This window comes from Metabacillus sp. KUDC1714, from assembly GCF_014217835.1.
GTDB lineage: Bacteria > Bacillota > Bacilli > Bacillales > Bacillaceae > Metabacillus > Metabacillus rhizosphaerae.
Genome location: NZ_CP055263.1, coordinates 4258330 through 4719702, shown reverse-complemented (window position 1 = coordinate 4719702; position 461373 = coordinate 4258330). Strand labels below are relative to the sequence as shown.

Annotated in this window: 414 protein-coding genes, 4 pseudogenes, 3 riboswitches and 2 other annotated features (1 of these 423 only partly in view); of the genes and pseudogenes, 122 read left to right on the top strand and 296 right to left on the bottom strand. The window is 34.7% G+C overall.

All coding sequences use genetic code 11. The features are described 5' to 3' along the window. Nucleotides 1–16: 16 nt before the first annotated feature. From HUW50_RS21640 to HUW50_RS21615, 6 genes are all read left to right on the top strand, one after another. The gene (locus HUW50_RS21640) at nucleotides 17–1051 is read left to right on the top strand and encodes an ROK family transcriptional regulator (protein ID WP_185654094.1); all 1035 of its coding nucleotides are present in this window, start codon (nucleotides 17–19) and stop codon (nucleotides 1049–1051) included. A gap of 52 nt (nucleotides 1052–1103) precedes the next feature. After that, nucleotides 1104–2336 carry an MFS transporter gene (locus tag HUW50_RS21635; RefSeq protein ID WP_185653237.1) on the top strand — a complete coding sequence of 411 codons (1233 nt, stop codon included), beginning with the start codon at nucleotides 1104–1106 and terminating at the stop codon, nucleotides 2334–2336. Between the two features lie 130 nt (nucleotides 2337–2466). Further along, nucleotides 2467–2640 (top strand): hypothetical protein, encoded by a 174-nt coding sequence (locus HUW50_RS21630; protein WP_157094546.1) that lies wholly within the window; start codon nucleotides 2467–2469, stop codon nucleotides 2638–2640. A 173-nt stretch (nucleotides 2641–2813) separates the two neighbouring features. Then, nucleotides 2814–4265 carry an argininosuccinate lyase gene (gene argH / locus HUW50_RS21625; RefSeq protein WP_066340986.1) on the top strand — a complete coding sequence of 484 codons (1452 nt, stop codon included), beginning with the start codon at nucleotides 2814–2816 and terminating at the stop codon, nucleotides 4263–4265. 262 nt (nucleotides 4266–4527) lie between these two features. Next, nucleotides 4528–5010, top strand: coding sequence for a DUF2975 domain-containing protein (locus tag HUW50_RS21620; protein ID WP_066340984.1), 483 nt, complete (start codon nucleotides 4528–4530; stop codon nucleotides 5008–5010). Nucleotides 5011–5020: 10 nt separating this feature from the next. Then, nucleotides 5021–5242 carry a helix-turn-helix domain-containing protein gene (locus HUW50_RS21615; RefSeq protein WP_066340982.1) on the top strand — a complete coding sequence of 74 codons (222 nt, stop codon included), beginning with the start codon at nucleotides 5021–5023 and terminating at the stop codon, nucleotides 5240–5242. Between the two features lie 183 nt (nucleotides 5243–5425). Here the strand turns inward: HUW50_RS21615 and HUW50_RS21610 are convergent, their stop codons facing one another. Further along, nucleotides 5426–7111 (bottom strand): pectate lyase family protein, encoded by a 1686-nt coding sequence (locus tag HUW50_RS21610; RefSeq protein ID WP_066340980.1) that lies wholly within the window; start codon nucleotides 7109–7111, stop codon nucleotides 5426–5428. A 748-nt stretch (nucleotides 7112–7859) separates the two neighbouring features. Between HUW50_RS21610 and HUW50_RS21605 the strand changes: the two genes are divergently transcribed. The 18 genes from HUW50_RS21605 (at nucleotide 7860) to HUW50_RS21520 (ending at nucleotide 31867) form a co-directional block, all read left to right on the top strand. Further along, the gene (locus HUW50_RS21605) at nucleotides 7860–8360 is read left to right on the top strand and encodes a DinB family protein (RefSeq protein WP_066340968.1); all 501 of its coding nucleotides are present in this window, start codon (nucleotides 7860–7862) and stop codon (nucleotides 8358–8360) included. A 237-nt stretch (nucleotides 8361–8597) separates the two neighbouring features. Next, nucleotides 8598–9185, top strand: a complete 588-nt coding sequence (locus tag HUW50_RS21600) for a CBO0543 family protein (RefSeq protein WP_066340965.1) — start codon at nucleotides 8598–8600, stop codon at nucleotides 9183–9185. Nucleotides 9186–9381: 196 nt separating this feature from the next. Continuing rightward, entirely contained in the window at nucleotides 9382–9813 is a 432-nt protein-coding gene (locus tag HUW50_RS21595; RefSeq protein WP_185653236.1) for a MarR family winged helix-turn-helix transcriptional regulator, read from the top strand. Nucleotides 9814–10107: 294 nt separating this feature from the next. Continuing rightward, the gene (locus tag HUW50_RS21590) at nucleotides 10108–11139 is read left to right on the top strand and encodes an NADH:flavin oxidoreductase/NADH oxidase (RefSeq protein WP_185653235.1); all 1032 of its coding nucleotides are present in this window, start codon (nucleotides 10108–10110) and stop codon (nucleotides 11137–11139) included. 196 nt (nucleotides 11140–11335) lie between these two features. Further along, the gene (locus HUW50_RS21585; RefSeq protein ID WP_185653234.1) at nucleotides 11336–12547 is read left to right on the top strand and encodes a multidrug effflux MFS transporter; all 1212 of its coding nucleotides are present in this window, start codon (nucleotides 11336–11338) and stop codon (nucleotides 12545–12547) included. A gap of 165 nt (nucleotides 12548–12712) precedes the next feature. Then, nucleotides 12713–13537, top strand: coding sequence for an aldo/keto reductase (locus HUW50_RS21580; protein ID WP_185653233.1), 825 nt, complete (start codon nucleotides 12713–12715; stop codon nucleotides 13535–13537). Nucleotides 13538–13837: 300 nt separating this feature from the next. Further along, on the top strand, nucleotides 13838–14758 hold the full coding sequence (locus HUW50_RS21575; RefSeq protein WP_066340934.1) for an ArsR/SmtB family transcription factor: 921 nt from the start codon (nucleotides 13838–13840) through the stop codon (nucleotides 14756–14758). A gap of 255 nt (nucleotides 14759–15013) precedes the next feature. Next, nucleotides 15014–16771, top strand: coding sequence for a glycoside hydrolase family 2 protein (locus HUW50_RS21570; protein WP_185653232.1), 1758 nt, complete (start codon nucleotides 15014–15016; stop codon nucleotides 16769–16771). Nucleotides 16772–16796: 25 nt separating this feature from the next. Further along, nucleotides 16797–18593 (top strand): glycoside hydrolase family 2 protein, encoded by a 1797-nt coding sequence (locus HUW50_RS21565; RefSeq protein WP_185653231.1) that lies wholly within the window; start codon nucleotides 16797–16799, stop codon nucleotides 18591–18593. A gap of 211 nt (nucleotides 18594–18804) precedes the next feature. Next, nucleotides 18805–20058 (top strand): extracellular solute-binding protein, encoded by a 1254-nt coding sequence (locus HUW50_RS21560; protein WP_066340923.1) that lies wholly within the window; start codon nucleotides 18805–18807, stop codon nucleotides 20056–20058. A 97-nt stretch (nucleotides 20059–20155) separates the two neighbouring features. Further along, nucleotides 20156–21088, top strand: a complete 933-nt coding sequence (locus tag HUW50_RS21555; protein ID WP_198165171.1) for a carbohydrate ABC transporter permease — start codon at nucleotides 20156–20158, stop codon at nucleotides 21086–21088. A gap of 12 nt (nucleotides 21089–21100) precedes the next feature. Next, complete coding sequence (locus HUW50_RS21550; protein WP_066340915.1) at nucleotides 21101–21937, top strand: carbohydrate ABC transporter permease; 837 nt, start codon at nucleotides 21101–21103, stop codon at nucleotides 21935–21937. Nucleotides 21938–21953: 16 nt separating this feature from the next. Beyond that, entirely contained in the window at nucleotides 21954–22373 is a 420-nt protein-coding gene (locus HUW50_RS21545) for a hypothetical protein (RefSeq protein WP_185653230.1), read from the top strand. 202 nt (nucleotides 22374–22575) lie between these two features. Beyond that, entirely contained in the window at nucleotides 22576–26721 is a 4146-nt protein-coding gene (locus HUW50_RS21540; RefSeq protein ID WP_311774056.1) for a carbohydrate-binding protein, read from the top strand. 108 nt (nucleotides 26722–26829) lie between these two features. Further along, nucleotides 26830–26973, top strand: a complete 144-nt coding sequence (gene sda / locus HUW50_RS27625) for a sporulation histidine kinase inhibitor Sda (RefSeq protein WP_185653229.1) — start codon at nucleotides 26830–26832, stop codon at nucleotides 26971–26973. A gap of 129 nt (nucleotides 26974–27102) precedes the next feature. Continuing rightward, nucleotides 27103–28986 carry a family 43 glycosylhydrolase gene (locus HUW50_RS21530; protein ID WP_185653228.1) on the top strand — a complete coding sequence of 628 codons (1884 nt, stop codon included), beginning with the start codon at nucleotides 27103–27105 and terminating at the stop codon, nucleotides 28984–28986. 95 nt (nucleotides 28987–29081) lie between these two features. Next, complete coding sequence (locus HUW50_RS21525) at nucleotides 29082–30641, top strand: arylsulfatase (protein ID WP_066340890.1); 1560 nt, start codon at nucleotides 29082–29084, stop codon at nucleotides 30639–30641. A gap of 263 nt (nucleotides 30642–30904) precedes the next feature. Further along, on the top strand, nucleotides 30905–31867 hold the full coding sequence (locus tag HUW50_RS21520) for an aldolase catalytic domain-containing protein (protein ID WP_066341197.1): 963 nt from the start codon (nucleotides 30905–30907) through the stop codon (nucleotides 31865–31867). Nucleotides 31868–32002: 135 nt separating this feature from the next. Here HUW50_RS21520 and HUW50_RS21515 read toward each other — a convergent pair whose 3' ends face one another. Together HUW50_RS21515 and HUW50_RS21510 are read right to left on the bottom strand one after the other, a co-directional pair. Next, nucleotides 32003–33193 (bottom strand): SLC45 family MFS transporter, encoded by a 1191-nt coding sequence (locus HUW50_RS21515; RefSeq protein WP_185653227.1) that lies wholly within the window; start codon nucleotides 33191–33193, stop codon nucleotides 32003–32005. 22 nt (nucleotides 33194–33215) lie between these two features. Further along, nucleotides 33216–34142, bottom strand: a complete 927-nt coding sequence (locus HUW50_RS21510; protein ID WP_066340887.1) for a S66 peptidase family protein — start codon at nucleotides 34140–34142, stop codon at nucleotides 33216–33218. A gap of 267 nt (nucleotides 34143–34409) precedes the next feature. On the opposite strand from HUW50_RS21510, the gene HUW50_RS21505 reads away from it, so the two are divergent. Both HUW50_RS21505 and abc-f read left to right on the top strand, forming a co-directional pair. Continuing rightward, nucleotides 34410–34802: a hypothetical protein gene (locus HUW50_RS21505; protein ID WP_311773997.1), complete on the top strand. Its 393-nt coding sequence runs from the start codon at nucleotides 34410–34412 to the stop codon at nucleotides 34800–34802. 386 nt (nucleotides 34803–35188) lie between these two features. Then, entirely contained in the window at nucleotides 35189–36907 is a 1719-nt protein-coding gene (gene abc-f / locus HUW50_RS21500) for a ribosomal protection-like ABC-F family protein (protein WP_185653226.1), read from the top strand. 102 nt (nucleotides 36908–37009) lie between these two features. Here the strand turns inward: abc-f and HUW50_RS21495 are convergent, their stop codons facing one another. Next, nucleotides 37010–37912, bottom strand: a complete 903-nt coding sequence (locus tag HUW50_RS21495) for a phosphotransferase family protein (RefSeq protein ID WP_185653225.1) — start codon at nucleotides 37910–37912, stop codon at nucleotides 37010–37012. Nucleotides 37913–38109: 197 nt separating this feature from the next. On the opposite strand from HUW50_RS21495, the gene HUW50_RS21490 reads away from it, so the two are divergent. Beyond that, the gene (locus tag HUW50_RS21490) at nucleotides 38110–38940 is read left to right on the top strand and encodes an aldo/keto reductase (RefSeq protein ID WP_066340859.1); all 831 of its coding nucleotides are present in this window, start codon (nucleotides 38110–38112) and stop codon (nucleotides 38938–38940) included. 132 nt (nucleotides 38941–39072) lie between these two features. Beyond that, the gene (locus tag HUW50_RS21485) at nucleotides 39073–39213 is read left to right on the top strand and encodes a hypothetical protein (RefSeq protein ID WP_157094545.1); all 141 of its coding nucleotides are present in this window, start codon (nucleotides 39073–39075) and stop codon (nucleotides 39211–39213) included. A gap of 134 nt (nucleotides 39214–39347) precedes the next feature. On the opposite strand, the gene HUW50_RS21480 is transcribed toward HUW50_RS21485, so the two are convergent. After that, on the bottom strand, nucleotides 39348–39638 hold the full coding sequence (locus tag HUW50_RS21480; RefSeq protein ID WP_185653224.1) for a hypothetical protein: 291 nt from the start codon (nucleotides 39636–39638) through the stop codon (nucleotides 39348–39350). Nucleotides 39639–39972: 334 nt separating this feature from the next. Here HUW50_RS21480 and HUW50_RS21475 point away from each other — a divergent pair, with 334 nt between their 5' ends. From HUW50_RS21475 to HUW50_RS21465, 3 genes are all read left to right on the top strand, one after another. Continuing rightward, entirely contained in the window at nucleotides 39973–40317 is a 345-nt protein-coding gene (locus tag HUW50_RS21475; RefSeq protein ID WP_066340850.1) for a MerR family transcriptional regulator, read from the top strand. After that, nucleotides 40314–40766 carry an SRPBCC family protein gene (locus HUW50_RS21470; RefSeq protein WP_185653223.1) on the top strand — a complete coding sequence of 151 codons (453 nt, stop codon included), beginning with the start codon at nucleotides 40314–40316 and terminating at the stop codon, nucleotides 40764–40766. Before HUW50_RS21475 ends, HUW50_RS21470 begins: the two co-directional genes overlap by 4 nt. Before the next feature lie 90 nt (nucleotides 40767–40856). Next, nucleotides 40857–41288 (top strand): SRPBCC family protein, encoded by a 432-nt coding sequence (locus tag HUW50_RS21465; protein WP_066340834.1) that lies wholly within the window; start codon nucleotides 40857–40859, stop codon nucleotides 41286–41288. A 42-nt stretch (nucleotides 41289–41330) separates the two neighbouring features. On the opposite strand, the gene HUW50_RS21460 is transcribed toward HUW50_RS21465, so the two are convergent. Further along, on the bottom strand, nucleotides 41331–41516 hold the full coding sequence (locus tag HUW50_RS21460) for a hypothetical protein (RefSeq protein WP_185653222.1): 186 nt from the start codon (nucleotides 41514–41516) through the stop codon (nucleotides 41331–41333). 446 nt (nucleotides 41517–41962) lie between these two features. After that, nucleotides 41963–42127 (bottom strand): hypothetical protein, encoded by a 165-nt coding sequence (locus HUW50_RS21455; RefSeq protein WP_185653221.1) that lies wholly within the window; start codon nucleotides 42125–42127, stop codon nucleotides 41963–41965. A 488-nt stretch (nucleotides 42128–42615) separates the two neighbouring features. Between HUW50_RS21455 and HUW50_RS21450 the strand changes: the two genes are divergently transcribed. Continuing rightward, on the top strand, nucleotides 42616–43365 hold the full coding sequence (locus HUW50_RS21450) for a TerC family protein (RefSeq protein WP_185653220.1): 750 nt from the start codon (nucleotides 42616–42618) through the stop codon (nucleotides 43363–43365). A 100-nt stretch (nucleotides 43366–43465) separates the two neighbouring features. On the opposite strand, the gene HUW50_RS21445 is transcribed toward HUW50_RS21450, so the two are convergent. Further along, entirely contained in the window at nucleotides 43466–44050 is a 585-nt protein-coding gene (locus HUW50_RS21445; RefSeq protein ID WP_185653219.1) for a TetR/AcrR family transcriptional regulator, read from the bottom strand. A gap of 188 nt (nucleotides 44051–44238) precedes the next feature. Here HUW50_RS21445 and HUW50_RS21440 point away from each other — a divergent pair, with 188 nt between their 5' ends. From HUW50_RS21440 to HUW50_RS21410, 7 genes are all read left to right on the top strand, one after another. After that, entirely contained in the window at nucleotides 44239–45153 is a 915-nt protein-coding gene (locus HUW50_RS21440; RefSeq protein ID WP_066340820.1) for an ABC transporter ATP-binding protein, read from the top strand. Further along, nucleotides 45153–46757, top strand: coding sequence for an ABC transporter permease (locus HUW50_RS21435; RefSeq protein WP_185653218.1), 1605 nt, complete (start codon nucleotides 45153–45155; stop codon nucleotides 46755–46757). Before HUW50_RS21440 ends, HUW50_RS21435 begins: the two co-directional genes overlap by 1 nt. Nucleotides 46758–47048: 291 nt before the next feature. Further along, nucleotides 47049–47780, top strand: coding sequence for a class I SAM-dependent methyltransferase (locus HUW50_RS21430; protein ID WP_185653217.1), 732 nt, complete (start codon nucleotides 47049–47051; stop codon nucleotides 47778–47780). A gap of 797 nt (nucleotides 47781–48577) precedes the next feature. Further along, complete coding sequence (locus HUW50_RS21425; protein WP_066340807.1) at nucleotides 48578–48787, top strand: IDEAL domain-containing protein; 210 nt, start codon at nucleotides 48578–48580, stop codon at nucleotides 48785–48787. A 135-nt stretch (nucleotides 48788–48922) separates the two neighbouring features. Then, a complete protein-coding gene (locus HUW50_RS21420; protein WP_185653216.1) occupies nucleotides 48923–49066 on the top strand; it encodes a hypothetical protein in 144 nt (47 codons plus the stop codon). A gap of 326 nt (nucleotides 49067–49392) precedes the next feature. Then, on the top strand, nucleotides 49393–50898 hold the full coding sequence (locus HUW50_RS21415) for a malate:quinone oxidoreductase (protein ID WP_066340804.1): 1506 nt from the start codon (nucleotides 49393–49395) through the stop codon (nucleotides 50896–50898). Nucleotides 50899–51136: 238 nt separating this feature from the next. Further along, nucleotides 51137–51676, top strand: a complete 540-nt coding sequence (locus HUW50_RS21410; RefSeq protein ID WP_185653215.1) for a GNAT family N-acetyltransferase — start codon at nucleotides 51137–51139, stop codon at nucleotides 51674–51676. A 138-nt stretch (nucleotides 51677–51814) separates the two neighbouring features. Here the strand turns inward: HUW50_RS21410 and HUW50_RS21405 are convergent, their stop codons facing one another. Continuing rightward, nucleotides 51815–52663: a helix-turn-helix domain-containing protein gene (locus tag HUW50_RS21405; RefSeq protein WP_066340797.1), complete on the bottom strand. Its 849-nt coding sequence runs from the start codon at nucleotides 52661–52663 to the stop codon at nucleotides 51815–51817. Nucleotides 52664–53137: 474 nt separating this feature from the next. On the opposite strand from HUW50_RS21405, the gene HUW50_RS21400 reads away from it, so the two are divergent. Next, entirely contained in the window at nucleotides 53138–55615 is a 2478-nt protein-coding gene (locus HUW50_RS21400; RefSeq protein WP_066340794.1) for a helicase-related protein, read from the top strand. 85 nt (nucleotides 55616–55700) lie between these two features. Here HUW50_RS21400 and ant(6) read toward each other — a convergent pair whose 3' ends face one another. Continuing rightward, entirely contained in the window at nucleotides 55701–56564 is an 864-nt protein-coding gene (ant(6), locus tag HUW50_RS21395) for an aminoglycoside 6-adenylyltransferase (RefSeq protein ID WP_066340791.1), read from the bottom strand. 304 nt (nucleotides 56565–56868) lie between these two features. Between ant(6) and HUW50_RS21390 the strand changes: the two genes are divergently transcribed. Both HUW50_RS21390 and HUW50_RS21385 read left to right on the top strand, forming a co-directional pair. Beyond that, on the top strand, nucleotides 56869–58659 hold the full coding sequence (locus HUW50_RS21390) for a C40 family peptidase (RefSeq protein WP_260445566.1): 1791 nt from the start codon (nucleotides 56869–56871) through the stop codon (nucleotides 58657–58659). 112 nt (nucleotides 58660–58771) lie between these two features. After that, nucleotides 58772–58850: riboswitch (ZMP/ZTP riboswitch) on the top strand. A gap of 140 nt (nucleotides 58851–58990) precedes the next feature. Continuing rightward, nucleotides 58991–60190, top strand: a complete 1200-nt coding sequence (locus tag HUW50_RS21385; RefSeq protein ID WP_185653214.1) for a phosphoglycerate dehydrogenase — start codon at nucleotides 58991–58993, stop codon at nucleotides 60188–60190. A 190-nt stretch (nucleotides 60191–60380) separates the two neighbouring features. Here HUW50_RS21385 and guaC read toward each other — a convergent pair whose 3' ends face one another. Beyond that, complete coding sequence (gene guaC / locus HUW50_RS21380) at nucleotides 60381–61364, bottom strand: GMP reductase (protein WP_066340786.1); 984 nt, start codon at nucleotides 61362–61364, stop codon at nucleotides 60381–60383. 411 nt (nucleotides 61365–61775) lie between these two features. Between guaC and HUW50_RS27415 the strand changes: the two genes are divergently transcribed. From HUW50_RS27415 to HUW50_RS21355, 5 genes are all read left to right on the top strand, one after another. Next, a complete protein-coding gene (locus tag HUW50_RS27415) occupies nucleotides 61776–62090 on the top strand; it encodes an HD-GYP domain-containing protein (protein ID WP_311773994.1) in 315 nt (104 codons plus the stop codon). A 414-nt stretch (nucleotides 62091–62504) separates the two neighbouring features. After that, nucleotides 62505–64193 carry a methyl-accepting chemotaxis protein gene (locus HUW50_RS21370; RefSeq protein ID WP_185653213.1) on the top strand — a complete coding sequence of 563 codons (1689 nt, stop codon included), beginning with the start codon at nucleotides 62505–62507 and terminating at the stop codon, nucleotides 64191–64193. 158 nt (nucleotides 64194–64351) lie between these two features. Next, a complete protein-coding gene (locus HUW50_RS21365) occupies nucleotides 64352–65284 on the top strand; it encodes a D-2-hydroxyacid dehydrogenase (RefSeq protein ID WP_185653212.1) in 933 nt (310 codons plus the stop codon). Between the two features lie 62 nt (nucleotides 65285–65346). Beyond that, on the top strand, nucleotides 65347–65595 hold the full coding sequence (locus tag HUW50_RS21360; protein ID WP_066340772.1) for a hypothetical protein: 249 nt from the start codon (nucleotides 65347–65349) through the stop codon (nucleotides 65593–65595). A 182-nt stretch (nucleotides 65596–65777) separates the two neighbouring features. Next, nucleotides 65778–66644, top strand: coding sequence for a pentapeptide repeat-containing protein (locus tag HUW50_RS21355; RefSeq protein ID WP_066340767.1), 867 nt, complete (start codon nucleotides 65778–65780; stop codon nucleotides 66642–66644). 97 nt (nucleotides 66645–66741) lie between these two features. On the opposite strand, the gene HUW50_RS21350 is transcribed toward HUW50_RS21355, so the two are convergent. The 3 genes from HUW50_RS21350 to HUW50_RS21340 form a co-directional block, all read right to left on the bottom strand. After that, nucleotides 66742–67497 carry a YqcI/YcgG family protein gene (locus HUW50_RS21350; protein WP_232329111.1) on the bottom strand — a complete coding sequence of 252 codons (756 nt, stop codon included), beginning with the start codon at nucleotides 67495–67497 and terminating at the stop codon, nucleotides 66742–66744. A gap of 278 nt (nucleotides 67498–67775) precedes the next feature. Next, nucleotides 67776–68078, bottom strand: a complete 303-nt coding sequence (locus HUW50_RS21345) for an MTH1187 family thiamine-binding protein (protein WP_185653211.1) — start codon at nucleotides 68076–68078, stop codon at nucleotides 67776–67778. A gap of 152 nt (nucleotides 68079–68230) precedes the next feature. Continuing rightward, nucleotides 68231–68662 carry a CBS domain-containing protein gene (locus HUW50_RS21340; RefSeq protein ID WP_066340750.1) on the bottom strand — a complete coding sequence of 144 codons (432 nt, stop codon included), beginning with the start codon at nucleotides 68660–68662 and terminating at the stop codon, nucleotides 68231–68233. Nucleotides 68663–68897: 235 nt separating this feature from the next. Between HUW50_RS21340 and HUW50_RS21335 the strand changes: the two genes are divergently transcribed. The 12 genes from HUW50_RS21335 (at nucleotide 68898) to HUW50_RS21280 (ending at nucleotide 90161) form a co-directional block, all read left to right on the top strand. After that, a complete protein-coding gene (locus HUW50_RS21335; protein WP_066340747.1) occupies nucleotides 68898–69842 on the top strand; it encodes an aldo/keto reductase family protein in 945 nt (314 codons plus the stop codon). Nucleotides 69843–69885: 43 nt separating this feature from the next. After that, entirely contained in the window at nucleotides 69886–70293 is a 408-nt protein-coding gene (locus HUW50_RS21330; protein WP_185653210.1) for a VOC family protein, read from the top strand. A gap of 462 nt (nucleotides 70294–70755) precedes the next feature. Further along, nucleotides 70756–71130, top strand: coding sequence for a nucleotide excision repair endonuclease (locus tag HUW50_RS21325; RefSeq protein WP_066340743.1), 375 nt, complete (start codon nucleotides 70756–70758; stop codon nucleotides 71128–71130). 125 nt (nucleotides 71131–71255) lie between these two features. Continuing rightward, nucleotides 71256–71484, top strand: a binding site (T-box leader). A gap of 41 nt (nucleotides 71485–71525) precedes the next feature. Continuing rightward, nucleotides 71526–71757 (top strand) — a binding site (T-box leader). Nucleotides 71758–71812: 55 nt separating this feature from the next. After that, entirely contained in the window at nucleotides 71813–73735 is a 1923-nt protein-coding gene (gene thrS, locus HUW50_RS21320) for a threonine--tRNA ligase (protein WP_185653209.1), read from the top strand. A 206-nt stretch (nucleotides 73736–73941) separates the two neighbouring features. Further along, nucleotides 73942–74142 (top strand): cold-shock protein, encoded by a 201-nt coding sequence (locus HUW50_RS21315; protein ID WP_064094055.1) that lies wholly within the window; start codon nucleotides 73942–73944, stop codon nucleotides 74140–74142. A 911-nt stretch (nucleotides 74143–75053) separates the two neighbouring features. Next, nucleotides 75054–76361: an ABC transporter substrate-binding protein gene (locus tag HUW50_RS21310; protein WP_066340732.1), complete on the top strand. Its 1308-nt coding sequence runs from the start codon at nucleotides 75054–75056 to the stop codon at nucleotides 76359–76361. A 147-nt stretch (nucleotides 76362–76508) separates the two neighbouring features. Further along, the gene (locus HUW50_RS21305; RefSeq protein ID WP_083964835.1) at nucleotides 76509–77456 is read left to right on the top strand and encodes a carbohydrate ABC transporter permease; all 948 of its coding nucleotides are present in this window, start codon (nucleotides 76509–76511) and stop codon (nucleotides 77454–77456) included. A gap of 1 nt (nucleotide 77457) precedes the next feature. Further along, nucleotides 77458–78294, top strand: coding sequence for a carbohydrate ABC transporter permease (locus HUW50_RS21300; RefSeq protein WP_066340731.1), 837 nt, complete (start codon nucleotides 77458–77460; stop codon nucleotides 78292–78294). Between the two features lie 106 nt (nucleotides 78295–78400). Next, a complete protein-coding gene (locus HUW50_RS21295) occupies nucleotides 78401–79336 on the top strand; it encodes an AraC family transcriptional regulator (protein ID WP_185653208.1) in 936 nt (311 codons plus the stop codon). An 878-nt stretch (nucleotides 79337–80214) separates the two neighbouring features. Further along, on the top strand, nucleotides 80215–81876 hold the full coding sequence (locus HUW50_RS21290; RefSeq protein WP_066340728.1) for a rhamnogalacturonan acetylesterase: 1662 nt from the start codon (nucleotides 80215–80217) through the stop codon (nucleotides 81874–81876). 633 nt (nucleotides 81877–82509) lie between these two features. Further along, nucleotides 82510–87759: a pectate lyase gene (gene pelA / locus HUW50_RS21285; protein WP_185653207.1), complete on the top strand. Its 5250-nt coding sequence runs from the start codon at nucleotides 82510–82512 to the stop codon at nucleotides 87757–87759. A 110-nt stretch (nucleotides 87760–87869) separates the two neighbouring features. Next, nucleotides 87870–90161: an Ig-like domain-containing protein gene (locus HUW50_RS21280; RefSeq protein WP_232329110.1), complete on the top strand. Its 2292-nt coding sequence runs from the start codon at nucleotides 87870–87872 to the stop codon at nucleotides 90159–90161. 118 nt (nucleotides 90162–90279) lie between these two features. On the opposite strand, the gene HUW50_RS21275 is transcribed toward HUW50_RS21280, so the two are convergent. Beyond that, a complete protein-coding gene (locus tag HUW50_RS21275) occupies nucleotides 90280–90426 on the bottom strand; it encodes a hypothetical protein (RefSeq protein ID WP_157094539.1) in 147 nt (48 codons plus the stop codon). A gap of 316 nt (nucleotides 90427–90742) precedes the next feature. Here HUW50_RS21275 and HUW50_RS21270 point away from each other — a divergent pair, with 316 nt between their 5' ends. From HUW50_RS21270 to HUW50_RS21255, 4 genes are all read left to right on the top strand, one after another. Continuing rightward, nucleotides 90743–91717, top strand: coding sequence for an AAA family ATPase (locus HUW50_RS21270; protein ID WP_066340711.1), 975 nt, complete (start codon nucleotides 90743–90745; stop codon nucleotides 91715–91717). Next, complete coding sequence (locus HUW50_RS21265; protein WP_066340695.1) at nucleotides 91714–92856, top strand: DUF58 domain-containing protein; 1143 nt, start codon at nucleotides 91714–91716, stop codon at nucleotides 92854–92856. Before HUW50_RS21270 ends, HUW50_RS21265 begins: the two co-directional genes overlap by 4 nt. Then, nucleotides 92849–94171, top strand: coding sequence for a hypothetical protein (locus HUW50_RS21260; RefSeq protein WP_066340687.1), 1323 nt, complete (start codon nucleotides 92849–92851; stop codon nucleotides 94169–94171). The genes HUW50_RS21265 and HUW50_RS21260 overlap by 8 nt, the downstream gene beginning before the upstream one ends. A gap of 450 nt (nucleotides 94172–94621) precedes the next feature. Further along, nucleotides 94622–95719 (top strand): alpha/beta hydrolase, encoded by a 1098-nt coding sequence (locus HUW50_RS21255; protein ID WP_232329109.1) that lies wholly within the window; start codon nucleotides 94622–94624, stop codon nucleotides 95717–95719. Nucleotides 95720–95935: 216 nt separating this feature from the next. Here the strand turns inward: HUW50_RS21255 and HUW50_RS21250 are convergent, their stop codons facing one another. After that, nucleotides 95936–96151: a hypothetical protein gene (locus tag HUW50_RS21250; RefSeq protein ID WP_066340681.1), complete on the bottom strand. Its 216-nt coding sequence runs from the start codon at nucleotides 96149–96151 to the stop codon at nucleotides 95936–95938. Nucleotides 96152–96453: 302 nt separating this feature from the next. Here HUW50_RS21250 and HUW50_RS21245 point away from each other — a divergent pair, with 302 nt between their 5' ends. The 7 genes from HUW50_RS21245 to xerS all read left to right on the top strand — a co-directional run bounded on the left by HUW50_RS21245 (nucleotide 96454) and on the right by xerS (nucleotide 103501). Beyond that, nucleotides 96454–97407 (top strand): ribose-phosphate diphosphokinase, encoded by a 954-nt coding sequence (locus HUW50_RS21245; protein WP_066340678.1) that lies wholly within the window; start codon nucleotides 96454–96456, stop codon nucleotides 97405–97407. A 297-nt stretch (nucleotides 97408–97704) separates the two neighbouring features. Further along, a complete protein-coding gene (locus HUW50_RS21240; RefSeq protein ID WP_185653206.1) occupies nucleotides 97705–97896 on the top strand; it encodes a hypothetical protein in 192 nt (63 codons plus the stop codon). Nucleotides 97897–98030: 134 nt separating this feature from the next. Then, nucleotides 98031–99473, top strand: coding sequence for a MocR-like pyridoxine biosynthesis transcription factor PdxR (gene pdxR, locus HUW50_RS21235; protein WP_066340674.1), 1443 nt, complete (start codon nucleotides 98031–98033; stop codon nucleotides 99471–99473). 145 nt (nucleotides 99474–99618) lie between these two features. Beyond that, nucleotides 99619–100041 (top strand): YfmQ family protein, encoded by a 423-nt coding sequence (locus HUW50_RS21230; RefSeq protein WP_066340672.1) that lies wholly within the window; start codon nucleotides 99619–99621, stop codon nucleotides 100039–100041. Nucleotides 100042–100476: 435 nt separating this feature from the next. Then, nucleotides 100477–100758 (top strand): DUF3219 family protein, encoded by a 282-nt coding sequence (locus HUW50_RS21225; RefSeq protein WP_066340670.1) that lies wholly within the window; start codon nucleotides 100477–100479, stop codon nucleotides 100756–100758. A 22-nt stretch (nucleotides 100759–100780) separates the two neighbouring features. Continuing rightward, complete coding sequence (locus tag HUW50_RS21220) at nucleotides 100781–101761, top strand: LLM class flavin-dependent oxidoreductase (RefSeq protein ID WP_066340668.1); 981 nt, start codon at nucleotides 100781–100783, stop codon at nucleotides 101759–101761. Nucleotides 101762–102412: 651 nt separating this feature from the next. Continuing rightward, the gene (gene xerS / locus HUW50_RS21215) at nucleotides 102413–103501 is read left to right on the top strand and encodes a tyrosine recombinase XerS (protein ID WP_066340665.1); all 1089 of its coding nucleotides are present in this window, start codon (nucleotides 102413–102415) and stop codon (nucleotides 103499–103501) included. A gap of 452 nt (nucleotides 103502–103953) precedes the next feature. Here the strand turns inward: xerS and kynA are convergent, their stop codons facing one another. The 5 genes and pseudogenes from kynA to HUW50_RS21185 form a co-directional block, all read right to left on the bottom strand. After that, a complete protein-coding gene (kynA, locus tag HUW50_RS21210) occupies nucleotides 103954–104787 on the bottom strand; it encodes a tryptophan 2,3-dioxygenase (protein ID WP_185653205.1) in 834 nt (277 codons plus the stop codon). Next, the gene (gene kynB, locus HUW50_RS21205) at nucleotides 104784–105437 is read right to left on the bottom strand and encodes an arylformamidase (protein WP_066340656.1); all 654 of its coding nucleotides are present in this window, start codon (nucleotides 105435–105437) and stop codon (nucleotides 104784–104786) included. Before kynB ends, kynA begins: the two co-directional genes overlap by 4 nt. Nucleotides 105438–105449: 12 nt before the next feature. Next, nucleotides 105450–106730 (bottom strand): kynureninase, encoded by a 1281-nt coding sequence (gene kynU / locus HUW50_RS21200; protein ID WP_066340654.1) that lies wholly within the window; start codon nucleotides 106728–106730, stop codon nucleotides 105450–105452. Nucleotides 106731–107625: 895 nt separating this feature from the next. Continuing rightward, nucleotides 107626–108757, bottom strand: a pseudogene (locus HUW50_RS21195) (NADH-dependent flavin oxidoreductase). 193 nt (nucleotides 108758–108950) lie between these two features. After that, the gene (locus HUW50_RS21185) at nucleotides 108951–109328 is read right to left on the bottom strand and encodes a MerR family transcriptional regulator (protein WP_066340653.1); all 378 of its coding nucleotides are present in this window, start codon (nucleotides 109326–109328) and stop codon (nucleotides 108951–108953) included. Nucleotides 109329–109861: 533 nt separating this feature from the next. On the opposite strand from HUW50_RS21185, the gene HUW50_RS21180 reads away from it, so the two are divergent. Continuing rightward, complete coding sequence (locus HUW50_RS21180) at nucleotides 109862–110338, top strand: hypothetical protein (RefSeq protein WP_066340652.1); 477 nt, start codon at nucleotides 109862–109864, stop codon at nucleotides 110336–110338. Nucleotides 110339–110432: 94 nt separating this feature from the next. Here HUW50_RS21180 and HUW50_RS21175 read toward each other — a convergent pair whose 3' ends face one another. Next, on the bottom strand, nucleotides 110433–110885 hold the full coding sequence (locus tag HUW50_RS21175; protein WP_066340651.1) for a GNAT family N-acetyltransferase: 453 nt from the start codon (nucleotides 110883–110885) through the stop codon (nucleotides 110433–110435). Between the two features lie 537 nt (nucleotides 110886–111422). Between HUW50_RS21175 and HUW50_RS21170 the strand changes: the two genes are divergently transcribed. Further along, nucleotides 111423–112037, top strand: coding sequence for a DUF2306 domain-containing protein (locus HUW50_RS21170; protein ID WP_066340650.1), 615 nt, complete (start codon nucleotides 111423–111425; stop codon nucleotides 112035–112037). Nucleotides 112038–112440: 403 nt separating this feature from the next. Here the strand turns inward: HUW50_RS21170 and HUW50_RS21165 are convergent, their stop codons facing one another. Both HUW50_RS21165 and HUW50_RS21160 read right to left on the bottom strand, forming a co-directional pair. Further along, entirely contained in the window at nucleotides 112441–112668 is a 228-nt protein-coding gene (locus HUW50_RS21165; RefSeq protein ID WP_083964832.1) for a hypothetical protein, read from the bottom strand. A gap of 765 nt (nucleotides 112669–113433) precedes the next feature. Continuing rightward, a complete protein-coding gene (locus HUW50_RS21160; protein ID WP_066340642.1) occupies nucleotides 113434–114297 on the bottom strand; it encodes an SDR family oxidoreductase in 864 nt (287 codons plus the stop codon). 166 nt (nucleotides 114298–114463) lie between these two features. Here HUW50_RS21160 and HUW50_RS21155 point away from each other — a divergent pair, with 166 nt between their 5' ends. Beyond that, complete coding sequence (locus HUW50_RS21155) at nucleotides 114464–114901, top strand: Rrf2 family transcriptional regulator (RefSeq protein ID WP_185653202.1); 438 nt, start codon at nucleotides 114464–114466, stop codon at nucleotides 114899–114901. A 788-nt stretch (nucleotides 114902–115689) separates the two neighbouring features. Here the strand turns inward: HUW50_RS21155 and HUW50_RS21150 are convergent. From HUW50_RS21150 to HUW50_RS21120, 7 genes are all read right to left on the bottom strand, one after another. Further along, entirely contained in the window at nucleotides 115690–115893 is a 204-nt protein-coding gene (locus tag HUW50_RS21150; RefSeq protein ID WP_066340628.1) for a cysteine-rich CWC family protein, read from the bottom strand. 178 nt (nucleotides 115894–116071) lie between these two features. Continuing rightward, entirely contained in the window at nucleotides 116072–116713 is a 642-nt protein-coding gene (locus tag HUW50_RS21145) for a histidine phosphatase family protein (protein WP_066340626.1), read from the bottom strand. Between the two features lie 184 nt (nucleotides 116714–116897). Beyond that, nucleotides 116898–117680, bottom strand: coding sequence for an ABC transporter permease (locus tag HUW50_RS21140; protein WP_066340623.1), 783 nt, complete (start codon nucleotides 117678–117680; stop codon nucleotides 116898–116900). Continuing rightward, the gene (locus tag HUW50_RS21135; RefSeq protein WP_066340620.1) at nucleotides 117677–118306 is read right to left on the bottom strand and encodes an ABC transporter ATP-binding protein; all 630 of its coding nucleotides are present in this window, start codon (nucleotides 118304–118306) and stop codon (nucleotides 117677–117679) included. Before HUW50_RS21135 ends, HUW50_RS21140 begins: the two co-directional genes overlap by 4 nt. 124 nt (nucleotides 118307–118430) lie before the next feature. Continuing rightward, a complete protein-coding gene (locus HUW50_RS21130) occupies nucleotides 118431–119336 on the bottom strand; it encodes a glycine betaine ABC transporter substrate-binding protein (RefSeq protein ID WP_066340617.1) in 906 nt (301 codons plus the stop codon). Further along, nucleotides 119336–120184: an ABC transporter permease gene (locus tag HUW50_RS21125; protein ID WP_066340614.1), complete on the bottom strand. Its 849-nt coding sequence runs from the start codon at nucleotides 120182–120184 to the stop codon at nucleotides 119336–119338. Before HUW50_RS21125 ends, HUW50_RS21130 begins: the two co-directional genes overlap by 1 nt. A gap of 1 nt (nucleotide 120185) precedes the next feature. Further along, the gene (locus tag HUW50_RS21120) at nucleotides 120186–121439 is read right to left on the bottom strand and encodes a quaternary amine ABC transporter ATP-binding protein (RefSeq protein WP_066340611.1); all 1254 of its coding nucleotides are present in this window, start codon (nucleotides 121437–121439) and stop codon (nucleotides 120186–120188) included. Nucleotides 121440–121743: 304 nt separating this feature from the next. Between HUW50_RS21120 and cudC the strand changes: the two genes are divergently transcribed. Then, nucleotides 121744–122292 carry a choline uptake/conversion transcriptional regulator CudC gene (gene cudC, locus HUW50_RS21115; RefSeq protein ID WP_066340608.1) on the top strand — a complete coding sequence of 183 codons (549 nt, stop codon included), beginning with the start codon at nucleotides 121744–121746 and terminating at the stop codon, nucleotides 122290–122292. Nucleotides 122293–122554: 262 nt separating this feature from the next. Then, nucleotides 122555–124297, top strand: coding sequence for an ABC transporter ATP-binding protein (locus HUW50_RS21110; protein ID WP_066340605.1), 1743 nt, complete (start codon nucleotides 122555–122557; stop codon nucleotides 124295–124297). Nucleotides 124298–124362: 65 nt separating this feature from the next. Here the strand turns inward: HUW50_RS21110 and HUW50_RS21105 are convergent, their stop codons facing one another. Further along, entirely contained in the window at nucleotides 124363–124887 is a 525-nt protein-coding gene (locus HUW50_RS21105; RefSeq protein ID WP_066340601.1) for a DinB family protein, read from the bottom strand. A 73-nt stretch (nucleotides 124888–124960) separates the two neighbouring features. Further along, nucleotides 124961–125524, bottom strand: coding sequence for an MEDS domain-containing protein (locus tag HUW50_RS21100; RefSeq protein WP_083964831.1), 564 nt, complete (start codon nucleotides 125522–125524; stop codon nucleotides 124961–124963). Between the two features lie 306 nt (nucleotides 125525–125830). Here HUW50_RS21100 and HUW50_RS21095 point away from each other — a divergent pair, with 306 nt between their 5' ends. After that, the gene (locus tag HUW50_RS21095; RefSeq protein WP_066340598.1) at nucleotides 125831–126175 is read left to right on the top strand and encodes a hypothetical protein; all 345 of its coding nucleotides are present in this window, start codon (nucleotides 125831–125833) and stop codon (nucleotides 126173–126175) included. A 226-nt stretch (nucleotides 126176–126401) separates the two neighbouring features. Here the strand turns inward: HUW50_RS21095 and parC are convergent, their stop codons facing one another. The 3 genes from parC to HUW50_RS21080 all read right to left on the bottom strand — a co-directional run bounded on the left by parC (nucleotide 126402) and on the right by HUW50_RS21080 (nucleotide 131567). Continuing rightward, the gene (gene parC / locus HUW50_RS21090) at nucleotides 126402–128849 is read right to left on the bottom strand and encodes a DNA topoisomerase IV subunit A (RefSeq protein ID WP_066340595.1); all 2448 of its coding nucleotides are present in this window, start codon (nucleotides 128847–128849) and stop codon (nucleotides 126402–126404) included. Between the two features lie 3 nt (nucleotides 128850–128852). Then, nucleotides 128853–130820: a DNA topoisomerase IV subunit B gene (parE, locus tag HUW50_RS21085; protein WP_066340592.1), complete on the bottom strand. Its 1968-nt coding sequence runs from the start codon at nucleotides 130818–130820 to the stop codon at nucleotides 128853–128855. Nucleotides 130821–131153: 333 nt separating this feature from the next. Continuing rightward, nucleotides 131154–131567, bottom strand: a complete 414-nt coding sequence (locus tag HUW50_RS21080; protein WP_066340585.1) for a CoA-binding protein — start codon at nucleotides 131565–131567, stop codon at nucleotides 131154–131156. A gap of 240 nt (nucleotides 131568–131807) precedes the next feature. Here HUW50_RS21080 and plsY point away from each other — a divergent pair, with 240 nt between their 5' ends. Further along, nucleotides 131808–132392, top strand: a complete 585-nt coding sequence (gene plsY / locus HUW50_RS21075; RefSeq protein ID WP_066340583.1) for a glycerol-3-phosphate 1-O-acyltransferase PlsY — start codon at nucleotides 131808–131810, stop codon at nucleotides 132390–132392. A gap of 446 nt (nucleotides 132393–132838) precedes the next feature. After that, nucleotides 132839–133132, top strand: a complete 294-nt coding sequence (locus tag HUW50_RS21070) for a HesB/YadR/YfhF family protein (RefSeq protein WP_066340573.1) — start codon at nucleotides 132839–132841, stop codon at nucleotides 133130–133132. A gap of 190 nt (nucleotides 133133–133322) precedes the next feature. On the opposite strand, the gene HUW50_RS21065 is transcribed toward HUW50_RS21070, so the two are convergent. From HUW50_RS21065 to acnA, 8 genes are all read right to left on the bottom strand, one after another. Then, entirely contained in the window at nucleotides 133323–133628 is a 306-nt protein-coding gene (locus HUW50_RS21065) for a hypothetical protein (RefSeq protein ID WP_066340571.1), read from the bottom strand. A 1-nt stretch (nucleotide 133629) separates the two neighbouring features. Then, nucleotides 133630–134046, bottom strand: a complete 417-nt coding sequence (locus tag HUW50_RS21060) for an acyl-CoA thioesterase (RefSeq protein ID WP_066340567.1) — start codon at nucleotides 134044–134046, stop codon at nucleotides 133630–133632. 165 nt (nucleotides 134047–134211) lie between these two features. Beyond that, nucleotides 134212–134457, bottom strand: a complete 246-nt coding sequence (gene tlp, locus HUW50_RS21055) for a small acid-soluble spore protein Tlp (RefSeq protein ID WP_066340564.1) — start codon at nucleotides 134455–134457, stop codon at nucleotides 134212–134214. Between the two features lie 104 nt (nucleotides 134458–134561). Then, nucleotides 134562–134705 (bottom strand): acid-soluble spore protein N, encoded by a 144-nt coding sequence (locus HUW50_RS21050; protein ID WP_066340559.1) that lies wholly within the window; start codon nucleotides 134703–134705, stop codon nucleotides 134562–134564. 64 nt (nucleotides 134706–134769) lie between these two features. After that, entirely contained in the window at nucleotides 134770–134901 is a 132-nt protein-coding gene (locus HUW50_RS21045; protein WP_066340554.1) for an FbpB family small basic protein, read from the bottom strand. Between the two features lie 148 nt (nucleotides 134902–135049). Next, nucleotides 135050–135559 (bottom strand): TlpA family protein disulfide reductase, encoded by a 510-nt coding sequence (locus HUW50_RS21040; protein WP_066340551.1) that lies wholly within the window; start codon nucleotides 135557–135559, stop codon nucleotides 135050–135052. Between the two features lie 17 nt (nucleotides 135560–135576). Continuing rightward, nucleotides 135577–135987 (bottom strand): hypothetical protein, encoded by a 411-nt coding sequence (locus HUW50_RS21035; RefSeq protein WP_066340548.1) that lies wholly within the window; start codon nucleotides 135985–135987, stop codon nucleotides 135577–135579. 134 nt (nucleotides 135988–136121) lie between these two features. Next, nucleotides 136122–138848, bottom strand: coding sequence for an aconitate hydratase AcnA (gene acnA, locus HUW50_RS21030; RefSeq protein ID WP_066340545.1), 2727 nt, complete (start codon nucleotides 138846–138848; stop codon nucleotides 136122–136124). A gap of 299 nt (nucleotides 138849–139147) precedes the next feature. Here acnA and sspO point away from each other — a divergent pair, with 299 nt between their 5' ends. Continuing rightward, complete coding sequence (gene sspO, locus HUW50_RS21025; RefSeq protein WP_066340543.1) at nucleotides 139148–139297, top strand: small acid-soluble spore protein SspO; 150 nt, start codon at nucleotides 139148–139150, stop codon at nucleotides 139295–139297. 68 nt (nucleotides 139298–139365) lie between these two features. Here the strand turns inward: sspO and HUW50_RS21020 are convergent, their stop codons facing one another. Then, nucleotides 139366–139629, bottom strand: coding sequence for a hypothetical protein (locus HUW50_RS21020; RefSeq protein WP_066340538.1), 264 nt, complete (start codon nucleotides 139627–139629; stop codon nucleotides 139366–139368). A 129-nt stretch (nucleotides 139630–139758) separates the two neighbouring features. Between HUW50_RS21020 and HUW50_RS21015 the strand changes: the two genes are divergently transcribed. Together HUW50_RS21015 and HUW50_RS21010 are read left to right on the top strand one after the other, a co-directional pair. Beyond that, nucleotides 139759–139905: a small acid-soluble spore protein P gene (locus HUW50_RS21015; RefSeq protein WP_066340536.1), complete on the top strand. Its 147-nt coding sequence runs from the start codon at nucleotides 139759–139761 to the stop codon at nucleotides 139903–139905. Between the two features lie 179 nt (nucleotides 139906–140084). Then, the gene (locus HUW50_RS21010) at nucleotides 140085–140498 is read left to right on the top strand and encodes an Hsp20/alpha crystallin family protein (protein ID WP_066340534.1); all 414 of its coding nucleotides are present in this window, start codon (nucleotides 140085–140087) and stop codon (nucleotides 140496–140498) included. 316 nt (nucleotides 140499–140814) lie between these two features. Here the strand turns inward: HUW50_RS21010 and HUW50_RS21005 are convergent, their stop codons facing one another. The 8 genes from HUW50_RS21005 to glnA (HUW50_RS20970) all read right to left on the bottom strand — a co-directional run bounded on the left by HUW50_RS21005 (nucleotide 140815) and on the right by glnA (HUW50_RS20970) (nucleotide 151487). After that, the gene (locus tag HUW50_RS21005; protein WP_066340532.1) at nucleotides 140815–141030 is read right to left on the bottom strand and encodes a DUF7336 domain-containing protein; all 216 of its coding nucleotides are present in this window, start codon (nucleotides 141028–141030) and stop codon (nucleotides 140815–140817) included. A gap of 73 nt (nucleotides 141031–141103) precedes the next feature. Then, nucleotides 141104–142522: a PAS domain S-box protein gene (locus tag HUW50_RS21000; RefSeq protein ID WP_066340530.1), complete on the bottom strand. Its 1419-nt coding sequence runs from the start codon at nucleotides 142520–142522 to the stop codon at nucleotides 141104–141106. 295 nt (nucleotides 142523–142817) lie between these two features. Next, on the bottom strand, nucleotides 142818–143513 hold the full coding sequence (locus HUW50_RS20995; protein WP_157094549.1) for a GntR family transcriptional regulator: 696 nt from the start codon (nucleotides 143511–143513) through the stop codon (nucleotides 142818–142820). 253 nt (nucleotides 143514–143766) lie between these two features. Continuing rightward, nucleotides 143767–144927: a Gfo/Idh/MocA family protein gene (locus HUW50_RS20990; protein ID WP_066340524.1), complete on the bottom strand. Its 1161-nt coding sequence runs from the start codon at nucleotides 144925–144927 to the stop codon at nucleotides 143767–143769. Between the two features lie 223 nt (nucleotides 144928–145150). Then, entirely contained in the window at nucleotides 145151–147247 is a 2097-nt protein-coding gene (locus HUW50_RS20985) for an alpha-glucuronidase family glycosyl hydrolase (protein ID WP_232329107.1), read from the bottom strand. Between the two features lie 104 nt (nucleotides 147248–147351). After that, nucleotides 147352–148683 (bottom strand): xylose isomerase, encoded by a 1332-nt coding sequence (gene xylA / locus HUW50_RS20980; protein WP_066340523.1) that lies wholly within the window; start codon nucleotides 148681–148683, stop codon nucleotides 147352–147354. Nucleotides 148684–148961: 278 nt separating this feature from the next. After that, nucleotides 148962–149807 (bottom strand): SDR family oxidoreductase, encoded by an 846-nt coding sequence (locus HUW50_RS20975; RefSeq protein WP_066340522.1) that lies wholly within the window; start codon nucleotides 149805–149807, stop codon nucleotides 148962–148964. Between the two features lie 315 nt (nucleotides 149808–150122). Beyond that, nucleotides 150123–151487, bottom strand: coding sequence for a type I glutamate--ammonia ligase (gene glnA / locus HUW50_RS20970; protein ID WP_185653201.1), 1365 nt, complete (start codon nucleotides 151485–151487; stop codon nucleotides 150123–150125). A 507-nt stretch (nucleotides 151488–151994) separates the two neighbouring features. Between glnA (HUW50_RS20970) and HUW50_RS20965 the strand changes: the two genes are divergently transcribed. Next, on the top strand, nucleotides 151995–153554 hold the full coding sequence (locus HUW50_RS20965) for an alkaline phosphatase family protein (protein WP_083964829.1): 1560 nt from the start codon (nucleotides 151995–151997) through the stop codon (nucleotides 153552–153554). A gap of 725 nt (nucleotides 153555–154279) precedes the next feature. Here the strand turns inward: HUW50_RS20965 and HUW50_RS20960 are convergent. After that, entirely contained in the window at nucleotides 154280–154573 is a 294-nt protein-coding gene (locus tag HUW50_RS20960) for a hypothetical protein (protein WP_066341156.1), read from the bottom strand. A 751-nt stretch (nucleotides 154574–155324) separates the two neighbouring features. Between HUW50_RS20960 and HUW50_RS20955 the strand changes: the two genes are divergently transcribed. From HUW50_RS20955 to nadE, 7 genes are all read left to right on the top strand, one after another. Next, nucleotides 155325–156173 carry a VOC family protein gene (locus HUW50_RS20955; protein WP_066340517.1) on the top strand — a complete coding sequence of 283 codons (849 nt, stop codon included), beginning with the start codon at nucleotides 155325–155327 and terminating at the stop codon, nucleotides 156171–156173. 114 nt (nucleotides 156174–156287) lie between these two features. Then, nucleotides 156288–157007, top strand: coding sequence for a 3-ketoacyl-ACP reductase (locus HUW50_RS20950; RefSeq protein WP_066340514.1), 720 nt, complete (start codon nucleotides 156288–156290; stop codon nucleotides 157005–157007). 275 nt (nucleotides 157008–157282) lie between these two features. Beyond that, on the top strand, nucleotides 157283–158062 hold the full coding sequence (locus HUW50_RS20945; RefSeq protein WP_066340511.1) for an NUDIX hydrolase: 780 nt from the start codon (nucleotides 157283–157285) through the stop codon (nucleotides 158060–158062). A 46-nt stretch (nucleotides 158063–158108) separates the two neighbouring features. Next, nucleotides 158109–158657 carry a cysteine hydrolase family protein gene (locus HUW50_RS20940; RefSeq protein ID WP_066340506.1) on the top strand — a complete coding sequence of 183 codons (549 nt, stop codon included), beginning with the start codon at nucleotides 158109–158111 and terminating at the stop codon, nucleotides 158655–158657. Nucleotides 158658–158709: 52 nt separating this feature from the next. Then, entirely contained in the window at nucleotides 158710–160191 is a 1482-nt protein-coding gene (locus HUW50_RS20935; RefSeq protein ID WP_066340502.1) for a nicotinate phosphoribosyltransferase, read from the top strand. 104 nt (nucleotides 160192–160295) lie between these two features. After that, nucleotides 160296–160910 (top strand): nicotinate (nicotinamide) nucleotide adenylyltransferase, encoded by a 615-nt coding sequence (gene nadD / locus HUW50_RS20930; protein ID WP_066340498.1) that lies wholly within the window; start codon nucleotides 160296–160298, stop codon nucleotides 160908–160910. A gap of 13 nt (nucleotides 160911–160923) precedes the next feature. Beyond that, nucleotides 160924–161742 carry an NAD(+) synthase gene (gene nadE, locus HUW50_RS20925; protein WP_066340496.1) on the top strand — a complete coding sequence of 273 codons (819 nt, stop codon included), beginning with the start codon at nucleotides 160924–160926 and terminating at the stop codon, nucleotides 161740–161742. Nucleotides 161743–161886: 144 nt separating this feature from the next. On the opposite strand, the gene HUW50_RS20920 is transcribed toward nadE, so the two are convergent. From HUW50_RS20920 to uxaC, 4 genes are all read right to left on the bottom strand, one after another. After that, nucleotides 161887–163377: a UxaA family hydrolase gene (locus HUW50_RS20920; protein ID WP_066340489.1), complete on the bottom strand. Its 1491-nt coding sequence runs from the start codon at nucleotides 163375–163377 to the stop codon at nucleotides 161887–161889. Next, nucleotides 163361–164845 (bottom strand): tagaturonate reductase, encoded by a 1485-nt coding sequence (locus tag HUW50_RS20915; protein WP_066340487.1) that lies wholly within the window; start codon nucleotides 164843–164845, stop codon nucleotides 163361–163363. Before HUW50_RS20915 ends, HUW50_RS20920 begins: the two co-directional genes overlap by 17 nt. Nucleotides 164846–164951: 106 nt before the next feature. After that, entirely contained in the window at nucleotides 164952–165962 is a 1011-nt protein-coding gene (locus HUW50_RS20910) for a LacI family DNA-binding transcriptional regulator (RefSeq protein ID WP_185653200.1), read from the bottom strand. Nucleotides 165963–165998: 36 nt separating this feature from the next. Then, a complete protein-coding gene (gene uxaC, locus HUW50_RS20905; RefSeq protein WP_066340478.1) occupies nucleotides 165999–167426 on the bottom strand; it encodes a glucuronate isomerase in 1428 nt (475 codons plus the stop codon). Between the two features lie 322 nt (nucleotides 167427–167748). Between uxaC and HUW50_RS20900 the strand changes: the two genes are divergently transcribed. Then, nucleotides 167749–168627, top strand: coding sequence for a hypothetical protein (locus tag HUW50_RS20900; protein WP_066340476.1), 879 nt, complete (start codon nucleotides 167749–167751; stop codon nucleotides 168625–168627). 144 nt (nucleotides 168628–168771) lie between these two features. Here HUW50_RS20900 and HUW50_RS20895 read toward each other — a convergent pair whose 3' ends face one another. The 11 genes from HUW50_RS20895 to HUW50_RS20845 all read right to left on the bottom strand — a co-directional run bounded on the left by HUW50_RS20895 (nucleotide 168772) and on the right by HUW50_RS20845 (nucleotide 182317). Then, on the bottom strand, nucleotides 168772–170763 hold the full coding sequence (locus HUW50_RS20895; protein WP_066340474.1) for a beta-galactosidase: 1992 nt from the start codon (nucleotides 170761–170763) through the stop codon (nucleotides 168772–168774). A gap of 46 nt (nucleotides 170764–170809) precedes the next feature. Continuing rightward, nucleotides 170810–171487: a rhamnogalacturonan acetylesterase gene (locus HUW50_RS20890; protein WP_066340471.1), complete on the bottom strand. Its 678-nt coding sequence runs from the start codon at nucleotides 171485–171487 to the stop codon at nucleotides 170810–170812. 43 nt (nucleotides 171488–171530) lie between these two features. Further along, nucleotides 171531–172565 (bottom strand): glycoside hydrolase family 88/105 protein, encoded by a 1035-nt coding sequence (locus HUW50_RS20885; protein ID WP_066340468.1) that lies wholly within the window; start codon nucleotides 172563–172565, stop codon nucleotides 171531–171533. A 41-nt stretch (nucleotides 172566–172606) separates the two neighbouring features. Beyond that, nucleotides 172607–173905, bottom strand: a complete 1299-nt coding sequence (locus tag HUW50_RS20880; RefSeq protein ID WP_396652551.1) for an ABC transporter substrate-binding protein — start codon at nucleotides 173903–173905, stop codon at nucleotides 172607–172609. Nucleotides 173906–174153: 248 nt separating this feature from the next. Beyond that, nucleotides 174154–174822, bottom strand: coding sequence for a YesL family protein (locus HUW50_RS20875; protein WP_185653199.1), 669 nt, complete (start codon nucleotides 174820–174822; stop codon nucleotides 174154–174156). Between the two features lie 119 nt (nucleotides 174823–174941). Continuing rightward, complete coding sequence (locus tag HUW50_RS20870; protein ID WP_083964827.1) at nucleotides 174942–175835, bottom strand: carbohydrate ABC transporter permease; 894 nt, start codon at nucleotides 175833–175835, stop codon at nucleotides 174942–174944. Between the two features lie 3 nt (nucleotides 175836–175838). After that, nucleotides 175839–176738, bottom strand: a complete 900-nt coding sequence (locus tag HUW50_RS20865) for a carbohydrate ABC transporter permease (protein WP_157094536.1) — start codon at nucleotides 176736–176738, stop codon at nucleotides 175839–175841. A gap of 88 nt (nucleotides 176739–176826) precedes the next feature. After that, on the bottom strand, nucleotides 176827–178137 hold the full coding sequence (locus HUW50_RS20860; RefSeq protein ID WP_066340461.1) for an ABC transporter substrate-binding protein: 1311 nt from the start codon (nucleotides 178135–178137) through the stop codon (nucleotides 176827–176829). A 259-nt stretch (nucleotides 178138–178396) separates the two neighbouring features. Then, on the bottom strand, nucleotides 178397–179941 hold the full coding sequence (locus HUW50_RS27410; RefSeq protein ID WP_066340457.1) for a response regulator transcription factor: 1545 nt from the start codon (nucleotides 179939–179941) through the stop codon (nucleotides 178397–178399). After that, a complete protein-coding gene (locus tag HUW50_RS20850) occupies nucleotides 179934–181700 on the bottom strand; it encodes a cache domain-containing sensor histidine kinase (protein ID WP_185653198.1) in 1767 nt (588 codons plus the stop codon). Before HUW50_RS20850 ends, HUW50_RS27410 begins: the two co-directional genes overlap by 8 nt. Before the next feature lie 245 nt (nucleotides 181701–181945). Further along, nucleotides 181946–182317 carry a sensory rhodopsin transducer gene (locus HUW50_RS20845; RefSeq protein ID WP_066340443.1) on the bottom strand — a complete coding sequence of 124 codons (372 nt, stop codon included), beginning with the start codon at nucleotides 182315–182317 and terminating at the stop codon, nucleotides 181946–181948. Nucleotides 182318–182626: 309 nt separating this feature from the next. Between HUW50_RS20845 and HUW50_RS20840 the strand changes: the two genes are divergently transcribed. Further along, nucleotides 182627–183133: an acyl-CoA thioesterase gene (locus HUW50_RS20840; RefSeq protein ID WP_066340440.1), complete on the top strand. Its 507-nt coding sequence runs from the start codon at nucleotides 182627–182629 to the stop codon at nucleotides 183131–183133. A gap of 43 nt (nucleotides 183134–183176) precedes the next feature. On the opposite strand, the gene HUW50_RS20835 is transcribed toward HUW50_RS20840, so the two are convergent. The 4 genes from HUW50_RS20835 to metE all read right to left on the bottom strand — a co-directional run bounded on the left by HUW50_RS20835 (nucleotide 183177) and on the right by metE (nucleotide 190198). After that, entirely contained in the window at nucleotides 183177–183647 is a 471-nt protein-coding gene (locus HUW50_RS20835) for an SRPBCC domain-containing protein (protein ID WP_185653197.1), read from the bottom strand. Between the two features lie 349 nt (nucleotides 183648–183996). Further along, on the bottom strand, nucleotides 183997–185451 hold the full coding sequence (gene katA / locus HUW50_RS20830) for a catalase KatA (RefSeq protein WP_066340434.1): 1455 nt from the start codon (nucleotides 185449–185451) through the stop codon (nucleotides 183997–183999). A 693-nt stretch (nucleotides 185452–186144) separates the two neighbouring features. Continuing rightward, complete coding sequence (locus HUW50_RS20825; protein WP_185653196.1) at nucleotides 186145–187563, bottom strand: NAD-dependent succinate-semialdehyde dehydrogenase; 1419 nt, start codon at nucleotides 187561–187563, stop codon at nucleotides 186145–186147. Between the two features lie 346 nt (nucleotides 187564–187909). Beyond that, nucleotides 187910–190198, bottom strand: coding sequence for a 5-methyltetrahydropteroyltriglutamate--homocysteine S-methyltransferase (gene metE / locus HUW50_RS20820; protein WP_185653195.1), 2289 nt, complete (start codon nucleotides 190196–190198; stop codon nucleotides 187910–187912). 152 nt (nucleotides 190199–190350) lie between these two features. Continuing rightward, nucleotides 190351–190546, bottom strand: a riboswitch (cobalamin riboswitch). A gap of 358 nt (nucleotides 190547–190904) precedes the next feature. Here metE and HUW50_RS20815 point away from each other — a divergent pair. Further along, nucleotides 190905–191312 (top strand): hypothetical protein, encoded by a 408-nt coding sequence (locus tag HUW50_RS20815; RefSeq protein ID WP_185653194.1) that lies wholly within the window; start codon nucleotides 190905–190907, stop codon nucleotides 191310–191312. 74 nt (nucleotides 191313–191386) lie between these two features. Here HUW50_RS20815 and HUW50_RS20810 read toward each other — a convergent pair whose 3' ends face one another. After that, nucleotides 191387–191887, bottom strand: coding sequence for a phosphatase PAP2 family protein (locus HUW50_RS20810; protein ID WP_185653193.1), 501 nt, complete (start codon nucleotides 191885–191887; stop codon nucleotides 191387–191389). 139 nt (nucleotides 191888–192026) lie between these two features. On the opposite strand from HUW50_RS20810, the gene HUW50_RS27185 reads away from it, so the two are divergent. Continuing rightward, nucleotides 192027–192152 carry a hypothetical protein gene (locus HUW50_RS27185; protein ID WP_260445562.1) on the top strand — a complete coding sequence of 42 codons (126 nt, stop codon included), beginning with the start codon at nucleotides 192027–192029 and terminating at the stop codon, nucleotides 192150–192152. Between the two features lie 62 nt (nucleotides 192153–192214). On the opposite strand, the gene HUW50_RS20805 is transcribed toward HUW50_RS27185, so the two are convergent. Then, nucleotides 192215–193510: a DEAD/DEAH box helicase gene (locus HUW50_RS20805; protein WP_185653192.1), complete on the bottom strand. Its 1296-nt coding sequence runs from the start codon at nucleotides 193508–193510 to the stop codon at nucleotides 192215–192217. 639 nt (nucleotides 193511–194149) lie between these two features. Between HUW50_RS20805 and HUW50_RS20800 the strand changes: the two genes are divergently transcribed. Continuing rightward, nucleotides 194150–194989: an STAS domain-containing protein gene (locus tag HUW50_RS20800; RefSeq protein WP_066337364.1), complete on the top strand. Its 840-nt coding sequence runs from the start codon at nucleotides 194150–194152 to the stop codon at nucleotides 194987–194989. A gap of 78 nt (nucleotides 194990–195067) precedes the next feature. Here the strand turns inward: HUW50_RS20800 and HUW50_RS20795 are convergent, their stop codons facing one another. From HUW50_RS20795 to HUW50_RS20745, 11 genes are all read right to left on the bottom strand, one after another. Continuing rightward, nucleotides 195068–196627 carry a fatty acid--CoA ligase gene (locus HUW50_RS20795; RefSeq protein ID WP_066337373.1) on the bottom strand — a complete coding sequence of 520 codons (1560 nt, stop codon included), beginning with the start codon at nucleotides 196625–196627 and terminating at the stop codon, nucleotides 195068–195070. Nucleotides 196628–196850: 223 nt separating this feature from the next. Beyond that, on the bottom strand, nucleotides 196851–197063 hold the full coding sequence (locus tag HUW50_RS20790) for a hypothetical protein (protein WP_066337375.1): 213 nt from the start codon (nucleotides 197061–197063) through the stop codon (nucleotides 196851–196853). Nucleotides 197064–197464: 401 nt separating this feature from the next. Then, nucleotides 197465–197998: a nitroreductase family protein gene (locus HUW50_RS20785; RefSeq protein WP_066337376.1), complete on the bottom strand. Its 534-nt coding sequence runs from the start codon at nucleotides 197996–197998 to the stop codon at nucleotides 197465–197467. A gap of 505 nt (nucleotides 197999–198503) precedes the next feature. Then, entirely contained in the window at nucleotides 198504–199499 is a 996-nt protein-coding gene (locus HUW50_RS20780) for an ABC transporter permease (protein ID WP_066337378.1), read from the bottom strand. Nucleotides 199500–199518: 19 nt separating this feature from the next. Beyond that, a complete protein-coding gene (locus HUW50_RS20775; RefSeq protein WP_269749010.1) occupies nucleotides 199519–201009 on the bottom strand; it encodes a sugar ABC transporter ATP-binding protein in 1491 nt (496 codons plus the stop codon). Nucleotides 201010–201166: 157 nt separating this feature from the next. After that, on the bottom strand, nucleotides 201167–202144 hold the full coding sequence (locus HUW50_RS20770; RefSeq protein WP_066337380.1) for a sugar ABC transporter substrate-binding protein: 978 nt from the start codon (nucleotides 202142–202144) through the stop codon (nucleotides 201167–201169). A gap of 602 nt (nucleotides 202145–202746) precedes the next feature. Continuing rightward, nucleotides 202747–203760, bottom strand: coding sequence for a LacI family DNA-binding transcriptional regulator (locus tag HUW50_RS20765; RefSeq protein ID WP_185653191.1), 1014 nt, complete (start codon nucleotides 203758–203760; stop codon nucleotides 202747–202749). Nucleotides 203761–203938: 178 nt separating this feature from the next. Next, nucleotides 203939–204937: a LacI family DNA-binding transcriptional regulator gene (locus HUW50_RS20760; RefSeq protein ID WP_185653190.1), complete on the bottom strand. Its 999-nt coding sequence runs from the start codon at nucleotides 204935–204937 to the stop codon at nucleotides 203939–203941. Nucleotides 204938–205298: 361 nt separating this feature from the next. Continuing rightward, nucleotides 205299–207125 (bottom strand): ATP-binding protein, encoded by a 1827-nt coding sequence (locus HUW50_RS20755; RefSeq protein WP_066337386.1) that lies wholly within the window; start codon nucleotides 207123–207125, stop codon nucleotides 205299–205301. Beyond that, nucleotides 207094–207945, bottom strand: coding sequence for a CheR family methyltransferase (locus HUW50_RS20750; protein ID WP_157094477.1), 852 nt, complete (start codon nucleotides 207943–207945; stop codon nucleotides 207094–207096). Before HUW50_RS20750 ends, HUW50_RS20755 begins: the two co-directional genes overlap by 32 nt. Before the next feature lie 11 nt (nucleotides 207946–207956). Then, nucleotides 207957–210629, bottom strand: coding sequence for an ATP-binding protein (locus HUW50_RS20745; RefSeq protein ID WP_185653189.1), 2673 nt, complete (start codon nucleotides 210627–210629; stop codon nucleotides 207957–207959). A 384-nt stretch (nucleotides 210630–211013) separates the two neighbouring features. Between HUW50_RS20745 and HUW50_RS20740 the strand changes: the two genes are divergently transcribed. From HUW50_RS20740 to HUW50_RS20730, 3 genes are read left to right on the top strand one after another with little or no spacing between them, the layout of a single operon-like run. Next, nucleotides 211014–212465, top strand: a complete 1452-nt coding sequence (locus HUW50_RS20740) for a circularly permuted type 2 ATP-grasp protein (protein WP_066337983.1) — start codon at nucleotides 211014–211016, stop codon at nucleotides 212463–212465. Nucleotides 212466–212508: 43 nt separating this feature from the next. Further along, nucleotides 212509–213471, top strand: a complete 963-nt coding sequence (locus HUW50_RS20735; RefSeq protein ID WP_185653188.1) for an alpha-E domain-containing protein — start codon at nucleotides 212509–212511, stop codon at nucleotides 213469–213471. Then, nucleotides 213468–214364 (top strand): transglutaminase family protein, encoded by an 897-nt coding sequence (locus HUW50_RS20730; protein WP_066337393.1) that lies wholly within the window; start codon nucleotides 213468–213470, stop codon nucleotides 214362–214364. Before HUW50_RS20735 ends, HUW50_RS20730 begins: the two co-directional genes overlap by 4 nt. Nucleotides 214365–214430: 66 nt before the next feature. Here HUW50_RS20730 and HUW50_RS20725 read toward each other — a convergent pair whose 3' ends face one another. Beyond that, entirely contained in the window at nucleotides 214431–215339 is a 909-nt protein-coding gene (locus HUW50_RS20725; protein ID WP_066337396.1) for an endonuclease/exonuclease/phosphatase family protein, read from the bottom strand. A gap of 337 nt (nucleotides 215340–215676) precedes the next feature. Between HUW50_RS20725 and HUW50_RS20720 the strand changes: the two genes are divergently transcribed. After that, the gene (locus HUW50_RS20720; protein WP_066337397.1) at nucleotides 215677–216072 is read left to right on the top strand and encodes a (deoxy)nucleoside triphosphate pyrophosphohydrolase; all 396 of its coding nucleotides are present in this window, start codon (nucleotides 215677–215679) and stop codon (nucleotides 216070–216072) included. A 61-nt stretch (nucleotides 216073–216133) separates the two neighbouring features. Here HUW50_RS20720 and HUW50_RS20715 read toward each other — a convergent pair whose 3' ends face one another. Beyond that, nucleotides 216134–216298 carry a hypothetical protein gene (locus tag HUW50_RS20715; RefSeq protein ID WP_157094478.1) on the bottom strand — a complete coding sequence of 55 codons (165 nt, stop codon included), beginning with the start codon at nucleotides 216296–216298 and terminating at the stop codon, nucleotides 216134–216136. A 177-nt stretch (nucleotides 216299–216475) separates the two neighbouring features. On the opposite strand from HUW50_RS20715, the gene HUW50_RS20710 reads away from it, so the two are divergent. Beyond that, nucleotides 216476–217189: a DUF3298 and DUF4163 domain-containing protein gene (locus HUW50_RS20710; RefSeq protein WP_260445560.1), complete on the top strand. Its 714-nt coding sequence runs from the start codon at nucleotides 216476–216478 to the stop codon at nucleotides 217187–217189. A 126-nt stretch (nucleotides 217190–217315) separates the two neighbouring features. On the opposite strand, the gene HUW50_RS20705 is transcribed toward HUW50_RS20710, so the two are convergent. Then, the gene (locus HUW50_RS20705; protein ID WP_185653187.1) at nucleotides 217316–219598 is read right to left on the bottom strand and encodes a beta-L-arabinofuranosidase domain-containing protein; all 2283 of its coding nucleotides are present in this window, start codon (nucleotides 219596–219598) and stop codon (nucleotides 217316–217318) included. Between the two features lie 147 nt (nucleotides 219599–219745). Here HUW50_RS20705 and HUW50_RS20700 point away from each other — a divergent pair, with 147 nt between their 5' ends. Then, nucleotides 219746–220618 (top strand): helix-turn-helix domain-containing protein, encoded by an 873-nt coding sequence (locus HUW50_RS20700; protein WP_066337401.1) that lies wholly within the window; start codon nucleotides 219746–219748, stop codon nucleotides 220616–220618. A gap of 106 nt (nucleotides 220619–220724) precedes the next feature. On the opposite strand, the gene HUW50_RS20695 is transcribed toward HUW50_RS20700, so the two are convergent. Together HUW50_RS20695 and HUW50_RS20690 are read right to left on the bottom strand one after the other, a co-directional pair. After that, the gene (locus HUW50_RS20695; RefSeq protein ID WP_066337402.1) at nucleotides 220725–221030 is read right to left on the bottom strand and encodes an MCP four helix bundle domain-containing protein; all 306 of its coding nucleotides are present in this window, start codon (nucleotides 221028–221030) and stop codon (nucleotides 220725–220727) included. 82 nt (nucleotides 221031–221112) lie between these two features. Further along, on the bottom strand, nucleotides 221113–221493 hold the full coding sequence (locus HUW50_RS20690) for a YbaN family protein (protein ID WP_157094479.1): 381 nt from the start codon (nucleotides 221491–221493) through the stop codon (nucleotides 221113–221115). Nucleotides 221494–221664: 171 nt separating this feature from the next. On the opposite strand from HUW50_RS20690, the gene HUW50_RS20685 reads away from it, so the two are divergent. The 3 genes from HUW50_RS20685 (at nucleotide 221665) to brnQ (ending at nucleotide 224108) form a co-directional block, all read left to right on the top strand. Further along, nucleotides 221665–222015 carry an ASCH domain-containing protein gene (locus HUW50_RS20685; RefSeq protein WP_066337409.1) on the top strand — a complete coding sequence of 117 codons (351 nt, stop codon included), beginning with the start codon at nucleotides 221665–221667 and terminating at the stop codon, nucleotides 222013–222015. 20 nt (nucleotides 222016–222035) lie between these two features. Further along, on the top strand, nucleotides 222036–222470 hold the full coding sequence (locus HUW50_RS20680) for a hypothetical protein (RefSeq protein WP_066337988.1): 435 nt from the start codon (nucleotides 222036–222038) through the stop codon (nucleotides 222468–222470). Nucleotides 222471–222788: 318 nt separating this feature from the next. Further along, nucleotides 222789–224108: a branched-chain amino acid transport system II carrier protein gene (gene brnQ / locus HUW50_RS20675; RefSeq protein ID WP_185653186.1), complete on the top strand. Its 1320-nt coding sequence runs from the start codon at nucleotides 222789–222791 to the stop codon at nucleotides 224106–224108. Nucleotides 224109–224278: 170 nt separating this feature from the next. Here brnQ and HUW50_RS20670 read toward each other — a convergent pair whose 3' ends face one another. From HUW50_RS20670 to HUW50_RS20635, 9 genes are all read right to left on the bottom strand, one after another. After that, nucleotides 224279–225070: an endonuclease/exonuclease/phosphatase family protein gene (locus HUW50_RS20670; protein WP_066337414.1), complete on the bottom strand. Its 792-nt coding sequence runs from the start codon at nucleotides 225068–225070 to the stop codon at nucleotides 224279–224281. A 3-nt stretch (nucleotides 225071–225073) separates the two neighbouring features. Further along, entirely contained in the window at nucleotides 225074–226726 is a 1653-nt protein-coding gene (locus tag HUW50_RS20665) for a PTS transporter subunit IIBC (RefSeq protein ID WP_185653185.1), read from the bottom strand. 166 nt (nucleotides 226727–226892) lie between these two features. After that, a complete protein-coding gene (locus HUW50_RS20660) occupies nucleotides 226893–227030 on the bottom strand; it encodes a hypothetical protein (RefSeq protein ID WP_185653184.1) in 138 nt (45 codons plus the stop codon). A gap of 121 nt (nucleotides 227031–227151) precedes the next feature. Then, nucleotides 227152–228450, bottom strand: a complete 1299-nt coding sequence (locus HUW50_RS20655; protein ID WP_185653183.1) for a TRAP transporter large permease — start codon at nucleotides 228448–228450, stop codon at nucleotides 227152–227154. 47 nt (nucleotides 228451–228497) lie between these two features. Further along, nucleotides 228498–229004 carry a TRAP transporter small permease gene (locus tag HUW50_RS20650; protein ID WP_066337990.1) on the bottom strand — a complete coding sequence of 169 codons (507 nt, stop codon included), beginning with the start codon at nucleotides 229002–229004 and terminating at the stop codon, nucleotides 228498–228500. Nucleotides 229005–229018: 14 nt separating this feature from the next. Continuing rightward, on the bottom strand, nucleotides 229019–230014 hold the full coding sequence (locus tag HUW50_RS20645; RefSeq protein ID WP_066337420.1) for a TRAP transporter substrate-binding protein: 996 nt from the start codon (nucleotides 230012–230014) through the stop codon (nucleotides 229019–229021). Between the two features lie 131 nt (nucleotides 230015–230145). After that, nucleotides 230146–231249 (bottom strand): beta-galactosidase BglB, encoded by a 1104-nt coding sequence (bglB, locus tag HUW50_RS20640; RefSeq protein ID WP_185653182.1) that lies wholly within the window; start codon nucleotides 231247–231249, stop codon nucleotides 230146–230148. A gap of 22 nt (nucleotides 231250–231271) precedes the next feature. Continuing rightward, nucleotides 231272–231397, bottom strand: coding sequence for a hypothetical protein (locus HUW50_RS27180; protein WP_260445559.1), 126 nt, complete (start codon nucleotides 231395–231397; stop codon nucleotides 231272–231274). A 248-nt stretch (nucleotides 231398–231645) separates the two neighbouring features. Continuing rightward, a complete protein-coding gene (locus HUW50_RS20635) occupies nucleotides 231646–232815 on the bottom strand; it encodes a serine hydrolase domain-containing protein (RefSeq protein WP_185654090.1) in 1170 nt (389 codons plus the stop codon). A gap of 242 nt (nucleotides 232816–233057) precedes the next feature. On the opposite strand from HUW50_RS20635, the gene HUW50_RS20630 reads away from it, so the two are divergent. Next, nucleotides 233058–233231 (top strand): hypothetical protein, encoded by a 174-nt coding sequence (locus HUW50_RS20630; protein ID WP_157094481.1) that lies wholly within the window; start codon nucleotides 233058–233060, stop codon nucleotides 233229–233231. Nucleotides 233232–233399: 168 nt separating this feature from the next. Further along, nucleotides 233400–233534 (top strand): hypothetical protein, encoded by a 135-nt coding sequence (locus HUW50_RS27175; RefSeq protein ID WP_260445558.1) that lies wholly within the window; start codon nucleotides 233400–233402, stop codon nucleotides 233532–233534. A 155-nt stretch (nucleotides 233535–233689) separates the two neighbouring features. Here the strand turns inward: HUW50_RS27175 and HUW50_RS20625 are convergent, their stop codons facing one another. The 14 genes from HUW50_RS20625 to HUW50_RS20560 all read right to left on the bottom strand — a co-directional run bounded on the left by HUW50_RS20625 (nucleotide 233690) and on the right by HUW50_RS20560 (nucleotide 248462). Beyond that, a complete protein-coding gene (locus HUW50_RS20625) occupies nucleotides 233690–234715 on the bottom strand; it encodes a phosphotransferase (RefSeq protein ID WP_066337424.1) in 1026 nt (341 codons plus the stop codon). Nucleotides 234716–234740: 25 nt separating this feature from the next. Next, on the bottom strand, nucleotides 234741–235718 hold the full coding sequence (locus tag HUW50_RS20620) for an aldo/keto reductase (RefSeq protein ID WP_066337994.1): 978 nt from the start codon (nucleotides 235716–235718) through the stop codon (nucleotides 234741–234743). Nucleotides 235719–235880: 162 nt separating this feature from the next. Then, nucleotides 235881–236051 (bottom strand): hypothetical protein, encoded by a 171-nt coding sequence (locus HUW50_RS20615; protein ID WP_157094482.1) that lies wholly within the window; start codon nucleotides 236049–236051, stop codon nucleotides 235881–235883. Between the two features lie 328 nt (nucleotides 236052–236379). Continuing rightward, nucleotides 236380–237555, bottom strand: coding sequence for a glycosyl hydrolase family 18 protein (locus tag HUW50_RS20610; protein ID WP_066337426.1), 1176 nt, complete (start codon nucleotides 237553–237555; stop codon nucleotides 236380–236382). 345 nt (nucleotides 237556–237900) lie between these two features. Beyond that, on the bottom strand, nucleotides 237901–239061 hold the full coding sequence (locus HUW50_RS20605; RefSeq protein WP_066337431.1) for a GGDEF domain-containing protein: 1161 nt from the start codon (nucleotides 239059–239061) through the stop codon (nucleotides 237901–237903). Nucleotides 239062–239250: 189 nt separating this feature from the next. Next, nucleotides 239251–240381: a hypothetical protein gene (locus HUW50_RS20600; RefSeq protein WP_066337433.1), complete on the bottom strand. Its 1131-nt coding sequence runs from the start codon at nucleotides 240379–240381 to the stop codon at nucleotides 239251–239253. Next, nucleotides 240365–241708: a F390 synthetase-related protein gene (locus HUW50_RS20595; protein WP_066337437.1), complete on the bottom strand. Its 1344-nt coding sequence runs from the start codon at nucleotides 241706–241708 to the stop codon at nucleotides 240365–240367. Before HUW50_RS20595 ends, HUW50_RS20600 begins: the two co-directional genes overlap by 17 nt. Further along, nucleotides 241701–242549, bottom strand: a complete 849-nt coding sequence (locus HUW50_RS20590; protein WP_066337438.1) for an MBL fold metallo-hydrolase — start codon at nucleotides 242547–242549, stop codon at nucleotides 241701–241703. Before HUW50_RS20590 ends, HUW50_RS20595 begins: the two co-directional genes overlap by 8 nt. Further along, nucleotides 242539–243531, bottom strand: coding sequence for an NAD-dependent epimerase/dehydratase family protein (locus tag HUW50_RS20585; RefSeq protein ID WP_066337439.1), 993 nt, complete (start codon nucleotides 243529–243531; stop codon nucleotides 242539–242541). Before HUW50_RS20585 ends, HUW50_RS20590 begins: the two co-directional genes overlap by 11 nt. Then, nucleotides 243528–244685 (bottom strand): ATP-grasp domain-containing protein, encoded by a 1158-nt coding sequence (locus HUW50_RS20580; RefSeq protein WP_066337440.1) that lies wholly within the window; start codon nucleotides 244683–244685, stop codon nucleotides 243528–243530. The genes HUW50_RS20585 and HUW50_RS20580 overlap by 4 nt, the downstream gene beginning before the upstream one ends. Continuing rightward, complete coding sequence (locus HUW50_RS20575; RefSeq protein WP_066337441.1) at nucleotides 244675–245664, bottom strand: beta-ketoacyl-ACP synthase III; 990 nt, start codon at nucleotides 245662–245664, stop codon at nucleotides 244675–244677. The genes HUW50_RS20580 and HUW50_RS20575 overlap by 11 nt, the downstream gene beginning before the upstream one ends. Nucleotides 245665–245940: 276 nt before the next feature. Then, a complete protein-coding gene (locus HUW50_RS20570; protein WP_066337443.1) occupies nucleotides 245941–247317 on the bottom strand; it encodes a Mur ligase family protein in 1377 nt (458 codons plus the stop codon). Nucleotides 247318–247400: 83 nt separating this feature from the next. Then, entirely contained in the window at nucleotides 247401–247859 is a 459-nt protein-coding gene (locus HUW50_RS20565; RefSeq protein WP_260445557.1) for a CotY/CotZ family spore coat protein, read from the bottom strand. Nucleotides 247860–247952: 93 nt separating this feature from the next. Then, nucleotides 247953–248462 (bottom strand): YheC/YheD family protein, encoded by a 510-nt coding sequence (locus tag HUW50_RS20560; protein WP_066337448.1) that lies wholly within the window; start codon nucleotides 248460–248462, stop codon nucleotides 247953–247955. A 110-nt stretch (nucleotides 248463–248572) separates the two neighbouring features. Here HUW50_RS20560 and HUW50_RS20555 point away from each other — a divergent pair, with 110 nt between their 5' ends. Continuing rightward, nucleotides 248573–248713, top strand: coding sequence for a hypothetical protein (locus HUW50_RS20555; RefSeq protein ID WP_185653181.1), 141 nt, complete (start codon nucleotides 248573–248575; stop codon nucleotides 248711–248713). Between the two features lie 77 nt (nucleotides 248714–248790). On the opposite strand, the gene HUW50_RS20550 is transcribed toward HUW50_RS20555, so the two are convergent. The 5 genes from HUW50_RS20550 to HUW50_RS20530 all read right to left on the bottom strand — a co-directional run bounded on the left by HUW50_RS20550 (nucleotide 248791) and on the right by HUW50_RS20530 (nucleotide 255354). Beyond that, nucleotides 248791–249696, bottom strand: a complete 906-nt coding sequence (locus HUW50_RS20550; RefSeq protein ID WP_066337450.1) for a fumarylacetoacetate hydrolase family protein — start codon at nucleotides 249694–249696, stop codon at nucleotides 248791–248793. A gap of 30 nt (nucleotides 249697–249726) precedes the next feature. After that, complete coding sequence (locus tag HUW50_RS20545) at nucleotides 249727–251361, bottom strand: glycoside hydrolase family 43 protein (protein ID WP_185653180.1); 1635 nt, start codon at nucleotides 251359–251361, stop codon at nucleotides 249727–249729. Between the two features lie 224 nt (nucleotides 251362–251585). Continuing rightward, entirely contained in the window at nucleotides 251586–253091 is a 1506-nt protein-coding gene (gene melA / locus HUW50_RS20540; RefSeq protein ID WP_066337455.1) for an alpha-glucosidase/alpha-galactosidase, read from the bottom strand. A gap of 214 nt (nucleotides 253092–253305) precedes the next feature. After that, on the bottom strand, nucleotides 253306–254199 hold the full coding sequence (locus HUW50_RS20535; protein ID WP_066337456.1) for an AraC family transcriptional regulator: 894 nt from the start codon (nucleotides 254197–254199) through the stop codon (nucleotides 253306–253308). A 51-nt stretch (nucleotides 254200–254250) separates the two neighbouring features. Then, nucleotides 254251–255354 carry an NAD(P)-dependent alcohol dehydrogenase gene (locus HUW50_RS20530; protein ID WP_260445556.1) on the bottom strand — a complete coding sequence of 368 codons (1104 nt, stop codon included), beginning with the start codon at nucleotides 255352–255354 and terminating at the stop codon, nucleotides 254251–254253. Between the two features lie 370 nt (nucleotides 255355–255724). Here HUW50_RS20530 and HUW50_RS27170 point away from each other — a divergent pair, with 370 nt between their 5' ends. Further along, complete coding sequence (locus tag HUW50_RS27170) at nucleotides 255725–260938, top strand: LysM peptidoglycan-binding domain-containing protein (RefSeq protein WP_185653179.1); 5214 nt, start codon at nucleotides 255725–255727, stop codon at nucleotides 260936–260938. 155 nt (nucleotides 260939–261093) lie between these two features. Continuing rightward, a complete protein-coding gene (locus tag HUW50_RS20520) occupies nucleotides 261094–261315 on the top strand; it encodes a DUF3231 family protein (protein ID WP_260445555.1) in 222 nt (73 codons plus the stop codon). Between the two features lie 129 nt (nucleotides 261316–261444). On the opposite strand, the gene HUW50_RS20515 is transcribed toward HUW50_RS20520, so the two are convergent. Both HUW50_RS20515 and HUW50_RS20510 read right to left on the bottom strand, forming a co-directional pair. Further along, nucleotides 261445–262275 (bottom strand): sugar phosphate isomerase/epimerase family protein, encoded by an 831-nt coding sequence (locus tag HUW50_RS20515; RefSeq protein ID WP_066337462.1) that lies wholly within the window; start codon nucleotides 262273–262275, stop codon nucleotides 261445–261447. A 100-nt stretch (nucleotides 262276–262375) separates the two neighbouring features. Next, nucleotides 262376–263449 (bottom strand): Gfo/Idh/MocA family protein, encoded by a 1074-nt coding sequence (locus HUW50_RS20510; protein WP_066337464.1) that lies wholly within the window; start codon nucleotides 263447–263449, stop codon nucleotides 262376–262378. A 237-nt stretch (nucleotides 263450–263686) separates the two neighbouring features. Between HUW50_RS20510 and HUW50_RS20505 the strand changes: the two genes are divergently transcribed. Further along, nucleotides 263687–264565 (top strand): AraC family transcriptional regulator, encoded by an 879-nt coding sequence (locus HUW50_RS20505; protein WP_066337467.1) that lies wholly within the window; start codon nucleotides 263687–263689, stop codon nucleotides 264563–264565. 262 nt (nucleotides 264566–264827) lie between these two features. Here HUW50_RS20505 and HUW50_RS20500 read toward each other — a convergent pair whose 3' ends face one another. Further along, nucleotides 264828–265580 (bottom strand): sugar phosphate isomerase/epimerase family protein, encoded by a 753-nt coding sequence (locus HUW50_RS20500; protein ID WP_066337469.1) that lies wholly within the window; start codon nucleotides 265578–265580, stop codon nucleotides 264828–264830. 107 nt (nucleotides 265581–265687) lie between these two features. Next, nucleotides 265688–266455, bottom strand: coding sequence for a DUF3891 family protein (locus HUW50_RS20495; protein ID WP_066337471.1), 768 nt, complete (start codon nucleotides 266453–266455; stop codon nucleotides 265688–265690). 606 nt (nucleotides 266456–267061) lie between these two features. Here HUW50_RS20495 and HUW50_RS20490 point away from each other — a divergent pair. Both HUW50_RS20490 and HUW50_RS20485 read left to right on the top strand, forming a co-directional pair. Further along, a complete protein-coding gene (locus HUW50_RS20490; protein WP_066337474.1) occupies nucleotides 267062–267268 on the top strand; it encodes a hypothetical protein in 207 nt (68 codons plus the stop codon). A 156-nt stretch (nucleotides 267269–267424) separates the two neighbouring features. Then, on the top strand, nucleotides 267425–267850 hold the full coding sequence (locus tag HUW50_RS20485; RefSeq protein WP_066337477.1) for a DUF2621 domain-containing protein: 426 nt from the start codon (nucleotides 267425–267427) through the stop codon (nucleotides 267848–267850). Nucleotides 267851–267968: 118 nt separating this feature from the next. Here the strand turns inward: HUW50_RS20485 and HUW50_RS20480 are convergent, their stop codons facing one another. The 3 genes from HUW50_RS20480 to HUW50_RS20470 all read right to left on the bottom strand — a co-directional run bounded on the left by HUW50_RS20480 (nucleotide 267969) and on the right by HUW50_RS20470 (nucleotide 269969). Next, nucleotides 267969–268454, bottom strand: coding sequence for a CcdC family protein (locus tag HUW50_RS20480; RefSeq protein ID WP_185653178.1), 486 nt, complete (start codon nucleotides 268452–268454; stop codon nucleotides 267969–267971). Nucleotides 268455–268689: 235 nt separating this feature from the next. Further along, nucleotides 268690–269049 carry a response regulator gene (locus tag HUW50_RS20475; RefSeq protein ID WP_066337485.1) on the bottom strand — a complete coding sequence of 120 codons (360 nt, stop codon included), beginning with the start codon at nucleotides 269047–269049 and terminating at the stop codon, nucleotides 268690–268692. A gap of 212 nt (nucleotides 269050–269261) precedes the next feature. Further along, nucleotides 269262–269969 (bottom strand): cytochrome c biogenesis protein CcdA, encoded by a 708-nt coding sequence (locus tag HUW50_RS20470; RefSeq protein WP_066337489.1) that lies wholly within the window; start codon nucleotides 269967–269969, stop codon nucleotides 269262–269264. A gap of 241 nt (nucleotides 269970–270210) precedes the next feature. On the opposite strand from HUW50_RS20470, the gene HUW50_RS20465 reads away from it, so the two are divergent. Further along, nucleotides 270211–270390 (top strand): aspartyl-phosphate phosphatase Spo0E family protein, encoded by a 180-nt coding sequence (locus HUW50_RS20465; protein ID WP_066337491.1) that lies wholly within the window; start codon nucleotides 270211–270213, stop codon nucleotides 270388–270390. 203 nt (nucleotides 270391–270593) lie between these two features. Here the strand turns inward: HUW50_RS20465 and HUW50_RS20460 are convergent. The 4 genes and pseudogenes from HUW50_RS20460 to HUW50_RS20445 form a co-directional block, all read right to left on the bottom strand. After that, nucleotides 270594–270731, bottom strand: a pseudogene (locus HUW50_RS20460) (YneF family protein); the annotation flags it as partial. A gap of 173 nt (nucleotides 270732–270904) precedes the next feature. Continuing rightward, entirely contained in the window at nucleotides 270905–271234 is a 330-nt protein-coding gene (locus tag HUW50_RS20455) for a helix-turn-helix domain-containing protein (RefSeq protein WP_185653177.1), read from the bottom strand. Nucleotides 271235–271374: 140 nt separating this feature from the next. Then, nucleotides 271375–272616, bottom strand: coding sequence for an HNH endonuclease (locus tag HUW50_RS20450; protein ID WP_260445554.1), 1242 nt, complete (start codon nucleotides 272614–272616; stop codon nucleotides 271375–271377). Nucleotides 272617–273100: 484 nt separating this feature from the next. After that, the gene (locus HUW50_RS20445) at nucleotides 273101–273913 is read right to left on the bottom strand and encodes a thermonuclease family protein (RefSeq protein WP_260445553.1); all 813 of its coding nucleotides are present in this window, start codon (nucleotides 273911–273913) and stop codon (nucleotides 273101–273103) included. Between the two features lie 203 nt (nucleotides 273914–274116). Continuing rightward, nucleotides 274117–274199: riboswitch (cyclic di-GMP riboswitch) on the top strand. Nucleotides 274200–274271: 72 nt separating this feature from the next. Here HUW50_RS20445 and HUW50_RS20440 point away from each other — a divergent pair. Beyond that, nucleotides 274272–275150 carry an HNH endonuclease gene (locus HUW50_RS20440; protein WP_185653176.1) on the top strand — a complete coding sequence of 293 codons (879 nt, stop codon included), beginning with the start codon at nucleotides 274272–274274 and terminating at the stop codon, nucleotides 275148–275150. 102 nt (nucleotides 275151–275252) lie between these two features. Here the strand turns inward: HUW50_RS20440 and HUW50_RS20435 are convergent, their stop codons facing one another. From HUW50_RS20435 to HUW50_RS20415, 5 genes are all read right to left on the bottom strand, one after another. Next, the gene (locus HUW50_RS20435; protein ID WP_185653175.1) at nucleotides 275253–276107 is read right to left on the bottom strand and encodes a nuclease-related domain-containing protein; all 855 of its coding nucleotides are present in this window, start codon (nucleotides 276105–276107) and stop codon (nucleotides 275253–275255) included. A 207-nt stretch (nucleotides 276108–276314) separates the two neighbouring features. Beyond that, the gene (locus HUW50_RS20430) at nucleotides 276315–277505 is read right to left on the bottom strand and encodes a hypothetical protein (RefSeq protein ID WP_185653174.1); all 1191 of its coding nucleotides are present in this window, start codon (nucleotides 277503–277505) and stop codon (nucleotides 276315–276317) included. A gap of 329 nt (nucleotides 277506–277834) precedes the next feature. Next, nucleotides 277835–279094 (bottom strand): excalibur calcium-binding domain-containing protein, encoded by a 1260-nt coding sequence (locus tag HUW50_RS27165; protein WP_260445552.1) that lies wholly within the window; start codon nucleotides 279092–279094, stop codon nucleotides 277835–277837. 107 nt (nucleotides 279095–279201) lie between these two features. Then, nucleotides 279202–279867, bottom strand: coding sequence for a PH domain-containing protein (locus HUW50_RS20420; protein WP_185653173.1), 666 nt, complete (start codon nucleotides 279865–279867; stop codon nucleotides 279202–279204). A 14-nt stretch (nucleotides 279868–279881) separates the two neighbouring features. After that, complete coding sequence (locus HUW50_RS20415) at nucleotides 279882–281108, bottom strand: YHYH domain-containing protein (protein ID WP_185653172.1); 1227 nt, start codon at nucleotides 281106–281108, stop codon at nucleotides 279882–279884. Between the two features lie 176 nt (nucleotides 281109–281284). Here HUW50_RS20415 and HUW50_RS20410 point away from each other — a divergent pair, with 176 nt between their 5' ends. Continuing rightward, a complete protein-coding gene (locus tag HUW50_RS20410) occupies nucleotides 281285–281641 on the top strand; it encodes a hypothetical protein (RefSeq protein ID WP_185653171.1) in 357 nt (118 codons plus the stop codon). A 133-nt stretch (nucleotides 281642–281774) separates the two neighbouring features. On the opposite strand, the gene HUW50_RS20405 is transcribed toward HUW50_RS20410, so the two are convergent. From HUW50_RS20405 to HUW50_RS20395, 3 genes are all read right to left on the bottom strand, one after another. After that, a complete protein-coding gene (locus tag HUW50_RS20405) occupies nucleotides 281775–282458 on the bottom strand; it encodes a hypothetical protein (RefSeq protein ID WP_185653170.1) in 684 nt (227 codons plus the stop codon). 186 nt (nucleotides 282459–282644) lie between these two features. Then, nucleotides 282645–283109: a DUF2691 family protein gene (locus tag HUW50_RS20400; protein ID WP_185653169.1), complete on the bottom strand. Its 465-nt coding sequence runs from the start codon at nucleotides 283107–283109 to the stop codon at nucleotides 282645–282647. 97 nt (nucleotides 283110–283206) lie between these two features. Then, nucleotides 283207–283566 carry an NIPSNAP family protein gene (locus tag HUW50_RS20395; RefSeq protein ID WP_185653168.1) on the bottom strand — a complete coding sequence of 120 codons (360 nt, stop codon included), beginning with the start codon at nucleotides 283564–283566 and terminating at the stop codon, nucleotides 283207–283209. A 499-nt stretch (nucleotides 283567–284065) separates the two neighbouring features. Here HUW50_RS20395 and HUW50_RS20390 point away from each other — a divergent pair, with 499 nt between their 5' ends. Then, on the top strand, nucleotides 284066–284953 hold the full coding sequence (locus HUW50_RS20390; protein ID WP_185653167.1) for a GIY-YIG nuclease family protein: 888 nt from the start codon (nucleotides 284066–284068) through the stop codon (nucleotides 284951–284953). Between the two features lie 153 nt (nucleotides 284954–285106). Here the strand turns inward: HUW50_RS20390 and HUW50_RS20385 are convergent, their stop codons facing one another. The 3 genes from HUW50_RS20385 to HUW50_RS20375 all read right to left on the bottom strand — a co-directional run bounded on the left by HUW50_RS20385 (nucleotide 285107) and on the right by HUW50_RS20375 (nucleotide 287793). Continuing rightward, complete coding sequence (locus HUW50_RS20385; RefSeq protein ID WP_185653166.1) at nucleotides 285107–285304, bottom strand: hypothetical protein; 198 nt, start codon at nucleotides 285302–285304, stop codon at nucleotides 285107–285109. 132 nt (nucleotides 285305–285436) lie between these two features. Continuing rightward, entirely contained in the window at nucleotides 285437–285706 is a 270-nt protein-coding gene (locus tag HUW50_RS20380) for a hypothetical protein (RefSeq protein ID WP_185653165.1), read from the bottom strand. Nucleotides 285707–285930: 224 nt separating this feature from the next. Further along, complete coding sequence (locus HUW50_RS20375; protein ID WP_185653164.1) at nucleotides 285931–287793, bottom strand: hypothetical protein; 1863 nt, start codon at nucleotides 287791–287793, stop codon at nucleotides 285931–285933. Between the two features lie 506 nt (nucleotides 287794–288299). Between HUW50_RS20375 and HUW50_RS20370 the strand changes: the two genes are divergently transcribed. Then, on the top strand, nucleotides 288300–290873 hold the full coding sequence (locus HUW50_RS20370) for a helicase C-terminal domain-containing protein (RefSeq protein WP_185653163.1): 2574 nt from the start codon (nucleotides 288300–288302) through the stop codon (nucleotides 290871–290873). Between the two features lie 480 nt (nucleotides 290874–291353). On the opposite strand, the gene HUW50_RS20365 is transcribed toward HUW50_RS20370, so the two are convergent. From HUW50_RS20365 to HUW50_RS20355, 3 genes are all read right to left on the bottom strand, one after another. Continuing rightward, the gene (locus tag HUW50_RS20365) at nucleotides 291354–291755 is read right to left on the bottom strand and encodes a hypothetical protein (RefSeq protein ID WP_185653162.1); all 402 of its coding nucleotides are present in this window, start codon (nucleotides 291753–291755) and stop codon (nucleotides 291354–291356) included. A gap of 794 nt (nucleotides 291756–292549) precedes the next feature. Then, nucleotides 292550–293350 (bottom strand): hypothetical protein, encoded by an 801-nt coding sequence (locus HUW50_RS20360; protein WP_185653161.1) that lies wholly within the window; start codon nucleotides 293348–293350, stop codon nucleotides 292550–292552. Nucleotides 293351–293447: 97 nt separating this feature from the next. Then, the gene (locus tag HUW50_RS20355; RefSeq protein WP_260445551.1) at nucleotides 293448–294272 is read right to left on the bottom strand and encodes an HNH endonuclease; all 825 of its coding nucleotides are present in this window, start codon (nucleotides 294270–294272) and stop codon (nucleotides 293448–293450) included. A 313-nt stretch (nucleotides 294273–294585) separates the two neighbouring features. Here HUW50_RS20355 and HUW50_RS20350 point away from each other — a divergent pair, with 313 nt between their 5' ends. Then, nucleotides 294586–295449: a hypothetical protein gene (locus HUW50_RS20350; RefSeq protein ID WP_185653160.1), complete on the top strand. Its 864-nt coding sequence runs from the start codon at nucleotides 294586–294588 to the stop codon at nucleotides 295447–295449. A gap of 378 nt (nucleotides 295450–295827) precedes the next feature. Here the strand turns inward: HUW50_RS20350 and HUW50_RS20345 are convergent, their stop codons facing one another. The 6 genes from HUW50_RS20345 to yneA all read right to left on the bottom strand — a co-directional run bounded on the left by HUW50_RS20345 (nucleotide 295828) and on the right by yneA (nucleotide 299372). Beyond that, nucleotides 295828–296745, bottom strand: a complete 918-nt coding sequence (locus HUW50_RS20345) for a tyrosine-type recombinase/integrase (protein WP_185653159.1) — start codon at nucleotides 296743–296745, stop codon at nucleotides 295828–295830. Nucleotides 296746–296929: 184 nt separating this feature from the next. Continuing rightward, on the bottom strand, nucleotides 296930–297151 hold the full coding sequence (locus HUW50_RS20340; protein WP_185653158.1) for a YneF family protein: 222 nt from the start codon (nucleotides 297149–297151) through the stop codon (nucleotides 296930–296932). Nucleotides 297152–297236: 85 nt separating this feature from the next. Continuing rightward, nucleotides 297237–297686, bottom strand: a complete 450-nt coding sequence (gene sirA / locus HUW50_RS20335) for a sporulation inhibitor of replication protein SirA (protein WP_066337493.1) — start codon at nucleotides 297684–297686, stop codon at nucleotides 297237–297239. A 184-nt stretch (nucleotides 297687–297870) separates the two neighbouring features. Beyond that, nucleotides 297871–298101 carry a DUF896 domain-containing protein gene (locus HUW50_RS20330; protein WP_066337495.1) on the bottom strand — a complete coding sequence of 77 codons (231 nt, stop codon included), beginning with the start codon at nucleotides 298099–298101 and terminating at the stop codon, nucleotides 297871–297873. 231 nt (nucleotides 298102–298332) lie between these two features. After that, nucleotides 298333–298989 (bottom strand): YneB family resolvase-like protein, encoded by a 657-nt coding sequence (locus HUW50_RS20325; protein ID WP_066337498.1) that lies wholly within the window; start codon nucleotides 298987–298989, stop codon nucleotides 298333–298335. 71 nt (nucleotides 298990–299060) lie between these two features. Further along, the gene (yneA, locus tag HUW50_RS20320; protein ID WP_066337500.1) at nucleotides 299061–299372 is read right to left on the bottom strand and encodes a cell division suppressor protein YneA; all 312 of its coding nucleotides are present in this window, start codon (nucleotides 299370–299372) and stop codon (nucleotides 299061–299063) included. Nucleotides 299373–299528: 156 nt separating this feature from the next. On the opposite strand from yneA, the gene lexA reads away from it, so the two are divergent. Continuing rightward, nucleotides 299529–300152 (top strand): transcriptional repressor LexA, encoded by a 624-nt coding sequence (gene lexA / locus HUW50_RS20315; RefSeq protein ID WP_066337505.1) that lies wholly within the window; start codon nucleotides 299529–299531, stop codon nucleotides 300150–300152. A 160-nt stretch (nucleotides 300153–300312) separates the two neighbouring features. Here the strand turns inward: lexA and glnA (HUW50_RS20310) are convergent, their stop codons facing one another. The 4 genes from glnA (HUW50_RS20310) to hflX form a co-directional block, all read right to left on the bottom strand. Continuing rightward, complete coding sequence (gene glnA, locus HUW50_RS20310) at nucleotides 300313–301647, bottom strand: type I glutamate--ammonia ligase (protein ID WP_066337508.1); 1335 nt, start codon at nucleotides 301645–301647, stop codon at nucleotides 300313–300315. 57 nt (nucleotides 301648–301704) lie between these two features. Then, the gene (locus tag HUW50_RS20305) at nucleotides 301705–302109 is read right to left on the bottom strand and encodes a MerR family transcriptional regulator (RefSeq protein ID WP_066337509.1); all 405 of its coding nucleotides are present in this window, start codon (nucleotides 302107–302109) and stop codon (nucleotides 301705–301707) included. A gap of 105 nt (nucleotides 302110–302214) precedes the next feature. Continuing rightward, nucleotides 302215–303489, bottom strand: coding sequence for a methionine gamma-lyase family protein (locus HUW50_RS20300; protein WP_066337510.1), 1275 nt, complete (start codon nucleotides 303487–303489; stop codon nucleotides 302215–302217). Then, nucleotides 303482–304702, bottom strand: coding sequence for a GTPase HflX (gene hflX / locus HUW50_RS20295; protein ID WP_066337995.1), 1221 nt, complete (start codon nucleotides 304700–304702; stop codon nucleotides 303482–303484). The genes HUW50_RS20300 and hflX overlap by 8 nt, the downstream gene beginning before the upstream one ends. 267 nt (nucleotides 304703–304969) lie before the next feature. On the opposite strand from hflX, the gene HUW50_RS20290 reads away from it, so the two are divergent. Continuing rightward, nucleotides 304970–305593, top strand: a complete 624-nt coding sequence (locus HUW50_RS20290) for a trimeric intracellular cation channel family protein (protein WP_066338000.1) — start codon at nucleotides 304970–304972, stop codon at nucleotides 305591–305593. A 215-nt stretch (nucleotides 305594–305808) separates the two neighbouring features. On the opposite strand, the gene HUW50_RS20285 is transcribed toward HUW50_RS20290, so the two are convergent. Next, on the bottom strand, nucleotides 305809–306147 hold the full coding sequence (locus tag HUW50_RS20285; protein ID WP_066337513.1) for a hypothetical protein: 339 nt from the start codon (nucleotides 306145–306147) through the stop codon (nucleotides 305809–305811). Between the two features lie 325 nt (nucleotides 306148–306472). Between HUW50_RS20285 and HUW50_RS20280 the strand changes: the two genes are divergently transcribed. Further along, entirely contained in the window at nucleotides 306473–306859 is a 387-nt protein-coding gene (locus HUW50_RS20280) for a hypothetical protein (RefSeq protein ID WP_066337516.1), read from the top strand. Between the two features lie 142 nt (nucleotides 306860–307001). Here HUW50_RS20280 and HUW50_RS20275 read toward each other — a convergent pair whose 3' ends face one another. The 4 genes from HUW50_RS20275 to miaA form a co-directional block, all read right to left on the bottom strand. Then, on the bottom strand, nucleotides 307002–307337 hold the full coding sequence (locus HUW50_RS20275) for a hypothetical protein (protein WP_066337519.1): 336 nt from the start codon (nucleotides 307335–307337) through the stop codon (nucleotides 307002–307004). Between the two features lie 166 nt (nucleotides 307338–307503). Then, a complete protein-coding gene (gene spoVK / locus HUW50_RS20270; protein WP_066337521.1) occupies nucleotides 307504–308472 on the bottom strand; it encodes a stage V sporulation protein K in 969 nt (322 codons plus the stop codon). Nucleotides 308473–308745: 273 nt separating this feature from the next. After that, nucleotides 308746–308970, bottom strand: a complete 225-nt coding sequence (gene hfq / locus HUW50_RS20265; RefSeq protein WP_066337522.1) for an RNA chaperone Hfq — start codon at nucleotides 308968–308970, stop codon at nucleotides 308746–308748. Between the two features lie 38 nt (nucleotides 308971–309008). Next, nucleotides 309009–309947, bottom strand: a complete 939-nt coding sequence (gene miaA / locus HUW50_RS20260) for a tRNA (adenosine(37)-N6)-dimethylallyltransferase MiaA (RefSeq protein WP_066337523.1) — start codon at nucleotides 309945–309947, stop codon at nucleotides 309009–309011. A 730-nt stretch (nucleotides 309948–310677) separates the two neighbouring features. Between miaA and HUW50_RS20255 the strand changes: the two genes are divergently transcribed. Then, the gene (locus tag HUW50_RS20255; RefSeq protein ID WP_066337525.1) at nucleotides 310678–311493 is read left to right on the top strand and encodes a class I SAM-dependent methyltransferase; all 816 of its coding nucleotides are present in this window, start codon (nucleotides 310678–310680) and stop codon (nucleotides 311491–311493) included. Nucleotides 311494–312024: 531 nt separating this feature from the next. Here the strand turns inward: HUW50_RS20255 and HUW50_RS20250 are convergent. The 132 genes and pseudogenes from HUW50_RS20250 to HUW50_RS19600 all read right to left on the bottom strand — a co-directional run bounded on the left by HUW50_RS20250 (nucleotide 312025) and on the right by HUW50_RS19600 (nucleotide 456472). Continuing rightward, complete coding sequence (locus HUW50_RS20250) at nucleotides 312025–313134, bottom strand: GerAB/ArcD/ProY family transporter (RefSeq protein ID WP_185653157.1); 1110 nt, start codon at nucleotides 313132–313134, stop codon at nucleotides 312025–312027. 135 nt (nucleotides 313135–313269) lie between these two features. Continuing rightward, a complete protein-coding gene (locus tag HUW50_RS20245) occupies nucleotides 313270–313653 on the bottom strand; it encodes a DUF1259 domain-containing protein (protein ID WP_066337528.1) in 384 nt (127 codons plus the stop codon). A gap of 325 nt (nucleotides 313654–313978) precedes the next feature. Continuing rightward, nucleotides 313979–315892 (bottom strand): DNA mismatch repair endonuclease MutL, encoded by a 1914-nt coding sequence (gene mutL / locus HUW50_RS20240; RefSeq protein ID WP_066337532.1) that lies wholly within the window; start codon nucleotides 315890–315892, stop codon nucleotides 313979–313981. Nucleotides 315893–315989: 97 nt separating this feature from the next. Then, nucleotides 315990–318581, bottom strand: coding sequence for a DNA mismatch repair protein MutS (mutS, locus tag HUW50_RS20235; RefSeq protein ID WP_185653156.1), 2592 nt, complete (start codon nucleotides 318579–318581; stop codon nucleotides 315990–315992). Between the two features lie 276 nt (nucleotides 318582–318857). After that, a complete protein-coding gene (cotE, locus tag HUW50_RS20230) occupies nucleotides 318858–319400 on the bottom strand; it encodes an outer spore coat protein CotE (RefSeq protein WP_066337541.1) in 543 nt (180 codons plus the stop codon). A gap of 357 nt (nucleotides 319401–319757) precedes the next feature. Further along, nucleotides 319758–320189, bottom strand: coding sequence for a regulatory iron-sulfur-containing complex subunit RicA (locus HUW50_RS20225; protein ID WP_066337542.1), 432 nt, complete (start codon nucleotides 320187–320189; stop codon nucleotides 319758–319760). Nucleotide 320190: 1 nt separating this feature from the next. Then, nucleotides 320191–321717, bottom strand: coding sequence for a tRNA (N6-isopentenyl adenosine(37)-C2)-methylthiotransferase MiaB (gene miaB, locus HUW50_RS20220; protein WP_066337548.1), 1527 nt, complete (start codon nucleotides 321715–321717; stop codon nucleotides 320191–320193). A 496-nt stretch (nucleotides 321718–322213) separates the two neighbouring features. Continuing rightward, on the bottom strand, nucleotides 322214–324373 hold the full coding sequence (locus tag HUW50_RS20215; protein WP_066337550.1) for a DNA topoisomerase III: 2160 nt from the start codon (nucleotides 324371–324373) through the stop codon (nucleotides 322214–322216). A 264-nt stretch (nucleotides 324374–324637) separates the two neighbouring features. Continuing rightward, nucleotides 324638–325069 carry a cell wall hydrolase gene (locus tag HUW50_RS20210; protein ID WP_066337552.1) on the bottom strand — a complete coding sequence of 144 codons (432 nt, stop codon included), beginning with the start codon at nucleotides 325067–325069 and terminating at the stop codon, nucleotides 324638–324640. A 66-nt stretch (nucleotides 325070–325135) separates the two neighbouring features. Further along, nucleotides 325136–326269 carry a zinc-dependent alcohol dehydrogenase gene (locus HUW50_RS20205; RefSeq protein WP_185653155.1) on the bottom strand — a complete coding sequence of 378 codons (1134 nt, stop codon included), beginning with the start codon at nucleotides 326267–326269 and terminating at the stop codon, nucleotides 325136–325138. Between the two features lie 177 nt (nucleotides 326270–326446). Beyond that, nucleotides 326447–327622 carry a glycine C-acetyltransferase gene (locus HUW50_RS20200; protein ID WP_066337561.1) on the bottom strand — a complete coding sequence of 392 codons (1176 nt, stop codon included), beginning with the start codon at nucleotides 327620–327622 and terminating at the stop codon, nucleotides 326447–326449. Nucleotides 327623–327672: 50 nt separating this feature from the next. Then, entirely contained in the window at nucleotides 327673–328713 is a 1041-nt protein-coding gene (gene tdh, locus HUW50_RS20195) for an L-threonine 3-dehydrogenase (protein ID WP_185653154.1), read from the bottom strand. 200 nt (nucleotides 328714–328913) lie between these two features. Next, on the bottom strand, nucleotides 328914–329783 hold the full coding sequence (locus HUW50_RS20190) for a 2-oxoacid:ferredoxin oxidoreductase subunit beta (RefSeq protein WP_066337563.1): 870 nt from the start codon (nucleotides 329781–329783) through the stop codon (nucleotides 328914–328916). Between the two features lie 2 nt (nucleotides 329784–329785). Then, nucleotides 329786–331522 (bottom strand): 2-oxoacid:acceptor oxidoreductase subunit alpha, encoded by a 1737-nt coding sequence (locus tag HUW50_RS20185; protein WP_066337565.1) that lies wholly within the window; start codon nucleotides 331520–331522, stop codon nucleotides 329786–329788. A gap of 270 nt (nucleotides 331523–331792) precedes the next feature. Continuing rightward, nucleotides 331793–332716: a dipeptidase gene (locus HUW50_RS20180; protein WP_066337567.1), complete on the bottom strand. Its 924-nt coding sequence runs from the start codon at nucleotides 332714–332716 to the stop codon at nucleotides 331793–331795. A 108-nt stretch (nucleotides 332717–332824) separates the two neighbouring features. Further along, nucleotides 332825–333085 carry a stage V sporulation protein SpoVS gene (gene spoVS / locus HUW50_RS20175; RefSeq protein WP_066231967.1) on the bottom strand — a complete coding sequence of 87 codons (261 nt, stop codon included), beginning with the start codon at nucleotides 333083–333085 and terminating at the stop codon, nucleotides 332825–332827. 372 nt (nucleotides 333086–333457) lie between these two features. Further along, complete coding sequence (locus HUW50_RS20170) at nucleotides 333458–334252, bottom strand: TIGR00282 family metallophosphoesterase (protein WP_066337572.1); 795 nt, start codon at nucleotides 334250–334252, stop codon at nucleotides 333458–333460. A gap of 121 nt (nucleotides 334253–334373) precedes the next feature. Beyond that, nucleotides 334374–335936 carry a ribonuclease Y gene (gene rny, locus HUW50_RS20165; protein WP_066337576.1) on the bottom strand — a complete coding sequence of 521 codons (1563 nt, stop codon included), beginning with the start codon at nucleotides 335934–335936 and terminating at the stop codon, nucleotides 334374–334376. A 613-nt stretch (nucleotides 335937–336549) separates the two neighbouring features. After that, nucleotides 336550–337590 (bottom strand): recombinase RecA, encoded by a 1041-nt coding sequence (gene recA, locus HUW50_RS20160; RefSeq protein WP_066337578.1) that lies wholly within the window; start codon nucleotides 337588–337590, stop codon nucleotides 336550–336552. Between the two features lie 287 nt (nucleotides 337591–337877). Further along, a complete protein-coding gene (locus HUW50_RS20155; protein WP_311773993.1) occupies nucleotides 337878–339128 on the bottom strand; it encodes a competence/damage-inducible protein A in 1251 nt (416 codons plus the stop codon). Between the two features lie 29 nt (nucleotides 339129–339157). Then, nucleotides 339158–339736 carry a CDP-diacylglycerol--glycerol-3-phosphate 3-phosphatidyltransferase gene (pgsA, locus tag HUW50_RS20150; RefSeq protein WP_066337582.1) on the bottom strand — a complete coding sequence of 193 codons (579 nt, stop codon included), beginning with the start codon at nucleotides 339734–339736 and terminating at the stop codon, nucleotides 339158–339160. A 288-nt stretch (nucleotides 339737–340024) separates the two neighbouring features. Further along, nucleotides 340025–340897, bottom strand: a complete 873-nt coding sequence (locus HUW50_RS20145; RefSeq protein ID WP_066337583.1) for a helix-turn-helix domain-containing protein — start codon at nucleotides 340895–340897, stop codon at nucleotides 340025–340027. A gap of 16 nt (nucleotides 340898–340913) precedes the next feature. Continuing rightward, nucleotides 340914–341705, bottom strand: a complete 792-nt coding sequence (locus HUW50_RS20140; protein WP_066337586.1) for a DUF3388 domain-containing protein — start codon at nucleotides 341703–341705, stop codon at nucleotides 340914–340916. Nucleotides 341706–341901: 196 nt separating this feature from the next. Further along, nucleotides 341902–342159, bottom strand: coding sequence for a DUF3243 domain-containing protein (locus HUW50_RS20135; protein WP_066337593.1), 258 nt, complete (start codon nucleotides 342157–342159; stop codon nucleotides 341902–341904). Between the two features lie 168 nt (nucleotides 342160–342327). Further along, complete coding sequence (gene ymfI, locus HUW50_RS20130) at nucleotides 342328–343050, bottom strand: elongation factor P 5-aminopentanone reductase (RefSeq protein ID WP_185653153.1); 723 nt, start codon at nucleotides 343048–343050, stop codon at nucleotides 342328–342330. A 129-nt stretch (nucleotides 343051–343179) separates the two neighbouring features. After that, nucleotides 343180–344466: an EF-P 5-aminopentanol modification-associated protein YfmH gene (gene yfmH / locus HUW50_RS20125; protein ID WP_066337598.1), complete on the bottom strand. Its 1287-nt coding sequence runs from the start codon at nucleotides 344464–344466 to the stop codon at nucleotides 343180–343182. After that, nucleotides 344463–345740 carry an EF-P 5-aminopentanol modification-associated protein YfmF gene (gene yfmF, locus HUW50_RS20120; RefSeq protein ID WP_066337603.1) on the bottom strand — a complete coding sequence of 426 codons (1278 nt, stop codon included), beginning with the start codon at nucleotides 345738–345740 and terminating at the stop codon, nucleotides 344463–344465. Before yfmF ends, yfmH begins: the two co-directional genes overlap by 4 nt. Nucleotides 345741–345919: 179 nt before the next feature. Next, nucleotides 345920–347158, bottom strand: a complete 1239-nt coding sequence (locus HUW50_RS20115; RefSeq protein ID WP_185653152.1) for a bacillibactin exporter BcbE — start codon at nucleotides 347156–347158, stop codon at nucleotides 345920–345922. Nucleotides 347159–347359: 201 nt separating this feature from the next. Then, on the bottom strand, nucleotides 347360–348313 hold the full coding sequence (locus HUW50_RS20110) for an ABC transporter permease (protein ID WP_396652650.1): 954 nt from the start codon (nucleotides 348311–348313) through the stop codon (nucleotides 347360–347362). A 6-nt stretch (nucleotides 348314–348319) separates the two neighbouring features. Then, nucleotides 348320–349366 (bottom strand): ABC transporter permease, encoded by a 1047-nt coding sequence (locus HUW50_RS20105; RefSeq protein WP_066337609.1) that lies wholly within the window; start codon nucleotides 349364–349366, stop codon nucleotides 348320–348322. Next, on the bottom strand, nucleotides 349363–350892 hold the full coding sequence (locus HUW50_RS20100; protein WP_066337610.1) for an ABC transporter ATP-binding protein: 1530 nt from the start codon (nucleotides 350890–350892) through the stop codon (nucleotides 349363–349365). Before HUW50_RS20100 ends, HUW50_RS20105 begins: the two co-directional genes overlap by 4 nt. A 276-nt stretch (nucleotides 350893–351168) precedes the next feature. Beyond that, the gene (locus tag HUW50_RS20095) at nucleotides 351169–352251 is read right to left on the bottom strand and encodes a BMP family lipoprotein (RefSeq protein WP_066337616.1); all 1083 of its coding nucleotides are present in this window, start codon (nucleotides 352249–352251) and stop codon (nucleotides 351169–351171) included. Nucleotides 352252–352444: 193 nt separating this feature from the next. Beyond that, entirely contained in the window at nucleotides 352445–353170 is a 726-nt protein-coding gene (locus HUW50_RS20090; RefSeq protein ID WP_066337620.1) for a GntR family transcriptional regulator, read from the bottom strand. 351 nt (nucleotides 353171–353521) lie between these two features. Beyond that, complete coding sequence (locus tag HUW50_RS20085; protein WP_185653151.1) at nucleotides 353522–355885, bottom strand: FtsK/SpoIIIE family DNA translocase; 2364 nt, start codon at nucleotides 355883–355885, stop codon at nucleotides 353522–353524. 240 nt (nucleotides 355886–356125) lie between these two features. Next, on the bottom strand, nucleotides 356126–356383 hold the full coding sequence (locus HUW50_RS20080; RefSeq protein ID WP_066337624.1) for a YlzJ-like family protein: 258 nt from the start codon (nucleotides 356381–356383) through the stop codon (nucleotides 356126–356128). Next, nucleotides 356380–357123 carry a ClpP family protease gene (locus HUW50_RS20075; protein WP_066337626.1) on the bottom strand — a complete coding sequence of 248 codons (744 nt, stop codon included), beginning with the start codon at nucleotides 357121–357123 and terminating at the stop codon, nucleotides 356380–356382. Before HUW50_RS20075 ends, HUW50_RS20080 begins: the two co-directional genes overlap by 4 nt. Nucleotides 357124–357395: 272 nt before the next feature. Beyond that, entirely contained in the window at nucleotides 357396–359057 is a 1662-nt protein-coding gene (locus HUW50_RS20070) for a ribonuclease J (protein ID WP_066337631.1), read from the bottom strand. 295 nt (nucleotides 359058–359352) lie between these two features. After that, nucleotides 359353–360234, bottom strand: coding sequence for a 4-hydroxy-tetrahydrodipicolinate synthase (dapA, locus tag HUW50_RS20065; protein WP_066337632.1), 882 nt, complete (start codon nucleotides 360232–360234; stop codon nucleotides 359353–359355). A gap of 100 nt (nucleotides 360235–360334) precedes the next feature. After that, complete coding sequence (dapG, locus tag HUW50_RS20060; protein ID WP_066337633.1) at nucleotides 360335–361552, bottom strand: aspartate kinase; 1218 nt, start codon at nucleotides 361550–361552, stop codon at nucleotides 360335–360337. 66 nt (nucleotides 361553–361618) lie between these two features. Then, the gene (asd, locus tag HUW50_RS20055) at nucleotides 361619–362662 is read right to left on the bottom strand and encodes an aspartate-semialdehyde dehydrogenase (protein ID WP_066337638.1); all 1044 of its coding nucleotides are present in this window, start codon (nucleotides 362660–362662) and stop codon (nucleotides 361619–361621) included. A 129-nt stretch (nucleotides 362663–362791) separates the two neighbouring features. Then, nucleotides 362792–363394: a dipicolinate synthase subunit B gene (locus HUW50_RS20050; protein WP_066337641.1), complete on the bottom strand. Its 603-nt coding sequence runs from the start codon at nucleotides 363392–363394 to the stop codon at nucleotides 362792–362794. Next, nucleotides 363394–364293, bottom strand: coding sequence for a dipicolinic acid synthetase subunit A (dpaA, locus tag HUW50_RS20045; RefSeq protein ID WP_066337646.1), 900 nt, complete (start codon nucleotides 364291–364293; stop codon nucleotides 363394–363396). The genes HUW50_RS20050 and dpaA overlap by 1 nt, the downstream gene beginning before the upstream one ends. A gap of 292 nt (nucleotides 364294–364585) precedes the next feature. Beyond that, nucleotides 364586–364846 carry a YlmC/YmxH family sporulation protein gene (locus HUW50_RS20040; RefSeq protein WP_066337647.1) on the bottom strand — a complete coding sequence of 87 codons (261 nt, stop codon included), beginning with the start codon at nucleotides 364844–364846 and terminating at the stop codon, nucleotides 364586–364588. 82 nt (nucleotides 364847–364928) lie between these two features. Next, complete coding sequence (locus HUW50_RS20035) at nucleotides 364929–366167, bottom strand: M16 family metallopeptidase (RefSeq protein ID WP_066337648.1); 1239 nt, start codon at nucleotides 366165–366167, stop codon at nucleotides 364929–364931. 28 nt (nucleotides 366168–366195) lie between these two features. Beyond that, nucleotides 366196–367185 (bottom strand): polysaccharide deacetylase family protein, encoded by a 990-nt coding sequence (locus HUW50_RS20030; RefSeq protein ID WP_066337650.1) that lies wholly within the window; start codon nucleotides 367183–367185, stop codon nucleotides 366196–366198. 275 nt (nucleotides 367186–367460) lie between these two features. Beyond that, nucleotides 367461–369578 carry a polyribonucleotide nucleotidyltransferase gene (gene pnp, locus HUW50_RS20025; RefSeq protein WP_066337652.1) on the bottom strand — a complete coding sequence of 706 codons (2118 nt, stop codon included), beginning with the start codon at nucleotides 369576–369578 and terminating at the stop codon, nucleotides 367461–367463. 216 nt (nucleotides 369579–369794) lie between these two features. Then, the gene (rpsO, locus tag HUW50_RS20020) at nucleotides 369795–370064 is read right to left on the bottom strand and encodes a 30S ribosomal protein S15 (RefSeq protein WP_066337658.1); all 270 of its coding nucleotides are present in this window, start codon (nucleotides 370062–370064) and stop codon (nucleotides 369795–369797) included. Between the two features lie 123 nt (nucleotides 370065–370187). Continuing rightward, nucleotides 370188–371135 carry a bifunctional riboflavin kinase/FAD synthetase gene (gene ribF, locus HUW50_RS20015; protein WP_185653150.1) on the bottom strand — a complete coding sequence of 316 codons (948 nt, stop codon included), beginning with the start codon at nucleotides 371133–371135 and terminating at the stop codon, nucleotides 370188–370190. A gap of 31 nt (nucleotides 371136–371166) precedes the next feature. Then, entirely contained in the window at nucleotides 371167–372087 is a 921-nt protein-coding gene (truB, locus tag HUW50_RS20010; protein ID WP_185653149.1) for a tRNA pseudouridine(55) synthase TruB, read from the bottom strand. A gap of 162 nt (nucleotides 372088–372249) precedes the next feature. Next, nucleotides 372250–372606 (bottom strand): 30S ribosome-binding factor RbfA, encoded by a 357-nt coding sequence (gene rbfA / locus HUW50_RS20005; protein WP_066337664.1) that lies wholly within the window; start codon nucleotides 372604–372606, stop codon nucleotides 372250–372252. A gap of 15 nt (nucleotides 372607–372621) precedes the next feature. Next, nucleotides 372622–372900 carry a DUF503 domain-containing protein gene (locus HUW50_RS20000; RefSeq protein ID WP_066337666.1) on the bottom strand — a complete coding sequence of 93 codons (279 nt, stop codon included), beginning with the start codon at nucleotides 372898–372900 and terminating at the stop codon, nucleotides 372622–372624. Next, a complete protein-coding gene (infB, locus tag HUW50_RS19995) occupies nucleotides 372897–375095 on the bottom strand; it encodes a translation initiation factor IF-2 (RefSeq protein WP_066337668.1) in 2199 nt (732 codons plus the stop codon). The genes HUW50_RS20000 and infB overlap by 4 nt, the downstream gene beginning before the upstream one ends. A gap of 19 nt (nucleotides 375096–375114) precedes the next feature. Continuing rightward, nucleotides 375115–375420: a YlxQ family RNA-binding protein gene (locus tag HUW50_RS19990; protein WP_066337670.1), complete on the bottom strand. Its 306-nt coding sequence runs from the start codon at nucleotides 375418–375420 to the stop codon at nucleotides 375115–375117. A 4-nt stretch (nucleotides 375421–375424) separates the two neighbouring features. After that, complete coding sequence (gene rnpM, locus HUW50_RS19985; RefSeq protein WP_066337673.1) at nucleotides 375425–375697, bottom strand: RNase P modulator RnpM; 273 nt, start codon at nucleotides 375695–375697, stop codon at nucleotides 375425–375427. A 13-nt stretch (nucleotides 375698–375710) separates the two neighbouring features. Next, nucleotides 375711–376841: a transcription termination factor NusA gene (nusA, locus tag HUW50_RS19980; protein WP_066337674.1), complete on the bottom strand. Its 1131-nt coding sequence runs from the start codon at nucleotides 376839–376841 to the stop codon at nucleotides 375711–375713. Nucleotides 376842–377012: 171 nt separating this feature from the next. Then, nucleotides 377013–377483 carry a ribosome maturation factor RimP gene (gene rimP / locus HUW50_RS19975; RefSeq protein ID WP_066337675.1) on the bottom strand — a complete coding sequence of 157 codons (471 nt, stop codon included), beginning with the start codon at nucleotides 377481–377483 and terminating at the stop codon, nucleotides 377013–377015. A 501-nt stretch (nucleotides 377484–377984) separates the two neighbouring features. Then, nucleotides 377985–382298, bottom strand: a complete 4314-nt coding sequence (locus tag HUW50_RS19970) for a PolC-type DNA polymerase III (RefSeq protein WP_066337676.1) — start codon at nucleotides 382296–382298, stop codon at nucleotides 377985–377987. 244 nt (nucleotides 382299–382542) lie between these two features. After that, nucleotides 382543–384246 carry a proline--tRNA ligase gene (locus tag HUW50_RS19965; protein ID WP_185653148.1) on the bottom strand — a complete coding sequence of 568 codons (1704 nt, stop codon included), beginning with the start codon at nucleotides 384244–384246 and terminating at the stop codon, nucleotides 382543–382545. A 139-nt stretch (nucleotides 384247–384385) separates the two neighbouring features. After that, nucleotides 384386–385645, bottom strand: coding sequence for an RIP metalloprotease RseP (gene rseP / locus HUW50_RS19960; protein WP_185653147.1), 1260 nt, complete (start codon nucleotides 385643–385645; stop codon nucleotides 384386–384388). Nucleotides 385646–385664: 19 nt separating this feature from the next. Continuing rightward, nucleotides 385665–386813, bottom strand: coding sequence for a 1-deoxy-D-xylulose-5-phosphate reductoisomerase (gene dxr, locus HUW50_RS19955; RefSeq protein WP_066337679.1), 1149 nt, complete (start codon nucleotides 386811–386813; stop codon nucleotides 385665–385667). A 167-nt stretch (nucleotides 386814–386980) separates the two neighbouring features. Then, a complete protein-coding gene (locus tag HUW50_RS19950; RefSeq protein WP_066337680.1) occupies nucleotides 386981–387775 on the bottom strand; it encodes a phosphatidate cytidylyltransferase in 795 nt (264 codons plus the stop codon). 16 nt (nucleotides 387776–387791) lie between these two features. After that, nucleotides 387792–388571, bottom strand: coding sequence for an undecaprenyl pyrophosphate synthase (locus HUW50_RS19945; RefSeq protein ID WP_066337682.1), 780 nt, complete (start codon nucleotides 388569–388571; stop codon nucleotides 387792–387794). Between the two features lie 125 nt (nucleotides 388572–388696). Next, nucleotides 388697–389254: a ribosome recycling factor gene (gene frr, locus HUW50_RS19940; RefSeq protein ID WP_066337683.1), complete on the bottom strand. Its 558-nt coding sequence runs from the start codon at nucleotides 389252–389254 to the stop codon at nucleotides 388697–388699. A gap of 2 nt (nucleotides 389255–389256) precedes the next feature. Next, a complete protein-coding gene (gene pyrH / locus HUW50_RS19935) occupies nucleotides 389257–389979 on the bottom strand; it encodes a UMP kinase (protein ID WP_066337684.1) in 723 nt (240 codons plus the stop codon). Nucleotides 389980–390300: 321 nt separating this feature from the next. Further along, nucleotides 390301–391182: a translation elongation factor Ts gene (tsf, locus tag HUW50_RS19930; RefSeq protein ID WP_185653146.1), complete on the bottom strand. Its 882-nt coding sequence runs from the start codon at nucleotides 391180–391182 to the stop codon at nucleotides 390301–390303. A 258-nt stretch (nucleotides 391183–391440) separates the two neighbouring features. Further along, nucleotides 391441–392142, bottom strand: coding sequence for a 30S ribosomal protein S2 (rpsB, locus tag HUW50_RS19925; RefSeq protein WP_066337690.1), 702 nt, complete (start codon nucleotides 392140–392142; stop codon nucleotides 391441–391443). A 155-nt stretch (nucleotides 392143–392297) separates the two neighbouring features. Continuing rightward, nucleotides 392298–392828 (bottom strand): hypothetical protein, encoded by a 531-nt coding sequence (locus HUW50_RS19920; RefSeq protein WP_185653145.1) that lies wholly within the window; start codon nucleotides 392826–392828, stop codon nucleotides 392298–392300. Between the two features lie 327 nt (nucleotides 392829–393155). Continuing rightward, entirely contained in the window at nucleotides 393156–393923 is a 768-nt protein-coding gene (locus tag HUW50_RS19915) for a FliA/WhiG family RNA polymerase sigma factor (protein ID WP_185653144.1), read from the bottom strand. Between the two features lie 43 nt (nucleotides 393924–393966). Then, nucleotides 393967–394464 (bottom strand): chemotaxis protein CheD, encoded by a 498-nt coding sequence (locus HUW50_RS19910; RefSeq protein ID WP_185654081.1) that lies wholly within the window; start codon nucleotides 394462–394464, stop codon nucleotides 393967–393969. Beyond that, on the bottom strand, nucleotides 394457–395098 hold the full coding sequence (locus tag HUW50_RS19905; RefSeq protein ID WP_185653143.1) for a chemotaxis protein CheC: 642 nt from the start codon (nucleotides 395096–395098) through the stop codon (nucleotides 394457–394459). The genes HUW50_RS19910 and HUW50_RS19905 overlap by 8 nt, the downstream gene beginning before the upstream one ends. Before the next feature lie 10 nt (nucleotides 395099–395108). After that, nucleotides 395109–395570 carry a chemotaxis protein CheW gene (locus HUW50_RS19900; RefSeq protein WP_185653142.1) on the bottom strand — a complete coding sequence of 154 codons (462 nt, stop codon included), beginning with the start codon at nucleotides 395568–395570 and terminating at the stop codon, nucleotides 395109–395111. Nucleotides 395571–395828: 258 nt separating this feature from the next. Next, nucleotides 395829–396977: pseudogene (locus tag HUW50_RS27620) on the bottom strand (chemotaxis protein CheA); the annotation flags it as partial. A gap of 161 nt (nucleotides 396978–397138) precedes the next feature. Continuing rightward, nucleotides 397139–397868: pseudogene (locus HUW50_RS27615) on the bottom strand (Hpt domain-containing protein); the annotation flags it as partial. Between the two features lie 13 nt (nucleotides 397869–397881). Then, the gene (locus tag HUW50_RS19890) at nucleotides 397882–398976 is read right to left on the bottom strand and encodes a protein-glutamate methylesterase/protein-glutamine glutaminase (RefSeq protein WP_185653140.1); all 1095 of its coding nucleotides are present in this window, start codon (nucleotides 398974–398976) and stop codon (nucleotides 397882–397884) included. Between the two features lie 6 nt (nucleotides 398977–398982). Beyond that, nucleotides 398983–399849, bottom strand: coding sequence for a MinD/ParA family protein (locus HUW50_RS19885; protein WP_185653139.1), 867 nt, complete (start codon nucleotides 399847–399849; stop codon nucleotides 398983–398985). A 6-nt stretch (nucleotides 399850–399855) separates the two neighbouring features. Continuing rightward, a complete protein-coding gene (gene flhF, locus HUW50_RS19880) occupies nucleotides 399856–401016 on the bottom strand; it encodes a flagellar biosynthesis GTPase FlhF (protein WP_185653138.1) in 1161 nt (386 codons plus the stop codon). After that, the gene (gene flhA / locus HUW50_RS19875; RefSeq protein ID WP_066337713.1) at nucleotides 401013–403049 is read right to left on the bottom strand and encodes a flagellar biosynthesis protein FlhA; all 2037 of its coding nucleotides are present in this window, start codon (nucleotides 403047–403049) and stop codon (nucleotides 401013–401015) included. The genes flhF and flhA overlap by 4 nt, the downstream gene beginning before the upstream one ends. A gap of 98 nt (nucleotides 403050–403147) precedes the next feature. Next, nucleotides 403148–404227: a flagellar biosynthesis protein FlhB gene (flhB, locus tag HUW50_RS19870; protein ID WP_066337715.1), complete on the bottom strand. Its 1080-nt coding sequence runs from the start codon at nucleotides 404225–404227 to the stop codon at nucleotides 403148–403150. Next, a complete protein-coding gene (gene fliR, locus HUW50_RS19865) occupies nucleotides 404214–405005 on the bottom strand; it encodes a flagellar biosynthetic protein FliR (protein ID WP_066337717.1) in 792 nt (263 codons plus the stop codon). The genes flhB and fliR overlap by 14 nt, the downstream gene beginning before the upstream one ends. Nucleotides 405006–405007: 2 nt before the next feature. Next, nucleotides 405008–405277, bottom strand: a complete 270-nt coding sequence (fliQ, locus tag HUW50_RS19860; protein WP_066337719.1) for a flagellar biosynthesis protein FliQ — start codon at nucleotides 405275–405277, stop codon at nucleotides 405008–405010. A 15-nt stretch (nucleotides 405278–405292) separates the two neighbouring features. Next, nucleotides 405293–405958, bottom strand: a complete 666-nt coding sequence (gene fliP, locus HUW50_RS19855; RefSeq protein WP_066337721.1) for a flagellar type III secretion system pore protein FliP — start codon at nucleotides 405956–405958, stop codon at nucleotides 405293–405295. Next, entirely contained in the window at nucleotides 405951–406631 is a 681-nt protein-coding gene (locus HUW50_RS19850; RefSeq protein WP_185653137.1) for a flagellar biosynthetic protein FliO, read from the bottom strand. The genes fliP and HUW50_RS19850 overlap by 8 nt, the downstream gene beginning before the upstream one ends. A 13-nt stretch (nucleotides 406632–406644) precedes the next feature. Next, on the bottom strand, nucleotides 406645–407007 hold the full coding sequence (locus tag HUW50_RS19845; RefSeq protein WP_066337729.1) for a chemotaxis protein CheY: 363 nt from the start codon (nucleotides 407005–407007) through the stop codon (nucleotides 406645–406647). Between the two features lie 27 nt (nucleotides 407008–407034). Next, nucleotides 407035–408270: a flagellar motor switch phosphatase FliY gene (fliY, locus tag HUW50_RS19840; RefSeq protein ID WP_185653136.1), complete on the bottom strand. Its 1236-nt coding sequence runs from the start codon at nucleotides 408268–408270 to the stop codon at nucleotides 407035–407037. Next, complete coding sequence (fliM, locus tag HUW50_RS19835) at nucleotides 408260–409258, bottom strand: flagellar motor switch protein FliM (RefSeq protein WP_066337735.1); 999 nt, start codon at nucleotides 409256–409258, stop codon at nucleotides 408260–408262. The genes fliY and fliM overlap by 11 nt, the downstream gene beginning before the upstream one ends. 32 nt (nucleotides 409259–409290) lie before the next feature. Continuing rightward, the gene (fliL, locus tag HUW50_RS19830; RefSeq protein WP_185653135.1) at nucleotides 409291–409716 is read right to left on the bottom strand and encodes a flagellar basal body-associated protein FliL; all 426 of its coding nucleotides are present in this window, start codon (nucleotides 409714–409716) and stop codon (nucleotides 409291–409293) included. Next, nucleotides 409709–409930 (bottom strand): flagellar FlbD family protein, encoded by a 222-nt coding sequence (locus HUW50_RS19825; protein ID WP_066337739.1) that lies wholly within the window; start codon nucleotides 409928–409930, stop codon nucleotides 409709–409711. Before HUW50_RS19825 ends, fliL begins: the two co-directional genes overlap by 8 nt. 55 nt (nucleotides 409931–409985) lie before the next feature. Continuing rightward, nucleotides 409986–411485, bottom strand: a complete 1500-nt coding sequence (locus tag HUW50_RS19820; RefSeq protein ID WP_066337743.1) for a flagellar hook-basal body complex protein — start codon at nucleotides 411483–411485, stop codon at nucleotides 409986–409988. Nucleotides 411486–411610: 125 nt separating this feature from the next. Beyond that, nucleotides 411611–412033, bottom strand: coding sequence for a flagellar hook assembly protein FlgD (flgD, locus tag HUW50_RS19815; RefSeq protein WP_396652649.1), 423 nt, complete (start codon nucleotides 412031–412033; stop codon nucleotides 411611–411613). Between the two features lie 12 nt (nucleotides 412034–412045). Beyond that, nucleotides 412046–414484, bottom strand: a complete 2439-nt coding sequence (locus tag HUW50_RS19810) for a flagellar hook-length control protein FliK (RefSeq protein ID WP_185653134.1) — start codon at nucleotides 414482–414484, stop codon at nucleotides 412046–412048. 15 nt (nucleotides 414485–414499) lie between these two features. Further along, nucleotides 414500–415099, bottom strand: coding sequence for a MotE family protein (locus HUW50_RS19805; RefSeq protein WP_066337751.1), 600 nt, complete (start codon nucleotides 415097–415099; stop codon nucleotides 414500–414502). An 11-nt stretch (nucleotides 415100–415110) separates the two neighbouring features. After that, complete coding sequence (gene fliJ / locus HUW50_RS19800) at nucleotides 415111–415554, bottom strand: flagellar export protein FliJ (RefSeq protein ID WP_066337755.1); 444 nt, start codon at nucleotides 415552–415554, stop codon at nucleotides 415111–415113. Continuing rightward, a complete protein-coding gene (gene fliI / locus HUW50_RS19795) occupies nucleotides 415554–416873 on the bottom strand; it encodes a flagellar protein export ATPase FliI (RefSeq protein WP_260445548.1) in 1320 nt (439 codons plus the stop codon). Before fliI ends, fliJ begins: the two co-directional genes overlap by 1 nt. 7 nt (nucleotides 416874–416880) lie before the next feature. Continuing rightward, nucleotides 416881–417642 carry a flagellar assembly protein FliH gene (gene fliH, locus HUW50_RS19790; protein WP_185653132.1) on the bottom strand — a complete coding sequence of 254 codons (762 nt, stop codon included), beginning with the start codon at nucleotides 417640–417642 and terminating at the stop codon, nucleotides 416881–416883. Continuing rightward, nucleotides 417635–418654 carry a flagellar motor switch protein FliG gene (fliG, locus tag HUW50_RS19785; protein WP_066337762.1) on the bottom strand — a complete coding sequence of 340 codons (1020 nt, stop codon included), beginning with the start codon at nucleotides 418652–418654 and terminating at the stop codon, nucleotides 417635–417637. The genes fliH and fliG overlap by 8 nt, the downstream gene beginning before the upstream one ends. 11 nt (nucleotides 418655–418665) lie before the next feature. Next, on the bottom strand, nucleotides 418666–420270 hold the full coding sequence (gene fliF / locus HUW50_RS19780; protein WP_185653131.1) for a flagellar basal-body MS-ring/collar protein FliF: 1605 nt from the start codon (nucleotides 420268–420270) through the stop codon (nucleotides 418666–418668). A 76-nt stretch (nucleotides 420271–420346) separates the two neighbouring features. Then, entirely contained in the window at nucleotides 420347–420661 is a 315-nt protein-coding gene (fliE, locus tag HUW50_RS19775; protein WP_066337766.1) for a flagellar hook-basal body complex protein FliE, read from the bottom strand. A 10-nt stretch (nucleotides 420662–420671) separates the two neighbouring features. Further along, nucleotides 420672–421121 carry a flagellar basal body rod protein FlgC gene (gene flgC, locus HUW50_RS19770; protein ID WP_066337772.1) on the bottom strand — a complete coding sequence of 150 codons (450 nt, stop codon included), beginning with the start codon at nucleotides 421119–421121 and terminating at the stop codon, nucleotides 420672–420674. A 3-nt stretch (nucleotides 421122–421124) separates the two neighbouring features. Further along, a complete protein-coding gene (flgB, locus tag HUW50_RS19765; RefSeq protein WP_066337776.1) occupies nucleotides 421125–421514 on the bottom strand; it encodes a flagellar basal body rod protein FlgB in 390 nt (129 codons plus the stop codon). 341 nt (nucleotides 421515–421855) lie between these two features. Continuing rightward, on the bottom strand, nucleotides 421856–422635 hold the full coding sequence (codY, locus tag HUW50_RS19760; RefSeq protein WP_066337778.1) for a GTP-sensing pleiotropic transcriptional regulator CodY: 780 nt from the start codon (nucleotides 422633–422635) through the stop codon (nucleotides 421856–421858). A 115-nt stretch (nucleotides 422636–422750) separates the two neighbouring features. Next, on the bottom strand, nucleotides 422751–424151 hold the full coding sequence (gene hslU, locus HUW50_RS19755) for an ATP-dependent protease ATPase subunit HslU (protein WP_066337779.1): 1401 nt from the start codon (nucleotides 424149–424151) through the stop codon (nucleotides 422751–422753). Between the two features lie 17 nt (nucleotides 424152–424168). Continuing rightward, complete coding sequence (gene hslV, locus HUW50_RS19750) at nucleotides 424169–424711, bottom strand: ATP-dependent protease subunit HslV (protein WP_066337780.1); 543 nt, start codon at nucleotides 424709–424711, stop codon at nucleotides 424169–424171. Between the two features lie 25 nt (nucleotides 424712–424736). Then, on the bottom strand, nucleotides 424737–425645 hold the full coding sequence (xerC, locus tag HUW50_RS19745; RefSeq protein WP_066337781.1) for a tyrosine recombinase XerC: 909 nt from the start codon (nucleotides 425643–425645) through the stop codon (nucleotides 424737–424739). 62 nt (nucleotides 425646–425707) lie between these two features. Next, nucleotides 425708–427018: an FADH(2)-oxidizing methylenetetrahydrofolate--tRNA-(uracil(54)-C(5))-methyltransferase TrmFO gene (trmFO, locus tag HUW50_RS19740; RefSeq protein ID WP_066337782.1), complete on the bottom strand. Its 1311-nt coding sequence runs from the start codon at nucleotides 427016–427018 to the stop codon at nucleotides 425708–425710. Nucleotides 427019–427118: 100 nt separating this feature from the next. After that, nucleotides 427119–429194, bottom strand: coding sequence for a type I DNA topoisomerase (gene topA, locus HUW50_RS19735; protein WP_066337786.1), 2076 nt, complete (start codon nucleotides 429192–429194; stop codon nucleotides 427119–427121). A 447-nt stretch (nucleotides 429195–429641) separates the two neighbouring features. Further along, a complete protein-coding gene (gene dprA, locus HUW50_RS19730) occupies nucleotides 429642–430523 on the bottom strand; it encodes a DNA-processing protein DprA (protein ID WP_066337788.1) in 882 nt (293 codons plus the stop codon). Nucleotides 430524–430622: 99 nt separating this feature from the next. After that, nucleotides 430623–431525, bottom strand: coding sequence for a succinate--CoA ligase subunit alpha (gene sucD, locus HUW50_RS19725; RefSeq protein ID WP_066337789.1), 903 nt, complete (start codon nucleotides 431523–431525; stop codon nucleotides 430623–430625). 18 nt (nucleotides 431526–431543) lie between these two features. Next, a complete protein-coding gene (gene sucC, locus HUW50_RS19720; RefSeq protein WP_066337792.1) occupies nucleotides 431544–432704 on the bottom strand; it encodes an ADP-forming succinate--CoA ligase subunit beta in 1161 nt (386 codons plus the stop codon). Nucleotides 432705–432960: 256 nt separating this feature from the next. Beyond that, complete coding sequence (locus HUW50_RS19715) at nucleotides 432961–433230, bottom strand: EscU/YscU/HrcU family type III secretion system export apparatus switch protein (RefSeq protein WP_066337795.1); 270 nt, start codon at nucleotides 433228–433230, stop codon at nucleotides 432961–432963. Further along, nucleotides 433227–434558, bottom strand: coding sequence for a hypothetical protein (locus HUW50_RS19710; protein ID WP_185653130.1), 1332 nt, complete (start codon nucleotides 434556–434558; stop codon nucleotides 433227–433229). The genes HUW50_RS19715 and HUW50_RS19710 overlap by 4 nt, the downstream gene beginning before the upstream one ends. Before the next feature lie 18 nt (nucleotides 434559–434576). Next, nucleotides 434577–435350 carry a ribonuclease HII gene (locus tag HUW50_RS19705; protein ID WP_066337801.1) on the bottom strand — a complete coding sequence of 258 codons (774 nt, stop codon included), beginning with the start codon at nucleotides 435348–435350 and terminating at the stop codon, nucleotides 434577–434579. A gap of 93 nt (nucleotides 435351–435443) precedes the next feature. Beyond that, the gene (gene ylqF / locus HUW50_RS19700) at nucleotides 435444–436304 is read right to left on the bottom strand and encodes a ribosome biogenesis GTPase YlqF (RefSeq protein ID WP_066337806.1); all 861 of its coding nucleotides are present in this window, start codon (nucleotides 436302–436304) and stop codon (nucleotides 435444–435446) included. A gap of 21 nt (nucleotides 436305–436325) precedes the next feature. Then, the gene (lepB, locus tag HUW50_RS19695) at nucleotides 436326–436877 is read right to left on the bottom strand and encodes a signal peptidase I (protein ID WP_066337808.1); all 552 of its coding nucleotides are present in this window, start codon (nucleotides 436875–436877) and stop codon (nucleotides 436326–436328) included. Between the two features lie 260 nt (nucleotides 436878–437137). After that, entirely contained in the window at nucleotides 437138–437482 is a 345-nt protein-coding gene (gene rplS / locus HUW50_RS19690) for a 50S ribosomal protein L19 (protein WP_066337810.1), read from the bottom strand. Between the two features lie 153 nt (nucleotides 437483–437635). Then, nucleotides 437636–438370: a tRNA (guanosine(37)-N1)-methyltransferase TrmD gene (gene trmD, locus HUW50_RS19685; protein WP_066337812.1), complete on the bottom strand. Its 735-nt coding sequence runs from the start codon at nucleotides 438368–438370 to the stop codon at nucleotides 437636–437638. Beyond that, nucleotides 438370–438891 (bottom strand): ribosome maturation factor RimM, encoded by a 522-nt coding sequence (rimM, locus tag HUW50_RS19680; protein ID WP_066337817.1) that lies wholly within the window; start codon nucleotides 438889–438891, stop codon nucleotides 438370–438372. The genes trmD and rimM overlap by 1 nt, the downstream gene beginning before the upstream one ends. 5 nt (nucleotides 438892–438896) lie before the next feature. Further along, a complete protein-coding gene (locus HUW50_RS19675) occupies nucleotides 438897–439277 on the bottom strand; it encodes a YlqD family protein (protein ID WP_066337820.1) in 381 nt (126 codons plus the stop codon). Nucleotides 439278–439422: 145 nt separating this feature from the next. Next, nucleotides 439423–439653 (bottom strand): KH domain-containing protein, encoded by a 231-nt coding sequence (locus tag HUW50_RS19670; RefSeq protein ID WP_185653129.1) that lies wholly within the window; start codon nucleotides 439651–439653, stop codon nucleotides 439423–439425. A 14-nt stretch (nucleotides 439654–439667) separates the two neighbouring features. After that, on the bottom strand, nucleotides 439668–439940 hold the full coding sequence (rpsP, locus tag HUW50_RS19665; protein ID WP_066337822.1) for a 30S ribosomal protein S16: 273 nt from the start codon (nucleotides 439938–439940) through the stop codon (nucleotides 439668–439670). A 253-nt stretch (nucleotides 439941–440193) separates the two neighbouring features. Then, nucleotides 440194–441534: a signal recognition particle protein gene (ffh, locus tag HUW50_RS19660; protein ID WP_066337823.1), complete on the bottom strand. Its 1341-nt coding sequence runs from the start codon at nucleotides 441532–441534 to the stop codon at nucleotides 440194–440196. Between the two features lie 11 nt (nucleotides 441535–441545). Next, nucleotides 441546–441878 carry a putative DNA-binding protein gene (locus HUW50_RS19655; protein WP_157094488.1) on the bottom strand — a complete coding sequence of 111 codons (333 nt, stop codon included), beginning with the start codon at nucleotides 441876–441878 and terminating at the stop codon, nucleotides 441546–441548. A 200-nt stretch (nucleotides 441879–442078) separates the two neighbouring features. Next, nucleotides 442079–443074, bottom strand: a complete 996-nt coding sequence (ftsY, locus tag HUW50_RS19650) for a signal recognition particle-docking protein FtsY (RefSeq protein WP_066337829.1) — start codon at nucleotides 443072–443074, stop codon at nucleotides 442079–442081. 14 nt (nucleotides 443075–443088) lie between these two features. Beyond that, nucleotides 443089–446655: a chromosome segregation protein SMC gene (gene smc, locus HUW50_RS19645; RefSeq protein ID WP_185653128.1), complete on the bottom strand. Its 3567-nt coding sequence runs from the start codon at nucleotides 446653–446655 to the stop codon at nucleotides 443089–443091. Between the two features lie 299 nt (nucleotides 446656–446954). Beyond that, nucleotides 446955–447698, bottom strand: coding sequence for a ribonuclease III (gene rnc, locus HUW50_RS19640; RefSeq protein ID WP_066337832.1), 744 nt, complete (start codon nucleotides 447696–447698; stop codon nucleotides 446955–446957). A gap of 294 nt (nucleotides 447699–447992) precedes the next feature. Then, nucleotides 447993–448226: an acyl carrier protein gene (acpP, locus tag HUW50_RS19635; RefSeq protein WP_066337843.1), complete on the bottom strand. Its 234-nt coding sequence runs from the start codon at nucleotides 448224–448226 to the stop codon at nucleotides 447993–447995. A 207-nt stretch (nucleotides 448227–448433) separates the two neighbouring features. After that, nucleotides 448434–449174: a 3-oxoacyl-[acyl-carrier-protein] reductase gene (gene fabG / locus HUW50_RS19630; RefSeq protein WP_066337845.1), complete on the bottom strand. Its 741-nt coding sequence runs from the start codon at nucleotides 449172–449174 to the stop codon at nucleotides 448434–448436. Beyond that, nucleotides 449174–450118 carry an ACP S-malonyltransferase gene (gene fabD / locus HUW50_RS19625; protein ID WP_066337847.1) on the bottom strand — a complete coding sequence of 315 codons (945 nt, stop codon included), beginning with the start codon at nucleotides 450116–450118 and terminating at the stop codon, nucleotides 449174–449176. Before fabD ends, fabG begins: the two co-directional genes overlap by 1 nt. Nucleotides 450119–450172: 54 nt before the next feature. Then, nucleotides 450173–451147 carry a phosphate acyltransferase PlsX gene (gene plsX, locus HUW50_RS19620; RefSeq protein WP_066337853.1) on the bottom strand — a complete coding sequence of 325 codons (975 nt, stop codon included), beginning with the start codon at nucleotides 451145–451147 and terminating at the stop codon, nucleotides 450173–450175. 11 nt (nucleotides 451148–451158) lie between these two features. Next, a complete protein-coding gene (fapR, locus tag HUW50_RS19615; RefSeq protein WP_066337854.1) occupies nucleotides 451159–451731 on the bottom strand; it encodes a transcription factor FapR in 573 nt (190 codons plus the stop codon). Nucleotides 451732–452076: 345 nt separating this feature from the next. Beyond that, nucleotides 452077–454125, bottom strand: coding sequence for an ATP-dependent DNA helicase RecG (recG, locus tag HUW50_RS19610; RefSeq protein ID WP_066337855.1), 2049 nt, complete (start codon nucleotides 454123–454125; stop codon nucleotides 452077–452079). Nucleotides 454126–454424: 299 nt separating this feature from the next. Further along, on the bottom strand, nucleotides 454425–456092 hold the full coding sequence (locus tag HUW50_RS19605; protein ID WP_066337856.1) for a DAK2 domain-containing protein: 1668 nt from the start codon (nucleotides 456090–456092) through the stop codon (nucleotides 454425–454427). Between the two features lie 17 nt (nucleotides 456093–456109). Then, a complete protein-coding gene (locus tag HUW50_RS19600; RefSeq protein WP_066337858.1) occupies nucleotides 456110–456472 on the bottom strand; it encodes an Asp23/Gls24 family envelope stress response protein in 363 nt (120 codons plus the stop codon). Nucleotides 456473–456763: 291 nt separating this feature from the next. On the opposite strand from HUW50_RS19600, the gene rpmB reads away from it, so the two are divergent. After that, a complete protein-coding gene (gene rpmB / locus HUW50_RS19595) occupies nucleotides 456764–456952 on the top strand; it encodes a 50S ribosomal protein L28 (protein WP_066337865.1) in 189 nt (62 codons plus the stop codon). Nucleotides 456953–457247: 295 nt separating this feature from the next. On the opposite strand, the gene spoVM is transcribed toward rpmB, so the two are convergent. The 5 genes from spoVM to pknB form a co-directional block, all read right to left on the bottom strand. Continuing rightward, entirely contained in the window at nucleotides 457248–457328 is an 81-nt protein-coding gene (gene spoVM, locus HUW50_RS19590; protein ID WP_066337870.1) for a stage V sporulation protein SpoVM, read from the bottom strand. 150 nt (nucleotides 457329–457478) lie between these two features. Continuing rightward, on the bottom strand, nucleotides 457479–458123 hold the full coding sequence (locus tag HUW50_RS19585) for a thiamine diphosphokinase (protein WP_066337873.1): 645 nt from the start codon (nucleotides 458121–458123) through the stop codon (nucleotides 457479–457481). A gap of 273 nt (nucleotides 458124–458396) precedes the next feature. Next, nucleotides 458397–459053 (bottom strand): ribulose-phosphate 3-epimerase, encoded by a 657-nt coding sequence (gene rpe, locus HUW50_RS19580; RefSeq protein ID WP_066337876.1) that lies wholly within the window; start codon nucleotides 459051–459053, stop codon nucleotides 458397–458399. A gap of 1 nt (nucleotide 459054) precedes the next feature. Continuing rightward, nucleotides 459055–459939 carry a ribosome small subunit-dependent GTPase A gene (gene rsgA, locus HUW50_RS19575; protein WP_066337878.1) on the bottom strand — a complete coding sequence of 295 codons (885 nt, stop codon included), beginning with the start codon at nucleotides 459937–459939 and terminating at the stop codon, nucleotides 459055–459057. Between the two features lie 136 nt (nucleotides 459940–460075). Continuing rightward, on the bottom strand, nucleotides 460076–461373 hold the 3' portion of the coding sequence (gene pknB, locus HUW50_RS19570; protein ID WP_185653127.1) for a Stk1 family PASTA domain-containing Ser/Thr kinase. 697 nt of this gene lie beyond the right edge of the window; only the last 1298 of its 1995 coding nucleotides appear in the window; its start codon lies off the right edge, out of view; it ends in the stop codon at nucleotides 460076–460078.

Below are 461373 nucleotides of genomic sequence, written 5' to 3'. Positions count from 1 at the left end.
TTCAATTAAATAGGTGGTGACACAAGTGAATGCAACCCCAAAATCAATGAGGAAGGTAATCCTTCGCGGTATTCGTAAATCTCTCTTAGAACTTGGTAGCGCAACGAAAGTTGAACTTAGCGAAAAATTAGGAATTAGTTTCCCTACAATAAGTAAATTCTTAGTACAGATGGAAAAGGACGGGGAACTTATTCTAGTCGGTCTTGATGATTCGAGTGGTGGAAGAAGGGCAAAAAGATATACATACAATCCAGAGTATATGTTAGGGTTGGCAATCTTTTTGGAGAGAACAGAAACAAATTATATTGTTTTTAACTGTCTAGGAGAAGTGAAGGATTCAGGAAAAACATCAAGTGTATTAGTAGATGTTGATTTAACATTTCTAACGGAGTGTATTGAGGAGATAATGAAGAAATATCCAAAAATTAGCTCTATAGCTATTGGTGTACCTGGTTCAGTTGATAATGGGCGTATCTTTTATATACCTGGTTATGAACATCTTCAAAATTTTGACTTGCAGGAATTCTTGGAGAATCAGTTCTCTATACCTGTTGTAATAGAGAACGATATGAATGCTGCAGTGCTTGGATATCACGATAATATGGGAATCAAGGACAATAAATCCCTTATATATTTGTATTCTGGTCAAAATGGTCCAGGCGCAGGAATCATGATAAATGGAGATGTGGTGAGAGGAAGTACTTTCTTCTCAGGAGAGGTTTCATTCGTCCCTCAGTACGATGATCGAAATTTTCGGGAAGCTTTGGAATACGGAAGTGGACCTATTAAAAGTACGATCAGTCACGATTATGAGATTGACGCAATTAGCAGATTAGTAGCCTCTTTTGTTGCTATCATTAACCCTCATGCCATCATTTTTTGTAATGATGAAGTTGAAAAAGAGATATTAAACAAAATTACTATAGGTAGCTCAAATTATATCCCGTCAGAACATATTCCAGAGCTTACTATGAGTGATTGGAAACAAGATTACTTATATGGATTACAAAGTCTCGGACTCGATCTCATGATGAACGAAACAAGTAAGTAAACAAAGAAGACAATACAATTTAATACTAATTAATTAAAGGTGAGGTTTAAAAATGACAACATTCCTTTTGGTCATCATTTATTTGGCTTTTATCAGCTTAGGTTTACCAGATTCATTATTGGGGGTAGCGTGGCCAGTGATGCAATCGGACTATGGGGCGCCACTTGAGACTGCTGGATTCCTTTTTATGACGATTGCAGGTGGTACCATTATCTCGAGTTTAGCCAGTGGAAAGATACTTAAAAGGTTCGGAACTGGCAAGGTCACATTTGTCAGCGTCTTAATGACTGCTGGTGCTTTGCTAGGATTTTATTTTGCTCCATCTGTTGTTTGGTTATTTGTATGTACCATACCACTTGGATTAGGTGCCGGGGCTGTTGATGCAGGGTTAAATGATTATGTTGCTACACATTATAAGGCACATCATATGAGTTGGTTACATTGTTTTTGGGGAGTCGGAGCCACTTTTGGGCCAATCATTATGGCTCAGTTTATTTCAGGGCAATCTTTTTGGAGAGATGGATATTTTGCTATATCTGGAATTCAGTTTGCGTTAGTTATCATCCTTTTCTTGACTTTGCCCTTATGGAACAGAGTGACAAAAAATAGCAATATTCCTTTTAATGATGACACCGAAGATTCAAAAGCTGTAATTAATGATGAAGATGCTATAGATGTAAAACCATTACAAATTAAAGGAGTTAAAATGGCTCTTGTCTCCTTCTTGTTTTATTGTGGGGTTGAATCAACAGTGGGTCTTTGGGGAAGTAGCTTTTTGGTAAATGTCAGGGAGCTACCCGCAGCAGTTGCTGCCGGGTGGGTTTCCTTTTATTACGCAGGAATAACAATTGGTAGATTTATTACAGGCTTTATTACCTTTAAAGTTAGTAATCTTATTCTCATTCGGACCGGACAAATAATTGCATTAGCTGGTGCCATACTTCTATTCCTACCATTGCCGACCACCTTCTCACTAGTAGGTTTTATTATGATTGGATTAGGATTAGCACCAATATTTCCATGTATGTTACATGAGACACCATCACGTTTTGGGAAGAAGCATTCCCAGACCATAATGGGTTATCAAATGGCTGTTGCCTATACAGGTAGTACATTTATACCGCCTCTTATTGGTTTCATTGCATCTCATTCAACAATAGGAATCTTCCCAGTTTGTATTGTTTTATTTGTTGCTGCAATGTTTCTAAGTTCAGAAAAATTAAATAGCTTTTTGAAAAAGAAAGTTTTACTAAAGAGGAATGATACAAGTTCGACAGCAATTTGATCCATAAGGATTAACGCTTTTTTCTTTGGAAGTTATTGTACCGACGGTGGAGTTTGTATTAGGAAATAATTGTAAAATGGTTAAATAATTGATATAATAATAAGTATCTTTTATTAATTGAGGTGGTATTATGATTTGGTTATATTTATTGATACCCGTCGTTATATTAGGTGGTATAGCTGTTTATTTTGAAAAGAAATCTGGTATGACCCCTCCTGATGAAAATAATCAAGCTGAAAAGTTAGGGGAAGTAATAACACAAAATGGCATTAATTCTTATGGAACAGGAATAGAAAGAGAGTAAAATTCAACTTACGAGTGCATTACTTCAATTAGGGGTAATGCACTTTCTTATTGAAGTTGCAGTTTTGTTTAAGAAGGAACGCCTTATTAGGAACATACGGTTTACAGGCTCAAGCCAAGAAGTAAAAGAATATAGATAGATAAGTACCATTGAGATTGGAGTGAACAAGAAGCATGTCATCAGATAGATCTCGTTTATATATTCAGCATATTCTTGAGCCTGGTTACAAGTTTACAAAAAAACATTTTCTAAGTTTTATGTTAGAAATTAATATTGCCCATGCCGATATGTTGGCCCATAAAAAAATTTTACAGAATCATGATGCAAAAAAAATAATTTTAGCCAATCAACAGCTATTAGCAAAAGGGTTCCAGGAGGAGTATAACCCAGCATATGAAGATTTATTTTTTATGATTGAAGCGGAATTGAAAAAGGAAATTGGTGATGAATTAGTCGGTAACATGCATATTGCATTAAGTAGGAACGATCTAGATGCAACGATGTACCGGATGTTTTGGCGAGAAAGGCTCGTCCATTGGATGAGTTTACTTATAGACATGAAAAAAGTACTGCTACAGCTTGCGAAGGAGCATGCATTAACAGTTATGCCAGCATATACACATAACCAGCAAGCCCAGCCGACGACATTTGCTCATTATATTCTTGCGACCTGCAACCATTTAGAAAGAGATCTCGATCGAGGATTTGGCTTACTTCAACGTATAAACCAATCTCCAATGGGAGCAGCAGCTTTAGGCACGACAGGCTTTCCAATTGATCGCCACTATATCTCCAAAAAACTAGCCTTTGATAAGCCTCTAGATAATTCCTATGATGCTATTAGTGCTGCAGATTACATGCTTGAGATCGTCAGCACATTATCAATTACCTTAACTACCTTGTCTCGTTTCGTCTTTGATTTAATGTTTTTGGCAACAAATGAGGTAGATGGTATAGAATTGGATGAAAGCTTGGTCCAAACCTCAAGTATTATGCCACAAAAACGAAACCCTTCATCCTTAGAACATACACGATCACTGATTAGTAGAACAATAGGGGAATTGCAATCTGCATTTATGATGACTCATAGTGTACCATTTGGTGATATTGTTGATATTGGTGATGATATTCAACCCATTATCGAACAGGGTTTTTCGCATTCTTTTCAAATTGTCGAGTTGTTAACAGAAATTATTAGTAAAATGACGATAAATAAAGATAAGTTATTAAAACGTTGTCAAGAGGGATTCTCAACTGTCACCGAACTAGCAGACGTTCTTGTAAGAGATTACAAGCTTTCGTTTCGTCAATCACATCAGATTATTCAAACATTTGTAAAAAGGGTAAATGATGCAGGGTTAAGTTTGAATGATGGAAATGTAGAGTTAATAAATGACATTGCGAAAGAAATGTGTGATATTGAACTAGCTCTAACAGAGGAACACTATAAAAAGGCGATTGATCCTTATCAATTTATTGTTGTTCGTTCGATCATGGGAGGACCAAATCCGAAAGAAACGGAAAGACAGATGCTTTTATCAGCCCAGCGATTAGGAGATATAATTAGTGAATTGAATGTGTGGAAGAATAAATTTAAAACATACAAAGCTGAATTTAGAAAATAGTAATGTATTGTATCGTAGTATTTACCATTTTCTCCTTAAAATGATCATCTATAAATTACGGAGTTAGAAGAACCAGTTAAAAATTGAATGTTTAAAGTTTTAAGGCATTTCTGTGTAATGAGGAATGCTTTTTTATTATTTTTAAAATGAAAAGTATATTCACATAACAATAACAACATAATAAAAATCAATAATATTTTATTTCAAAACGATAAAATATATGTTAAAGTCAAATTTACAATAAATAAGTGAGGTGCTTTATATGAAACGAGGTTCAACAATCTTTTTGAAAATAGCTGTATTTCTAATTGGAACTCCAGTTCTTGCTTTATGTATATTTGGTTTGCCCATATTAGCTAAGGAAGCAGCAGAAACTAATTCGGAGTTCGCTTATGTACTATATGGCATTTTAATAGTTATGTATGTTTCGGCGATTCCGTTTTTCGTTGCATTGTATCAGGCTTTTAAACTTTTAAGTTATATTGACAAGAACAAGGCGTTCTCGGAGATATCTGTAAAAGCTCTAAAAAATATAAAATTTTGTGCAATTACAATCAGTTGCTTATATGTGGTTGGTATGCCTTTCTTCTTTATCTTTGCAGAGTTAGACGATGCCCCAGGTGTCATTTTAATTGGCATGGTCTTTATTTTTGCTCCAATTGTTATCGCAGTCTTTGCTGCTGTTCTCCAAAGACTTTTGCAGGAAGCTATTAATATAAAATCTGAAAATGATTTAACGGTCTGAGGTGAAAACAATGGCGATTATAATCAATATTGATGTGATGTTGGCTAAAAGGAAAATGAGCGTAACAGAACTTTCGGAGAGGGTAGGAATAACGATGGCAAATCTTTCTATATTGAAAAATGGAAAAGCAAAGGCGATTCGATTATCAACTTTAGAGGCGATTTGTAAGGCTTTAGAATGTCAGCCTGGAGATATTTTAGAATACAAAAGTGACGAAGACACGCGAGAATAAGTGATTAGGGATTTTAGTTGAAAAAGACCATCCAAAATGATGGTCTATTTTTTATGTCTCAACTCGCAATATTATTGTTTAACAGAGCCTAAACTAACAGGATAGAGTTACACATGGAGAATACAGTAACTGAAGAATAAGTTTCCCATTAGGAGCACCCTTTACGATGCTCATTTTTTTGGTTTAGTGTTCATCATTATCTGTTATCACATTAGAACTATAATCTATTTTTAACCAATCTACTGGACTTATATTAACTTTGCCGGCCCCTGCATATTTTTTGAGCGTTGATACAACGCTGTTTAAAGGAAGTACATTATAAGTATAAGGTAGCTTCTCATTATAATTATATTCGAAGGAAAATGGATCAGTCGGTGGATTTGTTTTACTCATATTTTCACTTCCCACAATATGTGAAGACCATGCCCAATTTCCTATAGTTGATTTGTCATACCATGTAAATCCTTTTGTAAATAGATTTTCACCATTATTGTCCCAACTACTTCCTGTATAAGTTCCATATTTATTTGTTATTTGGGAGTTTACAATTAAATTATTGTTATAAGCGCTTTGAAATAGCTCATCCCAAGGTTCATCCATGTTGGCCGTATCCAGACCTTGAATCTCAGCACCTGTGATTGGCTCGTTAATATCATGGAATACACATGAATCTGCTGCAATAGAAGCCCCATTCCTTGCATTCAGTGCTCGTGATAGTTGATCGGTTCCGTATTCAGAAATAGCGCTTACATTTTCCAAAACATCATAATGAGTTGAATTGTCAACATAACAATTGTATAAATGACCACTACCTTGACGTATCATTGGAATTCTCTGCCCAACATTGGTATAACTGTTATAGGCAAGGGTTAACCGGATTCTTTGATTACCATCTTTTATCTCGCTTCCATTACTAGACACATAATTCACATAGTCTTTATCTCCGGAACCAGTTAAATGCACCTTGCTATGATATGCTGCATATGCCATTATCTGCTCTTTGGTCGCACCGCCATTGCGCATGTTATAGTACACACTATCGGAAGTTAGTTCATTTGAAGCATATTTTTCTTCCATATACTGAATCGATTGATAAATATCACTATCCTCTGTCGGATTCTCATTTGCAGGTAATCCGAATTCAGACCAGGAAATGGTAATATTGGAGCCACCATTCTCAGTATCAATTAATCCATCTGCTGCAATGGAAAATTTACTATGGTCTATCCATACATTATTTGCACCATTTACCTTAATAAAAGTCCAGCCTACTTCCTTATGTTTTCCAGTATCATCCCATTGCCACATTCCATCAAAATTCAGATTCCTAATGACAATATCATTACTTGTTCTTTGTAATTTTAATTCTGCATGCCTAATTGTCTTGCCTTTTTTTGAAAAAATAGTTAATCCATCGACGTCAGAAACACTTAATTGTGAAACACCAGAGGAAGCTAACGTTGGATTTGTAAATCCGTTCATAGGATCCCGATATTTTGTTATAAAATTATACTTTTTAGCTTCTTCTGAACTTAGATTTAATTCTGCCCACCCTAAGTTCATATCTCTCGCTACTTCTATTACTTTCACACTACCATTTTTAGCATCCAATATTGCCTGTAAAAACTCTCTTTCCGTTTTAACCTTACGATAAGAAGAGGTTCCTATATAATTGCTTCGATCATTAACTCCTAATGACGCAAAACCGGTTACTGACAGAAAATTATTGTCGTACTCCATAATGTTTCTTGTTGTGTTTGGTATAGAATCAATAACTTCCGCATTTGCTACATTATTTTCACCCAATAATATCGATGAAGTAAGAAATGATAGAACCAATAACCAGATTATTGCCTTGTTAAATTTCATAAAATTCCTCCTCTTGATTATTTAATTTTAAAAGAACTTTTGACACTCTAGCATGCTACCATTTGAAATGTGTTTTATTTCAGTTTACTGAAATAATCTGATAATTAGGTTTGGGCGTAATTTATACTGACTGGAGGAATGGCTGGTAATGTTACATGCCAGATTTGGTGAAATCGATTGGAATCAAAGCAAATTAAGACAGTGTATTACTAAAAAAATAAAAAAGGGTGTTTCGGCTGATAAAATGTTTCATTCAGCCTTATATCAAAATACAGGTGGTACATTAAGCAAATTTTTAACTGAATCATGTATCCCTCACACTAATCCCTCCTTCGAATTTTCTTACTGGGATGTTTTTTACATTTCAAAGATATGATATTTACACTCATTACGTCTACAATCATTCTGTCAGAAACTCGCGATTTACGAAGGGAGAAAACGCTCACTTTAACATATGTGATGTAATGATTACTTTTTTAGTGGATTGATTATTGAAATATCAAAAGCTCCTGTTTAGTTAATTAATCCTTATTCAACTTATGAATGGTCTCCTTCATCTAGGGTGCGTTAGCAATATGAATAGATGTTGCTAAGGCATCCTTTTTTCGTTGTTCATCTAACGCAGTTTAGTTTAAAAGGTTATATAGAAAAGGGATTTAACTATTATTAGAGAACTAATAGATTAGAAAGCAATGCTAACTAATCAAAGACACTTAATATGTATTAAAGTGATAAAGGAGTGATTAAATTGAGTAATTTGAAAGTGGTTGGAACATACAAAAGTGATCTGCAAAACTATTCATTGGAACAACTAAGATATAAATCGGCTGAAGGAGTTTGGTCTATCGGTCAAATGTACGATCATTTAATCCTCGTTGCACATGAGTACCTTGACAATGTGGAAACTTGTGCTGCAGAAGAAGAAGAGCAAAAGCTTGGGAAAACGGAGTTTGGTGAGCAATTATATAAAATTGGAGGATTTCCACCAATTAAAATCAAGTTACCAGACGAATTAAATACCCCACCAAGCAATTCAGATAGTAAGGAAAGCCTTATGGTGAGACTAGATCAGGTAATGCAGAGGTTGAGACTATGGGAACCGAAAGTAAATGCTATAAATTCTAATTACAAAGTCAAACATGACGGCTTTGGCTGGCTTAATGCGAGGGAGTGGTACGATCTGGTAAACATGCATTTCCATCATCACTTGCGTCAGAAGCGTGAATTAGAACAAATACTTGTATTTTAAGGACTTACTTGTTTTTGGGTTACTTCAATCCAGAGAAAATGGATGCAATTGACTTGGAGGAAGCAATTAGAGTGGCCTCCTTACATCCGATCACACAATTGGAAGAGGGTGAGCAGTGGAGGAGTAATTAAAAAAAAATTTAGATTTTATAATTAATTGTTAAAAATAATTGGATAGTAATTTTTAGATGGAGAAAAATAATGCTAAAAGTAGTATTTATTATTTTGAGGTGACTCCATGAAAATTAACTTTCCAACTGAGCAAAATAATCGACTTGAAGAACTGAAGTTAGACCAAGAAAAAGGAATAAACAAATGGGTTGATTATTGGTGGGAATATTCATCCTATGATACATGGCAATTTTGGGTTAATGTAGGGATAATTATTATTCCGTTAATTATCCTATATTTTAGAATCGATAGGAAACGGATATTTTTATTAGGTTTTTTGGGATTCAATATACATATATGGGTGGCTTATACTGATTTAATACTTACAAGGTATAACTTTATAGAATACCCTTATAAAGTTATACCTTTAATTCCAGTTCACTTTGGATTTGATACTTCGTTAGTTCCAGTAATGTTTATATTATTATATCAATGGACATTAAATAAAAATAAAAATTTCTACTTATATTCTTTATTATTGATTGCTTTTATATCTTTTGTATTGAAACCGTTATTAAGTACATATCATCTTATGCATCTAAAAAATGGTGCTAGTTATTTCTATATGTTTATTGGATATATCATAATTATACTAATTTCTATAGGTATAACTAATATATTTCAATACCTTCATAATAAAGCAGAAATTGATTGATCGTATAAAGAAAATGGGGTGTTCAACAAACGGATTTCTAAAGCGCACTAAAGGATTTTCAAAACAAAGAAGAAATGTTTATGTTTGACTAGTAAAATGAAGTCTTGATACTATAAAAAGATAAATATAAAAGTTCGTATCTCAAATGTGATACTAAAGTAAAAAAAGAAACCCTAGAATAGGTGGTACACATGGAATGGAATCAAATCAAAAAAATCAACTAATTTCTAGTTGGTTATCTTTTACACATGTACAAATGAAAGTTACGGATGAATTAGAAAGCATCCTGCAACAAAATCATCAACTTTCTTTAAAAGAATTTTACGTGCTTTTATTTTTATCAGAAACTCCTGAAAAAAAATTAAAGCTACAACAACTACAGAGTATGGTTGGTTTAAGTCAGAGCGCTATGTCAAGACTTGTTAGCAGATTTGAAGCAAAGGGCTGTGGAGCCTTAAAAAGACATATTTGTGTAGATGATCGCCGAGCCATTTATACATCTTTGACAAACGAAGGCGAAGAAAAACTAAAAAAAGCTCTAGGTACAATTAATGAAACTCTTGCAAATGCTTTTTCAAGAGAAGATATCCAAAAAGAGCTACAAGGCTTAATCAATCAAATAAAATGATAAAGTATTATATTTTCGAATTGATCATTTTATTCAATATATAATTGTCAGTAATGGATTCATTATTTTTAGTTGATGCTTTATATTTGACGGGAAGATTTGTCATATGCTAATTTGTATGCATGCACATACATTAAAAGGTAAACTTTTTGAATTAACCTGCAAAAAAAGGGACTCATTTGTGAATGATACTTAATAGAATTCATCATTATACTAAAATGTGATGTAAAAGCCGATTTATACTACTATCTACAATAATGTACACCCATGCTATTATAAAAAAGGAGTTTTTTTATGGAACATTTATTTAGCCCTTATAAGATTAAAGGACTTGAGTTAAAGAACCGCGTGGTGATGCCACCAATGTGTCAATACTCGGTAACAAATAAGGATGGAATCGCGACTGATTGGCACTACATTCATTATGTTAGCCGTGCCATTGGTGGTGCTAGTTTAATCATAATTGAAATGACGGATGTCGAGCCAGATGGCCGTATTTCAGATTATGATTTAGGTCTGTGGTCAGATGAGCAAATTCCTGCACTAGAAAGAATTGTAGAAGCTTGTCACAAGCATGGCGCAAAAGTTGGAATTCAAATTGCTCACGCAGGGCGCAAAGCTGAGGATGCGGATGAGCCAGTTGCACCGTCTGCGATTCCCTTTGATGAAAAGTCAAAAACACCAAGAGAGCTTTCCACAGAAGAAGTGAAAGAAATGGTAGAAAAATTCCGTTTAGCTGTTGGTCGAGCGGTTAAAGCAGGGGTTGATGTAATCGAACTACACGGTGCCCACGGCTACTTGATTCATCAATTCCATTCAGCTTATACGAATAAAAGAGCAGATGAATATGGAAAAGAATTAACAAAATTTGGAGTAGAAATCATTCAAGCTGCAAAAAACGAGATGCCTGCTGAGATGCCGTTAATCATGCGTATATCTGCAAGAGAATACGTAGAAGGAGGATACGGGATCAACGAAGCAATCGAATTTTCTAGAGTCTATCAAAAAGCTGGGGTCGATCTATTTCATGTAAGTGCAGGGGGCGAGGGGCCAATTGCTGCTGCCGGAAAGCCTGGGACACATGTCGCGTATCAAGTGCCTTTAGCAAGAGCAATAAAGCAAGAACTAAATATTCCAGTCATTGCGGTTGGTCGATTGGATGAACCTGTACTTGCAAATGCTGTCATCGGTAATGACGAGGCAGACCTTGTGGCTATTGGAAGAGGTATGTTAAGAAATCCTTATTGGGCATTGGAAGCGGCGGCTTTACTTCATAAAGAAATGGATCTGCCTAAACAGTATGTCCCTGGATTTCCAAGAAATTAGTGATGTAGCACGTAATCATAAATGACCTCCATACAAACCTGTTCAAGAACAAGTGTCATGTCGACACTTGTTCTCTGATTTGGTAAGAGGCACTATTCAATTTTATATGCGTCTTAAAATAATCTAAGTGAAAATTGTAGTTAAAGTGAAATAAAGTTTAATAGAAATGTCTGTTTTGACAGAGAGGCGAGAAAATTTGAATAATTTAACAGGAACGAAACGATTACAGCTGGCTTTGCTTTTAGGATCACTGGGACTTTTAGGTCCATTTACAATTGACACATATTTGCCATCATTTCCTACAATAGTAGAAGAGTATCATACAAGTGCATCACTCGTACAAATTAGTTTAACAACATGCCTTTTAGGACTCGGATTGGGGCAATTGATTATTGGCCCGATGAGTGATGTTCAAGGAAGACGTAAACCATTGCTTATTTTTCTAAGTTTGTATTTACTAGCTTCATTAACTTGTGCTTTTGCACCAAATATTTATGCGTTCATCGCATCTCGCTTTGTTCAAGGGTTTGCTGCAGCTGGAGGACTTGTGATTTCTCGAGCAATTGTTCGAGATGTCTATAGCGGAAGGGAACTTACTAAGTTTTTCGCATTACTGATGCTAGTAGGAAATCTTGGACCGATTGTTGCTCCGATTGCTGGTGCTGGAATCCTTGCTTTTGCCGATTGGAAATGGGTATTTATTGTTTTGACTGGTATTGGCATAGTGCTATTATTAACTGTTTCATTGAAATTAGAAGAATCCTTACCACAGGAAAAACGTATACCTAGTAATTTTTCACAGATCGTCAAGAATTTTGGAGTATTATTAAAAGATCGCCAGTTTGCAGGCTATGCTCTTACACAGGCTTTTATCATTGCAGGAATTTTCGCCTACGTATCTGGTATTTCTTTTGTCTATCAGAATATTTATGGTGTGTCACCTCAGGGGTTTAGTTTATTATTTGGTGTCAATGGGATTGCGTTAATCATTGGAACACAGTCGGTTGGTCGTTTTTCAGATATCATTCCAGAGAAAACCTTCTTGAAGTTTGGTTTAATTCTTGCTAACTCATCTGCTGCTTTACTACTTGTCGCTATTCTATTAAAAGCACCACTAATTATATTTGCTATTCCAGTCTTCTTTTTCGTATCATCTATTGCAATCATTTCTACTACATCTTTTTCATTAGCAATGGAGACACAAGGACATATTGCCGGGAGCGCATCAGCATTATTAGGAGTATTACCATTTATCCTTGGCTCATTAACGGCTCCACTTGTAGGGTTAGCAGGAGAATATTCTGCAGTACCAATGGGAATCATTATCTTTTTAGCAAGCTTTTTGGCTTTTCTATCCTATTATGGATTAGTTCGAAAGTCTCCTATGACTGTACACGCTACAAGATAGTTCACGTATTCTAAAAACATTTACCGAACAATTTAACCTTACTTGTATTAATCTCTGCTTGTTTTGCTTTAATAAACAATTGCTTCTTTTGAATGAAATCATGCAGTTATATAAATATTAGTATGGTTAGATTGCTTTTACTTTTAATAAAAGGAGAAATGTAAAATGAACTTGGTTACCTTAAATAATGGTTTAAAAATGCCTCAGCTTGGTTTTGGAGTATGGCAGGTTGGTGATGATGAAGCTACCTCTGCTGTTGCAAAAGCAATTGAGACTGGGTACACATCCATTGACACAGCGATGATCTATCAAAATGAAATAGGCGTAGGAAAGGCGATAAATGAAGCATCTGTCCCACGCGAAGAATTATTTATTACGACTAAGGTGTGGAATAGTGATCAAGGCTATGAAAACACATTACGTGCCTTTGATGAAAGCTTAGAGAGATTAGATCTTGATTATGTTGATCTTTATTTAATCCACTGGCCAACTCCTCAATTTGATGAGTATGTAGATACATATAAAGCGTTAGAAAAGCTTTATCATGATGGACGTGTAAAAGCGATCGGCGTGTGTAACTTTGAAATTGAACACCTAGAGCGTCTTTTAAAGGAATGTGAAGTCGTTCCGGTTTTAAATCAAATTGAGTGTCATCCATACCTTGCGCAAAATGAAATAAAGGAATTTTGTGCAAAACATAATATTTTTGTCGAAGCTTGGAGTCCTCTTGATCAAGGCGGAGAAGTATTACAAGACGAAGTCATTCAAAAGATTGCAAAAACACACAGCAAAACTCCAGCACAGATTGTCTTACGTTGGCATTTGCAAAATAACACAATTGTCATTCCAAAATCAGTCACACCATCACGAATCGAAGAGAATTTTCAAGTCTTTGATTTCGAACTAACTGAATCTGAAATAGAGGAAATCAATCAACTTAATCGCAATCGAAGAAAAGGTCCACATCCAAGTGACATGAATGTTCGTTAACTTATTGTGATGTCTCATCTTTGTTTCAAACCATCAAAGCCCATCCAAATGATCAGAACGGATGGGCTTTTGTTGGTCTTGCAATAAGGATTTTACTTAAAGAGAAAAGGCTGTCTTTTCGGTTGTGACTTTATGACGAAATGATTTTAACTCACCCATATTCTTGACGTAGTTTCAGTATTACAATAAAATTAGATTGATCCATTCTTTTTGGTTATAAAAAACAGATATATACGATTTTTTCGTTTGTATTAGACATTACAACAGATTATTGGGACAAATAGGAGTTGAGGAAGAACCTTGTTAGAATTATCGATTATAAATCCAGAGAAATTACGGATCGTAGCGCATGCTTTATCATCAGAGGTTCGATTGAAAATCGTTGAGCTTTTAAATAAAGGAAATGTGAACATAAACCAATTGGCAGAGAGGTTGGATATACCTGTTTCTACCGCAGCATCCCATATAAAGGTTCTTGAAGAGGCTGAGTTGATACAAACGGAGCTTCGCCCTGCGAGTAGAGGTGCTATGAAGGTTTGTACACGTAATTTTGACGACATCCATATAAAATTAAATGTTCCTTTAAGTAAGGACAAGTATGAACATTATGAACTTGAAATGCCGATAGGGCAATACACCGATTTCCTTGTTTCACCAACTTGTGGAATTGCAGACCGTGAGAGCGCAATCATACCTGAAGATGAACCGGTTCACTTTTATAATCCCGTTCGTTCAAAGGCACAGTTAATATGGACAAGGAAGGGATATTTTGACTATAAGTTTCCTCTAGTCATCCCACATGGCGCAAAAATTAAAGCTGTTGAGTTTTCTGCGGAAATTTGCTCAGAAGCCCCGAACTATGATCATAATTGGCCTTCAGATATAACAGTTTGGTTGAATGGAATTGATATAGGAACATGGACAAGTCCAGGGGACTACGGAGATCGACCAGGAAAACTTAACTCTAAAGCTTGGATTGAATCAACCTCAACACAATACGGGTCTTTAAAAACGTGGAAAGTTACTGAGGAAAAGGTGACAATAGATGACGTTTTCCTTTCAGATATAACAATCCAGGATTTAGGGATATTAGATCGTGAATATTTATCTTTTCGAATAGGAATTAAAGAAGATGCTGTTCACAAAGGTGGAATGAATTTATTTGGAAGCGAATTCGGTGACCACCCGCAAGATATAAAATTAAAAATATCATTCTATTAAAGAAAAGGGTCAGTCCCCCTAACGACATTTTATAACGCTTTTTCGCATGTAAAAAGCCTATAGAATGTGTCACAGTGGGGTTTGACCCTTTGTTTTTAGACAACCTTCTTAATTAGTACAATAAATATGTAATTAAACAAAAAACCTAATTATATTGTTGACAAAGTGAAAATGAAAGGGTATTCTTTTATTAAAGATACAGAAAAACAGTAATAATACAATTTTATTGTAATAATTAAAAAGGAGATAGATAGAATGGTAGATATAAATATTCCAAAAAAAGAATACCCTCGTCCTCAATTTGAAAGAGCAGAGTGGATGAATTTAAATGGTGAATGGAACTTTAAATTTGATAAAGAAAATAAAGGTGAAAAGGAAAAATGGTACGAAGAATCAACTTTTGATAAAAAAATTATTGTTCCTTTTACATATGAAACAAAAGCTAGTGGAATAGGGGAAGAAGTTTTTTGTCCTAATGTTTGGTATCAAAAAAGCGTAACGATCCCTAATGAATATAAACAAAAGGAAATTGTACTTCATTTCCAAGCTGCCGATTATATAACAAAACTATGGGTAAACGGAATATTTGTTGGTGAACGAAAGGGCGGTCAGATTGCTTTTTCTTTTAATATAACCGACTACCTAGAAGGAACAAATGTATTAAATATTGTCGTGAAAAACGAGGATAGTCAAAGCTGCTATCAGCCTCGAGGAAAACAAAGATGGTTAGATAATAATTATGGATGCTGGTATGTTCAAACAACTGGAATTTGGCAAACAGTATGGCTTGAGTTTTTAAATGATGCACATGTACAAGCGGTCAAAATCACTCCTAATATAGATACAGAATCAGTTGAGTTTTCTTATGGAATTTCAGGAGATATTGCTTCCTCCTTAAGCTTAAAAACATCAATTTCTTTTAAAGGTCAGCAAATCAAAACTTTTGAACAATCAATCGAACGTGCGAACCAGACAATTAGTACAAATATTGCAAGTGACTTCCACGAGTGGAGAGTTGTTCACTGGAGCCCGCAATCTCCTAATCTATATGATGTTGAATTTACTTTATATAGAAATGGTGAAGAAATAGATAATGTAAAGTCATATTTCGGGATGAGAAAGATTTCAATAGAAAATGGAAATATATTGCTTAATAATGTTCCAATCTATCAAAAGCTCCTTTTAGATCAAGGATATTGGAGTGAATCACATTTAACACCACCATCTGAGGAAGCAATTATAGAGGATATTGATAAAACATTAGAGATGGGCTTTAACGGAGTAAGAAAACATATGAAGGTGGAAGATCAACGATACCTCTATTGGGCAGATAAAAAAGGTCTTCTTGTTTGGTCTGAAATGGCGGCAACATATGAATTTTCAGATGAGGCTGTTCAAAACTTCACAGAAGAATGGATAGAGGTTGTCAAACAACAATATAACCACCCAAGCATTATTACATGGACACCGTTTAATGAGTCATGGGGCGTAAAAAATATTTATACTGACAGTAAGCAACAAAAATTTACTGAAGGGATCTATCATCTAACCAAAGCAATGGACAGCATGAGACCTGTTATTGTCAACGACGGTTGGGAACATACTGTTTCAGACATTATTACCCTACATGATTATGTCGAATATGGAGATGAATTCCTAAAGCGTTATGAAGATAAAGAAAAGGTCGTTAAAAATGAAATCGCATTCAATAAATCAAAGCACGCAATGGCACTTGGATATGAATATAAGGGCCAACCAATCATCATTAGTGAATATGGTGGAATTGCATTTAACTCTGAAGAGGGTTGGGGCTATGGTAATCAGGTAAAGAATGAAGAAGAGTTTCTAACTCGTTATGAATCTATTACTCAAGGAATTAAAGATACTCCATATATTAGTGGATTCTGTTATACACAAATTACTGATGTGCAGCAAGAGGTTAATGGACTTCTAAATGAAGATCGAACACCAAAAATAGATCTAACCAAAATTAGAGAAATAAATAATAAATAATTCCACTTAGCTAAAGGAGAAGTTTATGACATTTCGACAAGAATACCCTCGTCCACAATTAATTAGAAAAGACTGGCTTAATCTTAATGGAGAATGGGATTTTGATTTTGATGATCAAAATAGTGGATTAGAAGAAAAATGGTTTGAGAAAGAAAGAGAATATAAGCAAAAAATAAATGTTCCATTTGCTTACCAAACAGAGCTTAGTGGAATTAATGATCCTACATTTCATGATTGGGTATGGTATCGACGCGAATTCGACATTCCCGATTCGATGGTGGGTAAGCAAATTCTCTTACATTTTGGTGCTGTTGACTATCGTTCAATGGTTTTTATTAACGGGAATTTAGTCGGTTCTCATGAAGGGGGACACACATCTTTTTCTTTCGATATTACAAACTATTTAATAGAAGGAACACAATCAGTTGTCGTTAGAGTTGAAGACCCTTCTAAAGATGAAACGATTCCTCGTGGAAAACAGTATTGGATTGAAAAATCTGCTGCGATCTGGTATACACGAACAACTGGCATATGGCAAACAGTATGGTTAGAGGCAGTGAATAAAACACATATAAAAAAAGTGAGATTTACTCCTGATATTGACAATGGTGATATAACAATTGATTTTGAAATAGCAGGTGAATATGTAAATAAAAAGGTAGAAATTGATATTACCTATAAAGATGAACATGTAGCAAATGAAACGATAAAAATACATGAAAATTATCTGAAAAGATCGATCAATCTCTATAATCGAAAGATATTTAGAACCGGATTCCATCATGTTGGATGGAACTGGACACCTGAAAATCCTAATTTATTCGATGTGAAAATCTGCTTGTTAGAAGAAGATTCCGTACTTGATGAAATCAATTCATACTTCGGTATGAGAAAAATCCATACCGAAAATGGAATGGTTTATCTAAACAATAGACCTTATTATCAAAAGCTTGTGCTTGATCAGGGGTACTGGCCGGAAGGTTTATTGACTGCACCAACAGATCAAGCGTTAAAGCAGGATATTGAATTAGCAAAAGAAATGGGCTTTAACGGTTGTAGGAAGCACCAAAAGGTAGAAGATCCACGCTTTCTTTATTGGGCAGATAAGCTAGGGTTTCTAGTATGGGGAGAATGTGCTGCTTCACCTTCCTATAGTGAGGATGCAGTTGCACGACTAACAAAGGAATGGTTTGAAATCATAGAGCGTGATTACAATCATCCTTGCATTGTAACATGGGTTCCTATTAATGAGAGCTGGGGAGTTCCTGATATTTCCAACAACAGCCAGCAAAAGCACCATTCATTAGCGATGTATCATATAATCCATTCACTTGATAAAACGAGATTAGTAATTTCAAATGATGGGTGGGAGTTAACGAAAACAGATATTTGTGCGATCCATAACTATAATCATGGCCATAAGGATGAAGTGGATAAATACAATGAGTTTCGAAGCTCATTAGTAACAACTGAAAATTTACTTCACTCAAAACCAGCGGGAAGAAATATCTACACTCAAGGCTTCACTCACTCTGGTGAGCCAATTCTCTTAACTGAGTTTGGTGGTATAGGGTATAAAGTGGGAGATGAAAGTGGTTGGGGCTATACGTCAGTCAGCAATGCGGAGGATTATTTAGCAGATTATGAACGAGTGATGAAAGCAGTATACGCTTCAAGCTCATTGCATGGTTATTGTTATACACAATTAACAGATGTGGAACAAGAGATTAATGGCTTGTTAACATATGATCGAAAACCAAAATGTGATTTGCAAAAAATTCGAAAAATAAATGATATGTGGCATTTAAATATAGTAAAGTAATCCATTTAAAGTGAAATCTCTTTTGAGGTTATCTCAAATCATAGAATCATTCCTTTTGAGATAGCCTCAAGTGATTTACATAAAGAAAATAGCTTGCTGTAAGGTCGCCTGCAATCTAATGAAAACGCTTTAAAAGGAGGGAAATTATAGAAAATTCGACTTTGATGTATTGGTAGTATACAAGATTTTATTTTAAAGGGAGGTAACACAAATGAAGAAAAAAGTAGTATTCATGTTCTCAATCCTTATAGTGTTTGCAATTGTCTTATCAGGGTGCAGTAGTTCATCTAGCTCAGGTTCATCTAAAAATGAAATTCTTTATTGGAATCCTTTTACAGGTCCTGATGGCGAAAATATGAAGAAAATTGTTGATGAATATAATAAGACAAATCCAGAATTCAAGATTAAGAATGTATCAATCACTGCGGATGATATGTATACAAAAATTCCAACGGTCGTAAACTCAGGAAAAGGAATTCCCGATCTGACAATTGTTCATGCCGAAAGAATTAAGCAGTTTGTCGAAAATGATTTGCTAACTACATTTGATGAAAAATTAGCTGACTATCCTGAAATCAAAGCAGAAAACTATGTACCAGCAGGATGGAATATTGGAGATATTGATGGTAGTAGATACAGTGTTCCATTAGATGTTCACAGCTTTGTTATGTATTATAACAAAGATTTACTAGAAAAATATGCACCAAATGCACTTGATGATAACGTTATTACATTTGATGAAATAAGAGAAGCAGGAGAAATTTCTCGAAAAGACGGTATTACAGGTATTGGATTAACTTGGACACGACCAATCTTCTTATCAATTTACAATCAACTAGGTGGAGATATTACTAGTGATGGTGAAACACCAACTCTTGATACGCCAGAAGCGAAAGAAGCACTAGAATTATTAAAAGGATTAGTCGATGATAAAATTTCTAACAAAGATGGAGAAGACCCTGGCCAGTTATTCAAATCGAATAAAGCGATTTTTTATCCTGAAGGTATTTGGATGCAAAATAGTTTAAATGAAGCGGAAAAATTAAATTGGGGCATTACAAGCTTCGCACAAGTTTCTCCTGACAAAATTGTAAACTGGACTTCCTCCCACCAATTCGTCATGTTTAAAGACGAAAATAGATCTGAAGAGAAAACAAAAGGGATGATGGATTTCCTTGATTATATTAGAGAAAATTCTCTACCATGGGCTCAAGCAGGACAAAACCCTGCGGCATTAGCGACATTAGATAATCCAGAATTCAAAGAGCTCCCACAATCCTTCTTAGTGCAAGATCCTAAATTACAAGAATCACTCAAAATCTTTGATTATAAATACAATGGCTTCGTAGCTGAAGAGGTTGATAAATTAGTTGGAGATGCAATGTTTGGGAAATTAGAGATTGATAAAGGACTGGCAAATGCTCAAAAAGCAGTTGAAGATAAAATTGCAAACAATAAAAAATAATTCTAAACGCAGGTAGTAAAAGAAACTGCCAGAGGCTGACTCTAGATAGAGTCAGACCTCTCTCTATTCGATAACGAAAGAATAGGAGTTAAAAACGATGATAAATACTGGAGAGAATAAAGAACTAAGTATGTCTACTGCAATAATGAAAAATTCTCGAAAAAAACGGCTAAATCTATCTCCATATCTTTATATTGGACCACATCTCATTTTATTTGGTATCTTTTTTCTATTTCCAACTTTATATGGTATTTACATTTCCTTTACGAATTGGGATCTAATTGGGGAGCCTGAATTTGTTGGCCTGGCAAACTATGCAGAAATTTTGGTTAATAAAGATTCTACCTTTTACGATCAATTACGAATAGGTTTAGGAAATACATTTAAATTTGTCCTTTTTACAGTACCTGCTTGTATTATTGTTCCCTTGCTCTTAGCTGCAGGTCTAAATACGAAACCAAAAGGGCTGAAATTTTTCCAAGCATTGTTTTACATGCCAACATTGTTCTCGGTTTCTGCTGTCATGATCGTATTTGCTATGTTATTTAGTGTTTCATTTGGACCTATCAATCATTATTTAAATGTTGATACAAACTGGCTATCTACTCAGCCTTATGCCTGGTTTACATTAGTCATCGTAACAGTTTGGTGGACAATCGGTGGGAATATGATCATTTATCAAGCAGCACTGAACGGTATTTCAAAGGATTTATATGAGGCTGCGTCTATCGATGGAGCGAATAGTGTTCAAAAATTCTTTAAAATCACGCTTCCAAGTATAAGAGCGCAAATCTTATACACCGTTGTGATCACGACTATTGCACAATTCAATGTATATGGGCAACCTCTCATGTTAACAAAAGGTGGACCAACAAGCTCGACTACCGTACTGTTAATGTACATTCAAGAAAATGCATTTGGATCTGGTATTTCGATTGCAGGTATTGGGGCAGCAATGGCTGTTATTCTTGGGATTTGCATTATGATTGTTTCTGCCATTCAATTCTTCTTTTTAAGACAACGTGACTAGGAGGTGCTTACCTTGGAGAAAAAACGTATTACTAAAGGAATTTCATTAATCTTCTTGTTAATTATGGCTTTTATATGGATTGTACCATTACTGTATACAATCTTATCTTCATTCAAAAGTGAAGCTGATATTCAATCAAGTGCCTTTACAATTTTACCGATCAATTGGGTCATTGGTAACTACCAGGATGTTCTTTTTGCGAACACAAGTGCTCCAGTGGCGAAATGGTTTATGAACTCACTTATTATTTCAGTATCACAAACGGTTTTAGTCATCGTGCTTGTATCATTAGCTGGTTATGGATATTCAAGAATGAAATTCAAGGGAAGAGATGCCATTTTTATCTTTTTAATGGCAACCATGATGTTTCCAGCAGTTGTAAATCTTATTCCCCTATATAAAATTATCGATACACTTGGATGGGTAAATAATTATATGGCTGCGATTGTTCCAGGTGCAGCTGGTGTATTTAATATCTTTCTTGTAAGGCAATTCATGCAAGGGATTCCAATTGATTTTGATGAATCGGCACGAGTGGATGGTGCTTCTGATTTTCAAATTTTCACAAAGTTAATTTTGCCATTAATAAGACCTGTTTTAACGGTTGTTGCGTTGTTTACATTTACAGGTTCATGGAATGACTTCTTATGGCCATCAATTGTGTTTAATGAAGTTGAAAAAATGCCAATTACACCAGGATTACAATTACTTCAGGGGATGTATGCACTTGATGTTGCTCACGCCTTAACAGGGGCACTAATTGCTATTGTTCCAACATTTATCCTCTATTTGTTCACACAAAAATACTTTATGGAATCACTCTCCTTGTCATCAGGGGTTAAAGGTTAAGAGGATAGGAGGTTATATGATGAATAGAAAGCTAGAAAGAAGATTAATAATGATCGGTTCAATATGGCAAATCGTCTCAGGTCTGCTTACCATTTTTGTTTATGCTTCTTTTATTAAAAATGAAGGATTACATTCCACATATCCAACGATTGCCAAGCTTGAGGCAGCACAGTCTATTTTTGGAAGCTTATATATGTTTGCCGTTACTTTTGGAATGTTATTTGTTATTCTAGGAATCCTGAACTTCGTATTGGCGAAATCATTAAAGGATGATCAAGCTGAAGTAAAAAAACCTATTTGGTTTATCCTATTAGGATTAGCCTCCTATTTCGTTATGGATATATTAGGATCCTTAATGTTTCTATCAGCAGGTCTTCTAGCGTTAGCTAAAAATAAATCCATATCAAAGCTGGTAAACTATCATTTACAAAATTAATAAGATCATCAGTCGACCTACTATTTTTTTGTCACTATGGACCCATTAAAATCAATAGTATATAACCAAAGGAAAGTTAAGATTCCATCATTGCCTTTGGTTATAGCTTGATTTTTTTTTTCGAGTTTTTCAACGATTCAGTTACGAAAGAAATAAAATTGTAAAACTTTATAAGCTTAGTACTTAATAGAACGTCTAATTAATTGCTTTAAGAAAAGAGGCGATTTTTCTGAAAAAGATACTATCAATTGTCATTGTATTTAGCTTTGTTTTATCCCTCCCATTCTCAGCATTTGCTTACAGTAACCCCTTTAAATTAACAGATACTTGGAAGTGGGATACAGGAGTATTTTATGGAGAAGGAGATCCTTATATTTTAAAACACAATGGCACTTATTATCTGTATGTTAGTACAGTGGATGATAAGAGTGGAGTAAAAGCTTGGAAGTCAGAAGATTTGGTGAATTGGGAGTACGGTGGTTTAGTTACGAAGGAGCCTACAACAAAGGCAGCCTATGCTCCTGAGGTTGTGTATTGGAATGGTCATTTTTATATGTACACATCACCTGGTGGAAATGGGCATTATGTATACAAAAGCTCAAACCCACTAGGACCTTTTGTGAAGCAGACAAATAACCTTGGCATGGGAATCGATGGACATGTGTTTATTGATGATGACGGGAAATGGTATTTCTATAGTACTGGTAATCAAAGAATTGATGCACGTTTAATGTCAGATCCCTATACTTTTGGCCAAGCTTCAAACACTGGCGCAGAAATGGATGGCTGGACAGAAGGGCCAACAATTCTTAAAAGAAATGGTAAATATTATATGACATATACAGGAAACCACGTGTGGAATAAGGCATACCGTGTTGATTATGCAAGCAGTGATTCACCAATTGCTGATTTTTTACATGAATTCGAACAAAATCCAATCTTACTAAACACAGAGGGGGCAAATGTAGGAGTAGGTCATAATTCAGTCGTCCGCGGACCAGATCTTGATTCCGAATATATGGTTTATCATAGTCATGCAAATCCAGGCAGATATATGAATCTAGATCGAATAGCTTGGAATGGAGATAAAATGCTCGTTCTTGGCCCAACAACAACTGAACAGCCTAACCCGGACCTACCTGATTTCAGTGAGCGCTTTACCGATTCATCCTATGATGAGAATTGGGAAACGATCAACGGCGGAAACTGGAGTATTGCTTCAGATATGACTGGCTGGCTTAAACAAACGGCAATAAATGACGCGAAACAATTTAAGCAACTGACGAAGGAATCTACAGCTTCAGATTACACGGCAGAATTCAATATGAAAACAATTGAACAAGGCTCAAGTAGCAATCCATACTTTGGTGCTGTTTTCTCCTATAAAGATGAAAGTAACTACGGCCTAGCTGTATTAAGTCCTACAAAAAATCAATTAGAAACCGTCTTTATCGTAAACGGAATTGAACAAGAAAGGGAAGCTACAGCTTTACCTGAAGGCTATGACTATTCTAAGCTTCACCAAATACGAGTAGAAAAGTCTTCTTCAACCTTTAAGATCTTTGTAGATGGCATGCAAAAGCAAACACATGAAATTCCAGAGCTAGATGAAGGGAAAATCGGATATGCAACATCTGATATTCATGCTGCATTTGGCTATACGGCTTTCAGCAATAAAGTGAACGGAAGCAATGTATTTGATGCATACAAGCCATTACCAGGAACCATTGAAGCCGTGCATTATAATACGGGCGGTGAAGATGTAGCCTATCATGATACAACCAAAGAGAATACTAGTGGAAAATATAGAAGTGATGCTGTTGATTTTAAAGTGAATTCCGAAGGTGGTTATAACGTAAGCTTAGATGAAACCGGGGAATGGCTAAATTACAATGTCAATATTTCAGAAGCAGGTACTTACAATGTAGATCTAAGAGTATCAGCTTCAAGCGAGGATGCACAGGTGAAATTAGTGTTAGATGAAGCGACTGATCTGACAGGTGAAATAAACATTCCAAAGACAGATGAATGGAAAACACTCTCGATTGAGGGAGTAGAATTACCGAAGGGTCAGCATACGTTAAAAGTTGCTGTCGAAAATGGAACATTTGATTTATCCAATATGAATTTCCAAGAACATAAGCAAGTAAAAGAATTAGCTTCAAACTTTAATGATGGAACGAGTAATGGATGGGAAGAAATAGAGGGATTTTGGACGGTTAAAACAAATAAACCTAGCTCTTTTGATGCCTATAAACCAATTCCAGGTTCAATTGGAGCTGCCTATTATATCACCGGTGGTGAAGGGGTAGCTTACCATGAAACAACTGCGGAAAATATTGGTGGTGTATTAAGAGGAGATGCTGTTGATATCCGAAATAATCCAAAAGGGGGTACTGCAGTTGGCTGGAACCAAACAGGAGAATGGTTTAAATACAATGTATCCATTAAAGAAGCAGGCCTCTATAATGTTCAATTAAATACTGCAACAACCTTTAACAATGCAAAGGTTCGATTATGGCTAGATGATAAAACAGATTTAACTGATGTGTTAGAGGTTCCTAACACGGGTGATTGGAATAATTGGCAGCCTGTTATGAAAAAAGGGATCACATTGCCTGAGGGTGAGCACACGATTAAAGTGGAGATCGTCGAGGGAGAATTTGATTTTACTGGTCTTGAGTTTACATCGTTTGATATTCATAAACCAGTGCCTGGAATCATAGAAGCTGAGGAATACAATCTTGGTGGTGAAGGAGTAGGCTATCATGACAACACGATGGGAAACAGTGGGGATAAATACCGTGAAGATTCTGTTGATATTCGAGTGAATCCAGAAGGAGGGTACGCTGTTACGTCCAACCAAACAGGTGAATGGCTAGCATATGACGTAAACATTGAAGAAGCAGGCACATATGGTCTTGATCTCCTTACTTCTGCAATCGAAGATGGCGGAAAAGTAAAACTACTACTAAATGACGAAATTGATTTAACAGGAGAAATAAGCATTCCAAAAACAGGTGATTGGAATAGCTGGCAAACCATTTCTTTACAGAACATATCATTACCCGCTGGCAAACACACAATAAAGCTCGTCACCGTAGAGGGAGGATTTGATTTTTCTAGTCTAACACTTCATAGGTTTGATCATCATAAAAAGCTTCCAGGAAAAATACTGGCGGCCGATTATCTAACAGGTGGAGAAGGTATTGGATATCATGATCTTTCACCTGAAAATATTGGCGGAAAATACAGGAGAGATTCTGTTGATATCCGTGTTAATCCAGAGGGTGGATATAATGTTGGCTGGAATCAAGCGGGAGAATGGTTAAAATACAATGTCGATATTGAAAAGGAAGAGAATTATCAATTAGATATAAAAGTTGCTACCGAATTAGAAGGAAGTCAAATTAGACTTTGGCTTGATGATACCGTTGATTTAACAGGAATTATTGATGTCCCAAAAACAGGAGGCTGGGATAACTGGGAGAGTGTCATAAAGGAAAATGTTTCCTTACCAGCTGGACAGCATACAATTAAGGTCGAAATGGTTAAAGGTGAGTTTGATTTTAGAAGTATTGATTTTTCATTAAATAACGATGAAGAGCCACCTGCAGTTGAAGGGGAGTACAGTACATCTCCAGGTACGTTTGCGAAATCGGTCATCGGAGATAGTAAATGGAAGGATTATACAGTTGAAGCAGATATCAATATTGGAGCTGGAACAGGTGATGGTGGGTTAATTTTTAGAGTAAATAATCCAGCCAATGGGATTGAGCTAAGTCAAAACAATCCTGATTTTATGCAAGGTTATGTCGCGTATATCAATAAGGATGGCGTTCATTTAGGGAAATTTAATTATAACTGGACATACCTAAAAGGTGCTGACATCAGTGAGCCATTAAATACGTGGCAACATATTAAAGTTGTTGCAAAAGGGACGAATATAAAGGTATTTGTTGGCGATGATGATACCCCAAAAATAGATTATACAGACAACAGCAGCACAGCATTTACCCAAGGAAAAGTAGGCTTGAGATCAAACTATAATTACACGAAATTTGATAATTTTGTTCTAAAACCTATAGAGACATCTCATTCATCGATAAAAAATGATCTTGATTCGTTGACAGAAGCTGGTGATGTTGCTCATAGTGTAAATAAAAAATTAACAAACAAGTTAAATCAGTCAAAACATCATTTAGATAAAGGGAAATTCGATCAGTCTATGAAACATCTTAATGATTTTCGAAAAATAGTAGAAAAAGAAAATGGTTTATCTGAAAACATAAAGCAAGTATTTGAGTCAGATGCTTTAAGACTATTAAGAACAATAGAGAAAAAATAAAAAGCAACACAAAAAAACGAATAGGAAGGTAGGAACCACACATCTACCTTCCTATTAACTTGAACGGCAATAAAATGGAGAAACTTGTAATGAGGAGGGTGTATAAATTTGATTCAAAAGATAAGTAATGATTTCCTTATTACTATTTATAAGAAAGCAAAAGCATTAAATGTTAATTCATATTTTATTACTTTATTAGAAGTAGAAATGAAAAATAGAAATTTAGTGTCAAAATGTTTATATGTTAAATGAAATTTTATTCAAAACCTTCATTATTTAGAATTTTTTAAACACCGATAAAACGGTAAAAGTTGTTTCAATGATATGAAGGAAGCATATTTTTTTAATTAATTTGGATAAAAATAAGGGAGGAAAGAATTTATGAAAAAACAGAAATTTTATAAGCTGACTACTGCAGTATTCATTTTACCTCTCATTTTAGGGAATTCCCCTATTGAGTTATTTGCTATTGAAAATTCTAGCACAACAAAAAATATGAACTCCACATTTTATAAAAAACAATCATTTGAATTGTTTAAAAATCCAGTGGTTGGAGAAGGGGCTGACCCTTGGGTTGTCAAACACACGGATGGTTACTATTATTACACACAGACAACTGGTAGCAATATTACGATTTGGAAATCTAAAAATCTATCAGATTTAGGTAATGCCGAGAAGAAGGTTGTATGGACACCTAGTCCAGATGCTCCAAATGGACACCATATGTGGGCACCAGAGATGCATTTTATCAATGGAAAATGGTACATCTATTATGCTGGATCTGATGGGGATATGGGCAAACAAAGAATGTATGTCCTTGAATCAGAAGGCTCCGATCCATTTGGACCATATCACCATCCAGAGGGAACTAAATTTGGAAAAATAACCGACCCTTCAGATAAATGGGCAATCGATGGAACAATTCTGGAATATAAAAATAAATTATATTTTGTCTGGTCAGGCTGGGAGGGAGACGTAAATGTCAGCCAACAATTATATATCGCCCCTTTAGAAAATCCTTGGACAATTAGCGGGGATCGAGTAGAAATTTCAAGACCAGAGCTAAATTGGGAATTGAATGGAACCCCTTACATCAATGAAGGCCCTCAAATTTTAAAAAATAAACAAGGGAAAGTATTTATCGTATACTCAGCCAGTGGAAGTTGGACGGATGATTACTGCCTAGGGATGTTGACATTAACTGGATTGGATCCGATTAATCCTGATTCTTGGAAGAAGAACCCAACCCCAGTATTTGAAAAGAACCCAGCACTCGGTGTTTATGGACCTGGCCATAATAGCTTTGTCAAATCTCCTGATGGTAAAGAAGACTGGATTGTTTACCATGCAGCTAAGTTTAAAGGAGCAGGATGGAACCGGAATGTTCGTATGCAAAAATTCTCTTGGAATGAAGATGGAACACCTAACTTTAGAGTTCCAGTAGCTGCCGATACATTACAACGTGTACCTTCAGGAGAGTCAAAAGGAAGACTGATTCCTCAGCTACCAGGGGTTATTTATAAGTACGAGGCAGAACAAGCTACTATTAATAAAGCAAAGGTAGTACATAACCCAGCTGCCTCAGGTGGAGCAAAAGTAGGATACATTGATTATGAAGATAGTTTTATAGAGTTTCAAGTTCAAGTGACGGCAGGCGATTATACGATGAAGGTAAGATATTCGAATGGAATGGGAGAACAAACAAGTCATAATGTCTCGATTAACGGACAAGCCCAGGAAGAATTAATCTATGACAGCTTTGGTTGGGATTCTTGGAAAGAAACAGAAATGGATTTATCGTTAAATCAAGAAGAAAACACGATTCGAATTGCAAAAGGGAAACTTTATACAGAAATTGATTCGATTGAATTAATTCCGAAAGAACAAACTGTCTATAAGTATGAAGCAGAGCATGCCAGATTGGAACAAGCGGATATTGTTAATGATTCCATGTTATCCAACAATCAGAAAGTAAGTAAATTTGACGATAAAGATAGCCAAGTTACGTTTCCAATACAGGTACCTACATCAGGGGTATATGAATTACAGGTGAAATATGCAAATGGTACAAATTCAACGAGTACTCATGCAGTATCTGCGAATGACAAGCTGATCGGTTCAATTGCATATAAAAATAATGGTTGGGATTACTGGGAATTCACTTCTGTAAAAGTGAATTTAAAAGCAGGAATTAATCGAATCACCTTTTCAAAGGGTGAAGGAATGGCTGATTTAGATTTTATAAGCCTTAAAAAGCTGGATTAGAGTACATGGACTAGAGAATGCATAGGAAAGAGCACATTACTAGTTATTAAGATCATAAGAATGAGAGACACAATTGAAGGTATGGAGGGATAGAGATGACAAAAAAGCGGCCAAATATTTTATTAATATTAGCAGATGATTTAGGATTTTCAGATTTAGGAAGTTTTGGCGGAGAGATTCTGACACCAAATCTAGATCATCTTGCAATGGATGGACTGCGTTTTACTCAATTTTACAATTCTGCTCGTTGTTGCCCTAGCCGTGCTTCACTTTTAAGTGGATTATATCCACATCAAGCTGGCGTAGGAGAAATGACAGAAGATCGTGAAACCCCAGGTTATCGAGGGTTTTTGAAAGATCAGTGTGTTACTCTTGCTGAAGTCTTAAAAGAAGATGGTTACCATACGTATTTATCTGGTAAATGGCATGTTGGAAAACATGGACCAATTGAGCGAGGCTTTGATGATTTTTACGGTCTTTTAGGAGGCTTTACAAGCTTTTGGGATAAAAAAGAATATATACGTTTGCCTGAAGGTCGACCAGAACACAATTACGCAGAAGGAGAATTTTACGCAACAGATGCTATTACAGACCACGCATTGGATTTTATTGAAGATTCTCGTGAGGATGATCATCCATACTTTCTTTACCTTGCTTATAATGCTCCACATTTTCCGTTACAAGCACCAAAAGAGGAAATTGCTAAATATGAAAAGGTATATGAAAAAGGCTGGGATAAGATACGCGAAGAGCGTCTAGAGCGGATGAAGAACTTACAAATCATTGACGAAGATACACCATTAACACCAAGATCTGAATATTGGAATAGGGATAGAGATATTCATGGGCTTAATCCACCATGGGATTCCATTGATCCGGATCGTCAAAAGGATTTAGTGAAAAGAATGGCCATCTATGCTGCAATGGTCGATCGTATGGACCAAAACATTGGTCGAGTCCTTGATAATATTCGTGAAAATGGGGAACTTGATAATACATTGATTTTATTTTGCTCTGATAATGGTGCTTGTGCCGAATGGGATCCATGGGGATTTGATAACTGGATGACAACCTCTAATTTTTTACATCGAAAAGAGGATTTAGATAAAATGGGTGGCCCAGATACCTATCATAGTTACGGTTCAGGATGGGCGAATGCGTGTAGTACTCCACTTACGTTTTATAAACATTATGGTCATGAAGGAGGAATAAGTACGCCTTTAATTGCCCATTGGCCAGAGCAGGTGAAACGTAACGGAGAAATTGATCATCGACCAGGACACTTTATCGACTTTATGGCAACTATTGTTGATGTTACTGGTGCTATGTATCCTGAAAATTATAATGGCCATAACATTCTGCCGATGGAAGGTGAAAGCTTGAAACCCGCCTTTCTCGGGAAAAATACTCCACAAAGAACATTTTGCTTTGAACATGAACAGCATTGTGGAATTCGTCAAGGAAAATGGAAACTATCAAAAGTAAGAGAAAAAGATTGGGAACTTTACAATATTAATAATGATCGCACAGAAACGCATAACTTGAAAGATACATATCCAGTTCTTGTAGAAGAACTGAAGAGAACATGGGAAGAATGGGCAAAAAGAACCGGCGTTTACCCCCGAATCTTAACAAAAGTTGAAGTTAAAGATTGAATTGTATCATTTATTTAAGGGTGCATATAATAAAGCTGCACCCTTATATTTGGATGCGAGTATTTAATAGGGAGGTAATCAATATCAATATAAGTTTGATACCTCTTTTTGTCCTAATAATCACCTATTAACATTATAATCCTAATTTCAATAACCTCTATTTCACAACAATTCATAATAGTTTTACAAAATAGGTTGACACTCACCTTCCTTTGTGAGAAATTTAAATGAAATTTTACATAAATCGGGAGGAAATAATGACTATGGATAATCGCACAAATATTATAGACTGCACCATTCGTGATGGAGGATTAGTAAACAATTGGGATTTCAGTATTGAATTTGTTCAAGATTTATATAATGGCCTAAGTGAGGCTGGTGTTGAATATATGGAGATAGGCTACAAAAATTCGGCAAAGTTGCTTAACGCGAAAGAGCCTAATCACTGGAGATTTCTTGACGATCAGTTCCTTAAGGAAAAAGTAATCACTGAGAAAAAGTTTACAAAACTGTCCGCTCTAGTAGATATTGGGCGTGTAGACCCAAATGATATTTTACCTCGTGAGCAAAGTGTGCTAGATATGATTCGAATCGCTTGTTACATTCGTGAAGTAGACAAAGGCTTAGAGCTTGTCCAAATGTTCCATGATTTAGGGTATGAGACTTCACTTAACATTATGGCTTTATCAAGTGTACCTGAACAACAGCTTATTGAAGCGTTTGAAATGGTGAAAGAAAGCCCTGTAGATGTTGTCTATATCGTTGACTCATTTGGAAGCCTATCTCCAACGGATATTGAGCATCAAGTGAAAAAGTTTAAAACAATGCTACCTAATAAACAACTTGGTATTCATACGCATAACAACATGCAGCTGGCATTCGCAAATACTTTAACAGCGATGCGAAATGGAGTTACATTCCTTGATTCATCAGTTTATGGCATGGGTCGTGCGGCTGGAAACTGTCACACAGAGCTCCTCGTTACCTATATCCAAAAAGCAAGCTATGAAATGAAGCCAGTTCTTGGCGTTATTGAGAAGCATATGCTTGAGATGCGTCAAAAGTGGGAGTGGGGCTATATCATTCCATACATGATTTCTGGTGCATTAAATGAACACCCTCGTGTTGCGATGGCATACCGCGATAGTGAAGATCGTGACAAATATGTAGATTTCTACGACAAGGTTACATCACCAGAAGCTTCACTTGCTCCAGTAACAAAATAAGATATTTTTGAAAAGTACCTTCTTAATTGGGTACTTTTTATAATGTGTTAATTTTATGATTTATCAAACGATAAATATTTGAAGTGGAATGTAATTTAAACTCTAACCGTTCTATAATAAATAATTTTCATTTAATTATCCATTCAGTTTATAAACCGAAGGAGAATAAGACTCTGTTTTGTTAACCTTAAGCATACAGATTAATGCAAGGAGCATACTTCCTGCAGCAGCAAAAAATAATAGTCCAAAGCCAAAAAAATCAACTAAAAGCCCTAAAATTGGTGGTGAAATGATCGCTGCTATTGAAGAAACCAAATAATATAAACCAGTTCGAGTACCATAACTAAGCTCACTCCCAGTTGAAACAATAAAAGGGTACGCATTGATATTTATAAATGCCCAAAATATTCCCCCAACAAATAGAATTGATCGTAGGAAAAAAACTGATTCTACCCAATTTAATAGTAAAAAAATGAAAACCAGGCCTAAAATCCCGGTCACAATCATATTTTTTTTACCGTATTTTGCACCTAATAGTCCACTTGGGATTGCGAATACTACAAAGCTTAACGAAAAGAAGGCCAATGAAAATGCCGAAGAGCTTTTTGATAAGCCAAGCTCATTTACTCCATACAAAGTAAATAATGCCTCCATGCCTTGAATTGCAATAAACCAAAAAAAGATAGCAGCTAACAGGAAAACAGTCTGTGAAGTTAATTCATTTTTATAGCTTATTTTAGGTGCTGAAGTATTAGCATGAGGAATGGTGTCACGGTTTTCTTTAATGTTTATAAAAATAACCCATAAAGACACTAAAAAAAGAAATGAAACCGCCAAAAATGGTAAAAATTCTTCAATGCTAAATAAAACAGAACCGACACTTAAAGCTAATATCGCACCACAACCACCCATAAAATTAATAATTCCGTTCGCTTTTGTACGATTAGTTTCTGGGGTAATATCAGGCATTAGAGCAATTGTTGGAGATCGGAAAAGAGCCATAGATAAATTCATACATATCATAAACATGACTAATGTTATCAAGTTAAAGTGAAATGGAATAAGCGCAAAAAATAAAGCAGCAATTGGAATACCAAAAAGCAAATAAGGCATACGTCGACCAAAGCGGGTATTTGTTCGATCACTTCGATTTCCGATATATGGCTGCAAAAACAAGGCGAAATAATTATCAATCGTCATCAGGAATCCAATTAATGCCGTGCTTGTAAGATAATCGTTAAGAAAGAATGGAACAAATCCATTGTACAATGCCCATCCAAGACTAATGCTAAAAAACCCAAATCCTAATAGCCATGTTTTTTTCATCGCTGTTCTCCTTTAAATTCAATTACTTCCTTGAAACGGTTGGTTCAAGTACTGTTAATCTATTATCTGTCGTATTGAGATTAACAGTAGCACCTATAGGAATAGCAGCTTTATAAAAGCCATGCCCGGTAGCAAGGTTGATCATCAGTGGTTTTCCTAAGGGAACTAGCAAATCATTAATCAAATCGTTATATGTTTTACCATAAGATACAAGGCAATTTGTACATTCCCCCATAATAATTCCAAGACAATCTTTAAATTTACCTGACATCATTAATTGAGTAAGATACCTGAAAATCATATTACTAGGTGAATGGGTCTCCTCTAAAAAAAGGATTTTTCCTTGTGTATTCAGTTCATATGGTGTACCGAGAGTATTGACTAACGAAGTCAAATTCCCACCTACGATTGGACCAGTTACATTTCCTGGTACTAAACTCACTGGAGGCATATTCGGTGGATTTTGAATCGTTCTAGGTGATGTCAAAGTAGAAGTTGCTGCAAAGAATTGATTGAAATTATAAGCAGGTGTTTCTACTCTAAAATCAATTAGCATAAGGCTGTGGAAGGTAATGATATTACTAGATTGATACAAGCTATTTAACAGTACGGTTATATCACTATAACCAGATATTATTTTAGGGTTCGCTCTTATAACTTCAAAATCGAGGTAAGGAAGAATGGTCTGAACCCCCGTCCCTCCTCTTGTGGATAAAATCACTTTGACGCTCGGATTTCTGAACATATTCATGACATCTTCGGCTCTTTGTTGAGCTGGTGCAGCTGTGATGCCCTCATAAGAATAAACATGCCTGCCATAAACGATATTGAACCCTAAATCTCTCAAATATTGGACTCGGGCATTGATAATACTTGCATCAAGAGGACTACCGAGTGTTACCAATCCAATCGTATCTCCTCTTTGTAACATTGGGGGGCTTATAGCCATAATTTCCTCTCCCTATATTTGCAACAATTTATGTTTATGATAATTCAAGGTATTAAAAGGGAATCTGAAATATGTCATATTCAAAATAACTACTTGCGTTCGTTCATTCTATTTAAAACTGATTAATACTTTTTGACAATTCTATTGGTCTTTTTCATACTGCGCTTTTTTATGAATGAACGTAACGAGAACATTTGTTTTTTTTACGAATATCTCACTTCATCTAACAATATGATGAACTATCATCTGTGAAATGAGGGGATAAGGGTGACGAATGAAACTGTAATCACAAGAGAAATGCTTGCTCATTACCTTGAACTCAATCATAAGAAAAAAGAAGTGGAAACAGAACTTGAGGAATTGAAGAAAGTTTTTAATAATTATTTTGATATGTCGGTGGGCAAAAATGCTAAAGGTGAAATGGTCCTGAGGGATTACAAAATACAGAGACAAATAAGAGATACAGTAAAATTTAAACAAGAACAAACCGTACAAAGATTGGAAGAATTAAATCTGCTCGAACTTATTCAAAAAAAACCAGATGAGGGAAAAATAAAATCGGCCATCCAATTAGGATTACTACATGAAGAGGATCTTGAAGGTTGCAAGACAGTAAATTCTTCGAAAGCCATTTATGTAAAATACTTACCGACCAGGTAAACATTGAAGGAGTTAAAAACGATATATAATGAAAAACCTTTGACAATTCTACCCAGTAAAAATATACTGAAAATGTAAGTCAATACTAGGAAAGGAACGGTACTATAAACATGTGGCTTTAATCTTATTTAAAAGGGATAACACTCATATGAATCTAAAAATGAGAACCTGGAGAATAGGATTAGTCTGTCCATATAAGCTTTCATCAAGTGCCGTTTACGATATGAGCAAGCACAAATTCTGTTTTTGTGTCTGTTTGCATATAAGTGTTAAGCGTTTGCATTTTATTTGAAGCGGGATTTGAAGCTATCCTCTCCAGGATTTTTGGAGAGGTTTTTTTATTTTTAAACCTCTCTGTGAAAATACACAAAAAAGAGGTGCGCGACATGACCACAGTTATACAAGGTAAGGGACTACAAAAAAGTTTTGGTGAACGTGAAATACTAAAAGATGTAAGCTTTGACATACGAAAAGGGGAAAAAATCGGCCTCGTCGGCTGGAATGGCGCTGGAAAAACGACACTCGTTAAGATCCTTTTGAACAAGATTGAACCTGATAAAGGTTCTGTCACAATGTGGCCACCCGATCTAAGCCTTGGCTATTTGCCACAATCAACAGACTATTCGTTGTCGATTGATTTTGAACTGAGCGAATATGGAGAAAAACTGATGGAAACAAGCAAGTTGCTTGGTTTGCAAATAGAGAGATGGGACGAAGAAGACCTAGCCCATTTAAGTGGAGGAGAACGGCTTAAATTATATTTAGCGAAAATATGGGCAAATGCCCCTGAGTTCTTAATCTTAGATGAACCGACAAACCACCTGGATATGCAAGGGGTAAACTGGCTGATTGAAGAAGTAAATGACTATGCAGGTGCTTCGATCATCATTTCACATGACCGCTATTTTTTAGACGAAACGGTGACAAAGGTATTTGAAATTGAAGAAGGCAGGCTAAAGGTTTATGAGGGAAATTATACCGCCTACCGAGACGAAAAACATCGTCAGTATGAACAGGAAAAACGTGACTATGAAAAACAACAACGTAAAGTTGGAATGATCGAAAAGCAGATCAGCACCTTTAAAAACTGGTCTGAAAAAGCCCATCGTCAAGCAGGAAAGGGCGGTTCAAATGCTGAAAATCGTCAGATGGGATTACGAGAATTTGAACGAGCGAAGGCAAAGAAAAAGGATAATCAGATAAAATCCAAGCTTAAACGCTTAAATCTTGAATTATCAAAACATGAAGTGACAAAGCCAAAGAAAGAGAAATCTGTTTCCTTTCACTTTGAATCTATTCATAAACGGGGAAATAGAATTCTTGACGCAAAAGGAATCATGAAACAATTTGGTGATCGCGTGCTTTTTGAAAAAAGCCACTTTTATGTAAAGCATGGAGAAAGGATTGGATTGCTTGGATCAAATGGAGCAGGTAAAACGACGTTTATCAAAATGCTGCTTAATGAAGAAACACTTACGAAAGGTTCGCTTTGGATTAGTGAGTCAACAAAAATTGCCTATCTATCACAGGATGTAGGTGACCTTCCTGGAGAAAAAACACCATTAGAATACCTTGATCTAGAGGATCGTCAGCAAGAAACGAATGCTAGGACCATTTTTGCCAATATGGGTATTCAAAATGAAATCCTTCAAAAACCAATCTCTCAATTAAGTCTTGGTGAACGGACACGAATCAAGCTGATTCATATGATTCTTAAAGAATATGACGTGTTAATTTTAGATGAGCCTACTAACCATTTGGATTTGCCAAGTAGAGAAGAGCTAGAAAGAACACTCAGCAGCTATACTGGCACACTTATAATCGTCTCACATGACAGATACTTGATTGAAAAGCTGTGTACCAAATTACTCATAATTGAAAAAAGCAAAATTCAGCAGATTGAGATGGGCTTGAAGGAATACGAGGAAAGAAGAATGAATAAGGAAAAACAAGAGGATCAAAATGTACTGGAAGAAATCGCAATTATAGAAACGAAAATCACAGAGCTCCTAGGAAAAATCAGTTATTTGACCGCGGGAACAGTGGAATATGACCAAATTGACAAAGAACTGTTGATGTATATGGAGAAAAAGCGAAAGTTGTAAAGCTAAGGGACGTATTCGATGCTTACCATCAATTAGTAAAAGGGAATATGTTTCACTCACATACTATTCTAAACATATTCCCTTTTTACAATGATTGCTTCCTTAACTAAAATCCATTTTTCTTGTTCCTAAAATAACATCACCAATTTTAGCAATAGAATCCTTTAACTCAATATCATCTTTATGTTTGATCGCATATTCTAGTCCAGTCAGCTCCCGCAGACCCCGATGTCTTTTTACTCGATCATCGATTGTATGATCCTCAGGAAAGGCGCTCGAGTATTCACTTAAGACAAGAGAATAAAAATCCTCCCCTAAATAGTGGTGTGGAACTAAGTCAATTGCAGGATCACCAATTTTCATGTCGCTAAAGTCGATAATACCAGTAATCGACGTTTGCTTTTTATTCATAAGGATATTTTCATACCATAAATCTCCATGACAAAGCACTGGTTTATAGGAATAAAAAGCTTTGTCCTTCAATGTTTCCTCCCACCAAACATCCATTAATGACATTTCTTTTGTAGTTAAATGATTTTTTAGTGCTTCATTTGTGTATGAACGCAACTTAGCAATATGATTTCTATTGTTTATCTCTTGAGAACAAGACTCCTTAAAATGATTCACAGGAATCTGATGGATAAGTGCTATAAATGCGCCAAGTTGTTTGGCAATCGTTATTTTATTTTCGTCCAAAAGTAACTTTGGATTAAGTGTCAGTCCAGCCAACTTTTCATACATAATTATGCCAAATGGAACATTTTTTTGATCAAAATGACACCACGTAGGTTTAGGTATTTTTATAGGAGAAAGTGTTGCTTGGATTTGAGGGAGTATCTTGTATTCTTTTTTGTATTGTTTTGCAGTATCTAAATTCTTAGCGATTCTAATAATCATGCCATTCTGATCTTCTAAGACCAGGCTCCCAAATCCATCCCCAATGAATTGTACATCCTTTTTATTTAGCTTTAATAGCTGAAGTGATTTTTCTAATAAACTGTTCATGAGCTCCTCCAAAACGATTAGCTATAGTTACATATTTATTCGTCAATATCTTATTTTCTATTTAAAACAAGCTAAATCCTTTTTCTTTCTACTCAATTAACGATATTATACGTTTTTCAAACTAGTCTTAATTATTTGATTTTTACAAATAACATGAGAAAATGAATAAGTAAAAACCAAAGGAGGATTGAAGAAAAATGATCAAAAGCTTACAAGATAGTACGATCTTACATAATGGGGTAAAAATGCCTTGGTTCGGATTAGGTGTTTGGAAAGTAGAAGAAGGACATGAAGTGAAAGAGGCTGTTAAAGCAGCGATTAAAGCTGGTTATAGAAGTATTGATACTGCAGCTGGCTACGGGAATGAAGAAGGGGTAGGTAAAGCCATAAAGGAATCAGGTATTCCACGTGAAGAGCTTTTTATTACGACAAAAGTAAAGAATGGCGATCAAGGATATGAAACAACACTAGAAGCCTTTGAAACAAGTATGAAAAAACTAGATTTAGAGTATTTGGATTTATATTTGGTTCATTGGCCAGTAAAAGGGAAATATAAAGAAACGTGGAAAGCCATAGAAAAATTGTATCAGGATGGCCGTATTCGTGCGATTGGTGTCAGCAACTTTCAAATTCATCATTTAGAGGACCTTATGGTTGATGCAGAAATCAAGCCAATGGTCAATCAAGTTGAATACCATCCACGTTTATCACAGCTTGAGCTTCGTGAATTTTGTAGAAAAAATGATATCCAATTAGAAGCATGGTCACCTCTTATGCAGGGTGAACTATTACAACATCCAATTCTTGAAGAAATTGGTAATAAGTACAACAAAACTACTGCCCAAGTCATTTTACGGTGGGATTTACAAAATGAAGTTGTGACCATCCCGAAATCAGTGAAAGAACACCGGATAATTGAAAACGCAAACATATTTGATTTTGAATTATCTCAAGACGATTTAGAGAAAATCAAATCGCTAAATCAAGATCGACGCATTGGACCTGACCCTGATAACTTTAATTTTTAATGATTTACGCGACATGTAATTCTAATCAAGACAAGTAAACAACACACCAACCCTACTCCAATTTTATCTCAAATAATGTATGTATCATAAAAAGGACGAGGATAATAACTTGAGTAAGGGAGGGATTTATGAATGAAGAACCAAGGTATTCCAGATCATAAAATGAATTTTACTGGTAAAGTAAGTCAAGCTCTTGATGAAACATCTAAAACGAAACAGAATGCTTCAAATAAAGGAGCAGTTCAAAAGCAAAGCAACCAAAAAGATGTATAGTTAGGTAACCATAGGTGTCCGTGCAACAGTACTTTAAGAATTTATCCTCCTGAATCAAGGAGGAATTTTTTGTATACGATGGAGCCATTTTCCTTTAATGCAGACCTTAGTCAAGATATTAAATTTCAATTTTTTTAAATTCCTACAACAAAAGAAAGAAACATCATTATCATTAGTAGAATAAAAAGCACTAAGGGAAAACCATTCAAAATTAATCCCAACAGAGCAAAACCTTTCCGTTCCTTTTTAATCAGTGCTAGTATCCCTAATATAGTACCAAATAAGGCAGAAAACATTGAAATATCACCAAAGTAAGTATGAATATCCATTAAAGGCTCCCATGGAATAATTAATCCTAAAATCAACATAGAAAATGGTGATAAAACTATTGCGATGATTGACATCATTGGTTTTTTACTTATCATTTTTTTATCAATCCTTAAATAAAGACTATACTTTATTTTGAAATAGGGCTTACGTTATTATACATCTTATAATTAGCTCTAAACTAACCTTTTCAAAATACAAATAAAGTATAAACATAATAAATACTGCTATGAAGAGAATGTTAACTAAAAAAGCAGATTTCTTTTAAAGATTTGGATGTTATTGTTGGTGTCTTTTTAATCTATGTCCCCAATACATAAGACGAATGTAGATTGATATTCCTTATTAAAAGTGAGCTTTTAAATAGCCAAAAATAAAAAGGTTGACCCTGTAGTGCACCCCACAGTTTATCATATAGGTGGGAGGGAAAGGATGTACAAGATTAGTGAATTTGCTGAGATGACTGGATTAAGTAAAGAAACATTGCGTTATTATGCTGAGGTGAAATTGCTCGAACCTGCTTACATAGATCCAGATAATAACTATCGATATTACGATGATGGAAGCTATTTTTTGGCGATTCTTTTAGTAAAGCTGAGAAGGTTTGGCTTTACGATACAGGAAATGATTTCTGTCATGAATGATGAGTCATTTGCAAATTTAGAGGCTTTGTTGCTACAAAAGAGAGAGAAAATAAAAATGCAAATCGAAAACCTTACTCTTAAAGTTGAAGAGATTGATTGTTTTCTTGCATCTGGGATGGAGGAAGACGAGTGATTCATTGGAAGGAAGAAATCGTGATAGAAAAGAATATTGAAAAGGTATGGAGTTTATTTCTCGATAAAAACATCAAGAAAATCATGCCTAAAGTGGAGGAGCACATCTTAATTGATAAAAAGGAAAACGAAGTGGGGGCAAAGCATCAGCAGAAATACCGTGAAGGAAAAAGGGTAGAGACTTACATTGTGGATACCTTAGCGTACGAGGATCTTGAAGATAAAAAGCTGAAGAAAATTAGCTTTATTTTAGGAAAGGCCTTCGAGATTACATTTAGCTTTACACTACTTAAAATTGATGAGACTCACACAAAACTTATTTATGAGGGGCAAAACAAAGGGGTCAACTTTGTAGGAAGAGCTATGTTAAAGCTGGGCAGTGAGAAAAGCAATAATATTGTAGTGAAAGAGTTTTTGCAAAAGGTTGATCAGGAAGCACATCTGGTGTAAAGTCATGTGCGTCGCATAATTACTTATGACTAAACTAGTGAGGACAATCAATCATCTATTAACTACTAGAAAGAGAGTGGATCTAATGTTATGAACAACCTTACGAAATTTAATATCTTTAAGCCAGCTAATGAAGTATTTGAAGCCTTTGTAGACCCTACTAAAATCGGGAATTTTTGGTTCTCATCAAGTTCAGAAAGATGGGAATCAGGCAAGACGATTATATTGAAATATGATATTTATCAAGCAGTAGCGCAAATTAATGTGATGGAAGTTGAGCAAAATAAAAAAATCGTATTCAAGTGGGGCGAAGCAGAGGAAGAGCACGTTGTTACAATTTCGCTAAAAGAGACGAATTCAGGTACAATTATTGAAATTATCGAAGAAGGCTTTCAAGAAAATGACCCTGAATTAATCAATAAAATGATAGACAATAAAGAAGGTTGGGTGTTTATGCTGACTTGTTTAAAGGCATATCTAGAATTTGGTGTTAATAATTTGAGATCAGGATTAGCTAAATAACGATTATTTCTAGAAGAGTCCTATTCATCTTTATCTCGTATTTTAACCTTCGGGACACCTTATAAATTTAAATTGAATAATAGGATTCATTTTATCCTCATTAGCATTACTTTGGACCAGTCTCGGTAAATATAAAAGGATCGAGACTGGTATTTTATAGTCTTCACGGCGAATAAGTACATCAAACCCAACAACTCCAACGTATCCTTTTTTCGCAACTTTCTTCATTACCTCATTCAGTTTCCACAATCTCAGCGATCTTGTCATCTATATCAACGGTGATCCAGCTACCTCGGAAGCAGCAATCATTATAAACAATTTGTGCTGCTGATTTACCTAGAATATTGACTTCTCCCTGCTTGTTAACGACATAATGAACTGAAATATTTTCATCATACTGAAATGCTTCTTCAACGATAATTTCTTTTAAACTAGTAATATATTCATAGATTTGCTAAGTGATTGAGTTTTTTGTACAAATTTTTATAACTTATTATTTTATTTACTAGAGTTTAGGGTGAATATATCATTCGAAATCAAAAGAAACCGATTGTGCAAAAAGGATTTGAATACTTGAGGAATGTTATTAAAAATTCAAATTGGGGTAATAAGAAGGAAACCCCTTCTTCAATCAAACAGCAAGCTTGATAAGGAGGGGAAGGGTTATTTACTATTTATTGATCTTTTGTATCAGTCATATTATTTAAACTGTTAGCATCAGGATACGGTTCTCCATACCCCTCAACTTTACCAGCATGCTCTCTGTGATATTCAGACCCTTGATTATTACTTTGTGCCTTATTCTTACTCTGCTTATTATCATTGGTTTGATTTGACAATTATTTCACCTCCTAAACACATATTAGAATGCTTTGTTTTTGTAAAATTATTCAATTGATATAAAAAGATGGAAAATAATAATTGTGCAATTGGAAATCGTGTGAGATTCTTTAAATAGAGCATCGTAACCCTGATCGACAAAAGTAAGTAAATGGATAAAATCATTATTACATACTAAAGAAATTGGTTGTAATGTTGAGCTTTTCGTTTTATTACTAGTTAGAAAAGGAGGAGTATATAAAACTTACCAATTATAGCTCGCTGTTAAACTTATATAAAGTAGTATTTATCATTACTGTACATATTATTAAAGAATCAATTCGTAATAGACAACAATGCAAACTAACTAACCATACGGTGCTTGGATTGAATAATGAATTGACTATAATGGGACAATATCGGAGAAAGAAATTCCACTTAAAGTACAACAAATGATTTACTTTTATCTTTAAAGGTAAGTGTTTTTCAATATTTTTAGGAGGGTATCATGGAACTAACTTTATTATTAGAGTATGGCTGGGTTTTAATTATCCTGATTCTTTTAGAAGGCTTATTATCTGCTGATAATGCTTTAGTTTTAGCTATAATGGCAAAGCATTTACCTGAAGAACAGCAGAAAAAAGCAATTAATATAGGTTTGTTATTAGCCTTTATCTTTAGAATTGGTGCTATTTTTATCATTTCGTACCTTTTCCACGTTTGGCAAGTTCAAGCAATTGGGGCAGCTTATTTAATTTTCATCTCTTTAAAACATCTACTAAAGAAGCACAACGATGAAAAAGAGAAAAAAGTGAAAAGCTATGGTATGACTGTGGCGCAAATTGCATTAGCAGATATCGCATTTGCTGTTGATTCTATTTTAGCAGCAGTAGCTCTTGTGGTTGACTTACCTGATACACCTATGCGTGAAATTGGCGGTATGGATGGCGCTAAATTTATTGTTATTATAATCGGTGCAATCGCTGGATTAATTGTTATTCGCTTTGCAGCAGGAGTCTTTGTTAAGCTATTAACAAAACGCCCTAGTCTCGAGAAAGCAGCTATGTTATTAGTTGGTTGGGTTGGGGTTAAGTTATTAATGCATACTCTTGCACATCCATCAGTACACATTATTTCTCATGATTTTGTAGAAGGAGTCATTTGGAAGTCAATCTTTTGGTCAGTTATGCTTCTGATCGCTATAGGTGGTTGGTTTTTATCTAAGGAGAAAACAGAAGAAACGATGGAAGGAAAATAAATTTAAAAACCTTTTTTAAATTGGGCAGTATTCAAAGGATTGCTGAAAAGGTTTCCTCAACGAAAGCAAGCGTTGAGGAAATGTATTTTCGGCAATCTAATTAGTCCTTTTTACCAACAATCCCATAAAATAAAATATTCGTAATATCCTCCGTCATCGGTAATATGCTCTGATAGACCTCTTCTCTTTGGATATAATCACTCATCATCTTTACATAAAATAATATTGCTTCATTTGATAAATTTGGATCAACAAACCCCTGTTCCTTTCCTTCATTTAATAGGTGAGTAAAGAGAGGTATGACCTTTTGGGCATATAAACTTTCGATATAATTACCTTCCTGTGCATATTCCTTCATCAAATGCTGATAAAGCTCTTCATGAATTTGTTTGGCTGTTTCTTTTTTCGAAAAAATAAACTGTTTTATCTTTTCTGGAAAAGGTATGTCAGCAATAACAATTTTTTCAAAATGAGTGTATGATTTTTCAATATAATAAATGAACACATCATGAATTAACTGATGCTTACTTTCAAAATAATTATAGATTGTTACTTGCGAGACATTTGCTTTTTTCGCTATTTCTGAAATCGAAACCTTTTGAATTCCATACTCCATAAATAAAGTTAATGCCGCCTCTAGGATATTCCGTTTCTTTTGTTCTCTACGCCTTTGGAAGCCGTCCATTTCGTTCACCTCATTTTTAGTTTAATGAAATTTATGTAATAAAACAAATGAAATAGTTCATAAAATATTGTCAACAAGATATTTTTTATATATTATGAACTATATAAGTTTAAATATTTCATAACTTATTGAATTGTAAATGAAATGGTAACGGAATAGCAATGAGGATACTTTGGGGAGGATCTGACATGTCGATACTGAAAACAACGAATTTGACGAAGAAATTTGGAAAGTTCACTGCATTAAACGGAGTAAATATGGAAGTGAATCGTGGTGAAGTCTATGGTTTTATTGGTCCGAATGGGGCGGGAAAGTCAACAACGATTCGAATTTTATTAGGAATTTTGCAAGCATCAGAAGGAGAAGCAACGATTTTTGGCAAGGACGCTTGGAAGGATGCGGTTGACATTCATAAGCGGATTGCTTATGTACCTGGCGATGTGAATCTATGGCCGAACTTAACAGGCGGGGAAGTGATTGATCTTTTTATGACATTGCGTGGGACGACCAACAAAAGCCGCCGTGAGGAATTGATTGAAAAATTCAATCTAGATCCATCAAAAAAGTGTCGAAGCTATTCAAAGGGTAATCGCCAAAAGGTTGCCTTAATTGCTGCCTTTTCTTCTGATGCCGACCTGTATATTTTAGATGAGCCAACATCAGGTCTTGATCCCTTAATGGAAAAAGTATTTCAAGATTGTGTCATGGATGCAAAATCAGCAGGAAAAAGTGTACTGCTTTCCAGCCATATTTTATCAGAAGTTGAGAGATTATGTGATACGGTTGGAATCATTCGCCAGGGGAAAATCATTGAAACAGGTACCTTACATGAGCTTCGACACTTAACAAGAACAAATCTTCTTGTTGATACGAAGAGACCGATTACCTCTTTAGCTGATCTAAAAGGGGTTCACGATATTGAAAAGGTCGATCATGGACTTTCCTTTCAAGTAGATTCAAATGAGCTTGACGCGGTTATGCAGTATATTAGTCAGTTTGGCCTAGTGAAACTTGAGAGCTCACCACCTACTTTGGAAGATTTATTTATGCGCCATTACCAAGGTACAGATTCAATTTCCAATATAGGTGGAGGTGAATCTTAATGTGGAAACAACTATACAGTCAAACCGGAAGAATGGTCTGGTTCATTCTTCGACGCGATCGATTACGGATCCCGATTTGGTTGCTTGCTTTATCATTCCTTACGATCATTACTGCCTCAGCATTTACAGATTTATATAAATCTGCACAAGAAAGACAGGCGATTGCTGAGACGATGAGAAATCCTGCGATGACAGCAATGGTTGGGCCAGGTTATGGCCTTGATGACTATACGGCTGGACCAATGATGGCCCATCAAATGCTGCTTTTTACAGCAATAGTTGTAGCGATTATGAGCATTCTGCTTGTTGCTCGTCACACAAGGGCAGATGAAGAGGAGGGGAGAATTGAACTAATTCGATCACTTCCAGTAGGAAAACTATCTAATGCAAGTGCTACAGTACTTGTTTTGTTTTGCATAAATGTTCTTTTAGCGTTATTCATTGGTTTTGGCTTATATAGCCTGCAAATTGAAAGCATGGATTTAGAAGGCTCACTGCTTTATGGGTCCGCTTTAGGAGCAACAGGGATTTTCTTCACTGCCGTCACTCTTTTATTTGCCCAACTATCAGAAAATGCTCGTGGTACAATAGGCCTGTCATTTACTGTACTAATGGCAGCTTATCTCCTAAGAGCAATAGGGGATGTAAGTAACGAAATCCTGTCTTGGTTTTCGCCACTTGGGTGGATTTTAGGGACCGAAGTATATGTGAATAACCTGTGGTGGCCAATTATTTTAACAGTTGGAGCTTCGTTTGTTCTAGTATGTGTTGCCCTCTATTTAAATACGATCCGAGATTTAGATTCAGGCTTTTTGCCAGCAAAGCCAGGCCGAAAACATGCATCACGTTTTTTGCAAAGTCCGTTTGGTCTTGCTTTTAGACTTCAAAGAACTGGGATCATTTCTTGGGCCATCGGGATGTATGTATTAGGAGCATCCTATGGATCAGTTTTTGGTGATTTAGAATCATTTTTTTCTAATAATGAAATGCTGACGAATTTATTAACACCTGAAAATGGGTTAACTTTAACTGAACAATTTTTATCGATGCTAATGTCCGTCATTTCGATGATCTGTACGATACCTGCGTTAATGTTTATATTAAAGCTAAAAGCGGAGGAGAAAAAGAGCCGGATCGAACATTTACTTTCTCGTGCGGTATCACGTTCAAAAGTAATTGGGAGCTATCTTTTCCTTTCGATGGTCTTTGGGTTAGTCATGTTATTTCTTGCGTTAGTTGGCTTGTGGTCAGCTGCAGCCTCTGTGATGGAAGAACCTATTTCCTTTAATATCATGTTTGAAGCAGCCATGGTTTATTTACCAGCTATGTGGTTGATGATTGGTATGGCCGTACTGCTTATTGGATTATTCCCACAATTCACAGGATTTATCTGGCTGTATTTAGGATATTCATTCCTTGTGGTTTACTTAGGCAGATTGCTACAATTTCCTGACTGGATGGGAAATCTATCACCATTTGGCCAAATCCCTCAACTTCCAGTAGAAGAGATGAACGTATTAAAGGTGACCCTATTAACCTGTATTGCCATCGTCTTAATGATTATTGGGTTTATTGGATATAGAAAACGTGATATTACTGGGTAAATGCTTAATGGTAAAAGCCCCTCATTCAAATAATTTCTTTGAATGAGGGGCTATTTCTCTTTAATCGGAAAGAAGCAGGGTGGGAAATGAGTCGAAAAAAATCAAATTGGGTTCAGAAATTGATAATTTTTCAAGCAGGAAACGATTGTCTCTTGTTTGAATAGTAAAGAGATACATATTAAAGTGGTTAAGTTTATATGTAACAATTTAACTTCATAATGTCAAAAGCATACTCAATGAGGGTGTAAAGATTTTAGGAGGCTATCTTAATTTATAGGAGATGGATATATTATGAAACAAAATAAATATGATGATTTGAATTTCTTTTCAGAGTATGAAAAAATGCCACGTTCAGTTAACGGACTTGAAGGTGCAGGAGAATGGCACATATTAAAAGCACTTATTCCTGAACTGCGAAATAAAAGTGTACTTGATTTGGGATGTGGCTTCGGTTGGCACTGCCGATATGCACGTGAGCAACATGCAAGATCTGTAATCGGGATAGATATCTCTGAAAAAATGCTTCAAAAGGCACGCGAAAAAACTGATGACCCTTTAATTTCTTATATTAAAATGCCAATTGAGGATATTAATTTTTCTGATTCTCAATTTGATGTAGTTATCAGTTCATTGGCTTTTCACTATATTAAGTCTTTTAAAACAATCTCCCAAAAGGTATATGATTGTTTAATGCCTGGAGGTTCTTTTATTTTTTCAGTTGAACATCCAATTTTCACTTCACGAAATGAACAAGATTGGTATTATGATAACAAAGGGAACCGTCTGCACTGGGCTGTTGATAATTATCAATCAGAAGGAATTCGTGAAACAACATTCCTAACTGAGAACGTTATTAAATATCATCGAACGTTCTCAACTTATATAAATGACTTAATTGAAGCTGGTTTTAGCATCAGTGCAGTTAAGGAACCAATTCCTTCAGAAGAAATGGTAAACAGTGTTCCTGGAATGAAAGACGAACTCCGAAGACCTATGTTTTTAATTATCTCAGCAGTAAAGTAAACATTCATTATTATTTATACGTCCCTGCAAAAATGGTGAAGTTTTTTTGTTGTATAAAATTATGCAAGGAATTTAAAGAGAAAAAGAATCTAACAAACTACTGCATATATGTTGTTAGATTCTTTTGTATTTTTGTGATTATAAGAAATTCGATATTAATTTTAGAAGGCTTACTTTCTGTAGTCTCTAAAAATTTCGGTGTTTTTAAAATTAAGATATGACAAAGTCAGTTTTCAGAATTTTTCAAATTGGCAACAATGCAATATTCCGTTAAAGTGGCAGGTTTGTACATCGTCGAGAAACAGACAGCTTATAACAATCATCTTGCTAATCGTTGTGTCGTCATTTCGGTGCCTGGTTTGGTCTTAGAATTGGAACCAACTCAAACAAATGTCGAGATACTTTATTGCCACGTAATGAAACCGATTTGAAATTCAAAAAATGCTGTAATATTATCTCCTATAATTATTGAATCAAAATGAATGATATATTACACTTTATTTACTATCCACTAATGAAAGGAATTTGTTTTTTATTTGATTAAAATAAATCACAGTTATTCCTAACTCCTGTACAATTTTAAACTTAGTTTTTAATACCCTTTACTTGTGTAAGCGTTTTCAGTTATAATAAAAATAGGAAGGGTGGCACGAGTGGTCATCAATGTATATGGCGAAGGTGAGGCCGATATATATTGCTTTAATATGGGAGGGTTTTTGATTTCTAAGTTTTATTTTTTCTTAAAGCCTTGAGATCCAACATTAGTGAGATAGAAAATACCGAGGAGTTGATTTTTGATGAAAGAGTCTTCGATTGATACATCTCAACAACTTGTAAAAGATAATTCTGATTATGCTCAAATGGTGTTAGATAAAGCACTTCATGATTTTCAGATAGATCGAATTCTTAAGGGTATCGATCAGTCATTGGAGAATAGAAATAAAGATGAATTCCTTCGGTTAACTAATGAGTTAAAGATTATACGCAACCAAAGTTTTAGTAATTAAAAGTTAGTATGTATTACACAAGAAATCGATTAGGATTGTTTTCCGTAGAAAAAATTCACAAAAAATTTTTATTTGTATAAGAGTTTAATAGTTTGAAATCATGTAGATAAGAATACAGAAGGGAGATAAGTATTAATGGAGAAAAAACTTATTATATCCGATTTTGTTAATGGAGATCGATTTGAATTAAATTCTTACTTAACTTATTTATTTGATAAATGTAATGCTGATGTAAAGGATCATTCGGAAGATAAGCCAAGAAAACAATGTATGAACTGAACTGAAGGAGAAAAATTTAATGAGTAAAGAAATATTATAAGCGACCTTGTTATTCTAATTAGAATACTAAGGTCGCTTATTGTTGTTTTAGCTAGGTTATGCCTTAGGTTTTTGCGTGTTCCTAGGCCTGGTGGAAGGACGTCTCTCGTTTTACAAGCTTTTAAATAATTTAAAATTATCATATAATAGAAGTTATATAATCTATAAACAATTGTTATACACAAAATATGGTCTTAATTTGAGACAGAAAAGGTATGTGACTAGGTCGCGCCTTAGCTTGGTGTGGCGCTTTTTCTGTAAATTTCAGGGGAAAAGGTTGGTTAAAAATGAGCATCAGAGAAACTAAAACAGACGTCATTTTAATTGGCGCCGGAGTCATGAGTGCAACATTAGGGACACTCTTGAAAGAATTAGTACCGGAATGGAATATTACAATGTTTGAGAAACTTGCGAATGCAGGAGAGGAAAGCTCTAACGAGTGGAATAATGCAGGTACGGGGCATGCTGCATTGTGTGAGCTTAACTACACGGTTGAAAAACCAGATGGGACAGTAGATATTAGTAAAGCTATAAACATTAATGAACAGTTTCAGGTTTCAATGCAGTTTTGGTCTTATCTTGTAAAGAAAAAGCTGATACATAATCCACAGGACTTTATCATGCCATTGCCTCATATGAGTTTGGTACAAGGGGAACAAAATGTAACCTTTTTAAAGAAACGTTTTGAAGCGCTGTCAAATAATCCGCTATTCCAAGGGATGGAATTTTCCGATGATCCAAAAAAACTGATGGAATGGATTCCGCTTATTATGCAAGAACGCGCATCGAATGAACCGATAGCGGCAACAAAAATTGACTCTGGAACTGATGTGAATTTTGGCGCATTAACACGCATGTTGTTTGAACACTTAGAGAGTAAAAATGTCGAAATAAACTATAACCATAGTGTTAATGATATTAAACGTACTAGCGACGGCTTGTGGGAATTGAAAGTGCGGAATTCAGAAAGCGGTACTGTCGAACGCCATACTGCAAAATTCGTCTTTATCGGAGGCGGAGGTGGAAGCATTCATTTACTGCAAAAATCCGGTATTCCTGAAGGAAAACATATTGGCGGGTTCCCGGTAAGTGGAATATTTATGGTGTGTAATAATCCTGAAGTTGTAGCACAGCATCATGCAAAAGTGTACGGAAAAGCTAAGGTTGGTGCTCCACCAATGTCTGTTCCGCATCTGGATACACGATTTATTGACAATAAAAAATCGTTGTTATTTGGACCATTTGCAGGCTTCACACCTAAGTTTTTAAAATACGGTTCAATGTTTGATTTGATAACTTCCGTAAAACCGGATAATCTCTTAACAATGTTGTCGGCAGGTGCCAAAAACATGTCATTGACAAAATACCTGATCCAGCAGGTTATGTTATCAAAAGAACAACGCATGGAAGAGTTACGTGAGTTTATCCCGAACGCCAATATCGAAGATTGGGATTTAGTAGTAGCTGGACAACGTGTACAAGTTATTAAAGATACTGAAGCTGGCGGTAAAGGAACTCTTCAATTTGGTACGGAAGTAATTACTGCCGCTGATGGATCAATCGCAGCATTACTAGGTGCTTCTCCAGGTGCTTCGACTGCTGTTCACGTAATGCTTGAGGTAATCAATAAATGTTTCCCACAACATATGAAAGAGTGGGAACCTAAAATCAAAGAAATGATTCTTTCTTATGGGGAGACACTAATGGAAAACCCAGAGCTTCTACAGGAAATTCATACTTCAACAGCGCAGACGCTTGGTCTATCTAAAAAAAAAGAGCCTGTTTTTAGTTAATTCTTCTTTGGATGTGAAACCAGGTATTAAATAAAATGAGGTTTTACTACCCGTAAGAATGGGATAAAAAACTTCACTTAAGGAATTGAGTAAATAATCGAGTATCATAGAAAATAAAATTCAGAACCTTTGATCTACTTTGGATTGAGGGTTCTCTTTTTACAATTTTCAGTTAGTTTGACTACGGGGAACCATATCATATGTGATAGTAAACTAAGAGGTTAAAGAGGAGACTTGTATGGTTGAATTAAAGTTTTTTGAGAGTTCTGATTTCAAACTGCTTATTAATTGGATAGATTCACCTGAATTCCTGCTTCAATGGGGAGGTCCTAATTTTAGCTATCCCTTAGATGAGAAACAACTAGAGAATTACCTTAAAGATGCGAATAAGGATCACTCTACTGCTTTAGCTTATAGCGTTATAGATAAGGAAACTGGGAAGATAATAGGACATATATCTTTAGGAGATATTGACAGAAAAAATAAATCAGCAAGAGTAGGAAAAGTATTAGTCGGGGATAAAAAGGTAAGGGGAAAAGGAATAGGTCAACTAATGATGACAGAAATCCTTAAAGTGGGATTTAATGAACTTAAATTACATAGAGTTAGTCTCGGTGTATTTGATTTTAACTTTTCTGCAATAGCATGTTATGAAAAAGTAGGATTTATTAAAGAGGGGCTACTTAGAGACTCAAGGAAAATTGGTAACGAATACTGGAGCTTATGGGAAATGAGCATTTTAGAGAACGAATGGTCGGAAACAAATAGAGGCTACTAAATCGGTAATTCCTTTTGAAGAAGTTGATAAATAAAAATCGAATTAATAAAAACTTCTTGTACGGGTGCTTGAGATTAATTTGTAGTTACTACTGCCCCCTAGACACCTAAACATTATTTCTAATATCATACAATGTCATCAATCCCCAATAAAATCAAACAACAAATGCTTATTCTCCCGTCGTTTCTCCACTATCAACATACCGTACAGAACACTGTAGAAATACCCCTCAAATGTAGAACGGATACTATTCATCTTCTTCTTAAAAACAGTTTGTTTAAATGCCCCAATCACTGTGTCAATTACATCATCCAAATGTCGTTCGAGTTTGAGTTTTTTATAAACAATTAAAACACGGTTCCAAAGCTTGTAAATATCAACCGCACATAAAAAGGGCTTTGTAGCTTGAATAAATTCCTTGTGAATAGATTCAGGTAAAAAGCTTGTATCAATTTGTTGAGTTGGCATTGATTCTGAACTTTCTTGTAGAGCAACATTTTCATGATGTAAGTCACTTTTTTCCTGACCTCTTACGTTATTAGGTTTTTGTTTATTCTCACAGAGTGTGCTTTGCTTATTCTCTGTTTTATTAGGAGTGACAGTTGCAGTGACAGGTTGGGATGACATATTATTTTTTAAATTGTCAATCGTCTGAAAAGGTTGGATGACAAGTAGATTAACTCCTTGCTTGCCGTTCATTCTAGCAGTTGGGATTTTCATAATCATGCCAAGGCTTTCAAGCTTATTAACAGCGCGAATCACGGTTCTTCGGCTTAGCTCCACACCTTTTGCAATAGTATCGTACTTGGCAAAGGAGACACCAATCACCTTTACTGAATGTCTCCAGATAAAAGTTAATACTTTGATCATACCCTCTGATAAAGAAGCTTTATGTTTATATAAAAATCCGCGCACTGCTTGATCCATTTCTTCAATCGTCTTAAAAGATTGGTAGCTTTGAATAATTTCATAGTTTAGTTTTTCCATGAGTTTTCTCCTCCTAAATAATCAGTAAGTGAAATAAACATTCTTTCACTTTCTATATAGGGTTTTAGAGGAGCTAAAGTAGCGTTAAAAATAAATTTTTTTATTTTTTAGTATGAAAAAATTTCAGATCATATTGTCAATGGATAAATAAGCGTTTCAACTAGCTTAGTTAAGTTGGAAACTATTTAATGTAGTATGTACATACATTATTATTTTTTGCAGATGAATAGAAATTTTCATGCAATTTGTCTTGAAATAAAATATAGTTAAATTAATATATTCATATATATGTTTAGGTACAGCAAGTCCAATGCTGCACAAGCTATTTCTAAAGAGTATTGGCATGCATTAAAATTATAGGGATTGAGGCTTTTCCATGTTAATCTCACAAATAAAATAACAGAAATCGTAAAAACTAATACATACTAACTAATAAAGCAACGATAGAAATTAAGCTACTATGAGGAGTTTATTATGGACGAAATCTTATCAAATCACTACCAAAAGGCTGTCGAACGAACGAAAGAAATGGCCTTCAAAGATCTATATAAATACTTAGAAGAAAAAGAAAGCGCGCCTTCTTATGAACAATATATAAGGGAAAGAGGACAATACCTCGATCAACTTTGGTTAAATGCATGGCTAAATTCTACAACGAGTCATGCTTCTTATTCTGAAAAGAAACAGTTTCTCCTTGAAAAGGGTTATGTAGTAGAAGAGGTTAGTAAAAAGCTGATTAATCAAATGTTCCGCAACGAAATAAGAGATGTAGCAACATTCGATTTGATTGGCTGGCTGGATAGTCTGTATGCAAATCAATCAGCAGAATGGAATCAAAAATATGTCGAGGCACGAGAAGCATATACTAACCGATTGAACCTCCAGCAGGAGCGTGAAGAACGAAAAAAATTACTTCTTAAGCTTGAATATTATATCGACCAGTTATTAGGTGAGAATTACGAAGATCTATACCTCTATGTTCGCTATCTACTTGGTTGTCAGCTTGCGATTGAAATCGAACAAAAAGGGATTCTACTATCATCAAAGGAAATAATCTTTACAAACTATTTAAACAATGAGTTAGAGTTAGCTTACAACAGCAATCGATATGATGAAAATGTAATGGAGAAGTATGAACGACTCATTACGAATTATTTGTTTGATTTTGGGCCAAATTGGCTAAAGGAGCACCTTCCTCCAAATCTTTTTGATGAGTATTTAAAAACGTATCATGAAGCTTTACCTGACTCATTATTAAAAGAATCAGCGTACGAACCTTTCGTAGACCTCGGACAGGAATTCTTTGATGATTTGTTAGAGGAATATGTTACTGATCTTACTAAATTAATTGATATTCCTTTCGACCTAGTGACCCATCGCGAGATCTTTGATAAGGATCTTTCTGAAAGGGAACGCAAAATAGTGCAAGAGCTTGAGGACATCAAGCGTCGTAAAGAAGAAGAAGAACGAATGATTGAGGACATTTTTGGAAGAGAATATAATCCACCAGCGGGACGCAATATTCACTATGTCTTACATGTTGGTGAAACAAATACAGGTAAAACCTTTCAGGCCATCGAACGAATGAAGCAAGCAAGCAGTGGGATATATTTAGCGCCTCTTCGCTTATTGGCTCTCGAAATATATGAAAGATTAAATGAAGAAGGTGTTCCTTGTTCGTTAAAAACAGGTGAAGAGGAAAAATTAGTGAGCGGATCTGCCCACCAAGCTTGTACTGTCGAAATGTTTCATGAAAAAGAATTCTATGAAGTGGTTGTCATTGATGAGGCACAAATGATCGCAGATAAAGATCGGGGCTTCTCATGGTATAAAGCAATAACAAAGGCCAATGCAAAAGAGGTACACATTATCTGCAGTTTTAACGCAAAAGCAATGATTCTTCAGCTTCTCAGTTCTTCACATGTCGAGGTTCATGAATATGTAAGAGACATTCCACTAGAAGTAGAGTTTCAGTTATTTCGCTTAAACCACACTAGGAAAGGTGATGCCATCGTATGCTTTTCTAGAAAACGTGTCCTTGAAACAGCCTCAGAGCTGCAAAGAAGTGGTCGCCAAGTAAGTATGATTTACGGAAGTATGCCACCAGAAACAAGAAAAAAGCAAATGCAGCGTTTTATCAAAGGGGAAACAACGGTCATTGTTGCTACAGATGCGATTGGAATGGGATTAAATTTACCAATCAGGCGAATTGTTTTCTTGGAAAATGATAAATTCGATGGAACAAGAAGAAGATGGCTTACTTCTCAAGAGGTAAAGCAAATTGCGGGACGTGCCGGTCGTAAAGGAATTTATAATATCGGTAAAGTGGCGTTTACGAGCAACCCTAAAAGTATGGCTCGCCTCCTCGAACAAAAGGATGAACCGCTCCAAGGGTTTGCGATAGCCCCAACAACAGCTGTGTTTGAAAGATTCCAAAAATACTCACGGAAGCTTGGACTGTTTTTTTACTTGTGGGAACAATTTGAAAGTCCTGAGGGTACGAAAAAAGCTGCTTTATCAGAAGAAAAGCTATTGTACGAAATGATTGAGGATTCAATCATTGAAGCAAAACTGTCAATTGCTGACTTATATGGGTTTTTACATTTACCATTTTCTTCAAATGAACCTACTTTGCGAGCTCAGTGGAAGCAAAAGTTAGAAGCAATCATTGACGGTCATGAATTACCAGATCCCAAGATTTTGGAATCCGGGCTTGAAGAACTTGAATTGTCTTATAAATCAGTCGGACTTCATCTTTTATTTTTATATAAATTAGGGAAACGGACTGAAGCTCATTACTGGGAAAGAGTGCGCGAAGAAATCAGTGATAAAATTCATGAACAATTAAAAACTGGTGTGCAAATTGAGAAAAAACGATGTAAACGCTGTGGGAAAAGCCTTTCTCCTGGCTTTAAATTTCAAGTGTGTAATGAATGTCATTTTGAGCGATAAGATCGACTAAAGAAAGATCGTTCAATTAATTAACAATTTAAATAACAGGACATTTTGAGGATGAAATCATAACGGTTTCATCCTTTCAATTTTCAAAGGAGTACCTTTTTCGAATACCATCTATATAGATACTAACTTTTTCATCATAATTAGGATAATGATAATCAAGAGTTTCTGCGACAAAGTGAGACGTTTCTCTGAATAATTCAAAACTAGTATAAAGTGCTTCCCACATTTTTTGATAAGAACCCATAGTGTAAGTAGATAATAATGTATTCCATGTAACTTCAGAAACGTATTTTTTTAAGAACTTGTCAGATTTACCTGTACTTAAAGAAAAATTAGTTTCAATTCCAATTTTAAAGCGTAACATGGTGAGCAAATTGGGACGAAAAACAGTGTTCATTAGATCAATAGCAAATAAAATTTCTTTTCTTGCAAGACCTTTAGCTACATATGTAGAAGTCATCCAAAACTCATTACAACAATCATCAAAAGCTTGAAAGCTTGGCTTTTGAATATGATACATGCTATCTGTTGCCATAACAGATTCTTTAATTAGGTTATCTTTGTCCAACAACACTTCAACTAGACCGTCACTATTCTTAAAATAGTCTTCATATTCGTTAAGCGGTATTAGTGTTAAGTCAATTTTCGTACCATCTTCAAAGATCATTAAATAAGAGAACCAATTACCTATTTCAGGTGGGAACAATTCCATTGCTTCTGGTTTTTGCATGATTATCCTTTGACCAAAGTAGGTTAACCATTCGTCACTTTTTTTGAAATAATCCATGTCTGTTACAAAATAACTAAAATCGTAATCTTGAAATTCATCCTTCGGAATGTTTTCGTTTGTTAGCGAACCTTCAAGCGTAAAAATTCTAATTTTTTCGCAATTTAGAGCAAAATTCATCCCTAAGTCCATCATTTCATCGTAGCTTCTCAAAATAATCACCTCAAAGGAGTGGTATTAAAATCATAATAATCATTCACTTTGCCAGACTGTTTTATAAAAATCTACTTCTGGATTAATATTATTATAATGATGAACAAGTCACAACATATATGATAATTTCATTTTTTGTTGTGACTTTTTCCCTCTTTTAAATGACCTCTGTTCTACAATGTAAATAGATTAAATGAATGACAACTTCAAATGATTCCCTGTTACTTTACCAAGAATGTAATGATTTCCTATTCGTTAGGAATACTAAAGTTTACAACAAGGTAATATAAGGAGAATCACAAACATGGATATTGAACAAAAATTTGAACTTAGAAAACTTGATCCTCTAAAAGATGAATTTACCTTAGTCCTCTTCCTCGATGATCAATTAACTGAGTTTGCTGTAGAATTAGGAAGAGTGCCAAAGGAAACAAAAAGTATCACGTTAACAGCAAGACAAATTGTAAAAGAAAGGTATCCGAATTTAAAAGTAACCATGGTTAAAGTAGTCCTTGGTGGATTAGTTGTAGCATCTATCCCTCTTTCTTCAAAAACATCGTCCGTTCAGGCAGAGGAATTGGATGGGACTACTCAAATAGAACAAGGAAACACGATTTTTTACCAGGTTTCATCTGGAGATACGCTTTGGAATTTGTCTGTCAGATACGGAACTTCAGTCGATTATATTAGGCAAGCTAATCATCTTTCCTCTGATGTTTTGCAATTAAATCAACGGTTAATTATCCCAAAGACAATTCATACCGTTGCGACAGGTGATTATTTAACCGTGTTAGCTAAAAAATATGGTACAACCGTCGCGGCCATTAAAGAAGCTAATAATCTGGCAAATGATACAACACGTCTTGGTCAAAAGTTGATTATACCTATTTTAATTGGAGCAAACACGAACGAAACAAACCAACCCATAACTCAACAACCTACCCAATCACATGCAACAACATATTCTGTGGTATCTGGAGATAGTTTATCTGTTATCGCAAAACGTTTTGGGACAACTGTTGAAGCACTTCGAAGTGCCAATCATTTAACAACCGACCTTTTAAGAATCGGTCAAACAATAGTCATTCCCTCAAGCGGAAATAATGTGACAGACACAATCCCCAATCCTGCACCAACTCAAGACACAACTACTTCAGGCATCAAGTATACTGTAGTTGCCGGTGATAGTTTATGGGGAATTGCATCTAGATATCATATTAGCTTAGATGAAATTCGAAGCTCAAATAATCTGGAAACAGATCAGTTAAAAATTGGACAAACTCTTATCATTCCAAAGGATGGGGAAGGAGCTACAGCTCCATCTGTGTCACCAGCACCAACTACGAATCCGAAAAGTACTAGTTACACAATCGTGTCAGGAGATTCATTATCTGTAATTGCAAAGAGATTCGATACGACAGTTGAGCAAATAAAGCAAGTAAATCAATTAACAAGTGATACGATACGAGTAGGACAAGTATTATCCATTCCAAATGCACAAGGAGCTTCCAATGGTGAAACCGCACTACCACCAACCGCGGTAAATACTAGCTTACAGACCGTGCAAAAAAACCTACAAACCCTTGGCTATTATGCCGTACCAACAATGACCGGAAGCTACGACACTGCCACAACACAAGCAATAAAAACCTTTCAAGGTGATTATGGACTTTCTGTAACAGGCAAGGTCGATCAAGCAACAAATACAGCTATAGAACATGCAATTGTCAAAAAAACGTTGATCAAAGATACAAAGAATTATCTTGGTGTTCCTTATCAATGGGGAGGAACTTCTCCTTCTGGCTTTGATTGTTCAGGATTCGTTTACTACATGTTCAATCAACATGGAATAGACAGTTCCCGTAATACATCAGCAGGACTCTATAAAACAGGAACAGCAATCGCAAAAAATCAACTACAGCCTGGTGACTTGGTTTTCTTTGCAGTCAATACGACTGGCACGATTACTCACGTTGGATTTTACATGGAAGATAATCAGTTTATCTCCGCAACCAGTTCAAAAGGAATTGCTGCATATACGATGGATAATTCTTATTGGGGGAAATATTATGTGGGAGCTAAGAGGGTTTATTGATGGGAGACCTTTAGATTAAACTTATGGAGTTAGTTTGATTAGTAATATAAAAAAATAAAGATAAATTCTACTTGAACTTTGCAGAAGTTTTTGATAAAGTAAAGGAAATGAAAAGGCTATGTGTAACTGGCGAAACGCGGATAACCGTGAGGGAGCACATAGTGTCGTAGCCGTTCGCCTGGGCAGAGGTAAGGGAAGTATCCCTTACCTCTTTCTGCTTTCTAGGAGATAATATTTAAGCTTGAAACTTCGTTTGAATTCCATTATTCTAGTAAAATAAATATTCATAATATTTGAAAACTAACATAAATGAAAAGAGGAGAAATTAATTATGAGTACAACAACTTTAGAAAAAGTAAAAACAATTAAAACCTTAAATAATATCGCACAAGTCGGGCTAAATGTTTTCACTAAGGACAACTTTACAATCGACAATAATAGTGATAACCCTGATGCTATTGTTTTACGTAGCTATAACATGCATTCAATGGAATTTGCCAATAATTTAAAAGCAATTGCACGTGCTGGAGCTGGTGTCAATAATATCCCGGTAGAAAAATGCACAGAGCAAGGTATTGTTGTTTTTAATACTCCTGGAGCCAACGCTAACGCTGTAAAAGAAATGGTTCTTACTACATTAATGGCTTCTTCACGTAACCTTTTTGCCGGTGTTGCTTGGACAAAAACGTTGGAAGGGGAAGGCGATCAAATTCCTAAGCTTGTAGAAGCAGGTAAAAAACAATTTGTTGGAAAAGAAATTAAAGGTAAAACACTTGGAGTTATCGGCTTAGGCGCGATCGGTGCGCTTGTTGCAAATGATGCGCTTGATTTAGACATGGATGTCATTGGCTTTGACCCATTCATCTCTGTTGATACTGCATGGAATTTGTCTCGTAAAGTGCAACGCGCTATGACAATAGAACAATTGTTTGCAAACTCAGATTATATTACTGTACACGTTCCGTATATGGACAGCACAAAAGGTATGTTCAACAAAGAAATATTCAGCATCATGAAGCCTGGCGTTCATATTTTGAATTTCTCACGTGGAGAGCTTGTGAATGAGACAGATATGGAAGCAGCAATTGAAAGTGGAATAGTTGGAAAATATATTACAGACTTCCCGAATGAAAATGTGTTAAAAATGAAAAATGTTGTTTCAATCCCACATCTAGGTGCATCTACACAAGAATCAGAGGAAAACTGTGCAATTATGGCATCTCGTCAGGTGAAGGAGTTTTTAGAAACAGGTAATATTAAAAACTCAGTGAATTTCCCTAACGCTTCTCTTCCTTATACTGGCAAGCGCCGTGTAGCAGCTTTCCACAAAAATGTTCCAAATATGGTTGGGCAGCTTACACAGGCTTTATCAACTTATCAGTTAAACATCGCTGACATGGTAAACAGAAGTCGTGGAGATTATGCGTACACATTGATTGATATCGACAATAAAATAAACGAAGATATTATTCCTGAATTTGAGGAAAAAATCAAGCAAATCGAAGGAATCGTTACAACTCGTATTATTTAAGTAATCTATTAATTGAACAAGAAGACCTTCTTGTTCAATTAGTCTCAATTCCAATTTGGAGTTGAGGCTTTTTTAATTTTTTCAGGAATTAATTAGCCTAGTACTACTACAAATAAAAAAGGTGAGCAAGTACAAAAGAATCTCGCTCACCTAGCTGTAAAAAATAAAATTATTGAATAGCTCAATACCTTTAATATACCTTATCACCATTAAAGATAGAATTCTTTACAACAACATAATCTACATTTCGAATTGCTTCTAGCTTTGTTCCTCCAGCATAAGAAATAGAGGATTGAAGATCTTGCTCCATTTCTATCAATGTATCTTTTAAAGAACCTTTATGCTCGACAAACATTTTTTTACCTTCCACATTTTTCTTTTCACCTTTTTGAAATTCAGAAGCTGATCCAAAGTATTCTTTATAGAGCTTGCCGTCTTTCTCAAAAGTTTCTCCTGGAGATTCTTCGTGTCCCGCAAATAATGAACCGATCATGACCATTGATGCTCCAAATCTAATTGATTTAGCTATATCACCATGAGTACGAATACCCCCGTCTGCAATAACCGGTTTGCTAGCTGCCTTTGCACACCATCGAAGCGCTGCCAATTGCCAGCCACCAGTTCCAAACCCAGTTTTAATTTTAGTAATACATACCTTACCAGGTCCAATTCCTACTTTAGTCGCATCCGCACCAGCGTGTTCTAATTCCCTTACAGCTTCTGGAGTTCCTACATTTCCTGCAATAACAAAACTATCAGGTAAATGCTTCTTAATATGCTTAATCATCTCGATCACCGCATTGGAATGACCATGAGCGATATCAATTGTTATGTAATCTGGTGATATTTGTTCATCTGCTAATTGTTGTATGAACTGATATTCATCACCTTTGACTCCGACACTAATAGATGCGAATAATCCACGTGATTTCATATCTTTAATAAAAGCAAGTCGTTTCTCTGGTTCAAAACGATGCATAACATAGAAATAATCATTTTCTGCTAAGTAAATAGCAACCTTTTCGTCTATAATAGTCTGCATATTTGCAGGTACAACAGGCAACTTAAATGTATGTGCACCTAAAGTAACAGATGTGTCACACTCAGATCGGCTATTTACAATACATTTTGCTGGAATCAATTGAATATCTTCATAATCAAACACATTTTCCATAAATTACACCCCTAAACACGAATATTAAAGTATTTTTCAATTTAAAACGTTCGACCATTTGGTAATATACATCATTTTTAACTGAATGTCAAAAATATTAATACTTGTTTTGTATTTATTATGAACAGAAGTATGATTTTTATTTTGAAGTTTATTTGAATTTGGAGTAATATTTTACTATAATCGACATAAAGCAACATTTATTTAGGTTTTTCTACCTATCTATAAAAAAAGAACTTTTCAACAAAAGGATTAATTAGAAGAATTTATGTATTCACTAAAAAGAATTTAAGAAGATGTAATATAGAAAGAAAATGCATCTTTAATAAGAATACACATTAATAAGTATCATATTGAGTTTAGGCAGTCTCTTTTAGTGAATATGCGTGAGGATAGGAGAAAAGAAAGAAAATGCGTTTAGTTACGTTACATAGATGTCAGTCGGGAATTAAATTAGGTAAATCTATTTACAATGAAAGAGGAATAGTCCTGTTAGCAAAGGGAACTGAACTCACAGATAGTTTAATAGAAAGACTAATATTCCCATTAACTGTAGCTCACTGTGCCCTTCAACACCATGAAAGAATTGATGGTGCAGGTTATCCTAGAGGGTTAAAGGGTGCCGAAATTCATGAATACGCAAAAATATTAAGTGTTGCAGATGTATTTGATGCGGTAACTTCCCACAGAATATATCGACCAGGGATGTTACCACATAAGTATTGAAATACTTTATTCCGGTAGCGGAACACAATTTGAAACGAACCAGATTCAATTATTTAAAAATTGTATTGCCATTTATCCACAAGGTCTAACTGTAAAATTAAATGATGGCAGAACTGGAATTGTTTCGAAATATAATTTTCATTCAGTCGGTCGTCCTGAGATACGAGTTATCAGTGATGAAGAAGGCGAAAAAATACAACCATATGAAATTGATTTATCATCAAAAAATCATCTAACCGTCGAGATCGTTCAAGCAGATGCATTACTTTAATGAGCAGATCATTTAGAATTGATCTGCTCATTTTTTATTGGTTGAGAAACATTATTAAATAGGCTGTTTTCGCAAACTTTGTTGTTAAATACAAAGGGTTTTGTCGATATAAATAAAGCAAATGATTGTTTGGAGGTAGTTTAATGACTATTAAAGGAAAGCTAATTTTTATAGTGACGATTTTAACATCAGCGTTAATTATTTCAGGTATTCTATCATACTCTCAACTCCAAAAAACGGAGAAAGCGTATTTAAAAATGCAAGAAGATGAAGAGGTTCAACTCATTATGAAGTCACTGCAATATAGGTTCACTGGAATTTCAAATGATGAAAGAGCATTTCTACTAACTGGTGATGGAGAATTAGTTTCTGGTATAGAAGAGAAAACAAAAGATATCGAAAAATACTTTATTACGCTAGAGAAAATGGCTAATATGCATTCTAATAGCGAGGAAATTCACAATATTAAAGAAAACCTATTAATCTATACTGACGCAAATAAAGAAATGGTAGCTGCATATGAAAGTGGAGATACAGAAAAGGCACTTACAGTTCATATGGAAGAACAAAGAAGCATTCGAAAAGAATTAGTCGACCCCAGCATTAACAATTTTATTAGCGAAATAACTAATACAGTTGAAGAAGATAAAAAGCTTTTAGATCAGAGGCAAAAAGTTGAAACAATTATATTATTTTCAGTTATTAGTTTATCCATACTAGTTGGAATAAGTACATCCGTTCTCATCATTCGTTCAATTATAAAACCTTTACAAATAATGAATAACCGACTTAAAGAAATAGCTGAAGGTGAAGGAGATCTCACTCAGGAAATTAATTTAAATTCTAAAGATGAACTTTCAGAAATTGCTACATCCTTTAATAAAATGGTAGGCAAGCTACGAGAATTAATTAAACAAGTAGGTTTCCACGCTGAGCAGGTTGCAGCTTCCGCAGAACAATTAACTGCAAGCACAGAGGAAACGACAGGGGCTACAGATCAAATTGCTTCAACTGCACAAAAGGTTGCAGTTGGAATAGACAAACAAGCCCAAAGTGTAAAGGAAACAGCTAAAACAGTAAATGATTTCTCAACATCTGTTGAAAAAATTGCATCCAATTCTCAAATTGTGACAACGACAGCAATGCATGCCTCTGAGAAGGCGATCGATGGGAATAAAGCAATTGATACGGTTGTAAATCAAATGAATGATATTAATCAATCAGTTAATACCCTATCAAAGGAAGTAACAACACTAGGTGAACGCTCAACCCAAATAAACGAAATTGTTGAAACAATAACAACCATTGCAAAACAGACAAATCTTTTAGCACTAAATGCTGCAATTGAGGCTGCAAGAGCAGGGGATCAAGGACGTGGCTTTGCTGTTGTGGCTGATGAAGTGCGTAAACTAGCTGAACAATCAGCAGCCTCTGCAGAACAAATCGCTGCACTGATTTCGACTATCTTGACAGACACGAATCAAACCGTTCAATCAATGAATAATACAACCAACAAGGTTGCAGACGGAATAAACCTTGTCCATAACGCAGGAAAATCATTTGATCAAATCCAACAAGCAGTCCTTGAGGTTTCTTCACAAATCCAAGAAGTAACTTCAGCTGTTCAAGAGATGTTTGTGGGCACAAAACATATGGTATATTCCATTAAAATAATTGGTGATGCTTCTGAAATGACAGCTGCAGGTACACAAAATATGTCTGCCGCAACAGAAGAACAGCTTGCATCTATGGAAGAAATCGCATCTTCTTCCGCTTCATTATCTAATATGGCAGAAGAACTGCAAGAATTAGTAGGTCAATTCAAAGTGTAACTTTTTTAAAGGGTAGTCCATACATGTCAAACGAATTGACTAATTGGGCTACCCTTTGTAATTGGCCCGCCAAATTGATAAGCGACTTTTGTTTCATAATAAGGTATTTTAATAGGAGATAAATAAAATTAGCTTTTTAAAAATAAGAGGTGCAAATAATGATTATTAAAAATATACTAATTGTCAGCCCAATGCACAAAGAGATCAAAAGAATAATTGAAAGCAAAAAAGTACAAAAGAATTTTAGGTATTTACTTGAAGAGGAAGTAAATCATGATGATTTCATATGGGCTGATGCCTTTGTTTCTTTTAATACGAAATCTACGTTTGATTATCATCATGTAAAATGGGTACACTCTCTTGGTGCTGGCGTCGATCGTTTTTTATTTAAAAACAACTGGAATGAAAATGTACTATTAACAAGAACGATTTGTTCCTTTGGACAAAGAATTGCTGAATATTGCTTGAGTTACATCCTAAAAGATTTGCAGTTTCATGACCAATTCCAAGCGTATAAGCTTCAAGGAAACTGGCATCCTATTACTCCAAAATTATTAAATGAACAAAAAATTATGGTTTTTGGAGCGGGGGAAATTGGGCAAAAAATGGCGATGATTTTCTCCTCATTAGGTGTAGACGTATATGGAGTCTCTTTAAGCGGGAAGAAAAAGGCATACTTTAAAGAGGTTATGTCTATCAATGCTCTTATTTCTAGATTAAACGAAATGAATTATATCATTAATACTTTACCGTTAACAGAAGAAACTGAAGGACTATTTGATGAAACCATCTTTATGCAATTATCTAATGCAGGTTTTATTAATGTTGGAAGAGGTTCATCACTTAACGAAAAAGCATTACTAAATGCATTAAATCAACACCAAGTTAGATTTGCAGTACTTGATGTATTTGCCCATGAGCCGTTACCAGAAGATAACCCACTTTGGAATCATAAACATGTCACGATTACACCTCATATATCAGCTGTAACAACACCAAACGAGGGAGTAGAATGTTTTATTGAAACGTTAAAGAATATTGAAGAGAATAAACCGCTTCATAATAAGGTAGATGTGAATAAGGGTTACTAAATTATTTGCGAGTTTTAGTATGATTTATTTTGGTATAATGATATCAAGTAGGTGAAAAAATCATGGAAAAAGTATGTGGTAAATGCTCAAAGGAACAAGGTATGCCCAAAGAGGAGCGTATTGAACTTGCTATGTCTCGATTGCCCAATACGGTTTACCGTTGTCCCATATGTAAGGATGAACAGGTTTATCTTGCACACGTAAAGAATAACGTGAGTTCTGTTGAAGCACCAGTGGAAACCATTGAAAATACGAAGAAAAAGTCAAAATTTTCGACAAAAACTGTTCAAGAACAATTAGAGTTGTTCTAAAAAAATTGAGAGCATTGCCTTTCATATAACTTCTTAAACATGAGAATCAATCAAAGCATCTTAGTAAGAACTAACGAAACGTGGAATTCTAACTCAACCAGTTGATTAATTTTGAAATGTTATCATACTTTAATCCTATGAAAAACGATAAAAGGTATTTCTCAATTAAGGAAGTGTAAGGATTGTCTAGTCAATTAATGAATAACGAATACATAAATAATCCATTAAGTGCTGATTGTGAAAATTGCTTTGGATTGTGCTGTGTCGCTTTACCTTATGCAAAATCGGCTGATTTTGCATTTGATAAAGATGGAGGTACGCCTTGTCAAAACTTGCAGTCAAATTATCGCTGTGGTATTCATAAAAAACTCAGAACAAAAGGGTTTCGTGGCTGTGCTGTATACGAATGCTTTGGAGCAGGTCAAAAGGTATCTCAAGTCACCTATGATGGAAATGACTGGAGAGATAACCCTGAGTTAGCGAAGGAAATGTTTGATGTATTTCCTATTATGCAACAACTTCATGAAATGCTTTGTTATTTAAATGAAGCTCTGAGTTTAGAAGCTGCTCAACCCATTTATAACGAATTGAAGATTGCCTTAGAGGATACGGAAAACCTTACTAGTCTAAGTCCAAAGTTGATCATAGACCTTAATGTACCAGCTCATAGAAAAAAAGTTAATGACTTACTTCTGCAAACTAGTGAACTAGTTCGTGCAAAAGTTTCACATAAGAAAAATAAAAATCAAAAGCAACAGATCAAAAGTAGAAGGGGTAGTGACTTTATCGGTGCAAATTTAAGAGGGGCTGACCTTAGAGGCGAGGACCTAAGAGGAGCTCTGCTTATAGCATCTGACCTCAGGGAAGCTGACTTGAGAGTGTCTGACCTTATCGGAGCAGACCTTAGAGACGCTAATTTAAGTGGGGCTAATCTAACAGGAAGTATTTTTTTCACTCAAGCACAAGTGAACTCGGCTAAGGGCGATATTAATACGAAGTTACCACCTGCGTTAACCATTCCTGAACATTGGATTAAGAGAGGTAAATAATATATTTCCATTAATTTAAGTAGCTTATTAGTTATTGAACTATTTATAAAGCGCAAGTAGCATTGGTCCTTGCGCTTTTGTATAAGAATTATGATTACTATTCAACGATCTTTCTTAAAAACTGCTGAAAAGGACACTTTGATAAAGTTGTTTCATCATCTCGTAAAAAGTATTGCCTCCACTCGTAATTATCATTCTCTCCATAGCTGTTTAGATCACGATGAATATCAATGGAATCATAATTTTTCAACCTTTTTCGCACTTGCGATTTTATATTTTCCGCATAGATTTTAGACGTATTAAATTCTTGCAGAACCCATCTTGGAGTAATCGCTAGCAGAAGATAGTCAAAATATCTGCTTTGTCTATTTCGATGTGATGGGGTGGCACAATATATAAAATATTGCTCTCCATTAAAGCAAAACTCCCAAATGGCATTATGCGGATCATCTGGAATATGTTTCGGCCATTCCTGACTGTCTTTTCGACTTATGCCACTTAAATGTTCCCAGAATAGCTGTTCATATTTTTCAACACAATATGTTTCTATCAAATCTTGTGGTGTTTCATAGAAAACAATAAGTGAAGTGAATTTGCCAAATTGTTTTGATCGTTGAGTGTATTCACTTAACAGCACTACAACTTCATCGATTGTTGAAGAAGCCCTTGGATCACCTACAAATCCATAGCGCAGTTGGTTTGTAGTGAATCCTATTGTAGCTGGAATACATGGAAATGGTCGTTCCTTATCTTTCATTTTCTCTTCGAATTTTTCTAAAGCTGTTCTTTTCCATTGTTGAATTTGGTACCGATATGAGGGATCATCTTTAAATAATCCGTTTATGTTAATCACCTCCTAATGGCACATACAGTATATTCACTTTTGTAATAGGTAGGTGATTATTTATTTGAAAATAGGCTATTAACGCATAATAAGTGCAATTTTAGGTGATTTGAATTTTAATATGTGCGAGTATTAAATGGGGTAAAATACATATTGGTTTTGAGATGTTTGTAAGGTAAATATGTGGTTTGAGCATAAAAGCCTCATGGTGAAATGATCATCCTTAATTTAATAACTAAAGGATCAATCAAATTACCACGAGGCAATATTAATTCTGGGCCACAATACTATTTTAACGAGTTTTGGACGGTGTTTATTTGATGATCCATATCCATTTGTTTATCTGTTCGATGATCAATACTAATATTGGTAACAATCCTTTCCGACCCTGTAGAAGAAATTGCTTCATCATGCATTTCTTTGGCAATTTCCCACAATTGATCAATATCTCCTTCCACGACTGTTGAAGTAGGGGTCAACTCATATTTTAATTCTTTTTCCTTTATTTTACGAACAACTTTGGTGACATCTGAACTAAAACTAGTAGAATCTTTTCCAATCGGAATAATGCTAATTTCTAATAAGGGCATTCTTTTTCACTCCTTTGTTATTGTAACTACAAAAACATATATGATTGGTTTAGAGAAATTTAAAAACTAATTGAATTAAAGTGTTTAAGTCTCTAATTGTTGTCTTAATGAGATCTCATGTCATATGATTAGTAGACTAAATGATTAGATAGTTATCTTTTAGGTTCTGCTGGCATAGAAATTTCTTCAAGCACATTTCCAGCTTTTTGGTTAGATTGATTATTTATAGCTAAATCACCAAGAGAGACAATTCCAACCAAATTACCTTTTTCTACAATAGGTAATCGACGAATTTTCTTCTGAGACATAACATTTGCTGCTTCCTTAATTGACATATCTTTGGTTCCAGTCACTACATCTTTTGACATCAATCCAGCAATGGTAGATTCACTTGATAGATTATTAGCCAATCCCTGTAAAACTAAATCACGATCAGTTATTATTCCTGCTAATTTTTGATTGTCACATATTGGTATGACTCCTACATCAAGATCTTTCATTTTTACAGCTACTTCTTTACAAGTACTTTCAGGAGTGCAACTTTCGGCATTAATAGTCATAACTTCAGTTATATTCACGATCATTCCTCCTTCAGTTTTTTGTTGTATTCTTTAGTTCAATACCCCTGAATATTTATATGAAACCGGGAATTAAATCTGAGAGGAACTATAACTTATTTATTATTATCATCTACTTAAAATAGGTTAGTAAGTAACCTTAATGTAAGTATCTTTAAATAATTTCAGTACTTTAAATGCTTGATCACTTCCAGTACAATACAGCTAGAATCTAAAAAACTATTTGGGAGGCTATTTTAATATGAAATATAGAAATCTAGGTAGAACAGGATTAAAAGTAAGTGAGATTAGTTTAGGAAGCTGGTTAACCTATGGAAAATCAGTAGAAGATAATGTGGCAGAAAAGACAATACATAAGGCATATGAGCTAGGGATTAATTTCTTTGATTCTGCAAACGTTTACGAGCAAGGTGAAGGTGAGCGTGTACTCGCTGGAGCATTAAAGGAATACCCTCGAGAATCTTATGTTATTACGACAAAAGCTTTTTGGCCTATGGGCGACGGGCCGAATGATCGTGGTTTATCTCGTAAACATGTGATGGAGCAAGTGCACGCGAGTTTAAAAAGAATGAACCTAGATTATGTAGACATTTTTTATTGCCATCGTTATGACCCCGAAACACCTGTTGAAGAAACACTGAAAACAATTGATGATTTAATTCGTCAAGGGAAAATTTTGTATGCTGGCGTAAGTGAGTGGAGTGCAGCACAAATTGAAGAAGCAGTTGCAACTGCTGATAAATTCCTGTTAGATCGAATTGTGGTTAATCAGCCGATCTATAACATGTTTAACCGCTATATTGAAAATGAAGTGATTCCTGTAAGTGAAAAATATGGAATCGGACAGGTAGTATTTTCTCCATTAGCCCAGGGCGTTCTAACTGGAAAATACAAAAATGGTCAGGTCCCAGATAATAGTCGTGCATCAAATCAATCGATTAATAATTTTATAAAAGGGATGCTAAATGAGGATGTCTTTAATAAAGTTGAGCAATTAGAAGCAGTTGCAAAAGAGATCGATGTTACATTACCAGAACTAGCATTAGCTTGGATTTTAAGACAACCAAACGTATCAAGCGCTTTAATCGGAGCGAGTAAACCAAGTCAAGTAGAACAAAATGTCAAAGCAATTGAAGTCATTCTTCCTTCTGAGATACAAAATAGAATTGAAACGATTTTATCTTAAAGCTCAAAACGATAAAACTAAATGAAGTAAGGGGTGATACTACTTGATTAAAGGGATTGGACATTTAGCATTAACTGTAGAAAACATGGATAAATCACTTGAATTCTACTGTGACATTTTAGGTTTTGAAAGGGCATTCGAAATCCGTGACAATGAGAATCAGCCTTGGATTGAATATATTAAAGTGGCTCCTGGACAATTTATCGAATTATTTTATGGTGGATTATCTAAACAGCAAGAGGAAAGAAACCAAAATGGCTTTAATCATATTTGCTTAGAGGTGAACGATATTAACGAAATAGCCAATCACCTAAAGATGAAAGGGCTTACCTTAGATGTCGAACCAACGAAAGGGAAAGACAATAATTATCAATGTTGGATTAAAGACCCAGACGGAAACCGAATTGAATTTATGCAATTAGAACCAACTTCACCACATATGAATTGTTAACAGCTACTGACACAATGGTTCGTAATTTCATAATACTAACAAAGTTTTGACTTACCTAATTGGTAGGTCTTTTTTTATTCGTTCCAACTAATATCTTTTCAAGTTAAACAAATGTAAGTTTCTTCTCGAATATATGACATGTAAAACTCAAACAAAAAGACATGTTTTAAATTATATGGTACAATATGAAACTCAGCAAAAAATGCATTTTAATGATATGATTTTTCCTAGGAGTACTTAATCACATAGTATTAATTATTCTATTATAGTAAGATTCGACAATAATGATAAAAATACCGGGTTATGACAACCAAAAAGATTTTCTAATATAATGAAGTATCGAATCTTAATATTTTTCAAATAAATCACTAATTATTGTAAATTATAATAAGTAGAAGTTAATGATTTATTTTTTACATATAACACCATTTACATATTAGAAGAAAAAGGACGTGCTAATTTATGATAAATATCGAAATTCCTAAAGCAGACATCTCAATCACAGAGCGAATACAATCACGGAATGATAATGAGCCGGTCATAAAATCGATCGAGGGCTTCATTGATCTTCATGAGATTCCAAGAGATAAGGGCGGAATTATCTTATTTTATAACAAAAAAGATGAACTGCTTTTTGTAGGTAAGGCAAGAAAACTAAGGCAGAGGGTCAAAAAGCATCTAGAAGACACAGTGTCACCTATCAAAAATCATAGAAATGAAGTATTCAAAATTGATGTATGTGTGGTCGAAGATCCAATGGAGAGAGACATTTACGAAACATACATTATTAATAAACTTCAAGCGAAATACAATGTAGATAAAGTATATTATAAATAAAATTAATTTAGGTGCGGCTAATATGTTAATATTGTTTTACTACGACACAACCTTGCATAAAATTTTCTATTTAGGTATTGACTATTAGTAAATATTTCTATATATTAATTAATAATTTAAAATTAGCCGATGCAATGATAAGGACATGAGTATTTCTTAACGGTTTACAGAGAGGGAAGGCTAGGCTGGGAACTTCCTAATACAAGAGAATTACTTACCACCTTTGAGCAGTATTGATGAACCAATAGTAATTAATACCGTAGCTGCTACGATACAGCAAAACGAGCCATCACTTATTACAAAAGTGGTGGGAAGTTGGGTGGAACCACGAGATCAAACACACTCGTCCCTTTTATATAGGGATTTGAGTGTGTTTTTTTATGTTTAATTAAATACTAAAAGCAATGATAAGGACATGAGTATTTCTAAACGGTTTACAGAGAGGGAAGGCTAGGCTGGGAACTTCCTAATACGATAGAATTGCTTACCACCTTGGAGCAGTATTGGTGAAATACTAGTAATCAATACCGTGAAAGCTACGATACAGCTTAAACGAAGCCATCATGATGTAAGTAATTAGATGGAAAGTTGGGTGGAACCACGGGTATAGACACACTCGTCCCTTTTTTGAGGGATGGGTGTGTTTTTTTTATTTGAAATTTAATATTAGGAGTGGTTAATCATGAGTCAAAATGAGGTTATTATTAAGTTTCCAAATGGAGATGAAAAAAAGTATGTTAAAGGTATATCCTTAGAGGAAATCGCACAGTCAATTAGTTCTAGTTTAAAAAAGAAATCTGTGGCTGGATTGGTAAATGGATCATTGTATGACTTAAAGCGTAGCATCAATGAGAATGCAAATATTGAGTTATATGATCTTAATTCGTTAACTGGTATTGAAATTATGAGACACACAACTGCACATGTATTAGCACAAGCCATCAAACGTCTTTATGGAGATGTTGTACAATTAGGAATTGGTCCAGTTATTGAAAATGGTTTTTATTATGATCTTGATTTAGAAAATAACCTAACTGTTAATGACCTAGATAAGATTGAGAAAGAGATGAATAAAATCATCTCTGAAAATCTGGAAATTAAACGTGAAGAAATATCACGTGACAAGGCTAAGGCGATTTTTGCAAATGATCCTTTAAAGTTAGAACTGTTAGAGGATATTCCACTAGGAGCCGTTATAACAGTCTATCGACAAGGTGAGTTTGTTGATTTATGCCGTGGTCCACATTTACCAGCAACTCGGTATATTAAAGCATTTAAATTAACACATGTATCTGGAGCATATTGGCGTGGAGACAGCAGTAATAAAGTGCTTCAGCGTATATATGGTGTGGCTTTTGCTTCAAAAGAAGCTTTAGCTGATTATTTTCATTTTATTGATGAAGCACAAAAACGAAATCACCGGAAATTAGGAAATGAATTAGAGTTATTTATGTTTTCTGAGGAAGCACCTGGTATGCCCTTTTATTTAGCAAATGGGCAGCTAATCCGAAATGAATTAGAAGTGTTTTTAAGGAAGCTGCAATATTCATATGATTATAAGGAAGTCCGTACACCGATTATGATGAACCAACGGCTATGGGAACGCTCTGGTCATTGGGATCATTATAAAGAAAATATGTACTTTTCTGAGGTGGATGATCAGAGTTTTGCATTAAAACCAATGAATTGCCCTGGGCATATGCTTATTTTTAAAGATAAACTTAATTCCTATCGTGATCTTCCAATTCGGATGGCAGAGTTCGGGCAGGTGCACCGTCATGAATTTAGTGGTGCCTTAAATGGCATGCTTAGAGTTCGCACATTTTGCCAGGACGATGCTCATATCTTTGTAACACCTGCTCAAATTGAGGATGAAATTACATCCGTATTAAAGTTAATTGATTATGTTTACAGTACATTTGGTTTTAAATATGAAATCGAACTCTCAACAAGACCAGATGATTATATGGGTGATGAAGCTTTATGGGATAAAGCGGAAGCTTCTTTAATAAATGTTTTAAACAAATTAAACTATGAATTTCATATTAACGAAGGTGACGGAGCCTTTTATGGCCCAAAAATTGATATCCATATTAAAGATGCGCTCAAACGAAGTCATCAATGTGCGACAGTTCAACTCGATTTTCAAATGCCAGAAAAATTTGATTTAACTTATATCAATGAAGAAAATAAAAAAGTGCGCCCAGTTGTTATTCATCGGGCTGTCTTTGGCTCTATCGATCGTTTTCTCGGTATTTTAATTGAACACTTTGCTGGAGCATTCCCCGTTTGGCTTGCACCAGTCCAAGTTAAGGTAATACCTGTATCAAATGAAGCGCATAAAGAGTATGTAGAAAAAGTTACACAACAATTAAAACAAGCAGAAATACGTGTTGAACTTGATTTACGTGATGAGAAGCTTGGGCTTAAAATGAGAGAGGCTCAAATGAAAAAGGTTCCATATATTCTAGTTGTAGGAGACCGGGAACGAGATTTCCAGACTGTTAATGTTAGGCAATATGGGAAAGAGGATTCGAGTGAAGTGAAACTAGATGAGTTTATCAATGATCTAAAACAGATAATTGTCAGTAGAAGTCTTAACTAGAAAGGAAAAACAGTGACAAGTTCTACTTTACTGTAGAACTTGTTAAATACCATTTGCAATTCCAAAATTTATCTGTTAAGATAAAGAAGAATTATTTTTGTTCGGTATGTAAGGAAAGAATAAGTTTTTAAAACTTTCGCCTTTGATATCTAATTGAGCAACTATAGTAATAATTGTGGATTAAATCCACCCAGGAGGAAACAAACATGCAACAAGGTACAGTAAAATGGTTTAACGCAGAAAAAGGTTTCGGTTTCATCGAAATCGAAGGTGGAGAAGATGTATTCGTACATTTCTCAGCTATCCAAGGCGAAGGATTTAAATCTTTAGACGAAGGCCAAAAAGTGACTTTTGACACAGAACAAGGTCAACGTGGACTTCAAGCTACTAACGTAAACAAAGCGTAAGTATTAAAGGACTCTAAATTAGAGTCCTTTTTAATTTGCTTAAAAATAACGTTAAAAGAGGCTGACTAATTAATGCTTGACCCTTAAATATCAGAATAAATATGACTGTAAAAGACATATTTCCAGATTTATGGATGAACATTTAACTTTTAGTCAACCTCTCAAGACAACATGCTACAAGTGTTAAAATGGTTAAATAAATCATAACACATAACACTTAGAATACCTAAATAAATTTATAAATTATAGATTCATGTAACTTTTGATTGCTGAAGAAATAGCTCGAATTATTAAAGAAAAATTTAATATGCAACCGAAAAATTACTCGTTCCATAATCTGGCGCCTTTTCTAAATAAAAGGCGTCCTTTTTTTAATGAGACCAGATTTTTGAACAAACAGTAATTCCTAATGTGGTATGTTAGAAGACTTAAATAGTGAACATCTCCTAATAATTGTATACTAGTAACCTTTCCGAATAGTTAAATAATTACTACTTATTGCTGTCTAAAAATAACAATATAATCAAATGTCGATTAAAGGCTAGATTTGACCTACTGTAAAAGTACTGGTACTAAAGGTTAATTGTTTGAATCACATCCTTCTAATATGATAGATTATAGGATTGCAAGCAAGTTGATGAAAAAAAGACAGCAATTAAAGTTAATTTTCCACTATAAATTCCGCAAGAACAGAAAAGAAGAGGATCTTGAAGTTAAATATAATTAGGATAAATATACAAGATTGGGGGAGAAAGGATAACCATTATGCTAGTTTTTACATATTGTAAAAAAACTTCAACAAATTTGAAAGCGCTTTAATTAACTGCTTATTTATTAACTAATTACAAAATGAAGGTGTGCTCTAGTTTGAAGAAGGACAAGTTTTAATAAAAAAGGGAGGTTTTCTAAAGATGAAATCATTTTCTAAATTTATTTCATTTATGATAATTCTCGTTTTACTGTTAGGACTAGCAGCTGGATGTAGTTCTGAAAAAACAGCTGAAGGTGAAGATGGAGAAATCACTTTACGTGTTGCTTGGTGGGGTTCTCAGGATCGTCATGATAAAACAAAAAAAGTAATCAAGTTATTTGAGGAAAAAAATCCAAATATAAAAATAACTCCTGAATTTACAGGCTGGGATGGATACTGGGAGAAACTAGCAACAGCTGCAGCTGGAAAGAATTTAGCTGATGTGATTCAAATGGATTACCGATATTTAATGGAATATGTAGATCGTGGACTTATTGAGGATTTAAATTCTTTTGTGGACTCTGGTGCTCTAAATCTTGATGATGTTGGTGAGGCGTATATTGAAGGGGGATATGTAGACGACAAGCTTTACGCTGTTAATTTAGGAACGAATGCTTTAGCGATGGCATATGACCCTGCCATGTTTAAAAAAGCAGGTGTTGAACCTTTTAAACCTGGTTATACATGGGAAGAGTATGCTGAGGCAGCAAAGAAACTAAAGGACCAATTCGGTGACGGTGTGTATGGAGTCGAAGGAGCTAAAAACTCTTTAGGGAATTTTCAATATTATTTAAGGCAACATGATATTGAATTGTATAACGAGGAAGGAACAGCGCTTGGATATGAAGATGATAAGCTATTAGTTGAGTTCCTTAACTATTGGGATGAATTACTAAAGGATGGTGTAGCAGCACCGCCAGATGTAACAGCTGCCGTTCAAGGTAGATTGGAAGAAGAGCTAATTGTCCATGAAAAAGCACCTACATTATGGTTTAACAGTAACCAAATTGTTGCTCTGCAAGGTGCAGCAGGACGTGAATTAAAGCTAGCCCTTTTACCATCACTTCCTGAAGGGAAAGAAGGACTGTATTTAAAACCATCACAGTTCTTCTCAGTCTCAAAGGAATCAAAACATAAAGAGGCAGCTGCAAAGTTCATTGATTTTATTACAAACGATCTTGAAGCAAATGAGATTCTAGCGGCCGAGCGAGGAGTTCCAATAGCTGCGAAAGTACGTGACAACTTGAAACCTCAAGTAGATGATGCGGCAAGGGAAATGTTTGACTATGTTGAACTTGCAGAACAACATTCAAGTCCAATTTATCCCCCAGAGCCATCAGGAGCAGGTGAATTAGACGCATTATTTACAAGGCTTGCAGAACAATTGAATTTCGGAGAATTTACTACAGAAGAAATGGCAAAAACATTCCGATCTGAAGCAAACAAAATATTAGCGAAAAATAAGTAAATTTCCTAATAAAGATTTACACATTACCAAAGGGTAAACCCCTTCAAATTATTTTTATATATGCTTAGTCTTATAGATAGACTTTATATAGAAATTATTAGAGGGGTAACCCTATTAAATTAATAATCTTTACAGTGGAGGTGCCAAATGCAATCAGAAACAAGTGTGTTAACGGACAAAAAGGTCACAAAACGAAGTAAAGCACTTCATAAGGGCTGGAAAAAGGAATTAATCGCATATGCTTTTATTTCTCCTTGGTTATTGGGGTTTCTTGGATTTATTATTGGCCCAATGATTGCATCTTTATATCTATCTTTTACAGATTATGACATGTTATCAAGCCCATCATGGGTTGGGTTACAAAATTATATCACCATGTTTACAGATGATTCACGTTTCTGGACGTCTTTAAAGGTAACATTTACATTTGTATTTATATCTGTCCCTTTTAAACTAGCTTTTGCATTATTTGTTGCTATGCTTTTTGTAAAAGCTCGACGTGGTGTTGGTTTATATCGATCGGTGTACTACATACCATCTATTGTTGGTGGAAGCGTTGCGGTAGCTGTCATGTGGAAGCAGCTTTTTGGAAGAGAAGGTGCTATTAATGGAATCCTAAGCTATTTTGGGATTGAAGGACAAAACTGGATTGCAAGTCCCGATTATGCATTATCAACGCTCATCATTTTAGTTGTATGGCAGTTCGGTTCCCCAATGTTAATATTCTTAGCAGGCTTAAAACAAATACCAACTGAATTATACGAAGCAGCAGCAGTTGATGGTGCTTCAAAGTTTAGTCAGTTTTTTAAGATTACGATTCCTATGTTAACACCAGTTATCTTTTTTAATTTAGTCATGCAGATGATAAGTGGCTTTATGACGTTTACACAAAGTTTTCTCATTACAGCAGGTGGACCACTAGATCGTACATTATTTTATGCCGTTTATTTATACGAAAAGGGATTTACTCATTTTCAAATGGGATATGCATCCGCAATGGCATGGATTTTATTGATTATCGTAGCTGTTTTTACAGCACTAATTTTTAAATCTTCATCTGCATGGGTCTATTACGAATCAGAGGGAGGGAAATAAAATGAAGCAAACAAAAAGTGACATTTTTTTTCACGTTTTTGTAATAGGATTTGGGTTACTGATGATTTATCCGATATTTTGGACATTAGCAAGTTCGCTTAAGCCTGAATCTGATATCTTTAAAAATGCTGCATCCTTGTTTCCCTCGGAATTTAAATGGGACAACTATGCACTAGGCTGGGCAGGATTTGGTGATATTACATTTGGAACCTTCTTTTTAAATTCAAGTATTGTCACAGTATTAGTTGTTATCGGGACCCTGATTTCATCAACATTAGTCGCTTTTGGATTTGCTCGACTCCACTTTAAATTTAAACGTGTATTATTTGTTTGCCTACTTGCAACTATCATGCTGCCACATCAAGTTACCCTAATTCCACAATATATCATGTTTCATAAAATAGGCTGGGTAAATACATTTTATCCGTTAGTTGTTCCTGCATTCATAGGAGGAGTGCCATTTTTTATCTTTTTAATGGTTCAATTTATAAGGGGGATTCCTCGAGAATTAGATGAAGCAGCTATTATTGATGGTTGTAGCACATTCGGGATTTTCTGGAATATTATTCTTCCTTTAACAAAGCCTGCACTAGCGACTGTTGCGATTTTCTCATTCTACTGGACATGGGATGATTTTATGACACCATTAATTTATTTAAATGATACTAAGCTATTCACAGTTTCACTTGGGTTAAGATTGTTTTCTGATCCGTCAGCTGTAACAGCATGGGGGCCTTTGTTTGCCATGTCGATTGCTTCATTGATACCAACATTTCTTATTTTTCTCTTCTTTCAAAAGCATCTTGTTGAAGGTGTTGCCACAACAGGGATTAAATAGAGCAAAATAGAATTGCTGGTTCTTATTAGCCCTGAGTATGTTACATATCAGGGCTTTACTCAAGAAGGCTCAACACCAAACATATCATATCGATAGGGGTGGACTCGTGAACATCTGTAAATATTCGATTTATCGGAAGAATTGTGATCCTGAATTGGATTGGGACATGCACGATTTCCATACACATAATGAGTTTGAAATTTATCTTTTTCATAGTGGTAATTGTCATTATTTAATTAAAAACAAGGTTTATCATTTACAACCAAACGATTTAATTTTATTAAACGGTTTAACCCTTCACAGAGCAAACCCTCTTCCGACAGAAATGTATGAAAGAAGTGTTGTTCATTTTTCATCAGAGGTATTGGAGCCAATTATCACGACCTTGAAATTTCGAGAGTTATTAAAGCCATTCTCAACGTTCAATAATTGCTTATTCCGTGATATTGACCAGAAATTATTGAATCAAATAGAGCAATCAATTCAAGCAATATCTGAACTTTCGCAAGGTGAAGGGATTAAAGCTGATAAATGTGAGGACTCCACACTTAATTGTCGTTTTTATATAGCCAAAATGCAGACCTTAGTGATTCAGCTTTTGTTTCAAATTTATGAGCTAAGTCAAACACATCAAAATAAGCACATACATGTGGAAACTGAAAAAGAATTGCATGTTAGAAGAATTACGGCATGGATTGATAAGCATTACCAAGAAGACATATCATTAGATCATATTTCTAAAAGTCTTAATGTTAGTAAGTATTATATGTCACATATATTTAAGGAAGTAACGGGTGGAACGATCATGAAATTTTTAATGAGCTGCCGTCTTAATCACTCGAAAAGATTACTAGAAACAGAGCCTAATTTATCTGTATTAGATGTAGCATTAGAATCCGGCTTTAAGCATGGCTCCCATTTTAGCAGATATTTTCTTGAAAAAGTAGGATTTACGCCGTTAGAGTATCGCAAAAAATATTGCAATATAAGGGATTTTTCTACTTTATCTTTTAATGACCAAACTAATTACATAAAAAAATAATTCGACATTCATTATACAGACATTCAAATGAATGTCTGCTTTGTTATGAATTTAAAATCTTTTCATAGGTCTAAAAGAACAAAAGCGCAAGCCCCTTGAACAACCTCGGGCAAATAAGACGCTTAAGAAATGATGCAAAATCTAACGAGTCTTTCTGGTGATTTAAAATCAATAAATAAATAGATCACAAGAAACCCCTTATCTTTAGATGTGACAAGGGGTTTCTTTCTTGTAGTATTTTATAAATACCTACCAGGGATTATTGTCTAGCCTCCTAGGTTACCTCCCGCAACATGCTGAAAGCTAAGGACAAAAACTTTTTGTGCCCATCCTTTTCCCATCTGCCTAGGCTCTTAATTCGTGAAATCCAAACATTTTAGAAAGGATCTGGGTGTAAGGAACAATCGAGACAACTAATTGAATGAGCAATAATCATTTATCTGAAAAAGTAATCTTTATATCAGACAAGAGTTTGTGAGCGTTTTCTAACTAGGTTAATAGTATGTTTCTTACAGCATGATTGTAGACGTAATGCTAGAGATAAACTATCTTGGTGTTGTACAAAGAAGCCCGAGAAAATAGCAGGAGGGCTTTATGATGAAGGAAGGAGGTAAATTCCAAGCTCGTCACTTTTAAATACAAATAGATGACGTGCTAACGAATTAAATCAGAGGTAATAAGTCGAACGGGATGAATAAGGGAGGAAATGAATGAAAAAATTTTTGTGTGTATTTTATGCTTAATACTACTATTTCCAATTTTTCAGAGTGTAGTCGGATTCACAGCAACAGTTGATCAACCAACGATAAATTCTATTAATAATGATGACACAAGATGATATGTTAGATATTTAACTATATTAATAGGGGAGATGACAAATGGGAAGGCTATACAAATTATTATTAACATTAATGATTATCTTATGTGTTGCACTTTTTAATGTAAGCGCAATCTCTGCGGGTGAGAATACATCAGAAGTTGGCTTTAAATTTTTATTTGGGGGAAGCGAAAAAGAAGACTATATTACAATCGATCAAGCTTCAGTTTACTCTGAGAAAATTGGTTATGGATTAGAAAACTCATCTGATATTCAAATCAATAATGGTTCAATAAGCGGTTCTGAGATTCTGTTTCGTACAGATTTACCAGTAAACGATTATAGTATTTCTCTAGTTGCACCTAGCACTCTTGATGCTGCGAAAACGAAAGTCTTTATCAATGGAGTTGAAATTAAAAAACCATGGGTAAAACAGGAGGGTGAGAATGTCCTGCTATTCCGTTACGCTTTAATTGATGAAGCGATGAACTTTAAGATTACGGGTGAAATAGCTAGTGTCTCACAGCTTTCAATCAACCCTCTGCCGAAACGGACAGCTGGGGAAAATCCATCTGTTTTTTTGATTAGTGACTCAACAGTACGAAATTATGAAATTGCACGAGCTCCAATGACAGGTTGGGGACAAGTTATTGATCGTCTCTTTAAGTCAGAAATCAAAGTTGAAAACCGTGCAATGGGAGGGCGAAGTACAAAGGTCGCATATAATGAGGGGCGTTTGAACGATTTGCTTGTCGATATTAAGCCTGGAGATTACGTATTCATTCAATTTGCACATAATGATGAAGCTGTTAATTATCCCGACCGATATGTTACCGTTGATGAATATAAGGAATATCTTACTAATTATTATATAAAAGGTGCTCTCCAACGAGGAGCAACCCCAGTTGGCCTAACTTCGATGAATAGACGGACCTTTAATAAGGAAATGGGAATCTTTGTTGATAGCTTTCCTACATATACACAGGCTATGAAGGAAGTTGCAGCTGAAAATAACCTACAGTTGCTTGACCTGAACGCAAAAAGCCTGGAGTATTACAATTATCTTGGCTATGATGGTACAGCTTCAATCTTTATGCAACTTAAACCAGGAGAATACCCGAATTATCCTTCAGGATTGAATGATAACACCCATTTTAAAGAAGCTGGTGCTAAACAGATGGCAAGGATGATTATAGAAGAAATAAATGATAAGATTCCAGACTTATCACATTATACACTTCCTTACCATAAAGTCATGAAGGAAGTATTTAAAGATACAGAAACGCTTTGGGAAAGGGAACAAATTGAGAAAATGGTTCTTTTAGGAGTTATGCCTGTAGGGGGTAAAAACTTCAAACCGGAACAAGATGTTCGCTTTGTTGATTATCTTGACATGATTGAAAAATTAACTGGCATCCAAGCAGCAGAACTTGGAATCGAAAGCATTGTTAAAAAACCTGAGCTTTTAACACGTGAAATGGCTGTCAGCCTAGCCCTTGACTCTTATGCATTAAAGAAAAACATTACGCCACCTGAGGGAAGTCTGGATTCTTATGCAGACAAAGACGAAGTCTCATCTAATCTTGCTAATAAAGTGGCTTCTGCAGCTGAGCTAAACTTACTTATCCCTACTGAGAACAACCTTCTAAATCCAAAGGCTGTTATGACGAAGAAAGATACAGCAGTACTGCTGTACAAAATTTATATCCTCCTTAACAGATAACAGAACGCCTAAAAACCCTAGCAGTGAATAATTGCGAGGAAAATCTTTAGTAAGACAAAAAAGACAATTTTTCAAACAACAAATAAGAAGCTTCCTTTTTAACAGGAAGCTTCTTATGTTTTACCCAATATAAACATAATGTTGCAAAAAGGTAAAACTAAGAAATCTCACCTTTGTCGAACCTACTACTCTACTGTGATAGCTAAGTCAGTAACCAGGAGGTATTCTAAATGACATAAAAAAGTTTTGTGCCCAACCTTTGCCCATCTGCCCAGCTCCTTATTCGTGAATTCCAAACATTTTAGAAAGGATCCGAGTGTAAGGAACAATCGAGACATAATTAAATGAGCAATAATCATTTATATGAAAAAGTAATCTTTATATCAGACAAGAGTTTGTAAGCGTTTTCTGACGAGATAAATAGTATGTTTCTTACAGCATGATTGTATACGTAATGCTAGAGAATAACTTAACTTGGTATTGTAGGAAGAAGCCAGGAAATATAACAGAAGGCTTTATGATGAAGGAAGGGGGTAAATTCCAAACTCGTCACTTATAAATACGAATAGATGACGTGCTAACGAATTAAATCAGAAGTAAAAAGTCGAACGGTATGAATAAGGGAGGAAATGAATGAAAAAATTTATGTGTGTATTTTTATGCTTAATACTACTATTTCCAATTTTTCAGAGTGGAGTCAGCCTCGCAGCAACAGTTGATCAACCAGCTGTAAATTCTATTATTAGTGATGATTTCGAGAATGAAACAGTTGGAAGTTTACCAGCTGGGTATATTCATAGTGCCTCACAAGAGGGAGTTACTGAAGAAACAAGCGCTGTATTTGTTGACGATGTACCCGTTGATTCTATAGGCAACACTTCTGCTAGAGGGTTACGAGTATTTGATAATGATAGTGGTTCGTCTAAACGAGCTAGAACAATTGTTACAAAAACATTTGATCAACAAGCTGGGAGTTTTGTAATTGAATTAACTATGATGGAACCAAAAGCAGTAGGGAATTCATATCCCTTACGACTAGAAGATAAAGAACATGGAAAATCAGGCATAATTCTTGAGGTTTCAGGCGGAAACCTTGGTTATAAGGGGAGTGATGGAGCTTTTAAACAACTCTCTTATGATGGTGAGAATAATATTCCATTAGAATCAAATGTATGGTATCACTTAAAACTATTAGTCGATGTAGTGAATGATTCAGCAGACATCTATATTAATGGCAAATATACAGGTAACATTCCCTTTTACCAAGCGGTTGATCGTTTAGATGCAATTGAAGCGCAAACGGCTGGATCATCTGTTGGGGATTTGTATTGGGACAATCTACAAGTATTTGTTGAACCTACTGATTCACCAAAGGGCTTATCAGCAATATTCGGTGATCAAGTAGCTGAACTAAATTGGATCCCTGCCAAAGGTGCTTCTTCGTATAATATCAAGAGAAGTACGAATAATGGCGGACCCTATGAAGTTATTGCTACAAACATAACAGAGACACGCTTTGTCGATAGTAAGCTAGTAAATAATAAAACCTATTATTATGTTGTCTCTGCTGTAAATTCAGTCGGAGAAAGTAAACTTTCAAACCAGGTTAGTGTTACACCAACTGAAATACCAAATCCACCTTTACCTCCAATCGATCTAACGGTTCTCCCTAGAGATAGTCAGATTGATTTGAGCTGGAAAACATCTGGTCAAACAAAGTCGATTTTATTTGTGGGTACAGGGACTACTGCTGATGAAAAAACGATTGATCATTTAGAATCACTTGGATACACTGTCTCTTTTAAAAAGGATAACGAAGTAAAAACTGAAGATGCACCTATTTATGATTTAGTATTTATTGGAGAATCCTCAGGCTCAAGCTATATTGGGAAAAAATTCATGAATTCCCCTGTACCAGTTATATATGCAGAACCTTATGTCTTAGATGATGTCAGTTTGAGTGCATCTACTTCTGGAGCATTTGGAAGCTTTGATAACCAAACCTCATTTAATATTAAATTGAGTAACCATCCACTTGCTGCTGGTCTAAGTGGCATGATCGATGTTTACACTCAACCTGGTAAAGTCAATTTTGGTGCACCTTCTGATGAAGCGATCGTGATTGCAACTGCAGAAGATGATGACAGCAAAGCAACGATTTTTGCGTATGAAAAGGGTTCTAAAAATATGAAGGGTGATCCTGTACCAGCACGTCAAGTAGCTACATTTTTATTTGCGGGCCAGGAAGGTTTCGTGACAGAAAACGGTTGGAAGTTGATTGATGAGTCAGTCAAATGGGCACTTGGCATCGATGAAAATAATGCCGGTCCAAAAGAAACGTATACTATTAAACGAAGTACAGAAAAAGAAGGACCATATCAGACAATTGCTGACAATATTGAGGGAACTAACTTTCGTGATACTGGTTTAGAAAATGGGACGAATTATTATTATGTTGTAACGGCAGAAAATATTGGAGGAGAGAGCACGAATTCTAAAGAAGTAAGTGCGTCACCTGTGACTCCACTTCAAGCTCCAACCGGATTGTCAGCAAGTGATGGCCATGGAGAGGTAACAATCAATTGGGCATCAGTTAAAGGGGCAACATCCTACCAAATCTTACGCAGTAAGGAAAAGGGAATGTCCTATGAAATGATTAAAAGTGGGGTAACGGAAACGAACTATACTGATACTGAAATATCAAATGGGGAGAGGTATTACTATGTTGTAGCTGCAAAAAACGAAACAACTACTAGTACAAATTCCAATCCTATAAGCGCAGTTGGTATGCCAGGGAATGGAGTACCAGCCATTCCAAGTGGAATTGAAGCAACTGCAGGTGATAACCAGGTTATATTAACATGGTCTACTATAAGTGGGGCTGACACATATAACATTAAACGTGGTTCGTTTGATAGCAGGGAATATGAAGTAGTTGCAACTAATGTTCATCTTACTAGTTTTCAAGATGTCAACGTTACAAATGGTGAAACCTATGACTATGTCATATCAGCTGTAAATGAGAAGGGAGAAAGCTTCGAATCCTCTCCTATAGCCGTTACTCCTGCGAAGGTAACAATTGTAGCAAAAGAGGGTGGAGATTTTAAAACCGTTCAAGAAGCCATTGATGCTGCACCTGATAACAGTTCTAAACGGCATGTGATTTACCTAAAGGATGGTGAATATCGTGAAAAAATAACGATACCAAAGAGTAAAACAAACCTTAGTTTAGTAGGTGAAAGTAAAGAAGGTACTGTTCTTGTTTATAGTGATAATGCAAACACACTAGGTCCTGATGGCAATCCATTAGGCACCTCGAAAAGTTCAAGTATTTTTATTTATTCAAATGATTTTATTGCTAAAAATTTAACCATCCAGAATGATTCTGGACAAGGTACAGGTCAGGCGGTTGCAGCGTATGTTCAGGGTGATCGCGCCTACTTTGAAAACGTAAAATTTTTAGGTTTTCAAGATACATTGTATACACATCTCTCAAGACAATATTATCAAGGCTGCTATATTGAAGGTGATGTCGATTTCATCTTCGGTCCAGCAACAGCAGTATTTGAGGATTGCCAAATCCATAGTAAACGTGATGGTGGAATGCTAACAGCGGCTAGCACCCCTCAGGACAGTAAATTTGGATATGTCTTTTTGAATTCTACTATTACTGCTGACGGAGGTGTAGAAGGAGTTCGTTTCGGAAGACCTTGGCGCCCATATTCATCTGTTACTTTTATCAATTCAGAGATCGATGCATCAATTGCATCTGATGGTTGGGATAATTGGGGAAATGAAGGAAATGAAAAAACAGCGAGGTATTCAGAATATAATAGCAAAGGCGTGGGGGCTAACCCAAAAGAACGTGATCCTTGGACAAAGCAATTAACACCAGAGGAAGCTAATCAATATACTGTTCAAAATATATTGAAAGGAACGGATGGATGGGACCCTACTCGAATAGGTATTATTCCATTATCAGATATAGCACCACCGACTATTACGATCGATCAGAAAGATGCTTTTGTCAATAAAGCTGAATTTACAATTACAGGAATAGTAAACAAAGAAGCAATCGTTTCAGTTAATGAGAAGGAAATTTCACTACAAGAAGACTTCAAATTTAACACAACTGTTCAATTAAATGAGGGATTGAACATAATCACCGTTCAAGCGCGTGATACAGATGGAAATCGCAGTATCCCATCTGTCGTAAAAGTTGTTTATGATCATGTCAAACCTGTTATTACAGTAGATGAACATAAGCTTGAGAAAAATGGAAATCACTATAATACGATTTACAATCCGTTTCCACTAACAGGTAAGTTAAGTGAAGCTGGCACTATACTTGTTAATAAGAAGGCAATACAAGCCTCTGCGGATTATACTTTTAACTCAAATGTAGATCTTGAACCTGGATTAAATACCATAACGCTGACTGCTGTTGATCTTGCGGGAAATGAGTCCGAACCTGTCGTTTTCAAAATTGTTCCGAAAGGGAATGCTGTACCAGACGGACCAATAAACATCATTAAAAGTGAAGCAACAAGCCCGAATACCGTTGAAGTAACATTTAATAGTAAACTGAAAAACTTCAATTCTAGTGATATCGAACTGCAGACTGCAACCAACGATTGGGCTGATCTTGATCCCAATCTTAAACCAAATATGACAGTGGAAAGTATTTCCACTAGAGTTAATAAAGACAAGCAAACAGTAGCTGTTATTAAAACCAAGGAAGTATTTAACACGGATGGTACAATCACGAAGCAACTCAATGAAGATCCATACGATATACCGTACCTCAATGCTGCCTATTATACCGGAAATAAAGAAAATGATCGTAAACAGGCTGATGCTCTATTATCCTGGCAAATGGATCATGGCGGATGGTATAAAAACATGGAGGATAAATACAATCGACCTTGGGATGGTCAAGAACCTAAATCCGAAATGTATACTCCTGAACATGGTGAATTGGGTGTCATTGATAATAATGCAACAACAAATGAGATACTCTTCTTAGCTTTAATGTATAAGGAAACAGGTGATATTCGATATAAAGACTCTGTTTTAAAAGGTATCCATTATTTACTTGAGGCTCAATATGATAGCGGTGGATGGCCGCAAGTATATCCTGCAAGAGGCAACTACTCGGACTATGTTACGTATAACGATAATGCGATGGTTCGTGTTATGAATGTACTAACAATGGTCTCGCAAAAGAAGTTTCCATTTAATTCAGACATTGTTAATAAGGAGCTTTCAGAACAGACCAAGCTTTCATTAAACCATGGAGTGGATTATATTTTAAAATCCCAAATCAAGGTGAATGGTGAATTAACAGCATGGTGTGCACAACATGATCCAGTTACGTACGAACCAAAAGAAGCACGTTCCTATGAACATCCATCTCTTTCAGGTTCCGAATCAGTTGGGGTAGTCCAGTATTTGATGTCACTTCCAAACCCTTCAATAGAAATTCAGTCTGCAATCGATGGTGCAATAAACTGGTTTGAAGAAGCGAAAATTGAAGAGATGAAGTATGTTTCAGGGGATCCTGCAGGACAATACTTTTATCCTGATTCAGCAAGCAACACTTGGTATCGATTTTATGAGATCGGCACCAATCGTCCAATCTTTTCAGGTAGAGATGGTTTAATCAAACACAATATACTAGAAATTGAACAAGAAAGAAGAGACGGTTACCGCTGGGCAGGAGAATGGCCACAAAAATTACTAGATGTTACAAATACAACAGGTTATTACGAAAACCGTGTATATGTGAAAGTCGTTGATGATCGTTCGCAAAATGCGACGGGTGAATCTTTGAAAATAGGAAGTTTATTTAAAGTAGAAGATGGCTTTTCAGCACAGGAATGACAAAGTTTTTTCTCAGGTTGGCATTATGACCTTCATATGCAATTTTACAAATAGATTGTTGTAAAAAAAGCAGAGCTGCCACCTGGCAGTCTGCTTAAGGAGGATAAATAGTGAAAAGGTTTACTCTAATGGTAACAACGGTAGTATTATTATTTGGGTTATTAGAAATTTCATTTATTCCTCAAGAAGGCCAAGCGGAAGCTAACAAGGTTCTAGCATTCCCAGGAGCTGAAGGCGGGGGAATGTATACAAGTGGTGGACGTGGCTACGACGTTTATGAAGTGACGACCTTAGATGATTATGGTGAGGGTGATCTTCCTATTAAAGGAACATTAAGAGATGCAGTTAGTCAAGGAAATCGAACTATCGTCTTTCGAGTATCTGGTACAATTCATCTTAAGCAAAGCTTGAAGATTAAACAAAAAAACTTAACAATCGCTGGTCAAACAGCTCCAGGTGATGGAATTGCTGTTGCAGGTTTTGGAACCGATATCTCTGGTTCTGAAAATATAATAGTCCGCTATATGAGATTTAGACCTGGTAGCACAAATATTGAGTCAGAGCCTGATGCGTTTGGTGGACGTGATGTCAAGAATGCGATGGTGGATCATATTTCAACTAGCTGGTCTGTTGATGAAACACTGTCTTTTTATCGAAATGAAAATACAACACTACAATGGAGCATAATTAGTGAGAGTTTGTATATCTCAGGTCATGTGAAAGGAAGACATGGTTATGGTGGAATATGGGGCGGTGAGAATGCCACTTTTGCCAATAACTTAATTGCTAGCCATACAAGTCGCCTTCCTGCACTAGGGAATTCAGGAAATAAACTACATCCGATTTCTAGTACAGATATGGTCAACAATGTCATTTATAATTGGGGATTTAACTCTACCTATGGTGGGAATGATCAGGAGAATAATATGATCAATAATTATTATAAGCCAGGACCAGCTACTCACGAAAAAGTAATTAAGCGTGTGGTTAGCCCTGGTCAAAACGGCAGATCTAGCTGGTTTTATGTGAAAGGTAACTATATGTATGGAAATAAGGCTGTAACAGAAGATAATACGTTAGGAATGGAAGAAATCAAAGATGGTACCGTTTTTTCCGACTCTCCTTATGAAGTGCTTGGGCACGATACATTAAACATAAAGCCTGCTGAGAAAGCCTATGAAGAGGTACTTAAAAAATCAGGTGCAACATATCCGCGTAGAGATGCCGTGGATGCGCGTATTGTTAATGATGTTAAAAACGGCACCGGTAGATTAATTAATAATGAATGGGAAGTAGGCGGTTATCCTGAATTGAAATCGGCCAAAGCACCAATTGATACAGACCATGATGGGATACCGAATTTATGGGAAGAAGCCAAAGGATTAAATCCTAACAATATTGCTGATGGGAAGGACATTACAGCATCAGGTTATTCGAATTTAGAATTATATTTAAACTCACTTGTTTTAATAGATAAGCAAGCTGATAATCCAGAGATAGACCTTCTATCACCTAAAATGAACGGTATTTATAAAGCAGGTTCTACCGTGAGAATGAAAGTTAAGCTAAAAGATAAACGAACTATTTCCAAAGTCGAATATTATCGTAATGATGAAAAGATTGGAGAATCTTCAAATGGTACATTTGATTTTTACTGGAAAAATGCCCCTGATGGTACATGGTATATAACAGCAAAAGCAATTGACAAAAACGGAAATGCTACACAGACAACCTCTATGCCAATTCATGTTAATACAGTAAATCAATCAAGAGATTGGACCGCAAAAGATATTGGAAAAGTACAAATAAAAGGTATTACAACTAAGACGAATGAAGGACTTACAGTCAAAGGCTCAGGTCGCATTGATCAAAGAGTTGACGCCTTTCATTTTGCCTTTAAGGAAGTAACAGGAGACGCAGAACTGGTAGCAAGAATAGATTCACTAACAAAGGTTGACAACAATGCTATTTCGGGCCTAATGATACGTGATAGTCTTGAAAAAGATGCAGCTACAGCGATCATCAGTACGTCGGTAGTGAAAGCTGATAAACAGGATACACCTTATTCAGTCCATTTTTCTACGCGAACTAATAACGGCGAGCCAATTCTTGCACCAGGTGAAAACGATCGACCTGAGGAAATTGGCTTACCATCCCTTAATGGGACAACACTGCCTTACTGGTTAAAAATTATAAGAAATGGTGATCTATTAATAGGGTATGCTTCAGAAGATGGAGAAAATTGGACAGAAGTTGGTCGAAAAGAAATCAAAATGGGTGAAGATGTGTATATAGGATTTGCGGTAGATGGTGCTAAAAATACGAGTCAAATTGCAAATTATAATACAGCCACTTTTTCTAACATTTCGCTTATAGGAGATATAAGTAAAATAGATAAATAGGTTGAGTTGGTGCCAAATATTTTAACTGGGTAACTAGAAGAAAGACTGAAATATGCATAAAAAGACTGAACTCTGAATAAATACAGGGTTCAGTCTTTTGCCATAGGATACAATAGCTTTAAGAATTTTTATTTTTATTCGGAATTCTGTTGTTTTGACTTCCGTTTCCTCTGGAAAATTCCTTCACTTCAACATCTTGTCCGTTTTCAATTGCTCTTTTTTCAGCTCTTGAACGAATTTGTCGGCCATCACTTTGGTTGCCCATTTCATCATTCTCCTTTTCTTATTGATCATAAATAGGATTGGTTATTTTCATGAAAATATTTATCGTTTTTTTATAAATTGAATGTAAGGTTTGCATTAATAAATCAACAGAGTAACAGATCAGCTTTCATATTATCTGTTCTTCAGTATTTATTCCCACTCGTTTCCTCTTCAAAACAGATCTTATTTACAATTTTTCGAAAGAATATCCCATTACTGAAAGGAAATCAGAAGATTACGTCAAATTCAATACAGATGTGCTTATTATGATCACATCAGTGAGGATCACATTATAAAAAGAAAAGAGGAGAAGTGAAATGAACCTAAATTATATACAAGGAATAGCATCCAAAGTAAAAGAGAACATCCAAAAAGTTGTAATCGGGAAAGAGGAGCAGATCGACCAGCTGCTTGTTGCCTTAATCTCATCTGGACATGTACTATTGGAGGATGTCCCAGGAACAGGAAAGACTTTATTAGCAAAAACGATGGCTAAATCCTTGGATTGCTCATTTAAACGGATACAATTCACACCGGATTTATTACCTACCGATGTGACAGGTATTAATTTTTACAATCAAAAAAAGGGGGAATTTGAATTTCGATCAGGACCGATTTTTTCGAATATTGTCCTAGCAGACGAAATAAATCGGGCAACCCCAAGAACACAATCTAGTTTATTGGAGTGTATGGAGGAAAGACAGGCAACAATTGACGGTGAAACACATGTATTAGATCGTCCATTTATGGTGATTGCTACGCAAAATCCTGTCGAAAACCAAGGAACCTTCCCATTACCCGAAGCACAACTCGATCGCTTTTTAATAAAGGTAAAGTTAGGCTATCCATCCAAGCAAGAAGGAATAAATATTTTAAAGCGTTTTAAAGAAAATAATCCGCTTGAAAAGATGAATCCTGTCATAAATAGGGAGGATATTGTTGCTGCTCAAGACCTATATTCTAAAATTTATGTAAATGAAGATATTCTCCAATACATCATGAATATAGTAGAAAAAACTAGAAACCATCAAGCGATTGAATTAGGAATTAGTCCTCGTGGGAGCCAAGCATTGTTAAAAGCTGTCCAAGTTTATGCAATTCTTAAAGACCGTGATTATGTGAGTCCTGATGATGTAAAGGCAATGGTTAAACCGGTTTTAGGTCACAGAATTCTATTAAATTCTATGCTGAGATCAAAGATTGATCAAGTTGATATAATATTAGATGAAATATTGGAAGCGGTACCAGTTCCTGCAGAGGAAGAACTTATGAAAGGGATCATTCATAGATGAGTATTGCCTGGTTTATTTTTATTACATGCCTTATAAGTGTGATTCAAAGCTTTATTTTTAATAAATGGGGCTTAGTTCGTTTGCAATACAAACGTTTTTTTAATAAGGATACAGTATTCGCTGGGGAAGAGATAGAAATGATCGATGAAATCTCAAATAATAAACTTCTTCCAATACCATGGTTACGATTAGAATCAAAAATTGATCAAAATTTAAAATTTTTAGGAAAACAAGATCAATCAACTGAGGAACTAAGGGAAGAATTTCATAGAACATTATTTAGCCTGTTGCCCTATCAAAAAATAACAAGAAGACATAAAGTATGCTGTATGAAACGGGGATATTATGAACTTAAGACAATATCTTTGACACTTGGAGATGTACTTGGTTTCAGTGAGAGCTTTGATAACTTTAACGCTAAAGCAACCGTAACGGTGTATCCTGAAATCATTCCAATCGAAGACATACCTTTACCTTCTCATAGTTGGCTTGGCGATATTATGGTGAGAAGGTGGATTATTGACGATCCCTTTGTTATTGCTGGCGTACGAGAATATTCATATGGTGACTCAATGAATTCGGTAAATTGGAAAGCAACAGCTCGGACAGGAAGCTTACAGGTTAGTAAAAGGGATTACACGGCTGACCACCACCTAATGATTTATCTAAATTTTGATGAAACAGAGGATATTTGGATGCCTATTCAAAACACAACATTAATTGAAAAGGGTATATCTTATGCTGCTTCCATCGCACAACATTCAATATCGAAAGGAATAAACACAGGATTTGGATGTAACTCCTATTTTGTTGAACCATTTGGGCAAGCATTAGAAAATAATGTAAAGGAATCTGTACGCATTGAGCCGAAGAATGGGAAATATCAGCTAACACAGTTATACGATACAATGGCCAAACTAAGCATGGATAGAAGTATGAGCTTTAATCGATTTTTAATGGAAGATATGATAAACCGTAAAAATGCAGATATTCTAATAATTACTTCACTATTAACAGCAAATATACAAGATAATATCCGAATGCTTGAAACTCAAGGTAACAAAATTGAAATATTAATGCTGACTGACCAGCCTAATGATAATAAAGACAGGCAGGGGGAGGGTGAATATTATGCCTAATAAAGCCCGAGCAATTTTAGAGAAATGGATATTAGGAATGAGTGAACTCATTCTTATCTTCCCACTAGTTCTATTACTTGGCATATATTTTGTTCCCAGACCTCTACTTTGGATTGCACATTTGCCGATTCTATTTATTTTCGGTTACTTATTTAGGGTATTTGTCCAAGATAAAAAACGAATGATCTATCTTGTATTTACTATTCTCATAAGTGCATGTTCTGCTATTCTCTTTTATGAAAATCTGTTATCTTATTTAGTTGTTTTTATTTGTAATTGCATCATTTTTTACCGTAGTATCCTATATGCAGAACGGGAAATAGATAAATTATTTTCTTTTCCTAAACTATGGATGTTTGGGTTTCCTATATACTTTTTAGCTTACTTTGTGTATCGATTTATAGATCACTTATCTCCATATCTTAAAATCATCACATGGACTGGCCTTCTACTGGTCGTAATCACTTTATTCACTTCTAATAGTAATTCATTAACATCTTCAACCTTATCAAAACAAAAAAAACCGTTTGTGAATGGCTCAATTAAACGTAAAAACCAAGCCTATATTTTAATTTTCATTAGTATAATTGCTGTCATAACCAACTTTAAGCTTATCCAATTATTCCTTTATAAAGCTACTGTAGCAATTATATCTACGATTCTCTCAATCCTATCCATCTTTGAAAAAAATGGGCCTATTGAAAGTGCACCTCCACCTGCTGAATCAGCCACTCCGGTTTTAGAGGGAGGAGAGCCTTCCACAATTGCTGTCATTTTGGATAAAATTATGCAGTTTACATTTTATTCATTAGCACTCATTGTTAGTGTCGCTCTCATCATTTTTGCTGGGAAGAAATTAGGTTATTTTCTTAAAAAGGGTTTGAAATGGGTTTTAAATTTCTTAAACCAAATCTTTCATTTAGGTCACCGCGAACAAGAGGAAGGAATCCAATATTTTGACGAAAAGGAAAGTCTTATTAATATAAAAAAATGGGGTCATGATAAGAAAAATCAAACAAAGGAATTGATTTTTCACTTATTCAATCGTAAACCAAAGTGGGAAGATTTATCCGACCGCGAAAAAGTCCGCTATGTTTATCGGCTATTGGTTGAAAATAAAGTTAAGCAAGGATTTATCTTAAAAGTGTCCCATACACCATACGAGATTATAAGTGAAGTAAATAAAAATAAAAATCAAAATGAGCTAAAAATCTTACTAAAATCCTATGGTAAAGCAAGATATGGGAAACAGGACTTAAGTTTGCACGAACTTGAGGAGGTTTCATTACTTTTGAAATCAATAAAGAAAGATTAAATTTTATATTAATAGTCCTAAAGGGAGTGAAGCCTGACTTGCATGTGATTAAACATCAAGTCAGGCTTTTATCATTTTGAAAATATAAATATATAGTTTCATCATCGTCTTAACTAATAAGAGATAAAGGAGATAACCAATCAAGGTAATATATGGTGATAGTCTAAAAGAGGCCACCGAAATTGAGGATTCTAGTATAATATGAACAGACGCATGTGTAAGGTTTTTAAGGAAGAGAACACGATACGAATCTCCCTTTTTCAAACTGGTTAAAGGAATAGAGTCTAAATTAGACATGAAAGTGCTAGTCATTCATTCTATTCATTATCCATCCAAACTATTAAAAACTTAATTATATAAAGGAGGGTAAGGCTTTTAACAGCTAAAGACATGAAAAAACGAATAAAAAGCTTCATCCTCACGTTTATTGCAGTGGTGATATTATGTTGTATGATGATAATTGTTGTTGTTGAACAATGGAGTCATACAGAAGCTGGAAAAGTACCAGCAAAAACAGCTGTGTTGTTACATGCAGTGGATAAAAATCTTGTTACATCTGGTATGAAGCCACCAAAATTTTTAACGGCATCAGGAACCTCAAGTTATAACCGAGAGACAAAGTACATCCCCATGTCAGATGGAGCAGAAATACCAATTCGTATATATGAACCAAAGATTTCTGGACCACATCCAATTATCATCTATTACCACGGTGGTGCATTTTTAGAAGGGTATGGGGATATCAATACCCATGATAATATTGTTCGAGCTCTTGCCAATAAAACAGGTAGTGTTGTCATTTCTGTTGGTTATCGTCTGGCACCAGAACATCCATTTCCGACAGCCACAGAGGATAGTTATGAAGCCTTACTTTGGGCTGTAGAAAATGCCAAGACGTATAATGGCAATCCAAACAAGGTTGCTATTGTAGGGGACAGTGCAGGAGGTAATATAGCCACTGTAGTTGCCATGATGGCACGTGATCGTAAAGGGCCTGCCATAACTGCTCAAGCACTGTTTTATCCACTTACGACATTCAAAGATGTTGCGTTTAATTCTAGAGAAATGTACGACAGTGGTTATTATTTAATCTCAAGAAACGTTATGTTAAAAGCAAGAAAGTATTATACGCCAAACAAGGAAATGTGGTCTAACCCATATACATCCCCTTTACAAGCAGACAATCTTTCTAACCTTCCTCCCTCACTTATTATTACAGCAGAGTTTGATCCATTACGTGATGAAGGAGAAGCCTACGGTAAAAGGTTATCAGAATACGGTGTACCAGTTAAATCTATCCGCTATAATGGTGTTATGCATGGATTTGTGTCTTTTTATGAGGTCATGGATCGGGGAAATCATGCGTTACAAGAGGCAGCCATTTATTTGAATAAAGCGTTTAGTGAAGAGATTGCATACACCACATATGACTTACAAATATATGAACACCAAAAGACTCTTGAAGCCATTCAGGAGCGAGGAGAGGCATACGCAATAGGCGGCTATTTACTCGGAAAGCAAGCATTAACCAAGTTTGAATCCTGGTAAAAAAGTGTAACAATTAAAGTTTTATCAATGCAACTCATTTTCTCAAATGACAAAATAAGAGATGACTTTCACCCGCTACTTCGGTCATCTCTTATTTCCTTAAAAGCTTGAAAATTTTCGCTATCAATTATCTAAAGAATTTCCCAGATTGGGAGTGGTTTATAATTTAATGATGGAAAGGGAGTATTTTTAAGGATCGTAACATAATAGGATTAGTTATCGCTTTTTCTTCGTATCTTTTATATTTGGTTGGTTTTTATTCACCTTTTCAAACAAGACGTTAACAAGAACTTTGTTTTCTTCAATTGTCTTAACACTTAAAACTTTCCCTTTGCGACCTTTAATTTTTATATTTTCATCCACAGAAGGAATATTGTTGACTAACTGAACTAATTGTACTGAATTATTTTCAATAAAATGAATTACATACACCTTTAGATCACTCCATTCCATTAATATTTATATTTAAAAAAGAGGATGAGGTTGGTAAGACATTTTTCATCTCTTTATAAAATATTGGGTAATACATAGATTTAGACCGCAGTCATAAAACATTTATATATAACCCTCAGATTTTGGATATGGAGATCTGATATAGATAAAAAAATTCCTTTTTATAATATTTATAGTAATATTTTTTTAGATCTAGCTATTGAACGTTTTGCTAATAGTGTAAAATAGTATTAGGCAAATCGCTAAAATATAAAATACCTTATGGAGGTTTTCACCTTATTATGTCTAAGCACTATGAAGATTCGAATTTAAAAATATTCTCCTTAAACTCAGACCCAGCTTTATCAAAAAAAATCGGCGAAATTCTTGGAGTTGATTTAGGGAAGTGTTCTGTTACTCGCTTCAGTGATGGAGAAATTCAAATTAATATTGAAGAAAGTATTCGTGGTTGTGAGGTTTATATTATTCAATCAATTAGCTCCCCAGTAAATGAACATTTAATGGAGCTTTTAATAATGGTAGATGCTTTAAAGCGTGCTTCAGCAAAAACAATCAACCTGGTTATTCCATACTATGGCTATGCTAGACAAGATCGTAAAGCAAGAGCAAGAGAGCCAATCACAGCAAAACTTATCGCAAATCTACTTGAAACTGCTGGGTCAACTCGTGTTATTGCACTTGACCTGCATGCACCACAAATTCAAGGATTCTTTGATATACCAATTGACCATCTTATGGGTGTTCCTATTTTGGGAGAGTATTTCCTAAATAAGCAATTAGATGATATTGTCATCGTTTCACCAGATCACGGCGGCGTAACTCGTGCTCGTAAATTAGCAGATAGGCTAAAAGCACCTATTGCAATTATTGACAAAAGACGTCCAAGACCAAATGTTGTTGAAGTCATGAATATCGTAGGGAATATAGAAGGAAAAACAGCGATTCTAATTGATGATATCATTGACACAGCAGGAACAATTACATTAGCAGCAAACGCTCTTGTAGAAAATGGTGCAAAAGAAGTTTATGCGTGCTGTACACATCCAGTTTTATCAGGACCAGCAATTGAGCGGATTCAGAACTCTAAAATTAAAGAACTAGTTGTAACAGACTCAATAACACTTCCTGAAGAGAAGCGTATTGATAAGTTAGTTGAGCTTTCAGTTGCTCCCTTAATTAGTGAAGCGATTAAACGTATCCATGAAAAACAATCTGTGGATGAACTAGTTCAGTAATTTTTATTTCTGATAGGTTTTATATACCTGTCACCATCAAATAAAAATAATTGCTTTGCTAATCATTATTTTTTTAATATGAAGTAAAAGCCTTCGAAGATTAGGTGTTTCTTGATCTTCGAAGGTTTTTTGTTTAGCCTGACATTTTTTTGCTAAAGCGAGTATATAAAAACTACCGAAGTGGATGGTTTAAATAATCTTCAATTGGATGGTTAATCAACTTAAGTTAAGCTATATACTAACCTATAGTCATGTTTAATTTACGAAGTATTATCTTTATATAAAGGGGATATAATTATGACAATTGCTATTATATTAATTGTTATTCTGGCTATAGCGGCATTAATAGGTACCATACTTGCAGCAAAAGACAATGATAAAGATTATAATAAAAAAGCAAAAGGAAATGTAACAAGATTGACTTCTATCTATGCTATTGTAATCTTTTTATCTATAATAGCTGTTGGTGTTTATATTACTCTTAGATAAATTATGAGATAAAATAAAACCTTACACTTTATGAAAAAACAAGGTGTAAGGTTTTATATATTTATTTCTATTTTGTTATCTTTTAAAGGTTTGCAATTAAACTACTATAGATAAAAATGACAAGGGTGGAAAAAATGGATTGGAAACCTGACAGAACAGATAAAAAACCTATTTACAAACAAATAGCTGAATATATCGAACATGGGATTTCCTCTGGTCAATTTCCTGCTGATAGTGTTCTACCTTCTGAACGAACATTAGCAAAAGAGTTGAATGTAAATCGTAGCACTATTGTGTCTGCATATGAGGAATTACAGTCTCTTGGCATAGTAGAGAGAAAAAAAGGCAGCGGGACGAGGGTAAGTACTGATATTTGGGGGATTTCCCATAAACGTATCCCAAACTGGGGTCGCTATGTGGAAGATGGCTCGTTTTTACCAAACCTTCCACTAGTACAGAGAATCCGATCAGAAATTCAAAAAAATGATTTAGTGAATTTAGCAAGTGGAGAATTATCACCTGAGTTAATGCCCGATAATCATTTTAAAAATATCTTGGCAACTCAATCTTTCATAGGGAGCCTCGGTTATGATCATCCACAAGGAAATGATGAGCTTAGAAAAACATTAGTATCTCATGTTAAAGAAAATAAACACATAAAAACGGATACTTCTTCCATTCTTATTACTTCTGGTGCACAACAAGCGCTTCACTTAATTGTAGAGTGCTTGCTTAAACCAGGGGATGCCGTTGCAATCGAAGATCCATCATATACGTATTCTTTACCTTTATTTCAATCTGCTGGATTAAGAACTTTTCTTTTACCAGTTGATAAAAACGGTGCTAATCCTGAAGATTTGCTCTTATTGCATAAAAAGCATCGCATTCGGATGGTCTTTTTGAATCCAGATTATCAAAATCCAACAGGAACTATTCTCAGCCTTTCAAGACGCAAGAAATTTTTGGAGATATCTACTGAATACGGTATTCCTATCATTGAAGATGATCCTTACAGTTTGACTTCCTACAATAACGAAGTCAATCCGACTCTTAAATCGCTTGATGAAAATGGAAATGTTCTATATATAAGTTCATTATCAAAAATTGTTGCTTCCGGATTAAGAATTGGCTGGATTATTGGCCCTCCACAAGTGATCCAACGTCTTGCGGATGCAAAACAGCAAGTAGACTTTGGACATAGTGTATTTCCGCAGTGGATTGCAAATGAATTTTTGGGTTCAGAATATTTCAATTCCCATATAAATATGATCCGAAAGCAACTTAAACTTCGTAGAGACGAGCTTGTTTTAAGTCTCAAGGAGATTATGGGGGAACAGGTGGATTTCCTAACACCAGAAGGAGGCATCCACTTATGGTGTAAGGTAAATCCAACGATAAATGAGCATAAATTACTTGAAGAATCGATCAAAAATGGAGTTGCATTTGTCCCTGGAAGCATCTTAGGTTCTAATAAAGGCTTTATACGATTTACATATGGACGGGGACAATTAGATTTGATTCGTAAAGGGATCGTAAGGTTTGCTGAATCCTTTAATCATTTAAAACAAGACCGTTAATTAATGATTAAAAATAGAGGGGCACTTAGAGTGGAGAGAGGTAACTGAAAGATCTTACTTTATAAAACTCTTTATTATGATAATGAATCCTTAATATGAATTATCTTATAAAATTGATTTAAAATATAACGGAGATGATAGAATAATGACCTGGCCTTTTGTAATTTTGTTGATTCTTGCTGGTTTACTTAAAATAGTAGTGACCTGTCTTCCAACCGGTGTTGTGGAATGGCTTATCAGCAAGTATGAATTGCATCAAAAACTTAGTAACGAGACTGTCACCGTAACCATCGATGGAAAACACTTGGTAGGTACAGACAAAATTCAAGTTATTAATTATTTTAACGAAGCATTATATTTAGAGCGATATTACACATCTCTAGAAAACAGTGTAACTCCATTGATCATTGACACTCCGAGAGGCAAAAACAATATTAGGTTATTTGTGTACATTTACAATGATCGTGTTGATGTAGTCAAGACATTCAAGAAGAAAGTAGTCGCATATCGACTGCGTTCCGATAATCTCCAAAAACGTTCTTTCTTAGCAACAGAGGATTTAGCATAATCAGTAAGCGGAATGCCCAATATTCAAGTACTAGGGACTAACTTAAAGGAAAAGCAGCTAATAACACGTTGCTTGACCCTCATTGGACAAGTAAAGTGCTGGAGGGAAAAGAAGATACGATCAGAAAAGTACTAGTTGATCAAGATAGAGAAGAACTCATGATAGGGAATGGGATTGTAGATTTCCTGAGTAGTATGATGACTGATCGATTACGCTAAACCAAATTCAATAAAAGCGCGGGTCACAAGTAAGTTGGTTACATTCTTGAAAATACAGCTAACGGTTGATTAACTTTTTACATGGTTGTGACGAACGTAGAAAGTTTACATTCGTCACGATAATCTAGAAAAATTATATCATACGGCGTCATTTATAAGTTAGAGTACGTTAAATGTATAAGGAATGTGTTATCTATTAGAAAGGGACGATGATGAAATGGTTACAGAAATCCAACTAAATGATACTAAAATTAATATCACACAATATGATGAAAAAAAGATAGAAGGTAAAACTCAGATATCGGTAACTTTTTATGTTACAAATGACAACTACCATGACATAGCAACGTTATTATACAAAGGAACATTTGATGTAATCGTACTCAAGAGACAACTTGAGTTCCGCGGAACGATTCAAGAATATTCAACATCAATTACGAATCTATACGAAAAAGGGCAAATTGGTGAATATAAACTGACTTTGAAAGAAGCGGAATAATAGAAAAGGGGATTTTCATCTTATGAAATTAAGCATTTTAGATCAGTCTCCCATTTCAACTAATCAAACGGCAAATGAAGCATTACAGGAATCAATGAATCTCGCACGTATAGGGGAGACATTAGGATATTCACGTTATTGGATTGCTGAACATCATGCAATGCCAGGGCTTGCATGCTCCGCGCCCGAGGTAATGTTAGGGTATATTGGGGCAAATACAAAAAATATACGAATTGGCTCTGGAGCAGTTTTATTGCCATACTATAAGCCGTATAAAGTAGCAGAAACCTATCACATGTTATCCACTCTATTTCCTAATCGAATTGATGTAGGGATTGGAAGGGCACCGGGTGGTCCTGCTGAAGCAACAAATGCATTATCGGATAACTATTTGGAACATGTATATAAAATGCCTGATTTAGTAAACGAATTAATTAAATACATAGATAATGAAGGGACCGTATTAGAGGCTTCTCCGATACCGCAAATTAGTCCTGATCTATGGATGTTAGGTACAAGTAGAAAAAGTGGAAATTTTGCGGCGGAAAATGGTTTAGCCTATAGTTTCGGACAATTTATGAGTGATGAAAACGGAACAGAAATCGTCCAACAATATCGTCAGTCATTTCAACCAAGAAAAAAAGGGCAAAAACCATACGTCATTATGGCTTTATCAGTAATATGTGCAGAAACTACTCAAAAAGCAGAAGAAATTGCTTTAAGTTCAATTGTTTGGGAACTACAAAATGAGAGTATGAAAGGAAACAAAGGAGTTCCTTCTGTTGATGAGGCAAAAAAAATTCTATTAAATCTACGTAATCAAAAGTCTATTGAAAGAATAAAAAAGAAAATGATTATAGGTAATCCTAATGAGGTGAAAAGTAAAATATTAGAAATTCAATCTCATGTATTAGCAGATGAAATCATGATTGTAACTATCACTTATTCATCAAAGGATAAGCATCAATCATATCGATTAATCGCAGAACAATTTATTAAATGAAAAAGTTAAGATTAAAAGAGAGTGGAATGATTAACGTTTTTTTCCCTTTAGTTCCATTTTAGAGTAGAAGAGATTAAAAGGAGTAGTGTGTTAAAATTGGTGAAAAATTCTTCTGCGCGAAACGTTTCCTTATAAGTGCCAAAGCACGAAATATTTTTTAAAAAAGCAAGGTGTAGATTAGACGCCTTAGCTTTTCTTTTTTTAAATGAATAATGGAGGGTTCTATCTATTGAAGTAACGGGGGCTTTGTTGAAGAAGAAAGATGAAAATTAACAGAGCCATTTGCTGCACAGTACAAATATACTATTCAATAGGAATAGATTATTCAACAATTGAAACGCGAGGTGTTGAAGATCTAATTTCACATTATTTCTAACTAAACTAATTTGTAGGGAGTTTTGTGTCAACTCGTCAGTTGGGATGTAAAAGGACAGGAAAGTTTGTACAAAATACCTTTGATAAATCGTAATTTAATGTACATAATTTCTTGTCTAATCTGTAGACTTTTTCGTCCTTGAACAAACGAAGCAGGTTAGTAAAAGGGTAATGATTATTAATGTTAAAGATTATTACGTAAAATATAAATTTGACGTAATAATCTAAAGAATTTAAAATAGAAACATAGAATAAATGAATTCGAGGTGAAATTTTATCGCTAGTGAGTCTCAGCAACAACATTATAAAAAACTACAATCTATGCTCAAGGAATTGCCATGGTATGTTGAAGAGTATATCGATCATAAACGAAGAAAACTTTCTGCAGCTTCATTACTAAATTATTGTCATGATTATAAAATCTTTTTTAACTGGATGATTTCAGAGCAACTTTTTTCAGGTGCAGTTAAGGATATTCCATTGGAAAGATTAGAAAAATTGACTGTGCAACAAGTGGAAGGATTTTTGTATGCTCTTCAGTACAAATTAAACAACAAAGAAATCACCGTTAATCGTAAGCTATCAGCCTTAAAATCACTGTTTAATTATCTACAAAACATCGCAGAAACTAGAGATTTAAAGCCTTATATCCAGCGAAATGTCATGGCGAAAATTGAATTTAATGAACTTAATGAAAGTATGGAGACAACTGCCAACAAAATGGAAGGTAAAATTTTACTTGGTGATGAATATGAAAAATTTCGCCGGTTTGTTGCACATGATTACGGAGAAATCATTAAAGATAATAAGAAATTACTTAACTTTTATAAATTAAATCAAGAACGTGATACAGCGATCGTATCTTTAATTTTAGGGTCAGGTCTTCGACTTTCAGAGGTCGTAAACCTTGATATCGATGATATTGATTTCAGCAAATATTCAGCACGAGTAATAAGAAAAGGAAATAAAGAACAATATGTATTCTTTAGTAAAATTGCTATGGATGACCTACAACAATACCTTAAAATTAGAGAAAATCGGTATGGTGTTGAGAAAAATAACAAATCTTTATTTGTTGCAGCACCCATGGGACCTAAAGGAAAATCAAGACGACTAACCGGACGCTCAATTGAAAAGCTTATCGAAAAATATGCGATTGGTTTCGGGAAACCGGCCTTATCAGTACATAAATTAAGACATTCTTTTGCAACAAGATATCATTCAGAGATTAATGATGTACCTAAACTAAGAAGACAATTAGGACATTCATCGATACAAACAACGATGATCTATACACATATTAGAAATGATGATTTAAGGAGTGCTGTAGACAGAATGGATATACCGAAAGATCATGGTGAGTAAAAATGGTCATTAAAGGCCATTTTTTAAATTCTAGTTTACATAATATATATTCTAGGAAGTTAAAAATTATAATCAAATTTCATCTCAAACCTTAAGTTTACTCAAGGAATTGAGACAGAATTAAAATTTACTGAATTTTGGCTAGTTCCTTTAATAATCATTATTGTCAAGTTGCTATTGTCAACTTGACGATAATGTTCTGCACCATCCTGTTAACTCTCTGGTACAGTCCGATACGTTTTGGGTACTGGATATATATATAATATATTGGTACGTTACGTCCAAATAATCAACTATTTGGACGTCATGACTAATGGTATTTCAAAAAGCGTTAGAAGATTTTTTACTGTACCTTGCTGAATCATAAGCGGTCAACAGATTGGGATGATCTAACCCCCTCCCTTCTTTGCCACCTTATTCACCTTCTCTTTTAAAGGCTTTTCTGTATTAGCCTACAATTCTGTTCGTAAATTCCATAGCTCTGGGAAAAATCTTTGATCAAGAACTTGTTTTAAGTAATTGACACCAGAAGAGCCACCTGTTCCAATCTTGAATCCAATAATTCTTTCAACGGTCTTCATATGGCGGAAGCGCCATTGTTGTAAACTGTCTTCAATATCGACAAGCTTTTCAGCAAGTTGATATAAATCCCAGTACTTGTCAATATTTTTATAAACAGTTGTCCAAGCATCTTGCACACTTTGATCATGTTGATATGGTTGAGTAACATCACGATTTAGTACATTCTCTGAGATTTCAAATCCACCTCGTTGTAATGCTTTTATCGAAATATCATACAAACTTGGTTCTTGGTAAGCCTCATTAAGTTCTTTTGATAGCTTTGAATCTTTCTCATAAATTTTTAAAATATAGTCTGTTTTGTTACCTAGAGCAAATTCGATTAAACGATATTGAAAAGATTGAAATCCTGAGGAGTTACCCAGTTCACCTCTGAACTCAAGATATTCTGATGGAGTTAATGTTGATAAAACATCCCATGCTCTGATAATCTGTGATTGAATTTGTGACACACGTGCAAGTTTTTTAAAACTTACTTGTAAGTCTCCATCAGAAATGGCTTGTTTTGCTGCGGTTATTTCATGAAGAATTAACTTCATCCATAGTTCGCTCACTTGATGAATCACGATAAATAACATTTCATCATGATGATCTGATAATCTTTTTTGACTGGAAAGAATGGAATCAAGTTGCAGATATTCACCATATGTCATTTTATCCCTAAAATTCGTTTCAATATTTTTTTCGTCGTCAGTTGGTTTTTTCATACTCCCACTCCATTCTTGTTCGATAATGGTCTAACAGCTGCTCTAACTAGGCTTCCGTCCGCATATTCAATTGGAAGAGGTAGGGCAGATAACTCGTACTTACCTGGTTTAATATGATCAAGCAAAACATTTTCAAGGATATATATCCCATGTTTATAGATGCGATGATGGATTGGTAGTTCCTTACTGTCAATTTGATCGACGGAAGGTAAATCAATTCCAATTAATGTAATGTCCTGATTTTTTAAATAATCAATTGCTTCTAGAGTAAGAAGTGGAATTTTTTTGGGAAACACAGTTAAATCCCTTCTTGCTGACGTTCTTAACAATATTCGTTTTGATCCTTTTATTTCAAACTTTTTTAATACCTCAACATCGATCAGTTCATGTTGAGAAACATCAATAACTAGACATGGACCAATAAAAATATTAATGTCTAAATCTGTTACACGTGTTCCATTTTCCAAAAAGTGAAAAGGTGCATCAATATGTGTACCAGTATGTAAACTCGTTACCATTTTCCCAATATTAACTGATCCCGTTTCACTTTTACGAAAAACAACCTCGTATGAAAAAGGCGTGTCGCCTGGCCAATGAGCTATATCTTCCCTAAGTGGCTGAGAAATATCAATCCATTTTTCAGAAGTCATCCTTTCACCTCATTACGCAATAATTTCTCTTGTATTATCAAAATTTTTGTACTGCTCCTCTTCCATAATCTTCTTTAACACATTAACCGTTTTCCATATATCGTAAAAAGAATTATATAGAGCAACAGGTCCTAGTCTAATAAAATTAGGAGCTCTAAAATCTGGTATAATTCCATGACTTTTCAATGCTTTACAAATACTAGCTGATTGCTCGTGTTCTAGTAAAATATGGGCACCTCGTTTTTCTTCTTCAATTGGACTTACAATCTTAAATTTGTATTGACTTAATTCAAGTTCGATTAATTCAATAAAGTAATTCGTCAATTCAAGTGATTTCTTACGAATGTTGTTGATTCCAACTTCATTGAAGATTTCTAAAGCCCCTATTAATGGAGCCATACTTAAAACATGTGGCGTTCCAATCTCATATGCACCAGCATCAACAGCTGCTTCAAGGTTGTGATTCATATCAAACTGTATTTCTTTCCTTGAACTAAACCAACCTGCAATACCAGGTGTTTTCCCAAAGTATTTTTGGTTTACATACAAACCAGCAACAGCGCCAGGTCCTCCATTAATATGCTTATAATTGCACCATACTGCAAAGTCTACATCCCATTTATGTAAGTCATGAGGCACTGCACCTATTGAATGGCATAAATCAAAGCCAATTTGAATACCACGTTTATGTGCTTCCTGTGTCAAGCGTTCTATATCTAAAATTTGACCACTGCGATAAAGCACACTTGGTAAAAAGATCAACGAAATATCATCTGTCATATGTTCGATAATTTCATCTTCATATAGAATTCCATCTTTGCTTTTCACCTGAATGAGTGCATCTTTTGGATGATAGCTCTTGAGTTGAATTTGGCTTTTTAATGCGTAAATATCGGATGGAAATGTTGCATCATCCGCTAATATTTTGTTGCGGGAGGTAGTAGGTTTATAGAATGTAGAAATGAGCTGATGGATGTTAACTGTTGTTGAACCTGTTACGATTACCTCGCTTTCATATGCTCCAACCAATGGTGCTAACTGCTTTCCTAACTGTTGTGATAGATCAAACCAAGGATAATCTCCTTTCATCCATCCATCAATTCCATATTCCTTCCATGAATGAAAAACTTTCATTAAAGATTGTTCTGCTCGCTTTGATAATAGGCCAAGTGAATTCCCATCTAAGTAAATTTTATCACCGATATAAAATTCATTTCTGTATTGAGCTAAAGGATCCACAGCATCTTTATTTTTAGCAAATTCAATCTTATTTATATTCTTATCCCCAGTCATTTCTTCACCTCATAAAAAATTCTGAATTATTAAATTCATTATATTTACCCGATGCTTCTGTTAGAATTGATATTCGCCTTGTCGTTTACCAGGATCCTATTGACATCTTTGAGAAAATTAAACAATATGATTCTAGTGTCGAAGTAGTATTTATCGGTTCGATGAAACCTTCTGGAACGTCTGCTGATTTGAAAATCGTAGAAGTGGTCACGGAGCTATTCATCAATCTTAATAAAAGAAGCCGCTCATTCAACCAAGTCTTGGCGGATCCCTACCAGATTATGTATGGCCTAGTATTTTTGGAGTACCCTCTATCATCATGCCAAATGCCAATTTTGATCAAAGGAATCATCCCCTAACGAAAATATAGAATTGGATTATTTTTAAATGGGATCAATTTGTGATCTTATTTGAGAGAGTTGTTTTGAATTCAATCCCTACCGCTGTCGAAGAACTGTTGAATATACAACTGCTGAGTCAATGTGCAATTTTTCATTTGTGAAATTTTCGACAGTTTTTAGTGAAAAAGCAAAAAAGCCCCAATCCCTTACCTTCCAAGGAACTGAAGCTTCTCACCCTGATGATCCGAGAGGATTCACCCCCCGCCCCTTCTCTATCAAAATCGCATTTTAATTGGATGAAATTGTAAAGTGAACACAACAATCAAATTCAAAAATCCTGCGACATTATAAAAAGAAAAAGAGTTGTAGCCTAACATTGCGTTCAGGTGTTTCAAAGGAGGGTACGTTGAGATGCCTGCTCACAATAGTGGGTTGTCCATCCAGATTGTCTAGGATATGGATAACGAATCTTTCTATTACCACTATTTTTTGGCTATACCTATTACGTCATTACCTCAGAAATATCTTGCTTTAAATACGAATTTTCTCTAATTTTATTCTTCGATCTTAAACCATGGACCTGAAGCTTGAATTATGCCCCAAAGTTTTTCCGGAAGCTCAAGCTCACTAACCTTTGTAGCCTTTATTGATGTTTGTATTTCAGACTCTTGTCCATTTTGAACCTTTTTAACCCAGTCTGGATTCATGATTAACGCGTGGCCTATAGCAGCTAGGGTAAGACCCTTGTCTAATGATTTTGCAACATCATTCGGAGTTACCATAGAACCAGCAGCCAGTACAGGAACTCGGCCGTGTATATGGTCAACAATTAATTCAAGATACGTTTTTTCATTTTGACTGTCGACTGGTGTTGAAGAAAGTACATTTACCAAGGAAGCATGCACATATGTAACATCTTCTTCAATCAGGCGTTCAATTAATTCGTAGGTATCAGTGATTCTCAAACCTCCTTCTTCTGATTCTTCAGGAGAGATTCTGTATCCTAACATAAACGGTTTTGTTGCATGCTTTTCAATCACCTTTTTCACTTCTTGAACAATTGCCAGTGGGAAACGCATGCGATTTTCTAAAGTTCCTCCCCATTGGTCTTCTCGTCTATTGAAGAAAGGAGAAAAGAAGTTTTGCATTAAAAACCCATGAGCACCATGAAGTTCAACGCCGTCAAAACCTGCTTCAATTGCTCTTCTTGTTGTTTCTCCAAATGCATGGATGATATCTAAAATTTCCTCGTGTAAAAGTTCTCTAGGTAAAACTGATGGGGCAAATCCAGTTGCTTCAGTCTCTAAAGCGCTGGAACTAACAACCTCACTATTTGGTGTCAAGTCCGGGAGTGCTTTGTTACCTGCATGGAAAATTTGAAGGATAGCAGGAGCTCCGCCACTTTTCGCGGCATCAGCTAATTTGCGTAATCCTGGCAGAAATTCATCACCATAAGCTGCAAATTCATTTGTAAAACCGATCCCGTTTGGAGTAACATGTGTACAACCTGTAATAACAAGTCCTACTCCGTTTACTCTTTTTTTGTAATAGGATAATTCATCATCTGAAACCGTGATCATCATTACTGGACCAAGTTGTCATTGGCGCCATAACTACTCTATTATTAAGGGTTATTCCGTTTTTAAATGTAAAAGATTTAAATAAGTTGCTATATTTTCCGCTCATTTTATAACCTCTTTCTGAATAGTATTCTAGTAAAGGCTCATCAACCTTCATATATTTAAATGGTGCAAGAATAGGTTAAACCCTAGAGTGTACTCTAAAGCAAGTGTTTTTTTATCTTGTTTATAAAACACGATTTACAAAACTGTCTATATAAGGTTTTAAAAAAAGATGTAAATGAAATACAACCGGCTGCTTAATTTCCAAAGAAACAGTTTCCTAATTTATTATTTTCATAAACATTTATTTTAGTATCTAGATGCTTTAAACTTTGACGAATCTTCTCCAATTCTTCCACTACTTTTTTGCGATGATTTTTAAGTAGAGCTAACCTTTCTTCCATTGTTTCATCCCCAATATGCCCCCACATAGCAAATTGCTTCATGTCTTTTAGTGACATCCCGGTATTTTTTAGGTGGAGCAATGATTCAATCCATAATTTATTTTCATCCGAGTAAATTCTGACATTGTTATCGTCTCTGTTTACTTTGATTAACCCTTCTTTTTCATAAAACCTCAATGTATGTTCGCTTAACCCAACAATTTTAGAAAATTCCCCAATAGAATATGTCAATATAACCGCCTCCATTAAATCTGGTTTGACTATTTCTTCTTTCTTTTTTAATTTGTGACATAAAAAAAGAATAATACTTAGAGTTTACTCTAAGTCAAGATTTTTTAATTCCGCTACATAAGACGATTTGACATCGTTATTGGTATATAAATAGGCAGAAGTCCCCGTAGTACTGGCGAGTTCCTTTCTTATAGAACTCGTTTCCTAATTCAACTAAAGAACCCGCTACTAGTATTCCGCTCTCTTTTGAGGTACTTGCATAGCAAAAAGCAAATATAAAAGCAGTGTGTTTCTGAATAAGAAATCACACTGCTTTTAGCACGAGTCAACTCAACTCGTTTCATCTACCAATTTTTGTATTTTTGAAGACTTATCACAAAATGCTACAGCTGGGCTAAGTTAATTTCACTTTTTCTTAATTAAATGTGAAGGTAACTTATATTAAGTAACTATCTATTTGAGTATAATTAATGCATTTTATACCATAATAAAAAGTAGTATTTTATAATCATCATTCTCGGAGGCACTATTATATGAAAAATTGGAATATGCTTGTCTTACTTTTAGCTCCATGGTTTACCTTTTCATTATTTGGAGGTGAGGCATTCCGAAGATTTTTACCTACGGCTACTTTTAGTTCATTGGTAATATCTTTAATAAGCGAATTGTCCAAAAGCCGTAAATGGTGGAAAGTAAAAAAACCAATATTCCCAGGCTTATCTACAGATATAACATTTGTGTTTGGACTTTTTTTCACAATAAATTTATGGGTATTTAAATTAACTTATAAAAGAGTATGGCTTTATATAATTACTAATGTTTTTGCTGATTTTTTATTTGCTTATCCTATAACAACTCTTGCAGAAAAATTTAAAATTTATAAAATGGTTAGAATGAAAAGAAAACATCTCTTTTATCTAAGTTTATTTGTTGCACTTCTTAATTATTTATATCAATTCATTGTCGTAGAGCCTTTAAGGGAAAATACAAATAAAAAAACTACTCATTAGAGTCGGATATCAGTGAAAGACAAACCTATTAACGATAATTGATTTCCTTTATAGACCACATATTCTACCACAACAATTGATTATTCTTGTTTTGCTATAAATCCTGAGATAAGCGTATCATATCTCTGCACTGAATACCGTTCTCAAAAATTGGTTCTGGGTAATGCTTAATAAAAAAGTCCATATCTACTCCAATAATTCTAAAGCCACATTTTTGATAAAGAGCTAGTTGACCTACACCTGAATTTCCAGTACCAATTTCAATTGTTTTATAGCCTTTTGACCTAGATACCTGTATTGCATCTAACACTAATTGTTTACCTATACCTCTACCTTGTTTCTCTTTTGTTACTGCGACATTCACTAACTCCACGGTCTCAGGTCTTGTTGGAAGTAATACATATACTCCAACAATTTGCATTTCACTTTCAGCAACAAAACACTCTCCCCTATTGACATATTCCTCGACAATATCTTGAGACGGGTCAGCTAATAATAACAATTCAATTGGAGGTTTTTCACCTACGTTAAGTTTCCTAATATCCATAATTAATCTCCTTTTGATATCCTTATAATATCTTTCATGTTACCAATTTTCCTTCTAAATACTCCGATAGTTGTAGAAAAAAGCGATCCTTCCTTATTGAAGAGTCGCTTTTGATTAAGGTAAGGAAGCTATTATCGGATGCTTCTTCATTGTTCCTTGCCTCTAATTGAAGAAATGCACTTTATTTGGGGGCAATGGGAACTGCAAAACAGTCTTCTTTTATAGAGATATGCTTCTGTTGAGCTTGCGGGTTGAGTTTTCTATAGAATTTTTAGTATATGTGCAAGGTCAACTTTGTTTTGGCTTCATTCTATTTCCATGTATTCAGTTTTTGTAAATGTGAAAAAGTTCACTACAAGCCGCTCCTTTTTAAAAATATTAATCCATTATTGTGCAGAAGCCCAGAAAAAACTTTATTAGACAACATGTCAAAGTTAAAATGGTATTGGTGGATAATATTTATTTTAATGGTAGTTACTGCCTTTATTATGAATAGTCGGTATTTATTTTTATAAAAATTAACGAAGGAAAGATGTCATGAAAAAGATTATTAAAATATCCATAGTGTTCATATCTATCATGTGGGTATTTCATACATTTTCAAAGAATTTTTTGGTAGATCCAGCTTTTGAAACGTTTATTTCTAGAAAGGATCAAATTCTAACGAATGAATCCCTATGGGTGTTTATGATTCGTATTCATATCTCACTGGCCATTGTTTCTCTTATAACTGGTTCCCTAGGTTTTATTAAAGCAATTCGAGTAAAATCTATTAACTTTCACCGTTGGAATGGCCGTATATATGTCCTATCAATCGTATTAAATTTCATTCCTGGGGTTTACGTCTCTCTCTTTGCAACAGGGGGATGGTTTAGTACAATAGGTTTTCTTATTTTAAATACATTATGGCTTGTAACTACCATCCTTAGTTATCTGTATATCAAGAGACGAAAGATGATTTTACATAGCCAATGGATGATTAGAAGTTTCTTTCTTTCACTTGCAAATATGACGATTTATATAATTGTCGCCATTACACATAATCTTCTGAATTTCCCCTATGAAAATTCCTACATGGTAGCAGTCTGGTTATGTTGGATTATTAACCTACTTTTTGCAGAATTAATAATAAGAAAGAAAGTATTATCTTAAATTAAGATGGATAAAAATTATTCAAATGAAATAAATGTTTTATTTCTTATTTATTGAACGAAATTGTTAAATAATGCTGCTTTATTTATGAAATAGCGTATCTACTTATAGTAGATACGCCCTCATTAATTCAATAAAAAAGTGCGATACAAATTTATACCGTAATTAAATTATCACTTTACATCAACCAATTACTTAATTAAAAGTGTTTTTAGAAACAACACTCAATCTAGTTTGATCCCTCATAATTGAATTGCTGAGTACTTTTTGTAGACGCTAACTTATTTCAATCTAATATTACCCCTTCTTGAAGTAAGTAATGCACCTGTTAACTTAAATACATAGTTTAAGATTCTAATATTTATATTACTGAAAAAAAATACTTCCAGTTAACTGAAAAGAGTTATACTACATTATGTATTTTTAATCTTTTATCACAAAACCATGAGGCCCTTTTAATGCCTTCGGTTCCAACAATACTTCCAACAATTCCAATTAATATACTTGATGAAATTATTTTTATTGCATAATAAAGACTTGTACCAGTAATACAATCGAGAATTAAAAATTTTTTTATTGTTGAACCTTTAATTATGTAGAAAACAACTTGATTTTGTTTTTTTACACTCAAAAATGTCACACCCTTAGTGTTTTTCCTAAAGATATGATAAAAAAAGATTGTCTTATTCCTATTTTGTATCGTTAGTAAAAAAGCGTATCTGCTTAAAACAGAAACGCTAGACACTAGTAAAATACTATTATTAAATGTACTCTAGTTCCCTTGCTTTCCTCTTCTAAAAAAAGGATATTAGAGTTTGATGTAAGTCCAAATATAGGGAAAACTCAATGTAAGTATTTATTCGTAATTAATAATTGTTTATTTTTAATGGATTTTTGAATGTTATTATAAAAAATACCAACCAAAAAATTATTAAGGAGAATCTTAATAAACATAAAATAGCAAACATATCAGCTTGTAAAGTTTTTGATATTAAATGTTCAAACTCATTTCCCTTTGTTCTCCCTATGCTAAAAGGTAAAAATAGTATAGGCGTAAGAATAGTTATGAATACCGTAATTACGGACAATCCAACATTTTTCTTTTTCCATATTGATTGGCAAAACAGCCAAAGTGACTGACTTTATCACAGGTAAAAGTTTTTATATAAAACGTACAATTGGCTCAGGGCATATGAATGAAAACCCCGGAATAATTATCTTTTTGGTAAAGAGTCCTTTCTGAGATGCTATCTCTAATATTTTAAGACGGAATTACAAATGTTTTGTCATAAAAACAAAACTCGCCAGTATATTGGCGAGTTAGTTTCTTCATTGTGGAAATTCTGTTCCTTGTTAAATTCCCGAAAAGGACGGTTTTTAATTGAGCTAATTTTATTTAAGAAATTCCGTTAAGAATTTGGGTTAATGCTTCGCTAATCGGCGTAACAGGACGACCGAGAATTTTCTCGAAATCATTTCTTTCAACTTCTAATGATCGGTTTCGAATGCTCTCTTGAATACCAACTACAATCGGAATCACAAAATCAGGTAAACCTAAACCTTTCATGATTTCGGCATATTTCTCATCATCGACTTGTTGTACAGGTATTTCTTTACCCAATACAACACCAAGAACAAATACTAATTCTTCTTGAGTTAAAAGAGGACCAGAAAGTTCATACACCGTATTTTCATGCCCTTTACCTGTAAGAACTGCTGCTGCAGCTTCCGCGTAATCTTGTTGTAGTGCCCATCCTACTTTACCTACTCCGGCAGATGTTACCCATGGTGCACCTGCTATTGCACCTTGAATGCTACCAATTTCGTTTTCCAAGTACCAATTGTTACGCAAAAACGAATATGGAATTCCTGTTTTAACTATTGCTGCTTCTGTTGCAACATGAGGAGGGGCCATTATATTTGTGCTTTCTGTTGCATTTGCTAAACTTGTATAAGCAATAAATTTAACTCCCGCACGTTCAGCTGCTCCAACAGCATTGGCATGTTGACGAATTCTTGTTTTATTGTCCCCATCGGCAGAAATTATTAATAAGCGGTCGATACCTGCAAAAGCAGTATCCAATGTTTCTGGACGGTCAAAATCTCCCAGACGAACATCCACACCACGAGCCCTTAATCCTTCCGCTTTCTCAGGGTTGCGAACACTTACAGCCAGTTGTTCTGCTGCTAGAGTTTTTAATAAAGCTTCTACAACTTTCGAACCTAATTTCCCCGTTGCTCCTGTAACTAATAATTTCATTGTATATTCCTCCAATCTTTTAAATGTAACTAATATTATTACATGTATCTATTGTAGTTACATGTAAACGATTTGTCAACAACTTTTAAAAAAGCCTCTTTTAATATATAATAAACTTGTAATCAAATTAATTACACGATAGTCTTTTAATAAGGAGGTTGAATAAATGTCTGTAAGTAGTCGTTTTGCTGTTGGAATTCATATATTATCTCTTATTGAAATAAATAAAACTGGAGTAAGCACATCTGAATTTTTAGCGGGGAGTGTAAACACGAATCCAGCCGTAATTAGAAAGATTATGGGAATGCTTAAAAAAGCAGGATTGGTAAATGTACGTCCTGGTATTGCAGGGGCGGAACTAGCTAAAGATTTATCTGATATTACATTACTGGACGTTTATAAGGCAGTTGATGTTGTAAAGGAAAAAGAACTATTTAGCATACATGAAAACCCAAACCCAGATTGTCCGGTTGGGCGAAATATTCAAGATTCAATTAGTATACATTTTTCGATTGCTCAAACTGCACTAGAGAAGGCTCTTGAAAATGTTACGATTGAAGATGTTGTAAAGGATATTGTAGATAAAGGAAAATTAAAGTCATAAGGATATGCAACTATAAGGAGGGTCATGTTTTAACACACCCTAGACTAGGTGCCTTTATGACAAGAAACGGATTTTTAGCAACTGTAGAAAGTGGAAAACCCGAAATTCGTCCGTTTGGGATCCAGCTCTATTTAGACGTCATTTTAAGTATTATCTTTGTACTGCAAATACAAAAGAGATATATAGACAATTACAGGTTTCTCCCTTTATTGAATGTTCACTTTCTACTCTAAATAAATAATATTCATTCTTTATATTCACAGAATTGTCTGTTGCTCTTTCTTCAACTAAACTCCCTCAATAAAGGAGTTCCCATTTACCCTCTAATCAACATAAAATAATTTTTTGTTCATTTAGTTATAGCAACATTAAAAACACAAAATACAAAAGTAAAAAAGGATACCATCGACAATAAACTAATTGGTATCCCTTCAATCAATATCATTTTTTATTTCTTTACACGTCTAATTGATAACCCTTAACAAAATGGTAAAATGATTGATTCCAAATTAGAATCATTCTCCTTTATCCCTTAATTTTGATTTTGAAATAAAATATAATTTCTTAAAAAGGTTGCGACAATGCCATTTATAGCAATATATTTTGTTAAGCTGGAACTCAGTATCAAATTGGTTTACTGCACCAAAAGATTGATCATTGTTACTATATTTTCTAAAATTGCTCCTTTTTGTTTAAGTTAGCCTATCTCGATGAATTAATTGTTGAGGATATGTCCTACATCCAGGCAGTCAGGAGGTATATTACTATGATCCTTGTAGAGTTCTCTCCTAATTTTTGTTCATTTTCTGCTCTTCTTTAAATTTATTTAAACATTTTTTACATATACAATGTTTTCTTTTACTTTCCATAGGAACCAATTCAAAGATTTCATTTGGAAATTTTTCTAGGTTACACCAGCAGTTACCGTCTTCTCTAGCACCTACCATACACCCGTTTTCTTCATCACATATAGGACAAAATTTATTAGCCAATGGCAACCACTCCTTAATCCTTCAAAATTTAAATCAAATAAAATAATTTATATTTATATCCCTATTCTTCTACTAAACATTATTTTAATAAAAAAACGACTGCTCTTAATGAACAATCGCACTCCTCATGCTGTAACCCTCTCTCCTTTTATATCATGTAAACTACTAAGAAACTGACTTAACCATTAGTTAAGCACTGACCACCTTTTTCTCTAAAAGAAGTATCAGCAATAATTTCAATTTGAGGCTGACCATTCATGTATCTGACAACAGAAACACTGCAATTTTCATGTACCGCAAATTCGCTGCTTTTTGTTATTTGTACGATATAATTGCCAATTGTTACTCCATGAGAAAAGATGAGTATATTTCCTCCCTCGGAAGCATGCATTTTAACTATTTCATCAATTGCATTTTCAGTTCTTGCAAAAAGTTGTGCATAAGTCTCGCCTTCTGGAGCACAAGCATCTAAATCTAAGCTGAATAAAGTTTCAAGTACATTGCCGTATAAAGCTGGAATTTCCTCTTCTACTAACGCTTCCAAAACACCAAAATTCATTTCTTTGAGTCGTTTATCAATAGTTAACGGAATATCCCGTTCTCCAATAGCATATTTGGCTGTATCAATAACTCTCTGACTGTCACTAGAGTAAGCAGCTTTAAAGTTGATATCTGATAAACCTTTTCCAACTGATTTTGCTTGTGAAATACCTTTTTCAGTAAGCGGAGAATCACAAAAACCTTGCATTCGCTTTTCAACATTATATTGAGTTTCCCCATGTCTCACAAAATAAAGGGTGACTTTTTTCTCAGTAATCATAGTTAAACACGTCCTTTTGTTGTCAGGTAAAATCTAATTTAGCATTTTATCCTATTTTTCTGTTATATCTATTATTAGTTTACTTGCTCGTCTTCTCTTTAACAAAACCTTATTGAACATCCTTACTTTTACTATAACAGAGTAAGGATGTAATTAATAAAAATTTCCTGAGAGGATTTTATTATTAATCCATAAACTGTGCCTTTTCATTAAAAAACGTCCTATACCCGAAATGCGTAAAGATCATCACTGTTAACGCAACGCTACCGGTAATTCCTAAAAGAACCGCAATTTGATATTCAATTGCAATTAAAGGACTAATCCCTGCTAATATTTGCCCAGTCATCATACCAGGTAAAAAAACAATTCCCATACCCACTAAATTATTTATAGTTGGTAATATGGCTGAATCGAATGCAGAATTCACAACTGTCTTTGTTGCTGCCTCTGGTTTTGCACCTAGCATTAAAGCACCTTCTATTAGCTGTTTTTCTCTTTGGATCCCTTCAACTAAGTTCTTAACACCTAGAGTAATTCCTGTCATAGAATTGCCAATAATCATCCCTGCAATTGGTATTAGATACTGTGGCTCATACCAAGGTTGAAAATGGATAACAACAAAATTAAAGTAAATGAGTGTAACCAATGAACCAGATATCATGGAAATAGCAATAATTTTCTTTAGTTTTTTGTTAATTGGTAATGCTACTTGTTTATATGTATTATAGACAGCAAAAAAAAGCATTAATAAAACGATTAATGTAATAAGAAAAGGATTTGGTTGTTTAAATATATATGTAAGAATATATCCTACTAAAATCAATTGAATCGTCATTCTTGCTGTGGAGATGATAATTCGTTTTTCACGTTTTAGGCCACGCCATTTTACAAATACGATTAGTAATAAAATGAAGATGTATCCGGCAACTAATCGCCAAAATTCAATATCTCTTATAACATTATTCATCCTCTTTCCCCTGCTCTTTTCTCTAGTGTTATTATCTTTTCTCCATATTTTGTTGCGATTTTTTGTGAATGTGTGATCATAATAACCGATTGGCCTTTCAGCTTAACCTGCGTAATAAAGCTGTCCATTACTACAGATTCAGTGTCTTCATCAAGAGCTGCTGTTGGTTCATCTAACAGATATACTTCTGGTTCCATCAGATACACTCTTGCTAAAGCAAGTCGTTGTTTTTCTCCACCTGATAAAGTGTAAGCATCTTCATTTAATCCTTTATTTAAATGAACAATTTCTAAGGCTTTGTTCAATTCATCATCCTCTTTTAGCTTTTTCTCGGAAAAGTTCAACCCTATGTTTAAATTATCGCGAATTGTTCCTTCAAAAATGGTAGGTTGCTGTGCTAGCATGACAACTTTTCTTCTATGTAGGATTGGATCAACAACTTTTAAATTTTTATCCTTAAAATAAATTTCCCCTTCATCTGGTGATAACATGATATTTAACATTTTTAATAATGTTGATTTACCCGCTCCACTTTCACCAACAAGGCAAGTAATCTTATTGGATGGGATTTCCATCCGGTCTATAAATAAGATGTCTTTATAAATTAAATCCTCAATTATAAACATTTGTTTACCTCTTTATATTAGTCTATTTTTATATTGCTCCATGTATATAAGTTTGTAAATATAAATGCTTAAACAATATGAAAAACACCCACGTATTATGATGTACGTGGGTGTTACTTTTAGATTATTCTTTTAAATCTTCAATTGAATCGATGTCCATGTATTCAGGAACAACTAATCCAGTTTTTGCACCTTCAAGGTTTGCACCAAGATCCTCAAAGTCACCTTCGTATTTTTCGTATTGATCAGCATGAGTTAGTGGTAACCAACCTGCGATATGTGCATCAATACTTCCATCAGCTACACCAGCCCACATAGGACCTGCTTCAACTTGACTAAGTGTTACTTCATATCCTAGATCCTGAAGTACTTTTGCAACAACATTTGTACTAGCGATTTCACTATCCCATGCAACATAAGCTAATTTCACTTCTTCTCCATTACCTTCTTGTGCATCTTTCGTCCATTCTGCTACTTTGTCAGTATTTTCTTCTACCCATGCAGCTGCTGCATCTTCGGGTGAGGTTCCATCTTGAATACTGCTCATAACTACGCCCATTTCGTCTGGTGTCCAGTGGAATTGATCTAATACCTTGTGAACGCCCGGTAGATCTTCAGCTAATCCGTTACGTGCAATAGAATTAATATTTTCTGCTTCACCATATACACCCTTAGGATCTTCTAGGTATTTCAAATCAAATTTTGAAAACATCCAATGTGGAGTCCAACCTGTTATGATAATCGGTTCTTCATCGTCATAAGCTTTTTTTAGAGATGCAGTCATCGCTGCTCCTGAACCTTCAATTAGCTCCCAATCTGTTAACTCATACTCTTCAAGCGCTGCTGCAGTTGCTTTCATAATTCCAGCGCCTGGATCAATTCCCGTAATTTTGTATTCTACACTCTCTCCAAGAGATGCTTTGTTGCTACCTGAGTCAGTAGTCCCACTACTTTCCTCTCCGCCACTACAAGCAGCTAAACCCAATGATAATCCGAATGCTAATGTTACTTTTGAAAATTTTGTAAACATTAAGCTGTTCCCCCTTTTTTTGTTTTTCCTATATTTTGAGTAATCCGGTCTAATATAATCGCAATAATTACGATTGCTAAACCAGCTTCAAAACCAGTTCCAGTTTGTAATTGTGTAACGGCACGATATACGTCCGCTCCTAAGCCTGGTGCACCAACCATTGAGGCAATCACTACCATCGATAAAGCAAGCATGATGCTTTGGTTTATACCAGCCATAATTGTTGGTAATGCCAATGGTAATTGTACCTTCAGTAATTTTTGACCTGTTGTTGATCCAAATGCTTGAGTTGCTTCTATTAAATCTTCAGGTACTTGCTTAATCCCTAAAATTGTTAAGCGAATAGTTGGAGGCATTGCGAAAATAACGGATGCGACCACTCCTGGTACAACGCCAATATTAAAGAAAAAGATTGCTGGAAGTAAATAAACAAATGCAGGCATTGTTTGCATAAAGTCAAGGATTGGTGTCACTATTTTGCCGACCGTCTCACTTTGTGATGCCCATATTCCAATCGGAATACCAAGAATTATAGATATACCTACCGATGTAATGACTAAAGCGATTGTGTCTAGCATGTTTTCCCAATATCCTAGATTATCAATTAATAGTAATCCTACTAATGAAAATAGTGCGATCCGCCAATTACAAACCTTCCATGCTAGTAAACTGACAATAACAGCCAAAATAATCGTTGGAATAATACCTAAACCTAGAACGATCCCATCTACGAAGAACTCTAACCCAGAAGCAATACTTTCAAAAAAAGGTTCAAAATGATCAACAAGCCATTCGATAATTATGTCAATCCAATTGGCTATAGGTAATTTTGGTAATAATTCATCCATCTTAGAGTACCTCCCTTTCTACTTGCGCAGGGAGCTCTTTATCTTCAATGTCATTTATGTACGTCTCATTACCTGCCAGTGCTCCAATAACAGCTCCTCTAATGACAATACCTTTAAGTCGTTTGTCCTGATCAATAACAGCGACAGGTATCGTTGCAGTAGATACATCATCAAATAGTTCTATAAGAAGTGTATCTTGCTGAACGGTCGTTACATCTTTATTTATCACTTCTGCTAAAGGCAGATTTTTTTCAACCGCATCTCTTGCATCAGCAGCAGTTACAGCTCCTATTAATCTCTTTTGTTTATCAACAATATAAACAGTAGAGATTCCGTTATCTTTCATCACCTTAAGAGCAACCCTAGCTCCTTTTTCAAGTTGGATCGTTTCTGGTCGCTTCATAACATGACCAGCAGTCAATACTTTGGATAAATCCACATCCTCAACAAATCGCTCTACGTAGTCATTTGATGGATTCATCAGGATTTCTTCTGGTGTACCAATTTGAACAATATTTCCATCCTTCATTAAAGCGATTCGGTCACCAATTCGTAGTGCCTCATCAAGATCATGTGTGATAAAGATGATTGTTTTTTCCATAGTTGACTGAAGCTCTAATAATTCGTCCTGCATATCTTTTCTAATTAGTGGATCAAGGGCACTAAATGCCTCATCCATTAATAAAATGTCAGGATCATTTGCTAATGCGCGAGCAAGTCCAACCCTTTGCTGCATACCGCCACTTAATTGACTAGGGATTTGATGTTCATATCCTTCCAGACCAACAAGCTTAAGTGCCTCTAATGCACGTTCCTTACGATTTTCCTTGCTAACACCTTGAATCTCTAGTCCGTATTCTGCATTAGCCAAAACTGTTCGGTGTGGAAAAAGGGCAAAACGTTGAAAGACCATACTAAGCTTTTTACGACGCACATTTCGTAATTCTTCCTTACTCATTGAAACAATATCTTCCCCATCAATTAGTACTTGACCACTTGTCGGTTCTATTAATCGGTTAAACATCCGAACTAAAGTTGATTTACCACTACCGGAAAGTCCCATAATAACGAATATTTCGCCTGGATAGACTTCAAAGTTTGCACGATTAACACCTACAGTAGAACCTGTTTCTTTTAAGATTTCTTGTTTTGTTTTTCCTTGTTTGAGAAGCTGAGCAGCTTTTTTGGTGTTTTTCCCAAAAATTTTCGATACTTCTCGAACAGTGATTTTTACCGTACGTTCATTACTATTCATTTTTCCACCTCTACCTATTGACTCATATAAAGCGCGACTAACCATCTATTATTAATTAATCCTTCCCTTCAATGATTTATTGTCACGAACACTATGCCTTATTAATTATAGAAATAGTACAAAATGATTACAAAGCGCAAATAAGCTCATTTAACTCCGTAAAGTACGTACAGAAAATACTGTACGTACTTTACGGTCTATATACTTACAATTCCTCCATTTTCCTTTTGCTTCATTGCCTTTACAATCAAATCATATAAATGTAGTCTGTATATATATACTAGCTAATAGGATGTGACAGGGTTTGCAAAGTAAAGAAGAACTTGAGAAAGCTCGGGAACGTGTAATTGAAGCAATCTCTCAAAATATGAACTTATATGGTGTAACACCTTCAGTAGGAAGATTGTGGGGGCTACTTTACTTTCAAAATCAGCCTATGACCTTAGATGAAATGAAAAATGAATTAGGTATGAGTAAAACAAGTATGAGTACTTCTGTTAGGAACCTAATGGATTTACATATGGTGGACAAGGTTTGGAAAAAAGGTAATCGCAAGGATTTATACGTAGCTGAGGAAGATTGGTATCAAACCTTTATAGATTTTTTTACGATAAAGTGGAGAAATGGTGTACAAATTAATGTTTCTGCAATAGAGAAATCATTACGAGAACTTAATTTACTCCTTGAAAAACCAGAACTCACCGAAGACTTTATAAATGAAATAAAAAGTGATATTGAAAAACTTCATCAATCATTGGAATACTATGGCTGGCTAAATCGCTTAGTTGATAGCTTTGAAACACACGAAATTTTTGATTTCATTCCAAAAAAACCGAACGATCACACGAAATAATCGTGGTTGATCGTTCGGTTTTTTTGTTTTTTCGAATTTCTCCGTTAAAGGAATTAAAAAAAGAAATTAAAAAAAGAAAAACACTGTTCACCAGCATAAGAAATCGCTTACAATAATAACATCAACGAAAAGGAGGAATTTAACATGAAAAACATGACAAAACAAACCGTACAAACATATAAGGGTGGAACACTTTCTTAAATTGTTAACGGTGTACTCCCTTATATGTGTTTTATTTAAATAACACAAAAAGGGGTAAATCATGCATTTTCCATTTAAAAAATTTTTCTCATATTACAAACCTTATTTAACGTTGTTTCTTTCGATATTGGTGTGCGCCTTTATCGTTTCGGCTGTGACTTTGGTTTTTCCACTGCTCGTCCGGTATATTACAAAAGATGTTCTGGCAGGTGACATGTCCACCGCGTTAAGTAAAGTGTATTGGATTGGTGGGCTAATGCTTGTTTTAGTCGCAATCCAGAATATCGGGAATTTCTTTGTGGACTACAAAGGTCATGAAGTTGGTGCTCGTATGGAAAGTGATATGCGTAGCGAGCTGTTTGAGCACATGCAAAAGCTTTCCTTTAGCTTTTATGATAAGGAAAAGACTGGTCAGCTCATGTCTCGTATAACAAATGACCTGCTGCTACTTTCCGAGCTTTACCATCACGGTCCTGAAGACTATGTTAAATATCTCGTTCGCTTTATTGGAGCATTTGTTATTTTATTCTTTATTAATGCACCATTAACAATCGCCGTTTTCTGTTTTTTACCATTTTTAAGTGTCTTTGTCTTGTATTTTAATAAGCTTTTGAACAAAGCATTAAAAAGAAACAAAGAGCGAATCGGTGACATAAACGCACAGGTTGAGGATAGTCTATCTGGAATCCGTGTAGTAAAATCGTTTGCCAACGAGTTTGTCGAGATCGAGAAGTTTAATAGAGAAAATAATCGTTTTCTTGAAAGTCGAAAAAAAACGTACAAGGCTGAAGCGTACTTTTTCAATGGTGTTGAAACGTTTATCCAACTGATTACGATTACAGTGATCATCTTTGGTAGCGCTCTAATTGCAGGGAACACGTTAGATTTAGCAGATTTGATTACTTTTTTACTGTATATCAACTTTATGATTGAGCCAATTCAACGACTGACTCATATGAGCATGCAGTTCCAAGAAGGAATCACTGGCTTCCAGCGCTTTATGGAAATCATCAATCTAAAGCCCGCAATCGAGAACAAACCGAATGCCATTACCCTTAATGATGTACATGGTGAAATTGAATTCAATCAAGCTTCCTTCCGTTACGAAGAACATTTAGATAATGTCTTAGTAAACCTGTCACTTCGTATACAGCCAGGAGAATATGTAGCATTAGTTGGTCCGTCTGGTGCGGGAAAAACGACATTATGCTCGCTCATTCCTCGCTTTTATGATGTGACAGAGGGGGATGTGTTACTAGACGGGATCAATGTCTGTGATATCGACTTACAGTCCTTAAGAAAAACAATAGGAGTTGTCCAGCAAGATGTTTACCTCTTCACAGGAACGGTGAAAGAAAATATCCGCTACGGAAATCCAGCTGCAAATGATGAAGAAATTATCGCGGCAGCTAAGCACGCCAATGCCCATGACTTTATTATGAACTTGCCAAACGGCTACAACTCCGAGATTGGGCAACGAGGGGTTAAACTGTCTGGTGGTCAAAAACAACGATTAAGTATCGCTCGCGTATTCTTGAAGAATCCATCAGTTCTCATATTTGATGAGGCAACCAGCGCACTTGATAATGAGAGTGAAAGCATCGTCAAGGAATCACTAGAATCGTTAGCAAAAGGACGGACAACGATCGTCATTGCCCATCGCCTTTCCACTATTCGCAATGCTGAGCGGATTATCGTTTTAACGGAGGGCGGTATTGTGGAACAAGGTACACACAGCGCATTACTTGCACACGATGGAGCGTATGCACATCTGTATTCTAAGCAGTTTGAATTACAAGTGTAAACTCTTTAAATACCAATTGGCCCCCCTCTCTTTTACCAAAGGGGGACCGATTAACTTTAATAAGATTACCTTTTCAATATACCTAAATATTCCTTCCAAGGCCCTACGTCCTCCCTGTATCTCTCTGCCATGACCCTTACGATTTGAGCAATGTGGGTTAAATCATGAAGTACCCACGTGGAAAGCAACTCTCTTACCTTAACTAAACCAAATGCAGGATGTGTACCTGCTAGTTCAAGTTGTGATTCAACTTCAATAAGACCCTTTAGTTTAGTTATATTTAGTAATCTAATCGTTTTAAATTCAAGCAACTTTTGTTCAATCGAACTTTCAGACCGTTGATTTAAGTGAGAATGACGATCAAATGGTGGAAACGGTTTACTTTCACCTTCCTGAAGAATTATTTCTAGTCTTGGTATCCAATTAATTTTCTCTGCTTCAATAAGGTGTTCAATCACTTCAAAGACATTCCAGGTTCCTTTTCCTTCATTGCATTGCAACCAACTATCAGCTAAACCAGATAAAAAACACTCAAGTGTATGTGGTGTACGTTCAAGAACTTCAATAGCTTCTTTCATATTAAAATTCATAAAACTACTCCTTTATGTTATTAATCCCTTAAGACACCATAATTCAATTTATATTAGATAATATAATGATATTTTATTGGTCAATTATTAATACGAACGATTCACTGTCTGTTAATGTATATTCATGAGAACTAATTAATGAAGCTTTAAGTGATTCAGTTAGTCTGTCTTCATCATAAGCACAGACCGAAATGATCTTCATCGATTGTACTGCTTTATTAGCTGCTTGTTCAAATTCTTCTATTTTACATGTTATTTCTTGTAAATCTCCCCATTCTACATGAGCCCACGTCCTGATGGAAGCGTTTTTTTCTATGTAAATCTCTAACATATTTGAAAAGTAAGCTACAATAGTAGGTGGATGAAAATCTCCATTTGAACAATAAAAATCAAAGTTATTTACATGCTTTATTTTGTCCAGTTGTACCTTAGTTAATAAAGGTTCTATTTTTTTATATAGTAATGGAAATATCCTTTCGTTTTCGATAACAAAAACATAATCCCCTTGCTCAATTCCAGAAAGAATGTAGGAAATTGCATTTTCTAGATAGCGTTCTAAATCGTTAAAACTGTAAAATATATGATAGCATGTTGATTGCTGTAAATCCCTCAATAGTTGCTTAACTTTTTTATCCAAAGCTTACTCCTTACCAGCTAATAGCTTTTTCTATAGTCCAGAATAAATTTTACATGTTTTATTTAGATTGTAGCATAACCTATTCAATCTAACTTGCATTATAAGTCGAATAAGAATAAAGAGCTACCGAAGCAACCCATTTATTGAATAAAAGATAGGACTTCTTTCTTAACTGAACCTCAGAAAAAAGGAAACCCTTACACTTTTAATACGACAAAAAAAGATTATCTTAGACAATTAAAATACTATTCAAATTTGGAAAAAAGGATTATGATAGATCTATTACACGGCAAAGGGGTGACATCATTGAAACTTCGGTTGCTGGTTAAATCGATTTTGATGCTTCTGTTAGTGTTTGTAGGGTTTCATATTGTTTCAATGTCTCACTTAAATCACCCTACTAATCAAGCAAAAGTGTTAGCCGTTGAAACGGAATCATCTTTCACAACAATTAATCTCCAAGAGGATGATCAAAAGCATTTTAATCACCTAGACAGCATTCAAGTAAAGGATCCTTTAATCTTACAAGTAGTGATCATAACACTATTTATCTTTTCATCAATAAGATTTAATCAGAAAATAAGATATTTCCTTTACTCAGTTTATTATCAATCATCCTACTTTTCTAGAAATCATTTATTTACTGCCTAATAATAATTATAAATAGGAGGTTTTATAAATGATGTTTTGGTTAAGAATGATTCCAGTTGTAGCTTTTTCAATTACTGCACTTAGTCTATTCACGTATCAGGGGATAGAAATCATACACGCATTCTCAGATTATTTTCAAAAAAAGTAAAGATTCATTTATTAGTATTGAAAATTGATCATGTGGAATAAAAAATAGGGCTGATCCTTTGACGGATCAGCCCTATTTTTATGATTGATTATCTTTTTGTTCATCAGTAAGTGTTAACCACACTTTTATGACGGAGCCAGCATCTTGTTCATCAATAACGAAGGAACCGTTACTATATCGGTCATTCGGTCTTAATGTTGCAAGATTGATACTTTCGATTACTCCTTTTTCTGTTTCGAGATAAAATTCGCCCTTGTCTTGTGCTATTTCTGCTCCAACAACTCTATGTGGATTATTTTTTAATTCTCTAAGCATAACTAAACCACGTTTAGCACGTGATGATTTTTCAAAATCAGAAACATTCATCTTCTTTACTGCACCTCTTTGGGTGGCAATAACTAAAAATGCTTTTTTATTACGTTCGATTACTTTTCCGCTAACCACAAAATCATCTGGTTTTAGGTTAATTCCTTTTACACCAGCAGCTCTAGGACCAACAACACTTACTTCTTCTTCTTCAAACCACAAACCATACCCTAACTGTGTCACTAAGAATAAATCATTTTGTCCTGAAGTTAAATGGACATCAATTAATGTATCATCACCTTTTAAATTTAAAGCAACAAGTGGTTTTGAATACCTCTGAGCTTTGTATTGACTTAACTCAGTCTTTTTCACCATACCTGATCTCGTAATAAAAGTTAAGAAATGATTTTCAGCAAAATCTTTGACAGGTATTGCCTTTAGAATCACTTCATCTCTGTCAATCGGTATGATGTTTGCGATATGCTGACCAAGGTCTTTCCATCGTATATCAGGTAATTCATGTACTGGGCAATATAAGTAATTCCCTTTATTAGTAAATAACAAGACGACTTCTGTTGTATTTATTTCGATTTGAGAAAGCAATCTGTCACTATCCTTCATCCCGAAGTCCTGTCCGTTAGATGCAGCATATGACCTGAGACTCGTACGTTTCACATATCCGTCCTTTGTGACTGTTACAATAACATCCTCAGATGCGATCATAACTTCAAGATTGATTTTTATTTCTTCAATCTCAGCTTCAATGACGGAACGACGATCATCTGCATAGGTCTTTTTCACCTTTTTAAGATCATTTTTTATCACTTTCAGTAAGACATTTTCATCATTAAGAATACTTGTAAGTTCTTCGATTTTCTTTGCAAGTTCTTCTGCTTCATTTGTTAATGCGGTAATATCTGTATTTGTTAAACGATAAAGCTGTAAGGATACGATTGCTTCAGCTTGTGGCTCAGTAAATACAAATTTTTGAATTAAGTTATCCTTTGCATCACGCTTGTCTTTTGAAGCACGGATGGTTGCGATCACTTCATCTAAAATAGATAATGCCTTTATTAATCCTTCAACAATATGCTCCCGCTCACGTGCTTTACGAAGTTCATATTTTGAACGATTTGATACAACTTCCTTTTGATGACCAATGTACGCATCAAGAATGGAAGGCAAGCTCATTAACATTGGTCTACGGTTATGAATTGCTACCATATTAAAATTGTAAGTAATTTGCAGGTCGCTATTTTTGTATAAATAATTTAATACACCTTCAGCATTTGCTTCCTTTTTCAGTTCAATAACGATTCGTAAACCAGTTCGATCAGTGTCATCACGTACTTCAGCGATTCCCTCAACCTTACGTTCAATGCGGAATTCATCCATACGTTTCACAAGATTTGCTTTGTTTACTTCAAAAGGAATTTCCGTAATGACAATTTGTTGTTTTCCACCACGAATTTCTTCTATACTTGCTTTCCCACGTATAATTATTTTACCTTTACCAGTTTCATACGCCTTTTTTATTCCCTCAAGACCTTGAATAATTCCGCCTGTAGGGAAATCTGGGCCTTTTATTACCGTCATTAATTCATCAACAGTACAGTTCGGTTTGTCCATACGCTTAATAACCGCATCGATGACCTCACCTAAATGATGTGGAGGGATATCTGTTGCATAACCTGCAGAAATTCCTGTTGAACCGTTCACTAATAGATTAGGGAACATTGCCGGTAAAACCAATGGTTCCTTACTAGTGTCATCAAAGTTTGGTACAAATTCCACCGTTTCTTTTTCAATATCACGAAGGAGTTCCGTGGCAATAGCGGATAATCTTGCTTCCGTATAACGCATTGCAGCTGGAGGATCCCCGTCAATACTACCGTTATTTCCATGCATCTGAATAAGAAGATTGCGTACCTTCCAATCCTGACTCATACGAACCATTGCTTCGTATACAGATGAATCACCGTGAGGGTGGTAGTTACCAATAACATTTCCTACTGTTTTTGCGGACTTTCGATAATTTTTATCATTTGTATTACCATCTACGTGCATGGCATATAAGATTCGTCGTTGTACAGGCTTTAAGCCGTCACGTGCATCTGGAAGTGCACGATCTTGAATAATGTACTTACTATAACGTCCAAAACGGTCACCTAGTACATCCTCAAGAGGTAAATCACGAAATATTTCTACTGAATCTGCCAAGACCTATACCTCCTCTGCGACCGATAAGTGTTCGTTTTCTAATATATTTGTTTCTTCATCAAGACCAAATGCTACGTTATTTTCAATCCACTTACGACGTGGTTCAACCTTATCACCCATTAATGTTGTTACACGACGCTCAGCACGAGCAGCATCATCTATTTTAACGCGAATTAGCGTTCTAGTTTCTGGATTCATTGTTGTTTCCCATAGCTGATCAGCGTTCATCTCACCTAAACCTTTATATCGCTGAATCATATAACCTTTTCCAACCTTGGAAATAGCACCTTGTAATTCATCATCAGACCAAGCGTATTCCACAACTTCTTTTTTCCCCGAACCTTTACTTACTTTATACAAAGGAGGTAAAGCAATAAATACTTTGCCATTTTCAATGAGTGGTTTCATATAGCGGTAAAAAAAGGTTAGTAGTAGTACTTGGATATGAGCACCATCAGTATCAGCATCGGTCATAATAATAACCTTATCATAATTTATATCTTCAATTAAAAACTCTGCTCCGACACCTGCTCCGATTGCATGAATGATCGTGTTGATCTCTTCGTTTTTAAAAATGTCAGCAAGCTTCGCCTTTTCAGTGTTAATAACTTTACCTCGTAGTGGTAGTACAGCTTGAAATCGACGGTCTCTCCCTTGTTTAGCTGAACCACCTGCTGAGTCACCCTCAACTAGGTATAATTCATTTTTTAAAGGGTTACGCGATTGTGCAGGTGTTAGTTTTCCGCTTAACGTTGTCTCAGAACGTTTGCGTTTTTTCCCACTTCTCGCCTCTTCACGAGCTTTACGTGCCGCTTCTCTAGCTTGGAATGCTTTTATCGACTTTTTAACGAGTAGTGTTCCAGAATCAGGATTTTCCTCTAAGAAATAAGATAGGTTTTCCGAAAGAACTGCATCGACAGCAGATCTTGCTTCACTTGTACCCAGCTTACCCTTCGTTTGACCTTCAAACTGTAGAAGTTCTTCAGGTATTCGCACAGATATAATTGCTGAAAGTCCTTCTCGAATATCAGAGCCTTCTAGGTTTTTATCCTTTTCCTTCAACAAACCGGTTTTTCTGGCATATTCATTAAAAGCTCTTGTCATAGCTGTTTTTGAACCTGCTTCATGTGTTCCACCATCTTTCGTTCGAACATTGTTTACGAAAGATAAGATGTTTTCTGAATAGCCGTCATTAAATTGAAAAGCAAAATCTACTTCTATTCCATTTTGTTCACCTTCAAAAGAAACGACAGGATGAAGCGAGTCTTTTTCTTCGTTTAAATAGGTGACAAATGCTTCAATACCAGTCTCATAATGATAGACCTCATTTTGATCATTACGTTCATCAATAAGTTCAATTTTAAATCCTTTTAACAGGAATGCTGATTCACGTAAGCGTTCACTTAGCGTTTCGAAATTGTATGTTGTTGTACTAAAAATAACTGGATCTGGTTTAAAATGAATTTTAGTACCAGTTTTCGTTGTCTTCCCTTTCTTTTCAAGGGTCGTTACAGGTTTTCCACCATTTTCAAACCGTTGCTCATAAATTGAACCATCTCGTTGAATCGTAACCACTAACCATTCAGAAAGAGCATTTACAACAGATGCACCAACACCATGGAGACCACCACTTGTTTTATAGCCACCTTGACCAAATTTACCTCCAGCATGAAGGATAGTCAAAATAACTTCAGGTGTCGGTAACCCTAGCTTATGCATCCCTGTTGGCATCCCACGTCCTTTATCTTGAACAGAAATACTATTATCTTTATGTATTTTTACAATTATATGGTCACCATGACCCGCTAAGGCCTCGTCAACTGAATTATCGACGATCTCATATACAAGATGATGTAAGCCTCTACTATCAGTACTTCCAATATACATACCTGGACGTTTTCTAACGGCTTCTAGTCCTTCAAGTACTTGTATAGCATCATCATTATATTCAAATTGTTGCTTTTTAACCAAAAGACTAAACCCCTTTCAATTGACACACAATCAAATCATCTCTCTAATTAAGAACGCATGTTTTAGTATTTTATACAATATTTCGTTTATCGACAACCCACACTTTTAAAGAAATGCTTATTTTTCTTTAATAATTTGTTATTTAGTATAGTGCAAATTACGTAATATCCATGCTTTATTGTATATGGTAAATTGCTTTTAGCAAACCTAATTCGTGTAAAAGATAAAAAAATCCTTGTTTTTCACAAGGATTTTTCCAATAGTTGATCACAATATTTTTACTCCATTCTTATCACGGGTAGTAATAAACACCAGCATAAGTGAAGTCTCAATTTACTTTGTCATTGCATGTTCAACCTTAATACATCGGTTCATCACAACAGTTTTATTATTCCTTTTTAACAGATCATATGCTTCTTCGTTCTCAAGGCCTAATTGTGCCCAATAAACATCTGCATCAATTTCTAAAAATTCCTTGGCGACATCAAGTAAATGCTCAGAGCGTCGGAATACATTGACGATGTCTACGTGTCCTTTAATATCTTTTAAGGATGCTACAGCTTTCTGACCTAGCACTTCATTCACAGTTGGATTGACTGGTATAATTTCATAACCGGCATCCTGCATTGCTTTACTCACCATGTAAGATGTACGTGATGAATTATCGGATAAACCGACAACTGCAATCGTTTTACTATTTTTTAAAATCTCGCCAATTTCTTGTCTTGTCGGATATTCAATCGCCATTAACATCCAGCTCCTTTTCTCAAGTGTAGCAACTATGACCGATATAAACAATTTTTAAGTCCTGTTAAAGTTTATTCTTGGTGTGTTGATTTTATCCTGATATCAGTTCGCCAAAACGTAGAGAGCAACGCTGAATTTTTTATTGCAATTTACTGAGTTTAATGTTTTTTTAATTCTATATTAGAGTTTTTCTATCTTCTCATGGTAGAATATAAGAAGATTATACAAAGGAGTACTTATATGATTGAAGCAATTATCTTTATTTTAGCGTATTTATTAGGATCTATTCCTTCAGGATTAATTGTTGGGAAACTAGGCTATGGAATTGATATTCGTGAGCATGGAAGTGGAAACTTAGGTGGTACGAATACATTCCGTACACTTGGAGTAAAAGCTGGACTTATTGTTACGAGTGCAGATATACTAAAAGGTACACTAGCTTCTGCATTACCAACACTATTTTTAAACAGTGAATTAAATCCGCTTTTAGTAGGCGTATTTGCTGTTATTGGCCATACATATCCGATTTTCGCTAAATTTAAAGGTGGAAAAGCCGTTGCAACTTCAGCAGGGTTACTGCTCTATAGTGCACCAGTTATGTTTATAACCATTTTAGCGTTCTTTTTCATCGTTCTTTACATTACAAAATATGTGTCTTTATCCTCAATGCTTGCTGGTGTTTATGGAATCATTTACAGCTTGTTTACAAAAGAAATCCCTTTAATTATAGTGATTTCACTATTAACAATTTTTGTCATCTATCGACATCGAGCAAATATTAAAAGAATCATAAATAAAACAGAGCCAAAAGTAAAATGGCTTTAGTAAATAAGTCTCTTTTCTAAGAGATTGTTGTTTTTAAACAAAAACTATTTCAGGTTGATGGAAGCGGATTACGAGACTCCTATGGGAGCAGTGGAGTTAGGCGAGACCCCACTTCATAGGTATTTAAGCCGGGGTGACTCAACCGCTCGCCCAGCGGGATACAGGACTCCTCTTACTGCAATAACCAAACCGCATTACTTGGAAATAACAACTAAGTTTGGGAGTCATCCTAAAATAAAAACCACTTTTACTGTGGTTTTTATTTTTTTACAAATATTTAACATATGCAACCGAATACAAAAATGGTTCTATCTGAAATTCTATATTATAATAAAGAGAAGAACTACTAATTTGTTTTATTTTTCTGTTATAGGGAAAAAAACGTATGATTAGATAATTTATTTGAGTTTAAGTTTAATTAGTCGTTTATAGAAGGAGTGTTAATTATGGAAATAATCGTTGATGAAAAGGCTGCAGGCTGGTATATAGATGAATTACAACTTCAAAAAGGTGATATGGTACAATTTTTTGTACGCTATGGAGGATGTAGCAACGTACAAAAAGGCTTTTCATTAGGTGTAGTAAAGCAAGAGCCTGAAGATATTGGTTCTAGTGCAGAAAGCAAAGGTATCACTTTTTTTGTTGAGAATCGCGACTTATGGTATTTTGATAATCATAACCTTCGTGTAGAACTTGATGAAGAAGTAGATGAGCCGACATTTAACTACATTGAACAATAAAACAGTAATACAACTAATGCTTATGGCGCCTTGCTCAGACCTATACATCTGAGCTTTTGCTTTGCCTTATGACAATAAATACTATTTCACACAAAAAAAAGAGGGTTACTCAAAAGGGTAACTCCTCTAATCAATAGTGATGAATGATTTGTAAGGTTTTGTTAGTAATGCTTCTATTCTTTGTAATCTGTCAAATATGTAATTTAAATCGTTTTATATGAGCATCTAACCCATAATGTTTTAAGACTTTTACTTGTGTCTTTCCTAATAAATCAAAATGTGGGTATTGCTCATTATGATGTATCCATTCTTTTTTCAAACCGAATTGCTCTCCCCAGTCAGCTAATTTTTCTAAGTCCTTACAACCTGCTTTTGTTACACAATGCGAATCTGGAAATCGGTTATCTAGCCAGAAATGTGTTAAAAATGAAATTTCTCCACGGGTTACTTCTTCCTTCCACTGTTCTAATTCCTTTCGTGAAATTCCAAAGGCCATTTTATTTCTTCGCCTTCTCGTATGCTTCATGCCATTCAGGGAAGAGCTTACGAAATTTCACAGGTCTGAACGTATCCTTTTGAACACACACATGACTTGACTTAGCTTGTACTGCTAAATCTCCTGAAGGAGTGAAAATTTCATACCCATAAACACTTTTCATCCCATTATATTGTTCTATCCAAGTATGGATAATCGCAGTATCACCATACCGAAGTGGCTTTTTGTAGGATATTTCAAGATCGATTACCGGTGATATGATCCCTTCCTCTTCCATTCCAGCATAGGAAAACCCAAGGTCTTGAATCAATTTTGTTCTACCTAATTCCATCCAAATTAAATAATTCGCATGATAAACTACACCCATTTGATCTGTTTCAGCATAACGTATTTCAATTTCTTTCTTTGATACAAGCATGTTATTCTCTCCTTGTTGCACAATTGTAGCTCTTAGTAATTCTTCTAACCATCATATCATACACAATTTTGATATTGAATGAAAAAGACTTATTAGGTCTGTTAAAAAATCTTGCAAAGTTTTTTGTTATTTTTACTATAAAAAAAACCAGGCAAAATGCCTGATTTATTGATCGTGACGATATCCGTTTTCACGTGCTTGAGCTTCATCTTTAATTTCTTCACGCAAAGCATTAATACTTTCCTCACGACGAAGGTTTTTCGCTTCTATTCTTTCACGTTCTTCAGCAGAAGCAAATTGAAGTGTGTCTTGTGCTTCCTCAATGTTTTCAATTGTGTTTTGAACCATGCTTTGTAACTTTTCTACATTGTCTGTACGATCGTCCGGGTTTGGTCGATTTTGTTTTGTCATCGTTATCATATCCTTTCATGGTTAGCTTACAAAATAACAACTTTAGTCTGCTATATAAAAGGAGTTTTTAAACACGAATTTTTATGTTAAATGTAGAGTAGAGATTACTCTCCTTTAGTTTGCATAACCTGAGCATGCTTGCCGGATGTATCTTGCATTTTTTTACCTTTATTATTTCCAAATCCTTTTGATTTTGTTCCGATGTGACTTGGAGCATAATGGGATTGCTTCATATCTGAATTTGTCATAGTTATCGCCTCCTCAAAGAATAGGTTGTCCCTATATAAGACAATAAATGACTAGAAAAGCTTGTTAATCTAATTTCTTTAGCATTCTTTGCTCCCAGCGCTCCTCAATTCTCTCAAGGGCTTCTTGGTCCTTTAAAAGTTGCTCTTTATTTTCTAAGACTAATTCTTCAAATGATCTCTTTCTACTCTTTCTCATCATGATCACCTCTCTTTATGTTTATAAAAGGATGTCCAATTATTAAACCATTTAGTACAATTTTTAGAAAATAAACGAAAGTGGCACGATATAGATAATTGTGATAAGAGTGTAAATGTAAAAAAAGACCGAGATAAATATCTCGATCTTAGTTAGATTTAAGAAAATCCTCCATTTGTTCATATGTCATCGCACCTACAAATTTTGTACCAATGATTCCATTTTCATCAATAATATAGGATGTTGGGTAAGACATTACTTCATATTGGTTATTTATTTTCCCTTTTTCATCTAATAATACTGGGAACGATAATTCCAGTTCTTCAACAAAATTCTTTACAGTTTCCACGTTTTTTTCTGAACTAGTCAGGTTTACAGCTGCAATAACAACTTCGTCATTATAATCTTCTTGTATTTTCTGCATATCTGGCATTTCAGAGCGACAAGGAGGGCACCATGTTGCCCAAAAATTAAGAATAACCTTCTTACCTTGTAGACTTGATAAACTCACTTTTTCCCCATCTAGGGTCGTTAATTCAAAGTCTGGTGCTGCATTCCCCTCTGAAACACCCACTTTAGCATCATTCGGATTTATAGCATTATAAACCGCATAACCAATTAAAAAAACTAAAATTGAAATAGCTAATATTTTCTTCATTTGATTAAATAAACCTCCTAAACAAAAGACAAAACAATGATTTTTATCAGTTGATAAACAACTAAATAACTAAAAATCATGATCATAATTGAGTAGATAAAGACTTTAACTGAGATTTTCTCTTTTTTCCCAACCCAATATAAATAAATGATACTAAGAACAAGACCTAAATAAAAACCATCTTGGCCTCCTGAAAGATATAACCAACTAAACGTTAATAAAAGATCAGGTCGAAACAACACAATACTAAATTTGTAAGTCATAACAATTAGTAAAGCAGCTGTCCAAAAGTGCTTGAGAATAAATTGTTTTACAAAAGATGCTTTTATCAAACTTTCAATTAGATAATATGTAACTAAAAATGAAAATAGGACAACTATAAGATAGTACTGTAATGTAAAAGGTCCTATTTGAAAAGCATCATACATATACGGACCTCCCATAATGCCATTTTTCTCTACATCTATTTAATCATGGAAACTTAGAAAGAACAACGTATTTAGCCTTCGTTTCTTTTTTTAGACACAAAAAAGGAACGGGAAACCCGTTCCTTAAATAAAGCTTAGCCTTTTAACTTGTCACGTAATACCATTTGAAGGATTCCACCATGGCGGTAGTAATCAATTTCAACTTCACTGTCAAAACGAACTAATACTTCAAATTCTTTTTTGTTACCAGCTTCATCAGTTGCGGTAACTTTAACGAAATCACGTGGTCTTACAGTTTCATCAATTGTTACTTCAATCGCTTCTTTACCAGTAAGTCCTAGTACTTCTGCATTTTCTCCATCTTTAAATTGAAGAGGAAGCACACCCATTAACACTAGGTTACTACGGTGAATACGCTCAAAGCTTTCAGCAATAACTGTTTTAATTCCAAGAAGGTTTGTACCTTTCGCTGCCCAGTCACGAGAACTTCCCATTCCGTAATCCTTACCAGCCAATACAACAAGTCCTGTACCATCTTGCTTGTAATCCATACATGCATCATAAATTGATTTCACTTCACCTGTTGGCCAGTAAGTTGTGTAACCACCTTCTGTACCAGGGGCAATTTGGTTTTTGATACGAATATTTGCAAACGTACCTCTCATCATAACTTCATGGTTACCACGACGAGAACCATAAGAGTTAAATTCTCTAGGTGTTACCCCATTATCTTGAAGGTAACGGCCAGCAGGTGTATCTTTACCAATTGAACCAGCAGGTGAAATGTGGTCAGTTGTTACAGAGTCACCGAATTTTGCAACAATTCGTAAATCCTTTAGAGTTTCCACTTTACCAGGCTCAGCTTCTAAGCCTTCAAAGAATGGCGGGTTTTGAATGTATGTTGATGAATCATCCCATACATATAACGCTTCATCAGTTGTTTCAATTTCGTTCCAACGAGCGTTATCATCAAATACTTGCTCATATTCTTTTCTGAATAACTCAGGTGTAACAGTTTTATTAACAACTTCGTTAATTTCATCTGTTTCTGGCCAGATATCTTTAAAGAATACGTCATTTCCATTTTTGTCTTTACCTAAAGAATCACTTTGTAAGTCTATATCAACTGTACCAGCTAGAGCATATGCCACAACAAGTGGTGGTGATGCAAGGTAGTTTCCTTTTACTAGTGGATGAATACGTCCTTCAAAGTTACGGTTACCTGATAAAACAGATGTTACTAATAAATCGTTTGCTGCAACAGCTTCTTCGATCTCATCAGCAAGTGGACCAGAGTTACCGATACATGTTGTACAACCATAACCAACAAGATTAAATCCTAGTTTTTCTAAATGTGGCAGAAGACCTGAATTTTCTAAGTATCCTGTAACAACTTTAGAACCAGGAGCTAATGATGTTTTTACGTATTTAGGCACTTCCATTCCTAATTCAGTTGCTTTTTTCGCAACTAAACCAGCAGCTACTAAAACGTATGGGTTTGATGTATTCGTACAGCTAGTAATCGCAGCAATCGCAATCGCACCAGTTTTCATGTTTGTTTCTTCACCGTTATTAAATTTCACAGTGATTTCTTTGTTAATTTCAGTTGCTTCTAAACCAAAACCTTGGTTTCCAGCTGGAGCAACTAAATGTTTATGGAATGTATCTTTCATCATTGATAAAGGAATTAAATCTTGTGGACGTTTTGGTCCAGAAAGATTTGCTTCAATTTCAGAAAGGTCAATTTCTACTACTTTCGTGAAATCTGGATCTTCATTTTCTGGCGTGAAGAATAAGCCGTTAGCTTTGCAATAATCTCCAACGATTTTAATTTGCTCTTCAGTACGACCTGTAAGACGCATGTAATTTAAAGCTTCTTCATCCACAGGGAAGAATCCACAAGTTGCTCCGTATTCAGGAGCCATGTTTGCAATAGTAGCTCTATCTGCAAGTGGAAGTTGCGCTACACCAGGACCAAAGAACTCAACAAATTTACCAACAACACCTTGTTGACGTAAAACTTGAGTAACTTTTAATGCTAAGTCAGTTGCAGTTGTACCATTTGGAAGTTCTCCTGTTAATTTCACACCGATAACTTCAGGAACTGGGAAATATGAAGGTTGCCCTAGCATACCTGCTTCAGCTTCGATACCACCAACACCCCAACCAAGAACACCAATACCATTGATCATCGTTGTATGTGAGTCAGTACCAACTAAAGAATCTGGGAATGCTTCAAATTCTCCATTTTCATTTTCTACTGCATGAACTACATTTGCTAAATACTCTAAGTTAACTTGGTGAACAATACCAGTTGCAGGTGGTACAGCACGGTAGTTATCAAATGATTTTTTAGCCCAGCTTAGGAATTTATAACGTTCTGCATTACGTTCAAATTCAAGCTCCATATTGAACTGTAATGAATCCATTGTTCCAGCTTTGTCAACCTGTACAGAGTGGTCAATTACTAAGTCAACTGGAATTTCAGGATTAATTTTATCAGGGTCTCCACCTAAATCTGCCATTGCTTTTCGTAAAGAAGCTAAATCAACAACAGCTGGTACACCTGTAAAGTCTTGTAAAATTACACGAGATGGTTTGAACGGAACGTCGATATCTTTTTGCTCAGAAGTTCCCCATTTCGCTAAGTTTTCAACATGTTCTTTTGTGATAACTCTGCCGTCTACTTGACGTAAAACAGATTCTAAAAGAACTTTAACTGAATATGGCAAGCGTGAAACGTTACCAATTCCTGCATCTTCTAATGCTTGTAAAGAATAGTAGTTGTACGTCTTTCCATTGACCGTAAAGCTTTTACGCGCTTGGAAAGCATCTTTGCTTGTTGTTACTTGATTAGTCATTAACAATTTCCCCCTAATTAAGATCAAGATCGACTCTTGTCGAAGGATGGTACCCCATTTTTAAACTTTCTCACAATTCAATCTTAATACAACTAGTAACATAAGTAAATAACAATGATGTTATTGATATGTATAAGTTTTTCTTATGAAAGCGTACTAGTTTTACTTTTTTACTATATCAAATTTTGAACGAAATAACATAAAAACTTTAAAATTTTTTATTATTTTTTACTTAATTTGGTTTAATGGTTCATTGTTATTTGAGACAAGATATCTGTTATAGGGGGTGAAGTGATCTTATGGCTAAACGTAAAGCAAATCACGTGAGAATGGGTATGAATGATGCAAGTGCTCAAGGTGTTGGTGCAGGCTACAATGAAGAGCTTCAAAATGAACCATTAACAGCTAAGCAAAGACAGAATAATAAAAAACGCAAAAAAAATCAATAAGATATAATGTTTATTTCTTTACGACAAAAAACGACGGATCCTCCGTCGTTTTTAAATTGTTGTTGTGCTTATATGTCTGTTTGATTCACATCATTAACGATTTTTTGAAGATCCTGTTGATATTGTTCAAGACGTTGTCTTTGTGTTTCAGATGCATTTTCAAGTGCATTATTAATTTGTTGATAAGCTTCATTTACTTCTTCTGTTAAATGTTTAAGCTGTGCCCCGTAGTCAGCACTATCTTTTACGATACTCTCATACGAATCAAAAGCTTCAGTCGCCCCTTGCTGTGCTGCTTGAAAAGCTTGTTGCTCGTCCTTATTATATGGCATAAATCAACACACTCCTTCAATTCATGTATAAAACCATCTGTTAGTATGCCTTTTATTTCTAAAAATATTCATTGTAATATAAGAATGTTTTTAAGAATTTAACTCATTCTAATGATAGGAGGGATGACAATGACTAATAAAAACACAGGTAAAGATATGCGAAAAAACGCACCTAAAGGGAATAATCCAGGACAACCAGAACCTTTAGATGGTTCTAAGAAAGTTAAAAATGCGAACCATACTCGTCAAAAGCATAACCAAGGGCACGATATGTAAGGAATGGGCTAGCCCCATTTCTTTTTTTATGGTTTATTAATTATACAATTTTCCATTTAATTACCTTTCCATAGGACAAAAACTTTCACAAAAAAAATAATCTTGAATACCTTATTGGTTAAAGGGGTTAAAAACATTCATAAGTGAAGGAAGTTTCAGTTCTATGGAGGTCAATTTTCATGAATATTAGAAAGTGTTCAAATCCAATGAATATTAATGGGATTGAAGAATGGATGACACAGTTTTTTACAGACCCGTTTACTAGCTTACTGGATGAGCACACATTTCGAGTCGACTTATTTGAAACAAGCGAGGAGTTTATAATTGAAGCTGAGCTTGGAGAAACAAAGAAAAAAGAAGATATTCAAATTACTACATGTATAGAAAAAATAAAGATTTCCATTCAATCTAATGTATGTAATCAAAATGAGGAAGAGAAAAACAATGAGGAAATCGCAAGGACAATTACACTACCTTATTCAATAGAAGATAAAGAGATTTTTGCATCATTCAGCCATGGAATTTTAGAAATAAAAATAGCTAAAAATTGTAGTTGTGCTCAAAAAAGAACTACAATTCATATAGTTGGCTGACAAAAAAAGTAACCGCTTGCTTCTCCAGTCAGCCATTAACCCTTCTTAAGCTAGTATCTCAACTACACAATTCCTCGTGAATCACTTCTCCAAATAAAAAATGACAGCGATTTATGCTGTCATTTTATTCTTCCACTATATATTTCGAATGTTGCTGCTGCACACTTATTGAAATACGTTTTAATTCTTGATTTCCGCATTGTACACAAGAATTATTTTCATCATTAAGAATCATACATTTTGAGCAATAGTATTTTTCCATTAAGCGAAACCCCTTTTTCAATCAATATATGATCAAAAAGGTTGATTGTTTCATTTATTCTACAAGATGTTCAAAACTGTTATGATAAATTTTATCCAATTGATCTATTTTGTATATGAAGAATTCGTGGTCTGAATATTCATCTAATCGATTTTTTTCCTTGTATTCATTGACAGCTTTTTTAGCTTGCTCAATCGAGGTAAAGATGCCCAGTATATTTGAGCTTTCTCCACACTCTGCACACCCAAGATCTAAAACAACATAATACAATCTTAACACCTCTTTTAGACAATACTATATCACGTTTAAAAAGGCTTATACTAACAGAATGAATCACTAGCATTTATAAAGGTAAAGATATAGAGACTCTCGTTCCCTCACCTACTGTTGACTCAATTTTAAGCTTCCCCTTATGATTTTCAATAATTTTAAAGCTTGTCATCAAGCCAAGTCCAGTCCCTTTTTCTTTTGTTGAATAAAATGGTTCACCAATATTAGTTAACCGTTCTTCAGGAATACCACAACCGTTATCAATGATGTGAATGAAAAGAGTAGATTCACTAGCTGATAATTCAACAGTTACACTCCCTTTTTCATCAAGCGCATCTAAAGCATTCTGAATTATATTAATAAATACTTGCTTTAATGAGTTTGCATCACCGTTTATAACAGGAATTTCTGTAATTACTGTATAGTTGATTTCTTTGTTGATTAATAATGCCTGAGTTTGACTTAACTGAATCACTTGCCTCAGTAATTCATCCACTTTTATTAGCTCAAATTTATCTTGATGTGGACGAGACATTGTTAAAAACTCTGAGATAATCGCTTCGACTCGATCTAATTCATCAAGCACAATCTTTATAAAATCCTCGTTACATTCTTTTGTATTAGAGAAAAGCTGCATAAATCCCTTTACAGATGTTAACGGATTTCGTATCTCATGAGCAACTGCTGCAGCAAGTTGACCAACAACAGCTAGCTTATCAGATTTTCGTAATAAATTATCCGTTTCTAGCCTTTTACCAATATCACGTGAAACCGATATTATTCCTTCTGATTCACCTGTTTGTTCATTTAAGACAGAACGCATATTTGATTCGATCCATATGTACATTCCATCTTTTTTACGTGCACGATAAGTAGTAAGTACTGGATCTGTATTTGTTAATACCTCGGAATGCTTCTTTTTAACTTCAGATATATCTTCTGGATGGATGATAGTATATGGGGTTTTATCAATTAACTCCTCAGGATCATAACCAAGTATTTGCTTAATCGATGGCGATATATAAACAAAGTTTCCATTCATCGAATGAAGATTAATGACATCTGATGAATTTTCAGCAAGCAGTCTATATTTTTGTTCTTTTTTAGACAGAAACTTTTCAAGATTTTTTTGTTCCGTTATATCTAATACTTGAGCCAAAAAACATTGTTGTTTTTGTGTTGGATCATTTATAAATGAAACATTTAACGAGCCCCAAACAACTTCCCCTGATTTATGAAAATACCTTTTTTCCATTTGATAGTATTGTCGTTGTCCTGTAACCATTTCATGAAAAAGATCCAAATCTAACTCATAATCATCAGGATGAGAAATATCTTTTATTGATAGCTCTTGCCACTCTTCTTTTGTATATCCGAGAAACTCATAAAACGCTTTATTAATAATGATATGATGAAAACCATCCTCAAAAATAATTTGTGGAATTCTCGATTGCATAAACACTTGTTCATAAATTGATGAATCAATAATCATATTGCCCCCGACCTTCGTTTTACAAATTATGTAACAAATAGTAGTAACCTTACTATAACAATTTTCTGTTGAAATAACCATTTTTTAAGGGGGAAAATATTTAATAAATTGGATAATTTAAGCAACTATTCAAACAGTATATAGTTCATAAAGACTAATAATTTCCACTAAAAATTATGACTATAGGCTTAGTTATTTTTTGGTAGCGTAAAAAAGACTCCCATAAACAGGAAGTCCTTCAACTAGACAATTCCAATCATAAATTGATATTTTTTTCCTTAACACATCTCTAATATTACTTAAAATAAGTTGGATAACGGTCTTTTAAAAGTTCCTTTTCAAAAACGACTAAACGCAAATGTTCGGACATAACTTCTTCAGCTTTATCTGGTTCATTCTTATTAATTAATTCAAATATTTGTTTGTGCTGGGAAATGATAATACTCCAATCTAAATAGGAAGATAAGCGTAGCAAACGAAGTCGTTTAAAATGACTACTCATTAGTTGAAGCATATTCCATGTTCGATTTTTTCCACATGCAGAAAACAAAATTTTATGAAAGTCATCATCTAATTCAAATAACTTTTCATGATTGTCCTTTTTTTCACACGTTTCTTGCATGGCAATATTGGTTTGTAATTGAAATAAATCATCATCAGTTAATTTTTCACATGCTAATTTCACAATCACTTTTTCGATGTTTTCTCTTACAAACCGCGATTCTTCAACATGTTCTAGATCTATTCGTGAAACAAAAGTACCTCTTTGTGGGTAAATTTCTAATAGCTCTTCTTGAGATAATTGTAAGAAGGATTCTCTTACAGGCGTTCTACTAACCTTTAATTGCTCTGCCACTTCTTTTTCAGATATTTTCGTTCCTGGTTCTAATGTTAATGTAATTATTTGTTCTTTTAATGTATGATAGATATAATTTCTTGTTGAACCATTATTTCGGTTATCATTAGCAATAAACACCAATTCACCCCCCATTCGATTTAAATCTAATAATACTAAATGTATCATACTAGTATGGTAATTTAACAATTATTATAGATTAAGTATTCGAACGATTCAATATAAAAAGGCAACTCAATGAGTTGCCATGTGAATGAGTAAATCTTAACAATATTTGTATCGTAGATTCGTATTTTGACATCTAGTACCAACACCTACAAACCGAACTTAACGATCCAATCCTTCAGAAAGATTAATAAAATCTTCTGGAATTGCAAAAACTTATTTACTATTCGTACTTTCCACCTGTTGTAATTGTTGCATCTGAAAACCCTTCTACACTCGTTTTCTTCTCATTAAAATGCTTTACATTAGAAAGTATTCCATCTCTCGTATAAAACGGGTCATCACTATCAAGTGGAAGCTGTACCTTGATTCCTAAATTAGCAGATTTGTAGATTGCTGAAATTAGCTCTATTGTATTTCTACCTTGGATGCCGTCAATTAACAATGTCTTATCTTCAGCAATTGCTGATAAGAAATGATCGATCTGTCCTGTATGTCCTTCATATTTCAATTCAGGATATTGTTCCCAGCATTCCGTTATTTTAGATTCTACATCTGCATCACTTTCGGGGTATGGAAATCCATTTTCACGCGCTTTTTGGGCCTTAACCTTCCATGGTACAGAAACTCTTGCCTTTTCACCCTGGAATATTAATTGCTGTTCTTCCCCATGATGTACAACTGAGCTTGTCACTTGTGCTAGAGCATTATTTTCATATTTTAAAATCGCAACGGATAGATCTTCTACCTCGGCATTGTCATGCAATGTATTTGATGCAACAGCCACAATCTCTTTTGGCATTCCCATCGTCCATTGGAGCATATCAATATGGTGAACAGCATGATTAAGTGTACATCCACCCCCCTCTTTTTCCCATGTCCCACGCCACCATAAATCATAATAGCTATAACCACGCCACCAATAGGAATCGACTTGAACATGTGAAATTTTCCCTATTAAGTTTTGTTCTAGTACATGTTTTAATTTCATGATTGGATTAATAAATCGATTTTGAGCAACAACTGATAACAACTTATTACTTTCTTGTGCAGCCTGTATCATTTCATCACATTCTTTTAATGATGAAGCCATTGGCTTTTCAACTAAAACATGTTTACCCGCACGAAGAAAATCGATTGAAAGCTGTGCATGGGTAAAGGGTGGTGTACAAATTGAAACTGCATCGATTGTAGGATCATCAAGTAGTTCTTTATAGTCGCTCACAACTTTTGCTTCCAATTGATACTTGTTCACATATGATTCTGCTTTTTCTGGATAAATATCTGCAAATGCTACAATTTTACATCTATCACGGAATTGACAATAAGCTTTTATATGCGCAATTGAAATTGAACCAGTACCTATTATTGCAATATTAATCATGCCATCTTCCCTCTCAATCTAAATTTATTCAACCTATAGTAATCATACTAGTATGGTAGTGTGGATATGATTATTTCACCTTAATTTGAAGAATCCTCACCAATCAAATTAACTTTTATTATAACAACTTTAAAAAGAAACACCCCTTTGAAAGTGATACTTTTCAAGTCAATCACTACTCATTAGATGGTGTTTATAATTGTATTCTTTTTATACTTAGCGCTTAATAAATCGTTCTTTTCTTTTCATCAGGTATTCCAGAATGACGATAAAAATATGTATTAATTCGATCTCTCCATTCGATTGCATTTTCAAGCTGCATCGTAAAACGATCTAACACATTTTCATATCTGTAAGTGTCGATTTTATCCTTTAATTGTTCCCAGCGTGCCTTCATATTTTCTACCTGCTCTACACCTAAAAAGTGTGTATTGTAAATATGCTGAATCACCGTTTCACCCGACTTTAATCTATGTGTATACGGCACATGGTGGAAAAACAGTAACAATTCATCAGGGCATGTTTCAAGAGATTCGTAAATTTCTGCATTTTCAGGGTAATATTGACCACTATAACCCGTACCATTTTTAACAGTTCTGTTTACACCTGTTCCAAGGCAGTCAGAAAAATGATATGTGCCCCATTTAGAATATTCATAGCCTTCAATATTAGGCCCATAGTGATGTCCTGGATTAATCATCCAGCCTACACCAAGTGGTGATGTATAATTTTCATAGATTTGCCAGGAATTTAAAAGCATTTGATTAACTTCTTCAACAACATGCTCATCATGTCCGAAGGTTAAACGCACCCATTCATCTGAAATTTCTTCAGCGGAGAGCTCAGTATCCCAAATCAGACGACCATACCCATAAAAGTTAGCTTGAGCTAGTGTATTGCCTGTCCAGTTTAAATCATTCCCTATATTGGATACTGCTGTTATTCCACTATATTGAAATGGATACTTTGAACCATTTACGATAGATTTCACTGTGGAACCTTTTCCCTCTGAATACGTATCAAAATCTAATACTTCCTTCCATTGTGGAACTAAGAAGCATAAATCCTTTTGCTGACCTGTATATTCTTGCGCAACTTGAAATTCCAATACTTGATTTGTTTGCTTCAAACTACCAAATAATGGGGATACAGGCTCACGAACCTGAAAGTCCATTGGACCATTTTTTATTTGAAGGATGACATTATCAAGAAATTCTCCATCTAATTGTTTAAAATGATCATACGCCGCTTTTGCACGATCAGTCTTTCGATCCCGCCAGTCTTGTAGACAATCGTAAACAAAACATCTCCAAAAAACTATGCCACCGAATGGTTCCAATGCACGACCAAGAAGATTTGCACCATCTGCATGGTTTCTACCATATGTAAAAGGACCTGGACGATGTTCAGAATCAGCCTTCACAATAAACCCACCAAAGTCAGGGATATATTCGTAAATTTCCGCAACTTTTTCACTCCACCATGCTTGAACTTCAGAATCAAGTGGATCTGCAGTATTTAAATCTCCTATTTCAATAGGGCTAGCATAATTAACACTTAAATAGGTATTAATACCATAGGATCTAAAAATATCTGCAATTTCTGCAACATGAGGCAATAGCTCTTTCGTAATTAGTTTTGATTCAACTTGATGAACATTGACATTATTAATTGATAAACTGTTAATACCAACAGATGAAAGATATCTAGCATAGTCTTTTATTCGATCTACATCATGAGTAAACTCGTTTTGATCGTAAAAGATTGAATTTCCTGAATAACCACGTTCAATATCTCCTAACATATTGTCCCAATGGTTAATCATTCGAATTTGATTTTTGGGATTTTCAAAAATAGTCAGGTTATTAATGTCTTTGCTCATTTGAATCAATCTTAGTAAATGAAATGCAGCGTATAATATACCTTTATCCGTTTTACCAAGTAGTAAAACCGCTTTATCTCCCTGGTAATCAAAGGATTGAATCATATAGCCGTCATCATTTAGTATATTGCAATCTTCATAATCGACTCCATATTCCTTAATCGTCCGTTGATCATAAGTTGCCAAAACAATCGAAGCTTTCTTTTGTGGTTCATAAGAGATCGTTGGTGTTTCACCCAGCATTGAAAACAAACCTTTTTCGAGTTCCTCTTTAGCTGAATCAATGATTGCTGATTGATCTAAAATAACTAAATTGCTACAAACTTTTTTATATTCTTGAACGCGAGAATGATCTTTAATGTCGCTGTATTGTAACCAGCAATTATAAGCACTTTTCCATACTGATTCTTCTAACTTAACATTTGTCAAAGCTGCCACAAGCACTTACCCCTTTCTTGACTGTTTTTCGTTAAACAATGTTACTAATAAAAATATGCTGGAAATGATGATTTCCAGCATATAAGAGTTTTAGACAATTGTCATTAAACAGTTACATTTGCTAATGTTTCTAATAAGTATTGGTTAACTAGTCCTTTTAGACGTTCTTGTCTACCAGATTCGTTTTTAATTTCATTTAATTGCAGTGCATATGCTTCTAATTGATGGAAGTTTGTTTTACCTTCAACAATATCAAGACCAATGCCCTCTGAATAGCTGCTATAACGTTGGTCTACAAAATCGTCTAAAACTTTGTCTTCGATCAACTTATTCGCAACCTTTAAGCCAATTGCAAAACTGTCCATACCTGCAATGTGTGCGTGGAAAAGATCCTCAGCATCAAATGAACCTCTTCTTACTTTCGCATCAAAGTTAAGTCCACCTTTGCCTAAACCACCATTTTTCAAAATTTCATACATTGCAAGAGTTGTAGAATACAAGTCTGTTGGGAATTCATCCGTATCCCAGCCAAGTAACGTATCTCCTTGGTTCGCATCAACTGAACCTAACATATTGTTAATACGCGCAGTGCGTAATTCATGCTCAAACGTATGACCTGCAAGTGTTGCATGGTTTGCTTCGATATTAAACTTAAAGTAATCTGTTAAATCATATTTTTGTAGGAATGCTAGTCCTGTTGCCACATCGAAATCATATTGATGCTTCGTTGGCTCTTTTGGTTTTGGTTCGATTAAGAATGGTGCATCAAAGCCAATTTCCTTCGCATAATCAACTGCCATATGGAAGAAGCGTGCTAAATTATCTTGCTCAAGTTTCATATTTGTATTTAAAAGCGTTTCATATCCTTCACGGCCGCCCCAGAATACATAGTTTTCTGCACCTAGCTCTTTACCAACCTCTAAACCTTTTTTAACTTTTGCAGCGGAATAAGCAAATACATCAGCATTATTTGACGTAGCTGCACCGTGTACATATCTAGGATGTGTGAACATATTTGCTGTATTCCATAAAAGCTTAGTTTTGCTAGTACTCATATATTCTTTAATCATCGCAACGATAGTATCTAAGTTTTGATATGTTTCTTTTAATGTTGCTCCTTCTGGTGCGATGTCAACATCATGGAAACAGAAGAATGGAACATTTAATTTTTCAAATAATTCAAATGCAGCCTCTACACGAGCTTTCGCTAAGTCCAAGCCTTGTAAATGATTCCAAGGACGGATAGCTGTTCCTACTCCGAATGGATCTGACCCATCTGCAGTAAATGTATGCCAATATGCTACAGAAAAGCGTAGAATTTCTTCCATTGTTTTTCCATTAACTACTTCCTCAGGATTGTAGTACTTAAATGATAGTGGATTTTTAGAACCTGCACCCTCATATTGGATTTTATTAACATTTTCGAAATAAGCCATTTTTTATTCCTCCTGATCTAAAATAAGTATGAAACACACTACTGTTATCGCTTACATTTCCTATTAAAAAGAAAACTTGTAAAGCTAATGATAACCAAGTAGTTTATTATTTTTATTTCTTATTGTTATATTACCATTAGATACTTAGTTTGTCTATCCGATAAACTAAGTTTTTTGTATTTTTTTTTACATTAAATAAATTGTTTTTATAGGCATCCAGATATTATAGTCTTCACATAATGCGAGCATACTGACAATATATAAACAATTTCACATCCTCAAACCCCTGAATAAGCCATAAACCCACCATCTACTGGAACACTGATACCAGTAACAAACCCACTAGATTCATTATCTACTAACCAAAGTAATGTCCCTAGTAAATCAGTTGGATCCCCGAGTCTTCTCATTGGTGTATGGGAAAGTATTTTTTCCGTTCTTTCGGTATTAGTACCATCTTCATGTTTAAGTAGTTTTTCGTTTTGTTTTGTTAAGAAAAATCCAGGTGCAATTGCGTTTACCCGAATACCTGTCTCAGCCAAATGGACTGACAGCCATTTGGTGAAATTCTCAATCCCAGCTTTTGCTGCACTATATGCCGGTACTTTAGTCATTGGACTTGGTGCACTCATGGATGATATATTTATGATCGAGCCCTTCTTACCTACCATTCTCTCGGAAAAAACCTGTGTTGGTATTAATGTCCCGACGATATTTAAGTTAAAGACAAACTGAAATCCTTCAGTTGTTAGATCAAAAAAGGTTGTAATTTCCTTGTTTTGTAAATCAGATAAATCAAAGATTTCGTTAGTAGTTACACCTTTAGGGTGATTACCTCCTGCACCATTAATTAAAATATCGCAAGCTCCATACGTCTCATTCACGATTTCTTCTGCCTTTTTCACACTCTCACGATCTAATACATTACATTCAATTGCTAATGCTTCCCCACCTTGACGTTTAATATCTTCAGCAACAGTAACAGCTTTTTCATATGTACGATTTAATATAGCTACCTTCGCTCCCTGTCTAGCGAGCTCTATTGCCATACAGCTACATAAAACGCCACCTCCACCTGTAACTACGGCTACTTTCCCATACAAACTCTCATATTTTGGTAACATCTTATCCAACCTTTCTCAATTTATGTTTCTATGTAAATCTCAACATATTAAGTTGAAATGATACCCGACATATAGTCAAAATATAGATTGTCAACTAATAAATAGACACTATGACTTTATGTTACGCCTCCTTATATAAAACCTTAAAGCGCTTACAGAATTCTCAAAACTTATTATATCACCTAAAATAATCTTTGTATATCGTTTAAACTAAGTTTTTTGGTTAAATGTTAGTTTCTAAACCTACTCCCAACAACTAAATCTAGACACAAAAAACAAGCAGGTGAATGACATCACCTGCTTGTTTTCCATAGATTAAAATTTTGCTTGATAGTTTGTTAATTCCCAAGTATGAACAGCTGTACGATAGCTATCCCACTCTGCTTTTTTAGCTGCAACATATTCACCAAATACGTGCTCACCTAAAGTTTTAAGACCAATTTCACCGTTTTCTAATTCGGATACAGCTGTTTCAAGACTACCAGGAAGATTATCAATTCCTAATTCCTCACGACGCTCTTCAGTCATATGGAAAATATCTTCATTAATAGATGCTGGAGCTTGTAATCCTTGTTCAATTCCATCAAGACCTGCTGAAGCAATAACAGCAAATGTTAAGTATGGATTTGATGATGGGTCTGGACAACGAAGCTCAACGCGAGTAGCCATTCCCTTTTTAGCTGGAATACGAATTAATGCTGAACGGTTTGATGCAGACCAAGCAATATAGCAAGGTGCTTCATATCCAGGTACTAATCGTTTATAAGAGTTTACTAATGGATTTGTAATCGCAGCAAAGCTTTTTACATTTTCAACTAAACCAGCAATAAATTGATATGCTTCTTGTGATAATTGTAATTCATCTGCAGGATCGTAGAATGCATTTTCGCCATCTTTAAAGAATGACATATTTACGTGCATTCCTGAACCGTTAATTCCGAAAACAGGTTTCGGCATGAATGTAGCGTGTAAACCAAATTTTTGTGCAATTGTTTTAACGACCCATTTGTAAGTTGTAGACATATCTGCAGCACCAAGAGCATCTGCATATTTGAAGTTAATTTCATGCTGACCTTCTGCTACCTCATGGTGAGAAGCTTCGATTGTAAAGCCCATTGCTTTTAATGCACGATAGATTTCTAAACGAACTCTTTCACCAAGATCCTTTGGAGAAGGTTCAAAGTAACCGCCATTGTCACCTAATTCCATTGTTGGGTTGCCGTTTTCATCTGCTTTAAACAAGAAGAATTCTAATTCTGGTCCAACTGAAATGGAATATCCTTTATCAGCTGCACGTTCAACAGTCTTTTTTAATACGTTACGTGTATCACCTTCAAAAAGAGTTCCGTCCGGGTTAGCTGCTGAACAAAGGAAACGAGCCTCTGAATATCCTTCTTCAACAGTCCAAGGTAATACTGCAAACGTCGAATAATCGGGAATTAAGTATAAATCAGATTTATTGATTGGGGAAAAACCTTTAACAGATGAACCGTCAAACATTTGCTTCCCTGCTACTACATCATCAAATTGATCAACAGTAACTGTAATACTTTTTAAAATACCCTCTATATCTACGAATTGTAGATGAATAAGCTCTACGCTTTTTGATTTAACAATCTCTTTAATTTGTGCAAGAATTTCCGTATCATTTTTCGCTTTTGAAATAACCGCTTCAGCCATGTAAGATAACCTCTCATTCAATGTCTATTTTTATAACATGGGTTTATTATATTTAAAGTTTGTAAATTTGACAAGGGGTTTTCTATTAAATTATCTGTATTTTTATAATATTTTCGTAGAAAACGGTTTCATTACAAGTCTTTATGTTAGTAACTACTATATATGGTAGATTATCTCATAAAAAAATGTATGATAACATAAAAATTAAATCTGATGTATTTTTATACAACATAACAACTACACCCCCCCTCCAATATTTGCTCTTAGGACAATCTAAAAGGGTAAACTTGGAATACCATAAAGATTAAATTTTCAGGACTAAAAAACCCTATTTTAAAAAATTCAGGGATTTTTTGACTATATTCAATATAAACCCGCTGAATCGCGATTTCCTAATATTTGTTATCCATAAACGTTATTCCCCATAAATAATAATTCATAGAAATTGAAGAAATTGTTAAGAATAAAGCACGAATGAAAATTATTAAACACGAAGGTGGAATGAAGATGGGATTTCGTTCGATTTTTATTTTATTCCTTTCCATCCTATTAATTGGCTGCTCTGTTCATAAAAATAACGAAGAGCAAGATTTACCTATTGCCATTCAAACAAATAATAATAAAAATCCCCCTAAAGTTGTCCTTCTTATCATTGATTCATTGATGGATAAACCATTAAAGCAAGCGATTCAAGAGAATAAAGCTCCTGCCCTAGCATTTTTTTTAAATCATGGCCGTTATAATAAAAACTTAGTCAGCTCCTATCCAACAATGTCTGTTACAATTGACAGCTCTTTAATAACGGGCACTTACCCCGATAAACATAAAATTCCCGGTCTCGTATGGTATGACGAAGATGAACAGCGAATTATCAATTACGGAAATGGTTTTTTCGAAATGGTTAAAATTGGGGTTTCTCAGTTCGCTGAAGATTCCCTATACCAATTTAATAATGTAGATCTCAGCCATAAGGTGGAAACCATTCATGAAGTATTAGATAAAAGAGGGAAACCAACTGCTTCTATTAACTCTATCATTTACCGTGGAAATTATGAACACACTCTTAAAATTCCAAAGGTCTTAGCGAAAACTACTGCTTTGCCAGATCATTACAATACCTCCGGGCCAAAGATACTGTCAGTGGGTGCATTTATTCGTCAAAACGAAAAAAATAAACATTTAGTAAATCGGATAGGGCTCAATGATGCATTTGCAGCTCAAGAATTAAAATATCTTATAGAGAAGAATATACTTCCTGAATTTTCGATTATGTACTTTCCGGTAAATGACCATGTTGTACATAGAAAGGGACCTATGACGACTGAAGGCATAGAGAAACTTGATAAACAACTACAGGAAGTATTAAATGTATTTCCAAATTGGAAAAATGCCCTTGATAATATGATTTGGATTATTATTGGAGACAGCAATCAATCATCAGTTAAAAAGAACAAAAAGGAAGCATTAATTGATTTACGAGACGCTCTTTCCAACTACAATATTCTAAAGCTTGATGAGCCTGTTCAGAATAAAGATGAACTTGTCATTACGGCAAATGAACGAATGGCATATGTTTATAAGATCAATGAGGATATTCCCCTGCAAGATATTATAAGTAGATTACAAACTGATGAGCGTATAGCATGGATTGCATGGAAGGAAAACGACATGATTCAAGTGAAATCAGAAAATCAAGAATTTCGATTCAAACCTGGTGGAGTTTTTAGAGATGTTTATAATCAAATTTGGTCCATAAAAGGAAATAGCTCAGTACTTGATCTGGCTATAGATAATAACAATCAAATTAAATATGGGGATTATCCAGATGGATTAGCAAGATTGTATGGTGCATTACATTCACAAAAAGGAGATTTTCTTATATTGGATGCTAAACCTGGTTACGAATTTATCGGAGAAAGTTCTCCCGAACATACAGGTGGGGGTGCCCATGGGTCTATGCATAAAAATGATTCTCTTACACCTATTATTGTTACAGGAACCGATAAAAGCATAGATCATTTGCGTATTGTTGATTTGAAAGAATGGATATTGGATATCTTAAAATGAGATTTAAAATCCGTTTTATACAGAGAAAATTTTTTCCTCGAAAAATAAAAATTAGCAACCCGTTTTTCCAAAAAGGTTGCTATTTTTCATTGTTTAAAAATTGTCCATTCCAAAACCTTTTTAGATCTATTGACCTTATATATTGTTCTCCATATATTTGCTCGAGTGTTGAATACTCGGTTGACTAAGAAGATTAACAATAAATCTGGTACTCGCTAGTGGATCTAAATTTTGTGGGAATTCCCTCATTCTATCATGAGTAAATTCTATCTTTGTAGAGAGTAAAAAGTGATTTCCCTATTAAATCGCTGATATTATTTAATTCACTATTTTTTATAGCCAAACTATTTTTTACTAAATAATCACAATTTCTTTCTTCATGTCCCGCAATTGGTTTATAAATATAAAGTAGGAAGCTCTTTGAGTATGACCATGCCAATGGCTTCAGTGTATCAGAATCTTTTTACTCACGACAATCACCCTTACTAGATTTACTCTAGAATTTAATATTTACACAACTGAATAATAAAAACATCTTTTCTAGCATTATTGTTCATATTAGAAACGAACCATATTATTTTTAAAAATATTTTAATTTAAGTAAACAACTTGTAGCAGTAATTTGTCTATTACCAAAAGAAAATTTTGATTCGGATTTTACTGATTCCAATTTCTACACATAAAAATGGCTACATTGAAGTAGGCATTTTTATGTGTACTCAAATTTATTTGTTTGTTAAAGGATTTTTGTCAGGTACTAATTCTTTTGAAAACTCTGTTATACCAGCAGCGTTTGGCATTTGGCCAGCTGTTCGTGTTTGAAAATTATTCATTACATTTTGAACAGGTCGCAGCATATTTCTGTTTCGATTACTCCTTATTCCATAAGCAGCTGCACTAACTCCTAGTCCTATTAAAGAGGCCAACATCATGCCTCTATTGTTTCTTTTCCTGCCAAACATCTTTAAAATATTTTGTCTTCTCCCTGTATTCAAAAGAGCAGTTATCCAGTTATTCATTTTCAAGCACTTCCTCTTTTAAAATTTGTAAAGCAAAACTATTCCCTTTCTTCATCTAATATTTGCTTTCAGGGATTTGATGATGCTGGCAATGTTTTGATATGGACTAATTTCTTTAAAGTGTTTTAAATGATTAAGTTATAAAAATGGAATTGGCAAGAAATTCAATATGTTTTGAGTAGAACATAAAGAAAGTCCTTTACATTATTTACTGGATTAATGGGAGCCAATTTGGAATACTGATTGGAACGCTGATTAATTGGTTTGGAGGAATTTTAGTTATTTTTATTCCTTTATTGCCTATATGTTAGTAATAAATGGGGTTAATTACATGTAACTTAGAAAAACAAAAAACATCTTTTGAATAGAATCAATAATTGCGAAGAATCTAAGCTTTACATAAATCTCTTTTGCCTCTTTATAATCTTAACGCATTCATCCAAATTACCCCATAAGTACTATTTCTAATTTCTAAAGAAGGGAAACCGATTGCTGATAAAAAATTAATACTTCTCCACTATTTCTTATAGTAACGCACCCCGTTTCAATAAGAAAAAAATGTGTAACAAATTAAACATTCCTTACATTTTGATTTTCAATTCTGTTTTTTGACATCTATATATGATTGTACAGTAACACATGTCTTCATTCTTTCTTTTTCATTATTATATAAATACTTGACGTAACCATTTTACAATTATATACTTACTATCAAAAAGTAAGTAAAATATTCTATTTGGAGGTAACTTTTATGAGCTTTCATGGTCAACCTAATACATTTGTTAGTGAAGTACATCTTAAAATTAGCAACTTAACAAAGTCAGTCCAATTTTACACTGATATTATTGGCTTACAAATTCTAAGTAGATCAGAGAAATTGGCAAGTCTTACTGCTGATGGTGTGAATACTTTAGTTGTTCTTGAAGAGATCGACAACGCCATTGCTAATACAGGAAGAAACACCGGGTTATATCATATTGCTCTCCTTCTACCAAATCGCCCACAGTTAGCTAATACACTTTATCATTTACTTGAGACTCGTTATCCACTTCAAGGTGCCTCAGATCATCTTGTCAGTGAAGCCATCTATTTAGCTGATCCAGATGGAAATGGGATCGAGATCTATGCCGATCGTCCAGAAGAAACTTGGAAAAAATATGATGGTACAATCGAGATGGCTACTAATCCTCTAAATGCAGAAGATTTATTAGCACAAAGAGACACCGAATCATTTGTCAGCTTACCACCTGAAACAATTATGGGGCATATTCATTTACAAGTTTCTTCTATTAAAGAATCTGAAGAGTTTTATCAGGCACTTGGCTTTTATGCAGTAAATCGATATGGTCTTCAAGCGTTATTTATTTCTACAGGAGGTTATCATCATCATATTGGCTTAAATACATGGAATAGCGCGGGGGCTAGTGCCCCATCAGAAAATGAGGTTGGCTTAAAAACATTTACTGTAAAGTTCCCAAATGAAGAAGCTCGAAATTTGGCTATTAACAATTTAAAAACATCTGGTGCTGAAATTAGACAAAAGGAAAACCAAATTTCGACTTTCGATCCGTCCAAAAATTTGATCCTTCTAGCCATTTAAAAGCGAGAAATGGTGACTATAAACCCTTACTGATAAATCAAGATCTTTGACATATATTTTACGAAGTATGTAAGATAGAACCGTATCTTACATACTGAAGGGAGCCCGAATAAAATGGCACAATCATTACAAGGAAAAGTTGCGCTTGTAACAGGAGCTGGAAAAGGCATTGGACGCTCTACAGCACTTGCATTAGCACAAGAAGGTGTGAATGTTGGACTTATTGCTCGGACTGAAAAAGATTTAATGAATGTTGCTAAAGAAATTGAAGCCTATGGTGTGAAAGTAGCCTATGCAACTGCAGATGTCTCCTCGATAGAACAAGTAGATCAAGCTGTTGCAACTATTAATAGTACACTTGGCACAGTTGATATTCTCATCAATAATGCTGGAACTGGGAAATTTGGGAAATTTCTTGAACTTGAACCAGATGAATGGAAACAAATCATTGATACAAACTTAATGGGTGTTTATTATGTAACTCGTGCAGTTCTTCCACAGCTAATTGATAAAAATGGTGGTGACATCATTATGATCTCCTCAACAGCTGGTCAAAAAGGTGCACCTGTTACAAGTGCATACAGTGCTTCTAAGTTTGGAGTTCTTGGATTAACAGAATCATTAGCACTTGAAGTTCGTAAGCATAATATTCGTGTAACTGCCTTAACACCAAGTACAGTAGCAACAGAATTAGCTTATAAGGAAAATTTAACAGATGGCAATCCTGAAAAAGTCATGCAACCAGAAGATTTAGCAGAATTCATCGTTGCTCAATTAAAATTACATCCTCGCATTTTTATTAAGTCAGCTGGCCTCTGGTCGACTAATCCTTAATCTTGTGGGTAACCAGTATCTCTGCTATGAGCTACTGGTTTTTTTATTAACTCATATTTAATCGCTTTTTATAACAAACTAATAAGACTGCCTCTCACTTACCTGTTTCATTCACTCCTCTTTTTCTTTCTTATCTTTCCAATTCATCCATCCCCTGTAACTTTTTCCCTATTTTCATCAAAAGTTGTAGACAATGTTCAGAACTTAACATATAATACAATTAACAATTAACACCTTGTTAATTAAAATAAGAATGATAATAGGAGTGCAGTACCATGTCTAATAAGGAAGCATTAGAACACTATGATCATAAACAATTTCGCACACCAGATGGGTACACTTCTGATATTGCAGTTTTCACCATTCTCTCTACTAAGATCGGGGAATTTAAGCCGCCTCATATGACTTTAATGTTGATGCTTATTAAAAGAGCTCAATTAAATGCTGAGGGCCAACCTAACATTGAAGCTAGTAAATGGGCATTACCTGGTGGTTTTGTTCAGCCAGATGAATCTGCTTATGAAGCTGCAAAAAGAGAGCTTGAAGAAGAAACAAGTGTAAATAGCATTCACATTAAACATTTTGGTGTTTACGACAAACCCGGCAGAGACCCTCGTGGTTGGATTATCTCAAATGCACATTATGCTATTGTTCCCGAGCATGAGCTTTCGAAACGTAAAGCAAATGATGATGCCGCAGATGTAAGATTATTTTCGGTTGATGAAGTGCTGCAGCTTGACTTGGCGTTTGATCATCGCGAAATTATAGAAGCCGCAATAGCTGTGATTAAACATGATTTATTACAAACACCAGTAGCAAAAAGCTTTTTACAAGATCATTTCACGTATTCTGAATTACAAGCTGTTTTAAAAACTGTTACAAATGATCCAGCTATTACAAGTGATCAAGCATTTTCAAGAAAAATTAAGACTCTTCCTTTTATTGAGGAAGTTTCTGGACAAAAAACGCAACGAACATCAAAAACCCCCACTCAACTTTATCGATTTGCAGATGAAATGAACATCGTAAGACCGATTTATTCAGCAAGATATTAATTGAAAATGCTTGTAGAAATACTATATTTTTCAGGAGGAAAATTAAATGAAAAAAGCATTAATTAATATTGACTACACAATTGATTTTGTTGCAGATCATGGTGCATTAACATGCGGAAAGCCAGGTCAAGAAATTGAAAAAGATATTGTTCAAATAACAAATGATTTTATAGAAAATGGTGATTTTGTCGTTTTTGCGATTGATATGCATAATGAAAAAGACGCCTACCATCCAGAGACAAAGTTATTCCCTCCGCACAACATAATAGGAACGAACGGTCGAAACCTTTTTGGTGAATTAGAAAATGTCTATCAAACACATAAACAGAAGGAACATGTATATTGGATGGATAAAACAAGGTACAGTGCTTTTGCAGGCACAGATCTTGAGCTTAAACTTAGGGAACGCGGAATTACAGACCTTCATCTAGTGGGTGTTTGCACAGATATTTGTGTATTGCATACAGCAATTGACGCTTTTAACAAAGGATTTAACATTATAGTCCACAAAAAAGCAGTAGCAAGCTTTAACGCACAAGGTCATAACTGGGCTTTAGATCACTTTAAAGCATGTATTAATGCTACAGTTATCTAGGAATACAATGATCATTACATGAAAATAGATCTTTTTACTGGAGGATATGACGATGAATAACAACTTTAGTGATGATAGTTTAGCTCTTCACACAGATCTTTATCAAATAAATATGACTGAATCTTATTGGGAAGATAATATCCACAATCGAAAGGCTGTATTTGAAGTATATTTTCGTAAGCTTCCCTTTGGTAATGGCTATGCCGTTTTTGCAGGACTTGAAAGAATTATTCAATATCTAGAAGATTTTCACTTCAGCGAATCTGATATTGCCTATTTACGTGATGAATTAAAGTACGAGGATGACTATTTGACATATTTGAGGGATCTTCGCTTCACTGGTAATGTTTACTCAGTTGTTGAAGGTGAGATGGTATTTGGGAATGAACCAATTGTTCGAATCGAAGCTCCTTTAGCAGAGGCGCAATTAATTGAAACTGCTATCCTAAACATTGTAAATTACCAAACTTTAATTGCGACAAAAGCAGCTCGAATTAAACACGTTGCTGGTGATGATACAGTGATGGAATTCGGAACGAGACGTGCCCATGAATTGGACGCTGCGATCTGGGGAACGAGAGCTGCATTTATAGGTGGATTTGATGCCACTTCAAATGTTAGAGCAGGAAAATTGTTTGGAATTCCTGTATCTGGGACCCACGCACATTCTTTCATACAAGCTTATAAAGATGAATATATTGCCTTTCATAAATATGCACGTCGTCATAAGGATTGCGTTTTTCTTGTTGATACTTACGATACTTTAAAATCTGGTGTACCAAATGCAATTAAAGTTGCAAAGGAATTAGGCGACAAAATTTCATTTAAAGGAATTCGTCTTGATAGCGGAGATTTAGCTTACTTATCCAAGGAAGCAAGAAAAATGCTTGATCAAGCAGGGTTTCATGATACAAAAATAGTTGCATCTAATGATTTGGATGAAGAAACAATTATGAACCTAAAATCTCAAGGCGCAAAAATTGATATTTGGGGAATTGGAACTAAACTTATCACTGCTTTTGACCAACCAGCATTAGGTGCGGTCTATAAACTAGTGTCAATTGAAGATGAAGATGGAGAAATGATTGATACAATCAAAATTAGCGGCAACCCAGAAAAGGTTTCAACCCCTGGTTTAAAGAAAGTCTATAGAATCATTAATCGTTTAAACAATAAATCTGAAGGAGATTATATTACCCTTCATAATGAACAACCTGAAAAGGAAGAAAAGATAAAAATGTTTCATCCTATTCACACATTCATTAGCAAATTTGTTACGAACTTTGAAGCAAAAGAACTTCACCAGAAAATTTTTACAGATGGAAAGCTAATATACGATACACCAACTTTGATACAAATGCAGACGTATACAATGGAAAATCTACAGTTATTGTGGGATGAATATAAACGTGCATTACATCCTGAAGAATATCCAGTTGACTTAAGCCAAGCTTGTTGGGAAAACAAAATGAAAAATATTGAAGAGGTTAAACAAAAGGTCTCAGTAATGATAACAGGTAGTTCAAATTCATAATAGGTCCCCTCTTACTCAGTTAAATTAGGTGGACACGATAATACCCTTAGTCGTTCTAGTTGTTTGGTCTACCAGTTTTCATTATGAATATTTGGAGGATAACGATGGGAAAAATCGGGATTTACGGATCATCCTTTGATCCTATTACTAATGTACATCTTTGGACTGCAAATACAATTCGACATCGCTGCAAGCTTGATAAGGTCATCTTCTTACCTTGTTCTAGTAAGCGGAAGGATAAACAGATGCAAACAGACGACAGTCACCGTATGAATATGCTTCAGCTGGCAATCGAAAATAATGATACATTCATAGCTGATGATTACGAAATGACTCAAAATGCTTGGAACATCTCAACTTACGAAACATTAACGTATTTTAAAACCAAATATAAAAATGATACGATATATTTTATTATGGGTGCAGATCTATTAATCGATATCGGAAAAGGAAAATGGGGAAACTCAAGTAATCTTGTACAAGAAAACAAGTTTATCGTAATGGCAAGAGATGGTATAAACATGTTAAAAGCGATTAGCAGTTCACCTATATTAAGAAATCATGATGATGGTGAAACATTTCATTTAATCGATAAAGGTCTTGCTATGGAAATTAGCTCTACCTATATTAGGGAAGAGTTTTCCCTAGGTGGAGATCCGCGCTATCTTTTACCTGAAGTATGTTACAAATATATTAATGAACATTCATTATATCGGTAGGAGGAATGAAAAAATGAGTATACAAAAGCAAATTATGAGTGAATTACATGTAAAAGAAACAATCAATCCAAAGGAAGAAATTCAAGCTCGTATTACATTTTTAAAAGATTACGTTAAGAAAACAGGGGCAAAAGGCTTTGTACTTGGAATTAGTGGTGGCCAAGACTCTTCCCTATCTGGACGCCTTGCACAGCTTGCAGTAGAAGAACTACGAAATGAAGGCTATGAGGCTAAATTTATAGCTGTTCGTCTTCCTTATGGGGTTCAAAAAGACGAAGATGATGCACAGCTAGCATTATCATTTATTCAGCCAGATGAAAGCATCGCTTTTGATATTTCTAGTACTGTTGATACATTTGCCCAAAATTATCAAGATACAACAGGTGAACCTCTCACTGACTTTAATAAAGGAAATGTAAAAGCGCGAGCACGCATGGTTACACAATATGCGGTTGGCGGACAAAAAGGCTTATTAGTCATTGGCACTGACCATGCTGCTGAAGCTGTAACTGGATTTTTCACAAAATATGGGGACGGTGGAGCAGACCTTCTACCCCTCACTGGATTAACAAAACGTCAAGGTAAAAGCTTATTACAAGAATTAGATGCACCAGAACGACTATATCTCAAAACACCAACTGCGGATTTACTTGATAACACTCCGCTACAAGCTGACGAAACTGAGCTTGGCATTACGTATGATCAACTAGATGACTATTTAGAAGGAAAACAAGTTGATCAAGAAATTGCTGAAAAAATTGAAAAACGCTATCTCGTTTCTCAGCATAAGCGTGAACTACCTGCTACTATGTTTGATGCATGGTGGAAATAATAAAGTCTTTTGAACCCCCGAAATTCTATAATGTCGGGGGTCTTTTTCTATATAAAGCATAACCTCTCATCACCTTATAAACCATAAATATATTATGTTAACAAATGTTTGAAAGGACAGAATAATTCTGCCCCTTCATTAAAATTATAACGTAACACCTGTTTTAAAAATAGCAATCTCTCTAAAGTTATTCTTTTCGTGATTCAAAAGCTCACCACTTGCAACCTTTATAATATAAGTAATAAAATCCTCTAAAAGCTCTTCTGAGGATTGACCTTCAATAAGTGTCCCAGCATTAAAATCAATCCAATGACGCTTTGTTTCAAAGATTTGTGTGTTCGTTGATATTTTCATCGTCGGGACAAATGTCCCAAACGGAGTCCCTCTCCCTGTAGTAAACAAAACGAGCTGACAGCCTGATGCTGCTAATGCGGTAGATGCAACCAAATCATTTCCAGGTGCACTTAGAAGATTCAATCCTTTTGAGTGTAATCTTTCACCATATTTTAAAACATCTACTATTGGAGCTGTTCCCGCTTTTTGAGTACAGCCTAGAGATTTATCTTCAAGTGTTGTAATTCCCCCTGCTTTATTACCTGGTGATGGATTTTCATAAACAGGCTGATCATGTTTTTGAAAATACCGTTTAAAATCATTAATTAACTCAACAATTTCATGAAATACTTCTTCATTTTCCGCTCTTTCCATCAATATTTTCTCTGCACCAAACATTTCTGGAACTTCAGTTAATACAGTTGTCGCTCCTTGTGCAACTAAATAATCGGAGAGTCTTCCAAGTAAAGGGTTAGCTGTAATGCCTGAAAAGCCATCCGAACCACCACATTTTAAACCGATTTTTAATTCAGACAAAGGAATATCCACTCTTTTATCAGCTCTAGCATTCTCGTAAATCTCAACTAGCAGATCTACACCCTCTTCAATTTCATTTGAAACCTCTTGTGAACGGAGAAACTTAACTCGATTCTCATTGAATTCACCTAGTGAGTCCTTAAACTCATGAATATCATTATTTTCACAGCCAAGACCTAAAACTAAGACACCACCTGCATTTGGATGTTTCACTGCATTCCCTAAAATCGTTCGGGTATTCACATGGTCATCACCAAGCTGTGAACAGCCATAATTGTGTTTAAGAACTTGTATATGTTCGAAGGGAGAAATGTCTCCAACCCTTTCTTTAAATTCTCGGATGATTTGATCTGCAATCCCGTTCACACATCCTACCGTTGGTACGATCCAAAGCTCATTACGAATTCCTACCTGCCCATCGTCTCGCTTATACCCTTTAAAGGTCATATTTTTTCGCTGTCCGATTATATGTTGAATGTTAGGATGATATTCATATTCTTCCACACCAGACAAATTTGTCTTCGTATTATGCGAATGCACCCAGGTACCAACATCTATATCATCTGTAGCATGACCGATTGGAAAACCATACTTTAGAATATTTTCGCCAGTTTTTATGAACTTCAATGAGAACTTATGTCCTTTAGCAACAGCCTCTTTTAATTGAATTGTTTCGCCATCTACTTCAAGTTTTTCATTTTCTTCTAGATGGCGTATAGCAACCGCAACATTATCAAGCTCATTTATTTTAATAAACGCTTTCATTATATTCACCCTTTAAGTGTGGTAATTGTTTAAGAGCCTCAGTCATACCCAATTCAGCAATTGTTACTACATTTCGTGTTACCGATTCGGTTAAGTTGGGTATCTCATTTAAATTTAATCCCCAAAGTCTTTCATCAGCCAAAATATTTGAAACAAGATCTCCAATTTTCATTTCACTTTCATCACAGTTGCTCCATAATTCTTTAAATAAAGTTAATGTCACTTCATCATCAACTAGGTCAATTTCTTCAGTTCCACGTTTTCCCTTGTAGAAATAGATCAGAGCACTTAATGAAAAAACGATACCTTTTGGCAGCTTTCCAAACTGATCTACAAAGTCGAGTAGTGTCGGTAAGATCCTAGCTTTAAATTTTGAGATGGAATTTAATGCAATACTTGATAAATAATGATGAATAAAAGGATTTTTAAATCGATTTAAGACATCCTCCGTAAATTGGGTAAGCTCTTCTTTGGAAAAGGATAATGTCGGAAGAATTTCGTTTAAGATTGTGTCCTCGACATATTCCTTCATAATGTCTGTCGTAACTGCTTCACTTACTGTGTTTAAACCATATAAATAGGCAACAGGTGTCATCAAAGTATGTGCACCATTCAATATTTTTACCTTCTTCAATCTGTAGGAGCTTAAGTCGTCGACTACATGGACATTTAATCCTGCTTTTTCAGCTGGAAATTCATCTTTAACAAACTCTGGACCTTCAATAACAAACAAGTGAAACTGCTCGCCAACAACAACTAGCTTATCTATATAACCAAGTTCTTCTGTTTTTTCTTTAATTGTATCCTTAGGAAATCCTGGTACGATTCGATCGACTAATGTATTGCAAAAGGTATTCGCATCTACGACCCAATCAATAAATTCAGTTTCTAAGTTCCAAGTGTGAGCATATTGCAAAACGATTCTTTTTAATTCCTTTCCATTTTCCTCAATCAACTCACATGGAAAAATGATAAACCCTTTGGAAGGGTCACCTTTAAAAACTTGAAACCTTTCATACAAAAATGCTGTTAACTTACCGGGAAAGCTTTTTTGTGGTCGATCATGAAGTTGATCCTCCACTTGAAATGTAATACCAGCCTCAGTCGTATTTGAGATAATAAAACGTAGTTCTGGATTTTTTGCCATTGCTAAATATTCACCATAATTATTGACTAAATTTATCCCTCTGCTCACACTACTAATTACTTCATGTTCACTAACCGGTTTTTGATCTTTAATACCTTGCAAATATAAGGTATATAGTCCATCTTGTTCGTTTATCGTATCAACAGTTCCGTTCGATGTTGACTGCACAACGACAACACAACCATTAAATAAATTCTGCTTATTCATTTCGTGAATTTGCCAATCTGTAAAAGCTCTTAGAAAATTGCCAGTACCAAATTGCAGCACTTTTTCTGGATATAATTGATCATTGTCCACTAACTCTTTAGTTAAATTTTGCAATTTATTGCCTCCTCAGAAAAGAAATTTTGCACACGTGAACATTTTTGTAAATAATAATGAAAGTGTCTGAACCATAATTTCAACATCTATGTTCAGACCCTTTCAATTATTGTACTACGCGAGGTCCATCGACAGTTTGACGATTGACTAAGTTAGTTGTTAAGTATATTGGAGCAGCTTCTCCCACATCTTCATCCATTAATTCTAATAGCTTTTTTGCACCAACTATACTAATTTGTTCAATCGGTCTTTTAACTGTAGTTAGAGCTGGTGTCGTATATTCAGAAAAGCCAATATCATCGAAGCCAATAATGGACATTTGCGTTGGTACGACAAGTCCTGCTTCGTTGATTGCTTTCATTGCTCCAATTGCCATATCATCATTTGAACAAAACACCGCAGTAGGTGGACTATTTAGTGATAATAATTTTTTCATCGCCTCATAGCCGCTTTCCATATCATAATTCCCTTTCACCATATACTGCTGAAGAATAGGTACATTATGATCAATCAGAGCATTTAAATAACCTTCTTTTCGTTCTTGTGATGAGCGAAATTCTGATGTGCCTTCAATAATAGCAATATTCTGATGGCCATTCTTAATGAACAAACTAACGGCTTCATAAGCTCCTTCACAATCATTAGATAAAATATTGATGATTGATCGATCCTCAACCTTGCGATTTAAAATCACAAGTGGGATTTTTTGCTCTAAAACATGATAGATAAACGCGTTATCCACATCACTTTGGCTCATCAAGATAATTCCATCAAATCTTTTTCGAGTGATAGATGAAAAAGATTGAAAATCCTGGATTCCTCTCACAAATAAATTATAATTTTCATCAATAACCGTATGGACACCTTTGATGGTTTCAGCTAGAAAACTTGAAGATGTACCATTAACTAAGCTAGTTAAAAATAATCCAATTGTATACGACTTTTGCAGAACAAGACTTCGAGCATGCACATCAGGTGAATAGTTAAGTTGGTTTGCTATCTCAACGATTTTTTGTTTTGTCTTATCTTTTATTAATGGACTATTGTTAAGTGCTCTAGAAACTGTTGTATGTGAAACATTTGCTAACTTAGCAATATCTTTAATTGTAACTGCCACCTAAATACCTTCTTTCAATTCCTTTAACCAAACATATTATCCTTTTTCTAGTTCCAAGACACCGTTAAATTGAAAGTATTCTTTCGCATTGTAATATGAAATACCTTGCACAATTTCACCTAGCATGTCAGGATCATTCGGTACTTCACCATTTGCCACCCATTCCCCAATTAATTGACAGATAAGTCTTCTAAAATATTCATGTCTTGTATAAGAAAGAAAACTTCTAGAATCTGTAAGCATACCAATAAATTGACTAAATAGCCCAATATTCGCAAGCGTCTTCATTTGATCTAACATACCGTCCTTCTGATCATTGTACCACCATGCAGTTCCAAACTGCATTTTACCTCGAATTCCTCCACCTTGGAAGCTACCAATCAAGCTTGCAAGCACATTGTTATCTCTTGGGTTAAGTGAATAAACAATCGTTTTTGGTAGTGCATTCTCACTTTCCAATCGATCAAGGAATTGGCATAAAGGCTTTGCAACAAGATCATCATTCATACCATCATATCCAGTATCTGGCCCTAGCTCCCTTAACATTCTACTATTATTATTTCGTAGAGCGTTAATATGTAATTGCATCGCCCAGCCTAGGCTAGAATATTTCTTTCCTAAGAATACTAATGTATAAGACTTATATTTCTTTTCATCCTCAAGACTTACCTTTTCACCCGCTAAAGCTTGTTTAAAGATTCTATCAACTTCAATTTTGTCTGCATCAGCAAACATCATCGTGTCAATCGCATGATCTGATACTCTTCCTCCAAGTTCATGGAAAAAGTCTACTCTTGATTCTAGTGCGGTTAAAAAATCATCATAATTGTTAATTGTTGTATTCGAAATCATGGAAAGGCTTTCAACCCATGCAACAAATTGATCTCGGTTTATTTCTAAGCCTTTATCAGGTCTAAAGCTTGGTAAAACACGAACTTGGAAATCGTCTGTTGCATTTAACTTCTGATGATATTCTAGTGAATCAACAGGGTCATCTGTAGTGCAAATGACTTCGACACCAGACTTTTTAATAAGCTCTCTTACGGTAAATTCTTCACTGTTCAATAATTGATTTACCTTTTCCCATATCATCGGTGCACTTTTTTCATTTAAAATGTCGTAAATACCGAAAAATCGTTGCAGCTCTAGATGTGTCCAATTATAAAGAGGATTCCCAATAGTCATTGGTATCGTTTTTGCCCATGCTAGGAATTTATCATAATCACTCGCATTACCCGTGATAAATTTTTCTTCAATTCCATTCGCTCTCATTGCTCTCCACTTATAATGGTCCCCATATAACCAGGCCTCAGTTATATTTTTAAACTGTTTATTTTCATAAATTTCTTGAGGACTTAAATGACAGTGATAATCAATAATTGATAAGTCCTTAGCATATTGGTGATATAAAGTAACAGCCACATCATTTGTTAATAAAAAATTTTCTCCCATGAATGTTTGCAACTTATTCAACCCCTTTAGGTTTTAAATTCTTGCACACGTGAACATAATTGTAAAAATCAAAACATTTATTTAACTTATTTTAAACTATTCAATTTTTGCACACGTGAACATTTAACTTTATTATATGCTGTTAGGGAAAAATATTCAATATTTTCGAACAATATAAAAAACATTTTATAATCATCTATTATAATAGTTTTGAAAGATAGTTAGAAATATAGTATCAATATTTTTTTATGGTAAATTTATCATTTTTTTAATAAACTAGAAGTAATGAAATAATGACTTTTGATCTAAAAAAACAAGAAAAGGTTGAAAATAAATGAAAAACAACAAACACTTTCTACTTAGACTACCTCTTTTGGCTTTGATTTCATTCCTTTTTCTTTCAATTGCAGTATTTTTTGTTAAGGACAAGAAAAAAATATCTTCTCAATTAGAGACTTCAAAATATCCAATTCCGATTATGACTGTTATAAGAAAAAGTTTTGGTGTTTCCTCTTCTTCAGGAGAATTTGATCATATTATCAGTGGAATGTCTAAAATTGATGTTTTAAAGCAATACATCAAGCAAGTTGAAATACCGATTACTGGTATGTTATTCCGTAAAGCTGTCAACGATGTTTTTTGTTTAAATTTAAACAAAATTTCAGACGAAGGTGAAGGAGCAAAACTCTTAGTCTATTCTGACGAAATTATGGAAGGGTTGAGAGAAGCTCTAAATATCAAAAACCCTTCAACTGAATCTAATAAAACCATCATGTCATTAAAAAAAGCGGAAGTGATGGACCTATACCTTAAGACATATAATCTTCATACATACGAAGAATTAATAAGGATCGTTAATTTAATCTATGGCATAAACCTACCAGGGATTTCATCACTAGAGGATTCACGGATTTCTCTATATTCTAAAAATCAATGGTTGCTACAAAAAGATACAAATTTATTTGTCGTCTACACAGGAAAAGGTGATATAGATGTAAAAGTGTATCCTACTCCATATTACATTAAACAAACTGGTCTAACTGAATTACCTCAAGAACTTCAAAATGCCTTACTAAATCTCGGGTTTCGCTTTGATATTGAAAAGGCAGCCTATTACTATCAAAACCCGTCCGGTGAAACAGTTTCAGATTCATTCAAAGGACAAACTCTTAATGCAATTCGAGCAGTTGTTGGTAACATGACGGTCGATTAATTGAATATCGGATCATAAAATTGAAAAAGACAATGCACCCTACGCATAGATGCTTTGTCTTTTTTCAAGAAAACGAATTTTGGTTTTATCACGAATAGGTAATTGCGGTTCATTCTTAGCCATATATAAACTTCCTATTTCTACTCAATCATTTGTAAACCGAATTATCTTATATTGAAATGGTTCGATTTCACATTCCCTATTCGAAATATATTCATTTGATAATTCATCAATTCCATCATATGGGAGAGTAAATGTTCCGCCCATACCATCCATATTGACAATAATCCATACTAGATATCCATTTCCTTGTCTTGGCGCTACGATTGTCCCTTTTGATACATCTGTCTTCAAAGTAACATTAGCTTCTTCAGCATAATGATTGAAACATTTCTTCAATAAAAAGTCTCCTTGCTCACCTATTGGTAAAGATCCTAACATAACAATTTTGCCTTTTCCACGCCTATTTTCTGTTAAGAATGCTTTTCCTGCAGAGAGTCCATTCTTAATAATGCCTACTGACTTTCCTTCTTTTGGTTGAAATACCGAACTCCATATTCCTAAAGTTGCGCTGGTTTCCATAAACTCTCCAATTGATTCAGTACCATCCATAGGATACGTAAATAGTGTTTCTACACCGGCAAGTTGATCTAACTCCCCTAATGCAGCATCTGTATGAATCGTATGATTTATCGTTCTACCACCTGAAAGCGGTCCAACAATCCATATTCCTCCTTCCTCAACAAATTTTTCTGCTTGCGAAATATAATTTGGCGATAAATAGTGAACAAATGGAGTGAACAGTAATTTATACCCATTTAAATTCGCTTGTTCAGGAATAAGGTCACGATGGTAACCAATTGATAAAATTTTCTCATAATAATCAATCATAAGTGATCGATAATCTAAGCCTTTATGTGGCTCTGTTTTTATAAAAGCCTTCGCGATATCTGAATAGGTAATTGCCACTTCAGCTTGAATGGGTTTTGTAGACAGGATAACAGACTCTATTTCTTTTCTTGCCTTCTCTACTTCCATTACATTCTCAAAGCCAACTGTAGGTTTTCCCCATGCACTAATAACAGATCCATGTGGTTGTTCACATCCAGTGCGTTGCTGTCTCCAAAGCCAATAACAAAAGGCCTCTGCTCCTAATGCATAAGCCGCAACAGCCTCTGCTTTAAGATAGCCATTTGGATGTGGAACAGCATAGTTTTCTAGTGAAGCGCTATAAGATGGGCTGGTTTCCATAATCCAAAAATCTTTGCCCTTCTTAAAATTCCGCCACAAATCACAGTTAAATAAATAGGAAGCAAAATTATTTTGTTCTGCATACGTATCAAATGACGCGAAATCCAGGTTTTCGTAAAGTCGCTCATTATCAACATGAAAAAAGGTTGTACTATTATGTGTGATCGGTGCTTGAGAATGTTTACGGATAATTGCTGCTTGTTCATCTGAAAATTCAGCAATTTTTTCATATGAAAATAGCTGATACATTGTCTTTAACGATGAATTATGTAGAAAAGGTGCCGGATGAGGTTGTGGAACTTGGTCAAATTGATGATAATGTTGGCTCCAAATATGGGTTCCCCATGCTTCATTTAATTCATCAATTGTTCCATAGCGTTTTTCTAACCATTCATGCCAAAGTGTCTTACATGTTGTACACATACATTCACTTACATGACATTTAAATTCATTGTCGATTTGCCAACCTATTACTCCGGGAAGATTTCCAACTGACTTTGCAATTTCCTCAGTAATAATCGCAGCTCTTTCACGAAAATAAGCATTATTCGTACAAACATGCTGACGAGAACCGTGTCCCATCACCCGTCCGTCTGCATCAACATACATTCTTTCTGGGTGATTGTGGGTTAACCAAATTGGCGGGGTAGGTGTTGGTGTACACATGATTGTTTCAATTCCATGATTACTCAATTTATTAATCATGGAATTGAAGAAACTAACATCAATCTTCCCTTCTTCCTTTTCAATGATTGACCAAGCAAATTCACCCATTCTGATAACATTTATACCAGCTTCAATCATTAAGTTTATATCGTTTTCTATTGCTTCTTCATTCCATAATTCGGGATAGTACGCAGCTCCATGGTATAGTTTATTGCTCATATTGTCTGCCCTCCTCAATCTATTTAGTGAAAAATACGAATCTTGATTAGTCAGTTATATATGATCCAATCGATAATTCTAATTCTTTTATTCCTTCAATGACGAGCTTTGCTATTTCATAGGCTCCAGCTTCGCAAAAATGGGTATTATCCTCAATCCCATCAGGATAGTTTGGATGTTTATTTGGCAGGAACATCGTAAATAATTTCCGTGATTCTTCTTCTCCCAAAGCTTCATAAAGGCTTTTTGTTTTTGACCATAAATCAATTAATGGTACATTCTTCCTTTCAGCTAATTGGATCATGGCTAAAGGATATTCTCCTAATGTATTTTCGAGTTTTCCATTTTTATCAAACTTACGACGATGTACGGATGTAAGCAGGATTGGATGTGCTCCTTTTTCACGAGCACCAGTTATATATTGACTTAAATAGTATTGATATGTGCTATACGGCTCTGTCCCATAAAATTTTTGATCATTATGTCCGAATTGAATGAATAAGTAATCGTTTGGCTGAATGTGTTCTAGTATTGTCCTGAGTCTTCCTTCCTCTATGAAACTATTTGAGCTTCTTCCACCAAGAGCTTCGTTAAAAACAATAATTTTTTCATTAAAAAAGGTTTGAAAAACTTGACCCCATCCAGCCATTGGAGCTTCATGCTTTGGACAGTTTGCCACAGTTGAATCACCTGCTAAATAGATCGCTTGTCTCTTCAAATCCATTTAGAATCTCCTCCTTCTTGCAGATCATTGATAATTTAACAGATTACCTGTAAACAAGTTTACTAGTCTTTAATAATTCTGCTAAAAAAACGAGTGCTAACCCTTGACCCCATCCTTGAATACGTTTATACGGTACATTTTTATATCCAACCGCATCCTTCATTACAGCCGTACCAGCTGAAACTTTAGACACTTTTCCATCTTCTTCAATTTCATTTAATATTCCACTGATTGCTTTTTGGGTGTATTTATTATATAGGGTACCTCTAGTAAGAATGGCAGCTGCAATGGCTGATGAACCTGATACTTCAAGATATGATGTTGGGTCATCAACAATGGTGTGCCATAAACCTGATTCAGCCTGGAGTCTAACAAGTGTACTTAATTGATCTCTTAATGAGCAATCGATGATCATATAAGACGGATGCTGAACCTCAACTAACTCCAATGCTTTTGCCATTGTTAATGCAGCCCAACCATTTCCACGAGCCCAGTAAATTGATGACATATGATTTTTGGCAATATTGTCCCATCCATGATAATAAAGATTTGTCATTGGATCTTGAAGGAAGTCTTCATGGCCATGATATTGCTTAAGTCCGTCTTCAACATAATCCTCTCGATTTAGTAGTTTTCCAACACGTAATAAAAATAGCCCTGCCATCATCATCGTATCGACCCAAGCCTGTTCTGGAAAAACATCCTTCACTGAGTTAACAGTATGTTGAAATACTCCATCAGCAAATCTTGGAGCATCATTTTGAAGGTAATCTGCCATATCTTTTATTACAATTAAATATTTCTCATCTTCTGTAACGTTAAAAAGTGTAATAAGTGCATGTCCGATCGATACACCATTAATTGATAACTTTGGTAATCCATCTTCAAGCCATTCATCCACCCATGATTTTAATAGATCGATATATTCTTGTTTTTCTGTTGCTTCATATGCTTCTGCAACTCCATAAAAAGCAACACCACCAGGCCAATCCCAGTTAAAATCCATTTGAAATGTACGTTCCACTACAAGATCGATTAGTTGACGAATTTCCGCTTCATCAAATTGAAGTTTTGGCATACTATTATCCCCCCATTACTTAATCCTACTATCCTAAGTCTCTACTTACCTTGTAAAATATTATCTGCCTGGGCTCTGAATTTTTTTGCACCTTCTTCAGGCGTAATTTTTTTAAATAAAATTTGGTCTGAAATATCTTTTAGCGCTTTCATAACTTCTCCACTTCCAATTGGATCTGGTGGATAATATTCACTCGTTATTTTTTTTGCATCTTCTACATATTTAACAATTTTTGATTCACCCTCTGTAAGCTCTGGTTTAATAGCTTCAGATACTTTTGTGGAAACAGGTACACCGCGTTCACCTTTAATTAATTTATTTGCGGCAACATTATTTACGAAGAAGTTAATAAATTTAGCGGCTTCATCCTTATGCTTTGAGCTCTTAGGAACAGAGAAAAGCATACTTGGTTTTAAAAATAACGCTTTATTTTCAAGATGCTCAGGTGGTAGATGCAGTGTTAATGGTGCATCTGTTAATTGATCAAAAGCTGCATACTGGTTTGAATAATTCCAAGTAATCGCAGAAGTCCCTTTTACAATAAAGTCATCCTCCACACCTCGAACTGCTGCCCCTTCATCAGGGGTTGGAAATGCATGTCCATCAATAAGCCTTACTTGTCTTTCGAAATAATCGACAAATAATTGATCATCAGTATAAGCAAGACCTGTTCCATCTTCTTTATAGAATTTTTCACCTTTTGTTCTTAAATAGTAAGGGAAAAAAATATCTGGTGGACTCATCCCATTTGATCCGTATACATTTGCTTTTTTCCTAATATCTAGTGCAACTTGTTCCATATCACTCCAAGTCCAACTATTTCCATCGATATTGATTTCAGACTTCTGCAATATATCATCATTTGTAATTACAGATAAAACATTAATACCAAGTGTAAAACCGTACATTTTGTCACCTATTTTTCCACTGGTTAAAACACTTTCATCAATTGATGAAACATCAATCGTTTCGTCCTCTATATATGGTGTTAAATTTTCTAACAATCCGATTTCACCATATTGAGATAAATACGCCATATCCATTTGAAAAACATCAGGAAGCTCATTTGCAGCAGCCATTGGAGCAAGCTTTCTCCAATAATCATCCCAGTATGCAAATTCTGCTTTGATATTAACATTTGGATTTTCCTTTTCATACATTTCGATAACCTTTGTTGTATATTCATGCCGAGTTTGACTTCCCCACCATGCAACTCTTAATGTTATGCTCTCTTCTCCACTTCCTCCACCATCACCTGTCTTCGTTTTACTCTCTGAACTACATGCAGTGAAAGTAAACAAAAACACAAAAATTAGGGCTAAAAGCAAAGCTTTTTTCACATACATCCCCCTCATTTATATGTAAGTGCTTACACATAAAAGTTTAATAGGTCAAAGAATTATTTTTAATATAATAACTAGATAAAATTGTTTAAAAAACAGAGGAATCCTTTATTATACTATCAGCAAAAATATCTATTAACCTAGTATTATTGTAATCATTTATTTCCTATAGGTCTACACCCTTGGATTGTTAAGCATGGGCTCCTTTCTAGAAAGATAAGTCCAAAAAAGCACTAAGCGAAAGATCAAAATCCTCTTTCGCTAATTACGTTCGATTTACTATTTTTCAATATTGTTTGGTGCTTTCGATTCATTTTATTGAAGGCGTTGTTTGCAGGCTTCGTGATTGCTAATGCTAAAACATTACCACTACAGATTATAAGTAGAGGGGGAGCGTATGAAAGTAATAATAATAATCCAACACTACCTACTAGAATCAAAAGAGTAGCAAATGGATTGTAAATCATAACAAAAAATGAATTTTTTATTATATCAAAGGTCTTCATCTCATAATGAACAAACATAGGAAAAATATAAAATAGCATACAAACAAATATAATTGAAATAATGTAAAATGGAACTAATAAAAGATTCTGGATTGACTGTGCAGCTAGTTGTAGGAAAAGAAAATCAATCAGTAATACAACACCCATTAACATAATAATTGACCCGAGAATATTGCCTTTTATAAACTCCTTTTTATATGAACTCCAGAATGTTTTAAAAACGGGAATTTCCATTTCACCTAATGCCCATTTACGAACGACAGCAAACATTGCTGCCGTTGCAGGAAAGAAGCCAAAAATAATGAATCCAAGCAGTGAAAAGAATATCCATAAAAGATTCAAAAGAGCTAACCTTGAAATCCATTCCAGAATACTGTTTAACCCACCCATAAATCCTGTTGTTTCCATTCTAATCCTCCTCATTCTTCTTATTCATGGTTCACCACATGGCATGACTTAAGCTGTATCATGAATAATCGGGTGAAGAATGTGTGATCAATCCCTTTTATTCTCACCCTTTTTTACCCTTAACCTTTTAAACCGCTTGTGCTAATCCCTTCAACAACATGTCGTTGGAATAAGAAGAAGACAACAAATACAGGAATTAACGTAACGATCGACATCGCAAACATTGCACCCCAGTTAGAAACGGTTTCATTACTTAAAAACATATTTAATGCCATTGATACAGTGTATTTATCAGGACTGTTTAAATAAAGCACAGGTCCGAGCAAATTATCCCATGTCCAGTAGAAAGAAAAGATAGCAGCAGTTGCTAATGCTGGTCTAATTAATGGTAGGATAATTTTATAAAAAATCTTAAATGTGTTACATCCATCAATTGTTGCCGCCTCATCTAGTTCTCTAGGAATTGTACGGATAAATTGTACCAATAAGAAAATAAAGAACGGATGTCCAAAGTACGCTGGAATAACAATTGGTTTAATTGAATCGAGCCAACCTAGTTTTGAGAAAATAATATACTGAGGAATCATTACAACCTCATAAGGAAGCATCAATGTAACCATCATGATAGCAAACCAAAAGCCTTTTCCAAAGAAATTCATTCTTGCAAAGCCGAAAGCAATAAATGCGGAGGAAATGACTTGGCCAATCATTGTGAAAATAACAAGAACGACTGTATTTTTAATGAAGACACCGAATGAGTTGCCCCCAATCCCTTCCCATCCTTTGGAAAAGTTATCTAAAATCCATGGATCAGGAATAAGGGACTTAGCTGTAACAAAGATCATTTCACTAGGTTTGAATGAACTCATTAAGAGCCATATAACAGGATAAAGCATTAATAATGCAAAGCCCCCAACGAGTAAATGATAAACCCACCACTTTGCAGATTTTATTCGCGGAACACTAATTCTTTGAGGATTGGTTATTGTTTTAAGATTTGCATTTGTCTTCATCTGTTATTTCCCCCCTTCAGATTCATAGTGAACCCAGTACTTGGATGTAAAAAAGATAATTGCGGTTAAGATCCCGACGATAATCAACATAATCCATGCCATTGCAGAGGCATATCCCATATTAAAGAATTCAAAACCTTGAATAAAGAGATAAAGCGAATAAAGAAGTGTACCATCTAAAGGACCACCAGTACCTTTTGAAATGATAAACGCAGGAACAAAGGTCATAAATGCAGCAATTGTTTGCATAATTGTATTAAATAAGATAACTGGACTTAACATCGGTAATGTAATCTTTGTGAATTTTTGCCAATAGTTAGCTCCATCAACACTTGCTGCTTCATAGTAGCTCATAGGAATACTTTTTAAGCCTGCTAAGAAAATTAACATTGAAGATCCAAATTGCCAAACAGATAAAAAGATAAGCATCCACAGTGCAGCTGTCGGGTCACCAAACCAGCGTACGTCCGGAATTCCTAATAAACCTAAAAGAATGTTAACAATTCCTTCGTCACCGAAGATATTACGCCACATGATCGCAACTGCCACACTACCTCCTATTAATGAGGGTAAATAAAATAATGATCTGTATAGGCCTACTGCTCTAGACGTAGTATTTAAAATCATTGCAACTAAAAGAGCAAATCCGAGTCTTAAAGGGACTCCTGCAAGTACATAAATAAGTGTAACTTTAAGTGATTGCCAGTATCTTGGATCAGCAGTAAACATTTTTTTATAATTTTCCAGCCCTATCCATGATGGAGTTGAAAACATATTATAACTAGTAAACGATAAATACAGTGAGGTTATAATTGGGATAAACGTAAATGCTAGGAATCCAATAACAAAGGGACCTATAAACAAGTATCCTCCCAAATTTTGCTTTATAGCACGGGCACTCATACTATCATTTCCTTTCTTAAGAAAATCACTTGTCATTTAAAGTACGATAGCTGATCGAATGATGATCAGCTATCGTATGAATCTACAATTATTTATTTTGAGACAAAATGCTTTCTGCCTGTTGTCTAAACTGTTTTGCAGCATCTTTAACCTCAAGCTGACCATAATTCATTTGCTCTGACAAACTATCAAGAAGTTCGATTACTTCTCCAGCACCAATTGGGTCTGGACCATCGAATTCTGAACTATTTTGTTCAGCCCATTCTACACTATCAAATACTTGAACTTGTTCAGGAGATAGTTCAGGTTTAAGCGCCTCTTTGACTGCAGATGAACCAGGAATACCACGCTCACCCAAAATCAGTTTATTAGCCTCAATATCATTTACAAAGAAATCAATGAATTTCGCAGCTTCTTCTTGGTGCTTAGAATTATTTGCAACCGACCAGAACATACTAGGTTTTAAGTATAAGCCTTCTTTTGTTCCTGGCCCTGGCATAGGATGAATGCCTAATGGTCTATTTGCAACTTGTTGTAAACCTACAAATTGGTTGGACCATTGCCAAATTCCAAGTGCATCTTTCGTAACAACTGGATCATCTTCAATCCCTTTTAATTGAGCTAAATAATCTGGAGTTGGTACAACACCATCTTTTACCATATTTGAAGTCATTTCAAAGAAATCTACAAATAACTGATCATCATCATAACCTAAAGTAGTACCGTCTTTACTATAAAGTGATTTTCCTAATGTTCTTAAATAATAGTTAAAAAATACATCTGCTTTCATTCCTGTATCAACAAATACGCCTGTATCTTTTGCTTTTTTAGCCAATTCCTTATAATCATCCCATGTCCAATTCTCATCTAGGGAATCTACCCCTACTTTTTTCAACAACTCAGGATCATAATGGAAGCCAACAACATTTACCCCAGCGTTAAATCCATATAATTTATCACCGAGTTTCCCACCATCAATGATATTATCACTGAAATTTGTTACATCAATTTGTTTATCTAAAAATGGTGTTAAGTCTGCTAACTGTCCATTTTCAGCATATTGGGAGAAGTAAGAAAGATCCATTTGAATAATATCTGGTAATTGTTGAGCTGATGCTTGTGGAGCTAGCTTTTTCCAATAATCATCCCAGCTTGCATATTCAGCTTGGATTTTCACATTCGGATTTTGCTCCTCATACATTTTTATTACCTCAAGTGTATAGTCATGTCTTGGTTGAGAACCCCACCAAGCAATGCGGAGTGTAACTTTTTCGTCTTCACCATCACCTTTACCACTATCAGAACCAGAACTAGATCCACCAGATGAACTACTTCCACTACATGCCGCTAAAGAAAATACCATTACAACTGATAGCAACAAAAACAGAAACTTCTTCATTTCTATATCCCCCTTTTCATTATCCTGTTAACGCTTACAAGGTATATTTTATAGGCTTTTTCACACGATTTGAATTTAAAAATCAGTTATCTATGTTTAAAAAACAGAGTATTCTTACCATTGAAACATTGTTCTTTAATCCTATTCATAGACTTTGGAGCAGGATTTTAGAGTGTTTAGCCACTTTACTAGAATTATATAGTTTCCAAAACAAAAAAACTCATTATCTAAATAAGCGAAATTAGATAATGAGTTTAAATTATTGTAAATATGCTTTTCGATATTCTGATGGAGAAAATCCAGTATATTTCTTAAACACCTGACTAAAATATTGTGGATTATCACCAAATCCAATCATTTCAGCTAGTGTGAACACCTTCACATCATCCATCAGCTCTATCTGTTCAATTGCTTTATTAATTCGAACCTGTGTAACATAGCTTGAAAATTTCTCTCCGGTTTCCTGTTTAAACAACTTACCTAAATAATCAGCATTCATGTATACTTTGTTTGCTACCCATTTAAGTGAAAGCTCAGTATCCCCAAGATGCTTATGAACAAGGTCCATCATGCTATGAATGACTGCTGAGTGGTTGGATTTGTGCCTTTCATAATGAACCTGAGTAATCTCATGTGCAATCATAACAAAAAATTCTTTCATTTGCTGAATTGTATCCATATCCATTAATGAAGACATTTTTTCCATATAATTTTGAATTCCTTTTGAATCTGAGCTTTGTATCACTAGTAAAAATAGCTGCATGACATAGGAACGGGTTAAACTTGTAGAAAGCATTCTTTCGGTTAAATCATGAAAAAAACCAGAAATTTCACACTCTACCTTTTCCCAATTCCCTGACTTTATTAACAGACAAAGACTTTGTCCATCGTAATCAAAATTATAAAGTTGTTTTTCATGGCGAATATCACTTTTAGTTATAATACTTCCTTCACCTAAATAAAAGCGATGATTCAAGCATTCAAGTGCTTCTAAATAGAGTCTTCTTGCCTGTGAGATAGAATCAACCTCACTAATTGCAACAGTCATATCCATTTCATAGATTTCATAGAAATGAGTTCTTAGTTGTTCGATCTTTTCCTGCAGGCTTGAAAAGTTGTCATCATTTACAAGAAACAAAACATATTCTCCTATATTTGTTGATAAAATCGATGGGGCAAAAAGATCTTCTCCTAGGTTTTCAATAACAAACATATGTTCATAATGATAGTCTCCCTCTAGTCGAAACACAATCAACCTAATTTCCTCTTCTTGAAAATTAATATGAAAAAGCTTTTCATAAAATTGAATACCCCTGTTACCATCAGTTTTACTTGTTATAAATTCTTTTAGCAATTGTTTTTTAACATAAGGCTGTATTTGTTCAAGACGGCTTTTCATATCCAATAAAAACCGTTCTCTATTTTCTTCACTCGTTAATTCATTGATTACATTTTTCATTGCATCAATAATGATATTCTCATTACACGGCTTTAACAGATAATGTTTCACACCATATTCCATTGCTTGTTTAGCATAGTCGAATTCACTAAAGCCCGATAGGATGATAAATTTAATAAAAGGGTGTTCTTTTGATACTCTCTTAACTAATTCAAGTCCGTTTAATCCAGGCATCTTAATATCACAAATGACAATGTCTGGGAGCTCTTTTATAATGATGTCATAGGCTTCAAGACCATTTCTTGCTGTTCCGATTAATTCAGTCCCTATTTCCTCCCAGTCTATGATGCTTGAAATCCCTTCTAATATAATTCTCTCATCATCAACTAATAATACTTTATGCATAGTCCCACCTCGTTTGATATGGTATGACAATGAGTACCTTTGTTCCTTTATTGATCTTACTGTCAATCTGTAAACCATATTGATTACCAAAGACGAACTTAATTCTAGAGTCGATATTACGTAATCCTATTCCATTACCTCTCGTTTTGATTTCACCTTTTCTCACGCTTTCAAGCTGCTGCTCGTCCATACCAATGCCATTATCTTCAACAAAGATGTGAAGCAAATCACCGTTTTTATATGCTGAAACACTAATCATACACGGCTCAATCATCATTTCTAATGCATAATGAATCGCATTTTCAACCAATGGTTGAACAATAAGCTTAGGTAGCACACATTCCTTAACATCTTCATGAATCGATAAATGAAAATCCAAACGTTCTTCAAAACGGAATCGTTGAATGGTTACATAATGTTCGACCATTTCGATCTCTTCTTGCACTGTGATGACATCATCTTTTAAACTAATAGCATTCCGTAATAAATAGCCAAGAGATTCTACCATTTTAGATATTTGCTGTTGTTTATTAATCTTTGCTAACCAATTGATTGATTCGAGAGTATTATATAAAAAATGTGGATTTATTTGAGACTGTAAAGCTTTAAATTCAGTATCTTTAACTAAAAGCTGCTTTTCATAATTTTCTTTAATAAGCTCATTAATTCGCTCGATCATGACGAAAAAATTCCGATGGAGAATTCCAACCTCATCATGAACCTGTGAGGGCTTAAAGGTATCAGCAACTTTAAAATCTCCATTTTGGACATATTTCATGGCGGATACTAAATTTTCGATCGGATTTGTGATTCGTTTCGAAAACTGAATAACTAAATAAATCGCACTTAAAAAGAGTGAAAGGAATAAAAAAATCACCACAAATTTTATAGCCGTTACCTTGGCAAACATCGTTCCGAATGGTATCACATTCCAATATGTCCAATTTGCATACGGGGATTTTGAATGTGTCACGAAGAAACTTCTGCCATACACTTTTTGGAATTGATAGCCTTGATTAGTATTCACTGTAAAATTAAGTTTATCTAGATGGGTAAAAGGCTTTTCCGTAAAAAAGATGTCTTCACCTTTTGAGATGATAATAATACCTTCTTGCCCTTCCCACTCTCTAGGGAGTTCTTTAACAATTTCATCTAATTTAATTTCAATTACTAAGGTTCCTAATTCCTCAAGACTTAAATTCCGAGATGATTTTAACTGTCTTGTTGAAAAAATTGAATTCTTCGAATCTTTAAGCGAAACCCACACATTACTCCCATCGCCAGCTTTAGCTTTGGTGATCATTTCTTCTTTATGCTTATATAATAGAGACGATGGTGTGCCACCTGCACGATATTCTGTTCCATTTACATCAAATAGGTGAATGGATTGAATATACTTCTCTGCTCCAACATAACTTGTTAACTTTTCCCAAATCTCTCTTTCAATTTGATATTGCTCGTATTTAGATACTTCGTCTTTCGTTTTGATTAATGCATTTTGAATAACATTGTCAGTTAGAATCTTATATGTTACTTCCTCAATATTTTTTAATTCGTCTTCAATCCGATTAGAGGACATGATTAAGACTTGTGATGATTTGCGGTAAATTTGTTCATCATAACTAGAAAAAGCATATTTAAATCCGACTACGATAAATGCTAAACAAACAACCATGATAATCGAAATAAAAACGATTAACTTATACTTAATTTTTAAGTTTCTATACCTGGTTGAAAGATATGAGATTAGATGCTTCATAGCCCTTTTGAACCCCTTTAATTTACCTAATACCCAAAAACGAGAAATCATAGTAAAGATAAAAATATGAATATAGTGAAAAGGAGTAGTAACAGGTATTGTAAAATCCTTCACCACTCCCAAACTATCTACTAAACATTGCTTATATATTATGTCTTGTATTATGAATCAATTTGTAGTGATTCGCAAACGTTTTCATTTTAACTAACCAATTTATTCTTTCCATTATTAAATACTTTTAGTAATTATTTTAGTGGATATCCCATTGTCGACATAAGCGCTAGTCCTGGTTGAGTAGAGTCTAATCGGCTATATTGAACAATAATTGGAAGATCACTTTCAACTTCAATTGAATATGGAACACCAAATGGTATCGTTTCTCCATCAAGCTCTAAAGTTGAGGTGCGAAGATGATTACTTCTTTTACCTTGTACGATTACTGGTATTCTTTCAATTGGGTTACGATCCTCAAAGTATATTGAAATAAATATATTCGCCTCGTTTTCATTGCAATTTAGTATACAAATAGATTCATGACTTGTAAGTTCCCCAGAACTTAGTGGTGGAATATATCCATCTGGAATGATCCAATGTGTTTCACCCTTTTTTTTATTCAAACAAATCTCCTCCTAGATAAATTACTTACTGATTCTTTAAAACATTCGTTCAAATTAGTTTTAATTTGTGCGATTATGTTCATTATAATATGGTTAGCGATATTTAACATCACTTTTTGTAAAAATGCTTTTTTCTTATTGAAAAGGTAAAATACGCTTAAAGGAATAAAGAATGAGTATATTTTCCAGTTTTCGTAAACAATATCATAAAATGTTGTTATGATTTAATACAAATAAATTGACGCTGTTGATTGAAAAAAGAATAATGTAAACAAGGATATCATTTCAGAAAGTCAGGAGAGAATGTTAATGGTAGGAAGAGCCGAAAAAAAATGCAGTGAATCACTTGTCATTAAAACGAGCAGAGTTTTCCCATTGGATACAAATAACCACAATACATTATTTGGTGGAAAATTAATGAGTTATATTGATGATGTAGCATCGATCTCTGCAGCGAAGCATTCTCGATGTGAGGTTGTAACAGCGTCAACAGATTCTGTTGATTTTTTAGTCCCTATACGTCAGAGCGATTCCGTTAGTTTAAAATCATATGTTTCATCTGTAGGACGCTCCTCTATGGAGGTATTTGTGAAAGTGATAGCTGAGGATTTAAGAACAGGTGAACGGAAGCTTGCTGCGACTTCCTTTTTAACATTTGTAGCTTTAGATGATCAAGGGAAACCTGTCCAAGTTCCAAAAGTGATTCCTGAATCTGATGAAGAAGTTATGCTTAATAATACTGCAGGCCAACGGATAAATGTACGAAAAGAACGTCGAGAGCATAGTGAAGCATTTGCAAATGTTGTAACACTTTGAATTGACTCTAACAAAAACGAGGCTATCATAATGCCTCGTTTTCTCATGTAATACTATTATTTATTTGTTCTGCCATGCTCTTAACTTTAGGAAGTACTTTTTCCCAAATCTCAGTGCTTAAATCACGGTATTTCTCTCCATCATTCATTACAGAAAAATCCCCCTGTAAGATATGGAGTGTCGTCTTTCCATCTTGCTCAGACAGTTTGAAGGTAATACCGTCTTCCTCAGTAACAGCAGGTCTTTCTGAACTACGAACATCAAATACAGTAAAGCGCAAAATTTTATGTGGTTTAAGAGCCGTGACATTGCCTTCAACAATGACTGTTCCGTCTTGACCTTTCCAAAGAACTGGACTACCAAGGTTCCAGTCTGATTCTATGGAAAATTGCGGGCCTCCACTTGAGAACTCAGTTGCCCACTTATCTGAATAAATACGGTTTGTAAGCGCCTCCCAAACTTTTGCACTTGATGCATTGATTACTATTGATTCATCAACAAAGAGCTTTTCCATCTGAACCTCCAAATAAACATATTTTCTCATTCCATTATACTTTTTGAAAACTATCCAATCAAACCTATAAGGAACAAAAGCGCAAGCGCCTTGATCAGCCCCGACAAGCATAAGATGATTTAGAATAGAAGGCGTTTTTTGCCTTCAATTCTAAATTAGCTTATGACCTCGAGTGGCTAGGCGCTGGAGCTGGATGTCGTGCGCTTATCCACAGTTCAAGAATTTTATAATTTCCTTAACGAAAATAAAGCACCCGAGAAACGGGTGCTCTAAATGAGAATAATTAAGAATCTATTGAGAATGTGTTTATTTTTTAAAAACGAAATTTATGAATCTATCAGCTAAGCGATTATTTCACTGATTCTGGAACTGCTAACCCTAAACCTTCAGCGATACGAGTTCCATATTCAGGATCTGCTTTATAGAAGTGCTGAATTTGACGTAACTTAATATCGTCTCTTTCAACGGGTTTCATAGCTCCAACAATGTTAGAAACTAGATGTGCACGTTGTTCTTCATTCATTAAGCGATAAAGGTCACCTGCTTGTGTATAGTGATCATTATGATCATATCCAACACTATCTGCTACACCTGAAACAGGGAATGCTGCTTGCTTATGCTCAGGTGTTTCAGATGGACCACCAAAGCTGTTTGGCTCATAGTATACAGACTTACCACCATTATCATCAAAGCGCATTTGCCCATCACGCTGATAGTTTTTCACTTCATTTCTTGCACGGTTAATCGGTAGTGCTTGATGGTTAGCGCCAACACGGTAACGGTGTGCATCATGGTATGCGAACAAACGACCTTGTAGCATTTTATCAGGTGATACATCTACTCCAGGAACAAGTGTACCAGGTGAGAATGTTGCTTGTTCTACCTCAGCAAAGTAGTTTTCAGGATTTCTGTCTAATACCATACGACCAACCTCGATTAGTGGATAGTCTTTTTGTGACCAAACCTTTGTTACATCAAATGGATCAAAACGGTAAGTATCTGCGTCTTCTAAAGGCATGATTTGTACATATAATTTCCAAGCTGGAAAATCACCTTTTTCAATCGCATTGAATAAATCTTCTGTATGATAATCAGGATTTTCACCTGCTATTTTAGCCGCAACTTCAGGGCTGATGTTTTTAACACCTTGCTCTGTTTTAAAATGATATTTGATCCAAACTCCATCACCTTCTGCATTTGTCCATTTGAATGTATGGCTACCAAAACCATGCATGTGGCGTAATGTTGCTGGTATGCCACGATCAGACATAAGGATTGTTACTTGGTGTAGAGCTTCTGGTGACAATGACCAGAAATCCCATATTGCATTAGGATTTTTCAAGTGTGTTTGTGGATCTCTTTTTTGTGTATGGATGAAATCAGGGAATTTGATTGCATCACGGATAAAGAATACCGGTGTATTATTCCCAACGATATCGTAGTTACCTTCTTCTGTATAAAATTTAACTGCAAATCCGCGTGGATCACGAACTGTATCAGCTGATCCAAGTTCACCAGCAACCGTAGAAAAACGAATAAATAAAGGTGTACGTTTCCCTACTTCAGATAAAAAGTTAGCTTTCGTATATTTTGACACATCATTTGTTACTTCAAAGTAACCGTGAGCACCTGCACCTTTTGCATGTACAACACGCTCTGGAACTCGTTCTCTATTAAAATGTGCAAGCTTTTCTAAAAGGTGTACATCTTGTAATAATGTTGGTCCGCGATCTCCTGCTGTGATTGAATTCTGGTTGTCCCCTACTGGAGCACCCCAGCTTGTAGTAAGTCTGTTATTAGTCATTTAAGAATCACCTCATCAATTATTTGAACATGATATTATAATAACATCTCTCAGTTAAAAATCAATACTTTTTTATAATAATTATAATTTAATATTTAAAATTATTATTTAATAACTCTAAAAATAGTTAGTTTGTGTGTGTGAGTGTCATAGTATTGGGTTCTCTTTATCACTGTTAATATCACGACACTTTTATTACTATGTTATTGATTATGAATCTATTACTATTAAAATTGTTTTTTGTTAGTAAGAACAATCAATGTGGACGAGTTTTAACCACGACACTTTTTTTGAACCAACCAACTATTCGAGCTCTTTTCTAACTTGGTTTGAACCACTTTTTCATTTTATTGAATCCCTCATCTCATTTATTTAACCACTACTCTGACTTTTTGAATCAATTTCCTCGTTTATTGAATCACCCCACTATTTCGTAGCTCTTTCTAACTTGGTTTGAACCAATTTTTCACTATTATCACACTACTCACAAATCCTGAATTATTTACATGAATAACGAACAATAGCGCAAGCGCCTTGAACAGCCTCGGGCAAATAAGACGCTCATGAATAGAAGGACCCTAGAGGGTCTAGGCGCTGGAGCCGGATGCCTATGGCTTAGCCACAGTACTAGAATTTTATAATTTCCAGACATTAAAAAAAGCTTAGCTAATTTTAGCTAAGCTCTCATAGATACTATAATCCAAGTGAAATATATTTTATTTCTAAGTATTCTTCAATGCCATGATGGCCACCCTCACGACCTATTCCACTTTGCTTGAAGCCCCCAAATGGAGCTTGAGGTGTTGAAGGAAGTCCATCGTTTAAGCCGATTATTCCATATTCAAGGGCTTCTGTTACTTTTATTCCCCTAGAGATATTTTCTGTAAACACATATGCTGCCAAACCAAAGATAGAGTTGTTCGCTCGTTTGATCACTTCTTCTTCTGTTTTGAATGTGGTAATAGGAGCAACTGGTCCAAATGTTTCATCTTTCATACACAACATATGATCATTTATATTGGAAAGAATTGTAGGTTCTATAAATAAACCTGCTTTTCTTGTACCACCAAGTTCGACTTTGGCCCCATTTGATACTGCATCCTCGATGTGTAGAATTACTTTTTCAACCGCCGCTTGATCAATAAGTGGTCCAATATCGATCCCTTCATCAAGTCCATTTCCTATTGCTAATTCTTTTACTTTTGGAATTAGTTTTTCAATAAAAGCTTGGTAAATTGATTCGTGTACATAAATGCGATTTGCGCAAATACAAGTTTGTCCTGCATTTCGATATTTTGCTGCGATCACGCCATCAACTGCTTTATCTATATTTGCATCCTCTAATATTATTACAGGTGCATGCCCACCTAATTCTAATGATAGCTTTTTAACAGTTTGTGCTGATTGCAGCATCAAGAGCTTTCCAACTTCTGTTGATCCGGTAAACGTTAATTTTCGTACTCTGTCATCCTGGAGCCAGACCTCACCAATTTCCTTAGCACTCCCTGTGACAACATTAATTACACCCTTAGGAATTCCTGCCTCTTCTGCTAACTTTGCTAATTTTAATGCTGTAATCGGCGTTTGTTCAGCAGGTTTAATCACAACTGTACATCCAGCTGCTAGTGCAGGGGCTACCTTCCTTGTAATCATTGCAGCAGGAAAATTCCATGGGGTGATAACTGCGACTACTCCAACTGGTTGCTTTTGCACAAAAAGACGTTTATTTCGTTGAGTAGCAGGGATTGTTTCGCCATATATCCGCTTTGCTTCTTCTGCATACCATGATAAAAATCCATTTGCATAGTTAACTTCACCAATCGCTTCTTTTAATGGCTTTCCTTGCTCCATCGTCATTGTTTTCGCTAAATCTATTAATTGTTCTTTGATTAAATCATGCCATTGGTGAATTAAGTCTGCACGTTCATAGGCAGAATAATCTGACCAACTAATATAGGCATTACTTGCCGCATCAACAGCCTGCGCAGCTTCCACTCTTCCTCCATTTGGAACAGTCGCAAAACAAGCGTTTGTAGCCGGATTCATAACCTCGATCGTTGGTAAATGTTCCCCTAGCCACTCTCCGTTAATATACATTTGATAATGTTCCATTATGTACCTCCTTTAGCTTTTGTCCTTATAAGTAATGCTTATTAATCTTTTCTGAATTTTATCTGGATGATCATAGAAAAATAACTTCATAGTTCATAGAAATCTATGTAAGCCATTATTTTCATGGATTACATAGATTTCTCAGTGAAACTGTTACTGTAAGCTTAAATCATAATAAAGCATTAATACAAGACAAAACTAATAAGCACAGATATTTAATACATTTGTTACATAATACTGAGTATTGTTTTTCTAGACAAAAAAGCACTACATACCAAAACAGTAGTAGTGCCTTTCGTCTTTCTTCTATCTAATAGAACCTTTTATCACATTCTAAAAAATTTATTTAAACAGTCTCAACAGTATAAAGTTTTTCTCGATAATTGAGAGCCGCTTCAACCATTACCTTTAATGCTGCAATCGTTTCAGCTTCCCCTCTTGTTTTCAAGCCACAGTCCGGGTTGACCCAAAAAGCATGGTAATCCAACACTTCAAGTGCACGTTTAATATTTTGTGATAATTCGTCAATTGTTGGAACACGTGGACTATGAATATCATAAACACCTAAACCAATTCCTTTATTGTAATGATGCTGTTCAAAGGAAGCGATTAATTCACCGTGACTTCTAGATGTCTCAATTGAGATTACATCTGCATCAAGTTCATCGATTGCATGAATAATATCATCAAAATTCGAGTAACACATATGTGTATGAATTTGTGTATTATCTTCCACAGATGATGTAGCTAATTTGAATGCATAAACTGCTGCGTTTAAGTAGTTTTCTGTTTTTTCTTCTTTTAATGGTAACCCTTCACGTAAAGCAGCTTCATCTACTTGAATCATCTTAATTCCACTTGCCTCAAGTGCTTTAACTTCCGCGCGAATCGCTAAGGCTACATGATTTAACACGTCAGTACGGCTAATATCATCACGGACAAATGACCAATTTATGATCGTTACCGGTCCAGTTAGCATTCCTTTCACTGGTTTTTTTGTTAGAGATTGGGCATATACGGTTTCCTTAACGGTCATGTTTTCTATTGCATAAACATCACCAAAAATAACAGGAGGCTTCACACAACGGGAGCCATACGATTGAACCCAACCAAATTTCGTTATCGCGACACCTTCTAGTTTTTCTCCAAAAAACTCAACCATATCTGTACGCTCAAACTCACCATGAACAAGAACATCTAATCCAAGCTCTTCTTGAATATCAATCCATTTCTTTATTTCACTTTGAATATATTTCTCATATTTCGCAGCAGATAGCTCACCTTTTCTCCATTTCAATCGTTGTTTACGTACTTCCTTTGTTTGTGGGAAGCTACCAATTGTTGTAGTAGGAAGGATTGGTAATTGAAATTGTTCTGCTTGTAATTCCTTACGAATTTTTGAATCAATCCGTGATGAAGAGTCATTTTTCCTATTTTTCATCGCGTCATGAACTATTTGAACATTACGATGTGCAGAATTTTTCAACGAATGAACTGCTTGATCATAGATTTCTAGTTCAGCAACACCTAATTCATCGTTAGCAAACTTTGTTAGGTAGACAATTTCTTCAAGCTTTTCATCAGCAAATGCTAATGCATCTTTTATTTGCGTGTCTAATTGTTGCTCACTTTTTACCGTTACTGGAACATGAAGCAAACTACACGATGGCTGAACAATAAGTTGATTTTCATCAACGAAGCTAGTTAATTCTTTCAATAGAGAAGCTTTTTCAGTTAAGCTTGATTTCCAAATATTACGGCCGTCAACGACACCTGCAAAAAGCACCTTGTCATTTGGAAAACCATATTTTTTTATATTTTCAAAATTCACACCTTCATCGTGGACAAAATCAAGACCAATACCTTGTACTGGTAGTTGAGTTATCTCTTCATAAAATTCAATGCTTTCAAAATAGGTTTGAAGGATGAACTTTACATCTGGAACTCCACCTTGGAAAGCAGTATATACTTCTTTAAGCTCATTAATTATCTCTTTCTCTACATTCTTAACCAAGATTGGTTCATCAATCTGAATCCATTCTGCTCCAGCTTCTTTTAGTTGTTTAAATACTTCTATATATAAGGTTATTAGTGAATTTAATAACTCAGCTCTTTCTTGCTCATCAAATCCTTTAGATAAAGAAAGTAATGTGATTGGACCAAGGATAACCGGTTTACCATGTATTCCTAACTTATTCTTAGCTTCCAAATACAAGTTAAGTAAACGATTTTCTAATAAAGTAGGCTTTGCGTCCTTTAACTCTGGCACGATATAATGGTAATTTGTATTAAACCACTTCGTCATTTCTGACGCAATTTTCCCGCTGCTTCCTCTAGCAATCTCGAAATAGGTTTTAAGGGAAATCTTTGTTTCACCGGTTTTAAAGCGCTCAGGTATAAGTCCAAACATTGCAGCCGTATCTAACACTTGATCATAATAACTAAAATCACCAATAGGAATAAGATCAATTCCTTTTTCTTTCTGTTTTCTAAGATGTGATAAGCGAATTTGTTCCATTTCGCTATAAAACTGTTCCTCAGATATTTCGTTTGACCAAAATAATTCTAAAATCTTTTTCCACTCACGATTCTCACCAATTCTTGGATAACCGATATTTGAACTTTTTATACTCATTTTATTAACTCCTTCTATGTAGTTTATTTTTCAAATAAAAAAGCCTCTCTAATGGATTAATAGAGAGACGATTGATAGACATAGTTAACTAGAGTTGAAATGAATAAAAGGGTTCAACATATGACCACCACTCCTCCCTATTTCGCGTAGGTAATAAGTGCACACAATAGGCAGGTCTCCTGACTTAGGTTCCTCACTTCATATCCCTTCCCATTTCATGCTTGAAACAGTGGATTGCGATATGAAGCTCCCCATAACAGTGGCGCGACCGTGTCGGATTTACACCGAACTTCCCTTTTAAGTTAAAAGTCTTTATTATCTTTTAACACCCATTGACTGAACATTATTAAATTTTAAAATATATTTAAAACATGTGACTTAGATTATATCATTTTTCGTTATTTAGCAAGTTTTTTTTCTAAATATCGTTTCTTATTATGCTAGGTCGTATATAATTATACTCTTGTTCACATAACATTATTATGTAATTAAATCGATTTCCATCACGATTCATACTAACCAGAATCTCTCTACAAATTTCATTTAAAAATCGAATAACATGTAACATCTTGTTGGTTTCTGCGCTTTCCCGAGAAATAACTAGGAAGATATGGCCCATACATATAGGCATGAGCCGTGACAGTCCGCTAAAACCCACATAAACTTATAAGGATTTCAACCATATAAAAAAAGGAGCGTTTCCTTCATGAACCCATACGGATACGGATATTATCATGAGTTTATCCCACAGCAACCTAATTTTTATAGTCCAAATGACTATCCTCCATTCGTTCAACATCAGGAACAATTTGAGGATACTAGACAACCAGCTCTTGAAAGAAGAGTAGCTGCACTAGAACGACAAAATGAACGACAAACACGAGAATTGGCAAGACTTAATAATGAATTAAAAAGACAAAACGATGAGCAAAAACGAATAAATCAAGAGTTCAATCGATTAAATCGTGAATTCAACCGAGTGAACCAGCAAGTAACACAAGTTAATGATAGAGTTGAACAACATACTCGCCGATTAAACCGTTTAAACCAACGACTACGTGCAGTAGAAAATAAATTTGATTTTCCTTTTACTCCAGGTGAAGGCGGTTTTTAATTAATTCGTTCTATATGAATAAAAACAAGGATGATAAAAGAATTATATCCTCCTATCATCCTTGTTTTTGATATTTATTTTCTTATCAGCGAAGACATATTAATAATATTACTTACTATACAACCTATAAAAGCACTTCTAATAATATCAAACGGATAATGAGCCCCCGTCCATATTCGTGAAACACCAATTAGTACTGATAACCCCAACATAATGCAGCCTACAATTTTGTTGGAAAGATAGATCATCGTTGAAACAGAAAAGGCCAGCAAAGTGTGTTTACTTGTAAAAGTTGAATCAAGTTTTGAAGGAATTAAAAGATTGGCTTTACGGGTTATAAACGGTCTTGGTCTAAATTTATATTGCTTTATTAGAACATTAATACATAAGTTAATCATGAGCGAAATCAATGAGCGATAAAATACTTTCCTTTTTTGACCTTTTCGTTGCCACAGTAAAAATAAAACAAATGCGAAAATATAGCGCATCTTATTTGAGGCAAAGATCATGATATTATCTAAGAAAGTATTTTTTCCTGCTAAGTCATTTATCCATTTAAATAGCCTCTGATCCATAAAATAGCTCCTAAATTTTTTGTCGACATTATTATTCTCTAATCATCATGGAGTATGTAAAAAATGAAAATTAGATAGAAAATAAAAATATTTCTATTGCACATAATAGTTATGATCACCAAGGAGAGGAGGTACAAAAATGACAAACCGCAATGATAACCGCGAACGAAAAAACAAATACCCCAATAACAAAAAGCAGGATACAGAATTCTCGAAGGATATAAATATTAGAAGCGAAAAAACGAAGCAGGATTTACAAAAGTAAAAAAGAGAGAGGATTTCAACTAAAGACGGTTGAAGTCCTCTCTCTTCTCATTTCCCAAGATATTATCGGGTCCTTTTAGACCTCGAAGAAGTACTTGTTTTACTCTTTCTCCTACTGTCATTTGTTCTATTTCTAGATGGAGCTTCAGATGCTCTGCCTGCTTTGTCTTTTCCAATTGTACGGCGTACCTTTTTTATTTGTGAGTTTCGTTCCTGCTCATAATCATCACGATCAGGAATACTTATCCCTTTTATCACTTGCTTTTCTAGTGTTTGACCAATCCCTTTTTCTATCATACGTAAGAAATCAATGTCCTTGGGAGCAACTAATGTAAAGGCAACACCATCTCCACCTGCTCGTCCTGTACGGCCAATCCGATGAACATAGCTTTCAACATCATGTGGAATATCATAGTTAAATACATGTGTTACACCTTCTACATCTAATCCCCTTGCAGCGACATCTGTAGCAACCAAAAATTGAATTTTCGCTTCACGAAATCGCTTCATCGCTTTTTCACGCTTTGCTTGTGTTAAATCACCGTGGAGTTCGTCAGATTCATAGCCATTGGCGATAAGAGCTTCTTGAAGCTTTTTCGCTCGAATTTTTGTTCGACAAAAGATAATTCCTAAAAAAGGACGATGCTCTTCTAATAAATGTAACAATGTCCCCTGCTTTCGACGATCCGTTGTCTCAATAACAATTTGTCTGATCTCATCAACTGTTATTCTTTTCGCTTTTACTTGAATGCTTTCTGGTTCCTGCATGTATTTTTTAGCGAGAGACCGAATTTCATTTGGCATTGTAGCTGAAAAAAGCATCGTTTGACGTGTTGAAAGTGTCTCATAGATAATGTCATCTACCTCTGGAAGAAAGCCCATATGTAACATTTGATCAGCTTCATCTAATACAAGCATCTCAACAGTTGATAGATCAATTGTTTTACGTCGAATATGATCCAACAATCGACCTGGGGTTGCCACAACAATATGCTGTGCACCTTTTAACTTTTTCAACTGGTGCTCAACATCCTGCCCCCCGTAAACAGCAAGTACATTGATATCTTCTAGGTTCTCAATCATTTTTTTTATTTCTTTTGATATTTGCTGTGCTAGTTCACGTGTTGGTGTTAATATCAAAGACTGTATATCAGACTTACTACTATCAATCTTTTCTAAAATTGGAAGAACAAAAGCTAATGTTTTACCAGTTCCAGTTTGCGCTTGGGCAATAACATCCTTTCCCGCTAATATAGAGGGAATTGTTTTTTCTTGGATAGGTGTAGGTGTAACAAGTCCTAATGATTTTAATGTATGGTTAATTTCTTTTCGAATTCCTAGTTGTAAAAAGTCAGGCAAGGTAATCACGTCTCTTTTCTTAAATTAATGCTTTTATTGTTATTTTATCTTGGATATACTCGTTGACATCAATCTTCAATTCATAAGTAGCTAAACGGGCGCTTGCACATTTGATCGAATAAAGGCTTATTTACTATAGCATATTGAATAGTATTTTACAGTGAGAATTTAATTATAACTTTTTTTATTTCCTAACTATACCTACATCCTCTAATACATTTTAAACAAACGATTAATTAAATAACTAAAATCAGTTTAATAAAGCGTCGCAAACATTGATATAGACGAATAAAAAAATAAGTAAATAGGTTTGTTCGTTTCAAAATTGCTAGCTAGGTTTGTTTAACTTTGGCTCTTTTCTAAAAGATTGTTATTTTTGAACAAAACTGATTAGGGTGATTGGAACGGATATGCGAGACTCCTGTGGGAGTAGCGGGACAGATGAGACCCCACAGGCGCTTCGCGCTGAGGAGGCTCATCGCCCGCCCCACGGAAAGCGAGCATCCTCTCGCTGCAATCAACCAACCCAATACTATTTTAAAAGCAACAAAGTTTGCGAAAACAGCCTTAACTTTTAAACGATTTAAAAGTCAAATATGGTATTATTAAATTGTTGACTAAAATTTGGGAGCGATGGCAATGAAAGAAGAATTAAATTACATTGGACAAAAAATTATTAACAACAGGAAAATTTTAGCTAACAGTGTCACTGATTTACAGAAAAATTTATATGATTTAAGCCAAAACAATCTCAATTGGTACGAGGATACTGATAATAATCGCGCATCACATCTTATTGAACTTTTAGGAAAATCATTAATAGATAAACAACAATTATCTAAAGAAATAGTTGATTGGGCAAAAACAGAGGCTAGTTATCTCGTAGATACTATTTCGTTAACGCAAGCTCTAAGGTCTTTGGCTTTTTATCGAACCGTTATATGGGATGTTTTCACAGAGGAGTTAGAACAACAACAATTTGCCGCACTTACAATGTTAGATGTTAGTAAAATTATTGACCCATTATTAGATGAAATAAGTGCCGTATTTGGGGAAGTTTTTCAAGACCACAGCAATAAATTAATGAAAATAGCTTATACTGCATTAGAAGAGCTTTCGGTACCTGTTGTTCCTATTAACAAAAATGTCGCTGTTGTTCCACTTATTGGTGAAATTGATACACATAGATCTCAACTAATATTAGAAGTGACAATGGAAGAATCTTCTAAACTCAAACTCGAATATCTAATTTTAGATGTCACAGGAGTGCCAGTAATCGATACAATGGTTGCTGACAATTTATTTAAAGTGATTTACGCTTTGAAACTTTTAGGAGTGGAAACAATTATTACAGGTATAAGACCTGAAATTGCGCAAACCATAGTTTCAATTGGGGTTAATTTTAAAGGAGTTACAACCTTTGCAGATTTACCTACCGCTTTATCAAGTATTGATCTTAAAGTAGTACATCAGAACTAGGTGATTTTAACAATAACTTTACATAATTTTATAAGAAGCTGAGATCTAGTACAGATACTCAGCTTTTAGTTACTAACCTCATTTAACCTCCTGATTTTTTAAATCCTCACGTAATAAAAACTTTTGAATCTTCCCACTTGCATTTCTAGGTAATTGATCAACGAAAACATATCTTCTTGGACGCTTATAAGGTGCTAGCTTTTCAGAATGCTTACAGAAGTTTTCTAAATCTTCGGCAGTCACATTTTGATCTTTTTTCACGACAACTGCGATTACCTTCTCTCCCCATAATTCATCAGGTTCTCCAAGAACAGCTACATCTAGTATTCCTTCATGCTCATAAAGAGCATCTTCTACCTCGCGTGGGTAGACATTTTCTCCACCACTTATGACCATATCATCCACTCGATCTGCAACAAATAAGAAACCATCCTTATCTAAATATCCGAGATCACCAGAGTGATACCAACCTTTATAAAGTGCTTCTTCACTGGCCTCTTTTCTATTAAAATACCCAATCATCATAGCTGGACCTTTCACGATTATTTCTCCTACCTCACCAGGTGGTAATATATCTTCAGGCTCAGATGGTCCGTTTTCATTTGGTTTAACAACTCTTACTTCGTGATTAAAGCAAGCTCTTCCAGCTGAACCTGCTTTTGAAAGCTGTTCATCTTTCCCTAGAAATGTGATAGCTGGACCCATTTCCGTCATTCCATATGCTTGCACAAGTTCGATCCCCAGTTTCTCCTTACATGCATTGACTAATACAGGCGCCATTGGTGCTGCACCATAGAGACCAAGCTCAAGTGATGTTAAATCATATAGTTCTAAATTTTCTTGTAATAGCATATTCCACATCGTTGGGGCAGCAAAAAAACTTGTTATCCCTTCATCTTTTATTGTATGTAACACTTCCTTTGCATCAAAGTGATGGATAATCACATTTTTTGCTCCGACATGCACTCGAGGCAGAAAACAGCAATGAAGTTCTGCACAATGGAACATTGGGGCTGTTACAAGTCCAATATCACTCGTAGACATTGTTAAAGAGCTAATACAAATTAAGCTATGCTCAATCATATCACGATGACGGTGCATTACCCCTTTTGGTCGACCTGTAGTTCCACTTGTATACATTATTGCGTAAGTATCTGATTCAAATACTTCTGTCATTGGTTGTGTTGTTGAAGCTGATTTAACGTTCTCGTGATAAGAAGAAGCAAAGGCTGGGGGTGATTCATCAATAGACCAAAAGGAAACAGATGGGAACTGGTCATGTATCTTTGTAATTTGGGGTTCCAAAGCATGTTCGAACAAGACAATTTTCGGCTCAGCATCATGCAAAATATATGATACTTCATCTGCTTTCAAACGAAAATTTATTGGATTTATAATTGCCCCGATCTTTGCTGCAGCAAAATAAACTGTTCCTAATTCATATGAATTGAATAGAAATGTAGATACTCGATCCCCTTTGCGAACACCTGTAGCAAGTAATGTATTTGCAAGCTTGTTTACTTCGTTGTTCCACTCCTGATATGTCCAGCGAATTCCTCTTGGTCGATCTACCAACGCTTCCTTTTTTCCAAATTTAGCAACGGTTTGTTCAAATAACTTACCAATCGTTAAATACATTTTCATTTCTCCCCCTCACATATAGAAAGCGATTACATTTTTAGTTTTAAAGATCAAAGCAGATTATATGATATTTCTACTAATTTCATAAAATTCCTTTTTCAATTTCAAAATAAAGAATAGTAAAAAAATTTCACCTTATTTAATCTCTAAAAGAATAAAAAAACACCATGTAGATTGTAAACAACTATCTACATGGTGTTCTTGATACAATATATCTTTATTAGCTTCCCATTTTCCTACGTGTAGTACTAGTTTTTTTTGATTGCTGACTTTTCATCTTTTGATTTTGTCCCAATCCTTTATTTGCCTGTTTTCCATTTGCCTGAGCTTGTTTTTTATTTGCAAGCTGTTGTTTCATTAAATCCTGTAAGCTAACCTTCTTTTTTTCTGTTGGTTGTGTATTTTGGTCATTATTATTTTCATGATTTGACATTAATATATCTCCTTTATCGTTAGAAATCATTTATAAGCTTTAACGGATGCTTTCCAATCAATTATAATACAATATTAATAAATAAACACCTAGAGAACAAAGATATTACTAATTTACTTATCGGTTTCTAAGAAAGCTCGTTGTAATCCGTTTCCAATTAATGGTTTATTGAAGTAATAGCCTTGACCAAAATCACAACCATTTTAGTTTAAGACTTGATGCTTTATTTTCTATCTCAAATCCTTCAGCAACAATTGTTAAGTCTAAGTGCTGAGCTAAATTAGCAAACAATTCAGTCTACAAGCGAAACATTTTTTATCTAAATATAAAAACTTAAAGAAATTGTTTTTAAACAGCATCTTCACGTTTTTCTACTCGAATTATGTACATCTTAATATTAGTTAATGATCTTGATCAAATAATCCATGATGAATTATTTCTTTTTTATTTGGTAGATCTTTCTTTTTTGGCTTTTCTTTCCCATATCCTAATCCCAAAATAGCAAGCACTCTTCGGTCATTCGGTATATTTAATGCATCTCTTACATACATTTCCCTTTGTTCGGAATCATCCTCATCTGTCGCATTAAAGACTGCTCCAAAAGCACACCCTAATCCAGCGTCCACTGCAGCTAACCAAATATACCCACTTGCAATTGACGAGTCCTGAATCCAATACTTACTAATTGTTGGACGACCTGTAATAACGATCGCATAGTTTGCTTCTTTTAACCATGGTACATATGGGGTTGTTTTTGACAGATGATCAAGCATTCCTCGATCATTTACAACGATAAACTCTCTCGAAGGCAGATTATTCCCTGTAGGTGCAAGCCATGCTGATTCTAAAATCCCTTCGATTTTTTCAGAAGGTACCGGTTGGTCTAAAAAACTAGTAATTTCCCGTCTGCTACTCACCACATGGTTAAATTCCATTCTATTTCCCCCATTCACAAAAATAAAAGAATATTTCAAATACATCTTTTATTTTAACAAACATTCAATAAATAACCAATTTCCATTACTTATCCTTCTGTTTTACACACGAAAAACAATACAGGATCTTATTATCCGTTATCATTCCATCTAAAAACCCATCCAAACAATAAATAATCTTCTCACAAATAGAACATTTCCCTACTTCTTCTCTCATTATGAGCTCCCTCCATAATTTCATTTCTCGAAATAACTAATTTGATCTTTAACATTTTTGCTGCATTTATAGCATGATAATAACTTTATATGTTTAATTCATCATACTAGAACATCTCATTATGTTGCCATCAAGTTTGAGCTAATTTTTTATTCCTTGTATTACTTTATTATACTTCCATGTATTTTATAGGAACACTCAATCATCCATTAGTTTTTTTAGAATAATTAAAAGCTAGACCAATAAAGTCTAGCTTTTTACTGCCGTTCGATTCCTTATATTTTTTGATTACGCTTTTTTATTTTTACGAGCATCAATTAATACAGCGCTTACAATGATGATACCCTTTAAAATTTGTTGCCAGTAAGATGAAACCCCTAATAAATCAAGGCCATTGTTCAGTACACCGATAATTAGTGCACCAATCATTGTTCCCGCAATTGTTCCAACGCCCCCAGCTAGACTTGTTCCACCAATTACTGCAGCTGCAATAGCATCTAACTCAAACATATTTCCCATACTTGGTTGACCTACACTGATTCTCGCTGTTAACATCATCCCAGCAATGGCAGAAAGAAAACCAGCGTAAGTATAGATCATGATTTTATATCGGTCTACATTAATCCCGCAAATTCGTGCAGCTTGTTCATTCCCACCAATTGCATACGTATATTTACCGAACTTTGTTTTACTTAACATCAAATGTGAGATAATCCCCATAACAATAAATACAACAATTGGAAATGGGATCCCTATGATTTCACCTTTACCAATAAACAAAAATGATGGCGATAAATCAGGAATTGGTCTTCCATCACTATATAATAAAGCTAAACCTCTTGCAGCAATCATCATTCCTAGTGTAGCGATAAAAGCAGGAATTTTTCCTTTTGCTGTAATTGTTCCGTTAATTAATCCAGCAAGCGCACCAATACCAAGTCCAATTGCTAAAGGGACAATGATTGGAAATTCACCTGGATGAGCAAAACTTGCTGATGCAACAGAAACTAACGCAATAACTGACCCTGATGACAAATCAATTCCTGTTGTAATAATAACCATCGTAACACCCATTGCAACAATTCCGATAAATGAAATTTGACGAATAACATTTAATAAGTTTTGTGCTGTTAGAAAGGCTTCTGAAAGTAATGACATTGTCACCATCATTGCGAGTAAAACTAGTAATATCCCATACTTACTAGTTAGTTGTGCCCCTTTCTCTTTCCAAGCAAACTTAGTCTTACTAACACTCGTAACTGTGCTGCCAACTGGATTATTCATCTTAAACCCTCCTCTGGTTTCAACTATAAGCAACCTCTAAAATTTTCTCTTGATTTGCTTCTTCCCTACTTAATTCTCCTTTTTTGCTACCTTCATGCATGACAATGACACGATCACTCATTCCTAATACTTCAGGCAATTCAGAAGAAATCATAATAATGGCTTTACCTTCCTGCGCTAACTTAGACATCAATTTGTGTATTTCTGATTTTGCTCCAACATCAACACCTCTAGTTGGCTCATCTAAAATAAGAATATCGGGATCATTTAACAACCATCTCGCTAGCAGGACCTTCTGTTGATTTCCACCGCTTAGGTTCATAATAAGTTGATCAATACTAGGTGTTTTTATATTTAACCGTTCTACCTGTTCCTTACATGTTTCATCAACTAATTTTTTATTTACATATCCTAGCTGTGAAAAATGATCGATATTCGAAATAATCATATTTTCCCTAATTGAAATCGGAAGAAATGCTCCTGTTAATTTTCGATCTTCTGTTAATAATGAGAGCTTGAGTTTAATTGCATCTTGAGGTGATTTTATTTTCACCTTTTCTCCATGGATAAAAATCTCGCCTGAGTCAGGTGGATCAATGCCGAAAATACTTTCGATTACCTCTGTTCTACCAGAGCCCATTAACCCTGCAATCCCTAATATCTCACCTTTTCTTACTTCAAAACTTATGTTTTTGAATTTCCCCTCTTTTGAGAGATTGTTAACTTCAAGAACGACCTCCTTAATTTCTGCAGCTTCTTTATGAAATACTTGTTTTATTTCTCTTCCTACCATCATTTGAATTAATGTATCTTGATTTAATTCATGTGCACCCTTTGTCCCGATATATTGCCCATCTCTAAAGACAGTAATTTCATCACAAATTTTAAAAATCTCATCCATTTTATGTGATATATATATGATCGAAACACCTTTCGCTTTTAACGATTGAATAATATTAAATAATTGCTCTACTTCTTTTTCTGTAATGGCAGATGTTGGTTCATCCATAATAATTAAATCAGCATGATATGACACAGCTGTTGCGATTTCAACCATTTGCATATTTGCAATGCTTAAGTCTTTCATTTTTGAAGTTGGATTAATCTTCATATCGAGTTTTTCAAATAACTCCCTAGCGTCCTCCACCATTTTCTTATCATTTACCCAGCCAAATTTACCTTTTATAGGTTCTCTGCCTAAGAAGATATTTTCGGCAACGGTCATATGAGGAACCGGACTTAATTCTTGGTGAATCATCGATATCCCATTCTTTAATGCTTCCTTTGTGCTCGAAACGTTCAATTCTTTCCCTTTATATTTAATCGTTCCATGGTTAGGCGTATAAATTCCAAAAATAATTTTCATGAGTGTAGATTTCCCAGCACCATTTTCACCCATTAATGCATGAACGGTCCCTTTCTTTACCTTCAATTGAATATTATCTAGCGCTTTTACCCCAGGGAATTCCTTTGTAATATTTTGCATTTCTAAAATATATTGTTCACTCACCTTTACACCACCTTGTAATTAGTAGTTTACAGGCTGACTCAAAAGAGTCTGATCCATCCACGCATGAATTGTAATTATATCTTTCAACTCATTAAATGAATTTTTGTGGAAGAAGATCAGACTCTTTGGTTTTGAATCACCTTAAAATTCTTCTAAATTATTTCTCCCACTTCGCGATATACTCATCAACATTCTCTTGAGTAACTAATTCAAATGGAATATTTATGAAATTACTTTCTAGCTTTTCTCCTTTAACAGCCTTAATAGCTGTTTCAATTGCACCCTTCCCTTGGCCATAAGCATCCTGGAAGGCAGTTACATTCAACTTTCCATCTTTTACATATTCTAATGCGTCAATTGTTCCATCAATCCCTGCAATAATAATATCTCCGCGCTTACCAGCGGCCTCAAGGGCCATGATTGCACCAATTGCCATTTCATCATTATTCGCTACAATTGCATCGAATTCATCTCCAGCTTGAATCCAGTTTTCCATTACGGTCATGCCTTGCGATCTTTGATAATCAGCAGTCTGTTCACGAACTAGTTTCATATCTGGATTTTTCTCTAAGACATCTTTATTTCCTTTTGTTCTATTAACAACTGATTCTTGGCCTAACGTCCCGTTCATAATTCCGATATTTCCTTTACCACCAAGTAACTCTGTGACTTTTTCCATTTGAATTGTACCTGCTTCAACAGATTCGGAACCTACATAAGCATAAATCTTTTCCATCGTCTCTTCATCTGGCATTCTATTAACGACAACAACAGGTATTCCAGCCTCATTTGCCGCATCAACCATCGGACCTACAGCATCTGTTTCAACAGGATTAATTAAAATTGCATCTACCTGCTGAACAATAAAAGTTTCAACTTGTGAAAATTGTTTACCTGCATCATTTTTCGCATCTACCATGTTTACTTCAACATCATCATGAGCTTCATCATATTCTTTAATTCCATCGTATAAGTAGGAAAGCCACTTATCATCAAACACAGGCATAGCAGCTCCGATTACAATTCCATCTTTTCCTGAATCACTTCCACCTGTTTCACCTGACGCACATGCAGCTAACAATCCTAATGTAAGAATAGCAATCATTAACATACTCATTATTTTTTTTAGTTTCATAAGTAAACCCCCTATAATAACTTTTAGTGAAACGCTTACATTTTACAAAATAAACAATTGCAAACTACTACTTAATTAACAGATAAAACATACATTATTCATAACAGGTTAACAATTATAACGAAAGCGCTTTATCTTTTAAATATGTAAGAGTTATTCTATGATGTTAACTTAAGAATTGACCGATTTAAACCAATAGATATCCGGAAAGTGATCCCCCTTACCCCTTTGTGATTTTGGAATTATCGTCTGATATGAGCGTTGTAATCGATTTCAAAATTCATTATCGGGTAATCGATAACCCCTATTTGTATATTATCTTATGACAAATTACTTTTCAACACTTTTTTAGAAATTTTTTGAATTTTGTTTACCTTAAAATTCTTTTATTGTTAACAACTGCAAAAGGTTTCTTAACTATTCCAATTCTTCGCGTAACTAAATAACCTACAGTTTAATCTGCCATTTACTAATATGAACACAAAAATACCCCTATCTACTTAATGTATAATAGGAGTATTATTTTAGATTGGGTGTGTATATTTTTTAAAGGGTTTGTTAAATAAAACTATTGATAATAGGTAAATCATACGACACCCCTACTATTGACCTTCTTTCCCATAAACTCGAGCTGTTGTCTCACGAATCACTAGATCAGGTAGCATCTTTATTCGTTGCTTTAATTTATTTGTTTTATCAATTTTACTAATAAGCAGATCCATTGCTTTTCTCCCCATTTCACCTAAAGGCGCCGCAACTGAAGATAATTGTGGTTCTACTATTTTGCACATAAATGTATTGTCAAAACCGATAACAGATAATTCGTTTGGAATCTTTATTCCACGTTGTTTTGCCGCCATTATTGTACCAACAGCTAAAACATCATTACAACCAAAGATTGCAGTAGGTCTATCTTGGTTATCTAGAAGTTTTCCTGCTTGTTCAACCGCCCTCTCGATTGTTGTTTCACTTTGGTAAATTAATTTTTCGCTATATTCTATATCAGCATTTGATAACGCTCGCTTATAACCCTTAACACGCTCTAAACTGCTTACTGCATCCTCAGTCATTACGCCAATTTGTCGATGCCCTAATGATAGTAAATATTCCGTAACCTTATATCCTCCTAAAAAATCATCAATAGTTACACAATCAATACTAAGTTCAGGACGTTCAAGTGCAAAAAGCACTAATGGAAAATTCTCATTAATAAGCTCTTTAAGAACCTCATCATTTTTAAATTTTGAAGCAATAATGAAGCCATCAACCTGTCTCTGACGGAATAACGTTACTTGTTCTTCTTCTTTTTCTGGGTCATTATTCGTATTACAAATTAAAATACTAAATCCCAATTCACGCCCGTATGCTTCAATTAATTTCAAGTACTCAGAATAAACAGGATTGTTCATATCTGGAATGATAATTCCGATTGTGAATGTATTTTTCCCTTTCATTGCCGAGGCCAATACATTCGGTTGATAATGAAGATCTTCCATGATTTTCATTATTTTAGCTTTTGTCTTTTCACTTATGCGTCCCTTATTATTTATAACTTTGCTAACAGTAGTAGCAGAAACCCCTGCTTCTCTAGCGATATCATAAATGGTAGGTTTCATCTTTCCACACTCTTTCAAACATTCTATTTTTCATTAATCGATACCTTTAATTATATCATATCCACTAAAATATTTAGTTGTTACACCTCACACTGTTATATAAAAAAAGAGTCAAATCATATCTTGATTTGACTCTTTTAACATGCAATATTAAAGGTTATCGATAACCCTAACGATGTTAGTATACCTCACAAGTTGAGTTTCTTATAATTAACTTCGGCAGTACCAGTATCTTTTGTCTTGTATTATGTTTACCTTCTATCTCAGCTAATAAAATATCCACTGCTTGAGAGCACATGCTCTGAATTGGTTGATCAACCGTTGTTAATGTTGGATCACAGCATTTCGATAATAGTGTGTTATCAAATCCTGTAATTGATAGATCTTGAGGAATAACTAAGTTTTTTTCACGTGCACCAATCAAAATCCCAATCGCTAGCAAATCATTGGCGCCAATAATTGCTGTTGGTGGATTAGGTGTATCCAGTGTTGCTTCTGTTAGCTTCTGTGCATGTTCGACACTAGAGTTACAGATCATTATATGCTCATCTTGTACATATAAGTTATGATCTTGCATAGCCTGTTTGTAGCCGCGAATTCGCTCCTGACTGCTTGTGGCATCCTCAGCAATTACTGCTATATTTTTATGACCTTGAGAAATTAAGTAATTAGCTATTTCATAACCTCCAACAAAATTATCCACGGTTACAGTATTCACAGTCAGGTTAGGGTGAGGTTCAGCAGCTAGTAGAATCACTGGAACATTTTCCTTTAGCAACTCCATAACAACATTCCTATTTTTAAAACCACCAGCAAAAATAAAACCATCGACGCTTTTCTGCCGTAGCAATGAAACGTAGTGCTCTTCTTTTTCCGATCTAAAATCAGTACTGCAGATAACAAGGTTATATCCCCGTTCATGGGCACGGTCTTCAACTTGACGTGCCATCTCAGCAATAAAAGGATTTGCGATATCGGGTAACAAAAAACCTATTGTGGAAGTTCGCTTACCAGTTAAAGCAGATGCAAGGACACTTGGCTTGTATTTTAGCTCGTTCATTGCACTTAAAACTTTTTCCTTTGATTTTTTTCCAACCTGCTGATTATTCAAGACCTTAGATACGGTAGAAATTGAAACACCTGCTTTTTCTGCAACATCATAGATCGTAATTTTCACTTTTAGTTCCCACTTTCCTTCAGTAATCCTAATGTGTAAGTAAAAAGTCATTTAACATAAAGGGAATACTAACCTTTGCTACTTTCTACAAGTCTAGTTCACTATGTAACATGTATGAAGTATACGATAAATTATTTTGGCACCAATTTTATTTCCACTAAACTGAAAGCGCTTTACTATTTCTATTGTAATGACATTTTATTTTTAATCAACCTTTTCTTTAAAAAAGAATATATTTCAAAGATACTATTACTTTTTTTAACAAAAACCCCTAAAATCACTGGTTAAAATGATTTTAGGGGACATATTATTTACATTTTAAACTTTTTTATTATTTCTCGTAAATCCACAACCTTATCACTTAAAGATTGAGCATATGATGAGAATCTTCACCTAATAACTGATTGTCTTCACAAGGAAAATAAACTAAAAATGTAGTACCTTTGTCACTTGAATCAATCTTAATTTTGCCGTTATGTTCAGAAACAACTTTATGACAAATGGACAAACCAAGACCAGTACCATTTTTCTTTGTACTGAAGAAAGGTGTACCAATTTTATCAATAACTTCATCCTTAATCCCACAACCTTGATCCTGAATTGCTAAAACAACCTGGTCATCTTGATGATATGTTTTAATGGTTAAGGTTCCGCTTGAAGACATTGCCTCAAGACCATTAAGTGAAAGGTTTAAAATCAATTGCCGAATTTCACGTTCATGGATTTGTATAGAAGGGCAGACAGCTAGATCTAGATCAACATGATGATCTGTGTACATCGCTTTCGCTTGAATAAGCGGGAACAATGTTTCAATAACTCCGTTTAAATTCTTCCATTCTCGTTTTGTATTATTATTTTTTGAGACTGATAGAAATTCAGTAATGATATTATGCGCCCGATCAAGCTCTTCAATCATAATGTCAATAAATTCAGATGAAGGAAAATCTTTAGACATTTGTAAAAACCCACGGATGGTTGTCATCGGATTACGAACTTCGTGGACAATTCCAGACGCCATTTCCCCTACAATGTTTAGACGGTCCAACCGTGCCATTTCTTTCTCGACTAAAACTCTCTCTGTAATGTCAGTGATTACTGAAAGAAGACAGTTCTCTCCATGTAATTCCATTAATTCAGTTGATAATAAACCTTCTCGTAACTCTCCTGTTTTGTTTAAGTACTTTATTCTGCTATTGTATACAGGATGTGTTAAATCAGCCATTTCAACAACGGTTTCACCAATATCTTCATAAGAGATATATGTTAGAGGATCGGCTGATTGATTGAGTATTTCTTCATAGTGATTAAATCCAGAGTAAGTTAACCAACTCTTATTTACGTTGATAAAGTGCCAGTCTTTTAGCGATCGCAATGATACAAGGCATGGTGTTGCTTCAAATATTTTACGAAAACGTTCTTCCTCAATCAGCTTTCTTTCTGTAACATCACGAATTGAACAAACATAAACCAGCTGACCTCCTATACTAGCCTCTCCAATTTGGATATCAGCTGGAAAAACAGATGAATTCTTTCGGAGTGCCGTAGTTTCAATAATTGTACCTATATGGATAAGATCTCCAAAATACTTTGTCAAATCAGGTACAATCAGATTGATGTGTTCATTTATTATTTCTTCCACCATATATCCAAACATATTGTCTATTGCGGGATTTGTCGTTATCACCTTACCAGTTTCATCAAAAGTAACAAGGGTATCTGCCAATGTTTCTCCGGTTACTCTTAATACTTCATTCTGAAACATAATTTGTTCTTGGTATCGATGAATTTTTATAAAAGCATCAATTTTCATCCTCAAAGTTTCAGGGTGAAAAGGTTTAAAGATATAATCAATAGCACCTGAGTGATACCCCTCTGTCACATGCTCTAAAGCCTGACTAATGGCTGTAATAAAAATAATTGGAATTTGCTTAGATTTCTCACGAGACTTTATCATTCTAGCTGTTTCAAATCCATCAATCCCTGGCATTTGTACATCTAGCAAAATTACAGCAATGTTATCTATAAGTACATGCTTTAACGCTGCTTCACCTGAATTGACACTAATTAAATTGTATTCAGGTGAGGATAGGACACTTTCAAGTGCTAATAGATTCTCTGGACGATCATCTACTAATAATATATTTACTTTATTTGCATTAGTGTTCCATTTTTCGATATAGCTTTTCATCAGAATCCATCTCCTCATAACACGTACTATGGCTAGTAAAAGCAAGATCCTCTCTTTTTCCAATCCCCAATATTCCTGATGAAACTAGACTATTATAAAATAATTCGTGCACACGGTTTTGTAAATTTGAGTTAAAATAAATCATGACATTTCTACAGAGAATGACATGAAACTCATTAAAAGAATGATCCACCGCTAGATTATGTTGAGCAAAAACAACATTTTCTCGTAGGAAGGCATGAAAAATTGCTTGATTGTCTTTAACTGTGTAATATTCAGTAAATGCTTTTCTACCACCTGAATGTAGGTAATTTTTTGTATACAATTGCATCTTCTTTAATGGAAAAATACCTAACTTCGCTGTTTCTAACGCAGATTCATTAATATCAGTTGCGTATAATGTTGCTTTTTTATGTAATCCTTCATCGTATAACAGAATTGCCATTGAGTAGACTTCTTCACCTGTAGAACACCCTGCATGCCATATCCGAATAGTAGGATATTCTTTTAATATAGGAATGATTTTCTTACGAAAAGCTGAATAAAAACTGGGATCACGGAACATTTCAGTTACCGTGATCGAGAAATCCTCTAATAGACTTCTCATAATTTTTGGATCATGTAGAACCAATTCTTGTAATCCTGAAACTGACGATAATTTCTCAGAATAGATTCGATGCCATATACGACGACGAATCGATGAGAATACATAGTTTCGAAAATCAAATCCATAATGCCGATAAATACCTTCTAGTAATAAATCAATTTCTATTTTTTCAAGATCTACAGGATTCTTTTCATGCATCACAATCTTTTCCATTGAGTAACCACCTATCTGTACAACCATACCTTCATTAAAGAAAAGAGTTGATCTAAAAATACAGGCTTACTAATATAGTCTGACGCACCAGCTTCTATGCATTTATCTTTATCAATTTTCATCGCTTTCGCGGTCAAGGCAATGATTGGAATGTCTTCGTATTCTGACTTCTTACGAATTATTCGGATTGTCTCATATCCATCCATTTCAGGCATCATGATATCCATAAGAATTAAATCAATATCTGGATTTTCCTGTAAAACAATAAGTCCACTCTTGCCATTTTCAGCAAAGACAATTTCCATTTGCTTCTTTTCTAGGGCTGTTGTAATTGCAAATATGTTCCGCATATCATCATCAACAATAAGTATTTTTTTCCCCTTTAACAATTCGTCTCCATCTTGTTCTAGTAGAGAATTCTGTTTGTTATCATTAATAATCTCAAGTGTAGTTGCCACTTCATCATTTAATGGATTTACTTCTGTTAAACTACTTTTATCATAAACGGGTAAATAAAACGTAAATGTACTCCCTTTACTTGGAGAGCTTTCAACATCAATACCCCCGCCTAACAATTGTGCAAGTTCTCGACTAATTGAAAGACCTAATCCTGTCCCCCCATATTTACGACTGGTTGTTCCATCTCCTTGTTGAAAGGCCTTGAATATTAACTGTTGTTTATCAATCGGTATTCCAATTCCAGTATCTTTAATCGAAAATGCTAGAATCGTTTCGTCATTTTTTAAAGTAGGATGATTTGCTAAATTCGCTTTATAAAGTTTCATCTCAACTTCACCATATTCGGTAAATTTAAAGGCATTTGTTAGTAAATTTTTGATAACTTGTTGTAATCGTTGTTCATCTGTCCATATAACTTTTGGTAATTTGTCATCAATTTGAATTGAAAACTTTAACCCTTTTTGATCTGCAAGCGGCTGAAATTGACGTTCGATAAAACGACATACATCATTAAGAATAACTTCGCTAGGTATGATCTCAATATTTCCTGACTCAATTTTAGCCAAATCTAATATTTCATTAATTAAGTGTAGTAGGTCATTTCCCGACTTATAAATGGTGTCTGCAAACTCAACTTGTTGAATCGTAAGATTTCCTTCTTCATTTTCAGTAAGCAGATGTGCTAGAATAAGCAAGCTGTTTAACGGTGAACGTAACTCATGTGACATATTAGCTAAAAATTCTGACTTATATTTTGAATTAAGTTCTAATTGGACAGCTTTTTCCTCAAGTTCCATTTTGGTATTGTTTAAATCTTTTGTTTTTTGTTCCGAGCTTTTATACTGTTCTTCAAGTTTTTCATTCATACTTATTAGTTCTTCATGCTGAAGCTGCAACTCCTCAGACTGACTTTGTAATTCTTCTGTTAATTGCTTTGATTCTCTTAATAAATTTTCAACCTGCATACGACCTCTCACACTATTTACAGTAATACCAATATGGTTGGCAATTTGTTTTAATAATCTTTCTTGAATAGGTTCAAATTTTTTAAACGAAGCTAATTCAATAATGACTGTAATTTCCCCTTCAAATTCAACCGGTATAATGAATAGGCTAGCTGGTGAAGCAGTACCTACACCTGAAGATATTTGAATATAGTTTTCCGGGAGCTCTACAAGATGAATTGCTCGCTTTTCAAGTGCTGCTTGTCCGATAATTCCTTCCCCGTAACTAAAGCTAGGAACACTCATTTTCTGATTTTGAAATGCATAAGTTGCAAGACTTTGAAATCTTGGTTCTTCAGATCCTTGCTTGATATAAAACACACCGTAATTTGCACCAACCATCGGTGTGATTTTAGTAATAAATTTCTCGGCTAATGTTGGAAGATCATGAATCCCTTGATACATTGTGGCTATATCTGTAATGCTTGTTTCAAGCCAGCTTTTTTCCTGAAGAGCTATCGTCATCTTATTAAAAGCATTTGCAATATCACCTATTTCATCATTCGTTTTTACTTCAATTGGTATGTAACGTTCTTTTGTACTGGAAGTTGATGTTAATGTGGTAATCACTTTAGTTATCTTTGATAGATTATTAGTAATATTTTTAGAAATAAATAACCCAATTAATAGATTGATTATAAGTACAACAAAGCTTATTAAGATTGTGGTTTGTTTAATATCATCAACTAGTGCCGTGTTCTCTGCTTTGGCATCACTCATTAATTGATTATTTCGTTCAGTAAGATATTTAGTTAACGGAGCAAACTCAATTCCTATAGGCAGCACTTCCGAAATAAAATAATCTAATGCTTCTTCTTGATTCGAATCTTCTTCAAATTGCCTCAATAACTCTTCATACTTTTTAGTAAACTGCTTATTAAGTTCACTTAGTTCTGTAACAACTTTTCTACTTTCAGATTGGGTAACAAGGCTACTTGTTTCGCGTATTAACAAATCCAATTCAATATTTGCCCGTTGTAGTTCCTTTTCAAAGTCTGGGCTTTTGGTTAACAAATACCCACGTAAACTATTGGTTTGCTGAGTTGCTAAAATTTCAATATCTTTTATATTACTTAAGATATTGACACGTACATTTATTATTGATGAATACGAGTTATTAATTTTATTGATGTAATAATAAAAAATCCCACTAGTTGCACCGAAAAATAGAGTTACAGACAGAAAACCTAGGATTAACTTTTTACTTATTGTAAATCTCACCCACCAATTAACTCCCCTCTATCCTTTATTAAATTTGACGTTATTTAATTATTGTATAAATTCAGTATCTTTAAATAGATTATAAACTATTAATTTGATTTTTATAACAACTTTTGTGAGAATATCTAACATAATTTCACTCTATTTCACAAACTATTAAATCGAAACAATCCTTGTTTTATATGGATTTGCAGTGAAATACAAAACATTGACACAAAATAGACACATAATACCCCCTTCTTTTCGACATACAGATGTGGTTTGACTGACTTATACTTGCAATATCGTTTCTGATGTAAACAAAAATAACATTGATCAGGGTGACAGTAGATGAAAATTTGGAATATGCCAATATGGAGGAGTAAAAAAGTGACGGTGCTGACAATGAAAAACAAACAAGTATTTTCTGAATATCCAAAACATTCATTTTATGATGAGATGTTTGATTCAAATGGAAAGGTTAGGAATTCTTACGACAAACTCTATCAACAGTTTTCAAAAATGGGGGTAAAAAAATTAACAAACCGAAACTCTTCCATGCAGTCGCAAATGATTAAGCAGGGAATCACATTTACACTCTACGACGGGAACCAAGATGAATCACATTCTGAACGAACGATCCCTTTTGATATCATCCCAAGAGTTATTACGTCAGAAGAGTGGGAGTTCCTCGAACGTGGTTTGAAACAAAGGGTTCTTGCGTTAAATATGTTTATTAAAGATGTTTATCATGAGCAAAACATTCTTAGAGATGAAATCATTCCAAGAAAGATGATAATTTCCAACCCCTATTTCCTTCCAGAAATGGTTGGATTAGATATTCCAAACGATAATTATATCCCTCTTTCTGGAATTGATTTAATACGCAGTGATACAGGAGAGTATTATGTTTTAGAAGATAATTTACGAAATCCATCAGGTTTGTCTTATGTCTATAAAAATCGTTCCTTAATGATGCATTTATTCCCTGAATTATTTTTTGAATATCAAGTAAGGGATATTAATCAAGGGTTAAATGATTTACTTGGTAGCTTACGGAGTCTAGCTCCCGAACATAAACAGGATCCTCTAGTTGTCTTGCTGACTCCTGGGGTTCATAATGCCGCTTATTATGACCACACATTTCTTGCTCAAGAGATGGGAATAGAGCTTGTCGAAGGACGAGATTTAACAGTTATTGATCAAAAAGTTTATTTAAAAAGCATTCAAGGTCTTCGACAGGTTGATGTCATTTACCGTCGTATAGATGATGATTTCCTTGATCCACTTGCATTTCGAGCAGATTCCCTACTCGGTGTACCTGGTCTTATGAATGCATATCGTGCTGGAAATGTTGCACTTGCCAATGCACCTGGAACTGGAATGGCTGATGATAAAGCTGTTTATGCTTACGTACCAGACATGATTCGGTATTACTTAAAGGAAGAACCAATTTTAAAAAATGTACCTACATATATTCTTTCAAAACAGGAAGAAAAAGAATACGTTATCGCTAATCTATCAAAGATGGTTGTAAAAGAAAGGACACTATCTGGTGGATATGGCATGTTAATTGGACCAACTGCTTCTGAAACAGAAATCAATGAGTTTGCAAAAAAGATTATTAAACATCCAGACCGTTATATAGCTCAACCAACAATAAAGCTGTCCTGTTCACCTTCTTTAACTGATCACGGAGAGCCAGCTCCTCGACATATTGATTTACGTGCATTTGTATTTTTAGGGAAAAATGTGCAACTCGCTCCGGGTGGTCTTACGAGAGTCGCATTAAAAGAAGGATCATTAGTCGTCAATTCATCCCAGGGTGGCGGCACAAAAGATACTTGGGTTCTTTAATTATCTATATTCTAGAAAAAACTTATGATGAGGTGAAGAAAATATGATGAACCGTTGTGCGGAATTACTATTTTGGGTAGGTCGTTATTTCGAAAGAATTGAGAATCATACGAGGTTAATCGATGTCAACTATCATATGCGACATGAATTAAAAAGAAATGCAGATGAAGAAGACTATATGTGGGAACGTTTAGTTTCATCAATTGGAAGTGTAAATGCTTTCAACAATAAATTTGAAACAATTAATGAGAAAACTGTTATTCAATTTTTAACATTTGATAAAACAAACACAAATTCAATTTTTTCATGTGTTCACCAAACTAGAACAAATATGCGAGCATTGAGACAATTGCTTCCTAATGAAATGTGGGATATTACGAATACTTTTTACCTTTGGTTAAAAGAACAAGATATAGACTCTGCAATGGAACAATCACCTTATCTTTTCTATCAACGTATCAGAGAGTGGTTGTCAATCTTTAACGGCACAGCCGATTCTATAATGGTTCGTAATCAAGAGTGGAATTTCATTCAAGCTGGGAAGCATTTAGAGCGGGCCGAGAATATTCTCAGGATTCTCTACTCAATCTATCTTAATTTTATGGAGGATGGCTCTTTACTAAAAGACAAACATAATTACAATCGTATGATCGTGTTGTTAAAGTCTGTCGGTGGATATGAAGGCTTCAGAAAATTTCATGCAAATAATGTTACGTTTGAAAAAGTAGTAGAGTATATGATGCTTAACCCTACTTTTCCACGTTCAGTAAATTTTGCTTTAACCTCGTTAGAGTCTAATTTACAATCTATTAAACAACAAGATTATAATTTTGTCCTTTTATCAGACCAAGCGCTTGATTTAACTGTAAAAATTAGAGAGATTCTTGCTGGAGTTCAGGGAGAACTATATGGTTTAGATTTGCTTTATCAAATGCTTGTTTCATGTGATCAACTAGGTGATACAATCTCAAAAACATTTTTTCAGGAGGAGTTCGTCGGAGCGTGAAATTGCAAATTACCCATCTTACAAGATACACTTATCAAGAACCAGTAATGGACAGCATTAATGAGGTCCGTCTCACGCCTAGATCTGATGATCATCAAGAATGCAGCGAACATAGGATCTTAGTTAAACCAGAAGTACCCCTATTTTCTTACACAGATTATTTCGGGAATACTGTCCATCATTTTACAATACCTTCACCACATCACGAACTTACAATTGAATCACGTTCAATCGTAGATACAGTTGAGACTTTCAAAGATATGGTGCACCCTATACCCTATGAAACAGAAACCGATATTCTAGCTAGTGATACATTTCAAAATCAGTATGCAGAGTACTTAATGGAAACAGATTTTACCCGAATTACACCTGAATTACGAATATTTTGTGCTGAAACGGTTCATACATACAAAGTAAAAAGTATATATCATTTGCTAGAGCAAATTTCAAATTTGCTCTACTCTAATCTGACATATGATACAGGTGCCACACATGTCCATACAACAGTTGAAGAAACATTGCGTCTTAAAAGAGGTGTTTGTCAAGATTATGCCCATTTAATGATTGCAATTTGCCGTCTTTATAACATACCGACAAGATATGTTAGTGGATATCAGTTTATTGGTGATATTCATGATGATCAAACAGAAGAAGTCCAGCACGCCTCTCACGCATGGATCGAAGCCTATGTTCCAATCGTAGGTTGGATCGGCTTCGATCCGACTAATAATGGGAAAATTAATTGGCGTTATGTAAAAATTGGGCATGGCCGTAATTACAGAGATATTGTTCCAGTAAAAGGGGTTTACCAGGGTTTAGGTGAACAAAAATTAGAGGTTTCCGTTGATGTAAAAGTTTTAATGGATGATAGTAAGAATAAAAAAATTATTTAGATCTTACCGAAAACAATAGAAAAGTCTTAACCCCTTTTCAAAAAAGGATTAAGACTTTTTTATTTATTAGTAAGGAAAAGCTAAATCAACGATTACAGGATAATGATCACTTGGAAATTGACCATTTTTATAATAGTCTAGAATTTCAAAAGAATTTGCTACAACGTTACCTTTAGCAAGAACCCAATCAATTCGTCTTTCCGGTCCTCCACCAGTTGGATCACGGAATCCATTAAAGGTACCTAGGTTTTCATTCATTCTTACCTTTGCTGTATCCCATGTATCGGAAAATGCTCCATCACTTGTTAATGTTTGATGTGGCAGACTATTTGGGCTTGTATTAAAGTCCCCTGTTAATACAACCGGTAATTCAGAATCAAATGCTTTAATCTCTTCTATTATTAATTCAGCACTTTTCTCTCTTGCCTCTGCAGATTGGTGATCAAAATGAGTGTTCACAACATAAAATTGTTGATCGCTCTGCTTATCAAGAAATTTCGCCCAAGTGACCATACGTGGAATTGAGTTCCCCCACGACTTTGATCCAATGACATTGGGTGTATCTGATAACCAAAAATGATCATACTCTAAAGGAGAGTAGCGGTTTTCGTTATAAAAAATAGCTGAATATTCTCCTTTATTGCCTCCCTCACGCCCTAAACCAATCCATTCATAATCAGGTAAACTATCATTAAGATCCTTAAGTTGTTGATACAATACTTCCTGAGTTCCAATAATATCTGGTCGTTCCATTCGGATCAATTTTTTTATAGCTGGTAACCTTTCTGCCCAAGTATGTGGTGAAGGGTCATTGTTATTCAAATACCTTAAGTTATACGTCATTACCTTCAAATTCACCTCAGATGTTTGTTCATTGTTTTCTGAAGCTAACACATTTGATGTTCCTGAAAAGACTGTACCTAACAACATCATGATAATTGCTACTAAAAAATAAGGATTTAACCACTTTTTCATTTCAATTCCCTCCTAGTTATATAATACAAACAAATCATAACGATAATATGTAAACCCTTTATATAAGATATATTGATTATTCATTAAGCTTTTTTCTAGTAGGATAAATTCAGATATACCAAGTATATTACACTTAAAAACATGAAAATTGTATGAGTGAATTTTGAATTCAAGTGAATTTTCATGTGAAGTTTTTCCTATTAAAATTTTCAATTTTTATTATTATGTAAAAAAATTTACTTTCATTTAAAGGTAATGTAATTATTAACAGATGTTATTGAATAAAATGGTATGATAGATAAAAGTAATTTTTGATATTAAACCTGGGAGAATTCGGATGAAAATAAAAATAAAAGTAGTCGCTGCAATTATTGAAAATGACCAAAATGAAATACTTTGCGCATTAAGATCACCGAGCATGTCATTACCGAACATGTGGGAATTTCCTGGAGGTAAGATGGAAAAAGGTGAGGATTTTTATATAGCTATTGAAAGAGAAATCAATGAAGAGCTAGACTGTAAAATTGAAGCACAAAATATCTTTCATGAAAACACTCATGAATACGAATCATTTAGCATTCATTTGATTTGCATGAAATGTAGGATCACAAATGGAGATCCAATTCCAAATGAACATTCAAAATTGATTTGGTTGAAAAAAGAAAATCTATGTTCCCTAAAGTGGGCTCCTGCGGATATTCCAGCTGTGGAACAATTAATGAAGGAAAAGTAGTCTAACTTTTAGTAACAACTACTTTTCCTTAAGCACAAGAAATTGATAGTAGTTTAATATGCTATTGCTCTCCACTCCCTGAAGAGTTTGGTCTTTTCGATTCCTGTAATTTCTGTTTTTCTATATTATCTATCGAAACAGATTCTAACCCATATCCAGTTGAGCTAATTTCTAATACATCTTCCTTACTTTTTAGGTGTAATTCCGAATCCTCGAACTTTACCATTCTAAGTGCCTCCTTTATAACTTTTTTCTATTTTCCTACATATTACTTTAATTATGTATGAAACGTCATAAATGTTTCATATATAATGCAATGAAAAAGTATATTCTTATTCGCCATCGAAACAAGTGGCATTTCATCATGCAGATGCCACACAAAACTTACTGGCTATCTTCCTGAATGCTTTACATAATCGAAGACAGAGTCAATATGCAACAAATGCCTAAATTTGAATACGATAAACCATCATTCATGAAAAAGGATTTGATGACAATGGTACAATATCGTTTACCAATACCTATTCAAACATACGATGTTTTAGCTCATAAGCTTTCCATTTATTATCCTCAGCTTTTACTAGTAAACAAAGCCCATCAACAAATAATTAATCAAACAATTTATCGAATAGTATATACTTTGTTCTCTAATATAAATGAACAAGGTTATTATCAACCTGGTATAACCGAGATGATTGGTAATTATGAAGTTAAAAATAATCAACGCGGGATTGTCAGTATCACATTAAGTAATTTTGCCAATATGCCAACACTTGCACATCCTGTCACCTTTTTGGATTCTCTCACAACAGATGTTCGCACCGGGAAAATATATCAGTTAAAAGATCTGTTTAAAGAAAACAGTCCTTATAGAGAACGAATTAACAAATTGATCGAGATACAAATAAAAGAACGTGACATCCCACTTTTAAACTCCTATACAGGCATTCGCCCTAATCAAAAATACTATATTGCTGACAAAGCCCTCATTATTTATTTTGATATGTATCAGATCACACCAGGTTATGTTGGATTTCCAATGTTTCCTATAGGGAGTTATCAACTACAAGATATCATTGAAGACACAAGTCCACTTGGTATATTGCTTCCCGATTGATCAATCGACGTTACAAAAATGAAAATAATTCCTAACAAAACAAATAAAAAACGCTGAAATTTTCTCAGCGTTTTTGTTATTTCAAAGAAACTTCACTTTTTAGAATTTCAATCTATACTAATAACTCTACCAACCTTTCTTGTCATTAATAACCCTAACCCCATATACTCCTCCAGCAACTTTACCTTCCTCTGAAGCAAACTTCACTTCTACTTTTTCCTTCCCATTCGTAAGCGTTAATGGAATGTCATAACAAATATCAAATAGTTTACCAGGATGGTTCGCATGTAGTGTTTGATGGGCTATCTGTGAACCATCTATTAAAATATCAAATTCACGTGAATGTGCTTTCCCATCTTCGTGTAGAGATGCATCGTTTCCACTATACGTAACTAGTAGATACACCGGTTTGTCAGATAATACCGCCATTTCATAACTAAAAAATCCCCCATTTATGCTGTCCCTCCATCCACGATTGAAAAGGTTTAAGAAACCCGATCTTGAGTTTTTCTTTTTAATTGAGTGTTCTACCTCTGGTTGTTGTTCATTCGGATTTACGACATCAACAGTAATTGCTCTTAGTCGATCAGCATCTTCCTTTTCTTTGTCAACGAACGTTTGATAAGCTATTTCATCCATTATGTTCCAATACAAAGTATACCGCTGATGATGGAGCTTATAAAATGGGATAAGTTTGACACTTCTATTTCCTGGTTGCCCAACAGCAGCTGTTTTAAATGCTAAAGGTTCACCTTCAATAGGTTTAATCCACTTTGATAAATCCTTTTCTCCAGTGATAAGGTCTGGTACTTCTATTAATGGATGATTGTTCAGTTTTAGATGGTCAGCTAATATATCTGTTTCAGGAAAATCCTCTGTTCCTAATGCTCCTGCCAATACGATCGGCCCATATAGAATTGCAGCTTTCTTTGGATCATTTTTAGTTTTTGATAGGTGTAAATCCATTGGTAGCTGAATATCGATCCGATCCCCTACATTCCATTGGCCCTTAATGGTTATATATCCATTTTCAGAGTATGTGTAGCTCTCTTGCTCATTTACAGTTGCGATCATATTACCAGATACCCAGTTTGGTACTCTTATATGGATGGTTATACTTTCATCTGTAGCACTTTCAAAAATGAGCTTCGTTTTATCTGACTCTGGAAAAGTCGTTTCTTGTCTAAGTTTTAAATTTTTATCTTCCAAGTAAATTTCAGACGCAATAAATAAATTAATATATACTTCATCATGATCACGATAATAAATATTCCTCGTATATCTTGCCGGGTTTTCCATGCCCGTACCTGTACAGCACCAAAAGGATTCATCAGGAGTACAGTAAACTTTAAAATGACCTGGCTGTGTTGAGACAAAATACGTCTTCATTCCTGAATCAGGATCCTGTGATGCAAGAATATGGTTATATAGAGCTTTTTCATAGTAATCAATATATTCGCTTCTTTGAGACCAATGAAATAAGTGTTCTGTAAGCTTTAGCATGTTATAGGTATTACAAGTTTCTGTTGTTTGGATACCAAGCTCTTCCGTGTTTTCTGGACCAAAATGCTCATTTATACTATTTCCGCCAATGACATAGGAACGATGATTAGTGACTTGTGTCCAGAAATACACAGCCATCCTTTTAAAGACTTCGTCACCTGTAATGTCATATAACTTTGCCGCACCGATTACTTTAGGTATTTGTGTATTGGCATGCTTGCCTTGAAGCTCATCGACTCCTTTAGAAAGTGGATCAAGCACCGCTTTATGACAAAATCGAATCGCAAGATCTAAGTAAGCTTGGTTTTGTGTAATGGTGTAGAGATCTGCCATTGCTTCATTCATTCCACCATGTTCACAAGTCAGCATTTTTTGAAACTGCTCATCATTAAGTTTATCTGTTCCCTTTTTCGCCCAGTCTGCAAGCTTAATTACGACTTCAAGCGCTTTTTTATTTCCAGTTAACTGATAAGTATCGATTAATCCAGCATAAATTTTGTGAATGCTATACCATGGTACCCAACCACCACCGAGACTGAAGTTATCTACTTCAAATTCGCCAGTGAAAACTTTATCAAAGCAGGTTCTAGGAAACCCGCTTACATATCCATCTTCATCGAATGATTGTATGTGCGCAAGCTCATCTACAGCGTATTCTAGCTTCTCTTTTAAGGTTAAATCTAGTGTTAATGAATACATCGTTGCGGCTGCTGATAGCCAATGGCCAATTGAATGCCCACTAATTCCAGTTGATTCCCAGCCACCATACCTAGGTTTTTTAGTGATTTTTGAAGCAGCTTCATAGCATGAAGCAACAAGGCGATCGACATCAAGATAGATGAGATATTCCTTACCCTTTTCCTGGGAATCTTTGAAAATACCGTTTAATAAGTTTACATTTTTCATGTAATTTCCTCCTAGTACTAAACAAGTTGTGATAGTTCTATTATGAATAATGATAGAGGTAAAACGGAATTCACTATACAACATAATGCATATCTTTTTTTTGGATTTTCTGTGATAAAATAAAGAAAAGGGCGAGGAGATAAAACGATGCATGAAGTTACTTTGTTTTCAAACAGCCTACCTCTTATTAGAGAAATTGGTCATATGTGGGATAATGAGGGAACAAGCGGACATCCAGATCGACTTATGGAAAACATACATGTTTTTGTTTATGTTAAAAAAGGGACGATTCAAGTTATTGAAGATGGAGTTGAGTATCAATTAAATGGAGGCTCATATCTTTTTCTCAGAAAAAATGTACCTCATTGGGGTAAAACTTTATACTCTCCAGGTACGGAATGGTATTATATTCATTTTTATGATTCACACCAACAGAACAACATGGATGAAACCTCAGAATATTCACATTACCAGCAATCTTCATTGATCTTGGAGGAAACCTATCATTCTCATATTAACTTACCAAAGCAAGGAAAGGTTTTAAATCCTGAGTATACCGAACTACATCTAAAGAAGCTTAATGAGGATTACATGTCACCTCATCCAATTCGTCCACTTTATTTAAGTGTGATAACCTATCAATTCTTCATCGATTTATATGCAAATAGATTAGAAGAGTCCAAAAAGACCAAACAACATCGAATTGTCGGTAAAATGATTGAGCTTTTTAGTAATACAGCTTCCAAAAAATTGTCCAGTAAGGAAATTGCAAACAGGCTCGGAATGAACTACGCATACTTATCTTATTTGTTTAAAAAAGAAACTGGTAAAAGCATTACCCAATTCCAGGATGAGCTCTTAATCGAAAAAGCCATTACGATGTTAAAAAAGGAAACGATCAATATTTCCGAAGTAAGTAATGCCTTAGGTTTTTCTAATCCATTTTATTTCAGTCGAGTGTTTAAAAAAGTTACAGGAGTCTCGCCAACTATTTACTTAAATCAAACTTATCGGAACTAATGAAACCGACATGTGACAATAACTTTCCATTTCCAAAAATAACAAAGCGAAGTAGGGATTCTCTCCATACTCCGCTTTCAAATCTCTTAAACTGTAAACTTTCGAATTAATAAATGTAGGTAACATTTTCAGTACTTGCTTTCTTCATTTGATTCATTAACTCTTCGTATTTATTTGCATCCTTCGTTAACATCGATTCTAACGTATAAGAATCAATCGCTCGATTGTTTGTTCTGATTTGACCTAACCATTCGATTGGTAATAAATTCTCATGATAGATAATTTCTGAGCCCAGTGCCATTTCTTTCATATATTTGTAGCCTACTGATCCGACAATACCAAGTGATAATGTGGAAATGATAATTAATACTAATAATTTTGTGCTAATTTTCATGTTGTATAACATTTTCATCCGATAGATTCTCCTTTTCACTTATCTACAAAGTATATCGGATGTTTTTTATTTTTCTAAAGTCATTTGAATATTTTTAATACTATGATGCTTTTATTGTATTTATTTTACAGATGAAATAATAATATTTATAACCAACGATTAAAATTAATAGCATTCTTATCAGAAAGCTATCTAATAAAATAAAAGGGATCGCAATCATACAATCAGCAGATAACAAAATAGTCACTTTTTGCCTTATTGTCATTGCCTTATTTTTAACAAACTCTTCCAAATGCTTCTTATATAGTTTCGTGCTTTTAAACCAAACTTCGAACTTCTTAGACCCTCTGACAAAACATACCGAAGCTAAAAGCAATAATGGTGTAGTCGGCAATAAAGGTAAGATAATTCCTAACATTCCTAAACCTAGGAAAATAAATCCAAAGAAGATATAGCTATAATTTTTTATTCTTATGATCATTTTTACTTTCCTCTTTCTATACATCCTATACTCTACCATTTATCCTATCATATCACGTTTTTTATCAGCTTACGAAGGAGGCAAATTAATATTCTTCACTATCTTGTTACTTGTATTGTTAGACATATGATATAGTAAAAAGGATTACAAGAATGAAGGGAGTTTTATTAAATGACTAATCATGATGTACATAATACATTACCACCAAAGACATGCTCTGTTGAGCGACTTGTAACTATGGAGGAAGATGTTAACAAAGTACTTGAAGGTAAGAAAACAGCGACTCGCCGTAATGGTAGATATGCCGACGTTGGAGAAATTATGGAACTAAAGGATAAGAAATTCAAGGTAGATCGCGTGTATTCTCAATCTTTAGGCGAATTAACTGATGAGCATGCAAAACAGGAAGGATTTGATACTGTAGAAGAATATAAGCAATCTATTTTATCTTATCATCCAGGAATGCCTTGGCTTCCGCAAATGAGAGTTTGGGTGCATGAGTTTAGCCCAGTTAGTGAGTAATACCAGAAGGAATGAATTACATACTATACAAAATTGTTATTTATATTCATGTTATTAGTGTCATCGCTTCTATCGGTCCATTTTTTATTCTTTTGCCGCTTGTTAAAAAATTGAGGGCGGCAAGAGAAACTGAATTAACTATTTACTTAGATACATTTCGTTTTGTTGTCCGACTATCAAAGCATTCAGGTCATGTATTAGTTGGTTCAGGAGCTTTGCTTGTTTTGTCTGGTCCTTGGACTTGGGGAACACCTTGGATCGTCATGACGCTAATTATCCTTTTTTGTTCATTATTCTTTCTAGCTCGTGCTTTTTCACCGACACTACAAAGGTTTCATGAAGAAGAGCATAGTAAAGAAGAGCTTGCTGCTAAACTAAACCGTACGATTTGGACTTATATTATTCTTTTAATGGCCATGCTATGGTTTATGGTCGTGAAGCCTACTTTATGGTAATTTTAATATTGGAAAAATTAAGGAAAAACCTTGTTGAATCTAACAAGGTTTTTCCTTGTGGACATCTTACTATTTATATATATGTTTTAACGTTTTTTCGGCAATCATAATCCTATGATTAAGAAATCCATTTTTTCTAGAAGATAACTTTTCACATATCAACTAGGAATTAAATAGTATGAAAATATTTAATATTAAAATTTTTTCGACTTTGGACAATATTTTAATTTCTATGTTAGGATAATTATCTGTGATCTTTTTAATTACATAACCGGCAGGAATTTGCTGGTAAGAAGTTTTGCTTTATAGGAGGATATTATGAATAAAAAAATGTCCGGTAAGGAGACAGTCGTTATCGGCTTAATGCTTTTTGCACTATTTTTCGGAGCAGGTAATATGATTTTCCCACCTGCATTAGGTCAACAAGCAGGTGAACATGTATGGAGTGCTATTTGCGGATTTTTAATTACAGGTGTTGGTCTTCCTTTTTTAGGTATACTAGCAATTGCTTTAACTGGCAGTGATGTCCAAACATTAGGTGAAAAGGTCCATCCAAAATTCGGTATCATCTTTTCTATTGTTTTATATTTAACAATTGGACCGCTATTTGGAATTCCTCGAACTGGAACAGTTGCCTATGAAATTGGAATTACACCCTTTTTACCAAGTTCATTTGAAAATAGTTGGGTTTCTTTACTTGTTTATACGCTTCTCTTTTTTGGAATCACATTTTGGTTAGCTTTAAACCCAAGCAAGCTTATTGATAGAATTGGAAAAATTCTTACTCCTGCTTTAATTCTAATTCTTATCTTATTGACAGTAAAAGCACTTCTTACACCAATGGGAGGATTAGAAGTTCCTACAGGTGTGTATTTGGAAGGAGCATTTTTCAAAGGATTTTTAGAAGGGTACTTAACGATGGATACGTTAAGTGCATTAGTATTTGGAATTGTCATTATTTCTGCAGTAAAAGAACGTGGTATCGTAAAACGAAAAGAAATAACAATAGTCTCATTAAAAGCAGGTATCATTGCAGCAATTGGTTTAATTTTTGTCTATATTTCACTCTCATATATTGGGGCAACAAGTGTCTCTTCTCTAGGCTACTCAGAAAATGGTGGTGTAATATTATCAGGTGCTGCTAATATTCTATTTGGGTCTTTAGGAAATGTTGTTCTAGGATTAGCGATAACTTTTGCTTGCTTAACAACAAGCGTTGGTTTAGTTTCAGCATGCGGGAATTACTTATCAAAGGTTTTTCCTACCATCTCATATAAAAAAATAATTTTGGTTATTACCATTTTTAGCACTTGTATTGCAAATTTTGGATTATCGCAACTTATTTCATTTTCAGTTCCACTATTAGTTACGATTTATCCCCTAGCGATTGTTCTAATTATATTGTCTTTCTTTGACATTGCTTTTGGAATAAAATCAATTGTCTATATTATTAGTTTATCTGCTACAGTTATATTTAGTATTGTCGATGGCCTAAATGCAACTAATCTAAATCTATCGGTCATAAATGACTGGCTTTCCTATATCCCTCTTTTCAATATAGGTATGGGATGGTTAGTTCCCGCGATTATCGGTGCTATAATTGGATATATTATTTCTAATTTCAAGACTGGAAAATAAGTGGTGTAAACATCAACACCGTAAAAAACCGCTTGGGCAACTAAACTTACCTAAGCGGTTTCTTACTTGTTATTTAAACGATAAAATTCTTGTACTGTGGATAAGAGCTTTGACAACTAGATCAAAAGCATACCACCCTTTCGTAATGGTAAACATCAATGTAAGTTAAATCATTCTATCGACTCAACGTCTATGCCAAAATGATCAGATATAATCGGCTTATTAACATTGTTAAAAATGACATTAGATTTATTCACTAAAGTTTGTTTATTTGTAAAAATATAATCAATTCGTAGATCTTGTTTATTTGTATCCCAACCAGTAATTTTGCCTTCGACTGTTGTTCCACTATCCTTATCTATTGCTAATTCATACGTGTCATAAAGCCCTTTACTAAGCAAATAGTCATATCCTTCTGCTTTAACTGAAGCACTATTGTTAAAATCGCCCATTAAATAGAACGTTCCATCCCTAGTGACATTTGCGAGTAGATTATCAACTTGTTTTGGAAAGGGTTCCTCTTCATCTCCCCACCAACCTAGATGACAGGAATAAAAAGAAATGTACTCATTATTATATCGAATTTTCACTCCAACAATTTTTCTCGTTTTCCAATTGGCTGGATCATCTGAAAGAGAAATATAGAAGGAAGATTTTTCTTCTATTCGATGCTTTGTTAATATAGCTAGACCCTCTTCATATTTATCAAATCCTATATGTGAAAAGTCCCACATATAATCGTAATTCGTAACACCAAGCACTTTTAGTTCGTTCAATAAAATAGTTAAATAATTGTCTTTTTTTATTGTCCCAGCTATCTTATCCCCCGCAATAAGCTGACTTACTTCTTGCAGGGCAATTACATCATAGGACTTTTCTTTTATCGTTTTTGCTAGATATTGAATCTTATCAAGCTGATTCTCTTCCTGCCATGAATGACAATTTAAAGTTAATAGCTTCATCTTTTATGCTCCTAAACGATCTTGGATGTCAGATTTTAACACATCAGCTTTTGGTCCATAGATAGCTTGTACACCTTTATCTTTAATAATTAAACCTAAAGCACCGTTTTTCTTCCATTGTTGTTCGGAAGCGACAGCATCTACATCTTTAATTGTTACACGAAGACGAGTCATACATGCATCGACATCCTCGATATTTTCTTTTCCTCCTAATAAACCAATAATTGTAGTTGCTAGAGAATCATCATTTTGATTTTTATCATTACTTTGATTATCTTGTGCATTCTCTCCGTTTTCTTCATCAATATAATTACCCAAACGACCTGGTGTAGGTAATTTGAATTTTTTTATCATAAAATTGGCTACCGTAAAGTTTAAGCCGAAAAATACGAGACAAGCAATGATGAAATTAACTAGATCAAGCCATAAACCGGCTTTAATAATCATTGGAGTTCTTGTGAAAAGTTCGATAATACCAAAAGAATGCACACGGATGTCGATAAGGTCAACTATCGCAAATGCCATTCCAGTCATAATCGCGTAGGCAACGTATAGAACAGGCGCTGCAAACATGAACATAAATTCAATGGGTTCAGTTACACCTGTTAAAAATACCGCTAAACCCGCTGACAAGAACATAGATTTATATTTCGTACGTTTTTCTTTATCAACATTTCGGTACATTGCTAAGGCAATCCCTATTAAAGCTGCACAAGAAAGAAGCATCTGACCTACCTTAAATCGTGCAGGTGTAACATCATTTAATAATGCCTTATAGCTATCTGTATCACCTGCTGCAAGAAAGTTATTTAAGTCAGCAATCCACGCTAGCCATAATGGATCTTGCCCTGCTACGGTCTGTCCAGCACTTGAACCTGTTAAGATCGTATATGTTCCACCAAGTTCCGTATAGTTCATTGGAACCGTTAGCATATGATGTAAGCCAAACGGAAGTAATAGACGCTCTAAAGCTCCAAAGATAAATGGTGCAATAATTGGAGCAGTGTCTCGAGATGTCGCAATCCATTTTCCAAAATCGTTTAAAAGTCCTTGAACAAACGGCCAAACGATAGCAAGGATTATTGCTGTTATTATCGATCCACCAATCACAACGAATGGTACAAAGCGTTTCCCATTAAAAAACGCTAACGATTGTGGTAGTTTACTATAGTTATAGTATTTATTGAATATATTAGCACCTAAGAACCCAGAAATAATCCCTATAAATACACCCATATTTAAAGCTGGTGCACCTAAAATAGAGGTAAAATAATCTTTAACAATAAGCTCACTTCCAAATAACGAATTGACAGTAGCTGAAGGATCACTCAACATTTCGTTATTTATACCAAATAAAGCACCCGTGATTCGATTGATTAGGATAAAAGCAATTAACGCTGCAAATGCACCTCCAGCGCGTTCCTTTGCCCATGAGCCACCAATTGCAACTGCAAACAATACGTGAAGATTACCGATAATAGCCCAACCGATTTCTTCCATCACTAATGCAAACGTTTGCACTAAAGATATATCTACTCCCATCATTCCGACTAATTTACCTAGAGAAATCATAATTCCAGCTGCAGGCATAACTGCAACGACTACTAATAAAGCCTTACCAAACTTTTGCCAAAAATCAAATGACGTTAATTTCATTATGGACCTCCAATATAATCTAATTTTCTATTCATTTGGACAACCGATTGCACAAGTGGGTATAATGAATAAAATAATTCTTTTCTTTTGTCTTAAATTAAAATATCATATTTACTTAAATAGTGCAATCGTTTGCATCAATTTTATTTTTAATTTTTAGTATTTATTAGTTGAATAGTGAAGATAATATCCCAGCTGGTAAATCATACCCAAAAAAAGTTGCACAAATAAAATATACTATTATGACAGCAAGAATGATGGTAACTATATGGTTTTCAATTTTTTCAATAGCTTCTTTTTTCAACACATCCTACCCCCTCTACCCTTTTTAATAGTTTGTATCAAATTTTAAAAATTAATCAAAACTTTAAAATAAATTAACCCCCTCGCATATACATCACAAGGAGGTAACATTATCATAAAGTTTATAAACCAAATGCATTTGGCAGGAATAAACTTATTTGTGGTATATAAGTAACTAACAGCAAAACAACAATGATCGCTACATAAAACGGAATAAGTGGTTTAAGTACTTGCTCTATCTTCACTTTCCCAACGCTTGCTCCAACAAATAAGCCTGTACCAACTGGAGGTGTTATTGTTCCAATACATAAATTAAAGATAAAAAAGATGCCGAAATGTACTGGGTCAATTCCTAAGCTTGTTGCGATTGGTAAAAAGATTGGGGTAAAGATTAAGATCGCTGGTGCGATATCCATAAACGTACCAATAATTAATAAAATTATCGTAATACATGCAAGGATAACGAATTTATTGTCTGAAATACCCAAAATAAGATTACTTAGTGCTTCTGGTATACCTGTTAGCGCCATTACAAAAGCCATGCCAGATGATGCTGCTATTAAAAACATAATAACACCAGTCATTTCAACTGCTTGCACCAAAACACTTGGTAATTGTTTAAGAGATAATGATCTATAAAAAACAAGCGCTAAGAATAATGAATAGACCACACAAACTGCAGATGCCTCAATTGCTGTAAAGACACCAGTAAGAATTCCTCCAATGATAATAATAATCAATAACAAACTAGGAATTGCTTCGATGATGATTTTTTTTGCTTCATTAAAGGAAACCTTTGATGTAATTGAATATTTTTTCTTTCTAGCTATAATATAGGCAACAACCATTACAGATAATCCCCATAATATTCCAACAACATAACCTCCCATAAACAAAGCGGCAATAGAAGTTCCTCCGCTTATTAATGAGAAAATGATAAATGCTGAACTTGGAGGTATTAACATCCCTGTTGGAGCTGAAGCAATATTAACAGCTGCAGAGAATGTCTTACTATACCCTTCTTTTTCTTGGAGTGGACTCAATGTACCGCCAATTGCTGTTGATGCTGCAATCGCAGAACCAGAGATAGATCCAAAAAACATATTCCCTATTATATTTGTATGGGCCAATGAACCTGGAATTCTTCCACCTATTAATTTTGCTAAATTCACTAATTTGATAGCGATTCCACCATTGTTCATAATAATTCCTGATAATATGAAAAATGGTACTGCTAAAAGTGAAAAACTATCTAAACTTGTTATCATCTTTTGGGCTGATGTGAATACAGATATATCGAAAGGTAAAACGATTAATACCGTTGCCAGGGACGCTGTTGCGATACTAATAGCAATAGGTATTCCTATTACCATTAATAATGCAAATACTATAATTAAAATTAAACTAGCTTGTAACACCATTTGAATCACCTGCTCTTATTTTTTGATCTAACTTCTTGTATGAACGATTAACTTGCTTTTTTTTCTTCATTAATATAGGATATTTTTTTCTTCTTGTTCATTAACTCAATAATATTTGTTGTGCTATAAAAAAGAATAAATACTCCAGATAACGGTAATGCCAAATAAACAAAGCCCATTGGTAAATGTAAAGCTGGAGAAATTTGAGCCATTGTTAAAGAAACCGCTCTTCCACCACCATAAACCATAATAACCGCTGCAAATATTAAGAAGATCGATTGAATCAAAATATCTAGGGTGATTTTAGAATTTTCAACCAAACGATCTCTTAAAAAGGTAATCGCAATATGCTGATTTTTCCCGACAACATAGGCAGCAGCTAACATGGCAAGCCAGATCAAACTATACCTTAATAGCTCTTCTGTAAATGTACTTGGACTCTTTAAGATAAAGCGGCTCAAGACTTGCCAACTTGCAACCGCTACCATTACAACGAATAAAGTACAAGTAAGAAATTCAATTATTCTATCAACACTTTTCTTTAAATTTCTCATCGTATCAACCTCTGTCATTTATTTTCTTTCATCTTGATGATATCTTCATATAATTGTTTGAAACCTTCTTTATTTGCAAACTCATCATGCAACGGCTGTACTGCTTCTTGGAACGGCTTTTTATCTACTTCATTAAAAACAACACCAAATTCATTTTCAGCTCTTTCTTTTGCTTGATCAACCGCTTCTTTCCAAACAACTTTTTCAAATGCTGTTGATTCTTTAGCCGCTTCATATACTGCTTGTCTTTGTGATTCAGTTAATTTGTCTAATGTTTCTTTATTCATAACCATGATATCAGGCACTCTTGTATGTTCATCATATGAATAATACTTTGCTACCTCACCATGTCCAGCTTCTGTGATAGCAAACTCATTATTTTCAGCACCATCAAGGATTCCTTGTTGCAACGAAGTATATACTTCACCACTATCCATAGGTGTTGGTGAACCACCTAATAATTGCACCATTTTTATCGCTGTTTGACTTTGCATAACCCTTATTTTTTTTCCATTTAAATCACTCGGTTTTTCTATTGGCTTTTCTGTCATATAAAAGCTTCTTTGCCCTGAATCATAATAGGTTAAGCCTACAAAGCCTAACGCTTCTGTTGAATCATAAATTGGTTTTACAATTTCACTGTCCATTACTTTATAAAAATGTGTTTCATCCTCGAATAAATATGGAAGACCAAAGATAGAATACTTTTCTGAAAAACTTTCAAGTGCAGATCCACTTACTTTTGTAATATCAACTGCACCTGTTTGTGTTAATTCGATTAACTCTCTTTCTCCACCTAGTTGACTATCTGGAAAATATTCAACAGTAACCTCACCATTTGTTTTTTCCGTTAGTAATTTTCCAAACTCAGCCATTGCATCTTTTACTGGTTGACTATTACTAGCATAAGCAAATCGTAAAACTATGGAATCGTTCTCATTTTTGCTATAGCCAGTAAACAAAATTACAGACAACAAGCCTATAAGTATGATAGGTATAATCTTTTTCATCTCAGTTTCCCCCTGCGAAATAATTTCGTACGCCTTTCTTTTTAGACTTGGTATAATGCAAAATTAACTTAAGATTGCACCATAACCAAGTCTATTATTCTGATGAAATTATTTTCTAAAAAAGAATAATTTTAGATATAATAGTGTAGAAATTCCGACAAGCAAAGAACTGCTAATGATTGCCCATATGGCATCGTCGTAATTTTAATTTCTTTATAAAAGTTTAAGCTATCACCCATACCTGTTCCTACTGACACTTTTTGCAGGGCGCCCTCATCGTTAATTTCTTTTAAAATTCCTTGGATCGCTTTGTATGCAACTTCCTTATATTCTTGACTAATATAACGTTTATGAACTGATTTTAAGATCCCATAAGCAAAACCTGCTGTTGCTGATGCTTCAAGGTAAGACGTTTTATCATTAATTAATGTATGCCATAAACCGCTGTCATCTTGGAAGCTAGCCAATGCTTCAATCTGTCTATTTAATGTATCGAGTAGGAATTCCCTTAAGAAATCTCCTTCTTTTAACTCTAAAATTTCAATAATTTCCGGAATAGCAATTGTAATCCAACAATTACCTCTTCCCCATAGCGCTTCAGCATAATTGTGATTTTCTTCAAATGTCCAACCATGGAACCATAATCCTGTCTTTCGATCACTTAAATATTTTATATGAATTAAAAATTGCTTCTTTGCTTCTTCGATATATTCAGGTTTATTAAAAAGCTTACCAATCTTAGCTAATGGCAAAACAGTCATCATCAATGTGTCATCCCAAAGCTGATTTTTGTTTTCTGGACCATATGTCATATGTTGAAGTCCATCTTCTTTCGTACGCGGCATATCATACATTACCCACTCTGCCCAATCTTCTAAGTATGGCACAAATGTTTGATCCTTCGTTTCTTCATACAAAAAGGCTAATGTTAAAAACGGAGCCATTGTATTAACATTTTTAGGTGGGACACCTTCTTCTAATCTTGCTTTAAACCAATCTGTTATTATCGTTAAAGCCTTCTGACTATTTGTTAGTTTCCAATATTTAAAGATTCCATATAATCCAACACCTTGCGGCCAATTCCAAACATTCCAGCTCTTATCATCTACAACTAAACCATCGAAGTTTAATAAAAATTCACCAGTATTATCTTTTATTTGTGTAAGATTATCCATTAGTAAATCAATTTGATGAATTACTTCTCTTCTTTCGATAAAAACTTCATTTTGAACCATTACATTTCCCTCCATATGAGTTCTAAACATTTAAGCTTGCAAAGAAATTTTCACGATAGATTAAAACGGTTACAATTATCCATTCACTTTCTACTTCTTTTGCTTTTAATCCCTCCATATTTCCTTTACAAGCTTCTGTTTTGTTCACTAATTTCCCTTTAAGGTTTAATAAATTCTCTTTTTGTTTATATTTTTTTGATGTTCTGTTTTTTTTATATCTTTTTTGTTTGGTTTTTTCCTTTTCTTTTTGATTATAGTTAACTCTTTGGATTTGGTCAATGGAATTTTTAGAAAAATTTTAAAGAAAATAAGTAGAGGTAATGACACTACCTCTACTTATTATTTAGTGGAGTTTTTTAGTTTCATCAATTTAATAATTTATAAAAAGAAATCTCCTCAAATTCCCCCGTATATCACAGATCGCAGTCTTGGTTGGTGATAAGCCTCTAAATTAGGCATCATTTGCTGCATATAAACTGCAGATAGCTTTTCTTTTGGATCAATTAACACCCACGTCCCTAATAATCCTGACCAACCAAATTCACCTATAGAGCTGTTGCTTCCACCTAAAGCTGGATCAACCATGACTCTAACTCCAAGTCCGTAACCGTAGCCTTTAAGATAATTCCAGTTATAATTAGATGAATTTTCTGTTGTTAATTGATTAGTAGCCATAAGATTAATAGTTTTTTGTCCTATAATGCGTTCTCCATCTAATTCTCCTCCATTTGCGAGCATATGTGCAAAACGACTATAATCACTAAGTGTCGAAAGCAGACCACCTCCACCACTTTCAAATGTTGCATCTGGTTGAATATGTGCATCCATCTCTATATTTTTCGATAAATTTCCATTTTCATCCCGATTATACAGGCTACAAAGTCTGGCTTTCTTATCATCGGGAATTCTAAAGAATGTATCGTTCATTGTTAATGGATCAAAAATTTCATCTTTTAAAAATTGCCCAAACGTTTTTCCAGATACTACTTCAATAAATGCTCCCAAGACATCATGACTAAAGCTGTAATGCCACCTGGTCCCTGGATCGAATGCTAATGGTATCGATGCTAATTTTTTTGAAATAGTCCGTGCATTGACTATTTCGCCAAGGTTCTCCTGCTGTTCTAAAACATGCATGGCCTTTGTAAGTTGGCGCTCCGTTTCATTTGCATCACCTGGATAAGTTAACCCCGATGTCATCGTGAATAGATCTTTAACTGTAATCGACCTTTCCGCAGGAGTAGTGTATAGCTCCCCCTTATCATTTTCCCGGTAAACTTGGGGATTTATAAACTCCGGTAAATAATCTTCAAGAGGATCATTAAGTAAATAATGGCCTCTCTCATATAACATAAGGGCTGCTGTACAAGTAACGACTTTTGTCATTGAATATATTCGATAGATTGTATCTTCTGTTATTGGTTTTTGTGATTCGATGTCTGCCATTCCAACATAGTCTTCAAATACCGTTTTTCCTTGATGAGTGACTGAACAAGCACAGCCTGCAGGACCTTTTTCTACAAAATCTTTTAACATTGGTTTTAATTTCTTGTGGATCGAATTCATCATCTCCAGCTCCTTTGTTAACGCTATCATTTCTTTATTATACATCACTGATTTTCTTCTTCGGACATGTAAAAACCTTTATTTTAAAAAAATCAATAAAAATTAAATTCACAATGCTTTTTAATTGGAAAGGTACACATTGTTCTAGTTATTTAATATTAAGTAAATTAATCGATTGACATTTATATCATAATTGTTTAAAATAATAAATGTAAACGCTTACAAATAAGGAGTGTTTTTTCATGTCTGAACACAAGAAACAATCGATAAATAACAAGGGTGAAATCATTGATGCCCTACTACATAGAAATCTATACAAAATGCCCGATGGTCGTCAATTTTATGAAGCATCCGAAAAAGAATTAGAACATGTTCTTTATTCTCAAACGAGAACAGAAAATCTATGTTCTGTATAGACTATTTTTAACCACTAAACTTTTATAAGCCAATATCATGATTTTAAATCCTGATATTGGCTTATTTACTTTATTGTATATATTAGTGGCTTCAATGTAAAAATAAAAATAGATCGAGATTTCAATTAAGAATAATTTATGAAACACTTTAAGGAGTGATCTTTTAATATGAAAGATAAAAATGATATCATTTGTGAGGAATCAGACTATTTACACCATATGCTAAATGAACAAATAACTCGAATTTGTGTGAAGGAAGAAGAAGAACGGATGAAAGAAGAATTGAAAGGTAATGATATATAGTCCTTTTTTAAAAACAAGGCGCTGTTAAACAATACTGTTGATAAATAAGCGGAAAAGTTTTCTCCCCGCTATTAAAACAACAATTAGATTTAACAGAGCCTAAAATTAAAAAGATAATGAGCACCGTTTTCATTATCTTTTTAGTTTAGTTATAACTATTTACCACTCCATAACCTAGTAAGCTTATTCCCACCATCACATAACCAATCCTTATTTGTAACCGTTTTAATGATTTGCTCTTTCAGAACATCCTGTTTATCGATTCCATCTAAATATCGTCCTAGAAAATGAACAAAAACATCTAATCGTCTTAACTGAACCAAGATTGGTAAAGCATCAATTTCAGGTTTTGTTAAAGTCAGAACAGACGAAAATCCTCTGAAAAACGTTGTGAGCTTTTCCCATAATATTGATTCATTTGGTTCTTTTACAATTATTTCTGATATACAAACAGCCACTTCCATTACGCGAAGATCATATGTTACAAATTCAAAATCTAATATAGCCTCTATCGTTCCATTTTGACCAACTAAGACATTTGATTCGTTTAGATCACCATGAATTACTTGATGTGGTAGAGTCTTAAGTCGTGGAACGAACGTTTGAAATTGGAGCATTTGTTTTGCGATCCACGATAACTTTGACTTAAATTCTGTAAACTCCTTCGGAGGATTTGTACACCATTGAACGACCTGATTGATCCCACAATTTGGATGTGTATGTTCAATTTCATAATAAGGTCGATAAATAAACGGCTGATGAACTTGGAGCCCCTGTAAAGCGCGTAATACATCTCCGGTGCTTTTGCCAAAAGAATACAATACTCTGGAATAATCAAAGACAGGATTCTCTCCTTCTATATATGTATAGATACAACCAAGCTTGTTTGACCCATTATGTAGTCGAAGGTATGTTTTTCCTTCATTTGTATAAATCGGAACAGGAACTTTAAAAGGTAAACCCTCAATTTCATTAAGCCTTACTAAAACCTCATGCTCTAGCTTTACTTTTTCTTTGTCTTTATGTGTTTCATAAATACGAAGGATATATTTTTTATTATCATTTACAATATATCTGGTGGTATTGTTATAACCACTTTTCCCCTGATAAACAAGACATGTTTTATCAGCGGAAAAGTAATGTTCTAATATCTGATCAATTGTCTCTGAAGTTACACTCATTCTGTCTCTTTCCTATCTCAATAGATTAAGGCATTTTTTTCCCACGTGATGCTGTGTACAATGAATACCACTCTTCACGAGTCATCATTTCAGCTTGGCGCACTGAATCTTGGCAGTTTTTGATTCGTTCTGGATTTGTTGAGCCAATCACTGGCTGAATTAGAGCAGGATGGCGCATTAACCAACCTAGAACAATTGCTTCTGTTGAAGTCCCCTTCTCATTTGCCATTTTTTGAACGAGGTCTTTAGTTTGCAAGTCAGCTTCTGTTACATTTTCCATTTCACGCCCTGAATACATTCCATAAGCCAAAGGAGCCCATGCTTGGATCTGGATATCCTCTAAGCGGCAATGCTCAATAATTCCATCAGCAAAATTAATATCCGTTCCCGCTTTTTGATTTACCAATACACCCTGCTCCAACCAATCAATACGTTTAAGGCTTAACTCTAGTTGATTTACGATAAGTGGATCTGAACAAAATGCACTTAGCATTTTGATTTGAGCTGCACTCATGTTTGATACTCCAAAATTTTTCACTTTTCCAGATGCTTTTAACGCCTCAAATGCCTCTGCAACTTCCTCAGGTTCAACTAAAGGATCTGGGCGGTGTAATAATAAAATATCTATGTATTCGGTATTCAATCTCTTTAATATTCCATCTACAGAAGATAAAATATGACTTTTTGAAAAATCAAATCGATGTGGTGTATTCCCTTCCGGAAAACGTATTCCACATTTTGATTGAATAACTATGTTTTCCCTTAATTCTGGGCGATTTTTTAAAATTCCACCAAAGATCGTCTCTGCTTTTCCCATCTTATAAATATCTGCATGATCGAACATCGTAATCCCACTTGATAACGCGGCATCAACAGCTTTTTCTGCGATAAGATTGTCCTCTTTCGTAATCGGATTATTATCCCAGCCTCCACCAAACCCCATACAACCTAATACAAGGCGACTTGTTGTAATCTCACGTTTTTGTAATGGCATTTTTCTTATCATTTTTATCCTCCTTTATAAGTTGCATTACTCTATTTAAATTGTTTATAGTTCAATACAACTTTACTATAATAGTTCTTAACAAAGGTGAGAAATCCTGCAAAAAAAAACAAGCTGTTAAAAAAACAACAACAGCTTGTATATGTATTTTAATTTTTTTCATTAGGAAATTGATTTTTCAACTATTCTACTGTTGTATAATTCCAAAAGTGTATGGTCATCTAAACATAATACTTCATCTACATTTTCTGATAAGTGCTGAAACAATACCTCTTCGATTTTGATTCTCTCGGTTACTTCTAAAAAGTAATGTTTTATAGTCAAATTTGACAAGATACCTTCTCCTTTCACTTTTATTTAAGTCACATTGAATAGTAAGGATTCTCCCTGTAAAATGATCTCTCTTTTTAAAATTACCCAAATTAAGAAGAACAAAAACATACTCTTATAGTCCAACAATCCAATGTCACCTTTTATTACATAATTAAGAACAAGCCTAGTATATGATAAGGTCATTATAACTACATGTCGAAAAAGGGTTTTAACTTATGTCTATTTTATGACAATTAGTTGTGAATTTGTATAAACACTACAGACATAGTAATTCTACATAACAATATACGGAACAAAAAAACTGTTGAGATCCCCAACAGTTTTTCGTTCATTTACTTTCCTCATCTTTTGAATAAATGGTTACTTGTTTTTGTTCTGCATTTTCCTTATCAAGTACCTGTGAGATAACATTTGTCAAACTATGTGACCCTTTTGCATCATGTCCTAGTTCCCACAACATCATTCCGCCAAAGCCGTTGTCTAATGCAAGATTTGTTTTCTTTTGAATGGTTTCCACCCCATTGTAATGATAGGTCGTACCGTTCATCTTAACGGTATCACGCTTTGCATTTGTGGGATTGCTATTAATAATTGCTTCATATGAAACCTGTTTAATTGACACGTCTTCAGGCTGCGCATAAAACGGAACACCTAATACAAGTTTTTCTTTATTAATACCTTGTTTATCAAAAAGAGTTGTCCAGTAGCTAACGATATTTTCTACAAAAGGATATGGAGATAAGTTAGCTGCATCATACTCACCATCCCATTGACCATCATATGCCATAATATTGACATGATCAACATAGTTAAACATTGTTGGTTCGTAGATAACAGAAGCAATTTCTGTTCCTGTCACACTATGAATCTTAGAATAAACAGCGATTGATAACTCCTTATTTTTAGGATGAAGATTATCACTTAACGTTTTCATAAAAGTAGCAAGATTTTTTGCATCCTCTTTAGAGCGAGGATGTTCAAAATCAATGTCAATACCATCTAAATTTTCTCGCTCAGTAATTCCAACAAGTTCATTGATTAGCTTAGTACGGGATGCGGGATTGGAGATCGCTGCTCTAAAATACTCGTATGACTCTCCTCCATTAATATGGTACCAGCCACCAACTGCAAGCATTACCTTTGTATCCCGTTTATGTGCTTGTTGAACCATTGTGCGCAAATTTGACAAAGCGCTATCGCCATTCATTAAAAGACTTCCATCTTTTGTAGGATGAGCAAAGGAGAAAATAGTATGTGTTAATTTAGAATAATTAATTGTATTAGGATCCCGAAAATCTTGAACATATCCAATTAATACCTTAGAACTTTTTTGTTCTATTTTAGGTATTTGTTTTTGTTTTAATTTTTTTGCGGATTTAGGGGCCATTTGTGTATTTTTCTTCGCTTGATCTGTACTATTACTAGAATATAACATTCCTGAAAAGAATCCACCTGTGAAAATTAGGATGGATACTAGTGCAAGTAGTAAGTAGCTTTTTTTCATGTTCTACATCCCTTTCACATTCCTATAGTCTTTTAAAATAGTAACAAAAAAGAATGAGGAATAGGGATGGTAATATAAACCTTAAGTTTAGTCATTTAACTTTAATAATACCCTGTAAAACTTAGTTATTCTTAATTGGATTATTTTACTATAAATAAAAACGCTATTAAATGAATCTAGTTTGGAAAAATAACCACAAAGTTAATTCTAATTATTTTTGTTGACTCTTTAACATCATTGTCGCTAGATTTATCTGTATTCCAAAAGGCGTCAAATGATTACCTCGGATAAATCAACTGATTATTTCAAAAAAAAGCCTTTAGTATAGTTTTACTAAAAGATTAATCATCGAGTGGTTATGAATTTTTTATGCTTTTTATAGCGATCCTTAGCAGAAAGATTATATCGGTTCGGATGATCTCGTTCTTCTTTAGCTAGACTCCAACAAACTTGATTTCTTCCTTTTGATTTGGCACTATATAATGCATCATCCGCACGTTTCACTATATTTTGTGGAGTATCCCCAACCGCTTGACTAGTAGTGACACCTATAGAAAAAGTAATGTGTATTGTCAAGTTATTAGGTAAAAGGAATGGATGCTTTTCAATTTTGGTGCGGATATTTTCTGCTATTTCTATCGACTTTTCAAGATTCATATCGAGAAGTATTACTGAAAATTCCTCTCCTCCATTTCGAAATACATTATCATGTTCACGTATCGAAGCTATTAAAATTGATCCTACTTCATGTAAGATAGAATCACCTGCTTGATGTCCGTAGCTATCATTTATTTGTTTAAAATAATCAATATCTATATAAAGTAGCCCTATGTTTTTACGTTGAATTTTTGCATCTGCCATCAAATTAGATAAGATTAAATCAAATTGACGAGTATTTTTTAAGCCTGTTAAGAAGTCAACAGTAGCTTGTTTTTTGTATTCATAATTCAAATAATTTGATCGGCTTATATAGTTAACAAGAATGTAGGTAATAATTCCACCAAAAATGGACAAACCCCAATAATTAAAGAGAATAATATTGAAATAGTCTAAATGTCTGATGCGGAAATATAAGATGATTGAAAAGATAAATGTGCTAATAACAACCATAAAAATCCACTGTTTACTTTTAGAGATCTTTAGGCTACTAATGAAGCCAATTATTGCTCCGACAAAAATAATTGCAATCGACACGATTATTACCTCAGTATTAATATCTAAAAATAATAACCTACTTATAGCAATAAGAGTTGACGTGATGATACTTGATACGAATCCACCAAAGATAGCAGAAACAATCATTACAATATGACGTAAATCAATAATCGTTTCCGACTCTACCTGGATGCTAAAAATCATTAATAGAGAGCCTAGAATTCCAGTAAAAACACCAAATATCATTTTATTTATCAGACTAATCTCATACGGATTATTTTTAAAAATAGAGCCACCAACGAACAAAAAAGCGATCATTATACACAAATGAACAAATAAATCTTTTAGCAATTCTAGTATCCTCCAGCCGAAAATATAACAATTTCATATAAAAACACGAGAAAAAAGCAACATTAAAATGGATGCTGCTTTTAATTAGATCATTATCATAATATATAATCTCAATATATAATTATACACTATGAAATAAAATAAAATACCCTTATACAAAACACTTTGATTATTTATTCTTGCAACAGCTTAGAATCTCATTTTCCTAGCAAGTGGCTCAATAACATTATCCATTATCATTTTTAGACTATTCCAAGCAAGCATTGATTTAAATGATAAATGCTTATTGTAATAGTATGTATATTCTATCTCTTGCACTGATCCTCGTTTCCTCTTAAATGAACCTGCTCCTGCACTTCGATGTCCCATATAGTTTTTATCGATTATTTCCTTCGTAATAAGCATAGACAATACTCGATAAAGCCCTGCCTCTTTTTCCCTCTTAATTTCATACCCTAATATTGGTGTTGTTAAAACCCCACCTCTCACAAAATAACCAATCACACCAATTACTTTTGCCTCTTTCAATACAAGTTTAAATTGTATTGTATTATGTATCGCAGCATTTTTAAAAAAGTGTTCTGTAAATTGAGGGTTGTTAATGGAGTATTTATCAATATATAACTGGTTGTATAATTCCTCAACTTTCTGAAAATCGCCTGATTGTATATCTCTTATTTGATAATTAAATTTCTCCAAAAGCTTTTTATCTTGATTAAGTGCTTTTCGTTGTTTTTTTGTCAGTGGTATACTGGGATCAAATAGATAAATCGAGCGGGACATGATTCGTTTGTAGCCTTCACTATTAAAACTACTAATCATTTGGTTATGAAGAGTTTCATTTATCGAACGCATGAGGATCGTATGCTGTGGAAAATGATTGGTAAGAAACTCTGTCATTTTTTTAATCTGATCACTTGTTAAACTAGGATACAGATTTGTAGACAAAAGCCAATTATTTACAACAACAACTTTATTTATATTGCTTTTACGAAGGAAAAATCCAATGCCTTCAATAATATACGAAAGAAAAGCCTCTAAGCGTTTATTTCCTAGTTCCCATAACTCTTCCTTTGCATAGCTAATATAATGAGTATAAGGAGAAACGACATACGAATTAGTGAATTCTTTTTGATTTAGTGAAATTGGTAGGATAATATCATCAATCTCCAGTAAATATATTTCAGTTTCAATATTCTCTATATATTTGTTTATACCATCCTTCATTAATATCTCAAAATAATTCCTTATCAAATGACCATCTTTTTTTGTTGACCACTCAATGGAATCGATGTTTTTTGCATCATACAATTTTACCATCGAAGTGTCCTCTCATCGCGTTTTCGATTCGCTTCCTTTTTTTATCTGATGGAATTAAATCGTAAGGTAGAAAGTGGATATCTGGTACGACTAATCGATTTTGATTCCATAGCTTTGTTATCTCTGATATGACTGCTTCTTTCACTGTTTCTGAACTTGCATTTACCTTTAGTTTTACTTCAATAGTTTTCAGATCCTTTTGAGTTACCTTGTATTCAAGAATATGATCTGATGCTAGCATAATAGCTCTTCGAATAAAATCAGGAAACAGAACACCTACATCTCCTCCAACTTTTTTGAAACCATAAAATAAATCATCACAACGTCCATCAATGCGTTCTAATGCTAAAAAGTGTGATCCACAGGGACAAGGAGCTTTCCGTTCGATAAGGATGTCATTTAGTCTATAACGAATAATTGGCTGGGTTGTTCTTGTAAAATCAGTTAAGATTGGCACAAAAATTCCTTTTTCTTCGTCTAAATATTCCTTTTGAACAGCTACTAAATCTTCATTCATATGAAGCGTTCCATGTGAGCATGTAGCTGCTAAAAATCCTTCTGTACATTGATAAACTTGGTGAAGTGTTTGCTGAAAGACTTTTTCAATAAACCTTTTATCAAGGTCCTCTAACACTTCAGCAACTGAGACGATTTTTATTGGTCGTATCAGTATTTTATCTTCAATCTGCCATTCTGCTAGTTTTCTTAACATTGACGGAGGTGCTATTATGATGGTCGGCTTTAATTCATTTAAACGGTGAATATGTGTTGAAAAATCATCCAAAAGGTCAAAGAACTGGAAGGTTATTCGACCATTTTCGGTTGTGCTATACAAATTATTGTTTGCCCTAAGGAAAAAAGCAATTTTCTGCTTCTCAATTAGGCTTCCTGGTAATAATTTTGCTAAAACAGCTCCAGCCCACATTTCAGCTTCTTTATCACTCACTAAAAATACTCCTCGGTTTCCGCTTGTACCTGACGATAGGCCTATTGAAATATCAGCTATTTTCGCTGTGAAATCTCTCGTTCTCTCTGCTTCAAACGCTATTTCAAGAGCTCTTTTCATTTTGATTCCAACGGTATTAAAGTCATCGAAATGGTTCATCATAATTGATTTATCAATAATCGGTAGCGATTCCCAATGATTTTCTTGTAATTCATTTTGAAAATCTTCATAGAATTCTCGGTAAAAAGCCGAATGCCTTAACACAAATGATAATTGCTTTTTAATTTTCTGTTGCTGAAAGCGTTGCAATTCCTCCTTGGATGAAAATCTTCTACCGTATTTGGTTAACACATATTGTTTCACTAAATTAAGCTTATTCATAAACAAACCCCTTTTTCACAAGCTCCCACGTTTTTTGACAATGTGTTGGTAAAATATCTATTTCAGAATTTGTTCTTGATAATTGATGAAGTTTTATTACATTTTTCTTATACGCTTTGATATCTTCAATTAATAAATTTGCAACTTTATGAGGGAAAATGAGTTTTTCATAGGCTTGGCTTAACCATACCGCATCAGCACATAGTAAAACCCTTTTTCCACTCTGAAGATTCACAAAAATACCAAATTGTCCAATCGCATGTCCTGTTAAATCTACTGCTATTATCGAATTATCTCCGAACACATCAAATCCAGTAGTAAATTCCCCATAGCCAATGTCTAGCTTAATTTCAGCTTGATCAATGAAAGAAATACGCGTATCAATGTCTTCTGGAATCAAATCTAGTAAACATCCTTTTGTTAAAGCGTGCAATTTACTCATTGATTTAATAGGTTCATAGCCTTTTCTAAATGTTAAAATTTTCGCATCTGGGAAATCCTTCAACCCACCAGTATGGTCGCCATGAAAATGAGAAAGGATGATCGTATTTATTTCCTCAGCCTTAATCCCGTCTTTTTCCAATTGTTTCTTTATCGACTTTTCTTCTGTAAAGAAAACCGGTGTTAACTTTGCATATAGTGAATAGGGGAATTTTTTAGTTGCTTCGCTAAAATGTGTTGTATAGCCCGTATCGAAAAGGATATACCCCTTTATTGGATGCTTTATTAAAGCAACCGTTGCAGGGAACTCTATTGACTTTAGTGTTTCATTTGGTAAAACTATCTTTTCCGGGTGTGTACAATAACCGCATTCGTAAAGCTTTAACGTACTAATTTTCATGTTTTTTCCACCATGCTACGAACTCCTTTGTCCCCTGTTCTATTGAAACAGCAGGAATATAGCCCAATTCTTGTTGAGCCTTTTCCAGTGATAATGTTTGTGATTTCGAAAGAACACTAACAGTATACCGAGTTAGTAATGGTTCTTTTCCACCTAAGAAAATGGTTGATATGTATTCAAGTGTCCTAGCTATAAAAAAAGCCTTATTATAAGAAAGTTCCTTATAAGATACAGTCTTACCTAGTTGACCCATCACTTCTTCAAGCATTTCATATAGATTTACTCGTACACCATTTGTAATATTATATTTTCTACCTAGTGTTTCTTCCCTTGATGTTAGACAAAGCAATAATGCATCAACAACATTTTCTACATATGTAATATCGACTTCGACATAGCCCTTTCCGATCTTTGGAAACATGCCCTTTTCACATACTTTAATTAACCTAGGTAAAATTGCATTATCACCCGGGCCAAAAATAGCTCTTGGACGGATTGTAATTGTTGGCAGGCCTTCATGAAACGCTTTATCAATCTCTAATTCTGCTATATATTTCGTTTTCGCATAATGGTTAACGAACTTTTTAGGTAATGGATCAGATTCTTTTACATTTATACGCTCGTCATAGTAAAAATAAAGGCTAGGTGTCGATACATGTATGAGCCGTTTCACATACCATTTCTTACAGCCTTCAATGATGTTTTTAGTCCCTAGAACATTTGCTGCATAAAAATCCTGATATTTTCCCCATGGAGAAGATAGTGCACCACAATGAAATACATAATCTTTATCTTTACAAAGTTCAATGATTCTCTCGCTGTCCTCTAAGTTCGCTTCTTCAAATCGAATCCCTACCTTTTTTAACGTCTCCCCCACCTCTTTATTTCGTCCAATGCCAGTAACATTGTATCCAAGTGAAACAAGTCTAAAAGCTAATTTCTTACCTAAAAATCCTGTTGCACCGGTTACTAATATGTTCAAGAATGTTCACCATCCCAGCTAATATCATACGTTGACTGCTCTAGCATAGTCAGTTTATTAATACGACTTGCCCTCCACAAAAAGTACATACTCACAAATTGATAGAAAAAAGGCTTTATATCATTTTTTCGAAATGTAATATCTTTATATGTTGCAAGTATTTGAAACCATCTTTTTACTTGCTTCATTGATTTAAAATTGTTTCTGCCATAAAGAAGAACACCTAACTTAATAGCTTCTTTTGTTTCATTTTTAGGATAAAGGAGATCTTTCTGTTCACCGCTTATTACATTGGCGATTTCTTTCCCAAATAAATGCAATCCACTTGTTGCCCGTGGATTGCATTCTATTGGGATAGCTACACCAGCATGAGTGACGATAAAATCAAATGATATTTGTCCTGTAAATGATAGCTTCGCAACGATTAATTTAACAAATTGCTCAATTTCTGGTTTTTCTGTATATTGATACGAGAGTGTTGCACCTAAGCCAGCTGTGAATTCGGATTTATATACAGAATGTGCTAGTAATTTCCCATTTCTAGCGCATCCATAAGAACAGTATTGGTTTCCATATATTCGCTCCTGCACTATCCAAAGTGAATCTTCAAATACTTGTACCGGTAAATCTTCTCCTTCTTTTAGAAAAATTACCGAATCAGAAAACCTAGAATAGACTTTTTTCAATACTAGATCACTATGAAATTCCTTCATAAGAACTGGTAGATTTACTTGTGATACTAGTAATTTTGTTTTTGGTGTATTAAGCCCAAGTTCCTCAACAAATCGGATGAACCTTTCTTTATGATGAAGTAGTCTCATTTTTTCAAGATCATCGACTATTACATCACAATAAGTTGATAATTGCTCTTTATACATTGAAACATAGAAGGTCTCTTCACAAGTAGGCATTAGTATATCTATTCGTCTTTTTTTAATAATCTGTATTAAGCAGTTAATAAATTCTTTCGTTTCATATTTTGGAGAAGGGTATAAAAAGAATTCTTTTATCCGATTAGTGGTTTTTGCAAGCGCATATGGGACACTATCGGCAGTATAAACATCCATTCCTCCATTTTCTAACACTCTGCATAAGTGAAGTGTAACGGGTGCTCTAGCTCCTGTTATCAAAACTCGCTTTCTCTTAATATTCAAGTACGATGCCTCCAATGGATAATCCAGCTGAAGTTCCTAATAGTAAAACTTTATCTCCTCTTTTCACTCTTCCTTGTTGAATAGCTTCAAATAACGCCATTGGAATCGATGCTGCAATCATATTTCCATAGTTTTCAATAATATTCATAAACCTCGACTCTTCTACTCCTAGCTTTTTCCGGATTATCTTCATCGCAGATGCGCTTGCTTGGTGAGGGATCACCATATCGATATCTTCCATTGTAAGATTTGTAGTTGAAAAGAGTGTTTCAATAAACCGTGGCAGAAGTTTAAAGGATAATTTAAAGATGGCCCTCCCATCCATATCAAATAAAAAATCATCTTTTGTTTGTTCGTTATATTCTCTAGGATGGATTTTAGTGCCTCCACCTCTAATTTCAGATAAATGAGCACCAGCACTATATGTTTCCATATGTGAGCATATTATTCCTGAACCATCCGTTGATTTGGATAAAACAACCGCAACAGCACCATCCCCAAACAAAATTGAGCTCTCGTCTTGATCCCAGTTTAGTCCTATTGATGAAATCTCAGAAGATATTATTAATACATTCTTATACCTACCACAAACAATTGCATAGGAGATCATATCTAGAGCGGTAACAAAGCTTAAACAAGTTGAGTTAATATCAAATGCAGGAATACCAGAATACTGAAGACCTAGTTGTTCCTGAAGCAATGCGGCATTACAAGGGATTGCTTGCTCAATCGTACCACTCCCACTAATCAAACAATCAATATCTGTTAAAGTTAGACCAGCATCTTGAACTGCTTTTTTAGCAGCCTCTGCACCCATATAAGAAGCTGTTTCATCTCTAACAAAATACCGTTCCTTCACACCTGATTTTCTTTTAGACCACCCACTTTTTGTTGAAAGTAATTGATCGATTTCTTCCGCTTTGATCAATCGTTTTGGTAAATATGTGCCGATACCTTTTATTTTTATATTACGTTTCATTTATGTGCACCTCAATGTTGATTTCAGTTGTACTTAATCTATGAATGGCTCTTAAAAAATAGTAGAAAAGGTACTATTTTATTCGTATCTTCTCCTTACATCTTACCTTTTTTCATTCTATTGGAATATATCCGAAATTCGATTTATAGTGTTTTCTTGAAATTATTTCATTTATCCGTTCTATTAAAATTTATTATTTCCCAAAACAAAAAATGGGTCAGACCCGTTTAAAACTAAGGATCTGACACTTTTTTAGCACCATCTCATATATCTTGTTTAAAATTGTGTTAATTTTTTTATTAGCCCACTGTATGAGAGATTCATAGACGTTTTTACTAGTATACATGTATCACGATCAGAAGTTGCTTGTATTATATCAAATGCAGCTTGTTGATCATAAGCATGGAAAACTTTATTTGTATCCATTCCGAGTTCAATTGCTCGATCACTCATTATCTTTGATTTTTCTCCGATTGTAACAAAGAAATCTACTTTACTGTTTACAACAAGATCAGCTACTTTCATATATTCATTTACAAAAGATTGTCCTAGTTCCTCAATATCACCTAGAACGACAATTTTTTTATTCGCTTTACTAGCATGTTGTAGTACATCCAATGCAGCTTTTATTGATGTAGGATTTGTACTCCATGTATCATCGATAATTTCACATTCGTTTATCCCTTTTTTAAATTGGGTATGGCGTCGAACATGCTTGAATGATTTTAAACGTTCGATTGCTTCGATTATACCGATATTTAATTCCATACAAACAGCAATTGCGTACAATGCGTTATAAACATTATGTTCCCCAAAACCTGGTACATAACATGGATAGACCGTGCCATTATATGTTAAATTAAATCGCATTCCCTTTTTCCCATATCTAATATTACTAGCTGTAAACATCGTATCCTTCTTTAAGCTTACATAAACAATTTTCCCTTTAAAATCATTTAAATTTATTCTTTTTGTATATTCATCATCTGCATTTAATACGAGTACACCCTTATTTTGTATTGCTGTTAGCATTTTCGCTTTTTCCTCGATGTATTTATCATGCTCGTGAAATCCTTCAAGATGATCCACACCAATGTTTGTGATAACGCCAATCTCTGGCTTAAAGTAATGTGCTGTGTAAAGCATGTTATCAGGGCTGTCTACTCCCATTTCTATGACAGCTACGTCTGTCTTATTATCAATTTGCATGAGATATTTAAGATTTCGTGATAATCCATTTTCACTTAACCTAGTTTTGACTACATTTAAATCTTTCGATAAAATCCATGCAATCATTTCTTTTGTTGTTGTTTTACCACAAGTTCCTGTAACACCAATTATTGGAAGCGAAAACAAACTTCGATAATAGCTTATAAATCTATAATAAGCATTTTTTACATTCTGAACATAGACAATAGTAATTCCCTCATCCTTAATACTTTTTACATATGATATGTTACTTACTACAAGTACACATTCATCTACATCACTAGGAATTTGAATCTTTTGCTTTTTCATATGAAAATAAATTGAATGATTTGTGATTGGGTATTTCTTACCTTTTGCTACACTTTTTATTAAGGGGTTTTCTTGCCCCTTTATGATTTCACCTTTTAACACAGGAAGAATACTTACAAGTCTGAGATGTTCCATAACTCACCTCTCTTTCTGTTAGAATATTTTGATAGGTTATATACTAAAAACCTGAAAGATTATTCTCCAGGTTTTTACTCCACTCATCTTGGCTCGATAATAATTTTTCTAGTTAGTAACTTAACATTAAGGCAGTGAATTGCACAAAAACAGGATAGATCAACGGCGAAACAAATCGGAGTTCTTTCTAATCTTACAATTTCACAAATCTCTTTTGACAAACATCCATCTATGTCAAATGGTTTTAACAAAGAAAGAGTTGCACACTTTTGCTTTTCATCTATATTTTCTACTCGAAAAAAACTAGTACAAAATGAGTCCACTTTTTTATCTTCAAATTGATCAGAAAAATATCCTGTTAACTCGAACAATCCGCTATCATTCCATAATATAAAAGGAATCGTATCTACTACTTTTACATGTTCACATCGATCTTTGAAACTATTTAATGATGGATCTATTTTAAAGTCTTGATGGAATTTAATTATTTTCAATGGCTCTAAAATGCATAAGTTCCTCATTTCCTTACGGGAATCAATCATCCATCCTCCTACCCCATTCTCCGTTTTCTCCCTATATAGTATAAGTTTATTAAACAAATTGTGATTATACTCTGTAAATAAGGTTGCCTAAAATTAGTTTGCATGTAGACTCATTGCATAAGGAATCATTTGTTTAGCAACTTCAAATTCCCTATGTTTAGAGCCTGGTCTCCAATTAACTTCATAAATCCAAAGCTTCCTATTTACATCGATTCCTACATCAATTCCAAGTTCATCAAAGGAACAGTTGTAAATTTGATCAAGATGTTCAGAAAACGATAAGGCAAAGTTTTGTAATAATTGAACTACCTGTGGACTCTCTTGACCAAATTCCTGATCTAAGAAAGAAGTTAATTCCCCTCTAAATCCCCCACTGCTAATATTACTTGTTAATTTTCCATCCCCATTAATTCTTGGATAGATAAGAGCTATCACCCACTTTTTATTTTCATTTTTTTGAACATGTAACCGAAAGTCATACGCTAATCCTGATTTTGTTTTACACTCAATAAAGGGCTGCATAATATATTTGTTCTTTAGTTTTCCCTTCAAATGATCTTCTAGCTCTTGCCTTGTTATTCGTTTCAGTTCTTTACCATGCAAAATTGAAAATTTATCTTCCTCACAATTGACACCCTTTAAGTTGAAATAATTTTAATGTAAATAGGAAAACTAAGCAGGATCCAAGTATCTTAATAAAGGAGGTTTTCAAAGTGTCAAAGAAAAAACAAACACCTTCACCAGAGGTTGATCAAAAACAACTAGTCAACGACAAGGTTGAAAAGTTACGGGAAAACAATTATGAAGATGACCACATTCGTAAGGTAACAATAAGTGGTGCTGATGGTCAATAAGAACTAGGTTTTAATTTACAAAGCCTGCAAATTTAACAATTGCAGGCTTCTTAGATTTACTGAAAATATTCGTTTAATTACAAGGTTGGAAGTGTTTGAGAAATCTGTTTTTTTACCGTGTTCTCCAAAATACCTATTCCCTCTATTTCAATTTCAATACGATCATTATGATCCAATGTAAATTCATTTGGAGGTACAATACATGTTCCTGTTAATAAAACAGTACCATCAAATATTTCGTTATCTTTTAATAAATAGGAAACTAGCTCTGTATAGCTACGTTTTAATTGCTCTGTATTTGCACTACCTTCAAATACCTTTTCCTCTTTTCGGAATATTCTACATGTAATATCAAAGTTATATGGATCTTCCACCGTTTCTGCTAAACGAATTGAAGGACCAATCGAACAAGAATTTTTCCAGACTTTTGCTTGTGGTAGATACAAGGGATTTTCTCCTTCAATATCTCGACAGCTCATATCGTTTCCAATTGTATAACCAATGATTTTTCCTACCTTATTTATAACCAACCCTAGCTCGGGCTCAGGAATTTGCCAATTTGAGTCACTTCTTAAATAAACTTCACCTCTAGGTGCAACCGTCCGAGCACTTGTTGATTTGAAAAAGATTTCAGGACGTGCTGCGTTGTATACCTTATCATAGAACGTTTCTTCTTTTTCCTCATACCCTTGGGAAGCCTCGTAATTTCTTGCAAGCTTGCTATTTTCATAAGTCACGCCTGCAGCCCAAACTTCAGGGGCATCTACTGGTATTAACAAATCTAGATCATTTAAGGTCAATTTCATTGGAAGAGAATTTTCAATGACTTCTTCAATAAGTAACAATGGAGTTTTCCCCTTATTTTCCGCTTCCCTAACTAAAGATAAAAAATCTGACTGAGGTAGAACATATATTTTATTTTCTACAGTCAACACAGCTAAAACGCTTTCATTTAATTCGTTTTTATACCGTATTATATTCATTTTAAGTTCCCCCAGCTATTTAATATGATATTAAGAAAATCTAAAAACCTGATCTGAATTAGTTCCAATTTCACTTTCCTCTTCAAGGAACTCTTTATAAATAAAGTATTCAAAATCAGCATGCTTTTTTGAACCGCTTAAATCTTGAACACACAGACCGATAAATGTTCCTGTAAAGCGTATGTAATCACCGTATTCATCTGATAAATGACAAATATCGATTACTGAACCAATCTTGTTCCATTTATCATCATTTTGCGAATAGGTATAATAAAATTGCAAGTTCTCCCTTTCGATAACAGCTTTTAACTTACAAGTTTTTCCTTCCTGAAGAGGGATATCTTTTTCTAACAATTCATCATATTGCCCATTCTTTGTTTGGATGATGTTCAAACACTTACCTATCTCCTCATCATTGGAAATCCGTAAATATACATAATCATTTGTGTCGTAATAAACAACTAGCCCTGCCATTTGTTGAAAATTTTCTGGATTGAATTCAATTGCTGCTTCAACTTCACAATTAAAACTTTGTTGCCTTCTTGCTACTAAACTTTGTTTATGTGTGGATGATAGCGATTCCATTCCTTTCAATCTTAAAAAACCTTTTCGTTCTGTTAAAGATATCCATGAAGGATCTGTTGGAATCCGTAATGTACTCCAATCAAGCTGTAAAGAGTCGGATTGAAAATCATCTTTTATCGAAATTGGATCAAATGGATGGGGATCAATTTTAGGTGCCTCAACATGTAAGGACGGTGTATTTCCACCACCAAAGATTCTCAGCCAACCATCTTCAGTCCAATAACAGCGTTGGATCGCTGTCTCTCTTCCTAAATTACAATAGTTATCCTTTAAAGGTCGTCCACAAAGATGTGCTAGATACCACTCATCAGTGTGTGTTTGCACAAGACTACCATGTCCCGCTTTCTGTAAGGCTAGTTCTGGATGGTTAGCAGATGTTAGAATTGGATTTATAGGATCAACTTCAAAAGGTCCAAAAAGCGATTTAGACCTAGCCATTGTAACGGCATGTTTATATTCTGTACCACCTTCTGCTGTCATCAAATAGTAATAACCATTTCGTTTATAAAGATGTGGCCCTTCCGTTAGCTTAAGGTCTGTTCCCTTAAAGATATTTTTCACTGGTCCAATTAGTTTTTTTTCTTCTATCGAGTATTCTTGAATTACAATACCAGCAAACGAGTTTTTCCCTTTTCGACCATCCCAAAGCATGTTTACTAACCACTTCTTGCCATCGTCATCATGAAACAGTGAAGGATCGAATCCACTGCTATTTAGATAAATGGGTTCAGACCACGGCCCCATAATATCTTGAGCTGTCACCAAATAATTATGAGTATCCTTATATGCTCCTTTTCTACTTTTTACATCAGTATAAATCAAATAAAAGGTGCCCTCTGAATAGGTCAAACAAGGTGCCCAAACTCCTCCAGAATTAATATTACCTTCCATATTCACCTGTGATTTACGTGTTAAAGCATGTGTTAATAATCTCCAGTTTACTAGATCCTTTGAATGGTGAATTTGTACTCCAGGAAACCACTCAAAAGTAGATGTTGCAATATAATAATCATCCTCCACTCTTAAAAACGAAGGATCCGGGTTAAAACCACGTAAAATTGGATTTGTTATCTTTCTCATCTTTACCTCCTCAATTCTACCATACTAGTATGGCTATGATGGTGTAATGATAGGATGAATTTGCATCCATCCCCTTAAATTAGTCTTAAATTTACTTGATAATTTTCTTCAGTTTTTTTAATTTACTGATAATTTAATTTTACCATAAAACGCTTATTTTACATAGATTCAAATTCTAGTTTTCCCTTACTTTTCTAATAATATCCTTCTAGAAGACTACGATATTATTTCACAACAGAGGGACGTTCCTTCGCTTTATCCGATTCCCCAGCATTTTTAGTTGCTTCGTCCCGATTTTGAGCCATTTCTTCAACTGTTTTCACTTTTAAACGAGCTGCACCTTCATAATTTTTTGTTGGTAAAAGATTTCCGGAAGCTAACCGTTTCTTCGCTTCAGCTATTGCATCTGAATATTGTGGCAGCCATCGCTCTTGTGCAACTAGCATTTCGTCAGTCATTTGCCAAATCTCTTTTGGATTACATACTGCTCCAACTAACGGGTCCATCATCATTGCTTGACGAAGTAGGAAATCATCGCCATTAATTGCAGCTTCAACTGCTAATCTTTGTACTGAAATACTCACATTACAAACAGCGGCGCAGCCCAATGGGAGATCTCCAACATGTGGCATACTTATCCCATTACGATCAACATATCCAGGTGCTTCTATGATAGCATCGTCTGGTAGATTTGAAATAACGCCATTGTTTACTACGTTGAAGTGACCTCTGTAAACACGGCCTGTTTCAAGAGCTTCAATAATATATGAACCATGCTCTTCTCCGCGGTTTTCTTGTTTATATTCCATTGCTGGTTCTTTTAACCAATTTGGAAAGTCTGTTTCAAACCAATTTCTTCCCTCTGTACATACACGTAAATAACCGCCAGTTTCTCCATTAATCCATGTACCTAAATCAATCCAATCATTGATTTCTTCTGCACGCTTACGATACCATGGAACATATTCACTTAAATGGCCGTTTGATTCTGTTGAATAGAAACCAAAACGTCTCAGCATATCGATTCGGACCTTTTCTGTCTTACTAAACTCTGGATGATTCTCGAATGCCTCTAATATTTCCCCTGTCATATCCTCACCATTGTGCTTCACACTTATATACCATGTTTGATGATTGATACCTGCACAAATGATGTCTACTTCTTCCTTTTTCAATCCAAGTGCATTTGCAATTTGTCTATGACCACCTTGTACTCCATGACATAGACCAATTGTTCGAACACCACCATAAGTATTACAAGCCCACGTTAACATAGCCATTGGGTTTGCATAGTTAAGCAATAAACAATTTTTTTCAGCTACTTCACGGATATCTTTACAAATTTCCATCATTTCAGCAATACCGCGTTGACCGTACATGATCCCTCCAGCACAAAGCGTATCACCAACACATTGATCAATTCCATATTTCAACGGGATATCTACATCGGTTTGAAATGCCTCAAGCCCGCCAATTCTCACCACAGAAAAGATGTATCTGGCATCTCTTAATGCTTCTCTACGATTTGTTGTTGAAAATATCTTTATATCTAAACCATTATCGTCAATATCACGCTGACAAAGCTGAGTGACCATATCAAGATTTTGTGAATTAATATCTGTAAAGGATACTTCTATTTGATTAAATTCCGGAATAGCTAATAGATCTCTTAATAACCCTCTTGTAAAACCAATGCTTCCTGCACCAATAAATGCAATTTTAAATGACATTGGACAGCTCTCCTTTTCTTTTCCCAGTTCAGTAGTAAAAAACCTATGTTTATTTTATCAACTACCCCTTAAATACGTTTTCAATTTTGTAACTTAATGATGTAAAAAATCTTAACTTTTTAAAATAATATAATTCTAGTTACGCTTATTCCCATATCATTTGGTATGAATTTTGAGCATCCAGAAAAAGCAACGGTCATCAAACCGTTGCTTATTAACTACTATATTTCACGATGTTTTTAAGAGCTAATTTTCTAAACTCGAGTGGTGTTTTATTTGTATACTTTTTAAAAAGAAGACTAAAGTATTGTCTGCTATTAATACCGACATAATGAGAGATATCGATTATTGGTATATCTGTATCAGCTAAGAGCATTTTTGCCTTTTCCATTCGGTGAGAAGTCAAATATTCCATAATGGTACAGTCCATTTGATTTTTAAATATACGGTGAAGATATCCAGGATGTAAATTTACGGCAAAACCAACATCTTTTATTTGTATATCACAGTCGTAGTTTTGATGTAGGAATTCAATTGCCTTTTTCACATAGATATTCACCTGATTGAACTCACAATCTTTCTCATTTTCTTCAACAACCATTCTAGCTATTTGAATTAGTAACTGAGCCAAAAGGATCTGAACCATCATTTCGTTTTCAGAGCCTTTTTTATCCATTTCTAATACCAGATTTTTAAGAGTATGATAGATTTCATTTGGGTCCTTTAACACAATATATGAGTAACTTAATGCTAATAATTGCGTCAGGCTTTCATTTTCCGCTACTAACTCTTTAAACGCCGGAAATCTCCCCTCTTTTTGCACGAAGGAAAACTCAATATTTAGCATTCTGCATGGATTGCCTTTCTCTACTGTTAATCGATGGGGTACATTTGCATCTAATAAAATAAAATCTCCCTTTTTCATTGAAATCCTTTTATCTTCTGTCTCCACCGTACATTTCCCATCGATTACATACATTATTTCTACTTCCTTGTGTGAATGAAAAGGCATTTGATGGCTTTGCCATTGTTTAAAATAATAGGCATTTACCTTTGGGTGGTAATGACCTGCTACCAATTCATCTTGATAAAGACTGAAATTGTTCATAGCCCCCCTTAAAGTCATACTTTATGTCTTTGAATCATTTATGACCAAAGCTTATTCTTTAATCATTCCATTCGGATAGACCATAACCTTTAAACTCGCTTTTTTATTAAGTCTTGCACGTTCCATCGCTTCTTTCGTTTCTTCTAACATAAAGCGATCGGTAATTAAGCTTTTTAATTCAATATTTTGACCTTGCAAAAATTCAATTCCTTGAGGATATGTATTTGAGTATCGGAATATCCCGAAAATATCTAATTCATTATCTGCTATTAGTGGAACATTTAGACCTATTTCATCTTGAGGAGGTAGACCAACGATTGCCATTTTCCCCCCACGTTTGACAGCCTTCAACGCAGATTGTAACGCTTTTGGATTTCCAGCTGTTTCAAATGCAACATCGACACCTTTACCATTAGTTATCTTCAGTATTTCTTCATTTGGATCTTGTTCTAATACATTAATCACGTGGGTTGCTCCAAGTTTTTTAGCTGCTTCTAAGCGATTATTTTCCAAATCTGTTACAATTATATTTGCAGCACCAAACGCTTTGACTGCTGCAATTGCAGTTAATCCTACCGGCCCCATTCCCATAATTGCGACCGTTGAGCCTGGTTTGAGATTTGAACGCTTTGCTGCATGAATTCCAACAGAAAAAGGTTCAACAAGTGCTGCCTCCTCAAATGATAGTTCATCAGGAATAGGAAATAAAAAATCTTCACGATGCTTTATGTATTGCACAAATGCACCATTAACAGGTGGTGTTGCTAAAAACTGAACGTCTGGACAAAGATTATATCTTCCCTCTTTACAGTATTCACAACGACCACACGTAATACCTGGTTCAATGGCAACACGATCTCCAACTTTTACTTTCGTAACATTTTCACCAACCTTAGCAACAATACCTGCACATTCATGCCCTAAAATAATTGGTTTTTCAACGACATAACGGCCAATTTTGCCGTGTTCGTAATAATGAATATCTGAGCCACAAACTCCTACAGCCATGACTTTCACTAACACCTCATCATCATGAACCTGTGGAACAGAGATTTCTTGGATTTCGATATCAAAAGGTTTATTCATAACTGCAGCTTTCATTACAGTGGGCACTTCTATTTTTTTAGCTATTTTTACAGTTGATTTAGTCGTCATTTCTACTTCCTCCAATTATTATATTAAAAACCGTATTGATAACGTTTTCATAACCGTTAACTCTAAACTTTCTCATCAAGTCTAAAACATTTCCAGTTTATTGTACTTTATTAAAGAATACCACCAACTTTAATTAATGTAAAAGGTAGATTACTAGTTTTTAACCCAAAAATCTCTTTCGTTTTCATATAAAAGTAAATTAACCGTCACTGTCAACTTTGCTTGTCTTTATCGCCAACTCTTAAATGTAACAGTTTGACTTCTCTCCACAATCTCTATCATCCATCTCATTTTCTTTAAGCCTTAATGCATGAAGAATTCTACATATAGAGACACTACAAAGAATAGTTAATATGTAGAGGTGTTATGAATGGACATTAGTAGGTATGAATTAAAACGTGATTTGAATAATTATTACACACTTATCATTTATCTTGATCCTCTGTTGACTGAATTTTCAACAGAATTAGGAGAAACTCGACTAAAGAAAGATGATCTCAATAAGCATATTCGATCTCTAATCAAAGAGAGATTTCCGCATGTTCCTATTAAAGCTGCGAAGGTAATGGCTGGATCTTTAATCATTACAACTTTATATCTAACAGGATCAGCAACAAGTGCAGGTGCAGAAGCAAATAGTTCCACCCAGCTTACACAAGGAAATCAATTTGATGTGTACACCGTACAATCCGGTGATAGCTTATCTCTTATAGCAAAACGATTTAATGTGTCAACGGCCTCTATTAAATCGTTAAATCATTTAGCATCAGACTCTATTTTTATTGGACAAAAGTTAAATCTTCCTTTCTTCACTTATACTGTTGTTTCAGGTGATAGCCTTTCTGTTATCGCCAAACGTTTTAATACGTCAACTGCGGCAATAGGAACATTTAATCAACTTACAAGTAATACAATTAATATTGGTCAAAAGCTAAAAATACCTACATCCACTAATCCTATTGAAGAAACACCTGTTGACCATCCAACAGTTGAAGATAATAATGGGACGTACACAGTTGTTTCTGGTGATTCATTGTCATTAATTGCAAAAAAATACAGTACAACAGTCGATACCATTCGGACTTTAAACCTTTTAACGACTGATATTATATATGTTGGCCAAATATTAAAAGTTCCGCAAAATCAACAGCCTGATACAACAGAAGAAGCACCACCAACAGTTAAAGATCCAGAAATAGAACTAACTCCTGAGACACCAAAAACAGATGCTCTAACTACATATACGGTTGTTTCAGGGGATTCATTATCATTAATAGCGAAAAAGTTTTCTACGACTGTCGCTGCAATTCAGTCTCAAAACAACTTATCAACAACCGTTATTTATATCGGACAAATGTTAACCATTCCAAAAACAGCTGTAGAAAACGAGACCCCAACAGAACCAATTAAAGAAATAACAACAACTTATACCGTTATCGCAGGGGATTCTTTATCTGTTATCGCAAAACGTTTAAACACAACCGTAGACGCTATTAAGTCAACCAATAGTCTAACAACAGACATTATCTTTATTGGTCAAACACTCAAAATACCTACAGCTCAGACAGTTCCTGTGAAACCTGCAGATAATTTGGCTCCTTCTATTCCTGTTTTAACTACAGCCAATCAGATTACTAGTTCAAACCATGCACGGTTGAATATATCAGGAGCAACAGAAACTAATGCAAATGTAAAAGTTTCCATTTCAGACGGAAAGAATGAACCAAATAACTTCGAGGTAAAAGCTGATGCTAACGGGAAATTCCAACAGGTTGTTGATGTATCGATGTTACAGGATGGAAATATTACCATTACAGCTTCGGCAACAGATGCTGCAGGAAATCAAAGTTCAGGATCAAAGTTAATTGTTAAAAAAGATACTGTTTCAACAGCTCCTACCATCTCGAGTACAACGATTAATAAGTCATCATCTGGTACTTACCCTATTCTAGGTACAGCAGATCCAGGCTCTATCGTAACAATCGTCATATCAGATGGAGAAAATTTAGAGATTACTACTCAAAGCGTAACAAATGAACGCGGAGAATTCCGAGCCATTGTTGATTTAACTCGTTTAAATGATGGTGAAATATTCATTACAGCCAATGCAAAAGATTCTTTGGAAAATGAAAGTCAAGCATCGAAAATCACTGTAATAAAGGATTCTTCTATTAATCAACCAACAATGGAACTGCCTCCTTCGATAAATAGTGATTCTGTTGGGACAGTTGCAATTAGAGGAAAAAGTGAAGAAAACGCTTCCGTTATGATAAAAGCTACAGATGGAGTATCTGAGGTTGAAGCTAGTGTGACAAGCACTAAAGAAGGTGACTATAAAGCAAATTTGGATTTAACTTCACTTAATGATGGGAAAATTACAATTACTGCTACCGCTATCGACCGCTTTGGTAACAAAAGCGAGAAAAATACAGGAATAATTGCTAAGGATACATTTGCATCTGAACCTATGATCGATAATAAAAAACACGTTACAAATGTAAATGCACACGAATACACAATTTTTGGTGTTGCTGAGCGTGACGCTACAGTCAAAATTACTGTAACAGATGAAAATAATTCTAAAATTAATACTAGTGTAACAGCTAATGACAATGGTGAATTTCAAGCAAATGTTGATTTACGTTCTCTTAGTGACGGTCAACTAACAATAACTGCTCAAGGAATAGATTTGTCTGGTAATCATAGTGGTACCCTAGTTAATAAGCTGTTAAAAGATACTGATATTCCCTTAGTCCCTATATTTAATAATAATTTTTTTATTAATAATGAAAATCAAAGCTCTTACCTCCTTACAGGATCTGCTGAAGGAAATGCCCAAATAAATGTAATCATCTCTAATAACGATGGGCAGTCGATTCAAGTAAGCGGAACTGCTGATGAGACTGGTAGCTACAGAATTCCAATTGACCTCACCACTTTTAATGATGGAGATGTAACATTCAAAATAACGCAAAATGATTTTGCAGGGAACATTAGTCCTTCCATCTCAAAAACATTAATAAAGGATACAACCGCTCCAACAAATCTAGAGGTTGATCAACTTAATACTATTTTTAGTGGTAATGCTAACTCCTATAAAGTTGCTGGCTCGGCAGAACCAAACATTACGCTTGAAATTACTCTTTCAGATGAGAAAACAAATGTAATAAAGTCTTTGACAACTAACCAAGATGGTTCTTTTGAAATACCATTTGATGTTAGTACATTAATGGATGGAAATATCACTGTTTCATTTTTGACAAGGGATGCAGCTGGAAATAGCGGAACTCCAGAGCCCATCACCATTAAGAAGGATACAACTGCACCTACTAAAGCGATTTTAACAGTTCCACCCTTTGTGAATTCACAAAATATGAAGCAATATGACATAACTGGCTCTAGTGTTGAAGAAGGTTCACTAATCAAAATGGTTGTAACAGATGGAACGACTGCGATAACAAAATCAACGAAAGTTATTAATGGTAGTTTTAACACACAACTCGATTTATCAAGTTTAAAAAATGGTCCAATCTCTTTTGAAATCACTCAAATAGATCTTGCTGGAAACACAGGTATTGTTCAAGCCACATCGCTTGAAAAGGATACGACAGTAGAAAATCCAATTATTTCAAAAAATGGTTTCAAATATGAAAACCTTCAATCTATTTATACAATGATTGGGTTAGCGGAGCCAAATGCGACAATTGAAATTACCATTTTTGATGCTAATGGGAATGAGCTATTAACAAAGTCATCCTCTGCTGATTCTAAGGGTTATTATTCAACATTTATGCACCTAGATCTAGATGTGCTGAACACATCTGGTGAGATAACTGCTTCAGTCTCTCAAACAGATTTAGCTGGAAACACGAGTGAACTAACATCTGTAGGCCTTTACACTTATAAGGTTGCAGCTAGCGATTCGTTAGTTTCGATTGCTAAACGTTATAACACAACTGTTGAGGCCTTAATGTCTCTTAACCAATTAACAAGCGAAGCGATTCAAACTAATCAACAATTACGCTTGCCTATTTCAGCAAGTGAAGTGATTAACCTTGGATATATGTATTTTGGAAATACAAATGAATACATTAACATGATAAATCAAACAGCAAATTCAGTAAATATCGTGTCTCCAAGTTACTTTGATATAAATTCAGATGGATCATTAAAGCTCACCTATCAAGTAGACCCTCATTTTATTAGTATGATGCACCAGCAAGGTAAACGAGTTGTTCCATTTTTAAGTAACCATTGGGATCGTACTATTGGTCGTGCAATGCTAGAAAATAAAGAGCAAGCTGCACAGCAAATTGCTGATGCGATTGAGCACTACAATTTAGATGGTGTAAATGTTGACATTGAGAATGTAACAGAGATAGATCGTGAAAATTATACAGAATTTGTTCGGTTGTTGAGGGAAAAAATTCCAGTTTCTAAAGAAGTATCTGTTGCTGTTGCTGCGAATCCTAATGGATGGTCCTCGGGCTGGCATGGTTCCTATGATTATACGGAATTAGCCAAATATGCTGACTATTTAATGATTATGAGTTACGACGAAAGCTATACTGGCGGGGAGGCAGGTTCTGTAGCTAGTTACTCATGGGTAGAAAAATCTATTCAATATGCACTTGATCAAGGTGTGACAAGTGATAAGATTGTCGTTGGTGTTGCACATTTTGGACGTTATTGGATTGAAGGAGTTTCATACGGAGGATTTGGCATTTCGAATTCTAAGGTTGAGGAAATGATCCAAAAATATAATGGGTCGGTAACGTTTGATGAAATAAGTAAAACGCCAAAAGCAACGATTACTATTAACGAAGGTGACCCTATTACATTTGTGAGTGGTAGCTCACTTTCTCCTGATACGTATACAATTTGGTATGAAAACGAAGAATCTATTCGACATAAACTTTCATTAGTAAATCAGTATAACCTACGTGGAGTTGGTAACTGGAGTATAGGACAAGAAAATCCCGAGGTATGGAATAGTTACACAACCTCACTACCTACTATTGTGCCTGTCACCTCTCCTGAATTTACAAATGTTGATAAAGACGAAGGAAAAGACTACAAACTTTACACTGTAGTTTCAGGTGATAGTTTATGGTCAATTGCGAACAAAAATAATACGACAGTAACTATCCTTAGAGACATAAACAATTTAAATACAGATACTGTACTGATAGGACAAACTTTAAAAATACCTTCTGGTGAAAATAATATAACAGTAACTGAACCAGAGACCTCAACTATGTCTTATACCGTTGTTTCTGGTGATTCACTATCGGTTATTGCTAAGCGTTATAACACTACTGTTACGTCAATTAAAGAACAAAACAACTTAATATCGGATTCTATTTATGTAGGGCAGGTTTTAAATATAAGCACTACCACTACCTCTACAGAGAATGTGACTCCACCAAAGGATCCAGAGATAACAACCTATACAGTAGTCTCTGGTGATTCATTATCAGTTATTGCTAATCGATTTAACACAACTGTTACGCTGATAAAAGAAACAAATAATTTAACAACTGACACCATCTATGTAGGGCAAACTTTAAAAATAACTCATTAGTAATTAATTTGTATTTTTCAAAGAAAAGATCATATAGCTCAAAAGCATATAGACATTTTTAGTGACATCTTAAAAAAGGCCGACTTGCCTTCACCAATGTCTTGGGATACCGCGTAACAGATAGTACTAAACCAATTTTTTCAGATAAGTTAATTATGTTTCATGTGTCTGCGATGATAGCTGCTGGAATTGGAAATTATGGAACAGCTATGGCAGCAAGTCCTAGAAAAGATATCGCCATTAAGTATGCTTCTTTAATTCCAGAAATTTCACTATACGCTGAAGATGGTGCAAATATAATGATAAAAAATGAATGGTTAGAAGAGCCGCCCCAAACAGACGATCGAAAAAAGCTTGCAAAAAAAGAATATGAATGACAATGAATGATTCTTAAATAACATTTAAGTAATAATAAAAGATTCAACACAAATAAGCCTCGACTAATATATGCACTAGTTATAATGAAAATATCGCAGTGGGACTTTTCCTGCACTGCGATATTTTTATTAGATTTGACTAAATACCTTATCAAAACCTAACTTTGACCTTCTAAAAAGCTCTTCAACTGGCTGTGTTGGCATACTCGGTGTAAGGACTTCTTGAGCAACTGGCCCAGAGTAACCAGTTTGTTTAATGCTTTGCAGAAATAAGGATAAATCAATAACTCCTTCCCCTGTATATAAGCGATCATTATCTTTTAGTTTCTCAGTAGGCAGATTGTAAGCATCGTTAATATGTACATGGACAATTTGATTTTCTTTTAATTTTACAAGATCCTTACTTGTTAATCCTGTAGTGTACCAATGATATGAATCAAGCAAGAGGCCAACATTAGATAACCCAATTGCATCTATTAACTCTAAAGTCTCATCTTGTGACCAAATAAATGGATTTTTCCAGGTTTTTCTTAAATGATGTGGTCCGACATACTCTAAACCCAATCTTATCCCATACGCACTTAAAACATCAGAGCAAATTCTTAATCGTTTTACTGCAAGACTCATCAGTCTTGCGGCTTTAAGGTCAGTTGAAGGCAAAATATACGTACAACAGCGTTTACATCCTAGTTCAGCAGCTGCTTTTGCAGTAGCCACTAAATCTCCTAATCCTTCAGAAAAGATATCAGTTGTTTGACGCCATTCAACTGGAAGACCAATTGCACCTATTTCAATCCCATTTTCTTGTAAGATATCCTTCGCTCCAGCCAAACCATATTCATCGATGAAACTTTTCGCATCAAGATCAACAGATTGAAAACCAAATTCAGCTGCTAATTCAATAAACCGTTTATCATCTTTTATTTGCCCTAACCCCGCTTTTGTTATACCTCTTAACATCTTCCAATACACCCTTTCGTTAGTAAATAACCTTTAATCAAAATCGGTCTTCCAAATTAAGAAGAAAAGGTATCCTATTTTGGATAACCGCAACGAAAAATTAAATATTCCAATCTAACACAACTTCACGACCAGTTATCGAAGATTCATAGATGGCGTCCAGGATAAGGTTATTAGTTAATCCTGACATTGCAGATGTGATTGGTTGTTTTCCTTCACGAATACATTCAATAAAATGTCTACTTAATTGGACACGATCATCTTGTTCACTTACAGGTGGTGTAAGATCAATATCAATAGCACGGTCAAATTGTTCTGTTAAGATTTTTGCATGATTACCACTTAGTGATGCACCACCCTCTGAGCCCATCAAGTGAATAAAAGGTTCATTACTTGTATCCATATGAACGGCCCAGCTAACTTCTAGTGATAATGTAGAACCATCCTCCATTTTAATCAATGCAGTTGCCAAGTCCTCGACATCATATTGGCCGTTCCAATATGGCGTTCCCCAAGAACCAATTCCTTTTTTCTTTGGACCGAATTCAGCATATGTTGAACCATAAACGGATACTGGCTTCGGATTTCCCATTAAATAAAGAGCTATATCTAGCATATGAACCCCGATATCAATCAATGGCCCGCCACCAGCTTCAGACTTCTGTGTAAACCAGCTACCCCATCCAGGAATTCCTTTTCTACGGAACCAACCAGTCTTGGCATTATAAATTTTACCTAGTGATCCCTTTTCAACTTGTTCTTTTATTTGTTGAAATTGCCACTGCCATCTCATTTGATGACCTACCATGACAACTTTTCCAGATTCTCGTTGTGCTCTTACGATTTCCTTAGCAGCTTCACTATTAATTCCCATTGGCTTTTCAACAAGTACATGCTTCCCTGCCTTTAACGCTTGAATAGCTAATGGGGCATGCCACTTGTTTGGTACACCAATAATGACTGCATCTATTTGTGGATCATGGATTAATTCTTCTGCGCTATTGAACACTGTGTTTATTCCATATTCCTCGGCGCGCTTTTCTGCTAGTGGTAAATAAACATCAGTAATGCCTTGAATGATGACCTCATCCGTTAGTTTTCCAAAAGTATTTAAGTGAACACTCCCAATTGCTCCTGCACCTATCATCCCTAATCTTATTTTACTCGTTTCCATTTGTATTCCTCCTTGTTATATTTAAATGTATTTTTGCTTTCCATGCTTATAATAGTGATCGATTTATATATATCCATCTTTTTTGCAACAAAACGCCAATTGCAAACCCATCAAACCCCTTTTAAGTAAAGAGCTTATTATAACGCTTACATTTATGATAAGATAAATAGAGGAAAAAAGCTGATCAATTTTTCATCTATTTATCTCATTTTTTCTGTTAAGGAGGACACGGAAGCATTGACAATATTCCCTATGTATCTATCTTCATATCCTAATATGGATACAACATTCCCGTTTCATCTTTCCATTAACGAAATCGAGTCCACTTTCCCTTCTCATCGCCACGATTACCTTGAATTTTCGTTGGTTATTGGAGGAAACGGATTTGAAATTATCAATGGAAGGAAACATAAAATGGAACCTGGAACGTTTACATTCATCCTCCCCTATCAAATACATGAGATTGTGGCTGAAAAAGAAACACCCTTATTATTAGTTAACTGTATTTTTGATCTTGGTCTCATCCACGATCTTGGTCTTCATAGTTTATTAACTGATTCTGGGGAATTGGAACTTAAACCATATTTAAAACTAAATGAGGAGCATTTTTTTAAAATGAAACAGCATTTATATGAAATGCTTGACGAATACAGGAGTAATAAATCATATAAAGAAGTTGTTTTAAAAGCAAAAATGGCTGAGGTATTAGTTTTATTTGAACGAAATCGTCAGGTAAATCACTCGTCTGCTTTTATCAAAAAACGAGCAACAAAAAAAGGCATCATATGGGACATTATTCAATACATCCATCTTCATTATGATGAGAATATAACTCTATCGAATATAGCAAAACAATTTCATGTCAGTATCCCGTACTTAAGTGAATTATTTAAAGAACATGTTGGACTTAATTTCGTTCATTTCATACATGAAGTACGAATTCGACATGCTTGTAGTCTATTAACATCCACGACAATTCCTGTCACAGAAATTGCTTTGGAAGTCGGATATCGATCCTTTCAAACCTTTTCTCGTGTATTTAGGGAACAAAAGAAGTTAACACCAACTGCTTACCGTAAAATACATAACAGACAGGAAATAAAATTGGATCTATAACCATAGAACAAATGCGCAAGCGTCTTAGTTAGCCTCAGGCAAATAAGCTGATTTAGAATAGAAGGGTTCTTTGCCTTCTATTCTAAATTAGCTAGACGCTGGAGCTGGATGTCGTACCCTTATCCACAGTTAAAGAATTTTATTATTTCGTAAACGATAAAAAAGGGTCTGACCCCTTACCGAATATATAGCCTTGACTTAATTAATTGCTACATGTATTGGTATTTTTCGAGGGGACAGTCCCTTGTTATTCTTCTTATTTTTATCCGATTTTAGGTAATGTAGTTTTTAAATAGTTGATACTTATTTCAATACTTTCGAAAGGAGAACGATTACATTTATCTTGTTCGACAACATACCATTGGATTTGTGTTTCCTTACTCTTTTTAAGAACACCCTCGATATCTACTCCACCAGTACCTAATTCAGCAAAGGTTCTATCGCTATCTGTTGTCATATCTTTCAAATGAATTAGTGGCATACGCCCAGTGTATTTTTCCATCCATTCTAATGGATCTTCACCAGCAAGAGTTAACCAGTATACATCCAATTCAGCTTTAACATACTCTGAATTTGTATCAGCAAAAAGTTGTTCAAGATGTGAAACACTATCACCTTTTTCAAGTTCAAAATCATGATTATGATAACTTAATGAAATCCCTTCCTGCTGACTTCTTTTTCCAATCTCGTTTAAGCTTTTAGCTAATTGTGAATAATCTCCACGTCTATCTTCTACTAAATATGGACAAACGATATTATTGCAGTTGATTGCTTTTAAATATTCTAGTTCAGCTTCTAAGTTTTCTTCCATTCTTTCTAGTGGAACGTGGCTGCTAACTGCTTTAAGGCCTAGTCGATCAAGAGTTGCCTTCAAATCTTCCGCTTCTTTTCCCCAATACCCTGCTAATTCAACACCATTAAAACCTAATCCAGCTACTCTTTCTAATGTTCCATAAAAATCTTTTTCACATTCTGCATGTAAAGTGTATAATTGTACAGCGATCGAATTGTTCATTTATGTACTTCCTTCCTCATTTAAAGTAGTTTCATAGTAATCATACCAAATAAATCCTAAATTCTCATCATTTTAATTGAAAACGTTTTATCAATCAATTTCGAAGCTTATTTTGATATAATTTCAACAGTTCTATTTTGGATTGGTGCATCGTGAAATGCTTTTAGAATCCCCTGCTGTTTAACAAGATCTTTAGGAACGTGTCTTAAAGGAATAGAAAGCTTAAACTCTTCAGTAAAAGGAAACGGATTTACCATTATTTCATTTTGGCTCTTCCACACAGCATGAAAAGCAAATTCTTTAAAGAACGAAAATGGTTGAGTAAGACCATTTTCAAACCAATTATGCACTTTATCACCTATTGCACCAGCTTCCTGCATACATACAAAAAGTGAGATATTGTCACAAAATTTTAGCAAGTTATAGTGAAAAACTAGATTTTTATCAGTTTCATAGAGGTTTAACTTATTTAAAAGGCGCTTTTGTCTTGAAATCTCCTTATTTACAAATAAGATAATTCTTTTATCGTTTGTTAATTCTTTAAAAAATTGAGTATAGTGAATACTACAAAGTAAAGCTGCGTATAGATTTTTCTCTTCAATCTCATCGATTCCTTTTTTATAAAAATGCAGCTTTAAGGAGATTGGAAAATCGACAAAGGTAAAAGGTACTTGCGCTTCATCGTTCCATAAAGGTGACTCATCAACATCAATCCATGCACGATCATGCTGAGCTATTGCATATAAAACCGAATCTCTTTTATCAATCCCAAGAAAATGTTCCTGTTTCCAGTGTTGTGCAAAACCCTCTGATAATAATGCATGCTCATGTTGTTCAGTCATGACAAATGAAGTTTTGTCCTCATAAACGATCATCGTAACACCTCACCTTAATTTCTTAATAGAAATATATTTACTAGATCATTCTATGTAGAAGAAAAAATCCCTTTATATATTTAATGTAGGTTTTACCTTACCGATGATAAAATTGTTTATCTATTTCAAGATGAATTTTATTAAAGGCAAAGTTTCCAAATGAATTAAATCAGCTCCTCTTTTTAGATAGAGGTTATTACATGGATCGATATAAGAAAGTGGATGGGCTTTATGATCATTATAAAACCCAAGTGAATTTTTCTATTATTTGGTACTTTACGCGCATAAAAAAGCGTGATATTGTATAAATTAATAATGTCCCTTCCGAAACATTCGCTTGTTGCGGGACACTTAACCATGTACGGATCGGAAGGGACTAGTGTCTGATTTTTTAATCAGGCACTTTTTTTATACGATAAATGAGTGATAATCTATGCTTAATCTGCTATTATTTATATAGGATATCCTTTTTTTTGCAAAATGGTTAATTGGAACTGCCCATTCGTAAATGAAATTACATACATAACACTTTAATTGGGCGTGTAATCGTTTAAATGCAAAAAAGTTTATTTAATACCATTATTGTTATATCTAGGAGGAGCTACGATGGTACGTACATATGAATTTGTTTATCTACCAACAGATGTTGGGACAATTCGAGTTGATATACACTATAAACATTCAATGTTTCATGTTCAAGCTGAGTTAAATGATTTAATGAGTTCGGCTTTTGATCGTAAAAAAGTCGAAGCAGTCAAAAAAGCTTTGCTCCTCTTAGCAAAAGAACACCATGCGTTTGGACACCAAGAATAGTTTTACACACTACATTGCATGTGTATAATAGTAATATGAAATGATTTATCGTACAATACAGGCAGTTTAGCACCTACTTCTACTCATTTTCACTTAGAACGGGATCTAACTGCCTGTTAATATGGGAAAGTTTGTATTTAGTAAGAGGTGAACAAAATGTTAGAAGGTTGGTTTTTGTGGTTTATCTTATTTTGGGTTGTTTTTCTTATCTCAATGTTTGCTATAGGTGGATTTTTCATGTTTCGAAAATTTCTTCAAAGAATGCCAAAAGAAGATGGGAAATCAGATTTAGACTGGCAGGATTATTATCTTGAGAAAACGAAACACCTGTGGGAACAAAATGAAAAGGATCTATTAGAAGATCTTGTTGAACCTGTCCCAGAGCTTTTTCGTGATGTAGCACGAGCAAAAATTGCTGGTAAGATCGGTCAACTTGCTTTAAAGGAAAATGCTCAAAGCATAACATTAGATTTGGTCATTCGCGGTTATATTTTGGCTACCCCAAAACGCGATCATAAATTTTTGATAAAAAGGTTGAATGAAAAACAAATTGATTTTTCAGCTTATAAAGCACTTTTTTAAAAAACCGAAACGAAAATCGTTTCGGTTTTTTATTTAAAAGATTTTAATATACACTACCATATCTGAGTATTCATGAATAAAGCACAAGTGCATTTAATGATAATTACAGGTGTCTTATTTAAATTGTTGGTATATTAGAGGAAGAATCTAGCTGATTTTTCACCCTTCTAAAAGAAAAGAACATCGCGATTCTCCAAGGAACAATCATCCCGAATGCAAGAATCCAAAACATGCCACTTAATTCTCCAACATCAATTGTATTACTTAAATATGATTTCATGATTATACGAATGAGTAACAACCCAATCAAAATAAAAGCAAAAGCTTTTGATCGTTTAAGATAAATGTTATCCTCTCTAATTTCAAAATTCGATGTTTTAATTAAAAGAATCGAAAAGATCATACCAACAAGTAAAGCCTCAAAAAACTCAGCGGCTGATACGCGGAACATTGGATGAATAAACATCAAAGCACCTGTACTCATAAATATCGGTGGCAAAATAATTTTTTTTGCAGTTGCAGGCTTCTTAGCTGATTTTATTCGAATGAATAAAACAAACAGAGCCATACAAATTGCAAAAAATGATGAAATAATTGTGACCAAATAAATCAATCCTTTACTAGACGGCTAATAGTCTTAGTATAAACGAATTTACCATATTTACCTACATAAACTTTCATTTTAATGATCCTGTTTAAATTACTTATTTAAATACTAAAATAAAGTGTTTCCACCTTAATTGCTGAACACCAAGCCTAAAGGAGAAAATTTTGGAGTTTTAATACCTTAATAATACAAAAAACCATTTAAGAAGAATCATAAATGGTTTCACGTCTATTTAACCTAGTACACGGTTAACCGCTTCTATAACGCGATTTTCATCAAAGGGCTTAACAATAAAATCTTTTGCTCCTGCTTCTATAGCTTCTACAACCATTTTTTGTTGACCCATTGCTGAACACATAATAATCTTAGCTTGAGGATAATCTTGTTTGATCTCTTTAAGTGCTTCAATTCCATTCTTTTCTGGCATCGTAATATCCAAAGTAACTAAATCTGGCTTTTCTTTTACAAAAAGTTCAATAGCTTCTACCCCATTTTCAGCTTCTCCGACAACCTCATGATTCGCTTTTATTAATATATTTGATAACGTCATTCTCATAAACTTGGCATCATCAACAATTAAAATTCTAGCCATGCCTAGTTCCTCCCAAAAAATGATAAAGAAAGCCTGTTAATATTGGAGCTTCGATAGTGGTGAAGGCGATTGCAATTTGACATTTTGCTAACCTCTTTTGAAATTTGTTTTCTTTTAAAGCAACATCATTCATACACTCATTATATCAAAAAATTTAAAATGATATAGTAAATTCGACTCAAAAAAATGCTTTTTCAACAAATTACCAAGGACTAAAATCCTGTAAAGCCTCCAAATAATTGAGTTAATAAAATGATAATCGATGTCATTAGATCAAAGAATAGTAATATACCCATTACTATCATCAAATAACCACCTATTTTCATTATTTTCAAATTATACTTTTTAACCCATCCAAGCTTTCCGATGAAGAATGATAAAACTAAGAACGGTACCGCAAACCCTCCTATATAGGCTATCATATAGATCATTGCCGAGCTAGGATTTGTTGCAGCTAACCAAATAACTGCAGATAGAATAGGCCCTGTACATGGAGTCCAGCCTGCTGCAAAAGCCATTCCGATTAGGGATGAGCCTAAGTACCCTGCAGGACGATTTTTAAATGCAAACCTTCGCTCTTTCATTAGAAATTCAGGAGTAAAAACACCAACAATAACTAACCCAAATACGATTATTAATATGGCACCTATTTGACGAATTAGATCTTGATAATTATGAAAGATCTCTCCTACTAAAGATGTACCAAACCCTAAGGCTATAAAAATAGAAGAAAAACCGATTAAAAAGAATATCGTATGTAATAAACTTCTCTTTTGTAATAATGCATTTTCCGTTTTTAGCTCCCCAACAGAAACGCCTGTTATATAAGATAAAAACGCTGGATAAAGTGGTAAACAGCAAGGAGAAATAAATGATAAAAATCCTGCTCCGAATGCTAAAAAAATGTTTATATCTGCCATTTTACTCTCCTCCTACACGAGAATGTCTTCTCTATTCTAGCAAATTTAACCTTTCTTTATAGGTAGGATCGTGACATTTTTATGTCAATTCAATAACAATTTACAATTTCTTCTTTTCGTTCTCCAATTATACCCTTATAATAGATTCAATGTAGTTTTTTGCATCTCCACCTGAAACCATTCAAAAAAAGAGTATAATTCTTAAATAATAAAAAAACATGATTAGAAAGGACAAGTTCTCGTGTCTAAACATGAAATGCTTAAACTAATTGAAAAGAAACGAGCCGAGCTTATTGACATTGTCCTAAAAAACGGGATAAATTCAACAATATCAATACAATATAGCCAAGAGTTAGATATTTTATTAAATCAGTATATTAAAGATGACCTTACAAAAAAAAATCGTGTCTATTATTCCTGAGGTCCGCTACTCGTATTTTATATCCAAAAAGCAATTAATCAACAATAACAACTAAATCAAATCCAAATAAAAAGCACGCTTTTTCGCGTGCTATTGTTTTTGAATGAATGATTACCGATTTTTATCGACTAAAAGTTTATCTATCAAAACATTTATATAAAAATGTCAGCATAATATAAAATAAAAGCCCGAATATCGGGATTTTATTTCATTTGGCCATTCATCGCTTTCAACATTTGATTGATTTTCTTTTGGGAAGGTTTCATACCCATTTGCATCATCATCATTTTTAACATTTGTTCATTGATTGGTGGATTTTTCTTTAGGTAAGTCATCATGTATCCTTATCCACTAAATCATTGAAATTTAATAACTAATCCGAATCCATTTATTCTATTAAGAAAAATATACCATATTCCACTTAGTATTGTCTATTATAAATAGTGATTTATAGATAATATGGTTAATCTACCATTGATTTAAACATACTACAATTGTATTCAAATCTACTCTTTTAAGCCCTCCTGTTCCGCATCGAAACATCAATTTCTTTCTCAACACACTTTATTACATCTCTTGGTGTCAAATTATTCTTCTTCAATTTTTTAATTAACACAATCCATTTAGGTTCAATGTGATATGTCATTTCATCTAACCCCAATAAATACATGGGTGACACTTGATAAAAATGTGATAACACAAGTAGATGGTTACAATTAAAGTTTTTACTTTCCCCTCTTTCCAACTTATCTAAAGTAGAAATACTAATTGCACCTCCGACTTCATTTAACGATAAGCCTTTACTCACTCTTAATTCTCTCAACCTTTTACCGACAATCATCATTTCACCCTCATTTCTATAATATTTGAAACAAAAAACTCTTATGTAAATAATCCTAAGACTATTTAACCATAAGAGTTTTGATGAACCATTAACCATTTGTAAATTATTTGTATAAATTCCAGTTAGTGTTAATAATCAGTTTACAGATTTAATATTCCTTTCAATTCATCTATTGTCAACACTTGGTCTTTTTTTCTATGAATCATTCGATGACAATTAGAGCAAACTGGAACTAGATCAGTTACTGGATTTACCTCAACTTCTCCTTTAATTGTACTTAATGGTTTAACATGATGTACTTCAATGAAATCTTTTCCCCGCTCACCATAGGTTTCTTCAAAATTAAAATCACAAACCACACAACTAAACCCATGTAATTCAATGGCTTTCCTTCTATTTTCTATACTTCGTTCATAGCGTTTGCCAAAGTATTCCTTTACTGCACCCTCTTTATCGTATTGATCTTCCTCTGCAAGTTCTGAATCAATATCTTCTTTAATCTGTTCATTAAAACTAGCTATTGTACTTTCAATTCCTTGAAACCTTTTCAATGATTCTAAAACTAAGCTAAATTCACTGGATTGCATTTCCAATACATTAATAGCAGCTTCTAAACTATAGTCTTGAAATAAACCTTTGTGCTCATTTTTCAAACCAATGTGATGTAAAATCCCCATAGTTTGGTAACCTCTGCTCTCATCTGAGTCAAGACCAATTATGTTTGCATCTATCCATCTATGGCTTCTTGATTTAAATAAATATTCATAAATTACACTATCTCTAATTTGTTCTTTGTATGAATTAAACTCACTTGAACGATTAACTGGCTCAAGTACAGGTAAAGTTTCCATTTGCCCATCTGTTTTTTTAGCAATTAATTCTTCGCTGAATGAATTCCTCGAAAGATACTTAGTAACATTTCCCATAAAAATCTCTACATTGGAAACAATTTCATTAGATAAAGTATCTATAGAATAGTCTCCAAACTCATGAAATCTAACAAACTGATAAAATCCCATACGTCTATGACTACCTATCTTTATCCACTTCATTAGACCATCTGCACAAACTTTAGCATCATCTTTTTTTCTAAAAACTTGTGCATCAAAAAGTCGAGTAATAAATTCTTCATTCTCTTTCATATCCAGTTCAAGACCTGCTCTTCGTTCTGAATTTTTCTCATCTATATCTAACACATAACAAATTCTTACTCCATCTGGAACTTTAGTAGAAAAGTCAATTAGATATCCATCTTGTTTATTTACTGGTATTCTTACCCTGTATTTATTTTCTTTAGGACGTCGCTCAAATATAGCTTGAGAATTCTTTAACCTTAGAGCCACTACTCTCAATATTTCAAATTTATATTCATCGTTCAACATAAGTCCCCCATTACGAAAATTTCAAAACATTTTTAAAGAGCTCTCACTAAGAGAACTCTTTTTTTTGTTTTCTACCTACAATTAGGTGTACCAATTCTATTAGAACAAAGATCATAGTAATAAACCAAGCACCAATGAATAATATTCCAAGTAAAATATTGACCCACAGTCTCTTTGATCTTAGCTTATGAACAATTAAAGGTCTAACACCTAGCTTGGCTTTAATCATAGGTAACATATAAAATAAGACAACTACAACTAATATGAAAATTGCAAGACCACCACTTATCTCTGTTACTTCTTCCGTTCCCTCAATCTCTTCACTTGATAGCTGTTCATCATTATCAGATTTACCAGCTTTTACTTCTTCTACAGAATTCTCTTTATCTGTCTCATTGTTATCTTGACTATTATCTGTTTTTTTCGCTACAACATTCTTATCTTCTGTTACTTGATTTTCTTGTTCATTTACAGTTTCTTTTTGTTATTGTTCTTCCTTTTGTACTGGCTCAACTTCTTCTTTAGGTTTATTTTGAGAATACATCCCAACATAATTACTAGTTGCGTAGTCCATTGCTGAGATTATTCTATCCTCGTATTTATAATCACCATAGTCGTAGAAATCTTCTACTAATCCCGCTTTAGTTATTGCTTCTTGATGTAACTGATCATTTACAAATACCCAAGCAAGCAATCTATCATACTTGTCAAAAATCTCTCCACCATCTGTTTCAAGTGTTATCTTACCCTGCTTTAAAAAGTTACATGTAAAATCTGATGCTTCTATCCCAAAAGGTTCTTGTTCAATGGTGCTCTCTGGTGTATCGATATAGAGAAATCGGGTTTTATAGATTTGACCGTTCACATTAAAATTTGCTGTATCTCCATCTGTACATTTATCTAGCGTAGCTGGATATTTTTTTCCCATCGCCAATGGAGTTGCAGTTTTTGAAGTAGTAGTGGCATTGGGTTTAGGTTGGTCATCTCTTACTTCTTGTGTCGACTGTTTTGAAGTACCTTCACTAGAAATTGTATATCCTTCAAGGTCAAGTTTCGATTCATTTAAACCAGATGTACATGTTGAATTTGTGTTATTTTGTTTAATCAATTGAATAAGCTCTTGTTTATTCTTTGCTGACTCCGCTAAAGGAGTTGGGCTATGTAACAGGTACATACAGTCTGCTCTTCTAAAGTGACCACCAAGCTCATCTCTACCGCCATTATGTGCTTCAGCTGGAGTTATTAATGTAAAAAGAAATGTAAAAATAAAAAGATATAAAATATAATGCCATCTCAATGGAAAAACCTCCTATTTTATGTAAAACCCTCTACAAATATATTACCATACAGAAGAAAAAGCACTAGGACGAAAGATTTAATAGATGGTAATTCTAACAATTTTTATAGAGTAATCTTTTAGTATATAAAACTTTTATATAAACTATATTGAACAACTAGAATTTTATAGTATTATAATCATAGGTAATAAATACTAAAAAGTTGAAATATTGGCAAACCATTTGAAAAATTGGGAAGCAAAACTTAAGGGCTAATCTGTTAAGGTATACCAGCCAGTTGCATCTTTTATAGATTTCAACGCCCTTTTAGGGCGTTTTTTCTATTTTGATAATAATATTGTAAAGGGGAATATTAACATGGCTTTTTTTCGGGCGATAGGTAAGGGAATTGGTACTATAGGTGGAGGTATTATAGGTGGTGGTGTAAAAGTAGTTGGAAAAACTGTAGGCTCTAAATGGGTTGAAGAAGTTGGAGATGGTATTAAACAAGCATCAACTATTGCTCTTGATAATGCAGGGCAATTTGTAGACGGAGCAGTTAAAGGTACATACGGTTTAATAAAACAAGATGATTTAGCTAAACAAGAAGGTTTTGGTGACCTTAAGGACTCTACTGGAAGAACTCTAAAAGGACTGGGTAACACTATCGAATACACAGTAAAGAGTGCTGGGACAACTTATCAAGGATTAAAATCTGGTGACAGCGAACAAGCTTTACAAGGTGTTAAGAATATAGGAAAAGTTGCCGTTGTATCAACGTTAGCAATTGGTGTAGTTGATTTTGTAGATGGTGCAGATGTTGTTGATGCTGAAGAATTGGATACAAGAAATGATCATTTGTCGGGAGATGTACATCCAGAGACAGGAGTACCATTTGAAACAAAGACTGTTGAGTTGCCTAATGGAGAAATTAAAACTAGTGCTTTCCCAGTTTTTGAAACTGCCTATGAAATTACTTTACCCGAAAACATGTATCTACAAAGTGATTCAGTACATTTTTCATATGCAAATAATGAATTATATGAAGAAATACAAACAAATCCTAGTCTTGCTAATGAATTGGACCTAGACAAAACTGATATTGAGCAATTATCTCAAGGTAACACTCCAGAAGGCTATACATGGCATCATAATGAATCCCCTGGAATCCTACAACTTGTAAATGAAGAAACTCATCATAATACTGGACATACAGGTGGTAGAGAGCTTTGGGCAGGCGGAGTTGAATATCGTTAAAATCCAACTGTATTAAGTTTCCATTTCTTTTTTATCAAGATTGTAATAATTTTTACTAAGCACTTTCTAATATATTAGTAAGTGCTTAGTAGTTCTCCCCCTTTATCCCTTATTAACAACTATTTTTTGATGTTCGAAACAGTATATTTCACCTTTGAACCTCTTATTGTTAGACAGACAATATTCCTTAACTTTTAAAGGAACAACTGTACCACATACTTTGCATTTGTCTAAAGATGTCTTCTTTTGAACACCATTAGAAGTCTCTTTAGTAGCATTTGATTTAAGCAGTCGCACATGACGTTCTCTAACCTCAGAATCGCGTATATTAGCTCGTTCTACCTTCTGGTACATTTGTACTATATCATTTTCAGAATACACTGGTGACCCATTCTGAAGCTTCAGCACATTCAACTTCCTATTTATGAACTCAAACAATTCAATATCATAAACAATTAAGTTCTTTGATTGGATTTTCCTTAACTCTAAATCAACTTTAAATGTACACCGTTTAGTGAAGGATACCATTGATACAATGTTTGTATTTTCTATTGGGACGATAGCTTTTAATGCTGAGATATGACCATAGTTCTGATGGAACGGATTAAGCATATTAAATTTCCCATTCACAGACCATGTCTTTCTATCTTTACCTCCATATATTGTTCCTTGATAATTCTTTGTCTCAATAACAAAAACTGCATATGGCGTTAAAACAACATGGTCTATTTGACTATAGCCCGACTTTGATTTTGAATTTGGTACTAGTATATCGGAAAGATATCTACAATCTTTTGGTATTTGATCTAGTTGTATATTAATCTTATACTCTCCAATGTCTCCGATTCTTGTTGGTTTTACCTTATTTATATTTTGTACTTGATTTGATTGTGGTGTAGTTTTTTTGGTATCAAATGTCTTCTTTACTTTGTTCTTTTTAAAAAATTTGGTGAACATACTTATACTCCTAACAATATTTGACCTATTGCCTTTTATATCGGTATATTCATAATAAATTTAAGAAAGATAATCCCAACTTTTTAATGATTTGACTTTCAACACTCTTTAATCGCTCAAAAAAGGACTTGTTGTTGCAGTCCTTTTAAGCTTAAATCAACCGTTAGTTAAAAACTTTATATTCTGACTATATTTACACTGTATTAATTAAGAAATTACTGCAATAATCATATTTAATACATTTTGGAACTCATCATCAACTATTGCTTTTTGTTCCTGAATAATTATTTTTTCATTTTTAACAAGCTCACTGATTACATTATCAAGTTCTTGAATACCCATTCGATACTCTATTAACCTTTCTCTCCTTAACAGATACTCCTGTTCATTCCAATATTCAAAATCAATTGGATACCTTTGAATACCTATTTTATGCTCACTCATATTTTCCTCTGGTGCTACGTAAGCAAGTATCCCAAGTTCTTCTTTGTGTTTTTTTAACAATTTCATTCTTTCAATTCTTTTGGTTATGTCAGTGTTAGATTTTAAGGTATTATTTAGTTTCTTAAGAAAGTCGAATCTACCATCTATATATGCGTTATAAATTAATTCTAAACTTGAATCATCATTACCTGAAGGTAGCGTCATTCTTTCAAGTTTCCTTCTTCTTTTCTTACTCCTCAACTTATCACTAATACTAGAGAATAATGTTATTACTGATATTATACTTATAAGTAAAAATAACAATACAATAAAATATATAAGTGCTCTAATTATATGCATGTGTAACTTCCCATAAAATAAGTCGCTCCAAAAAGACGTCTTTTCCTTTTCATCAATGGAGTCTGTTATAACAATCTTATCAATGCCTGCAATTTTACCAACTGGAACTATATGCGGAGGGGAATTTTTATCATGCAGAACTAGAATTTCGAATGTAACATACTTTTCTTTCTCTAATATTATTTTTTTTAATTTAATGAAATCAGTATAAACTTGAACTGGTTTAATATTTTTTTCAAGATAAGCTGAATTTGTTTTAGTGGGTCTAATCTCAATAATCTTACCACTACTTATTTTGAATCCCCAATCTTCGTTTACATCATAGAAGTTTTGCAGAATATCGACTTGTCCTGTATTGACAACTTTGAATTTAATAACCTTTAGGTTAAGATTATCTTTTTGTATATCTTCTCCCTCGAAATAGATGTCTAGTTCCTTTAATGGCTTCCGTACATCTAATATATCTGATTCACTCACTATCTGAAAGCTAACCTCGGCTTTTTTTTCGTAATAGACTGCATAATAAATCCCTACAATTAAACCAATAATCCCTAATAGTCCCCCAATTATCCCCCAAGGTAATTTTTTCTCTATATGATTTATAACTGTCTTCAAGATTCGTATCCCTTTCATATTAAATTTACAAATAGTAACAAAACTCTTATAATCTAACATACTAGCTTGAAATGTTTAACAGTGTTTATTTCTATATAACAATATATATAAAATGAGTGAATATATATTGTTAATTGGTTCTTGATGAATAGCCAAAATTCCCCACCCCTTAGTGTGTGTTTATTAATAAAGTTAAATAGTAACAAAAAATTCCAAATGATATCTAGATAAAATTCAAATTTTATTTGCTTTTAAATGATACACAAATTGCAGAAACCAATAACCTATACAGCTACAATGCAAGAACACTACTTTTTCTTTGTTAATGCTTAATTTGATTCACAAGCTAATCCATCACTGTCCCTATCCAAGTCATGAGGATCACTAGGTCCTTCCGCATCAAAAAAAGCTTGTGCTTCAGCCTGTGATGCAAAATCTGTACAATCTACATCTCCGACAAAGCCTTTAATAAAATCATCACTGTTATATGTGTCTTCCTCTGCTGGTATGTACTCATCTATCTCTGGACTTATTATTGATTCATCAAGTGCGTTTATATATACCCCAAATGCCTTGTCCCAATCATAACCATTTGGAATAATAGTCACAGTGATAATGTCTGATGCAAGAATCTCCCCTGTAGTTGCATCTACTGAATATGGATCATTTTGAGCAGAGTATAAAATTCTTGTATTCACATCTGATGTATTAGACTCTTCTCTTACAATACTAATCTTTTGACCAACCTTTCCAAATACTGTTTCTTGATGTGAGTAATTAGCTTCTATCTCTTCGTTTTCATTTATTTTGTAACTTATAACAATATCATTAATATCTTTTACTTCTTTGAAAGTCGTAGTAGAAGTTAGCTCTGGAATTGATGTGGGATCGACTTTTCCTAATTCTTGGTTTTCCCATACATATACGTCAGCAACTCGGTCTGACTCATAAAAAACTAAATACTTGTTTTCAAATAATTCATATTTACCTTGAAAATATACTGGTAAGTCACTATTCTTAAATGAATCTAGCCATGCTGTTACGATTTTGTTCTCCTTACTACCAAGTAGTAAATAGGAAAAATAAGCTCCGCTTCCCTCTTGAGCTCCAATTATCACTTGTTCACGAGAATCCTGTGTAAATTTTATAGGTTCACTAATAGTTACTTGTACTCTATTCTCTAAAGATTCCTTATATATAGAGTTCCATTTTTTTTCGTCTTCATTATATTGATACACTCGTATTAAATTGATTGTAGAATCGACCTCGGAAGCTGTAATAGGACGATACAAAGCTATGACTTCTGGTAATCTATCACCTGTAAAATAAATTGCTTTATGTTCAATTGAGTTGAAATCTGTAGGTGCTTCACTTTCAATTACAGATTTAACGTTCCCTAAAGCTGTTTCAACACTTATCTCTTGTTCTATGTAATCAATTTGCTCTTCTTCATTTAACTCTTTTTTATCTACTGTACCGTTCAATTCTGTGTTGCTTTGTTCACTAGTGGATGTTCCACATGCGATTAACAATAGAGGTAATAAACTTATAAGTACAAAAATCAATAAATTCTTATATTTCCAATTCAACTACATATTCCTCCTTTCTAGTTTGAAAATGCATTAAAGATTAAAGATTTAATAACTTATCAATACAAAAAGAGATACTTCTAACCGAAGTATCCTATAGTTTTATCTTACTTTTTACTGGATAAATTTAAGATTAAATCTCCTACCCGCTTCATTTGATCTACATCAAATATCTCATCAAACTCTAATTTTCTCTTTCCATATTGAATGCGAAGACCTCTTTCAAGTAGTCCATCTTTGAACCAATTAATATTGATGATTGTTTGGTAGCGAAATTTTTCCATTTGATTTAAATCCCTTGTTAAGAACAATACTCTCTTGTTGGTAACAATCAAATAGCCTTTAATTTCTTTCTTGCTTGATTTGTCATATTCACAAAAAAGAAAAGTAAGTCCCTTCTCATTTGACTCAAACACTCTTTCATACAATGCGTTAAAGAATTGTTTGTTTTTCTTTACTTCATTAAACTCATATTGAGTGTAATTCATGTTATCTACATCTACTACCTTTGATAACAAGGAAAGAACTTCTTGTTTTTCTTTAGCTTCCTTCTCTTGTCTAATTCTTTCATTCTCTGCTCTGTTCTCAGATTGTTGCTTTTTTAGCTCTTCCATTTTCTCTGCATTTTCTTTTTTCTTACGTGCTTTTTCTTCTTCTTTTTGCTTCCTATAATTTTCTACCTTTTGTGTTACCTGCTCAGGCTCTTGCTTTTTTGTAATTAATTTTATGAAAGCATCTTCTACCTTATAACAAATTGATCTATAGACTCCCATTCTTCTAAACCTCCTTACCCAACCATTTTTTTAGCTACATAAAAACGACGAGCTAGCCATCCAAGAATAATAACACCTAATCCACCAGCAGTTGTTGCAGTATCTTCTTTTTTCTCTGTTTCATAGTCTTCATATCCCTGATCGTAATAATGTTTATATATAACCTCTGACTTTGTATATGTTTTTGGAACACTATATTTTTCGCCACTTAACCCTTGATTGTATGCAGCTTCTTGAATACTTTTAATCTCTTTGTTGGATTCAAAACCTTCTTTATACCATTCAATATATTTTTCATTCTCATAGTCTGGAGCTTTATACTCAAGCATTGTTAATGCTCCATCATATCCTTCTTTTATATATTTTTCCTTTAATTCTGCTTGCCCCTTTTTATAACCAACTGTGTATGCATCAATATAAATTTCCTTTACATCTTTTGGTTCATCATGCTTATCTTCAAGACCATTCTTGTATCCTTTATCTTCAAACTCTTTCTTTTTGGCTTCATCTCTAGTTGCAACGCCTTTGTTGAATCCTTCTTCAAAAGCTGTTCTTAGTTGTTCCTTTTTCTGATAGACTTCTGGAACTACAAGCTTATCTTGCTTACTTCCTAATGCTAGTCCAGCTTCATTAGCCTTCTTCTTTTCCGATTCAAACTTCTGTAAACCTTCTTCGTATCCTTTTTGATAACTATCTTTATAGCTCTCTACATAAGCTTCTGAGCCAGTAATGTTTAAATTTTCTCCTTTTCCATTTGAACCATCATTTAATCCAACTGTATAGCCCTCACTTTCACCTTTTGCACTATCTTTTTCAGCAGTTACTTTAGCTAATTGTGCTTCACTACCATTAATCTTTGAAGTGTCATATCCACTTGGAGCTTCACAAGGTATTCCATCATCAACAGCATTTCCCCAACCATCTAATTTCTCAGGATCGTTAGTCTTGCTATACCCCTTTGAGTTCCAATACTCGACTACTTCTTCATATGAACTAAAATCAGAGCAATCTTTATCCCAAGATTGAGTGGTTGCAGATGTACCTGAGGAAGAACTGCTACTTGATGATGATGAGTCACTCCCACCATTATGTTTATGATAGCCAGTACATAGCCCTTTTGCTTTTGATTTATCGCTACAGTTATGTCCTCCAGAACTGTCAGTTCGCCCAGAATGAGCTTCTGCAATGTTTTGAAATGAAAATAGTGACAATAAGACCAATAAAATTGTAAATCTTTTCATTTGTATCCCCCCTATATATATTTCTATATATTACATAGACTATTTTACTATTATTCTTAAGACTTTCGTAGGCATTTTTTGAAATTTTCTCCATATAGGTATAAATAAGGTTAAAATGGAAGGGAATAAACGATATCCCTAGATACTTATATAGATTTTTGTTGGGAGGTAGTTCAGTGAATAAACATTGGAGCAACGAAGAACAAATCCATTTAATTAATGCAATCCCTTCTTATCGTCAAAAATTTCAATATGTGGACCAAAAAGAAGCTAAACGTATTACTCTTGAAATATCTCAATTTCTTTATCAACATAATCCAAAACTTCAAACCAGAATTGTAAACGCAATCTTTGAAAGACTTCCTTATTTAGATAATCTTCTTGCAGGAGTTTTTGAGAAACATAATTATGCTAAGAAGAATCGACATCTTTTTTCAAGTCTACCAAGAGAAAATAAAAGTAAAGAGCAAAATCTCTGTAATACACGTCACCAATATAATGGTGCTGTAAAAGAACACCTGAAGCTCAATTAATTTTTTTTGCTCTCATTGACAATAATGTTAGTATTTAAGAATAAGAAAATAATACCATACCTTTCTATGGTATTATTAAACAAAAGCTACCCGTTACTTTTATACATTTATTAATTAATATAAAACGTATTTTTTATCCGTGCCAAAAACCGGTTCTCTTAAATAATGTTATGAAAGGATAATTGTCTTTTTCACCTGTATAAGGCAAAGTATCAGTATAAATCCACACTGAATCACCTTTATCAATCATAGTTTCTATTTCGTTATCATCAGCGTAAGGGCTTTTATTCCAGTTTTCTAAAAATAGTTCTTCCCAATTATCTTTTATGGGTGCATTCACAGAAAGGTAACTAGCTTGATCAAACAATGTCCCTTCTTCACCGTTATTCATTTCCTTATATTCCTCTATAACATTCCAAATCTCTTCAGCAATTAGATTATCATAAAAATTCTCAGTCCAATTAACTCCCTTTGCATAAACATAATCAGAGCTACCCATATACTCATCAAATATGTATGTCCTCAACGTTTCCTTTAAAAGTTCCATTTCTTCTTGTGAAACACTATCTTGTTGAGGTGTTGAGAGGGAGTTATTACCAATATTCTTTTCTTGTCTTTCTTCAAGTGTAGCTTCAGCGATTTCTTCTACGTTTTCTTTTTCGGAAAGTTCAGTAGTCCTTGCAGAATTTTCATTAATTGAATTTTCATTTATTAGCTCATTGCCCTCGTTAGAGTCAACAGTATGAGAATTAGACGAACACCCAGATAGTGGTACAAAAAATAGAAATAAGATTCCAAATAGATATAGGCGGCTCATTTTATTACCTCCTTATTTATATGTTTAGTTAAAACATTACTATTCTCCTTTTCAAATATTAGCTAAATCTATTATAACTTCTTCAACTCAACTGCTTCGTTACTTGTATAAGAAAAAGCAATCCTCCGTTATTGAAGCATTGCACCCGTAAGTTGAACAGAATGTATTAGTTGTAATCATCTGTTACTATACCGAAAACTTTATTCTTGTGTCATTTTTGTCAGTTATGTATTGGAGATTATCAAAACCTTTCTTCTTTACATTATCATAAAATGCTTCGAGTTTTTCACTGTCCTTACAATAAATTGTGACATAAACAGAGTCAACGACTAATAAAATTAGCTCACAATCGCTATTTAAAAAATCCTTATACGTCTCAATATATGCTGGATTCTTTCCTTTTGAGTAGGCTTTTAAATCCACAAAAATGAGATAATACTTATTATCTTCTAAAAGTTCTTTAAGGAGTAAGCCATCCATCCAGTTAATCTCATCTGTGAAAAGTGGTTTCCTTAATTCATCATCTTCCACTAAATATGATTCCTCACCCCCACTGAGCCAAATGAATTCAGTAATTTCTAAGGGCTGTAATACTTCCCCAAGAAAACTTCCGTATTTATTGGGGATTTCAAAGCTGATTCCTCGTTTCAATTTTATCTCCTGCCTTTATTTAGCCTGTACCGTTAGTTCAAGAGGAAAAAGGCTGCCGCAGCAACCCTACAATTCAACTCAAGACCCGTTAATTCAATTAAGGATTAGTGGATACATTCCTTATTAAAGTTGACTCTAACTGTTCATTTTTCACTTCCAAAATATATTCTTTATACACAAAATCCCTACCGCCATTTTTATCATACCATTTATTTATTCGACTAACGTGTTCACTGTTACCTCTGACTTTCTCTTCAATTTCTTTGTACTTCTCATAACTGTCATACTCCCAAATAGCAAAAATCTCAGTGGTTGTATCATTATTAGGTGTCATCCATCTTCCTATTAATCGTGCACCATTTTTAATTTGATTAGGTAAGTTAGTTTCATTAAAATGAGCATTAAAAATATCAACAAATTCATTTTTCACTATGTAAAACTTCCTTCTATAAAACAAAATCCCCACGCCCTTTTCCTTTATTAAACATATAATTCTATTCTAAATACATTTACTCCTTCTTTAGCTAACCTGCTTACGTTAGTTGAAGAATACAATCCACAGTATCTTAAAAGAGATATTAAATAACACCTATCACCGTTTATTTATTGTTTCCTAAATCGCTCGCTGGAAATGAGGTCTCCTTGTCTAGAAGGGTGTATTACATGTTAGTTTATATCATCAATTCTCTATACTCCTGTAAACTTACCCCCTCCCTCTAACCTAAAGTTTGTTCAGATAATTTCTGTTATCTGAATTTGTATCTCATTCTCTATGACAGCAAAATTTTTTGGTGTATCCATGACATCATCTTGTTTTCTCATACTTTAAAAAGGGAGATACTTATATCTGAATTTTATTAACGTAGACGTATTTAATTCAGTATTAGTTTTCTGAATATTATGTATAAATATACTCTTTATATGTAAACAATTATTAATACAAAAAGGAGCAATGAATGGAACTTCTTACAAGAGACTATAAGCACACATCTGGTATCTATCAAATAAAACAAATTTCGAGTAATAAGGTGTATATTGGTTCAGCACAAGACCTATACAGAAGGTGCAAAGACCACTTTAGAATGCTTAGCAACAACAACCATGATAATCAATATCTTCAAAATTCTTGGAATTGTAATGGCAGTAAAAGCTTCTGCTTTGAAGTATTAGAACTTGTCTCTAATATTAATGAGTTACTTTTACGTGAACAATATTGGTTAGACAAAAAGAAATGTTACTTACGTGACACTGGATACAACATTTCTCCAACTGCTGGAAGTACATTAGGTGTAAGACACTCAAATGACTCCAAGAGTAAAAACAGTTTAGCCAAAAGAGGAGTATATGCTTCAATATCAGAAGAAGCAGCGAGTAATATTAAACAAATGTTAAATGAAGGCAAAGGAATTTTGTACATTTCACAAGCTCTTAGTGTTAACTACGATACAGTTGCGTCAATAAGGAAAGGTAGAACTTTCACATATGTAGAACCTCAAATAGATACTATAAAGCTTAATTTTAAGAATAACCTTGATCCATTTAAAGACGTAATTGAAATAAAGCGATTACTAAATATGGGATATAAAGTGAAAGATTTAGCGGAAAAATTTACCGTTAATTACAGAACAATAAGCAGTATCAAAAATAATATAATTTGGAGAAATGTTGGTGAAGAAATAAAGATTCATCGGAGACGTAAAAGACTAACTAAACAAAATGTGATTTCTATAAAACGATTGATAGAACAAGGGCTTAGTAATAAAGAGATTGCTGAAAAATACAATACTTTGAGAAGTACGATAAGTGACATTAGACGAGGGCACTCATGGAAGCATATTAATTAGGAGTTCAAAATATAACACACTGCAACTAGAAGAGCTAGTTGCAAATCAAAACAAATGCTTAATTATATAGAACTGGCAATGATCTTGCCATATCATTAATTATAAGAAAAAGCGATCAAATTGACCGCTTGATATTTCATCATGTAACTTCTCTTAAAACCTCACCTTAATAGCATCATTTATCATCATTGTTAAATTAGCAAACATATACTTTTCAATTAAATTGCTTTTATTAACAAAATCTACATTTAATGAACCTTGTGAACGAACATCGACAAACACATAATACTCTTTATGATTATTTGTGTTTTTTCTTTTATTAAATTGTACCTTATTTAAACCTAACTTCATTCTTGTTTTCTCTATTCCATAAACCACTTCATATTTAAGTTTAAAGCTTTTACTGTAACTCAATATTAAAATTTTCTTAGCACGAGCCTTTATAGAATTTTCACTATATGATAAAGGTTGAACATTATATAACTAGTAATTACCTTTTTCATTAATCCTATCAATTACTGGTCTGTATGCCAGTTCCTTGCCATTTTCCAAATAAGTCTTTGTATAGTCATACCACATATACATAAATTTTTCATCTTTTTTAAGAGACTCTCTAAACTTCTTAGCACTCTTAAATGAACATTTTACATTTTTATAGTTTCCTGTTTGAGACTTACTTCTCTCTATTGCTTTTTCACAAGATTTATTGAGTAATTTATCTCCTACTAGCTTTACTTCTTTACTGCGTTTCATATTTGAAACATCTCCTTTCATTCAATTGATTTTGAATGAGGAGGGTAATATATTTATTGTTTGGACTCTTCTCGATTAGTAGCTGTTTATGTTATTTTATTTCTCATTACAACCTCTGTTCAGCAACAATTACTAATCCAGAAATCCACTTACTAAAATTCAAGTGGTTGTTAACTTGAATTTTTACGTTTTAATCACTCCTCATTGTATATAAATACCTAGTTTTATTCTTCTTTAATGATTATATATGGGTAACCCTTAGTAGTAATACCCAAACGAGCTTTAGTTTCATTATTAAGCCTTCGTTTCTCTAATGCATATTTTTCAATAATCTCTGGTAATGTTCTTTTCAACATATTATGATGGTAGTTTTGTTTACCAAACTTTTCATCTAATTCATTAACTATCTCTTTTTCTGTTATCCAATACTTTTCTTCTATTAATGACATTATGATTTTTTCTGTATCGATTGCATTATTCATACTTGTCTCTGACAAATGTTTACCTTTTGCTTGTGGATAAACACGATCAGCTTCTGCTTCACCTAATACCCTATATATCATCTCCCTTCCAAAGCCTTTTACACTGAAGCCATGTTGTTTATACTCCCTCGCCTTCTGAGAAGCAAAATTGATTAGTGTTTCATCATAGATTGGGATTGAAAAGTAATTAATTATTCTTGGTTGACCTTTGCTTTTTGCATAGTCAATTGACTTCTGCAGCATATCCTTTGGTATTTCCTTTTTTGGCAATTTTCGAATCAATCCTAAGTAAGCCAATATATTTACTTGTTGTGTAACTGTCTTAATATCTTTTTTTAACTCTGCTGCCAAATGGCTGTTACTAGCAAAGAATACAGGGTTACCATCACAATCCGTATATTTTTTTGTTAAGGTGTTTTTAGAACAGATACTATGAAAAACCAAAAGGGTTTGAAGGTATCTTCTAACAAATTGATTTAGTTTTTTATGCTCTTTCTCTAAGTCATTTGAAGATAACAACTTCTCATTATTTCCTAAATAGGATATTCTCTGTTTCTTCCATTCCCTATCTTTATAATCAACTTTGTAAACAGCCCTTAAAAAATTCAGTGATGATCGTTTATCCATTCCAGTTAATTCTTCAACAACTTGGATTATGTTATAGCTGACATCACAAGAAGTGCTTAAACAATTATAGATATGATGTCCATTCCGATCATTTCTTAAGATTCCCGCACTTGGATTCTTATCATTATGAAATATACATTTAAAGTTGTTTCTACTTAAACTAAGAAATTCATACAAATCTTGTTTTTTTAGATGATCATAAACCTCGTCATGTGTCTCAAATTCAATAGGTACTGGATTCAATAAATCCTTTAACGCTTCAATATCTTTGTTAATTATTAGATTTATGTTATCTGCATTAGCACCGAAGGTGGTTTTTGTCCCCTTAATAAATATTGTACATTTCTTATCAGTGGGACTTTTTTCTCGTCCTGCTAACTCTGGTAATGCATCTATTACGTCTTGAATTTTGTATCTTGTACCTTCTGATTCAAGTATCTTAATCTCGAATGGATTTTCAGAGTCTTTCATCCATAAATAACTTGGCACACGTAATAGATTATTTGACTTGCAGACTATTTTATCAGCATCAAAGTAATCAATTAATCTCTTTTCGCACTCATTAAACTGTTCAAAGTTCACACCATCTTCTAGCAACCAGTATGCGTGTAAACCATTTCTTGTTTCGATAATATAACTTGGTTGATAATCAAAGTCATGTAGTTCATACCGTTTAAATTCCTTGTATTGACCTACGAAATCTATATGATGATAGTTACCTTCAATGTCTCTTCCACAATCTAAGTCAACAAATAAAGAATTGTATTTTGTGATTTCTCTACTAGTATATCCTCCCTCGTTAACTAAAAAATAGACCTCGTATCCCTCGTTGTTAAAACTCTTCAATTTTTCATGGACATTAAAACTATAATATCCTTTTATATCTTTAACTCTTTTTTCCTTTATACACCTAAATTTACTTTCTGTTTTACCATGTAGATCGTTAAGAAAGTCCTTTACATCAATTATATCTTTCAAAAATCCCAACTCCTTTTTCTCCTATCCTTCCACCTCCATGTTTTAAGCGTGTACGTTCCCAATTCAAAAAAGCTAAATGTCTAGATTCGCCACATTGACTAGTGGTTTGACAATTAGCTTTAATAAGCTCTAATGTTTTTGTTTGTTTTTGTCCCGCTCTATAACTACTTTAATAGCTTTTGTTTTTTTTGTCCAATCAAATTTGACCTGTGTTTTTTATATACTTGAAGGTTTTAGTAACAAAACAAATAAGAAACTATAAAATAAAAATATTTTTTCCAAATCAAAAGTATTGATAAAATCTTCATTTTATTTACAGTTTTATCCTTTCGCTCGCAAATTCTATTACAGACTCTAAGTCTAGGAGTATATAAATGCCAGCTCAAGAATGTACCACTCTAGATATTAGAACAACAATAAAATTCAGTATAATAGTCTTATTATTTTCCAATGTCGTCAAATAAACTGGTATAATTATCCTTATTAAATGAAAGGAGTTATTAATTATGAGTTTTTTTATACCCGATGAAGAAAGTAGTAATTACACAAGTACGATTGATTTATTTAACAAGGTTGTAAAATTAGATAGACTATCACATCAACAAGGTGAATCTCTCAAAGAGTATGAAGATGAGAGGACAAACAAAACCGACTTTGCAATTGAGATGCCAGCTGGACATGGAAAAACATTAGTTGGTGGACTAATTGGAGAATACAATAGAATAAATAAGGATTGGAGAGTTGTTTACACTTGTGCAACTAGACAATTAGCCGCACAGACAAATAAATTGCTTCAGTCATATGGAATTGAATCAGTTCTTTTAACTGGAAAATCCAGCGAATTTTCCTCTGGAGATTTAGGTAAATATCAAAGATCGGATGCAATATGTGTAACTACTTACAGTCACATTTTTAATATTAGACCTAAGTTTGATGATGCTAACCTAATTATTTTTGATGATGCCCATGCAACTGAATATGCTATTGATGATTTTTGGTCTATAAAAATCAATAGAATAAATGATGAAAATATATTCAATTCATTAATAGCAACACTAGGAGATAGTATTGCTCCTCATATTAAAGATAAGATTGTTCATGGAACATATGACCCGTTACACGATGGGATTGATATAATATCTTTCCCTCAATGGCATAAAAAGCTAAATGACATTAGAAGCCTTCTTGATTCAAAAACTGACGATACACCTCACTACTATTCATGGAGTTTACTTAGAACACACTTACAATCATGCCAGATATTTGTGTCACATTCTAACATTGTACTTAAACCAATTATCCCACCAAATAAAAAACACCCAGCCTTTATTAACGCTGATGAGAGGATTTATATGTCTGCTACACTTGGTGATTCTGGTGAATTGGAAAGAATGATTGGTGTACAAGATATACACTACATAAGAAAGTTTCCTCGAACTTCAAATAAAGTTTCTGGAAGAAGATTGATTCTTTTCCCAGAGGACCATTTTGAGGGAGATGAACTTAGAACAATCATTAAAGAAACAATTGAAGCAACTCCTAGAAGCTTAGTTTTAACTCCATCTTATCACGACCTTAAAAAAGTAAAGGATGAACTTGGCGAGTTAGTTCCAACATCAAAATTACTAGATAATAGTGATATTGAAGATAATCTAAGTAATTTTACGTCCTCTGACAATTCAATTCTTACTTTAGCTGGTCGATATGAAGGTATCGATTTAAGGGATGATGACTGTAGACTACAAATTATGCATGAACTACCTGTTGCAATCAGCTTTGAAGAAAAGTTTTTACAAGATCGACTGAATGCAACCGAGTTGTTAAAAAGCAAATTAGTTACTAGGATTGTACAGGGTCTAGGAAGATGCACTAGAAGCAATTCTGATTTTGCAGTTGTTCTATTTACAGGGAGATATGTTGGCGATTACCTTTTTAAAGATGAATTCAGAAAATTGTTACCTGCTGAAATTGATGCTGAAGTAAACTTTGGCTTTCAACAAATAGATCATATTAAGGACAAAAAATCATGGCATGATTCACTGAGTAATTTCCTTAAGCAAACTGAAGATTGGAAGCGTGTAGAAACATATTTAGAGAAACAAATAAACAAACTTAGTAAAGAAAAAGAGGAGTTTACGAAAACAGTTGCTTCAACAAAGCTATATAACTCAACTAAAAATGAAATAGATTATCTTTACTATCTTTGGGAAGAAGATTATGAGAATGCACATAAGTCTGCAGACAAAGTTATAAATGAGTTTGCTAGAACACCAGAATTAAAGGGTTATAGAGCTTGGTGGAATTATTTAATTGCAACTGTTGCTACGTTACAAAATAACAGTGATAAAGTTAATAAATTTCTATTAAAGAGCTTAAACGCTTCAAATAATAAGCTATGGTTAGATAAAAGAGAAATAACTTTAAGTGATGAAGAAAACCAAACTGTTTTCAGTGATGAACTTGAAATGCAGGTTGAAAGAATAGCTAGCTATCTTAAATCGTTTGGTGATCGTGACAACAAGTTCGATAACGATTGGAGTAAGTTGAAAGAAGGTTTAAATAAAAAAGAATCAAATCTATTTGAACCAGCTCTTAAATCATTAGGAACATCTCTTGGTTTTTATTCAGAAAAACCAGAGGGTCATGGAGTTCCAGATGGTATTTGGAATTTATCAAATAAATGGTTATCAATTGAAGCCAAAACAAACATTGAAAATATTGATGGCTATATCCCACTAGATGATATTAGGCAAACCTTTGTTCATAAAAACTGGGTGAGAAGTAATTTTTCACTTCCAGAGTATAGTGATATCACTTTATTAATGGTCTGTCCTAAAAGTAAAATACAACAAGAATCTCAGTACGCTTCCGAAGGAATTCATTTGGTTAATCCAAACTCTTTTTTAGAAATTGCAGATACTTTAGAGTTTATTTTAAGAGAAGGCTTGCAAATATTAAAATATGGAGATTCTAGTACATTAAGTGCTTATTTAGCTAATAAATTAATTGAGTATAATCTGACAATGGATAAATTAATTATTAGCTTAACACAAGTAAAATTATATGATTTAGTTAGATAAGATTTTTATTTACTTATCCAAAAATAGTAAGATTTGCTATTTTTATAAAGACAACGTCATCCAAAACAACCCATCATTAAACAAGTCAACATCAAATATTGGATATGTTCCTTATTTTCAGCTTATTTCCCTGACTTGTAAAATAATGTCTTTTAGTTTATTATTATTACAAGCTATGGGATTAACCATAACTTGGTGACACAATCGTATAGACCGTATAAGGCGGTCAACCACTTGCACATGGTGGCACTTTAATAAAGTAACCTACACAGGCTTGGGATGGCAGGGGTAGGTTACTTTTTTATTTTTTCGATTAGTAAAAAGAACGCGACTTGTCATAGACTCACTATACTGTATAACTTCAATGGAGAGTACTTTCATACCATTTAATTTAATATAATACGATACAAGACACCCTCAGACAACTCAGTTCCTCTTGTACACACTTAAAGCCCAAAATTTGTGTAACAATAAATACAATTAATTGTAATTCCCCTCTAAAACTTCTGCTGTTAATCTTTTTGCTTCTTTTATTAGTGGCTTAATGATTCCTAAATTTCGATTACCTATTAACGTTGCAATAACATCTTGTACCGATTGTACCGTTACAGGTGAAAAAGCACTTTCGTTTCTATCTTCAAATAAGATACCTAGAAATCTTACTTCACCATCTCGTTTGATTGTTCTAATTGTGCCATAGTTAAAAGCCCCACCATTAATCAACTTCTTTAAAGCTTTGTTTGCTTCATTCCAGTCTGTAAATACTTTATCTAGTCTGCCAATTTCTGTCCCACTATTTCGCCTACAGAATAAAACAACTTCATGCAATTCAATCACATCATTACAAGTTGGTTCTGAAAAATACGCTTTCCCCATCTCCATAATAAACCTCCTTATCTATCATTTTATTTTCCAATCCCTTATAGTTTTAACTAACACACCAAGAGCAAGCTTATCGTATCAATTTCAGAACAACTTGTTGTTTCATCATTGGTAATGATTTTGCTCGTCCTACCCAAACCAAGACTTTAATCGTATCCATATTCACATCTCTGTTTTGACATTGGTTACTATTGAATACAGATCAAATGTTTTTAATATTACATTGTTATAATGGTTTATTATGCATAATTATGAACAAACATTCATATATTAGTTTTATAATTTAATAAGGACGGTGATGGATGTGTTTCATGTTGAGGTAAAGCTCTCATATGAAGAGCTGCTTACTCTTATCATCTTAGTAAATTTCCTCTTTTAATTAAGAGGGTGGCGACACTTTTAGTGTTGTCACTAAGATCAATAAAAGTAAACTTAACATATTCACATCCTTTTTTATCCATTAAGAACCATTCAATACCCTTTATGTAATCCAATTAACACGTTTTACCTTTTTCTTTTTGAATGATTCTCTTTGGATGGTTAATGTTACTTTAACTGATTAAATTTAAGTAATGGCTCAATATTATAATGATCAGCAAACTTCACCCACTCACTCTCATTTTCTTCAGATACGTTTCTTAGATATTTGAATACTAAGTGATTTATAATTACAAAGACACTCACAATTGAATGTAAGTGTCCCTCTACATTTTTCATCAATACACTATTATCAGCACCTTTATATTGAAATGCTCTGCTGTTCTTACTAAATATCTGCTTTTAATTATTTTGTATTAATGAATATCGTTATTAACTAAATCCTCAAAAAAAGCATTTAACGATTCTTTACGTTCTATAACAAATGTTTCTAGATAGTCACTAGTTATAACGTGCACTACTTTGTTGGAACTTGTTCCATCAGAGTAATTTGGTGATAGATAATTGAATTGTGTTTGTATATAATTTACTTCTTCTAATACCTGTTCACCATCCTCCTTTAGATAAGTTTCAAATAACTTACCTTTTATAACTACCACTGGTTCAAAAAAATGTATCAGTCTATCTACACTGTTATTATCCTTTGCAGAACTATTCTCCATAAAATGATATGTTGCTTTAATAACACCAGAAAGCGCTTTGTAAATATCATCTCTCCCGCCATTTTTAGTAAACCCTTGATAAAAATTCCTGCCGATCCTAGTGTTTACTTTTTCTGTATTTTTTCTAAGTAATCTATTTATAACATGTGGTTTGTTAGCAAAACCCGACATCACATAATCTTTTGGTAGGTATTTCTCTATTGGTCCATGAACTTCGGATGTGAAAAATATCCAAGGTTTGTCTTCTGTTTTTTTTATTTCAACTATTAAAGAGAATAATATCTCTAAATAAATTTCTTTATAAACCTCTTTATTCTTATGAATAGAAGAAATAATATCGATTTCCCTGCCTTTATTTTCATCCATATCAATATAATATGAACTATTTGAAACACGCCACCCATTGCTTCTTAATTTTTGAGAGATTTCCATCTCTAATGGAAACCCTGTCTTTAAGATATCTTCTAATAATTTTACTTTCAGTTCTTCACTCACAAGTACCTCTCCTTATAATAAAAATCTCGTTATTTATAAACAGCACTTTCTAAAAAGTTTTTAGTATAATTCTCTCAATATATCTTTACCCTTCTACTTATTTTTTTATATGGTCAATTATCTTCTTCTTTAAATTCTTTACATCTTCATTATTATCTACTATATGCATTTTTTTGTGACAATTAGGACAAAGAGCAATAGTGTTATAGATACTATCCATTCCACTTCTAGCTAACCAATCTACATGATGTGTTTCTAGGAATGGTTCTCCCTTTTTATTTTTAAACGGAGCAGGCTTTTCGCATAACTGACAAATACCATTTGCCCATCTCTTAGCATATTCAGTAATAAGCTGGTTGCGCTCGTATGTAGTGGTAGTTACAGTTCTTGTAGATGTCTTACCATCTATTAATTCAGCTTTTTTTGCAATCTCTTCATCACTTAATCTAGAAGCTATTTTTCCTTGGATTTCCTCTTTAGCTTCAATAAGCTCCTTATCAACCACAAATTTTTTAGAATCCATTAGTTTTAATGGAAACACCCAAACATTTCTTATAATGTTATCTTCATCAAACTGCTTTTCTTGATATGGTACAGACGTTAAATAAACTTGTCCAAGAAATATATATTCTTTTGGTTTAAAGACTTCAAACAAGTACACTTCGACTTTGTTCTCATTAGATTCAGCAAGAGTTTTATTCTGTGCAAAGTTAAGGTCTTGGTCACCCTTTTTCCCCATGCCAGTGTAATGAAATTTCGCACCTATCCATTTGTCTTCATATAAAGATTTAGTATGGTCCGAGATTATAACCAGTGAATTGGTTCTATGTGATCTTCTCATTCCACCTTGTGGTGCACATTTAAAATTTGCAACTATTTCATCGTTGTTTAAGACTTGCCCTATTTGTATGCTTAAATCCATGATTCATTACCCCCATTAGTCATAATGAAATTATAATACAAATTAAACCTTAGTGCATGATGAGGTAATAAATTACTTATCGTTTTACTGAACTACCGATGAGGACAAGCCCTAATTAACGTGTCTGAAAGATTAGTGTTCATCGATAATGTTTGTTAAAATAAAATTAGGAGAGTATCGATGGTTTATTAAAAAAGTGGGTACGACCAATATAGTTTTACTTATAAAAGAGTTACCACATTAACTTGGTAACTCTTTTAATTCAATTTATAAATTTAGTATTATTATTGGGCTTTTTGAGAGGAGAATTAATATGACAAAGGATAAAAAAGAAGTGGATAAAAAAATAGTAACAGAAGATATAGAAAATATTTCCGCTCCCTACGTTGTATCTAACCCCCTAGTTGGTTTTGAATCATCTTCAAGATTTTCTGAAAAAATAGCTTCTATTAGTAATTTCATAGGGCAGCTTGGAAAAGCTGCTTACAAATTTAGTAAAGCACTCTCTAAAGCTCTAGCACCACTCTTTGAGATAGATTGGGAGAGTGTTGGTAGAGAATGGGTTGAAATGGCTGAAGCGATGGCACAAAAAGGCTGGACAATTCCAACAAACATTGGAATTAATGAGCTTTTAGACGTAATTGAATTAGATAGTCAACTTGAAGTGGATAACTATTATAAAGAATTTTATTCTGATGAAAAAAATTACTTGCTGTTGAAAGATAATATTATCAACCATCAACTTCTCTCTGAGTGGCAGGTAATTCTTGAACAATGTTTTGAAAATTTCGAAAAAGGAAATCATGTCATCATCATACCTAGCTTATTTACTGTACTTGAAGGACTTTCTCATAAGCTTATTTATCCAAAATTTAAACCTCATGAAACAAAGAAAAGGAAAAGTCTGCCCAAACAATTTGAAACTGTTCGAGCAGAACTAACTGAAAGTAATATTGATTTAGCTTTTTACGCTTCTGCTCAAGTATTCATTACACAGGCATTTCGCTTTGCTGCTTTTGAAGAGGATGGGCGTGAAAGACCATTTCTAATTAATCGAAACTGGGTTTTGCATGGCAGAGATATCCCATCGCAGTGGAAAGACATAGATGCCCTAAGATTATTCAATGCTCTTGATACTCTTACGATACTAGAATTTCTTTTAGAAGAAACTACATAAAGTTATGTCAACCGTAGAAAGAGGAACAAAGAGCTCAAATTGAACTGATTTGTTCCTTTTTTATTTTACATTTCTTTAGTTATATTATCCATACCATTAATCTTAATTTCAATATAGCCTTATACTCTAAGCATATTTCAAAGAATTTTTGTGCTATAAATCCCAGACTCTCCAACCTTGCCTTCTTAAATAGATATATTTTCATCGATAAGCTTTTTGTTCTAATAAAGAATTTTACGCTATTCAGTTACATGCATTTTCTAGTTTATATTTGCGTACAATAGCAATATTATACTCCCCACATGTAACTTTGATTTCTACAAAGACCCCGTATATCAAAGCAAGATACAAATCTTACTTCAAGGGGTCTAGACATTGTCAATTTTTAGCCCTCCCTATGTTCATAAGCGGGCTAGATGGCATAGCTTTCTCTATTAGTTCGAAATCCTCTAATGACTGTAAATATCTTTGCGTTGTAGATATTTCCGAGTGTCCAAGCAATTTAGATAATGTGTAAATGTCTATTCCATTTAAAATACATTGAACAGAAAAGAAGTGCCTAAAAGTATGTGGTGATACTCTTTTATCTTCTATTCCTACTCTTATACCTGCTTCTTTTATCACTTTATCTAAACCGACATGGGATATCTGATCGCCTTTGTAAGATAGAAAATAACTCTTTGAATAGGAATGTTTATCTTTGAAGTATTCCTTTTTTATTCTCTCGTACCTAATAAGAATTTTCTTCAAAGCTGGACTAATAAAAATATATCTTTCTTTATTCCCCTTACCATTAACAAGAATAGTAGTCTCTTTTAAATTCTTTGTCTCTAGCCCCCTTATCTCCATTGCCCGAAGACCGCAATCACTCAACATTGCTATGATAGCCTTATTACGTGCTTCAAAATAATTCTTATAAGTAAATGCATCTATCATTGCTTGTACTTCTGATTCAGTAAAACCCTTTAATATCTTTTTTGGTACTTTTGGAGTCTCAACATTTTTTGAAATATTTTCTTTCAAGTACCCTTCTTTTACACACCAATTAAAAAATGCCTTTATCATTTTAAACATTGAAACAATCGACTGTGGTTGAAGACCATCCTTTTGTTTTAATCTGACATATGATTTTAAATCATGAGCAGTGATGTTCTCTAATTCATTTATACCTCTCTTCTCCAGTAAGAATAATCTGAGTTGCTTGTACTCCTGTCTTTTATTTTTCATGGTTTTAGCTGTAAAACCTTTTGCTTGGCAATGATATAGATATTCTTCTAATACGTCTTCAAATAACACAAAAAACCACCTCTTCTTTGGTTAAGTTTCCAACAGAATAAGTGGTTTCGGATTAGTTTGATGAAGGTTAAATCAAAACAAAGAAAAGTTTTATGATGAAAGATTCACCTTTTAGAATATGTATAGATAATCAATGTCTAACAGGATATGATCAATGAATCTAAAACCCATTATTTAATGGGTTTTACTTGTCCATTTGGCCATTCATCGCTTTCAACATTTGATTGATTTTCTTTTGGGAAGGTTTCATACCCATTTGCATCATCATCATTTTTAACATTTGTTCATTGATTGGTGGATTTTTCTTTAGGTAAGTCATCATGTATTTACGCGCAATGAAAAATCCTAGTGCAACTCCAGCAAGTAGTGCTAGAATGCCTACTAGAATAACAACCCATAATTCCATTATTTTTCCTCCTTCGTGTTGTCTATCTTACAGTGTACTAAACCCTACGATATTATACAACATTTGTACTATAATTTCTTCACTTTTAACCAAAATTTCTTTCTTTTATCGGATTTAACCAACCATATCTTTCACCTTGTAAATCCATCGCTAAAAAACAAGGATCAAATTTCCTTAGAACTTCAAAGAAAATCGTTTCTGCCTCATAGCTTCCATCAGAGGAAAGCTCTAAATGACGGTCTTTTACGATTAATGTAGCATTCCCTCGATTAGCCTTAAGTTCGATCTTATGTATATGGTGAATATTTTGATAATCAGGACGATTTGCTAAGTGAGTACCAAGTAGTTGATGTATAAATAATGAAGGAATGGGCTTAGTAATATAATTAATTTGTCTTTCAAGTGTAGCCACATGATTTGAGCGAACTGTTGTCCAGTGAAAATCCTGAAACAGGTGATAAATTTTTGACTCCCGACCAAAGTAGTGACTAGCAAATTCTTCTTCTATTAAATAAATATAATAGTGTCTCACCATTTCACTCCTCCTCTATCATCTATTTCTATTATTATAAAAGATCATCAAAGCAAGAATTGTCTTAAGACGGAGAAAGAAGCCACTATTTTTGTCGAAGAGCTTAACATTTTTTATTTATATTTGAAAAGAAAAAAATGTGAAATATTTTAAATAAAAAAAGAATAAATCATTAAGATCTATTCTTCTAATGAAGATTAAACTTCTTCTCATCTTTTAATTTTTGTGGTGTTACATCATTTCCATTTGGATCAACAACTGTTACACCTTTTAAAGTATTTTTCATTGACGAGCGAAAAGCTTGTAAATATTGTTGACGTAGAGATTGCTGTTCTTCTTGTTCTTTTACTGATAAGCCTTCTGATTTTGATTTTTTTGATAATGCATTTATTCGATCAATTTTATCTTTAGGTAACATATTATTTCATTCTCCTTAGGCTTTTATGTATATTAGTCAACCAACTCGATCTTCCTAGGTAAATCATCCACAAATAGTCCAATGTTAATTTTACAATCCAAATCAACTAGTGGTTTTACATTAACAATGTAAAATCGTGATTAACTTACATGTCATATTACTAAAAGAAGACAGAATTGACAACTCCTATGCAACCTAAAGCAGAAAAATCATATAATTAATTACTATTTGCTAGTTATGATCGATCGTTTCACTATCAATATATTCTTTATATCTTCTATGAACAGTAGCTTTACTAACATCATAACCTACACCTCTTAGTGTAGCTGCAATCTCATGAAAAGTGAGTTTCTTACTACGTAATTTAATTATTTCCTCAATTGGTACATCAATTTTTTCACGACCTCCACCCTTATCTATATTAGATAAATTATCTTGTGGTCTATATCCTTTTGCGATTGCTCGATTCATTCCTCTTTTAATCTTATAATTTACGAGTTTTCGTTGAAATTCTTCAACCGCTGCAAGTATATTTAATACCATGATATCACTTTCAGATAATTCCGGCTCCCCTTGTTCATTAAGAGTAAATACCTTTGCATTTAATTTTCTTATTTCATGTAAAATAGCAATTTTAGCATGTCCGCGTCCTAAGCGGGTATCATCCTGTACAAGAAGCAAGCCCGCTTGTTTATCTTTTATAAGAGCAAGTGCCTCTATTATTCCATCTCGATCGATGTCATATCCGCTATGCCGTTCTTCAATTATCTTTACTACATCTATGTTATGTATTTCAGCAAGCTTTACTAATTCCTCTTTTTGCCTCTCAATTGAGGTATCTTGAGTCTCTTTATTTGTACTAACTCTACAATAAATGATGGCCTTCATTTCGGATCACCCTAGCTAATAAAATTGTATCATTTCTATGTATAAGAAAAATCCAGTAACTAGATTACTTTCTATTCACTAGCAATCTGTTCAAATTGGTATATTTGTTCTTTCTCTACTGGTACAAAAACTAAATCACCTGGTTTAACTACACTTGAATTCATTTTATTTTTATCTTGCACCCATATTACAAAATCTTGCTTTGTTATGTTAGCATTTTCATGGAATTGTTCAGCAATACTCCATAAGCTATCCCCTTCTTCAATTTCTACTTGATGAAATTTTTCTAAATTTTCATTTGTACCAGTATATGAAATAGCCCCTGTAACAGCTAATACCACAGCAAAGAAAGATAGAATATAAAATATTGTTTCTTTTTTCAATTTTACCACCCCATAAGAATATTTGTTCGTATTTATATTTTCAGTATAATACGAACAAACATTCTAGTCAACTGTTTACTCGAACTTATGTTTGTATTAATAGGTAAATGATGCTATAATAAATATATATTACAGGAATCCGAGGTGTCACAAAGGATGACGAAACTATCAAAAAGACAACAAGATATATTAAGTTTTATAAAAGATGAAGTACAAAAGAAAGGCTATCCGCCGTCTGTAAGAGAAATAGGCGAAGCAGTTGGCCTTGCATCCAGCTCTACTGTTCATGGTCACTTAGCTAGATTAGAATCAAAAGGATTGATTCGTCGTGATCCTACTAAACCAAGAGCAATAGAAATCTTGGAAGAGGAAGAAACACTTCATATTCCAAGAAGTAAAGTTGTAAACGTGCCGGTGATTGGTAAGGTAACGGCGGGTTTACCGATTACAGCAATTGAGAATGTTGAAGAATATTTCCCACTCCCTGATCGGTATGTAAATGACGAGGAACATGTTTTTATGCTAGAAATTATGGGGGAAAGTATGATAGAAGCTGGTATCCTAGATGGAGACATGGTCATTGTAAGACAGCAGCAGACTGCTAATAATGGTGATATTGTTGTGGCAATGACTGAAGAAGATGAAGCAACCTGTAAACGATTCTTTAAAGAAAAGGATTATATTCGCTTACAGCCAGAAAACTCTACTATGGAGCCTATTATTTTACGCAATGTTAGTATTTTAGGAAAAGTAATTGGGGTTTATCGGACGATCCATTAAAAGCTTGCCAATCGGCAAGCTTTTTTCATATACTCTAAGATAATTACATCGTTTTTATCTGCAAGTTTTTCATTTAATAAACTACTAAAAACAAGTATTTATTTGACCTGAAGTTTAATCAAAAACCCCTTAGCACAAATTGTGTTAAGGGGTCTTATTATTAATACATTGACATGTATTGTTCTCTTTCCCATGGGTGTACTTGTGTACGGAACATATCCCACTCAATTTCTTTAGCTTCGATGAAATGCTCAAATAAGTGCTCGCCTAACGCGTGTTTCATTGTGCTGTCAGCTTTTAGTAAATCTAATGCTTGAGCAAGAGTTGCTGGTAAATCAACGATCCCATTTTCAATACGCTCTTCTTTAGACATAACATAAATGTTACGATCAATTGGTTTTGGTGCTTCAAGACTATTTTTAATACCGTCAAGTCCAGCAGCTAAAAGAACACTCATTGCCAAGTATGGGTTTGCAGCAGGGTCAACACTACGTACTTCTACACGTGTGCTTAATCCACGGGATGCTGGAATACGAATTAATGGACTTCTGTTTTGTGCAGACCAAGCAACATAACATGGTGCTTCATAACCTGGTACTAGGCGTTTGTATGAGTTTACAGTTGGATTTGTTACTGCAGTAAACGCTGATGCGTGTTTAATAATACCTGCAATAAATTGTCTAGCTGTATCACTTAATTGTAGGTCAGCGCTAGTATCTAAGAATGCATTTTCACCATTGCGGAATAATGATAAGTTCATGTGCATACCAGATCCGTTTACACCGAATAATGGTTTTGGCATAAATGTAGCGTGTAGTCCATGTTTACGAGCAATTGTTTTAACAACTAATTTAAATGTTTGAATATCATCACATGCTTTGATTGCTCCAGCATATTTAAAATCAATTTCATGCTGTCCAGGTGCAACCTCATGATGAGAAGCTTCAATTTCAAAGCCCATTTCTTCTAATTCTAGAACAATGTCACGACGGCAGTTTTCACCTAAGTCAGTTGGTGCTAAATCGAAATAACCACCATTGTCGTTTAATTCTAGAGTTGGTTCGCCTTTTTCATCTAGTTTGAATAAGAAGAATTCTGGCTCAGGTCCTAAATTGAAGTCTGTGAATCCAAGCTCTTCCATTTCAGCTAATAGACGACGTAAATTGTTACGTGGGTCACCAGCGAATGGGGTTCCATCTGGATTGTAAATGTCGCAAATAAAACGAGCAACTTGGCCTTTTTCAGCAGTCCAAGGGAAGATAACGAAAGTATCTAGATCTGGATATAAATACATATCAGATTCTTCAATACGTACAAAACCTTCAATTGAAGATCCATCAAACATCATTTTGTTGTCTAATGCTTTGTCAAGCTGACTAACTGGGATTTCAACGTTTTTTATCGTTCCAAGAATATCCGTAAATTGTAAACGGATGTATTTTACATTATTTTCTTTTACTAAACTTACAATATCTTCTCTTGAATATTTAGACATTGAAAATCTCCTCTCTACAGGCAAAGAATTTTTATAATTAATTGGAATTACTCATAATTAATGAAAAAACCTTGACATGTCGCCATGTCTTAAAGTTGGTCGATTAAAGCGACCCGCTTGCATTAGTTCGGATTTCAGTAGCTTGCGCAATTCCGCATCACTTATGTCTGGCTTCTCAACAGTTTTAGGTTGTTCCAGTTGAGCTTCTTTATGCGCGCTATCATTTCTGGAGAAAATTTGTTTAATTCCTGCTAAATTTACACCTTGCTCAATTAAGTTACGAATCTCCAATAACTTATCAACATCATTAAAAGTGAAAAGTCTTCGATTGCTCTCGGTTCTAGCGGGAAAAATCAATTCATTCTCTTCATAATATCGGATTTGTCTTGCAGAAAGATCTGTTAACTGCATAACAATTCCAATCGGAAATAGGGGCATTGAGCGTCGAATATTATCACTCATGTTATTCGCTCCTTTTGTTTAACTATTTTTATTATAATTCATGTTATATTATGTGTCAATATTATGTGAGAAATTATAACATCATTTTCAAATATAAATTACTAGTTAACTATTTATCGTGAGCAGCTCTTGATCTAGTAAAGAATCTATAGCTGAACAAATCGCTATTTTAACATGGGAATATGTGAGTCCTCCTTGAACATATGCAACAAACGGAGCTCTTATTGGTCCGTCTGCAGATAGTTCAATACTAGCACCTTGGATGAATGTTCCCGCAGCCATGATTACATCATCCTCGTAACCAGGCATATAGTTCGGATATGGTGTCACATGTGAATTAATTGGTGAAGCATATTGAATTGCCTGGCAAAAAGCAACCATTAGCTTAGCATCATTGAATTGAACAGATTGAATTAGATCTGTTCTCGTACTATTCCAGGATGGATTCGTCTGCAACCCAAGTTCTTCTAAGAAGGAAGATGTGAAAACAGCACCTTTAAGAGCTTGTCCTACAACATGTGGTGCTAAAAAGAATCCTTGATACATTTCTTGTAAGCTGTAAAGGGAAGCACCTGCTTCTGCACCAATGCCAGGTGATGTCATCCGATAAGAGCATGCTTCCACAAGTGATTTTTTACCTACAATATATCCACCTGTTTTTGCGATTCCTCCACCTGGATTTTTTATTAATGATCCCGCCATTAAATCTGCACCTACGTGGCATGGTTCAAGTTCTTCTACAAACTCACCATAGCAATTATCGACAAAAATGACAACATCTTCTTTCAAAGATTTTACAAAAGATATCATTTCTTCTATTTCAGCAAGTGTAAATGAAGGACGTGTTGCATAGCCTTTTGAGCGTTGAATACCGATCATTTTTGTCTTGTACGTAATCGCATTCTTAACAGCATCGAAATCAATTTCCCCATTTTCGCGGAGATCAACGGTTTTATATCCAATCTGAAACTCCTTTAATGAGCCTATTCCACTTCCTCTAATCCCTACAATTTCTTCAAGCGTATCATAGGGTTTACCAGTAATATATACAAGTTCATCCCCTGGTCTTAACACACCAAATAATGCTATTGAGATCGCATGAGTACCAGATATGATTTGTGGTCTTACCAAACCTGCTTCTCCACCGAATACATCTGCATATATTTCTTCCAATGTGTCTCTACCTATGTCATCATAACCATAACCTGTAGTCGGAATGAAATGAGAATCACTAACACGGTGCTTTTGAAAACTTTGAAGGACACGAAATTGGTTTGCTTCACTTTGTCTCTCAATCGCCTCATGAACTTCCTTTATCTTTTCTTCTACCTTAGCTACCATTGGTGCAAGTTCTGCACCATGTTTTAAATAATTAAACATTATTCTTACCCTCTCCATTATACTTCTCTAGCTGTCCATTTATTGAATGAGTTGGGAGTACGAATCCTTCAATTTCATACAGTTCATACTGTTCATTAAAAATTAACTTTTTAATCAATGATTCTGTTTTTAATTGAGATAGTAACCTTCCTTCATTTGCAGGTATTTTCACACTATATTGATTCATTACATCCTTTGCAAAACTCTCTACTTGATCCATCAGGGTATCCAAATCCTCTTTTGAAAATGCGGTAATTTGGATATACTCTTCATTCGGTGATGGTACAAATGAGCTTGGTGCTTGATCCTTTTTATTGTAAACAGTTAGAATTGGGATATCTGTTACGTCTAACTGCTCAAGAAGTTTATAAACGGTTTGTTCATGGTTTGCATAATCCTCATTTGAGCTATCCACAACATGTAAAATCAAATTTGCTTCCTTCACTTCTTCTAATGTAGAACGAAAGGCAGCTACTAGCGTTGTTGGCAGATCTTGAATAAACCCAACTGTATCTGTAATAAGAGCTTGATAATTAGATGGTAATACCACCTTGCGAGTCATTGGATCAAGTGTTGCAAATAATAAATCCTCTTCAAAGCTTCCTGCTGTTGTCAAACGATTAAATATTGTGGATTTTCCCGCATTTGTATAGCCTACAAGAGCAATTTGAAAAGCTTGATTTTTTTTTCGTCGTTCTCTATATCTATTTCGGTGACTAACAACTGTTGCAAGCTGTTGTTTGATTTCATGGATTCGATTACGTATATGTCGACGATCTGTTTCAAGTTGTGTCTCACCAGGTCCCCTCGTCCCAATTCCCGCACCTTGACGTGAGAGTGCAATCCCCTGTCCAGCAAGTCTTGGTAACAAGTATTGAAGTTGCGCTAATTCAACCTGTAACTTACCTTCCTTAGATTTAGCTCGCTGTGCAAAAATATCTAAGATAAGTTGTGTACGGTCAATGATTCTCACATCTAAATTAGATGATAAATTTCTTAGTTGGCTCGGTGACAACTCATCATTAAAGATAACTATATCTGGCTCAAGCTCATCAACTAGATTTTCTAATTCTTCAACTTTTCCTTTTCCTATGTATGTAGCTGGGTGTGGTCTGTCACGTTTTTGTATGATATTAATTAACACTTCACCATTTGCGGTCTTTGTTAATGAAGCTAGTTCTTCCATGGAATATTGAAAATGATCATCCAGCATTGTTTGAAGCTGACAACCAACTAAAATGACTTTTTCTTTTAAAACATCAATTGTATTATTCAATAAAACCCTTCCCTTACGCTGTTTTAGCAATCTAATCATATCAAACATTTTGATATTTCACTAATTATTTCTTTATTATATACAGAAAATAACTTCTTTATCTTTTTGTATTACTTATTCATGAAAAAATCATTGACCTTTCCATATTTGAGCTTTAAAATCAAGTTCAACTACAAGAGATCGGACATGGAGGATTCAAGAGATATGACATGGGAAGTATTAAGTATTATCGGGACGATTGCTTTTGCAATAAGCGGAGCAATTGTAGCAATGGAAGAGGAGTATGATATTTTAGGGATATATATACTAGGTATTGTCACAGCATTTGGTGGCGGTGCAATTCGAAACCTTTTAATTGGAGTTCCGGTCACTGCATTATGGGAACAAGGGGTACTCTTTCAAATTGCCCTTTTTGCAATGACAACTGTATTTCTTTTTCCACATAGTTTATTAAAGCATTGGCATAAATGGGGTAACTTTACTGATGCCATCGGTCTTTCTGCCTTTGCCATTCAGGGAGCACTTTATGCGGTGAACATGGGTCATCCAACAAGTGCAGTTGTTGTTGCAGCTGTCCTAACCGGAAGTGGCGGAGGGATTGTTAGAGATTTACTAGCAGGTCGTAAACCATTAGTGCTTCGAGCAGAGATCTATGCATTTTGGGCGATAATTGCAGGGCTTCTAATCGGTTTTGAAGTTGTCAAACAACCTATTGAATTATATATTTTATTCATTGGAATCGTTGTTCTCCGTGTATTTTCCTATACGTATAATTGGAAATTACCAAATCGCAGTTTACAAACATTATCAAAAGAACAATCATTATAGAAATATGCCTATAATACTAATAATCTAAGAATTAGGAGAAGAACAACTTATTAGTTGTTCTTTTTGTTTATAGTTACAAATAATAACATTATGTAAACTTAATTGGTGTTAAAATACATTCTTTTTGATTTTACAATTAAATGCATAATGTCTGCCTCATTACTTTTTAATAGAAAAAAAGAAACACGCACCACTGTGTCATGTTTCTAGTGACATTAGCTAATTTTTTGAAGAGAATGTCTTGATTGGTTTACTTTACATTTAATATATGTCTGAGTTGTATCAAACATATCCGCTACGTACATTGTTGCTCCATAATATGTTTTTTCTTGGGACATTTCTTTATCCACTATATAATCATATATTGTTGCTTCTATATCATTAAAAAACGGTAGGATTTTTTGATTATTTGCTAAAATTTGATAAAGCTGTGTTATGAGAAACGGACTTTTACCAAACTCTTCTTGTAATTGATCAATAACATATTCGTTAAGTGACAATTCATTTTCAACAAGATATTTAAGCTCTTCTAAAAATAATTTGTTATCACTCATCCTGATCACTCCCTCTTATACTTTGTATTTTATCATCGTCACAAAAATATTGAAAGCGTTATCAATATTGATTTCTATAGCTTTTTTCGAATGAATAGTATGAGTTTAATGCTATTTATATATGACTCTATATATTTTTTCATTTCAATCTATAAAAAATAAAGAAATGTATACAAATCTTTTTTATTACATTGTTTCTACACAGAATTGTTGGGTTAAAAACAAGTTATAGTTATATTTATGTCTATATTAAATATAGCCTCACGGTTTTATACGAGAAGAATAAGTTATAATGAACGATCTTTTTGAAAGGTGTGAGTGATTCGTGAAATGGAAAAATTATGGGTTATGGGTGTCAATTGCATCTGTTTTATATATGGTCATTAATGATCTAGGGTATCAGATTGATTTAACGCGTTGGGACACATATGTTACTGCATTATTAGGTATATTGGTTGCTTTAGGAGTTATTTCAAACCCTGAGAGTGGTAAGGGATTTTTCAATGCAAAAACACCAACTGAACATGTTCCTACAAATAAAAATAATCCTACTAATAATTCCAATTATGGGAATAATGAAACATCACAAAACGAAGAAATAACCAACTTAGATAATCCACAAGATTACTCAGAACATATAGATAATTCATCAGATAATCAAATATCCGAAGAAATAACACCTTATCGTAGATATCCGCCAGATGAAAGGTAAAAAGCACACAAGGTACCTTAAAACCAACTCATTTATTAGGCTTTCGTGTTGTTGAAAAGATCAAAAATCTTTAAAAGTAAATATTTATTCTAAAAAAGGGTATAACTCATTTATATCACTTGAGTTATACCCTTATCCTCATTTATTCAAGTTTCTCGATCTTCACAAGTCCACCAATATGATTTTCAGATTCCACATATGCCAATATTTTATCCTTCACTTGAATGTTATCTTCAATTGGGAACTTCACATTTTTACGATTAAAGTAAATTTTAGTTGTCCCATCAAGAGATTGACCATAATAGTCATTTCCACTTATTTCAGTAATAACATATGTAAAGGTTTTATATGAATCTTGCATTTCCACATCTTTTATTGGTTGATTTGTTTCTAGTTTTTCAGATGGTTTCCAAAAGTAAACACCAAGTACAAGTAGCACGCTAAGTAGAATTAAGAAAGTGATTAGTTTTCCTTTCATTTTTACCTCCAAAAAATTAAATCTGATATATCATGTATGACATAAGAGTCAAAAAAAGAACGGCAAATGATGAGAATAAGAAAAAATTAAAATGTTTTCTGATAAACAGAAAAAGGTGATTGTCTCTATTGTTGAGCCAATCACCTTTTTTCCATTACAGACTTCGTTAATTTGCCTTTTCATCTGTTAACACTAAATCTTGGCCCTTAATTGTTAGAAGGTCCTCACGGTTATATTTATCTGTAAGTAATAAGCGCATTGCTTGAGAACGTATTGATTTCTCTATGATATTTCTAACATATCGGCCATTACTAAATTTTGCTGGAGGTGTCATCGTTTTAACAGACATTAAATGTTCCCTAAGTTTTATTACTGCCTCATCATTAAAGCGATATTCCCGCTCAGACATCATCCGGTCAGAAATTTCCATTAGATCATCAACTGAATAATCAGGAAAATCTACAACTAGTGGAAACCTTGACAATAGTCCGGGATTTAGAGATAAAAAGTTTTCCATTTCTCTTGGATACCCTGCAAGTATTAATACAAAATCATGTTGTTTATCCTCCATATGTTTTACTAATGTATCAATAGCTTCTTTGCCAAAATCTTTTTCCCCACCTCTAGCAAGTGAATAGGCTTCATCAATAAATAAGATTCCACCTAGTGCTTTTTTTATAAGATCACGAGTTTTTTGTGCCGTATGACCAATATATTCTCCTACAAGATCAGCTCTTTCAGCTTCAATTAGATGCCCTTTTGACAAGACATTCATTTGAAAAAACAACTTCCCAACTAACCTTGCTACCGTTGTTTTACCAGTTCCTGGATTCCCCTTAAACATCATATGGAGGGCTTGTTTTCCAGCCTTTAAACCTTGTTCCTCACGCTTTTTATTGATAAAAATCCAAGCATATATTTCTTTTATCATTCGTTTCATTTCATTCATTCCTACAAGGGAACTCATTTCGGCTTCTATTTCTTTTAAAATTGTATGCTTCCCTTCTACTTTTGGGATTTTCAAGTCATAGGAGGATGAGCTTACTTTATCATCGATTTTGTCTTTAGATTGATTATTTAATATGATATTAATCTGTCCATTGGTTTTATAAGTAACTGCTCGATCATGTTCCAAAGATGTTCACCTCACAATCTGAAACTGTTTATCCTTAGGCTTTTTACTAATAAACTATAATGTGCTTTCAATCTTCGACAAACGTGATGAAAATGTATGAAGGATGTTGTTTTTTGCGCTTTCCCAAGAAATATTCATTCCTTTATTTATATTCATTTATTAGAAATTTACCACCATAGTAGAAACTTTTTTAGGAGTATTGATACTTAAATAGTATTTCGGGGAAATAGAAATGGAGCTGACGATACTAACCATCAGCTCCATTCCTATTTTTTATTCAAGCACTAATTGTATATTTTTTTGTGGTGAAAAAGTAGAGATTGCATGTTTATAAATAAGTTGTTGTTTACCTTCTGTTTCTAAAAGAACTGTAAAGTTATCAAAGCCCTTAACTAGGCCTCTTAATTGAAATCCATTTAGTAAAAATACAGTTACAAAAGTACCATCCTTACGTAATTGATTAAGAACTTGATCTTGAATGTTGATAGATTGTTTCATGTTTCGTCCTCCTCTTTTCTCTATACCTTTTAATTCGATTAATCTTGAAGCTTTCCTGCAATATATGTAAAAATTTCATCAACCATTTTATCATGCTTGATTGGTGGGGTCATGTCAAACCATTTGACATCCATCTTGTTTCGAAACCAGGTCAACTGACGTTTTGCATATCTTCTAGAATTTTGCTTCAGCAATTGTATCACATCAGTGTAGGTTATTTTTCCATCAAAATAGTCATATAACTCCTTATAACCAATCGCTTGGATCGCTTGAGTATTACGGATACCTAGATTATAAAGTTGCTTTACTTCTTCAATTAAGCCTTGGTTAATCATAAGATCAACTCGTTGATTAATGCGATCATACAACACTTCTCGATCCATGGTTAACCCAATTAATGCTACATCATAAAGCAGTTCCTGTTCTTGACTTCTTATGTATTCAGACATAGTTTTGTTTGTACAGTGATAAATCTCAAGGGCACGAATCACCCTTCTACTATTATTTGGGTGAATTTTACTTGCTGCTTCAAAATCGATTTCTTCAAGTATTTTATGAAGCGCTATTTCACCTTTTTCCACTAGCTCCTTTTCAAGCCTTGACCTAAATTCAGGATCTGTAGGGTTTTCTGTAAATTGATAATCATATAAAACAGATTGTATATATAAGCCTGTACCTCCAACAATCATTGGTGTTTTCCCTTTATTTGAAATTTCTTCAATTAAAGGACGGACAGTCGCCTGAAATTCAGCTACAGAATAATCTTCATCAGGATTTTTTATATCAATTAAATGATGGTGTATACCATCCATTTCATCTACTTTGATCTTTGCTGTCCCGATATCCATATTCTTATAAATTTGCATTGAATCACCACTAATAACTTCACCATTAAGGCGATGAGCTAAATCAATGCTTAGTTTTGTTTTTCCAACTGCTGTTGGACCAATGATGACGACGAGTTTCCTTTTCTCCACAAACAATCACTCTTTCACACCAGATAGATTCTACGTTCATCATCTTATCATGTGAACTACTTGAACACCAGATTATTGTTCCCTTTTTAATCTAATTGTAAACATTTTGTATGTAAAATGCTTCCTTTTAATGAAATGATTACTATTTTTGACTAATAGAAGAAATATCATCCAAATCGAATTAATAATAATTTCCAACTAAACTGTTTACATAATAATATTATGAAACTATCATTACAAATAAACATCTTAATTTGTAGTGTTGATTTAATAAAAAAGTTAAAACGTGAAGTCCTATGTGACTTCACGTTTTAAGCTTTATTTGATTTACTTTTAGTGCTTAGTATCGGAATCCATTACAGTGGTAACCTATATTCTCTTATTTTGTTTTTTCACATGGTCAACTAGCTTGATGTATTTTAATAACAAGTCTAATGGCCAGAATAAACTAATCAGGACGACCTCATGACGCTTTAACTCATTGACTTTATAGACTGAATACACTACGCCAATCATCATATAAATCAGTAGTATAAGCATAAGGATGTTCCTTTCCCTTTTTGTTATAGTATTCAATAATTCGTATTTGGTTCTCCAAAGAAAGGAAGCATTTACAAACCAGTCAGTTTGAGAAGGTTTAGAGAGATGAATAAAGAATATATTAACGATACTCCACCGTTATTGAATTTTAGTTTCTAAAAAGAAAATATTAGATAGGGTTGATGGTTTAGTGAATGAACATATACGAAATAATGTGAAGCGATTTCAGGGATTTGGGACACTATATGATAAAAATCGTCCTATACCACCTCAAGATATTATAGAGATCGTTAAAAAATACTTACGAAGACAACCTCAAACTGTTATAGATGTGGGCTGTGGCACTGGTCTTTCTACATTTTTATGGGTAAATGAAGCTAACTCCATTATTGGGTTCGAGCCAAATAATGACATGAGAAATGTGGCACTTGCAAAATTGCAAGAGTTTGATGAGCCGTCGAACATACAATTTATAAAAGGCTTTTCACATCAATTAGATTTACCAACAGAATCTGTTGACGTCGTGACATGCTCGCAATCCTTTCATTGGATGGATCCACACAGTACATTACAAGAATTTTCCCGTGTCCTTCGTGGTGGAGGAGTATTCGCTGCATACGATTGTGACTGGCCACCTACCTTTGACTGGTTAATCGAGGAACAATACAAACAACTGATATCGCTCGTCAATAAGAAATTAATGCAGTTGACTGAAAAGGACGAACAACCTTACAGATGGAAAAAGTCTGAGCATCTACAGAAAATTCGTGAGTCAAACCTATTTCGTTTTTCAAAGGAAATTGTCTTCCATCATTGGGAAAAATGTGATGCAACACGATATGCAAATATTGCTTTTAGCAATGGAGGATTACAAACTGCGATACAACTAGGTGCCGATGACTTGCATGAAGCAGTTAATGATTTTAAAGATCAAGTGAAGGAGTCATTTGCAGGTGAAAGTTGTGACGTACTATTTAGCTATCGGATGAGATTGGCGGTTAAATAATACAAAAGAACAAACGCCCGTTTAGGTACGTATGGTCTGGAGCCCTAAGTATGAGATAAAGTGAGACTTATCGGACCTTTATGGGCAAGTTATCATTTACTGGCCGTTAATTTGCGGCAAAGGAAACATAAAGATCGTAAGAGATTCGATGTAAACTTAGCGTAAGGATGAGTTTGAAGTTCACTTCTGCTCTAGCGCAGAAGTTAGATGTTAAAGTGTTATCCAAATAACTCGAACTTATAATTTTGTAAAATCAAAAAAGAGGCTGACTCAAAACCAAAAGGTCAGACCCCACAAATACAATATATAGCCCTTAATGGAAATGAAAGTGCTATATATCGGTATTGTTGTGTGGGGTCAGACCCTTTTCAGTCATCCCCTTAGATTTTTAAAATATAAATACTGGTTTTATTACATAACTCGTTTAATTAATCCAAATTTACGAAAATTCGTTCTGTTTCATCGTTGGATTTTTCTTCTATAAACATGCCAATCCCTTTATCAACATAATCTTCAATAATAAATTGAACTTCAGGTAGACGAATTACCAAGGTTTAATTTTTTACGGATAAATGCAATACATAGCAGTATTATTGGTACGATTATTTGTAGTGGCACGAAAAGATAGGGAATAAAATAACTATAGGCAATTTTCAAATATTCAACAAAATTCGTTGCAATTAATAATGATAATGGAGAAATAATGGTTCCCAAACCGAGTATTACCGATTTAGTATGATTTAACTTAACTAATTGGGAGATTGCAACAGCAGCGCCAAATATACAACCGCCAACTTTAAAAAATACCCCTGATACCATCATTAAAATAACCAATGCATCAAATCGTTCAAGGAAATCTGCAATAGAAACCATTTTAGTAGCTATTATTAAAGGGAAAGATTTTTCACCATAAATTTCCGGACCTAAGACAGATAAAACCAAAATTGTATTAATTGTAAGTATTAACCCACCGACTAAAATTACAATCATCCCTAGCTTTCTAATTATTTGTTTGTTATTTAAATAAGGAATAAACATCATAATGATAATCGTTTCTCCAAAAGGAAAGTTTATAATACCAGGATATACCTCTTTCAAAATTGGCCTTAATCCATTCCCCATTATAGGAGTAAGATTATTTAGATTAAAATCTTCCACACTTAATAATAATATCCAAAGAATAATCAAAGATATAATGTATAGTGGAAATACCATTTCTCCCATTCTTACAAATGTCACAACTCCACCACGAAGACAATAGATCACTAACACCATAAAGCTACTAATCACTACGAATGTTGGGGTTTCAACTAACAATGTAGAAGAAATTAAATCCCCGAAATCACGACAAACCGTTGCTGCTAAATAGATAAAGTAAAAAATATAAATTAATATAATTGGATAAGAAAGGTACTTTCCAATGATTTTTGGTAGCATTGAAAATAATGTATCATTCGGATAATAAAGTGATAATTGTGTAAAAACACCTATTAGAAACAGACCACTTAACATACTAATCAGAATTGCCAACCATGCATCCTGCTTTGCTCCAGCCCCTATTGCCAAAATGATCGCGGTTCCAATTTCGAATCCCACTATGACATAAAAGAGTTGAAGTGCACTTATTTTTTGTTGTTGCATAATGGTCTCCCTAGAACGATATTTCATTCTTGCTTATTATTTCCAGGCTTTAACACGTTATGCAAACTTTAAGCAATAAGGAATTTGCTATTTTGAACATCACTCTTTTCTACACTTTACAACTAAAGACCTCAGTTAGTTTCTTAACGCTCTTCTGACCTTTCTTGCAAAAATTAGTGGATCATCAACGTCTTCAATATTAACGTAAATCAAATTCGGATTATCAAACAACCACTCGTTGTGTACCGACGAAACTTTTATTCCTTGATTAAGAATTGCAGCAACAAATCCACCTACTTCTTTTTCCAAGAGTGCTATCCTGCCTAGACACAAGGCTCTTCCAGAATTATCTCTTGATTCGTATGAGAAAGAAGTTGTTACTCTAAAACGCTTTCCCAAGATTGTAGCATTTATATCATCTCGATTTATTGTTGCTACGCATTTTCCACCGGCGAATCCCTCTTGGCCACCGATAATTCCTGCAAACTGTTGACAAACCGATTCATCATTAATCGCCATAAATTCATTCCCTCCTGTTACTATTAGGTTATGAATTTTAGTTTAGGTCTGAAATGGACATGGACCTATTTGGTTAGAAAATATGATACTGGTAAACTAACGTAATCTTATAACAATTAATGCGGAAACTTCTCCTCATACATCGCATTGACACAAATACTGATATATAAGGGTTTATCAGCACTTTTTAACACTCATACTTTCAATTTCGACATAAAATAAACAAGAAAAAAGCCAACAAATTAATGTCGACTTAAGAAATTATTCTTCTTTTTCTCTAAATATCAAAACACACTTATACACACTACTGCGAAAATTTGTCCTATTACATAACTCGTTTAAACATCTTCTCCATCTCATAAGTTGAGTAATGAACAATAATCGGTCGTCCATGCGGACAAGTAAATGGATCAGACGTTTTTCTTAATGTCTCAAGTAAAGCAAAGATTTCATCGTTACGTAAATGATGGTTTGCCTTAATCGAAGCTTTACAGCTCATCATAATGGCTGCCTCTTCGCGAAGTTTTTTAATATCAATTTTTTTCTCTTCAAGTACTTGTTGAATAATCTCTTCAATTGTTGTCGCTTCATCGCCCCTTGGGAACCATTGTGGGTGTGATCTGACAATGTAGCTATTTCGACCAAATGGTTCTAGGAAAATACCAACCTTGGCGAGAGTGTCAATGTGTGCTTCGATGATCATTGTTTCATCATTTGAATATTCAAAAGTTAATGGTACTAATAGCTCTTGAACCTCTGAATGAATTTCTCCAACCTTTTCACGATAAAATTCATATTTAATTCGTTCTTGGGCAGCGTGTTGATCAATGATAAAGAGGCCACGTTCATTTTGGGCTAAAATGTAGGTTCCGTGCATTTGTCCGATTGGATACAATGGTGGAACCCGCTCACTTAAGAAAATAGTTTCTTTTACCTCTTCTTTACTAGATGATTCATCCTCGACTAATTCTTCATCTTCAAACGGTTGTTCCCATTGTTGTGACGATTCTTCTTGTTCTACTTCGAAAGGATCCACTTCCATTTCATTTTCTGTAGCCTTCACCTCACTAGTTACAGGTATTTGAGCTATTGTTTCAAATGGATTTTCTTTTACAACAGTCGAATGATGAAAAGGATTAATCGATTTTTGTTGTTGAGATGAAATTTCTGATGAGTGATCAAAAGTAAAATGTTGCTGTTCATCGGTTGTTTTTACTCTTTGTGCCTTAGGTGTTTCAACAGATGGAATGAGCTGTTGCTGTCTAAATACATCGCGAATCCCTTTAGTTATTAGTTCATTTAGTTCAGCTTCTTTACTTAATCTGACCTCTAGCTTTGATGGATGAACATTGACATCAACAAGGATTGGATCCATTCTTATTTCTAAAAAAACAATTGGAAAACGACCAATCGGTAACAATGTGTGATAGCCTTGTTGAATGGCTTTTACTAGTGGGTAGTTTTTAATAAAACGCCCATTAATAATGGTCGAGATATAGTTTCGAGATGCTCTTGTTATTTCTGGAAGTGCCACATAACCATTTACTTCGAAATCAAGTGACTCTAACGATATCTTTTTCATTTTTTTAGCAATCGACATACCATAAATCGCGGCCAATACTTGTCGTACATCACCATTTCCATTTGTGTGTAAGAGCTTTTTGCCATTATGAACGAGACGAATTGATACATGTGGATGAGCAAGGGCTATACGATTCACAATGTCTGTGATGTTACCTAGCTCTGTATGAACGGTTTTCATATATTTCAAGCGTGCTGGTGTATTAAAAAATAAATTTCTAACCGTAATGTCCGTGCCTTTTCGGCTTGCGGTTGATTCATGTTTCTCCATTTTCCCACCGGTTAAAACGAGGTTTGTTCCCGCACCACTACCAGTGCTCGTTTTCATATCAAGCATTGATACAGAGGCGATACTAGGTAAAGCCTCACCTCTAAACCCCAATGTTCTAATTCGAAAGAGGTCATTTTCATCTTTAATCTTACTTGTGGCATGACGATGAAAAGCATTTAGGCAATCATCTTGTTCAATTCCATCACCATTATCAAGAATTCTTATTTTACCTAAGCCCGCTTCTTCAATCTCAATTTCTACAATCGTGCTATTAGCATCAATCGCATTCTCTAATAGTTCTTTTACAACCGAAGCTGGTCGTTCAACAACCTCACCTGCGGCAATTTTATTTGATAGCTGGTCATCGAGGCGAATAATCTTTCCCAAGAATCTCACCGCCCTTTTCATTTTGTTAGTTTCATAACTTTTTTATACAAAGTCTGTTCATTTAACCCTCAAGAGGTATGAGGTCAGATGTGGGACTTTATTTTATTTTTTTCTGTAGTTGATACAATTCATTCATTGCATCGAGTGGTGTCATTTCTAACAGATTCATAGACTTTAATAGTTCTATGACAGCTTGTTCTTTTTTTGATAGAGTAGGAGCTTTTTTGGGTACTGGATTTTCTTCAGCAAATAAAGAAAGTTGCGAGTCAGTCAACAGATCTTCTTTCACAACCGTTTTCTTTTCAACTGTTTCTGTCAATAATTTGTCTGCTTCTAATTCTGATAAAATTTCCTTAGCTCGCTTTATTAACGATTTTGGAAGGTCAGCTAATTCGGCTACATGAATACCATAGCTTTTATCAGCGGGACCTTCTTCAATTTTGTGAAGGAATACTACTTTGCCATTCTCTTCAATTGCCTTAACATGGATATTATTTAATGAGCTTAATTGCCCATCAAGGATCGTTAACTCATGATAGTGCGTTGAAAATAATGTTTTTGCCCCAATTTGTTCATGTATATGTTCAATAATAGCTTGGGCAAGTGCCATTCCGTCATAAGTTGATGTTCCTCTTCCAATTTCATCGAAAAGGATTAAACTTTGTGAAGTAGCATTTGCGATTGCATTTTTAGCTTCAAGCATTTCCACCATAAATGTACTTTGTCCAGAAATTAAATCATCTGCAGCACCAATTCTAGTGAATATTTGATCAAAAATTGGTAGTACTGCCTCTGAAGCAGGAACATAACAACCAATTTGCGCTAATATTGCTGTTAAGGCAACTTGACGCATATATGTGCTTTTCCCTGACATATTTGGACCAGTAATAAGTAGCATTTGACGATCTGCATTTAAATAACAATCATTTGGCACATATTCCTGTGAATCCATCACTTTTTCGACAACTGGATGGCGTCCGTCCTTTATGAAGAGCTCAGTTGTTTTTGAAAATATTGGCTTACAATAATGACGGTTTTCACTAACTGTCGCAAAACATTGAAGGACATCTAACTCACTTAATCGCTTCGCTAACACCTGTAATCTAGGAATATATTGTTTCACCTGTTCTCGTAAATCAACAAATAACTGGTACTCAAGTTCAACAATCTTTTCTTCCGCTTCTAATATTAGCGTCTCTTTTTCCTTTAATTCAGGAGTAATAAAGCGTTCAGCATTTGTTAAGGTCTGCTTGCGCTCATACACACCTTCCTGTAATAAATGAAGATTTGCTCTCGTTACTTCAATATAATAGCCAAACACTCGATTATAGCCGATTTTCAGTGATTTAATTCCTGTTTTTTGACGCTCTTGTTGCTCGAGTTGAGCAATCCATGTTTTTCCGTTCCGACTTGCATCACGGTATTGGTCAAGCTGAGTATGAAAGCCGTCCTTCATAATATTCCCTTCCTTAATAGAAAGAGGAGGGTTTTCAACTATAGCTTCCTCTAATAGATTGCTTAAGTCCTCACAAGAATCTAAGCGTTCTGATAGATAGACATCGTTTTGTAAGGACCTGCATAGCTCTTCAATAGCTGGAACCTGTTGGAGTGACTTTTTTAATTGAACTAAATCTCGAGCATTCACATTTCCAAAAGCGACTCTGCCCGCTAGCCTTTCTAAGTCATATATCTCTTTAAGTAAAGTTCTCAAATCTTCGCGTTCAAAGTAGTTTGCAATAAATGTTTCAACCATAGTAAGCCGAGCTTCAATTTTTGTGCGATCAACAAGAGGCTTATCCACCCACTGTTTAAGTAATCTTCCGCCCATTGCTGTTTTCGTTTCATCCAGGAGCCAAAGTAATGATCCTTTTTTCCCTTTGGAACGTATTGTTTCGGTTAACTCTAAGTTCCGTTTTGAATAAAGGTCAATTTTCATTGAATCTTGTAGATAATAAACCTTTACCTTTTGTAGATGATCAAGACTACGCTTTTGCGTACGTTGTAGATAGGTTAACAGTCTTCCAAATGTGCAGGTAAGTCGCTCATCATGTAGTTCCCTAAGAATCCCCTCAAAATCAGAAGAAATTGTTGTCTCTGCTTCATACGATAATGTTGCTTGACAGCGATCAATCAGTTGTTTTTTCCATTCATCAGGAAAGTCTCTTGAGATGACAACTTCCTTTGCTCCTACTGAATAGATTTCGTTTAAAAGCTCATCAAAGTTCGAGCAAATGGCTACAAGATTTTCACCAGTTGTTAAATCACTTAGCGCCAGTCCAATCTGTGTATCAAAGGCTGTAATAGAGGCTATATAGTTATTTTCTTTATCATGAAGCCCTTTTCCATCCATCACCGTACCAGGTGTAATAAGCTGAACAACCTCTCTTCTCACAACACCTTTTGCTTGCTTAGGATCCTCTGTTTGCTCACAGATTGCAACTTTATGACCTTTTAAGATTAACTGTTCAATATACGAAGGTGCAGCATGATATGGAACTCCACACATTGGGATCCGCTCTTCTCCCCCACCATCGCGACTTGTTAAAGTAATTTCTAGTTCCTGTGAAGCTTTAATCGCATCCTGGAAAAACATTTCATAAAAATCACCTAAACGAAAAAATAAAAAGGCATCTTGATAGTCTGCCTTAACCTTTAAATATTGCTGTATCATCGGCGTGTAAGTAGCCATGTTTATCCTCCAATATCACCATAACGTTCTTTAAAAATCACTGTTTATTATAACATATATCGACATATTCTTGTGATTTTAACAAAAGGGAAACATAGGAATCTCGCGAAACTTCTTTAATAATGCGGTGTACGTGGAAAGAGCTATCTGGAGGACAGTGAAAATAGCAATGGGGATTAAACAACCAAGGTAGTGCATCAGAAAAACTTGTCCGACAAAACAACTGAATATAGATTTTGAGGAAATAAAGAAAACTAGGAGGACAATTCCTCCTAGTTATTCCTCTACATCTCCAACTAGAAATTCTGGATTTAAATCTTCAAATTCATCATCTAGCTCTTCTTCCCACTCTTCGTCATCATCACAGCCATGGGGATTTACATGTACACACACTTTCGTTTCCCCAATTACTTCTGCCAGATGCTCACGTTCTGCTTGAACGATTATTTTGTTTCCATTTGGTGAAATCGTTACTTCTAAGCAGTTTGGTTGTTGTAATACTTTACAGATTACTTCATGCTCATCATCAATAAAGTTATCATCTTTATATCTTAACTTTATAACATCTACATATTCTACGCGTTCGGTTACAACCTCTGTTTTTGTGTTTTCATTGTAAGAATACCAAACGTTAATATCGTAAGTACCCTCTACTTCAACTGTTTTACCATTCTTTTGAGCATCATAATTATGGTTAATAATCCAGCCACCTAAAATGCTCGCAGGTTTTTGCGATGGTGAAATCGTATGTGTACATTGTGAAAATTTGCGTCCTTTCGCAACAACTGCTTTTGTAATTATTTCTCTGTATTCAGACATTCGAGCATACCCTCCTCAATGAATCTTCTTTTAATCCTATGCTAGGCTAGTAATGATTGTGCCAAAATAATTGACTGAAATGATGACATGTTACGCCAATACATGAAACCTATAGTTCATTGTATGCTGAGGGTGATAAATATGTGCCTAAAAAAGAAAAAAGGTGCATGATTATCTAAAAATACTTAAGCCTAATCTTTTTTGGAAAGAAAAATAAAACTTACTTGCAAGCTATTAAGGTGTGAGAAAGAACCACAATTGCATATTGATTGAGCAATAATAGAAAACAACTAAAAAAATACAAAGTAAAGAGAGATGGGTTAACCCACCTCTCTTTACTTTGTATCATATGCATTTTTATGAACAGCTACCACCAGATGAATTTTTAACTTTAGATCCTGTTTCTCCTGCTAAAAGATCTCCACCTGTTGACGTAATAATTTCATTCGTAACTTTGTTTGAAATTGTATGTGAAACTAATTGAAGTAAGTCATTTACTTCTATTTGTGATTCTTGGAATTCTTGAATAATTGGAATTTCATCCAATTCATTTTGAATTTTATCAATTTTTGCTTCAACTTGTTTCAATGCTTCATGTTTCCCATAATGTTGAAAGTTAACAGCTTGTTTTTGAAGACTTTTAATACTTGCAATCATTTCCCGTACTTTTTGATTTTCGTTGATTTGTGCCTCAGCACGTTTAAAGAAATCAACCTCATTTGATTCAGAAATCATTTGTGCTAACTCACGAGCTTTTGCTACAATATCGTCTTTTGTATATAATGTCATCTTATTTCACCTCAACCGCTTCTTCTATCATTTCTCCATCAAGCGTCCATGTTTTTGCTTTCGTAATTTTCACCTTTATAATTTGCCCAATAACAGATTTAGGTGCTCTGAAGTTTACTAGCTTACTTTTTTCCGTGTAACCTGCTAAAACATCAGGGTTCTTTTTACTTTCGCCTTCAACAAGAACATTTACAATCTTGCCTTCGTATTCTTTTAATTTCTTTGCAGATATTTCATTTACAAGAGCATTTAAACGTTGAAGACGTTCCTTTTTAACTTCATCAGGTACATTATCCTGCATTTTAGCAGCCGGAGTACCTTCACGAGGTGAATAGATAAACGTATAGGCACTATCAAATTCTACTTCACGGTATAGAGATAACGTTTCTTCAAATTGCTCATCTGTTTCATTTGGGAAGCCTACAATGATATCCGTTGTAAGGGATGCATTTGGCATTGCTTCCTTAATTTTACGAACTAGTTCTAAATAATGTTCACGACTATATTTACGTGCCATTATTTTCAGAATATCCGTGCTTCCAGATTGTACTGGTAAGTGAATATGATCTAACAGATTTCCACCCTTTGCTAAAACTTCGATTAAGTGATCATCAAAATCACGCGGATGGCTTGTAGTAAAGCGTAGTCTAGGAATATCAATTTTAGAAATTTCATCCATTAGATCGCCTAAACCATAATTAATGTCTTCAAAATCCTTACCGTAAGCATTAACGTTTTGCCCAAGAAGGGTTACTTCTTTATAGCCCTGTGCAGCTAGATGACGGACCTCTTGGATAATTTCTTCAGGACGACGGCTACGCTCTTTACCTCGTGTGTATGGTACGATACAGTACGTACAGAATTTATCACAACCATACATAATGTTTACCCATGCCTTAATATTCCCTTTACGGACTTTTGGAAGGTTTTCTATTACGTCCCCTTCTTTAGACCATACTTCTACAACCATTTCTTTAGAAAGATATGCTTCATTTAGAATGTTAGGCAAACGGTGGATATTATGTGTACCAAAAATCATGTCAACAAACGGATGAACCTTTAAAATACGGTTTACAACAGATTCTTCCTGTGACATACAACCACAAACCCCTAATAATAAATCCGGTCTTTTCTTTTTTAATGTTTTAAAGTGACCAAGTTCTCCGAACACTTTGTTTTCTGCGTTTTCACGAATTGCACAAGTGTTTAACAGGATTACATTCGCATCTTCAACACCATCTGTTGGTTCATAGCCTAGTGCCATGAAAATACCAGCCATTACCTCAGTATCATGTTCATTCATTTGACATCCGTATGTGCGAATATAAAACTTCTTACCATGTCCCATTCCTCGAAATTCTTCTGGAATCGAGAAGCCATCATACTTTACTTCTTCTTTCCCGCGCTTTTTCGCTTCCTTTAATGAAGGAGGCATATACACTGCTTGGAAATACTGGCTGTAGTCCTTTTCGGATTTTTTGTCCGTTGGAGTTACTTGAGTACTTTCCTTACGTTGCTGTTCATTCATCGTGTGATTCTCCTTTCAAACTACCCTTTTAAAAACTTGTTAGTAAGTTTCTAACTTTGTAACAATTAATTTAATATCCTAAAAGTGAAACTTATTGGACATAAACTAAGGTCATTTAAACGTTGTATTGATCTTTTATCTCATTTATTTAGGTTGACTCGCCAAACTTTGTTGCTATTTACCAAGTAATTCGATGTGGTTGATTGGAGCAAAAGATGCTCGCTTTCCGCAGGGCGAGCGGTAAGCCTTAGGCGCGTAAACGCCTGTATGAGCCTCACCTGTCCCGCTACTCTAAGCAGGAGTCTCGCAATCCGTTCCAATAAACCTAATATAGTTTTTGTTTTAAAAGCAACAACCTCTTAGAATAGATGCGAGCCTTTATTTAAATAATATTATAGAAACATACAACTTAATAGTATATCGCTTATTGTTGTATATCACAATTATTTAACCATACTGTTGAAAATTGTACATGATTTTTCAATAAAATGCGAATCTAGTTTTTGGATGGACTTCCTTCAAAAAGAAATTGAATTTTGCCTTCTTTCCACTCTAATTTCGCATCAAACGTTTTTTCTCCCTTTTTAAATCCCTTAATTAAGTTAGAGTTACCTTCATTTAATAGCTTTTGAATATTAGTCTGAGAGATTTTTTTTCCTAATATTTTTTTCGAAATAGTGAAGGTACATTTGATTGTTTTGTAGTTTGCACATCCATAAAATTCACCTTTATCGACTATATCACCATCACACAGCTTACATTTTCCAACCTTTTTGCCTATTGTGTATCGGGAAGATGTTCGCTGGATTGAGTCTACTTTTAATCCTTCGAAGCTCCAATTAGGTGCAACTGTTATTGCGTCAGATACTATTTTTGTAGACAGCTTTTTTGTTTGTTCCATAAATAAAGATGGTGATGCTTGTCCTTCACCTATTTCTGAAAGGCGTTGCTCCCATTTTGCTGTCATTTCTGGTGAAGCTAAAATGTGATCACCAATTGCTGCAATTAGCACTTTTCCTTTATCTGTCGCATACACTTGGTTCTTTTTAATATCAATGTACTTTCGGTCCTTCAGCATTGTGATAATACCTGCTCTCGTCGCTTCGGTACCTAACCCTTCTACTTTGCTTAAGACCTTTTCTAATTCATCATTATCTAAATATTTCCCTGCCGTTTTCATTAAAGTTATTAACTGACCTTCCGTATATCGCTTTGGCGGCTGAGTTTTTCCTTCCTTTGCTTCAACCTTATGAACATGTCCAGAATCACCTTTCGAAACATTAGGGAGTAGTTGATCTTTTTCTTTGTCAGCTTGAAATATGACTTTGCGCCAGCCTTCTTGAATTTGTTGTTTTCCCTTGGTAATAAATTCTGCACGGCCATCAACAAGGGTAGTTAATGTTGAGTAATCAAAAATCGCACTTTCATAGTGGGCGGCAATTAACCTTCTAACAATCATGTCATACATTTTTTGTTCGTCAGCAGATAATCTTTTTGGATCCTTTACCTGTTCAGTTGGGATGATTGCATAGTGATCTGTTACCTTTTTTTCATTTACGTATCGAGAATTATTTATGATCGAAGGCTTTGGTAACGGAAACAAATCCTTAAAGTCATCAAAGGCACTTAATTTCTTTAAAATTTCAGGAAACAGCTCTGCTTCCCCTTTTGTTACATAGGCTGAATCACTACGAGGATAAGAAACAATTCCTTTTTGATAGAGTGATTGAACGATGTCTAACGTCTTTTTTGGTGAAAATTTAAATGCCTTATTTGCTGTTGCTTGAAGTGATGACAAGTTGAAAAGAAGCGGTGGCTGATATTCCTTGCGCTCGGTTATTAGTTCTTTTATTTCAGCTGGTTTATCTTTACAAAATGCGGCCATTCTGTTTGCAAGCTCAACATCCATTATTCTTGTTTGTTGATCCTTTTGCCATTTCCCTTGATATTTCTTCCCGTTTATTTGGAACGTTGCAACAATTTCCCAAAATGGCTCAGACTTAAATGCATCAATTTCCTTTTCTCTTTTAACGATTAATGCGAGTGTTGGTGTTTGAACTCTACCAGCTGAAAAAACGTCATTGATCCCTTTTTCTTTTAATAAAAGCGAATACACCCTTGAAGCATTCATCCCTACTAACCAATCTGCACAAGCACGAGAATAAGCTTCAAAATATAGGTTTTTCGTTTTTTCATCATCAAGTAATTGGCGAAATCCTTCATAGATAGAAGCAGGAGTTAGTGATGAAATCCATAATCTTTTTAAAGGCTTCCTTATACCTGATAGGTGAATGATATTACGTATGATAAGCTCACCTTCACGACCAGCATCTCCAGCGTGGATAATTTCATTAACTGCTGGATTTTTTAAAAGTTGTTTGACAATATTAAATTGTTTTGCTTTTGACTTTGTAACTTCATATTTAAACTTTTCAGGAATGATCGGCAACATCGTTAATGACCATTTTTTCCACTCCGACTTATAAGCTTCAGGTGCACTTAATTGAGTTAAATGGCCAATTGCCCACGTACAATAGGCACCATTTGGAAAGAGTTCATTCGGCTTCACTTCGAAATAGCCATCTCTTTTCACTCTCTGAAATTGCGCACACAGGGTTGAAGCTTGATCGGGTTTTTCTGCAATTATTACCTTCATTGTTTTAATCACCCATACACTTTAATTCATTCTATTTTCCCTGGAATCTACTTTTAGTTTACAGTATTTTTCTTTAGATGAAAAATGTAAGAAAACAAAGTTTAATAGTTGAAAACATGACTTCATTTAATTCCTATTGAAATATCATATGTTTTATATACAATTATTCCCATAAAATAAATTCTGATGAAATACACCTTTCCCCATTTTACCTATTAAGACAAGAAAAAGCACCACAAAACTATGTGATGTTTCATAAAGAATTTAAAATGTATTATATACGTCCGGACATGAGGATTCTGTTGGTTTGTAAAAGCAGTGAGCCTTGAACCTTCCTGAGTTCCATTGGTTATACCATTGAGCTGGACAGGCACCTGATGGTTTAAAAAACCATAATGAGTAACTTGCTGGGTGGAAACGTTCGCCATTAATAACTCTACGGGCGAGTCTTATATCAAGTTCTCTTGCACCTTGATAAAAATATCCTTTTATCGTCGCTTCGAACCCACCTGGACGTTGAAAAACCATTCTTCTAATCGTATTTATTTCTTTAAAGTCTAAGCACCCAGATCGTGTTCTGTTGACGCCTACATTTCCGACCATTAGCATCCCTAATTGCCCATCACCTTCTGCTTCTGCTCTCATTAAGCGAGCTAACAATTTCACATCAGCTTCAGTTGCTTTTACAACAGCCAACGAACCCACTCCCTTTTTGTATTATTTGTAATTATATGTGAGGAGTGATCGTCCAAGTGTTAAATGTTAAGGTTTTAAAATAACTTTAATACAATTATCCTGGTGGTCATTAAATAGTTTATAAGCATGGTCCGCTTCATCTAGAGCAATTTTGTGAGTGATAATTTCCTTAGGGTCAAATTCTTTATTCATGATCATGTCAAATAACTTTGGCATAATTGGAATAACTGGAGCCTGGCCCATTTTTAAAGTGATGTTTCTAGTGAAAAATGCACCTAGTGGAAAATTGTTATAATTCGCACCATAAACACCTGTGATTTGTACAGTCCCATATTTCCTTACGGCTTTTGTTGAAATTTGAATCGGTCCGAGTGTTCCACCCTGTAGCTTTAATTTTTGTTCAATAAATTCAAGCGGTGATTTCTTACCATCCATTCCTACACAATCAATTACAATATCTGCTCCACCATGAGTAATCTCTTTTAAATGTTCACCCATATCAGGATATTCAGTAAAGTCGAACACTTCTACGCTGTTCATCTTTTTTGCATGATTAAGTCGATATTCTAAGTGGTCGATGGCAATCACACGTTTTGCCCCTTTCATCCAGGCAAATTTCTGTGTCATCAAACCAACTGGTCCACACCCTAAAACGATAACAGTATCACCCTTTTTCACTCCGCCATGCTCAATACTCCAGTATGCAGTAGGCAGAACATCTGATAAAAATAAAAGTGATTCATCCTCCAATTCACAAGTTTCAGGAATGAGAAAAGGAGTAAAATCCCCAAAAGGAACCTTTAAATACTCGGCTTGTCCACCAGGATGATTGCCAAACTTTTCCGTATAGCCAAAATATCCACCGGAATCATAATGTGGATTAGAATTATCACATTGACTTGTCATATCATGCTGACAATAAATACATTCCCCACATGAAACATTAAAAGGCACGACAACACGGTCGCCTTTTTTTACCTTCGTAACATTTGGACCTACTTCTTCGACAATCCCCATTGGCTCGTGACCAATTATATAACCTTCAGGTAATGGCATATTTCCTTGATATAAATGTAAATCAGATCCACAAATTGCTGTTGATGTAATTTTGACAATTACATCATCCCTTTTTTCCAACTTTGCATCTTCAACTTCTTTTACTTTTACATTATTAGGACCTTGATAAGTAACAGCTTTCATAGGTACACTCCAATCAAAAACTGGTTTAATTCTTATAAGTATGCCCCTACTAAGCTGGTTGCAATTCATGTTTATAGCACGACTAAAAAATGAATAATTAGTTTTCTTTTTGAAAGCAGCTTTTATACGTAAAAATAACAGCACTAAAAGTATCAGTACTGTCAAAGTAATATCTTTTTAAATTATCTTTAATTCTTTACCTGCCTTCTCAAAAATGTCTAAAGCAGCTTGAAGCTCTTCTTTTGTATGTTCTGCGGTGACTATTGTTCTCACACGTGCAAGTCCTTTAGCAACAGTTGGAAATGCAATCCCTTGTGCAAATACTCCATATGTTAGTAATTTATCTGAAAATTGATGTGAAAGTGCTTCATCTCCAATTATGACTGGAGTGATTGGTGTTTCACTTTTCCCTGTGTTAAAACCTAGTTGCTCTAGTCCTATTTTAAAAAACTTTGTATTATCCCATAACCGTTCAATCAGTTCAGACTCTTCTAATAGCACATTAATTGCCTCGCTACAAGCTGCTGTCACAGCTGGTGGATGTGATGTACTAAATAAAAACGGTCGACCTTTATGAATCAGGTAGTCAATAAGCGTCTTCGAACTTGCTACATAACCTCCTAAAACACCTATCGCTTTACTTAATGTCCCTACTTGAATGTGAACACGTCCGTCTAAACCGAAGTGATTAACAGTTCCACGACCATTTTCTCCTAAAACCCCTGAAGCATGTGCATCATCGACCATCACTAACGCATCATACTTTTCTGCTAATTCTACGATTTCAGGTAGCGGTGCGATATTTCCATCCATTGAAAACACCCCATCAGTCACGATTACCCGAACTCTGAAGTTATTTGATTCCTTAAGTGCTCTTTCAAGATCTTTCATATCAACATGGTTATATACTTTTCTTTCAGCTTTTGTTAATCGAATTCCATCGATAATAGATGCATGGTTAAAGGCATCAGAAATGACAACGTCTTCATTTGTTAAGATGGCAGAAAGGACTCCTTGGTTTGTTGTAAAGCCTGACTGAAACACTAGTGCAGCTTCAGTATGCTTGAATTTCGCGAGTTTTTCTTCTAATTCCTTATGCATTGTTAATGTTCCAGCAATTGTCCGAACAGAACCAGTACCAGCACCAAATTTCTCAATCGCTTCTATTGCAGCCTTTTGTAAACGTGGATGTGAAGTTAGCCCTAAATAGTTGTTTGATGAAAGCTGAATGACTTCCCTGCCATCGATGACAACCTTTGCACCTTGATCACTTTCTAATGGAATTAACGTTCGAAATGTTCCCTGTTTTTTCATTTCATTAAGTTCAGCTTGCAAATAGTCAAAGCCTTTCATTTTTATTCCTCCTATTAAACTAGTAAAAATATAAACAAAGTTTTGATCCTTTAAGGATATAATACAACCTTACCACAGTTACCTTCGATCATTAGTTCAAAACCTTTTTCAAATTCTTCAAGTGAAAAATGATGTGTGATGATTGGTTTTACATTAACTTGCCCCGAGTGAAGTAGTGCAGATACTTGCTGCCATGTTTCAAACATTTTTCTACCTGTTATCCCTTTCACGGTTATTCCTTTAAATACAATGTCATTTGTCACATCTAGTTCAACTGGTCGTACTGGTAAACTCAAAATTGACACCCTGCCACCATTAGTGACCATTCTAAAGCCTTGATTCATGGCAATTGGATGTCCTGACATTTCACAAACTACGTCAACACCATCTCCATTTGTTAACTGCTTAACAGCTTGAAGTGGCTCTTCATTTTTTGAATTGATAACACTTGTTGCCCCCATTTGCTTCGCTAAATTTAAGCGATAATTATTTATATCAAGGGCAATGACCTGTGCTGCGCCTGCTGCTTTCGCTACACCAACTGCCATCAATCCTATTGGTCCACAACCGATAATTGCTACCGTTTTACCGATGACATCACCTGATAAAACAGTGTGTACAGCATTACCCATCGGTTCTTGGATAGCTGCAACGTCATATAACATCTCTTTTGGATTTTTCCAAAGATTAGCTGCTGGTAGGGCAACATATTCTGCGAAGCACCCTCGTGTATCAACACCAATAATTTTTGTATACTTACATATATGCGCTTTTCCTGTTAGACATTGTGAGCATTTTCCACATACAATATGAGTTTCAGCTGATACAGAATCACCATAATCAACATTCTTTACCTTTGAGCCTTTTTCTACCACCTCTCCAGAAAACTCATGCCCGAAAACATATGGTGGATTCACTCTGCTCTCAGACCATTCATCCCACTTATAAATATGAACATCAGTCCCGCAAATTGATGTTGCTTTCACTTTAATTAAAACCTCATCCTCATTTATTTGAGGAATCTCAACTGTTTGTATTTGGGCACCATATCCTCGATGATGTTTAACAACCGCCTTCATTTTTCCGTTCAAGATGAACACCCCTTTGTTGAAAACCCTTACATATTAATAGTTTAACACGTTATTATAAAATGTAAATAAGGATGTCTACTGCAAACGGACAATTGATTGCAAACAAAATAATTTTTTCTTTTAACGAATTTCCTTAATATTTAAATTCTGAACATACAAAAAAGACTGATGAATTCCCATCAGTCCTTCGCTAACAACTATTACATAAATTCTGAAACTAGTTTATTAAATTCTTCTTCATCAATCGCTAATTCAGCTTCTGATAATGGTGTTTCGCTATAACCATTGATCAGTTCCTGATAAGATTTTTGCTCTGTATTTTGATAAATTAATCCTGTAACCAAGCCTTTATGCTTCATTAATGTTTGCATTGCTAATTCTTTATTATTAGGATCATAACCTTCTACATTAGCTAACTTTGTTAAATTCTCTTTAAACCAATCATACGTGTTGACCTTGTTATACGTTACACAAGGGCTAAAAACGTTAATTAGTGAGAATCCTTTATGGTTAATACCTGCTTCAATTAATGCTGTTAAATCCTTAAGGTCAGTTGAAAAACTTTGAGCAACAAATGTCGCACCAGCTGTCAATGCCATTTCCATTACAGATAAGGCAGATTCAATCGAGCCCTTAGGTGTACTTTTTGTAACAAAGCCTGCATCACTACGTGGTGATGTTTGACCTTTTGTTAATCCATATATTTGGTTATCCATCACAATATACGTGATGTCAATGTTACGACGGATAGCATGAATGGTGTGACCCATACCAATCGCAAAGCCGTCTCCATCACCACCAGATGCGATAACTGTTAAGTCTCGGTTTGCCATTTTCACACCTTGTGCAATTGGTAATGAACGACCATGAATACCGTGAAAACCATACGAATTAATGTACCCAGATATCCGACCAGAACATCCGATACCTGACACAACAGCAAGATTATCTGGCTGTAGACCTACATTTGCTGCAGCACGCTGGATCGCAGCTTGTACAGAGAAGTCACCACAACCAGGACACCAGTTTGGTTTTACGTTGTTTCTGAAATCTTTAAACGTTGTTGCCATCTTTAGATCAACTCCTTGCTTCTCGTATGAATTTCATGAGGTAGGAATGGATTACCGTCATATTTTAATAATGATGAAATTTTATTAGCATGACCAACATTCATCTTTAAAAGACTTGCTAGCTGACCAGTTGCATTGTTTTCAACAACAATGACTTTTTTTGCAGATTCTACTAATGGGAGCATTTCCTCAGTCGGGAAAGGATGGATAAGGCGAATTTGAGCATGATTTACCTTAACACCTTCTGCTTCTAAGCGCACGATTGCTTCTTCGATTGTTCCTCTTGTTGAAATAAAACCAACAAGTAGGACATCTGGATTTTCATGTTGGATATTTTTATGAACTGGATTTTTGAACTGCATGCTATTTAACTTTCTTAATCGTTTATCCATCTGATCAATACGATTTCCTGCAGACTCAGATGGCTTACCAGTTTCATCATGCTCTACACCTGTAACATGGTGGATTCCGTTTTTCATACCTGGAATAACACGTGGTGATACTCCGTCTTTTGTTACTTCAAAGCGTTTGAAGTATCCTTTATTTTCAATTTCTGGTAATTCTTCTGTTTGAAGCTTGCCACGACGAATCTCGATGTTGCTATAATCTAACGGTTCAACGGTTTGTTTTCCTAATGATAGTTGTAAGTCAGTTAACAAAATGACAGGACATTGATATTCTTCGGCAATATTGAATGCTTCGATTGTATCGTAGAATGCCTCTTGAACTGTACTTGGAGCCATTACAACTTTAGGAATTTCCCCATGTGTACCATAAATCATTGCCATTAAATCAGATTGTTCTTGCTTTGTTGGTAATCCTGTACTTGGGCCACCACGTTGTGTATCAACAATAACAAGAGGTTGTTCTGTTATACCTGATAGACCAATTGCTTCCATCATTAACGATAAGCCAGGACCTGCTGATGCAGTAAAGGTACGTGCGCCTGCATAGTTTGCACCAATTGCCATTGTACAAGCTGCAATTTCATCTTCGGTTTGAATAACCGCTCCACCGAATTTTGGAAGTTTTTCAATTAAATATTCCATAATTTCTGAAGCAGGTGTAATTGGATAAGCAGCCATGAAGCGTGACCCTCCAGCTAATGCACCTAATGCGATCGCATCATTCCCAATCATAAACATACGCTTATTGCCATCTGCTTTTTCAAGATACATATCTTGGCGATCAAATCCAAGCTCATTTTTTAAATACTCTGCACCTTTTTCAATTGCTTGCATATTTTTCTCAACAATCTTTTCACCTTTGCGGCCATATGTGTCATTAACAACATCACGGTATCCACTCGGATCTATATCAAGAATTGCACTTGTTGCTCCAATTGCAACCATATTTTTCATTAATGATGTACCTAATTCAGTAGCAATTGCTGTAAATGGAACTGAATAAAGCGTAACATTTGCTTCATCTGAAATGGTTGGATTGAATTTTGAATCCGCTAGGACAATCCCGCCAGCTCGTAACTCATGAAAATTTACATCGATTGTTTCTTGATCAAAAGCTACTAATATATCAAGATCGTCTGAAATTGAACGAACCTGTGTTGTACTTACACGAATTTTATTGTTCGTGTGTCCACCTTTAATTCGTGACGAAAAGTGACGATATCCGTATAAATAATAGCCTAGTCGGTTTAATGCAATAGAGAATACTTCACCAGTACTTTCAATACCTTCTCCTTGCTGTCCTCCAACTTTCCAGGAAAGTTGACTTATCATGTATTTACACCCCTCAAAAAATACAATATTTTAATTTATATGTTTTTAAATATAATTATCAGTGTACCATAATCTTGTCCATTTTCATTACTACTTCTTTAGAGTCTACGAAAATTTGACATATTGTCTTTTCAATTAAACTGAGTTATTTGATTGGAATTACACTAAACTTTTACAATTGTAGACCCTACTTTAGAAAAAAACAAGTGTTTGACTCAAAATAACAAGAAAAATAAAGTCTTGTTTCAGCAGCTTATCATTCCTATTTATTTAATATGAAATGTTGTCGATAAAGTTTTGATAGACCAGCTTATTTACCATTTTTTGAGGATAATAGTTGAGTAACTGATTGATAAAGTTGTAATAGCATGAGTAATCTTCTAGACCAATTATCGTTTCATCAATCCCATCAAAGTCTGAACCAAATCCTATATTATTTTCTCCTCCTAAAGCACAAAGATAATCTACATGTTTTAGGACATCTGAAATGGTTGGCTGTGGAGTATTGGTTGTAAAGAATGGGACAAACGTTACTCCTATCATTCCATTTTTTTTAAACAAGGCAACGATTTGTTCATCTTTTAAATTACGTACATGTGGGCAAAGCCTATGAACATTGGAATGTGAAGCAATTGGGTAGTCAGCTATTTCTAAAGACTCCCAAAAGCTTCTTTCACTTGTGTGAGATAAATCTGTCCACATTCTTTGTCCATTCAAATAGTTAATCACTTTCCTACCAAAGTTCGTAAGTCCACCATTACGTTTCTCATTTGCACCATCAGCTACGAGATTTGCATAATTCCAAGTTAAGCCAACAGAACGAACCCCTAATTGATAAAGAATTTCTAATTGTTCAATCTGATCTCCTATTGCATCACAGCCTTCTAGTGTTAAAATAGCACCTATATCATTTTCAGAAAGGCTGTCGATATCAGATTTAGTTTTTATTAATTTTATTTCTGGATATCTTTTTAGCACCTTTTGATAAAAAATATTGATTTGTGAATGAGCGACCGATAATCGGTTATTAAATGGAACATCCTCTGGAACAAAGATTGCAAAGCATTGGATTGTCTTATTCATTGCTTTAAGTTTTGCAATTGAGACATGCAAGCTTTCGTCTTCAAAAACATTAATTTTCGGATCTTTCCAAAGCTTGTACAGCATATCACAGTGTGCATCAAACAGTCTCATCAATCATTTCTCCCCTTTAAAAACAAGTCTTTAACAAAACAAGGGTCTGACTCAATGTTACGAGTCAAACCCCAATTGGATATATCCCCCAAACTTGTAAACCTTACGTTACCTTGGCTCGACAATTAATTTAATTGCCGTTCGTTCTTCTCCATCTATTTGAATATCAGTAAAAGCAGGAATACATATTAAATCAACACCACTCGGAGCTACAAAGCCTCTTGCTATCGCGACAGCTTTTACAGCTTGATTGAGTGCACCAGCCCCAATAGCTTGAATTTCGGCATTTCCTCGTTCTCTTAAAACCCCAGCTAATGCACCAGCGACAGAATTAGGATTAGACTTTGCTGAAACTTTTAATATTTCCATTTCTAGTTCCCCCTTAATTTTCAATGAATCCTTGAGTGTTCATTAGAACAATCATTGGCATATCTTGTTTAAAAGACCATCCCCTCATTTGCCTTCTAAACAGTGTTAGTTCATCATCCATTGATACTATATTCACTAGAAATGGAAAGTATTCCTGCTTGTTCGCACATTATTCTGAAAAATCCTTCACCTAATAGCGTAAGCGATTTATAATTCCTCTCGCCATAAAAAAATCCATTATTCGGTATTTTTCCTTTATATCCTTTAACCTATTTTTATTCAAGGCTTTTTTCGCAAACTTAGTTGCTATTTACCAAGTAGTGCGGTGTGGTTGATTTCGTTTTTAAAGCAACAATCTTTTAGAAGATAGCCTTATTCAAAAAACATATGATCGTCGTTAATGAGAACTCTTTCAATTTTTTTTGCATTCCCTGTCTTATCATCGATATCAACAACAACTGCACTTAACTGCGTACGTCCTTCAGCTACATCGTGACGTACAGGTAAACTTGTTAAAAACCTTTTCAGAATCATATCTCGATTTACACCCAATATCCCATCGTAAGGGCCTGTCATTCCGACATCCGTTATGTAAGCTGTCCCTTTATCTAAAATACGTTCATCTGCTGTTTGGACATGTGTATGTGTACCAACGACAGCTGAAACTTTCCCATCTAAATACCATCCCATCGCTTGCTTCTCACTTGTTGCTTCTCCATGAAAATCAACAAATATTATTGGTGTACGTTTTTTAGCTTCTGCAACAAGCTCATCAGCCTTTTTAAACGGACAATCAGATGGCGGTAAAAATGCTCTCCCTTGTAAATTAATAACCGCTACTTCTTTTCCACCAATTGTTACAAAGATCATGCCTTTCCCTGGATTTCCCTCTGGAAAGTTAGCAGGACGGATCATCTTTTTAGCATGGTCTATAAACTCAAATATTTCACGATTATCCCAAGTATGATTTCCCATCGTAATAACATGTGCTCCACATTCAATAAATTGCTGATAGATCTTTTCTGTAATCCCTTTACCATGTGCAGCATTTTCTCCATTAATAATTACAACATGTGGGTTATATTTTGTTTTTAGCTTAGGTAAATATTCTTTAATCATATCTCGACCTGGTGAACCAAATACATCACCAACAAACAATATTTTCATAATTGAAGCCCCTCTATTTAAGTAATCTTTATTTTTATCATCAAAACGCTAATTTGCAAAAAGTCTTTCTTAGTTTTACACAAACTTCATAAAAAATAAAGTGGCGCATTTCTGCACCACTTTATTTTGCATATTCAACTGCTCTTGTTTCACGGATAACAGTTACTTTAATGTGACCAGGATAGTCGAGTTCTTCTTCAATTCTTTTTCTGATGTCTCTTGCCAAGCGATGAGCTTGTAGATCGTCAATACTATCAGGCTTAACCATAATACGTACTTCTCGACCTGCTTGGATCGCAAACGACTTTTCAACACCTTCATATGATTCAGAGATTTCCTCGAGCTTCTCTAGGCGACGAATGTAATTTTCAAGCGTTTCACTACGTGCACCAGGTCTTGCCGCTGATAATGCATCTGCTGCTGCAACAATAACAGCAATGATTGAAGTTGGCTCTGTGTCACCATGGTGTGAAGCAATACTATTTATCACAACAGGATGCTCTTTATACTTTGTTGCAAGCTCAACACCAATTTCAACGTGACTTCCTTCCACCTCATGATCAATTGCTTTACCAATATCATGCAGGAGCCCTGCTCGTTTAGCTAATAACACATCTTCACCAAGTTCGGCAGCCATTAGGCCTGCTAAGAATGATACCTCAGTAGAGTGCTTTAACACGTTTTGACCATAACTTGTTCTGAATTTCAAACGACCAAGAATTTTTATTAGATCAGGATGAAGTCCATGTACACCAACCTCAAATGTCGTTTGTTCTCCGATTTCTCGAATGTATTCATCAACTTCACGTCGAGACTTCTCAACCATCTCTTCGATACGTGCAGGGTGAATACGACCGTCCTGAACAAGCTTATCTAACGCTATTCTTGCAGTTTCCCTACGGATTGGATCAAACCCTGATAAAATTACTGCTTCAGGCGTATCGTCAATGATAAGGTCTATACCCGTTAATGTTTCTAAAGTACGGATATTACGTCCCTCACGTCCAATAATACGACCCTTCATTTCATCATTTGGAAGATTGACAACAGATACTGTAGTTTCGGCTACATGATCTGCTGCACATCGTTGAATAGCAAGCGACAGGATTTCTTTTGCCTTCTTGTCAGCTTCTTCCTTGGCACGACTTTCGCTATCTTTAATCATTATAGCGGTATCATGTGTAAGTTCTTTTTCAACCTTTTCAAGAATGATCGACTTTGCTTCATCTCGTGTAAGGCTAGATATGCGCTCAAGCTCTGTTTGCTGTTTACGCACCATCTCGTCCACTTTGCTTTCCATCTCTTCAATATGCTGTTGTCTTTCATTCAGAGAATCTTCTTTTTTCTCTAGCATAACTTCACGTTTATCTAAAGACTCGTCCTTACGGTCAAGATTCTCTTCCTTTTGTAATAAGCGATTTTCTTGTTTCTGAAGCTCATTTCGTCTCTCACGAACTTCCTGCTCTGCATCTGTTCGCAACTTGTGAATTTCGTCCTTTGCTTCAAGAAGTGCTTCTTTTTTCGTTGCTTCTGCATCACGCTTTGCATCTTCAAGAATCTGCTCTGCAGCATGATTTGCACCAGCAATTTTCGCTTCGGCAATGGATTTACGAACAAAATAGCCAACAACTGCACCGACGATTAGGCCAAGCAAAATGGAGATGATTATTGATACTATGTCCATCATTACACCTCCTCTTGCTATGAACTTGTTTTTTCTAGATTAAAGTGTCGGCATGTACATTGTTCAATTTTAAGTTGTCAACATACAGCACAAAGCTTTGTTTTCATGTTGAACTTTGCGTCTTATCAATATTTTTTTTAGGAAGACAAAATCAAGTACCAACATTTTTGCTTTCAAAATGCTTCAATCATCATTCTACAAAATTGTAAAATATACATCCTAATTGTAAATGTGTGAAATTTTCTTGTCAAGCCCGTCGTTCTAACGATTGTAGCCACTTAAACAATTAGTAAGATTGATTTTCCTTTTTGAAATTGAGAAAACAAGAGTGAATTTTGTAGAATTGTGTCATAATATATTGTTTTTAGATAAAATTAATTATAATGATTATATCCAAATATGATACCTTTCTATACGCATTCAAGTTATCTTTAGTCATTTTCTTATCTATAGTATTGTATGACGAGTAAAATACTATTTTCATATAAAGACTTTTCTCTAGATTCTAATATGCTCTTATGGGTTGAATAAAAAAGAAATTTTCGCAATGTTTATGTTTTTCATCCATACCTGAAAAGAGCATACAAAAAAAGGGCAAGTTGCCCTTTTTAAATTAATCCTCTAATAAATCTAATTCCTCTTGACTCTCATCCGGAGCAATGACATCTTCATCCAATCCATAATGCTTACGGATTTTTTCTTGAATTTCTAAACGAAGAGCTGGGTTTTCTTTTAGGAATTGCTTCGCATTTTCACGACCTTGTCCTAAACGCTCTTCATTATATGAATACCAAGAACCACTTTTTTGAACAATATCAATATCAGATCCTAAATCGATAATTTCTCCCTCTTTAGAGATCCCTTCACCGTACATGATGTCCACTTCAGCCACTTTGAATGGTGGAGCAACTTTGTTTTTCACAATTTTGATTTTCGTCTTGTTTCCGACCATATCGTTTCCTTGTTTAAGTGTTTCTGCGCGACGAACCTCTAGACGAACTGATGAATAGAATTTTAAAGCACGTCCGCCTGGTGTTGTTTCTGGATTACCAAACATAACACCAATTTTTTCGCGAATTTGGTTTATAAAAATCGCGATTGTTTTTGATTTATTAATAGCACCTGACAGTTTTCGTAATGCTTGTGACATTAAACGTGCTTGAAGACCAACGTGTGAATCACCCATCTCACCTTCAATTTCAGCTTTAGGCACTAATGCAGCAACTGAGTCAATAACTAGTATATCAATAGCGCCACTTCGAACAAGCGCTTCAGCAATTTCAAGTGCCTGCTCTCCTGTGTCAGGTTGAGATAATAATAGTTCATCTATATTAACACCTAGCTTTTGTGCATAGACAGGATCAAGTGCGTGCTCTGCATCGATAAATGCTGCTTGTCCACCTTGTTGCTGTACTTCAGCAATAGCATGAAGCGCTACAGTCGTTTTACCAGAGCTTTCAGGACCGTATATCTCTATAATTCTACCACGAGGATATCCACCTACTCCTAATGCCGCATCAAGAGCTAGTGAACCACTTGGAGATGTTAAAATCTTTCTATCTGTTTGTTCCCCTAATTTCATAATGGAACCTTTACCGAATTGCTTCTCTATTTGTTTTAACGCCATATCTAAGGCAGCTTGACGATCGCTCACAAAATTTCCTCCTTTAAATGAATCTATATATAATATAACGCTTTTTTTATCGTTTGCCAAGTAAAAATCGAACATTTATTCGATTGTTTTCTTTTAAAAAACGTTCTTAATTTTCACTTTTCTTTAGAGAGTTTTTTGAAATTAAGAGTAATATGAAGCAATAAAATCTAATTTTATCTATTTATTAAACAGTCAGTTCCCATAAATGAAATAGGATCTGAAAATCAGATCCTATTTCATTCTCTCAAGTAAGTAATCATTTAAGAAGTTTACGAGAGATTATTATATCATTCTATTTCCGATAAAAGTTTTACTAAATAATGACATCCATACTTTACCGTTCTCACACGAATTCCTTTTCTTGAACCTGCAAAATGAAACGGATAAATTTTTGTTTCACTATCCTTCATAGAAATACCGATAAATACTGTACCTACAGGTTGTCCCTCATGTGGTTCTGGACCTGCAACACCTGTAAAGCTAATACCGATATCACTATTTGATATCTTGCGTACTTGCTCTGCCATTTCCTTTGCACATTGCTCACTGACAGCCCCATATTCATCAAGTGTTTGCTTTGATACATTTAGTATTTGTGCCTTCATCTCATTTGAATAGCTAATAATACTACCTTTTAAAAATTGTGATGAACCCTCTAAGGCTGTTAGTTGTTCAGAAAACATTCCACCTGTTAAACTTTCTGCTGCAGATATTGTTTTCTGTTTATCTATTAACAGTGTTTTAAGTTCTTGAGCAAGTGTTGTTTGTTCATAACCGTATAAATATTCTCCAACACGTGCATGAATTTTTTGTTCAAGTTCGTTTAATAGTTGATTCGCAACTTCTTCGTCTACATGCTTTGCGGTTAATCGTAACGTTACTTCACCTTCAGATGCTAAGGGGGCAACGGTTGGGTTTATCTGTTCATCAATGATGTCTTGTATGTCTGTCTCAAGCTGGGATTCACCTATACCAAAGAATCTTAACACACGAGAAATAATCTTTTCCTGAAAACCAAGTTGATTTTGAAAATATTCTCGACCATAGTTTTGGAACATTGGTTTCATTTCACTCGGAGGACCAGGTAAAAGCATATAGATAGTATGATCAACTTCTAAAGCCATCCCAGGTGCCATCCCATAATCATTCTTCAATATGTATGAGCCATCTAGTACAAGTGCTTGCTTTTTATTATTTTCAGACATGATTCGTTTAGTTTGAACAAAGTATTGTTCAATGCTTTCTAACGCAGCCTGATCAAATATAAGTTCCTTACCAAGTGATTTAGAGATGGTTTCTTTCGTTAAATCATCCTTTGTAGGTCCAAGCCCTCCAGTGAAAATAATAATGTTTGATCGTTCCTTAGCAATTTTAATTGCTTGCTCAAGTCGGGTAGGATTGTCACCAACTACAGTATGATAATAAACATTCATCCCAAGTTCAGCAAGTTCTTTAGATAAAAATTGAGCATTGCTGTTTACAATTTGCCCAAGCAGTAATTCAGAGCCAACAGCAATTATTTCTGTACGTATATTCATTTTGTATTCCTCCTGTAGGGGGTTAAAGGTCACTTGGAGTTAATAAAGGCCTGCTTGTTTTTATTAAAATAGTCCCAGCCTGATATTACTGTAAAAAAGGTCGCAACCCATAAGGCTATCATTCCAAATGGAAGATTTATAAATTCAAAAGGCAGGTTATGAAGTAATAGAGCTGAGATGGCTATAATCTGTGTCCAAGTTTTAATTTTCCCTAACATGTTCGCTGCAACAACCTCACCTTCACCTGCTAATACAAGTCTCAGACCTGTTACTGCAAACTCACGACTAATGATGAGAATGACCATCCAAGAAGGTGCAAGTTTAAGTTCTACTAGGATAATTAATGCCGCAGAAACAAGTAGTTTATCTGCCAAAGGATCTAAAAATTTCCCGAGATTGGTAACCTGGTTAAGCTTTCGAGCATAATAACCGTCAATCCAATCTGTTGTTGATGCAATAATAAATATAAGTGCACCAACAAAATGTGTAACTAAAATCGTTTCAGAACCAAAAGTTAACTCTCCCCAATTGAATGGTGCAAGCATAATCACCATGAAAACTGGAATTAGTAATATTCTCGAGATCGTTATTTTATTAGGTAAATTCATGTTTGATTTCCTCCGTGTTTTTTTAAAATTGGCTCTGCTAAACTTAGGTGTTGATTTCCGCTGCATGCGTTCACTTTCTGCGGGCGGTCTGGGAACCTTCTCGGTGCTTTGCACCTGCAGGAGTCTCACATATCCGCTCCCAATGAACTAAGTGCCAAAATCAACAGTGAGCTTTAACAGAGCCTAAAAATTAATCAATAGTAAAAGGGAACGACTCAAAATAAAAGCCTGACACCTCATCCGACATGAGGACGGATGGGTGTCTGACACATTAACATGAGTCAATCCCTATTCTTTACTATAAATAATCGTAATGTTTTGAGGTGTTGTCTTCGTATCTTCAAATTTTAACAACTCACCATTAACTTTTAGATCAGTACCAGGAACATTCCCAACCCTTACTGTGATTTCTGATTCAGCTGTAAAGTCAGATACGTGGGATTCCCCTTGTGCAATTTCAGCACCAAAGAAACTTTTACCTTTTCCATTTTTAATACCTACCCATGTTCTACTTTTAGCAATTACCTCTAATTCAAATTTATCTGCACCAGTAAGTTCATATGTTGTTGTATTACCTTTTACTTCTTTTACAGAAAGTGTTTGAACTGGTGCTTCAGGTTCTGATTTAGTTTCTTCCTCTGCTGTCGCATCCTCTTGTTCTTTTTCTACCGATTCGTTTTCCTCATCAGTGGATGTAGTATTTTCAATATTGTTTGTATATTCGTTCTCGTTTTCAACAGTAGTATCGCCACCTTGATTACTTTCAGTTGCATTTTGTCTCCATAGCCAGAAGACAATTGCAATAATAACAATAACTATCACAATTAATAATTTAGGAAGCAGATCGAGAAATTTAGACGCAGATTTAGGAAGTTCTTTATGTGTTTTTACTCGTGATAGCTGTTCAGGTAAATCTTCATTATATGTACTTGGAACTTCGTTTTTAAATTCTTCAAAGATCATATCTGGATCTAAATTCACTGCTTCAGCATATTGCTTAATAAACGCACGTACATAAAATTTACCAGGTATCATGGAATAGTTGCCTTCTTCAATACCAAGTAAATAGCGCTTTTGAATTTTCGTCATTGCTTGAAGGTCGTCCAAGCTAATATTCTTTTCTTCTCTTGCTTGTTTCAGTCGATCTCCTAATTCACTCAACCGTAACACCCCATATTTAAAAGTCAAAGCCTGAAAGACTTGAAGAATCAAACAGCATTTGTGGTTCTTCAACATCTTTATAGGTAATTTCCTCATCAGGATCATTGCGAATTTCTATTATATAATCAAAGTCATCCAATGTATATTCTGTGTTTTGCACAAAAATATCAGGATGTTCCACTACTTTTGTTGCAGAAAGTCTCATAATTTCTCTAACTAACTGAAGATGTTGTTCAGAACCTCTTCTCGTTGAAACGATCCCATCAATAATAAATACGTTGTCTTCACTATATTCATCAGCAATCAACTGACTGCGAATTGTTTGCTTGAGCAAAGTAGATGAAACAAATAACCATTTTTTATTTGCGCAAACGCTAGATGCAACTATAGATTCTGTTTTGCCCACCCTCGGCATTCCACGGATTCCAATTAATTTATGACCATCCTGTTTATATAATTCTGCCATAAAATCAACTAATAGTCCAAGTTCATCTCGTACAAATCGAAAGGTTTTTTTATCGTCTGCATCTCGCTGTATGTATCGTCCATGGCGAACTGCTAATCGGTCTCGAAGCTTTGGGACTCTTAACTTGGTAACAGTTATATGATCCATAGTTTTTAGGATAGATTCGAGTCTTCGTACTTGGTCATTACTTTCACATTTCAATAACAAACCTCGACGGGAATCATCTACACCATTAATAGTGATAATGTTAATTGATAACATTCCTAATAAAGATGAAACATCACCAAGGAGCCCGGGACGATTTTTTTGAATTTCATATTCTAAATACCATTCAAATGGCAATGTAAGTCCCCCTTTAAACAATCACTATAACCTATAATATATGATTTATCCAAAAGAAGAAAGAACAATTACTTGACAAATAATAAAAAGAACAAGCATCCTAATCATACTTTATCCAAAAAAGGTCTATGTAAAACAAACCAAAAGGTTTCTATAAAAAATGATATTGAAAAAGAGAGGATATCTCCTCTCTTTTTTAGTGCGAACCGTTATTTTGAACAAGCTTTACCATCATACTTGCAATTGCCTGTTTTTCTTGATCAGAAGCAACACTCCAAAGATCTGATAATACTCTTTCTTGAGTGTTTTTTGGATCTACTTGCTTAGCTAAGTAGTCACCAACTTCAAATGCTAGGTTATTAATAACCTGATCATTCATTCCTTCGTTTTGAGCATGATGTAAACGGTCACCAAGGAAATTTTTCCACTCATCCCAATTTTCTAAAACAGACATAGGAGTACCCCCTTTTTTTAATTGTTACAAATTTAGTGTTCCTTTGGTCTTCATTTTTTATTCCATATTATTTAGAAAAAATATATGCAATAGAAAACAATATTTCGTCAATATCAAAAAATGGACTCGATATCCGTTCTAACATAGTAAATTGAATAATGCACTTAATCAATACCAGCCACCATCCACCGATAAAACCTGACCAGTAATATATGAGGCATTTGTTGACGATAAAAAAGATACCGCATGAGCAATTTCATCAGGATCACCTAAACGACCAATCGGAATTTCATTTTTAAGATCATTTAGTTCCTCTACAGTAAAATCCGAGAGCATTTGAGTGTTAATAGCACCTGGTGCAATGGCATTTACTCGAATTTGACTTGGGGCAAGCTCTTTCGCAAGAGCTTTTACAAATGAATTTTGCCCACCTTTAACCATCGAATACAATACCTCACAAGATGCTCCTACTATTCCCCAAATGGATGAAATCACTATGATGTTTCCCTCGCGCTTACTTACCATTGAAGGAATAAGCTTTTGTGTTAAACGAAATGGACTTGTAATATGTAAATTGATCATTTGTTCAATATTATCATCATTCATATCAGTAATTAAACCATAAAAACTCTTGCCACTATTTAATACGAGCAAATCAATTGGCTTCTCCATTTGATTGATAAGATCTTGTACGCCCGTTTGCTTTGTTAAATCTGCTTGTATCGGTAGGATCATCCGTTTATATTGGGCATTAGTTTGGATTAGCTCCTGAATAGCTTGTTCATTTTGATGATAATGAACAAATATGTGATAACCATCCTCTATAAGTTTTTTCGCAATTGCCATACCAATTCCACCACTAGCCCCGGTGATTAATGCATATTTATCCATTGTTTCTCTCCTCAAACAAAAGGGTCAGACCCCTTAACACAATCTATAGTATTTAAAGGTGAAAAAATACGATAGACTAGTGAGTTTGAAGGGGACAGACCCTTATAAGTCGTTCTTTTAAAAATATCTTTACTTTGGTACAACCTGACAAACTGTGAATAATTCTTCTTCCACTGCTTCTTTGAGTACTGATGTAATATCGTCCTGTGATAGCGATTCGAGTGTTGGTACGACATCAAAAAGGTTCATATCATTAAAGGCATAACGCGTAAACTGATTTGCGATATATTCAGGAGAGTTAATTGCTCTTAAAAATGCTCCAATTTTTTTGTTTTTTGCGGCATCAAAAGTTGTAAAATCAACACCTTCAGCTTTTGCTTTTAATAAAATATATTTGATTTGCTCTGCAAGTTTATCAGGATCTTCTGTATCTCCACCGATCATAGCAAAACCGAAACCTGTTTCTTCTGTATAGTCATAACTAAATGTATCGTCAATAAGACCTTCACTATAGAGATTCTCATAGTACTTTGAACTTTTACTAAATAACATATCCAAAATAATATTCATAGACAGCTCATATTTTAATAAATCTTTTCCAGAGCGATTAGGATTTTTTGCTTTTAATCCAACTAAACATTTGGACCCTTGGACATTCATTTTTAATTGATCAAGCTTTTGATAAACTTCATTGGGTTCATTTGGAAATTCTCTTTTGATTTCAGATTGTGCTGTGAATTCCTTTTTCTGTTGATTATCTCTCACTTGTTTTAATATTTCTTCTGGTTCTACAGCACCAACCACAAATAGCAACATATTGCTTGGGTGGTAAAACGTATTATAACACTCATACAAGGAATCTTTTGTAATTTTAGCAATAGAATCAATTGTACCTGCAATATCTATTCTTACTGGATGATGTTGATAAAGGTTTTGAATTAAACCAAAATATAAACGCCAATCCGGATTATCATCATACATATTGATTTCCTGACCAATAATACCTTTTTCCTTTTCAACAGTTTGCTCTGAAAAATATGGAGTTTGCACAAAATCAATTAATGTTTCAAGATTTTGTTCCACATTGCTTGTGCTTGAGAACAAATATGCTGTTCTTGTAAACGAAGTAAACGCATTTGCAGACGCCCCTTGTTTACTGAATTGCTGAAACACATCTCCGTCTTCTTTCTCGAAAAGCTTATGTTCAAGAAAATGGGCGATTCCATCTGGAACAGTATTCATCTCTTCCTTATTCAAAGGAACAAAGCGATTATCAATTGACCCATATTTTGTTGTAAATGTAGCAAATGTCTTGTTAAAACCCTTTTTAGGTAATACATAGACATCTAGACCATTATCCATCTTTTCATAATATAGCTCTTCCTGTAGTTGCTCAAAACGAATAGGATTTGTCATGCATTTCCCCCCATTCCTTTTAAGAAGTAAATTGTATCTAACTCTACCTTATCAGCAACTTTCACAACATCTTCTTTTGAAACTTTTTCAATCCCTTGTAGGTATTCGTCAAATGAGCGATTTTTTTGTGCAATAACGTTATGATAGACAATCTCAACTAAGCCATATGCAGTATCAATTGTTTCTAATAGCTGATTTCGGATGACTGCCTTAGTTTGCTCAAATTCCTGATCAGTAAAATCTCCACTTTTCATCGCAGCCATTTGCTCCCGAATGATTGTGACAGCTTGATCGTAATTCTGAACCTCTATGCCGGACATAACCATTAATAAACCTTTATGACTCTCTACTCTTGATGCCGCATAATAAGCTAAACTTGCTTTTTCACGGACATTAATAAATAACTTCGAATGAGAAAAACCACCGTAAATTCCATTAAAGACCTGTAAAGCATAATAGTCATCATCACGATACGTACTATTTGTACGATAGCCAATATTTAATTTTCCTTGTTTTACATCTTGTTCCTCAATAACTTCATTTTCTTCTACTTCTTGTTTCTCAAATGCTTCATTAACTGGCTGATGGTTATTTTGTAATGGAAAATACCGCTTTACATAACCTTCCACCTCTTGCTGATCTAAATCACCAACTACATATAGATCAATTTTATCGGAGCTTATTGCCTTTTGATAATAATCGAATAAGGTTTGTGGAGATATTTGTTCTATATCTTCAATATCACCATTAACATGTAGTGCATATGGTTCACCTTTACACATTTCCTGCACAAGACGTAAATTTGAATATCTCATTTTGTCATCATATACAGATTGTATGCGTTGCTTTAATGTTCGTTTTTCCTGTGTCACAATTTCATCTTTAAATGCCTCACCATCAACAACCGGGTCTAACAAAATTTCTGATAATAGCTTAATCCCTTTTTCTAATAAAGGTGCAGGATTAGACAAGAATTTTTCATTAGCAAGTTCCATACGGAATGAAATGATATGATTTTCACCCTTTTTAGCAAGATCAACATGTAGTGTTGCACCATATAGTTCATCTAAATGCTGCCTTAAACTCGTACTTGTTGGAAAACTCTTCGTACCTCTTTGAAGAACATACGGAAGCAATGCACGATATGTAACATACTGATCATTTAATGGGGCGAGTAGTTTTAAAACGATAGTATTGGTTTTAAATTTACTCGTTGAAACAGTATGCAAGGACAACCCGTTTACATTAACAAGCTGTTCATTAATAAACGACATGAAAACCCTCCTTTATGTCAAATAGCTTTTGTAAGTATTTGCTTGTAATTATATCAATACGAGGATAATAAAGGAAATAATACACTTTTTTCTCCATCTTATTCTTTCTATAAACATACATCTATATACAAAGGTATATAAACAGGCTGATATAAGGTAGTAAAGCTCTTATATCAGCATTAAGCAAGCTTAGGCATTCGCTTTGAATCCGAATCCTTTTGTGGGTCATTTTTAGGCTTAATAAATAGCATAACAATCATTACCGCCAAAAAACTAACTCCACCAGATATATAATAGATGAGGTGTTCTGATATCGTCATAAAATATGCGTATGCAGGTGGACCTGCTGCAACTCCTATAAACCTCATTGAACTGTATATTGAGGTAATTGTTCCCCGATGTTCTTTTTCAATTCCCTCTGTAATGATCGCATCAAGACTTGGCAGTGTGATTCCAATGCCAATGCCAGTAATGACTAAAAAGGCAACTAAATAAAGAAAGGAATGTTGTACCCTTAATGCAATAAAGGATATAGTTACAATTCCCATCCCGATGACAATGACCATTTTCATCAGCTGTTTGCTCTCACCAATTTTTTTCCCTGCGACATATGAACTAATCGAAAGCGCTAATAACGGAATGGCTAATACTAACCCTTTTTGAATACCATCTATGTTATATCGCTTTTCAAGCATATCCGATAAATAGAATAAAACTCCAAACAAGACAAACATAATAATACAACCTACCGCAAAAACTGCAGAAAGCCATTTTCCATTTTCTTTAAAAATATCTTTTATACAATGAGCAAATTCCTTAAATGACTGTTTCTCAGTTTTCTTTTTCTTAGGAACTTTTACTAAAAAGAAGACTAGTAATACACTAATCAAACTAAAAAAAGGAATAAACCAAAAAGGCAAAAACCATAAAAATGAAGCTAATACAGCTCCGATTATTGGACTTAACACCTTTCCTGCTGTATTAGCTGTTTCAGTTAATCCTAATCCCGCACTAACTTGTTCATCATCCTTAAACATATCACCTACTAACGGTATCACCACGGGTGCGGCACCAGAAGAGCCAATCCCCTGTAATACCCTCCCTATCAGTATAAACATAAAAGGATCTTCCATTTGCCAAGAAGCCCAACCAGAAACTGCTCCACCTAGACCTGCAATAATTAAACATGGTACCATGACCATTTTCCTACCAAAACGGTCAGATAAATATCCTGCAATCGGTATTAAAATAATCGCCACAATTGAATACACGGTTATAATTAAAGAAACTTGAAAAGATCCGATATTTAATTTTTTAGAGATTAAAGGAAGTACAGGAATTAACATTGAATTTCCTAATGTCATTACAAGCGGAACAGATGATAATGCTAACAAATCGAGCTTCTTTCGTGATTCCATCTTTGCTTCACCTTGTCTACATTATTTTTTATTCAATTACATTTTGTGTAGTTATCTGCGAACATATACTAGGATTAAGTAGTAACTAACAAATGGAAATTTATTAATACGTTTTTTTATATTTTTTCTTGTTAGAATATTAATTCTATAAGCAAAAAAGCTTCCCAACATATAGTGAGGAAGCCTTTTTTGATACTACTATTAACGTTTTCCTTTTTCATATGGGGTTCCAGATGCTTTAGGTGCATCGGCACGCCCAATAAATCCTGTTAGCGCAAGAATAGTCAAAACATAAGGTAATATGAGTAAGTAAACCGTTGGAATATCTTTTAAAAATGGAATGGTTCCTCCAATTATACTTAATCCTTGGGCAAGACCAAAAAATAGTGCGGCCCCCATTGCACCTAATGGATGCCATTTACCAAAAATAACCGCTGCAAGCGCCATAAATCCTTGACCACTTATTGTTGCATGACCAAAATCTCTTGAAATAATCGTGGCATACACCGCTCCGCCGATTCCAGCAAATGCTCCACTAAGCATGACCCCGATATACCTCATTTTCGTTACATTTATTCCCATTGTATCTGCTGCCATTGGATGTTCTCCAACAGAACGAAGACGAAGTCCAAATGGTGTTTTATATACAACATACCATACAATCACTGCTGCTAGAATTGCAATATAAGAGGTAATATATCCTCCTGAGAAAAATATTTTTCCAATTATAGGAATGTCACTTAAGATTGGTACGTCCATTTTATTAAAGCTCATACTTATTCGATCAGTTTGCCCTTTTTCATAAATATTTTTCACTAAGAATAAAGTTAAACCTAATGCTAAAAAGTTAATCGCTACACCACTTACTACCTGATCTGCTTTAAAAGTAATCGAAGCGACTGCGTGAAGCAGGGAGAAGATAGCTGCTGCAACCATTGCCGCTAAAATAGCTAACCAAGGGGTAGCACTACCAAATACATCTACAAAATTAAGATTAAAAACAATACCTACAAACGCACCAATAATCATTAAGCCTTCAAGACCAATGTTAACAACACCTGCACGTTCACTAAGAACTCCACCAAGTGCAGTGAAAATAAGTGGAGCTGCCACAAATAAAGCTGTTGGAATGATAATTTCTAAAGCCTGTAATATGCTCACTTACTTCCCCTCCTTTTTAAAACGAAGTAAGATCCAGCGGATAAAGTAGCTCGATGCTACGAAGAAGATAATAAGCGCAATAACAATTTCAACAAGTTCATTCGGTACGCCCGCTTCTGAAGGCATGTTTAATGCTCCAATTTTCAGACCACCAAATAATACAGCAGCTAATATGATTCCAATTGCCGTGTTTCCTCCAATGAGGGCTACAGCAATTCCATCAAATCCTATTCCAGTAAAGCCACCCTTAACTGAAACGTATTCAAACGTTCCTAAACCTTCCATTGCACCAGCTACACCTGCAAACGCACCAGAAATAACCATAGATAAAATAATGTTTTTATTTACATTCATACCAGAATAATGTGCTGCATCATGATTAAATCCTACAGCACGAAGTTCATAACCTTTTGTTGTTTTCTCAAGTAAAAACCACATCAAAAATGCTGCAATAATTGCAATAAAAATTCCATAGTGCATACGTGAAAAATCAGTTATATTCTCAAAAAATTCAGAACGTAATGATGCAGATGGAAATACTTTTTCCGTTTTATCAGCATTATCAGTAATAACATCTCTAATTAATGCGTTTGTTACATGTAATGCAACATAATTCATCATAATTGTAACGATAACTTCGTGTACTTTAAATCGGGCTTTCAAAAAACCAGGAATAAATCCCCATAGTGCACCTGCTAATCCAGCAACGATAATGGCAAGTGGAAGGTGAATAATCATTGGTAATTCAAATGCAATACCAACCCAAACCGCAGCAAGCCAACCGACTATAACTTGCCCTTCAACACCAATGTTAAAAAGACCTGTACGAAAGGCAAATGCTACCGCTAAACCTGTTAAAATATAAGGTGTTACCTGTCTAACAGTTTCACCTATATAATAAGATTCTCCGAAGATCCCATACCATAATGCACTATATCCAGCAATCGGATCGTAACCACTAACTAACATAATGATTGCACCGCAAACTAAACCTAATATAATAGCAATAATTGGAATTAGCAAATTCATATAACGATTTAAATTCATGATGGCTCACCTTCCTTCTGACGCTTACTACCAGCCATTAGTAATCCTAACTCCTGTTCAGTAGTTTCCTTAGGATCAACGATATCAACTATTTTACCCTCGTAGATAACTGCAATTCGATCACTAACATTCATAATTTCATCTAATTCAAATGAAATAAGAAGGACAGCTTTTCCGTTATCACGTTGTTCTATTAACCGGCTATGAATGAATTCAATTGCTCCAACATCTAATCCACGTGTAGGCTGGGCTGCAATTAATAAATCAGGATTTCTATCAACTTCACGTCCGATTATTGCCTTTTGCTGATTTCCACCTGATAAAGCCCTCGCTAAAGTTGTAGAGCTTGGTGTTCTTACGTCAAATTCAGTTATTAATTGGGAAGCTTTATCATAAATTGCTTTGAAATTTAAGACACCTCTCTTTGAAAAAGGTTGTCGGTAATATGTTTGTAACACCATGTTCTCTCCAACAGGGAAATCTAGTACAAGGCCATGTTTATGTCTATCCTGTGGGATATGACCAATGCCTGTTTCTGTAATTTTCCTTGGATGCATATTTGTAATGTTTTTATTATTTATTTTAACTGTCCCAGAATTCACCTTTCTTAACCCTGTAATCGCTTCAATTAATTCAGTTTGACCATTGCCATCTACACCAGCAACTCCAACTATTTCACCAGCACGGATTGATAAACTTAAAGAATTAACCATCGGAACTTGACGATTATCTTTAACAACTAAATTTTCAATTGTTAATACATCTTCTTTTGGAGAAGCAGGAATTTTTTCTGTAGTAAATGAAACCTCCCGCCCTACCATTAATGAAGCTAGTTCATTTGGATTTGTATCAACTACATTTACTGTTCCAATCCCTTCTCCTTTTCGAATGACTGTAACTCGATCACAAACTTCCATAATCTCCTTTAATTTATGTGTAATTAATATGATCGATTTCCCTTCATTAATTAAAGTTTTTAAAATCTGAATTAATTCTTTAATTTCTTGAGGTGTTAAAACTGCTGTCGGTTCGTCAAAAATTAAAATTTCTGCACCGCGATATAATGTTTTTAAAATTTCTACTCGTTGCTGCATACCTACTGAAATATCTGAAATTTTAGCTGTAGGATCAACTTTAAGACCGTATTTCTCTGATATTTCTTTTACTTGTTTTTCTGCTTCTTTTAAGTTTATAGAAGTACCTTTTTTCGGTTCATTACCTAAGATGATATTTTCTGTAACTGTAAACGTATCAACGAGCATAAAATGCTGATGAACCATCCCAATTCCTAAATCATTTGCGATGTTTGGATTTGTAATATCAACCTTTTTTCCTTTAACTCTAATTTCCCCTTTTTCCGGTTGATAAAGTCCAAATAGAACGTTCATCAATGTTGACTTTCCTGCTCCATTTTCACCTAATAACGCATGAATTTCTCCTTTTTTAACTTGTAAGGTTATGTTATCGTTTGCAACTATTCCAGGAAATTCTTTGCGAATATTTAGCATCTCAATTACATATTCCAACTTGTTCACTCCTTTTCCCTGAACAACATGAAGTTTTTTATTATTCATTTTGTAACTTAATGCTCTATTGACAAAAGCTAGCTGGTATGAAAATCACCAAATGCAAGTCCTCCAAATAGTTAGAAAATTTGCATTTATTGATTTTCAGGAATAAAGGGGTGACTTTTAAATAGCACAGACCTCTCTAACAAATGAAGTATAAGACGAATTGTCCAATACTCTTTTTAGCTAGAGGGTCTGACCTTTATCATTAAGTCAGCCCCTTATTATTTATCCTTATTTTGTAGGTACTTCAATTTCACCATTTAAGATTTTCTCTTGGTATTCTTTCACTTTTGCTTTTACATCATCTGTTAGATGTTCATCATGTGGAGCAGGAGCAATACCAATTGCTTCCTCTTCAATGCCATATTCTAAAATTTCTCCGCCTGGGAACTCACCAACTGCACCTTTTTCAGCAAGATCTTTAACAGCAACGTCAACACGTTTTACCATAGAAGTAAGTGTTACGTTAAACTCTTCCCCATCTTTTGTTTTACCATTTCCTTCTTCATATTGGTCCTTATCAACCCCGATAACCCAAAGCTCACGGTCTGGATCTTCAACTTTCAAGTCAATAGCCTCAGAGAATACACCGTTACCAGTACCACCAGCAGCATGATAAATAATGTCTGCACCAGCACCGTACATGCTTGAAGCAATCGCTTTACCTTTATCCGCGGCATCGAAGGCACCTGCATATTGAATATCAACTTTTGCTTCAGGGTTTACAGCTTTTACGCCTTCAACAAAACCAACTTCAAACTTTTTAATTAAATCAGATTCCATACCACCTACAAATCCAACTTTATTCGTTTTTGTTGTTAATCCTGCAACCACACCAACCAAGAATGAACCTTGATGCTCTTTAAACGTAATACTTGCAACGTTGGGTTGTTCAACAACACTATCAACTATAGCAAAATGTGCATCCTTTTGTTGCTGTGCGATTTCATCTACCGCCCCTTGTAATTGGTAACCAATTCCATAAATTAAATCAAAGTCTTTACGAGCCAGGGTATTTAAATTTGTTGCATAATCTGCATCACTAGTTGACTGTAAGTAATCAAAACCATCACCTTTTTCAAGGTTGTTCTCTTTCCCGAATTCTTGGATACCTTCCCAAGCTGATTGGTTGAAGGATTTATCGTCTACTCCTCCAACATCTGTTACCATTGCCACTGTGAAGTTATCTTTTGAACTTTCACCGCCGCCTTCTCCACCAGCATCTTCATTTTTATCAGTCCCACCGCCACAGCCAGCTAAAAGCGTTCCTGCTGCAAGCACTAGAGATAATGCAAGTCCATGTTTTTTCTTCATTTTTATTGCCCCCTAAATAATAATTTTAATATAGCACTTTACAAAAACAGACTTCTCGGTACGATCACCTCCTTAAAGTCCAATTTACACTTACTTTCATTATAAATAACAGACAAGGGTTAAGCATTAACTGGTGTAGATTTAATGACAAGCATATGTATGAACGATAGGAAAACTTTTTATTATCATTTACCTATAATCGTTTTCTTACAACATGAAAACTAAAGTGGTCAGCTCTAAAATAATTTAATGAGTATAAAACCGGTCGGTCTTGGTTATCGAAGTGCATCTGTTTTAACAATAGCAAAGAGGTTTCAGGATCACACTCTAAGATTGGAGAAATTTTCTCATGGTATCCAATGGGATCGATATGAGTAACAGCATAGCTAATATATATATTAGCTTTTTCTTCCAATAATTTAAATAAGGATTCCTGCTCATGATCAAAAGTTTCAGGTAAAATATTTGTCGGAATTTTATCCAAACAATAGACTACCGGCTCACCATTTGCTGTACGTACTCTTTCTAGTAAGAAGATTTCCTCTTCTTTGTCACATTTAAACCTTTTCACATCATCATCTGTAGCACCAGTAATCGAAGATGAAAGAAATATAGTGCCTGGTGTAAGATTTGCATTTTCAATCATAGCTGTAACACTATTTAATTGTTCTATACCTGAAGTGAATCGTGGTTTGGAGTTTACGAATGTACCAACACCATGTCTTCTTATGATAACGTTTTCTTCCTCAAGTATACGGAGTGCTTCTCTTAAGGTAGCTCTACTGACTCCTAAACCTTTAGAAAGTTCAAATTCAGATGGTAATTTTTCTTTTTCCTTATAAGTGCCATTTTCAATATCTTCTTTAATTTTATCAATAACTTGTAAATACAAGTGACGATTGTCAGATTTTATGGTCATTAGTCCGCCCCCAACCTTTTCAGCTATGTACAAGAGATCAGACATCTGATGTTATACACCTATCTCTAATCGAAAATACTATATCATGTTTTACCTTAGAAATAAATAGAAACTATATATTTTTGTCGAAATAAGTAGAAAAATAAAATTAGTCTGCTAACTTTATTTTTATTTTTTATAATTTATTATTCTCAAATATGTAAATTTTTAAATGTATTGAGTCCGATTATTATTGGAACTACAAGTAGCAAAGTAGTGATCTCTAATGAATTTCATTTATTAGTTACTTATAAAGACAAAAAAACAGCATACAAAATGATTTTCATTTCATACACTGTATAGTCTTATTCATTATGAGGTTAGTTCTTCATGTCTTTCTTTTGAAAGCAGGACTTCACGGGGCTTGCTTCCTTCGTATGGACCTACTACTCCTCTTTCTTCCATAGCATCAATTAATCGAGCCGCTCTCGTATAACCAACACGAAATCGTCGTTGTAGCATTGACACAGATGCTGTTTGCATATCAACTACAAGCTGTACGGCTTCCTCGTACAAATCATCTTGTACTTCACTTGTTGTTTCAACTACTTCGGTTGGAATCATCTCTTCTTGATATTGTGCCTTCTGTTGAGCAATAACAAAATCAACGGTTTGTTCAACTTCATCATCCGATAAAAATGCACCTTGTACACGAACAGGTTTTGATGCACCGACAGGTAAAAACAGCATATCTCCTCTACCTAATAACTTTTCAGCGCCCCCCATATCAAGTATTGTTCTGGAATCTGTTTGTGATGAAACACTGAAGGCGATTCGTGAAGGAATATTGGCTTTAATTACTCCTGTAATAACATCAACTGACGGACGTTGTGTAGCAATAATTAAATGGATACCTGCCGCACGAGCCATTTGTGAAAGCCTAGTTATTGAATCCTCTACATCAGATGATGCAACCATCATTAAATCTGCCAACTCATCAACAATAACAACAATATAGGGGATTTCGGGTTGCTTTGCTTCTTCAACTCGGTTATTTCTTCTGATTATCTCATTATAACCCTCAATATTTCTCGTTCCAGTATGTGAAAACAGCTCATATCGTCTTTCCATTTCATTGACTACTTTTTTTAAGGCTTGAGACGCTTTTTTTGGATCTGTTACGACAGGGGCGAGCAAATGCGGGACGCCATTATATACATTAAGCTCTACCATTTTCGGATCAATCATCATAAGCTTGACTTCATGTGGCTTTGCACGCATTAAGATACTAGTGATGATTCCATTAATACAGACACTTTTTCCACTACCTGTTGAACCTGCAACTAATAAGTGAGGCATTTTATTAAGTTCAGCTAATACAGCATCACCAGAAATATCTCTTCCCAAACCGATTAGTAGTTTTGCATCTGGTCGATCATTCGATTTCGACTCTAATACCTCTCTAAGTGAAACCATTGCTATTTCTGAATTTGGAACTTCGATACCTACAGCAGATTTTCCTGGAATAGGGGCCTCTATCCGAATATCCTTTGCAGCAAGAGCTAAAGCTAAATCATCACTTAAATTGACAATTTTACTAACCTTAACACCTGAATCGGGGTATACCTCATATTTCGTAACAGCTGGTCCTAAATGTACCTGAGTCACTTTAGCTTTGACACCAAAACTTTGAAATGTTTTTTCAAGCTTCCTAGCATTTTCGTAAATATTTTTCTTATCTGCATTTTGAGCGTTTTGCTTAGGTGCTTTTAATAAATCGATTGGCGGTAATTCATAATCTTTGTTCTCTACCTCTACAAATGTTATTGGCTGAAGAGCGTCTTGCTCTTGTGTTGGTAACTCTGTTGTTGATGTATTTTTTTGTTTTTGAGTTGATTCATTGGCTGGATTTATTTGTTGTTGAGTGTCCATCATATGAACGACCATTTCTGGTGGTTCCTCACGATCAGAAAAACTTGAAATGATTGGTTGCAGAACCTCTTCATCATCAAATGATTCCATTTCTTTTTCTCTAGTCTTCTCTTCTTCCTTGTCCTTTTTATTTTGTTTTTGCTTCTCACGCTTCTTTTTCATTGAAGAAGGAAGACTTTTCATATCATCTTTAAAGCCTATAGCCTGATTTTTAATAAATCTTCCAATCGGCATTAATACCTTAGCCAATGTTGCTTGTAATGATCTACCAGTAATTAATATAACCCCAATAACAATTAGGACAACTGCAATAATTCTTGAACCTGCTTCAGCAAATAGATAATAGGAAGCAGCAAAAAAGAGTGCTCCTAGCATTCCTCCACCTAAATCAACAGTGCTTCCCTCACCTCTAACATCCACCCAAAACAGTTCAAGTGTGTTTGCGAGAACACTTGGTGATGCAAAAGTGCCATTATGTGAAAGCATTTTGAAAAGTGTAACATGACTTAGTAATAATAAAGAAGCTGTTACACAATATATTCCGATCATTTGCCGACTAAATAACCTTGGGATTTGTCGCTTCCAAATTAAACAGAGTGAGAAAAGGACAATTCCAATTAAAAACAGCATATACCATTCTCCGCTGAAAAAGCGAAATAAATGAACGAATGTCGTACCGACAAATCCAAGTTTTGAAATAGCTATTAGTGCAATTGCTAAAATAATTAATCCTGCAAGCTCATATTTTAACGTCGTCTTCCAATCTTCTTTCGTTTTTCTTTGTTTTCTTTTTCGTTTTGCCATAAAATGATCACCTATGTATAGTTAATGTTTTTCTTTTAATAAAGAACAAAAGCGCAAGCGCCTCGTTCAGCCACGACAAGCATAAGACGATTTGGATAGAAGGCGCTCTTTGCCTTCAATTCTAGATTGGCTAGACCCTAGAGGCGCTAGGCGTTGGAGCTGGATGTCGAAGCGCTTATCCACAGTTCAAGAATTTTATAATTTCCTTAACAATGAAGAAAGCAGCCGAAACTGGCTGCCTTATCTTTGCTCTCCTATTATACCATATTTCTCCTCAGGGGTAGAAATGGCCATAGTAATTTTTTGCCCAGGACAATACTGATTATCTAAAAAATGACGTGGATCACTACTAAGTATTCGAACAATTTCATATTGAGCGTTAGCTGTTTCTTGGACTAATAATTGAACACCGTTCATGTGAATGACAGATTGCTTTTTATACTCATCTTCCATGGTTGGGAACATAAGTTCTTCTGGCATCATTGTATAGTAGATCATTGAAGCACCTGCTTATCATCAGATTTATCAAGAAAACTATTCAGCTTTTGAATCGCTTGACCAACTCCACCGACTTCATCAATTAACCCGTATTCTACTGCATCTTTCCCAACAACATTTGTCCCAATATCTCTTGTTAAATTCCCTTTTGAAAACATTAGCTCTTTAAACTTCTCTTCAGTAATATTTGAGTGCTTCGTTACAAAATTGATGACTCGATCCTGCATCTTATCTAAATATTCAAAAGTTTGTGGTACTCCAATAACTAATCCAGTTAATCGAACAGGATGGATGGTCATTGTTGCTGTTTCTACAATAAAGGAATGGTCACATGAAACAGCGATTGGGACTCCAATCGAATGACCTCCACCTAATACAATGGATACAGTTGGTTTTGAAATCGTTGCAAGCATCTCAGCAATAGCTAAACCTGCTTCCACATCACCTCCAACAGTATTTAAAATTACCAATAATCCTTCTATATTAGGATTTTGTTCAATTGCAACAATCTGCGGGATGACATGTTCATATTTCGTTGTTTTATTTTGCGGTGGAAGTTGGATATGACCTTCAATTTGTCCAACAATTGTTAAACAATGGATTTTGGAATCTTGTCCCATTTGTGGCACATTTGTTTGGCCCAATTGTTGTATCTTTTCAACAATTGAACTCTCTTTTCCCTCTTGCTTCTCTCCTTCATTATGATCGTTCCCCTGTATGTAATGATCATGATTCGTCATGCTTCATCATCCTTTCTTTTTCATTCTGTTTGTAGTATTTACAACCTTGTTTATTTCATGCGAATGATAAAAAATGGACGATTCAAAACAAATCGTTTGAGCTGGATGTCGATGCATAGTTAACAATACAAGGAATTTTATTATTTCCTTTACATTGAAAAGAGACTGACAATAAATTGATGTGTCAGTCTCGAACTAATTTACAGTATATTAATCATCTTTGTCCTACAAGCGTTTTCAATCTATTAATAATAATGTACATTGATTCTTCATTAAATCTCCATAATAATAGGTAAAATCATTGGTCTTCTTCTCGTTTTCTCATATAAGAATTGATTAAGTGCTTCTCTTATACTTAGCTTTATAGCAGACCATTCAATGGCATATTCCCTCATACTACGATCTACTATATCAGAAACAAGCTCAGTTGCTTTTCCAATTAACTCCTCTGATTCTCGGACATAAACGAAGCCTCTTGTTATAATCTCTGGACCTGATATGATTTGTTTTTTCTGTTTATCAAGAGTCACCACAACAATTAAAATCCCATCCTGAGATAATAATCGACGATCGCGAAGCACGATGTTTCCTACATCACCTATTCCTAGCCCATCGATTAATATATTTCCAGATGATACTTTAGCACCTGTATGTACTTGATCCCCTTTAAACTCAACAACATCTCCTTTTTCTATTAGAAAGATGTTCTCCTCATCCAAGCCTACTTGTTTCGCTAATTTTGCATGAGCTTTTTGCATTTTATATTCACCATGAATTGGAATAAAAAACTCTGGCTTTGTTAAGTTAAGCATCATTTTTAACTCTTCTTGGTGACCATGACCAGAAACATGTATTTGCTTTTGACCAAATACAACATTTGCACCTGCTCTAAATAATAAATCAATTGTTTTAGAGAAAATTAACTCTTGACCAGGAATTGGAGTAGCTGCTACAAGGATGGTATCTCCTTCTTTTACATTTACTTGCTTATGAGATTGTTTAGCCATTCTAGATAAAACAGCTAGTGGATCTCCATGATTACTTGTTGTTAAAATGGCAACTTCATTTTTGGGATGCTTGTCTATTTCGTTTACAGAAATGATGAACTCTTCGTCAACATCAATATAACCTAGATTGATAGCTAAATTTAGGGTATTCTTCATATTTTTCCCTACAATAGCTAGCTTACGGTTATTTTTTACTGCAGCATTAATTACATGTTGAATCCTATATAGGTTAGAAACAATTACTGCAACAATTACTCTTCCTTCTGCATTATACATGACATCAGATATTTCATTTCCAATAATGGCTTCTGAACCAGAATAACCAGGCTTTTCTGCATTGATACTATCAGATAATAAGCATAAAACGCCTTCATCGCCGATCTTAGCGATTTTACCAATGTCCATTTGACTATCACCAACAGGTGTTTGATCAAATTTAAAGTCTCCTGTAAAGACAATTGATCCCATCGAAGTAGAAAAACTTATGCCCACTGAATCTGGAATACTATGATTTGTTCTAAAGAACGAAATTTCAGTACTTGAAAACCGCAAAACTGTTTGGTTATCAATTTCCTTTACCAAAACCGTTTGTTTCATACGATTTTCTTTTAGTTTTTCACTGACGAATGCCAATGTAAGCTTTGTACCATATATAGGCACACTAATATTATTTAGGAGATAGGAAATCCCACCGATATTCTCATCATGACCATGTGTTAGAAAAATTCCTTTTACACGCTCTTTATTTTCCTTTAAATACGTAATATCAGGTATAACCATATCAATACCTAACATTTCACCTTCTGGATACATTAACCCTGCATCAACGACAAATAGGTCAGAGTTAATTTCAACTACAAACATATTTTTCCCGACTTCACCTACGCCGCCTAAAGCGATTAATTTAATATTTTCTGTCATTTCCATGATTTAATAAATCCTCCCCACTGAAGTACCCGTTCAACGTCACTTAGAAACATTATACATGATGAAAGAAATGGAACACAAGGAAATTTTCTCCGTATAGTTTTCTAATGTTTAATACGTAATATCGTAACGTCTACTCTAGTAAGTCCTCATAAATAGATGGTGTTCTTCACCTTTAAATCATAAGTGGCCAAGACTTTGAATGAAATTATTATAGTTGCATAAGAAATAAATAAGACCTGATACTTTTGTATCAGGCCTTACGAAAAGGAATCAACTTGGAAAAGCAATTAAATTATTCGTTAATATAGTTATCGATTACTTCCATTAGCTTACTACGTTCATCACCTGTTAAAGGGATTAATGGTAAGCGTACAGAACCAACATCTAAGCCTCTAACTTGTAAAGCCGTTTTTACAGGTCCTGGGTTAGGAACTGCGAATAATTGTTTAACAACGGGCAATAATTTACGATGTTGATTTGCAGCTGAAATATAATCACCACTAACAAATGCTGATATCATAGATTGAATCTCATTTCCAAAAATATGAGAAGCAACAGATACTACTCCAGTACCACCAATTGAAAGAACTGGTAATGTTAAAGTATCATCACCTGAGTATAAGACGAAATCTTCTTTTGTCTTAGAAATAATTTCTGACATCGCATCTAAATTACCACTAGCTTCTTTAACCGCAACAATATTTGGCAGTTCTGACAGTCTCACAGTTGTTTCTACGGACATATTAACTACACTTCTGCCTGGAATATTATAAAGCATGATCGGGAGATTCGTTGATTCTGCAATAGCTTTAAAGTGTTGATAAAGTCCTTCTTGGCTAGGTTTATTATAATATGGAACTACGAGCATAATTGCATCAACACCAGATTCTTCTGCGAGCTTTGTTAGTTTAATTGAAGCAGCAGTATTATTACTACCAGTCCCAGCTACTACAGGAACTCTTCCATTTACTTCTTTAACAGTGTGTTTAATAAGCGCAATTTTCTCTTCATTGCTTAGAGTAGGAGATTCGCCAGTTGTACCTGTTACAACCAATGAATCAGATCCATGGTTGATTAAGTAATCAATTAATTTAGATGTTTTTTGAAAGTCAATATTTCCATTTTTATCAAACGGAGTTACCATTGCTGTTGAAAGTTTACCAAAATGACTCATTCTCACTCTCACTCCTCTTGTTGCCTTCTAAAAATAAACTTAGTTTACTGCTAAAAATAGCAGCTAGTTGCCCAAGAATGTTCATGGGCTTTAAGTTTTCTTACTTTGATAGATCAAATGCTTCGTGTAAAGCATTTACCGATTTTATCATATCTTCTTCCTTTACTAAGACCCAAATCGTCGTGTGACTATCAGCTGATTGAAGGATTTGGATTCCCTTTTCGGAAAGTGCTGTCACTATTTTTGCTGTCACACCTGGAACACCCATAATTCCTGCACCTACTGTTGATACTTTTGCACAATGTCTATTAATAATTGGTTCATAACCGAGACTCTCTAAAATTTCAATTGCACGATCGGTAACCTTATCAGTAACAGTGTAAATAACACCTTTTGGAGTTATATTAAAAAAGTCAACACTTATACCGTCCTTTGCCATTGCTTTGAAAACTTCAGTTTGTACATCATATTGTCCTTCTTTTGCAGTCACTTTTATTTGAGTGACATTAGAGACATGAGCGATTCCGGTTATAAGTCGTTCATGGACATCGCTACCTCTTTTTCTAGAGTGATTTGATGTAACGAGTGTTCCCGAGGATTGTGAATATGTCGATCGAACACGTATAGGTACTTCTGATTGCATTGCAATTTCAACTGCACGGGGATGGATAACCTTAGCACCTTGATATGCAAGATTAACAATTTCCGTATATGTTACAATTGAAAGAGGTTTTGCATTTTCTACAATTCGTGGATCTGCAGTCATGACACCCTCAACATCTGTAAAGATATCAACAAATTCAGCATCTAATGCTGCACCTAGTGCGGCTGCAGAAGTATCACTTCCACCTCTACCGATCGTCGTAATATCTCCATTTGTCGATGAAGCACCTTGAAAACCTGCCACAACTACAACATCATGAGTTTCGAATGTCTCAAGCAATCGCTCACACTTCATTTCAAGAATTTTCGCATTTGTATGTTCATCATTTGTAACAAAACCTGCTTGTGATCCATTTAGCGCTGTAGCTTTAATATCATTCTCGTTTAACATACTCGAAAATACAATTGAAGAAATCATTTCACCACAAGACAAGAGCATATCCTGTTCCCGATTCGAAATCGACTCAATTCCGCCATACAGCAAACCAAGCAGCGTATCTGTTGCATAAGGATCACCATTTCTACCCATAGCAGAGACGACAACAACAACCTTATAGCCTTCTGACATTGCTTCTTTTATATGGTTTAAGGCCATGTCTCGGCCGTGTGCATCTTTAACAGACGTTCCACCAAATTTTTGAACGATAATTTTCATTGTAACACCTCAACTATAGACGTGAGAGAAGAGAGCTGGTTAACCATGCTCTCTTCCTAATAATGATTAAACTAATTGTAATTTTACAAGGCTCTCAGCGATTTGAACAGAGTTCCAAGCTGCTCCTTTTAATAGGTTATCAGAAACAATCCACATATGGAATCCATTAACACGGTCCAAATCTTTACGAATTCGACCTACAAACACATCATTCTTTCCTACACAATGTGCTGGCATTGGATAAATTTGTCTTGAAGGATCATCTTGAAGTGTCACACCATCAGATTCTTTTAATAGTTCTTTAACTTGCTCTGCTGTTACATCATGTTGATCAATTTCAACGTATACAGATTCTGAATGTCCAGTCTCAACAGGTAAGCGAACACAAGTAGCTGCTACGTGTAATTCAGGCATAGTCATAATTTTCTTCGTTTCGTTAATCATTTTCATTTCCTCAAATGTAAAGCCATTATCTTGGAATTTATCAATTTGTGGAATTGCATTAAATGCAATTTGATAGTGTTGTTCATCACCTTTTACAGGAAGAATTTCAGGTGTGTATTCTTCACCATTTAGGATGGCTTTAGATTGTTCTTTTAATTCACTAATTGCTGCTGCACCTGCTCCAGATACTGCTTGATATGTTGACACAATCACTTTATTTAAGCCATATTGCTTGCGGATTGGTTCAAGTGCAACAACCATTTGAATCGTAGAACAGTTTGGGTTTGCAATAATCCCATTATGATCTTTAAGAGCCTCTTCATTAACTTCAGGTACTACAAGTGGAACATTTTCATCCATTCTGTATGCACTTGTATTGTCAACAACGATTGCTCCACGTTTTACCGCTTCTGGTGCAAATTGTTTAGATACACTTCCACCAGCACTGAACAATGCAATTTGAACTCCTTCAAAGCTTTCAGGAGTTGCGACTTGAACAATATATTCTTCGTCTCTGAACGTAACTTTAGTACCTGCTGAACGCTCAGAAGAAAGCAAAGTTAATTTAGAAATTGGAAAATTACGTTCCTCCAGCGTATGAAGCATTTGCTGCCCCACCGCTCCTGTTGCACCGACTACTGCTACATGATAACCTTTTGCTTCCATTAAACACTAGCTCCTTCCAGCTATTTTAAACAAACATGTAAAATAGCTTCAAATCTTTTACGTATTATTCTATCACATTAATTGTCGAATGGATTCAAAAATTTATTTTTGTTTTATTGAATTTTTAAATTATTTTTCTAAATCGCGAAACTTTTCGACAACAACAGGTTGAAATTGTTTTCCTTCTAGTGCAGATAGAACTGTTTCAAGTAATGATTCCATTCTAGCAACCATTGAGTTAGGTTTCTTATCAGGAGCATCTTGACCAAAAGGAATAAAATAAATATCTTTAGTAGCCATTAAACGCATTAGATTTACACCATTTAACCCAAGTGCATCATTAGTTGAAATCCCAACTACAACAGGACGATGTGTTCTTAATGTTGCTTTGGCAGCCATAAGAACTGGAGAGTCAGTTAATGCATTCGCAAACTTACTCATTGAATTACCTGTTAATGGTGCAATTACCATACAATCAAGTGGGAGCTTCGGACCCAATGGTTCTGCTGCTACAATCGAATCAATTACTTTATTACCTGTCAGTTTTTCTATTTTTTCTACCCATTCTCCAGCAACTCCAAAACGTGTTGTTGTATTTTTAACTGTATATGATACAACAGCAATTACATCTGCACCTTCATCTAATAATGACTTAATTTGTGGATATACCTCTTCATATGTGCAATGTGATCCGGTAATTCCAAATCCAATACGTTTTCCAGATAACTTCATCAAGAAGACCCCTTTCCTTCTATTAATAAATCATTCAAAAGCTGTGTAAGAACGTTAGCTACAATTTGGCCTGCTGTTTTAGGGGCAACAATGCCAGGTAACCCTGGTGCCAATAGAGCTTTAATTCCCCGTTTTTCAGCATAGCGAAAATCAGTTCCCCCCGGTTTTGATGCCAAATCAACGATTAGAGTGTGTGCAGGCATATTTGAGATGACCCTTGCAGTTATAACTAAATGTGGAATTGTATTAATACATACATCAATGTCATCAACCTCTTCTTGAAGGTTTTCTAATGAAAATGGTGTAAGTCCCATCTCAGTAATTCTAGCTAAATGTGCAGTATCTCTTGCTCCTACCTTCACTTTTGCTCCTAATGCTGCGAATGTTCTGGCAACACTCATTCCTACTCTTCCAAGGCCTAGGACAGCAATTTTCGAGCCATGGATTGTGATATCAGTGTGCTGAATGACCATCATGATCGTACCTTCGACTGTTGGAATCGAATTATAAATGGCAACATCATCCCGCTCAAAAAGTTGAACCAATGTTCGATTGGTAGATTGAACAATATTATCTAAGTAAGAATTTGTAATTCCTGAATATATAACACAATGTGCTGGAGTTTTTGATAGTAATTCCTCTGTTAATTTAACTTCTTCATTCGAAAACACAGTATCAATAATCCCCTCTTGTGTGGTACCAGGGATGGGCAAAATAATTGCATCTATTTCTTCAAATTGAACCTCATCTATCTTTGCTTTTGTAGCACCAGTAAAGCCATGGTCTAATTGGTCAAAACCGATGAGAAAAAGCTTTGCATCGAGTTCAGTTAATTTACGGATAACTTCAAGCTGCCTAGCATCGCCACCGATAACAGCTACGTTTAATCCCGTTAACATGTTGATTTTTCACCTTCTTTTCGGCATGTTATCTGTTATAAATTCATTGATTTTCTAGGATAACTTACTTCAACATACTATGTAGGGAATGTAGTATGGGTGATTAAACATGAAGAATTTTGAAAGTGGAAGCTTAGTATTTTAGGAATCGGAAACCGGAACGTTCCTGTGTGATAAGTATTTTACCTTTCAAAGAGTATTCGTTTTACCTTGATGTATTCTTATTTCCACTTACCCACAATGGTGGAATTAGATAAAAAAAAAACGATTGGCATATGCCAATCGAATACTTTCATGATTCTATTTTTTCAATCTGTTCATCAGGAATATCAAGAATAATCATATCTGTCCCGATCTTTTTAATATGCTGCCAAGGTACACGAATTTCTTGACCTTGTTTTCTTAGACCAAACCACTTTAAGGAAGGGATAATTAAAGTAGTGATTTGACCTGTCTGTTCATTGATTTCAAGATCTGTTTGACCAAGCACTCCTAACCGCTCTGCCCGTTTAACATCGACGATTTCTTTTCCACTTAACTCACTTAATCTCATGTTCATTCCCCCTTTCTATTATCTTATCGGACTATACCATAAAAAAATGCCTACAATTTTCATGAATTGTAGGCATTTCAAATTATTTCAGTTTTTCAGGTAGCTGTCCGTCTGGACTGATGAGGGCAACTGAATACGTATCTGTAAACAATTGGTTTGCTAGAGTATTGACGCTTTCTTCACTAACTTCATTTACCTTTTCAATGATTGAATCAAGTGTTCGATGACGTCCAAGCATAAGTTCATTTTTACCATTCCTACTCATTCTACTATTTGTGCTTTCGAGGCTTAGCATTAAGCTTCCTTTCATTTGCTCTTTGCTATTTGCTAATTCTTTTGCGGTAATACCTTCTGCTTTCAATGTTGCTAACGTATCTTGAATCGTTTCAAATAACAGGTTTAATTGGCTGCTTCCTGTACCACCGTAGATCGTTAGTAAGCCATTATCCTCATATGAAGAATGATAAGAAAAGACCGAGTAGGCAAGTCCTTTTTGCTCCCTTACATCTTGAAACAAACGGCTGCTCATACTTCCACCTAATATATTATTTAATACGATTAAACTATAAATATTATCATGACCTACCTCTAATCCATTAAACCCGATACAAAGATGTGCTTGTTCAGTATCCTTTTTCCTTGCTAGCTTTTGATCCATAAAGCCTGGTTTTTCAACCTCACCTTTAGTTGAACTCGTTTCGTACGAACCAAAAAGTTTATCAACATCTTTTATAAATTCCTCTGATACATTACCAGCAACAGAGATTACAACTTTATCAGGAGTATAATAATCATTCATGTATTGACGTAAAGTATCTCCATTAAAGGTTGCTAACGTTTCTTCAGTACCTAAAATTGGGTAACCAAGTGGATGATCTCCATATGTAGCACGACTTAATACATCATGAACGATGTCATCTGGTGTATCTTCATACATTTTTATTTCTTCATATACTACATTCTTTTCTTTTTTTAGTTCTTCCTCATCAAATGTTGAATGAAAGAACATATCTGCTAATACATCAAGTGCATACCCGGCATGGTCATCTAAAACCTTAGCATAATAGCATGTATACTCCTTTGATGTAAATGCATTAACTTGCCCACCTATACTATCAAAGGATTCTGCTATTTCACGTGCAGATCTCGTTTTCGTTCCTTTAAAAAACATATGCTCTAAAAAGTGGGAAACACCATTATTTTGTAGATTTTCATTACGTGATCCAGTGCCAATCCATACCCCAATTGCAACTGATCGTACAGTTGGTATGTTTTCTAATACGATTCTTACCCCATTTTGACAAGTATATTTTTTTATCAAACTTGCTCCTCCTTCATAGATGCTACAATTAATCACTCATCTTTTTGTTATTCATATCATTTGTTGATAGTCTTTCTTCATCAACCATCATTGAAATAGAGCCGAACGAATATCCTTTTTGCTTGACTGATAAAATTAGTGTTTCAAGACTATCAGAAGTTGAAGAGGTTGGGTGCATTAAGATTAAAGCGCCATTATGAACTTTACCCATGACCCGCTGAACGAGCACATGCGGTTCAGGACGCTGCCAATCAATTGTATCGACACTCCACATAACTGTTTCCATATTCATTTCGTCAGCAATTTTTACAACCTCATCCCTAAAACTTCCACTTGGTGGTGCAAACCAAGTTGGCGTTACGTCTGTAACTGACTTGATGACCTCATTTGTTTTTGTTAATTGCTCTCTAATAGACGATGAAGACAACTGTTTCATATCCGGATGTGTATATGAATGATTTCCAACCTCATGACCTGCATCAACTATCATCTTAGCCATTTCAGGATTTTCTTTGACCCATCTACCTTCTAAGAAGAAGGTTGCTTTCACATGGTATTTATTTAGTGTTTCTAGCATATCAGGAATATACTCATTTCCCCAAGCAACATTAATTAGAAAGGAAACCATAGGTTTATCAGGATGTCCTCGATAAATCGGCGCTGCAGGTAAATCTGCTAAATGAACAGTCGGTTCGACTTGACGGTACACGAGGAGCTTTTCATCAAATACTCCCTTATCCTTCATTTTCTTATATGATTCTTCAACATCAACGGCTAATCCATTATAGCCTGGTGTTGCCTTCCAAACTTTATGTATTTCTGCATTTTGAGCAGGAACGTTATATTCATGGGATTTAGCTGAAATCTCATCATATAAATTGTCCTGATGCTTTGAAACGGTGATGCTAGCATATTTTATTTGATCAACATAAGAAGATGTATATGGATTTTCGATAAACCCTATGCCAACCGTTAAGATTATAAGAAATCCAACGAGATGAATAATTTTCCTTTTCATTATGTATCCCCCTTTTTACTAAAAAATATGTAAAAAGAGGACAAGGTAGAACTAGAAAGCGAAAGGTGCCTGCTTATGACTCGAGCCGATGGCACCTGCAGCTGGAGCTAGACACAAAAACTTATTCCTAAGCATAATAATTCTAAGGGCACTAAGAAAACAGACCCTTTTTAAAAAGAATCGACTTTATGTTCATAAATCCAACGATTTGCAACCGCTCTTCCTAACATCCTTTCACAACCTAAAAAGAAGCCCGGTTACCCCGGCCTCCACTATTATCCTTCTTGCTCTTCTTTTTCTTTTTGTTCTTTTAATACAGCTTTACGTGATAAGTTTACACGACCTTGCTTATCAATTTCAGTTACTTTAACTAAAATTTCATCTCCAAGGGAGAGAACATCCTCTACCTTACCGACACGTTCTTCAGCAAGTTCAGAAATATGAACTAAGCCATCTTTTCCACTGAAAATTTCAACAAAAGCACCGAATTTTTCAATGCGCTTAACTTTACCAAGATACATTTGACCAACGACCACTTCACGTACAAGATCTTCAATAATTTTCTTCGCTTTTTGATTCATTTCCTCGTTTACAGATGAAATAAATACAGTTCCATCTTGTTCAATGTCGATCTTAACGCCAGTTTCTTCAATAATTTTATTGATTTGTTTTCCGCTCGGTCCAATAACGTCTCTAATCTTATCTGGATTTATTGCCATCGTTAAGATTTTAGGTGCATATTGTGAAAGCTCTTGCTTTGGTGTTGAGATGGTAGCAAGCATTGATTTTAGGATCTCCATACGACCCTTTTTCGCTTGTTGCAACGCTTCTTCTAGGATTTCACGAGAAAGTCCTTCAATTTTAATATCCATTTGTAAGGCAGTTACACCTTTTTCAGTACCTGCTACTTTGAAGTCCATATCACCTAATGCATCTTCCATACCTTGGATATCTGTTAATACTGTATAGTGCTCTCCAGATTTCACTAGACCCATTGCGATACCAGCTACTGGAGCTTTAATTGGAACACCTGCATCCATCATTGCTAAAGTACTTGCACAAATACTTGCTTGTGATGTTGATCCATTTGACTCTAGAACTTCTGAAACAAGACGAATAGTATATGGAAAATCCTTTTCAGATGGAATAATTGGTTCTAATGCTCTTTCACCTAAAGCGCCATGACCGATTTCACGTCGTCCTGGTCCTCTCATTGGTCCTGTTTCTCCAACACTAAACTGTGGGAAATTATAATGATGCATGAATCGTTTTGATTCTTCGATACCAAGACCGTCTAATATTTGTACATCCCCAAGTGCACCGAGCGTACAAATACTTAATGCTTGAGTTTGTCCACGTGTAAACAAGCCTGAACCATGTGTTCTTGATAATAAATTCACTTCAGATGAAAGTGGTCTGATTTCATCAACACCACGGCCATCAGGTCTTACTTTTTCTTCAGTAATTAGGCGACGAACTTCAGCCTTTACTAGTTTAGAAAGAATTTGTTTAACCTGCTTAATTGTGCGATCATCTGCTTCTTTTTCTTCGAACTTAGCAATTACAGCATTTTTCACTTCTGTAATAGCAGCTTCTCTAGCATGTTTTTCTTGAACTTGAATAGCTTGTAATAAGTCGGTTTCTGATAAGTCACGAATTTCTTTTTCTAGCTCAGAATCTAATTCAAAAAGTTCAATTTCTGTTTTCTCTTTACCAACGGCTGCAGCAACTTCTTCTTGGAAGGCAATTAGACGTTTTATTTCATCATGTCCAAACATAATTGCCTCTAACATAATTTCTTCTGGTACCTCTTCTGCACCAGCTTCAACCATATTAATTGCATCTTTTGTGCCTGCAACGACTAAATGAATATCGCTTTGTTCAGCTTGTTCAACAGTTGGATTAATGACAAACTCATTATTAATTCGACCTACTGTTACACCAGCGATCGGTCCTTCAAATGGGATATCCGAAACACAAAGTGCTAGTGATGACCCAAACATTGCTGCCATTTCAGAAGAACAATTTTGATCAACACTCATAACAATGCTAATAACTTGTACTTCATTTCTAAAGCCGTCAGCGAATAATGGTCTTATTGGACGATCGATTAACCGACTTGCCAAAATTGCTTTTTCACTTGGACGACCCTCTCTTTTTATAAATCCACCAGGAATTTTCCCTACTGCATATAGTCGCTCTTCATAGTTTACAGTTAACGGAAAGAAATCAAGTGGCTTCGGTTCCTTTGAAGCAGTTGCTGTACTTAATACTGCAGTATCACCGTAACGAATTAATACGGCACCGTTTGCTTGTTTGGCTAATTGACCAATTTCAACTGTTAGGTTTCTACCAGCCCAGTCTATGGAAAACTTTTGCTTTGCTTGTCCCATATATGTAAAACTCCTCTCTTACTAGTTAGTTTTAATATTATGTATTAGTATGAACCATTTATATTCAACATATCAATGTTGTTATTGTATGTAAATAGGTTAATTAGAAAATCTTGATTCATCGCCAAGTACTATTGACAATGCTTAAGTTTTTCTTATACAGGCTCTTTATTTAAATACACTAAAAAAGCGGGAATAATCCCGCTTTTGAAGTAATTATCGACGTAAACCAAGCTTGTTGATTAACTCACGATAACGAGTTACGTCTTTATTACGTAGGTAAGTTAGTAAGTTACGACGTTTACCTACCATTTTTAATAGACCGCGACGTGAATGGTGGTCTTTTTTGTGAACACGTAAGTGATCGTTCAAGTTATTGATGTCCTCAGTAAGGATAGCAATTTGAACCTCTGGAGATCCAGTATCAGATTCATGTGTTTTAAAAGTAGCGATTAGTTCGTTTTTACGTTCTTGTGTGATAGCCATCCTTTTCACCTCCTTAATTTACAAAACCCCAATTACCGAGCAACCGTTGGTGAATCGATTTGCCAAGCAATGGTTTTAAGTTACATCAATTAGAATACTATTTTTCTAATGATTTTGCAAGAGCTAAACTGTTTTTTTTCCAAAGTATTGTAGTGCGGCAACTTTATCATTCGCAATTTGTGAGATTAATTCATCTACATTATGAAACTTTTGTTCACTTCTTATACGTTTAAACCATGAAACTGAGACTTTTTCTTCGTAAATTTCATTTTGAAAATCAAAAATATGAACTTCAATACTTGGTTTGGCAGATTTCTCTTTATTAAAGGTAGGCTTGTAACCTATGTTACATACCCCTTCATATTCTTGACCATTTACAATGATTGAAACGGCATAAACTCCTGTTGGTGGCAATAAATAGACATCAGACACCTCGACATTAGCTGTTGGAAATCCGATCGTTCTCCCTCTTTTATCACCATGAACAACAGTGCCTGTAACACTATGTGGTCTACCTAGCAGTTTATTAGCATATGTTACGTCACCGCTTCTTATCACTTCACGGATTAATGTAGAACTAATCTTTCGATCATGATCTGTTTGTTTTTCTACAGTAGTATGAAAAAATTGTTCTCTAGAATGGAACGGCAAAGTTTCCATAGTGCCCTTTCCTAAATGTCCATATGTAAAGTCAAAGCCCGCAACTGCATGCTTAACATTCAAGTTTATGATATAGTCATCCACAAACTGTTGTGGCAATAAAGCTGCAAAATCCTTTGTAAATTCCACAACAAATAACAGGTCTACATTTAATTCCTCAATCAAGCGGATCTTCTCATCAAGGGGTGTAATATAGTCAATTCCCTCCTGATTACGAAGAACCACAAGAGGATGTGGATTAAATGTCATCACTGCGCTCTTAATCCCAAGATTTTTAGCAATCTCTTTTGCTTTCAGAATAACTTTCTGATGTCCAATATGAACTCCATCAAAATAACCCAATGCTAAAACCATTTCATCAAGGTCTTGCTTCATAAAATTATGTGGTTGAGACAGCTTAATTAGTTTCACGGTCACTTCACCTTTTCTCACTTATAACATGTTAAATTTCATTATACAGCACCTTCGTAGGCTTCATAAGATGTTGTTTAGCAGGATGTTTAGCATAAATAGCTAGGCAACGTCCATCTTCACTATAAACTGCAATTGGAGACCCAGCTTCAAGATCTTGATACTCTGAAGGTAACTCAAGCACTGCACCATTTTTCACTTTCTCTGCTAGCGTATCATGGATAATTAGATTCGGCAAATCTTTTAACGCTTCACCAATTGACAGTAAAGAATCCTCAAGTGTTCCACATTCAATTGCTGCTTCAATTTCTTCAAAAGTCAAACAATTTGCCAATTCAAATTCTCCTGACTTTGTACGAATAAGATGGGACATATGGGCTGGGTAGCCAAGTTTTTCTCCAATCATTACAGCTAAAGTTCGCACATATGTACCTTTTGAACAGGTAACACGGAAGCGAAATTTAGTTAAATCATTATCGTTTATTACGTCTCCAAGAAGAACTAAATCATCAATTGTAATCACTCGAGCTGGCCTTTCAACCTCTATACCAGCTCTTGCATATTCGTAAAGCTTCTTCCCTTTCACTTTTACCGCTGAGTACATTGGGGGAATTTGTTCAATCGAACCGAGCATTGAATTTAAAACATGTTCAACTTCATCTTGAGTAATTTTAAAATTCACTTTTTTTCTTGCTACTTCTTCACCTGATGAATCTTCAGTTGTAGTGGAAAAACCAATTGTTACCTCTGCTTCATACGTTTTCGATGAAGCTGTTAGATATTCTACAATTTTAGTTGCTCTTCCAAGACATAATGGCAATACTCCTGTTACATCAGGGTCTAGTGTACCTGTATGTCCAACCTTTTTTGTTTTTGCGAGCCTTCGCATTTTGGCTACACAGTCATGGGATGTCATCCCAACAGGCTTATTTAGCAAAAGTACACCTTCCATTTAAATACCTCCATGCAATTATTTAAAATGTGAAATGATGTTACTATGTAAAATAATTTGCATTTCACTTTCCTGATTTATTATAAGACTGATACCTATCATAAATTGTGTCGCTACATAGAAAAGGGATAGACGAAGGTGTCTATCCCTTAAATAAAGGAGTTAATCCTCCTCTTTATTTTGAACATTCAACTCATGAATAAGTGTTTCAATCCGATTTCCATAGCTTATTGATTCATCAAATTCGAATTGAATTTCAGGAGTTTTTCTTAGGCGGATTCGTTGGCCTATTTCTGAACGGATAAACCCTTTTGCCTTCGCTAAGCCTTTTAGCGTGTTTTGTCTTTGTTCTTCATCACCTAAAACAGAGATAAATACTTTAGCAATTTGTAGGTCTCCTGATACACTTACATCTGTTACTGTTACAAAGCCGATGCGAGGGTCTTTTATTTTTCGACCAATAATATCGCCAAGTTCTTTTTTCATCTGTTCACCGACACGGTTTGCTCTTAAGCTCATGCCTTCACCTCTTCATTAAAACCATTCAAACGAAGTTACTGTTCGTTCAATTTCAGGAAAGGAATCAATAAATTGCAAAACATTATGCAATTCCCTTTCAGTTTGCACCTTAGAGGAACTTATGGCAACAATACCAAACTTCGTACGTTGCCACGTGTCCTGAAATTCAATTTCTGAAATTGAAACATTATACTTTTGCTTTATTCTTGTAAGCACTCGTTGTAAAACAGCTCTTTTATCTTTTAATGACTGTGAATCATAAATGATGCATTCACAATCTATATAACCGATCATTTACGTTCAATTTCCTCCATCACATATGCTTCAATAATGTCGCCTTCTTTTATATCATTGAAGTTTTTAATTGTGATTCCACATTCGTAGTTACGAGCAACTTCCTTTACATCGTCCTTGAAGCGTTTTAAGGTATCAATTTCACCTTCAAATACAACAATACCATCGCGGATTAGTCTAATACCACTATCACGAGTGATTTTACCTTCAGTAACATATCCTCCTGCGATCGTACCAATTTTGGAAACCTTGAAGGTTTGTCTTATTTCAACTTGACCAATTACTTTTTCTTCGAATTCAGGGTCAAGCATACCTTTCATTGCTAATTCAATTTCTTCAATAACTTTATAAATAATACGATGTAGACGAATGTCAACTTCTTCAACATCTGCTGTTTTCTTAGCACCATTATCAGGTCTAACGTTAAACCCAATTACGATTGCTTTAGAAGCAGCTGCTAGAATGATATCAGATTCAGTAATTGCACCTACACCTGTATGGATGATCTTAACACGAACACCTTCAACATCAATTTTATGCAATGCTGCTGCTAATGCTTCCGCAGACCCTTGAACGTCAGCTTTTACAATTAAATTAATGTCTTTGATCTCACCTTGTTTAATTTGCTCAAATAAATCATCTAAGCTCAACTTAGAACCTTCGCTACGTTGTGCATCAAGCTGCTTCTGAGCTCTTGCTTCCCCAACCTGACGAGCTTGTTTCTCATCTTCAAATACCATGAACTGATCTCCAGCTAAAGGTACGTCATTTAAACCTGTGATTTCAACAGGAGTAGATGGTGCTGCCTCTTTCACACGGCGACCGATGTCATTAACCATTGCACGTACACGACCAAATGTATTACCTACTACAATTGGATCACCAACGCGAAGAGTTCCGTTTTGAACAAGTAATGTTGCAACAGAGCCTCTACCCTTATCTAATTGTGCTTCAATTACCGTACCTGTAGCACGTCTGCTTGGGTTAGCTTTTAATTCCTCTACTTCAGTTACAAGGATAATCATTTCAAGTAGATCATCAAGTCCTTGACCAGTTAAAGCAGAAACTGGTACAAAAATAGTATCCCCACCCCAAGCCTCTGGTACTAGACCATGTTCTGTCAATTCTTGCATAACACGATCAGGATTTGCTGTCGGTTTATCAACTTTGTTTACAGCAACAATGATTGGTACTTCAGCTGCTTTAGCATGGTTAATAGCTTCAATTGTTTGCGGCATAACACCATCATCTGCGGCTACTACTAAAATGGTAATATCTGTTACTTGCGCACCACGAGCACGCATAGTTGTAAAAGCAGCATGACCTGGTGTATCAAGGAAGGTAATCTTTTGATCATTAGAAACAATCTGATATGCACCAATATGCTGAGTGATACCCCCAGCTTCACCTTCAGTTACTTTCGTATTTCGAATGGAGTCAAGAAGGGTTGTTTTACCATGGTCAACGTGACCCATGATTGTTACAACAGCAGGGCGGATTTGTAAATCTTCATCACGGTCCTCTTCTTCATACTTCTCGAATTCTGTTTTTTCAAATACAATTTCTTCTTCCACTTCAACACCATATTCACCAGCAATTAATTCAATTGAGTCTTTATCAAGCTCTTGATTAATTGTTGCCATTGTTCCGAGTAAAAGAAGCTTTTTAATAATTTCCGAAGGCTCTTTACCAAGCTTTGAAGCTAATTCTCCTACAGATAAACTATCTGTGAAGGTAATTTTACTAGGTAGTTCCTTTTTAGGCTTTGGTTGAACAGGTTGTTGGAAGTTACCTTTATTTTTCTTATTGTTGTTGTTTTTCTTACCTTTATTTTGATTAAAGGGTTTATTATTAGATTGATTTGGCTTTTTGTTATCTCGGTTATTGTTAGTTGGAGCTTGCTTAAGCGATTTATTGTTAGCAGATTTCTCTCCACCACTAGTTGTTTTTACATTTGAATTGTTAGGACTTGTATTAGAATTATTCACTTGTTTCCCCGGTTTCTTAGTTGATTCGTTATTTGTATTTTCTTGACTTTTTGCTTTAAATTTTTGATCAAGCTTAACTATGACATTATCTTCAATTGTTGACATATGATTATTAACTTCAACATTCATCTCTTGTAACGTAGAAATAATGTCTTTACTTGATACATTTGTTTGTTTTGCATATTCATAAACTCGCATTTTTGTCATACGTTCACCCCCAAGAATATTAATCGAGCAAGGTTTTTAACTTTGCAGCAAAGCCAGCATCATTTATCGCTACAACGACTCTCGCATCTTTACCAATTGCTTGACCTAACTGGTAGCGATCCTCAACGGTTTTTAAGGGGACCTGATAAAATTTACATTTATCTGTTACCTTCTTCATTGTATTAGCGGATGCATCTTGTGAAAGAAGAACAAGTTTAGCGCGTTGTTGTCTCACTTCTTTAACAACAAGTTCCTCCCCTGATATAACTTTTCGTGCTCGATTTGCTAAGCCCAATAAGGACGTCCATCGTTGCTGCTGATTCATGTATTTATTGTTTCTCCTTCTCAGCCAATTGAAGTAACTCTTCGTATACAGTTTCATCAATTTTTGTCTTTAAATGATTAGCAAGAATATTTTTCTTTTTCGCTAAAAGAATACACTCTTTATCAAGTGTGATATAAGCTCCACGTCCATTTTTTTTTCCGGTTAGGTCGACAGAAACATCGCCTTCCTTTGATCGGACAACTCGGACTAATTCTTTTTTGGTTTTCATTTCACCTGTTGCAACACATTTACGTAAAGGAATTTTGCGATTGTTCATGTGATTTCACCTCTTATTCACTAAGCTCAGGTTCATGAATACTAGTTAAAAGTGGTTCGTCATCAACATCAACGTCGGATTCAGACTTTTGAAGTGGATAAATTCCAGCTTTTTCGGCATCTGTTTCACTTTTAATATCTATTTTCCAACCAGTAAGCTTAGCTGCTAAACGAGCATTTTGTCCACGTTTACCAATTGCTAATGATAATTGATAATCAGGAACAATAACTGTAGTAGCTTTTTCTTCTTCATTTACAAGTACCTCAACTACTTTAGAAGGACTAAGTGCGTTAGCGACAAATTCAATAGGATCTTGCGACCATTTTACAATGTCAATTTTTTCTCCTTTTAATTCGTTGACAATTGCTTGTACACGTTGCCCTTTAGGCCCAACACATGATCCAACCGGATCTACTTCAGGATTCTCGGAATGTACAGAGATTTTTGAACGATCTCCAGCTTCCCTAGAAACAGATTTAATTTCAACAGTACCATCATAGATTTCTGGAACTTCGATTTCAAACAATCTCTTTAAAAGTCCCGGATGTGTTCTAGACACAAAAATTTGTGGGCCCTTCGTCGTTTTTTCAACCTTTGTAATAAATACCTTTATACGGTCATGTGGTTTATAAGTTTCATTTGGCATTTGCTCACTAACAGGTAAAAGAGCTTCTATTTTACCTAAGCTTACATAAATGAATTTAGAGTCGATACGCTGAACAATACCTGTCATAATATCTTCTTCTCGATCAATAAACTCGCTATAAATTACACCACGCTCAGCTTCACGAACACGCTGAGTTACGACTTGTTTAGCTGTTTGTGCTGCAATACGACCGAAATCCTTTGGAGTAACTTCCATCTCAATCACATCGTTCAGCACATAATTTGGATTGATTCCTCGTGCTTCACTAAGAGATATTTCAAGACGCGGATCATATACCTCATCAACAACATCTTTTCTTGCATAAACCTTCATTGTCCCTGTTTCACGATTTAAATCAACGCGAACATTTTGTGCTTGGTTAAAGTTTCGTTTATAAGCAGAAATTAATGCAGCTTCAATTGCTTCAATGATAATTTCCTTGCTGATGCCCTTTTCCTTTTCTAAAATTGTTAAGGCATCTAATAGTTCACTACTCATTTTAACGGCTTCCCCCTTAAAAAATAAGCTAAATGCATATTGTTTTGCTAAATCCACCTTCTACAGTTAAGGTACAAGCTTAGTACACTTAAGAAGTAATGAGGAGAATGCTTGGACTTGTAAGTGGATAAATACTCACAAATCTGCTGGAGATACTGCAGTCCATGCTAGTTAAAATGTTACGGCTAATCTAGCTTTTGCCACTTTATCATAAGGGATTTCAACCTGTTTTTTCCTAGTCTTAATTGTTACAGTTACAGTAACCGTTTGACCGTCAAAATCAGTTAAGACACCTTCAAATAACTTTTCTCCATTTATTGGTTCATATGTTTTAATATGGACCTGTTTACCAATTGCTTTCTTTAAATCTTCTTCTTTTTTTAATGGTCTCTCAGCACCTGGCGATGAAACTTCTAAGAAGTAGTTATGTTGAATGGGATCTAATTCGTCAAGCTGCTCGCTTAATCGTTCACTAACTACACCACATTCTTCAATATCAATGCCTTTTTCAGAATCAATAAATAATCGAAGAAACCAATTAGAACCTTCCTTCACGTATTCAATATCGACCAATTCTAATTTCATATCGTTTAAAATTGGTGTCACTAATTGTTCCACGATTTCCGTTACTTTTTTGCTCATTCTCTTCCTCCTTGCTAAGAAAAGCGCATGCCTTGGGCAACGATAATCACATACCTTTGGTGATTATTGACTTGAAGGCTAGGCGCTGAAGCTAGACATGATTCTTTAGTCCAAAAACTAGCATTCTTATCCTAAACAGCAATTTGACACCTTTAAGTTGCTGAAAAACCCTGCCTTTTGAGCAGGGAATGGTATGTACTATACTATCCGAGTGACGAGGACGATAACAATACGAAAGAGTGGGTTTCCCCACTCTTTTCCTCTGCTTATCGTTAGCATTTCCATTAAAATCATAACATAACCGTATTTTTATTGCAAATATACCTTAATTCCCCCAGGGTCAGACCCCCAGGAGAATATTTAAGTTATTTGAACAAGTCTTTGTAGGAGTTTGACACTACTTAGAGCAACGTTGTTAATGCACTATAATCTTCTAGTTAGTGTTTCATTTCAATTAGTGGGGGGGTAGCCCCCGCTTGAGACTTAGTGTTTTAATGTCCTTTAAAATAGTGATAGTTGGTTTTGATCCGGTAGTTCATCAAGACAGCCATGAGTGTTTAAATATTCAATGATTGTTTTTGAGACTTTACCTCGTTGCTGGAGATCTTCTTTTGATAGAAATTCTCCGTCTTCTCTAGCTTTTACAATATTTAACGCTGCGTTTGTTCCAAGTCCAGGAATGGAGTTGAACGGGGGAATTAGTGTATTCCCATCAATAATAAAATCTGTTGCACTAGAACGATAAAGGTCAACCTTTTGGAAGGAATATCCTCTTTCACACATTTCTAGTGCTAGTTCTAATACAGTTAGTAGGTTTTTCTCTTTTGGAGAAGCATCTAACCCTTTTAGATTAATTTCATCAATTTTAGCTCGAATTGGTGTAGAACCTTTTACCATTGTGTCAATATCAAAATCATCGGCACGAACTGTGAAATATGCAGCATAATATAGTAGAGCATGATGAACTTTAAAATACGCAATACGTACAGCCATTAACACGTAAGCCGCAGCATGGGCTTTTGGGAACATGTACTTGATTTTTAAGCAAGAATCAATATACCAAGCTGGCACTTCCTGTTTTTTCATTTCTTCTTCCATTTCATCTGTTAAACCTTTTCCTTTACGAACAGACTCCATAATCTTGAAGGCGAATGAAGGCTCTAATCCTTGATAGATAAGATATACCATGATGTCATCACGACAGCCAATAACCTCACTTAACGTACATATTTTATTATGAATTAACTCTTGAGCATTCCCAAGCCATACATCTGTCCCATGTGATAGACCAGAAATTTGGACAAGCTCAGAGAACGTAGTTGGTTTTGTATCTTCAAGCATTTGCCGAACAAATCTTGTTCCAAACTCAGGAATCCCTAATGTCCCTGTTTTACACATTATTTGTTCTTCAGTCACGCCTAAAGACTCGGTTCCACTAAAAATCTTCATTACCTCAGGATCATCTGTCGGAATAGTTTTTGGATCAATACCGCTTAAATCCTGTAGCATACGGATTACAGTTGGATCATCGTGTCCAAGAATATCTAGTTTTAATAGGTTATCATGAATGGAATGGAAATCAAAATGGGTTGTACGCCATTCAGAACCTGTTGCATCTGCAGGGAATTGAATCGGCGAAAAATCAAAGATATCCATATAATCAGGTACAACAATTATTCCACCTGGATGCTGTCCTGTTGTTCGTTTTACTCCGGTACATCCTTGAACAAGACGGTCAACCTCAGCACCTCTATAAATGAGGTTATGATCATTTGCATATCCTTTTACATATCCATAAGCAGTTTTTTCTGCTACTGTCCCGATTGTACCAGCACGGTACACATTGTCTTCACCAAAAAGAACCTTCGTATAGTTATGGGCTGTAGGCTGATATTCGCCTGAGAAGTTCAAATCAATATCGGGAACTTTGTCCCCTTTAAAGCCTAGGAATGTTTCAAAAGGAATATCATGTCCATCTTTTTGATATTGAGCACCACAATTCGAACACTCTTTGTTAGGTAAATCAAAACCAGAACCGACTGATCCATCATTAAAAAACTCTGAATGCTGACAATCTGGACACACATAATGAGGTGGCAGCGGGTTTACCTCTGTTATTTCTGTCATTGTTGCGACAAATGAGGAACCAACAGACCCACGTGAACCTACTAGGTAACCATCATCAAGTGATTTTTTAACGAGTTTATGTGAGATAAGATAAATAACCGCAAACCCATGGCCAATAATACTCTTAAGTTCTTTTTCTAGTCGAGCCTCAACTAGTTCCGGAAGATTTTCTCCATATATACTTCTCGCTCTAGAATAGCTCATTGCGCGGATCTCTTCATCTGCACCTTCAATCTTAGGTGTATAAAGATCATCCTTTATTGGCTTAATTTCGTCGATCATATCAGCAATCTTATTTGTGTTATCTATAACAATCTCTTTAGCTTTCTCTTTACCAAGGAAAGAGAAGCAGTTCATCATTTCATCCGTAGTTCGGAAATGAACATTTGGTAATTCATGACGATTTAATGGGTTTGCCCCACCTTGAGAGCTAATCAATATTTTCCGGTAGACCTTTTCAACAGGATTTAAATAATGCGCATTCCCAGTTGCTACTACAGGCTTTTCTAGCTTTTCACCGAGCTTTACAATATTGGTAACAATTTCTTTTAAAGACGTTTCATCCTTAATATAATCTAATGCAATAAGGTGATTGTAAACCTCTAAAGGGTGTACCTCTAAATAATCATAATATGCTGCAATTTCTTCTACCTCTTCGGGAGATTTTTGCATCATACCTTCAAAAACCTCACCTTTATCACATGCGGATCCGACAATAAGACCTTCTCGATATTTATTGAGTTGTGAACGTGGAATTCGTGGAACTCTGTAAAAGTAATTCATATGTGAAATGGAAACTAGTTTGAATAAATTTTTCAACCCAGTTTCATTTTGTGCAAGTATAATAGCATGATATGGTCTTGAACGTTGGTATGCATTACCTTTACCCATATTGTCGTTAAATTGATTGTGATTTTCGATGCCCTTCTCCGCTGCATCCTTTAGCATCTTAACAAGCAAATAGCCTGTTGCTTCGGCATCATAAATTGCTCGGTGATGCTGAGTTAATTCGATATCAAACTTTTTACAAAGTGTGTTAAGTCGATGATTTTTAAATTCAGGATATAGGAAACGTCCGAGTTCTAACGTATCGATAACAGGGTTTTTAGCCTTTTCTTCACCAAGAAGTTTTTTATACCCTACATTTAAAAAACCCATATCAAAGCTAGCATTATGTGCAACGAGAATATCATTTCCGATCCAATCCTTAAATTTCCGTAATACTTCATCAACATTAGGGGCATCTTTTACCATATCGTCTGTAATGCCTGTTAAATCAATTGTGATTGCTGATAATGGATGATGAGGATTTGCGAAGGACTCAAAACGGTCGATAATTTCTCCTCCACGAACCTTTACTGCAGCCAACTCAATGATTGTATCGTAAACAGCTGATAAACCAGTCGTCTCAACGTCAAATACAACATATGTTTCATCAGGTAAAAAGCGATTATCATCATTATAAGCAATAGGAACCCCATCATTTACAAGATTTATTTCGACACCGTATAAAACCTTGACTCCATTCTTTTTGCCAGCTGAATATGCTTCTGGAAAAGATTGTGCGACAGCATGATCTGTTAATGCAATTGCCTTATGTCCCCATTTCTTAGCTTGCTCAATATACTTACTTACAGACGTTACTGCATCCATTTGACTCATTGGTGAATGAAGATGAAGTTCCACCCTCTTCTCATCTTCTGGAGATTGATCTCGTCTCTCTTGAGGTGTAATTTCATTAATGTCATTTGCAATCATTACAAGATCTCGTACGAATGTGTCATTTTGGATGCTACCGCGTACTTTTAACCACATTCCTTTTTTAACAGCCTGTACTAAAACGGCATCCTCTTTATCTCTAGCAAACATTTTAACAAGGATGGAGCTTGTGTAGTCAGTAATTTTAAAGGTCAGAAGTGTTCTTCCACTTCTAAGTTCCTTTGTTTCTGCATCAAACACATACCCCTGAATAGCGGTTCTTCTCTCTTCATCTTCAATCGAAGCAAGGGTACGAATTTCTTCATCATTTTTGATCGTATAACCAATTGTTAAAGGTCCAGTATATTCAGCTTGACTAGCCTCTTCCTTCTCAGCATTAACCATGTCAGTTAGTGCCTTTAGTCCTTTCTCTTTATCTTCTTGTAGCTTTTGTTCTTGGAATTTTAAAATTTCCTCTTGTGAGACTGCTACAGTTGTATCTAATTGAAAGGTAGGAAATCCCAGTTCCTGAAAGCTTTCTTGAATGAGAGATGCATATTTTCGTTTTATTGTCATTGCCTCGGTATCATTTTTGGTTTTAACAATGACCTTTATCCCCTGAACAGTTGGTTTTTGCTCATTTAATAGTGCGAGCATTGGAGGGGAGATTCCGTCCATTTGCTGAATACAGATTGACCAATAATCCTGAACAAGTTTTTCGTCAAAATTTTGTTCTTTCGTTTCAATCGAAAATGTAACATCTGCAATATGAGAAAACGCCTTTGCAAGCTTAGTCTGAAACAATTGATACACATCAAAAGGCAGAATTTTTTCGAATTGAAAATGAAAATGCCACTTTTTCGTTTGTTTATGCACGGTCAACTTGGCAATTGAACCGTTCTTAAAGTGAACGACAACCGCATCTTCTGTTAAATTTATTTGTTGGAGCAGGAGTTGAAATCGCTCAATTTGGTTGATTTGCATGTCCATATACTATCCCCTTTCTCCCTCTTACTTATTAATTCTATTAATAGTTGTTTAAATTTTTATTTAACATTTCAAAGTACAATAAAATTAGTTTTATCACAACTGAAGAGGCTGCCTCATTTATAGACTTATTCCTTTATATACAATTAAGTATATAAAGGAGCTTGTCTATTACTTTCGAGTCAGCCTCTTCTCGTTATTGCTCTTGTATTATTTTATCATGGTTTATTCCTTGCTGTAACCTTTTTTAGTTTCCAAGTATTTGCTTCATCTTTTCATGAAGTTCATCCACTGATACTTCAAATGATTCACCTGTCTTACGAATTTTAACTTCTACTATACCCTCATCTGCTCTCTTACCAACAGTTACACGTACAGGTAATCCAATAAGGTCTGAATCGGCAAATTTCACTCCTACTCGCTCAGCGCGGTCATCAAATAGAACCTCATATCCATTCTGAGTAAATTGAGTGTATAGTTTTTCAGCTAACTCCTTTTGTGAATCATTTTTAATGTTTACTGGTATAACATGGATTTGGAATGGTGCAACTGACCCAGGCCACACGATCCCATTTTCGTCATGATGCTGCTCAATAATAGCAGCTAATGTTCTTGAAACACCTATACCATAGCAACCCATAATCATTGGCTGCGTGCGGCCGTTTTCATCTAAGAACGTTGCATTCATTGACTCACTATATCTAGTGCCTAGTTTAAACACGTGACCAACTTCAATCCCTTTGGCAAATCTAATAGTACCTTCACCATCTGGTGATTTGTCCCCTTCTTGGATAAAGCGTAGATCAGCAAATCGAGTGATCTTAGCATCTCGCTCAATGTTCACTCCCTGGAAATGGTATTGCGCTTGATTTGCACCACAAACTCCATTAACCACTGAAGATATTGCATGATCTGCTACAACTTCAACATCTTCAGAGACATTAATAGGTCCTATAAAGCCTGGAACACAATTTAAAGCTTTTATTGTCTCTTCTGCTGTTGCTAAATCTACTACTGAAGCGCCAAATAGATTTTTCACCTTAATGTCATTTACCTCATGATCGCCACGAACTAAGACTAAAACAAATTTATCATCAACATTGAAAAGAACGGATTTAATGCATGATTCCTTAGAAACATTTAAAAATGTTGAAATTTCTTCAATTGTTTTTTGATCAGGTGTTTCAATTTTCACTAATTCTTTTTGTTCCTCGGTACTTTTTTCATAAGTTGCATTAACAGGTGCCATCTCAATATTTGCAGCATATTGAGAGGTATCAGAGTATGCAATTGTATCTTCGCCGATATCAGATAACACCATGAATTCATGTGTATCAGTGCCACCCATAGCCCCTGAATCTGCAATAACAGCCCTAAAGTCTAGGCCGCAACGAGAAAATATATTTTGATAAGCAGTAAACATTTTAACATAGACTTCATCCAAACTTTCATGTGTGGCATGGAAAGAATATGCGTCCTTCATGATAAATTCGCGACCACGCAAAACACCAAAACGAGGTCGTTTTTCATCACGAAACTTTGTCTGAATTTGATATAAGGAAAGCGGAAGTCGCTTATAAGATTTAATTTCATCTCGAACTAAGCTCGTAATCATCTCTTCGTGTGTTGCACCTAAAGCAAATTCACGATTATGTCGATCTTTTAATCTCATTAGTTCAGGACCATATGAATACCAGCGTCCAGATTCCTGCCAAAGCTCAGCCTGTTGCAGGGCTGGCATTAATAATTCAGATGCCCCAGCATTGTTCATTTCTTCGCGAACAATCTGTTCGATTTTCTTTAATACTTTATGTGCCAATGGTAAGTAGCTATAAACACCACTTGTATTTTGTCTTGTAAATCCAGCCCGTAGCATAAGCTGATGACTTTTTACTTCAGCATCAGCAGGAACTTCTCTAAGAGTAGGAATAAACGTCATACTTTGTTTCATTACGAGCACCTCTATTTTTAATTAAACTAGTTTCACCTTTTTAGGTTACTATATTATCATTCAAATTTCCCCATAAATTTGCTAAATCTTTAAAAAATGAGATCGGTGAATAACCTATTCCAATTTCAATAGTATATTCTTATAAGAATAAACGTTGAATGTCATTCCATGTAACTACAAGCATCAATAGCATTAATAACGAAAAACCAATAAAATGAACGACCCCTTCTTTTTGTCGATCAATTGGTTTCCCTCTCAACGCCTCAATAAATAAGAATAATAAACGTCCACCATCAAGAGCTGGAAGAGGCAATAAGTTGACTATTCCTAAGTTTATACTTAAAAGTGCTGCCCATCTTAACAAGTTCAATGTACCAGATTCAGCAACCTGATCTGTCATATCGTAAATACCAACTGGTCCTGAGAGCATATCAATAGAAAATTGACCTGTTACTAGCTTCCCAAAACCAATTAATATTTCTTTTGTCCATGTGTATGTTTCAATAAATCCATATTTTATAGAGCTACTAAACGATTTATCTACGGGATTATAGGCACCAATACGTCCTATTGTCTCTTCCCCGACTTTCGTTGCTTCAGGTACTACTTCAAATGAAAGGATTTCTCCACCGCGTTCAACTTCAAAGGTTAATTCCTTATCAGGGTTTTCTTGAATAATATTTACTACTTCCTCCCAAGATGAAGTAGATTGTCCTTCAATTGACTGAATGACATCACCTTCAAGTAAACCGGCTTCTTTTGCAGAACCGTCATCAGTTAATATACCTAATTTGGGATCATCAACAGGAGCACCTTGCAATAATCCTAATGAAAACAAAATGACAAATGCAAGCAGGAAATTCATTAATGGTCCTGCAAAAATTGCTGCAATTCGCTGGCCAACTTTCTTCGATTGGAATTGACGATTATATGGAGCAATTTGGATTTCTTGACCATCAACAATAAAATAAGATGTTTCACTAACATCGAATCTTTTTATATACTCTTCTTCTCCAAACTCATAGCCAGAAATAAACATACTATGTTCAAGATCTGCGTTCTCCACCTCAATAATTCGTGCCTGTGGATATTTTTCTTTATTATTTAAAATGATTTTTTCGACTTTATTTTCTTTATTAAAAAGTAATCCTACGTTATGGCCAGGCTTTACCTCAATCACTTCAGGATCCTCGCCAGCCATTCTTACAAAACCACCTATAGGTAATAAGCGGATTGTATAAACCGTTTCATTTTTTTTAAAAGACAAGATTTTCGGTCCAAAACCAATTGCAAATTCACGGCATAATATCCCAGCACGATTAGCTAGAAGTAAATGTCCAAGCTCATGAAAAAAGACAAGAGCACCAAAAATGAGGACAAACGCTATCACTGTATTCACCTTGTATGACCACCTTTATCTAGATTAAAGTTTGTACAAAATTTCTTGTTAGTTGATCAACTTCTTGAATCTGCTCCAAACTAGGGTTTGCGATGCTCTCATGCTTATCCAACGATCTTTCAATAAATTCCTCGATTTGAAGAAACGTAATCTTTCCACTTAAAAATGCCTCAACAGCTACTTCATTTGCAGCATTTAAAACCGTAGGCATCGTACCACCTATTTTACCTGAATCAAACGCATATTGTAAGCATCGGAACCTGGTAAAATCCGCTTTTTCAAAATGTAATTTTCCAATTTCCCAAAGTTCTAACCTTTTCGCTTCTTTTAAAGGTAATCTCTCTGGATATGTTAATGCATATTGAATGGGAACTCTCATATCAGGTGTTCCTAGTTGAGCAATGATACTTCGATCGTGAAACTCAACTAAAGAATGAATAATACTTTCTTTATGTAATAAGACATCAATTTTGTCATAATGCAAATTGAATAACCAGTGTGCTTCAATTACTTCTAAGCCTTTATTCATCATAGTAGCTGAATCTATCGTTATCTTTGCACCCATAGACCAATTGGGGTGATTTAATGCTTGGTCCACCGTTACATTTACAAGGTCTTCCCTTTTTCGATCACGGAAACTTCCTCCAGATGCAGTTATGATCAAGCGGTCTATCGATTTGACACTCTCACCCTGCAAACATTGAAAAATCGCAGAGTGCTCACTATCTACTGGTAAAATATTAACATTGTATTTTTTTGCATGCTCTGTCACTAAATGTCCCGCAGTGACAAGAGTCTCCTTATTAGCTAGTGCAATTGTTATGTTATTTTCAATGGCTTTTAAAGTTGGTATTAACCCTACACTTCCAACTACAGCATTGACTAGACACTCTACTCCATCATAAATTGCAGCTTCAATAAGGGCCTCTTCACCATATCCTAATTTAACATCTTGACTTGAAAACTCCCGCTTAAGATGTTCATATGTTTCTTTATCTTTAACTGCAACAAATTCTGGCTTGAATTTCTTTATAATGTCGCTTCCGGATTTATAATTCCTTCCGAAAGACATCGCTACAAGCTTAAACTCTTCAGGGTGTGATTCAATAACCTCTAAAGTTTGTATTCCAATTGAACCTGTAGCTCCTAACAAACTAATCTTTTTCACGAAGTCACTTCCAATCAAATTAAGAAATGCTCTAGAGCGCCCTGTCTAATCTCGTTATAGACTGACCCTCGAGTTAGCTAACACAACATTTACTGTGATTTAAACGTTCAATGGTGTCGAAAGCCATGGCGCTAGAGCTAGACATATAATTTAGGCAAAAATGTTTTTCAAAATAGTAACCTTAAGAAATGTAAAATTGGTAAAACGAATAATAAGCTATCAAAACGATCTAGTATTCCACCATGACCCGGTAGGATTGTACCTGAGTCTTTTACCTGATATTGTCGTTTTAAAGCAGATTCAACAAGATCACCTATTTGTCCAAAAACAGATAAGAAGATGGTCATAAATGTGACGATGATGTAGTTATCAAGAACCCCTGTAAAATAATGATAGATCCATGCAAAAATAACTGCAAATAAAACACCGCCTACTGCACCTTCAATTGTTTTATTAGGACTAATTTCAGGCCAAAGCTTGTTTTTTCCCATTGCACGCCCAATAAAATAAGCACCTGAATCAGTTACCCATATCAATATTAATGCATAAAAAACTAATTCTAGACCACCTGGTGAAAGGTTTCTTGTTTCAATTAGAAAGTAAAAACCAATCCCTAAGTAAAAAATCGCAATGACAACGAAGCCTACATCGTCAAAAGTAAATTTATTTTTCGTTACAACAGTATAGGTTAATAACAACAGCAATGCCAATAAAGCAAATTCAGCCTTTGAAAAACTGTCTAGTATTTTTATATAAGAATTTGGAATCAATAGAACCCATAAAATTAATAAGCTAACTAGTCCCGGAATACTAGCTAATGAAATGTTTTTCATTTTTAAAAGCTCATATAATGCAATTGATGCTAATAAATAAACAAATATTGTAAACGGGAGCTCCCCGTAAATGACAAATGGAAGAAAAACAGCTGCAGCTAGTACTGCAGTTAGTATTCGTTGTTTCATTGTATTTCATCACCTTTTATACGCCGCCAAATCTGCGCCCTCTTTGTTGATATGTGTAAATAGCTTGAAGTAAGTTTTGTTCGTTAAAATCTGGCCATAGCACATCAGTAAACCAAAATTCTGTGTAAGCTAACTGCCATAGCATAAAATTACTAAGTCTTATTTCGCCACTTGTACGTATTAATAAGTCAGGGTCATGTAATGATTGTGTCATTAAATAATCAGAAAATAGGCTTTCGTTTATTGATGTTTCTTCAATTCGTCCTTCTTTAACATCTTGGGAAATTTTTTGGACAGCAGATATGATTTCTGCTCGACTTCCGTAGTTTAATGCAAAATTCAGAATAAGCCCTTTGTTATTCTCAGTATCACTCATCGCTTTTTCTACAGCTCTTAATGTGTGTGCAGGAAGCCTATTTTTATCACCCATAATACGGACTTGCACATTTTCCTCAATCAGTTCTGGTAAGTAAGTATTTAAAAATTCTTCAGGAAGCTTCATTAAATAGTCTACTTCTGTTTTAGGTCTTTTCCAATTCTCAGTTGAAAATGCATATAGTGTAAGTACTTTAACACCAAGGGCATTTGCTTGTTTGGTAATCTTTCGTACAACTTTCATTCCTTCATGATGACCCGCAATCCGTGGAAGTGCACGTTTTTTTGCCCATCTACCATTTCCATCCATGATAATCGCAATATGTTTAGGAATTTCTCCCTTTTCTATATCCACTTTAGCTATCGATTGTTCATTTGTGGCTTGGGAACTAGCTTTCCACTTTTTTAATAAGTTGAGCATGTGATTCCTCCATCACCCAATAATTCATGATCTCTTTTTACCATGATGACGTTAACAGTATTAACAAAAAAACCCCCTGTAAACATTAGAGGGTTTTTCACTTTTCTATTGTACCTATTTTCTCATTAAACTTCCATGATTTCTTTTTCTTTATCTTTTGCGACCTGATCAACTTTTACAATATAGTCATCGGTTAATTTTTGGACATTCTCAGTATTACTTCTTAATTCGTCCTCAGTGATATCACCATTTTTTTCTAGCTTTTTCAGGTCATCATTACCATCACGTCTAATATTACGAACAGCAACCTTTGCTTCTTCTGCATATTTCTTAACTAATTTCACTAGCTCTTTTCGTCTTTCTTCTGTTAAAGCAGGAATAGACAAACGAATAACCGAGCCATCATTTGAAGGAGTTAAACCTAAGTCAGACTTAAGAATAGCTTTTTCGATATCACCTATAACAGTCTTGTCATATGGTTGAATAACAAGGAGACGAGCTTCAGGTACACTAATAGAAGCAAGTTGGTTAACTGGAGTTGGAGCACCATAATAATCCATAGAGATTTTATCTAATAAGTTTGCGCTTGCTCTACCAGCTCTTACAGATGCTAATTCTCGACTTAAAGCTGACACAGCTTTTTCCATTTTATCTTTAGTATTCGCTAATACTTGTTTAGCCAAGGTTATTTCCCCCTAACAATTGTTCCAATATTTTCACCAGTTACGGCACGTTTAATGTTACCTTCTTCCATTATCGAGAAGACAATTAACGGTATATCGTTATCCATACATAAAGATGATGCAGTTGAATCCATTACCGCAAGACCTTCTTTTAGTACGTCTAAATAAGATAATGTTTCATATTTCACAGCATTTTTATCAATTCTAGGATCAGCGTTGTAAACACCATCAACATTATTTTTAGCCATTAAGATAACGTCTGCTTCGATTTCAGCAGCACGTAAAGCAGCTGTTGTATCAGTAGAGAAGTATGGGTTACCAGTTCCAGCTGCAAAAATCACTACGCGTTTTTTCTCTAAATGTCGAATCGCTTTTCTTCTTATGTATGGTTCTGCAACTTGTCTCATTTCTATAGAAGTTTGAACACGTGTCTGAATCCCTTGTGTTTCAAGACTATCTTGTAATGCTAGAGAATTCATTACTGTAGCAAGCATTCCCATGTAATCAGCAGTTGCTCGGTCCATTCCCATTTCACTACCGATTTTACCACGCCAAATGTTGCCACCACCAACAACAACAGCTACTTCAACATCCAGCTCTGCAATTTCCTTCACTTGTTTTGCAATTGATTGGATCACAGTAGGGTTAATACCAAAACCATTTTCACCTGCTAATGCTTCACCACTTAATTTTAGTACAATACGTTGATATTTAGGATTACTCATATTTACCTCCAACTCTGTTCCTTATAAGAAAAGCGCAAGCGCCTTGTTTAGCTCCGAAATGCATAAGACGCACAGGAATAGAAGGTGTTCTTTACCTTCAATTCCTGTGTGGCTTATGACTCGAGGAGCTAGGCGCTGGAGCTAGACACGAAAACTAAGTATAAAAAAACTTATACATTTTTGTTATCTAGAAAAGCGCAAATCGGCTACTGCCTATATATATCTCCAAAAGAAGGGAACACAGCCTGTGTTCCCTCTTCCATTTTTTGATCATTTACACTTATATTCTAAGCAATTAGAAAAAGTGCTAGATAGCAAAAATTATTTTTTAACTTGACTCATTACTTCTTCAGCAAAGTTGTCTTGGCGCTTTTCGATACCTTCTCCAACTTCATAACGGATAAATGTTTTTACAGAACCGCCTTTTGACTCAACAAATTGTTTAACTTTTTGATCTGGATCTTTAACAAAGCTCTGATCAAGTAAGCAAATATCCTCAAAGTATTTACCTAAACGGCCTTCAACCATTTTAGCTACGATATTTTCAGGCTTGCCTTCGTTAAGAGCTTGTTCTGTTAAAATTTTACGCTCATGTTCAGCTTCTTCAGCAGAAACTTGATCGCGAGAAACATACTTAGGATTAACTGCAGCGATATGCATTGCTACATCTTTAGCAGCATCTTCATTAGTAGTACCTTCTAATAATGTAAGAACACCAATACGTCCTCCCATGTGTAAGTAAGCACCAAATGCATCGTTATCAGATTTAGATACAATTGTAAAACGACGAAGAGTGATTTTTTCACCAATTTTTGCAATTGCTGAGTTAATATAATCTCCAACATTTGTACCATTGTCCATTGTTTCTGCTAATGCAGCATCAACATCAGCTGGTTTTTTCGTCAATAAGAAATCAGCTAATCCATTGATTAACTCTTTAAATCCTTCGTTTTTCGCTACGAAGTCAGTTTCAGAGTTAACTTCCAAAATAACTGCCTCATTACCGTTAACTTTTACTAATGTAGATCCTTCTGCTGCAATACGGTCAGCTTTTTTAGCTGCTTTTGCGATACCTTTTTCACGTAGGTAATCAATCGCTTGATCCATATCTCCGTTTGTTTCAGTTAACGCCTTTTTACAATCCATCATTCCAGCGCCAGTTTTTTCACGTAGTTCTTTTACCATTTGTGCAGTTACTGCCATAACGGTATTCCTCCTTAAGGTCAATTGTTTTTATAGTTTAAGAATTATCTTGTTCTTAAGATAAAGTTTCGACATACAGCTCCATCGCCTAGCCCCACTTGGGTCTACAGCCACCCAATAATTGAAGGCGAAAAACGCCTTCTATAATTGACGTCTTATTTTCCCGAGCCTGTTCAAGGCGCTTTTGCATTTGTACTTTATGTAACTTGCTTAAAAAAAGGTGATAAAAGGTCAATTCCCCTTATCACCTTTTGCACATTATGCAGGTGTTGTTTCTTCACCTTGTTTAGATTCTAAAATTGCATCTGCAATTTTTGCAGTAAGAAGCTTAACAGCGCGAATTGCATCATCATTTGCAGGGATTACGTAATCAATTTCATCTGGATCACAGTTTGTATCAACGATACCAACGATCGGGATGTTTAATTTACGAGCTTCCGCTACTGCGATACGCTCTTTACGAGGATCAATAATAAATAATGCATCTGGTAATTGCTTCATGTCTTTAATTCCACCTAGGAATTTTTCAAGACGCTCAAGCTCTTTGTTAAGTTGAACAACTTCTTTTTTAGGAAGGACTTCAAAAGTTCCATCTTCCTGCATTCTTTGAATATCTTTTAAACGTTTGATACGCTTTTGGATTGTTTCAAAGTTTGTTAACGTACCACCTAACCAACGTTGGTTAACAAAGTACATTCCAGAGCGTTCTGCTTCTTCTTTAACAGAGTCCTGTGCTTGTTTTTTTGTACCAACGAATAGGATTGTACCACCTTCAGCTCCAAGTTCCTTAACGAATTTGTAAGCTTCTTCAACCTTTTTAACTGTCTTTTGAAGGTCGATAATGTAGATACCGTTACGCTCAGTAAAGATGTAACGTTTCATTTTTGGGTTCCAACGGCGTGTTTGGTGACCGAAGTGAACACCAGCTTCAAGCAATTGCTTCATAGAAATAACTGACATGTGTTTGTTCCTCCTAATGGTTTTGTTCTCCTCCGCTTATATCATCTTTAAGCATAACTGTTACTAACAGCACCAATGCTTAAATCTATAAACGTGTGTAATAACACCAAAAATTAATATACCATATTGAAATATGACAATCAAGGATATATTGACTACTTTTGACGAAATTTAAGAAGAAGCTCTATTTCTGTCTTTCCCTTACTTAATTTTTTAGCAATCTGTTCAACAGTATGACCGTTTTCATATAGATTTATAGCTTGAATTTCAAAAGGAAGATCTTTTTTTTGTACTGGTTGACTGATTTCAACAATATCTTCGATTTCATTAAGCTCAGATAAGTAGTCAGGTAGTTCACTCTCTTGAGGTTCTTCCGGTACTTTCTCATTCGTGTGAATCATCGTGGAGTTGGCTGTGGGATGATTGCTCTCTTTTGTCTTTGCTTCTAACTCTTTTCCATGGTTAGTAATATGTGCAGATTCTTGTTTTAAATGCTGGATCAGTCTCTCATTCTCTTCTTTCATCTCAATTAAAAAGCTTGTCATTGAAGTTTCCGTTTCATCAAGGATAGCCCTTTGAGAATTTGAAAGATCTTTAATCGTTGAATATTTTGTATATAAAACGATGATAAAATAAAAAGCTACTACATGGAGTAGTAAACTTATCAATAGTAATATTGTAGTCATAGACATCCTTTCTTAACCAAAAAAATCGATTTTTCCCCTTTATAGGGATGATCAGGATTCTCATCTTGTTTTTTCTTTTTTTCTGATTGTGCTGTTGATGTTGCTCAGAACTTTCCTTTTTTAGATGTAATTTCTCACTATCACTATTTTCTTACACTTGTGATCTTTTTATGTCAGATTATTTTTGAAATGAATTAGCCAGCTGGTCTTGAGCAAGCTGGCTTCTTTGATTTAGTTGCTCCTGTAGCTTTCCTGTATCATGTGTACGTGGAAGGGCAGTACATTTCAATATTTCTAAGGCTCACATTCACTCTCACCCGATTAATGTTAATGAATCACATTTTCCAATATTTTTCTTAATTTAAATAAAGCTTTTGAATGAATTTGTGAAATTCTTGAAGTTGATAAGTTCATAACTTGTCCAATTTCAGTTAAGGTTAATTCTTCTTTGTAAAAAAAGCTAATCACAAGCTGTTCTTTCTCACTTAGCTGGGTAATCACTTCAGATAATTGTCCAATTAATTCATCTTTTAGAATTTTATCTTCGGGTGTGTGCTGATGTTCATCTTTAATCGTAAACCCGATGCCTTCCCCATCATCTTGATCAAAAAGCTGATCATCGATTGAAAGGACATTCGCAAAAAAACCTTCATTTATGACACTGACGACTTCACCTTCAGAAAGTCCTAACTCATTTGCAATCTCTTTTGAAGAAACGTTTCTTAGATGCTTTTGCTCTAATTTCTCAATAGTTGCTTCAACACGTTTTGCTTTTTCTCTAGAACTACGTGGTAACCAATCCTCTTTTCTTAATCCATCAATAATTGCTCCCCTTACTCGGAAAGATGCATACGTATCAAATTTCAAATCTCGATTTGGATCAAACTTTTCTAATGCATCGTATAGGCCAAATAAGCCTAAACTCATTAAATCATCCTTACTTACACTTTTAGGAAGCCCCACAGAAATCCTCTGTACGTGATAAGAAACAAGGGGCATGTATCTTTTTATGAGAACATTGCCAGCATTTGTGTCACGTACATCTATCCATTTTTGCCATATCACTTGTTCCTCATTTATTGTTAATTGAGCCATTTTAACCCCCCCTTACCAAGAATTGTAAACACACCTCTATTATTCAAATCACTTTTGTACCTTGATTTACTGTTCTTATCATCAATTCACATGTTTTCGGGTCAAATTCGATTGTTCTACCACTATTACCGCCAACATCCTCACTTATTAGATTGATGTTATACTTTTTTAGCTGTTGCTTAATTGCTTCTACATTTCTCGGACCAATTCTCATCATGTCATTAGACGATTGAAATTGAAACATCTGAGCACCGCCAGCCATTTTAGCTTGTAGTGATCTAACCCTAGCTCCTGATTCTGCTAATCTATCCAATAACTGTGGTATTGCAGTATCAGCGTATTTAGCATTGTTCATAGAGCCTTTATTTGCGAGAGAAGAGTCCGGAAGCATGATATGTGCCAAACCCGCTACTTCGTTTACCTTGTCAAATAATATCAAACCGACACAAGAACCTAGTCCTGAGGTTCTAATTTGATTAGGTGACTTAACTACATTAAGATCAGCAATCCCTACTTTTATTGTTTCCTTAGATTTAATCATCATCTGTTACACCTAATGCTTCAAAGAGCTTTTTAAATGAGGTTGGATCTGGTAATAGAAAAAAGTGGCCTTTAACAGTGTCAACTTCTTGCTGATCTTCTTCTTTAATTACTGTGTCAATAATAATCGCATAATCACTCACTTGGGATAATTCAATCAATCCATGACTTATTACTGCTCCAAACATATCGAATGATAAAGCAGGCACAGAAGGATAGAGATGTAAATCAGTGAGGTCAGATAATGATGAAAGATATGATCCTGTTACTATATTTCCAAGCTCCTGAAATGCAGATAGTCCAATTTCATCATAAGTTGATTGTCTAAGTGAAAAATTAGCATCATCAATTAATTGCTTTACAAAGCGTTCAGCCTGTTCAATGCTAAGTACAAAAAATAGAGAACCAGGAATATCCCCTTCAATTCGTAAAAAAACACTGGCAATAAAGACTTCAGGTCCTCCTAACCATTCTGTTAACTCATTAAAAGAAACAACTTTAACATTTGGAACCGACATATCAATTTTTTTATTTAAAAGCTTAGAAAGGGCGGTAGCAGAGTGACCAGCTCCAATATTACCTACCTCTTTTAAAACGTCTAAATGCTTAAAAGAAATACTTTTTAAAAATTCCATTTGTATGCTCCTAAACTAGCAATGAAGGCTGATTTTCAATCTTTAATATTTCTTCTAAATCAATCATGACAATTAATCTTTTTTCTAATTTTGCTACACCTTGAATATAGTCTGAATGAACTGCTCCTACTACTTCAGGTGCTGGTTCAATAATTTCTGAATGAATATCAATTACATCATTTGCTGCATCGACTATAAAGCCTACCTCCGTGTCGTCCTTAGAAACAATGATTATTCTTGTACCCTCATTCGTTGAAAGTTTTTCTAGACCGAGACGTTTACGTAAGTCAATTATCGGCGTGACAACACCTCTTAAATTAATAACACCTCTTATATAAGGTGCTGTTCTAGGTACACGTGTAATATGTTGAACCTTTTCAATCGATTTAACTTGTTGAACAGGAATTCCATATTCCTCATCCTGTAGTTGAAACACAATGACTTTTACATCTTCTGACATGTATTCACTCATTGGAAAGACCCCTTTCTTAGTAATGCGGAATGCTTAGTTAGCCCCGACAAGCATAAGAAAATAATAGATAGAAGGTGTTCTTCTCTTCCATTCATTAGTAGCTTAAGCCTTAGATAAAAATGGATTTTTTACTTTTTCTGTTAAACTAGGTTTTTGATTTCTAAAGGCGTTCGCTTTCCTCTCAAATCAACAAAGTGCAAAAATCAACAGTGAACATTAACAGAGCCTTTTCTTTATAGGCTAGACACATACAATCCTCTATTTTATTAAAGAATTACAATCAATAATTAGAGCTACTTGTCCATCTCCTAAAATGGTTGCACCTGTGATAGCAAAAACTGAATTCAAATAATTCCCGAGAGATTTTAGAACAATTTCCTGTTGGCCGATGAACGAATCCACTACTAACGCAGCCATTTTATCACCTTTTCGTACAATTATTAAGGAAACAAAATCTTCATTTGAATTTTCCACTGGTACTTCAAATATCTCACTCAAGAATACTAATGGAACAATTTTCCCGCGATAATCAATGACCTTTTGATTATGTGCTTGTAGAATTTCTTCCTTTTTAATAACTGCCGTTTCAATTATAGACGATAGTGGGATTGCATATTTTTCATTTTGTAATTCCACAAGCATCACTGAGATTATTGATAAAGTAAGTGGAAGCTGAATTGAGAATAAGGATCCTTTTCCTTCCTCAGCATCAATTGATACAGAGCCACCAAGTGATTCAATTGTACTTTTAACAACATCCAGACCTACTCCACGTCCTGATATATCAGAGATTTGATCGGCAGTGGAAAAACCAGAAGAAAAAATAAGCTCATAAACCTGTTTGTCAGTCAAGGTTGATGCAGTTTGTTCAGTGATAACATCTCTGTCAATGGCCTTTTTTAGAACTCGATCACGATTTATACCTGCACCATCATCTTCGATTTCTATGAACACATGATTTCCACTATGGTAAGCTCTTAAAATTACATTTCCTTCTTCTGTTTTCCCTTTTTTCACTCGAACATCTGGCATCTCAATACCATGATCAATTGCATTTCGTAAAAGATGAACAAGTGGATCACCTATTTCATCAATGACTGTTCGATCTAATTCAGTTTCAGCACCAATAATCTCTAAGTTTATTTTTTTATTTAAATCCTTTGCAAGTTGACGAATCATACGAGGGAAACGGTTAAATACTGTCTCAACTGGAACCATTCTCATGTTTAAAATGATATTTTGCAGATCACCTGAGATTCTTGACATTCTTTCAACTGTTTCATCCAGTTCGTTATTGTTTAAATCCTTTGAAATTTGTTCTAATCTCCCACGGTCAATTACAAGCTCTTCAAATAGATTCATAAGAATATCTAAACGTTCGATGTTTACTCGAATTGTTTTCGTGCTCGTTGCTGCAACTTGTTTTTTTGCTACACTAGTTTCTTGTTCTAGTATTTGTACGCTCTCTTCATTTTTCATCGAGCTATCATTACCAGCTAAATCAGCAGGTCTTAAATTAGATTGCGAGTTAGTCATATTTGAAGGGTCTAAAATATGGATCTTAACCGCTTCAATTTCAGACACTTTCATCACTTTATTTTGAATATCATCGCTTGTATCTTTAGAGACAATTGCCACAGTGAATTGTGAATCGAACTTTTCATCTTCTAAAAGTTCTACAGTAGGTACAGACTTGATCACTTCACCAATTTGTTCTAAAATTTCGAAAACCATAAATACTCTTGCTGCTTTTAATAAGCAATCCTCACGTAGAGAAATCGACAATTCATATGCAGAAAACCCTTGCTCTTTCGATTGCTGAATGATAGTGTATTCAAAATCATCATATTCCTGTATTGTATGATTACTAGAATCATTGTTAGTATGTCGCTGGCTATTATGATCGTGGCTACCTTCGTCACCATTTTCAATGGATTTTAACATGGCAACAATAGCTGATACATCCTTTTTTCCATCTCCACCTTCCGTAATGGAATAAACCATTTCCTCAAGTGCATCAACAGAGGCAAAAACGGCATCAAACAAGGCTGGTGTTACTGAAAGCATTTCATTTCTTATGGCATCAAGAACGTTTTCCATTTGGTGGGTTAAGCTAGCGAGGTCTTCATAGCCCATAGTTGCACTCATTCCTTTAAGAGTATGAGCGGATCGAAAAATGTCATTAACAATGGCTAAGTCATTGGGATTCTTCTCTAAATCTAGTAATTTTTCATTACATGCTTGTAAATGCTCTTTGCTTTCTTCAATAAAAACTTCTAAATATTGATTCATATCCATAGAGTAACACCCCTTAGTTTCGTATAAAATCCATAATAGCAGCAGCTATATTTTCCAGGTGTTCAACTTTATCAACAAGGTTTGTACTAAGTGCTGATCTAGGCATACCATACACTACAGATGTCTGCTCAGATTCTACTATGGCATTAACAACACCTGTTAATTTAAGCTTTCTTAACCCTTCGGTACCATCAGATCCCATTCCAGTCATAATGACAGAAATTTTACGGTAATCCTGTAGCTTACTTATTGATTCAAACATCACATCAACAGAGGGACGATGTCCATTTCTTATATCTGATTGATCAATTTTAATTGTTAAATAGCCTCCAGATTTCATTACCTTTAAATGAGAGCCACCTGGTGCAATATAAGCAATTCCATTTTGTAAGTGTTCACCATTTTCGGCTTCCTTTACAGTGATGAATGAAATTGAGTCTAAGCGATTAGCTAGAGATTGAGTAAATCCAGGAGGCATGTGCTGGACAATGAGAATTGGTGCATCAATGTCTGCTGGTATCTTTGATAATACTTGTTGCAACGCTCTTGGTCCTCCAGTAGAGGTACCAATACAGACAATTTTCTTATTAAGGCTATTTTTGTCGATGATTATAGGACTTTTGTCTCTGTTTGAGTCTATTTTACTATATCCCATTTCCTTTAGGTGAATATTTTTTCGATTTACTTCTTTTGACAATTTATGAACATTTGCTGACTTCGCGAGTATAACTTTTTCAATTATTTCTTCTTTAACTTTGTATAAGTCTAATGAGATTGCTCCTGAAGGTTTTGCAATAAAATCAAATGCACCATATTGCAATGATTTTATTGTATTTTCAGCACCCTGAGTTGTTGTGCTTGATAGCATAATAACTGGTCTTGGAAATTGATCCATAATAACTTTCAATCCTTCAATTCCGTCCATTATGGGCATTTCGATATCCATTGTGACCACATCGGGATTTAATAACTCGACCTTCTTTATAGCATCTTGTCCGTTTCTAGCAGTTCCAATGACTTCAATCTTTTCTTCTTCATTTAGAAAATCAGTAATTATTTTTCTCATGAAGGCAGAATCGTCAACTACAAGTACACGTATCTTACTCACCCAAGTTTACCTGCCTTTCATGAAGAAATATTTTAATTTTGCAATAAAAGGTTTAGCATCTTTTTCATCAATTGATGATGACTGTCTATATATAAAGTCGTTAGCAATTTTGAATATAGCTTTACTTGCATGGCAATTTGGCTGATACATTAAGAATGGTTTTTGATCAATAACTGCTTTCATGATGGTTGAATCATCAGGAATAGTACCTAACAGTGTGGCTTCGCGTTTTAAAAACTGTTTCATTGTTTGTGCTAATCTATTAAAGGTAGAATCGCCAATTTTACGATTATATGCACGATTAACAACGATTGAAAATGGCATCGTTTCATGATTTACACAAATATGCTTTATAGCAGCATAAGCATCAGTCATTGACGTTGGTTCTGGCGTTGTAATAACGATTATTTCATCAACACAGAGTATGAACCTTAAACTGTCTTCGGAAATCCCAGCTCCCATATCAAAAATAACAAAATCATATGCATTAAATAAACGCTCAAGCTCTTGAATAAAACGTTGAAATTTCTCTTCACTTAGTCTAAAAATTGTACCTAAACCAGTTCCACCTGAAATATAATCAAGATTATTTGGACCTGTTGATATAATGTCAGATAGTGAAACATTTTTATTAAAAAAGTCAACGATTGTAAGTCTAGAGCTTTCACCAACAAGAATATCAATATTCCCCATGCCAATATCTAAATCAAATAATAAAACTCTTTTTTGAGCTTTTTGTAAGGCTAAAGAGAAATTCAAGGAAAAGTTAGATTTTCCAACTCCACCTTTACCACTCATAACCGCGATTGATTTCGCTTGCATTCTCAATGTCTTTAATTGCTCTCTTAAGCTTTTTGCTTGATCATTCTCCATATCACTCTACCTCAATATCTGTTCGACTATACGTTCTCTTGTTGCTACTTCGATATCATCGGGGACAGTTTGACCATGTGTAGTATAGGCAATACCTTTATTCGTTTTTACCATGACCTCAAACAATGATCCTCTGGTCGAAGTTTCATCGAGCTTTGTGAAAATAAGCCTATTAATTGGAAGGACTGAAAATTGCTCATATACCGCAATCATGTCTGATGGTTTAGCCGTTGCAGCTAACACGAGAAAGGTTTCCATCTCATCATTAAAATCAATAATGGTTTGAAGATCTTTCACATACTGGGATTCCAAGAAATTCCTACCAGCAGTATCGATAAAAATAAAATCATATTTATCAAGTTTTGTTTTTGCTTCTTTAAAATCATTAACACTATAACAAACTTCAATTGGAACGTTTAAAATTTTTGCATAAGTTTTTAACTGGTCAATAGCTGCTATTCTATATGTATCTGTCGTGATAAAAGCGACCTTTTTCTTTTTCTGTAATACACAATGTGCAGCAAGCTTTGCGAGAGTTGTTGTTTTCCCAACACCAGTTGGTCCAATTACATTAATATATTTCTTTTGATAGGACATCCCACCAAATTCAAGCTCCTTTAACTCATTAAGGAAGATTTCTGTTTCTTTTTCTCTTAATTGTGCAATGGTCAAGCTTCCATTACCAAGATACCAATAATTTAAAAGCTCTGACATAACCTGACCTCGAATTGATGAATTTATCTCTTGTTTTGTCAATTGTTTTAAGATTACTTTCAGTGGCTCTGGATAAAAGTCACTTCTTTCATTAGTAGAGATTGAATTTAGTAAGCCTTTTAATTCCTTTAATTCTTTTAAAACACCCTGATTATTGTCGACATTAATTGATGTAGAAACGTGTTCATTGTGCATTCCAGTTTTATTTTGTGATTTAGGAAAAGCGTTGTTTTTATCTTGTGTATTAGTTCGCGTTTCTCCCATTTTTTTTCGGTCTGTTTCTTCTGGGTCTATGGCTGCAATCACTTCAATCTGTTTCTTTGCAAAGAGCCCTAAAAATCCACCTGTATTACTGACTTTCGAATTTAAAATAACAGCCTCATTTCCCATCTCAGAACGAATTTTTTTCATTGCTTCTTGCATTGAAGGTGCAATAAATTTCTTTACCTTCATTCGACATTCACCACCCCAACACTCTGTACTTCGACATTTGCCTCTAATTCATTATAGGATAAAATAGGCACCTGAGGAAAATACCGATCTGTGAGTTGTCTAACATACATTCTTACTGCAGGTGAACATAATAGTATTGGTGTTTGCTGCTGAAGCGAAAGCATTTCTATCTCTTTAGCTATTGCCTCAATAATCGATTGAGAAACGTCAGGACTTAATGATAAGTAATTTCCATGTTCTGTTTGTTGTACACCATCGGCAATTATTTTCTCAATTTTTCCTGACAAGGTAACTACCTTTAATTGTTGATCTTGATCTGTATATTGACTAGTAATTTGTTTTGCAAGAGCCTGTCTTACATACTCACCTAATAGCTCTGTATCAGAAGTCATCTTCCCAAAATCGGCAATTGTTTCAAAAATAATTGGTAGATTCCTAATAGAAACCTTTTCTCTTAAAAGCTTTGCAAGTACTTTTTGAATATCGCCTATTCCTAGTGGTGTCGGCGTTACTTCTTCTACTAATATTGGATAGGTTTCTTTTAAATGATCAACCAATTGTTTTGTTTCTTGTCTTCCGAGCAATTCATGTGCATGTTGTTTAATAACTTCAGTGATATGTGTTGAAACGACTGAAGGTGGATCAACAACCGTATAACCGTACATTTCAGCTGTATCCTTTATTTCTTCTGTAATCCATTTAGCAGGTAGCCCAAATGAAGGCTCGACAGTATCAATACCATCGATTGAATCATCCTCAATTCCTGGAGCCATCGCTAAATAATGATCAAGTAGAATCTCACCTTTAGCTACTTCATTTCCTTTTATTTTCAAACGGTATTCATTTGGTTGAAGCTGGATATTATCACGAATTCTAACAACCGGTAAAACAATTCCAAATTCGATTGCCAACTGCCTTCTTATCATTACAACACGATCGAGAAGGTCCCCACCTTGATTTGTATCTGCAAGCGGGATTAAGCCGTAACCAAATTCAAATTCAATCGGATCAATATTTAACAGATTTACAACACTTTCCGGACTTTTCATTTCATCCATTTCAATTTCCTGTTCAATTTCTTCTTCATCGGGAACTTGTGATTCTTTTGATCTTGAAATCATGTACCCTCCAAAACCTAGTAATCCAGCAATTGGTAAGGTTAGTAAAAGACCTATTGGTGTAAAAATACCTAATAATAGTATAGTCCCAGAAGCTACATAAAGCATTTTTGGATATGCAAACAATTGTGCTGTAATATCACTACCTAAGTTACCTTCTGATGCTGCTCTAGTTACAACGATTCCAGTAGCAGTTGAAATTAATAATGCAGGTATTTGGCTGACAATCCCATCTCCAACTGTCAGCATTGTGTAATGCGATGCTGCTTCACCAATCGCCATCCCTTTTTGCATCATGCCAATAATAATTCCAAATAGCATGTTGATCAAGACCATGATGATTCCAGCAATAGCATCCCCTTTTACAAATTTACTCGCACCATCCATCGCTCCATAGAAATCTGCTTCATTTGCAACTTTCTCTCGACGTTCTCTGGCTTGTTGCTCGGAGATCATACCAGCGTTTAAGTCTGCATCAATACTCATTTGCTTACCTGGCATTGCATCAAGGGTAAAACGCGCTGCAACTTCAGAGACACGCTCAGATCCTTTTGTTATTACAACAAATTGGATGACAATTAAAATAATAAAAACAACCATTCCTACAAGGATGTTTCCACCAGTTACAAAAGTACCAAATGTTTCGACAACCTTTCCCGCATCACCTTCAGCTAAAATAGCGCGAGTTGTTGAAACATTTAACCCTAAACGAAATAAGGTTAAGAGTAATATTAATGAAGGGAAGATGGAAAATTGTAATGGTTCGTTCATATTCATTGACGTAAGGATGACTAACAACGCAAGAGATATATTTATGATAATTAAAAAGCTTAACAACCAGCCTGGAAACGGGATGATAAGCATTGCTATGATTAAGATAACACTAAGTAATACAGATAAATCTCTTGCAGACATTTTTTTCTCTCCTTAAAACCAGTCAATTCTATCTTTAGCTTTCATGAATAATAAATATTTTATCCAATATAAACTTACACTAATTTAACGGTACTTTTTTACATTGATTTCGCTTGATAAACATAGGCTATGATTTCTGCGACAGCTTGGAAGAATTCCTCCGGTACAGCTTGGCCTATTTCAACTTGATCGTACAGTGCTCGTGCAAGAGGTCTATTTTCAACCATCATTATTTCATTCTCTTTCGCAATTGCTTTAATTTTTTGCGCGACAAGATCAACCCCCATCGCAACAACATATGGAGCATCCATTTTTGATTCGTCATATTTTAAAGCAATGGCATAATGTGTTGGATTCGTAATGACAACATCTGCAGTTGGTACATCCTGCATCATTCTTCGCATTGCCATTTCACGTTGCCTTTGCTTAATTTTCGATTTAATTAATGGGTCACCTTCTGATTTTTTATATTCATCCTTTATATCCTGCTTTGACATTTTAAGGTTTTTTTCATAATCATATCGCTGATAAAGATAATCCATTAACGCCAATAACAGCAGGGCTGCAGATGCAAATAAACCCATTTTCACAGTTAAGGAAGCAATAAATTGAAAAGATTGTTCCACAGTCATTTGCGATAGCCGTAAAACATTTTCCATATCGAACCATATAACAGCAAATGTAACTAATCCAACAAATGAGATTTTCAACAGTGACTTTAATAGCTCCACAATTGCACGCATTGAATAAATTCGTTTGAAGCCTTGAATGGGATCCAATTTATTTAATTTCATTTGAATAGCTTCTGTCGAAAATAAAAAACCAACTTGAAGGTAATTACCAAGTACACCTGCTACTAATGCGATTCCCATAATCGGAGCAAGAATCATTGCAGCTTGAAAAGCCATTGTTAAAAAAAAATCATACACGTTTTCATCTGTTAAATCTAAAAGTAAGTAATCTTGAAAAACACCTTTTATCATGAGTAAAATTCGGTCTCTCATAAAAGCGCCTATGAATAGAAACGATAAAAAAACAGTTAATAGTGATAATGCAGTATTTACATCCGCACTTTTAGCAACTTGACCTTTTTTTCTTGCATCCTGTTTTTTTCTAGGCGTAGCTTTTTCTGTTTTCTCTCCCGAAAAAAACTGTAAATCTAATTTAAGAAGGTTCATTGCCTACTCCTCCAAGCAATTCCATGAGTCCTCGCATTGTATATGTCATCGTTTCAAAAAGCTGTTGCATTAACAAAAATAATGCACCCATTACAAGAATAAGCATGATAAAGCTTACTCCAATCTTTAATGGCAATCCTACAACAAATATATTTAGTTGAGGAACCGTTCTTGCAACAATACCAAGTGCTATGTCAACTAAAAACAATGAGCCTACAACAGGAATCGACATTTGAAACGCAATGATAAACATGGAATTAAATGTTTGAACAATGAATTCAATAATATTTTCTTCACCCAATGGTAAAAAAAGTTGATCGATCGGAACAAACTGATAACTATAAAATACTCCATCTAATAATAGGTGATGAGCATTCAGACTAATCATAAGCAATAGTGACAATGTATAGAGAAATTGTCCTATAAGGGGACTTTGTGCACCAGTTTGTGGGTCAATAACATTTGCGATAGCAAAGCCCATTTGAAAATCAATAAAACTTCCTGCAATTTGAACAGCTGCAAGGATAAAGTAAGCACAAAAGCCAATGATTAGCCCGAAAAGTGCTTCCTTTAAAATAAGAATAAAATATTGGCTATCTATCTCAATTGCTGGTGGTTCTAAGGAAATGAACATAATATATGCTAAAAAAAAAGAAAAACCAATTTTATGTGTATTAGGGATATTTCGATAAGAAAATAGAGGTAAAGTAACAAAAAAAGCTGTTATCCTCATAAATACTAGAAGAAATGCTGGATAATTTTCAAGAATTATAACCATTTTTACCCCACAAACCTATTTAAATTACCGAATATATCTTGAGCATAGGAAACAAGTGTAGAAAGCATCCACGGACCAAAAAAAATTAATCCTAATAACACTGCAACAATTTTCGGAATAAACGCAAGTGTTTGTTCTTGAATTTGAGTAGTAGCTTGAAATATACTGACTACTAAACCAATTACAAGTGCTAATAATAATACAGGCCCACATATGATTAAAGTTGTATACACCGCTTTTTCTGCTAAAGAAATTACAAACTCTGAACTCATTCGTTCTCACCCATTCTAAAAACTTTGTAACAAAGACTTAATAATTAAATACCAACCATCTACTAACACAAATAATAAAATCTTAAATGGTAGAGAAATCATAACTGGCGGTAACATCATCATCCCCATGGACATGAGAATACTTGCAACGACCATATCAATGACTAAAAAAGGAATGAATATCATAAATCCTATTTGAAAAGCTGTTTTAATTTCACTTATCGCAAACGCAGGGACAAGAGCTGTTAATGGAATATCTTCGACCGATTCAGGACTTTCAATACCTGCATAATTCAGAAAAAGTGCTAGGTCTTTTTGTCTTGTGTGCTTACTCATAAATTCCTTAAACGGTAATGCTGCTCGCTCATATGCTTCTTCTAATTGAATTTCCTCATTAAAAAGAGGTGTTAAAGCTTGTTCATTCACTTCTGAAAAAGTCGGTGCCATGATGAAAAAGGTTAAGAATAAGGCAATGCCAATCAAAATTTGATTTGGTGGCATTTGTTGCGTTGCCAGAGATGTCCGAACAAACGACAGAACAATAATAATTCGTGTAAAACATGTCATTAAGATTAAAATACTCGGGGCAATTGACAAGACAGTTAATAATAGTAATAGTTTTACAGATGTACTGACACTTTCTGCATCACTATTATTAAAAAATTCCATAAATTCATTCATGCTTGTTTAAACCCTTTCTTTTAACATCCTCAAGCTGTTTCGTTCGCTCGTTCTTTACCTTTTCTAACTGGTCTTTAAATGAAGTTGAAAATGTTGTTTCCTTCTCTTTTACCCGATTTCTTTTTAATTTGTCATTAAGTATAGTTGTCACCTTTTGGATTAAATCCTTAGGTTCAACGATCTGTTCCTGCTTTCGCTCAAAATCCTCAATTAATTGATTTCTTTCTTGTTCATCGTCTATTTCTTTAAGTAATGAAATCGATTCACCCACACCTAACACGAATAAGCGATTTCCAACCTTGACCATTTGAATTGATTTACTTTGCCCTAGGCTTGTACCTCCTAGATTGACAATTGACTGACCTTGTTGAAACATCCGGTTGCGTTTGGTGACAAATTTTAACAAGAAGTAAACCAAAAAAAGAACAAATGCTAGGGCAAGAAACATTTTAATAAAATCAAAGGCTGAAACTGAGAGCGCATCCTCCTGAACAACCGGCTCTTCTTTATTTTTTTCAATCGAAGTGTTATCAGTAGGCCCGTTATTCTCATCTTTTATATTCTCATACACACTTTCATTTACTTTTTCCTCCGCAAGTGCACTTATCGACGCTTGCGGAGTAAAAATGATAAGTGCTACTAACATCAATAACCAATAGATTCTATGAAGCAATTTCACTCCACCTTTAGCTTAATGTTTTACCAATAGCCTCTAAAACACGGTCTGCTTGGAATGGTTTAACAATAAAGTCTTTTGCTCCTGCTTGGATCGCATCGATAACCATCGCTTGTTGTCCCATTGCAGAACACATAATAACTTTTGCATTAACATTAATTTCTTTAATAGCTTTTAAAGCTGCAATACCATCCATCTCAGGCATTGTAATATCCATAGTAACTAGGTCTGGTTGATGTTCTTTATATTTTTCAACAGCTTGAGCTCCATCTGCTGCTTCTGCAACAACTTCATACCCATTTTTCGTTAGTATGTCTTTAATCATCATTCTCATAAATGCTGCATCGTCTACAATCATAATTTTATGTGCCATATTGTTCTCCGCTCCTAATACGTTATATTATTTTAGTTTATTTAGCCGTTCAGTTTGGCTGATAATATCAGTTACACGAACTCCAAAATTTTCATCAATAACAACTACTTCCCCTTTAGCAACAATTTTACTGTTTACTAAAATATCAACAGGTTCACCAGCTAGCTTATCGAGTTCAATAATTGAGCCTGATGATAATTCCAAAATTTCTTTCACTGAACGCTTTGTCCTACCTAATTCTACCGTAACTTGTAGAGGAATATCGAGTAGCATATCTAAATTTTGAATTTCTTGCTGCTGATATTGCATTGGTTCAAAAGAAGTGAAATCTGCTGGTTTTACATTAACTGCTGGTTGTTGTGTCGATTGTGTATATTGTGGTTGTGGTGTATTGTACATTTGCTGACTAGGTTGTTCCATGTATTGATTTGGATGGTGCATTTGTTGTTGCATTTGCATTTGATTGTACTGAGCTTGAGCATATTGTACAGGTATATCATTCATAACAGGTGATGGCTGTTGAACCTCTTTAACTGCTTCAGCTGTAGCTGCAACCTCTTGTACTGGATTAATTAATTGCTCGATTAAATCCTTAGCAAAATATAATGGTAATAATTGCATGATGTTAGAGTCAATTAACATTCCAATTTTAAGTCTAAACGAAACTTGAACAAATAAATCTTCATCTGGAATTGCCTGAGATTCATCAGTATCGTTTGCAGCGAGCAGTTCTACTCTCGGTGGTGATATATCGACCTTCTTGTTAAAAATTGTAGACATTGATGTAGCAGCCGAACCCATCATTTGATTCATCGCTTCCTGAACTGCACTTACCTGAATTTCACCAAGCATTTCATCAGGATTTAGACCGTCTCCGCCAATCATTAAATCCGCAATGATTGCAGCATCACTTTGCTTAATCACTAATAAATTACTACCAGAAAAACCCTCAGTATAATTCACTTCGATTGCTACATACGGATGCTCGAATTGGTCACCTAACTTGCTTTTTTGAACAACTGAAACACTCGGTGTTGTAATTTCAACTTTTTGCTGAAGTAGTGTTGATAATGCAGTTGCAGAACTACCGAAAGAGATATTTCCAATTTCCCCTATCGCATCCTCTTCCATTGCATTAAAATAATCCTCAGTTTTTAATATAATTGCCCCTTCGTTCTTTACAGGTGTTTGATCATCTTCAGAACTATTTCCCTTTAATAGAGCATCTATTTCATCCTGAGATAACATACCGTCACTCACCATCTTCGTCACCTCTCAATAAGTGGTCAATAATCTGAACCGCTATTTTTTTGTTCAATTTCCCTGGTTGTGCCGTATACTTTGGCTTATCACCTATTTTAACCACCAATGGTTTGTCGATCGAACTATTTAATTGAATGACATCACCAATCTGTAAATGGAGAAAATCCTGAACAGATATTTCAGAAGCCCCTAGCTCTGCAGACACTATTAAATCAGCTAATTGTATTTGCCTCTTAAGAGCTTCTATTTCATTTGGTTTAGGCTCTTTTCTATCTGATTGCATCCAATAATGAGCTGAAAGTCTCGGAATGATCGGTTCAAGGACAACATGTGGAATACATAAATTGATCATTCCACTTGTTTCACCAACCTGAATGTTTAATGAAATCACGACAACTGTTTCATTTGGTGATACCATTTGTAAAAATTGAGGATTGACTTCAAATTCCGACATCATTGGCTCAATATCAATGACAGAATCCCATGCTTCTTGATAATTTTCTAATGATTTTTCAAAAATATTTGAAATGATTTTTGTTTCAATTTCTGTTAAATTTTCAATTTTATTAATTCCTGAGCCAAGCCCCCCCATAACCCGATCCATCATAGCGTATGCTATATTAGGATTAACTTCCATAAGGATACGACCAACAAGTGGCTGAACTTCAAAAACATTTAGCACAGTCATTTTAGGGATTGAGCGGATAAACTCCTCATAGGGTAATTGATCGACTGATCCAACTGTTATTTGAATATAAGTTCTTAATTGAGCTGAAAAATAAGTCGTTAACAATCTAGCAAAATTATCATGGATACGTGTTAAGCTTCTGATTTGATCCTTTGAAAAACGTAATGCTCTTTTAAAATCATATACTTTAACTTTTCTGGTGGATTCTTCCTTCTTTAATTCATCTGCATCCATCTCACCAGTGGAAATGGCTGAGAGTAAGGCGTCAATTTCACTTTGTGATAAAATATCTCCTGCCAAAGTTTTCACCTCCTAGGATTATATGTTTGAAACTACTGAAGGATATAGGAAGTGGTATAAACCTTATTGACCTTGCCCTTTTGCATTAATCCATTTGCTTTTTGTTTAACTGTTTCTTTTAGCTTGTTCATTCCTTCTTTTCCCTCAAGCTGATCTGCGGTCATATTTGCTAGTTCCGATATGATAATATCACGGATTTGAAACTCTCTTTGTTCCAATTCTTCTTTTGCCTTTTTAGAATCAGTTTCAATTTTAAATGACAGACGTACTATATTACCACTGGATAAATTTGTGGTGATTTCCGGGATATCCACGGATGCTTCCACTACCTCTTCAATTGAAGGTTCTTTATGCTCTTCATTACCTTGAAATTTCATAACGACAACAAGTGCTGTTACACCGATTAATGTAATAGAAACGATAATGACAAGCATAATACTTATAAGCTTCTTATTCATCGTCCAAGACCTCCGAGCCTTTTCTTAACGACAGAACATTTATATCTCTATAAAAAGAAGTTATTTTCTGAGAAACCTCTTGTTCTGGCTCTTTCACAACATATTTATGCCCATTTGTTAAAGTAATCGTTGTATCAGGAAATGATTCAATTACCTCAATAAATAATGCGTTTAGTGAAAATGGTTTTCCATTTAACCTTGTTAACTGAATCATAATATGTGAGGAAGACTTAGAAATGTGACATTAAATCCGCCTCATTCCCCCTTAATTAACGTTTTAAGCCCATTAATTCTTGTAAGATTTCATCTGAAGTAGTAATGATTTTCGTATTAGATTGGAAGCCACGCTGCGCAACAATCATTTCTGTGAATTCTTCAGAGAGATCAACGTTGGACATTTCAAGTGCACCAGCAATAATTGATGCTGCTCCATCTTTACCAGCTACTGTTAACTCTTCAAGTTGAATACCATTATTATCTTTGTCAATTGAACCTGAGTTAGCTGTTTGTTTAAATAAGTTTCCACCAATTTTTTCTAGACCACCTGAATTTGTGAACATAGCCACACGGATTTGGCCAGCAAGATTTAATTCTCCATTTTCATTTACAAATGTAACTGTACCATCTGGCCCAATACTAAAGCTTTGAGCATTTAAAGGAATTTGGATTAACCCAGCTTCACCACTTAGCTTATTTGTGAAAGTTGGATCTTGCAAACTTGATGCAACTTCCTCAAAGTTAACGACAGATTGACCTATTTTTTCTAAGTCGATCATGTAGTTGTTTAAATCAGCAATTGTGTCGTTTAAATTGGTTAACGTTGCATCTGGCACTGGATTATTAGCTCCAGGTGCTGTATATGTACCAGTTAATTGAGCAATCGTTGTATTAAATTCTTTTACGATTGTACCAACCGGTTGTGCTCCATTAAACGTAGTGACTCCACCATTTAAATTTCCAACATTGGTATTAAAAGCAGTAGCAACTGTGTTGAAATTAGTTTGTGCATTAGTATATTGAGCAATAATTGTATTTAAAGCACCATTTGCGCTTACCATAGCATTATATAAAGGGCCACCTGTACCAGTTTCATTTTTAGTGTAGTTACTATATGCATCACTATATTCTTGATAAGCATTCAACAGATCGTTTGCTTGCTTAGAAAGATCTTCGAGAGAGGTCGTCATATTGCTGTACGGTGTGCTGAAATTATTAATAGCATTAAGAGCATCTTGTGATTTTTGAATTGCTGGAGTTGAAGGAACAGTTTTCTCTCCTGCTTCACCAATCACATACATTCCTTCAGCTGATACTAAATAACCACGATCATCTAAATATAAATTGCCTGCTCTAGTATAATTCATATCAACAGCACCATCGATGGCACCAATTATTAAGTTATTACCAATTTGATTTCCTTGATCAATATTGATTTTACTTAAATCAGTCAAGGTCGCGACAGGTAAAAATCCATCTCCAGCTAAAGCTACGTCTAACGTTCTAGAGGTTGTCTGTGTAGAACCAGAAGTATGAATTGTATCAATTGAACTAATTTTTGATCCAAGCCCGATTTGTTGTGGGTTTGTTCCTGCTGAAGTTTGAGTTGCTGCAGATGCACCTGAAATTTGTTGGTTAACTAGGTCAGCAAATGTAACACGTGATTTCTTAAAACCATACGTATTAACGTTAGCAATGTTGTTCCCAATGACATCTAATTTCGTTTGAAAATTCTTCATTCCGCTTATTCCTGAATATAATGAACGTAACATTAATTATTCTCTCCCTTAATAATTATATTTAGTTGCTTTAGACATTCTAAAATGCAAGCCTTAGTAATGATTCATTATTGATCCCGTGGCTGAATAGTTATGTTCAATTGCAGTAAGTTAAATTGTTACTCAGCCTTACTAATTTTTGTAATAGAATCGTTTTTAATTTCTTCACCATTATCAAGCTCTAATATGATCCCTGTATCACTTTGTTTAATCGATTTAACAATGCCGTTACCAGTTTCTTCAGTGGCCTTCCATTCAACTTGTTTTCCAATCATTTCAGAATATTTTAAAATAGAGTCACTTTGTGTTTGGGTTTTTATGAACTTTTCTAACATAGTTGACATATTTGTTGTTTGTTCAAGTGTTGAGAATTGAGCCATCTGAGCGATAAATTCTTTATCTTCCATAGGATTAAGTGGATCTTGATTTTGTAACTGGGACATCAATATTTTTAAAAATTCATCCTTCCCAAGACTCGAATTACCTGTGCTAGTTGTACTAGGCTTATTTGAAATTAGTAAACTAGGATCTATTGAAGTCATCATTTATCCTCCTTACACAGTTGTATTTAATGCTTCTTTTAATGATTCTATAAAGCTTTGTTCAGTCTCAGGTTCTTCTTCACGCCTAGAATTCTCGAAATCTTTTTCATGTTTTTCTTCTTGTTCTTGATTTTGATCCTTATATGTTTTTACAACTTGTTCTGAAATCACTTCAAACCTTTCGATCTCTATTTGAATCGATGGTAAGGCTTGCTTTAATTGATGAATACTATGATCAAGTAGGTCCTTGGCAGACTCAGTTGATGTGATGATCCTTGCAACCATCTCACCATTTTTTTGTACAAGCCTAACAGTAAGCGATCCCAGGTGTTCAGGATCTAATTTGATTACTAAACGATTTGCTCCGTTTGGAAGTTGTGAAAATTTGCTTGTTTTAAACGCATTCACTAATTGATTTGTAAATTCCTGCCGCGTTGTGGCTTCAGACTTTTGGTTTTCTCCAGATAAAATAATTGGTTTAGCGGTAAGTTTGTCTAATTGAATTGTAAACGTTTCTTCTCGTACTTCAATCGTCTTTGCTACTTCTTGGGGTTGAAGTTGTGAAAAGGTTAAATCTATCGTTTGTAGTCTTGTAGTATCACTTCTACTTATCGATGGATTCATTCGCTCGGCCTGGACATTTATTTTACTATTTAACTCTTGAATATTACTTGACATTCCGTCAGTGATTTCTCTGAAGAATTTCCAGTCCTGTTTTGAGAGTTTGGTTATTAATCTATCGTATATAACAGGAATTTCTTCAAAAATAGTTCCTTTTTTTCCTATCTGTATATTATCGGAAAATAGTGTTTGAATACTTTTTTCAACTTTTGAGTATAATTCATTCATATCAATTGAAAACTGTGTTGATAATTCGATACCGTTCACAAAAGCTTGTACTCCCTTTATTAGCGGCGTAATTGGTCGAATCAATTCATTTGTAACATTGTCATGATCCTGTGTTCTATTAGAATGTATACTTGCTTGAATAATCGGTCTAGTTAAACCGATATTTGATTTTTGTAAATTGTCAATTTCAGATAAAACGGTGTTAATATCAACTGTGAATTTATTTGCTACTTGATCTGCAGTTGTAGCAATTGTGAGTATTTGATTAATTAATGGAGTGTTATGTTCAGTTTGTTTAATTTCATTTTGGGTAATAATTACTGGAATTTCTGGGTTAACCGGATTAACTGCATTCTCAGGATTTACTGCATTATTTGGATTAACTAGGCTAACCAGATTAACTGAATTATGGTCTATACTTTTACTGAGGGAATATTGATTTATCATACTAGTAATTTCTTTTTCTATATCATTAATATCAAGTCCAACTTGATCAGAGAGCAAATATAGACTTGATTGTACTAGTTGGAATACTTCCTCAATTGTTTTAATTGAATCTAATGGAACGATTTGATCAATAACTCTTTCATGTTGTGATTCTATATTTGAAGCCTGATTAATGCTTTCAGATGATAAATTCCACTTGTCTCTTTCAAGTTGTTTGTCTTCTTTGACAATCAATTCTTCAGAAAAAAACCTTATCTCTCCAAACCTATCATCATAATTAACTGATTGCTTTAACTGATTAGATGGAGTTTCCGCAGTAAAAAGATTTTCTACAGTTTTGTTAACGATCGATTTTACCGTTGTTAAATCTACTTGTTCAAAAATAGTACGTAAATTACGCTTAATCTCATCATCAGAGGGCACAGTTAAAATATCATTAATAATTTCTTTTTTTATCTGTGGTTCTTGTATTGGCATGATATTTATTTCGGTTAATTTATTATTTATCTCGATTAATTTATCAATGGTTTGTAACCTTGTTGAATCATCATCTGATGTCCACTTAATTAATAATATTTCTCCTTCGATTAAGGATTTGTCATTTTCATTCATCTGATCAATTGCTTGCGTCATGCTTAATAATGAAAAGGAATTAGCATTATGATAACTAGAATACTCTTGGTCTAATACATCATTTAACTTAGATAAGAATGGTGAAAAATCCACTTTTTCATCTTTAGGTAATTCTTCAATCGCTTTTACTAATGTTAGGACTCCCACTGCAGTTGGTGAAGGTATAACTTGCTCAATCAATTCTTTTACAGATTCAGCATCATTAAAATTACTTATTATTTGATTTTCAAGAAGTGACACAGTTGATGATTTAGTATCAATGGGATGGTCATTTTCGTGAAAGCTAGTATTTTTGCTTACATGATCAAGTGAACCCCCACCTATGATAGCCTTCAATTCATCAGTAATTTGTTGCAAGGAAACATCTTCAGTAGATGCTTTATTTTGACCAATATTAGGTAGTTGTTTTATTCCTTGATCACCAACTAAAAACTCACTAAACCTCGAACCACCTAAATTATGAATTGTTCTGAATGAACTTACATTTTGATTCATCATTTGTAATAGTGGAGCGATTTTCACTAGTTCACCACCCTTCTATTCAGTTGTTGATGCTAATAGATTTGTATATTTTACTGCATCATCAACAGTCATTTTTGTTAATATATCTGCTACCTGTTTGTCATCTAAAGATGTAAGAATAAGCATTGCATCTGCCTCATTTAAATTAGGAATGATTTCAGCTGCTTTTTTACTTGTCATATTATCGTACAGCTTTGCAATATCCTTCGACTTGTTTTCTGATTTAGCATTATTTATGTCTTCAATTTGAGATTCTAGAGAGTTTATTTCTTGATTTAAATTTTGAATTTCCTTTTCTTTAATCGTTACATCATTTTCTAATGCACCAATTATTGATGATTGTTCTTGGATTGTCTTCTCGAGTTTTTCTTTCTCATCCTTTTGTTGTGTAGCTTCCTTCACAGCTACTTCTGCATCAGTTGTTGTTTCCTGTTTATCATCATTAAACAATTTTTCAACCACTGGTACTCCTAAGAGTGTCTTTGTTTTGCCCAAGACATCAAATCCAGCAACTGACAAGATTACTAGGACTAACGTAGCTGTGAAGATAGTCGGAATTAAAATAACGAAGAAAAACCATTGGAATTTACCATATTCTTGTTTCTTATTTTCCATCGATCTTCCACCTAATTTCCTCGATACATATATGTCTGAATTGAGAGATCATCCATATACTTGTTTTCAATATACTTAATACCTATTTGGTAATCTTCTTGTTGTTTTTCTTTTAGCTTTTCATACTTTTTAACTTCGATATTGTGCTTCATAAGCTTTACTTGCTTTTCATTCATCCGACTTCGAGTCATAACCACAAGTTTTTGATAGTGCGATATTGTCTTTTCCAAATTATTAACAAATTGTTGATAGTGCCTTATTTCTTGAACTTGCATTCCTTGATTGAGTCTAGAAAGAGTATTCTCTTCCAACACTTCTTTTTGTTTTAGTGAGTCGTAAAGTTTTTGAGCTACATTTTCAAAATCATTAACCGATTGATTGTATTCTGCTAACGATTTCTCCTTTTCATCTTCTTTTATATCCATAACTTTTTGAAATCGAAATTGGTAAGTCATTAAAATTCACCTTTTTCCATTAACTGAATAAGCGAATAAATACTCTGCTCAATCGTAACTTTGTCTTCTACATTTTGTTTTAAGTAGGAAATGATTTTCGGATAAAATTTTATTGCGTCATCAATTTCACGTGAAGACCCTCTTTTATAGGCTCCAATATTGATTAAGTCTTCTGAGTTCAAATAGGTTGATAGGTGATCCCTGAGTTTTGTTGCTGAAGATCGATGGTCTTGATCAGCAATATGGTTCATAACACGACTTATACTTTTTAACACGTTTATTGCAGGAAATTGGCCTTTATTTGCAAGCTGACGATCTAAAACAATATGCCCATCAAGAATTCCACGGACAGTATCTGAAATGGGTTCATTCAAATCATCTCCATCAACCAGGACTGTATAAAATGCGGTAATTGACCCATGCTCATTTGTCCCTGTTCGTTCTAAAAGCTTCGGAAGAATGGCAAAAACTGAAGGTGTATATCCTTTTGTGGTCGGTGGTTCACCAATAGCTAGTCCGATTTCACGTTGTGCCATGGCAACTCGTGTTACCGAGTCCATCATAAACATGACATTTAACCCTTTATCACGAAAATATTCTGCTACAGCAGTTGCAGTGTATGCTGCTTTTAGTCTCATTAGGGCTGGCTGATCTGAAGTAGCTACAATCACGACAGATCTTTTCAATCCTTCGGGACCTAAATCTCGATCTATGAATTCTCGGACTTCACGACCACGTTCTCCGATAAGAGCAATTACATTTATATCTGCGTTCGTATTGCGGGCAATCATCCCCATCAAGGTACTTTTCCCAACACCACTACCTGCAAAAATACCAACACGTTGCCCCTTACCTACTGTTAATAAGCTATCTATTACTCGCACACCAACTTCTATCTTTTCATGAATTGGCGGCCGTTTCATTGGATTTGGCGGTGATTGATCGGTAGGTACATATGTTAAGCCTTTAGGTAAAATTGAGTCATCCATAGGTTGTCCAAAGGCGTCAATTACTTTACCGATTAATCCTGTACCAACCTTAATTTTTAATGGATCTTCTGTTGCTTCTACAATACTACCAGGTGAGATATCTGTTACTTGTAAATATGGCATTAGCAGTACATTTTCATCCTTAAAACCTACTACCTCAGCTGGAATCTTTGATTTTTTGTTTGATCCTGTGTAGATAAAGCACAGATCTCCAATTGAGCTTTCTGGACCTCTTGATTCAATCATAAGTCCAACTACTCTTTTTACTTTTCCATAGCGTTTATAGGAATCTAGTGAATCAATTGTATGAATCAAGTCCAATGCTTTCAATTGAGGATCACCCTTCATCCAGTAATTGTAATAACTGATTTTTTAATTGCTTTAATTGAGTATCAATACTAACGTCAATCCGTCCAAAAGCAGATTCAATATAACAGTCATCTACATTTAACTCTGCACTAGCATATATACTTATGTCAGTGTCATTTGTCACTAATAATTTCAATTCATCCTTATGACTTAACAAAAGTTCATAATATGATGGATGAACATGTATTTTTATATTTTCATATTCTTTTACTTCATTTAAACCTTGTTGGATAAGCGGTAAAAATTTGTCAGGTGATTCAGCTAATTTTGCTGCAATTATCTTTTCGGCCAGTTTAATTGATAAAGATAAAATCGTATCCTCTGCCGATTGAATCGTTTCATCATAGTCTTTTTTCGCCATGTCAACGATCCTCTGTGAATCTTCAATATAACCTTGATATTGCCTTAAAGCCTCTTGTCTACCTAGTTCTAAACCTTCAGCATAACCTTCTTGTCTTACTTGCTCAAATAGCTGTTCATGCTCTTGTTCCCAAGCTCTGCGGTCATTTTCTATTTGTAGTTGTAACCTTGTTTTTTCAGCTTGAGCTGATTGAATTAATTGCTCTGCCTCTTCTTTAGCAGTTTGAATAATATATGAAGCGTGCATATCTGTCTTTGGGTCATTTATGTGTTTATATTTTTCGTTTAGCAGTACTTCTATCCCTTGTACAGCTATGGGTTGTTTATCATTGTCATTTTTATAGTATTGCACTTTAATCAACCTAGACAATAATATCATCTCCTCCACCACGAGCGATGACAATCTCACCAGCTTCTTCTAATCTTCTAATTACGCCAACGATTCTAGATTGAGCCTCTTCTACATCGCGCAGCCTAACGGGTCCCATGTATTCCATTTCTTCTTTAAAAGTATCAACCATTCGTTTCGACATGTTTTTAAAGACAACATCTCTAACTTCCTCACTTGCAACTTTAAGCGAAAGCATTAAATCTTCATTTTCAACATCTCTGATGACTCGTTGGATTGCACGATTATCAAGTGTTACGATGTCCTCAAAGACAAACATTCTCTTTTTAATTTCTTCCGCAAGTACTGGATCTTGAATTTCAAGTGAGTCAAGAATTGTTCTTTCTGTAGAACGATCAACTCCATTTAACACTTCTACTACTGCTTCAATTCCACCCGTTTGGGTAAAATCTTGTGTGACTGTAGATGAAAGCTTCCGTTCTAGAATTTGCTCTACTTCATTAATAATCTCAGGAGAAGTTCGATCCATAACAGCTATTCTCCTTGCTACATCAGCTTGCAGCTCTTGTGGCAACTCAGATAATATTTGACCTGACTGGGCTGGCTCAAGATAGGATAAAACAAGTGCAATTGTTTGTGGATGCTCATTTTGGATAAAGTTCAAAATTTGTCCTGGATCTGCTTTTCTTGCAAAATCAAAAGGTCTAACTTGTAATGACGATGTTAATCGTTGAATAATACTAGTTGCTTTTTCACCACCTAAAGCCTTTTCAAGAATTTGCTTTGCGTATGCTATACCACCCTGAGAGATATAGTCCTGAGCCATTGCAATATCATGAAATTCTTCAATAATTTCTTCCTTCTTATTTGCTTCAACTTTTCGAACACCGGATATTTCTAACGTTAATTTCTCAATTTCTTCCTCAGACAAATGTTTATATATTGATGCTGAGACTTCAGGACCTAATGAGATTAAGAGGATAGCAGCTTTTTGCTTGCCATTTAGTGTATTAGAATTGTCTTTTCTTGCCATAAACTTCCCCCCTATTCCTCTGTAATCCATGTACGTAAAAGCTTAGCAAAATCTTCAGGCTTTTCTTTAGCCATTTTTTCGAGCTGTTTTTTACGAACAGTACCTTCTGTTTCGACTTCATTATTTATATCATGTACTCTAATCGGCTCATCAATCGTATAATCCTCTTCATCGTCTAACTCTATATCATCTTGTTTTTTCTTTCTAACTAACAAAATTACTAGAATAACAATTGCCAATAATAAACCACCAGCAACAATGTACATCCACATTGGTATGACTTGTGTTGCTTCTGTTTCAGCAAATTGTTGTTTACCATCAAACGGTTGGACAGAAACAACCACTTTTTCGGCAATTTGTTCGTCTGTTAATGGTTCTTCGGTAGAATCTTTATTAATTGATGTTCGGATAACAGTTGAGAGAATTTGTTGAATATCTTCTTCTCGCTCTGCTGTGAATGAAAGGGGATCTTCTGGATCAGGTGGCTCTACCATAACTTGAATTCCTAAGTCACGAATTTTAAATGGGCTTTCAACAATTTGTTTATTTATACGGTTTACTTCATTATTTATTCTCTCTTCAATTCGTTCATAATCTCCGTCACCTGTGGTTTCGGTTGTAGCTTCATAGCCAGGAACATCAGTTTCACCTGTTCCATTAACTCCACCAGCAGCAGCAGCTCCGTTACCTGTGTATGCCTCTGTAATTCGTTCAACACTTACTGCAATTCCTTCATCGCTATCTTCTCCTACAGGAGTAATAATATTTTCTTCTCGATTTTCTTGGGTAAAGTCGATATCAGTAGTAACAGAAACAACAACCTTATCATGTCCAATCATTGTACCAAGCATTTTTTGGACATCACGCTGAATATCCTGTTCAATTTGCGACTTGATTTCCTGCTGAGATGCATAGCTAGTTCCTGCTGTAGAATTTTCACCATTATTAAGATCATAGTAGTTAAAGTTTTGATCCATTATGACAATGTTGTCTGTAGTAAGGTTTGGAACACTTTTTGACACTAAATGAAAAAGTGCATTTACTTTTTCTTGATCTAAACTGGCACCAGGTTTTAAATTAAGAACTACCGAAGCTGATGAACCTTCTTGCTGCTCACCAACAAATACAGATTCTGCTGGGAGGTTAATCATGACATTCGCATCATTAACACCCTCAATCCCCATCATTAAATTGGCAAGCTCAGTCTGTGTCGCCTTTAACTTTATGACATCAAATTCTTTATCAGTCATTCCAAAACCAGAATCCTGACCAAAATAGGAGTAATCAATTGTACCTGAATCTGGAACTCCTTCAGCAGCAAGCTCAACCATTAATGTATCAACTTGCTCTTTTGGCACCAAAATAGTAGCACCATTATTTGAAATTTCAGATTGAATACCTTTGGAATCCAGAGTTTCTTTTATTTGTCCAGTCTCTGCTGGTGAAAGATTTGAATATAAAGGAACTAAATTAGGCTTTGACACAAAAAATGTTAATAAACCTGCGAACACAAAAAATAAAAGTGCACCAGTAATGATTAAGGTTTTCTGCACTTTACTTCTTTGCTGCCATATCCCATTTAGTTTATTTGTCGTATTTTTTAACTTTTCGTTCATTCATATAGTCCCCCGGTTATGATGACATATTCTTTTTGTAGTTACCGATAACCGTCCTTAAACGTAAGAACAATTACTATACTTGCATTCTCATCATTTCTTGATAAGCTTCAATCGCTTTATTGCGAACCTCAACTGCAAGGGTCATCGAAACGCTAGCTTTTTGAGCTGTTATCATCACATCATGTAATTCAACATTTTTACCAGTAGCAAGCGCCTCTGTCATTTTATCTGACTCAATTTGTGATTGATTCACTTGATTTATCGCTTGTTTTAATGATTCAGCAAAGCTAGTTTTACTTGTACTCGTATTATTCATTAAAGAATTAGTTTTTAGTTGTATTTGTGTTGGTTGTGTAGTTAGTTGAAAAGGATTTACCTTGTTTATCATTTAATCCACCCTATTTTCCAATTTCTAATGCTTTCATTAACATCCCTTTTGTTGCATTCATTGCAGTCACATTCGCTTCATATGACCTAGTACTACTAATAAGGTCTACCATTTCCTTTAATGGGTCGACGTTTGGCATAGCTACATATCCTTCATCATTTGCATCAGGATGGTCAGGATCATAGATAAGTTCAAATGGTGTGTCATCTTCGACAATTTCTGTTACTTTTACACCATCCACTGTCGAGGATGAGCCCATAGCCTTGTTTAAAAAGGATGAGAATTGATTACCTTGTGGCTGAGTTACAACCATTTTCCTACGGTATGGTTGCCATTCCCCATCAACCATCTCTCCTCTAGTCGTATCCATATTAGCCATATTAGATGATATAACATCCATTCTAACTCGTTGTGCTGTCAGAGCAGATGCCGACGTATTAATTGATTGAAAGATTGACATGTATTAATTTCCACCTTTAATTACTGTTTTTAATGAAGAAAATTTACTACTTAAACGGTCGATTAACGCGTTATAATGAATTTGATTTTTTGCCATTTCCGTCATTTCTTTATCAATATCTACATTGTTTCCATTGTGTTGGTAGTTGGTATTCGCTCTATTTGTGATTTGATAACCTGATGAAGTAGAACCAAAATCAAAATGTTTATTGTTAGTTTTATTTGCTTGTAACTTTTGCATTTCATTACTAAGAGCATTATTAAAACGAACATCTTGAGCCTTATAGTTCGGAGTATCTACATTTGCTATATTATTTGAGATAACTCTTTGTTTTGTAGTTGATTGACTTAGTGCTTGTTCAAGGTTATTTATTGTATTAGAAAATAATTTCATGGTTTCCCCCCACAAAAATAAAAATCCACACGTATCGTATAGTGTCGAATTTTGTTAATTGATATTTTAATTGTATGAAATAATAGGCTTAAAGTCTATTAAGCTACTGTAAAAAAAAGTCGGATTTTCTATCAATTCCAAAATAAGGACTATATACCTATAAAAACTACATAAAACTGATGGTTTAAAAATTAAGATATGATTCTTATTAAGTAGAATTTTTCATTTCATCGCTTATATCAAAATAACACATTAATCTACAACAAGGCAGGTATAATATTTTTCCATATTTCGAACATCAAAAAAGCACCTCAAGTTTTAACTTGAAGTGCTTTTTTTGATTAATTAGTTTTTAACTTTTCCAATTCCAATAGGAACTTATCATTTAATACCTTGATATATGTTCCTTTCATACCTAATGAGCGAGATTCGATTACACCAGCACTTTCAAGTTTGCGAAGTGCATTTACAATGACAGAGCGTGTAATCCCAACTCGATCTGCAATTTTACTTGCAACTAAAAGACCTTCTTTGCCGTTTAATTCTTCGAATATATGTTCAATTGCTTCTAATTCACTATAAGATAATGAACTAATTGCCATTTGTACAACAGCTTTACTTCTTGCTTCTTCTTCGATTTCTTCGGATTTTTCACGAAGAATTTCCATACCTACAACTGTAGCACCGTACTCTGCAAGAATTAAATCTTCATCTTCAAATTGCTCTTGTACTCTTGCTAAAATAAGTGTACCAAGACGCTCACCACCGCCAATAATTGGCACAATTGTTGTTAAACCATTTTGGAATAATTCACGATTTTCTACCGGAAATGCGGTATATTCACTTTCAACATCAATGTTAGAAGATGTTTCAGTAATGTTAAAAAGATTGTTTGTATATTCTTCAGGAAATTGACGATCTTCAAGCATTTTTTTCATACGATCGTTTTCAATTTGTTGATTTACAGCAAAACCTAGTAGTTTACCTCTTCGGCTTACAACGAAAATATTTGCCTTGATCACGTCACTTAACGTTTCTGCCATTTCTTTAAAGTTTACTGGTTTTCCAGCTGCTCTTTGGAGCATCGCATTAATCTTGCGCGTTTTTTGTAATAGAGCCATAATTGGTTCCTCCTGTAGCATATTAAATTGTTATTTGGAAGGTTCGGAATTTAATATCTGTTAGCAAAATGCTTCGTCCTTCTAGTAGAATCAACATAAGAAATTATTATTGTTCCTATAGTATAAATTGACTTAAATCTTTGTTTTTTGAAATTTTACCTAATTTGTCTTCAACATATTGAGGTGTAATAACAATCTTTTCTAAATTTATATCAGGCGCTTCAAAAGATAAATCTTCTAGCAGGCGTTCAAGAATGGTATGTAATCTTCTCGCACCGATATTATCTGTATCCTGATTCACTTGAAATGCAACTTCTGCTATTTTACGTATAGCATCGTCAGAAAATTCTAATTGTATACCTTCAGTTTCAATTAATGCTTGATATTGTTTTAAAAGTGCATTATCAGGTTCTACTAAAATTTTAACAAAATCATCAATACTTAGCTTAGTAAGTTCTACACGAATAGGAAATCTCCCTTGCAGTTCAGGTATTAGATCTGATGGCTTCGCAATATGAAAAGCACCAGCAGCAACAAATAGGACATGATCTGTTTTTACAGATCCATATTTGGTTACCACTGTGGAACCTTCTACAATTGGAAGGATGTCGCGTTGAACCCCTTCTCTTGAAACATCAGCAGATGAACCACCTTTCGATTTCCCAGCTATTTTATCAATCTCATCGATAAAGATGATTCCACTTTGCTCAGCTCGAATGACTGCTTCCTGTGTCACTTCATCCATATCAATTAATTTACTTGCTTCTTCATTCGTAACGACTTTTCTTGCTTCTCTTACTGTAAGCTTTCTTTTTTTCTTTTTCTTTGGCATAAAGCTTCCTAAAGCATCCTGCATATTCATACCCATTTGCTCCATACCAGAGCCTTGAAGCATATCAAACATCGATGCTTGTTGCTCTTCAACCTCGATCGTCACATAGTGATCCTCTAATTCCCCTAGAGCTAATTGATGTGCGATACGACGGCGTTTTTCTTGAATCGACGTTTCTTCAGAACTATCCTCTTGCTCGTTTACTTGGTTACTGGCACCGCCAAATAACATTTCCAATGGGTTTTTTGCAGTAGATTGCTTCTTTTTCCCAGGTACAAGCAGCTCTACTAAACGCTTATTTGCATTCTCTTCTGCAAGACCTTTTACATCAGAAATTTTTTCTTCCTTCACTAAACGAACTGCCGTCTCAACTAAATCACGTACCATCGATTCAACATCTCTACCTACATAACCAACTTCAGTAAATTTTGTCGCCTCAACTTTAATAAAAGGTGCTCGGGCAAGTTTTGCAATTCTTCTCGCAATTTCTGTTTTTCCAACACCTGTAGGTCCGATCATTAAAATATTTTTAGGAACTACCTCTTCACGTAGCTTTTCGGTTAATAAGCTTCTTCGATAGCGATTACGTAGTGCAACTGCTACCGCCTTTTTTGCATCCTTTTGCCCTATAATATATTGATCTAATCGTTCAACAATTTCTTTTGGTGTCAGTTCTTTATTCAACCCATTTCCCTCCCTTATTAAAGCTCTTCGACAATAATATTTTGATTGGTATATACACAAATCTCACCTGCAATAGTCAATGAACCTTTTGCAATATCCTTGGCAGTTAAGTTCTCACCTGCGTAGCGCTTTAAAGCTCGACCAGCAGATAAAGCATAATTACCACCTGAACCGATCGCTAAAATGCCGTCATCAGGTTCAATCACTTCGCCTGTACCAGAAACAAGTAAAATGTGTTCTGCATTCATGACGATAAGCATTGCTTCAAGTCTTCTTAACACCTTATCACTACGCCACTCTTTTGCTAATTCAACAGCTGCACGTTGTAAATTACCATTATATTCTTCAAGTCTGCTTTCAAAAAGCTCAAACAAAGTAAACGCATCTGCAACAGAACCCGCAAACCCTGCAATCACTTTTCCATTAAATATTTTCCGAACTTTCTTTGCAGTATGCTTCATCACAACAGCATTGCCAAATGTGACTTGACCATCACCAGCCATTGCTGCCTCACCATTATGCTGAATAGCAAATATTGTTGTCGCATGAAATTGAGACATTTTTTTACCTCCTATAATCTGGCTTTTAAGCTCGTGGATGATGGGACATGTAAATCCTCTTTAAATGCTCTTTCGTAACATGGGTGTACACTTGAGTTGAAGACAAATGTGCATGGCCTAATAGCTCTTGAACACTCCTCATATCAGCACCTTCATTTAGCATATGTGTAGCAAATGTATGTCTAAACATATGAGGGTGTATATGAAGTGTGGAGGATGCTTTTTTAATCAATTCATTTAATATGTGTCTCACTCCACGATCTGTCAAAGGGCTACCTCGATGATTGACAAATAAATATGAATGTTGATCAGGTTCTTTTAATCTGCTTACTAACAATTTTCTTCCTTGGCTTAAATAGTGCTCAATCGAATCCTGGGCATAGCTACCAAATGGAACATATCTTTGCTTGCCACCCTTCCCATGAACAAGTACGGTTCCAATATAAAAGTCAATATCTGTTAACCGTATATTACAACACTCACTTACACGAATCCCAGTTCCATAAAGAACCTCTATTAGCGCCTGGTTTCTTTGCCCTAATGGAGTGGTACAATCTGAGATCGAAAACAGATTTTCAATTTCTTCTTCATAAAGAAATTGGGGGATTTTCTGTTCTCGTTTCGGTAATGACACTAACGAAAAAGGATTTTCACTAAGTTTTTCTTCTCTAACAAGAAACTTAAAAAAGCTTCTTAAGGAGGATACTTTTCTTGAAATTGTTTTTCTAGAATAGTTTCTATTATGTAACTGCGTTAAAAATAAACGTGTATCATTATATGTAATTTCTTCTAGATGTAGGATCGCTTGTTCTTTCATAAAGGAAAAAAAGTCCTCTATATCAGTGGCATAATTCACAACAGTATATTGTGAATAATTTTTCTCAATTTGTAAATATTCTATGAAAAAATTTAAATAAATCTTAACATTTTCCATCATAACACCTCACAAGGGCTACTAAATGTTATCACAACTTTAGTAGCCCTTGCAAATTATTTCTATAAATTTTTCGAAATTTTTTGAATTGTTTCCAAGGCACGATTTGCATGCATTTCATTTCGCTCTTTTTTACTTTTGATACGCACAGGTAAGTCTGCAAAGATGCCAAAATTTGCATTCATTGGTTGAAAATTATCAGCATTTGTAGTTGTAATATATTTTGCCATACTACCGATCGCTGTTTCATTTGGAAATTCGACTAGATCTTTACCTAAAACAAAGTGGGCAGCATTTAAACCAGCTACTAACCCTGATGCAGCAGATTCAACATACCCTTCAACACCTGTCATTTGCCCTGCGAAAAATAAATCTTCACGATCTTTATATTGATAAGTTGCTTTTAAAAGTCTTGGAGAGTTGATGAAGGTATTACGATGCATAACACCGTAACGAACAATTTCTGCATTTTCAAGACCCGGAATTAATGAAAGTACTTCTTTTTGCGGTCCCCACTTAAGGTGTGTTTGAAAACCTACTATATTATATAATGTACCCGCTGCATCATCTTGACGGAGTTGAATAACGGCAAAGGGCCTTTTCCCTGTTTTAGGATCTTCTAAACCAACCGGCTTTAACGGACCGAATAACATAGTTTTTCTACCCCTTTTTGCCATTACTTCGATTGGCATACATCCTTCAAAGAAGATTTCTTTTTCAAACTCTTTTAATGGAACTGTTTCTGCAGAGATTAATGCCTCATAAAAACGATCGAATTCTTCCTCTGTCATCGGGCAATTTAAATAAGCAGCTTCCCCTTTATCGTATCGGGATTTTAAATATACTTTTTCCATATCAATGCTTTCTTTTTCAATAATTGGTGCGGCTGCATCATAGAAATATAAATATTCCTCACCAGTTAGTGATTTAAGTTGATCAGAAAGATTTTTTGAAGTAAGTGGACCAGTTGCAATAATTGTTGGACCACTAAGAATTTCTCCAACTTCTTCAGTTACAACGGTAACATTGGGATGTCCTTTAACTAGCTCCGTTACTTTAGCAGCAAACTCATGTCGGTCAACCGCTAAAGCCCCTCCTGCAGGAACAGCACATTCATCAGCTGCATTTATAATAACTGAGTCAAGAATTCTCATTTCTTCTTTTAATACACCAACAGCATTAGTTAACGTGTTTGCTCTTAATGAGTTACTACAAACTAATTCTGCAAACTTGTCTGTATGATGTGCTGGTGTTTGTTTAACTGGTCTCATTTCGTATAGACGAACTGGAATACCTCTTTTCGCTAATTGCCAAGCAGCTTCACTACCGGCTAATCCCGCACCTATTACATTTACTACTACATCTTGGTTCATTATTGAATTACCCTCCATCAAATAAGAAATTCCTTATAAATTCCTCGAGCTATAAATTCTTTTTCATAATTATAAAGAGGTGAGCTTAAAAGCTGCTCACCTACTTTTGCTGTTCCTCTTTATAATCACATTCCATACATTGTACTTGGATGCCCTTTTTCAGCTTTTTCTCAACAAGCATATTGTTACATTTTGGACAACTTCTTGCAATTGGTTTATCCCAAGAAAGGAATTCACATTCTGGATATTGATTACATCCGTAAAAAATTCTGCGTTTTTTCGATTTTCGTTCTACTATCGTACCCTCTTCACAATTAGGGCATTTAACACCTATTTCTTTAACAATCGGTTTGGTATTACGGCAATCAGGGAAATTTGAACAAGCCATAAACTTTCCAAATCTACCCATTTTATAAACCATATGATGACCACACTCTTCGCAATCTACCCCAGCAGGTTCATCTTTAATTTCGATTTTTTCCATTTCATTTTCTGCTTTTTCTAATCTTGGAGAAAAATCTTTATAAAAATCATCAAGTATTTTTATCCACTGAATATTTCCATCTTCTACTTCATCTAGACTATTTTCCATATTTGCAGTGAACTCAACATTGATAATTTCCGGAAAAAACTCCCTGATAAGCTCTAGTACGATTTCACCAAGCTCTGTTGGAATAAACCGTTTATTATCAAGTCCCACATAGCCGCGCTTTTGAATTGTATCTAATGTTGGAGCATATGTTGAAGGACGACCAATCCCTAATTCTTCTAATGTTTTTACTAAGCGTGCCTCTGTATAACGTGGAGGTGGCTGGGTAAAATGCTGTGCAGGTTCAACATCTTTTGAAAAGACCTCATCTCCCTCTTTTAAGTCAGGCAGTAATCGATCTTTTTCTTCGATTTGATCATCATTTCCTTCGACATATACTTTCATAAATCCAGGAAACTTAATTTTAGACCCAGTAGCTCTGAACATTACACCATTATTTGTTAAATCAACACTCATTGTATCTAAAATAGCCGATGCCATTTGACTTGAAACAAAACGTTCCCAAATGAGCTTATATAGTCTAAGTTGATCTCTGCTCAAAAACTCTTTCAGTGACGCAGGATCACGTAAAGTTGAGGTTGGACGAATCGCTTCATGAGCATCTTGAGCATTCGAATTTTTCTTAGCAGTTTTTGTTTGTGTACCAAGATATTCTTTTCCATACTTATTTTCTATATATTGAGCTGCCTCTGCTTGAGCAGTTTCAGCTATTCTTGTTGAATCTGTTCTCATATAGGTGATTAATCCAACTGTACCATCCTTACCTAAATCAATACCTTCGTAAAGCTGCTGAGCAATCATCATTGTTTTCCTTGCTCTAAAGTTTAATTTACGTGCAGCCTCCTGTTGTAAAGTTGAGGTGATAAAAGGTACTGCAGGGTTTCTCTTTCGTTCTTTTTTTGTTACTTTATCGACAGTAAATTTGTTTCCTTCAATATTTTGAAATACTGCTTTAACATCTTCCTCTGATGATAACTCTTTTTTCTTTCCATTAACACCATAAAAAGCTGCATCAAATTCCTTTTGTCCCTTTAAAAACTGACCATCAATTGACCAGTACTCTTCTGGAATGAAGTCTTTGATTTCTTTTTCTCGATCAATGATTAACCGAAGAGCAACAGACTGTACTCGACCAGCACTTAGACCTTTTTTTACTTTTTTCCACAGGATAGGGCTAATTTTATAGCCAACAAGTCTGTCAAGGACACGTCTAGCTTGTTGTGCATCGACGAGATCCATGTTAATTGAACGGGGATGTTTAAATGACTCCTGTATTGCATCCTTGGTAATTTCATTAAATACTACACGACAGTCAGAGTGTATATCAACATCAAGGCTATGTGCCAAATGCCATGCAATCGCTTCCCCTTCGCGATCCGGGTCAGCTGCGAGGTAAACTTTTTTTGCCTTTTTAGCAGCAGTCTTTAATTCCTTTAAAACAGAACCCTTACCTCTAATTGTAATATACTTTGGTTCAAAGTTATGTTCAACATCAACACCAATTTGACTTTTAGGTAGATCCCTCACATGTCCCATTGATGCTTTTACTTTATATTTTTTCCCTAAATAACGTTCAATCGTTTTTGCTTTTGCAGGTGATTCAACAATGACTAAATAGTCCGACATGCATTTTGTCCTCCTTAAGAGGTATTCTCTCTTTAATATTTCTTTTATGTTCTTAAATTTATTGAAAGATTATTTGAATGTGAATGTTTCGCTTAGGTCACATTTAGAAAGAAGAGACCTTCTTATTCATTTTTTGATTATAATTGTTAGTTTGGCCCTTACTCCAATATAAGCGTAGTTATCAGAATCTATTAAGAATGCTACTAGTAAAATTCTGTTATGTCCAACTATCCATTTACTGCTATTGGAAAAACCCCATGAGACTGAAGTTCCACTATATAAATCTCCACTATTATTAAATATTCCCATGCTATTTGTCAAACACTAATAAAGAAATTAACCTTATCATATACCAATTTAATAAGAAAGAACATGAATATTTTCACTAATATTGTAAATTTTGTACATAGTTATCTTTTTAATACTGATACTTTTGAATCAAAAACGTTAATGATTGATTGGCAATTCTTCAATAATATGTGATGCATTTTGAACTAATTTTGCCCCGCTTTGTATTAGTTCATTAGTACCAGAACTACATTCATCAAATATGGAACCAGGTACAGCAAATACCTCGCGATTTTGTTCAAGAGCTTGGTATGCTGTTATTAATGAACCACTTCTATTTTTTGCTTGAATAATAATTGTCCCTTCTGATAACCCACTTATTATTCGGTTTCTCATCGGAAAATGCCATTTTTGAGGTGGTGTAAATGGGGGATGTTCTGAGAGGATAAGATGTGATGACATAAGTACATTAGCTAATGGTATATTTTGTTTTGGATAGATATGAAATAAACCACCTGCAATAACCGCAATCGTTTTCCCACCATTATGTAGGGCTGTTTCATGACCTAATGTATCAATTCCTTTAGCCATGCCACTTACAATTACCCAATTATCAATAATAAGCGGCTTTAAAAGGTGCTCTAGAGCTTTTTTACCGTAATCAGTTGGATACCTCGTACCAACTACACTTATTAAATGTCGACGCTGTGCTAAGCTAATATCCCCCTTATAATACATTATTGGCGGTGGGTCGGAAATTTCTTTCAACAAATGCGGATATTTTTCATCATATAAAGAAACAAAAGATATATTGTGCTCAATGTATTTTTCATAAAGTGAGTCAAAATCTATTAAATTATATTCTTTCTTGATAGCATGAACCTTATCTTTCTTCACATTTAAATAAAGAGTCCATTCATCATCATTAAGCGAGTAAAAGATATTTAAAGTTGGGTCAATTTTATAGAGTTTATAAAGAAGTTGATTACTTACACCTTTACAATGTGATAATAGAAATAATCTTTTAGTAACAATGTCCATGTTCTCCTCCTACTATTACTTTTCTGAACTAGCAAATTATGAAATTTTAAACACCATGAAAAGGAACAGGCAAAAACCTGTCCCTTCTTTGACATGTAATTAATGTGTTTTACATTTCTCTAACAAACCTTGCTCTTCAAGTACTGAAATAAGTGTTTCACCCATAACAGATGGTGTTTCAGCCACTTTAATACCGCATTCGTTCATTGTTTTGATTTTTTCTTCGGCAGTACCTTTACCACCTGAAATAATTGCACCAGCATGGCCCATACGCTTTCCTGGAGGTGCTGTTTGACCACCGATAAAGCCAACAACTGGTTTAGTCATATTTGCTTTAACCCATTCTGCAGCTTCCTCTTCAGCAGTACCACCGATTTCACCGATCATGATGACAGCATATGTATCCTCATCTTCGTTGAAAGCTTTAAGAACATCAATAAAGTTTGTCCCATTAACTGGGTCTCCACCAATACCCACAGCAGTAGATTGCCCAATACCAGCTTGTGATAGTTGATGAACTGCTTCATATGTAAGCGTTCCTGATCGAGATACAACACCTACATGACCTTTTTTATGAATATAACCTGGCATAATACCAATTTTACATTCATCTGGTGTAATAACACCTGGGCAGTTAGGTCCTACAAGGCGAGTATTCTTGCCTTCCATATAACGTTTAACCTTTACCATATCCAGTACTGGAATATGCTCTGTAATACAGATAACTAAATCTAATTCTGCGTCTACACCTTCCATAATTGCATCAGCAGCGAAAGGAGCAGGTACATAAATTACAGATGCATTAGCACCAGTTTTTTGAACAGCTTCTTGAACTGTATTGAAAACTGGTACACCGCTCGCCTCAGTTCCACCTTTACCAGGTGTTACACCACCAACAATATTTGTACCATATTCTAGCATTTGCTTTGTATGGAAAAGTGCTGTTGAACCAGTGATACCTTGTACGATAACTTTCGTATCTTTATTAATAAATACACTCATGATTGTCCCCTGCCTTTCTTACCCTACTAATGAAACGATTTTTTGTGCGCCGTCAGCCATAGATTCTGCAGAAGTAATATTTAAACCAGACTCATTTAAAATTTTCTTTCCTAAATCTACGTTTGTACCTTCTAGACGTACAACAAGTGGAATCTCTAATCCTACTTGTTTTGTTGCCTCTACAACACCTTCTGCAATAACATCACATTTCATGATTCCACCAAAGATGTTAACGAAAATACCTTTAACATTTTCATCAGATAGAATAATTTTAAATGCTTCTGTTACTTTTTCTGCAGTTGCACCGCCCCCAACATCAAGGAAGTTTGCCGGATCTCCGCCATAAAACTTAATAATATCCATAGTAGACATTGCAAGACCAGCACCATTTACCATACATCCAATGTTACCGTCTAAAGAAATATAGCTTAAGTCATATTTAGATGCTTCAATTTCTTTTGCATCTTCTTCTTCAAGATCACGATATTCTACGATATCTTTGTGGCGATATAGTGCATTTGAATCAAAGTTTAATTTCGCATCAAGTGCCATAACTTTTCCATCACCAGTAACAACTAAAGGATTAATTTCTGCAATTGAACAATCCTTTTCAACAAATGCTTGGTATAAGCCCATCATGAATTTCACAGCTTGTCCAACTAATTCTTTCTTAATGTTAATGTTAAAAGCGATTCTTCTAGCTTGATAGCCTTGTAATCCTACAGCAGGATCAATCACTTCTTTAAAGATTTTTTCAGGAGTTTTCTCTGCTACTTCCTCAATCTCTGTTCCACCTTCTTCAGAGGCCATAAGAACAACACGTGATGTAGCACGGTCTAATACAAGACCTACGTAATATTCCTTCTTAATATCACAGCCTTCTTCAATAAGTAGGCGTTTAACCTCTTTACCTTCAGGACCTGTTTGGTGTGTTACTAATGTTTTTCCAAGAATTTCTTCAGCATATGTACGAGCTTCATCAAGGTTTTTAGCAACTTTTACCCCGCCAGCTTTACCGCGTCCACCTGCATGGATTTGAGCTTTAACTACCACTACATCTGTTCCAAGTTCTTTTGCAGCTTCAACTGCTTCATCCACAGAAAAAGCCACTCGTCCATTTGGTACAGAAACCCCGTATTTTCGAAGGAGTTCTTTCCCTTGGTACTCATGGATATTCATTTGCCATCCTCCTAACCTATTTACAAGAAAAAATATACTGCGCTTTCATTTTATATAATAGTTTTCACCTTGTCTACCATTCCACACAAAATTGTATATTCCTTTAGTAAAATTAATTTTTATTTTATTAAGATAGAAGAATTTATAGAATTTGGGGACAGTCCCCAAATTCTATATAAGATTAGCTTTCACCGAACAAATATCATGGTTTACAAAGTGTTTACTCACTTAGGGACTGTCCCCAAAAACGACAATTTTATATTTCTTTGTCAAGTTTATATAGAAATGCAAAAATTTCTGCAACTGCCTCGTATAGCTCTTCAGGGATTTGCTGATGGATTTCAAGTTTTGATAGTAATTCGATCAATGCCGGGTCTTCTTGTATGTGGATTTCTTGTTTGTTTGCAGCTTTAATAATTTCTTTCGCAACTAGTCCTTTTCCTTTTGCTATAACTTTTGGCGCAATTTCTTTTTCGTTATCATATCTTAAGGCAATTGCTTGTTTTATTTCCCTGCTACTAATCATATTTTAATATCAACTCCAGTGTATGAGGATTGGGGAGTTTGTATATTTACTTGCTTGATAGAATTTCCTTGAAATTCAGCTTTCTTCTCAAAAGGCGTAACTTTAACTGAGGTTACATAATAATCAATATTACTTAAATGTTCTTTTAATTCATTACTATAAAGTGTGACAAGTTTTTCTAGTGCCTTACTATTATTTCTGACAGTAATATTCATGACGCGATTTTGGATTTGAACATCGATCATCGTTTCATTAAGTCTAGGAAGTTGCAAATAAAATATAATTCGACAAAACGCTGGGTCTATCGTACCGTCCGCTTGTTTTTTCCCATTCCATTTAATCGTCAAATCTGTCTGCGAATTGTTAAAGAAGAGTGGAATTTGAGTTATAATTTGTTGGGTCGGACCATTATCTTGATATAGTAATGATTGACCATTTAAACGATGGATGAGTTGATCAATTTGGTCTTTCAACCCTGGAATTGCAACTTCTTTACTAGCAGAAATCAACATATTTTTAAGGGAAAGCGTTTCATTCATTTTATCTCTCTCTCTATTTAACTGGTGCCATAATTTAGTTTCATCCATGAGACCTAAGTTTTTTTCAGTTGCTAAAAGAACGTTTTGTACGATATCCTTTGAAACTAATTGTAAATCATTATCAGGATTACCAATTGAAACTTGCATTACTCCCTTGATTAATTCTGTTAGCTGTTTGATAGATTTCGTTTGAATGTTTTCTTGTTGAAGTGTTTGAAAGAGCTTGTCAATTTGTTGAGCTAACGGTTCACTTTTTTGAGATTCAATAATCGATCTAACTATTACTTCTGATAACGGATATTGTTTTTTTAAAGCTGAGATTATCGTGTTTATTGTTTCAGGTATTTGAGCCTTATGTGTATTTTTAATAATTTCATTAGCAGTAATAAGCTGTTGTTTCGTTATTGGTATGTTGAGTCTTATTAGTTCATTCGCTAGCAACATATTATTCTTTGTATGTTGTTGCTGAAATAAGCTTAATAAATCTTTCGCAGTAGCAAGCTGGGAATTTTTATCTATCTCAACTTGTTTGACTATTTTTAATTTTATCCCTAACTGATCTGAACCCTTTACTGTAAACCAATATTTTTCCAATGGATGAATTGGTGTATCAAGATGAGCTACCAGTTTTGAATGCCCTACCTGGATTTGTGCTTTTTGGTCAGGAATGAGCTTGAGTACATGTCCCAATACGACCTGATTCTCTTTTAATATCAGCTGCCCTTGAGGCTGGCTAAGTTGAGAGACAGCTTGTTTCAAGAGATTGCCCATGACAGATGCACGCTCCATTGATACGCTCCTTCCTTGTTAATATGATTGTAGTAATTCTTTTACAGGTGCAAAGCTTTTACGATGATGTACTGTAACACCATATTTTTGCAATGCTTCCAAATGGTACTTTGTGCCATATCCCATATGTTGATCAAAACTATATTCAGGGAATTGCTTTGCTATATCAAGCATGATGCGATCACGAGTAACCTTAGCGATAACTGAGCTTGCTGCAATTGATACACTTTTTGTATCACCCTTAATAATGGATTCCTGTGAAATTGGTAATTCTAATTTCATTGCATCAAGTAATAAAAAATTCGGCTGGATTTCTAGCTCTTTGATCGCATTCTTCATAGCTAATTTTGTAGCTTCATATATATTTATTTGATCAATAACCTCTGGTGCGACGATACCAATTCCAATCGCCTGCGCATTTTCTTTAATAAGATTGAAAAACTTCTCTCTCATTGGTGCCGATAGCTTCTTAGAATCGTTTAATCCAGGCATGTAACACTCTTCTTTTAAGATGACCGCTGCTGCTACCACAGGCCCAGCAAGTGGGCCTCTCCCCACTTCATCAATACCTGCTATCAAATGAAAACCATTGTTATGTGCACTTCTTTCATAGCTAAGCATGCTATAGAACTGCTGCTGAAGAATCTTATCTTGTTCATACTTTTTCATCCATTTTTGCACAAGCTGTTGTACGCCTTTTCTTGAATCAGTTTTACACTCTTTTAGAAAAGGATCCTTATCACTTTTGATTTCAGATAATCTATCTTGTATTTCCTTCGTTGTTAATTGCATAATTATTAGCTCCTTACACTTTTCCTCTACCAATTATATCGGTCCAATTTAAAATAAATAAAGACCCGCAAAATTGCGAGCCCTTTAAATATGTTATTGTTCAGTAAATTGTTTTGGTGTTTCAAAAGATAATCTTCCTAATTTATCAGCACGGATTTCTCTAAGAACAAGTTCAGAGGTTTTATCATAATCAATATAACCTCCAGGCATAATACACCCACGCTTTTTACCGATTTCATCAAAAAGGGGCACAATCTCATCCGGTAACTCATCCAAATGAAAGCGACCAATTAGCCGATTAGGATAGTGTTCTTTTAGAAAATTTAATGCAAAAACTGTTACCTCTTGCAGATTTAGGATTGCATCTTTAATAGCACCAGTTGTTGCAAGCTTAAAACCTACTAGCTGATCTTCAAATTTTGGCCAGAGTATTCCTGGAGTATCCAAGAGCTCAAGTTCTTGTCCAACCTTTACCCACTGCTGAGCAGTTGTTACACCAGGCCTGTCGGCTGTTTTGGTAATATTTTTCTTTGCCAGTCTATTTATTAATGTTGATTTCCCTACATTTGGAATTCCGATAATTAACGCTCGTATAGCTCTAGGTTTTATTCCTTTTGCAGCCATTTTATCAAATTTCTCTTTTAACAATACCTTTGATAAAGCGGTAATTTGTTTTAATCCAGTTCCTGTTTGTGCATCGATTGCAAGGGCATGTATACCTTTTTCTTTGAAAAACTCCAGCCATTGCTTGGTTATGGCATCATCAGCCTTATCTGCCTTATTTAATAATACAATACGAGGCTTTGATGACACAATTTCATCGATCATAGGATTTCGTGAAGACATTGGTATTCTAGCATCAACAAGTTCAAAAACAATATCAATTAATTTAAGCTTTTCTGTTACTTGTCTTCTAGCTTTTGCCATATGTCCTGGAAACCATTGTATAGTCATAAAAAGCACCTTCTTTTTCCGTTACTCAGCGATTCTAAAACCTGAGATGGGCCAGTATACCAAACTGGTTTTTCCCATAACTTCTTCAATCGGAACTGTACCAATGTGTCTGCTATCCTTACTTTGTCTTCTATTATCACCCATAACAAAGATATGGCCTTCTGGTACTGTTGATTGTCCAATGATACTTTCGAGATCAAAGGGCTCGGTTAATGGTCCATCTATTAGTTGATTTTTATATTCTTCAAGGTATGGTTCTTCAAACGCTTCTCCATTTATATAAAGAGTATCATTCTCATACTCAACATGATCCCCCGGCAAACCGATTACTCTTTTAATATAATCTTTGTCAATCGTTGCATGAAATACAACAATATCAAAACGTTTAGGTTCACCGATTTTATATGAGAACTTATTCACAATCATCCTATCCTGTGTATGTAAGGTTGGCATCATAGAATATCCATCAACTACTATTGGAGCAAAAAAGAAATAACGTATGACGGCTGCTAATAGTACTGCTATCGCCAATGCCTTAATCCATTCTAACAGTTCGTTTTTCTTTTTTGTCATTATTTCACCTACTCTAGCAATCATTATCAACACTTTTACTTATTACTATTCCCTATTACAAGGTAAGTCAATCTACCGATTTCACTTATTTATTAAGTCGTATTCACTTGAAATTTCTTGGAGTCGTTTTAAGGCAATAATTTTTTACAAAAGAACTTAGATGAAAAAGGAGCTTGTTATAAAAACAAGCTCCTTTTCACCTATACGGACAGTACTAAGTGCTGACCCATATATTAGAGACTTAGCATTGCTAAGCTATCTTATCGAATTTCTTTGATACGCGCAGCTTTACCACGTAATTGACGTAGGTAATAAAGTTTCGCACGGCGAACTTTACCGCGACGGATAACTTCTAACTTCGCGATCTTTGGTGTGTGTACAGGGAAAGTACGCTCAACACCTACACCGTAAGAAATCTTACGTACTGTAAATGTTTCACTAATTCCACCACCACGACGCTTAATCACAACACCTTCATACACCTGAACACGTTCACGAGTACCCTCGATAACTTTTACGTGTACACGTACTGTGTCACCAGGACGGAATGCAGGTAGATCAGTTTTTAATTGTTCTTTTGTGATATCTTCAATTAGTTTTTGCATCGTTTTCAACTCCTTCCAACAGATGCTCATTCCAACATTTCGTATTGCAGCGGAACATCGTTTTAAGACTCTACAGAAAAAAGATTACATAGTAAGCTCTAGTCAGCAAGTCACGAGATTTATCATACCATATAGACGTTATGCCTGCAATAGCTACTTTTCATTTTCCCATTGTTTAATCAAAGATTTTTGCTTCTCTGTAAGAGGATAAGTTTCTAATAGATCTGGTCTTCTGGTGAATGTCCTTCGGAGAGACTCCTGCTCACGCCATTCCTCAATACGCTTATGATTACCTGACAGCAGGACCTCAGGAACCTTCATTCCTCTAAAATCTGCAGGTCTCGTATAATGTGGATGTTCAAGTAGACCTGAACTATATGAATCTAAAACTGGTGAATCCTCATTTCCTAATACTCCTGGAAGGAGTCGAACAACACTATCAGCAATTACCATGGATGCAAGCTCACCACCTGTTAAGACGAAGTCTCCAATTGAAATTTCATCTGTTACAAGATGCTCTCTAATCCGTTCATCATACCCTTCATAATGACCACATATAAAAAGGAGATGTTCTTCGGTTGCTAATTGTTCAGCCTTAGCTTGCGTAAAACGCTCTCCTTGAGGGCATACAAGGATCACTTTAGGTTTTGCATCTGTTTGCCTTTCAATATCCTCTACAGCATCAAATATGGGCTGTGGCTGCAAAACCATCCCTGCTCCACCACCATAAGGATAATCATCAACATTATTATGTTTATTTGAAGAATAATCACGAAAATTAATAATCCGAAACTGAACAGCTTCTTTTTCCTGTGCTTTTTTTAAAATCGATTCATTCAATACACCGTCAAACATCTCTGGAAAAAGTGTCATAAAATCAATTTTCATCAGTCTAGTAACCCTTCCATTGGAGTAATGATTACTTTCTTTTCTTCAATATTAATTTCCTTAACAATATCTTTGATGTAAGGAACGAGGAGGTCTTTATCACCATTTCTTTTCACTATCCATACGTCATTAGCACCTGTTGCTAAAATCTCATGGATTTTCCCGATTTCCTCTCCTTGATCCGTATACATGTGGCAACCAATGATTTCATGAAAATAGAATTCGCCTTCATCTAGTTCTGACAACTGATTTTCGTCTACTTTTAGTAAAGAACCTTTAAATTGCTCTACATCTTGAATGGAATTCATTCCTTTAAATGTCAGTAAGTCAAAGTTTTTATGTACCCGGTGGTTATCTACAACAACCTCTATCGGATCATTGGAGCCATCTTTAAATATGTATAATTTATTGCCAGGCTCATATCTTTCCTCAGCGAAATCTGTTTTTGATATAACACGAACCTCACCTTTAACTCCATGCGTGTTTACGATTTTTCCAACATTAAACCATTTTTCAGCCATTTTCATCACCTCAGGCGTATTTGATCTACAATTCCATCTTTTATGACAATTGTTCTTTCTTTCATTAGTTCATTCCAATTGTCACCAACATTTACTTCAATAATTGCTTCCACTTCTTTTTCCTTAAGCTCACTACCAAGGGGTAAAGTATGTACTTGTTGAAGTTGAAATTCAACTAGTTTTATTTTTTCACGTCTTTTATCGATCTCTTTTAAAAATTGTGTTGCAAGCTGATTGCTAGTTTTTTCAACCTTTTTATATTGAAAATATAGTTGATCACACTCTTGCTCTAGTAGTTTTTTCTTATTTGTAAACTGCTCAATTAATGCTTGCTTACTTGTTTCAGTCAAGATTTGTTTTACAGTAACACGGTGGAGTATATCCATTATTATTCCTCCCCTACCTGAGCTTAATACTATTAGAAGTGCGCAAGCTCCTGTTTTGCATGTATGTACTTCGGTGCTTGACACTGAAACTAAAAAATATATTCTAATGTACAAAAAAAGGGGAGGATCGATCCTCACCCTTTTTTCAGTCATTAATTTCAAGTTGAATTCTTTTAGATGAATTTGATCCTGCTGCATAAACAACAGTTCGAATCGCTTTTGCTATACGGCCTTGTTTTCCAATTACTTTACCAACGTCTTCTTTATGAACAGAAAGGCGATACGTAATTTGGTTCTCAGTTACCAGTTCTGTTATTTCAACATGCTCTGGTGAGTCAACAAGCGGCTTAACAATAGCTTCGATTAACTCTTTCATCTCATTTGCATTCATTACTTGCTTAATTTTGCGTTATGGAATTTTTCCATAATGCCTTGTTTTGAGAACAAGTTACGTACTGTATCAGATGGTTTAGCACCATCTTGCATCCATTTCATTGCTAATTCTTCGTTGATTTTAACTTCTGCTGGTTGCACAACTGGATTGTATGTTCCAACTACTTCGATGTAACGTCCATCACGTGGTGAACGAGAATCTGCTACTACAATACGATAAAAAGGTGATCTTTTTGATCCCATACGTTTTAAACGAATTTTTACTGCCATTTTATAAAGCACCTCCGAAAATATTTCAACAAGATAGTATATTATCAAATAACTTTTATGATGTAAAGGTTTTTTTCTTGTCAGAAGAAATTTCCTTTAAAAAAAGTAGATTTTTGTACTTAGTTTTAGTCTCTAGCTCCAGAACCTTTCCCCTCGAGGTCATAAGCGCACATGAATTGAAGGCAAAGAACGCCTTATATTCATGTGCGTCTTATGCTTGTCGGGCCTGACCAAGGCGCCTGCACTTTTAAATTTACATAAATGGGAATTTCATCCCTTTTTTCTTACCTTTTGACATACTAGTCATTTGCTTCATCATTTTTTTCATATCTTCAAATTGCTTTAATAGACGGTTGATCTCTTGAACAGATGTTCCGCTACCTTTTGCAATTCGTTTTTTACGTGAAGCATTCATGATTTCAGGATTGATCTTTTCAGCCTTTGTCATGGATTTAATTATGGCTTCTACATGACTTATCTGTTTTTCATCAACCTGAAGATTTTTGAGTCCTTTAACCTTGTTTGCTCCTGGAAGCATACCAATTAGATCTTCAAGAGGACCCATGTTGCGAACTTGACCCAACTGCTCGAGAAAATCATCAAACGTAAATGACATCGTACGCATTTTTTGCTCAAGCTCTTTTGCCTTTTCGGCATCAACATTTGTCTGAGCCTTTTCAATAAGGGTTAGTACATCCCCCATACCAAGTATCCTTGATGCCATACGTTCTGGATGAAATGCTTCTAATGCATCCAATTTCTCACCAAGACCAACAAACTTAATTGGTGTATCTGTAACAGAGCGAATCGATAATGCAGCCCCACCACGTGTGTCACCATCAAGCTTTGTTAATACAACACCTGTTAATCCAAGTTGTTCATTAAAGCTTTTTGCGACGTTTACTGCATCTTGACCTGTCATTGCATCAACAACAAGGAAGATTTCATCCGGCTTAGCGATGGATTTTACCTGTTCTAGCTCTTCCATGAGATTTTCATCAATGTGTAAGCGACCTGCTGTATCGATGATAACATAATCATGATGTTCATTCTTAGCATGTTCAAGTGCTTTCGTTGCAATTTCAACAGGACTAACTTGATCGCCCATAGAAAAAACAGGCATGTCCAATTGCTTGCCTAATGTTTGCAATTGTTTAATTGCGGCAGGACGGTAAATATCTGCTGCAACAAGCAATGGCTTACGGTTGAACTTTTTACGTAAAAGGTTTGCAAGCTTTCCAGTTGTCGTTGTTTTACCAGCACCTTGTAAACCAACCATCATAATGACTGTTGGAGGGCGATTGGAAACAGCAATTTTACTTTGCTCTCCACCCATTAATTCAGTTAGTTCCTCTTTTACAACTTTAATAACCTGTTGGCCCGGTGTTAAGCTTTTCATTACCTCTTGACCAACAGCACGTTCACTTACGCGCTTAATAAAGTCTTTAACAACTTTGAAGTTTACATCGGCTTCTAAAAGAGCGAGGCGAACCTCTCTCATCATTTCTTTTACATCAGCTTCAGAAACCTTCCCTTTTCCGCGAATTTTTGCCATCGTATTTTGCAGTCGGTCGGCCAATCCTTCAAATGCCATAATGCCGCCTCCTAATCTAATTTCTCAAGTTCATTAAGCAATGAACCAATTTCCGCATTTCTGTCTGTCTTAGCAGAGAATTCACGAAGTTTTGTCATTAGCTCTTGACGCTTTTGAAATTTTTGAAATAATAATAGCTTTTCTTCGTATTGCTCCAGCATTGCTTCAGTACGTTTAATGTTATCGTAAACAGCTTGTCTACTAACATTATATTCTTCCGCAATTTCACCAAGGGAGAAATCATCTAAATAATATAACGACATATAGCTTTTTTGTTTAGGAGTTAATAATGATTGATAAAAATCAAACAGATAATTAAGTCTTGTCGTTTTTTCAAGCATTATGCCGTTTCACCCCTTTGTTAAGTGAATTACCTTTACATGTTAATAGTCTACATTTGCAGCCGATCCTTGTCAAGTATTACAGGATGAAACTACGGATTTTAAAGAATAATTCTATCTGTAAGTACTGTGGCAATATAAAAACGAGCTAACTTTCACATTTTCTCAAAGTAAAAGTTAGCTCGTTCTATTTTAAAAAACTTTTAATGTTCTTCTTGCTCTTCAATAATTCCAGAGAAAAGACCATATACATATTGTTCTGTATTAAATTCTTGAAGATCATCCATCTTCTCTCCAAGACCTACAAATTTCACAGGTATATCCAGCTCACCTTTAATAGCTAATACAATACCACCCTTTGCAGTACCGTCTAACTTTGTTAACACGATACCAGATACATTTGTTGCTTGTGAAAACTGCTTTGCTTGTGTCATTGCATTTTGCCCTGTTGTTGCATCCAAAACGAGCAGTACCTCATGTGGAGCTCCAGGGATCTCCTTTTCAATGACACGCTTTACTTTTTCTAGTTCCTTCATAAGATTCACTTTATTTTGCAGCCTTCCTGCTGTATCACATAAAAGGACATCTACTTTTCTTGCCTTTGCAGCCTGAACAGCATCGTACATTACGGCTGCAGGATCAGAACCTTCAGATTGCTTAATTACATCTACACCAACTCGTTCTCCCCATACCTCTAACTGCTCAATTGCACCCGCTCTAAACGTATCTCCTGCTGCTAAAAGAACAGAATTCCCTTCACTTTTAAGCTTGTGAGCTAATTTTCCAATTGTTGTCGTTTTACCAACACCATTAACACCAACAAATAGCACGACATTTAAGCGATCTTTTTGAAGATTTAGTTCATTATCATCCCCATCTTGATCACCTTGATAAATTTCTACAAGCTTTTCGGAGATTACCGCTTGTACCTCTTTCGTATCCTGAATATTTTGACGTTTAACTTCCATTTTCAATTCGTCAATGAGATCCATAACTGTCGTTACACCGACATCTGCGCTGATTAAAAGCTCTTCAAGCTCCTCAAAGAACTCCTCATCAACTTTACGGTATTTTGCAACAAGATCATTCATTTTACCAGCAAATGAATCTCTTGTTTTCGTTAAGCCTTCTTTAAACTTTTCTGTTACAGAATCTGTTTGTTTTGTGATTTTATCCTTTAATTTTTTAAAAAAGCTCATGCTTGTTCATCCTTTCAGCTAGATTGTACGAGTTCTTTTGATTCTTCAAGTCTTACAGATACAAGTTTAGAAACACCTGATTCCTGCATCGTTACCCCGTACAGGACATCAGCTTCTTCCATTGTTCCTTTACGGTGGGTAATCACGATAAATTGTGTTTCATGACTGAACTTTTTCAGGTATTGTGCAAAACGATGAACATTTGCTTCATCAAGTGCTGCCTCCACTTCATCAAGTACACAAAAAGGTACTGGTCGTACTTTCAAAATTGAGAACAATAATGCTATTGCTGTTAGAGCACGTTCCCCACCAGAAAGCAAACCAAGATTTTGCAGCTTTTTACCTGGAGGTTGTGCAACAATATCAACACCTGTATTCAATATATCATTCGGATCCGTTAACTTTAATTCAGCACGTCCACCACCAAATAACGCCTGAAAAACAGATTCAAAATGAGCACGAATCGCATTAAAGGTTTGCTCAAATCTTCTCTTCATTTCCTCGTCCATTTCACCTATAACTTCGTAAAGAGTGTCTTTTGCTTCTGTCAAATCATTTCGTTGCTCAGATAGGAACGTGAAACGTTCAAATACTCGTTCATACTCATCAATCGCTCCTAAGTTTACCGTTCCTAACTCATCAATTGCAAGCTTGATCAACTTCACACGTTTTCTTGCTTCATTTATATCCATATCAAGGGTATATTTTTCTTTTGCACCTTCAAAGGTTAACAAATATTCTTCTCGAAGATGGTTAAGACGATTATCTAATTCAACATCTAAGCGATTTAATTTTACCTCTTCATCCTTTAGACTATCTTGAAGCTGTTTATCCTGACGCTTTAACTCCTTCAGTTTACGATCTTCATACTCAAGCTTTTCATGTAATTGGAGGCGCTCCTCACGTCTACTTGCGATTAATTCAATCGTTTTATTTTTATCCTGGAGCTTATTTCTCGCAGCTTCCTCTAGCTTTTCCTCACCAGATGAACTTGAATTCATTTCATTTGAAAGCAAGGAATAATCTTCAGTTGCTTCACCATACTTTTCCTGTGATTGTTCCAAGTCTTGGTTTATTCGTTCTACCTTTTCTTTCTGATTTTCATAAACCTGACGTTTGCTTGCTAGAATGACTTTAAATTCGGTCAACTCATCATGTAATTCGTCTTTTGAGGTTTGCTGGGATACCTTTTTCTCGGACATTTTCTCGATCTCTTTATCTAGCTTTTCAAGTTTCAAAGAAATTGACTGCAGTTTATTACTAAGCTCACTTTTCCGTGCTGAAAACTTATCTTTTTCAGATTCAAATGATTCTCTTTCAGCATCATATAATTTTAAATGATCGTTAACATTCTTTTCATTTAATTCAATTTCCCTTATTTCACTTCTGATCATTTGCTCTTCTAAACGTAGCTTTTCACCATTAGAGCGTAACTCTTCGAGAATATCTTCTTGTTTTTTAATAGTTTCCTTTGTTGCCTTTACATCTTGTTCAAGCGAAGATGTCTTCTCTTCCATATCGGCTAATTTTGCATTAATTGTTTCCAATTCACGTCCACGACTTAATAAGGAGTTATTCTTTTGTTTTACAGCGCCACCTGTCATTGATCCACCAGGATTCACTACATCACCTTGAAGTGTAACAAGTCGGTAACGATAATTCATTAGTTTCGCGATCTCGTTTGCACCCTTTAGGTCTGAGGTGACAATAACCGTTCCGAGAAGATTGCCAATAATAGATTTGAATTGTGGTTGATACTTCACTAAATCTGTCGCAACACCAACAAATGCTTGATGAGACTGAATTGCTTTAAGATCATGTGAGCCAATTGAACGTTCCTTAATGACTGTTAGAGGTAAAAATGTAGCTCGACCAAAAGAGTTTTGTTTTAAAAATTGAATCGCCTTCCTCGCTGAGGATTCATCTTCAACAACCACATGTTGCATCGAACTACTTAAGGCAATTTCAATTGCTGATTCGTAGGTTTTGTCAGTTGAAATTAATTCAGCAACCGCTCCATGAATTCCTTCTAACTTATCCTTTGCTTTTAAAATCTCTTTTACACCTTGGAAGAATCCAGCATAGTCCTCCTGCATTGATTCTAAGACTTCTTTTCTTGAGCGAGTTTGCTGGAGTATCTGATAAGCTTGATATAAAGTCGATTCTTTCTTTTGATACGCATTTTTTACGTTTTCAAGTTTAGTTTGCGCATCCCGAAAACTCTTTATTTGATGAGATAACTGGCTTTCAATTAGCGCATATTTCGCTTCGATTTTGGTTTTTCTCTCAATAATATCTTCGCGTTCTGTTATATATCGTTTATTCGAGTCTAGCAGTCTAGTATTTTTCCGCTCTTGTTGACTTAGCTGCTCGTCTAAATAATGTATTTCATTACGTGCAGTAGCCTGCTCATTTAAAAGTTCAAAGTATTCACTTTTTAAGCCTTCAATTAATTCTTCAATATTTTGATCATAAGATGTCATCAGCTGTTGTTTTGCTACTAATTGATCTTGAATGGTATTTAGCTCTTTTTTAGAGGTTTGTAAGAACGCTTCCTGCTCTTGTTTTTCCTTCTTCAACCTTACAAGTCGCTCAGTTAATTCTTCAATTGATTTTTCTAATTGAGCCTTATTTTGATGGGCATTTTTCTTTCGCTCTTTTAAAACTTCTTTTCTTCCTTCTAACTTTTCTAACTCTTCACTTGCCAAGAGTAAAACCTGTTGTAGGTCATTAACTGAATCATCTAATGCGGTTAAATGATCGCGCATACGCTCAACTTCTGCTTCTCTTTTTTGCATGTTTGCTGAAAGCTTGAGTTCACGATCTTTCCCATCATCAACTGATTTAGCAAGCGCTTCGTATTTTTGATGAAGTTCTTCAATTTCATAAACCGTAAGTGCTACTTCAATTTGTTCGAGTTCTTCTTTCTTTTGCAAGAAATCCTTTGCAATAGATGCTTGTATTTTTAATGGTTCAACCTGACCCTCTAACTCATGTAAAATGTCATGAACACGATTTAGGTTTTCCTGTGTTTCGGCTAATTTATATTCAGCCTTCTTTTTACGTGATTTATATTTTAAAACACCTGCAGCTTCTTCAAAAATGCTTCTGCGCTCTTCAGATTTACTGCTTAGTATTTCTTCAACTTTACCCTGGCTAATAATTGAAAAAGCTTCCTTCCCAAGACCAGAGTCCATAAATAAATCTATTATATCCTTTAGGCGACAGCTTTGCTTATTAATAAAAAACTCACTTTCTCCTGAACGATACACTCTGCGTGTAACACTCACCTCGTGATAATCAATTGGAAGAAAATGATCTTCATTATCTAGCGTTAATGTCACTTCAGCAATATTCAAACTCTTCCTAGAATCACTTCCAGCAAAAATGATATCCTCCATTTTTGCACCCCGAAGAGACTTAGCTGATTGCTCTCCCAACACCCATCTAATACCATCAGTAATATTACTCTTGCCACTTCCATTTGGTCCAACTACTGCTGTAACACCTTTTACAAAGTCAACTGTTACTCTTTCAGCAAAGGACTTGAATCCAACAATATCCAATCGTTTGAGGAACATTGTGATTTCCTCCTTACTATTTTTTCTATTTAGTATGTGATTTTAACCTGCTAGAAAAATCACTCTATCGATGTTATGATCCATAAACATTTTAATTATTAGTCATGCCTAAAACATGACAAATCCTTTCATATTTTATCACAATATGTCGGATAAAGGTCGATAACTTTTAATGACATGAAAAAAGGACGACTCACGTATGTCATGTTTATCACCATAAATCAATTTAACTTAAATGAAATGATTTAATAAAAATGTGAAGTACATGACATTATCGAATGAGTCTGTCCTATTAAAAGTTAATTATTAATTTGTTGGAGCCTTGATAGTGCTTCCTGTGCAGCATGCTGTTCCGCTTCTTTCTTAGATCTGCCACTCCCAGTTCCAAAAACTTCACCATTTAATGATACAGTTGATACAAATTCCCGATTATGTGCTGGTCCTTTTTCTTGAAGAATTTTATATTCTAAAATACCTTTTGTGTCCCTTTGAACAAACTCTTGCAGTTGACTTTTAAAATCCATCACATGCGAAAAAGCACCTTCGTCAATCTTTGGAATAACAAACTGATCTAAAAATTGTACAACAGCCTCCAAGCCCTGATCTAAATATAAAGCTCCAATAAATGCCTCAAATACATCTGCAAGTAACGCAGGACGAGCACGCCCCCCGGTCATTTCTTCACCCTTTCCTAGTAGCACTAAACTACCAAAAGAAAGGTTATTAGCGAATGCTACTAAGGAAGGCTCACAAACAATTGCCGCACGTAGTTTCGTTAACTCCCCTTCACTCATCATCGGATACTTTTTATAAAGGTACTGTGAGATCGTTAGCTCTAAAACAGCATCTCCTAAAAATTCAAGCCTCTCATTATCTTCATAAGGCTTCTTGCGATGTTCATTCACATATGATGAATGTGTAAAAGCTTGATATAAAAGCTTTTCATTCTTGAATGAATGGCCTATACGCTCTTGAAATTTTTTGAATTCCTCTACCTTTTTTGCAAAGGTTCTTTTCTCTTTGTAGTTAATATGTCTTGGCATAGGGTCCTCCATTTAAAACGGAAGCGCGCATTTTTTGGCTTAAGAAAATAAGTCACTCCATAATAAAAGGAATTAATACCTTCAATTAGGGAGGGGCTTATGACCTAAAAAGCCGTTACATTCACGAAGTCATCGCGGTAACTCCACTTACACACACATCTTGTGTTTTTGGAAAAAAGGCGCAGGAGCAAATAAAGTGTACTCCGTCCGAAATTTATCTATTTCTCTAATCATAAAATTTACCCTTATAAAAGGGGTAAAGCCCCGTAAAAATACGGGACTTTTAAGCAAACATTACTGTAAGCTATTTATGTAGTTAACAGCGTCACCCACTGTACCGATCTTTTCTGCATCTTCGTCAGAAATCTCCATATCGAACTCATCTTCAAGTTCCATTACAAGCTCAACTACATCAAGGGAATCTGCTCCAAGATCATCTTTGAATGAAGACTCTAATTTTACTTCAGCCTCATCAACACCTAAACGGTCAACGATAATCTTTGTTACACGTTCTAATACTTCTGCCATTTTCCTTCACCTCCCCTCAAGTATTATAAGTGATTTTCAATAGAAAAACTAGGTTTCAAACTAGCATTTTTTAAAGAAATGCGAAAAACGCCTTGTTCAGCTTCGATTAGTATAAGTCGCTCAATAATTGAAGGTGTTCTTTACCTTTAATTATTGAGTCACTAGACCCTAGAGGGGCTAAGCGCTGGTGCTAGACAGAACCAGTAGTTACATTACCATTCCGCCATTAACATGCATGGTTTGACCAGTAATATATTTGCTTTTTTCCGAAGCAAGGAAGGTAACAATATTTGCGATATCACTAGGTTCTCCTAATTTCGCTAAAGGAATTTGTTTTAGCATTTCCGCTTTCATCTCTTCTGATAGCTCATCTGTCATATCTGTTGTGATAAAGCCAGGTGCAACTGCATTTACAGTAATATTTCTAGATGCAAGCTCTTTTGCAGTTGTTTTCGTTAGACCAATGACACCAGCTTTTGCAGCCACGTAATTTGCTTGTCCTGCATTACCGCTTACTCCAACAACAGAAGTTATATTAATAATGCGACCGCTTCGTTGCTTCATCATCTGACGAGTAACACCTTTTGTACAAAGGAATACACCTTTTAGGTTCGTATTAATAACATCGTCCCATTCAGCATCTTTCATTCTCATTAGTAAATTATCTCGAGTAATTCCTGCATTATTCACTAGGATATCTAATTGACCAAATTGACTAATAACTTCTTTGATCATATTTTGTACATCCTCAGTATTTGATACATCTGCTTTAATAGCAAATGCGTTTCCACCATTTGCTTTAATATCATCTACAACTTCATTTGCTTTTGCTTCACTACCAGCATAATTGACAGCAACACTTGCACCATTTTTAGCTAATTCAAGCGCAATAGCTTTTCCAATTCCACGTGACGCACCTGTAACTAATGCTACTTTGTTCTCTAGCATTATAACTCCCCCTTAAGCTTCTCAACCGTTGTATTAATTGTTTCTAGATCTGATATGGAATAAACAATAGCAGATCGATCTATTTTTTTCACTAATCCTGACAAAACTTTGCCTGGCCCAATTTCAATAAATGTCGTTACGCCGTTTTCAATCATTGTTTTTACAGATTCTTCCCATCTTACAGGAGAGTATAACTGTTTCACAAGTAAATCCTTAATTTCTTCTTGGCTCTCAACTGGGTTCGCCGTTACATTTGCTATGACTGGAATTGTTGCATCTTGAAAGCCTAATTCTGAAAGAACTTCCTGTAATTGATTTGCTGCTGGTTTCATAAGCTCTGAATGAAATGGACCACTAACTACTAATGGAATCGCACGTTTCGCCCCTTTTTCTTTTGCGATTGCAGAAGCTTGTTCGACCCCTTCAGCTGTACCTGAAATCACAATTTGTCCAGGACAGTTTAAATTAGCTAATTGTACAGAATGTCCTGTATTTGTAACTTCAGAAGTAACACTCTCAAGCTCCTCTGCAGACATACCTAAAATTGCAGCCATTGCCCCTTGACCTGCAGGTACAGCTTCATCCATAAACTCACCGCGTTTTTTTACTGCATAAACAGCATCCTCAAAGCTTAAAACGCCTGCTGCTACAAGTGCTGTGTATTCTCCAAGACTGTGTCCGGCAACAAAGTCTGCAGTTATTCCGTGCTGTTTAAAATGCTCCAATATCGCAATGCTTGTTGTTAACAATGCAGGCTGTGCATTATAGGTTAATGTCAATGTATCCTGTGGACCTTCAAAAATAAGCTCTGTTAGCTTTTCATCTAAGCGGTTATCTGCTGCTTCAAAAATACGTTTTGATTCTAGTACGCGTTCAAAGAGATCTTTCCCCATACCAACAGCTTGTGAACCTTGTCCAGGAAATAAAAATGCTAGTTTTGTCATATCTCTGTCCCTCTTTTCTTTCTGATTTTCATCTAATTCTTACTCTACATCACCTTAAAGTGAAGAATGGATTGTATCAGAAACATTGTTCGAAACCATTTCACGTGTTTGACGTATCGCATTGTAAATGGCATTAGCATCAGATGAACCGTGCGCTTTAATAACGGGTGCCTTCAAGCCAAAAAGTGCGGCTCCACCATATTCAGAGTAATCCATTTTCTGCTTTATTCCTCGAAGCTCAGGCTTTAATATCCCTGCAGCTAATTTCGACTTCAAATTACTTGTCAAAGCAGATTTCATCATTGAAAACACAGATAATGCGGTACCTTCAATTGTCTTTAGAGCTATATTTCCGGTAAAGCCATCTGTTACAACAACATCTGCTATAGAATTCATCAAGTCTCTCGATTCAACATTTCCAACGAAATTTAACTGCGTTCTTTTTAAAAGCTCGAAAGCTTGTTTCGTTAATTCATTTCCTTTTTTATCTTCCGTTCCTACATTTAATAGGCCGATACGTGGATTCTTAATTCCACGCACCTTTTCTACATAGATTGAGCCCATGATTGCATATTGAAGCAAGTGTTCTGGTTTTGCGTCCACATTTGCACCGACGTCTAAAAATAAAAAGCCTTTTCCATCCAATGTTGGTAAAGTTGGTGATAGTGCTGGTCGTTCAATTCCTTCAATTCTACCTACAATAAATAGACCTGCAGTCATCAATGCACCAGTATTACCAGCAGATATACAACCATCTGCTCGTCCTTCCTTCACTTCATTAGCCATTAGTACCATAGAAGCATTCTTTTTCCTTCTAACCGCACGTACTGGCTCATCTGTACCTTCAATTACTTCATCTGTATGTATAACTGTAATTCTCGTCTGATCTGTTAAATAAGGTTTAATTTTATCTTCATGACCAATGAGTGTCACCTCTAAGTCTGAAAAAGCAGAAATGGCTTTTATAACACCTTCTACTACAGCCTGTGGGGCATTATCTCCACCCATTGCGTCGATCGCTAACTTCATATTTATGCTACCTACCTTTGTGCTGGATTTGAGCGATACATGTCAAATTCACCTGAAAACACTAATTCATTTCCGACATAGCTGTTTACTTCGACAGTCGTACGTCCTTTTTCAGATTCGCCCATTACAACCTTTGCTTTTGCAATTACCCGTTCATTTTCCATTACTTGTCGAGTAAACCGAATACTTGCAGTTGCAGTAAGCGCCAACTCATCATTAATAACAGCTACTGCTAATGAATTTGCTTGTGCAAATAAATGATGACCACGAGCAATTTGATTCCTACTAAAAACATGCTCTTTTTTTATTTCTAACATAGAAATTGCTGACTCATCTAACTGAAGATCAATTATTTCTCCGATAATTTCTTCTATATGTAACGATTTCACTTCATCGTCTAGTTTCTTTTCTGCAACATGTTTTATACGTTCTCTTAATTCTGGAATTGATAATTCTAAGCGGTCAAGACGAATTGTTTGAATGCTCACTTGGAACTTATCAGCTAATTCCTCATCTGTTATAAAAGGTGTATCACCTATAGTTTCCTGCAATAATTGCTGTCTCTCTTTTTTATTTTTTCTCATATCACTATGACACCGTCCGAACTATTAAGACTAGGTACTAATAGTAGTATATAGATAAAAAAAATAGAATGCAAGCAGAAAAGCGAAAGCGCCTTGGTTAGCCCTGAAAAGCATAAGACACTCATGAAATGAAGGTGCTCTTTCTTTCAATTCATGAGTAGCTTATGACTCGAGGGGCTAGGCACTGGAGCTAGACAGCAGAAAAGCGAAAGCGCCTTGGTTAGCCCTGAAAAGCATAAGACACTCATGAAATGAAGGTGCTCTTTCCTTCAATTCATGAGTAGCATATAGGTCTTCGCTCCAGGCGCTGGAGCTAGAGATCACTATTTCAATACCATTTAACTATTAATCTAACTTCTCCCCATTTAGAATACCAGATTGAATTAAGTACATTCTTAACCCCTCATATCTATCTTCTACCCAAAAAGATTTTGAACGAACTAATTCTACAGCATCTTGTCTTGCAACTTCTAATGCACGATAATCATGGACCATGTCAGCAACCTTGAAAATCGGCATACCACTTTGCTTTTTACCGAAGAAATCTCCTGGACCCCTCAACTCTAAATCTCTTTCAGATAAAACAAAGCCGTCATTCGTATCTGTCATAATCTTCATTCTTTCTTTACCTGCTTCTGATTTCGGATCTGCTAGTAAAATACAATATGACTGTTCACTTCCTCTTCCCACACGACCACGAAGCTGATGAAGCTGTGACAAGCCAAAACGCTCTGCATCATATATAACCATTGTTGTTGCATTCGGGACATTTACACCAACCTCAACAACAGTTGTTGAGACTAATATATTTACCTGGTTTTGACTAAAGCTTCGCATTACAGTATCTTTTTCATCAGATGATAGTCTACCATGCATTAGACCTACCTGATAACGACCTTTATAATAAGAGGTGAGCATACTATGAACATCCAATGCATTTTGTACATCAAGCTTGTCAGATTCCTCGATCAAAGGACAGATCACATAAGCTTGACGCCCCTTAGATATTTCTTTTTCAATAAAAGCCAAAATTCTCTCAAGCATTGTTGGCTTTACCCAATATGTTTCAATTGTTTTTCTACCTGCAGGCAACTCATCTATAATAGAGACATCCATTTCTCCAAACGCAGTAATCGCTAGTGTTCGAGGAATCGGGGTAGCTGTCATAAATAATACATCTGTATTGACTCCCTTTTCACGGAGCATCCGTCTTTGCTCAACTCCAAATCGATGTTGTTCATCTGTAATAACTAAGCCAAGCTTGTGAAAATGAATTTCATCTTGAATCAGAGCATGCGTTCCAATTAAAAGCTGAATCTCATTATTTTTCACCTTTTCTAAAAGCTCGCGACGTTTCTTACCTTTAACAGAGCTTGTTAACAGAGCGACATTCACATCAAATGATTCAAACAAGTTAGATAAAGACTCTGCATGCTGTTCAGCTAATATCTCCGTTGGGACCATTAGAGCGGCTTGATAACCAGATAAAATAGCAGCATATACTCCAATTGCTGCAACTACCGTTTTTCCTGATCCAACATCTCCTTGAAGTAATCTGTTCATTCTAAATGGTGACTTCATATCTGTAATAATTTCATTAATCACACGTGCTTGAGCGTTCGTAAGAGGAAAAGGTAATGCTTTAATAAAGTTTTCAAGACTTTCTTCAGGAAATTCATGGGCTATTCCCTGTGATTGTTCTCTTTGCACCTTGCGTAATGTTTGCATTTTCAACTGAAATAAGAGAAATTCTTCATACACAAAACGCCTTCTTGCCTGCTTTAATTCTTCCTTTCCATCTGGTAGATGAATCGAACGTAAAGCTTCCTTTCTTGTTTGAAGCTTATATTTTTGTAAGAGCTCAGTTGGAATGATTTCCTCTATTTCATCTAAAAATTCGTTTAACGCAAGAGAAATAAATTTCCGCATCCCTTTAATTGTAAGCTTACCTTTTACAGAATACACAGGTTCAATTCCATTGAGCACTTGCTTAGGTCCAAATGTAAGTTCTTGAACGGTAATGGTTTGCCGATGTTTGTCCCACTTCCCTATAACGGTCACTGTTGAATCGATCGTTAGCTTATTTTTAAAATAAGGACGATTGAAACAAACTGCGGAGAGTAAGTATCGACCAACTAATATACGGAATGTAAGGCGTGAACGCTTTTTACCAAAATAAGAAAGTAGTGGTTCACTATGAACCTTCCCCTCCACGGTTACTCTTTCGTCATGTTTAACATCCGCAAGGTCTTTTAAGCTGTTATCATCATATCTATATGGAAAATATTCTATAAGATCATCAATTGTATATATACCTATATCGTTTAAAAGGTCTTCTGTTTCATCACCAACACCTTTAATTGATGAAATAGGTTCTGCTAGTCTTTTCTTCACATTTATTTTGCGATTCCCTATTATGGTCTTTAGATGTTGACCTTTAGGACTCGCGGCTAACCTCCTTGTGCTAGTTCTTTTCTTGCAGCATACGTAATAAGATTAGTTTAACAGATTTCTCTTCAAGCTGTACAAGCTTACGAATTAAAAAGTCTGAACTTATATTTTGATAAAAGTTCAGTATAAATTATTGAGTTTTCATCTTGGAAAATTGATTATTAGAAGTTTGTAACAGAGGAATTCTTCATTTATTTCACACTGAAAAAAACTCGGCAAATGCCGAGTTTCTATGTGTGATTTTATTCAACTGAGAAAATATAAGAATATAAAGGTTGTTCACCTTTATGCGTTTCAACTTCAATGTCCTCGAACTGTTCCTCAACAAATTGAATTAGTTTCTCTACTTCTTCATCGTTTGCATCCTCACCTTGGATAATCGTTAAAATCTCATCCTCTGCAGAAATCATTTCTGAAAGTAGTTTCTTCGAAGCAGCTAGTTGATCACGATCTGTAATGGTTATTTTACCATTCAAAATCCCCATGAAGTCCCCTTTTGTAATATCAAGTCCATCAATATTCGTATCGCGAACTGCATACGTTATTTGACCGCTTTTCACATTGCTCAAGGCATCAATTAGTGTATTTTCTACATCACTAGGATCTGCAGTAGGATTAAAAGCGAGTAGTGCAGCCATTCCTTGTGGTACTGTTTTAGAAGGAATGACAATGACATTATCTTCAACAACAGAGGCAGCTTGTTGTGCAGCCATGACAATATTTGAGTTATTTGGTAGAATTATAATGGTTTCAGCATGAACGTCTTTAATAGCTTGTACGATATCCTCTGTACTAGGATTCATCGTTTGTCCACCTTCGATCACTTCATTCGCTCCGATACTTCTAAATAGCTCAGCAATACCTTTGCCCATGGTTACTGTCACGATGCCATATTTCTGCTTTTCTTGCTTTAATTCTACTTTAGGAGCAGCCTGTGAATTTTCACCAACAATATTAGTATGTTGTTGTCGCATATTTTCGATTTTCATGTTAATAAGGTTTCCATATTTTTGACCGTATGAAAGAACCTCACCAGGATGTTCTGCATGTATATGTACTTTTGCAAGCTCATCATCAGCAATAACGAGTAATGAATCACCAAATTGACTTAAATCATTTCTGAAATTTTCTTCATTGAATGGTGTCTTATCAGCTTCAAAACGTACCATGAACTCTGTACAATAGCCAAACTCAATGTCTTCAGTATTAATATGACTTTGAACACTTTTATGATGCTCAGCGTTTACAAGTTCATTCATAGAAGGCATTGATGCATTTAGAGTTGAAAGTTTTTCTCCTGTTAAAACAGCTAAGAACCCTTCATATACAAACACTAACCCTTGACCACCGCTATCAACTACTCCAACCTCTTTTAAAACTGGAAGAAGATCAGGTGTACGCTTTAATGACTGATTCGCTTCTGTTAATATTACTTCCATTAATTTATCAATAGCAATCTCATTTTCTGCCGCTAGCACTGCAGCTTTAGCAGCGTCTTTTGCAACAGTTAAAATCGTACCTTCAACAGGCTTCATGACTGCTTTATATGCTGTATCTACACCTGCCTGAAGTGCATTAGCAAATTCTAAACTGTTAATCGACTGCTTCGATTCAATTGATTTTGAGAACCCTCTGAATAATTGCGAAAGAATAACACCAGAGTTTCCTCTAGCACCCATTAATAGTCCTTTTGATAGAGCACTACCAACCTTACCGATATGATCTGAAGTATTGTTTTGGACTTCTTTTGCCCCTGATGTCATCGATAAATTCATGTTCGTTCCAGTGTCACCATCAGGAACTGGAAAAACGTTTAGTGCATCGACTAATTTTGCATTATTCGATAGGTGGTTTGCCCCTTGCAAAATCATCTCTGCAAAACGCTTACCATCTAAAGTTGTAATTGACACAGGTAATTTCCTCCTTACTACGAGTTCGCTACACGAACACCTTGTACAAAAATATTTACGGAATCAACAGCAAGTCCAACCGTCTGATCTAACGTATACTTAACTTTAGTTTGAACGTTATGTGCGACTTCAGAAATTTTTGTACCATAGCTGACGATAATATACATATCAATATAAATTGTTTCGTCTTCTTGGCGTACAATTACGCCTCTGCTAAAGTTTTCTTTTCTAAGAATTTCTGTAAGACCATCTTTAATTTGATTCTTTGATGCCATTCCAACAATACCATAGCAGTCAATTGCTGCACCACCGGCAACAGTTGCAATGACCTCGTTTGATATATCAATTTGTCCGTACTTCGTTTTTAATTCAATGGACATGATCGTTCCCCCTTTGGAATTGCTCTCACTGGCTATAATTATTTTACTATAAGCATGCACAAATGAAAAGTGGAAGCGCCTTTATCAATAAAAGAACAAAACACAATTCCTTTTTTCAATAGTATTATACAATACACCATTAAATACTATGTCAAGGAAAAATTCTTGAAAGCTTTACGTTGAAGTATTGCATTCCTGAGGCAGTTATGATAAATTATTAAAGTATCTCATGGCTATGTACATGACTATTGTAAAAAATGTTAGGTTTTTTTGTAGTAAGGAGGGAATAACATGGCACGTAAATGCGTTGTTACTGGTAGAAAAACTCGCTCAGGTAATGCACGTTCACACGCGATGAACGCTAACAAACGTACTTGGGGCGCAAACCTTCAAAAAGTTCGCATCTTAGTAAACGGTAAACCAAAAAAAGTATATGTATCTGCTCGCGCTTTAAGATCAGGTAAAGTTGAGCGAGTTTAATTCATATTAAGCTCTCTCTAAATTAGTGTTCAAAAAGGAAGACAAAAAGAGCCTAGAACTTCAAGTAGAAAGCTTAATCTTCAACACCAAAACGTTTATATTCGTGAGGAGTCGAGTAACAAGCTGTCGTAGAAATTCAATAGCTATTTTTCCGGACTTTTTGAACTACCTATAAAGCAGAAAACATGAAATGATAGCTTATCTTAGTTTGCTATATTGCAGCTATGTTTCATATTCAATAAATATAAAACACATAAGCTAAGAAAAAAGCACCGAAAATAACGGTGCTTTTTTCTTAATCTTTTTTAAACGAACCGAGCATTGCTCGAACAATTCCTCCTAAAAACTTTGGTAGCTTAATCGTATAAAATCTCATTGTTTCCCTCCTCAACCAAATCATTAAACATGCTTGTTTAAAGGTACTATTAGCGTCAAAGTTTCATAAAAATCAAATCAGTTCTTTAGCATTATATTCAGTCTGTGGAAAAAAATGACGCGAGACCTTATCTCTTTGAATCCACAAGGCTTAATCTCGACTTCTTATCATTAATATTATGCCGTCATGAAAAGAAAAAGTACCTTGTTCATGAATGAGTTCATTACTAATACATAATGTCGATCCAATGCTGATATGACAATTATTTAATGGATATTTAAATCCTTCTAGCGTAATACCCTTCACTTCATGACTAATCGGAATAAACGATATATATTTCCACTCCTTGTGTTTCTTTATTGTATATGTTCCTGGAGTGAAGAGCGTGATATGATTTTGACGATCGATTATTTCAATTTTTGAATCATACTTTATTGTTTTAAAAAGGAGTTGAATATTACCAAGCATATGGTCGATTCTTCCGCCAGTTGCTCCAAAAATTTGTATGAGTTCATGTGATTGTTGAACTGCCCATTCTAATGCAAGCTCAGTATCTGTTTTATCCTTTTCAGCAGAAAAGATAGACAAATTAGTGAAAGCCTTTGTCAACTCATTCCTCTCTTTATTTGTAATGGAGTCAAAATCTCCAAAAGCAAAGGTTAGGGGCAATCCTGACTCTTGTATGTATAACGTCCCTCTATCAATTCCAACCCATATAACACCCTCGTGATGATAATCTGTTAATACAGGGAGATTTTCTTTTGGTCCTCCTGCAACAAGTGCGATTGTTTTCATATTAACTCCTTATGTATCAAAATTTTATTAAATTTTTCACTTTATCCTCACTAATGGATAGCGTGACTTACCATGCTAAAAATGCTAAGTCCAAAGGCTTCACCTGAACTTTTTCTTCCTAACCATCGTTTGTTAAGCACAACTTCTTGGCTCTGCTCATCTGATTAATCTTATACCGAAGTTTAGTACTTAAGATATAAAAAAAGTCTGACACAGGGAATGCGTCAGAACTCTTTATTGATTTAAATTGAATCTTAGATGAGTTTTTCAGATTTATGAATGAATGGCCTGTTTTAAGGCTTGAATTGCTTGATGGCGATCAGGCTTATTATAAATAGCCGAACCTGCAACAAGTACAGTTGCTCCGGCTTCAACACAAAGTTTGGCCGTTTCTTCATTAATTCCGCCATCCACTTCAATTTCGATCGGAAGCTGTTTTTCTTTAATAATTGTAGCAAGCTGTTTAATTTTTGGTAAGACTTGTGGAATAAAAGCTTGTCCCCCAAAACCAGGATTTACTGTCATTAATAAAACCATATCAATATCCTCTAGAACATGCTGTATTGACTCGATAGGTGTATGTGGGTTTAACACTACACCTGCCTTAATACCCTCAGACTTGATTAATTGAAGGGTTCTATGTAGATGTTTACATGCTTCAACATGTACAGTAATGATATCCGCACCTGCACGCACAAACTCATGTATATAACTGTCTGGTTGTTCAATCATGAGGTGTACGTCTAAAGGAAGCTTTGTAACAGGTCGAATTGCTTCCACAATTAAAGGCCCAATCGTAATATTTGGTACAAAGTGTCCATCCATAACATCTACATGAATATAGTCGGCACCACCATTTTCTACATCTTTAATCTCCAAACCCAATTTCGCGAAATTTGCCGATAGGATTGATGGGGCAATTTTTATCATACTAATACCTCGGCTTTCTATCTTTTATTTCTTCAACAAAGGTTAAATAATGTTCATATCGATATTGCGGTATTTCTCCATTATCTACCGCTTCTTTGATCGCACATTTTGGCTCTTTCACATGTGTGCAACCACGAAATTTACAATTCCCACTTCTTTCTTTCATTTCCGGAAAACAGTAGGTTAAATCTTCAACCTCAATACCTGTAAAATCTAATGAACTAAAACCTGGTGTATCTGCAACAAAGCCAGACCCTGCTGCAATTAATTCTACATGTCTTGTCGTATGCTTACCTCTCCCTAAATGTGTTGAAATATCATCTGTCTTTAGATCAAGATCTGGTCTTAAAACATTTAATAACGATGATTTTCCTACTCCAGATTGTCCAGCAAAAACTGAAATTTTATTATCTAGAATCGGTTGTAGGTCATGTTCTACACTAGATTCAACAGTAGAAGTTAATAGCACTTTGTACCCTGCATTTTGATAATCTTTAGCATACGAAAGCACTTTTTCTTTTATATCCTCAGATGGAATTAAATCTGCCTTACTAATAACCAGAATTGGTTCAATATCATTAGCTTCAATCAGTACAAGGAAGCGATCAAGCAGCGCTGGACTAAAATCAGGTTCAACTGCTGAAAAAACAAGAATCGCTTGGTCGACATTACAAATAGGTGGTCTGACAAGTTCATTTTTACGGCCAAATATTTCAAGTATATAACCCTCTTGATCATTATCTGCCTGGTATTCAACTTCATCTCCTACAAGTGGGGTGATCTTATTTTTCCGAAAAATACCTCTACCTCTACATTGAATCATTCTTTCGCCGTCTTGCACATAGTAAAAACCACTAAGAGCTTTCACAATTTTCCCTTGTGGCATGAATAACCTCCTAGAACAATATTGTTGTTTCTCTAAATATGTTATTGATTTATTAAAGCTCATTACAAGAATTCATAGTAAAAGTTTGTGATTAATATTCTTGTGATATTCCATAATAAAAAACTATATTCTGCTTTTATTCCTCTGGATATGGAATTGTTTCAGAGGCGACAACTTTATTATCGATCGTAATTTGGTAAAACGCGCTTTCATCTGGAGCAATTATAAATTCCAACCGCTTAGTTTGTGGACCTATTATTTTGAATTCTTCGTAGGTTTCTGAAATTGAATTCTCAGCATCATCTATACTAATTTTAACCACAAGCTCTTGACCTTCTTCTTCTGGCTCATATGGAATTTCTACGGTTTTTTCTACCTTCTTAGGCGGTTCAGGTTCTGGACCCAAAGAATATACAAGCTGCAAAGTTGTGTCTTTAGGAACGACTTCTGTTCCTACTTCTGGTAATTGTGAAATAAGATGGCCAATGGGAATATCATTTGAATATTCCTCAGATTCTATAGAAGTAAATCCATTAGAACTTACATATTCATCGACTTGAGACTTACTTTTACCAACAAAATTCTCGATTTTTTCAAGCTTAGGTCCAGAGCTCACCGTAAACTCTATGGTTTCCTCAGAAGGGATTACTTCTACCCCTATTTCAGGCGATTGAGTTAGAATCGTTCCTGCATTCTCCACTTCATTTGACTCTTCTTTCACATCAATGGTAAAACCCTTTATTTCGAGAATTGATTTGACCCTGTCAATATTTTTCCCAACATAATCATCAAGCACTACTTTTTCTTTACCAGTACTCTCATAAATCGTTATTGTTGCACCTTCTTTTGTTATTTCTGAAGCTGATGGAATTGTTTTGATGACATATCCTTCTTCTATCTCCTCATCAGAGACAAGAACAGGTTCTCCAACTTCAAATCCATTTTCATAGAGAATATCTACTGCATCTTCATAAGTTTCCCCTGAAACATCAGGCACTTCGATATCCTTTGGTAGCATCATAGGCGGAATTATTGTAAAAGCAGCAACACTAGCCGTGATTAAAATAATAAAAGTGGTAATAATAAAGATGGCAAGTTTGCTTTTTTGCTTTTTTGGTTTCTTTTCTTTCTTTGCTAGCTTTTTATTTTGCTTAATATTCTTTTTTGGTTCTTCTTTTTGGTTATCTATTGTGGAATGTACAATTGTATCCTCGATTTTACTTTGTTCAATATCTTCATTCGTAATAATAGGTATTGCTTTTGTTGCTTCGAAATCCTCAGGAATTGAAAAACGAGGTTCAGATATCCGACTTACATCAAATGCAGTTTCAAGATCTTTTTCCATTTCTTCTGCAGAATCATAGCGGTGAAAAGAATCTTTTGCAGTCGCTTTTAAAATAATATTTTCTAAGCTTTGTGGGATATCGGGATTCC

Coding starts and splice junctions, on each gene's coding strand:
- HUW50_RS21635 (WP_185653237.1), top strand. CDS start 1,104: ATGACAACATTCCTTTTGGTCATCATTTATTTGGCTTTTATCAGCTTA.
- HUW50_RS21630 (WP_157094546.1), top strand. CDS start 2,467: ATGATTTGGTTATATTTATTGATACCCGTCGTTATATTAGGTGGTATA.
- argH (WP_066340986.1), top strand. CDS start 2,814: ATGTCATCAGATAGATCTCGTTTATATATTCAGCATATTCTTGAGCCT.
- HUW50_RS21620 (WP_066340984.1), top strand. CDS start 4,528: ATGAAACGAGGTTCAACAATCTTTTTGAAAATAGCTGTATTTCTAATT.
- HUW50_RS21615 (WP_066340982.1), top strand. CDS start 5,021: ATGGCGATTATAATCAATATTGATGTGATGTTGGCTAAAAGGAAAATG.
- HUW50_RS21610 (WP_066340980.1), bottom strand. CDS start 7,111: ATGAAATTTAACAAGGCAATAATCTGGTTATTGGTTCTATCATTTCTT.
- HUW50_RS21600 (WP_066340965.1), top strand. CDS start 8,598: ATGAAAATTAACTTTCCAACTGAGCAAAATAATCGACTTGAAGAACTG.
- HUW50_RS21595 (WP_185653236.1), top strand. CDS start 9,382: ATGGAATCAAATCAAAAAAATCAACTAATTTCTAGTTGGTTATCTTTT.
- HUW50_RS21590 (WP_185653235.1), top strand. CDS start 10,108: ATGGAACATTTATTTAGCCCTTATAAGATTAAAGGACTTGAGTTAAAG.
- HUW50_RS21580 (WP_185653233.1), top strand. CDS start 12,713: ATGAACTTGGTTACCTTAAATAATGGTTTAAAAATGCCTCAGCTTGGT.
- HUW50_RS21570 (WP_185653232.1), top strand. CDS start 15,014: ATGGTAGATATAAATATTCCAAAAAAAGAATACCCTCGTCCTCAATTT.
- HUW50_RS21565 (WP_185653231.1), top strand. CDS start 16,797: ATGACATTTCGACAAGAATACCCTCGTCCACAATTAATTAGAAAAGAC.
- HUW50_RS21560 (WP_066340923.1), top strand. CDS start 18,805: ATGAAGAAAAAAGTAGTATTCATGTTCTCAATCCTTATAGTGTTTGCA.
- HUW50_RS21555 (WP_198165171.1), top strand. CDS start 20,156: ATGATAAATACTGGAGAGAATAAAGAACTAAGTATGTCTACTGCAATA.
- HUW50_RS21545 (WP_185653230.1), top strand. CDS start 21,954: ATGATGAATAGAAAGCTAGAAAGAAGATTAATAATGATCGGTTCAATA.
- HUW50_RS21530 (WP_185653228.1), top strand. CDS start 27,103: ATGAAAAAACAGAAATTTTATAAGCTGACTACTGCAGTATTCATTTTA.
- HUW50_RS21525 (WP_066340890.1), top strand. CDS start 29,082: ATGACAAAAAAGCGGCCAAATATTTTATTAATATTAGCAGATGATTTA.
- HUW50_RS21520 (WP_066341197.1), top strand. CDS start 30,905: ATGGATAATCGCACAAATATTATAGACTGCACCATTCGTGATGGAGGA.
- HUW50_RS21515 (WP_185653227.1), bottom strand. CDS start 33,193: ATGAAAAAAACATGGCTATTAGGATTTGGGTTTTTTAGCATTAGTCTT.
- HUW50_RS21510 (WP_066340887.1), bottom strand. CDS start 34,142: ATGGCTATAAGCCCCCCAATGTTACAAAGAGGAGATACGATTGGATTG.
- abc-f (WP_185653226.1), top strand. CDS start 35,189: ATGACCACAGTTATACAAGGTAAGGGACTACAAAAAAGTTTTGGTGAA.
- HUW50_RS21495 (WP_185653225.1), bottom strand. CDS start 37,912: ATGAACAGTTTATTAGAAAAATCACTTCAGCTATTAAAGCTAAATAAA.
- HUW50_RS21490 (WP_066340859.1), top strand. CDS start 38,110: ATGATCAAAAGCTTACAAGATAGTACGATCTTACATAATGGGGTAAAA.
- HUW50_RS21485 (WP_157094545.1), top strand. CDS start 39,073: ATGAAGAACCAAGGTATTCCAGATCATAAAATGAATTTTACTGGTAAA.
- HUW50_RS21480 (WP_185653224.1), bottom strand. CDS start 39,638: ATGATAAGTAAAAAACCAATGATGTCAATCATCGCAATAGTTTTATCA.
- HUW50_RS21475 (WP_066340850.1), top strand. CDS start 39,973: ATGTACAAGATTAGTGAATTTGCTGAGATGACTGGATTAAGTAAAGAA.
- HUW50_RS21465 (WP_066340834.1), top strand. CDS start 40,857: ATGAACAACCTTACGAAATTTAATATCTTTAAGCCAGCTAATGAAGTA.
- HUW50_RS21460 (WP_185653222.1), bottom strand. CDS start 41,516: ATGAAGAAAGTTGCGAAAAAAGGATACGTTGGAGTTGTTGGGTTTGAT.
- HUW50_RS21450 (WP_185653220.1), top strand. CDS start 42,616: ATGGAACTAACTTTATTATTAGAGTATGGCTGGGTTTTAATTATCCTG.
- HUW50_RS21445 (WP_185653219.1), bottom strand. CDS start 44,050: ATGGACGGCTTCCAAAGGCGTAGAGAACAAAAGAAACGGAATATCCTA.
- HUW50_RS21440 (WP_066340820.1), top strand. CDS start 44,239: ATGTCGATACTGAAAACAACGAATTTGACGAAGAAATTTGGAAAGTTC.
- HUW50_RS21435 (WP_185653218.1), top strand. CDS start 45,153: ATGTGGAAACAACTATACAGTCAAACCGGAAGAATGGTCTGGTTCATT.
- HUW50_RS21430 (WP_185653217.1), top strand. CDS start 47,049: ATGAAACAAAATAAATATGATGATTTGAATTTCTTTTCAGAGTATGAA.
- HUW50_RS21425 (WP_066340807.1), top strand. CDS start 48,578: ATGAAAGAGTCTTCGATTGATACATCTCAACAACTTGTAAAAGATAAT.
- HUW50_RS21420 (WP_185653216.1), top strand. CDS start 48,923: ATGGAGAAAAAACTTATTATATCCGATTTTGTTAATGGAGATCGATTT.
- HUW50_RS21415 (WP_066340804.1), top strand. CDS start 49,393: ATGAGCATCAGAGAAACTAAAACAGACGTCATTTTAATTGGCGCCGGA.
- HUW50_RS21410 (WP_185653215.1), top strand. CDS start 51,137: ATGGTTGAATTAAAGTTTTTTGAGAGTTCTGATTTCAAACTGCTTATT.
- HUW50_RS21405 (WP_066340797.1), bottom strand. CDS start 52,663: ATGGAAAAACTAAACTATGAAATTATTCAAAGCTACCAATCTTTTAAG.
- HUW50_RS21400 (WP_066340794.1), top strand. CDS start 53,138: ATGGACGAAATCTTATCAAATCACTACCAAAAGGCTGTCGAACGAACG.
- HUW50_RS21390 (WP_260445566.1), top strand. CDS start 56,869: ATGGATATTGAACAAAAATTTGAACTTAGAAAACTTGATCCTCTAAAA.
- HUW50_RS21385 (WP_185653214.1), top strand. CDS start 58,991: ATGAGTACAACAACTTTAGAAAAAGTAAAAACAATTAAAACCTTAAAT.
- guaC (WP_066340786.1), bottom strand. CDS start 61,364: ATGGAAAATGTGTTTGATTATGAAGATATTCAATTGATTCCAGCAAAA.
- HUW50_RS27415 (WP_311773994.1), top strand. CDS start 61,776: ATGCGTTTAGTTACGTTACATAGATGTCAGTCGGGAATTAAATTAGGT.
- HUW50_RS21370 (WP_185653213.1), top strand. CDS start 62,505: ATGACTATTAAAGGAAAGCTAATTTTTATAGTGACGATTTTAACATCA.
- HUW50_RS21365 (WP_185653212.1), top strand. CDS start 64,352: ATGATTATTAAAAATATACTAATTGTCAGCCCAATGCACAAAGAGATC.
- HUW50_RS21360 (WP_066340772.1), top strand. CDS start 65,347: ATGGAAAAAGTATGTGGTAAATGCTCAAAGGAACAAGGTATGCCCAAA.
- HUW50_RS21345 (WP_185653211.1), bottom strand. CDS start 68,078: ATGCCCTTATTAGAAATTAGCATTATTCCGATTGGAAAAGATTCTACT.
- HUW50_RS21340 (WP_066340750.1), bottom strand. CDS start 68,662: ATGATCGTGAATATAACTGAAGTTATGACTATTAATGCCGAAAGTTGC.
- HUW50_RS21335 (WP_066340747.1), top strand. CDS start 68,898: ATGAAATATAGAAATCTAGGTAGAACAGGATTAAAAGTAAGTGAGATT.
- HUW50_RS21325 (WP_066340743.1), top strand. CDS start 70,756: ATGATAAATATCGAAATTCCTAAAGCAGACATCTCAATCACAGAGCGA.
- thrS (WP_185653209.1), top strand. CDS start 71,813: ATGAGTCAAAATGAGGTTATTATTAAGTTTCCAAATGGAGATGAAAAA.
- HUW50_RS21315 (WP_064094055.1), top strand. CDS start 73,942: ATGCAACAAGGTACAGTAAAATGGTTTAACGCAGAAAAAGGTTTCGGT.
- HUW50_RS21310 (WP_066340732.1), top strand. CDS start 75,054: ATGAAATCATTTTCTAAATTTATTTCATTTATGATAATTCTCGTTTTA.
- HUW50_RS21305 (WP_083964835.1), top strand. CDS start 76,509: ATGCAATCAGAAACAAGTGTGTTAACGGACAAAAAGGTCACAAAACGA.
- HUW50_RS21300 (WP_066340731.1), top strand. CDS start 77,458: ATGAAGCAAACAAAAAGTGACATTTTTTTTCACGTTTTTGTAATAGGA.
- HUW50_RS21290 (WP_066340728.1), top strand. CDS start 80,215: ATGGGAAGGCTATACAAATTATTATTAACATTAATGATTATCTTATGT.
- pelA (WP_185653207.1), top strand. CDS start 82,510: ATGAAAAAATTTATGTGTGTATTTTTATGCTTAATACTACTATTTCCA.
- HUW50_RS21275 (WP_157094539.1), bottom strand. CDS start 90,426: ATGGGCAACCAAAGTGATGGCCGACAAATTCGTTCAAGAGCTGAAAAA.
- HUW50_RS21270 (WP_066340711.1), top strand. CDS start 90,743: ATGAACCTAAATTATATACAAGGAATAGCATCCAAAGTAAAAGAGAAC.
- HUW50_RS21265 (WP_066340695.1), top strand. CDS start 91,714: ATGAGTATTGCCTGGTTTATTTTTATTACATGCCTTATAAGTGTGATT.
- HUW50_RS21260 (WP_066340687.1), top strand. CDS start 92,849: ATGCCTAATAAAGCCCGAGCAATTTTAGAGAAATGGATATTAGGAATG.
- HUW50_RS21255 (WP_232329109.1), top strand. CDS start 94,622: ATGATGATAATTGTTGTTGTTGAACAATGGAGTCATACAGAAGCTGGA.
- HUW50_RS21245 (WP_066340678.1), top strand. CDS start 96,454: ATGTCTAAGCACTATGAAGATTCGAATTTAAAAATATTCTCCTTAAAC.
- HUW50_RS21240 (WP_185653206.1), top strand. CDS start 97,705: ATGACAATTGCTATTATATTAATTGTTATTCTGGCTATAGCGGCATTA.
- pdxR (WP_066340674.1), top strand. CDS start 98,031: ATGGATTGGAAACCTGACAGAACAGATAAAAAACCTATTTACAAACAA.
- HUW50_RS21230 (WP_066340672.1), top strand. CDS start 99,619: ATGACCTGGCCTTTTGTAATTTTGTTGATTCTTGCTGGTTTACTTAAA.
- HUW50_RS21225 (WP_066340670.1), top strand. CDS start 100,477: ATGGTTACAGAAATCCAACTAAATGATACTAAAATTAATATCACACAA.
- HUW50_RS21220 (WP_066340668.1), top strand. CDS start 100,781: ATGAAATTAAGCATTTTAGATCAGTCTCCCATTTCAACTAATCAAACG.
- kynA (WP_185653205.1), bottom strand. CDS start 104,787: ATGAAAAAACCAACTGACGACGAAAAAAATATTGAAACGAATTTTAGG.
- kynB (WP_066340656.1), bottom strand. CDS start 105,437: ATGACTTCTGAAAAATGGATTGATATTTCTCAGCCACTTAGGGAAGAT.
- kynU (WP_066340654.1), bottom strand. CDS start 106,730: ATGACTGGGGATAAGAATATAAATAAGATTGAATTTGCTAAAAATAAA.
- HUW50_RS21180 (WP_066340652.1), top strand. CDS start 109,862: ATGAAAAATTGGAATATGCTTGTCTTACTTTTAGCTCCATGGTTTACC.
- HUW50_RS21175 (WP_066340651.1), bottom strand. CDS start 110,885: ATGGATATTAGGAAACTTAACGTAGGTGAAAAACCTCCAATTGAATTG.
- HUW50_RS21170 (WP_066340650.1), top strand. CDS start 111,423: ATGAAAAAGATTATTAAAATATCCATAGTGTTCATATCTATCATGTGG.
- HUW50_RS21160 (WP_066340642.1), bottom strand. CDS start 114,297: ATGAAATTATTAGTTACAGGAGCAACGGGGAAATTAGGTTCGAAAGTT.
- HUW50_RS21155 (WP_185653202.1), top strand. CDS start 114,464: ATGTCTGTAAGTAGTCGTTTTGCTGTTGGAATTCATATATTATCTCTT.
- HUW50_RS21145 (WP_066340626.1), bottom strand. CDS start 116,713: ATGATTACTGAGAAAAAAGTCACCCTTTATTTTGTGAGACATGGGGAA.
- HUW50_RS21140 (WP_066340623.1), bottom strand. CDS start 117,680: ATGAATAATGTTATAAGAGATATTGAATTTTGGCGATTAGTTGCCGGA.
- HUW50_RS21135 (WP_066340620.1), bottom strand. CDS start 118,306: ATGTTTATAATTGAGGATTTAATTTATAAAGACATCTTATTTATAGAC.
- HUW50_RS21130 (WP_066340617.1), bottom strand. CDS start 119,336: ATGTTTACAAAATTTTCAAAAGTAACATTAGCATTCGGATTATCATTG.
- HUW50_RS21125 (WP_066340614.1), bottom strand. CDS start 120,184: ATGGATGAATTATTACCAAAATTACCTATAGCCAATTGGATTGACATA.
- HUW50_RS21120 (WP_066340611.1), bottom strand. CDS start 121,439: ATGAATAGTAATGAACGTACGGTAAAAATCACTGTTCGAGAAGTATCG.
- HUW50_RS21110 (WP_066340605.1), top strand. CDS start 122,555: ATGCATTTTCCATTTAAAAAATTTTTCTCATATTACAAACCTTATTTA.
- HUW50_RS21105 (WP_066340601.1), bottom strand. CDS start 124,887: ATGAATTTTAATATGAAAGAAGCTATTGAAGTTCTTGAACGTACACCA.
- HUW50_RS21080 (WP_066340585.1), bottom strand. CDS start 131,567: ATGGCGATTGAATATCCGACAAGACAAGAAATTGGCGAGATTTTAAAA.
- plsY (WP_066340583.1), top strand. CDS start 131,808: ATGATTGAAGCAATTATCTTTATTTTAGCGTATTTATTAGGATCTATT.
- HUW50_RS21070 (WP_066340573.1), top strand. CDS start 132,839: ATGGAAATAATCGTTGATGAAAAGGCTGCAGGCTGGTATATAGATGAA.
- HUW50_RS21065 (WP_066340571.1), bottom strand. CDS start 133,628: ATGGCCTTTGGAATTTCACGAAAGGAATTAGAACAGTGGAAGGAAGAA.
- HUW50_RS21060 (WP_066340567.1), bottom strand. CDS start 134,046: ATGCTTGTATCAAAGAAAGAAATTGAAATACGTTATGCTGAAACAGAT.
- tlp (WP_066340564.1), bottom strand. CDS start 134,457: ATGACAAAACAAAATCGACCAAACCCGGACGATCGTACAGACAATGTA.
- HUW50_RS21050 (WP_066340559.1), bottom strand. CDS start 134,705: ATGACAAATTCAGATATGAAGCAATCCCATTATGCTCCAAGTCACATC.
- HUW50_RS21045 (WP_066340554.1), bottom strand. CDS start 134,901: ATGAGAAAGAGTAGAAAGAGATCATTTGAAGAATTAGTCTTAGAAAAT.
- HUW50_RS21040 (WP_066340551.1), bottom strand. CDS start 135,559: ATGAAGAAAATATTAGCTATTTCAATTTTAGTTTTTTTAATTGGTTAT.
- HUW50_RS21035 (WP_066340548.1), bottom strand. CDS start 135,987: ATGTATGATGCTTTTCAAATAGGACCTTTTACATTACAGTACTATCTT.
- acnA (WP_066340545.1), bottom strand. CDS start 138,848: ATGACTAATCAAGTAACAACAAGCAAAGATGCTTTCCAAGCGCGTAAA.
- sspO (WP_066340543.1), top strand. CDS start 139,148: ATGGCTAAACGTAAAGCAAATCACGTGAGAATGGGTATGAATGATGCA.
- HUW50_RS21020 (WP_066340538.1), bottom strand. CDS start 139,629: ATGCCATATAATAAGGACGAGCAACAAGCTTTTCAAGCAGCACAGCAA.
- HUW50_RS21015 (WP_066340536.1), top strand. CDS start 139,759: ATGACTAATAAAAACACAGGTAAAGATATGCGAAAAAACGCACCTAAA.
- HUW50_RS21010 (WP_066340534.1), top strand. CDS start 140,085: ATGAATATTAGAAAGTGTTCAAATCCAATGAATATTAATGGGATTGAA.
- HUW50_RS21000 (WP_066340530.1), bottom strand. CDS start 142,522: ATGATTATTGATTCATCAATTTATGAACAAGTGTTTATGCAATCGAGA.
- HUW50_RS20995 (WP_157094549.1), bottom strand. CDS start 143,513: ATGGGGGGTGAATTGGTGTTTATTGCTAATGATAACCGAAATAATGGT.
- HUW50_RS20990 (WP_066340524.1), bottom strand. CDS start 144,927: ATGATTAATATTGCAATAATAGGTACTGGTTCAATTTCAATTGCGCAT.
- xylA (WP_066340523.1), bottom strand. CDS start 148,683: ATGGCTTATTTCGAAAATGTTAATAAAATCCAATATGAGGGTGCAGGT.
- HUW50_RS20975 (WP_066340522.1), bottom strand. CDS start 149,807: ATGTTACCAAAATATGAGAGTTTGTATGGGAAAGTAGCCGTAGTTACA.
- glnA (WP_185653201.1), bottom strand. CDS start 151,487: ATGGCTGAAGCGGTTATTTCAAAAGCGAAAAATGATACGGAAATTCTT.
- HUW50_RS20965 (WP_083964829.1), top strand. CDS start 151,995: ATGGGATTTCGTTCGATTTTTATTTTATTCCTTTCCATCCTATTAATT.
- HUW50_RS20960 (WP_066341156.1), bottom strand. CDS start 154,573: ATGAATAACTGGATAACTGCTCTTTTGAATACAGGGAGAAGACAAAAT.
- HUW50_RS20955 (WP_066340517.1), top strand. CDS start 155,325: ATGAGCTTTCATGGTCAACCTAATACATTTGTTAGTGAAGTACATCTT.
- HUW50_RS20950 (WP_066340514.1), top strand. CDS start 156,288: ATGGCACAATCATTACAAGGAAAAGTTGCGCTTGTAACAGGAGCTGGA.
- HUW50_RS20945 (WP_066340511.1), top strand. CDS start 157,283: ATGTCTAATAAGGAAGCATTAGAACACTATGATCATAAACAATTTCGC.
- HUW50_RS20940 (WP_066340506.1), top strand. CDS start 158,109: ATGAAAAAAGCATTAATTAATATTGACTACACAATTGATTTTGTTGCA.
- HUW50_RS20935 (WP_066340502.1), top strand. CDS start 158,710: ATGAATAACAACTTTAGTGATGATAGTTTAGCTCTTCACACAGATCTT.
- nadD (WP_066340498.1), top strand. CDS start 160,296: ATGGGAAAAATCGGGATTTACGGATCATCCTTTGATCCTATTACTAAT.
- nadE (WP_066340496.1), top strand. CDS start 160,924: ATGAGTATACAAAAGCAAATTATGAGTGAATTACATGTAAAAGAAACA.
- HUW50_RS20920 (WP_066340489.1), bottom strand. CDS start 163,377: ATGAAAGCGTTTATTAAAATAAATGAGCTTGATAATGTTGCGGTTGCT.
- HUW50_RS20900 (WP_066340476.1), top strand. CDS start 167,749: ATGAAAAACAACAAACACTTTCTACTTAGACTACCTCTTTTGGCTTTG.
- HUW50_RS20895 (WP_066340474.1), bottom strand. CDS start 170,763: ATGAGCAATAAACTATACCATGGAGCTGCGTACTATCCCGAATTATGG.
- HUW50_RS20890 (WP_066340471.1), bottom strand. CDS start 171,487: ATGGATTTGAAGAGACAAGCGATCTATTTAGCAGGTGATTCAACTGTG.
- HUW50_RS20885 (WP_066340468.1), bottom strand. CDS start 172,565: ATGCCAAAACTTCAATTTGATGAAGCGGAAATTCGTCAACTAATCGAT.
- HUW50_RS20875 (WP_185653199.1), bottom strand. CDS start 174,822: ATGGAAACAACAGGATTTATGGGTGGGTTAAACAGTATTCTGGAATGG.
- HUW50_RS20870 (WP_083964827.1), bottom strand. CDS start 175,835: ATGAAGACAAATGCAAATCTTAAAACAATAACCAATCCTCAAAGAATT.
- HUW50_RS20865 (WP_157094536.1), bottom strand. CDS start 176,738: ATGAGTGCCCGTGCTATAAAGCAAAATTTGGGAGGATACTTGTTTATA.
- HUW50_RS20860 (WP_066340461.1), bottom strand. CDS start 178,137: ATGAAGAAGTTTCTGTTTTTGTTGCTATCAGTTGTAATGGTATTTTCT.
- HUW50_RS27410 (WP_066340457.1), bottom strand. CDS start 179,941: ATGCATAAAGTATTATTAGTTGATGATGAGAGAATTATATTAGAAGGG.
- HUW50_RS20850 (WP_185653198.1), bottom strand. CDS start 181,700: ATGAAGCATCTAATCTCATATCTTTCAACCAGGTATAGAAACTTAAAA.
- HUW50_RS20840 (WP_066340440.1), top strand. CDS start 182,627: ATGGTAGGAAGAGCCGAAAAAAAATGCAGTGAATCACTTGTCATTAAA.
- HUW50_RS20835 (WP_185653197.1), bottom strand. CDS start 183,647: ATGGAAAAGCTCTTTGTTGATGAATCAATAGTAATCAATGCATCAAGT.
- katA (WP_066340434.1), bottom strand. CDS start 185,451: ATGACTAATAACAGACTTACTACAAGCTGGGGTGCTCCAGTAGGGGAC.
- HUW50_RS20825 (WP_185653196.1), bottom strand. CDS start 187,563: ATGGAACATTATCAAATGTATATTAACGGAGAGTGGCTAGGGGAACAT.
- metE (WP_185653195.1), bottom strand. CDS start 190,198: ATGAGTATAAAAAGTTCAAATATCGGTTATCCAAGAATTGGTGAGAAT.
- HUW50_RS20815 (WP_185653194.1), top strand. CDS start 190,905: ATGAACCCATACGGATACGGATATTATCATGAGTTTATCCCACAGCAA.
- HUW50_RS20810 (WP_185653193.1), bottom strand. CDS start 191,887: ATGGATCAGAGGCTATTTAAATGGATAAATGACTTAGCAGGAAAAAAT.
- HUW50_RS27185 (WP_260445562.1), top strand. CDS start 192,027: ATGACAAACCGCAATGATAACCGCGAACGAAAAAACAAATACCCCAAT.
- HUW50_RS20800 (WP_066337364.1), top strand. CDS start 194,150: ATGAAAGAAGAATTAAATTACATTGGACAAAAAATTATTAACAACAGG.
- HUW50_RS20795 (WP_066337373.1), bottom strand. CDS start 196,627: ATGTATTTAACGATTGGTAAGTTATTTGAACAAACCGTTGCTAAATTT.
- HUW50_RS20790 (WP_066337375.1), bottom strand. CDS start 197,063: ATGTCAAATCATGAAAATAATAATGACCAAAATACACAACCAACAGAA.
- HUW50_RS20785 (WP_066337376.1), bottom strand. CDS start 197,998: ATGGAATTTAACCATGTGGTGAGTAGCAGACGGGAAATTACTAGTTTT.
- HUW50_RS20780 (WP_066337378.1), bottom strand. CDS start 199,499: ATGAATAATCCAGTTGGCAGCACAGTTACGAGTGTTAGTAAGACTAAG.
- HUW50_RS20770 (WP_066337380.1), bottom strand. CDS start 202,144: ATGAAACTAAAAAAAATAATGAGTATGTTAATGATTGCTATTCTTACA.
- HUW50_RS20765 (WP_185653191.1), bottom strand. CDS start 203,760: ATGAAACCTACCATTTATGATATCGCTAGAGAAGCAGGGGTTTCTGCT.
- HUW50_RS20755 (WP_066337386.1), bottom strand. CDS start 207,125: ATGAAAAGCTATATCGAAAAATGGAACACTAATGCAAATAAAGTAAAT.
- HUW50_RS20750 (WP_157094477.1), bottom strand. CDS start 207,945: ATGGAAAAGATTGTGATGCATGAAAAGAATCCTGTAGATCTTGAAAAA.
- HUW50_RS20740 (WP_066337983.1), top strand. CDS start 211,014: ATGAAAAACAAACAAGTATTTTCTGAATATCCAAAACATTCATTTTAT.
- HUW50_RS20735 (WP_185653188.1), top strand. CDS start 212,509: ATGATGAACCGTTGTGCGGAATTACTATTTTGGGTAGGTCGTTATTTC.
- HUW50_RS20725 (WP_066337396.1), bottom strand. CDS start 215,339: ATGAAAAAGTGGTTAAATCCTTATTTTTTAGTAGCAATTATCATGATG.
- HUW50_RS20720 (WP_066337397.1), top strand. CDS start 215,677: ATGAAAATAAAAATAAAAGTAGTCGCTGCAATTATTGAAAATGACCAA.
- HUW50_RS20715 (WP_157094478.1), bottom strand. CDS start 216,298: ATGGTAAAGTTCGAGGATTCGGAATTACACCTAAAAAGTAAGGAAGAT.
- HUW50_RS20710 (WP_260445560.1), top strand. CDS start 216,476: ATGCTTTACATAATCGAAGACAGAGTCAATATGCAACAAATGCCTAAA.
- HUW50_RS20705 (WP_185653187.1), bottom strand. CDS start 219,598: ATGAAAAATGTAAACTTATTAAACGGTATTTTCAAAGATTCCCAGGAA.
- HUW50_RS20700 (WP_066337401.1), top strand. CDS start 219,746: ATGCATGAAGTTACTTTGTTTTCAAACAGCCTACCTCTTATTAGAGAA.
- HUW50_RS20695 (WP_066337402.1), bottom strand. CDS start 221,030: ATGAAAATGTTATACAACATGAAAATTAGCACAAAATTATTAGTATTA.
- HUW50_RS20690 (WP_157094479.1), bottom strand. CDS start 221,493: ATGATCATAAGAATAAAAAATTATAGCTATATCTTCTTTGGATTTATT.
- HUW50_RS20685 (WP_066337409.1), top strand. CDS start 221,665: ATGACTAATCATGATGTACATAATACATTACCACCAAAGACATGCTCT.
- brnQ (WP_185653186.1), top strand. CDS start 222,789: ATGAATAAAAAAATGTCCGGTAAGGAGACAGTCGTTATCGGCTTAATG.
- HUW50_RS20670 (WP_066337414.1), bottom strand. CDS start 225,070: ATGAAGCTATTAACTTTAAATTGTCATTCATGGCAGGAAGAGAATCAG.
- HUW50_RS20665 (WP_185653185.1), bottom strand. CDS start 226,726: ATGAAATTAACGTCATTTGATTTTTGGCAAAAGTTTGGTAAGGCTTTA.
- HUW50_RS20655 (WP_185653183.1), bottom strand. CDS start 228,450: ATGGTGTTACAAGCTAGTTTAATTTTAATTATAGTATTTGCATTATTA.
- HUW50_RS20650 (WP_066337990.1), bottom strand. CDS start 229,004: ATGAGAAATTTAAAGAAAAGTGTTGATAGAATAATTGAATTTCTTACT.
- HUW50_RS20645 (WP_066337420.1), bottom strand. CDS start 230,014: ATGAAAAAGATTATACCTATCATACTTATAGGCTTGTTGTCTGTAATT.
- bglB (WP_185653182.1), bottom strand. CDS start 231,249: ATGGTTCAAAATGAAGTTTTTATCGAAAGAAGAGAAGTAATTCATCAA.
- HUW50_RS20635 (WP_185654090.1), bottom strand. CDS start 232,815: ATGAATTCGATCCACAAGAAATTAAAACCAATGTTAAAAGATTTTGTA.
- HUW50_RS20630 (WP_157094481.1), top strand. CDS start 233,058: ATGTCTGAACACAAGAAACAATCGATAAATAACAAGGGTGAAATCATT.
- HUW50_RS27175 (WP_260445558.1), top strand. CDS start 233,400: ATGAAAGATAAAAATGATATCATTTGTGAGGAATCAGACTATTTACAC.
- HUW50_RS20625 (WP_066337424.1), bottom strand. CDS start 234,715: ATGAGTGTAACTTCAGAGACAATTGATCAGATATTAGAACATTACTTT.
- HUW50_RS20610 (WP_066337426.1), bottom strand. CDS start 237,555: ATGAAAAAAAGCTACTTACTACTTGCACTAGTATCCATCCTAATTTTC.
- HUW50_RS20600 (WP_066337433.1), bottom strand. CDS start 240,381: ATGGTAAAATTGTATGATGCAAAAAACATCGATTCCATTGAGTGGTCA.
- HUW50_RS20595 (WP_066337437.1), bottom strand. CDS start 241,708: ATGAATAAGCTTAATTTAGTGAAACAATATGTGTTAACCAAATACGGT.
- HUW50_RS20590 (WP_066337438.1), bottom strand. CDS start 242,549: ATGAAAATTAGTACGTTAAAGCTTTACGAATGCGGTTATTGTACACAC.
- HUW50_RS20575 (WP_066337441.1), bottom strand. CDS start 245,664: ATGAAACGTAATATAAAAATAAAAGGTATCGGCACATATTTACCAAAA.
- HUW50_RS20570 (WP_066337443.1), bottom strand. CDS start 247,317: ATGGAACATCTCAGACTTGTAAGTATTCTTCCTGTGTTAAAAGGTGAA.
- HUW50_RS20565 (WP_260445557.1), bottom strand. CDS start 247,859: ATGATTGATTCCCGTAAGGAAATGAGGAACTTATGCATTTTAGAGCCA.
- HUW50_RS20550 (WP_066337450.1), bottom strand. CDS start 249,696: ATGAATATAATACGGTATAAAAACGAATTAAATGAAAGCGTTTTAGCT.
- HUW50_RS20545 (WP_185653180.1), bottom strand. CDS start 251,361: ATGAGAAAGATAACAAATCCAATTTTACGTGGTTTTAACCCGGATCCT.
- melA (WP_066337455.1), bottom strand. CDS start 253,091: ATGTCATTTAAAATTGCATTTATTGGTGCAGGAAGCATTGGTTTTACA.
- HUW50_RS20535 (WP_066337456.1), bottom strand. CDS start 254,199: ATGAACAATTTCAGTCTTTATCAAGATGAATTGGTAGCAGGTCATTAC.
- HUW50_RS20530 (WP_260445556.1), bottom strand. CDS start 255,354: ATGACGACTAAATCAACTGTAAAAATAGCTAAAAAAATAGAAGTGCCC.
- HUW50_RS27170 (WP_185653179.1), top strand. CDS start 255,725: ATGGACATTAGTAGGTATGAATTAAAACGTGATTTGAATAATTATTAC.
- HUW50_RS20520 (WP_260445555.1), top strand. CDS start 261,094: ATGTTTCATGTGTCTGCGATGATAGCTGCTGGAATTGGAAATTATGGA.
- HUW50_RS20515 (WP_066337462.1), bottom strand. CDS start 262,275: ATGTTAAGAGGTATAACAAAAGCGGGGTTAGGGCAAATAAAAGATGAT.
- HUW50_RS20510 (WP_066337464.1), bottom strand. CDS start 263,449: ATGGAAACGAGTAAAATAAGATTAGGGATGATAGGTGCAGGAGCAATT.
- HUW50_RS20500 (WP_066337469.1), bottom strand. CDS start 265,580: ATGAACAATTCGATCGCTGTACAATTATACACTTTACATGCAGAATGT.
- HUW50_RS20495 (WP_066337471.1), bottom strand. CDS start 266,455: ATGATCGTTTATGAGGACAAAACTTCATTTGTCATGACTGAACAACAT.
- HUW50_RS20490 (WP_066337474.1), top strand. CDS start 267,062: ATGGTACGTACATATGAATTTGTTTATCTACCAACAGATGTTGGGACA.
- HUW50_RS20485 (WP_066337477.1), top strand. CDS start 267,425: ATGTTAGAAGGTTGGTTTTTGTGGTTTATCTTATTTTGGGTTGTTTTT.
- HUW50_RS20475 (WP_066337485.1), bottom strand. CDS start 269,049: ATGGCTAGAATTTTAATTGTTGATGATGCCAAGTTTATGAGAATGACG.
- HUW50_RS20470 (WP_066337489.1), bottom strand. CDS start 269,969: ATGGCAGATATAAACATTTTTTTAGCATTCGGAGCAGGATTTTTATCA.
- HUW50_RS20455 (WP_185653177.1), bottom strand. CDS start 271,234: ATGATGATTGTCGGTAAAAGGTTGAGAGAATTAAGAGTGAGTAAAGGC.
- HUW50_RS20450 (WP_260445554.1), bottom strand. CDS start 272,616: ATGTTGAACGATGAATATAAATTTGAAATATTGAGAGTAGTGGCTCTA.
- HUW50_RS20440 (WP_185653176.1), top strand. CDS start 274,272: ATGGCTTTTTTTCGGGCGATAGGTAAGGGAATTGGTACTATAGGTGGA.
- HUW50_RS20435 (WP_185653175.1), bottom strand. CDS start 276,107: ATGTTCACCAAATTTTTTAAAAAGAACAAAGTAAAGAAGACATTTGAT.
- HUW50_RS20420 (WP_185653173.1), bottom strand. CDS start 279,867: ATGGGAGTCTATAGATCAATTTGTTATAAGGTAGAAGATGCTTTCATA.
- HUW50_RS20415 (WP_185653172.1), bottom strand. CDS start 281,108: ATGAAAAGATTTACAATTTTATTGGTCTTATTGTCACTATTTTCATTT.
- HUW50_RS20405 (WP_185653170.1), bottom strand. CDS start 282,458: ATGAGCCGCCTATATCTATTTGGAATCTTATTTCTATTTTTTGTACCA.
- HUW50_RS20390 (WP_185653167.1), top strand. CDS start 284,066: ATGGAACTTCTTACAAGAGACTATAAGCACACATCTGGTATCTATCAA.
- HUW50_RS20385 (WP_185653166.1), bottom strand. CDS start 285,304: ATGAAGTTAGGTTTAAATAAGGTACAATTTAATAAAAGAAAAAACACA.
- HUW50_RS20380 (WP_185653165.1), bottom strand. CDS start 285,706: ATGAAACGCAGTAAAGAAGTAAAGCTAGTAGGAGATAAATTACTCAAT.
- HUW50_RS20370 (WP_185653163.1), top strand. CDS start 288,300: ATGAGTTTTTTTATACCCGATGAAGAAAGTAGTAATTACACAAGTACG.
- HUW50_RS20365 (WP_185653162.1), bottom strand. CDS start 291,755: ATGGAGATGGGGAAAGCGTATTTTTCAGAACCAACTTGTAATGATGTG.
- HUW50_RS20355 (WP_260445551.1), bottom strand. CDS start 294,272: ATGGATTTAAGCATACAAATAGGGCAAGTCTTAAACAACGATGAAATA.
- HUW50_RS20350 (WP_185653160.1), top strand. CDS start 294,586: ATGACAAAGGATAAAAAAGAAGTGGATAAAAAAATAGTAACAGAAGAT.
- HUW50_RS20340 (WP_185653158.1), bottom strand. CDS start 297,151: ATGGAATTATGGGTTGTTATTCTAGTAGGCATTCTAGCACTACTTGCT.
- sirA (WP_066337493.1), bottom strand. CDS start 297,686: ATGGTGAGACACTATTATATTTATTTAATAGAAGAAGAATTTGCTAGT.
- HUW50_RS20330 (WP_066337495.1), bottom strand. CDS start 298,101: ATGTTACCTAAAGATAAAATTGATCGAATAAATGCATTATCAAAAAAA.
- HUW50_RS20325 (WP_066337498.1), bottom strand. CDS start 298,989: ATGAAGGCCATCATTTATTGTAGAGTTAGTACAAATAAAGAGACTCAA.
- lexA (WP_066337505.1), top strand. CDS start 299,529: ATGACGAAACTATCAAAAAGACAACAAGATATATTAAGTTTTATAAAA.
- glnA (WP_066337508.1), bottom strand. CDS start 301,647: ATGTCTAAATATTCAAGAGAAGATATTGTAAGTTTAGTAAAAGAAAAT.
- HUW50_RS20305 (WP_066337509.1), bottom strand. CDS start 302,109: ATGAGTGATAATATTCGACGCTCAATGCCCCTATTTCCGATTGGAATT.
- HUW50_RS20300 (WP_066337510.1), bottom strand. CDS start 303,489: ATGTTTAATTATTTAAAACATGGTGCAGAACTTGCACCAATGGTAGCT.
- hflX (WP_066337995.1), bottom strand. CDS start 304,702: ATGCTGGATGATCATTTTCAATATTCCATGGAAGAACTAGCTTCATTA.
- HUW50_RS20290 (WP_066338000.1), top strand. CDS start 304,970: ATGACATGGGAAGTATTAAGTATTATCGGGACGATTGCTTTTGCAATA.
- HUW50_RS20285 (WP_066337513.1), bottom strand. CDS start 306,147: ATGAGTGATAACAAATTATTTTTAGAAGAGCTTAAATATCTTGTTGAA.
- HUW50_RS20275 (WP_066337519.1), bottom strand. CDS start 307,337: ATGAAAGGAAAACTAATCACTTTCTTAATTCTACTTAGCGTGCTACTT.
- hfq (WP_066337522.1), bottom strand. CDS start 308,970: ATGAAACAATCTATCAACATTCAAGATCAAGTTCTTAATCAATTACGT.
- HUW50_RS20250 (WP_185653157.1), bottom strand. CDS start 313,134: ATGCAACAACAAAAAATAAGTGCACTTCAACTCTTTTATGTCATAGTG.
- HUW50_RS20245 (WP_066337528.1), bottom strand. CDS start 313,653: ATGGCGATTAATGATGAATCGGTTTGTCAACAGTTTGCAGGAATTATC.
- mutS (WP_185653156.1), bottom strand. CDS start 318,581: ATGGCTACTTACACGCCGATGATACAGCAATATTTAAAGGTTAAGGCA.
- cotE (WP_066337541.1), bottom strand. CDS start 319,400: ATGTCTGAATACAGAGAAATAATTACAAAAGCAGTTGTTGCGAAAGGA.
- HUW50_RS20225 (WP_066337542.1), bottom strand. CDS start 320,189: ATGACATTATATACAAAAGACGATATTGTAGCAAAAGCTCGTGAGTTA.
- miaB (WP_066337548.1), bottom strand. CDS start 321,717: ATGAATGAACAGCAACGTAAGGAAAGTACTCAAGTAACTCCAACGGAC.
- HUW50_RS20215 (WP_066337550.1), bottom strand. CDS start 324,373: ATGAAGGTAATAATTGCAGAAAAACCCGATCAAGCTTCAACCCTGTGT.
- HUW50_RS20205 (WP_185653155.1), bottom strand. CDS start 326,269: ATGAAAGCTGTTACTTATCAAGGTCCTAATAATGTAAAAGTAAAAGAA.
- HUW50_RS20200 (WP_066337561.1), bottom strand. CDS start 327,622: ATGAAAGGCTTTGACTATTTGCAAGCTGAACTTAATGAAATGAAAAAA.
- HUW50_RS20190 (WP_066337563.1), bottom strand. CDS start 329,783: ATGGCAACAACGTTTAAAGATTTCAGAAACAACGTAAAACCAAACTGG.
- HUW50_RS20185 (WP_066337565.1), bottom strand. CDS start 331,522: ATGATAAGTCAACTTTCCTGGAAAGTTGGAGGACAGCAAGGAGAAGGT.
- HUW50_RS20180 (WP_066337567.1), bottom strand. CDS start 332,716: ATGAGACTGTTTGATGCACACTGTGATATGCTGTACAAGCTTTGGAAA.
- spoVS (WP_066231967.1), bottom strand. CDS start 333,085: ATGGAAATATTAAAAGTTTCAGCAAAGTCTAATCCTAATTCTGTCGCT.
- HUW50_RS20170 (WP_066337572.1), bottom strand. CDS start 334,252: ATGAAAATATTGTTTGTTGGTGATGTATTTGGTTCACCAGGTCGAGAT.
- rny (WP_066337576.1), bottom strand. CDS start 335,936: ATGGACATAGTATCAATAATCATCTCCATTTTGCTTGGCCTAATCGTC.
- HUW50_RS20155 (WP_311773993.1), bottom strand. CDS start 339,128: ATGAATATACGTACAGAAATAATTGCTGTTGGCTCTGAATTACTGCTT.
- pgsA (WP_066337582.1), bottom strand. CDS start 339,736: ATGAATTTACCTAATAAAATAACGATCTCGAGAATATTACTAATTCCA.
- HUW50_RS20135 (WP_066337593.1), bottom strand. CDS start 342,159: ATGTCTGTTTTAGAAAATTGGGATGAGTGGAAAAATTTCCTTGGTGAC.
- ymfI (WP_185653153.1), bottom strand. CDS start 343,050: ATGGATAAATATGCATTAATCACCGGGGCTAGTGGTGGAATTGGTATG.
- yfmH (WP_066337598.1), bottom strand. CDS start 344,466: ATGACAAATCCTATTCGTTTTGAGCAACTACAGGAAGAGCTATATTAT.
- yfmF (WP_066337603.1), bottom strand. CDS start 345,740: ATGTCGTTTATTAATGAACAGCTTGTTAATGTAAACGGGTTGTCCTTG.
- HUW50_RS20115 (WP_185653152.1), bottom strand. CDS start 347,158: ATGGAATCACGAAAGAAGCTCGATTTGTTAGCATTATCATCTGTTCCG.
- HUW50_RS20105 (WP_066337609.1), bottom strand. CDS start 349,366: ATGAATTTAAATCGTTATATGAATTTGCTAATTCCAATTATTGCTATT.
- HUW50_RS20095 (WP_066337616.1), bottom strand. CDS start 352,251: ATGAAGAAAAAACATGGACTTGCATTATCTCTAGTGCTTGCAGCAGGA.
- HUW50_RS20090 (WP_066337620.1), bottom strand. CDS start 353,170: ATGACCATAAAATCTGACAATCGTCACTTGTATTTACAAGTTATTGAT.
- HUW50_RS20085 (WP_185653151.1), bottom strand. CDS start 355,885: ATGGCAAAACGAAAAAGAAAACAAAGAAAAACGAAAGAAGATTGGAAG.
- HUW50_RS20080 (WP_066337624.1), bottom strand. CDS start 356,383: ATGATCTACTATACAATGATGCCAGAAGAACTTATGTTCCCAACCATG.
- HUW50_RS20075 (WP_066337626.1), bottom strand. CDS start 357,123: ATGACGAATCATGATCATTACATACAGGGGAACGATCATAATGAAGGA.
- HUW50_RS20070 (WP_066337631.1), bottom strand. CDS start 359,057: ATGGAAATGACAGAAAATATTAAATTAATCGCTTTAGGCGGCGTAGGT.
- dapA (WP_066337632.1), bottom strand. CDS start 360,234: ATGAGTCATTTTGGTAAACTTTCAACAGCAATGGTAACTCCGTTTGAT.
- dapG (WP_066337633.1), bottom strand. CDS start 361,552: ATGAAAATTATCGTTCAAAAATTTGGTGGAACGTCTGTTAAAGATGCA.
- asd (WP_066337638.1), bottom strand. CDS start 362,662: ATGGAAGCAAAAGGTTATCATGTAGCAGTAGTCGGTGCAACAGGAGCG.
- HUW50_RS20050 (WP_066337641.1), bottom strand. CDS start 363,394: ATGAAGTTATCTGGAAAACGTATTGGATTTGGAATTACCGGATCACAT.
- dpaA (WP_066337646.1), bottom strand. CDS start 364,293: ATGTTAACGGGATTAAACGTAGCTGTTATCGGTGGCGATGCTAGGCAG.
- HUW50_RS20040 (WP_066337647.1), bottom strand. CDS start 364,846: ATGAGATTAAGTGAGTTAAGTGGAAAAGAAATCGTCGATGTTAAACGG.
- HUW50_RS20030 (WP_066337650.1), bottom strand. CDS start 367,185: ATGAAAAGGAAAATTATTCATCTCGTTGGATTTCTTATAATCTTAACG.
- pnp (WP_066337652.1), bottom strand. CDS start 369,578: ATGGGACAAGCAAAGCAAAAGTTTTCCATAGACTGGGCTGGTAGAAAC.
- rpsO (WP_066337658.1), bottom strand. CDS start 370,064: ATGGCTATCACACAAGAACGTAAAAACGAACTAATCGCTACTTTTAAA.
- truB (WP_185653149.1), bottom strand. CDS start 372,087: ATGGAAGGTGTACTTTTGCTAAATAAGCCTGTTGGGATGACATCCCAT.
- rbfA (WP_066337664.1), bottom strand. CDS start 372,606: ATGAGCTTAAGAGCAAACCGTGTCGGTGAACAGATGAAAAAAGAACTT.
- HUW50_RS20000 (WP_066337666.1), bottom strand. CDS start 372,900: ATGATCGGTTATATAGATTGTGAATGCATCATTTATGATTCACAGTCA.
- infB (WP_066337668.1), bottom strand. CDS start 375,095: ATGACAAAAATGCGAGTTTATGAATATGCAAAACAAACAAATGTATCA.
- HUW50_RS19990 (WP_066337670.1), bottom strand. CDS start 375,420: ATGAATCAGCAGCAACGATGGACGTCCTTATTGGGCTTAGCAAATCGA.
- rnpM (WP_066337673.1), bottom strand. CDS start 375,697: ATGAACAATCGCAAAATTCCTTTACGTAAATGTGTTGCAACAGGTGAA.
- nusA (WP_066337674.1), bottom strand. CDS start 376,841: ATGAGTAGTGAACTATTAGATGCCTTAACAATTTTAGAAAAGGAAAAG.
- rimP (WP_066337675.1), bottom strand. CDS start 377,483: ATGAGCAAAAAAGTAACGGAAATCGTGGAACAATTAGTGACACCAATT.
- HUW50_RS19970 (WP_066337676.1), bottom strand. CDS start 382,298: ATGGACATGCAAATCAACCAAATTGAGCGATTTCAACTCCTGCTCCAA.
- HUW50_RS19965 (WP_185653148.1), bottom strand. CDS start 384,246: ATGAAACAAAGTATGACGTTTATTCCTACTCTTAGAGAAGTTCCTGCT.
- HUW50_RS19950 (WP_066337680.1), bottom strand. CDS start 387,775: ATGAAACAACGAATACTAACTGCAGTACTAGCTGCAGCTGTTTTTCTT.
- HUW50_RS19945 (WP_066337682.1), bottom strand. CDS start 388,571: ATGCTCAACTTATTAAAAAAGTGGAAAGCTAGTTCCCAAGCCACAAAT.
- pyrH (WP_066337684.1), bottom strand. CDS start 389,979: ATGAGTAATCCTAAATATCAACGTATTGTACTAAAATTAAGTGGTGAA.
- tsf (WP_185653146.1), bottom strand. CDS start 391,182: ATGGCAGTAACTGCACAAATGGTAAAAGAACTACGTGAAAAAACTGGC.
- rpsB (WP_066337690.1), bottom strand. CDS start 392,142: ATGTCAGTTATTTCTATGAAGCAATTGCTTGAAGCTGGTGTTCACTTC.
- HUW50_RS19920 (WP_185653145.1), bottom strand. CDS start 392,828: ATGACTACAATATTACTATTGATAAGTTTACTACTCCATGTAGTAGCT.
- HUW50_RS19915 (WP_185653144.1), bottom strand. CDS start 393,923: ATGGCTCAATTAACAATAAATGAGGAACAAGTGATATGGCAAAAATGG.
- HUW50_RS19910 (WP_185654081.1), bottom strand. CDS start 394,464: ATGATTAAATCTAAGGAAACAATAAAAGTAGGGATTGCTGATCTTAAT.
- HUW50_RS19905 (WP_185653143.1), bottom strand. CDS start 395,098: ATGGAATTTTTAAAAAGTATTTCTTTTAAGCATTTAGACGTTTTAAAA.
- HUW50_RS19900 (WP_185653142.1), bottom strand. CDS start 395,570: ATGAGTGAATACATGTCAGAAGATGTAAAAGTCATTGTGTTTCAACTA.
- HUW50_RS19885 (WP_185653139.1), bottom strand. CDS start 399,849: ATGGAGAATGATCAAGCAAAAAGCTTAAGAGAGCAATTAAAGACATTG.
- flhF (WP_185653138.1), bottom strand. CDS start 401,016: ATGAAGGTAAAGAAATTTATTGCACCTTCAATGCAAGAAGCAATGAAA.
- flhA (WP_066337713.1), bottom strand. CDS start 403,049: ATGTCTGCAAGAGATTTATCTGTATTACTTAGTGTTATCTTAATCATA.
- flhB (WP_066337715.1), bottom strand. CDS start 404,227: ATGAACCTTCTTAAATTAGATTTACAGTTTTTTTCGGGAGAGAAAACA.
- fliR (WP_066337717.1), bottom strand. CDS start 405,005: ATGGTTATAATTCTTGAAAATTATCCAGCATTTCTTCTAGTATTTATG.
- fliQ (WP_066337719.1), bottom strand. CDS start 405,277: ATGAGTTCAGAGTTTGTAATTTCTTTAGCAGAAAAAGCGGTGTATACA.
- fliP (WP_066337721.1), bottom strand. CDS start 405,958: ATGAATGAATTTATGGAATTTTTTAATAATAGTGATGCAGAAAGTGTC.
- HUW50_RS19845 (WP_066337729.1), bottom strand. CDS start 407,007: ATGGCACATAAAATTATGATTGTAGACGATGCAGCATTTATGAGAATG.
- fliY (WP_185653136.1), bottom strand. CDS start 408,270: ATGGTGAGTGACGGTATGTTATCTCAGGATGAAATAGATGCTCTATTA.
- fliL (WP_185653135.1), bottom strand. CDS start 409,716: ATGAATAAGAAGCTTATAAGTATTATGCTTGTCATTATCGTTTCTATT.
- HUW50_RS19825 (WP_066337739.1), bottom strand. CDS start 409,930: ATGATTCAGTTAACAAGGTTAAATGGAAAACCATTTTCACTAAACGCA.
- HUW50_RS19820 (WP_066337743.1), bottom strand. CDS start 411,485: ATGTTACGTTCATTATATTCAGGAATAAGCGGAATGAAGAATTTTCAA.
- flgD (WP_396652649.1), bottom strand. CDS start 412,033: ATGACTTCAATAGATCCTAGTTTACTAATTTCAAATAAGCCTAGTACA.
- HUW50_RS19805 (WP_066337751.1), bottom strand. CDS start 415,099: ATGGAAAATAAGAAACAAGAATATGGTAAATTCCAATGGTTTTTCTTC.
- fliJ (WP_066337755.1), bottom strand. CDS start 415,554: ATGACTTACCAATTTCGATTTCAAAAAGTTATGGATATAAAAGAAGAT.
- fliG (WP_066337762.1), bottom strand. CDS start 418,654: ATGGCAAGAAAAGACAATTCTAATACACTAAATGGCAAGCAAAAAGCT.
- fliF (WP_185653131.1), bottom strand. CDS start 420,270: ATGAACGAAAAGTTAAAAAATACGACAAATAAACTAAATGGGATATGG.
- fliE (WP_066337766.1), bottom strand. CDS start 420,661: ATGATAAACAAGGTAAATCCTTTTCAACTAACTACACAACCAACACAA.
- flgC (WP_066337772.1), bottom strand. CDS start 421,121: ATGTCAATCTTTCAATCAATTAATACGTCGGCATCTGCTCTGACAGCA.
- flgB (WP_066337776.1), bottom strand. CDS start 421,514: ATGAAATTATTTTCTAATACAATAAATAACCTTGAACAAGCACTAAGT.
- codY (WP_066337778.1), bottom strand. CDS start 422,635: ATGGCTCTATTACAAAAAACGCGCAAGATTAATGCGATGCTCCAAAGA.
- hslV (WP_066337780.1), bottom strand. CDS start 424,711: ATGTCTCAATTTCATGCGACAACAATATTTGCTATTCAGCATAATGGT.
- xerC (WP_066337781.1), bottom strand. CDS start 425,645: ATGGAAAATGTTAAGATTTATTTAAATTTTTTCATAGAATATTTACAA.
- trmFO (WP_066337782.1), bottom strand. CDS start 427,018: ATGAACCAAGATGTAGTAGTAAATGTAATAGGTGCGGGATTAGCCGGT.
- topA (WP_066337786.1), bottom strand. CDS start 429,194: ATGTCGGACTATTTAGTCATTGTTGAATCACCTGCAAAAGCAAAAACG.
- dprA (WP_066337788.1), bottom strand. CDS start 430,523: ATGGACATTGTTACTAAAAGATTATTTCTATTATCACATTGTAAAGGT.
- sucD (WP_066337789.1), bottom strand. CDS start 431,525: ATGAGTGTATTTATTAATAAAGATACGAAAGTTATCGTACAAGGTATC.
- sucC (WP_066337792.1), bottom strand. CDS start 432,704: ATGAATATCCATGAGTACCAAGGGAAAGAACTCCTTCGAAAATACGGG.
- HUW50_RS19715 (WP_066337795.1), bottom strand. CDS start 433,230: ATGATTAGTAGCAGGGAAATAAAACAAGCAATTGCCTTAAGATATGAT.
- HUW50_RS19710 (WP_185653130.1), bottom strand. CDS start 434,558: ATGGAGCGTGCATCTGTCATGGGCAATCTCTTGAAACAAGCTGTCTCT.
- HUW50_RS19705 (WP_066337801.1), bottom strand. CDS start 435,350: ATGCAATTAACAACGAAGGAAATACAAGATAGATTATCTGAAATCAAA.
- ylqF (WP_066337806.1), bottom strand. CDS start 436,304: ATGACTATACAATGGTTTCCAGGACATATGGCAAAAGCTAGAAGACAA.
- lepB (WP_066337808.1), bottom strand. CDS start 436,877: ATGACAAAAAAGAAAAACGAACTGTTAGAATGGATTAAGGCATTGGCG.
- rplS (WP_066337810.1), bottom strand. CDS start 437,482: ATGCAAAAACTAATTGAAGATATCACAAAAGAACAATTAAAAACTGAT.
- trmD (WP_066337812.1), bottom strand. CDS start 438,370: ATGAAAATTGATTTTATGACACTTTTTCCAGAGATGTTTGACGGTGTA.
- rimM (WP_066337817.1), bottom strand. CDS start 438,891: ATGGCTGAAAAATGGTTTAATGTTGGAAAAATCGTAAACACGCATGGA.
- HUW50_RS19675 (WP_066337820.1), bottom strand. CDS start 439,277: ATGGATATACTCCACCGTGTTACTGTAAAACAAATCTTGACTGAAACA.
- HUW50_RS19670 (WP_185653129.1), bottom strand. CDS start 439,653: ATGAAAGAGTTAATCGAAGCTATTGTTAAGCCGCTTGTTGACTCACCA.
- rpsP (WP_066337822.1), bottom strand. CDS start 439,940: ATGGCAGTAAAAATTCGTTTAAAACGTATGGGATCAAAAAGATCACCT.
- ffh (WP_066337823.1), bottom strand. CDS start 441,534: ATGGCATTTGAAGGATTGGCCGACCGACTGCAAAATACGATGGCAAAA.
- ftsY (WP_066337829.1), bottom strand. CDS start 443,074: ATGAGCTTTTTTAAAAAATTAAAGGATAAAATCACAAAACAAACAGAT.
- smc (WP_185653128.1), bottom strand. CDS start 446,655: ATGTTCCTCAAACGATTGGATATTGTTGGATTCAAGTCCTTTGCTGAA.
- rnc (WP_066337832.1), bottom strand. CDS start 447,698: ATGCCAAGACATATTAACTACAAAGAGAAAAGAACCTTTGCAAAAAAG.
- acpP (WP_066337843.1), bottom strand. CDS start 448,226: ATGGCAGAAGTATTAGAACGTGTAACAAAGATTATCGTTGACCGTTTA.
- fabG (WP_066337845.1), bottom strand. CDS start 449,174: ATGCTAGAGAACAAAGTAGCATTAGTTACAGGTGCGTCACGTGGAATT.
- fabD (WP_066337847.1), bottom strand. CDS start 450,118: ATGACAAAACTAGCATTTTTATTTCCTGGACAAGGTTCACAAGCTGTT.
- plsX (WP_066337853.1), bottom strand. CDS start 451,147: ATGAAGTTAGCGATCGACGCAATGGGTGGAGATAATGCCCCACAGGCT.
- fapR (WP_066337854.1), bottom strand. CDS start 451,731: ATGAGAAAAAATAAAAAAGAGAGACAGCAATTATTGCAGGAAACTATA.
- HUW50_RS19600 (WP_066337858.1), bottom strand. CDS start 456,472: ATGTCCATTGAATTAAAAACGAAGTACGGACAAATTGATATATCAAAC.
- rpmB (WP_066337865.1), top strand. CDS start 456,764: ATGGCACGTAAATGCGTTGTTACTGGTAGAAAAACTCGCTCAGGTAAT.
- spoVM (WP_066337870.1), bottom strand. CDS start 457,328: ATGAGATTTTATACGATTAAGCTACCAAAGTTTTTAGGAGGAATTGTT.
- HUW50_RS19585 (WP_066337873.1), bottom strand. CDS start 458,123: ATGAAAACAATCGCACTTGTTGCAGGAGGACCAAAAGAAAATCTCCCT.
- rpe (WP_066337876.1), bottom strand. CDS start 459,053: ATGATAAAAATTGCCCCATCAATCCTATCGGCAAATTTCGCGAAATTG.
- rsgA (WP_066337878.1), bottom strand. CDS start 459,939: ATGCCACAAGGGAAAATTGTGAAAGCTCTTAGTGGTTTTTACTATGTG.